The sequence below is a fragment of the Leucobacter exalbidus genome (assembly GCF_017834145.1).
Taxonomy (GTDB): Bacteria; Actinomycetota; Actinomycetes; order Actinomycetales; family Microbacteriaceae; genus Leucobacter; species Leucobacter exalbidus.
Map to the genome: position 1 here is coordinate 1,208,824 of NZ_JAFIDA010000001.1, position 461,373 is coordinate 1,670,196.

The following is a 461,373-nucleotide window of genomic DNA, read 5'->3' on the forward strand; positions in this document are numbered from 1 at the left end:
TAGCCCGGAAGAAACTGCTTTAAGTGTTCGCGAAGACCTTCGTCACAGACATAAACGTATGTACCCCTGATTCCACGAGTTAAAAGCACCGTGTATATGTTGCGCACGTATTGAAGTAGATCTTCGTCGGAATACGAGACACCCCGCTTGGGGTTGTTCTCCATGCCTTTCTTATCGAAGTAATGGCTTCTGTCGAAGTACACTCCTCGCTCCGGGGTGTATCGAAGATCCTTTCCGATGATCACTCCAACATAGTTCAGGTCGTAACCCTGGAGCGTGTGAATTGAGCCCACTTCTTCGGCCGACTGTTTCGAATTAATCCAGTCTTTATCCGTAGAGTTCCACCGAAGTGAAACCCCCTCAATTTCAATATCAAACGCCGATTTAATTTTTCGGCTCTGCCATTCCCACGCATAGCCCGCGGCCAGTCGGCCCAACCCGTGTTCAGAATTTTTATTTGAGATTGCCCGTTGCATTTCGTGAAAACTTAGAAAGTACTTCAGGTCATATCCACCGAACTCTTCTCGATGAAGCGGTGGATTTTCACTCAGCATTCTCCGCACATAACCCACGTAATCCTGGTCCGCACGCACACGCATTTGCGAAAGCAACGGATACAGACGGCCTGCAGCGCTCACTTCTGCGATGAGTTTCTTGGTCACTGAAAGTGGCAAATCAGCGGGCCGAACCGATTGCTCGGTGTCGAGCATCAGAATTTGGTGGGTGCTCTGTCGCCGGATCCAGTCGAGTTGCGTATAGGCGGGATCATCTTGCCCAAACAGAATCTCATTGATCGTTGCAAAGTCTTTGTTCCGCATACCCGATGCCTGATTCGCGCGCTGGTTCAGACGGTGGGCTTCATCAACGATCAGCACATCAAATTTCTCAGCACTCTTACCCACGTCAAAGGGCGTCAGCACCATAGACGTGTCAAGCCCCGGCGTAAGCTTGAATACTTTCTTTAAGGACTCGCGAAGGGATTGCTGCGGAACCACGATCCCAGCACGCAGCCCCTCTAACAACGTCGGGTAGCCTTCAACGAAAAACTCACTGAAAAGCGAGTCGCTATCAAGCGGTTCGCTAGTGTCATGGGTACGAATATCTTGCAAGAGTTTCATGAGGTAAATCCCCACGATCGTTTTACCCGTGCCGGGGTTACCCTGTACCACGACTGTGCTGCTCGTACCGTGCTCAAGATCACTGAACAGGCCTTCGAGCACACCCTCAACAGCGACAGCCTGATCCTGGTTAAGCGCTTTGAACGGTGAAAATTTGAATAGATCACTGTTTACGATCTGCGGGATCGTTCGATTGAACAGCCCTTCGGCGCGTAAGGCCTCAAATATTTCGTCAAATTTCTCTTGATAGTCAGAGCGCCGGTAATAGTCTGCGTCAGTGATTCCCTGATTGAGGTTAAGTACCTTGTACTTCCCATCGCCTGAGAACAGGCGAATGAGCATTGATTCCAGGTCCAAACATGCAGACTTATTAAAGGTCTCGTCCAAAATCACACGAGCTGTCTCTAGCCCCGCTTTGGCGCCTGAATCCAGGTGCTGCCGCATTCGACCGGCTGCGTTCAGTGACTCGCCGACGTAGATCTCTCGAGCGGCGTTGATCGTGTAGACCGCTGGCCAGTTCGAGTGTTTTTTACCAGCCGCACTCCACGCGAGAACGTTCGCCGGATCAAACTTGAACTTTTCAACTTTAAAGCTTGTCATACTTATCGCTCCGCCCGCGCGCCAGGGCCACTGGGTACTTTTCGGCGCTCCGTGCCAGCTTGTCCAAGATGATGTCATCCAGATTCAGGTGTAGCCGCTCGGCTAGGAGTATGCAATAGGTCAAGACGTCAGCCAGTTCGTCTTTGGCTTCCGCCACGTCACCTTCACCCCATTGGAAACATTCCAGGAGTTCTCCTGCTTCAATCGCAACGCTTTTTGCGAGGTTCTCTGGGGTGTGAAACTGCCCCCACTCTCGTTCCTCGCTAAACGCTCGAACTACGTCAATTGTCTGCTCCGAGATCATAGACAACACGCTATCAGCGTGAACATCGACATGCACCACTACGCTCTACTCTTATGCGCGCGCATGTAATTGCGTTAAGCTTATGGGTGACGTCAGTTCGGCGTCCTGACTCTGGGGTCGAACGATAGCCGCCCCTTGGAGTTCCGGTACGCCGCACACACCGTCACGTAGTTCTTCGTTCCACAAGAATTTAGGAGACCCACATGAAGATCCAAGCGGCAGTGGCCACAGCCCCCAAGACCGATCTCGACATTCGTGAGCTCACGCTCGATGCTCCCCGCGCCGACGAAGTGACCGTGCGCATGGTCGCCTCGGGCGTCTGCCACACCGACGCCATCGTGCGCGACCAGTGGTACCCGACCCCGCTCCCCGCGGTGCTTGGCCACGAGGGCTCGGGCGTCGTTGAAGCCATCGGCTCCGACGTCGTTGATTTCAAGGTCGGCGACAAGGTTGTGCTCGCGCCCGCCAGCTGCGGCGTCTGCGAAAACTGCATCAGCGGACACCCCCAGTACTGCGTCGACTTCTACGACCTCAACTTTGGCGGCAGCCGCACCGACGGCAGCAAAATGTTCGACGACAACGGCACCGCCATCTCGTCGAACTTCTTCGGCCAGTCGTCATTCGCGTCGATGACCAACGTCAAGGCACGCAACGCGGTAAAGGTCGCCGATGACGCGCCCCTCGAACTGCTCGGCCCGCTCGGCTGCGGCATCATGACCGGATCCGGCGCCGTCATCAACGTGCTCCAGCCCAGCCCCGGTGAGTCAGTAGCCGTCTTCGGCACCGGAGCAGTCGGCCTCGCCGGCATGCTCGGCGCCGTCGCAAGCGGCGCCACGACCATCATCATGGTCGACATCGTGCCCTCACGACTCGAGTTCGCGAAGGAGCTTGGTGCCACCCATGTTGTCAATTCCAAGGAGGTTGACGCGGTCGAGGCGATCCGCGAGATCACCGGCGGCAAGGGCGTCAACTACGCGCTCGACACCACGGGCGTACCCGCGGTCTTCAGCCAGATGACCAAGGCGCTCGCCACCCTCGGCCACGGTGTGCTCGTGGGAGCTGCGAAGCTCGGCACCGAGGCCGCATTCGACATCGGCACGCTGCTCACCAGCGGCATCCAGATCTCGATGGTCGTCGAGGGTGACGCGGTCCCCCGCGAGTTCATCCCGAAGCTCATCTCGCTGCACGAGAAGGGCCTCTTCCCCTTCGACAAGCTCGTGAAGACCTACGCCTTCACCGACATCAACCAGGCATTCGCCGACAGCGAGTCAGGCGTGACGATCAAGCCGGTCGTGCTGTTCTAGCGACCGCAATGATCTCTATGTAGATCTGTGCAGATCCGGATCGGGCGCCTCGCGAATCATCGCGAGGCGCCCGATCTCGTTATTGTTTTCCACAACAGGTGAAATTAGCGCTTGTTCGCCTCGTGCAGCTCATGCAATTGCGCTTCGGTCATGCCGAGGTGTGCGCCGATCTCGCGAATGAGCGTGTTCCAGACTTCACGTTTCAGCTGCTCCTCGTCGTGGGCATGCGCGAGCATCGACTTACGGTAGAGCACAACATTGTCGGGAATCGCCTCTGCGCCAAAGTTGCCGCGCGAGGTAAGCGGTACACCGCGGTACACAGCAAGCACGTTGAGGTTGCCATCTTCTGGCTCATCTTCAACAGTGATTGCCACATTGTTGAGCACCTCCGCCAAGTCGTCTGGCAGCTCATCCATGAGCGAGGCGACAAGGTTGATGAATTGATCTTCTGTGACTGGCTTCATGGGTACAGTCTGGCATGCGGGGGTAGCACGAAGCTCAACATTCTCGAACGGCTCGACACAAAGCTGTCAGCGCAGTCGCGACCAGTTACAGCCGCCATCACTTTGTGAGACGGTTCTCGGTCATCTTCCGTACAACGTCGAAAAACGTTGGTACATACTGTCCCCACGATTTTTCAATTTTGTCGATGTCGAGCTTGCCCGTATGGACTTGCTCGGACAGCCTCAGCCATCCTTCCCCAGTAGCAGAGGTAAGCGCGAACGCGACGCCTGCACCGATTACGCTTCCTGCACCGGGGATCAATTTGAGGAAGCTGCGCGCGAGGGCCTGTCCCGTGATCTGGACTCCCATCTGCGCGAGGGCACCCGCTGAAAGCATTGTTTTGAGCTCAAGATCATAGATTGCCGAGATACGACCAATCATCGTCAATTGGATCGGCGCCAAAATTGCGGCATCTGCGACGGGAACGGGGATCGCCGCGGCTGCTGCGGCTGCTGATGCGGCAGCCGCAATGACGGGGCGCGCCATCTCCCGTTTCCACGGGAGGTTGAGTCTCTGCGCGATTCGAAAGGCATCCTTCTCGTTTTCCGGGGATAGGGCGAGGGTTTCCGTGACGAGCTCACCGAGACCGTGCCCCTTACCCTTTCCGTGCTTTCCGCTCGTCGACGTCAGAATAACTCGTTGAATAGGAATGTCGATTGATGCCCCGTTCTCATCGACAGGGTCTTCGAGCCAAGCACGAAACTCTTCAACGTCGTCTGGTGCTGACCTTTTACCGGTTACCGGGTTCTTCGACCAGTCCACCTTCGTGAGTACAAGAATTACCGGAAGACCAGCAGCGTCCAGTTCTTTGATCATGTCGATGTCTGGGGGTGTGAGGCGTGGGAGCTGTGACAGTACGCAATACCAAACTACCGAGACCTGTTCGTTGGCGGGCCGTTCAGAGATCGTGTGCAAGTTTCGCCTGAGGATCTCGGCTGGGGTTTCACGTGATCCGATTTCGAATCCCTCGAAATCCCAGATTCCAAGAGAGTTATCTTGAAAATAGTGGACGCCCCTCGTCACGGGGAGGCCCTTGCCAACTTTCGCCAGATCACGACCGAATACCGCGTTGACGAGGGATGACTTGCCCACACCGGTGCCCCCAACTACGGCGAGATTGAACCTTCCATAGTGCGCCTTTGCCTGGGCATTCGCGTCGAGAAAGGATTGGTCAGTAATTTCAGGCTCATCCGTTGACGACCCTCTGGGCTCCGGCGCCATGTGTGGCCTACTTTCTTGTAATTCCGAGAGGGGCTCAGATCATACAGATGCAAGAGGCCCGTTCGATTACCCGTCACCTAGTTCCTGGCGGCTACCGGGTAGAAGTGTGTGCTCTTGTAGGCTACATCGGGCTGAGGACAAGTCGGTAGCGGCTCCCGCCGTCTAGCTGCATCGCAGTTCTCATAGGAGTAGCCTGCACGGCACTTCTGGTCGAATTACTTGGGCAGAAAGTCACTATCTCGGATAACCGGATCACGCCATTTCTTTTGCAGTCACCTCTGACTTCTCGTGGGGAGCCGTTTGAATTAGCGCAACCGAAAAGGTCGGCCCCTCGCGAGGTAATTCGCGAGGGGCCGACCGACTCTCAATCAACTTCTAGCAGTTCGAGTTACAACCCCGACCGCAGCAGCTTGCCGAGCGGTTTGCGGCCAATAAGCAGCAGCAGTCCGAGCACAAAGCCCGTGCTTGAGACGATCATGAAGTACTGCGGCGACTCGATCTTGGTGAACAGCTGACCGAGCTGGCCCGACAGCGACGAACCGAGCGCGAGGGTCAAGAAGTTCAGCCCCACCATCTGTGAGCGGAACGACTTCGGACCGATCTTGGTCGCCACCGACAACCCGATCGGGCCAACGAAGACCTCAGAGGATCCGGCAATCACCATAAACAGCAGAATCAGCGCGAGCGGAATGTATGCGTTGCCCGTGGCCGTCGAGATGATCAGCAGGAACAGGTAGGCGCAGCCGATCTGAATCAGGCCGATACCGAACTTGGTGACGGGAGAGGGCTGCTTGTCCCCCAGCTTGTGCCACAGCTTGGCGATCAGCGGCGTGATGAGTACGGCAGCGAGCGGGCTCGCGGTCGTGATCCAAGCGACGGGGAACGTCCAGTCACCGATCTGCAGATCGATGCGCTCGGTGATGAGAATTGAGATGGCCGTGAACTTCTGAAACAGTAGGCCGAAGTAGATGCCCGAGAACAAGAACAGCGGCAGGTAGCCGTACAGCCGGCGGCGCTCCACGGTGGTGACCTTCTTCGAGGTGCACATCGTGATGAAGTACGCGGCGGCCGCGATCAGTGCGAGCGTCGTGGTCGTCTTCGCCAGGTTGTCTGCGCGCAGCAGCCCGGTGGTCGTCACCACGATGACGAGGGCCACCGCGGCAACGGCCACGAGCGCGACCAGCGGGTAGCGCGACTTCGGCAACGGGTTGTTGATCTCAGAGGCGTGCGCGGGCAGCTTCTTCATCGAGACGAGGTACTGCACCAGTGCGCCGGCCATGCCGATCGCTGCGAGACCAAAGCCCCAGTGGAAGCCGTATTCGTTCTGCATCCAGCCCGTGGTGAGCGGGCCGACCACGGCGCCGATGTTGATCGCCATGTAGAAGTAAGAGAAGCTGACGTCGCGCTGCTGCTGCGAGTGCCCCTCGACGATAAAGCCCACGATCGACGTGATGTTCGTCTTCAGGGCGCCCGTGCCGAGCACGATCAAGATCAGGCCAGCGCCGAGCCCCAAGAAGCCGGGAACGATGGAGAGCACAATGTGCCCGGCCGTGATGATGAAGGCACCGATGAGCACCATCGTCTTGGGCGCGATGAGGCGGTCCCCCAGCCAGGCGCCGAGCACCTGCGCGAGGTAGACAGCCCCGCCGTATGCGCCCACGATGCCGGCGGCAGAGGCCGGCTCGATCGCGAGCCCGCCATCAGCGAGCGAGTAGAGCAGGTAGAACGCCAGAATGCCCTGCAGGCCGTAAAAAGAGTAGCGCTCCCAGAGCTCGGTAAATGCCATGCTCCAGACACCGCGGGGAAGGCCTGAGCGGCCGGGCGGTGAAAGCTTAACCTCGTGCGGTACCTGTAGGGTCTGTGTCATTCGTGGGAACCTGCCATTCGTGTTCAGATTGAAGCGGATAGTGTCTTGCGGTCTTACGGGGTGCCGTGAGTGCGGGCGCGGCAGCGCACCGGTGTTTCGGTGCGCACCCTCGGGTGTGCGCGTTTTCACGCACCGCAAAGCATCGTCGATGTTTCGCGGTTCTCATCGGCGAGAGCCCCCAGGCCTGCTGCCTCGGTCATTGCGGCAGCCCGGTATCTCGCGAAACCTGAGGCGATGCCTGCATGGTTCACGATTCGAACAAGCTCTGAACGCGGCTGTCGCGCGCCACGATATACGTGCCGTGCCAGGCGTGCCAGATCTTGATGTTCGCGCGGGGGCGAAGCTATGATTCTATCTTGAATTTGGGGTGCAAAATGCCACGCTCCATCGCGGCTTTCGAGGCGCCAATGGGGCACCGCTCCCCTACCCCGCGACACGTGCGCCGGGCGGCCCGAATTGGCCGCTGGCGCATCACCGATACGGTGGTGAGAGTGAATATCGCAATACGCCCCTGGGTCGGCATCCTCGCGCTCGTGGGAGCCACCCTCGCGTGGGCGGGCAACTTCCTTCTGGGCGGCGCTGCCGTCGGCGAGATGGGGGTGCTCAGCCTCGCGTGGATGCGCTGGGCGATCGCCGTCGTGCCACTGTTTGTGATTGCGCACTTCGTCGAGAAACCCGACTGGCGACTCATCGCGCGCAATTGGCCGCGCATCGTGCTGCTCGCGATCTGTGGGCTCGCGATCTACAACATCATGCTGTATCTGTCGCTCGGCGCCGATTCCGCCGTGAATGCGTCGCTCATCAATTCGGTGAACCCCGCGCTCATTGCCGTCGCTGCGGCGATCTTTCTGCGCTCCAGGGTGGGCGTGCGGGGTGTCTGTGGCATCGCGCTCGCGTTCTTTGGTGTCGTGTGGATTCTGACATCCGGATCCCCGCAAACCATTCTCGACAACCCGCCGTCGGCGGGCAGCCTATTCATGCTCGTCGCGATCTGCGCGTGGACGGCCTATACGATCCTCGGCCGCACCGGGCCCAAGCTGCCCCCGATTGCGTCGGTGGCAGCGCAGGCCCTCGTCGTGACCGTGGGCTTGGCCCCATTCGCGCTTGGCTCGGGGCTCGACCTTCCGAGCTCCTCATCGGGGTGGGCTGCTCTCGCCTACATCGCTGTGTTCCCGTCGATCGTGTCGTATGTGCTGTGGAACACCGCCCTGCAGGTGATCCCGGCACCTCGGGCCGGCGTCTTCTTGAACCTCATCACCGTGTTCACGGTGCTCGGCGCAGTGCTGCTGGGCACGCCCCTCACGATCGAAGAGCTCATCGGCGGGGTGCTGGTGCTCGCGGGCGTCGCACTCACCACGAATTGGCGACACCGCCCGGCAGTGAACTCCCCCGCCTCGCAGCGTAGCCCCGGGGCCGGCCCAGGGCAGGGCGTTTAGTCGTCTTCGGGGAGCGCTCCGAGTAGACCCATGAGGGCTTTCTCAATGCCTCGAGCCACCGCGCCTTGCAGCTCTGGCATGACGCGCATCCGTTGGTCGGTGCCGCGCTCCAATAGCCCCATGCGCTCGAAGGTGAGGAGGTTGCGGCGGGCTCCCATTTCAGCGACCTGCTCAGCAATTGAACCTGACTGATCTATGTCGAATTTACCGTCATCGTCCATTACCAGTTCGCTCGCGTCGATGCCGTCGCTGAGGCAGGCGAGCAGCTTCTCAAGGGTGCATCTGCTCTGCTCGAGCCAGAGAAAATGTGTGTCGTCTTCTACCCCAGCAGTGGCCAGGTCGCGCACAAACTCCTCGCACACATGAAGCAAGGTAGACTGGCTCACCGAACCGTCGAGGTCCACCTGGGGGCCGAGTTTCACCCGTGTTGAAGTGAGATCGATCACCCCTGCCTGCAACAAGGCCATCCACCAGGCATCAAGCTCCGGCACGTCAAACATTGATCGTGCGTAGATGATGCGCCCCGGGCTCCGGTCGTACCCAGCGTGGTCGGGCTCCTTTGCGACGCCCTCGGCATGGATGCCGATCATCTGCGCCACCCGTGCAATATCGACCCGGCGCACCCCACCTGACCCGGTGATGGGTTGCGGCTTCTCCAACCACGCCAGCAGCTCAGCAGTGCCCTGCGCGAGGAGCGAACTCTCGAGGGCCACCTGCACCTGTTCAGGCGGCATCGCATCCCCGGCAGTGATCGCCCATTTCAGGGATGCATTATTAATCGCGCCCCCGGTTTCGTGTTCCTGTTCGGTCAGTTGCGCGGCCTCCGCCCAGGCGTTGTCGTCAGGCGCATCTTCCGCACGAAAAGACGCGTAGGTTTCGAGCATCCAGCCGCGGTGCTGTCGCAGCCCTTCGCTCTCGAGCTGCGTGTTCAGATTGAAGATCGTGGTGAAGTCTTGAGCGTCGTGAATGTTCAGCCCCCGAGCGATGGCACGGTCTTCGTTCTCGACGAAGTCCTCGAGCATCTCTTGGATTTCATCCTCAGGCGCGTCGCTTTCGCGGTACCACTCAGCAAATGAGGCTTTGAAAACGGCGGCTGCTTCTTGCTCTGCGGCCGAACGCATATCGACCACGCGGTGCACGACGGGGCTCTGCCCTGGCGTCTCGCTGGCCGCTTCAAGCCCCTCGAATGCCCGCGCCACCGAGACGCCATCGCGGCGCCCCACCGCGAGCACCACCGCCACAGCGGCGAGCGCCGCACCATACATCAGTAGTTTGCCGCCGTGCTTCACCGTGAAACTGTGCAGGCTGTCGAACGCGCGGCCCTTGCGAGCGAGCACCAGCAGGTCTTGGGCGACACCTCGCGCCTTGCCCCGCCATTTCGGAACAGCCACCACCGGAAGCGCGGTATCGGCCCCAGGCCCTGAAAGCCAGGTGTCGATGAGCCCCATGCTCGCACCGATCAGGTGCGAGGCGGCGGGCGCATCCTCAGTCTCTTCTGGGGCGACACTGCCGAGGATCTGAAGCGTCAGGTCGAGCTGGCCGAGTTCGATCGCCCGGGCCAGGCTGCTCAGGTAGAACATGGCGTTGACGCGATCCCGGCCCACGGGCGTAAAGAGGGTGAGGTTGCGTTGTTCGCTGGCGCGGGCGAATGCCGCGTTGAGCTCTTCGAGACTCAGATCTGAATCCGGATCATCAAGGTCGATACCCTCGGCCAGTAATAACGGCGCGAGCTCCTCCATAATGCCCGCGGCCATACCTGGCTGGTGAACGACACCGTGCTTCTGCATCGCAGCAAGAAACTCGGGATCCTCGAAAAAGTTGCTCTGTGCGACCATGAATTCAGCGTACTGGAATTACTCTGGCCGCTCAGCTGTTTGGTGCGACCAGTTCAATGAAGCGGTCAAGCACCTGCTCTATACCCAGTGCCACTGCGCCCTGGAAGGCCGGTGCCACCCGTATTTTCTTGTCTTTGCCAAGTTCGAGTACACCCAACCGTTGAAAGGTCACAAGGTTGCGGCGTGCTCCTATTTCGGCCGCCAGTTCAGTGAACGACAGCGTGTGGTCAATCGTAAGATTAGCTTGGGGGTCGACCTGTAGTTCTGCATTGTCGATCCCTTCGTACAAGCACAGGAACAATTTTTTGATCGTTGCGCTGCTCTGCACCGAATAGAGCAGTGGCGCATCGGGGGTCAGGCCGTTGCCCACGAGCTCTGCCACAAACGCCGTGCACACTGCGAGTGCCGTCGCTGCAGAGATTTCCCCGTTGCGATCAACCATCGATCCGAGTTTTGCTCGGGTTGCAGTGAGTGTCATCACCCTGGCCCGCAGTACGGCAATCCACCAATACGCGAGCTCAGGAATAGCGGTCATGGACTGTGCGTAGATAACTTGGCTCGGGTCTGGGTTGCTTCGGGCACCGTCAGGAAGACGTGCCACTCCCTCGGCCGAGATCCCGATCAGTTGAGCACAGAAGGCAATGTCTGTGCGACGAATGCCGCCACGCTTGGTCACCTGTCGAGGTGTGCTCAGCCAACCAATCAGCTCACGCGTACCCTGCATCAGCAGGGAACGGTCGATCGTTTGCTGGAGCAGCTCAGGCGACACCTCCGCGGCAGCCGCCTTCGCCAGCTTCAGCACGTCAAGATTGTGTGCTTGGGCCGTCATCGTGCGCGATTCGAGGAGTCGCACGGCCCGTGGCCACCCGTCTCCAGTGATACGGTCCTGCAAGCGAAAACGCGCGTACCATCCCAGAGTCGCATATGCCCCCTGTTGGAGCGGTTCGTGTTCCATCTTGTCGACCACTGCGAGGAATTCTACGAAGTCACCCAGTACGTGCAGGTCGAGGCGCCTGGCCAACGCGCGCGCCTCGAGTTCATCGAGGCTATCAAGGATGTCGTTGACCTCGTTCTCGGTTGGCCCGTCGTCATCTTCCCATTGGACTTCTTCGTACCAATCCGCAAACTCGCCCTTCAGGTCGAGGGCCAGTTCCTTCGCGTCTTCCGATCTGAAATCGATCGCACGGTGCGCGATGGGTGGTTGCTGCAGCAGCTCTGCGGCAACTTGGAGGCCTTCGAAAGCTTGGATCACAGGAACTTTGTCCCTGCGTGCCACCGCAATTACTACCGACGCGACCGCGAGCACGGCACCGTGCATCACCTGCTCGCCACCGCATTTCAGAACGAAACTCGGGTGGCTGTCAAACGCTCGCCCCTTCCGCCCCAGGGCGAGAACGTCTTGAGCGATGCGCTGCGCTTTTCCCGGCCATGGAAGTACCGAAATTGACGGGAGATCGTGGGCCGCGTCGGAGCCCCTGAGCCAGGTGTCCAGCAACCCCAAGCTCACCCCGATCATGTGTGAGCCGGCCGGCACCCTTTCCGTTGCTTCCGGTTCAATCCTGTCGAGCATTCTGGCTGCAACATTCTGAGTTCTGAGCTGCAATGCCTCGGTGACGATGTGGAGAAACACCAACGCATTTGCGCGGTCTCGCCCCACCGGGGTGAACAGAAACAGATTGCGCTGATCTGTTGCGCGGGCAAGAGCCTGCTTCAATTCGTCAGCGCCCAGATTCGCTTGGGGATCTGTGAAATCAATACCGTCGGCTTTGAGGAGCGGGGCGAGCTCTTCCATGGCCTCCGCCGCCATACCTGGCTGAATTGTCACCCCGAGATTCTGCAGCGCTGCAAGAAACTCAGGGTCTTCGAAGAAGTCGTTCTGGGCGGCCATGCACCCAGCGTAGCCGAGGCGCAAGCCTCGCACTATGGCTGAAAACCGCCAATTTCCAGCGATCACGTCGAGCTCTTGCTAGCGTGCTTCAATGCCAAAACCGTACCATTTTCGGTACGGTATTGACACATACGCGTGCCTGCATGAATCGCAGGAAGTTGCTCCACATCAGCGTGAGCACGGCACCCAGGCAGGCAAAAATCCCGCTGCTCCGGGATACCTTGGAGCAGCGGGACGTTCGCTATAGCGGCTACTTCGCGGGAGCGAGATCCGGATCAAGATCTGCAGCCAGCTCAGCAGCAGGCTGCGGGGCGGCGTGAGCGCCGAGATCCGGAGCAGCGGTCGGTGCTTCGATCGCGTCGATCGTCTCCACGATTTCAGCGGTCTCGATAGCCTCGCCCGCTTCGATCACAGCGGGAGCCGGGGCGTCGGTGGCGACGACCGTGATCGCCGCGGTCTGCGCCTTCACCCACATCGAGTGGCCATTGAAGTCGGGCTCGGTGCGCACGCCCTTCACCGCGTCGATGAGAATCACGATCGCGAGCGAGATTGCGCCCCAGAGGCCCAGCACCTGCATGTGGTGCGCCACGACGTCGCCATCGAAGTACAGAATCGAACGCACCATTTCAACCGCGGCCGGCATAGGCAGCAGCTCGTAGAGCGTGCGGAACCACTCGGGCGCCATGTAGATCGAGAACGCGCCGTTCGAGGCCGGGACGCCGAGGAACATCAGCAGACCAACGACCGGCAGCACCGCGAGCATGCCCATGAGGCGCTCGAAGACCAACGCGAACATGGCGATGCAGAAGATCGCGAAGGCTCCGGCTCCCCAGAGGGCGAAGAAGTGCCCCGAGATCGCCCCCGTGATGGGGCCCGCGATGAGGTAGAGCAGTGCCGACATCATGACCGAATACGCGGCCGTGATGGGGAGCATGCGCTTGAGCGGGCGACTCTTGGGCTGCGCGTTTGCGGCGACGACCACGATCATGAAGCCGGCGAGGATCCAGCCCATGGCGATGTACATCGTTACGACGCCCGCACTGTCGCGATCGGGCAGCGCCTGCAGGTTGTTGATCTCAAGCGGCATCTGCTGGGCCGCTGCGACCGGGGTGAACACCTGCTGCGCCACCATGTACGCGCTGCCGTTACCGGCCTGGTTGCCGATGAGCGTGAACTGCGGTGCCTCTTGCGAGGGCAGCACGAACGCTGCGACGATGTCGCGGTTCTGCACGAGTGATTCGGCGTCATCGGCGTTGTCCATGGCGGTGAACTCGAAGTAGCCATCCATGTTCTCTTCGAGACCATCGATCGTCTGCTGCGCCTGCTCGATCGAGCTGCCCACCACTGCGACGGGCATATCCTTCGGGGCGACGGCGTGCATCGCTCCGAGCATGCAGGTGATCATCATGGTGACCATCAGGAACGGGAACAGGAACAGTGAGAAGTAGCGCCAGAACTTGGTCTTGGGGCGCGGGCCACCGTGCAGCGAGGCCATGTTGATGTCGAGGTCGCGGCCCTGCGGGTGCGTTTTGCGCTCACGGGCGTCGTACGCCTTCGTGGAGAGCAGGCCAACGACCGCGCCGACGGCGAGCACGAGCAGGTGCGGGGTGACGCCCACGCCGTCGAAGTACAGCACCGAGCGCATCGCCTCACCGATGGCGGGCATCGGCAGAATCTCGTGCAAGAACCTGAAGAACGACGGCATCGTGTACATCGACAGCGACATGTTCGATGCGGGCATGCCGAGCACCATCAACAGGAACATGCCGACGATGACGCCCAAGGCGCCAACCACGCGGGTGATGAAGAGCTGCACGCAGCTGATCGCGAAGACACCCAACCAGGCGATACCGATCACCGCCCACGAGTGTTCGAGAGCAACTACGTCGAGCACGGGGCCAGTAATCACCCACACGAGACCGGCGATAAGCGCGGCCCAGCCCGCGAGCAGCGGTACGATCTTGCGGAACTTGAGCAGCTCAGGCGAGTTTGAGCGCAGCGTGCTGAAGGGCAGGTAGCCCGCCATTACGAGGGCGGTGGCGAGGAACATGGCGCCCAGGCCCGACATGTCGTTCTCAGGCATTGGGGCAACGTCTTGGAGGTCGAGGGTGAGCCCCTGCTCGAGCACGATCGGGGTGACCATCGCGGTGACCGTGTTGCCGATGGTGGCTCCGGCGCCGCCTGCGGTGTAAAGGGTGGCTGTGCCGTGATCGATCGCTACGGCCGCCACGGCCTCGCGGTTGAATACCGCGTCGCGGGCTTCGAGGGCGGAGTCGACGGTGGAGACGTCGACGGCGTATTTCTCGTTCTCGACGAGGGCGTCGCTGAAGGTTTCAACCGCTTCGCTTGAGCCGGTGACGAGAATCGGCACGTCTCTGGGCGTGGGCGAGTGCATCGTGCCGAGGTAGCTCGTGATCATCATGCCGACGATGATGATGGGCATGATGAACATGGCCACGTATCGGCCGATGTTCTCGGCCTTAGCCCGTTTGGCAGCCACCTGAGCTGGGGTGAGCTCGGGTTTCTCTTTCTGGGCGCGCAGCTCTTTGCGCGACGGGGGTGCGATGGTCACTTAGGGTCTCCTCGAACTGAATAGTCATTTCGATCGCCCTTGACCGCAGGTTTTTAAGTTTAAGTCACGTGGCGTAAATTTGTAAAGTCGAGTTGCCGTGATTTACCTGGCATGATCGACTTGGTTCACTAAGCCGAGAGGGAAGCCATGGCGCAACACAGCGACCGGGCGCGAGAAGCGCTCATGAATGCCGCAGAAGAACTCTTCGCACAGCACGGCATCGCTGCCGTCTCGAACCGCAAGATCGCCGAACATGCTGGCACGGCGAATCACTCGGCCGTCGCCTACCACTTCGGTACCCGCGACGAACTCTTTCGCGCGCTCGTGCTGCGTCACTTCGAGGTGATGTCGGTGCGGCGTGACCAACTTTTTGCCGAGCTCGGCCCCGAGCCCACCACGCACGACATTGTGCGGTGCCGACTGATGCCCCTGATTGAACAGCTCGATTCACTGCCCAAGCCCAGCTGGCGTGCGCAGTTTCTCATGCAGGCGCACTCAAAACCAGACGCTTCACCCATCATCAAAGAAGCGTTGCTGCGCGACGAAGAGACCCTGCAGACGCTGTCAATGAAGATGCCCGTCAGCAATATCTCCGAGAGCGTGATGCGCGCACGATCGGGCCTTATCGCCAACCTCGTGCTCGGCGTTTGCGCGCAGTACGAGGCCGAGGTGAACACCGGTATCGAACGCGGATCATGGACGAGCGTCGGCTACTTTCTCATCGATGCCGCGGCCGGCATGCTCTCGGCACCCGTTACACACGCGGGTGGGGTGCCGCGGGCTGCGCCGACGTACATCTAGAGCTAAGTGTTCATGCCAAGCCTGAGAGCGACGGACGGAATAACCTAGACTTCAGAACACGTTCTGATGTAACCTGGGCACATGTCACACCCACTTCTTGCTCGTCAGCAGTTTCGGTCGTCTGAACTGAGCCGAAATTCTTCGGAGGTCTTCGCCGCTGCGCAGGAACACCCGATTGTGGTGACTCGACGAGATGCCGAGTCACTCGTGCTCATGTCTGAACGAGAAGCCGACAGCAAACAGCAGTTGTTTGAGTTCGCATCTCAGCTCATTGCAGTGACAACCAGTGACGCTGGCTCTCTGGCAGATCGTATGGCAGACCGATTTCCTTGGATGCTCGCGTTGTCTGCATCTGACCGCGCCCAATGCGCCCAAGATCTCGTCAGCGCAGCGCGCGCTTCTTTCGCGACCGAACAACCCCACCTTGCGATCGCCGAGCTGACCTCCTGGAAAGAATCTGCGACGCTCATCGCGGCGGGTCTGGGCGGCAGCACCGTCGACTGGCTCAACGACCCGGCCTCGGCCGAGCGCCCGTAGGTTACAGCCCGGCCCGATCGAGACCCTGCGCTATTCCTTAACGCGCAGGCGCCACAGCGAGGTGACCTCGCGCGAGCGGGCCTCGTGCAGCACGTCTGTGGTATCGGTGGCGCGGCCGTGGGTCGGGTAAGTGTCGAGGCGGTCATACACTTCGAGGCCAGCCTGATCGATCGCATCGAGCAGCATCTGACGGGTGCGCAGCCCCAAAATCTCGGCGAGATCTGACAGCAGTAGCCAGCCCTCACCAAACTCGGTGAGGTGGTCGGGCAGGCCCGCGAGAAACTGCAGCAGCATCTTGCTGCCAGGGTCGTATACCGCGGCATCGAGCGTGGTCGTCGCGCTGCCGGGCAACCACGGCGGGTTGCACACCACGAGCGGCGCGCGCCCCTCGGGGAACATATCGGTGACCTGCGCCACCGCGTAGTTCTGCATGCCGAGGCGCGCAAAGTTGTCATTCGCGCAGTCCACCGAGCGCTGGTGAATATCGGTGCCGATCACGTCGCGCACGCCGCGGGCTACGAGCAACGCGGCCAGCACGCCGGTGCCAGTGCCGATATCGAAGGCCAGATCGAGGTCGCCCATGGGCGCCTGGTTGACGAGGTCAACATACTCATTACGGGTGGGCATGAACGTGCCGTAGTGCGGGTGGATACGCGCATCGAGCGCCGGAACATCGACCCCGTTGACGTACCACTGGTGCGCGCCCTGCACACCGATGAGCTCTTGCAGGCTCACGATCGCGCGGCCGCCGTCTGACCAGGTCTGTTCTTTGTACCCGAAGTCGATGACCGCACCGATCTTGGGCGCGCGGTGCAGCGGCAGCTTGGCGGTGCCGTCTTCGTCGCGTTCCAACGGCACCAAAATCATCGACATGATGCGTGACCGGCCGGCCCGCGCCTGACGCAGTCGGTAGAACTCTTCGGCCCGCGTTTCAGGTGCCTCGGCGGCCTCGGCGAGGGTGCGTTTACGCTTGCGTGTGCCGCTGCCGCCCTTGGCCACGCGACGATCGATCGCGCCCAGAATCTGCTTGGCGTTGTGAAAATCACCGAGCCACAGCATCGAGATACCCTGCGCGGCGTACTTCACGGCGTCGTCGGCGGTGAGCCGATCGTCGACCGTGACGATCATCTTGGGAGCCGGGCGATCATTGGCCGACCACCATGCGGCAGTGTTCGTCACCCCCGCTTCGTCCCAGGTGACGATTGAGGCTGCAGCTTTCGGATCCTGAGAAATAGGAAATCAACCTCGTTCGGTAGCGGCGCAAGGCCGAGCTCGCGGGTGCGCGTGGGCCGAATGCCACAAGCGCGGGAATGCTCTCATTCTACAAGCCATCTTGATCCGGATCGAGGCCGCGCAGCTACTCGCCCAGCCAGCGGTACTCGCTTTGCGGGCGGCCCGGGGTGCCGTGCCTGGGCGCGCGCTCCACGCTGCCCGATGACACCAGGTGCTCGAGGTAGCGCCTCGCGGCGACCCGCGACATCCCCGCGGCCTCGGCCAGTTCTGCCGCCGAGCTCGCGCCCCTGGCTCGCAGCGTGTCAGTTACGAGCCTCAGTGTCTCCCCCGACAGCCCCTTCGTGAGCTGTTCGCGGTGGCTGGGGCGCAACGCCGCAAACAGCGAGTCGACATCGTGTTGCGTGGTCTGCCCGGTGGCCTGCACCTCGTGCGCGTGCAACCCGCGAAACTGTTCGAGTCGATCGCGCATCGTCGCGAAGGTAAACGGTTTCAACAGGTACTGGAATACGCCGAGCTTCACGGCCTGGCGCACCACCTCGGCGTCGCGCACGCCGCTCACCACGATCGCGTGGGTATTGATGCCGCGCGCCCGAATGTGTTTCAGCACGTCGATGCCGCTGCCCGCAGGCATCGTGACATCGAGCAGCAAGAGATCGACGCACGCCTCCCGATCCAGCAGCACCGCGAGCGCATCGCGCGCAGACACTGCCTCGGCCACGACGGTGAACCCCTCGACGCGTTCAACATACGAACGATGCAGCTCAACGATGAGCGGATCATCGTCCACCATCATCACGCGAATCGGGGGCTGACCCACCGAGGGCGTCTCGTTGCCGGTGCCGGGCTCGTGATGAGTCATCGTGAACCTCCCGGCAGTGTGACGCGCAGCGTCGTAGGGTCTTCGTCGAGTTGAATCGTGCCGCCCGCGTTCTCCACAATGCGGTGAATCAGGGCGAGGCCCATGCCCCGCCCCTCGGTTCCCGCGGGCTTCGTTGAAAAGTCTTGCTCGAACATGCGCTCGCGTGACTCGGCGGTGAACCCCTGCCCGCTGTCGGTGACGTCGATGACGAGCGCCCCCGATGCATCGCCCCGAATATCTACGTGCACCGTGCGCGGGGCGTCGCCGTCGGCTGCCGCGTCAAACGCGTTATCGATGAGGTTGCCCACCACCGACACCGCGTCGATGGGGCGCAGCGGCTGTTTGGGGGCCAGCGGATCAATGGTCGCGAGCAGCTCGATGCCGAGCTCCCTGCCCTGTGCGGTTTTGCCCAGCATGAGCGCGCTCATCGTCGGGTCGCCGGTGGCCTGCACATCAAGCGCGTTCACCAGATCGCGCTCGCGTCGCCCTGTTTCGGCGAGCATGGCGATGGCATCGTCAGTGCGCCCCAGTTCGAGCAGCCCCACCGCCGCGTGCATGCGGTTACCGTGCTCATGGTGCTGGGACCGAATGGCCGCGCCGAGCGTACGAATCGATTCGTACGACGACGTTGCATCTCGCACGGCCGCCGAGGTGAGGCCACCGGTAAGATTGCGGGTGAATCGGCGCCCCACCAGGGCACCTACGAAACCCGCGGCGACGAACGCGAGCGTGATCGCCACCACGATCGGCAGCTCTGCCACGATCGCGACCCCCACCGTGTTCAGCGCAACGCCCACGGCCACCCATCCGATCAGCGTGCCGTCTTCGCCGAGCACCGGGGCGATCGTGCGAATGGACGGGCCCAAGGTGCCCCCAAATACTTCGGTGTGCGCCCGCGGGGTATCGGGGATCGTGCCAATGTACGAGCCGCCAATCTCTACCGCATCACGGTGGGTATAGCGGGTGCCCGTAGGCGTCATGATCGTCACGTATTCCAGGTTGGCTTCTTCGATCACCGAGCGCGCATACACCTGCAGGTGTGCCGACACCGATGGAAAGCGGCTGGGGTCTGCGTGCCCGATGGCGAGCTCTGCGCGCACCTCGGGCGAGATCGAGACCACGGTCGCGATTCCCTGCGTCACGCGCTCAGCAACCTGAGATTCAGCGCGCTGGCGATCCCACGTCAGCAGGCCACCAACGGCCAAGCCCAGAATCACCACCACGGCCAGCAAGACCACGAAGACACTCGAGGAAGCACTACGAGTGCGGCGGCTGACCATGCCTTCATTGTTCCACGTTACGCCCAGGCATCGCAGTCGCCACAGCCCCCGAGACCAATATGACCAAAACTCGACCCAGCTAAAGTCGCGCGTTTACCTTAGAGCGTAGAGGATTAGCGCCACGAATAGCGCTACGCATACGACAAAGATGTTCAGGAGGAACTCGTGGCGTTATCAGGTTTGACCAGCAGTTTTAGGCTTCCCGGCTATAACTGGCGCAAGAACAAGCAGTCTTGGGACAAGCACACATGGCTGTATATGTCAGTCATTTTCGCCGTCGTTGCCGGCGCAGTACTCGGCTTGGTTGTGCCCGAGTTTGCCATGCAGCTCGAGCCGCTCGGCAAGGCATTCGTGTCACTGATCAAGATGATGATCGCACCGATCATCTTCTGCACCATCGTGATTGGCGTGGGCTCGATCGCCAAGGCCGCCACGGTCGGCAAGATCGGCGGCCTCGCGCTGCTCTACTTCATCACGATGTCGACCTTCGCGCTCGCGATCGGCCTCGTCGTGGGCAACCTGATTCACCCGGGTGCTGGCCTCGACATGTCGGCGTCAAGCTACGAAGGCGCCGCCGCCTCGGGCGAAGCCAAGGGCACCACTGACTTCCTCCTCAGCATCATTCCGCTGACCTTCTTCTCGGCGTTCACGGGTGACAGCGTGCTGCAGGTGCTGTTCATTGCGCTGCTCACCGGTTTCGCTTTGCAGGGCCTGGGCGATCGCGGCGCTCCCATCTTGAGCGCGGTCAAGAACCTCCAGACCCTCGTCTTCCGCATTCTCGGCATGATCTTGTGGATCGCTCCGGTGGGCGCATTCGGTGCGATCGCTGCGGTGGTTGGCCGCACTGGCGCGTCTGCGATCTGGAGCCTCGGCATCCTCATGATCGCGTTCTACATCACCTGCTTCCTCTTCATCATTGGTGTGCTCGGCACCCTGCTGTACGCGGTCACCCGCCTCAACATCTTCAAGCTGCTGAAGTACTTGGCGCGCGAGTACCTGTTGATCGTCGGCACCTCGTCATCTGAGTCGGCGCTGCCCCGCCTGATTTCAAAGATGGAACACGTGGGCGTATCGAAGCCCGTCGTGGGCATCACGGTGCCCACGGGCTACTCGTTCAACCTCGACGGCACGGCCATCTACCTCACGATGGCGTCACTGTTCATCGCGACGGGCATGGGCCAGCCCATGACCATCAGCGAGCAGATCGGCCTGCTGCTGTTCATGATGATCGCGTCGAAGGGCGCGGCAGGCGTCACCGGCGCCGGCATTGCCACCCTCGCCGGCGGCCTGCAGGCGTACCGCCCCGACCTCGTCGACGGCGTCGGCGTCATCGTCGGCATCGACCGCTTCATGTCTGAGGGCCGCGCCCTCACCAACTTCACCGGCAACGCGGTGGCCACGCTGCTCATTGGCACGTGGACCCACGAGATCGATCGCGATCGGGCCCGCAATGTGCTCGACGGCAAGATTCCGTTCGACGAGTCGACAATGACGGGCGACGGCCACGACGGCATGTCGACCGAGACCGCCGCGGTGGGCACCGACGGCCTCACCGATGCTGCGGTGGCCGAGACCGCTCGACGAGAGGCAATCGTCGCCGAGCGCGTCTAAGTCGCCTCATGCGCGAGGTGCTCAGGCTCCTCGCGCAGACGCTTTCCTCTCACGCCAGCGCGTGCCTGATGTGGCCCCGGCCGCGCAGACACGCGCTGGCGTTTGTGGTTGCCGAGAGGGCTCACCGACACCACAGCCTCAGCCCAGCGCCGCACCGCCCGTGCGCTGCCGCGAGAGCAACCGCTCGAGATCCCATTCATACCGTTCGAGCCACACGAAGGCATGCACCCACGTTTCCACGAGGTGCACGCTGGGGTGAGCCCGGATCATGCGGGCGATCTCAGTGAAATCAGCCATCGAGCGCGCCGGCACCGTGGCGATCATGCCGTATCTGCCCAGGGTGCGCGCGGCGAAATCGATGACGGGGATGCTCAGCAGCATCGATTCAACCGACCCACGGTCAGCTTCGGCCCCGGTGAGCATGATGCCCACGCCCGAGAGAATCGAGCTCGTGACGCTGCGGCGACTGCGCACAGCACCGATGCGCATCACGCGTGATTTCAGCAGCCGCATCACGCGTGCCCGGCACGCCGACGCCGAGCGCCCCGTGCGCCTGGCGAGTTCACCAAAAGTGAGTCGACCGTCGATCTGCAGCAGCGACATCAGTGCGATATCGAAGTCGTCGAACACGAGATCAGCAGACGCGGGCGGCTCCCCCAGCCGCAACCGATGCAGCACGCGGTCATAGATGGCGAGCTGTGTTTCAAGCACGCCTTCGATCGCTTGGATCGCGCGCACCGACCGCCCCACATCGTCAAGATTCGCGGCCCACACCTCCACGACCGCTTGGGAGAACCCGCTCGTCTCCGACAGAAACACTACGTTGGGCAGCTCGAGCAGCTGTTCGAACACCGGGGTGGTGGGCCCGCTAATGCGCAGCTGCAGGTTGACCTGCACGGGCAGGCCCACGGCCCGCGGGTGCACGGCCGCTCTGATTCTGATCTCCCCCGATTCCAGCAGTGCGCTCACGCGCTGCGCGACAACTGTGCGGTGTAGCCCGAGCTCAGCGGCGAGCGTTGAGAACTGTGCCCGGCCGTCAAGCTGCAGCGCTCGAATCAGGTCTTCGTCAAAATCATCCACGTTTGTATCATGCCAGATGCTTCCCCTCCCGCCTAACAAATCATCTTTGTTGAGCGTGAAATACACACGATAAGCAATGATCTGCCGCCTTCATGCGACAGATCCACCAACATGAACCGATCTGACCGTTTTATGAGCTGCACCCCGAAGAGATCCGGCGTAGCCTCAGTAGCGATTCAAGACAAAGGAGTTCCCCGTGCGTAAGCTCGCGTTTACCCAAGCCCCGACCCCATCGGCGCCCAAGATCGTTACCGCCGCTCGTATTCACACGCTCGGTGATGCAGGTTCAACCGCCGAAGCGTTTCTCGTGCTCGGCGACCGCATCGCAGCGATCGGCACGATCGACGAGTGCCGCGCAGCAGCGGCCGCGGTGAGCGCCCTGACGCCCCAGGTCATTGACTTTGGGGACACCGCCGTGGTGCCCGGGTTCATCGATGCCCATGCGCACCCGCTGATGCTCGGCCAGATGATGAGCTGGGTGGATTGCGGCCCCGAGCAGGCCAGCTCGATCCCCGAGATCGTCGCGCTGCTCAGCAACGCCGCGAAGTCACTGCCCGCCGGTCGCCCCATTCGCGGGTACGGCTACGAACAGCGCAACCTGGCAGAGCAGCGCCACCCCACACGCTTCGAACTTGACGAGGTCGCCACCGACCGCGAGGTGTACCTGATGAACGCGTCAGGTCACGGCGGGGTCGTCAACAGCTACACATTCGACCTGCACGGCGTCACCCGCGACACCCCCAACCCCAAGGGCGGCGAGTTCTTCCGCGACGCCGACGGCGAGCTCACCGGCGAACTTTCTGACGCCGCGTGCAACGTGCTCACTGGCCTCGAGGGTGTGAAGATCGGCCACCACGGCCCCAACTTCCACCTCGCTGACGAGCCCGAAGAGCACAAGCGCCAGCTGCAGGCCGCCCAAGAAAACTTCCTCGCCGGCGGCGTCACCACGATCGGTGATGCGCAGGTGAGCCGTCGCGAGTTCGACATGTATCTGCGGCTCGCAGAGTCGGGCGATCTGAAGGTGCGCGTCAGCATGTACCTGCTGTCGCACCTGCTCGACGAGGCCCTCGAAATGGGTCTCCACGGTCAGTTCGGCAACGAATACTTGAGTTTCGCGGGCATCAAGTTCTACTCTGATGGCACGCTCGGCGGCTGGACCGCTTACTTCCCCGACGGCTACGTCGGCGATCCCTGCCGCACCGGCCAGCTCTACCACGAGCCCAGCGACTACACCGAGCTGATCGCGAAGGCACACCGGGTGGGGCTGCAGACGGCTACCCACTCGCAGTCGCCCACCGCCCTCGAAATGGTGATCTCGGCGATCGAGGCGGCCCTCGCCGAACGCCCTGACGCAGACGCGCGTCACCGCATCGAGCACTGCGGTCTGCCCACCCCCGAGCAGATCACCCGCATGGCGGCCGCCGGCATCATGCCCGTAAACCAGCCCCAGCACCACTACAACTGGGGCGAGGGCGTCGAGCAGGCCGTTGGCACCCCCGGCGAGCGCTTCAACCCGCTGGGCGAGTTCGAGCGGGCCGGCGTGCCCGTCACGATTTCATCTGATGCCCCCGTCGCTGACCCCCGCCCGATGGAGGCCATTCAGGCGGCAGTGTCACGCATCACGCGCCGCGGCACCCAGCTCGGCTCTGACGATCTCGCAGTGTCGGTCGATACGGCTCTGCGCGCCCACACGATCTCGGCGGCCCGCGCCCTCGGCCGTGAAGACGAGCTCGGCAGCCTCGAGGTGGGCAAGCGCGCCGACTTCGCCGTGCTCACCCGCGATCCGTATGACACCCCCACGGCAGAACTCGCTCAGGTCGCGGTCACCGAGACCTGGATCGGCGGCGAGCAGGCATTCGCCCGCTAACCACCGCTGTTGACGCGGCTGGCTCGTTTCCCCACGGGTCAGCCGCACACCCGTTTACACCCCGTAGTCAACTCCCGCATTCACCCCGGCATTCACCCCTTTCCCGCTTCATCCCGTTGGATATCAGCAAAGGAGCTCAGTTGTCATCTTCGACGGCTATCCAGCCCAACACACATAAACGCGCCCTCAAGGGCGGCATGGCCGCCCTCGTGGGCACCTCCATCGAGTGGTACGACTTCTACGTCTACGCCACCGCAGCCGCCATCATTTTTCCCCACATTTTCTTCCCCGAAGATCTTGATCCGGCGCTTGCGACGCTCGCATCGTTTGGCACCTACGCCGTGGCGTTCTTTATGCGCCCCCTCGGTGGCATCATCTTCGGTCACGTCGGCGATAAGCTCGGCCGCAAGCCCGCCCTCACCATCACCCTGATCTTGATGGGCGTCGCCACCACCCTCGTGGGTGTGCTGCCCGGCTACGCCCAGATCGGCATCTGGGGCCCGATTCTGCTCATCCTCTGCCGCATGGTGCAGGGCCTCGCCGTGGGTGGCGAGTGGGGCGGCGCCAGCCTCATGGCCGTCGAGAGCGCACCGCCGAAGTGGAAGACCTTCTACGGTGGCTTCACCCAGGTCGGCAACCCGCTCGGCGCCCTGATGGCGACCGGTGCCTTCTGGGCGCTGTCGCTGCTCGGCCAGGAAGCGCTGCTTGCGTGGGCCTGGCGCATTCCCTTCCTGTTCAGCATCGTGCTGATCGGTGTCGGGTTCTGGGTGCGCTACCGGGTGGAAGAGACCCCCGTGTTCGCCGAAAAGGTTGAGGGTCAAGAGCAGTCGACTCCCCTCTTGTTCGCACTGAAGAACAACTGGAGCCCGATCATGCTCGGCTTCTTGATCATTGCGATGTCGTCGGGCGGCTACGTGATCGCCACCACGTTCGTGCAGAACTACGCCGACACCCCAGAAATTGGGCTCGACCCCACGATTATCTTGGGGGCGCTGACGGTCGCTTCGTTCGTCGAGATGCTCGTCACGCTGCCCATCGCCGCTCTCGGCGACAAGATCGGCGCAAAGATGGTGATGTACATCGGTGTGCTCTCGTCGTTCTTCGTCATCATTCCGCTCGTGCTCTCCATTCAGGCCAAGAACGTAGCGCTGATCTGGGTCTTCGTAATCTTGATTCGCATCACGCTGAGCGGTGCTTGGGCCCCGCTGTCGACACTGATGGCGCAGATGTTCCGCCCGCAGTCGCGTTACACGTCGATGTCGCTGTCGTACGGCCTCGGCGCGGCAGTGTGGGGCGGCCTCTCGCCCGCGATTGCCTCGCTGCTGCTCGTCATCACCGGCGGCAACTTCTGGTCGGTCGTTGGCTTCTTTGGTCTGCTCACCATCGCCGCCTACATCGGCGTCAGGTTCGCACCGCAGCACTCCGATCTCGCCCCCGTCACCGGATCGTTCAACGCCCGCACCGACACCACCGCGGTCAACACCCACGACTAACGTCACCGCTCGCGCTCAGTGAGCCAGCGGCGCAGCGTCCTCGCTGCGCCGCACCCCCTTCGATCCGGCCCTCACCGCTCTATTTGAGGGCCGGATCACCCACACCCCACACCTACGGACTCGAGGAAAACTTGGATACCATCGCTAAGCGCACCACCGGCTGGGCCATCATGGAGACCCTACGCGGGTACGGCATCGACACTGTGTTCGGTATTCCCGGCACCCACAACCTCGAGTTCTACCGGCCGCTCGCCGCCCTCGGCATCAGGCCCGTCACCACCCGGCACGAGCAGGGCGCGGGCTACGGCTCTGACGGCTGGTCGTTGCAGACCGGGCTGCCGGGCGTCGTCATCACCACGAGCGGGCCTGGGCTGCTGAACGCCCTGTCTGCCGCGGGCACCGCGTACTGCGAGTCGCGCCCCATGATTCTGCTTTCCCCCGGCCCCGCCGTGGGTGCCGAGTTCGCCGATATCGGCACGCTGCACGAAACGAAGGATCAGCTCGGCGCCGCCTCGGCGATCGTCGAGTGGGGCCGCCGCGTGCGCACCGCCGAAGAGGCCGTTGCGGCCGTGCACGATGCGTTCGCGCTGTTCGCGACGACCCGCCCCCGCCCCGTCTACATCGAGGTGCCCCTCGACGTGCTCGAGCAGATCACCGAGCTGCCCGCCAGTGACACCGCGCCTCGTACGGCAGCGCCCGTCGCCCCCGCCGATGCCACGGCGATCACCGCGGCGGCGGCGGCCCTCGCGGCAGCCCAGCGGCCCGCCATTTTGGCGGGCGGCGGCTCACGCGGTGCCACGGCCGAGCTGCGCGCCCTCGCAGAGCGGTTGAACGCGCCCGTTGTCACCACCCTCAACGCGAAGGGCGTCCTCGATGAGGCGCACCCCCTCGCGGTCGGTTCGAGCCTGCGCTTGGCCGCTGGTCGCGCCGTCGCACAAGACGCCGATGCGCTACTCGTCGTCGGGTCAAAGCTCGGTGAAGCTGAGCTGTGGGTCGACCGGCTTGAGGCTGCGGGCACGGTGATCAGGGTTGACCTGCTCGCCACCCAGATCGAAAAGAACCACCGCGCAGACATCGGTCTCGTGGGCGACGCCGCGGCCACCCTGGGCGCACTCGATGCGGCGCTCACCCCGCTTATCGATGCACAGTCCATCGCCGCCGGTGCGCAGGCCGCTGCTGAGGCTGTCGCGGGTGTGCGCGCTGCCGTGCGCGCAGAATCGGTTGAGCTGTCGGCGACGAACACCGAGCTCGCCGAGGTTATCGCGGCGGTGCTTCCCGCCGACGCGATTGTTGCCACCGACTCGTCGCAGATCGCGTACTGGGGTCTACTCAACACGTTGCGGGTCGCCACCCCCAATTCCACCCCGTACATGGCCACCTACGCCACGCTCGGCTACGGCCTGCCCGCAGCGCTCGGCGCCAAGATCGCTGCACCCCAGCGCCCCTCATTTGTAGTCACCGGTGACGGCGCCCTAATGTTCTCGATGAACGAATTCATCACCGTGGTCGAGCAGCGCGAAGACGTCACCGTCATCGTCGTCGACAACGGCGGGTACGCCGAAATCAAGCAGAACGAGGTCGACGCGGGCATCGCCCCCGTCGGTGTCGACCTGGTGCAGCCCGACTGGCCCGCCGTCGCTGAGGCGTTCGGGGGCACCGGCCGCCGGGCCGCGAATGCCACCGAGCTCACCGCCGCCGTTGACGCCGCGGTCGCCGCAGGCGGCCTGCAGCTGATTCACATCGATCAGGCCACCTTCAACACCCAGCTGGGAGCGTAACGATGACCGCGCAGACCCGCCCCATCGCCGTCTACACCGACGTCGATGACACCGACCCCACACCCGGCATCAAACTGCTCGAAGCGAACGGCTTCGAGGTGCGCGTGCTGGGCACCCGCGACCCGCAAGAGATCATCGCGGGCGCGCAGGGCGCCCAGGTGTTGCTGCCGGGGTATGCCTCGGTGACGCGCGAGATGATCGAGGCGCTGCCCGAGCTGCGCGTGATTGCGCTGATGTCGATGGGGTTTGACTACGTCGATCTCGACGCCGCCACCGAGCACGGTGTGTGGGTCACGAACGTGCCGGGCGCCGCCACCGAAGAGGTCGCCACGCACGCCCTCGGGCTCGTGCTCGCGAGTGTGCGCCAGCTCAACTTCTACACGTCGTCTGCAACACCTGCGACCTGGAACGATCGGGCGCCCGCCGCCCCGCCCCGTCTCAGTGAGACGACGCTCGGCATCATTGGGCTGGGCAAAATCGGGCGCGAGCTCGCCCGCCTCGCCGGCCCACTCTTTGGCGACATTGTGGGGTACGACCCGATGCTGCCCGACACCCCTGAGGTGCGGGCCGACCTCGCATCTCTCGGGGTGCGCAGGGCCGAACTCGCCGAGGTGCGCGCCGCTGCCAACGTGCTGTCGCTGCACCTGCCGCTGACGCCCGACACCGAGCACATGGTCGATGCCGCGTTCCTCGCGGCGATGCCACGGGGCGCCACGCTCGTGAACGTGTCGCGCGGTGGACTCATCGACCATCAGGCGCTCGCCGCTTCGCTCGACGCCGGTCACCTCGCGGGTGCCGCGCTCGATGTGCTCGAGCACGAGCCGCCGGCCGCCGACCACCCGATGCTGGGTCGCAGCGATGTCGTACTCACCCCACACATCGCCTATTTCTCGGCGCGTACCGAGATCGAGTATGTGCGCATTCAGGCACAGAACGCGGTGTCGTGGTTTGCAACGAGCACACCAGATACGCCCGTTAATCAGCCGCGCATCGCGAGCTGATTCGCGCACTGATTCGCGAGCTGAATCGTGGGGCCGGCCGTGCGCGACCGGCCCCACGTAGACAGGCTTGCACAGCTGTCTGGCCCCTTCGCGGGGGTTGAGCTGAGCGATGGTGGCCGTTCACCCACGCGTCACGGCGCGTTTGCTTTCAGGTGGAACGCTCAGGGCATCTCCCGAATGTCGGGATGCCCCTGAAAGGACACCATCAATGTCAGTTTTCCAGTCGGCTCACTCACCGAAGCGCAACAAGTGCGTGTACACCGGTGCGCTGCTCTCGGCCATGCTCGTGCTCGCCCCGGTGGCCAGCGCATCAGCCGTCGACACGGTGACTCCCCCAGCCCCCGCTGAGACTGCCGAAACGGTGGCCCCGCAGGGCGCCGAAGCCGATGCCGCCGCCTCGTCGTTCACGCTCTCGACCACGAGCGCGCTGCCCGGCACCGAGCTCACCATCGACTACGCCACCGATACGCCGCACGCCGAGAACTGGATCGGTATCTACAACAGCACGGCCACCCCGGGCGGCCCGGCCTCGATCATGTGGCAGTACACCCCCGACGCCCAGGGCTCGCTTGCGTTCAAGCTCGATCTTGCCCCCGGCACCTACCACGTGTGGTTCCTCAGTGAGGGTGGCTACGACGCTCTCGCCGAGATGCAGACCCTCGAGGTGCTGCCCGACCCGGCGAACCCGCAGCTCGTGCCCGGTGATCCCAATGCCCCGGTCGAGATTGATCCGGTCGCAACCGATGCTTCCACCGACGGCGTCATTATGCGTGAGACGTTCGGCGGCGGCGCCCTGCCCGAGGGCTGGAGCGGCGACTTCACCTCAGCGCACGAGGGTGCCGAGGCCTACGCCGGTTGGCAGCCCACCACCCGCGCCGATTGGTCGGCCACGATTGATCAGATGCGCGACCGCTTCGGCCGCACCGAGGCCTCGTTTCTCGTTGCTGACGCCCAGCAGTTTGGCGGCAGCGACTTCGCCGCGACGCTGACGAGCGCGCCCATCGATGTCAACGACCTCGACGCCGTGCGCCTCACGTTCGACAGCCACTACCGCGGGGCCGCGGGCCAGACCGGTGTCGTCACCGCAAGCTTCGACGGGGCCGACCCCGTCGAGGTACTGCGCCTCGATTCGACCACCGTCACCGACGTCTACGACGGCATGCAGATGAACGCCGCCCAAGACCTCACGGTCGACACCCCGGCCCGCGCCAAGCAGGTCGTATTCTCGTGGGAGTTCACCGGCGGCGAGGGCGCCCGCTACTGGGGCATCGATCAGGTCACCGCGCACCAGGTGCTCGCCCCCGCTGCGGGCACACCCACCCAGGCCTGGGTCGTCTCTGACATTCAGGGGCACCCGAACGATCTCGCGCACGGCCTCGAAGACTTCAAGAAGATCTCGCCCGATGCCAACGGCCTGCTGATGGTCGGCGACATCGTGAACTCGGGCTCGGTCGCTGAGTGGCAAGAAATCTACGACGTGATGGACGGCTCGAAGGATATTCGCCCGCCCCAGACCGTCGCGGGCATGGGCAACCACGAGCGCTACGCGGTCGGCGGCTTCGACGCCAACTTCCAGCGCTTCCTCGACTTCGCTGAGCGCGACAAGTCGTGGGGCGAGTACGTGCTCGAGGGCCCCTCGGGTGACCTGCCGGTGATTGTGCTCGGCCAAGAAATGTCGGGCCCCTCTGATGTGCCGATGACCGAGGCACAGGTGAAGTTCCTCGAGGAGCGCCTCGCGTTCTGGACCGAGCAAGACAAGCAGGTCGTGGTGATGTCGCACTTCCCCCTCGGCAACACCGTCTCGGCCTCGTCGATGCCCTGGTACAGCAACCACCACCAGCACAACAACCGCCTCACCAGCATTCTGGGCAACTACCCCAACGCAGTGGTCTTCAGCGGCCACACTCACTACCCGGCTGAGCTTGGGGACTGGGCGATGCAGCGCCGCACGGCCGACGGCCACGCCGATGGTTTCTGGTCGATCAACACCCTCGCGATGCACATCGAGTGGGATCTGCGCGGCGAAGACACCAAGGATGTCACCGAGGTCACCACGCGCGATGTGAACCGGGGCCTCACGCTCGACGCGTACGAAGATCGCATGGTCATCACGGCCCACGACTTTGCGACCGATCAGCAGCTGAGCCAGGTCACGATCACCAACCCGCTCGTGCCGTTCGCAAGCGAGCTCGCTCCCGATAGCGAGCGCGACGCGAACTACGACGCGGTCGATGCCGCGCTGGCCGCGGTGCCCGCTGATCTGACCGGCTTCACGGCCAAATCGGTCAAGGCGCTTCAGACCGCCATCGACGCGGTCGACCGCACGCTCGCGGCCGATGCGCAGGCACAGGTCGACGCGATGGCGCAGGCCATCACCGACGCGATTGCGGCGCTCACCCCCGAGACCCCGGGCCCCGCTGATGCGGGCGCCGAGGGTATCTCGGCCGCAGACACGAATGGCGCGGCTGACGCCACCGCTAACGCAGGCGCAGGCGCAGGCGCAGGCGCCGAGACCGCAGCCGCGAACGGCGCTGCGGCGGCGGGCGCAGATGGATCCGGATCAGGATCAGACGCCGCTCCCGGCGCGAAGCCCGCAAGCACCCAGGGTGCGGGCGCAGGTCTCGCGAACACGGGTGGCGCGGGCACCGGCGGCATCATCGCCGGCGCCCTCGCACTGCTCGCCGCGGGTGGTGCGCTGATCGTCAAGCGCCGCCGCGGTACCGCGCAGCCCGAGTAATCACCGCAGTAAGAAGCGGGGTGCTGGTCGTCAATCTGACGATCAGCACCCCGCTGTTGTGTGCGTGGCGGGCGTTAGGCCAGCTGGTTCGTCACCCATTGAGCGTTGAGATCGGTGAGCGACGGCACGTGCACCGTGGCGCGCTGTGCCCAGTCTTCACGGCCCTCGCGCACCAGCACGCTCGTGCACCCTGCGGCGAGCGCCGCTTCGAGCCCCACCCGTGAGTCTTCGAAGACGATGCAGCGTTCGGGGGCGATGCCGAGCAGCCCTGCGCCCACGAGGTAGGGGGTGGGGTGGGGTTTGGTGTGGGCGACGTCGTCTGCGGTGACGAAGTGGGCGAACATGCTGAAGTCGAGCTGCGCGGTGATCACATCGACCCAGCGCTTCGTGGAGCTGGTGACGAGGGCGAGGGGAATGCCCGCCCGGGCAAAGTCGGTGAGCAGGGCTTCGGCGCCCGGGCGCCACTGGACGCTGTCTGCGAAGGCCCCCAGCGTCATGCTTTCGAAGAGCTCGCCAAGCGCGGCCGGCGAGTGGGTGAGCCCATACGCGTTGATGAGAAGATCGCTCGCCTGTTCGAGGGTGGCGCCTTCGAGGCTGGCGACGGTGTGATCGTCAACGGTGTGGCCGAGCTGGTGCATGCCCCGGCTGATCGCGTCGAGCCAGGCACGTTCGGTATCGACGAGGGTGCCGTCGAGATCGCACAGCACGGCGAGGGGGTGCGGGGACGGCGTAGATGTGTCGTTCATTGAAACATTACCTCGCAGCCGAGTGGCCCGAGAGCCACGTGTGGGTGAACGCCGATTGAACGTTTCGCGCGGGGTTCAATGCTGGCGCGAACGAGTGCGCACGGCGGTCTATGTCGTGTCCTTTCGGCCCATACGCTGGGTGGGTGACCCCAGTGAAATCCCGCCACGTGCACCGTGATGTGCAGCGTGATCTGCTCGCCCGCATTATCGACGGGGAGTTTGCGCCAGGTACTGCGCTGCCCGCTGAGCTGCGGCTGGCCGAGCACTATGGGGTCGCCCGGGGCACGGTACGCAATGCGTTGGCCGGGCTCGAAGATCGGGGGCTTGTGTCGCCGGTGCAGGGGGCGGGGTGGATCGTGCAGTCGACCCGCCACACGCAGTCATTTGCTGAGCTGCGCTCGTTTGCGCAGTGGGCGCGTAGTAAGGGGATGGCTCCGGGAGGGTTGGTGCATGAGTCGATTGCTGGCGAGGCCACCGCGAGTGAGGCACGCAACCTGCGGGTCGCGCCTCGCAGCCCGGTGCTACGGGTGACCCGGCTGCGCACCCTCGATGGTCGCACCGTGATGCTTGAGCGCACCACCTACCCCGAGTGGATTGCCGAGCGCATCGGTCAGCTGCCCGCCGCTGAGTCGTCGGTGGTTGATGCGTTGCGCACCCAGTTTGGGGTGGCCACGGCACACGCCGATCACGCCATTGATGCGGTGCCCGCCTCGAGCGCTGACGGTGCGCTGCTGGGGGTGCGCCGGTCAAGCCCGCTGTTGCGGGTGCGCCGCACGAGCTTCACGGGTAGCGGGCTCCCCGTTGAGTACGGCGAAGACAGGTATCTGCCCGATACGGTCACGTTTCAGGTGCAGGCGTCGGCCGCGAGCAATCCGCTCACGCGCACCGAGTTCTCGTCGCGGTAGCGGCGCTCAAAACCCGCCAGTGTGCTTACGCTCACCCCGTGTTATCTTCGGGGCATGCACTCTGACGCAGACGCACCATCTGATGCCGGTGAGCGCTATGCGTTCGCCACGTTCACGATGCCCACGCCAGATGGTGCGTTCACGGTGATCACCTCGGCGTACGGTGTGCTCGCCTCGGGGTGGACCCCCGACTTTGCAACACTGCTGCCCCTGGTGCATCAGACACTGCGCCCACAGCCGGCAGACGTGTACGCGCTCGCGCCGACCGAGCTCGAATCAAGCACAGTGTGGCCCGTCGCCGTCGAGGCGCAGGCCGCGGTCACCGCCTATTATGCCGGTGACACGTCGGCGCCCGGCCGCGTCCCCACGATTCAGGCCTCGGGCCCGTTTCGTGAGCACGCGTGGGAGGTGCTTCGCGAGGTGCCCCCCGGCTCCACCGTCACCTACACCGAGTACGCGCAGCGCTCGGGCCGCCCGAAGGCCGTGCGCGCGGCGGCGAGCGCGTGCGCGATGAACGCGGCGGCGCTGTTTGTGCCGTGCCACCGGGTGCTGCGCAGCGACGGTTCACTCGGCGGGTTTCGGTACGGCCTCGCGGTCAAGCAGAGCCTGCTCGGCCGCGAGCAAGCGTAATAGGCGCCAGATGCCACCATCCAGCGGCCAGCGCACAACAGCCAGCGCACCGTTCACCGGTCGGGGGCGCCAATATCCGCGACACATGTTCACGCGATCCGGTGCTTTCAGATAGCTTAGGAAGCACCACACCGCCGTTGGAAGGATCCTCATGGATGACGCTCGCATGCAAGGCCTCGCTGATATCTACCAAGATTTGCACGCCCACCCCGAGCTGAGTTTTGCCGAGGTGCGCACCGCCGCCATCGTCGCGGCGCAACTGCGTGAGCTGGGCTATGAGGTCACCGAGCAGGTGGGCGGCACCGGAGTGGTCGGGGTGCTTGAGCGCGGCGAAGGCCCCACCGTGCTGCTGCGTGCTGACATGGACGGCCTGCCCGTGCGTGAGGAGACCGGGCTGCCCTACGCGAGCGAGGTCGTCGGTATCGGCGATAACGACCAAGAGGTGCCGGTGATGCACGCGTGCGGGCACGATATGCACACGACTGCCCTGTTGGGAGCGTGCGCGCAGCTCGCTTCGCAGGATGATTGGCAGGGCCGCATTCTGGCCGTGTTCCAGCCTGCTGAAGAGAAGGGTGCAGGCGCCCGCGCCATGGTCGATGACGGCCTGTTCACTCGCTTCGGCACCCCCGCAGTGGTGCTCGGCCAGCATGTCGCCCCGCTGCCCGCTGGCGCGATCGGGCTGCGCAGTGGGCCGGCGTTTGCCGCCTCCGATAGCTTGCGCATCACCCTCTACGGCAAGGGCGGCCACGGGTCACGCCCCGAAACCACCGTCGACCCCATCGTGCTCGCCGCCGCAGTGGTGCTGCGCCTGCAGACGATCGTGTCTCGTGAGATCGCCGGCACCGAGACCGTCGTGCTCACAATCGGGTCGATTCACGCGGGCCTCGCCAGCAACATCATTCCCGAGAGCGCCGAGCTGCAGCTCAGCATTCGCACGTTCTCGGCCGATGTTCGCACCCAGGTGCTCGCCGCGGTTGAGCGCATCGTGCGCGGCGAGGCCCTCACCGCCGGCGCCGAGCGTGAGCCCCTCATCGAGTCGCTGCACTCGTTCCCCGCGGTCGTCAACGATGCGGCGGCCGTAGGAGTGCTGCGTGAATCGTTCGCCACGCACCTCGAACGGGTGATGGTCGTCGACCCCGGCGTCGTCACCGGCAGCGAAGACGTGGGCATCCTCGCACAAGAGGCGGGCGCCCCCTGTGCCTACTGGATCTTGGGCGGAGCCAACCCGGCCCTGTTCGCTGGGCTCACCTCGATCACCGAGATCGCGGCCCGCGTGGGCGAGCAGCCCTCCAACCATTCCCCGCAGTACGCCCCCGTGATTCGCCCCACGCTCGATATTGGCGTGCGGGCGCTCGAGACGGCGGCGCGCGCCTGGCTCACGAAGTAACCGCGCGCTAGTCCCCCGCCGGGCGCTGCCGCAGCTTCTTCGTGGCCGAGCGCTGCGTCTTGGCGGCGAGGTGCCGCCGCTTCGATCCCCGCGTGGGTTTCGTGGCGCGGCGCTTCGGCCCGTCGGGCGCGAGCGCGTCACCGACGAGAGCCGCGAGTTTTGCGAGCGCGACCTCGCGGTTACGCAGCTGCGACCGCTGCGCCGACGACGTCACCGTGATGGTGCCCGCGACGAGCCGGCGCTCAAGCTTCTCGAGCAGCCGCTCGCGCTGCGCGTCAGTAAGCGCGGCCGACTCGGCAATGTTCCAGCTCAGCTCAACCCGGCTGTCTGAGGTGTTGACGTGCTGCCCGCCGGGCCCCGACGACCGCGAAAATCGCCATCCCAGCTCACCCGCCGAAATGGTCACCACCCCAGGCACCTCAAGATCCATGCTCTAAGGGTGCCACGAATGCTGGCGCGCCACGTACCACGGGCCAAAGCTGCTCCGGATCGCCCCACCCCGCCCCGTGCGCACCCGAGGGCCGGTGTACGTGGAACAGCTACAGCAGCAACCAGCCGAGCAGCCCGGCCGCGATCACCACGGCCCACGCCGGGCATTTCCAGGCGGTAAGTGCCACGAACGCGGCGGCCGCGAGCACGAGCGTGGGGATGCCCGTGATGCCGGTGGTGAAGACGGGCGTGTAGAGCGCAGCCGCCAGAATACCGACGACGCCGGCGTTCACCCCCATCAGTGCACGCTGCGCCAGCGGCAGCGTGCGAATGCGATCCCAAAACGGCAGCACCCCCACCACGAGCAGCCCGGCGGGCAGGAAGATCGCGACGAGCGCGATCGCCGCCCCAAGCACCCCCGTGGGGCCCTCGGTCGCGACCCCGCCGAGGAACGCCGCGAAGGTAAACAGCGGGCCGGGCACGGCTTGGGCGGCACCGTATCCGGCGAGAAACGCTTCGGGGGTGACGAGCCCGGTGCCCACGGTGTCAGCTTCAAGCAGGGGCAGCACGACGTGGCCACCGCCGAACACGAGCGCGCCCGCGCGGGCGAACACGTTGAAGAGGCCCAGCGCGGCGTTACCCGTCGCGTGGGCGGCGAGCGGCAACACCGTGAGCAGCGCGGCAAACGCGGCGAGGCAGCTGATCGCGAGAGCCTTGGGCACCCGCACCGCGAATGGTTGCGGTGCGGGTGACGCAGCGGGCTGCGGCGCCTCGTGTGGGGAGGCAGTTGATGGGGAAGGTGCAGGCGGGAGGCGATCCGGGGCACGCAGCCAGATCAGCCCCGCAATACCGGCCGCAATGATCGCCGCGACCTGCGCGAGCACGCCGGGCACCAGCAGCACGATCGCGAGGCTGACGACCGCGATCGTGGCCCGCTGCGCATCGGGCGTGAGCGACTTCGCCATGCCGAGCACCGCGTGGGCGACGACGGCGACGGCCGCGGCCTGCAACCCAAGGATCCAGCCGGCGTCAGACAGATCTCCGAGCGCGGTGACGCCGTAGGCAAACAGCAGCAGCAGCATCGCCGAGGGCAGCGTGAACGCAACCCAGGCAGCGATCAGGCCGCGCAGCCCCGCGCGCTGCAGCCCGAGCGCCATGCCCACCTGGCTCGATGCCGGGCCAGGCAGAAACTGGCAGAGCGCGACGAGATCAGCGTAGGCACGATCGTCGAGCCATTTGCGGCGCTCAACAAAGGTCTCTCTGAAGTAGCCCAGGTGCGCGACGGGGCCGCCGAACGCGGTCACCCCGAGCTTCAGAAATGCCCAAAAGACCTCGGTAGCGGTGCCGGGATGGGACGAACGAACTTCAGTCATCCTTCCTATGTTCGCGGGTGAACGCGGCCGCGGCAAGCGCGGCGCGGTGAACAGCGAGCGAACGCTGGTCGATTGGGCAACATCAAGCGGTGGCATGGGTTGGGGACCTAGGTCCCCTGTGGTTTTGCCGTGCCCTGCGTACCGTTAAAGGGTTACTAGCAAACCATGGGGGTTTATTTATCGTGCGTCAACCACTTCTCACCGGGCTGGCAGCTGCTGCCGCGCTGACACTCATTGTGGGGGCTCCGGCGCTCGCCGACGATGCCCCGGGCGAGGGCGCCGATGCGGCCGCCGAGCCCACCGTGACCTCGTTCAGCGTGCCCGCTGATCTTGCCATCGATATTCCGTACGACGTACCTGAGTGGGGTGACTCGGGCAGCCTCACCGGCTCGGGCCTCACCTACGAGACGCCAACGTACCCCATCGCACCCGAGTATGACGGCAATGCTGCGCACCAAACGTTTGCGATGACCGCCGTCGCGGCCGAGGGTTGCGTGCGCACCGTTGACAGCTTTAACTTCGCATACACGCTCGCCACCTATAACTACATGGATCTGGGCTTCGACTCGATTCCCATCTCCGGCGGCATCGCGACCGGCACACCATTGACAGCCCCGCTGGCAGATCACTTCGCAGCGCCGTACACCGACGGTCTCACGATGCTTCCGCTCGTCAACGATCAGGTCACCACCACAGGTGACGGCCACGTGCACTTCGAAACCACGAAGGCCCATGTCGAGTTCGAAACGATGCGCCAAGACCCGGCCCCGCAGTCGGGCACCATGTCCATCGACTACCCCACCGCGGTGGATACGGCCGCAGCTCGCGGCTACATCTCGGTGACGTCGCCGCTCTACGCCTCGTGGCTGATCACCGACGCCTCGTTCACGGTGACCGACACGTGCGCCGCGGTCACCCCGCCGGTCGTCGAGCCGCCAGTGGTTGAGCCGCCGGTAGTTGAGCCGCCCGTTGTCGAACCGCCCGTCGTCGAACCGCCAGTCGTTGGACCGCCGGTGGTAGTCGATCCTTCCGCCACGGTTCCGCCCGCGGTGACGACACCGACCGCTCCCCCGGTACAGCCGGTCGTCGCCCCGAAGACGATTCCCATGGCCAAGACGCTGGCCAATACCGGCGCCGCAGATGATGCTGCGGGTGCAGGCGTTGCCGCGCTGCTCCTGCTGGGGGCCGGAGCATCAGCGATCGCTTTTGCCCGTCGCCGGGCACAGCGCACCGCGTAACCGCTGAGAAGCTCAGGCGCTGAAAACCTGAGCAGCTGCGCATCTCAAAATGCCCGCTGAGGCACCCATGGAACGGGTGCCTCAGCGGGCGTTTGGTATCTAGCGGCTAGCGAGCCTACTTACGGCCGGTGAACTTCTCCATCGAGGAATACACGTTGAAGACCTTGTCGGCGACGAGATCCCACACCCTCGTGGGCAGCACACCGCGCAGCGCCATCGCGAGCTTCACCGTCCACGGCTTGGTGACCATGGGGGTACCCGCGATCATGCCTTCCCATGCAGCACGGGCCGCGCGCACCGGCGTCATGATCGGGGTGAGAAGCGGCCCGCGGGCCCCCTCGAACATGCCCGTCGAGATGAAGCTCGGGCAAAACGTGGTGACCATGATGTGCCGGTTGCCCGTCTTCTCTAGCTCGAGGCGCAGCGATTCGCTCCACCCGATCAGCGCCCACTTCGATGACGCATACACGCTCATGTTGGGGTTCGCGAGGGTGCCGGCGGCCGACGCGATGTTGAGAATGCGCTTGGGTCGTGAGCGGTCGGCGATCATGTCGGGCAGCAGCGCTCGGGCGATCCACATCGGAGCGAGCGAGTTGACGCGCATCGTGAGCTCGATGTCGCGTTCGGGGTCATGCTCCCAAAACAATGAACCGCGCACGATGCCCGCGTTGTTCACCAAAATATCGGGGGCGCCCAGCTCATCGCGGGTGCGCGCGGCTTCACGCGCGACCGCCTCTCGGTCGGCGATGTCGACGATGTAGGCGCGCACTCGCGTAGCGGGGTGCTGGGCTTCGAGTTCGGTGGCAAGCGTTTTAGCTCGTGCTGCGTCAACGTCCCACAATGCAATCGCAGCGGCTCCTTCTTTCGCGGCACGGCGGGCGTACAGTTCACCCATGCCGCGGGCGGCTCCCGTGATAAGTACGACGGCCCCCGCGGTGACGTTGCCGGGGGTGCGCTGCGACGGAGCGCTGGGATGAGACTTCGGCGTCTGGGTCATGCCTTCCACTCTAGTGAGGACCGCAAGTGGAACCGGTAAAGCAAGTAGGCCAGCAACGCATCGCTGTTAAGTTTTGTGTATCTTTTGTATTGAAGTCTCGCACAGAAAGTTGGGTGCCGTTACCCATGACCCCGGTACGTTCCCTCGCCCCCGATCTTGCCCGCGGCTTCATGTTGCTGGGCATCGCGATCGCTAATGTGCCTGTGTATTTATGGGGGCGTGAGTTCTTTCTCGGGCAGACGCATCCGGTCGACGGCAGCGGGCTGGATCGGGCACTTTCGGTGTTCGCCATGCTCACAATCGAGCAGCGGGTGTACCCCATGTTTGCGTTCTTATTTGGGTACGGCATCATGCAGTTCGCCAGCGCTCGCGCGGGAGCAGGGGTGCCCGAACAGGTGGCCCGCCGTATGCTCACGCGCCGCCATCTGTGGCTCATCGTGTTCGGAGCGGTGCACGCTGCATTGCTGTTTACCGGCGACATCCTGGGAGCATACGGGCTTGCCGGCCTCATCATCACCGCGCTCTTCTTCACCGCCCGCGACCGCGCCATCAAGATCACGGTGTGGGTATTCATCGGCCTCGCCGCACTCGGAGCGGTAGCGCTCGGGCTCGCGGGCACTCTGCTCTCCGTACTCGATCCGTCGCTGACAGGCGTGGGGGCAGACGCCGCCGATGCCGAGCTTGAGCTGTTCAATGGCGAATCCAATTATTTACTGAGCCTGCTGATGCGCCTGGTGATCTGGCTGTTTGCAACTCCCGCGGCCGTGATGCAATTGCTTATTCCCGCGGCGATGCTGCTCGGTATGCTCGCCGGCCGTCACAGGTGGCTCGACCAAGCCTCGACCCGCCCAAAGCTGGGCCTGGTTGCCGTGATCGGCATCGGCGTCGGCGTCATCGGGGCGCTTCCCACCGCGCTCATCTATCTGGGGTTCATGCCCGGGTTTGAGAATGCGAGCTGGGTTTTTCTCGGGCTCACATCGATCACGGGCTTCGCCGCGGGCATCGGCTACGCGGCGCTGTTCGGCTTCGTGGGGGCGCGAGTCCTTGCGCGGGCGCAGCGCCACTCCCCACCGTTTGGGCCGTTGCGTCTGCCCTCAGTGTGGCGTGCGGTGGCGGCGGTCGGCCAGCGATCGCTCTCGTTCTATCTGCTGCAATCGCTCATATTTGCCCCGGTGCTCTCGGGCTGGGGCTGGGGCCTGGGCGCTACGATCTCGATGACCGGGGCGTACACGCTGGCCGTCAGTGTGTGGCTATTCTCGGTGGCGATCGCTGCGGTGCTCGACCGCCGCGGCATACGCGGGCCCGCAGAAGTGCTGCTGCGGTCGCTCACGTACCGCGCGGCTCTGCCGCCCCGCACGGCCGTCACGGCTGCCCCGGCTGCTGCGGTGAGTGCCCCGGCGAGAGCCGACTGAGCTGCGAATCAAGCGGCGGCTAACGCGTCGGGATCGCCGCGAGGTACTGGATCGTTGCGCGCACCCGTCGGTGATCGTCGGCCTCAACCGGCAGCCCGAGGGCGTCATAGATGCGTGAGGTGTGGTTCACCACCGACTTTTCGGTGAGCACCAGCTCCCGTGCGATCGCCGCATTGCTGCGGCCCTGCGCAATCAATGCGAGCACCTCGCGTTGCCGCGCGGTGAGGCGTTCGATACCGTTCGACGGCTCTGCCGCATCAGCGCGCGCGATTTTGGCCCGCGATGCCGCGAGCGCGCGCTCGCTCGCGTGGAGTTCGGCGGTGAGCCGCTGCCGATCGAGCACGATGGCCGCGAGGCGCGCGGCTTCATGCACCGGATCAGCATTGGCAATGAGACTCGCATCATAAATAATCGCGCCCACTCGGCGCCCCTCAATTTCTACGTCGACGGCCGCACGGCGCTCGCCCGCGACGGGCAACACCGCGGGTGTTCCAGCGGCGTCGATGTAGGTGTCGCGGTCACCCGCCCAATACACGACCGTGAGGGCCGGGTCCCCCACCGTGCGCGCGAGGGCTTCTTCGACCGCCGTGCGCTCCTGCCCGGCCACTCCCACCCAGTGGCTGAGATCGCCGAGCCCTGCCGCACGCGCAAACCCACCGCGCAGCACACCGAGCGTGAAGGCGACGGGCACGCCGCCGAGCACGGCCAGCTGCAGGGCTCCCCGCACCCAGCCGGGTACGCCGAGCAGCCCTTCAAGCACCCCGCTGCTGAACGGAATAAACAGCACCGCGAAGAACCCGTACGCAAACAACGGAGCCAGCACCCGGCGGCTCGGGGCATCAGCCGCGCGTAACCGACGCACGAGCACCACCGCGGTAGCCACGGTCACGAGCACTCCGATAAAGCTTTGGCAGGTGTCGGCAGCCCTAACGAGGCCCGGAAGCTCGACCACAAACAGCGGGTTGCCTTGTCGTTTCATGAACAGGTAGGCCGGGGCTTGCAAAATGATGGAGTTCACGTATGCCACCAGCACGATCACTCGGGAAGGAACATCACGCACCCGGCCTGAAGGGAAGGCGAGCAGCAAGTGAATCATGACCGCAATCACCAGCGTGGCACACACCGAGCCAATCGCGAGCAGCACGGGTTCGTGCGCAGTGCTGAGCCCGGTTCCTAAGATACCGAGGGTGCCCACCATAATGATCGCTCCGGTCAGGTTGCCTGGCCTCCGCCACCACGCAGTGATCGCAGTGCACAGGTAGACCCCGAACACGACCGTATACAGCAGGAGCGTTGCGGGTTCTGCCTCGCCGATCGAGATCGCCAACACGGCAATTCCTAAAAGCCCAACGGCTATGCCAAAGAACAGCAGCACCAGGTGCAGTGATCGGGCAAGCGGTGACAGCCCCACTAGGGGTGCCTCAAAAGCTCGGTCAGCCCGGCCTCGTCACGAAACCTGGGTTCGGTGCGCAGCCGCGGGTTCACCCCGGCTTTATCGGCGTAGAACTCCCGAATGATATCCATATCGGCGACTACATCGCCCGTCAGCTGTAGCGTCGGCCCGAGCCCCGCGGTCATCGTGGTTTTGTCGGGATAGCCGAGGGTCACCGTCAGGCCAGCGGCCATAGCGATGCGGTAAAAGCCGTTGCGCCAACCGTTACCGCTGCGTGTGCCCTCGGGGGTCACCACCAAGATGAACCGGTCATCTTTACGGGCGCGTTGGGTGACCGCGGCCACCGTGCCCGCGGCGTTTGCACGATCGACCGCAATGCCGCCAAGCCCGCGCATAATCGGGCCAGCAATCCCCCGAAACAGCTCCTTCTTGCCCAGCCAGTGAATCTTCATGCGCGCATCCCACGCGATAGCCAGCATCAGCACAAAGTCGAAGTTTGAGGTGTGGGGTGCGCCCAACAGAATGCGCGGCCCAGTTACCGTCGCGACCTCGCGCTGCAGTTTCCAGGGTGAGAGCGCCCAGAAGAGGTTCGCGAGCCCGCGCCGCACCGCTGTCATGATCATGGGCTCAGCTTAGAGCGCCGCTCCGCGCATACCTATATATAAACGTTCAGCGGGAGGGGCAGCCGCACTCAGCTTGTCAAGTCTCGGGATTCGGCATCCATCTGACAGCTCCCCCATACCGACAATCTTCGCCGGCAGCTCACGGTGTTAGCGCGCCGCAGGTTCGATGCTCTCGCGCTGCCGTGATTGACTCCACGTCACCAGCGGGTGCAGCAGCGAAATGAGCTGGCGGCCAGACGTCGTCAGGGTGTAGCTAATGGACACCGGTGTCGTAGGCTGCACCTCACGCGCGATCAGCCCCTCAAACTCGAGTTCCTTCAGCCGTGCCGCGAGCAGTCTGTCGGAGATTCCGTCAACGAGCGTGCGGTACTCCGAGAACCTGCGGGCGCCTCTGGCCCCCGCCATCAAGATCGCGGCGTTCCACTTGCGGCCCGCGAGTTCGGCCGCCGACTGAAATCTGCGGCATTCCTCTTCATCGATGTGACCAAACTCTACGTTACTCATGCCCACCCCTCGCCACTAACCAATAGTTAGTAAATTACCCTATGCTGGAAACCCTGTCCAAGAGCTGCGATCGTTAGCACATCAACGAAAGTGAGACACTCTTGGTCGACACCATCGGCATTCCCGGAGCTGGCCGCGTGGGCTCTGCCATCGTACGCACCACAATAGCTGCGGGCTACACCGTAAATATTGCCGGATCGGGCCCCGCAAGCGATATTGAGCTGCTGGTCGATATCATCGTTCCCTGAGCACGAGCGATGTTAGCGACTGATGCTGCAGCGTCTACCGACCTTGCCATTGTGGCCGTCCCCCTGCATGAGTTTCGGTCGGTTGAGCCGGCATCCCTGAGCGGCAAAATCGTCATTGACACCATGAACTATTGAGAACCGATCGATGGCTACTTCGCCGAGATTGCTGCCTACGCCGGCCTCAGCAGCAGCGAGGTCGTGAAGCACCATTTCGTCGGCGCTCGGCTCGTGAAGACGCTCAATCACATCGGGTTCGATGCGGTGATATCAGGTTCGCTTGACACCGGTGTTGCGTTCGAGTCGGGCGCTCCCATCTTCGGCGGCTGGTTCGCTGCCACCGAACTCCAAGTCGAGCTCAAGGCCGCACTCCAGATCGCACCCGCAGCTGCCGACAGAACCACTTCGGAGCCGATCAGCGCACAAGCCGCCTAACTGCAGTAATCGGTGCTGAGAACCCTCGCCGTTCTGGCGCCTCAGCGCTCCCCGTATTCCTCACCCCACACATATACAGACACATCGGAGAACCCCATGGAAATTGGCGCCTACAGTTTCGGCGATACCCAGCGCAACGCAGACGGCTCCATGCGCTCCACCGCAGAGGCCGTTCGCAACCTGTTTGATGCCATCGTGCACGCAGACCGGGCTGGCCTCGACTACTTCGGTGTGGGCGAGCACCACACCGTCACAATGCCCGCGTCGTCACCCGGGTCAATGATCGCGGCCGCTGCCGGCGCCACCGAGCGCATCATCCTGGGCAGCGCCGCAAGCATCATCAGCACCGATGATCCGGTGCGTGTGTTTCAGCAGTTCGCCACCGCCGATGCAATCTCGGGTGGTGGCCGCATCGAGATTACGGCCGGGCGTGGGTCGTCCACCGAGACCTTCCCACTCTTTGGCTACGACCTCCGCGACTACGACACCCTGTACGCCGAGAAGCTCGAGCTGCTGATGAAGATCAACAACAGCGACTCCGAGTACCTCACGTGGTCGGGCACCGTGCGTTCAGACATCGACGAGTACGCCGTGGTGCCGCGGCCCACGCAGGCGAAACTTCCCATCTGGCTCGCCACGGGCGGCAACGCATCATCGTCTGCCCGCGCAGGCCGACTGGGACTACCAGTCTCGTACGGCATCATCGGCGGGGAGCCGCACCGCTTCGCCCCGCTCGCCGAGCTCTACCGGCGATCGGCCGCGCAAATGGGGCACGGCCCCGAGACCACCAAGGTCTCGGTTGCTACGCTCGGCCTCGTCGCGCCCACCAAGCAGGAGGCGATGGAGCGTTTCTACCAGGGTTGGGAAAACCTCAATCTTGAGATGGGTAAGCTGCGTGGCTGGGGTGCTCCGCAGCGCAGCCACTTCGAAGCCCAAGCCCACGCCCCCGGCGCTTACTACGTGGGTGACCCCGACGAGGTCGCCGCACGCATTGTGCACCTGCACGGCTATATGGGACACATGCGCCACTTCTTCCAGATGGATATTGGTGGCCTGCCCCATGAGCACTTGCTTGAGTCGATCACGCTGCTCGCCGCCGAGGTGAAGCCGCGCGTCGCGCGCCTGCTCGCGGCGAAGTAATCACATGCCCACGGGGCTCGCCGGGCGATGGAGTGGCGGCGAGTCCCGACGGGTTACGGGCTGAGCTTGGCGTCTTGCTTGGGGATCACTACCTGTTTAATGATCAGCAAGATCGATGCGGTCACGGGGATCGCGATGAGTGCTCCCAGCAGACCCAACAGGGTGCCACCGACGAGCGCGCCGATCACCACGAGTGCGCCGGGCACCGCGATCGCCCGGCTCATCACCTTCGGGGTGAGCACGTATGCCTCAATCTGCATGTATACGAGGTAGATCGCTGCGAACAATAGCGCGGGCAACCAACCGGTGAACAGGGCGACGACAATGGCTACACCCCAGTACAGCACCGACCCCACCAGTGGTATGAGCGTCAGCCCGAACGCAACGACCGCCATCAACGCAGGGAACGGCAACCCCAGCGCAAGATGCAGGATAAAGGCGACCACCGAGTTACAGAAGGCCAGCACCACCATGCCCATCAGATAACTGCCCACCGACTCGGTGATTTGGCCGGTCATTGACGCGACCTGGCGACGGGCATAAGCTGGCGAAAGGCGTGTAAAGCCGGCCTGAATGGCGGGCAGCGAAGCCAGAAAGTAAAGGCTCAGCACCAGCACGATAATCACTCCCGAGATCGTCGAGACGATATCGAAGCCCACCTGCAGCACTCCCTTGCCGATCGCGGCAATGTGCGCAGGTTGGGTTAGAAACGTAGTGACGTCGTTCAGCAGCGTGCTTGCCTCGGTGCCCACCGTATTGTGCACCCAGCCGTACATGGCAGATTTCTGAAACTCGGCTCCCATCTGGGGCAGGTCCTTGATCAACTGCGCCACCTGGTTTGCCACGGCCGGAATCACCAGCAACAGCACCCCCGCCACGAACGCCGCAAACCCGGCGTAGACGGCGACAATGCCCCAAGGCCTCTTCAGCTTGCGGCGTTCGAGTGCGCGCACGACCGGGTCGAGCCCGAGCGCCACAAACAAAGCGAACCCCACGTAAATCAGCACCGTCGACGACTTCGTGACGGCGGTGCCCGCAGCGATCGCCACAAGCCCGCCCAGTGTCAACGCGAAGCCCAACGCATACGGTCGATCGAGCGGCCGCCGCTTCTTCTCCGAAGACACGGCGGCGGCGACATCGCTGTCTATCGCGCTAGCCGGCGATGCAAGCTGGTCGTGCCCCGCAATCGTTTGTGTCTGCTCGCGGTCATCGGTCATGAGATTTCTTCCTATCTGGTTCGGCTCCGGCTTGCCAGCCGTGCGCGAGCGACGAGATATCTCGGCTCAGCCCGGCCCCCAATACCATCCCAATCGAGATGGCGATGAGAGACCCGAACGTTTGTAAAATGGTGCCGGTTGCGCCGGCCTTACCCGAGGCTGCTTCGCTCAGCCCCATGAATCCCATCGCGCCGGGCACCAGCAGCCAGTATGCACAGGTCAGCATCACCGCGAGCGATGGCGCAGATCTCAACCGCCCGGCCAACGTGACCACCGGGATCACGACGAGCGCACCGATGAGCCCCGACAGCTCGGCGCCCACCCACAGGTTGCCAAGCAGCTGCGCCGAATACGCAACCACGAGTGCAAACAGCAGCCACGGCAGTGAGCGTTTGGGGGCCGCAGAAAACAGAAAGTACCCGATGCTCACAAGCAGAATGCCGACCCACGGCGCCCAAGCGCCCAGCTGCACCGGGGTATGCGTGGTCGCGGCAGATTCGCCCGCTACCTGCAACCCCGCGTACACGCCAAATGCCAACAGTCCGAGCCGTGCGATGCCAAACACCATGCGGCTTGCGCCCGCCATCACCTGCCCCGAGGTAAGTTCGACCGCGGCCACGGTGAGCGTCATGCCCGGCAAAAATGACACGAGCGACGGTGCCACCAGCCGCAGCACGTCGTCGTGCACGATGGGTTTCACCACCAGCGCGATCACGATGGTGACGGCAAAAGCGGTGAAGACGGGCAAGATGAGGGAGAGCGTTTTGACGTGGCTTCCCACCTGCACAATGATCCCCACTAACAGGCCCAGGGCGACATACACGGGCAGGGCGGTCGCGGTGGGGTTCAGCACGAGGCCAAATCCGATAGTGAGCAGCGTGTACCCGAGCACCGTCAGTACCGGGCCAAACCGCGAGGGTTCAGCGCTGATCTTGGCGATCTGCGCGACCACTTCGTCGGGCGGGGTGCGTTCTTGAAACGCGGTGCGCACGAGCTGTTCGACGGCGCCAGCTTGGTCGAGCCGCAGGTCATCTTTTGTTGCCGGGAGCATTGCGGTCTGCAGCGGTGTTGTGCCCGGGTCTTCGATCAAGACCACGGTGGGAAGCACAAAAATACGCAGCTCAGGCCTGCCGTATGCGTTCGCGAGATCGATCAGCGTTGATTCAACGTCGCTGGTGGCCTGTTCAGACACCAGCAGCGCCGCCCCAATCTCGCCGATCATGTCGGGCACACGCGCCACTGTGTCGCCAGCTTCGGCGGCAGGCACGGGCGTAGACGACTTGCGCAGCGCCCCCACGGCGCCGCGCAAGCGGCCCGTCAGATCAGCCATTTACGCGCACCCGTGCCCGGTCAAACGTCTCGGCCCTGTCACCCCCGTACACGTCATCATCAGCGATGATGCGAAGCTGCGACGCTGTTTTGATCGCCCCCTCGCGGCTTGAACATTCCAGCTTGCGGTAGAGCGCCTTCAACTGTGATTTGATCGTGTTCGGCGACACATGGAAGGCAGCAGCAATTGACGCGGTAGTGGCGTGCAGCGGCAATGCGTTGAGCACCCGAAGTTCGCTCGGAGTAAGCGCTGGTCGCGTCGTCATCTCGACGTGTGGGAGCCCGCAGGTGGCCGCGTCGAACCTGCGCCGTGGCACTGGGCGCGATCCTCTCCCCCACCGATGCCGTGGCCACCTCGATCGTGCGCAAACTCGGGGTGCCCAAGCGCATCGTAACCGTGTTGGAGGGCGAGAGTCTCGTCAACGACGCCACCGCGCTTGTGCTGCTGCGCACCGGCATCGTCGCGGCCGCCGCCGGGTTCTCGTTCATCACCACCCTCGGCACCTTCGCGTGGGCAGTGGTGTGCGCGGTCGTGGTGGGGGCGCTCGCCGGGGCCCTCGCGCTGCGGCTGCGCGCCTGGATCACAAGCCCCACTGCGAACACCGCGCTCGGCCTCACCGTGCCGTTTCTCGCCTTTCTGCCGTCAGAGGCACTGGGCGGCTCTGGCCTGGTCGCCGCCGTCATCGCCGGCGTCGTGTGCGGGCAGGGGTCGCTTCGCTGGCTCACCCCCGAACAACGTATGTCAGACAAACTCAACTGGCGCACCGTCGAGTTCTTGTTTGAGGGGGCCGTATTTCTCATCATGGGGCTCGAGCTCTTTGGCATCGTTGAGAACAACCTCGCCGCCAATGAGGGCATCTTCAAGGGCATGGGCATCGCGGCCCTCGCGTTTGTCATCATCATCGTCGTGCGCGCCCTCTATGTGCTGCCGATGCTCAAGATTCATACCTCACGCGTGAAACGTACGGCGCAGCTCAGATTCGCTGCTCGCGCCGCTGGCCGCGCCGCAGCCCACGACAGCGACGACGCCGCGAAAGCCTCACCGTTGGCCGCGCTTCCCGGGGCTGACCGGGTCACCCAACACCGACATAGCCCCAAGCGTTTGGGGCGGATGCGCGCCGACATCGACTACTTCGATGCGTCGCCGCTCACCTGGCGGCACAACACCGTCATCATCTGGGCGGGCATGCGCGGCGCGGTCACCCTCGCCGCAGCCCAAACGCTGCCCCGCGATACCCCACAGTGGGATCTGCTCGTGTTCATCGCCTTTCTGGTGGCGATCTCGAGCCTGCTTATTCAGGGACTCACGCTTCCATTCTTGGTGCGGGCCCTCGGCCTGCGCAAACCCGGCGGCACCAGCGCCCCGCATGCCGAGATTCGCAAAATCGATCACACCCTGCGCAAAGCCGCCCAGGCAGCGATCGACGGCGGGGCTTTGAAACGCCCCAACCAGCAGGATTTCTCACCCGAAATGTATGCGCAACCCGTTTCGGTGTTGATCGCCCAGTTTGACCCGGCGAAGGGGCAAAAGCCGCGCGAACTCTTCGAGTTCGAGCTCGCTCTCATCAAGGTGATGCGCACCCGGTTACACGAGGTGGGCCGCTCGGGGCGGCACAGCACAAGTGCTTTGAGATATGTACTCGACGAGCTCGACGCCTATGAGATCAGCGTCAAGCTCCACTTAGAAAGCGAGCAGTAATGTCTGAAATGGCATCGGCGCCGGTGCTGGGCATCGGCCTCGCCATCGCATCGGCGACCGCGCTGGCCATCGGCAATATGTTACAAGCCAAGGGCGTACACGAAATCGAAGACGCCGCCTCAAACGGGGCCAACGGCTCAAAATTCGTAAACCTGGTGCGCAACCACATTTGGTTACTGGGCGCGGTCTTGCTGGGCATCTCGATCCTGTTTCAGATGGGCAGCCTCGCGTTTGCACCGTTGATGGTGGTGCAACCGTTGGGCGTGGTCGCCCTCGTCATCACGGTGCTGGCGACCTCGCTGATTTCGAAGCGCACCCCGACGGTGCGGGTGGTACGCTCCATCGTCATCTGCGTCGTAGGAGTGGCCGGGTTTGTGACGGTCGCGGCCATGGTCACCACCCAGCATCCCATCACCAATACACAGCTCGTCGCAGTACTCGCGGTGCTCGGCGGGGTTTTGCTCGCCACCGGCATCATCTTGGCGCTGGGCCGTCACCGGCGTTCGGTACCGCTGCTGTGGGTGCTGCTGGGCGGCGTCTACTCAGCATTCGTGGCGACCCTTGGCAAGACCGTGATTTTGCGCGTGCAGGCGGTACTGAAGTCGCACGAGTTTCATCTGAACACCGCCAACATACTGACGCTCGGCTGCCTCATCGGCATTGCAGTGGCCGGGCTCCTGTCGATCTACTTTGTGCAGCGCGCACACATCGGCAACCGCCCCGAGGTCGTGGTGGCCGGGCTCACCGTGATCGACCCGGCCATTGCCGTGGTGCTCAGCATCACCATTCTCGGCGAGGCCAGCGGCGCACCCGTGTGGGCGGTCATCGTATTTATCGTCGCGGGCGCGACGGCGATCGGTGGTGTGTTCGCGCTGTCGAACGCCGAGGGAGTCACCACTGATCCGGCACAAGATAGGCCATTGACACAAGACCTGAGTTAGATCAGCGAGGCCGATCTCAGTCCACACAATACAGCGGGCCGGGCGCATTCAATGCGCCCGGCCCGCTGTTGTCGTCGCACTACTTGACGAGACGCTCGCGCATCTCGTTCAGGTTGGCGTCGTTGAGCCCGCCAGAGCGCAGGTAGTCGGCGCTCGTGCCGTGGTTTTCGTCGACCCAGCTGAGGGCCTGCTCGATGGCCTCGGGCGGCGTGCCCGTGATGAGGGTGCGCAGCGCCGGGGTGACCGGCAGCCCCATCTTTGTCACTTGGGCGAGCATGCCGTCGGCCCAGGGGCCCGCCAGGTGCTCTTGTGATGAGGCGTAATCGGCGATGATCGCGTCGCGGTCGGCGCCCACGGCGTCGAGCATCAGCGCGGTGGCGACACCGGTGCGGTCTTTACCTGCGGTGCAGTGCACGAGCACCGCGGTGCGGGCTTCGCTGGAAGATACCGCGATGAGCTGCGCGACCTCAGCGAACTGTGCCGCACCGCCCGCCAGCATGCCGGTGTACAGCGCACCCAACGTCGGCATACTGCTGAGCGCCTGCTCGATGTCGGCCTGGGCAGGAGCCGCACCGCTCGAAATAAGCTGCTGCGTCATGTCATTCATGGCGCCCTGCAGCAGGGCGAGCTCTACCGTCTTGAACGGTCGGGCATCGGGCAGGCGATCGGGATCGGCCTGCCGCTCAGCATCGGTGCGAAAGTCGACCACGACCCCGATATCGGTCGCGGCAAGCGCGCCGATTCCGTTCGGGGTCAGCCCACCCAGCGCAGCCGAGCGGTAGAGCACGCCGGCCCGCGTGACTCCGCCACCGGCAATCGGCATCCCCCCGATGTCGCGAAAGTTGTACAGCCCCTCGATGGTCACGGGTTACGCTCCCTGACGCAGTTTCGCGCCAAAGGTGATGGCGCGCACGATGTTCATGATGCCGAGCACTGCGAGCGTGATGCCCAAGAGCCACCACAGCACCACGACGCCCGCCAGCGGGGAGAAGATCAGCCACAGGCCAGCAAAGATGCTGATGAGGGCGAAGATGATCGACCAGATTTTTGATCCGGCATCGGCCAGCGTCGACAGCGCCACGATGCCTTCCATCAGCCACATCACGCCCACGAGCACGCCCACGAAGATGGCGAGCCACGCGGTCGTCTGCGCGAGGTTGGCGAAGGCAACGACGCCAGCGATCACGAAGATGAGGCCCAGCAGAATGTGGCCGACGCGTGACCAGCCGCCGCGCGCCTTGCTGAAGACACCGAGGCAGGCGTACACGATGCCGGCGATGATGGCGTAGAGGCCCACGATCACGGCGACCACCATGGCAGACTTGCCCGGCAGGGCCAGGATCAAAATGCCGACGATCAGGGCGATGACACCGCCGACGGCCAGTGCGGTGCGAATGCCGGTGACGGCTCGAAGCGGAGCAGTTTGAGGAATGGTCATGTCTAGCCCTCTTTGTTTCGGTCAGAAATCAGTACAGTACTCTTAAGCATGCTGACCTGGCCGCTTCGATGTGAGGCAGAGTGAAAAAGGTCACCCAGGCCGTCACCCGCTGCGTCACACGCGTGTGATCGCGAGCGGGCGCGGCAGCTGCGAGAGCGAGCTGTGGCTACGCCCCTATGCGGGCAGCGGTGCAGTGGCTGGGCCGCTGTCGCTGCCACCGTTGCTATCAGTGGTAGCGGTGCCCACGGCGCTCGCCGGCTCCTCACCGTCGCCATCGCGCTCCTCACGATACTGGCGCACGGTCGTCACCGCTTTTTGCAGGGCCGACATCACGGGCGGGCCGAGCACCATGCCCAGTACGCCAGCGACCACGCCGCCGCCGATCGTAGCGACCAGCACCATCACTGGGTGCAGTTTCAGCGATGATCCGAGTGCCCACGACAGCACCACGTTTTGGATCGGGCCGTTCGACACCAGCAGACTCAGGGTGACGATCAGCGCGGCCGATGGGCCACCAAAACCGAACGCGATGAGCACCGCGAACCCGGCGGTGAGCCAGGCCCCCACAAATGGAATGAACGACAATATGAAGTAGAGAATGATCGTGGGGATCACGAGCGGAATCCCCAGCACCAGCAGCGGGATCACGAAGATCGGGCCCGTAATGAGGGCGGTGAGCGCGGTGCCGCTGAAGTAGCCGCGCAGTGACTGGCGCACATTGGCATCGATCTCGGTGACGAGCTGCTCATCGCGGCCGGTGACCCGGGCCAGCCAGGCCGGAAATACGCGGCCGTCGCGCAGCACAAAGAACAAGAAGTAGAGCGCGAAGAACGAGCCAACGGCAAACGACACGGCCCCGTATACGGCGCCCGTCACGAGGCCCATGGCCCCGCTGCCTGCCACCGACAGGTATTCGATGCCGGTTTTGCGCAGCTGTTCGATCCACACCGCATCAATATCAAGCGTGTGCAGCCATTCCAGCACGTACACCCACCCGCGCATCAGCTGCTGCGAGATCTCGGGGATCTGCTGCACGAACCCGCGCACCACAATCGCCACGATCCCCACCGCGAGGGCCGTCGCGACGATGAGCACGACGGCGGCGGCAAGGGGGCGGGGCACCTTGCGGTTCGCGAGCCACGTCACCACCGGTTCAAGCACGGTCCCCAAAATGACCGCGATGATCAACGGCACGAGGATCCCGCTGAGCGCGCTGATACCGCCCGCAATCACGACGGCCAGCACGATCACGCCCACCGCTGACCAGCTCACGATGCCCAGCTTGCGCACCCTGCTGAACTCGGTGCTGCTGTGCTGCGTGCGCGCATTGGCAGCGCGCGTTCCTGACTCGTCAGCCGTTGACATGTCACTCCCGATAATTACGGCCGCGTGGCCTATTGGCGGTGCTGGTCTCACCGCAACCTTTCTGCCCAGCCTAGGGCTTGCTGGGTCGCGAGCGCACGCGGGCGGGCGGGCGGGGTTGTGATCCGGATCAAAGAACGACCCATCCAGCCCACAGCCACAGCATTGCCTCGGCAAAGTTCACCCCCTGGACACCCTCCATTCACCTCCATAGGGTGGACTGGAAGGGCCAGCGAGTTTTTTCGCTGCGCACGAACCGAAAGGATGAACCATATGAAGATCGGACGCGTTCTCGCCGTGACCGCCGTGACCGGGCTCATGCTGACTGCTTTGCCCGTCGCCGCTCACGCAGACGATGTGACTCGCAGCGGTAGTTACACCGTGAGTTCGAGCAAGACCATTGACGGCGACCTCATCGTCAGCGGTGGCTCGGTCACCATCAACGGCACCGTCAAGGGCAACGTTCGCCAAAAGGGCGGCGGCTCAGTCACCGTCGGCAAGAAGGGCACCGTCGAGGGCAACCTCGTCGAGTCGGGCACCGGCAACGTGCTCGTGTACGGCACCGTTGAGGGCAACGTTGAAGAGTACGGTAACGGCAGCGTTACCGTGTACAGCATTGGCCTGGTCGACGGCAACATTTATGAGAAGGGCGCCGGCAATGTGTCCGTGCGCGGCTCAGTCGAAGGCAACGTTGAAGAGTACAGCACGGGTCACGTGCGCCTCTACGGCACTGCGCGGGTCGACGGCAACGTCACCGAGCGCAAGGCCGGCAATCTCTATGTCACCCGCGGCGCACAGGTCGAGGGCGATATTTCTGAAACCGGGTCAGGCAAGCGCGTCAACCGCTAGTTTGCTGCCCAGTCGGCCCGATCCTGCTTACCCGCGGGGTGGGGCCGACTCGCCAATCGGTGGAGCCTGGTCGCCTGCGCGCGGCACCCACCGCAAGAAGCCGAGCGCGCCCAGCAGCCCGATGACGCCCATCGCTCCCGTGGCGACGCTGATCGAGGCGACAAAGGCGATCCCCGAGAACAGCACCGGGGCGAGCGAGCCGCCAGCGTCGGTGAGGGTGCGCCACGACCCGAGAAAGGCCGCGGGGTCATGCTTGGGGGCGCTGTCGGCGCCGAGCGTCATCAGGATGCCACTCGAGAGCCCATTGCCCACGCCGATTACCGCGGCAAACATTGCGAACCACATTGCGGCCTCGGGCAGATCGTGCGTGAACGACAGCGCGATGAATCCCACCCCCATCAGCAGCATCGCGGGCAGCGCCGCCCACAGCCTGCCGAAGCGGTCCATCACCTGGCCGCTCGCGTAGAACAGCGCGAAGTCGATCGCGCCCGCAATACCCACCACCAGCGAGATCGTTTGCGCGTCGAGCATCAGTGAGACGCCCCACAGCGGCAGCACGACCTGGCGGGCTGAGCGCACCGCCGAGAGCGAGGCAGCCGCGACGCCCAGCCGCAGCAGCACGCTGCGGTATTCCACCATGGTGCGGAAGACTCCGGCGCGCTTGGGCCGCGCCCCCGGCAGCACGATGCCCGAGGTGATAGCTTCACCGGTGTCGCTCGTCACCGCGTGGGCAGCGAGGGTGTCGCTGTCTGCGGGGGCAGCATCACGGTGGCGCTGTGCGGCCTGCTGCTCTTCGAGCGCGACCTGTGTCTCGGGGTCGGGGCCCAAGCCGACGAGCAGCACGCACGCCACGAGGCACACCCCAAAGCACCACACCGCCGACAGTTCGCTGCCGGTGAGGCCGAGCAGCAGCGCCCCCAGAAACGGGCCGATGAACATGCCGAGCCTGAAGGAGCCGCCCAGCAGCGCGAGGGCGCGGGCCCGAAAATGCAGCGGCACCTTCGTCGTCATGAACGCGTGCCTCGCCAGCCCGAAGGCCGCCGCGCACATCCCGATCACGAACATCGCCACGGCGAGCATGCCCACCGATGAGGCAAGCAGTAGCGCCGCCACCCCCACCAGGGCGAGGGCGCCAGCGATCACCATCGTGAACCGCTCGCCCACCCTTGCGACCAGGTAGCCGGCCGGAATATTGCCGCACAGCTGCCCGATCACGAGCGCCGAGGCGACAAGCCCCGAGGTAGCCAGGTCGGCCCCCAACTGCGCCGCAATCACCGGCACCAGCGGAATCACCGCGCCCTCGCCCAGCGCAAACAGCACGGTCGGGCCATAGATCATCGGCGCGAAGCGCAGCAGGATGTTGCGGGGTGAGCGTGACATGGGGCCTCCTCCCCCACCCTACTGCGGTGGGGGCATCACCCGCGCGTTATGCCAGCCAGTTGGTGAGCTCAGCGGCCGAGCGCTGTGCGAGCCACATCTGCCACAGCGGCCCAAAGGTCACGCGTCGCACACCCAGCGCGGTGAGCGCCGCGAGGTCGCCCGCGCCGTGCCCATCAACGGGGTGCGCGGTCACGTTCACCGGCACGGTGACGGCGCCCACCAGGCTGCGCACCTCGTCAGCGGTTTTCAACCCCACGGGGTACACCGACCGGGCTCCGGCCTGCTCCATCAGCTTGACGCGCGCAATCGCCTCGCCCAGCGGGTCGCCAAAGACGTCGGTGCCCAGCTTCACGGCGTCGGTGCGGCCATTGATCACGAGGGCCACGCCCGCCTGGTCTGCGGCCTGCCGTGCCGCCGCAATGTAGTCGGCGTGCTCTTGCCGGTCGCGCACGCGCTTCCCCTCAGAGTGAACCACGTCTTCAACGTTGATGCCCACGGCGCCCGCCTCGAGTACCCGGGCGATAAGCTCGGTGGGCTTCAGCCCGTACCCCGACTCAACGTCAACGCTGATGGGCACCTCCACCGAATCAACAATGCGCTTCGTCGCGGCCATGTAGTCGGCGAAGTTCATACGCTCGCCATCGGCGCTGCCCGAGGCATCTGCGACCGGGTGGCTGCCGATCGTGAGCCCGGTAAACCCGGCGTCGACGGCGACCCGCGCGCTCCAGGTGTCCCACACGGTGGGCAGTACCAGTGTGGCCCCCGAAGCGTGCGCATCTGCGAAAATCTGGGCTAGCCGTGTGACATCAGACATCTGAGACTCCTTTGTTCGAGCAAGTACTGCTCAGCGTACCTGGCACGACTGTCACCCTCCACGGTATTTCATCTTTCGTTGTTACGCGCATCTTTGAATCGTTACATTGCCGACACCGGCGGGTCACCTGGGGTAATCGCTGCGAAACAGTGGTGCGCTGAAATAGGGCCATGGACACGCCACTGCGTTGGAAGAAACTCTGTGCGATTTGGGTGGGTATGTACCCCGTCAACATCGCGTCCTCCTGGCTGATCACTATGCTGCCCTGGTGGGGAGACGTGACGATCCCCGTACGGTCGGCCATCGTTGTAACGTTCGTCGCGCCGCTGATGACGTTCATCATGATGCCGGCGCTCACGCGGCTGCTCGCCCCGTGGTTACGCAGGCGGCGCGCGCACGTAAAGAGCGAGCGTTGCCTACTCGCCGCGCTCGACGCGATCGCAGACGCGTCACCGCGCGACTGCGTGCGTGAGTGAGCGGCTGGCTGATTGGGCGCTGCCCGCTGGCCGGCCTCGGCTAACTCACATACAAAGCCCCACAAACTCTCAAGTGTGGCCTGCATGATGGGTGAGATTCGCAGCGACCCCGAGGAGTACCGTGTCTGCACTGCCCCCAGCATCATCATCGACGCACTCGCGCCGCCGGCATCGCGCGGGCTTAGGCGGGGCGCTGCTCCTCGTGGCAGCGCTCGTCTTGACCGGCTGCAGCGCGGCCGCAGACTCTTCGTCATCGCACAACGCGGCCCAGCCGCAAGACTCCACGGAGGATCAAGTGACTACCGATGCACCGGCCACCGATGGCTCCGGATCAACCGATGTAGCTCAGGGCGGCGCAGAAACTCTGCTGGTGGCCGATTTTGGCGCCGATACCGTCACCTTTGTTGACCCGCAGACCGGTCCCACTGATTCGGTGCAGGTGGGCATGGCCCCCTACGGCCTGGTGGTGGGTGCCGACGGTCGCGCCTGGGTGGCCACGGCCGAGGGCGTCGCCGTAGTCGATACCCTCACCCGTGAGCGACTCAGCCTCATCCCGTATGAGGCCGAGGTCGGCGAGATCATGGGCGGCGAGTACCGCGGGGGCGGCATGGGCATTGCGATGTCACCCGACGGCGAACAGGTGTATGTGGGGGTCAATATTCCGAATCGAAATGGAGCCCTCGAGATCATCGATGTCGCGAGCGAACAGGTGACCGACTCGGTTGAGGTGGGGCTGCGCCCGTTTGATGTTGATGTGGCGGCCGACGGCACCCAGGTGTACGTCACGAACCACGACTCATACGATGTCACCGTCATCGACGCGGCCACTCACAATGCCCGTAACTTTGAGGTCGCACCCTATGGCACAGAGGGTGGCCTGGGGTCGTGGCTGAAGCCGCACTACGCTGCCGTGCGCGCCGACGGCATGCTGGCGTTGCCGTTCGAGGGGCAGAAGCTAGCGATGCTTGATCCGAAAACGGGCAGCGTCACGGTCGAGGCGATGACCGCCAGCACCCACCAGCACGGCACCACCTACGCCCCCGATGGCAGCCTGCTCGTCGTCGGTACCGGCCCCATCGGCAACGCGAACGGCGCCGCGTCACTCACGATTCGCAGCCCCGAGGGCGACGAGCGTGTGATTGCGCTCGACGGCCCGCACGAGGATGTGGCAGTGTCAAGCGACAGCCGCACGGCGTATGTATCTGGCGGGTTCACCCGCGATGGCTACTGGGATGGGATCACCGTGGTCGACCTCACAAGCGGCGACACCCGCAAGCTCGAGGCTGGCCAGCGCCCCCTCGGGGTCGCGGTGCTCGAGGCACGCTAGACAAGCTCAGCACGGCGGTGCCAGAAAGAACGCCGCCGTGCCGCTTCGGTTACCGGTTGCCTGCGGCGAGCGCGAGGCCCACCGAGGCGTCGGCGTAGCGTTCGGGCTGCTCGAGTGCTTTCACGAGAAAGTGGGCAACCGAGGCGCGCGGAATGGGGCGGGCCACCGCAGGCATGCCGGTGAGAGTTTCGACGTAGTGCTCGTTGAGAGCGCCGTTGCTCAGGGTGGTGGGCCGGGCGACCGTGAGGGTACGGCCGGCTTCGGTGGTGGCCACGGCACCTTCGTCGGTGACATGTCGTTGGCCCCTATGGTGGAGGCGCTCGTCTTTCGCGGAGTGCTCAACCCCGAAGGGTCACTCGACGCGCTGCGCGAAGTGGTGGAGGTGCGCTTGGCGCTCGATCTTTCCATGGCCGAACGCGTGGTGGCCGCGGCGCATGGCGATGATAACCCAGAGCTCGATGCGCTCGTCAATGCCATGGTCGAAAAGGCGGGGTGCGGTGAGCTGTTTCTCGAAGAGGATCGCCTGTTTCACACGGCGCTCTTCGACGCGACCGGCAACCATCTCGCGGGCCAGCTCGTGGGAGCGTTTTGGGATGTGCACACCGCGGTGCTCCCCCAGCTCAACATTGCCCCGCCGTCAGACATTCAGGTTACCGCGACCGCGCACCGTGACATGCTGTTTTCGGCCCGCGCGGGCGATCTCGAGGCGTATCGCCGGGCCGTGATTGCCCACTACGAACCGCTGCAACGCGCGCTCGCCGGGGCGCGCTGATCCGGAGCGCGCTGATCCGGAGCGCGCTGAGCTCGCACAAATGCGCTGATCTGCAGCGCGGCGGCCCCGGATCAGCGCATTGACCGGGGTTATGCCGAAGCGCGCACCACCAGCTCGGTCGACAGGATCGTCGTGCGCTCGGGTTCTTCACCAGCCAACCGCGCCAACAGCACGGCGGCCATCGTTTCACCCTGCAGGTACATGGGTTGGCGCATGGTGGTCAGCTGTGGATCGGTCGTCAATGCGACCGGAGAATCATCGAACCCGACGATGGCGATGTCTTCGGGCACCCTCAACCCCACCGTGCGCAGCACGGTGAGCGCCCCGCGGGCCATCAGATCGCTCGCGATAAACATGGCGTCGGGCACTCCAAGGGCGAGAATGCGGCGGGCGGCGTGCGCGCCGCTCGCTTCGGTATAGTCGCCCTCTTCTTCAGCGAACGACACCAATCCAGCGTCCCGCAGCGCGGCCCGATACCCGAGCACTCGGTCCACTGAGCCGACCATTGACTGCGGGCCGGTGATCGTGGCGATCCGGCGCTTGCCCAGATCAATCAGCCGCTGGGTCGCCATATGCGCCCCGGCCACGTTATCGATGTCGACGACGTAGTCGCTCTCGTGTGGGTGCGCCGGGCGGCCGCCAAACACCACCGGCACCGCGTCGGCCACGCGGTCGACGAAGGCGTCGCTCTCGTGGTGAGACACAATCAGTGCACCATCGACCCCTCCGTTGCGCACGAAGCTGGCCATCTTGTCGCCGGGGTCTTCGCTCGCGATCAGCAGGTTCAGCAGATAATCAGAGCTTCTAAGCCCCCCGGTGATGCCCGCAATAATCGATGCGAAGTAGGGGTCACCGAAGAACCTCGTGGTGTCTTCGGGAATGATCAATGCGATCGCGTGCGTCTGGTTCGATGCGAGCGACCGGGCTGCGCGATTGGGCACATAATTCAGTGACGCAATCGCCGCCCGCACCGAGGTCAGTGCCTCGGGACTCACCGACGTCGACCCGTTGACCACGCGTGACACCGTGGAACGTGACACACCAGCGAGTGTCGCCACCTCTTCGATGGTCGCGCGTGCAGACACGGCTTTCCCTTTCTGCGCCCGCTCAGAGTGAACGTGCGGCAATGATTCGAGCGTACTCCCGACCGGAGTCTTTGAGGCTGCGTTCTTGCGTCTCGTAGTCGACTCGCACGATACCAAACCGCTTGTCATAACCCCACGCCCATTCAAAATTGTCAAATAGTGACCAGTAGAAGTAGCCGCGCACGTCGATGCCCGCGTCTGCGGCGTCGAGCACGGCGGCCAGGTGCAGCCTCAAATAGTCGGTGCGCTCTGCGTCGTGCACACGCGTTTCACCGTCTTCGACGGTGGCGACGTCGTCGTAGGCCGCACCGTTTTCGGTGACGTACAGGGTGGTGCCCGCGGCCTCGGCATACTCGCTCCACACCCGCTGCAGCACTCGGGTGAGCCCCTCAGGCTGCACCTCCCAGTTCTGTGCGGTGCGGGCGAGGCCACGCTCTACCTCGTAGATCCCCTCGTGTGACGGGTACGGGCTGCGCGTCGTGCGCACCGTGCTGGGAGCTGCCGATGCCGGCGCCTGGGCCGGGGGTTGCCCCGCCAGAAGGTCACCGTGGTAGTAATTCACGCCCTGGGTGTCGATGGGCTGCGAGATGGTTTCGAGATCACCGTCGTGAATCGCTTGTTCGAGCTGCGCGATGGCGCCCGGGTCAACCGCGCGAATATCTTCGATGATGTCGGCCGGGTAGGCACCCCGGTAGATCGGGTCGAGGAACCAGCGGTTGAACTGGCCATCCACGCGCCGCACGGCGTCAAGGTCGGCCTCATTCTGCGGGTCGGCAGGGTCAGCGACGATGTGGTTGAGCGTGAGCCCCAGGTTGAGCGTCTCGTCTCGGCCGCGCAGCAATCGCGTAGTTGCACCGTGCGCGAGCAGCAGGTGGTGTGCGGCACGCAAGCCCTCGGTGTTGCTCGTGTGCCCGGGGGCGTGTTCGCCGCCCGTGTACGACAGAAACGATGAGCACCACGGCTCATTCATCGTGGTCCACACGTTCACCCGGTCGCCGAGCGCGTCATGCATCGTGCTCGCGTACTCGACGAACTTTTCGACGCTGTCGCGGTTCGTCCAGCCGCCCGTTTCTTGCAGCGCCTGCGGCATATCCCAGTGGTAGAGCGTCAGCCACGGCAAAATATCGGCGCCGAGAAGTTCGTCGACGAGCCGGCTGTAGAAATCAACGCCGGCCTGGTTCACTTTGCCGCCGTCGGGCCGCACACGCGACCACGAAGTGGAGAACCGGTAGGTTTCAAGGCCCATGTGCTTCATCAGCGCAACATCCTCGGGGTACCTGCGGTAGTGCTCGCAGGCGATATCGCCGTTGTCGCCGCCGATCACGGCGCCGGGTACCCGCGCAAATGCATCCCAGATTGATGCGGTGCGCCCCTCTTCGAAGGCGGCGCCTTCGATTTGGTAAGCCGCGGTGGCTGCGCCGAAGAGGAAGTTTTCAGGGAACTGCCTGGAGGTCATTGTGGTTATCCTTTCACCGCGCCGGCCATGATGCCGCTTACCAGCTGCTTGCCCGCGACCGCAAAGAGGATCAGCAGGGGCAGGGTTGCCAGCACCGCGCCGGTGAGCACGATCGAGTAGTCAACGTAGTAGCCCGATTGCAGCTGGCTCAGCGCAGTCTGCAGGGTGGGGTTTTGGGGCGAGAGCACGATGAGCGGCCACAGATAGTCGGTCCATGCCGTCATAAACGTGAACAGGCCCAAGATTGCCATCGCCGGTCGTGCCGCGGGGATGCCGACGGTGAGGAACACCCGAAACTGGTTCGCACCGTCGAGCCGCGCGGCTTCCAATAGTTCATCGGGGATCACATCGACGAGGTATTGGCGCATGAAGAATACGCCAAACGCGGTGACGAGGGTCGGCACGATCACGGCCCCGATTGATCCGGTCCATCCCAGTTCACGCATCACCATAAACAGTGGGATGATGCCGAGCTGAGTCGGGATCGCCATCGTGGCGATCACGAAGATCATAAGCCCCTCGCGGCCGCGAAACCGCAGCTTGGCGAACGCGTACCCGGCGAGCGTTGAGAACGTCACCACCGACACCGTAATGATCGATGAGATCACGAGCGAGTTGCCCAGCGCGAGCCAGAATGGGATCGCGTCGAACACCTTCGCCGCGTTGGTGAGAAAGTTGCCGCCGGGGATCAGGGGCAGCGTTTCGCCGCGGGTCGCGTTCGTGCCGCTGGCGACGACCACCGACCACCACAGCGGGTAGACGCTGCCGATGATGAAGGCCGCCAGCAAGCCGTAGGTGAGGAAGCCGGGGCGTGAACCGATGCCCGCGCTGCCGATCCCCACGCTGCCTCCGGCCCGAGGCCAGCGGCGCCGGGCTTTCTCGGGCACGGTGAGAAGCCGTGTTTCGGTCATCGTGACAGCTCCTTTGCGGCACGGCGAGCGCGACGGCGCTCGGCCCTGGATTTGGGGGCATCGCCGGTGGCAATGCGCCGGGAGACCAAGAAGTTGATGAGTCCTATCCCCACAATGAGGATGAACAGCAAGATGGCGACGGCTGAGGCTTCGCCGAGGTTGCGGCGGAAGAAGGCGAGCTCCCACAAGAACAGCACCGTGGTTTGGAACTGCCGGTCGCTGCCGCCGATGCCGCCCGCCGTCGAGACATCGAACAGTCGGGGTTCGGCGAACACCTGCAGGCCGCCGATGGTCGCGGTGATAATCACGAAGATCAGTGTCGGGCGAATCGTGGGGATCGTGATGGAGAAGAAGCGTCGCATCGGGCCTGCGCCGTCGATGGCCGCTGACTCATACAGGTCGCGGGGCACGGCCTGCATAGCCGCCAACAGGATCAGGGCGTTGTAACCCGTCCATCTGAAGTTGACCATTACCGAGATGGCGACGTGGGAGAGGAACGTATTGTGCTTCCACTCTTGGTCGGCGATGCCGATGAGGTTCAGCAGGTTATTCGCGAGGCCGTCTGCCTCGTTAAAAATACTGGAGAAGATAATGGCGACCGCAACCGGGGTGATCACGAACGGGATCAGCACGCTCATGCGCCAGAAGGTGGGGGCGCGTAGCCCGCGATCAAGTAGGTAGGCGACCACGAGGGCCACGGTCAGCTGCGGAATGGCCGACAGCAGAAAGATACTGAGGGTGTTGCCGATGGAGTTCCAGAACATGCCATCGCCCAAGATCTTGACGAAGTTGCCCATTCCAACGAAATCGCCTTCGCCCTTGAGGAGATCCCAATCGTGTACGGCAACGTACACCGTGTAGAAGAGGGGAAACAGGCCGACGACCCCAAACAGCAGGAAGAACGGCGAAATGTAGAAGTAGGGCGATGCGTTCTGGTCGAATCGCGAGAGGCGGTGGCGCCAGGTGGGTTTCGCCGGTGCGGTGAGGCTCATGAGTCTTCCTTGGTCCGTGCGGGTGGGGTGCGGGGCCCGGGGTGCCCAGCTCGAGTGAGCTGAGGCACCCCGGTACGCAACTATCAGCCGACGAGGTCCTCCTGGAGCTTCAGCGCCTGCTCCCAGGCTCCCTTGGTGTCAGTATCGCCACGGTCGAGGCTGCTGAGGGCCGGGCCGAAAACGTTCTCCTGGATGGTGGAGTCATCGGCGCCCTTGAACTGCGCCACCACTCCCTGCGCACGCTCTGCGAGAATCGCGCCGGTCGGTGCATCGTTGAAGAACACGTTGGGCGTTGCCGCCGCCGCGAGCTCTTCCTGCGCCCCGAGCGTCGACGGGAAATTACCCGCGGCGATCGACTGCTCGACCTGCTGCTCGGGCTGAGTCAGCCAATCAGCAAGCTCGGCCGCTGCTTCCTTGTGCTTGGACTGCTCAGACACCGCGAGGAACGCGCCGCCCCAGTTCGTTGCACCCCCGGGGAACACATTGGCGAAGTCCCACCCGGTTTCAGCGTCACCGCCGCCGGCCTCAACCTGTCCCTGTACGACTCCGAGCATCCAGCCGGGGCATACGAAGGTCGCAAACGTACCGTCAACGAATGACTTGCCGCCGTTCCAGTCCCACGCGGTCTGAGCAGCTGACAGGCCGCTCTCGGTAGCCGCCCCAAGCTGTTCGAAACGCTCCTTGAGCTCGGCGTTACCCTCAACGTTGAGCTCACCATCAGCTGTGTAGTAGCCCTCATCGAGCTGGTTCACCATCGAGTTCCACACGAAACCTGAATGATCGTACCAGGCCTTGCCGGTCTTCTCTTTGTACTCGGCACCCACCTTGAAGTAGTTGTCCCAGTCGCCGTCGAGCAGTTCGGCGACGCCTTCACGGTCGCTGGGCAGGCCGGCAGTTTCAAACGCTGCCCCGTTGTAGCAAATACCGCTCGGCCCGATGTCTGTGCCGTAGCCAATCACGCGGCCTTTGGGGTCGGTGCCCTGCGCATACTTCCAGTCGACCCAGTCGGCCTTGCGGTCTTCGATACCGTAGTCGCGCAGGTCAACAAAGGTGTCAGAAACATCCATGATGGCGCCGAGCCAGCCCTCTTCGATGGCGACGATGTCACTGAGGCCTGAGCCCGCGGCGATCTTCGTGAAGGCGTCGGTGCGAGCATTGCCGCCGGTGTCGATGTTGGTGGCTTCAATGTTGATGTTGGGGTGCAGCTCTTCGTACTGCGTGTAGAGGTCTTCGTACCCGAAGGTGCCGAAGGTGGTGATCGTGAGGGTCATGTCTTCGTCGCCTGAAGCGGCGTCGCTGCCACCGGTGTCGGCGGCGCTACACCCGGCGAGCGCGAGAGCTGAGATTGATGCGACGGCTGCTGTGGTCAGCAAGCGTCTGCGGGCACGGTTGTTCATGGTCACTCCTTTGTGATGGACATCGGCTGTTAGTGGGAGCGCTCCCACGAACTGTTGACTTACCCTATGGGAGCGCTCCCGCGAATGTCAAGGGGCTCGGGTCCAAACACCTCCCAAAGTGTACTTTTTAGGTGTGATCCTCTACAAATTTCTCAAACCATTAGTGCGAATCCATGAACAAAAGCACGATGTTTGAGGCCAATCGGGCTGAAACTCATCAGCTTTCCACCGTTTGCGTAGCGGTAAGCTACGGTCGTGCAGTTCACAGCTTTTCACCGGTTCATCAGTATCGTTGGCGACCAGTTTGGGGAGGCACATGACCCTTCACCCGAAGACCAGCGCGGCGAATACGAATCTGGCACCGCGCGTTTGGGCGGGCATCTCTGGCGCGTGCGCACGGCCAGCGTCACCCCCACGAAGCCTGGGGCATTCGTTGCCGCGTGGCGGCGCGATGAGCGCGGTGAGACCCGACCGTTCGGCTCAGATGACGGCACCGAGGGCCTGCTGGTCTTCGTGCACGATGGAGAACGCTTCGGTGTGTTTCGATTCACGGCGTCACACCTGCAGGCACTGGGTGTCACCGCTTCAGCAGCGCACCCGGGCAAGCGCGGGTTTCGGGTGTATCCGAGTTGGTGCGAGGATTTGAATGCGCAGGCAACCCGCACGCAACGAGCACAGGCCCCTGCCTTCTCGTTGCTCGCCTAGAAGCGTCGAGAATCCCCTCCCCCACTAAGCACGAATCCTCGTGTTGCGCGCTCGCGGGGTGCGACGCACGGCCCAGAAACCTTAGTTTCCACCGTTGATGGCACATGTAACGCACACTATTCACAAGAAGTCATACACTACCGTGGAACCACATGATGGCCGCTCTGGTGCGCTCCCCATTAACAACAACGTTGCTGGACGGTGCCGGTGGATTCTGAGCTTCGTTTCACTCGGACTGCTTGCGCTCATCTACATTTGCGCGGTACTCACACCGATTGGCCAAGCGCTTGAAAACGCCGCGCTTCGAGGCGCCGCCGGCGTCATCATCGGGGGCCAAATTATCACCCAGATACTCAAACGTTTTATTCTCCCTCGGCAGCCATTGGTCGAGGTGGTTGGCGATTACTCGGGCAACTCCTTTCCGAGCGGTCACACGACCATCGCCATTACCGTGCTGGTCGCGGTTCTGTTGGTCGTACCGTTCCGTTTTCGCGGTATCGCCATGTTTCTTGTCATTCCCTGGGCCACTGGGATTGGCGCATATACAATCACCGCCAAGTGGCATCGCTTCTCTGACGCCCTTGGTGCAGACATGATTGCGCTGCTACTTGGCTCGCTCGCCGTGCTGGTGCTGCTGAGAATGGGCCGGATCAAACCAGCCAAGACCCGCCCCAAGCTCCGCGTCATCTACGCAGTTGCTGTTTCGATCGCGGGAGTGAGCGCTCTCGTGCTCGGTGCATTCTTGGGAGCATCGGTGGGAACCATGCCGCTTGATACTTCGATAGTCGAGTGGAACGCGTACCTTGCAGCACACTCTCTTGCCTCGGGTTGCTCAATATTAACGGCCATTATCTTCTGGGCTTCATGGCGCCATCTTGAGGCGACCTAAGCCCGGGCGCTAACGCGCCTTAGACACCACCAACCCCGAAACTTCGTTGATTTCCCAACGAAGTTTCGGGGTATTTTGTTGGGTCACGAGATTATGTCCTGCGGCTATTGCCCCTTACCCGCGCTAATCCCAGCCACCAGTTGCGACCACTTATTGATAACAACTATCATTAGCAATTGTTCTCGGTAATGACCATACGTAGCTGCCAGTTCAATGACCTGGCCGTTGGGGGATGTATGAGTTCGCTCATTGCCACCATTCCCAGAATAAATTCGCAAGTAATCACACCTGGATTATTTGGGTAAGCCCTAGATGACTTTCAGTCATTGGCGTTCAACGCAGCACATTTCCTAGTTGTCGATTGAGGAAGAAGCGATTTCTGAGATGGAAGACCCCACTGGCCGCGTCGCCACCCATGCCCCGGTCTCCGGCGCATCCCCGAGAAAGCCCCGCTATCGCGCGCTTCACATCATTCTGGTCGGGATCGTGGCATTGCTCGTACTGGGCACAGCAAGTTTGACTTACACTCTCTGGCCAGACGGCAGCCAAATTGTTGACCAGCCCGATAGCTCCACCGGGGGCGGTGAAATCATTGCCGCCCGGGTGATCGAAGTATCGCATGTCTCCTGCGCACAACCGGGCACCCAATCGCCCAATCAGGTCACCGGTAATGATGCGACGGCTCAGCCCCATTCGGATACCTGCGTGGAGGTGCGTGCAGAGCTCCCCATCGGAGAACCTGTCACCTTTTCTCTCAACAACTTGCGGGCAGAAAACACTACTGTCCGAGAGGGTGACCAGGTGAATCTCATCGCGCACGAGATAGATCTGAATGGCGAAACGGAGACAATATATTCGTTTTATAACTATCCGCGCGGCGGAAAACTACTTACGGTTGCGATCATCTTCGTCGTCATCGTCATCGCAGTGGGCCGCTGGAGGGGCGCGCTAGCACTCATCGGGGTCGGTGCATCGATTGCGCTGCTCACAACGTTCATCCTTCCCGCCATTCTTGCGGGGAAGCCAGCACTCCTTGTCGCGGTGGCTGGGGCTATCGGCATCATGGTCATTGTGCTGTACCTTGCACATGGCTTCTCTCACCGAACGACCGCCGCGTTATTCGGATCAATATTCGGGATCCTGTTCACCGCCGGTGCGGGGTTTGCTGTCACTCGATGGCTGCGTTTCTCGGGTATCGGCTCTACGGAAGACGCCAGCTTATTAATTGCGGTGCCTGGGGTAGACATGAATGATGTTCTCACTGCGACAATCGTGATTGCGGGTTTGGGCATTTTGAACGACATTACTGTGGCGCAGGCTTCAGCCGTATGGGAAATGCGAGCGCTCAACCCGCATCTCTCAAAACAACGGATATACGTCTCCGCGATGCGAGTCGGCAGAGACCACATCGCCTCAAGTATCTACACGCTCGTGTTCGCCTATGCGGGTTCGATGCTCGTGGTGCTCTTACTGCTGTACACCTATCCACGAGACCTCATAGATTTAGTAACGAGCGAGCAAATCGGGCAAGAAATCATCCGCACACTCATCGGAGCGGCAGGGCTCGTGCTTTCGATGCCGATCACAACTGGTCTCGCGGTACTCTTCGCCAGGGAAACTTCGACTCCAAGCCACGCAGTTTCAGTTCTTGATGGCCCCGAAGAACAGCTGTCCTAAGCACGCCAAGCTCTCTCTCCGTGTGGACAGCATGTATGTGGCCGGGATCGAGCTAACCAGACTTAGCGTGCCTGCTCCACGAGTGGATATCTAAAGGTTTCGTGAGGCATCGCACATTTGGAGCAGCTACCTATGGCGTCGCACACGGACACGTGCCGAAGCATTCGGACGGACGCTTCGATCTCCAGCGCTTCACGTTCGAGGACCACGAGGCGGCGCGACAGCAGTGGCGCCCTGAGGTCAACTGGGCCGTGCAGCATCACGGCGATCTCCCCCAAGCTGAGCCCAGCGGCCTTACCGCACTGGATCAGCTCGATCTGGCAGTCGTACTCAGCGAGGTAGCGCCGGTGGCCCGATGACGTGCGCTGCGGCCGCAGCGCACCAACATCTTCCCAGTGCCGCAGCACGTGCTCCGGCACTCGGTGACGCGCGGCCGTCTGGCCGATCGTCGATCCTGCCATAGCTCCAGCCCCTTCGACTTGACTTCAGGTCGACCTGAGGTTCGACCATTGTCAGAGTATCCGACGACGAGAGGACGAACCATGACTGTATCCGTGGCCCACAAAGCATTGGCCGACTTCAACGAGGGCGAGGCCTTTTTCAGGCATCTGTCTGACACGGTGGTACTCGGGTTTCCGTACGGCCCATCGCTCGGGCTACTCGACCGCGTGGTCGGTGTGCAGGCCGTGCGCGATCGACTCGGCACAGCGCAGTCCTCCGGGCTCAGAATTTCAGACGCCACGATCCATGATGCCGGATCGCATCGGTGCTTCGCCGAGTGCATCGGCAGCTATCGCGCGGAGGACGGACGCACGGTGGACGTGCCGCTAGCTGCAGTAATCGAGCACAACAGCGAACGCATCACTTTGATTCGCGAGCATTGGGACACTCTGCGTTTGGCGACAATGAACGAGAGCTGAGCGGCTGACCGCACTCTCGCCTACCCCGACAGCAGCCCCTTTCAAAACCTCAAAGTTCTATTTCACCAACCGGTCATTTAGTGCCACTCGTGGCAGTAAAAAGTGAAGCCTCAATTCATAGCGGCGAGATCGGAGGGGCTGACCGTGTCAGACGCTACCCTCGCCGATGCTGCCTCCTACATCGCCGAAAGCATCGATTCTGATGAACTTGTTGATCGAGTTCGCGCTCGGTATGGACTCAGCTGAGTTCGTAGACCCCTACTTGATTTCGGGGACCACGGTACTCTGAACTGGTCCCGTTTTGGTCCCCTGTTATTACCGATTCCACGCGCTGACCACAACAACCACGACCATCGGCTAACGCCAGGATTCACCCCGCCTGCTGATGCCACAAGGGAGAGCACGTAACCCTGGTCAGGGGACTATCTCATTAACGGTGTTTCTGGCGGTTGTGGTCTAGTAGGTTTTTGCGGCCGGCAGGGATCTGTCTCAATTGATTCATCGCAGCGACCGCGGAGTTCAAATTCGAGCAGTTCGCTACACCGAACGCCTCGCTGCAGCGGAAACCGTTGCCTCGATGGGAACGAGCCGCCCGTTCTACATGTGTTTGAGGACGCCGTCGTCGTCCGCGGCGACGAGCACCATGAAGTCAACGACGAGCTCTGCGACCTCCCCGTTCGCGTCCTCACCCCAGTACACCGGGTAGCTGCCGTCGCCGTACCCGGAGTCAGCAGCGAAGCCCACCCCCGCATCCCCGAGCGAGAACTCGAGCGTCGCGGGGCGTTCGATCGCGGTGAAATTGTCGAACGCCGCGGCCTTATCGCGCCGCGTCATCGACGCGTAGCCGACGTAGTCCGCTATGACGACGCACCCCGCATCGACGCCGACCACGTGGCCACTGCCCGGAATGGACGCCGGATGCCAGGCGACCGGCGTCTGGTCGCTGAAGCGCACCCGCACGGCGGCGTTGCGGCCGAACGCCGTGACCCGGTCGACTGGATAGGAGCCCGGGTTGACCGTGCGGGAGAGCGGGTGGGCATCGTCGTTGTCGTAGCCGAAATCCAGGACCGTCAGCACTCCGGTGCTCGTGACGAGGGTGCCGATCCCAGAGACCTCCACCCGAGAGGTCTCGCCGTCGCGCGCACGGGTGACCTCGCGATCCGTGAAGTTGCGCACCTCGTCCAGCTGCGCCTCCGCCTCCGGCATCTCAGTGAACGGCGCGCCGACAGCGCACTCCTGCACACTCGCGTCGATGCTCACGCGATCAACGAATGGCAAGATCGGGTCGCTGGAGTGATCGGTGATCGCCGAGATCTTCCAGTCCTCGCTCTGCACTCGCACTGTGTACTCATGAATCCTCGCGAGCGGGGAGGTGCTCTGGGTCAGCACGTAGGCGACGTTCTCGTGCCCCTCAGACCGGAGGAACCACTCCGCGTCAGGCCCGTACTGGGCGGGCCTGTCGAAGGACTGCCCGAGGGCTATAGTCGATGAGTCGGTGAAATGGTTCCGCGTCGTCTGTGCCATCAGACCGTGCCAGAGCTTGAACGGGTCCAGCGGGTTGGCGGGATCACGATTTTCGAACGCGGGCGCGGCGGAATGCCACTGCGCGTCGAACTCGGCCATGAATTCCTGCACGCGCTCCTCAGCGGGATGGCGCGACTCGCTGCTGCTCGTCATGAGCGGAATGCTACCAGAACACGTCGGCCTGCGATAGAAACCCAGTGCGCCTGCATGCGGAGGAAGCATTTACGGATGCCCCTGCGGCCATTCGCCGTGTTAGCCAAATGTTAGCCAACCGCTGACCAACCAACTTCCAGATACAACAAAACCCCGAAACTTCGTTGATTTCTCAACGCTGTTCCGGGGTATTTTGTCGGGTTGACAGGATTTGAACCTGCGACCCCTTGACCCCCAGTCAAGTGCGCTACCAAGCTGCGCCACAACCCGTTGTTACTTCTCGAAGCGAACTTCCCGAAGGCAACCCCTTAATATTACCGAGAATGGGCGAAGGCGCGAAATCGAGGCCGCTCGGCGCGTCGCATCGAACCGAAACACCCCCAAATTGGGGCTCAACCTACCTGCCAGAGCACCCTCATCCCTCCTGCAGCACGTCGGCCAGATCTCCTCCCTCAAAGAGAAACCGGCGGCCGCGCACTGAGTCAACGTTGATGCGCACGAATGTGGGTTTCGCGCTCGACACCATCGGCGTCAGCGGCAGCTCGGCCGCCGCCGCGATCTCAGCTTCTCGTTCGAGCACTTCTGCCCGCCCGTGTACGACCACGCTCCAGCCGCGTTCAGAGGTAAACCGATCAACCTCAAGCAGCACTGAGCTGTTGACGGTGAGGCCGGCAAGCTTTGATCCGGCGGCGCTGCGAAACACGATCGATTCGTCATCGACCACGAAGTTGAGCGGCACGATGTCAACGATGTCACCCACGTGCGTGACGAGTCGCCCCACCGTTTCGAGCCGCAGTAATTTCCAGCACTCTTGCGAGTTCAGCACAATGACGGGCACTTCGTTGCGATCCATGTCTTCATTCTCACCCAAATATCGTGCGCCCGCTACGCTGAGTGAATGAGCGACCAGCGAAACTCGGGCGATGCCTGGATCACCGCCGCCGACGGCGCGCGTTATTGGGGGCGCTTTGGCGCGGCGGGCCTCCTCGTGATTGATCGTGCGCGCGACGAGGGCCGCGGTGCAATTTTGCTGCAGCACCGGGTGACCTGGAGCGATCACGGCGATACCTGGGGCATTCCCGGCGGTGCCCGGCACGAGGGCGAGTCGCCCATCGATGCCGCGATCCGGGAGTCACAGGAAGAGGCCGGGGTGCCCGATGACTGCTTGCGACCCCGGTTCACGCACGTGCTTGATCGCGGAGTTTGGGCCTACACCACGCTCATTGCCGAGGTCACGACGCCGTTCGAACCGAGCATCACCGACGCCGAGAGCCACGCGCTCGCCTGGGTGCCGCTCGATCAGGTGACCGAGCTGCCGCTGCACCCCGCGTTCGCGGCGAGCTGGGAGATCTTGAAGCCGCTGCTCGTCGCCCCGCCCGCGGTGATCGTCGATGCCGCGAACGTAATCGGCAGCGTGCCCAATGGCTGGTGGAAGGATCGTCGCGGCGCGGCCGAGCGCCTGCGCGATCGGCTCGATCTGCTGGCCGCCTCGCCCGATGGCCTGCGATCGGGGTTCGTCGGCGTGCCTGAGTCTCGCGTGCCGGGCCTCGACCGGGTCTTTCCTGACTGGATCATGGTGACTGAGGGCGTTGCCCGGGGCATTGCCCCCGGATCCCTGGTGCAGGTCCTCGATGCCGTTGAACTGGGTGATGACGCCATCATCCAAGAGACCGATGCGCGCGCGGCCGAGGGCGCACTCGTGGCCGTGGTCACAAGCGATGCCGAGCTGAAGGTGCGCGTGGGGGCCGCGGGCGCCTCGAGCATTCACGGCACGCAGACCCTGGTGAAGCTGCTCCCCGAGTTGCCCGAGCCGGCCGGGGCAACCGCCAATCTCACCGTGCCCACCGAACTCACGGTGCCCACCGGACCTACCGACGCCGAAACCTCGCGCGAGTAGCGCCCGGTTACCGGCGGCGCAGCGCCGCCACGATGCCATAGCCGAGCAGCCCCTGCCCAAGCGTGTAGGTGAGCATCACGGCCCCGCTCGTCCAATCTGGCATGATCTCGGGCGCAAAGAAGCGCAGCGACAAGATCGCATCAGAGACGAGAAACCAGGCGCCGCCCCACGCCACCACCGCGCCGCAGCGCGAGGCAACCGCCGCCGTGCCCACGAGCAGTGCCCCGTATACGGCGACCGCCGCCGCAAGCGATCCCGTGCGGGGCAGCAGCGTCGCCATCAGCGCCGCATACGCGAGCACATAGCCGAGCGCCCACACCGGAAACCCGCGTTGTGCGATCCCGCGCCCCCGCCACATCAACACCAGATAGGCGACGTGCGCAACCCCAAAGCAGGCGAGCATGGCGGGCAGCTCGTCGGGCAGCATCGGAAAGAAGGTGCCCGCACCGTCGCCCAGCCATGAGCACAGGATTGCGGTGATGAGCAGCGCGATCGCGCCACGTGCCCGCAGCCCGGCGCACGCCCACAGCACCGCTGCGGCGAGCGCCGGCATCAGCAGCAGTTTGGTCGGCCCGTCGATCGGGTGTTCGGCGAATCTTGCGGCCACGTGAATGACCGAGATCACCGCATAGGGCGCGAAGGGTATGAGCCTTGCCCCCAGGGTGGCCTGCGCGCTGTTCCAGCGTGTGCCCAGGGTGGCGTGCGCCTCGCGCACTGCCAAGGTCATGCCCCTGCGTTACCTGCGGGGTCGACGAGCACGCCGTCTTCGTCGCACCACACGTAGGCGCCGGGGGCGAAGGTGATGCCGCCGATGTCGACGGGCACGTCTACTTCGCCCTCCCCGGTTTTGGTGGATTTGGCGGGGTTTGAGCCGAGTGCCTTCACGCCGATGGGCAGGGTGCCGATGGCGATGCGATCGCGCACGGCGCCGTTGACGATCAGCCCGGCCCAGCCGTTGTCGGCCGCAAGGCTGGCGATTTGGTCACCGACCAGCGCGGTTGCGAGCGATCCGGCACCGTCGACGACGAGCACCGCCCCGTTGCCCGGGCTTTCGAGGGCACGGCGCACAAGAGCGTTGTCTTGAAAGCAGCGAATGGTGCGCACGGGGCCCGAGAACCCGGTCATGCCACCAATGTCTTGCAGCTGCAGCGAAAGCGATTGCAGTGCTTTGCCACGCTCGTCATAGAGATCAGCGGTGCTAATTTCGGCCATGACAGATTCTCTCTTCCCCCTGTGGCTACCCTGCCACAAGATACGTCCACGCTACCGGGTTGTACTGACAAACGGGGTGAATCTTACGGATCGCCGACACAATCCCGCAGATGTACAAACGTACATGTACACAAGTACACTAGCGGAATGACCGCTGAACCCCATGCCGCCAGGCGCCGCGACCCCGAGGCCCGCCGCCGCGAGATCCTCGCTGCCGCCACGCAGCTCATTGTCGAAAACGGGGCGGCCAGCCTCACGCACCGGGCGGTCGCCGCACGCGCCAATGTGCCGCTCGGGTCGACCACGCAGCACTTCTCTTCGATCGATGACATTCGTGATGCCGCGCTGCAGGTATTGGCCGATGAAACCGACGTCGCGCTCGCCCGCATGGCGACACTCATCGACGATGTGGTGGCGCACCCCGAGCCCTTCGTCGATGTGCTGATCGAGTTTCTGGCCGATGAGCGCACACTGAAGGCCGACATTGCGCTGATGACCACGGCCACCGTCGATCCGCACCTGCGTGCCCTCGCGCTGCGCTGGAACGACCGGCTCATCGAGATGCTCGCGCGCCAGATTGGCCACGAGCGCGCCACCGCGATCGTCACCTACTACGACGGGGTGACCATCCACGCGGGCCTCAACGAGGCCCCGCTCGATCACGGCACGCTGCTGCGCACGATCAAGGCGCTGATGGCGATGCCTGATCCGGATCCCAGCTCACCCACCCCGCGCACCGCGGCCGCTTAGGCCGCAGCGCGCCAGCACCCCGCGCGCGCAATCACTGCGCGCGCCCCCTGACTTTCCCGCTTTGAAAGGCTTTTCGCACATGTCCTCCCCCACCCTCACCACGCTGTCGCGCGGTCGCCGCTGGGCCGCCGTCGCGGTGCTCACTGCGAGCCTGCTCGTGATCATGATGGACATGACGATTCTGAATATCGCGCTGCCTGAGATGGCCGCCGAGCTGCACCCCGATTCAGACCAGCAGCTGTGGATCATCGACGTCTACTCGCTCGTGCTTGCAGGCCTGCTCGTGCCCTTCGCGGCGATCGCCGACCGCTGGGGTCGCAAGCGCATGCTGCTGCTCGGGTACCTGATCTTTGGGGTGGCCTCGCTGCTCGTGCTCTGGGCACCCACCGCCGACGCCGTGATTGCGGTGCGCGCGCTGTTGGGCGTGGGCGGTGCGATGATCATGCCGACGACACTGTCGCTGATTCGTGTCATGTTCACCGACCCGCGTGAGCGGGCCACCGCACTCAGCATCTGGGCCGCGGTGTCGGGCCTGGGCGCGGCGATCGGGCCGCTGCTGGGCGGGTTCTTGCTCGAGCACTTCTCGTGGCACTCGGCGTTTCTCGTCAACGTGCCGCTGATGCTGATCGCGTTTGCGGCCGGTGTGCTGCTGCTGCCCGAGTCGCGGGTGCCCAACCCCGGCAAGCTCGATTTCTTAGCAGCTGGCCTTGCCCTGGTGGGCATGACGCTCACCATCTGGGCGATCAAAATGTTTGGCAAGACCGCCAGCTTCACCGCGATCGATGCCTGGATCGCGTTGCTCGCGGGCCTCGCCCTGCTGGCCTGGTTTGGCGCCCGGTGCGTGCGCAGCGCACACCCGCTGCTTGATCTCGCCCTGTTTCGCAGCCGCGTATTCTCGGCGGGCATCATTGCGGCCCTCGGGTCGATGTTTGCGATGGCCGCGGCGATGCTGCTGCTCGCGCAGTGGCTGCAGCTCGTCGGCGGGGCCAGCCCCATCGAGGCGGGCATTCAGATGCTCCCCATCGCGATCACGAGCGCCCTCGCCTCGCTCGCCGCTCCCCTCGCGGCCCGCTACATCGGCACCCGTGCCGTGCTCGCCGGCGGGATCGGCTTCGCCGGCATCGGCCTGCTGTTGCTCGGCGTCGCTCCCGGTGGCCTCGACGTCACCGTTATCTTGGGGTCGCTCGCGCTCATCGGCGTGGGCATGGGGTCGCTCGCGATCGGTTCGGCGATGATCATGATGGGGTCGCCCGAGGAGAAAGCCGGCAGCGCAGGCGCCCTCGAAGAGACCTCATACGAGCTCGGGGCCGTGCTCGGCGTCGCCGTGCTCGGCAGCATCTCGGCCCTGCTCTATCGGGCCGAGCTCACCGTCAGCCCCGCGCTCGCGCCGCTGTCAGACGAGCTGTCGTGGCAGGCGCACGAGTCGCTTGGCGCCGCCGTGTCGATCGCCCAGGAGGGGCAGTTCGCAGGTCTCGCCCAGGCGGCCGGCGCCGCATTCACCCACTCGCTGCAAATCACCGGGGTCACCGGGGGCATCTTGATGCTGATCGCGGGCGCAATCGTGTTCGTCGTCACGCCCAAGGGCACCGACATCTCGGGCGCCGAACACTAACGGCCATGGTACCGGGGTATGACGACCCCGGTACCTACGCCCGATGTGGCACCGCGGCCCGCTGCGTAACGTTGAATACACCACCGCAGATTAGGTGGCTTCACCGATGCAGCGGCACAGCCGCGGCGAGAAAGAAGTTCATCATGAGCTCGACCCACGTTTTCCAGCAGACATCCCCCGTCACTGCGCAGGATGCGCACGGGTCACCCACGCCCCTCGCGGCAGTGTCGCCCGCCGACAAGCAGGCCGAGACGGCCCGCGGCCTCGCCATCACCAGCTTTGTGCTGGGCCTCGCCTCAGTGGTGAGCGGCTGGACCTTCGTCGTGCCGGTGCTCGGTCTCGTGCTCGGCTTGGTATCGCTGCGCCGCAAGACGACCGAGCGCACGCTGGCGTTGTGGGGCGTGTGGCTCAACATTGCGATGCTCGCCTTCTCGGTCGGCATCATCATCATCCTCGCGCTGACGCTGTCGGCTGCCGCGGTGGGCATTCAGTTCTTCGGTATGCCCCTCATTCCGTAGCCGGCGACACCGCCTCGGGCGGGGTGGGCCGGTACACCCAGGTGACCATCACCACCGAGATAATCATCAGCAAGAACCACGCGATGAGTTTCTGCGGTGACACGAGCTCCCAGCCCGCCGTCTGGTTCGGGTAGATCCACGCCCCCGCCCACGTGCCGATGTTCTCGGCAAACCAGATGAACAGGGCCACTCCGGCAAAGACGGGCACGAGTGGCACCCGCAGCGTCACCCGCCAAATGCGAAAGTGCATGCCGGTGCGCGCCCACAGTGCCACCACGAGCACGAGCAGTATCCACCTGAAATCCATGATGAAGTGGTGGGTGAAGAAGTTGACGTAGATGGCGGCGGCGAGCACCGTGGTCATCCAGATCGGCGGGTACCTTGTAAACCGCAGCGCGTGCAGCCGGTAGACGCGCACCATGTACGAGCCCACCGCGGCGTACATAAACCCCGTAAACAGGGGCACAGCGCCAATGCGCAGCACGCCCTCGGTTTCGTACGCCCACGACCCCACATCGGTTTTGAAGAGCTCCATACCGGTGCCCACGATGTGGAAGAGCACAATCACCCACAGCTCGCGGCCACTCTCGAGCCGAAACACGAGCATGCCCAGCTGAATCAAGATCGCGGTGATCGTGAGCGCGTCATTGCGGGCCAGCGGGGCATCGTCGGGGTACCACAGCCGCGCGGCGATCATCGCCAGCAGCATCAGCGCCCCAAAGACGCACGCCCACGCCTGTTTCAGTACGAACACGACGCACTCGATGAACACTGCGCGCCGGCCTGAGGCGGGCTTTCGCGCGAGCAGTCGGTGGACGGCGCGATCGATCGCGAGCTCAAGCCGCGTCTTATCGACGCTCATCTCGGCGCTGGTCTCAGCGCTTATCTCAGCGCTTATCTCGGCGCCCGCGTTCGCGCCGGATCGTTCGCTTTTCTTGTCATTACCCACGCAGCCAGGCTAGGCCACACGTTCGCGGCCCCCAAAATGGCAGCAAAAAGGCGCAGTACCAATTCGAGTGAATTGGTACTGCGCCTCAATGTTTGACGATTACGCGCGCGGACGACGCTCGCGAATACGCATGTTCGTCACGATCGGCGTGCCCACGAAACCGTAGTTCTCGCGCAGACGTCGCTGAATGAAGCGACGGTACTGCGGGTCAAGGAACCCGGTCGAGAACAGCACGAACGTCGGCGGGCGGTTCTGCACCTGCGTGCCGAAGAGGATACGCGGCTGCTTGCCACCGCGCAGCGGGTGCGGGTGCTCCTGCACGAGCTCGGCGAGGAAGCCGTTGAACTTGGCGGTGGGGATGCGGGTATCCCAGCCGTCAAGCGCTGCTTCAAGCGCGGGCACGAGCTTCTCGAGGTGGCGGCCGGTGCGCGCTGAGATGTTGACGCGGGGCGCCCACTCAACGTGCGCGAGATCCTTCTCGATCTCGCGGTCAAGCATGCGGCGACGATCCTCGTCAAGCAGATCCCATTTGTTGAACGCGAGCACGAGCGCGCGGCCCGACTCGAGCACGAGGTCGATGATGCGCAGATCTTGGTCGCTGATCTCCTGCGTCACGTCGAGCATGACGACGCCCACCTCGGCCTTTTCAAGCGCGGCCGTGGTGCGCAGCGAAGCGTAGAAGTCGGCGCCCTTGTGCATGTGCACGCGGCGGCGAATACCGGCGGTGTCGACGAAGGTCCACACGCGGCCAGCGATCTCAACCTGCTCGTCTACGGGGTCACGCGTGGTGCCCGCGAGGTCGTTCACGACGACGCGCTCTTCACCAGCGGCCTTGTTCAGCAGGCTCGACTTGCCCACGTTCGGGCGGCCGAGAATCGCCACGCGGCGGGGGCCGACGAGCTTGGGCTGAGCAACAGCCGACTCATCGGGCAGCACCTTGATGACCATGTCGAGCAGGTCGGCAACGCCGCGGCCGTGCAGCGCCGATACGGGGTGGGGCTCGCCCAGGCCGAGTGCCCACAGCTGAGCAGCTTCGGGCTCGAGCACGGCATCGTCAACCTTGTTGGCGATCAAGAAGACGGGCTTGTCGGTGCGGCGCAGCAGCTGCACAACGCGCTCATCGGTGGCGGTCGGGCCAACGCGTGAGTCGACCACGAACAGTACGACGTCGCACAGCTCGATGGCGATCTCTGCCTGCAGGGCTACCGAAGCATCAATGCCGCGTGCGTCGGGCTCCCAGCCACCGGTGTCAACGAGCGAGAACCGCTTGTCGTTCCAGTCGGCCTGGTAGCTGACGCGGTCGCGCGTGACGCCCGGCTTGTCTTCCACAACAGCCTCGCGGCGGCCAAGAATACGGTTGACGAGGGCCGACTTGCCCACGTTCGGGCGGCCGACGATAGCGACGACGGGAAGCAGCTCAGACTGCTGCTCTGAGAAGCCGAGAAACTCGCCGTCTTCGCCGATGATCGCGAGGTCGTCAGCTTCGAGGTCAAACCGGTCAAGGTTTGAGCGCATGGCGCGCAGGCGCTCCTCGTCGGTCACCTCTCCGTCGAATACTTCACCGTCGTATTCGCCGTCGATGACCTCGCCCGCGGGCACGGCCGAGGCGTCGAACACTTCGGTCTCAGGTACGTCGGCGAACTCGCCGTCGTTGTGTTCCGTCGTCATTATTCGCTCTTTCCCGCGGGCAGACGCACCGCTTCTACGATGTCAATCACAGTCTGTACGGACTGTTCAAAGTTCAGGTCACTCGTGTCTACGAGCGTCACCCCAGGGGCGGGGTTGAAAAAGTCGACCACGAGCGCGTCTTTCGCGTCGCGCGCGGCAATATCTGCGAGCACCTGCGCGTGCGACAGGCCCTCTAGTTCTCCAGCTCGGCGCGACGCACGCGCTTCAGCTGACGCGGTCATCAAAATACGTACGGGGGCATCGGGGGCCACCACCGTCGTAATGTCGCGGCCCTCAATCACCACACCGGGAAGGCCAGATGCGGCGACGAGCTCACGAAACATCTCATTGAGGCGCTCGCGAACCACGGGGTGCTTCGACACCCGGCTCACCTGCCCGCTCACTGAGTGCTCACGAATCGCTGCGGTCGCATCGATGGGTTCTGCGCCGGCGAGACCCACGGTGACCCGCTGCTCACCGCGCATCGTGATCGAGAATGCCCACGCATCCATCAGCTGCACAACGGCGGCCTCGGTGTCGAGGTCGACGCCGGCCTGCAACGCAATCCACGCGAGCGCCCGGTAGGCCGCTCCCGTGTCGAGAATGCCGAAGCCTAAGCGATCGGCTGAGGCGCGTGAAACGCTCGACTTACCGCTGCCCGCGGGGCCATCAATGGCCACGAGAATGGGGTCGCCAGGCGCCCCCACGTCGTGCGCAGCATTCGTCGCAGCGTCTGTCACAGCGTCCTCCATCCGCGTTCCACCAGATCTGAGATCGCACGCTCGGCCACTTCGGGCAGCACAGCGATCTCGGCAAAACCTATTTGCGCGCCCGGAGAGTGCTCAAGGCGCAAGTCTTCCATATTAATGCCCAGTTCTCCGAGTTCGGTGAGCAATCGGGCCAACTGGCCCGGCTTGTCATCGATGAGCACCGTAATTGCGGCGAATCGCTCGGCAGATCCGTGTTTACCGGGAATTCGAGACACCCCGGTGTTGCCCGCTGCGAGCAGATCAGCGATGCGACGCTTGGCACCAGGCTGATCCGGATCACGCAACGCGTCTGCGAACTCAGCCAGATCGGCAGAGAACGCTTCGAGCAGCTCAACCACGGGGCCGCGGTTGGCCCCCAAGATCTGCACCCACAGCTCGGGATCGCTCGCCGCGATGCGCGTGGTGTCGCGCAGCCCGCCGCCAGCAAGCCCAATCGCGGGCTCGCTCGCCTGCATCAGTCGCGCCGCCGTGAGGCTCGCGACGACCTGCGGCAGGTGGGACACGAGGCCCACCGAGCGGTCGTGCTCCTCGGGAGTCATCTCGATCAGCACGGCGCCCAGGTCGAGGGCAACTGCCTCGACCAGCGCGAGGGCTGCCGCGGGGGTTTCCCCGTCGCGGCAGACCACCCAGGGGCGGCCGACGAAGAGGTCGGCGCGCGCCATGATCGCGCCGCCGCGCTCGCGCCCAGCCATGGGGTGCGAGCCGACGTAGTTCGTGAGATCGATGCCGCGCCGGGTCAGTTCTTGAAACGGGGCGAGCTTGACGCTCGCAACGTCGGTGACCACGGCATTCGGAAACCGGGCGAGAGCGCCCTCAACCACATCTGCCGTCACATCGGGAGGAGTCGCAATGACGACGAGCGCAGGCTCGGCGTCGGCTGCGGTGCGGGCTCGGCCCGCACCGTAGTCTGCGGCGAGCGCGACCGTAGTCGGCGACGCATCCTCAAGAGTGACGTCAACTCCGCGCTCGCGCAGGCCGAGGCCTACGCTTGCGCCGAGCAAGCCCGCACCAATCACGTGCACGGGGCCCGTGGTGCGGGCTACGAGTGGAGCTTCGGTCACCGCGACCCTCCGCGGTACCCGCGCTCACCCGAGTTGCGGTCGTTTGAGTTGCGGTCGTGAGCAGGCTTGCCGCCACGGCTGTTGCTGGGCTGGTTCGAGTAGCTGTTACGGCTGGCACCGCGGTTGTTGCCGCGATCCTCTGAGTAACCGCCGCGGTCGCTGCTGCGATCGTTGCGGTCGCTGCGAGGTGCACGGTCGTTCGAGTAGCCACCGCGCTCGGGACGGCCAGCACCGCGATCGTTGCGGTCGTTCGAGTAACCGCCGCGTTCGGGACGCGCTGCGCCACGATCGTTACGGTCGTTGCTGTAACCACCACGCTCGGGGCGCGCAGCACCGCGATCGTTGCGGTCGTTACGAGGCGCACGATCGTTCGAGTAACCGCCGCGTTCGGGACGCGCTGCGCCACGATCGTTACGGTCGTTCGAGTAGCCACCACGCTCGGGGCGACCAGCGCCACGATCATTGCGGTCATTACGAGGCGCACGATCATTCGAGTAACCGCCGCGTTCGGGACGGCCAGCACCACGATCGTTACGGTCGTTGCTGAAGCCACCACGCTCGGGACGCGCTGCGCCACGATCGCTCGAGTAACCGCCACGCTCCGGGCGACCAGCACCACGATCGTTGCGGTCGTTCGAGTAGCCGCCGCGTTCGGGACGACCAGCGCCGCGATCGTTGCGGTCGTTGCTGTAGCCACCGCGTTCCGGGCGGCCTGCACCACGGTCATTACGATCATTGCTGTAACCGCCACGCTCGGGACGGGCAGCACCACGATCGTTGTTGTAGCCACCACGCTCGGGGCGCGCTGCGCCACGATCGTTGCGATCGTTCGAGTAACCGCCACGCTCCGGGCGACCGGCACCACGATCATTACGATCGTTGTTGTAGCCACCACGCTCGGGACGACCAGCACCACGATCATTGCGGTCGCTGCTGTAACCGCCACGCTCGGGACGACCAGCACCACGATCATTACGATCATTGCTGTAACCGCCACGCTCGGGGCGCGCTGCGCCACGATCATTACGATCGTTGCTGTAACCGCCACGCTCGGGACGCGCTGCGCCACGCTCGTTACGGTCGCTCGAGTAGCCTGCGCGCTCGGGGCGCTGGCTGTAGCCGTTCTCTGTGCCGCCCTCGCTCGGAGCGGTGCGGCGGCCGTGGGGGTTACCGCGCGCTGCGATGCCACGCATGCCGCGGGCACCCTTGCCGTCGCCGGGGCGACCAGCGGTGATCTCGTCGCGGTCGTAGCTCTTTACGAAGCCACGGCCACCCTTGCCCTTGAAACCCTTCATCGGCTTTCCTCCCTTGCCGCGCGGTGCGCGGTCGTCACGGGGAGCGCGGGGGCGAAACCCGTCTGATCCGGTATCGTCATCGCTCTTGGGACCGCGTTCGGCCGCAGAGAGCAGCGCACCGCGTTCGGCGGCTGCGAGTTCACGCATCTCGCCGAGCTGCAGGGTGCCGAGGTTCAGCGGGCCGAACTGGCGACGTACGAGCTCGATGACGGGGAACCCGACCTCGGCCAGCATGCGGCGCACAATACGGTTACGGCCCGAGTGCAGGGTCAGCTCGACGAGCGAGAACTTTCCGCCGCCACCGTCAGAGAGGATGCGTGCCCGGTCTGCGTGGATCGGGCCGTCCTTCAGCTCGACGCCGTACTTCAGCTGCTGAATGACCGATCCGGTCATGCGGCCGCGCACCTTCGCAACATAGGTCTTGGTGACGCCGAAGCTCGGGTGAGCCAGCTTGTTGGCAAGCTCGCCATCGTTCGTCAGAATGAGCAGACCGCTCGTGTCGGTGTCGAGACGGCCGACGTTGAACAACCGGTCGTCAACCAGCTTGGTGAACTGACGCAGGTCGGGGCGGTCGTGCTCGTCGTTCATCGTGGAGACAACGCCCTCGGGCTTGTTGACCACGAAGTAACGCTTCGAGACGTCGAGCTGCACAACGACGCCGTCAACGCGCACGTCATCGGTGTTGGGGTCGATGCGCGAGCCCAGCTCGTGCTCGACCTGACCGTTGATGGTGACGCGGCCAGTCGTGATGAGCGACTCGCATGCGCGGCGCGAAGCTACGCCTGCGTGTGCAAGCGCCTTCTGCAGCCTGATGCGCCCGTCATCGGGGTCGATCTCGCCCCGGGGGTCGTCGTCGAAATCATCATCATCGTCATCGTCGTCTGTTCCGGATCCCGCGGGGCGGTCCCCAGGCCAGCCGAATTCTGCGAGGTCGACCTCAACGATTTCGCCGTCGACCGAGAGGGTGCCGCCGAGGCCCCCGTTTTCGCTACTCATGTGACTACCTTCCGCCCAAGCGCGGGTATGCGCCTACAGCAATTCATGTTCAAAACCTTCAGCACCGTCATCAAGCAACGGTGAAATATGGGGCAGCTCAGAAATATCGCCTATTCCGAGCCGATCAAGCAACACATCCGTGGTGCCGTACAGCGTGGCGCCAGTCTCCTCGTGGTGACCGGCCTCCTCGATCAGGCTGTGACTCAATAGTGTGCGCACTACTGAGTCAACGTTGACCGCGCGAATCTGGGCGACTTGGCCGCGTGTAACAGGCTGACGATACGCGATCACGGCGAGTGTTTCAAGTGCTGCCTGTGAGAGCTTTGCGCTGCGCTCCTGGCGCACCGCGTCAGCAACGACCAGATCTAGCGATGCGCGAACGTAAAATCTGAAGCCGCCCGACACCTCGCGCAGCTCGAACCCGCGCGGCTCGCGAGCCACCGATCCGGGCTCAGCGCTCGATCCAGATCTGGCGCCTGCGGCACCCGATCCTTCCTGCAATCCTACGCCATCATAGTCGGCGATGAGCGCAGCCAGGGCTGCGCGTACCTCAGCTACCGGGCGATCCACCGCCGCGGCGAGCGCGATGGCGTCTTGCGGCTGCTCGGCCACGATGAGTAACGCTTCAAGCTGCTGGGTGAGCGAGTGGGTCGATCGCACCGTCGCAAGCTCAGCGACTTCGTCGGTCTCGCCGCGCTCAAGCTCACTCATAGTCACTCCCCAGTGTTGCCAGTTCTTCGTCAGACCAGCTGTCGCTGTTCCAGTGCACTATCAATTCTCCCAGGGGTTCGAGCTGTGTGAAAGTCACGGCGTCGCGGCGGTACAGTTCAAGAATTGCGAGGAACCGGGCGACGATCACCCCGCGCTCATGCACGCCTGAGATAAGTTCACGAAATGATTGCGCAGGCCCGCCGCGCAGCGCGGTGACCACGATCGCGGCCTGCTCTCGAATGGATACGAGCGGGGCGTGCAGGTGCTCGAGCCCCACCGTCGGAATCTCACGCGGTGTGAACGCGAGCTGTGCGATGGCGGCGAAGTCGGCCGCGGTCAGGCTGAATTCAAGCTCGGGGTCAGCCGAACGAAATTTGGGTTCAAGCGCAACCTGTCTCGCATGACGCTCGCCTTCAATGACGAGGCGGTCGCGAAACCAGGCACTCGCCAGTTTGAACGCGCGGTACTGCAGCAGCCGGGCGAACAGCAGGTCTCGGGCTTCAAGCAGCGCGATCCCCTCGGCGTCAACGGCCTCGCCCTGGGGCAGCAGGCTCGCAATCTTCAGGTCGAGCAGCGTCGCCGCGACCACCAAGAATTCGCTTGCGTGATTGAGCTGGTCGCTGTCTTCGGCGTCGAGGCCCGCGAGGTAGCCGATGAACTCATCGGTGACGAGGCTGAGCGAGACATCGGTGATGTCGAGCTCGTGTTTGCCGATGAGCGTCAGCAGCAGATCGAATGGCCCGTCAAAGACGTCAAGGCTCACTCGAAACTCGCGAGAACGAGCCTCGACGGGATCGCTCTCGCGGGTCATGGGTGCTCGCTTAGGCGACGATGCCGCGTTCTACGAGCTCGCGGGCGAGCTTGAGGTACGACTCAGACGCCGGGTTCGCCGGCGCGTAATCAATGACCGGCTTCGCGGCGATCTGGGCGTCGGGCAGCTTCACGGTGCGGCCGATGACGGTGTCGAAGACGCTGTCGCCAAAGGTTTCGACCACGCGGTCGAGTACTTCGCGGGCGTGCAGCGTACGCGAGTCGTACATGGTCGCGAGGATGCCGTCGAGGGCAAGGGCCGGGTTCAGGCGATCCTTCACCTTCTCGATCGTTTCCACGAGCAGTGCCACACCGCGCAGTGCGAAGTATTCGCACGCCAGCGGAATCAGCACGCCGTGGCTCGCGGTCAACGCGTTCACGGTCAAGAGGCCAAGCGACGGCTGGCAGTCCACCAAAATCACGTCGTAGTCGTCGACGACCTTGCGCAGCACGCTGCCCAGAATCTGTTCGCGGGCCACCTCGGTGACGAGGTGCACCTCGGCCGCCGACAGGTCGATGTTGGCGGGGATGAGATCGAGGCCGGGGGTGCCGGTGTGCTGAATCGCTTCACGCGGATCCTTCACCTTGCCCAGCATCAGGTCGTAAATCGTGGGGACCTCGTGCGCGGGCACTCCGAGGCCTGCCGAGAGTGCGCCCTGCGGGTCGAAGTCAACCGCGAGCACGCGACGGCCGTAGCGCGCGAGCGCGGCAGCCAGGTTGATGGTGCTCGTCGTCTTACCGACGCCACCCTTCTGGTTGCACATCGCGATGATGCGCGCGGGGCCGTGGCTCTCCAGTTTGCGGGGTGCGGGAATCACCCGATCGACTCGTCCTGTCGGTCCGATCTTCGGCTGAATCTGGGCCTGCACGTTCGCCATCAAGGCCTCCTCCCGCGTCGCTAACGCTCCATCCTATCGCTTTGCCGCCCCCTGCTCCTGACGCGGGTGCGGCGAAGCGCTCACGAACTTTCCTCAGGTGGCACGCGGGTGCGCGGTCAGGTAGTGCTCGCGCAGGGTGTCGGCGGTCACCTGGGTGTAAATCTGTGTGGTCGTCACCGACGAATGTCCGAGCAGCTCTTGCACGGTGCGCACATCGGCGCCGCCCGCGAGCAGGTGGGTGGCGAAGGAATGCCGCAGGGTGTGGGGAGAGACCTCGCGCGTGATGCCGGCGCGCTCTGCTGCGGCCCGGATCACCAGCCATGCGCTCTGCCGCGAGAGTCGTGCACCGCGTGGGCCTACGAAGAGCGCCGGGGTGCCGGCGCCGCGCGCCACCATGCTGGGGCGGGCCCGCACGAGGTATGCGGCGAGCGCACGCCCCGCGTAGCTGCCGTAGGGCACCACGCGCTGTTTAGAGCCCTTGCCCTGCACTCGTAAAAATCCGCCCGCTTCGAGCGCGCGTTCAGAGGCCTCATCGATTCCGGCCTCGCCGCTGGCACCCGTGGCGTCACCCCTGCCGCCTTCCAGCAGCAGGTCGTCGAGGTCGAGGGTGCAGGCCTCGCTGACGCGTGCCCCGCTGCCGTACAGCAGTTCGAGAAGCGCGCGGTCGCGCAGCCCCACGGGGTCGTCACCGCCCGCATGCGCGAGTAACGCTTCGACGTCTTCGAGCGCGAGCGCTTTCGGCAGCCGCTGGGGTTTCTTGGGCGTGCGCAGCCCCCGCCCCGCATACCCTTCGAGGAGTTCTTCTTCGAACAGATACCGGTGCATGCCGCGCACAGTTGATGCGCGGCGGGTGATCGATGAGGGCGCGAGCGCCTCATGTTCGCCCTCGTGGCTGGCGAGGTCAGACACAAACGACGACAGGGTGTCGGGGGCCACCTGGGCGAGATCGTCAATGCCCTGCGCCGCAAGCCAGTTCGCGTATGAGGCAAGGTCGCGCCGGTATGCAGCCAAGCTGTTCTCGGCGAGGCCCCGCTCAATGGCGACGTGTCGTAAGAAGCGGTCGATCCCCGCGTCGACTGAGAGGGTCGTCATCGTGACCGTTCTCCGCGCACGCCCTCCCGAAACTCCCACGGAGTTTTTGGATCGCGCAGCGTCGCCCAACCTGCCTCGCGTGCAGCGTAGGCGGCTAACACTGCGCTCACGGTCACCGAGTTGCCGATCCGGCCGGCAAGAGCGGCCGCTACCGCGTCATCGAGCGGCACCCATTCAGGCTGCAGTTCGGCTTCTTCGCCCTCGCGCACGAAATCGTGGGTGGTGGGGCACAGGTCTCGCGCCAAGAAAATGCGCATGGTTTCGCTTGATCCGCCGGGCGATAAGAACAGGTCGAGCAGCAGGTCCCAGCGGTTCGCTGCGAGGTCGGCCTCTTCGGCGAGTTCGCGCTGTGCGCCCGCGAGCCCAGATTCGCCGGGGGCGTCCATCAGCCCCGCAGGAATTTCGATATCGCGACGCGCGACGGGGTGGCGGTATTGCCGCATCACCAGCACGCGGTCTTGGTCGTCGAGCGCCAGCACGGCGACCGCGCCGGTGTGATCGATGTAGTCGCGCACCAGCTCGGAGTCGCCGAAAGTGAAGCGGTCGCGCCGCACATCCCACACCCGGCCGTGTACGAGCAGCTCGCTGTCGAGCACGTCTACGGCGGCGGGCGTATCACTGAGGTACTCAGCGGGTGAGGTGCTGGGCACCTTCGTGGTCGTCATTGCTCGCGCTCCATCCTGATGCAGGTCAAACTCTGCGGCCGCCCGCTGGGGCTGCGGCTCCCCCGGCACGCCAGCTGCTGCTGGCTGAATAATGGCCGCAGGTACGCCAACGGGCGCGGCGGCCGAAGCCACCGCGCCCGAAATGGGGGTGTTAGTTGTCACCCTCGACCTCGAAGAGGCGTGCGGCCTCTCGGCGGCCGATCGCAGCTTCAACGAGACCAGCGAACAGCGGGTGCGGGGTGCCCGGGCGTGATCGCAGCTCGGGGTGAGCCTGCGTTGCGATGTAGAACGGGTGCACCTCGGTGGGCAGCTCGACGTACTCAACGAGTGAGCCATCGGGGCTCGTGCCCGAGAATGACAGGCCAGCCGCGGCGATTTCGTTGCGGTAGGTGTTGTTCACCTCGTAGCGGTGACGGTGACGCTCGCTGGCGCTCGAAGCACCGTAGAGGCGTGCGGCGAGCGAACCCTCAGCGAACTCAGCTTCGTACAGGCCAAGGCGCATGGTGCCGCCCAGGTCGCCGCCGTCGATGATGTCGATCTGCTCGGCCATCGTGGCGATTACCGGCACGGTGGTCTCGGGGTCGAACTCGGTTGACGAGGCGCCCTCGAGGTCGGCGACGTTGCGCGCGTACTCGATGACCATGCACTGCATGCCGAGGCACAGGCCCAGGGTGGGGATGCCGTTCTCGCGGGCGAAGCGCAGCGCGCCAAGCTTGCCCTCGATGCCGCGAATACCAAAGCCGCCGGGCACGCAAATGCCGTCGACCTCGCTGAGCGCGGCGTGCGCACCCTCGGGGGTCTCGCACGTGTCAGAGGGGATCCACTTCACGTTGACCTTCTGCGCGTGTGCGAAGCCGCCAGCGCGCAGTGCCTCGGTGACCGACAGGTAAGCGTCGGGCAGGTTGATGTACTTACCGACGAGACCGATGGTCACTTCGCCCTTGGGCTCGTGCACGGCGTCGAGTACCGGCTGCCAGCCCGTCCAGTCCACGTCGGTGGATACTTCATCTAGGCCGAGCGTCTCAACAATGACGCTATCGAGACCCTGCGTGTTCAGCAGCGTCGGCAGGTCGTAGATGCTGGGCACGTCGATGGCGTTGATGACCGCGCGCTCTTCGACGTCACACATCAGCGCAATCTTGCGCATGTTGTCGTCGGTGACGGGGCGGTCGCTGCGCAGCACGAGGGCGTCGGGCTGAATACCGATCGAGCGCAGCGCAGCAACGGAGTGCTGGGTCGGCTTGGTCTTCTGTTCGCCTGAGGCGCCCATGAACGGTACGAGGGAAACGTGCACGAAGAACACGTTGCCGCGGCCGAGTTCGTGACGCACCTGGCGTGCCGATTCGAGGAACGGCTGCGATTCGATGTCACCTACGGTGCCACCGACCTCGGTGATGATGACGTCGGGCTGCGGATCCTCAGAGGCCTGCAGACGCATGCGTCGCTTGATCTCGTTCGTGATGTGCGGGATCACCTGCACGGTTGCGCCGAGGTAGTCGCCGCGGCGCTCCTTGGCGATCACGGTCGAGTAGATCTGCCCGGTCGTAACGTTGGCTGCCTGCGACAAGTTGATGCCGAGGAAGCGTTCGTAGTGTCCGATATCGAGATCCGTCTCAGCACCGTCGTCAGTCACGAAGACTTCGCCGTGCTCAAACGGATTCATGGTGCCGGGATCCACATTCAGATATGGATCGAGCTTCTGCATCACGACGTGCAAACCACGTGCAGTGAGCAGATTACCCAGGCTAGCGGCCGTCAGGCCTTTGCCGAGTGACGATATGACGCCCCCGGTCACAAAGATGTGTTTGGTCGTTTTCGGCTGTGCCGCGCTCTGCTTCATTCCCACGGGCTTCGATCCTATCAGTTGATTTCGTCAGAATGACGTGAGTGGACTATCTCAGTTCCTGTCGGGGTACCCAAACTTGCTTAATCACCATGAGTACCGCGGCGGTAACGGGGATAGAAATGAGTGCGCCGAGCAGCCCCAGAAGTGTGCCGCCGGCGAGTGCTCCGATGACCACGAGTGACCCTGGCACCGACACCACACGGTTCATCACCTTGGGCGTCAAAAGGTATGACTCGATCTGCATATAGACCAAATAATAAATGGCGGCGATGATCGCCGTCGTGGGCGAGTTGAACAGCGCGATGACCGCGACGAGCACGGTGGCGAGCACCGAGCCGACGAGCGGAATCAGGGCGAGCAGGAAGACGCCCACGGCCACCAGCCCGGCGAACGGCACCCCGACAATGGTCATCATGATGAATCCGAGCACCGCGTTAATGAACGCGAGCACCACCATGCCACTGACGTAGCCACCCACAGATTTGGTGACCTGCTCGGTAATGTCGATCACCTTCGCGCGCCCCGTCTTGGGCACGACCGAGTAGAACGCCCGCTTGATGCCGCGCAAGGACGCGAGGAAGTAGAGCGACAGGATCAAAATGATCAGCGTCGCGGTGAGGCCGTTCGCGATACCGATGCCGGCGTTCCATACCCCGCCGGCCAGCTGCGCCCAGTTCTCGGGCTTGGTGACGAGATCGCGCCCCATGCCGAGGAGCCCCTCGAAATCGATGAATGATCCGAAGCGCTGCTGCAGGTCAAGAAACCAGGGCTGTGTCTGGATGTCTTTGACCAGGGTGGGTGCGCTTTGCACCAGCAACGAGATCTGATTGGCGATCATCGGAATGATGATCCCGAGCAGCGCGCCGATGACGAGCACAAAGCTGCCGAACACGATGCCGATACCCAGCGGTCGCTTCACCCGGCGACGTTCGAGCCTGCGCACCACGGGGTCAAGGCCCAGGGCCAGAAACAGCGCCGCCGCAACATACATCAGGATCGTGCTGAGCTGATCAACCATCCCGCCAAACAAAATCGCGACGAGCACGCCCAGTGTGACCGTGAAGCCCAGCTGAAACGGGCTGCGCACGATAAACTCGCGGGTTTTTGAGTTCGCTTGTTCGGCCTGCGCATCACGCGCGGCGTCTCGCGCGTCACGGTACAGCGCACGCGTTTCTGCGTCCATTTGTTCGAGGTCGGCGTGCACCACCGCCGGATGCGAGTCGAGGTAAGCGGCTTTCACCTCGGGTGCGCTGGTGAGGTCGGGTTTCTTGCGGCGAAACGCGCCCCGTTCGAACAACTTGGTCATGATTGGGAGCGTAGCACCAAGCCCAGACACCGCGGCAAAATTTATGCCGCGATTACGTGCGCAGGGCGAGCAGCTCGGCCGCGTGCTCGAGCGCGCTGTCAGAATCGACGAGCCCCGACAGCAGTCTCGCCATCTCCCCCAGGCGCGCCTGCCCCTCAAGCCGCACACAGCTGCTCTCGGTGTAGCCGCCGCTTGAATCTTTCTGCACCCGCAGATGGTTGTTGGCGAAGGCCGCAACCTGCGCCAGGTGGGTCACCACGATCACCTGCGAGGTGCGCGCGAGCAGCGCAAGCCTGCGCCCAATCTCGATGGCCGCGGCGCCGCCGACGCCTGCATCAACCTCGTCAAATACGAATGTGGGCACCGGATCAACCCCGGCCACTACCACTTCGAGGGCCAGCATCACGCGTGACAGCTCACCGCCCGACGCCGTTTTGGCCACCGGTCGCGGCGTGGATCCGGGGTGGGGGGCGAGCAAGAACTGAATCTCGTCGCCGCCCGAGACCGTCAGTGCCTCAAGCGGGGCGACGCTCGCCACAAACTCGGCGTCAGGCAGTGCGAGCTGGCGCAGCTCGGCGCTCACCAGCTTCGAGATGCGCCCGGCAGCGGCCTCGCGCAGCTCGGTCAGTTCAGCCGCAAGCACGGCTTCACGGGATTCGGCCTGCGCGAGCTCATCAGAGAGCGCATCGATGCGGTCATCGTCACCGTCGAGTTCAGTGAGGCGGGCCGCCGCGGCCTGCGCGTATGCGATCACCGCTTCTGAGTCGACACCGTAGAGCCGAAACAGTGCAGTGAGCGCGGCCAGCCGGTCGTTAGCGGCGGCCAGCTCCCCCGGGCCCTCTTGATCAAGATCGCCCGAGTAGGCCGAGAGTTCACGTGCGGCATCGGCGAGCTGAAAGCTCACGTTCTGCAGCATCTCGTGAATCGTGGCCAGCCGCGGGTCAAATCCCGCAGCCCGTTCGAGGTCGCGCACTGCATCATCGACCAGGCCGCTGGCGTCGCGCGACATCGGATCATCTGACTCGCTCATGAGCGCCTCATGGGCGGCAGAGGTGGCGGCGCGCAGCTGCTCAATGTTGCTCAGTCGGTCGATGCGCTCGGTGAGTTCGGTCTCTTCACCCGGCTGCGGATCAACCGCTTCAATCTCTTCGAGTTCGGCGCGGGTGCGTGCGGCCTCAGCTGCCCGCTCGTCGAGCGCTGACCGCAGCGTGCCCACTTCTTCAGCGAGCTGACGCCGCAGCGTGTGCACTGATTGGTATTCGGTGCGGGTGGCGGTGATGGCCGTCCCGCCAAATCGGTCGAGGGTGTCGCGCTGCGCGGCAAGCGACTTCAGTCGCAGTTGTTCAGACTGTCCGTGCACCGCAAATAGGCGCTCAGACAGCCGCACCAGGCCGCCCACGGTGGCGCTACTGCCGCCCACGCTAACGCGGCTGCGGCCTTCGGCACTCACGGTGCGGGTGAGCACGAGTTCGTCGTCCTCAACATCGCCGCCGAGCTCGTCAACAATGTCGGTGACGGCGCTGTCTTGGGTGCGCACAATGCCGCTAACGCGTGCCTGCTTGGCACCGTTGCGCACGGCGCCCGCGTCAGAGCGCTCGCCCATGAGCAGCCCCAGGGCGCTGACGACCATCGTTTTACCCGCGCCGGTCTCGCCGGTGATTGCGGTAAACCCGGGGCCGAGCGGCAGGGTGGTATCTGCGATGACCCCCAGGTCCCTGATCCGCAGTTCCTCAATCATTCGGTGACCTCCCGGCGTGCGCCACGCCATCCTGAGACTGGCAGATGGAATTTCTGTACCAGCCGGTTTGAGAACTCGGCCGAGTTCAGTCGGGCAATGCGCACCGACTGGCTCGAGGTGCGCGCGCGCACGATTGATCCCGCGGGCAGCTCGGTGCGGCGGCGACCGTCGCACCACAGCACACCGGGGCCAATGTTCTCGGGCAGAATGCGCACACTGAGCTCGGAGTCGGTGCCGGTGACGAGCGGCCGATCGAACAGGGCGTGCGCCGCGATCGGCACCATCAGCATGGCCTGCACGGTCGGCCAGATGATGGGCCCGCCCGCCGAGAATGCGTAGGCCGTCGATCCGGTGGGGGTGGCGAGCACCATGCCGTCACACGCGAAGCTTGAGACGGGCAGCCCGTCAACGCCAATCTCGACCTCGAGCATGCGGCGGTGCTTTTCAACGCTCGCTTCGTTGAGGGCCCAGGTGTCGGCGATCACTTCACCGTTGAGGGTGGCCACCACGTCGAGGGTGAGGCGCTGCTCGACGGTGTAGTCACGTCGCAGCACCCGATCGATGGTCGTGGCGAGGTCGTAGCTTTCCATTTCGGCGAGGAACCCGACGTGGCCGAGGTTCACGCCTACGATGGGGCATTCAGAGCCGCGCAGCAGTTCGGCGGCGCGCAAAATGGTGCCGTCACCACCCAGCACAATGGTGACTTCGATCTGCTCTATGGGGGCGTCGAGCCCGAGTCCTTCGATTTGTTCGACATCGATGTGCGGGGAGAATTCGTCGCGGTCGTGCGGATCCATCACCGGGGTGACGCCCGCAGCGGTCAACGCTGATACGGCCTGCACGGTGGCGGCGATGGCCTCGTCACGGTGGGTGTGAGACACGATCAGAATGCGTCGGTGCTCCCGAAGATCGGCGAGCGGGTGACCCCCTGCGCTACTGCGTTCCTGGCTCATTCGGTTTCGTTCCTCTCGGCCGTGCGCGGGTCTACAAGAGTTGCAGGATTGGGGTCGGCGCACAATGCTGCGATGCGCGCTTCCCATTCTGTCTGATCGAGCGCGTTGCCGCGATTGTCTCGCGTAAAGTGCGTCAGAAACTCTCGGTTGCCGTGCCCGCCGGTGATCGGAGAGTGTGCCAGCCCGCGCACCGCAAATCCGTTCTCGGCGGCCGCCGTAATCGCGACCCGCAGCGCTTCGCCCCATTGCACGGGGTTCGTTACGATGCCGTCGCGCACTCGGCCGACTTCAAACTGTGGTTTCACGAGCAGCACGAGATCGGCGTCGGCCGCCGCGCACTTCGCGATCGCGGGAAAGATCAGGCGCAGCGAAATGAATGACAGGTCGGCCACCACAAGCGTGGGTGGCTCGGCGATGCCGGTGTCGTGCGCGAGGTTCTCGGCATCGAGCTCGCGGGCGTTGCGGCCCTCGACCAGCCGAATGCGTGGTTCGTCGAGCAGCTCAGGGGCGAGCTGGCCGTGGCCCACGTCGATGGCTTGCACGGCCGTCGCGCCGCGTTCGACGAGTACCTGGCTGAATCCCCCGGTGGAGGCGCCCAGGTCAAGTGCGATGCGACCCGCTGGGTCAATGTCAAACTCGTCGAGCCCGGCCACCAGTTTGTAGGCGGCGCGGCTGACGTACCGTTCGGTCATGGTGACGGCCACGATGTCGTCTGCGACGATGCGCAGGCTCGCTTTGGTCACCGATGCGCCGTTGACGCGCACTTCGTCGCGGTCAATCAGCTCGGCGGCCTGTGTGCGTGAGCGGGCGAGGCCCGCCTCAGCGAGCACACGGTCTAACCTGGTGGGCTCCCCGGCCCAGGTTGACTCACGCATGCGGTCCACCTGATTTCGTGGCGTCTGCGGGCTGCTGGTCGCTTCGTTCAAGCTCGGTCACCAGTTCGTCGTGCAGCTGGAGAAACCCGCTCGCCCGCTGGGCGAGGCTCAGTGCGCCGATGAGCTCGATGCGGTTGGTGAGCTCACTCGGGGTGAGCTCACCAACCTGCGGTGTCGCGTCATCAAGATCTGTCATTCTCTTAGCCTAACGAGCACCACCGTCACGACGCGCGAACGCCGCTCAGCTCCAGTGATCCTTGTACAGAATCTCAGGAACTTTCAGACCGTAAATTGCCAACCCTGAGCACCAAATCGCGGCGCAGCCGGCGCGCAGCAGGTTGATGGCGGAGTCGCCCTCGGCGACCACGTGTGCCACGTGCCCATCCATGCGTACCTTCGCCGTGCCGACCTGCGCGGTGCCGTCTTTCAAAATCACCGTCTGCGGGTACGGCTCGTGCATCTTGTCGAGGGTCTCGACAATGAAGTCGGGCTGCATGTCTTTTGATGCGGCCACGAGCTGCTTGGGTCGGTCGACGCCGGTGAGCACGTGCAGCGAGGCAATGCCCGCGGCGCGCGCGCCCTTGGTGTCGGTGTCGAGCCGATCGCCCAGCATGAGCGCGTTGCGGGTGCCGAAGCGTGCGAAGGCGGCCTCATAAATGGGGGTCTCGGGCTTGCCCGCGAATACGGGAAGCCGCTGCACCGCCGTGTGCACCGCTGAGACGAGGGTGCCATTACCGGGGGCAAGCCCACGGTCGGTCGGAATCGTCCAGTCGGTGTTCGTAGCGATCCAGGGCAGCTGGCTACCGTCCTCACGCTCAGCGAGCGCGTAGGTGGCCTCGGCAAGATCCGTCCACCCAATATCGGGCGAGAATCCCTGCAACACGGCCACGGGCGCGTCGTCAGCGCTGCGGGTCACCTCGTACCCGGCTTTGCCGAGTTCGTCGACGAGACCGTCGCCGCCGATCACGAGCACGCGTGCGCCCGGAGCGACCGTCTCAGCGAGCATCGCGACGGCCGCCTGCGGCGAGGTCACGATATCTGCTGCGGTGACGGGCAACCCGAAGCCCTGCAACTGCACAGCGACCGTCTGGTCGGTGCGCGAAGCATTGTTGGTGAGGTACGCCACCCGTGCCGACGATGCGGCGCGGGTGAGCGACTCCACGGCGCCCGCGATGGGGTTGGGGCCGCGGTACACGACCCCATCGAGATCGCTCAAGATGAGCTCGCGCCCGGCGACGGGTGCGTCGCCGAGCGGAGTGGGCTTGGGCCCGAACAGCCTCACTGTGCTGCTCCTTCGCCTGCTGCTTCCTCAGTTGAATCGTCGATACCGGCGTCTGCGAGAATCTCGGCAACCTCGTCCTCGACGGACACGGCGGCGGGAGCCTCTTCAGCAGCAGCTTCTTCAGCAGGAGCTTCTTCAGCGGCAACTACCGCTGCGGGAGCTTCCTCAACAGGAGCTTCCTCAGCAGCTGCGGCCTCGGGGGCCTCGCTGTCGGCGGCTGCTGCGGGAGCTGAATCCTGATCCGGATCCTGCGTCGCCTCAGCAGCTACAGCCTCATCAGCACCGTCGACATCTTCGAGCTCAATGTCATCGAGCTCAACGCCCTCGGTCAGAACCTCGTTCATGTACTCGTCTTCGCGAACCTCGAATACCTCGAGTTCGTCGAAGCCGCCCTGGGCGGCCTGCAGCGCGCCTTCGGCCTGGTCAGCGCGAGCGAACCAGCGAGCTGCTTCGTCTTCGCGGCCCAGATCCTCGAGCACCGCGGCGTATGCACCGAACAGGCTCGGGCTCCACAAGAAAGCCTTCTTGGGGTTCAACTCAGGGATCTCGAGCTCGAACAGTGCCTGCTGGGTCTGGCCCAGGTCGAGGCGGGCGCCAGAAACTGCGATCGCGAGGAGCACGCGCTCTTCGGTTTCGAGCTTGCTGGTGTCGGCTGCCTGAGCGGTTTCGATCGCCTTTTCGGGGCGGCCGAGGCCACGCTCACAGTCCACCATCAGCGCGAGGTGGCCGTCGAGGCCGCTCAGCCGGCGGTAGGTGCGCAGTTCGCGCAGCGCCAGAGCGAAGTCGCCCGTGCGGTATGCGGTGATCGCGAGTGTTTCACGTGCCACGGGGATGCGGCCGGCGCGACGGCTTGCCGAAAGCGCGTGCTGGTGCGCGAGCTCGGGCTCTTCGTCGATCAGGTACGCCACCATGGCGAGGTGACGCGCAACGCTCTCTTGCGTCTCGGGCTGCAGGGTCTTCAGCTCATTGCGGGCTGAGGGGTGCAGATCCTTCGGCTCGATCTCGTCGGGCAGCACCGGATCCTTGTGCTCGCTGCGCACCGGGCGCAGCTCGTGCTGCAGGCGCTCGGCCTCGGTGAACTCGCGTGCAGCGCCACCACGGTCGCTGCGGCCGCCACCGCGGGTGCCGCCACGGCCGAAGGACTGCTGTCCCCGGTCGTCACGGTCGTCGCGACGGGGCGCGCGATCGCGGTCGCCGAAGTCACGGCGGGGTGCGCGATCGTCGCTGCGCTGGTTGTAGCCACCCTCACGACGGGGGCCACGGTCATCGCTGCGCTGGTTGTAGCCACCTTCGCGACGGGGAGCCGAGTCACCGTCGCGGCGGGGCTTGAAGTCGTTATCGCGGCGCGGGCCACGATCATCGCTGCGCTGGTTAAAGCCACCCTCGCGACGCGGCTTGAAGTCGCCGTCACGGCGGGGGCCGCGGTCGTCACGATCGTCGCGACGGGGCGCACGATCGCGGTCGCCGAAATCACGGCGAGGCGCACGGTCGTCGCTGCGCTGGTTGAAGCCGCCCTCACGACGGGAGCCACGATCGTCACTGCGCTGGTTGAAACCACCCTCACGACGAGGAGCTGAGTCACCGTCGCGGCGGGGCTTGAAGTCGTTATCGCGGCGCGGGCCACGATCATCGCTGCGCTGGTTGTAGCCACCCTCTCGACGAGGCTTGAAGTCGCCGTCACGGCGGGGGCCGCGGTCGTCACGATCGTCGCGACGGGGCGCACGATCGCGGTCGCCGAAATCACGGCGGGGTGCGCGATCGTCGCTGCGCTGGTTGTAGCCGCCTTCGCGACGGGGAGCTGAGTCGCCGTCACGACGAGGCTTGAACTCGCCCTCGCGGCGCGGGCCACGATCATCGCTGCGCTGGTTAAAGCCGCCTTCGCGACGAGGCTTGAAGTCGCCTTCGCGGCGCGGGCCACGATCGTCGCTGCGCTGGTTGAAACCACCTTCGCGACGCGGCTTGAATTCGCCGTCACGACGAGGTGCACGATCGCGCTCGCCGAAGTCACGGCGAGGCGCGCGGTCATCGCTGCGCTGGTTGTAGCCGCCCTCGCGACGGGGAGCTGAGTCGCCGTCACGGCGGGGCTTGAAGTCATTATCGCGGCGGGGCTTGAACTCGCCCTCGCGGCGCGGCTTGAAGTCGTTATCGCGGCGCGGACCACGATCATCGCTACGCTGGTTGTAGCCGCCCTCGCGACGGGGCTTGAACTCACCGTCACGGCGGGGTGCGCGGTCATCGCTGCGCGGGGCACTGCTGCCCTCGCGGCGAGGCCCGCGGTCGTCGCGACGCTGGTCGCCTTCGCCGCGCGGGTTCTGTGATTTCCGGGGGCCGCGATCTGCGTGGTCGCGCCGGTCTGGACGTTCATTCATGGGTGCCTCCCGAAAACACTGTTTAACTTTAAGTCTACAAAATAAAAAAGGAGCCGCAGAGCATCACACGATCATCGTGTAATACCCCACGACCCCTTATTAAAAGGTGTCCGGCGGTGACCTACTCTCCCACACCCTCCCGAGTGCAGTACCATCGGCGCAATCAGTCTTAGCTTCCGGGTTCGGAATGTAACCGGGCGTTTCCCTGATGCTATAACCACCGTAACTCTATCAACATACAAACCACACCCAAACCCTGACACCAAAAAGTGACTTGTTTGGGGGTGTGGCCGTCCGTTGGGAACCACAAAGTAGACGCGAACAATCGTTACACAAAAATTAGGATCTTATGCCCAACACAATGTTGGGAAGAAATCAAACCATCGGCTTATTAGTACCAGTCAGCTCCACCCGTTACCGGGCTTCCACATCTGGCCTATCAACCCAGTAATCTACTGGGAGCCTCACACACCAAATGGTGTACGGAAATCTCATCTCGAGGCCGGCTTCCCGCTTAGATGCTTTCAGCGGTTATCCATCCCAAACGTAGCCAACCAGCCATGCCCTTGGCAGAACAACTGGCACACCAGAGGTCTGTCCAACCCGGTCCTCTCGTACTAGGGTCAGATCCTCTCAAATTTCCAACGCGCGCAGAGGATAGGGACCGAACTGTCTCACGACGTTCTAAACCCAGCTCGCGTACCGCTTTAATGGGCGAACAGCCCAACCCTTGGGACCAACTCCAGCCCCAGGATGCGACGAGCCGACATCGAGGTGCCAAACCATGCCGTCGATATGGACTCTTGGGCAAGATCAGCCTGTTATCCCCGAGGTACCTTTTATCCGTTGAGCGACAGCGCTTCCACAAGCCACTGCCGGATCACTAGTCCCGACTTTCGTCCCTGCTCGACCTGTCAGTCTCACAGTCAAGCTCCCTTGTGCACTTACACTCGCCACCTGATTACCAACCAGGCTGAGGGAACCTTTGGGCGCCTCCGTTACTCTTTAGGAGGCAACCGCCCCAGTTAAACTACCCACCAGGCACTGTCCCAGAACCCGATCAGGGTCCATAGTTAGATATCCAATATGACCAGAGTGGTATTTCAACAACGACTCCACCATAACTAGCGTCACAGCTTCACAGTCTCCCACCTATCCTACACAGGCCACACCGAACACCAATACCAAGCTGTAGTAAAGGTCACGGGGTCTTTCCGTCCTTCTGCGCGTAACGAGCATCTTTACTCGTATTGCAATTTCGCCGAGTTCACGGTGGAGACAGCTGGGGAATCGTTACGCCATTCGTGCAGGTCGGAACTTACCCGACAAGGAATTTCGCTACCTTAGGATGGTTATAGTTACCACCGCCGTTTACTGGGGCTTAAATTCAAAGCTTCGAACCCGAAAGTCCTAACCTCTCCTCTTAACCTTCCAGCACCGGGCAGGCGTCAGTCCGTATACATCCACTTGCGTGTTAGCACGGACCTGTGTTTTTAGTAAACAGTCGTTCCCCACTGGTCTCTGCGGCCACCACACCCTTTCAACGTAAAGTCTAATAAGCGGATGGCCCCCCTTCTCCCGAAGTTACGGGGGCATTTTGCCGAGTTCCTTCACCATGATTATCTCGATCTCCTGAGTATTCTCTACCTGACCACCTGAGTCGGTTTGGGGTACGGGCAACAGCAAACCTCACGTCGATGCTTTTCTAGGCAGCATAGGATCACCTGCTTCCCCCAAAGGGTCCGCATCGTATCTCACCCTTCATGTCCCAAACTATTAATAAGGAACAGGCTACATACTTACACCGGGACAACCATCGCCCGGCACAGGCTACCTTCCTGCGTCACACCTCACGCTCACCACCCGAGCTTTGGGTTCGCAGCCACCACCCACACATCACCCGAAGGATCCATGCAAGCTTAGGTTTGCTTAGCACTACTCGTTAGGCCTTTGACGGTTTACCGCCGGTACGGGAATATCAACCCGTTGTCCATCGACTACGCCTGTCGGCCTCGCCTTAGGTCCCGACTTACCCAGGGAAGATTAGCTTGACCCTGGAACCCTTGGTCTTCCGGAGGACGGGTTTCTCACCCGTCTTTCGCTACTCATGCCTGCATTCTCACTCGTGTAGCCTCCACGGCTGGTTCACACCGCCGCTTCAATGGCCACACGACGCTCTCCTACCCATCCAACGGACTGAACCACAAAAGGCTTGTCTATACGTTAAATGCCACAACTTCGGTGGCGTGCTTGAGCCCCGTTACATTGTCGGCGCGGAATCACTTGACCAGTGAGCTATTACGCACTCTTTCAAGGGTGGCTGCTTCTAAGCCAACCTCCTGGTTGTCACAGCAACTCCACATCCTTTTCCACTTAGCACGCGCTTTGGGACCTTAGATGGTGATCTGGGTTGTTTCCCTCTCGACTATGAAGCTTATCCCCCACAGTCTCACTGCTGCGCTCTCACTTACCGGCATTCGGAGTTTAGCTGACGTCAGTAACCTTTTCGGGCCCATCGGCCATCCAGTAGCTCTACCTCCGGCAAGAAACACGCAACGCTGCACCTAAATGCATTTCGGAGAGAACCAGCTATCACGAAGTTTGATTGGCCTTTCACCCCTATCCACAGCTCATCCCCTCAGTTTTCAACCTAAGTGGGTTCGGTCCTCCACGCGCTCTTACACGCGCTTCAACCTGGCCATGGATAGATCACTTCGCTTCGGGTCTAGGACATGCGACTGAATCGCCCTATTCAGACTCGCTTTCGCTACGGCTACCCCACACGGGTTAACCTCGCCACATATCGCTAACTCGCAGGCTCATTCTTCAAAAGGCACGCCGTCACTAGAACAAGCTAGCTCCGACGGATTGTAAGCAAACGGTTTCAGGTACTATTTCACTCCCCTCCCGGGGTACTTTTCACCTTTCCCTCACGGTACTAGTCCGCTATCGGTCATCTGGAAGTATTTAGGCTTATCAGGTGGTCCTGACAGATTCACACGGGATTTCTCGGGCCCCGTGCTACTTGGGATACTCATCACGCGGTAAAACCATTTCGGATACGGGACTCTCACCCACTCCGGTCGACCATTCCAAGTCGTTCTCCTATAGCTTCACTCTCACGTTGACAGGCCGGCAGACCCATCCAACAAGTCCCACAACCCCGACCATGCAACCCCTGCCGGGTATCACACATGACCGGTTTAGCCTCATCCGGGTTCGCTCGCCACTACTACCGGAATCACTTTTGTTTTCTCTTCCTGGGGGTACTGAGATGTTTCACTTCCCCCCGTTCCCTCTACCCGCCCTATATATTCAGGCGGGAGTCACCAGGTACACAAGTGCCCTGGCGGGGTTTCCCCATTCGGAAATCCTCGAATCACAGCCCGTTTATCGGCTCCCCGAGGCTTATCGCAGATTACTACGTCCTTCTTCGGCTCCAGATGCCAAGGCATCCACCGTTTGCTCTTAAAGATTTGAAATCACATAAGTATCAAAAAAATCACATTATAAATAATGCGACCAATGAAAAAAATTTAGTATCAACAACAACCCGTAGGTTGTTGTTAGATGCTCGCGTCCACTGTGTAGTTCTCAACGTACGGTCGATCCCAACCACGCCACCAACAAGTGCGACGCAGAAGGGCCCGAAGAAACCAAACACCCACCCCCATACAGGAGCAGCTGGCTGGGCCTTCAGGACCCAATAGTATGCACTGTCTTGAAACTAGAACCCACTCACCCACGCTTTCCAACCCTGCCCCGTAAAGGACCTGGCGTACTTGCACAGACGAGCAAATCAAAGTTTACTTTGTCGAATGTTCCACCCATGAGCGTTCAGCATCACACGTACGGTGATGTCCTGAACATTCTGCAACAACAATGTTGTTGAGTGCTCCTTAGAAAGGAGGTGATCCAGCCGCACCTTCCGGTACGGCTACCTTGTTACGACTTAGTCCTAATCACCAGTCCCACCTTCGACAGCTCCCTCCCACAAGGGGTTAGGCCACCGGCTTCGGGTGTTACCGACTTTCATGACTTGACGGGCGGTGTGTACAAGGCCCGGGAACGTATTCACCGCAGCGTTGCTGATCTGCGATTACTAGCGACTCCGACTTCATGGGGTCGAGTTGCAGACCCCAATCCGAACTGAGACCGGCTTTTTGGGATTCGCTCCACCTCGCGGTATCGCAGCCCATTGTACCGGCCATTGTAGCATGCGTGAAGCCCAAGACATAAGGGGCATGATGATTTGACGTCATCCCCACCTTCCTCCGTGTTGACCACGGCAGTATCCCATGAGTTCCCACCATAACGTGCTGGCAACATAGGACGAGGGTTGCGCTCGTTGCCGGACTTAACCGAACATCTCACGACACGAGCTGACGACAACCATGCACCACCTGTATAGAAGTGTCCAAAGAGTTGACGATCTCTCGCCCGTTCTTCTACATGTCAAGCCTTGGTAAGGTTCTTCGCGTTGCATCGAATTAATCCGCATGCTCCGCCGCTTGTGCGGGCCCCCGTCAATTCCTTTGAGTTTTAGCCTTGCGGCCGTACTCCCCAGGCGGGGAACTTAATGCGTTAGCTACGACACAGAACCCGTGGAACAGGCCCTACATCTAGTTCCCAACGTTTACGGCATGGACTACCAGGGTATCTAATCCTGTTCGCTCCCCATGCTTTCGCTCCTCAGCGTCAGTAGCGGCCCAGAGATCTGCCTTCGCCATCGGTGTTCCTCCTGATATCTGCGCATTCCACCGCTACACCAGGAATTCCAATCTCCCCTACCGCACTCTAGCCTGCCCGTACCCACTGCAAGCCCGAGGTTGAGCCTCGGGTTTTCACAGCAGACGCGACAAGCCGCCTACGAGCTCTTTACGCCCAATAATTCCGGACAACGCTTGCACCCTACGTATTACCGCGGCTGCTGGCACGTAGTTAGCCGGTGCTTTTTCTGCAGGTACCGTCACTTTCGCTTCTTCCCTACTAAAAGAGGTTTACAACCCGAAGGCCTTCATCCCTCACGCGGCGTTGCTGCATCAGGCTTGCGCCCATTGTGCAATATTCCCCACTGCTGCCTCCCGTAGGAGTCTGGGCCGTGTCTCAGTCCCAGTGTGGCCGATCACCCTCTCAGGCCGGCTACCCGTCGTCGCCTTGGTGAGCCATTACCTCACCAACAAGCTGATAGGCCGCGAGTCCATCCATCACCGATAAATCTTTCCCACAACTGACCATGCGGCCGCTGTGCATATCCAGTATTAGACACCGTTTCCAGTGCTTATCCCAGAGTGATGGGCAGGTTACTCACGTGTTACTCACCCGTTCGCCACTCATCCACCCCAGCAAGCTAGGGCTTCAGCGTTCGACTTGCATGTGTTAAGCACGCCGCCAGCGTTCGTCCTGAGCCAGGATCAAACTCTCCGTAAAAAATTACATGCCCCACCAGAAAACGGAAAAAGCTTCCCAGCAGAACGAGTTCAACCTGACAAAAACGAACATCATTACTGACGTTCATATAATTTGTCCAAAACAACCCCACCAATCCGAAGATCGGGAAGGGTTTAAATAAATTGGCATTTGACAATTTAAGTGCACACTATTGAGTTCTCAAGGACCAGACACTCCCCGTACCAGCCAAAGGCCTTCCGAAGAGCAACCTGTCTAACTTACCACAACTTCAAGTAAGTATTTGCGCAAGCTAATGAGCCGGACTGTTGTTCCGGCCCGGCAGCGTTGCAGCGACAAGAGATAACAATACGCAGATGCCAAGGTCAGGGCAAGTCCTGCCCCTCCCCATGGCGTGTCGCCGCAGTATCCCCGCAATGTCGGCACGTTGTGATGCGCCGATGTGCGACGGCTTCAACGACCATATTCGTTACAGTCACTCAAGTGCAGTGGCACCTGCCGCCCTCAATCGCTGGCGCACGATCGCAATGGGGATGCCGTGGGCTACCCGCCCTTCGGGCCCATATGCGGTTGATGCACGCAGCACCGAGTTGATGAGTGCTTCCTCTACCGCAAGCATCGTGGCGTGAAACAGCGGGGAGAGGTCTGCGTCTGCCGGGTGTTCGCCAGCCCACCCACGTGCAGCTTCGGTGCCGTTGCCCGCTGTAGAGAACGCGATCGCATAGTCCCCACTTCCGTTCGCGAAGTCTGCCCCCACTCCCCGCATGCCGTAGATCGCTCGCCGCGCGAGACGATTGAGCTGGCGGCCATCAAATGGTGCGTCGATCGCAACGACGATCATGCACGAATTGCCCACGGTTTCGGCGGGTGGGTCGGGCAGCATATGGGCGGCCGGCATAGGTACGCCGGCGATCCGCAGGGTGCCGGTGAAGTTACTCTGCACGAGCACACCGACGGTGACGCTTCGGTCGTTCAGAGTGACGATTCGCGAGGCAGTACCGATGCCCCCTTTGAACCCAAGCGCGGTGGTGCCGGTGCCCGCGCCGACGTTGCCTTCGGCCACTGGACCAGATGCGGCTGCGGCGAGCGCGTGATGCACGTGATCGGCCGTGATTGGCCGTTGCCTGATGTGCGACAGGAAACCGTCATTGGTCTCCCCCACCACCGGGTTCAATGAAGTGGTGTCTGCATGCCAGGGTTGCGCGAGCACTTCGGTGAGGAGCGCGTCAGCCACTCGAAAGGCAGACAGTGTGCTGGTCAGCAGCACCGGGGTTTCGATCTCGCCCAGCTCGGTGATCTGCGTCGCGCCGACGAGTTTGCCGTATCCGTTGCCCACGGCGAGGCCGGCGGGCACTGACCGGCACCCCGCCGACAGCGCATCGGGAACGATCGCGGTCACCCCCGTATTGATTTCGGCGGCGGTGACCGTCGCGTGCCCGACCCGCACGCCGGCCACATCGGTGATCGCGTTGTGTTGCCCGCGCGGGTATGGGCCGGTCCCAATGCCCAGGTCAGCGAGTCTGGGCCGCGAAGTATCGTCCTGCACGTGTTACCGCACCCGGTCGAGGAAGCTGCGGGTGCGCACCGAGTTCGGGTCATCGATGACGGCCTGCGGGGTACCCGATTCAATGACGCGCCCCTGATCGAAGAAGCTGAGGGTATCGGCCACCTCCTTGGCGAAGGCGATCTCGTGTGTCACGACGACCATGGTCATGCCGTCGCGTGCCAGCCCCCGCATCGTCTCGAGTACCTCGTCCACGAGTTCGGGGTCGAGCGCGCTGGTGGGTTCATCGAACAACATCAGCGCCGGATCCATCGCGAGCGCCCGCGCGATCGCGACGCGCTGTTGCTGACCACCCGACAGCTGGTGTGGTTGCTTGTGGGCATGCTCGGCCAGTCCCACCCGGTCAAGTTCTTCGAGGGCGCGGGCGTTGGCTTGGGTGACCGGCATCTTTTTCACGTGCAGCAGCGCTGCGGCCACGTTCTCTTGCGCATTGAGGTGCCCGTAGAGGTTGAAGCGCTGAAACACCATGCCGATGGCCGAGCGAAACTGAGCCATGCGCTGGTCATTCAACTGGTGGTAGCGGCCGTTGCGCAGGGAGTATCCCACCTGTTCACCGCGCACGATGAGGCTGCCAGCATCGATGGATTCAAGCGCGTTGATCGTGCGCAGAAAGGTTGACTTGCCCGAACCCGATGGCCCAATAATGCAGCTCACCTCGCCGCGCTGCACCTCGAAGTCGACGCCCTGCAGCACCTGGTTCGCACCAAAGGCTTTGCACACACCCCGCGCGTCAACAAGTAGCTCGCTCATCGTCGTGCCCCCTTCTTCTGGTCTGCGCCCGGCAGTTTGATGCTCTCGGTGGCCACACGAATCATTTTCTGCGCAAACCCTTCGCCCCGAATCACGCGCACGCGGTCTTGCCCAAACCGCTTCTCGAGCAGCGATTGCAGGTAGGTAGCGATGGCGGTCATCAGCATGTACCAGAGGCTCGCAACGATCAGCAGCTCAATGATGAGGTTGTTCTGCTTGTAGATACGGCTGGCGTTGGTCATCAGGTCGTTACCGGCCACGACCACAATGAGTGACGTGGTTTTCAGCATCGAGATGAATTCGTTGCCGGTGGGCGGAATGATGATGCGCAACGCCTGGGGCAGCACGATCAGCCGCATGGTCTGCGCATTGGTCATGCCGCCGGCGAGGGCGGCTTCTCGTTGCCCCTGGTCGACGGCTTGAATGCCGGCGCGCACCGTTTCTGCAAAATAGGCGGCAAGGTTGAGCCCTAAGCCCAGCAGCGCGGCGATCGATCCGCTGATCAGCACGTTGGTGTCCCACCGCATGCCGATGTTCGTGAACGGGATTTTCAGCGTGATGTAGGGCAGCAAAAATGCCAGGTTAAACCAGAAGATCAGTTGCACAAGCACCGGGGTCCCCCGGAAGAACCAGATGTACCCCTCTGCGATCCACCGCAGCACCGGGTTCTGTGAGATTTTCATCACGGCGAGCAGCACGCCCGTGATGAGTCCCAGCACGGTCGCAGCGAGGCTCACCCAGATAGTGACCCATACCCCCTCGAGAATGGTCGTCGAGAAGAGGTACTCCCACACCCGGTTCCAGCGAATATTGGGGTTGAGGATCAAGATTGACAGCGCCCACAGCACGACTGCGACCGCAATCACTCCCACGACCCACCGTCGCCAGTGGAGCGTGGGCGCGATCGCAATGCGTTCGCCTGCCGGGCCCTCAAACGGGACCGCGCGGGTATGAGTTTTCATGTTGCTACCGTTCTGCGAGGGAGGCTAGGTGAACCTGGTGCGTCGTTAGTCACCGCCGTTGATCGTGACGGTTTCCACCGCCATTCCCTCAACGTTCCAAGCTGCGAGCAGCTCACCGTAAGTGCCGTCGTCAACGAGCTCTTGCAGCGCGGTCTGCACCGCGGTGGCGAGCTCGGTGTCTGCCTTATCGACTCCGATACCCCACAGGCTTTCGCCGCCGTCGATCGCGATCGCTTCCATCTTGTTGGCGGGGTCGGCCTCGCGGGCCTTCGCGACAGGGAAGTCGGTGATGGTCGCGACGGCGCGGCCGCTTTGTACGGCCAGGTTAGCCGGTGCGTCTCCGTCAAAACGCAGCACCTCGTAAGGTTCGCTGCCCGCTTCGGTGCAGATCTCAGAGAATTCGTCAGCCAGGATGGCCGATGATCCCGAGTCAACGACCGCAACGATCTTGCCGCATAAATCAGCCGGCGCCGCAATGTTTTCGGGGTTTCCTGTGGACACGAGGAAGGCGTTACCAGCTGAGACGTAGTCCACAAACGTGGTGGTTTCGCGGCGCTCGGCATTATCGGTCATCGAGCTCATCAGTACGTCATAGCGGTTCGAAATCAAGCCCGGAATCATCGAGTTGAACTCTTGATCCTCGAGCGTCATCGTCACTCCGAGCTTGCGGGCGATGGCGTGTGCGATCGCCGGATCGACCCCGATGATGTCCTTCTTGTTGGTTCCCCACTCTTCCATCGGCGGGTAGCCCACTGAGGTCACGAACTTGATGCCGTCGGTGGCGTAGTTCGCGGGGAGTTCGGCGGCCGCCGTGGCCGAGGGTTCGATGCCCTCAATGATGGCTTTCGCTTTTTCTTCGTCGGGGACCGCCATAAATTCAACCTCGCCGGTTGATTCTGCGGGTTTCTCGGTGTCGGCGAGTGACTCGCCTCCGCAGGCGGTAAGCCCCGCCAGCAGCAGGCCAGCACCCGCGACGCCGGCCAGCGCGCGCACGAGGTTGCCGGGCCGGTTGATGCGTGTCATAACTGAATTCATGGGGTGCTCCTCAGGCTTCGTTGTCTTAGGGGTGTGCATTATGAACGGGTAAACACGATCTCGCCAGCGACCGCGGTCGCTGCGACGGTGATCTGCCAAATCGATGCCGGATCAATCGTGAAGGGGTCTTGGTCGAGTGCAATGAAGTCGGCAAAATAGCCGGGGGCGAGGCGTCCCGCGTGGTCACCCATGCCCGCTGCGACGGCGGGTTCTCTGGTGAATCCGCGGAGGGCTTCAGCCACGGTGACTCGCTGCTCGGGTTCACGCCCGCCCTCGGGGTCGCCGTCTCGTCGGGTGCGGGTGACGGCGGCGTGCACGCCAAAGAGTGGGTCAGCCGGTTCGACCGGAGCATCTGATCCGAACGCGACGGTGACCCCGGCGTCGATGAGCGCGCGCCACGGGTAGTGCCCAATATCGCGCTCCCCCAGCAGCTCGACGCTGAGCGGGTAGTCACTCGTGCAGTGGATCGGTTGCATCGAGGCCACGACCCCGAGCTGCGCGAAGCGGGTGACGTCTTCCCATTGTAGGTGCTGAGAATGCTCGATCCTCAGCTGCAATCCAGCGCGGTGAGCCTGTTCAGCAATCGGGGTATAGGCATTGAGCACGAGGGTGTTGGCCTGGTCGCCGATCGCGTGCGTGGCCACCGCGATACCGGCGTTCACCGCTTTCTCGACCAGCACCGTCAATTCGGCGAACGGGGTCACAGCTATGCCCCGGTTGCCGGGATCGCCGGTGAAATCCTCGTGCAGATGCGCCGTATGCGAGCCCAGTGCACCGTCAGAGTACAGCTTCACGGGGCCCACGGTGAGACGATCGTCGCCGTCGCCGGTGCGCACGCCCTGGGCGATCGCCTCGTCAAGATCAAACACGTCGATGCCGATGTGCGCGCGCAACCGCAGCCGCCCCTCAGCGTGCAGCCGTGCGTAGGCGTCACGCACGTCAGCCCCTTCAAAATTGGTGACCTGGGTGATCCCCATCGCGAGGAGTTCTTCGTGGGCTAGCGCCAACATGTCGTGCAGTCGCGGCACGAGACTCAGTTCAGACGCCACCCGCAACGGCTCTTCGGCAGTTTCGAACACCATGCCCGATGGGATCTGCGTGCCAGCTTCGCGGGTGATACGGCCGCCCACCGGATCGGGAGTGTGCTCGGTGATGCCGGCGGCATTCAGCCCCGCAGTGTTTGCCCACGCCGAATGTCCGTCGATGCTGGGCAGCGAGACCGGCCGGTCGCCGAAGATCGCATCGAGGTGATGCCTGGTCGGCTCGGGCCGCCCTTCTCATGCATTGCGATCCCACCGCCCACCGAGCACCCAATCGGTGCCGGGGTGCGAGGCTTCGTACGCACGCAACCGGTCGAGCGCTTCGTCGAGGGTGGCGCATCCGCGCAGATCTGGCGCATCGATCTCACGCGCCAGGTTGCCAGTGTGGATGTGTGCGTCGTGAAACCCGGGGAGCACGATCTCACCCGGCAGCGTGACCTCAACGGTGCCCGTTGGGCTCTGCCCGCGCAGTTCATCGGGGGTGCCCAGCGCAACGATGATGCCGTCTGCCACCAGCATGGCACCGTGCACCTCACCCGCATCATTCGCGCCGTCGAGGGTACGAATATTGGGGTGAAGGTAGAGCGTGTGGACCATTAGCATTCCTTACTTCGCTGTAAGTATCTCGGTCGTGCCGCCCTGTGAAGTGCGGCACTTGACCTCTAGAGTAGGGCAGTTTGGCCCGTTTGAATGTAAATTTGTTGTAAACGTGTCACCATTGCATTAGCAATGCTGTTGCTTAAAGGTGAGCAGCGGGAAGGAGCGGTTGTGCTGAACCCCTCGCATTTGCGCACGCTTCTCGTCGTACTTGAACAGGGCTCTTTCGCGGCCGCCGCCAATCGGCTCGGGTACACTCCCTCGGCGGTGTCCCAGCAAATTGCGGCGCTCGAACAGAGCGTGGGGGTCACGCTCTTCGATCGCGGTGCACGCAATGCCATCCCCACGCACGCCGCCCGGGTAATGGCGACGCGAGCTCAGTCCGTACTTACCGAGCTCGACGCGATCGAGGAGGCGGTTCGACTGCCCTCAGAACTCGATGCTTCCCGCCTCCCTCCGCTACGAATCAGCGTCTACCCAAGCTTGGTGTCCCCGCTGGCCCCCTACCTCGCAACGCAGGGAAACAGGATGGGCGAGCCCGCACGGGTGAAGCTCAGCGTGCGCGACCCGTCACTCAGTGTGAAGGCGCTGGTCGATGGCGAAGACGTCGACGTCTCGGTCGTGTATCTCGTCGACGGCACTGAGCTGCACTGGCCGGCTGCGCTGCAGAGCGTGGCGATTGGCACCGATCCCTACCTGCTGGTCGTGCCGCGCGCGTGGGAAGTGCATCACCCGCTTCAGGGTGCGGGCGTACATTCGCTTGCCATGGGGCTAGCGTCACTGCAGAACCGCCCCTGGGTGATGCATCACCCAGGCTCGAGCGACAGCGAGGTGATCGAGCGACTGTTCACCGCGCACCGGTTACAGCCACAGGTCGTCGCCCGCGCCGATGACTTCACGGTCTCGCTGCGGCTGGTGTCACTCGGCTTTGCTGGCGCATTTATCCCCCGCGTTGCACTCGGCCCGATTTCCGAGCTCTCCCCCGATGTTGTTGTGATTGACGTCCCCGAGCTGCAGCTATCGCGATCGGTGACGGCGCTCATCTCGCCCCGCGCGCCCGTCGAAGAGGTGGCAGATCTTGTGGCCGCGTTGCAGCAACTCCACAACCACGCGCCCTCGACTTCGATTCCGACCGCCACCCCGACAGGAGCCTAATGAACGTCCCACTCACCACAAACTTGGGTACCCGGTGGTCGGTGCTGGTGACCGACATCGACTCGGGTGAGGTGCTGCTCGCGCATAGCCCCGAGCAGGTGGTCGATACCGCCAGCATGGGCAAGATCTTTCTCCTCCATCGGCTGCTCGCTGAGGCCGACGCTGGTACTCGGTCGCTTGAAGATCGGGTCACGAGGCGACCGGTGGAGCACATGGATGAGTCGGGGATCTGGCACCTCCTCCAGCAGGATTCGCTCACGCTGTACGACGTCGCTGCCCTGATTGGGGCATCCAGCGATAACGCCGCCACCAATACGCTGTGCCGCGTCCTCGGCCTCCCCGCGGTGCAGGCGCATACGCGCGCGCTCGGGTACGAAGCTTCGGGTCTCGACGATGTAGTGCGCTGGCCCATTCCGACCGGGGCATCGCCCACGCTGTCGCATGCGAACGCCGCCGAGCTCGTGCGATTTGTCACCCGCACCGCGCTGGGCACCGATTTATCGCAGGCGTCTGCAGATACGTTGCAGCGCTGGCTCGGAGCCGGCACCGACCTGTCCATGGTGGCGTCGGCGTTCAACCTTGATCCGCTCGCGCATTACCAGTTCGATCGCGACGTTTGGCTCTGGAACAAGACGGGCACGATCTCGAGCGTGCGTGCCGATGCCGGGCTGGTGATGAGCAGCAAGCGCCGGATCGCCTACGCCGTGATCGCGAACTGGCAACCGGGCGAAGACGGCCGCGATGAGGTGCTGAATCAGATGCGCGGCATCGGGTCGTTTATCGCTGAGTACTTATAGCGACAGGTCGCGGTCGCGCTCGTGGAGCGGGTCCGGCTACACCGCACGTTGCACGCACCGTGAACCGAATCACCCACCCCGGGCTCTTGTACCATCTATGGTAGCGATAGGTAAAACAAAGGGGCCGTCAGGACACGCTCACTCAATCGTGAACATCCTAACGACCCCTTCATTGAAAAGGTGTCCGGCGGTGACCTACTCTCCCACACCCTCCCGAGTGCAGTACCATCGGCGCAATCAGTCTTAGCTTCCGGGTTCGGAATGTGACCGGGCGTTTCCCTGATGCTATAACCACCGTAACTCTATCAACACACAAACCACACCCAAACCCGAGAACACCATCGGTGTCCTTGATTTGGGGGTGTGGCCGTCCGTTGGGAACCACAAAGTAGACGCGAACAATCGTTACACAAAAATCAGATCTTATGCCCAACACAAAGTGTTAGGAAGAAATCAAACCATCGGCTTATTAGTACCAGTCAGCTCCACCCGTTACCGGGCTTCCACATCTGGCCTATCAACCCAGTAATCTACTGGGAGCCTCACACACCAAATGGTGTACGGAAATCTCATCTCGAGGCCGGCTTCCCGCTTAGATGCTTTCAGCGGTTATCCATCCCAAACGTAGCCAACCAGCCATGCCCTTGGCAGAACAACTGGCACACCAGAGGTCTGTCCAACCCGGTCCTCTCGTACTAGGGTCAGATCCTCTCAAATTTCCAACGCGCGCAGAGGATAGGGACCGAACTGTCTCACGACGTTCTAAACCCAGCTCGCGTACCGCTTTAATGGGCGAACAGCCCAACCCTTGGGACCAACTCCAGCCCCAGGATGCGACGAGCCGACATCGAGGTGCCAAACCATGCCGTCGATATGGACTCTTGGGCAAGATCAGCCTGTTATCCCCGAGGTACCTTTTATCCGTTGAGCGACAGCGCTTCCACAAGCCACTGCCGGATCACTAGTCCCGACTTTCGTCCCTGCTCGACCTGTCAGTCTCACAGTCAAGCTCCCTTGTGCACTTACACTCGCCACCTGATTACCAACCAGGCTGAGGGAACCTTTGGGCGCCTCCGTTACTCTTTAGGAGGCAACCGCCCCAGTTAAACTACCCACCAGGCACTGTCCCAGAACCCGATCAGGGTCCATAGTTAGATATCCAATATGACCAGAGTGGTATTTCAACAACGACTCCACCATAACTAGCGTCACAGCTTCACAGTCTCCCACCTATCCTACACAGGCCACACCGAACACCAATACCAAGCTGTAGTAAAGGTCACGGGGTCTTTCCGTCCTTCTGCGCGTAACGAGCATCTTTACTCGTATTGCAATTTCGCCGAGTTCACGGTGGAGACAGCTGGGGAATCGTTACGCCATTCGTGCAGGTCGGAACTTACCCGACAAGGAATTTCGCTACCTTAGGATGGTTATAGTTACCACCGCCGTTTACTGGGGCTTAAATTCAAAGCTTCGAACCCAAAGGTCCTAACCTCTCCTCTTAACCTTCCAGCACCGGGCAGGCGTCAGTCCGTATACATCCACTTGCGTGTTAGCACGGACCTGTGTTTTTAGTAAACAGTCGTTCCCCACTGGTCTCTGCGGCCACCACACCCTTTCAACGTAAAGTCTAATAAGCGGATGGCCCCCCTTCTCCCGAAGTTACGGGGGCATTTTGCCGAGTTCCTTCACCATGATTATCTCGATCTCCTGAGTATTCTCTACCTGACCACCTGAGTCGGTTTGGGGTACGGGCAACAGCAAACCTCACGTCGATGCTTTTCTAGGCAGCATAGGATCACCTGCTTCCCCCAAAGGGTCCGCATCGTATCTCACCCTTCATGTCCCAAACTATTAATAAGGAACAGGCTACATACTTACACCGGGACAACCATCGCCCGGCACAGGCTACCTTCCTGCGTCACACCTCACGCTCACCACCCGAGCTTTGGGTTCGCAGCCACCACCCACACATCACCCGAAGGATCCATGCAAGCTTAGGTTTGCTTAGCACTACTCGTTAGGCCTTTGACGGTTTACCGCCGGTACGGGAATATCAACCCGTTGTCCATCGACTACGCCTGTCGGCCTCGCCTTAGGTCCCGACTTACCCAGGGAAGATTAGCTTGACCCTGGAACCCTTGGTCTTCCGGAGGACGGGTTTCTCACCCGTCTTTCGCTACTCATGCCTGCATTCTCACTCGTGTAGCCTCCACGGCTGGTTCACACCGCCGCTTCAATGGCCACACGACGCTCTCCTACCCATCCAACGGACTGAACCACAAAAGGCTTGTCTATACGTTAAATGCCACAACTTCGGTGGCGTGCTTGAGCCCCGTTACATTGTCGGCGCGGAATCACTTGACCAGTGAGCTATTACGCACTCTTTCAAGGGTGGCTGCTTCTAAGCCAACCTCCTGGTTGTCACAGCAACTCCACATCCTTTTCCACTTAGCACGCGCTTTGGGACCTTAGATGGTGATCTGGGTTGTTTCCCTCTCGACTATGAAGCTTATCCCCCACAGTCTCACTGCTGCGCTCTCACTTACCGGCATTCGGAGTTTAGCTGACGTCAGTAACCTTTTCGGGCCCATCGGCCATCCAGTAGCTCTACCTCCGGCAAGAAACACGCAACGCTGCACCTAAATGCATTTCGGAGAGAACCAGCTATCACGAAGTTTGATTGGCCTTTCACCCCTATCCACAGCTCATCCCCTCAGTTTTCAACCTAAGTGGGTTCGGTCCTCCACGCGCTCTTACACGCGCTTCAACCTGGCCATGGATAGATCACTTCGCTTCGGGTCTAGGACATGCGACTGAATCGCCCTATTCAGACTCGCTTTCGCTACGGCTACCCCACACGGGTTAACCTCGCCACATATCGCTAACTCGCAGGCTCATTCTTCAAAAGGCACGCCGTCACTAGAACAAGCTAGCTCCGACGGATTGTAAGCAAACGGTTTCAGGTACTATTTCACTCCCCTCCCGGGGTACTTTTCACCTTTCCCTCACGGTACTAGTCCGCTATCGGTCATCTGGAAGTATTTAGGCTTATCAGGTGGTCCTGACAGATTCACACGGGATTTCTCGGGCCCCGTGCTACTTGGGATACTCATCACGCGGTAAAACCATTTCGGATACGGGACTCTCACCCACTCCGGTCGACCATTCCAAGTCGTTCTCCTATAGCTTCACTCTCACGTTGACAGGCCGGCAGACCCATCCAACAAGTCCCACAACCCCGACCATGCAACCCCTGCCGGGTATCACACATGACCGGTTTAGCCTCATCCGGGTTCGCTCGCCACTACTACCGGAATCACTGTTGTTTTCTCTTCCTGGGGGTACTGAGATGTTTCACTTCCCCCCGTTCCCTCTACCCGCCCTATATATTCAGGCGGGAGTCACCAGGTACACAAGTGCCCTGGCGGGGTTTCCCCATTCGGAAATCCTCGAATCACAGCCCGTTTATCGGCTCCCCGAGGCTTATCGCAGATTACTACGTCCTTCTTCGGCTCCAGATGCCAAGGCATCCACCGTTTGCTCTTAAAGATTTGAAATCACATAAGTATCAGAAAATCACATTATAAATAATGCGACCAATGAAAAAAATTTAGTATCAACAACAACCCGTAGGTTGTTGTTAGATGCTCGCGTCCACTGTGTAGTTCTCAACGTACGGTCGATCCCACCCACGCCACCAACAAGTGCGACAAAGGCGGGCCCGAAGAAACCAAACACCCACACCCGAAAGTGTGGCCGGCTGGGCCTTCAGGACCCAATAGTATGCACCTAGTAACAACCCACCATCACGCCCCACTGTTCCAACCAAACCCGTAAACGGACTCGATGTACTTACTGCGACGATCTAGCAAAACTTGTTTTGTCGAATGTTCCACCCATGAGCGTTCAGCACCACACGTACGGTGATGTTCTGAACATTCTGCAACAACAATGTTGTTGAGTGCTCCTTAGAAAGGAGGTGATCCAGCCGCACCTTCCGGTACGGCTACCTTGTTACGACTTAGTCCTAATCACCAGTCCCACCTTCGACAGCTCCCTCCAACTAAGTTGGTTAGGCCACCGGCTTCGGGTGTTACCGACTTTCATGACTTGACGGGCGGTGTGTACAAGGCCCGGGAACGTATTCACCGCAGCGTTGCTGATCTGCGATTACTAGCGACTCCGACTTCATGGGGTCGAGTTGCAGACCCCAATCCGAACTGAGACCGGCTTTTTGGGATTCGCTCCACCTCGCGGTATCGCAGCCCATTGTACCGGCCATTGTAGCATGCGTGAAGCCCAAGACATAAGGGGCATGATGATTTGACGTCATCCCCACCTTCCTCCGTGTTGACCACGGCAGTATCCCATGAGTTCCCACCATAACGTGCTGGCAACATAGGACGAGGGTTGCGCTCGTTGCCGGACTTAACCGAACATCTCACGACACGAGCTGACGACAACCATGCACCACCTGTATAGAAGTGTCCAAAGAGTTGACGATCTCTCGCCCGTTCTTCTACATGTCAAGCCTTGGTAAGGTTCTTCGCGTTGCATCGAATTAATCCGCATGCTCCGCCGCTTGTGCGGGCCCCCGTCAATTCCTTTGAGTTTTAGCCTTGCGGCCGTACTCCCCAGGCGGGGAACTTAATGCGTTAGCTACGACACAGAACCCGTGGAACAGGCCCTACATCTAGTTCCCAACGTTTACGGCATGGACTACCAGGGTATCTAATCCTGTTCGCTCCCCATGCTTTCGCTCCTCAGCGTCAGTAGCGGCCCAGAGATCTGCCTTCGCCATCGGTGTTCCTCCTGATATCTGCGCATTCCACCGCTACACCAGGAATTCCAATCTCCCCTACCGCACTCTAGCCTGCCCGTACCCACTGCAAGCCCGAGGTTGAGCCTCGGGTTTTCACAGCAGACGCGACAAGCCGCCTACGAGCTCTTTACGCCCAATAATTCCGGACAACGCTTGCACCCTACGTATTACCGCGGCTGCTGGCACGTAGTTAGCCGGTGCTTTTTCTGCAGGTACCGTCACTTTCGCTTCTTCCCTACTAAAAGAGGTTTACAACCCGAAGGCCTTCATCCCTCACGCGGCGTTGCTGCATCAGGCTTGCGCCCATTGTGCAATATTCCCCACTGCTGCCTCCCGTAGGAGTCTGGGCCGTGTCTCAGTCCCAGTGTGGCCGATCACCCTCTCAGGCCGGCTACCCGTCGTCGCCTTGGTGAGCCATTACCTCACCAACAAGCTGATAGGCCGCGAGTCCATCCATCACCGATAAATCTTTCCCACAACTGACCATGCGGCCGCTGTGCATATCCAGTATTAGACACCGTTTCCAGTGCTTATCCCAGAGTGATGGGCAGGTTACTCACGTGTTACTCACCCGTTCGCCACTCATCCACCCCAGCAAGCTGGGGCTTCAGCGTTCGACTTGCATGTGTTAAGCACGCCGCCAGCGTTCGTCCTGAGCCAGGATCAAACTCTCCGTAAAAAATTACATGCCCCACCAGAAAACGGAAAAAGCTTCCCAGCAGAACGAGTTCAACCTGACAAAAACGAACATCATTACTGACGTTCATATAATTTGTCCAAAACAACCCCACCAATCCGAAGATCGGGAAGGGTTTAAATAAATTGGCATTTGACAATTTAAGTGCACACTATTGAGTTCTCAAGGACCAGACACTCCCCGTACCAGCCAAAGGCCTTCCGAAGAGCAACCTGTCTAACTTACCACACTTTCTGGTAAGTATTTGCGCAAGCTAATGAGCCGGACTGTTGTTCCGGCCCGGCAGCGTTGCAGCGACAAGAGATAACAATACGCAGATGCGGGGGTGAGGGCAACTCGCGCCACTATCGCGGGCGTGTCTGCCCGGTAAACCGCGGGTTTACGCCAAATGTCAGCTTTGAGGCCTGCTGCCTAGGCTCTACCGATCTGCCCAGACGCCAAGCCCGTTACCCGCCACATCTCGGAAATGCGCCCGGTGCAGCTGAGCGGTCACGCGGAGCGTGCCTGAGGCCCTATTCCTTTTCGGGCATCGACGGGTGGCGTTCGGCGTACGGCTTGCGCGGAATGAAGGCCGCGAGGCCGAGGGCGATAATCGCGGCAAGAATACCGAGCAAGAACGACAGCTGATACCCACTGCCCGAGGGCATTCCAGAGGAGCTCGACGCGCTCGAAGCCGCAAGTACCGCACCCATGACAGCCGCCGCGGTGCTCGTGCCGAGCGACCGGAAGAGAGCGTTAAGACCGTTCGAAGCGCCGGTCTCGTGCTGCGGCACCGATCGCATGATGAGCATCGGCATCGACGAATAGCCGAAGCCGATACCAACACCGATGAGCAGGTTTGCGATAAGCAGTTGCCAGACTGCACCGTGGAAGAAGATTGAGAAGCCGTAGGCGACGATCAACGCGGTCGCACCCATCATCAATAGGGACTTCGGGCCGATGATGCCAGCAAGGCGTCCCGCGACGGGCGACAGTAGCAGCATGCAGATTCCTGAGGGCATGATGATGAGGCTCGCAATGAAAAGGGAGAGCCCGAATCCGACGCCATCACCGGCAGGCTGCTCGAGCATCTGCGGGTAGACAACGTTTGATGCGAACAACGAGAAGCCGAGAGCGACAGAGGCGAGGTTCGTGAGCAACACCGGCCGGCGAGCGGCTACCCGCAAGTCAAGTAATGGATCCTTCGTGCGCAGCTGGTACCAGCCCCAGAGCACAGCAATGACTAAACCCCCCAGACCGGTGAGAATCGTGGTCGGGCTAAGCCATCCCCACGAGTCGCCGCGAGAGATAGCGAGGAGGAGACACAGGAGTGCGGCAGCCAAGCCGATTGCGCCCAGATAGTCGAACCGACCCGCTGTGCGCAGCACGCTCACTGGCACGATCCACAGCACGAGGCCAAAGGCCATGGCGCACAACACCGTCGTCATCCAAAATAGGGCGTGCCAGTCAGCGTATTCGGTGATCAGCGCGCTCACTGGGAGGCCAATGGCTGAACCAACTCCGAGCGTCGAACTCATCGTTGCTACGGCGGAGTCCACCTTGTTTGCTGGCAAGATGTCGCGCATTACCGAGATCCCGAGAGGAATCACACCCGACATCGCGCCTTGAAGCGCACGGCCCGCAATGACGATGACGACGTCCGAGCTCAATGCGATGATGAGCGAACCAACTAGCGTCACGAGCAATAGCGCAAGAATCACGCGCCGCTTGCCGTACATGTCGCCGAGGCGCCCCGAAATAGGGGTGATGATCGCTGCCGCCAGCAGAGTCGCGGTGAGCACCCAAGCGGTGTCATCGCGGGTCGAGTCCAATAGCTCAGGAAGCCGCGACTGAATAGGCACGACAAGCGTAAAGAGGAACGATGCACACAAACCCATCGTCAACAGCACCACGATGATGGCGCGGTGCGGGGATTCGCGGGCGAGTCGTCGCCTTATCGCATCATCATTTGCCATAGCTGCAACCATAGCCCGGCGCTGTTCTTGAAACCGGGGATCCGGCCACAGATTAGACTCGCAAGCATGAACCCGGGACCGCACGAATGAGCCGCGCGGCCGCGCGGCCTGGGTACCGCAAGCTTCTGATCGCACTGTTCTGCGCCGGGATCGCGACCTTCGCCCAGCTCTACGCCCCGCAAAGCGTGCTGCCCATCATCGCCAGGTCGGCCCAGGTCTCACCAGACACCGCTGCCCTGTGCATTTCGGTGGCTACCGGGGCGCTGGCCCTCGGCGTACTCCCCTGGGCGGTGGTCGCGGCCCGCATCGGGCGGGCCCGCACCATCTCAATTGCGATTGCCGGATCAGCGTTGATCGGTTGCGCGATACCGTTTGCTCCCACGTTTGCGCTTTTCTTGACCGGCCGCGCGATCGAAGGGTTCTTGCTGGCTGCGGTGCCCGCGGTCGCCGTGGCGTACTTGGCTGAGCAGGTCGATGCGGCAGACACGGCCCCTGCCGCTGGTGTCTACGTAGCGGGCACCACGGTGGGTGGGCTGCTCGGCCGAGTGGTGTCGGGCCCCTTGTCTGAACTGTTTGGCTGGCGCACGGCTCTGCTTGTCGTTGCCCTCGGTGGGCTCACCGCGGCCGTCTTGTTCATCACGCTCGCTCCCCGCCGAACGCCTTCGACCAACGAACGGTCAATGCAGGGCTTCCTGTCACGGCTGGCGCGCACCTATCTCAGCGGGCCGTTGCTGCTGATGTACCTGCAGCCGTTCTTGCTCATGGGCGTCTTTGTGGCGCTCTACAACTACCTCGGGTTTCGGCTTGAGGCTGCACCATTTGCATTCTCGGCGACCGCGGTCTCGCTCTTGTACTTCACATACCTTGCGGGCACCTTCGCTGCTGCGCGGGCGGGGTCGCTCGTGCAGCGTTTGGGGTTCAAACGCGCGACGATGCTTTCCCAGGCCGCCATGTTTGTGGGCCTGGCTCTCACGCTGTCCTCGAACGCGTCGGTGATCATCGCAGGCCTGGTGCTGCACACCGCCGGGTTCTTCGCCGCGCATGCGGCGCTCACATCGTGGACTCCGCTGGTGGCGCGCGGCCTCGCCGCCGAGGCATCGGCCGGATACAGCCTGGCGTACTACCTGGGTTCGAGTCTCATCGGCTGGGCTGCCGGGCTGCTCCTGGCACAGCTGGGCTGGCAGCTGACGATCGCGGCACTCATGCTGATCGTGGTGGTCGCCGCGGTGCTCACCTTCAGCTCGCGCGAACCAGCAGCTGGCCCTGGGCGAAACGCATCGGGGCCCCGCAGCTGAGATAGCTGCGGGGCCCCGGGTACTAGTTAGCAAGCCAACACAAGCAGCGTGGCTAGCCGCCCACCCGCAGCGCGGCCGTGCTATCGGCGTCATCGAGCAAATGCCCGGTGGCGTCGGCGTCGCGGGCGTCGCGCAGGCCGAGGCGCTTCACTCCCCCGAGCGCAAACATCAGGCCGAGGTACAGCGCGAAGCTCACGATGAACGCCGGAATGTTTGCGCCGATCGGGCTGGGCACCACGTATGCCCACAGGTACGACAGCGTCGCGCCCACGATCCACACGAAGATGGCGACCCAGTTCACTCCGGCGAGATACCAGTACCGGCTTTCGCGCCGCTCGTGCAGAATCATGCGCGAGTACCCCCTGCGCTTCAGCAGGTAGTAGTCGGCGATCATGATCGCGAACACCGGCACGAAGAACGCGCTGATGATGAACAAGAAGTCGGTGAACTGGTTCAAGAGCCCCAGGAAGGTCGAGCCGATGATCGAAATCACACCGAGCACGAGCGCGGTGGGCAAGAACTTGAGACGCAGCTTTGACTGCGCGTTCACGACCGAGGTGACCATGCCGAACACGACCATGGTGTTGGTGGCCATCACCGAGAGGAAGATCACAATGCCCAGCGGCCACCCAAACTGGCCCACGATCACCGAGGGGTCGAAGGCGATGGCGTCGTTCCCCTCGAGGATCACGGCGCTGAAGGCGACGAGTCCCAGGAACATCGCGATGCAGGTGGAGAGCGTGTAACCGATGCTCGATCCGACGATGCCGGCGGTGCTCGATTTGGCGTGCCGGTTCATGTCGGCCGAGAGCACGGTCCACGAGATTGCGGTGGCGATCACCATGTCGAGGGTAATGAACGCTGAGCCGCCCAGCTCGGGGTCGACGGGCAGATTCGCGAATTCGCTCGGGCTGAATGCCCCAAACGCGGCCGCAAACACGGTGCCCATCACGACCAAAATCAGCAGCGCGAGCCACGGCTCAACGCGCGAGATGCCGGTGTGCCCGAAGATCGCGAGCACGACCACGATGCCCTGGCAGATCGCCGAGAACAGTGCCGGGTTCGAGTACCCGGTGGCGTCGTGCACGAGGAAGTTGACGGTGACGCCGGCGAGCATTGCCTGCACCCAGCTCCACCCCATCAAGATGATGAGGTTGGCGGCCGCGGGCAAGAGGCTGCCGCGAATGCCAAATGATCCGCGGGTGAGGGCCATCGTGGGGAGCCCCGTGCGGGTGCCCATGTTGCCCACGAGCACCAGCACGAGCACCCCGATGAGCGTGCCGGTGACGATCATGGCACTCGCGGTGCCAAACGATACGGCGGGCACAAACAGGGTGCCGGTGAGCAAAGTAGTGACCACGAGGTTGGCGGCGAGCCAGATCATGCCGATCCGGATCACTCCCTGCGAACCGCGTACCGGGCCCGCTGATTCATCGTGGCCGTCGAGGTTGACGGCCATCGTTGCTGGGCTGGTCATGAGCTCACCTCGGGAACGGTGGAGAGGTGCTCGTGGATCGCGATCAGCGCGCCGTCGGCAACTGCGCCGGCCTCGGTGCCCGCTGCCGCGCTCGCGACCGTGCTTGCGACCGCGTTTGCGACCGAGCGGAAGATGATACTTTCGCGCTCAACGTATGATTCGGGGCCGGCCGAGGTATCGACACTGGTGTGCACGGTGTGGCTGAACACCGCGCCCCCGGGGAAGACCTGCACGAGGCGGTCGGTCGAGGTGCACGCGGTGACGCGCCAGCCGTCGGCCAACCAGCTTGCCCACAGCGTCTCGTATTCGGCACGCGAGTTCAGGCGTGCGGTTTCGGGGTGAAACACGAAGCTTGCCTCGGGGGCAAAGCCTGCGAAGTAGGCGTCGGTGTCGGTGCGCGAAAACGCCGCAACGATCGCGTCGGCAGCGGTGAGGACTTGTGCCTCGGTGGGGGTCAACACAGGGGGTGCTCCTTTGGGGCTCGTGGGGCCGAGCCGTAGGTCAATACAACGAAACGGCGGCGGCAACCAAAATTCTGTTGCCGCCGCCGTTGCAGGTGTGGTTAGTCGCGTGCCGACATGGCGCTCACGAGCTCGTACACGACGTGGCTTGCGGCCACGGCCGTGATCTGCGCGTGGTCGTAGGCCGGGGCAACCTCGACGACGTCGGCTCCCACGATGTTGAGATCGGCGAGGCCGCGAATGATGCGCAGCATCTCGCGGCTGGTGAGTCCGCCGGCCTCGGGGGTGCCGGTGCCGGGGGCGTGCGCCGGATCAAGCACATCGATGTCGATGGAAATGTAGAGCGGCTTGTCACCGACGCGGGCGCGAATCTTCTCGAGGGCGGCGGGGACGCCGTTCTCTTCGATGAACTCGGTGGTGACGATTTCGAAGCCGAGGCGTGCGTCGTCTTCGAGGTCTTCCTTGCCGTAGAGGGGGCCGCGGGTGCCGCCGTGCATGCTGGCGGTGAGGTCGATGAGGCCCTCTTCTGAGGCGCGGCGGAACGGGGTGCCGTGCGTCATCGGTGCACCGAAGTAGGTGTCCCAGGTGTCGAGGTGTGCGTCAAAGTGGAGCACGGCGACGGGGCCGTGCTTCTTGTTGATGGCGCGCAGCAGCGGCAGTGCGATCGTGTGGTCGCCGCCGATGGTGACGATCTTGTCGACGGCTTCGCCCAGTTCGGTCGCCGCCGCATCGATCTGGTTGACCGCTTCTTCGAGGTTGAAGGGGTTGGCCACGATGTCGCCGGCGTCAACGACCTGCTTCAGCGCGAACGGCGAAACATCTTGCGCCGGGTTGTACGGGCGCAGCAGGCGTGAGGCCTCGCGCACGTGCGAGGGGCCGAAGCGCGCACCGGGGCGAAAGCTGACGCCCGTGTCGAAGGGAATACCCACGACGGCAATGTCTGCGGCCGGCACGTCTTCGATGCGGGGCAGCTTCGCGAACGTGGCGATACCGGCGTAGCGAGGCGTGAGGCTCGCATCAATGGGGCCCTGAGGAGTGTGATCGGACACGGTTCCCTACTTTCCAAGTTTTCTATTAGTAAACCGACTGGCACTGTCAGTTAACTTTCATCACACTATAGGCTGGTTCTATCGCCGCAGTCAACGCGGCACCACCAATCAGACGCGAGGAATCAGATGCGACCGATACACCCCACCGCGGGCACCGATCCGGTGCGTATCGGAGCAAAGATTCGCGCCTCGCGCCTCGCACAGGGCCTCACCATTGAGCAGCTCGCGCAGGCCGCGGGGCTCACCAAGGGGTTTGTGAGTCGCCTTGAGCGCGACGACACGATGCCGAGCGTGCCCACGTTGGTGCAGCTGTGCCAGTCGTTGTCGCTGCCGATCGGGTCGCTGTTTGAAGAACCCGATGTGCAGCTCATCAAGCTCGAGCATGCTCCGCAGATCAATATGGGTGGCACGGGGGCCGATGAACGCCTCATCACCCCGCGTTCTGAGCAGCGCGTGCAGGTGCTGCGGTCGTCGCTCGCACCGCGGGCGAGCGGCGGCACCAAGCTCTACACCGTGAACTGTGAGGTCGAGAGCATTCACATCATTTCGGGTGAGGTGGATCTGTTGTTCACCGATCGCCGCACCACGCTCACGGTGGGCGATACCCTCACGTTTCCTGGCCGCACCCCGCACACGTGGGAGACGCGTGACCTGGGCGCCGAGGTGATGTGGATCCTCGCGCCCGCCGCCTGGAGCGGGTCAAACTAGCCGCTGGCACAACGCAAAGGGGTGGTGCGCCGCAGCGCACCACCCCTTCACGGTCAAACGAATTACAAGATTAGTCGGCCTTTGCCGTCACGCCCGCGAGCGTCTTCTTGCCGCGGCGCAGCACCGCGTACTTGCCGTGCAGCAGATCGGCCGCGACCAGCTCTTGGTCCTCAGCGGTCACCGCAACGTTGTTGATGTAGACGCCGCCCTGCTTGATCGCGCGGCGAGCTTCACCGAGGCTCGTCACGAGCTCGGCCTCCACCATCAGCTGCGCAATCTGTGCACCGGGGGTGCCCACGGCCTGCGGCAGCTCACTGGTCGCGCCCGCAAGCGTCAACTCGTCGAGCGTCGTCAGATCGCCCCGGCCAAACAGTGCACCCGAGGCGTCAATCGCACCCTGGGTGGCGACCGAACCGTGCACGAGGGTGGTGACCTCGAGCGCGAGGCGCTTCTGGGCTGCGCGCTTGAAGGGCTCGTCGGCAACCTGGGTCTCGTACTCGGCGATCTCGGCGCGCGACATGAAGGTGAACACCTTCAGGCGGTCGATCACGTCGGCGTCGGCCTGGTTGAGCCAGAACTGGTAGAACGCAAACGGCGAGCACATCTCGGGGTCAAGCCAGATGGCGTTGCCCTCGCTCTTGCCAAACTTCGTGCCGTCAGAGTTCGTGATCAGCGGGGTGCCGATCGCGTGCGCCGACTTGCCCTCAACCTTGCGAATGAGGTCGGTGCCGCTGATCAGGTTGCCCCACTGATCGCTGCCGCCCGACTGCAGCACGCAGCCGTACTGGCGGTTGAGCTCGAGGAAGTCGTAGCCCTGCAGAATCTGGTAGCTGAACTCGGTGTAGCTGATGCCGGCTTCTGAGTTCAGGCGCGCGGCGACGGCGTCCTTCTTCAGCATCGTGCCGACGCGGAAGTGCTTGCCAATCTCGCGCAAGAAGTCGATGGCGCTCAGCGGTGCGGTCCAGTCGAGGTTGTTGACGAGGCGCATCGCGTTGTCGCCGTCGGCTGACAGGAAGCGTGACACCTGCGCCTGCAGGCGTGACACCCATTCTTCGACGGTGTCGCGGCTGTTCAGCGTGCGCTCGGCCGTGGGGCGCGGGTCGCCGATGAGACCGGTGGAGCCGCCGACGAGGCCGAGGGGCATGTGGCCCTTCAGCTGCAGGCGACGCAGCAGCAGCAGCTGCACCAGGTTGCCGAGGTGCAGACTGGGCGCGGTCGGATCGAAGCCACAGTAATACGTGAACGGGTCACCCTCGAGCAGCTCACTGAGCGCTCCAGGGTCGGTCGATACGTGTACCAGCCCGCGCCATTCAAGCTCATCCCACAGTGTGGGGAAGCTGTCATCGTTGCGCTGGGCGGTCATGATCTCGTGGCGTTCGTTGGTTGCAGACACGCTTCCCATCGTATCCCGTTGTTTCGTGTTTACTGCGCAATGACGCCGAGCTGTGGGGCGGGTGGCGATCCGGCACGAAATGGAACGGTGCTGGTGAACGGTTCCATGATCCGGATCACAGCCGCGCGAGGCGATCGTCCCCCGATCGCCCCGCGCGCTGCGGCCTATGAGAAGCTGACCGCTCCGCCCGAGATCACGGTGGTCTCGCCGTACACCGCGTCGAAGGCGCCGGTGTCGCTCACCCGAATGGTGAGTTGCTGCCCCGGCACAACCGGGCCGCTGAAGCGCCCCGACAGTGACCGCAGGTCTGCGGGGTGCGCGCCCAGTGCTTGCGCGAGCGGCAGGGTCGCCGCCGCGAGCGTGCACATGCCCTGCAAGATGGGCTTGGGCTGGCCGATTGCCGCTGAGGCCGCCGGATCAATGTGGATGTGGTGGCGGTCACCCGTCAACCGGTAGAGCGCGGCCTGGGTCGCGAAGGTGGGGAATGCCACCTCGGTGATGGTGGGCGTTGCTGCGGCTTTCGCTGCTGCGGCGTCGGGCTGCGCGACGCTCGGGCCACGCTCCCCGCCGAAGCCGCCGTGGCCCGGGCAGAAGATCGACCAGGTTGCGGTGAAGTAGTCGCTGTCGATCACCACCTCGCAAATCGCGGCAGAGCCCTTATCCCAAATATTGCCCACGCGGGCGGTGAGGGTGATTTCACCCGAGCGCGGCAACGACTTATGTACTTCGAGCGTTTGCGAGCCGTGCATCGAGCGGTGATCGAAGACGCCCTCGACCGCGAGGGCGTCGGGGGCCCACTGTGCGAGCGTCAGAGCGAAGGTGGGCAGCACCCGCAGCTGATCCTCGAACACGAGATCCAGCTGTTCTTCGCTTGCGCCGATCGCGAGCGCATACAAAATGGCGTCGCTCTCGTCGTAGCTCACGGTGCGCGTGCCGAGTGAGCGCCCGGCCCATTCGTGCAGGCTCATGCGCCGTACACCGGCTCGGGGGCGACTGACTGCTCAAGCAGCTGGCGAATGTGCGGGCCAGCCTCGGCCGCATCCCAGCGGTGCCCGAGGTCGAGCGACGGGCCGTGGTTCCAGCCCTCTTCGATGCACACGCGGCCGCCCTCAATTTCAAAGACGCGACCGCTCACCGTCGCCTCGGCGCTTGCAAGCCACGCGACGATCGGCGACACATTTCCCGGGTGCATGTGGTCGAAGCCGTCTTCGCGCACGGCCATGGCCTCGGCGAACGGGCCCTCGGTCATGCGCGTGCGCGCCGACGGGGCGATTGCGTTGACGGTGACGCCGTAGCGGCCCAGCTCTTGTGCGGCCACGAGCGTGAGCGATGCGATGCCGCCCTTGGCTGCCGAGTAGGCGGCCTGGCCGACGCTGCCTTGCAGGCCCGCACCCGATGAGGTGTTGATCACGCGGGCGACCGGGGTGCGCCCCTCTTTGGCTTCCTGTCGCCAGTAGGCGGCGGCGTGACGCATGGGCGCGAAGTGCCCGTTGAGGTGCACGCGCAGCACGGCGTTCCACTCGTCTTCTTCGGCGTTGACCAGCATGCGGTCGCGCACGAAACCGGCGTTGTTCACCAAGATGTCGAGGCGGCCGTAGGTGCTGATGGCTTGGTCGACGAGTTCTTTGGCCTGCGCAAAGTCGGCGATGTCGGCGCCGTTGGCGGTCGCGGTGCCCCCGGCGGCGACGATTTCGTTCACTACGTCTTGTGCGGGGCCCTCAGAGAGTCCGTCGCCGTTGAGTGAGGTGCCGAGATCGTTGACGACCACGAACGCACCCTGTCGTGCGAGTTCGAGCGCGTGTTCGCGCCCCAGGCCGCGACCTGCGCCGGTCACGATTGCTACGCGACCTTCGAGAATTCCTGCCACTTCGTCCTCTTCTCTGAGATGAATTCGCTTCAGTGCTTTTCAGACTACCAAGCAACTGCTAGTTTGGCTATCAAGTGATTCATCCGCGGTACATCAAATGGCAGTTCAAGTGAAAGAGGGCAACGTGACGATTCGCAGCGAAATCGTAGAACCGGGCATTCGTACGATCACCATGGCGTACCCGCCGGTGAACGCACTGCCGACGGCCGGCTGGTTCGGGGTCGCAGACGCCATGCGCGAGGCCAGCACCGATCCTGACACCCGCGTCGTGATCTTGCGCGCCGAAGGCCGCGGCTTCAACGCCGGGGTCGATATCAAAGAGATGCAGCGCACCTCGGGGCATGATGCCCTCATCGCTGCCAACCGCGGCTGCTTCGAATCGTTTAAGGCGATCTACGAGTGCGCCGTGCCCGTAATCTCATCGGTGCAGGGTTTCTGCCTCGGCGGCGGCGTCGGTTTCGTCGGCAACAGCGATGTCATTATCGCTTCAGACGACGCCTACTTCGGTCTTCCCGAGGTTGACCGCGGCGCGCTTGGTGCCGCCACCCACCTCGCCAGGCTCGTGCCCACGCACAAGCTGCGCGCCCTGTACTACACAAGCCAGAACATCACGGCCCAAGAGCTGCACTCGTACGGCAGCGTGCATCAGGTGGTGCCGCGCGCAGAACTCGACGAAGCCACGCTCGTCTTCGCGCGCGAGATCGCGGCGAAAGACACCCGTGTCATTCGTGCCGCCAAGGAGGCGCTCAACGGTATTGACCCCGTGGACGTGAACCGCAGCTACCGCTTTGAGCAGGGCTTCACGTTCGAGCTCAACCTCGCCGGCGTTGCCGACGAGCACCGCGACGCGTTCGTCACCACCGGCGAAGTTCTCGAGACCCGATCGGCATGAAACAGCTGACTCTCGATGGCGTCGTCTCACAGTTGAGCGACGGCATGACCATCGGCATCGGCGGCTGGGGCTCGAGGCGTAAGCCGATGGCCCTACTGTCGGCCGTGGTGCGCTCGGGCGTGCGCGACCTCACCGTGGTGAGCTTTGGCGGCCCCGACGTTGGGGTGCTGTGCGCCACTGGCCAGGCCACGAAGGTGGTGCACGCCTTTGTCAGCCTCGACACGATCGCGGTCGACCCCCACTTTGCCGCCGCTCGTGAACAGCAGCGCGTCGACACCGAAGAGCTTGATGAAGCGATGCTCGTCGCGGGGCTGCGCGCCGCCGGCCGCAACCTGCCGTTCGAGGCCACCCGCGCCGGCCTTGATTCTGACGCGGTGACCCGCAACCCGAGGCTGCGCACCATCACCTCGCCGTATGACGACGGTGATGTGCTGCTCGCGATGCCCGCGATTCACCTCGATCTTGCCCTGCTGCATCTGCACCGCGCCGATGCGCGCGGTAACGCGCAGCTGCTGGGGCTCTCCCCCTACTTCGATGACCTGCTCGCGCGCGCAGCGAAGCGCGTCATCGTCAGCGCCGAAGAGATCGTGCCGACGGCCGAGCTCACCCGTGATAAGCCCGTGCAGTCGCTGCTGCTCAACCGCACCGAGGTGACCTACGTCGTCGAGGCACCGGGTGGCGCTGGCTTCACGAGCTGCGAGCCCAGCTACCCCCGCGACGAGGCTCGGCAGCGCGACTACGTCGCCGCGGCAACCTCACCCGAGGCGTTTAACACCTGGCAGCGCACCAACTGGCACGAAGCGGGAGCACGCTCATGACCGATCACGCAAGCAACACGAGCACCGCCGACAACACGAGCACCGCCGACAACACGAGCACCGCACCCGCCACCCGCGCCGAGGTCGCCGCAGCCGCCATCAGTGACCTGTTTCGCGGCAGCGGTGAGATCCTGGCGAGCCCCATCGGGCTGATCCCCTCGCTCGGGGCCCGGCTCGCACGCCTCACCCATACCCCCGAACTGCTGCTCAGCGACGGCGAATCAACGCTGTTCGCCGACACCCCCGCCATCGACGAGCCGTTTACCGAGCCCGAGGGCTACCTGCCCTACCACGCCCTGTTCGAGCTGATGATGGGCGGCAAGCGGCACGTGGTGATGGGGGCGGCCCAGATCGATCGGCTCGGCAACCAGAATCTGTCGGCCATCGGCCCGCGTGACCACCCCGTGAAGCAGCTGCTCGGCGCCCGCGCCGCCGCCACCAACACGGTGACGCACGCCGTCAGCTACTGGGTGCCCCGTCATCTGCGCCGCACCTTCGTGGAGCGGGTCGACATCATCACCGGTGTCGGCCAGCCCCAAACCTCCGGCGGCGAGCGCTTTCACGATCTCAGGCGCATCGTGTCGAATCTGGGGGTGTTCGATTTCTCGGGCCCCGGTGGCACGGTCGCCCTCGTCAGTCTGCACCCGGGGGTCTCCCTCGCAGAGGTGCAGCAGCAGACGTCTTTTGCCCTGCATCTACCCGAGCGCATCGAGACGACGCGCTCACCAGATGCCACTGAACTCACCCTGATTCGGGATCGACTCGACCCGAGAAACCTGCGCGAACGAGAGGTGCCAACACCATGAGCACTCCCCCACTGATTTCTACGGCACTCACCCGGCTGACGGGCGTCGACCACCCCGTTGTGCAGACGGGTATGGGCTGGGTCTCTGGCCCCCGGCTGGTGTCGGCCACCGCCGAGGCTGGCGGGCTCGGGTTCTTGGCGTCGGCGACGATGACCATTCAGGAGCTTGAGCAGGCGATCATTACGGTGAAGTCGCGCACCGATCGCCCCTTCGGCGTGAACATGCGCGCCGATGCTGGCGACGCGAGCGATCGAGTGAAGCTGCTCGTGAAGTACGGGGTGCCGGTGGCGGGTTTCGCGCTCGCCCCCAAGCGCGAGCTCATTGACCAGCTGAAGGAAGCCGGCATTGTGGTGATTCCGTCAATCGGAGCGGTGCGCCACGCCGAGAAACTGCAGGCGTGGGGCGTCGATGCCGTGATCATTCAGGGCGGCGAGGGCGGCGGCCACACGGGCGCTGTTCCCACGAGCCTGCTGATCCCCTCGGTGGTTGCGGCGGTCGATCTGCCGGTGATCGCGGCGGGCGGTTTCTACGATGGTCGCGGGCTCGCGGCGGCGCTCGCGTACGGCGCGGTGGGCATCGGCATGGGCACCCGTTTCTTGCTCACCAGCGACAGCAGCGTGCCCGATGTGATTAAGCAGCGCTACCTTGAGGCGGGGCTTGACGGCACGGTCGTCACCACGAAGGCCGACGGCATGCCGCACCGGCTGCTGCGCACCGAGTACATCGAGGGCCTCGAGAGCACGAGCGCGGTGACGCGGCTCGCGGGGTCGATGCGCCGAGGCCTCGAGTTCAAGCGTATGAGCGGCATGAACTGGGTGCAGTTCGCGAAAGACGCGGTGTCGATGAAGCGGGCCTCGGGCCGGTCGATGTCCCAGATGGTGCAGGCCGGCAATACGCCGATTCTGCTGAAAGCCGGAGTCGTTGACGGCGATCTGAGCGCGGGCATGCTGGCCTCGGGCCAAGTAGCGGGCCTGATCTCTGATCTGCCCAGCTGCGACGAGCTCATCTCGCGCATCGTGCGCGAGGCGGCCGAGCGGCTGCGTGAGGCCGCCGCGACCGTGGTCACTGAGGCTGCGGAACCCAGCAACTAGGTTCCGGATCAAACCAGGTAGGTTCCGGATCAAACCAGATAGGTTCCGGATCAAACCAGATAGGTTCCGGATCAAACCAGATAGGTTCCAGATCAAACCAGATAGGTTCCGGATCAAAGTTGGCCCCGATCAGAGATTCACCGTCGCGCAGACCGAATCGGCGACAAGTCTCTGATCGGGGCCAAATCTCTGATCGGGGCCAAAACCCAGCCCGGGGCCGGATCCCTGTGCGAGACCGAAACCCTGGCCGAGGCCGAAACCCTGGCCGAGGAGTGCAAGAAGGCTGGCCCCCATCGCGTGCGATGCGGGTCAGCCTTCTTGTCTTTTCAGGGTTTGGTCGGTGTCGCTGTGCAGCAGGCCTGGGCCTAATACCGCGGGCCCCGGGCTGAACGCCGCGGGCCCGGGCCAAAAGCCTCGGGCCCGCAACCAGTTAGAGGCGCTCGATGATGGTGACGTTGGCGAGCCCGCCACCCTCACACATCGTCTGCAGGCCGTAGCGGCCGCCGCGACGCTCGAGCTCGTTCAGCAGGGTCGTCATGAGCCGGGTACCGGTGGCCCCGATGGGGTGACCGAGCGCAATACCGCCGCCGTTGACGTTCACCTTGCTGTGATCGGCGCCCGTCTCCTTCATCCAGGCGAGTACGACCGACGCAAATGCCTCGTTCACCTCGAACAGGTCGATGTCGTCGATCGTGAGGCCGGCCTTTTCGAGGGCGTACTTCGTGGCGGGGATCGGGGCGGTGAGCATCCAGGCGGGGTCGGCGCCGCGCACCGAGATGTGGTGAATGCGGGCGCGCGACTTCAAGCCGTACTTCTGCACCGCCGCTTCAGAGGCAACGAGCACGGCGCTCGAGGCGTCTGAGATCTGTGAGGCAACGGCCGCGGTGATGCGGCCACCCGGGTTGAGGGTCTGCAGGTTGGCCATGCGCTCGAGGCTCGTGTCGGGGCGCGGGCCCTCGTCGCGTGCCAGACCGTTGAACGGGGCGATTTCGTTGTCGAAGTAGCCGGCGTCTGCCGCGGCGATGGCGCGGTGGTGGCTTTCGAGGGCGAACGCCTCCATCTCTTCGCGCGTCACATCCCAGTGCTCGGCGATCATTTCTGAGGCGCGAAACTGCGAGATCTCTTGGTCGCCGAAGCGTTCGTTCCACCCGGGTGACTCGGCGAACGGGGTGGTGAACCCAAACTGTTCGCCCACCGCCATCGCCGAGGATATGGGAATCGCCGACATGTTCTGCACGCCGCCCGCGATCACGAGGTCGTTGGTGCCCGACATCACGGCCTGTGCCGCAAAGTGCACCGCCTGCTGGCTCGACCCGCACTGCCGGTCAATGGTGACGCCGGGCACGTGCTCGGGGAACCCGGCCACGAGCAGCGCCGAGCGGGCGATGTTGCCCGCCTGCGATCCGATCGTGTCGGTGCAGCCAAAGATCACGTCGTCAATGTTGGCGGGGTCGACGCCGGTGCGCTCGATCAGGGCGCGCAGCACGTGGGCGCCGAGGTCGGCCGAGTGTACCCCCGAGAGGGATCCGCCGCGTTTGCCCACGGGGCTGCGAACGGCATCAATCAGGTATGCGGTGGTCATGAGACTCCTTCGGTGGCAGTTCGATGGCGGCGTTCAGCGGCAAGGTGAGCGGCGAACGCCCGCGCGGCAGGTGGCGCGCAAGCTGGTGAAAACGGGTGTGGCTGTGAAAACGGGTGCGCACGGCGGCGCAAACGGTGGCGCGAACAGCGGCGCCAACGGGACCGGCAGTGCAAACAGTTAGGCGTGCTGGCTCGACACCGACACGACCTCGCCCGTCATATAGGAGGAGTAGTCGCTCGCGAGAAACACCATCACATTGGCGATCTCCCACGGCTCGGCCCCGCGCCCAAACATTTCGCGCGCCTTCAACTGTTCGAGCAGCTCGGCCGAGGTAACCTTCTCGAGGAACGGGTGCATGGCGAGGCTCGGCGACACCGCGTTCACGCGAATACCGTGCTCGGCGAGATCGGCGGCGGCAGACCTGGTGAGCGCCATCACGCCGGCCTTCGCCGCGGCGTAGTGGGCCTGCCCCTCTTGGGCACGCCACCCAATCACCGAGGCGTTGTTGATGATGGTGCCGGCGGTGCCGCTTGCGCGCATGCGGCGGCCCGCGGCGCGCACGCACCGAAAGGTGCCCGTGAGGGTGACGTCGAGCACGAGCTGCCACTGATCATCGGTCATCTCGAGGATCGGGGCGGTGCCGCCGAGCCCCGCGTTGTTGATCATCAGGTCGATGGGGCCCACGGTTTCGGCGTGCTCCATCAGCGCCTCAACGTCGTCCTCGCGGGTGACGTTGCAGACGGCAGACAAGACGCGATCCGGGCCAAAACGCTCGGCGAGATCGGCGTGCGCCGCAGCCAGCCGGCCCTCGTGGGTGTCGCTGATGACGACCGACGCCGCGCCTTCCTCGAGGCAGCGGGTCGCGGCGGCGAGGCCAATGCCCGCGCCAGCCGAGGCGGTAATCACCGCGCGGCGGCCGGTGAGCAGCTGGTGGCCAGAAACGTACTCGGGGGTGGGGCGGGGAATCATGCGCGTGCCTCTCGGGGAAGTCCGAGCACCCGCTCGGAGATAACGTTCTTTTGAATCTCGTCAGAGCCACCATAGATGGTGTCTGACCGGCTAAATAGGTACAGCGCCTGGCTGTGCGACAGGGCGTAATCGTCGCCGACGTACAGGCCTGCGGGGCCCGCGACCGCCATGGCGAGCTCGCCCAGCGCGCGATGCCACTGACCCCACAGCAGTTTCGTCGTCGACATGTCGAGGCCCTGGGCGCCGCCAAGCGTGCGCAGGGCGTGCAGGCGAATGGTTTCGAGCTCCATCTCGGCACGCACAATGCGATCCCGGATCACCGGATCATGCACGGCGCCCGTGAGCTTGGCTTCCTCGATGACCGCGTCAAGCTCCTTGCGAAACCCGATCTGCTGAGCGAGCGTTGAGACGCCGCGCTCGTAGCCGAGGGTCGCCATCGCGACCTTCCAGCCTTGGCCCACCTCGCCGACCACGAGATCGGCGTCGGTGCGGGCGTTGTCGAAGAACACCTCGTTGAACTCGCTCGTGCCGGTGAGCTGGTTAATGGGGCGCACGTCGACGCCCGGCTGGTGCATCGGCACCAGAAGATAGGAGAGGCCGTCGTGTTTACGCGCCTCGGTGCTCGTGCGGGCGATGACGAAGCACCAGTCGGCCTGCTGCGCGAGCGAGGTCCATACCTTCTGCCCGTTCACGACCCACGCGTCGCCGTCGAGTTCGGCGCGGGTGCTCACGGCCGCGAGGTCTGACCCCGCGCCGGGCTCTGAATAGCCCTGGCACCACAGCTCGGTGGCCGCGACGATGCCGGGCAGAAACCGCGCCTGCTGCTCGGGGGTACCCAGCTCGATCAGGGTCGGGCCGAGCAGCTCTTCACCGAGGTGATTGACGCGGGCCGGGGCGCCCGATCGTGCGTATTCCTCATGAAAGATGACCTGCTGCTCGAGCGACAGCCCGCGCCCGCCAAACTCCTTCGGCCAGGCCACGCAGCTCCAGCCTTCCTTCGCCATGTGCTGGTTCCATTCGAGGCGTTCTTCGAATGCCTCGTGCTCGCGGCCCGAGCCGCCGAGCCCACGCAGGTGCGCAAACTTGCCGGTCAGATTCTGCTCGAGCCAACCGCGGATCTCTGCGCGGAGCTGTTCGTCCGCGACGTCGCTAGTCAAGTCCACGCCATCGTCTCCTTGTTTGTTTACCGGTGGTCTTCAACCGGCTTTTCAGGTTATAGTAGCAACTAAACCAAGCGATTGTTTGGTTTTCTGAGAATCATAGTCCGTTCAGAGAGGAGCGCACCGTGACCAGCACGGCAGAACACCCCGCAGAATCGGTGGTGACCTACGAAACGCGCGACGCCATCGCCTATATACGGTTGAACCGCCCTCGCTACGGCAACGCCCAAAACTCGGCGGTCACGTACGCACTCGACGCCGCATTCACGCAGGCCACCAATGACGACAGCGTGCGCGCCATCGTGCTCGCGGGCAACGGCAAGCACTTCTGCGCGGGCCACGACATTGGCACCCCCGAACGCGACGCCGACCAAAGCTTCGAGCGCAAGGCTGTCATTTGGTGGGATCACGTCGGCGCACAGGGCGTCGACTCGCGTCTCGCCCGCGAATCAGAGGTCTACCTTGGCATGTGCCGCCGCTGGCGCGAGATTCCCAAGCCCATGATCGCCATGGTGCAGGGCGCCTGCATCGCCGGCGGCCTGATGCTCGCCTGGAGCTGCGACTTCATTGTCGCGTCTGACGACGCGTTCTTCCAGGATCCGGTGGTGCAGATGGGCATTCCCGGCGTCGAGTACTTCGCACACCCGTGGGTCACGAACCCGCGCGCCGCGAAAGAGATGCTCTACACGGGCGACCGCATGAGCGCGGCCCGCGCCTACGAACTCGGCATGGTGAACCACGTCGTGCCCCGCGAGGATCTTGAAACCCGCGCCCACGAGATCGCCACCCGCGTGGCCCGCATGCCACGCCTCGGCCTCGCCCTCACGAAGAAGGCCGTCAACCAGGCCGAAGATTTGATGGGCTTGCGCACCGGCATGGATTCGGTGTTTGGCCTGCACCACGCCGCCCACGCCCACAACGCCGAGGTGCAGGGCGACTCACTCGGCGGGGTCGACGCACGCTCCATTCGCGACGACGCCAAGCGCGCCGCCGCAGCACCCACGCACTCCGACGCCGCCAAGGGAGAATGACCATGAAACTGGAATACACCGCCGAGCAGCTGGCGTTTGCCGCCGAGGCGCGCAGCTGGCTCGAGGCCAACGTGCCCAAGGACCGGCTGCCCTCGATGGACACCGAGGCCGGGTTTGCCGCCCACCGCGAGTGGGAGCAGCAGCTCTCAGATGGCCGCTGGTCGGTCGTGTCGTGGCCCGCAGAGTTTGGCGGCCGCGACGTTGGCCTCGTCGAGTGGGTGCTCTTTGAAGAGGAGTACTACCGGGCGGGCGCCCCCACCCGGGTGGCGCAGAACGGCATCTCGCTGCTCGCCCCCATCATCTTCGGTCACGGCACCCCCGAGCAACAGCAGCGCTGGCTGCCCGGCCTCACCGACGGCTCCATTATTTGGGCACAGGCCTGGTCAGAGCCCGGCGCTGGCTCAGACCTCGCGGCCATTCGCAGCACCGCCACCCGCGATGATTCGCGCGGCGGCTGGGTGCTCAACGGCCAAAAGATCTGGAGCTCGCGCGCGGTATGGGCTGATCGCGGCTTTGGGCTCTTCCGCTCAGACCCCGCGGCCCAGCGCCACCACGGCCTCACCTATTACACCTTTCCGCTCGATGCCCCCGGCATCACGGTGCGCGCGATTGAGCAGCTCGACGGCGGCACCGGCTTCGCCGAGATCTTCTTCGACGACGTCTTCGTGCCCGACGCCGATGTGCTCGGCGGCATCGGTGATGGCTGGCGGGTCGCGATGAGCACGGCGGGCAACGAGCGCGGGCTGTCGCTGCGCGCCCCCGGCCGCTTCCTCGCCGCGGCCGATAACCTCGTCGCGCTCGCCAACACGAGCGCCGCAGCTGGGGCCGATATCAGCGCCGCCACCCGTGAGCGCGTCGCCGAGGCCTGGATCGACGCCGAGGCATATCGCCTCTTCACCTGGCACACCGTGAGCCGCGCGCTCGTCGGCGAAGAGGTGGGCAGCGAGGGCAGCATCAACAAGGTGTTCTGGTCTGAGCTTGACCGCGACCTGCACGAAACCGCGCTCGAACTGCGCGGCGCCGAGGCCGAGGTCAAAACGGGCGACCACGGCAGCTGGGTCGACGACTACCTGTTCTCCGTTGCCGGCCCCATCTACGCGGGCACCAACGAAATTCAGCGCAATATCATCGCCGAGCGAATACTCGGCCTACCCCGCGGTGATCGGAGGAAGAACTGATGGAGTTCATGCACAGCGAGGAACAGCTCGCATTCGCAGACGCAATTGATGACATTGTGACCGACCTGGGTGGCACGCAGCTCGCGCGCAGCTGGGCGGCGGGCGATACCGCCCCGGGCCTCGCGCTCTGGGCCCAGTTCGCCGAGCTCGGGCTCACCGGGCTGCGCATCGCCGAGGCCGACGGCGGCATGGGCGGCTCGCTCGCCGATCTCGCCGTCGTGTTTGAGCGCTTCGGCTACCACGCGGTGCCCGGCCCGTACGTCGAGTCACTGGCGCTGCTGCCCCAGCTCGTCAGCGACGCCGACCGCGCGGCCATCGCGGGCGGTGCGGTCGCAACCGCCGCGGTCGCAGGCACGCACCCGCACCTGCTCGACGCTCACGTCGCCGCGCTGCAGTTCAGCGTCACCGCGGGCGCCCTCGCGACCGCGACCGCGGGCGAAGCGCTCGAATCGATCGCGTCATTTCGCAAGCTGTCGCGCGCGACGGCTGGAGCTGATGCGGCCGATGTTGATCCGGATCATGTCAATCGCGCCATCGATGAAGCCACGCTCGCCAATGCGGCCATGCTCATCGGGGCCGGTGAGCGACTGCTGCACGAGGCCGTCGAGTACGCCAAGATGCGTGAGCAGTTTGGCAAGGCGATCGGTGAGTACCAGTCGCTCAAGCACCAGCTCGCCGATGTGCGCATCGCGCTGTCGTTCGCGCGGCCGCTCGTGTGGCAGGCGGCGCTCGCGCTCGAATCAGGCGCAGCGACGGCGGGGCGCGATGTGTCGGCGGCCAAGGTGCGCGCCGCGGCCGCAGCTCAGCTTGCGGCCCGCGTTTCGCTGCAGGTGCACGGCGCGATCGGCTACACCGCCGAGCACGACCTGAGCCTGTGGCTGACATGGGTGCCGGCGCTCGTGGGCGCCTGGGGCACTCCGGCGCAGCACCGCGCGCGCATCGCCGATTCGATCCTCGCGCCCGTGGGCGGTGCCGCATGAAGTTCGATCTGACCGACGAGCAGCAAGAGCTCAGCTCGTTTCTGCGCAATCTGCTCGGGCAGCGCGCCCACAGTGCGCAGGCCCGCGCCACGATCGACAGCGAGGCGTCGTTTGATGTCGAGCTGTGGGGCGTGATGTGCGAGCAGATTGGGGTCGCGTCGCTCGCGATTCCTGAGGAGTATGGCGGGGCCGGGTTTACCACCCGCGAAACGCACCTCGTGCTCGAGGAGCTCGGGCGCACGTTCGCGCCCTCCCCCTTTCTGGGTTCGGTGGCGATCGCGGCGCAGGCCATTATCGAGAGCGGCAACGCCGAGGCTGCTGGCCGGTTGCTGCCCGAGATCGCGGCAGGCGAGGCCATCGCGACGCTCGCGTGGGCGGCGCCCGACGGCCGCTGGGCCCCGGCACGCGTGGGCGTGACGGCTGAGCTTGCTGGGGCTGACGCTGCGGCGAGTGCGGCGAGTGCTGCGAGTGCTGCGGCAGCCTGGCGGCTCTCCGGCCAGGTGCCCTCGGTGCTTGACGGCATCGCCGCGCAGATCGTGCTCGCGATTGCGCAGACCCCCGCGGGGCCCGCACTGTTTGCGGTGGAGGATACGAGCGCCGCAAGCGTCACCCGCGAGCACACCCCCACGCTCGATCAGACGCTCGAACTCGCGACCCTCACGTTCACGGGCGCGACGGCAACGCTGCTGAGCGATGACGCCGAGGTGATCGAGCGGGTGCGATTGCACGCGCTCACCGCGATCACGGCGCTGCAGGTCGGCACTGCTGCCCGCGCGCTCGAAGAAACCGTCGAATACTCCAAGCAGCGCACCCAGTTTGGCCGCCAGATCGGCTCGTTCCAGGCGCTGAAGCACCGCATGGCCGAGCTGCACGTGCTGCTCGAAACCGCGCGCACCACATCTGCTGCGGCCGCGTGGGCCGAGGCCGAGCACGACGCACAGTGGGCACAGCTGGCCCCGCTCGCGAAGGTGACCGCGAGTGACGCGCTGACCCAGATCGCGAGCGAAATGATTCAGCTGCATGGTGGCATTGCGATCACGTGGGAGCACGACGCCCACCTCGTGTTTAAGCGCGCACACGCCACCGCGCAGCTCTTCGGCAGCCCCGCAGAGCTGCGTGCGCTGCGCGCCGTCGAGTTGGGGTTGGCCGTGTAAGCCGCCGCCCGCTTGTAAGCGGCGGGGATCTGCCATCAATGATGGACATCCCCGCCGCCACCTGCCATAGTCGTATTTGTAGCCAATGGCTACGGTACGTCAATGGAGCACGGCGTGACACCCGCCAGCTGATCAACGCAGACCAGCGGTGCGGCGCAGCACCACATTGACAGGCTGCACGCAGCTCCAGTTTGACCCCCACACGCTTTAGAACGTCAGTGACAGAGAGGTCCCCGACATGACCACACAGCTAGCCCCAGCGCCATCCAACGCGTTAGTGCGAAAGGCGTCCATCGCGGGCGGCCTCGGCACCATCGTCGAGTCGTACGACTTTTTCGTGTACACCTACCTCATCGTGTACACCGCTCCCCTCTTCTTCCCCGGCGAAGACCCGTTCGTCGCCATTCTGAGCTCCCTGCTCGTGCTCGGCAGCGGGTTTCTTGCCCGGCCGCTGGGCGGGCTGGTCTTTGGTCGCCTCGGCGACCGCAAGGGCCGCCGCTTCACGCTGATGCTCACCGTCATCAGCATGGGCGTTGTGACCTTCTGCATGGGCCTGTTGCCGACCTACGCCACGATTGGTATCGCGGCCCCGCTTGCGCTCGTGCTGCTGCGCCTCTTCCAGGGCTTCTCTGCGGGCGGTGAGCTCGCCGGATCGACCACCTTCGTGTCTGAGCACGCTGGCAAGGGCAACCACGGCTTCCTCAGTTCGATCACCCCGCTCGGCACCGCATTCGGCGCCGCGCTGGCCCCCGGTGTCGTCGCACTGGTCACCCTGATTCTCTCTGAAGAGGTCATGCGCGAATGGGGTTGGCGCGTGCCGCTGCTGCTCTCGCTGCCACTCACCCTGGTCTGCCTGCTGCTACGCCTCGGGCTCGAAGATTCCCCCGAGTTTAAGCGTCTCGCCGCGGCCAAGACCGTCACCCGCTCCCCCGTGCGCGAGCTGCTCGTCGACTACTGGCGCCCGCTTTTGAAGGTCACCCTGCTGAGCGCAAGCGTGCTCATGATCGGCTACATCATCAACGCGTACGTGCCCCTCTTCTTGCAGCAGCAGGCCGGGTTCGAACCGGGCGCCACCGCCACCATGGCGTCGATCCAGGGTGTCTCGGCGATCGTGTTCACCATTGGCACCGCCCTCGTCATCGATAAGCTCGGCCGCCGCACCACGATGATCACGCTGATGGGCTGCATGGCACTCGCATTCTTGCCCGTGCTCATCATCATGAAGACCACCGATACGAACTTCTGGATCAGCGCGGCAGGCTTTGCACTGCTCGGCGGTCTCGGCGGCGCCATTGCCGCACCGGTGTACGCCTCACTCACCGCAGTGTTCCCTGCCCGGGTGCGTTACACCGGCGCAGCGCTCGGCTTCGGGCTCGGCGCGGCCATCGGTGGCGGCGCAGGCCCCGCTTTGGCAGCGCAGCTCACGCAGAGCTCGGGCAACCCCTACGCTGCGGCATACCTCGCGATCGCGGCCGCGCTGCTCGGCATCGTGTTTATGATCACGATTCCCAGCCGCGGCGTCGCCGATGACGACGGCAAGATGGTCACGGGTGATGAGCCCGCTGCCGCCCAGCCCGCCGCAGATTCTCAGCAGACGCCGGTGCCCGTGGGGTCGCAGGCCCCGTAACGGGCGCCGCTCCCCCGCTGGTCGTTCGCTGTTCGCTCGGAGTTCGCCCGTTGCACTCCACAATGAAAGTTGTATGGTATTGAACATGGTGCCCCCCGAATCTCGACCCGACCAGGCGACGCCCCTCCCGCAGAAAACTGCGGGAGGGGCGTCGTGGTCAACCCCAGAGGTCGTGGAATTTCTCGGTATCAGCCGGCAAGCGATCAACCGGCGACTGCAGAACCGCAAGCTACTGGGGGCCCGCGCGCTCGGGGTCACCATGTTTCCGGTGTGGCAGTTCGATGCCGCGACGCACGAGGTGCGCCCCGAGCTCGCGCTGCTGCTCGCCGAAATCGATGACGGCGTCGATTTGGGCGCGGTGGCCACGTGGTCGACGACGTCAATCACCGGATCAGGCCGCACCCCAGGCGACCTCGTCGTCGACCCCGCGATGCAGTCGATCGCGCTGCAGCTCGCGCGTGACTTTGAACCGACGACCGGTGACGAAGACGCCGCCGACGCCGCACAGCTTGAGGCGCAGGGCGCAGACCAGTTCACTGACCCGGCCGATGCCTCGGGCCCGCAGCGCGCCATCTTGCAGGCCGCCGCCGAGCTGTTTGTGTCGCGGGGACCTGGCAAGGTGACGCTGCGTGAAATCGCGGCCAAGGCCGACGTCACGTACGGCCTCATTCACCGGTTTTACGGCACCAAAGAGAACCTGCTCGTCGCGGTGATGCAGTCGCTCGTGAGCTCGGGTGGCGACCTACTCTCGGGTGAGCACGACATCTATAAGGCGCTCGATAACTCGTTTGGCGCCGACCTCGATGCTGGCCAGTTCGGCCGCATGCTGGGCTGGGCTGTGTTCGAAGATACCCCGCCCGAGCGGCTGCTCGGCGGGGCCCGCTCAAGCGGGTACCGCAGCCAAATTGACGCACTGTGGAATGATCCGGTGCCGCCGGAGGTGCCGGAGCAGTTCAGTTCGAACACCATGGCAGCCCTGATCGCGCTGATCGGTGCGGTGTGGAACATTTACGAGCCGTACCTGAACGAGCTTGCCAAGCGCCCGGGCCACCCTGACCCGGTACCCAATCAGATGCGCCGCGAGGTCACCGACATGCTGAAGGTGCTGATCTACGCCACGCGCCCGAAGGAGTGATCCGGGCGCAGCAACAGCCCCGGGTAACGAAATAATCCCTCGAGAGCGATACTCTCGAGGGATTATTTCGTTCGGGGTTCGTGCGGCCCGCAGGCCCGCGTTATGCGGCCGACATCACCAGCACCCCGCGATCGAGCCGGCCACCGAGGGCGTCGTCGACGAGGGTTTCGTAGTCGTCAAAGTCGTACTCCTTGGTAACGAGCTCATCAAGCAGCAGCTTGCCCGCCTGGTACAACTCGATGTATTTGAGCACGTCGACACCGGGGCGCGATGAGCCGTAGCGGCAGCCCAGCACCGAGCGATCCATGTAGAGCGCGCTCGCGAGCACCGACAGCTTCGTCTCGGGCCCGGCGACGCCCAGCATGATCAGCTGGCCGCCCCACGCCACCATTTCGATGGCCTGCGAGGTGATCGCTTCGCCGCCCACGCAGTCAAACACGTGGTTGGCGCCGTCCCCCGTGAGCTGCAGAATTGTCTCGACGGTGTTGCCCGCGAACGCGTCGACGAAGTGGGTCGCGCCGAACTCGCGCGCCTTCGCCTCTTTGTTCGTGTTCGTGTCGATCACGATGATCTGCACCGCGCCGGCGATGCGGGCGGCCTGAATCACGTTCAGCCCGATCCCGCCAGCACCGATGACCACGACGGTCTCGCCCGCCTGCACCTTTGCGCGGTTAAACACGGCGCCCGCGCCGGTGAGCACCGCGCACCCAATCATGCACGCTGAAGTCAGCGGCACATCCTTGGGAATGGTGATCGCCTGCTGCGCACGCACCACCACCCGCTCGCTGAATGTGCCGAGCGTGGCGAAGTTATGAATCGCGGTGTCTTCGTGCTGAAACGGCGAACCGACCTTGCCGATTGATTCGCGGCACATCGTGGGATGCCCCGAGGCGCAGTGGCGGCAGTGCCCGCAGGTCGCGAGCGTGGCCAGCACGACGTGGTCGCCCACCGCAGGCGCGGTGACGCCCGGGCCGACCGCCTCGACGACGCCCGCGCCCTCGTGGCCGAGCACCACCGGGGTGGGGAACGGGATCTTGCCGTTCACGACGTTTAAATCGCTCTGGCACACTCCGCTCGCGACGATGCGCACCAGCACATCGCCGGCACCGGGCTCACGCACGGTGACCCCGTCGACCAGCTTATTTTCGGCTCCGTCAAAAATGATCGCTTTCAAGGCATTCCCTTTCAGTTGGAACCGACGCCGGCAAATTCAGCGCGTGCGGCCTCAGCCCGCGCGGTGAACTTGAAATCAGACTCTTGCAGTTTCTCGCACAGATCGAAGTATCGCTCGCCGCTCCACGGCGCGCCCATCTGCAATCGTCCAAATTCGTTCACGTAGTAGTTGCGCTTCATCGCTCCCACCTCTGACAGGTAGATCAGCTTCTGAGCTTCTTCGTGCAGCTGATCGTTGTAGAGCGCAAACGCCTGCGGCGTGATCTCCATGGTGGCCTGATCGTTCTCGAGCATCGAGATGATGCCCTCGGCGATGTAGCGGCTCCAAATTTCGAACCACGACGGGAGCCCTGCGCCGCCCGTCACGGGCTGCGAGTTCGGGCCGTAAAGCATGAACATATTGGGGAACCCGGGCACGGTCATGCCCAGGTGCGCCTGCGGCCCCTGCGCGGTCCACGCATCTTCGAGGCTGACCCCGCCTGCGCCGTAGAACTCGGTCGGCCAGACATACTTCTCGGTCTGAAAACCGACGGCCGCGATAATCAGGTCGACCTCACGCTCGGTGCCGTCAACGGTGGTCACGCCGTGCTGCGTGATCTGCCCGATCTGGGTGGAGACGAGTTCAACGTTCTCGCGGGTGAGCGTGCCGTACCAGTTGTTATCAACGACGGGGCGGCGGGTCATCGGCGCGTAGTCGGGTACGAGCTGATCAATGAGATCTTGGCGTCCTCCCACCTGCTGCCCGATGTAGCCCACGAGTGACTTGCGCAGGGCGTCATTGCGTTTGCTGACCTGGCCGCCACCGGCGACCCAGTCTTGGTCGTGGAAAAGCACATTGCGCAGCTCGATCGAACCCATCGCGGCCGTGTACTTGTTCCAGTTCCAGTAGAACGGCATCGTCTCGATGAGCCACTGCAGTTCTTCGGTTATCGGTTCACCGTAGTTCTCCCGCGGTGAGATCCACTGCGGGGTGCGCTGGTAGACCGTCACTGATTCGGCAGCCTCGGCCACCTTCGACAGCATCTGCACGCCCGTCGATCCGTTGCCGATCACGGCCACCTTCTTGCCGGCGAGTTCAACGCCGCCGTGCCACTGCGCGGTGTGCACAATCTCGCCGGTGAAGTTCTCGGCGCCCTCGAAGGGCAGGTCGCGCGGCTGCGCGAAGATGCCACTCGCCGGAACGACAACGTTCGCGTCAACCTCTGACACGGCGCCGCTGGCATCGCGCACCGTCAAATTCCACAACTGCGCCTCGTCGTTAAACCGGGCGACGGAGACGTTGCTGCCGAACTCGATGTGTTCAAAGACGCCGTGCTTGCGCGCGACGTGCTCGACATAAGCGCGCACATCGGCCTGGCGGGCAAAGTATGCGGGCCACGGGTACTTCTTCTCAAAGCCGTACTCGTAGCTCGCGCTGAGCGTATCCACGCCAGCATCGGGGTACGTGTTGATGCTCCACACCCCGCCGACCTCTGCGCGGCGCTCAAAGATGGTGAAGGGAATGCCGAGGCGTGCCAGCTGCACGCCCATCGCGATGCCGCCGATACCGGCGCCAATGATGGCGACGCGGTATCCCTCTGGCACGGCAGACTCCCCCGACCATTCGGCCTGGAAAGGTACGCCCGAGAACGCGGGAATCGTGCGGCGCAGCGTCATCTGGCTGGGCGTAAATTCACGCGCCTCAAGCATGGCGACCAGCTCGTCAATTTCCTCACGGGTGGGCGTTTCAAGTTCTGCCTCGGGCGCGACACCCGCCGCCAAATATTCGACGGCCTTTGCACGAATGAGATCGGCGTCGACCTCTGAGATACTCACGGTGTCGGCGACGGGGCCGAACACGCGCTCGGGCGAAATCGCCCCAATCTCGGGGTCTCGAGTTGCCTGGAACAGCGCCACTCGTAATGCGTTCAGATCGGCGCGCTGCACTGCGCGCTCGATAAAGCTTCGATCAGGCATAGTGAGCTCCAATGCTTAATATGATGACATCTCGTGAACCGAGGTCGCGCTGTCTGCAGCGATCCGGTCGATGATTGATTGGCGCAGATGCTGCTTCCGAATTTTCATCGTCGGCGTCTTGGGCATCTCGGGCACAAACACAATCTCTTGGGGGAACTTCGCCGGTGAAATTCCCGATTCCTTGCAGTAGTCGCGCATGTCTGAGACCTCAATCTCGGCAGCGTTTTCACCGAGCACGACGACGGCGCAAATGCGTTCGCCTGCGCGCTCATCGGGCAGCCCAATCACAGCAACGTCGACGACGTCGGGGTGCGTCGCGATGACCTCTTCGATCTCGGCGGGGCTAATGGATTCGCCCTTTCGAATAATCAAGTCCTTCTCACGCCCCACGAGCACCAGGTACCCGTCGTCGCGCAGCTTGCCCAGGTCTCCCGTGAACATCCATCCGCCCTCGTCGAAGGGGCGCACAATCTCGCCCTCCACCAGGTAGTGCTTGAATCGCATCGGACCGCGCAGCCACACCCGACCGACCTCGCCTGCGGCGAGCACCTCGTCTTCTTCCGAGCGAATCTGCACCTCGGCGCCCAGCACCGGGCCACCCGAGGTCGCGGCGAGCTGTTCGAGCGTGTCGCCCACGCGCGCCGCCGTAATCATCGGGCACTCGGTCATGCCGAACGCGTGCAGCACCGGCACACCAATCTCGGTGAGCACGTCGTTGAACAGCTGCTCAGACATCGGGGCACCGCCGCCGGCCAGCACACGCAGGGTGGGCACGACCGGGGTGTCAGGGTTCTTGCGCTGCATGTCGAGCAGCATCGAGTAGTGCGGGGTGGAGCCACCGGTGATGGTGACGCCGGTGCGATTCATCAGCTCGACCGCCGCATTGGGTTCGTACACCTCGAGGGTGACCAGCGGCATGCCGCTCGCAAATGATGCGATCAACATATCGGGGCCACCGATGTGCGCAAACGGGAACGCAATCGTGCCCACGTCTTTGGCGGTGGCCTCGAGTGACTCGGCGAGGGAAACCCCGCCCGCGATCAGCGTGCCATCGGTGTGGCACACGCCCTTCGGCGCCGAGGTGGTGCCTGAGGTGGTGTAGATCCAGCGCACCGCATCGCGGTCACCGGGCACCACCGGCAGGGTGGCTACGTCGCCCTCGGGCAGGTCGCCCGCCAAGATCAGCAGTTCAAGTTTGTCGCCCAGCGACTCACGAATCTCGCGCGCCATCTCGGCGTGATCGAAGCCACGAAACTCGGGGATCGTGATCAGCCACTGCGAACCGCACTGCTCAACCATTGAGGCCACTTCGCGCTTGCGGTACAGCGGAATGATCGGGTTTTGCACCGCGCCCAGGCGCGCCAGCGCCATGCTCAACACGATGGCGTCGATGCGGGTCGGCAGCTGCCAACTCACCACCGCGCCGGGGGTGATGCCGGCGCCATAGAGGCCAGCGGCAACGCGTTCAGATTTGGCGAGCAGCTCGGCAAAGGTGATGCTGGCGCCGTGTTCGTCGGTCACCGCGGCGGTGTCACCGGTGGCCTGCGCACGCAGCGTGAGCAGATCCCACAGTGACGTGGCGTCGTCGGAGTCGATATCCCAACCCAGTTCTACGGTCTTCACGCTGAATCCTCCGATCTGGGCGTCACGCCGCGTGCCTCGCCAGCCTGCATCGGAGCCGCCCCGGGCACCAGCATCGGGTAGCCGGTGCGCAGCAGCGCATTGTTGTGACCGTGCCAGTGAATATCAAAGGCCGACTGCAGCGCAGCCTGCTGGCCCATGACGTCGAGGGTCTGGTTGACGGCGCGCTTGGCCATGGCGAGGCCCCACGCATCCATCTGCGAGATCTCGTGCGCGAGCTCCATGGTCTTTTCTTCGAGCTCGTCAACCGCCACCACGCGGTTCACCATGCCGGCGTCAAACGCCTCGGCCGCGCTGAATGCGCGCGCCGTGAACAGCATCTCCTTAGCCCGGCGTGCACCAAGCTCCCACGTATGTGCGTGGTATTCGATGCCACCGACGCCGAACTTCACGACCGGATCGCTGAACGAGGCGTTCTCGGCCGCCACAATGAGGTCGCACGGCCAGATCACATTAAGGGCGCCCGCGATGCACGCGCCCTGCACCGATGCGATCGACGGCTTGGGAATGTCACGCCAGCGGCGCGAGTACCCAAAGTAGTGCTCGGTCTCCCAGGCGTACGCGCTCTCGAGCGTGCTCTTGCCCTCTTTCAGGTAGCCCGATGCCGGCGTGTGCAGATCGTGGCCAGCTGAGAAGTGGTTGCCGTTGGCGCGCAGCACGATGACTTTGACGTCATCGTCGATCGCTGCCCGCTGCCACGCGGCGTCGAGATCCTGCAGCATCGACTCGTCTTGAGCGTTGCGCTTCTCTGGCCGGTTCAACGAGATCACGGCGACGGCGCCGTCGACCTGGTAATCGATGTAGCTCATAGTCAAGCCCCCACGTAGATTCGGTCAAGAGCAGACACGATCTCGGCGTCGGTGTGCGCAGCCGATCCGAAGTCAAACTGCCAGCGTTTGGCAGCGTTAGTAAAGAGGTGCACGTTCGACTCGACCATGTACCCGATGCCCGCGTGCACCTCGTGCGCGCAGTGCACCATGTGGGTGGCGGTCTTGATGGCCTGCTTGTGCAGCAGCCCGAGGTGCGGCTGCGCATCGGCGCCCGCGTCGAGGGCCCCGGCCGCCGAGCGCACGTGCGCTGAGGTCAGATGCGCAGCGACGGCGATGTCGGTGCACAGGTACTGCACCGCCTGGAAGCGACCGATCGGGCCACCAAACTGGTGACGCTGCTGCGCGTACAGCACCGTGATGTCGAGCAGTCGCAGCCCGGCACCGTAGACCTGGGCTGCGCGCAGCACCGAGCCGCGCTGCGAGGCCAGCTTGGCCGCGCGATCGGCGTCCGCCCCGCGGGCGAGCACGCTTTCGGCGGGCACGGCAACGTTTGCGAACGACAGCGCGAACACCTCGTGGTCGCCCATGTTCGACATGGGTTCCACGGTGACCGCGGCCCCGGCCTCGACAACCGCCAGCACGTTCTCGGCACCGACCGCGTGCACGAGGAAGGCCTCTGCCTGGTCGGCGTAGCCGATGGCGAAGGCGGTGCCGTTCAGCACCCCGTTCTCGATCGTGAGACCGCCACCCCACTCTGATCCGGCAATCGCCGCATCAGGGAAGACGGGCAGCACGATCGCTTCGCCGTCACCGATGCGCTCGGCCAGTGCCGCCGCATGTTCAGAACCCGCGGCAAGCGCAGCATCGCGCGCCACGATCAGGTCGAGCAGCGGGGTGTCAGCGAGTGCGCGCCCCATCTCCACGAATACCGCAGCGATTGTCGTCAGCGGCACGCCCTCATCGGCGGCCACGTTCGGGTCACTGAGCTGCAGCCAACCCAGCTCAGCGAACTGTGCGATCTGGTCTGCGAACGGAACGCTGTTGGTGCGTTCTTCCAACGGTGAGTAACGCACGAATGCCGACTTGCTGACGTCTACGAGGGCGTCAAAATCTTCACCCCAAGCCAATTCCATCATTATGATTCCTTATCTCGACAGACCGAGGCCTCGCGTAGCGAGCACCATTCGTTTGAGCTGTGACGTGCCGCCAGCGTGGTTGGCAAATGACTGCCGGTACCAGGCCTCGGGCTTGCCGCCCATGGGGGCCAGCTTGGAGTCCGAGCGCAACTGGCTCGTCGGGCCGAGCACGCGATCAAAGATCTGCGCAAACAGCGGCTCGTATTCTTTCGCGGCAATCTGCTGCACGCCGCCGCCCCACGGGGTCTGGCGGCCTGCGGCGTTATCGCCAATGATTTCGTAGGCCATCAGTCGCTGCGACTGCACGATGCCCGCGAGTTCAGCGAGGTCGGCCTGCACGCGCGGATCCTCGAGCTTGCCGGGAATCTGCTTGCAGTATGCGACGAGCTCACGCAGGCGTGACTCTTGCATCGCGTAGATCGGCTCGACCGTTCCCGATGCGTAGAAAGCGCGCATGATGTACTTCCAGCCCATGCCGGCCTCGCCGATCAGCGAGCTGCTGGACACTCTGACGTGGTCAAGGTACGTCGTTGACTGCACACCGCCACCGTAGTTGCGCATGGGGTGCAGCGTGACGCCCTCGCTCTTGAGATCCACGAGGAAGATGCTGATCGCATCGTTGCGGCCGTCTTCGGCGCCGGTGCGGGCGGCGACGTACAGCACATCAGACATCGGGCCCCAGGAGGTGAAGGCCTTCTGGCCGGTGATGATCCAGTCGTCACCGTCTTGCACGGCCTTGGTCTTGAGCGAACCAAGGTCTGATCCGGCTTCGGGTTCAGTGAGGCCCTCGGCCCACAGCGTGTTCATGCTCGCGATCTCGGGCAGCAGGCGCTGCTTCTGCTCTTCAGAGCCACCGACCAAAATCGTGCCGGCCGCGAGGAAGATGCCGACCGAGTTGATGATCGGCGCATCTGCGGCGTACATCTCTTCAAGGAAGATCTGATTCGCAACGGGGGTGAGCCCCTTGCCTCCATATTCCTTGGGCCAGGTCAGGCCGATCCAGCCCTTCGCGGCGACCTTCTTGCTGAATTCAACGGCGATCGCCCACTGCTCGGGGGCGTCATCAAACTCGGGGTTGAATGCGTGGTCTGCGGGCAGCTCGGCGTCAAGAAACGCTCGGATCTCTGCACGCCAGGCTTCGTTTTCTGTTCCCAGATCGGTGCGCATTATGCCCCCTGCTCAAGTAGCTCGTCGGTGCCTGCGGTCTGTTCTGCGGCGCCTGAGCCGTGGTGGCCCTCGGCGTAGAACCTGCGGGCCCACTGACGAATATCGCGGAAGCCTGCGGCCTCGGCGGTCGCGAGCCCGGGAGGCTCCGTGTAGCGCTGGTACTTCCAGATATCGAGGTCAGCGCGCAGCTGACCGATCGCGCTGCGCTGGCGCTTGGCGACGCGCACGTCGTCTTCGCCTTCTTCGATAGAGGCCCACGCGGTGAAGCGCAGAATCGAGTTCTCGTCATCGATGGGAGTGACCGAGGTGATGCTGCAGATGCCGCCGGCACCGTAGGCGTACGAGAAGCCGAGGCCCAGGCCGAGCAGGTAGGCGTTGGTACGGCCGTCGACCGATTCGAGTTCGCCGTCAGCCTTACGTCGCTTGAACTCCAGCGCCAGCTCAGACTGGAACGTGTACTCGCCAAACTCGCGGCTGAGCACAGTCGGAATTTCGTCTGCGCGGTGCACGTACTTGAAGTGGGCGAAGTCGACGCCGTTCTCAGCCGCGTACTGCGGGTGGATCGGCAGGGGCTCGGCTTCGAAGCGGCCGCCCGTGGTCGCGGGGTCGTGGTACTGCTCGGGGCCGCCTGAGTCTTTGAACAGTTCGAAGACGCTGGGCACCTCGTAATGGGGCTTGCCGCCGTCGACGTTGTGCCACAGGTACATCAGGCCGTCGCGCTCGGCGACGTGCCAGGTGCCGATGCGGCGCACGCGGTTCACGGTGGCCTGGTAGGGGATCTCGGTGTTGCGGCCGGCCGCGTTCCACTTCCATGCGTGGAAGGGGCACTGGATGTCTTCGCCGCAGACCTTGCCGCCGTACGCCATGTTGGCGCCGAGGTGTTCGCAGTACGCATTCAAGACGACAAGTTTGCCGCTCTCGGTGCGAAACAGCACGAGATCACGACTGAACACATTAAGCGGCTTCACCGCACCGTTTTCCAGATCGCTTGACCAGCCGATTTGGAACCAGCCTGTCGGTTGCATTGAGAGCGCCATTGATGCCAACTTGATCCTCCTTTAGATCGAGCGGCCGGCGCGCACGCACGGCCGCTGACGGAATACGTGAGCACACCCCCGTTGGTGTACCCGATATACCGTAACTAAGCCCAGTGTAGCCAGCGGCCACATCTGCGTCAACCCCGCAAGGTTGACGCAGAAAAACTTTTCAGATCACACAATTGATCAGGGATTTACCTGATTTCATTTCCCATTGACGCGGGTGTGGCCAGTGACTACACTATGGAACCCATGACCCAAATCAATCCAGACGCGATACCCGCGTACCCCCAGCTGCTCCGCCTCGACGGGCGCAACATTGTGGTGATCGGGGCCGGCCAAGGGATGGGGCGCCAAACCAGCCACGCCCTCGCGCAGTGCGGCGCGACCGTCATCTGCGTCGATATCAACGATGAGCTCGCCCGCACCGTCGCGAACGAGGTGGGCGGCATCGCGTGGGTGGGTGACGTCACCCAGGCCGACGAAGTCGATCGCCTGATCAGCGAAACGGTCGCCCAGATCGGCGGGCCACTGAACGGTCTAGTCGATATTGTCGGCATGGCGGCATGGTCGCCGGCCATCGATCTTGAAGAGCACACCTGGGATGCGCAGTTCGATATCTGCCTGAAGCACGCCTACCTGCTGGGCTCGCGCGTCGGCCGCCACCTCGTCGATGCGGGCGCCGGCGGCAGCATGGTGTTCATCGCCTCGGTGCACGGCCTCACGGCCTCAGTGCGCCACGGTGCGTACGGCGCCGCGAAGGCCGGCCTGATTTCGTGGGTAAAAACCCTCGCCAACGAGCTGGGTGACGACGGCATCAGGGTGAACGCGGTCGCCCCCGGATCAATCCTCACCCCGCGCATTCTCGCCGCGGGCAGCGCCGAAATTCGCGAGCAGGCCGCCAACATCGCGCCGCTGCGCCGCAACGGCCTCCCCCAAGACGTGGCCTCAGCCCTCCTCTTCCTCACCAGCGATCTCTCCGCGTTCATCACCGGCCAAACACTCGCCGTCGATGGCGGCGTCTCGATCGCCGACCCCTTTGAAAGGTTGCTCTTTTGACAAACACTCCCCCCACCACGCCGCAAAGCTCACTGCCCGCGCTGCGCCCAAGCGTGCTCGCGACGTCCCAAACGCTGCTGGATCGGCGGGCCCGGGTCGCGCTTGCCCCGGCTTTGGTTCCGGATCCACGCACGACCGTCGAAGAGCACCGCTTCGGCGGCGTGCGTTGCCTGTCGTTCGCCGCCCCCGAAGCCTCGGGCACCATCATCTATCTGCACGGCGGCGGCTACCGGCTCGGGTCGCCCGAGTTGTTTGCTCCGTTCGCCGAACGGCTGGCGCACGCCACCGGGCAGCGCGTGATCGCCGTTGATTACCGCCTCGCCCCCGAGCATCCGTTCCCGGCCGGGCTGCACGATGCCCTCGACGTCTACCGTGAGATTGCGCAGGCCACCGGCAGCGCGCCCGCGCTCATCGGCGATTCGGCCGGCGGCGGGCTCGCCGCCTCGCTCGCGCTCGCCTGCGCGCAGCAGCAGCTCCCCGCCCCGCGCGCGGTCGTGCTGTTGTCGGGCTGGGTCGATCTGAGCTGCACCGCAGAAAGTTACCAGTCGCGCGCCGACACCGATCAGCTGTTCTCGTACGCCGATGCGAGCGAGGCCGCGGCGCAGTATCTGCAGGGGTGGCCGGCCGCCGACCCGTTCGCGTCGCCCGCGCTGGCCGATCTCACCGAGTTTCCGCCGACGCTGCTGTTTGGCAGCACCGACGAGGCCGTGCTCGACGACACCCTCGCCATGACCCGGGCGCTGGCACGCGCGGGGCGCCCGGTGCAGGCGGAGCTGCGCCCGGGGCTGCCGCACGCCTGGCCCACCACTGATCCGGGCAACGCAGAAACAGCGGCCACCCTGGGCACGATCGCCGCGTTCCTCGCGGCGTAATTCGCGCGGGCTACTCGGCCCCGCCCCACGCCGCCACGAGCTCTGCGGTCGTGGGGGTGGGGCCGAGCGGCCGCAGGGTGTGCTGCAGCACCTGTTCGCCGTACTCGGTGGGCACGCCGATGACGCCGTCGCGCACGACCGCGATCTTGTAGCCCAGGTTGATCGCTTCATTCGCGGTGCCCGGCACCCCGAGGTTCAGTGACACCCCGCCGATCACGACGGTGCGCACGCCGAGCGCACGCAGCGCCGCGTCAAGATCGGTGCCAGTAAACGCCGACATTCCGTGCTGCCGCACCGAGACGATGTCTGCTGGCTGCGGGGTGAGCTGGGCGATCACTTCGGCCCCCGGGGTGCCCTCTACGATGCGGTTGGGATCGATTTTGCGGTGCACCGCGAAGGTCGGGTTATTGATCGGGGTCGTCGCCCAGTCGGCGCGAAAGCGCGCAACGGCGTGCACCACGCGAATCCCCGATCGCCGCGCGGCATCGGCCAGCTCGGCCAAGCGCGATGCGATCTGGTGAGATTCCACCGCGGTCGTCAGCGGTGCGAGCATGGGGCCCGCGCAGTCGCCCACGACGCCGCGCTGCATCTCGATGATCACCACGGCCGTGTGCTCGGGGGCCGCCAGCTCGCCGAGTTCCACGGGTTAACCGAACGAGATTTCGACCTTGGTTGACCGGGGGCGCGACTGGCAGCCGAGCACGTAGCCGTCGTCGATGTCTTCTTGGTCGAGGGCTTCTGAGGGCGCCATGTTCACCTCGCCGCTCACGACGTGGCAGGCGCACGAACCGCACTCACCCGACTTGCACGAGTAGGGCACGTTGATGCCCTTGCTCAACAGCACGTCGACCAGGGTGCGCTCAGCGGGCCATTCGACCTCGTGGGTTTCGCCCTCGAGGTGGATGGTGGCCTGCGTGGCGGGCTGGTCGCTCGCGGCATCGGCATCAACTTCGGGCTCTTCGACAACTTCGAAGGGGTTGCCGGTGAGTGAGCTAAAGACCTCGCGGTGAATCTGCGCCGAGGTAAATCCTGCGGCTTTGAGACCCTCGACCACCGTGTTCATGAAGGGCGGTGGGCCACACAGGTAAGCGTCGGCGCCAGCGTGTGCGCCGGCGACCCCCACAATGCGTTCCACGTCAGCGAAGCCGTGCTCGCTGTCGTACCAGTGTTGCACCTCCACCCGCTCGGGGTGGCGCGCCTGCAGCTCGCTGAGCTCCTGGTCAAAAATCACCGAGGAGGCGTCGCGGTTGGCGTAGTAGAGCACGATCTTGCCGGTGCCCTCTTGCAGCGAAGTCTTCAGAATCGAGATCACCGGGGTGATGCCGCTGCCCGCGGCGAACAGCAGCAGGTCGGCGTTCGGGTTGCGCACCACGAAGGTGCCCGCCGGCGGCAGCACCGTGACGCGGTCGCCCGCGCGAACGTTGTCGCACACCCAGTTCGAGCCGTAGCCCTCGGGAATGCGCTTCACCGTCACCTTGAGGTGGTTATCGATCACGGGAGAGCTTGAGAGCGAGTATGACCGGGCCACCGATCCCGTGAGATCGCTCGGAATGCGCAGCGTCAGAAACTGGCCTGAGCGGTAGCGGCAGCGGTCAGCGAGTTCGGCGGGAATCTCGAATACGATGGAGTGCGCCTCGGTGGTTTCCTCGATGACGTCAATGACGTGCAGCTCGATGGGTCCCACCGCAACCGGCTCGGCGGGTGCCTGTGCATTGAGCTCGACGGATCCCCCGACGATCGGTTCGGACGTTAGCAGCATGGGGGCTCCTCTTCATTGGGGATTGCGTCACCGTAGCTCGGCCAAACACCTCAGTGTGCCCGAAAGCCGTCTGCGGTGGCTTACGAGCACTACTGTAGCCAGTGGCCACTTTTGCGTCAACCCAAGAGTGAAAATCTACGGCGCGCCTCCCCAAAGAGAACTATTGACGCAGACGTAGCCACTGGCTACAGTTGGTGCAGTTCATCAATTTGATGCCCGAGTGCCCGGCAGAGACGCCGCGCACTCACCCGGCTCAAATGATGCGCACAACCGGGCGCACGAGTCGCCTGACTTGGGATCTCAATTCGTTCGAGGTCCCATCTGTCTTCAATGAGGAGGAACGTTTGAGCACGCGCAAATCGAACTGGGGCCGCTGGGGCGAGTCTGATGAACGGGGCGCCCTGAACCACCTGACACCTGAGCGGGTGATCAATGCGCTCAAGATCCCCAAGACGGGCAAGACGTACGGCCTGAGTATTCCGATCCAGCGTTCTGGGGTGCCCAACATGGAGTACCGCGGGGCCCCGCAGCGCCTCACGCTGACCAACCACGAAGACGAAGCAATGGCACGCGCCAACGGCGGCGCCCCCGGCGTCGGCGCGAACGAAGACCAGCTCATCATCCCATCGCACACGTCGACCCACATGGATGCGCTGTGCCACGTCTACTCTGACAACAAGATTTACAACGGCTTCCCCGCCGAAGGCATGACCCCGTACAACGGTGCCGACAAGTGCAGCATCGACAAGGTGGGCGGCATCGCTGGCCGCGGCGTGCTCATCGACGTGGCGGCGGCCAAGGGCGTGGCAATGTTGCCCGCCGGCTATGTCATCACGGCGGCCGATCTGCAGCTCGCCCTCGATGCGCAGGGCACCGTGCTTGAGACCGGCGACCTCGTACTGATTCGCACCGGCTGGCTCGAGGACTTCCTCGATAACCAGAGCGATCTTCTGCCGCAGCCCGGCATTGGTCTCGAAGCCGCCGCGTTCCTCGCAGACAAGGATGTCGCGATTGTCGGTTCCGATAACTCGGCAATCGAACCGATCCCCTTTGACCAGAACATCTACCTGGGTGGCCACATCATCTTGCTCGTCGAGAACGGCATCCACCTGATCGAAAACTTGAACCTGCGCGAACTCGCAGCTGACAAATGCTACGAGTTCTTCCTCTCAATCGGCGCCCTCATGATCACCGGCGCCACCGCAAGCCCGGTAACCCCGGTCGCAATTGGCTAACTCCATGTCTGAACCAACGAAGGATATCAACATGTCAAACACCCAGTTCAACTACCGTTCATCACACGTCGGAATGTGCGTCCGCGACGTTGCGGCCACGCTGCGTTTCTACGTTGATGGCCTCGGCTTCAAGAAGATCACGGAGTACGTGGTCGACGAGCAGATCCCCGAGGTCGATGCTCCTTGCAGCCTCACTGCCACGTTCATCGAGCGCGACGGCATGCGCTTTGAGCTGCTTGATTACCTCAAGCCCGGCGTCATCGGCGCACCCCCCACCCGCCGCAACCAGGTAGGCCTCACCCACATCTCGTTCTTCGCAGACGACATCGATGCGGCCGCACAGGCGCTCACCGAGTTCGGCGGCACCATCATCGAGAACACCCGCGTTGGCGCCGAAGACCCGACCCTCGCGCAGTACATTTTCCTGGCTGACCCCGACGGCAACCGGGTCGAGCTCATGCACATTCCGGCAGGTACCGCCTGGTAATTCGGCTCAGCCGCAAGGCGCCGTTCACGCAACTGACCAACACACTTCACTGAAGGATTGCAATGACTCCTACCGCCACACTAACCACGCGTGACCCACACCTCTGGGTACCGCAGCGCACCGTCGAAGACCTCGAGGTCTTCCGCAAGAAGTACCTAGAGGAGCGCGACAAGCGCCTCCCCAACACCGGCGCCGACACGTACAACCCGATCGATTTCACCGGTGAACTCGCATCGTACGACGCCGACCCGCACGCCGAGGGCCCCCGCACCCTTGCCCCGCAGACCGCCGAACTCGATGTGCTCGTGATCGGTGCGGGCTTCATGGGCCTCACCGCGGGCATCGAACTCAACAAGCTCGGCATCGACAATTACAAGATTCTTGACGTCGCCTCTGACTTCGGTGGCACCTGGTATTGGAACCGCTACCCGGGTGTGCGCTGCGACGTTGAAGCCTACGTCTACCTGCCGTATCTCGAAGAGACCGGCTACATTCCCACTGAGCGTTACGTGCGCGGCAGCGAAATCTTCGCGTACTGCAAGTCGCTCGCCGCACAGAATGACCTCTACGAGCACGCCATCTTCCAGACCCGCGTCACCGGCATGACCTGGGACGAAGAGACCGCGCGCTGGACCGTCACAACCGACGCCGGCGATGAGTTTCGCGCACGCTTTGTCGCGACCCAGAGTGGCTTGTTCACCCGCCCCCACCTCCCCGGCATCCCCGGCATCGAGAAGTTCAAGGGCCACAGCTTCCACACGAGCCGCTGGGATTTCGAGTACACCGGCGGCGACACCACGGGTGGCCTCGAGAACCTGCGCGACAAGCGCGTGGCCATCATTGGCACCGGCGCAACCGGCGTGCAGGCGATTCCGCAGCTCGCGAAGTACGCCGAGTCACTCGTCGTCTTCCAGCGCACCCCCTCGCAGATCGCCCCGCGCGAGAACGCTGAGACCGATGTCGAGTGGTTCAAGTCACTGCCCAAGGGCTGGCACCAAGAGCGTCGCACCTCGTTCGATAAGTGTGCGATGGACCGCGCCACGATCGACTGCGACGTTGATGACGGCTGGGTGAAGTTCGCCAAGTATCAGCTGAACGCCATCTACGAAGCGGGCGGCGAATCGCCCTCGCTCGAGCAGTTCATGGATGCCCTCGAGCGCTCCGACTACTCCTGGAGCGAGATGCTGCGCGACCGCGTAGATTCTGTCGTCGAAGACCCGGCGAAGGCTGAGAAGCTGAAGTCGTACTACCGCACGATGTGCAAGCGCCCCGGCTTCAGCGATGAGTTCTTGCCCGCGTTTAACAATGAGTCGGTTGATATCGTCGACACGGCCGAAACCCCCATCGACCGCATCACTGAGACGGGCGTTGTGGTGGGTGACCATGAGTATGAGGTCGACCTCATCATCTACGCCACCGGTTTCCAGCACGGCCGCACCTGGACCGACAAGGCCGGGTACGACGTCGAGGGCCGCAACGGCATCAAGCTGTCTGAGAAGTTCGCTGAAGGTTTGAGCACCTACCACGGCTTCCTCAGCGTCGACTTCCCCAACCTCTTCTTCTTGGGCTACACCCAGACCGGTCAGGCGTCGAACATCGCACACCTCATCGATCAGCAGGCTAACCACATGGTCTACATCATTGACAAGTGCTTCAAGGATGGCATTCGTGCGATCGAGCCGACGCCCGAGGCAGAGGCGGGCTGGAACCAGACGCTGCTCGAGCAGTCCACGATGCGCAAGGACTGGCTGACCACGTGTACGCCCGGCCACTACAACAACGAGGGGCGCATTCTTGATAAGCGCAACCCGCTCGTGGGTGGCGTTTACGGCCCCGGTTTCGAGTTCTTCGACATGCTCAAGGCTTGGCGTGCATCGGGTCAGCTCGAGGGCCTCTCGCCCACCTACTCGGCTTAAGTTCAAGGAGTTTACGTGTTGCAAGTGATGACAGAAGCCCCCGTCAAGGTCGGGCAGATGCTGTTCACCATGGTGGATCCGCACCGTGGCCACGAGGTGGCGTACAACCGCTGGTACGAGCGCGACCACCGCTACTCGGGCTGCATGGTGGGCCCCGGCTGGTTCGCCGGCCGCCGCTGGGTGGCGACGAAGCGCCTGAAGGATCTGCGCTTCCCCGCCACCGGCCCCGTGGCGACGTCAACCGATGACGGTTCGTACCTCGCCACCTATTGGGTGCACGAGCCCGAGATGGAAGAGGCGCAGGCCTGGGCTGAGACGCAGGTCGGCAAGCTGTACGCCGCCGGCCGCGGCTTCCCCGAGCGCGAGCACGTGCACACGGCCCAGTATCTGCCCGATTCGAGCATCTCGGCGTCAGAGGATGGGGTGCCGCTCACGCTCGCCCTTGACCACAACTACCGTGGCCTCGTCACCGTGATGATCGAACCCGCGGCGGGAGTCACGCGCGAGGACGCGCTCGCGCAGATCGAGCAGGGCCCGGCGCAAGAACTGTTGCAGTCGGGGGTGGCTGATCTGATCAGCTCGTGGCGCATGAAGCCGTGGCCCGCGCACCACAATGTGCCCATGAAGATGGGCAACGATGGCGGCACGATCGAGCGCATCATGCAGCTCTGCTTCCTGCCCGGTGATCCCGAGGCTGGGTGGCAGCAGATTCGCGACTACGCGGCCGCAATCGAGGCCTCAGGCGCAGGAGTGGTGACGTTCGCGTCACCCTTCATCCCCACCGAGGTCGGCACCGACCTTTACACCGATCAGCTCTGGTAACGAGAGGAATAGCCATGCAAGGCGAGAAGATTCTGGTCACCGGTGCGGCCGGTCAGCTCGCGTTCCCCATCGCCTCGTTGCTCGCGAAGAGCAACGAGGTGTGGGGGCTCGCGCGCTTCAGCAAGCCCGGTGATCGACAGCGCATGATCGATGCCGGCATTACGCCAGTGGAGTGCGATCTGGGTTCGGGTGATTTCTCGAACGTGCCCACCGACTTCACGTATGTCGTGCACCTGGCCGCGAATCAGGCGCCCGGCTGGGATTACGATGCGTCTATCAGGGACAATGCCGAGGGCACCGGGCTGCTGCTGCAGCACTGTCGTTCGGCCCGCGGGGCGCTCGTGATGTCGACGCACTCGGTGTATCGCTCGCAAGATGATCCGATGTACGTCTTCACCGAGCAGTCGCCGCTGGGTGAGTGCAATAGCACCCACTCACCGACGTATTCGGTGTCGAAGATCAGCCAGGAGGCGACGGCGCGGTTGGCCGCGCGCGCCTTTGATCTGCCGGTGACGATCGCGCGCATGAATGCGTCGTACGGCCCCAATGGGGGTCTGCCGACGCACCACATCGATGCGATCGCCGCGGGTCAGAAGATCACCACGCGCTGGGATCCGTGCATGTACAGCCCGATCTATGAGACAGATATTGCGGCGCAGGTCAGCTCGCTGCTGCAGGCCGCGACCGTGCCCGCCACGATCGTGAACTTTGGCGGCGATGAGGCTGTGAGCGTGCAGGAGTGGGCGGCGTACGCTGCCGAACTCATGGGCGTGACGGCCGAGGTTGAGGTGTCGCCGATCGAGAACACGCTGCGTGGCTCGGTCGCTGATGTCTCGCGCCGGCTCGCGATCACCGGGCCTTGCGAGGTCGATTGGCGTGAGGGCGTGCGCCGCACGATCGAGGCGCGTCACCCAGATCGTCTGCTCGCCACCGCGGGGCAGGCCAGCTAATGGCGCCTGCTGCTCAGGTGCTCGGGTCGTCAGCCCCCGTGGCGACGTACGACCCGAGCACCCTCGTGGTCTCAGACGTGTTTGAGATCGCGGCGCCCGCGAGCGTGGTGTGGGATGTGCTGATGGATCTTGCGCGCTACGGCGAGTGGAATCCGTTTTGTGTGTGGGCCGAGTCGACCTTCGAGATCGGCGCACCGCTGCACATGCGGCTCGTGAATTACACGAATCCCGGGTCACTGCAGGCCGGCACCGAGTACATTTGCGCCGTCGAGCCGCACCGGCTGCTGTCGTGGGAGCTGCCCTTCCACGAGGCGTGGCCGTACGCGGCGAGGCGCGACCAGATTCTCGAGGAGGTGGGCCCCGAGCTCACCCGGTACCAGTCGACCGATGCCTTCTTGGGCGAGAACGCGATTCATGTGATGCGTTTCTCGGGCGAGTGGGTGACGCGGGCGTTCAACGATACGGGCCGCGCGCTGAAGTTGCGCGCCGAGGCGCTGCATCGGGGCGATATTTCGTAGTTACCGCTCGGTACCTGCGGGGGCACGGGGCTGGCTGATCCGGATCAGCGACCCCGTGCCTTTCCCCTGTACATCGGCCGGCTCAGTTGGGCCGGGCGTGGGTGTGCAGTGGTTGCGACGTGGTCGCGTCTGTCGAGACGCGGCCACGTTCTTTTTCTGCCTCGGGCAGCGGATCGACCTGGCGCAGCGTCGCCCGCGATCTCGCGGTGAGCTCTTGATACACGTGCACCCCCTGTTCCTTCCACGCGAGCGCGGTGTCGTCGAGGACCCGGATCACGCGGGCCGGGCTGCCCAGCGCGAGCACGCGCTCGGGGATCTCGGTGCCCGCGGTGACGAGGGATCCGGCACCCACGAGGGCCCCGGCCCCGATCGTTGCGCCATCGAGCACGATGGCGCCGATGCCCACGAGCGCGTACGAGCCGATGTGGCAGCCGTGCAGCACGGCTGCGTGCCCGATGTGGCTGTTGGGGGCGAGCACGGCATCGGCGCCCGGAAACGCGTGGATCACCACGGCGTCTTGTACGTTGCTGCCCTCGCCCACGATGATGCGGCCGAAGTCGCCGCGCAGGCTCGCGAACGGGCCGATGTAACAGTTGGGGCCGATGATCACGTCGCCGATGAGGCTCGCGCTGTCGTGCACGAATGAGGTGGGGTGAACGACGGGCACGATGCCGTCGATTTCGTAGCAGGGCATGATCGGGTCTCGTTTTCTCGGGATGTAGTTTTGAGGCTCCGCAGGTGGCGCGATCAGCGGTGCACGCGCGCGGTCACCCCCTGAACTCCATCCTCAAACTAGCGGAACTACCAAACAAGCGCTAGGTTTATTATGTGCGATGCACGCACCCGAATTTGCTCGGATATGAGATGGAGCAACGATGCCCGATAAGTCCATGAGCGCGGCGGAGGCCGTCGCCACAATTAAGAGCGGCATGACCGTGGGAATTGGCGGTTGGGGGTCAAGACGCAAGCCGATGGCACTCGTGCGCGAGCTCTTGCGCTCAGATGTCACCGACCTCACCGTGGTCTCATTCGGCGGCCCCGAGGTGGGCCTGCTGGCCCAGGCCGGCAAGATTCGCAAGCTCATCTACGGCTTCGTGAGCCTCGATAGCCTGCCGCTCGACCCGCTGTTCACGCAGGCGCGCGAGCGCGGCGAGATCGAAATCGAAGAGTACGACGAGGGCATGTTTGTGGCGGGGCTGCGCGCCGCGGGCGCACGGCTCGACTTCCTGCCCATTCGCGCAGGCCTCGGCTCTGACGTGTTGCCCGCGAACCCGCAGCTCAAGACGGTGAAGTCGCCTTATTCCGATGAGGAGTACGTCGCGGTGCCCGCGTCGAAGCTCGACGTCGCCCTCGTGCACGTCAACCGCGCCGATGCGCAGGGCAACGCACAGTTCCTCGGCCCCGACCCCTACTTCGATGACCTCTTCGCCATGGCAGCAGACCGCACGATCGTGTCGGCCGAGCGCGTCGTGCCCACCGATGAGCTGCTCACCGAGGGCTCGTTCCACACGCTGCTGTTCAGCCGCATGTTTACCTCGGCCGTTGTCGAGGCGCCCCGCGGCGCACACTTCACCACCTGCGAGCCCGACTACGGCCGCGATGAGGCCTTCCAGAAGCACTACGCCACGGCCGCACGCGATCCCGAGGCGTGGGCCGCATTCGAGAAAACGTTCCTGCAGACCGACGAAGCCGGCTATCACGCGGCCGTCGCCCACTTCCACGAGACCCAGGGGGCATCATGACCACGGCAGTCACCGACACAGCAGCAAGCACCACCGCGCAAGGCACCGCGACGAACGCAGAGGTTTGCATCGCCGCTTGCGCCGACACCTACCTTGAATCGGGCGAGGTTCTCGCGCACGCCGTCGGCCTCATCCCGACGATCGGTGCGCGTCTCGCGAAGCTCACCACGGCGCCCGATCTGGTGCTCACCGACGGTGAAGCATTCTTGATGTCTGAGCCGGGGCCGCTGGGCAAGCCCGCCAGCGCGGGCGGCACCATCGAGGGGTGGACCCCGTTCCGCCGCATCTTTGACATTCTCGCGACGGGCCGCCGCCAGAGCATCATGGGCGCGAGCCAGATCGACGCGTTTGGCAACCAGAACATCTCACTCATCGGTGACTGGAAGAAGCCCAAGCGCCAGCTCATCGGCGTGCGTGGCGCCCCCGGTAACACCGCGAACCACCGCGTGGACTACTGGATCTCACGCCACAGCGCCCGCATCTTTGTCGAGCGCGTCGACATGGTGTCGGGTGTGGGGTACGACCGTGCCGCCGCCGTTGGCGACACGCTGCGCTTCCACCACATCGGTGCCGTGGTCACGAACCTGTGCGTGTTCGACTTCGATGAGACCGGGCGCATTCGCGTGCGGTCGATTCACCCGGGAGTCGATCCGCAGGAGGTCATCGACCAGACCGGCTTCGCGATCGATGTTGCGAACGTGCCCGAGACCCGCACGCCCAGCGCCGAAGAGCTGCAGCTCATTCGCGAGGTCATCGACCCCCGCGGGCTCAGGGCCCGCGAGGTCGCTAACTAGTCGACGAGCACGCCGTGGCGTACGAGATCGAGGAAGGTCGCGGTCAACGACTCCACGGTGTGCTTCCCTCCGGGGCGGTACCAGCGCACGGTCGACCACAGTGCGTCACGAATGAAGCGGTGCAGCGCGGCCGGGTCGAAGGTTTCACGGAACACGCCAGCTTCCTGGCCGCGCTTCAACTGCTCGATCCACATGCCCTCAACGCGCAGCGAGGTCTCGCGCAGAAACTCAAAACCCGACTGAGTCTGCAAGAACAGGGCCTCGTTCTGGTAGAGACCGACGGCGTCTGGCTGATCTGCGATGATCTCAAACGATGCGGTGACCAGGTTCTCGAACGTGGTGCTCGCATCATCTTGAGCTGCGAGGATGGCATCGTACTTGGCGGTCATTCCCGCAAAGAAGTTGCGCAGAATCTCTTGGGCGATCGCTTCTTTCGAGGCGAAGTGGTGGTACAGGCTACCCGACAGGATGCCCGCTTCGTCGGCAATATCTCGCACCGTCGTCGAGGAATATCCTTGAGAGGCAAACAGCTTCGCTGCGATCGCGAGAATCTGCTGGCGTCGGTCCGATCCCGGATCATTGCGATCGTGAGTCTGCTTCTTCGCCAATTGAGTTCCTCCAAACAGTTAACCGATCAAGCGCTTGCTTGATTACTCGGTTTCCTGTTTACAATAACGTAGCCCCCTATGAATTACCACTCAAACCTGCTACTCCCCCTCAGAAAGGACAACGATGTCCGAGCTTGCCACCGCCCAGACCATCCCGGCCCTCCTCGCCGAGCGCTCGACGCTTGGCGACCACCCCGCCGTCATCGACCAGGGTCACACCATCAGCTACCGCGAGCTCTTCGAGCAGGTTGAAGCGGTCGCCAAGTCCTACTGGGCAGGCGGCGTGCGCCGTGGCGACCGGGTCGCGGTGTGGGCCCCCAACCGTACCGAGTGCATCCTCGCCTTTCTGGGCGCGCAGTACCTCGGGGCCGCCGTGGTGCCCCTCAACACCCGATACACCGGGCGCGAGGCGGCCGAGATCTTGGCCCGCTCGGGAGCGAGCGTGCTGGTACTCACCGACGAGTTCTTGGGGCTCGGTCTCTCGCGCAAGCTGCGCGAGGCAACCGAGCAGGCAGATGCCCCCGCGCTGACGGCGCTCACCACCATCGTCACCATGGATGACGTGGCAGCCGAAGGCTGCCGCACCTGGGCCGACTTCCTCGCCGACGGCGCCGATGTGCCCGGCGACGTGCTCGCGGCTGCGGCCGCAGCGGTCTCCCCCGATGACATCGTCGACATTCTGTTCACTTCGGGCACCACCGGTCAACCCAAGGGCGTCATGAGTGCGCAGCGCCAAACGATCGGCGTCGCGCACGCCTGGGCACTGGGCGCAGATCTCGCCGCGACCGACCGCTACTGCATCGTCAACCCCATCTTCCACGGCTTCGGCTACAAGGCGGGCCTCATCGCCTCGCTGATTGCGGGCGCAACGATGTACCCGATCCCGGTCTTCAACACCGATGATGTGCTCACGCTGATCGAGCGCGAACGCATCACGGTGCTGCCGGGCGTTCCCACGATTTTCACGAGCCTCATCGATCACCCCAATCTCGCTGATTTCGATCTCAGCTCGCTGCGGTTCGCCATTGCGGGCGCCACGGCCGCCCCCGATTCGCTCTTCCACGACATGGTCAATATCTTGGGATTCTCGCGGGTCGCCCAGGCGTACGGCCTCACCGAGTGCGTCGTCGCCACGATGTCGCGCCCCGGCGAAGATCTCGCGCATGCCTCGCAGACCACGGGGCCCGCGGTCGCAAATATTGAGATCCGGATCGCAGGAGCCGAGGGTGAGATTCTGCCCGTGGGCGGTGAGGGCGAGATCTTGCTGCGCGGCGACAATGTGATGCTCGGGTATTTCGAGGACCCCGAGGCGACGAGCGCGGCGTTCGACGCCGATGGCTGGTTTCACACGGGCGATGTTGGTTGCCTCGACGAGCACGGCTGTTTGAAGATCACCGACCGCATCAAAGACATGTTCATTGTGGGCGGGTTCAATGTTTACCCGGCCGAGGTCGAGAACACGCTGCGCCGGCACCCCGCCGTCAACGAGTCGGCCGTGATCGGCATTGAGGATGCCCGCATGGGCAGCGTGGGGCGTGCCTATGTGGCACTGTTGCGCGAGGCTGATCCGAAGCCCACGGCCGAAGACATCACGGCGTTCTGCCGCACCCGTCTCGCCGGGTTTAAGGTGCCCAAGGAGATTGTGTTCGTGGACGATTTTCCGCGCAACGCCACCGGCAAGATCTTGAAGTCAGACCTGCGCGCAGCGGTGTAGGCCGCGGGCAATACAAAAGCAGCGGGGCTTTCGCCCCGCTGCTTTTGTGTTCCCCCGTAGTTAGCTGAGGCGTTCGAGCAGCAGGGCCATGCCCTGGCCGCCCGCGACGCACATGGTCTCGATCGCAAACTGCTCGTCGCGCTCCTGCAGTGCGTGAATCGCGGTCGTTGCCATGCGGGCACCCGTCATGCCGAAGGGGTGGCCGAGCGCGATGGCGCCGCCGTTGACGTTGACGCGATCCGGATCGATCCCAATGTCATCAATCGAAGGCAGCACCTGAGCAGCAAACGCCTCGTTGAGCTCCATGATGTCGATGTCGCCGATCGACATGCGTGCGCGGGCGAGGGCCTGCTGCACGGCACCGACCGGGCCGAGGCCCATGATCTCGGGGCTGACGGCCGAGACACCGGTCGACACGATGCGCGCGAGCGGGGTGAGGCCCAGCTCTTTGGCGCGCGTATCACTCATCACGACGAGGGCAGCTGCGCCGTCGTTCAGCGGGCAGCAGTTCGCGGCGGTGACGGTGCCGTGCTCGCGAAACACGGGCTGCATCGTCGCGAGCTTCTCGTACGCGACGCCGGCGCGGGGGCCGTCATCGGTGCTCACCACGGTGCCGTCGGGCAGCACGACGGGGGTGATGTCTTTCGCCCAGAATCCGCGTGCGGCCGCAGCCTCGGCAAGGTTCTGACTGCGCACAGCCCACTCGTCTTGTGAACGACGTGAGACGCCACGAAGCTGCGCGACGTTCTCGGCCGTCTCCCCCATGTTGAGGTAGACATCGGGCACGAGGCCCAGGCTGCGAGGGTCGACCCAGCTGGCCGATGCGTCACCTGCGTGCGCGATTGATCGGGCCATGGCCTCGGCGAAGAACGGGTTCTTCGTATCGGGTGAGCCGTCTGACTTGCCCTGCCCGAAGCGCGATACGGCCTCGACGCCGGCCGAGATAAAGACGTCGCCCTCGCCCGCCTTGATAGCGTGAAAAGCCATGCGCGTGGTCTGCAGTGACGACGAGCAGTAGCGGTGCACGGTGGTGCCGGAAACCGAGTCGAGCCCGAGCCGCACGGCGGTCGTGCGGGCAATGTTGTATCCCTGCTCGCCCGCGGGCTGTGCGCAGCCCATCATCAGGTCTTCGACCTCGCTGGGGTCGAGCCCCGGCACCTGGTCGAGTGCGGCGCGCACCATCTGCGTGGCGAGTTCATCGGCCCGCATATCCTTCAGTGATCCCTTGCCTGCGCGCCCGATCGGTGAGCGTGCGGCAGAAACGATTACGGCTTCAACCACGAAAGTTCTCCTTCAAATTGTGTTGCGTAAGTTAGACGGCAGCGGGGGCGGTGACAAACACGTTGCCGTTGGGGCTTGCCCCGAGAAATGAGGGCCATTCGCCGCCGCCGTCAACGTCGAGCGTTGCGCCGGTAATGTGCCCCGCGAGCGGAGAGGCGAGCAGCAGCACCGCGTTTGCGATTTCTTCGGGCGAAGCGAGCTGGCCGCGCGGAATCGTGGCGGCCACGCGCTGCATCTGCTCTTCGTCACCGTAGTGCGACAGTGCTGAGTCGGTCGCGATGAGGCCGCAGCTGATGGCGTTCACCCGCACATCGGGGGCCCATTCGGCGCCGAGTGAGCCGGTGAGATTCTCGAGCGCTGCCTTGGCGGCGCCGTAGATCGCGGTGCCGGGGCTCGGCCTGCGTGCACTGATCGAGGTGATGTTGATCACCGATCCGCGCGCTTCTTTCAGCGCGGGGTATGCCGCGCGGGCCAGGTAAGTGGCCGAGAGAAAGTTCAGTTCGGTGATGGCCGAGTAGTAGCGGGGTGATCCCTCTTCGAACCTGCCGAACGGTGACCCGCCGGCGTTGTTCACCACGATGTCGATGCGCCCGCGGCGTTCGAGCACCTCGGCCACCCAGGCTTCCACCTGGTCGGCTCGGCGCACGTCGAGAGCGGTGAAGCTCCACGGCACGGCACCGGGTTCGGGGGTGGTGCGGCCACACACTTCAACGTGTGCCCCCGCCTCGGTAAATTTGCGGGCCGTGGCCGCGCCAACACCTTGAGTACCGCCGGTGATCAGCACCACTTGGCCAGTCATATCGATGGTCAGCGTCATTTCGCCCCCTTCTCCTCAGTGATTCGGGTATCCACACCATACCAAACAAACGCTAGGTTTGTTTCAGTTTCTGCGATTGAATTCCTGGCGACCGGCCGCATCGCGAGGTGCGGTCGCGCGCCGCTGCACCCGCAGGTAACCCCTCGAGCACCCAAAAACCAAGCGGTTGCTTGGCATCTGGGGCTTTGGGCTGCTAGCGTGCCCAACATGAGTAATGCCACCCCCTCGAACACAGTGACACCGGCGCCTGTGCCTGAACCCGCGCCTGCGCCCGCATCGCTTCCACTCGCGCCCACCGAGTTCACTGCCCTCGATGGCATCGCGCTCGTCATCGGCGGATCGGGCGGCGTCGGATCAGCCACCGTGCGCCTCCTCGTTTCGGGCGGCGCACGCGTCGCGTTCACCTACCGCACGGCTGCTCCCGCCGAACTACTGGCCGAGCTGGGTGATGCCGTTGAGGCCCACCACCTTGACGTCACCGATGCCGACGCCTGCGCGGCGCTCGTGACCGATCTTGTGGCGCACCACGGCACCATTCACACCGTGGTGCATGCCGCGGGCCCGCACGTTGAGCAGAAATACCTGTCACAGGTCACTCCGGCAGAGTTCGCGCTGCAGGTCAATGCCGAGCTGCTGGGGTTCTTCAACGTATCTTCGGCCGCGCTGCCGGCGCTGCGCACAAGCGCGGGCAGCCTCACCGCGGTCACCTCGGCGGCAACGGTTCGCTATCCCGCCCGCGACGGGTTGTCGTCGGCCCCCAAGGGTGGGGTCGAGGCGCTCGCCCGCGCGCTCGCGCATGAGGAGGGCCGCTACGGGGTGCGCGTGAATTGCGTGGGCCCCGGAATGCTCAGCGATGGCATGGCTGCGCGCCTCATTGATTCGGGGCAGATGAGCGAGCAGGCGCTCGCGGCGGCGATGCGCAATATTCCGCTGCGCAAGTTTGGCACCGGGCACGACATCGCCCAGGCTGTTGCGTTTCTCGCGTCGCCACGGGCCGCCTACATTACGGGCCAGAAGCTCGATGTTGACGGCGGCTATTCGGTGTAACCGGATTGCGCCGCACACCCACTATGCCGCTTGGCGGTTAGCCTGGGATTTTCGGCGTCGCTGGGCGAACCACTCAGGGTGCAGTTCTGCGCTCACCCGCTGAGCGGCCCCCGATACGAGTGACATACACCTGGGGGCAAGGGCCCCCACTCCGCTGATCGCGAGCGCCCCGATGGGGCCGTCGGGGCCGATGATTGCGGCACCCATGGAGCTCACGCCGCGGTGCCCCGCCCCGCCCACGTGAGACGCCAGGCCATAGTTGCGGCGAATAGCGGTGAGCTCGGTTCGCACCCATGCAAGATCAACGTGGCTGTCGCGTTCACGTTTGGCCACCACGTCGCTCGCGGCCCCCGGCCGCATCATCGCCAGGATGGCTTTGCCGGCCGAGGTGTTCTCAACGGGAAACCTGAATCCAATGCTGGGGCGCGCGAGTGCACCCGGCAGCGCGCCCACCCGGTCGAGGTAGTAGGTCATGCCACTGGGTTCGAGCACCGCGAGCTGCACGCACAATCCCGTCGCGTCGCGCAGTTCACGCAGCACCGGTTTCGCGGTTTCACGCAGCTGAGCATTCGTGGTGCCGCGTTCTTCGAGGGCGACGATGCGGCCGCCGAGCCGATACCCCTGCAGGTCTTCGTCGCGGGTGAGCCACCCCACCTCGACGAGCTGGGTGATGAGCCGAAACACCGTGGAGCGCGGCAGCCCCGTGTACTCGGTGAGCTCGTTGAGCAGCCAGCGCGGCTGGCCGGTGGAGAAGGCATCCATGATGACCGCGGTTCTGGCGATCACCGATGACCGTGATTCTTCGGCGGCACTCGCCCGTGCGCGCGCGTTCAGCTGTAGCGTTTCAGACATGCGTCACTCCCCTGTGGCAAACATCGGGTCATAAACCTCGGCAGCATCGCCGATGCTAAACAAACTATCACTTGCTTGGTGAACCGGGTAGTCTTTTCTCACCACCGCGAGTGCCCCGAGCGCTCGCCTGGTGCACCACGATCTCGCGCCCTGAGCAGGCAACGCACCGGCCGCTTGGCCCGATTGGAGACGATGACGTGACACACCCCGCGCCCACACCCCCGGTGCTGCACACCCACCGCGTCAGGCTGGGCTATGCCGACACTGACCCCGCCGGCATTCTCTACTACGCTGCCTGGTTTCCCATGATGGAGCGGCTGCAGTCGGAGTTTCTGTTCACGCAGGGGCTGCGCCAAGACCGCTGGAAGGCCGAATTTGGGTGGTGGACGGTCACGCGCGCAACACAGTGCGAATATCTCGCGGCGGTGGGGCTCTATGATCCGATCCGGATCGAGCTGCGTATGGGCACGATCGGTGTGAGCTCGTTCTCGTTTGAGTATGAAATGTGGCGCGAAACCGATGAGGTGCTGGCGGCGCGCGCATCGATCACGCTCGTGTCGGTGTCGCCCGAGCAGACCACGGTGCGGCTGCCCCAGGCGCTGCGTGCGCACGCCGAAGGCTGGGCCACGGCCGGGGCGTGATGAACTACCCTCGCTCGCAGATCCCGCCGGCCACACACCAGCGGGCCGTAAGCGCGTTCGCCGGTTAGCGCGTCAGCTGCAGCCAGGGCTCAGCCCGGCCGCTGCGCACCGCGTCAAGGTGCAGGCTCGTCTGCGCGAGCGCCGAGAACAGCAAGAATCCCTGCATGCCCTCCCAGCCGCGGCTCCACGGTGACCGCTTGGCGTACTCCCACACGGGGCTGTCGCCGAGCTCGGGGGCCAGGGCCGCCACGGCGCGCGTGCGCCCCAGGTGGTGATCGACGATCTGGTCGCTGCGCACCGCGAGCCCCCTGAACCGGTACTCGTGCCCGGGCAGCACCTCGTGCGCATCGAACGCGTGCATGGCGCGCAGTGAGGTCAGGTAGTCGATGAGCGGGTCTGATCCGGGGAGGCTGCCGAGCCCCAGGCCCGGGTTGATCTGCGGCAGCACGTGATCGCCCGTGAAAATGAGCCCGAGATCTGGGGCCTCGAGGCACAGGTGCCCCGCGGTGTGCCCGGGCGTGATGATCGCGCGCAGGGTGTGACCCGCGAGCTGCAGCGTCTCGCCGTCGGCGAGCAGCGCGTCGGCGGCGACCGCGGGCGACGGGCGATCCAGCAGCACCGGAGCCAGTAGCTCCTCCTGCACCTCATGCGGCACGCCCCACTCCTGCATGCGCTGTCGACGATCGGCGGCCGCCAGCAGCTGCCGCCCCGCCCCGTTCACCACTTGCGATTCAACATCAGACAGAATGAGCCGCGCGCCAGAGGCAGCGCGCAACTGGTCTGCGGCCCCCAGATGATCGGGGTGGCTGTGGGTCACCAGGATCGTGGTGACGTCGCGCAGCGTGCGGCCATGGTCAGCCAAGAAAGCCTCCCACGCCTGCAGCGTGGTTTCGCCGCTCCAGCCCGGATCAATGATGTGCGTGCCATCATCGCCGAAGAACACGTACCCGAGTGAGTAGGGCATGCGTGGGCCCGGCATCGGGATAGCGACGGCCCACAGGCCACTCGCGACCTCTTCTGCGGCGGCGAGCTGCTGCTTGCCCCACGCGCGTCGCTGCGGTGCACTTGTCGCGACGAACGCGTGTTCACGATCCAACATTCCTCCACAGTAGCAAGCGTTTGGTGCCGGGGTGGCACGCCTGGGCAGCAAGAGCCCGAAACGCATCAGCCCCGTCTCTACGAGACGGGGCTGATGGTTAGCGGTTACTCACTTTGCCAAACAGGTTGGCAATCGGGGCGATGATGAGCGGCCGCGCGGCCACCCAACCACCCGCGGTGACCGCGATCGCGAGCACGAAGTACCAGAACCCTGCCCAGTTGACGACGTCGGTGCCGGCGTACATGTGGTTCAGGTTGCGCAGTGCACCGGTCGAGAAGACCAGAATCACGTGCACGACGATGAAGAACACGAAGAACAGCATCGTCGGGAAGTGGATCGCGCGGGCCACGGGCGCCGGGTACAGCTTGTTGAGGCGCTCGGCCTTTTCGGGCCACCACTCGCTCATGCGCAGCCCGGTGATGACCGCGAGCGGAGCCGCAACGAAGACCACCAAGAAGTACATAATCTGCTGCAAACTGTTGTAATTCACCCAGCCGTTCTCAACGGGCCAGTTCAGCGTCGCATACTGCAGCGCGGCCGAGAGCGCATTGGGGAACACCTCCCACGAGGTGGGAACGATGCGCACCCAGTGCCCCGAGGCGAACAGCAGCACCACAAACACGAGACCGTTCAGCATCCACAGCACATCGAGCGAGGTGTGCAGCCACAGGTTGATGCTGATCTTCTTGCCACCCTTTTTGGGGGTCCAGAAGGCCGGCGGTTTCGCCTGGTGCCGCACGAGCAGCCCGCTTCTGATGATCAGCACCATCAAGAAGAAGTTCAAGAAGTGGGTCCAGCGCGCCCACGCCGGAAACCCGGGCTCCGTCGTCTCGGGCAGGTGATACTCACCCGGGTACCGCGTCAGAAACTCGGGCACCCCGGGCAGCGTCGTGACACCGCGGGCCGCGAGCACGAGAATGCCGGCGGCCGCGATCGACCCGATCACGATGAGGGCAACGCGACGAATGATCCGGATCACCGCGGGGTCGACCCTGGGGGCGGCCTTCGCGGCTGGCGACGCGGGCTGGGCCGGGGCCTGCGCGGTTTGGGGCTGCGCAGTTTTGGCCTGAGCTGCTTGGGGCTGCGTGGCCGGAGCGGCCGCGAGTTTCGCCGGGGTCGCGGTGGCAGGCTTGGGCTGAGCCGGCGCTGGAGCCGGTGCTGTCGTAGTTGCAGCTGCAGTTGCAACCGGTGTCTGCGCCGCGGGCTGAGCGGCGGCCACCGGTGCAGCTACAGCCGGTGCGGTTGCAGCCGCGGGCGCTGCTGGTGCCGGCGATACTGCAGCCGACGTCGCAGCAGAAGCAGCGCTTCCCGCCTGTGCGGGGGCACGCCCCGCGGCGGGCCAGGGGTCTCCGCCTGCGACGCGGGGCAATCCCTGTCGCAGGGGCGGCCCGGTGTTGACAATGCTCGCGGCAGCAGCACCAGCAGCGCCCGCGAGGGGTGAAGATTCGGCGCCTGCGCCATCAGTGACGCCAACAGCCTCAGCATCGGCAACGGCACCCGCAGCATTCGGCTGCGCGGCGTCGTTCGAGGTTGGCACATCAGCATGCTTACCGACGGGGCTGGTCGCGGCCGAAGCTCCCGTCGCAGGGGCAGGTTCGCCTGCGGCCGCAACAGCAGCAGCGCCCGTCACAGCAGCTGCACCCTCGGAGACAGCAGCGCCCGCGAGCACCCCGTGGGGTGGCCAGGGCGATCCGCCGGCGGCCCGGGGCAACCCGGCGCGCACGATGGCGGCGGGTGCCGCAGGTTCAGCCGGGCTCTCGCCCGAGGCCGGTGCTGTTGGCTCGGCGGCAGCGGGCACGGCGTGATCCGGAGCAGCTTCGGTCTGCGAAGCATCGCTCGCAGCCGGCGCCGCTTCAGCAGCCAGCACCGCGCCAGCGCCCAGCACCGCATCGGGGCTCAGCACGGCCTCGGCCACGAACTCGGCATCGGGGATCACCCCGGCGCTCTCACCGGGCAGTGACCCGGCGGCGGGCCAGGGCTCCCCCTGTGCCTGCCGTGGCAGCCCGCGTCGCAGTACTCCCTGGTTAGTGGCCACGGTTATCCCTTTCGGGTTTCGAGCGCGCGCAGCAGCTGCGGCACCACCGTGAACACGTCACCGACGATGCCAAAGTCGGCGACCTCAAAGATGGGGGCGTCGCCGTCTTTGTTGATTGCGACGATGGTCTTGGCGGTCTGCATGCCGGCGCGGTGCTGAATGGCACCCGAGATTCCGAGGGCGATGTAGAGCTGCGGTGACACCGAAACACCGGTCTGGCCGACCTGGTGTGACTGCGGAATGTATCCGGCGTCGACGGCGGCGCGTGAGGCACCAATCGCGGCGCCGAGGGCATCTGCGAGCTCTTCGACGAGCACGAACTGCTCCTTCGAGCCGAGGCCACGACCACCCGAGACAACACGCTCAGCACCGCGCAGCTCGGGCCGTGATGACTCGACCACCTCGGCGTCGAACGACACGAGCGTAGCCGCGGGCTGCGCCGAGTCGGTGAACGCGAGCTCTTGCTGCTGCTCAGGCTGCGCTGCGGCGCGGGTATCGATCGAGCCCTGGCGCAGGGTGATCACCGGGGCGCCAAAGGTCGAGGTCGAGGCGGCTGTGTAGGCGCCGCCGTAAATGGAGTGCTGGGCGGTGACGCCGAGGTCATCGCGGGCGATGCCGATCGCGTCGACGGCGACGGCACTCTTGCTGCGCACCGCGAACCGGGCCGCGATGTCGCGGCCATCGGGCGAGTGCGACAGCAGCACCGCGTCGGGGGCGACCTGTGCGGCCGCTGCGGTCAGCGCGTCAACCGCGGTGACCGTGAGACCTGCGCCAACGGTGCTGGCGGCGGTAGCTGCGACGAGCACCTGCGCGGCACCCAGCTCAGCGAGCTTGGGGGCGAGTTCGCCCGGGCCCAGCAGCAGCGCGACGGGGGTGCCCACCAGCGATGCCGCGCCGAGCAGCTCGGCGGCCGAACCTGCGAGGCCACCCGCAGGGGTGGTCTCGACGACAACGAGAATTGAATCTGCAGCGAAGTTAGTCATGATTCGCCTCCTTACACCAGTCGGTTTTCGGCGAGGAAGTCGGCGAGCTTGTCGCCGGCGTCACCCTCATCAGAGATTTTGATGCCTGCCGCGCGCGCCGGCTTTTCGGCGACGGTCAGCATGATGGAGCGTGCCACCGTTGCATCCTCGGCATCTACCGCGAGGTCTGCGAGGGTGAGAGTTTCGAGCGGCTTCTTCTTCGCGGCCATGATGCCCTTGAAGTTGGGGAAGCGGGGGTCGGGCAGTGCCTCGGTGATCGAGACCACCGCGGGCAGTGCGGCGCGCACCTGCTGTACGCCGCCGTCGACCGAGCGTACTCCCGAGACCGCGCCGTCAGCGACCTCGACGGTGCTGACGCGACTGACGAGGGGCACGCTGAGGTGCTCGGCGATCGCGGCGGGCACCATGCCACCCGAGCCGTCGGTCGAGGAGTTGCCCGCGATCACGAGGTCGAAGCCGGCGCGCTTGATAGCGGCGGCGAGAGCCTCGGCCGTGAGCGTCAGATCGGCGCCCTGCAGTGCCTCATCAACGATCTGAATCGCGCCGTGCGCACCCATTGCGAGCGCCTTGCGAATCGTGGTGACCGCGCCCTCGGGGGCCAGCGTGAGCACCGTAATCTCGGTGCCTTCGTGCCCGTCTGCGTAGCTTAGGGCCACCTCGAGCGCGCGCTCTGAAATCTCGTCGAGCACCGACTCACTCGCGCCGCGATCGGCGAGGCCGGTTTCGAGGTTGAGTGTACGATCCCCGTACGTGTCTGGGACTTCTTTGACCAAGACGATCAGCTTCATCGATATCTCCTTCACCGTGTGACCCCAGCCTACAATAAATAACAAGCAAGCGCTTGGTTATTCTTGTTTTGGTGAAAACTTGCCCCGCTGAGCGAGACTTCACGGCGCAAAAGCGGCCCTCGGTGATAGCTTTCTCGCCGTTACCGCGCCGCGAACGCTTGAATGCGCTTTTCTGCTTCGGCCGTCACCGAGGTCGCCCCGATCGTGCGGGCCTCTTCAGCGAGCTGCTCGCGAAAACTGCGCGACGGCTGCGAACGAATCAGGCGCTTCGCCTGACCATATGCGTAGGCGGCGCCATCGACCCAGTGCCGGGCGATCGTTTCGGCCCGCTCAAGTACCGCGTCATCTGCGACGACCTCGGCAACGAGCCCCCACTCCTGCGCCTCTTTCGCAGGCAACAACCGGTCCTGCAGCGTGAGCTGCAGCGCGCGCCGTTCACCCACCGCGCGGGCCAGTAACGCCGTCACCGACAGGTCGGGGGTGAGCCCGACGCCGGCATACAGTGCGCCGACGCGTGAGGACTCCCCCACCACTGCGTAGTCGCTCGCAAGCAGCACGCCGAGCCCGCCGCCAGCGGTGGTGCCGTGGGCAGCCGCGACCACGGGGATCGATGATTCGACGAGCGCCGCGAGGCCCACGTTGATCACCTCGGCCAGCGAGGTGAGCGCGTCTTCGCGGTCAGGCATCTCAGCCATGGCGCGCACGTCGCCGCCGGCACAGAAAGCACGCCCCTCGGCGGCGATGATGATCGCGCGCGTCTCGGGATGCGCCAGAGCATCGGTGACCGCGGCGACCCAGGCGTGGGCCATATCTGCGTCGAACGCATTCAGGCTCGCGGGGCGGTTCAGAGTAATACGGGCAATGCCGGCGTCGATGCCGAGCAATACGGAGGCAGTCATGCCAAGAGCCTAAGGGAAACTGCCACCCGCGCGCACGCGAGTCCGACTGAACGGAACCGCATCTGCGGCGAGAGCGCTCATCACTGGCAACCCAAGCGGCGCGAAGTACAAGCGTGCACCGCACTAACATGGGGAGCTACGTAACTTTGTAGTTAGGATTTCTTATTGTGACCGTTTCACACCGCATGGCAGTTGCAGGCATCATCGCTTGTGCACTTCTGACGGGGTGCGCTCCTCTGAATTCATTTGAGAATGAAGTGCTGCAGAGCGCGAAACGGGGCGAGAGTAACATCAAACTCCCTCAGCACGGGCCGGTAGACGCTTGGTCATCTGTTCTTGTGGTGTGCCCCTATGCAGACCTGTCGAAGATCGATAGCCCCTTTGCCGACGGGCTGCCTCATGCTGGGCCGTCGGAATCAATCCCAGAGTCCTCACAGTCCCTCATTTTCACCAATGGAAGCGAGACCGAGTCGCTCCAGTTGGATCGGGCACAGGTTGATTTCTGCTCACAAGACCTTGCTGAACCCTTCGCTGCAGATCAGTCTTGGGCAGTCTCTCAATCGGGCGAAGATGGCCGATACATGCTCGCCCCGGTTTCCTAGCCCCAGCGCTTTTCATCGCGCGCAATGGACCTGGCACGCACCAACGCGGCGCCCACTCCCCGAGGGGAATGGGCGCCGCGCATAGGCAGAACGGTTAGGCTGCGAACTCGACGATCCGGCGCCGCAGCAGATCGAGCTGCTCAGTGACGCGCACGCGTGCGGTGCCACCGGCGCCCACGCGCGAGTTCACTGAGCCCTCGATGGTGAGCACGTCGCGCACCGCGGGGGTCAGGTGCTCAGAGATCTCAGTGAGCTCGGCGTCGCTCGGCTCGTGTAGTTCGATGCCGCGCTCCTCGCAGTACCGCACCATCTCGCCCGAGATTTCGTGTGCGTCGCGGAAGATGACGCCCTGCTTCACGAGCCACTCGGCGACATCGGTCGCGAGCGAGAAGCCCTTGGGAGCAAGCTCAGCCATACGCTCAGTGTGGAACGTCATGGTCGCGACCATGCCAGTGAACGCTGGCAGCAGCACCTCGAGCTGAGTGATGGAGTCGAAGACGGGCTCTTTGTCCTCCTGCAGATCGCGGTTGTACGCAAGAGGCAAACCCTTGAGCGTCGCGAGCAGGCCGGTCAGGTTGCCAATGAGGCGCCCCGACTTGCCACGCGCGAGCTCAGCGATGTCGGGGTTCTTCTTCTGCGGCATGATCGACGACCCCGTCGAATAGCCGTCGTGCAGCGTCACGAAGCCAAATTCCTTCGTGTTCCAGAGGATGATCTCCTCTGACAGGCGCGACAGATCGATGCCAATCTGTGTGCAGATGTAGGCGAACTCGGCCACGACGTCGCGGGCCGAGGTGCCATCGATGGAGTTCTCGAGCGGATCGCCCAGGCCGAGCTCACTGGCGACGATGCGCGGGTCGAGACCGAGCGAGGATCCGGCAAGCGCGCCGCCGCCGTAGGGCGAAGCACTCGCGCGTACCGACCAGTCACGCAGACGCTCCAGGTCACGCACGATGGGCCACGCGTGCGCGGCCAGCTGGTGCGCGAGCAGCACGGGCTGCGCGCTCTGCAGGTGCGTGCGCCCCGGCAGAATCGCGCCGATGTGCACGCGGGCCTGGGCCTCGAGCGCATCGAGGTAATCGAGCAGCATGCCCCGGATCACGGCCGCGTGGTCGAGCAAGAACATGCGCACCAGCGTGGCGATCTGGTCGTTGCGGCTGCGGCCGGCGCGAAGCTTGCCGCCCAGCTGTACGCCCACAATGTCGATGAGCAGGCGCTCAAGCGCCGAGTGCACGTCTTCGTCGTCTTCGGCGGGGAAGGCGCGGCCGTCAGCCACGCGCGCGGCGAGCTCGTCGAGGCCCGCGTGCATGCCGGTGAGGTCATCAGCCGTGAGATAGCCGGCTGCGGCGAGCGCGGTGGCGTGTGCCTTCGAGCCGCGAATGTCGTAGGGGGCGAGTACCCAGTCGAAGTGGGTGGACTTCGAGATGGCGGCGAGGGCGGGTGAGGGGCCGCTGGCGAAGCGTCCGCCCCAGAGTGCGCCAGCTTCGGCCGCGCGGTTGCCAGCTTCGTTCATGTGACCCTGATCAGTCATGGTGTTGTCCTTCATTCAGTTCAGTCGTGGGCACCGGGTGGCGGTGCGGCGTGCTGTGCGCGGGTGCTGCGGTGCGCGATGTGTTTGTTGCGGTGCGCGGGCGGTTATGCGCGCTCGAGTAGCCAGGCCATGAGGGCCTTCTGCGCGTGCACGCGGTTCTCGGCTTCGTCCCAGACGACGCTCTGTGCACCGTCGATGACCTCGGGGGCCACCTCGTACTCGCGGTATGCGGGCAGGCAGTGCAAGAAGATGGCGTCGTCGTTGGCGTGTGCCATCAGCTCGGGGGTCACCCGGTAGGCGCCGAACGTGGCGATGCGGTCGGCCTTCTCGTCTTCCTGTCCCATCGACACCCAGGTGTCGGTGATGACGGCGTCGGCGCCCGTTACGGCGGCGACGGGGTCGGTGAAGATCTCAACGCTGCCGCCGGTTTCGGCTGCGATGCGCTTGGCGTCTGCGACGATGTCGGCGCGGGGGTGGTAGCCCTCGGGGCCGGCCACGCGAATGTGCATGCCCGCGGTGGCGAAGCCGAGCAGGTAGGAGTGGCCCATGTTGTTGGCGGCGTCACCGACGTAGGTGGCGGTGAGGCCCTTCAGGTCGCCCTTCTGCTCGCGCACCGTCTGCAGATCGGCGAGGATCTGGCAGGGGTGGAAATCGTCAGAGAGTGAGTTGATGACGGGAACGGTGGCGTTCGCGGCCATCTCCTCGAGCCCCGAGTGCGCGAAGGTGCGCCACACGATGAGCGACACCATGCGCGAGAGCACCTTGGCGGTGTCGGCGACGGTCTCTTTCACGCCCAGCTGGGCTTCGCCCGGGTTCACGATGATGGGGTTGCCGCCCAGATCAGAGATGCCGGTGGCAAAGCTGAAGCGGGTGCGCGTGGAGGTTTTGTCGAAGAACACCGCGGCAGACTGCGGCCCCTCGAGCGGTCGTCGCGAGAAGCGGTCTCGCTTGAGTGCAGCGGCAAGCTCGAGCACCTCCAGCTGTTCGGAGGGGCTCAGGTCGTCATCACGGAGAAAGTGCCTAGTCACGTGGCCAGCTTACCGCCCGCGGTTCCTTGGAACACGCGGGCGGTCACACTGTTTTAGTAGGTCGCGGCGTAGGCGGCGTACCGGTCGGCGGGTTCGAGTGCCTCGCAGCGCGAAATTTCTGCGCGTTTGACGGCGAGGAACGTGTCGGCGAGGTCGCGTGCGAACCATTCGGTGGCCACAATTGAGGATTCGAAATGGGCGAGTGCCTCGGTCAGAGTGGCGGGTACGGGCCGGATCCCCAGCTCGTCACGCTCGGTGGGGGTGAGCGCGTCAGAGTCACCGCTCACAATGTTGGGGGTGGGCAGCTGCTGGCGCAGCCCCTCAAGGCCCGCACGAATCAGGCAGCCCAGCACCAGCCACGGGTTGCTGGTCGCATCTGCGGCACGGTACTCAAGGTTGAACTGCTTCTGGTGGTTGGCACCCGGGGTGTTGAACAGCGGGCAGATGCGCAGCATCGCTTCGCGGTTGTTCTCGCCCAAGAAGATGCCGCCCGCGCTCCACCGGTGCGGGGCCAAACGCTCATATGACAACGGCGCCGATGCGGCCACAGCCTGGAATGCCTCGGCATATTTAAGAATGCCTGCGGCGAAGGATCCGGCAACGTCAGAGAGTTTGCTCGGCCGTGACTCGTCATAGGTGACGAATCGGCCTTCTTTGTCGCGCAGGCTGACGTGCACGTGCACGCCGTTGCCGCCGCCGTTTTCCTCGATGATGGGTGAGAAGGTGATGCTCTTGCCCAGGCTGCTGGCCACGTGCCGGGTGATCTCGCGCAGGTAGACGGCGCGGTCAGCTGCCACGAGCGCGCGGGCCGGGCTGAGCGTGATTTCAAACTGGTTGCGGCCAAACTCGGGCAGCCACATTTCGGGTTCGAGGCCGGCATCGTCGAGCGCCGCCATGAGCCGGCCGCCCAGCTCTTCCTCTTCAAGGAAAGCCTCGAGCGAGAACGGGGTGTTGACCGGGCTCCCCGAGTCTTCGAGCAGCATGAATTCGTGTTCGAACGATGCGACGATGCTCAGCCCGGTTTCGGCTTGCAGATCGGCGATGGCCTGCTTCAAGAAGCTGCGGGGATCGCACTCCCACGGCTGGCCATCGGGGGTATGAATGTCGGCGAGCACGAGGGTGGTCTGCTCCCCCGTCTCGTTGAGTGCGACGGTGGCGATGCTGCTGACGTCGGGCATGAGGCGCAGGTCGCCGACCGCGCCAAACGGGTTGGGCGTGACGATCGACCCGAACGCGTCGATCGCGAGGTTTGCGGGCACCCAACCGCAGCCGCTGTTGAGGTACTTCTGAAACTCCTGCTGCCGAAACGCGCGCCCTCGCGCCTTGGCTGCAAGGTCTGACGTCAAGATGATGGCCAGCGGTTCTTTTCGCACGATGAATCTTTCTCTTGGATGAAATCACGACGGGCCTGAAGGGCCGGTCGTGCACGATAATGAAGTGGTTATTCCCAGGCGTCGAACGCTTGGATGCGCCCGACGGGCTCGGCTCCGAGGCGCGCGACAACACCGGCAATGAGTGTTTCGACGAGCGCGAGCGAGGGCACGAGGGAGTCAAACGGGCTCGGTGCTTCGACCGCGCTCGAGATCAGGTAGTCGGCGTGCTTTGCGGCGGGCGACAGCCACGGATCGGTGAGGAGCACCGTCGTCACTCGCTGTTGTTTGGCGCGTTCGACAAATTCGACGGTGGTGTCTTGGTACCGGCGGTAGTCGAACGCGATCAACACGTCGCGGCCGCCCATGTCGAGCAGCGCGAGTGACTTGTCTGATTCGGCCCGCCCCACGAACCGCACATCGGGGCGCAGCAGGCGCAGGTGCAGCGTGAGGTATTCGGCGAGCAGCCCCGAGTACCTCCCGCCGACGGCCCAGATGCGCCGCTTGGGGTCGGCAAGTAGCTCGATGATGTGGTCGAACTCTGACGCGGGCACCGAGGCCGAGCTGCTGTTGAGCCCCCGCACGAACACCTCGTTGGCGGTGGTGATGAGGTGGTGATCGGCCGATCCCCTCGCCCCAGCATGCGACTCATACTGGTCGATGGGCGAGGTGGTGCGCTCTGAGATTTCCTCTCGCAGCAGCTCTTGCATGTGCGGGTACGACTGAATGCCCACGCGGGCCAGCATGCGCAGCACCGTGGGGGCGCTCACATTGGCGCGCTCGGCAAGCTTCGCTACGGGTTCGAGCCCCGCCACGGGATACTCGGCGATCAGGGCCCTAGCTACTTTGCGTTCGGCCGGGCTCATCACGTCAAACGACATGTTGAGGGCCTCGGCGAGCGTACGGTTCTCGGGCCTTAAGGGATCATGCGTCATATAGATGAGTCACCAACCTTGGTAGGGAGCAATATCGGCGGCCGAAACCGCGCCGTGGCGCACGTCAGTGACCGCCGCGTGCAGTGTTTCCACGGCGCGCAGCGCGTCAGCGGCGCTCAGGTTCAGCGGCGGCGTCAGCTCGATCACGTTGCCGCGCACCAGATAGTTCACCACGCCCAGCTGCCACATGCGGTAGATCACCCGGTGCGTGAACACTCCATCGTTGTCATCATGCGCGACGCCTGGCTCGGCATTGAGCTCGATGCCGAGGCTCAGCCCCAAGCCGCGCACCTCACGAATCTCGGGCAGCGCGGCCTCACTGATCAGGTCGCGCAGCTGCGCACCCCGCTCGCGGGCGGCGTGGGCCAGTCGCTCAGACACGACGGTGTCGAGCACCGCGCGCCCAGCGGCTGCGCTCACCGAGTTACCGGCGGTGGTGAGCAGCGAGCTTGCGGGTGCCACATCGAGCACGGCCGCGGGCCCCACGACCGCCGAGAGCGGCAGGCCACCACCGAGGGCCTTCCCAAAGGTCACCAGATCGGGGGTTGCGTCGTCGCGTGTGAAGGCGTGCAGCAGGCCGGTGCGGCCCAGCCCCACCTTCACTTCATCAACGATCAGCAGGGCACCTGCGCGCCGAGTTCGCTCGGCGAGCCCGCGCAGAAAGCCCGCGGGCGGCACAACGATGCCGCCATCAGACTGCATCGGTTCCACGATTACCGCGGCGACGTCACCGCGCTCGAGTTCACGGTCGAGCAGCCGCCACACGTCATCGAGCTCAGCGCCCGCATGTGCGGGGTATGGCAGCAGCGCACTCGCCGGGTCACCGGCCAGCCCGGCCTCCACGAACACCCCGCTCACCAACTGTGCCGGGCCGAACCCGCCATGGTAGCCACCCTGAAATGCGACGACGCGATCTCGCCCGGTCGCTGCCCGGGCCGCCGCGATCGCCGAATTGTTGGCGTCGGTGCCCGAGTGGCCGAGCAACACACGCCGCTCGCCAGCGCCAGCGCTCACACCCGCACCAACGCCGCCGCCCGCACCAGCGCCAGCCCCAGCACCGCCGCCCGCATCACCGAGGTTTCCCGTGGGGGTTACCTCGAGCAGGGTCTCAGCGAGCTGCACCGCATCGGGGTTGGTGGCTGACAGCACGCTTGATCCGGAGCCGCGTGCCGCAGCCTCTCGAATCGCAGCGACCACGTGCGGATGAGCGTGCCCGAGGCTATTCGCACCCCAGGCCGCCGACAGATCGAGCAGCCTGCGCCCCTCGTGATCGATGATCTCGCTGCCCTCGCCCGCCACGATCGCGAGCGGAAAAAACCGCAGCTTCTGGTTCCCCGCGATCACCCGCGCATCGCGCTCGGGCAGCGCACCGAAGTTAGACATGCGCGCCCGCGATCGATGCGCGCTGGTCGAGCTCGTCGCACGCGCCCAGGTACGCGGCGGCGAGCGCGAGAGCCACGCGCCGCACCGCGTCAGCATCGGGCAGAAATTGAGCGTGGTGCAGGCTCGGCTGCAGTGTGGCGCCCTCGGTTTCGACGCCGACGAACGCCATCACCCCGGGGATCTGCTCTGAATAGAACGAGAAATCGTCGGCCCCGCACGAGCGCATGGGCTCGCTCACGATGAACCCTGCGTGCCGCAGCTGGTCATCGACGCGATCAACGAGATCCGGATCATTCTCAAGCACGGGTTCGCCCGTGGTGATGGTCACCTCTGCGGTCACCCCGAATGATGCGGCCTGTGCTTCGACGTAGGTGCGCAGTGCCTCGTGGATCTTGGGCCGGTCACCGCGATCCATCGTGCGCAGGGTGGCGGCGGCGTGCGCTTCGGCCGGGATCACGTTGGCGGCGTCGCCCGCGGTGAAGCGGCCGACGGTCAACACGGCCGGGTGCATCGGGGAAACGGTGCGCGCGACCACGGCGGGGAGCCCGACGACGATCTGCGCGAGCACACCGATGGGGTTTGCGGCCTCGTGCGGGTAGGCGCCGTGCCCGCCGCGACCGTGCACGGTCACGTGCACCTCATCGGCTGCGGCGTTCGTGGGGCCCTTGCCCGTGGCGACCGCGCCGCGGGCAATGCCGGGGTGCACGTGGGCGGCCAGCACCGCGGCGACGCCCTGCTCGGCGAGCACGCCCGCGCCGACGATGTCGAGCGCCCCCGAGGGGTACGCTTCTTCTCTCGGCTGCAGAAACGGCACCAGCGCGTAGGGCAGCTCGCACTCGGCAGCGGCTCGGCTCAGCGCGATGAGCGCGGCCTGGTGCACGTCGTGGCCGCAGGCGTGCATGGCCCCGTTGGTGGAGCCAAACGTCGCGCCCGTGCGCTCGATGATCGGCAGAGCGTCGAGCTCTGAGCGCACTGCGATCGCGGGGCCAGCGTCTGGCCCGATGCGGCCGATGCGCCCCACGTCTGCCACCCGCTGCATTTCGGTGGGCATGCGCTCAGCGATCCAGGCCGCGGTCGGCTCCTCTTCCCCCGAAATATGGGGGTGCTGGTGCAGCTCCTCGCGCAGCAGGCTTGCGGCCACGGCGTGCTCGGTGGTGCGCTTGAGCAGGGTGCGGGCAAGCAGCGCACGGGCTGCTTCGGTGCCATTCACCTCAGCACCGGTCGCTGCGGTGCCGGTCGCTGCGGTGCCGGTCTCTGCGGTGCCGGTCGCTGCGGTGCCGGTCGCTGCAGCGCTGGCCACTTCAGTACCGTTTGATTCAGCATCAGTCGGCGCAGTGGGGATCAGCTCGGTGGGCGTCGCGTCATCGTTCATCATGAGGTCGCTCCCGCCATCACAAATCGGGGCCGTTCGTCGAGCTGGTAGGCACGCACCGCGTTGTCTGCGCAGATCTTGCGAATCAGCGCTTCGCCGGTCGCCGCATCCCACTCGCCTGCACCGATCCACTCGTTGATCACGCGCAGCAGCCCACGCCTGAAGAGGTGTGCCCCGAGCAGGTAGAGCTCAGCGAGCCCAAACGCGTCTGAAGAGAATAGCGCCTTATCGAACGGGGTGAGTTCGAGGGATTCGGCGATGATCTGCGGTGCGCGGGCTCCCACGTAGTTGATGGCCAACCCCACGTCACAGTACACATGCGGAAACGCATGGGCCAGGTACCCCGCGTTGCGGTGGAACGGGTAGCAGTGCAGCAGCAGCACGCGGGCCCCCGACTCACGAGTGAGCCTCAGCCACTCGGTGAGCAGCAGCGGGTCGCACCGGTGCAGGTCGACATCGGGGTCGCCAAACCCGATGTGAAACTGAATCGCCTGCTGCTCGTCGACGGCGCACCAGATACCGAAGCGAATCAGCACCGCGTCGTCGAGGCGCGGTTCGGCCCCGCCTTCGATCTCGCGCAGCCAGCCAGCGGCGGCCGCGGCGACCTCGGCATCGGTGGGACGCACGGGATTAAAGTCGAGCCCGAGCCGGTAAGCAGCAATCGTTTTCACACCCACGGCGGTCGTGAGTTCGGTGCGCAGCTGCGCACGGAAGCTCTCGGCGTAGTCGGTGGCAGACTGCAGCTGCGGGGCCAGCTGCTCGGCCAAGCGCTCCAGCCGCACTACCGCGTCGGCCGTGGCACCGGCGCGATCGGCCATGCCCTGGGGCGACAGGATGTCATCGCCCCGGTATCCGGTCTCGATCAGGTAGCGGTCGATGCCCGCCCCGCGCAGCAACCGCGCGTTCACTTCGCTGGGGGCGAGCTCGGCCCGGCGCTCAAGATACCGTTCGGCGCTCACGTGCGGATCAAGGTCGAGCAGCGGGGCGCACCATCGCCTGATCGCGGTGCCCAGCTGGGAGTCGAACACGGTCGTGCCCGCTGGCGCATCCCAGTTCGATTCCGTCATCATGCTTTCGAATTCGGGCCTGGCGAGCTGATGCTCCACCACGCCGTGGCAGTGATGGTCGATCAGCTGCACCGATTCGAAGGCCGAGGGAGTGAGCAGGGGTGCGTCGGAGTGCACGGTGTTCCTTTCTCAGGATGGGCTAGCGGGGTAAAACGACTTGCGAGGTAAAGCGAGTTGCGGGGTGAAACTAGTTGCGAGGCTAGTCGAGGTCTTCGGTCGTGAGCCTGCTGCCGATGCGCTGGGCCAGCCCCGGTCGGGCCAAGATAATGACGAGCCCCACGAGGCACCAGGCGCCCGCGATCCACGGGAAGTAGGTGTACGGGGCTTCTTGCCCAATCACCTGAATCGCGTAGACAAAGGCCAGGTAGATGAGGCCGAGTATCGGCAAGATGATTTCCCATTTGGGGATCTTGCTGTTGCCACGCAACACGTAGGTGATGGCGCCGACCGAGGTCATGCCGTAGGCCACCACCATGCACAGCGTGGCGATCGTGGCGTACCAGTAGTAGACGTCAAAGGCGGTGCCGCCAAACACGGTCAGGCCTGCGGCGAGCGCGAACGCAATCACCACGGTGGTGATGACGGCGGCGACGGGCACCTTCGTGCGCGGGTTCGCGACGCCGAGGCGCTTGGGGCCGAAGCCGTCGCGGGCGAGCGCGTACACGAGGCGCGCGGCGGCAGCGGTGGAGCTGAGCACCGAGGCGAAGGCCACTACGAATGCGATGAAGGCGATCAGCATCGCGTATTCGCGGCTGATGTACATCGTGCTGAGGCTGGTGAGCGTGGAGTTGGCGCCCGCGAAGTTGGCGATGCCCTCGGGATCGGTGCCGTAGCCAATCGTCTGGGCGAACATCATGATCGCGTAGAGCACACCGGCGACGATGATCGCTCCGAGCAGTGCACGGGGAATGGCGCGCTTGGGGTTCTCGGTTTCTTCGCCGAGTGAGCTGCCCGATTCAAACCCGGCCCACGACAGGAACGCGAACACCGAGGCGGTCAGCACACCCACGCCGGTGGCGTCGCCGGGCAAGAAGGTGCTGAGGTCAATCGTGGCGCCGGGCACGGGGCCGGTGCCCGAGCCCACCTTCACAAAGATCACGACGGCGAGCACCAGCATCGCGGCGATACCGACCGCGCCGATGACGAACAGAATGCGCATCACGATGCGTGATTCACGCACGTTGAGCAAAATGACGAGGGCCGCGACCACGAGGGCGACGAGCAGCCAGGGCACGCTCGTCCAGAACCCACCAAACTCCTCAGCCCACGCGGCGAAGAACACCCCGGTGGCGCCCAGAATGCAGGCGGCGAAGAACAGGTAGGTGCCGAGCAGGGCGAACCCGCCAAAGAATCCGGCGCGCGGCCCGATGGTGGCGCCGGCGAGGGCATACACCGATCCGGCATGGCTGAAGTAGCTCGTCAGCCGAATGAAGCCGTAGCCCACGAACAATGTGCCGATGAAGGCGAGCAGAAAGGTGAAGGGCACCGATTTACCTACGAGCCCCGCGACGCCGATGCCGTTCAGGGCCATGGCCATCACGGGCCCCATGAATCCCACCGACAGTGCGGTGACTTCCCAGACCCGTAGTTTGCGACCGCTGGTGGCCTCGGCCACCCCGTCACCGGTACGAACAGCGCTTTCAGACATCTTCACAGACTCCTTCGTCGTGGGTTCTGGCCGATTTCAGTTCGGAGGCAGAACCTAGCGTGCATCGCCTGACGCCTCGCGTCGGGGTCGCCTCGCGCATGGAGCCGACCTCCAAATCGTAATACACATTACATATTCTGTAAACGAGCGATACTCGTACAATTTAGAACACTCACTGAGTGGCGCCATGCGCACCGCACCCCGCTCCCCCAAATGCGCGCCCCGATAGAGTTGTGCCACGACGAAACGGAGGCAGCGATGCGTGTTGCGGCAGCTTTTCTTGCAGATGCGGCGAATGTTCGAGAGGGCACCTTAAGCGTGCTCTCGGGGTTCATCAACACGATCAACCGAGAGGAGTACCCGGCGCCCCTCGGCGCCACCCTCGTTGTGGTGGTCGAGTACGACGAAAACGAGGCCCGGCGCGGTGAGCAGCAGCGCACCTTCCGTGCCCGCTGCGAACCCTCAATCGGCGGCGCCGAGATCTTCAACATCGAGGGCCAGTTCAGCCTCGAATCGAGCGCTGACGCGTTCGGCTACATTCCGATGGTGTTCGCGCTGCAAGAGGTCGAGATCCCCATGACCGGCAGCTACCGGATCATCTTTGAAGGCGACGGCCTCGAACGCGTCGACGTGCGGTTCTACGCGAACAGCACCACCATGCCCGACCTCGATAACGAACTCGCAAAGGACTAACTTGACCACGATCTCCCAGCCGGCAGCGTCGACCGAGACCGCCGCAGCTTCTGCATCAGTGACCCTCCCCACGCTCGTCGCGTTTGACCTCGACGACACCCTCGCACCCTCAAAGTCGCCCGCCCCCGAGCGCATCCTCGATGCCCTCGCAGGCCTGCTCAAGCGCACCACCGTCGCGGTCATCTCGGGCGGCAACTTCGAGCAGTTCGAGACGCAGCTCGTCTCGCGCCTCGACTCCTACGCCGGTCTCACCGAAGCCGACCTCGAAAACCTGCACCTGCTGCCCACCTGCGGCACCCGGTACGAGCGCCGCGAAGCCGGCCGCTGGGTGACCGTGTACAAGGAAGACCTCACCGCCGAAGAACGCGATAGCGCCCTCGTCGCGCTGCGCGAAGAAGCCGAACGGCTGGAACTGTGGGAGCGCGACACCTGGGGCGATGTGCTCGAGGATCGCGGTTCACAGGTCACCTTCTCGGCGCTCGGCCAGCGCGCCCCCGTCGACGCCAAAATGGCGTGGGATCCCACGGGAGCCAAGAAGAACGCCCTGCGCGCAGCGGTCGCGGCAAAGCTCCCCGAGCTTGAGGTACGCAGCGGCGGATCCACCTCGGTCGACATCACCCGCCGCGGCATCGACAAGGCCTACGGCATGCGCAAGCTCGAAGCACACACCGGCATCTCGCTCGACGACATGCTGTTCATCGGCGACCGGCTCGACCCCGAGGGCAACGATTACCCGGTGAAGGCGCTCGGCGTCACCTGCCACGCGGTCGAAGGCTGGGAAGACACCGCCGCATACCTCGAGCAGTTGCTCGCCGCCTAACCCGATGCGTATCGTCATCGCGCCCGATAAGTTCAAGGGCTCCCTCGACGCCGCCGAGGTGTGCGCGCATCTCGCCGCCGGCATCCGTGCGGTGCTGCCCGCGGCCGAGATCTGCACGGCCCCCATGGCCGACGGCGGCGAGGGCACCGTCGATGCCGCGATCGCCGCCGGTTTCGCCCGCCGCACCCGCCAAGTCACCGGGCCGCTCGGCGCCCCGGTGCACGCAAGCTTCGCGCTGCGCGACGACCAGGCCGTCATCGAGCTCGCGGCGGCCTCGGGGCTGCTGCTGATCGATGAGCCCGATCGCGACGCGCTCGCCGCCGATACCCGCGGCACCGGCGAACTCATCGCGGCCGCCCTCGACGAGGGGGCGCGTCGCATCGTGCTCGCGGTGGGCGGCAGCGCTTCAACCGACGGCGGCACGGGCATACTCAAGGCGCTCGGCGCGAAGTTTCTCGACGCCGCGGGTCGCGTTCTCGCCCCCGGCGGCGGGGCGCTCCACACGCTCGACCGCATCGATCTGGCGGGCTTCGACCCCCGCATCTTCAAGACCGACATCGTGCTCGCGAGCGACGTCGACCACCTCCTCACAGGCGATTTCGGGGCCGCACGCGTGTTCGCCCCGCAAAAGGGCGCCTCTGAATCGCAGGTCGAACTGCTCGAGGCGGGGCTGCAACGCCTCGCTGAGGTGGTGCGGGGGCTGCTGCCTGGGGTTCCGGATCATGCGATCTCCCCCGGCGCCGGGGCAGCCGGCGGCGTGGGATTTGGGGCGCTGGCGATGCTTGGGGCGCGCAGGCGTGCGGGTGCCGAGATCGTCGCCGAAGTGATCGACCTCGCGGGTCTCGTGCAGGGCGCCGCGCACCGCGCCGATCTCGTGATTACCGGCGAGGGCTCGTTCGATGCGCAAAGCCTCGGCGGCAAAACCCCCATGGGGGTGCTGGGCGTCGCGCGCGAGCTCGGAGTGCCCACCGTATTGGTGTGCGGGCGGGCCCTGGGCGGCGCCGAGGTATGGCGCGATGCCGGGTTCAGCGCCTGTCACGCTGTCTCAGAGCTGGCGCCCGACGCGGCCACGAGCATGCGTGACGCTGGGGTCTACCTCGAGCGCATCGGGAGCGAGATTGCGCGCACCCTGGTGTAGTTTCGCCGCGATAACTTCTCGGGCGTAACTTCCCCGCTAAAACCACGAAACGGGCAGCTGCATCAGCAGCTGCCCGTTTCGTGTAATTTGTGACTTACTTAGAGTCGGTGGCCTCGACGGCGGCCGTCTCACCGATCGTCACGGGGAGCAGGCCGAGCACGCCAGCGGTGTGCGTCAGCGACGCCTTCGCCTTCGCCAGGTCGCCATTCAGGCCCTCGCCGAATGCGGGGATCTGGCTCTTGAACGTCTTCTTCCAGTTCTTGCCGAACTGCTCAGGGAAGCACTTCTCGAGCACACCGAGCATGGCGTGCACCGCGGTCGAAGCGCCGGGCGATGCGCCGAGCAGACCCGAGATGGTGCCCTCGCCGCCGACGATGACCTCGGTGCCGAACTGCAGCACGCCACCCTTTTCGGGGTCGTTCTTCATAACCTGCACGCGCTGACCGGCGGTGATCAGCTTCCAGTCACTCGTCTGAGCGGCCGGCAGGTACTGGCGCAGCGTCTCCATCTGCTTCTCGCGGCTCGCCATGAGCTCGCCGAGGAGGTACTTCTCAAGCCCAAACTCGGTCAGGCCCACCTTGATCATGGGGCCCAGGTTGTGGGCGCGGATCGATCCGGGCAGATCCCACCACGAACCGTTCTTCAAGAAGTTGGGGCTGAAGCCGGCGTACGGGCCGAAGAGGATGCTCTTCTTGCCGTCGATGACGCGGGTGTCGAGGTGCGGCACCGACATCGGGGGTGCACCCACCGCGGCCTTGCCGTAGACCTTGGCGTCGTGCAGCGCCACAATCTTGGGGTCGTCGCACATCAAGAACTTGCCACTGATGGGGAACCCCCCGAAGCCCTTGATCTCGGGGATGCCCGAGCTCTGCAGCAGCGAGAGTGCCCCGCCGCCACCGCCCACGAAGACGAACTTCGCGTTGACGACCTCGGTGCCATAACCGGCGAGGTTGCGCGTGAAGACGTCCCAGGTGCCGTCGGCCCGGCGGCGCAGCTTGCGCACCTCGGTGCCGAGGTGCACGTTGGCGCCCTGCTCAGACATGTGGTCGATGAGCTGGTGCGTCAGCGAACCAAAGTCAACGTCGGTGCCGCTCGTTGAACGGGTCGCGGCGAAGACATCGTCTTTCGCGCGGCGATCGATCAGCAGCGGTGCCCACTCGGCGATGACCTCGGGGTCGTCGCTGAACTCCATGTCTGAGAACAGGGGCTCCTGCTTCAGAATCTCGAAGCGGCGGCGCAGGTAATCCACGTTCTCGGCGCCGCGCACAAAGGTCATGTGCGGGGTCGAGTTGATGAATGACGAGGGTTCTGACAGCACACCACGCTCGACGAGGGTGGACCACCACTGACGAGACAGCTGAAACTGCTCGTTAATGTTGATCGCTTTGGACGGCGACATGGTGCCGTCTTTGGCCTCGGGCATGTAGTTCAGCTCGCAGAGGGCCGCGTGGCCGGTGCCCGCGTTGTTCCAGCCGTTCGAGCTCTCGGTCGCGACTTCGCTGCGCGACTCAAAGAGCTCGATCGTCCAGTCAGGCTGCACCTGCTGAATGAGGGTACCGAGGGTGGCGCTCATGATGCCACCGCCAATTAGGACGACATCTACCGTGTTCTTACTCACGATTTTTGAGTCTACTAGCGTTTTGTGTGAGTTTGGACAGCTCTCTTGATATCGAGCGACCTACGCCCGGTGAATGGCCGGTTCATGGCCGTAAAATCACCGCAGAATGTCGGCCGTACGGTGGTTCCACGGTGGCTGCGAGCAAGCCGCGAGTTTGCGTCGGGCTTGCTCTGCACTGTTGACCCAGCTCAGCCCAGTTCTGCCCGGTCCGGCTCCAACTGATCCGACACCACCCAGCTTTACTTGACTCTCCCCGGCCGTTCAGGCCCTCGACTACTCGCGGCCGAGGAAGGAACCGAGGCCCGCTGCCTGGCTTGCCTGCCCCAGGGTTTCGGTGCCCCCGGCAATGACGTGAATGTATCCCAGCCTCGCGGCTTCGCGGTGGCGCTGCTGATCCCCGATCACAGGGCGCACCTCGCCCGCGAGACTGAGCTCGCCAAATGCGGCCACCGTGTGGGGCAGCGCGAGATCTTGAATCGCCGACATGATCGCGAGGGCAATCGGTAGGTCAGCGGCGGGCTCGGTGAGCTTCACCCCGCCCACAGTAGAGACGTACACGTCTTGATCGTGCAGGGTGACGCCGTGGCGCCGCTCGATCACGGCGAGAATCATGGCCACGCGTGACGGGTCGACCCCGTTGGTCACGCGGCGCGGGTTGGGCGTCGCGCTTCTGGCCACCAGCGCCTGCACTTCAACAGGCAGGGCACGTCGCCCCTCAATCATGACGGTGGCACAGGTGCCGCTCACGGGAGCCGCCCCACGACTCAAGAACAGGCCACTCGGATCGGGCACCTCAGAAATGCCGCCGCCCGTCATTTCGAAGCAGCCCACCTCGTCGGTCGGGCCGTATCTGTTCTTCAGGCTGCGCAAAAACCTCAGCGCGGTATTTCGGTCGCCCTCAAAATGACACACCACGTCGACGAGGTGCTCGAGCAGGCGCGGCCCCGCGATCGAGCCGTCCTTCGTCACGTGCCCCACGAGCACCACGGGAATGCCGCGCTCTTTCGCCACACGAATCAGCGCGGCGGCCACCTCGCGCACCTGGGAGGGGCCACCGGCCGAGCCGTCGATCTGGTCGCTCGCGAGGGTCTGCACCGAGTCGACCACAATAAAGTCGGGCTGCACCTGATCGATGTGGCCCAGCACCGTGGCAAGGTCGGTCTCGCTCGCAAGAAAGAGGGAATCGTGCAGGGCTCCGGTGCGCTCCGCCCGCAGCCTGATCTGCCCGGTGGACTCTTCACCGCTCGCGTACAGTACGCGGGCGCCCTGCCCCGCCACGTGGGCGGCAACGCTGAGCAGCAGGGTTGATTTACCCACGCCGGGTTCACCCGACAGCAAAATTGCAGCGCCGGGTACGATCCCGCCGCCGAGCACGCGGTCGAGTTCGAGCACTCCGGTGGAGCGGTGGTGCGCGACGTTGCCCGAGAGTTCGGTGATGGGGCGGGCGCGCTTCTCCTCGCGGGGTGCGGCGCCGGCCACCGTGCGGGCGAGGGTCGCCCCGCGACGGGCACGCTCTTCCACGGTCCCCCACTTTTGGCATTCACCGCAGCGGCCCACCCACTTCGCGGCCTGCCACCCACACTCGGAGCACGCATACGCGTTCGTCGTTTTTGCCATGGGGCGAGCCTATCTTCGGCCACCGACACAACGCTCAACGGTGTGAGGCTCACGAGCCCCCCCCCCGTTACCTTGTTCGTGAGCCCATTCAGTATGAAACTGGAGGGGTGGTGGCCCGTCAGGCCCGGCATGGTTATTGCCCCCAGTCATCCATGATCCGGGGGGTGTTGCCACCGGGCCTGTACGGCATTAAGTGATCGCTAATAGGGGCTCGGTCGGAGGAGTATTTCAGGGCCGTCCGTAACGTGGATGCCGAGACTTGATGCCATGGACACGGCCGCCGTGAATTCAACGGACGGAGCAGTCATGATCGAGAACTACGACAACGTCGACGTGTTCGTCGGCATCGACGTCGGCAAAGGCGAACACCACGCAGTTGCCCTCAACCGGGCAGGCAAGATTCTCTTCGATAAACCCTTGCCCAACGACGAAGCCAAGATGCGGGCTGTGCTCCAGCAGCTCAAGCAACACGGCATCGTGCTCGTCATCGTCGACCAGCCGGCCACGATCGGGGCCCTCCCGATCGCGGTAGCCCAAGCCGAGGGCGTGCTCGTGGGATACCTGCCGGGGCTCGCGATGCGCCGCATCGCTGACCTCCACGCGGGTGAAGCAAAGACCGACGCACGAGACGCCGCGATCATCGCGCAAGCCGCCAGGACTCTGCCCCACGCCCTGCGCTCTATCCAGGTCGCGGACGAGTCCGTGGCAGAGCTCTCGATGTTGTGTGGTTTTGACGATGATGTCCTGGGCCAAATCACGGCCACCAGTAACCGGGTACGCGGGCTCCTCACCCAGATCCACCCTGCCCTGGAGCGGGTGATCGGGCCACACCTGGATCATCCCGCGATGCTTGATTTGCTGCAGCGCTACCCGTCTCCCGCCGCAATGCAGAAAGCCGGCACCAAACGATTAGCCACACGACTCATCAAGCTCGCACCTCGGATGGGACAACGCCTCGCAGCCGAAATCACTGAAGCACTGGACGCCCAGACCGTCGTCGTAGTGGGCACGAACGCGGCAGCCCTCGTGCTGCCACGGCTCGCGGAACAACTCGCCGCGTTGCGGCGGCAACGAGCAGAGATAGCGGTCATGGTCGAGGAACTCGTTGACGCGCACCCTCTTTCAACTGTTCTGATGAGCATGCCCGGAGTCGGCGTCAGAACAGCAGCGAGACTCCTCACCGAAGTCTCGGGCAAGCATTTCGAGACCGCGGGACATCTCGCTTCATATGCGGGGCTTGCACCGGTAACTCGGAGATCTGGCTCATCGATCCGAGGCGAACACTCGTCCAGACGAGGCAACCGAGTCCTGAAACGAGCCCTGTTCCTCTCGGCATTTGCAGCGCTCCGCGACCCCGTCTCTCGCGCCTACTACGACCGGAAAATCGCACAAGGCAAACGACACAACCAAGCCCTCATCGCGCTCGCCCGACGAAGATGTGACGTGCTCTTCGCGATGCTCCGAGACGGGTCCCTCTACCGAGCAGATCATGTGCTTGCGGCTTGACAAAGGTAATAGGGGCACCCCCCCCCCCCCCCCCCCCCCCCCCCACATGGCCCCGCCCGGCCGTTCACCGCACCCACCGCGACACGCCCAGTACCTGGGTAACGCGCGCCTCGATTCGCGCTCGACCCCAGAATCACGTATTCTCTTTCTCGGTGACGTGTCCGAGCGGCCGAAGGTGCAACACTCGAAATGTTGTGTAGTGAAAGCTACCGCGGGTTCAAATCCCGCCGTCACCGCCACTGAAAACCCCCGCAGAATCCAGTCAAGCACTGGAATCGCGGGGGTTTTCTCTTTCTCATGCCTAGTAGCTTGCCCACGTTCCGCGCGGCCCGCCCGAACTTCTGGCACGAAACTTGCCACTGTTCACCGTGATAAAATACTTGACAGCAGGTAAAAGGTGCGGCCATAAAATGCGGCACCCGCCACTCTAGAAAATGACAACCGGGTTTAACGCCCACCGTCTTCTAGGACCTCTGCTTTACCTGGTTACCCGCTGGGATTGCGGGAGTTTTCTTTTTTCCGGCGCATGAAGTTTCCGGTCCAGTTGTTCGCAGCTGCCCTGAACTCTCCGTTTCCGGTTCGCGATGACGCGCATGCGCCTCGTCCGATACCAAGGAGAACACGTGTCTCAAATCACTGAACACGACACCGCTACGAAGAAACGCAGTTTCTTCGGCCACCCCTGGGGTCTTGCCAACCTCGCGGGCGTTGAAATGTGGGAGCGCTTCAGCTTCTACGGCATGCAGGCCCTGCTGGCCTACTACATCTACTACTCGGTCACCGATGGTGGGCTCGGCCTCCCCCAGGCCGTCGCCGGCTCCATCGTGGGCGCCTACGGTGGGCTCGTCTACCTCTCGGCAGTGCTGGGCGGTTGGGTCGCCGACCGCGTGCTGGGTGCCGAACGCACCCTCTTCACCGCGGCCTGCATGATCATGGCCGGCCACCTCGCGCTGGCCTTCGTGCCCGGCGTTGCTGGCCTCGGGATCGGTCTGATCCTGGTCGCTGTTGGCGCCGGATCCCTCAAGACCACCACCTCCACGGTGCTCGGTGATCTCTACACCCGCGAAGATGGCCGCCGCGATGCCGCGTTCTCCATCTACTACATGGGCGTCAACATTGGTGGCCTCATCGGCCCCCTCGCGACCAGCGCCCTGTGGGGTTGGAAGGGCTTCCACTGGGGCTTTGCCCTCGCCGCGATCGGCATGGCCCTCGGACTTGTCCAGTACATGCTGATGCGCCGTCACACCATCTCCGACGCGAGCCGCAAGCCGCAAAACCCGCTCTCTGCACAGCAGAAGCGCGTTTGGCCCATCATCTTCGCCGCTGCTGCCATTATCGTGGTGCTCGCGGTTGTGTTCGGTCTCATCACGGCTCAGAACCTGTCCACTGTCATGGTCGCGCTCGTCATCATCACCGTCATTGTGCTGTTCACAGTGATGCTCCGCAGCAAGCAGGTCACCGCGGTTGAGCGCAAGCGTGTCCTTGGATTCATTCCGCTGTTCATCGCCTCGGCAGTGTTCTGGTCGCTGTTCCAGCAGCAGTTCACGGCGCTCGCGTTCTACGCAGACACCCGCCTCGATCTGAACGTCTTCGGCATCGGCATCCCGCCGAGCATGGTGCAGTCGATCAACCCGATCTTCATCATCATCTTCGCCGGCATCTTTGCCGCGATGTGGACGAAGCTGGGCGACCGCCAACCTTCGGCCCCAGTGAAGTTCGCGCTGGGTACCGGCATCATGGGCGTTGCATTCCTGTGCTTCTTGCCCTTCGCAGGCTGGGCCGACAAGTCGGTGCCGCTGATCGCATTCGCCGGCATCCTGTTCCTGTTCACGATCGCGGAGCTGTTCTTGTCACCTGTGGGCCAGTCGCTCGCGACGAAGCTCGCCCCCACCGCATTCCACTCGCAGATGGTGGCGCTGTTCTTCCTCACTGTGTCGCTGGGTTCGGCAGCCTCGGGCTCGCTCGCTGGCCTCTATTCGGCTGAGTTCGAGGTGACGTACTTCCTCGTGATCGGCCTCGTGTCGATCGTGGTCGCGATCGTACTGTTCCTCGTGCGCAAGCCAATCCTCAAGCTCATGGGCGGCGTGCGCTAGCCACCCTCAACACAGCACCCCCGGTGTTGGTTCGTTACGAACCAGCACCGGGGGTGCTGTGTTTTTAGATCCGGCGCGGGTATCGCCCACAATCAGAGCGTATCCACGTACTCCAAAATCATGGTGGCCACGGGCTCGGGGCTCTTGATAATGGCCTCGTGGCCGCGATCTGGAATCGCGCGCATCGTCGAATCGGGCAGTGCCGCCGCGACCTCGGCCACCCACTCGCGCGGGCAAACCTTATCGGTCTCGCCCCAGAGTACGAGGGTAGGTACCTGAACCCGCTGGCACACCTCCTCGAGGCGGTGCGCAAGCATCACCTTAAGCTTGCTGATGAACCACAGCGAGCTCGTTTTGAAGTACTCGACGACGCCGGTTGCGAGCACCTTCAGCCCCTCACCGCTCATGTCCTGCATCATGCGTTCGGCCTGCTTCACCGCCGAGCGCTCATGACGATTGATCGTGGGTGCGATGAGCACCAGCCCAGATACGAGATCAGGGTCGCTCGCCGCGAGCTGCGCCACGACCTGCGTGCCCATCGAGTGGCCGACCAGGACCGCGGGGCTCAGACCTTTGTCGCGCATGAACCGGGCGACATTCTGTGCCGTCTCTTCAATCGTGGTCTTCGAGCCAGGCTCAGGTGAGTCACCAAACCCAGGTAGATCGAGAGCAACTACCCGGCCATGCTCAGCCAAAATGGGCACAACATCCTGGTAGACGATACGGCCCATGCCGATGCCGTGAACGAGGATGAACACTCGCTCAGTCGCGCTTCTCACTCGGTAAGGCTCCGCATGGGGCTTTGGGCTCGTCTCTGTGTACACAATGGTCACGTCTCCTGAGACGTATCGCTGCTCTGCGCTCTCCATGGATTCAGCCTACCGGCGTGAGAAAGCTCGGGCTGCCTAACTGACTCGCGGCCCGAGCTTTCTGTTCTTTTGAAATATTAGATTTGTTCTGAGTGTCTTAGTCCGTGCGCTTACGGCCAGCAATCAGGCCCCAAATCAGCAGCACAACGATTGAACCACCAATCGCGAGCGCCCAGGTTTGTAGTGAGAAGAACTCTTCGAGGCCAGCCCCAAAGATGAGGCTGCCCAGCCAGCCTCCCAGCATGGCGCCGACGACACCCAAAAGGAGAGTAACAAACCACCCACCGCTCTGTTTACCAGGCAAGATGAGCTTCGCGATGGCGCCTGCGATGAGTCCTAGTAGTAGAAAGCCAAAGAATCCCATGACCATTCTCCATTTCTATATCTGCATCTATCAATTGATTTCGCGGAGGCGTGCAACAGCACCTTCTTATTTGAAGATGTCCTTAACGTTCTCGCCAGCCTTCTTTAGCTTCGCGGTGGCTTGCTCGACCTTGCCTTCGGCTTCCTTGCTGTCATCGCCGGTGAGCTTGCCCTGAGCTTCTTTCGCTTTGCCCAAAAGGTCTTGAGCTTCATGCTTGAACTTGTCGTCAACACTCATGTCAATTGTTCCTTTCGAATAGGTCGCAGTCGCCCGAAGGCGATGCGCTGTCTCCTGTCAGAAGCATTTGCCGTGGGAAGTGAAGGCCACCTCTGACAGAAAATTGTGAAGTTCTTGGACTGCCCAGTGTGCACCTCCACACTCGTTCATGCAAGAGCGTTGCCTGTTTCACACGGTATTTTCGTCCCACTCAAAGTGTGGTCGAGCCAGCTATTTCGTGGGCGGTTCTGACGGATCCGGAATCTCCTCAGGGCGATACTTCGGAAGCCTTGATGCAGGCAACGCCGCGATCGAGCTGATCCCGGCAAGGATCAAGAACCCCAATTTCAGGGTGCGCAAGCGCTGCTCCTCATTCACGACGACCGCCGACTCGACCTGCGCGGGCGTTGCGGTGGTGCCCTCGAGGGCGCTGCGGAGCCCCTCGTTGCTGACAAAGTTCACGCTGTCGAGATCAACCTGGGCCACCAACTCGGCCGGCAGATCGGGGTGCTCGTCGGCGGCCTGCGTGACGCCGAAAGTGAGCATGGTGACGAGCACCGCCCCCATCACCGCGGTGCCCACCGCGGAAGCGAGGTTCTGAGCCGTGCCACGCAGCGAGCCAACATCGCCCGCGAGCTCCTTCGGGGCAGCCGTGACCAGTACGTTGAACACGAGCGTCACGAGGGCGCCCTGCCCAATGCCGAACACCACCAATCCGAGAATGGTCGGCAGCGTCTCCCAGTTGTTCGTGACAACGAACGCGAGCCAGAGCAGCGCGACGGTCGTCAGCACGAAGGCGAAGAGCGCAATGGGGCGCGGAGCAAACCGCTTATAGAAGCGCACAATGACCGTCGCCGTCACAAACACGGTGAGGTTGAACGGCATCATTGCAAGTGAGGTATCAAACGGGGTACGTCCCTGCACCACCTGAATGTAGGTCGGCAGGGTGAAGTTCATCGCGGCTTCCATCGCCACAATAATGAACATCGCGTATATCGCGGCCCGTTCCTCTGGCCGGGTGAGCACACCGAGATCAACAAGCGGCGCTTTGCCCTCCCGCATCCGCTTGCGCGTGCGCATGAAGAAAAGCTGCCCGAAGACGACGCCGAGCACCATCAGCACCGGTGCCGGTGAGAGACCCAGAATGGAGAACGGTGCGGCCTCGCTTGTGTGCAGGACACCCCAGCCGTTGAGATTATTGAACCCAAGGGTGAGCATGACGATGCCCGCACCGATGAGAACCGAGGCAACAATATCGATCTTCACGCTGCGGTCGCCGCGGTCAGAACGCAGCCCGAAGCTCATCACAAACACCACGACGGCGAGCGCGAGCGTAATACCAAACACCGGTCGCCACCCCACCAGCGTGCCGAGCGTACCGCCGATGAGGAGGGCGCTCATGCCCGAGAAGGCGCGGGCGGAGCCAAGGGATCCGACTGCGGTGGCCTGCTGGCCGCCGCGGTAGTTTTCGGCGATCAGCGCCACGAGTGACGGCACGATGATGGCTGCTGCGGCACCCGCGAGAACTTGCCCACCGATCGCCCAGCCGATGCTGGGGGCGAAGATCATGATGGCGGAGGAAGCCGCGAACACGACAATAACGACCCTGAAGATCAGCACCCACCCGACCCGCTGCCCCAGCTTTGCGCCGGTCATCACGAGCGCGGCCACGGCGATACCGTAGACGACGATCGTCGTGCTTGCCGTGGTCGGGGGCACACCAAAGTCTTCCACCATGCCGCCCAGGGAGATGGGCAGCGCGGCGACGTTGAACGACATGAGTACTTGCGCAAGGAAGAGCCCCACCATGGGAGCCCACGAGCGTTTCTCTTCTGCTGCGATGACTCCGGCCTGCGTATGCGATGTACTCATGCGAGGCTCTCCTCTCTAGATACCGACAGGTTCTGCGTGGGAGTCGACGCGAACAGGTTCAGCCCAAGTGCGCGACTCAGGTAGGCGCAGGCTCGCTGGCCGCGTACGCTATTGCCCGCTTCGTCGAGCGGAGGTGAGTAGGTACCGAGGGCACCCTTGCCCGGTGAGATCGCGACGATACCACCCGCTACTCCAGATTTCGCGGGAAGCCCAATCTCAAACAGCCACTCCCCCGACCGTTCATACATGCCACAGGAGGCGAGCACTGCCAAGGTGTCGCGGCTCACCTCCGCGGAGACGACCTGTTCACCAGTGATGGGGTTGACGCCGCCATCGGCGAGCGTCGCACCCATGACTGCAAGGTCCTGCGCTGTCACTGCGAGCGCGCACTGCCGGGTATACACGTCGACGGTGTCCTCAGCGTTGGCGTCGAGACGGTCGTAGCTGTCGAGGAGCTTGGCAATGGCGTGGTTGCGCTGGTTGGTGAGGCTCTCGGAGCGATATACCTCGCCATCGAGCATCAGCTCGCGCCCGGCGAAGCGGGAGAGCCCGTTTCGAATGAGCTGCCAACGCTCTTCACCGGAGGTGGCCGGCATCATCGCGGTCGTGGCGATGGCGCCCGCGTTCACCATCGGGTTCATCGGGCTGCCGTCGTGCAGTTCGAGCGCCATCACCGAGTTAAATGGCAGCCCGGTGTTGTTGACGCCGACGCGATCGTGCACCGCGTTGTGGCCAATCGCCTCGCACACGAGCGCGAACACAAACGCTTTTGAAATCGACTGGATCGAAAAGGCTATCTCGGCGTCACCCACCTGATGGGTGTGTCCGTTGACGCCCACCAGGGACAGCCCAAACATCGACGGGTCGGCTTCGGCGAGAATCGGAATGTAGTCGGCGACCACACCGTCATTGTGTGGGGCGTACCGGGCGTGGGCTTCGGCGAGCACCTCGTTGACCCGTGTTTTTGACGGGAGCCCTCCAGTGAACGCCCGCTGGGCGACATCTTGCACATCAGCTTTGAACACGGGTCTCGCTTCCCAACCATGCACGTGATCGCGCAGGCCATTAGGCCTAGTTTTACCGTGCTTATGGCTGGCATACAAGGGCGGTTGCCACGGGTCGCAGCTCGAAACATGCCTGTACGGATAGGTTCGAACGGGAATGTGCCCACCGCGACTCCGATGTTGATGTCCTCCCGGGAAGACCACTTTGGCGGCCTGTAGCGAGGCTACGGGCCGCCAACGTGCCGATTGGTCGGTGTTTTCGGTAGATCTATAGACTGCTATTGCACGCTAGTGTCCAGGCATAAACGGGCTCACTAGGAGTGCGGAATGAGCTACTTTCCCCGTCGCATCTTCCTTGTTATCTGCCTTCTCGAGAATGGAAATAATGGCTCGGGAGGCGATGAATCGAAGCGGCTCTGGTTCCCAGTTACGCGATTTATGACCGATCCATGGTTGAGATAATCCGGCATCGTCTTTTTCTGTGATCAAGTGAGCCAGCGCTTTGCCTCCAATATTCGCAGCCGCGACTCCGTGCCCTGAATACCCTCCGGAACTGCCAACGCCGGTCGCGGAGTCGTACGTCACGCTCATGGTCCAGTCGCGAGGTACGCCAAGCGAACCGCCCCAATGATGCGTGATTTCTGCGTTACCCACTGCGGGGAAGTGCTTCTTCAGTGCACCGATCAGCCGTGTCTTGACCTGCTCGTTTTCCTCTGACGCCCGAGAAATTGGCGATCCAAAGTCGTACGGGGCGCCACGACCTCCGATGGCGATGCGGCCATCTGCCGTGCGCTGTGCGTAGAAGAACAGGTGACGGGTATCCTGGATCAGGAGACCGTCAGACCATCCGATTTCATCCCAAACCGTCTGGGGAAGCGGTTCGGTAGCGATCATCAATGAATACAGTGGCAAGAATCGACGTGATTCCTTCTTCATCTGCACGGTGTAGGACTCTGTTGCTCGAATCACATGCTTCGCGGTGACCGTTCCCGACGCGCAACGCACCTTCCGTGGACCGTATTCAAGCGCTTCAGTGCCTTCGTAAATAGTGACGCCTCGTCGCTCACAAACATCGGCAAGTCCACGGGTGAGCTTCGCGGGATTCACCCGCGCTGCCGCACGATTCAGCGAGCCTATCCGCATATCTGGAATGCGCGCATATGTTGCGACTTCATCGACACTGAGCTGACGCACATCATCATCACCAAGCCCCAGCTTGCGATCATTTGCAAGGTTTGCTCGCAGTCGTTTTTCTTGCGGGGCTGTATTCGCGATCGCGAGCATGCCTGCTTTGAGATAGTCGCAGTCAATGCCTTCTGCGGCAACGACTCGACCAACCTCGTCGACAGCTTCACGGGTCGCCGCTTCAGCGGCACGGTGTTCAGGTGAGTGCGGGCGAATGCCGAACGCGCCGGGTGTTCCAGCCATACCGCTAGTCAACCAGCCGCCGTTTCGACCTGAAGGCCCGAAGCCTGCAGTCTCACGTTCGATTACGGCAATGTCGAGGCTGGGGTCGAACTCAGACAGATAGTAAGCGGTCCACAGCCCGGTAAGGCCGGCACCGATGATGGCGACATCACAAGTGACGTTGCCGTCTAACGGCGCACGGTAGTCGAGGCTGGGGAGCGTATCAAGCCACAGGCTGGTCGCCTGCCGTGCGTAGGATTTCTTCGTCATCGTATAGTCCCGTTCAAGTTTTCGTTGTTACTGGTAAGTAGCGGCCACGTTATTGGGGCCATGCGTGGCGATGGCAGCTGTGCTCATCGGCCCGAATCTTCGAGCACGATACCGTCTTGAGTAGCCCAGCCAACGGTGACCTTGTCACCGATCCCAGCGGCCACTCGATCGTCCTCCGCAAGTCGCACGACGGCCTCGCCAACCGGCGTGGAAACGTTGTATTTCACGGCCGAGCCGAGATATACCACGTCCTCTACTACACCCGGAATCTGGTTTGCGATCTCAGGCCCGAAACCTACCCCATCGGCATCAGCGACGACCAATTTCTCAGGTCGAACGAGCACACAAACTGGCCCATCTGGTGCGCTCCCCCTGCCTGCAAACGCGAGACCCTGGGCCGTGACAATTCCGCCCGAGTTTCGCCCAGAAAATACGCTCGACTCTCCAATGAATTTACCTACGAATAGGGTCTTCGGCTCACTGTAGAGTTCGTGCGCCGTACCCACCTGTTCGATTCTCCCCTCGTTAAAGACGGCGATGCGGTCTGAGAGCACGAGTGCTTCTTCTTGGTCGTGTGTGACATATACAAAGGTGCTGCCGAGCTCACGGTGGATACGACGAAGTTCGAGCTGCAACCACTCACGAAGTTTTTTATCGAGTGCACCTAGCGGCTCATCCATGAGCAGGATCGGCGGGCGATACACCACCGCTCGCGCGAGAGCGACGCGTTGTTGCTGACCCCCCGAGAGCTGTTTGGGCTGCCGCTCTGCATAATCTGACAGGCGCACCATCTCGAGGGCTTTACTTACCATCTCGTCTCGTTCATCACGAGCAATCTTGCGTTGTTTCAGAGGGTAAGCGATGTTCTCAGCAACCGACATATGCGGGAAAAGGGCATAGTGTTGGAAGACGACCCCCAAGTTTCGCTCGTGGGCCTTCAGCTTGTCAATCGGCTTATCGTTGAGGAGCATACGGCCAGAACTCGGCTCAATAAAGCCTGCGATGAGGTTCAGAGTCGTTGTCTTCCCTGAGCCGGAGGGACCCAGGAACGTAAGAAACTCTCCCCGCTGAATACTGAGGGTCACCTCTTCGAGAGCTACCGCCTCTCCATAGTGCTTCGATAATCCGGTGATCTCGAGAATTGTGTCGTCAGTCATGAATGTCTCCTGTCGTAGTCCGGGAAGTTGGTCTGTTCCATGTGTCATGATCCAGTCCGCTTCTTCGAACGCCGGGCCAGCGGCGCGACAACAAACTGGAAGAAAATAAAGGCGAAGATGATCGCCCCGAGAATGAGTGATGCCGCGGCCGCAATCGTTGGATCGGTGGTCCTCGTGACACTTGAATACATCATCATGGGCAAGGTTTGAAGAGTCGGGCTCACCATGAATTGGGAGACGATAACTTCGTCGAAGCTCGTCACAAACGCAAATACGGCGCCGGCAGCTACTCCGGGAGCAATGAGCGGAACAGTAACCGTGAGAAATACTTTGAGGCGCCCCGCGCCGAGGCTGGCCGCGGCAAGCTCAAGGCTTTGGTCGTAGCCCGACAAACTCGCATTTACCGCGATGACCACGAGCGGAAGAGCTAGCGCAATATGCACCATAACGAAACCAAAGACAGTTCCGACAAGGTTGCTCTTCAAAAAAAACGTGTAGATTCCTGCTCCAGCAATGATGGGCGGGACGATCATCGGAGTGAGGAGAAGCATCTGCGCTGACTGCGCCATACGACTCTTTGAACGGTGCATTGCAATAGCTGCAATCGTGCCAGCAACCGTCGCAATAATTGCGGTGAGTACTCCAATGAGCACTGAATTACCGAGTGCTCCCAACCACTGCGGGCTCGTAAAGAAAGATTCATACCATCTCGCGGACCATTCTCGAGGGGGGAATTGAAAGCTGGCGTCTGCGGTGAACGACATCGGGAACACGATCAGCATCGGGGCAACCAGCCAGATCGCAATCAGTGTGGTGAAAGCACCCAGTAGCACTTTTGTCGTGCGTGAAACTTGATTCATGCTTTACTCCCTCCGACCATGTCGTGAACCGAACCCCCAGTTTTTCGTCCGATTGCCGAGGTGACTCCCAAAATGATGAGGGTGACCACCAGGAGGACCAGCCCGATAGCTGACCCGTATCCCCAATTCGATTGGCCCTGCACCTGACCCTGAATGAGTGTCGAGAGAAATGCCTCTCGTGAGCTACCGAGCATGGCTGGGGTGATGTAGAAACCCAACGCCATCACAAAGCACAGCAGCGTCCCGGAGGCGATACCTGGTAAAGAGAGCGGAAGATACACGGTCACAAATGCTTTTGAAGGGCGTGCGCCCAGACTCCGAGCTGCCGTCAACAGCCGCATATCGATCTTCGACATCGTTGTATAGATCGGAAGTACTACGAACGGCATGAGCACCTGCGCCATGCCGATGAGCACCGCAGTGGGAGTGCGCATGATGCCGAGTTCGTCCACGCCAAACAGCTTCATGAACTGTCCTATTGGCCCAGAGTCTTGCAGCAGAATAACCCACGCGAAGGTGCGCACGACCATGCTTGTCCAGAACGGAATGAGCACCACAAGCATTAGGAGACCGCGTGTACTCGGCTTCACAATAGTGAGGAAGAACGCGAACGGGAAAGCCAAAATGACGCAAATAATGGTGACCCAAAAGCTGATGATCAAAGTGCGCCACAGCACTTGCAAGTTCACCGGCTGCGAGAAGAACCATTCAAAGTTTTGCAGACCAGGTTCGGGGTCCGTGAACGACATCAACAAGACGCTGAACATCGGGTAGAAATAGAAAATCGCGAGCACGACGAATGCCGGAAGCAACGCGAGGAGGAGGCCAGGTCGTTTTCGGCCCGACTCGGATAGTGGTCGGCGCTGCTTCGGCAACGCTGCGGTGCGGATAGCCCGCGTAGACAGTGTAGATATTTCGGACGTGCGTGGCGACTGTGGCATGCGCGTTCCTTTTCTCTCGGTCGGAAGGCGGCAGGGTGCCCACCATTTTCGGAGGGCACCCCTCGGTTAATGCGTTATGCGCCTGCGACGAGCGCTGACCAACGGTCCTGGAGCTGTTCAACCGTTGCGGGATCAGACCAGAAATCGAGATCAACGGTGACGCCTGTAGCTTCACGTTCGGGAGTTGTAAGAATGAAGCTCTGCGTCAATGCGTCAACTTCCGGTGTTGCCTCTGTATTAACCGGCGAGTATCCGCTTTCTTCCATCCATTTCGTTTGCTGCTCAGCGCCCAGCGCGTAGTTCATGGCGTAGTAGGCCTGCTCGGCATTCTTGGTGCCCTTAACAATTGCGAAGTTATCCACGAGAGAGATCCATTGGTCCCACGCCACGTCAACTGAGGCGCCGTTCTGGGCTGCAGTCAGCGCCCGGCCGCTCCACACACCCGCCAATTTTGCTTCACCAGACTCGATCATTTGTTGAGCCTGCGCCCCTGTCGAGTAGAAGACGATGTCTTCCTTGGCTTTGTCGATGACGTCAATGCCCTTTTGTGCCCAGTCCATCGTGAATGCAGTCTTGGGGTCCCACCCGGCGGCTAGCGCACCGGCCTGCACCGTGCCGCTGTCCACTGATCCGTCACCGCTATATAGCGCACGCTGGCCGGGGAACTTGTCCGTGTCAAAGAAGTCTGCCCAGTTAGTAGGGGCAGCATCTACGAAGGTGTCAGTGTTGTAAGCGAGAACAGTTGCATAAACGATCGATGGGATACCGCACTTGGTTCCGCTTTGAAGGCTCTCAGGCATGTGAGAGATATCGAGTTTTGACATGTCGAGCGGTTCAAACAGTGTGCCGCAGTTGAGCGCGACGACGTTGTCCGTTGTTGAGACCATGTCCCACTGAATATTTCCCGACTTCACCTGGGATTCAACCTTCGCGAGGGTTTGCGGGGAGTCTTGGCTGAACGTAACACCTGAGGCCTCCGCAAACGGCGTAAAGAATGCGGCATCCTGTGCTTCCTGGGAGGGACCGCCGTCACCGGCATAAGTCAAGCTGTACCCGTCCAATATCCCGTCGGGAACTTCTCCGGCAACCGGGGCCGTGATTTCCGGGGCAGGTTCGGCCGGACTGCTTCCACCTGAGCAGCCGGTAACGAGTAACGCGCCCACTGCGAGCAGGGCACTGGCGGGGATAATCGTTTTCTTCATGAGGACCTTTCAACGGTGAGCGGTACAACAGAGTTCGGTACGGCTACGCCGTAGCGTCAGCAGACGTACCTAATGAAGGACGGACATCAATTCCAGGGAACACGAGCCGCATTGCGCACGCCATTCGATGGAGTATTCCGAACGTTTTTGGCGTAGCCTTCTGGCTGACTTAGGTCAGTGCGGGGAGGGCTTTATCGAGTTCCCGTGTAAGTGGTGCCAGCGCACGGCCGGCGCGCTCGGCGGCAGAGTAAATCGCCTCAGGATTTAGGGTGTACATCGTTGTACCTTTCGTGAGGGGCATGTGAAACGACAGTTCACTTCTCGTGAGCATTCATGACACTGTCATCCGACGGTTTCTTTCGATACGTCGTCTCAAGCTTGCAGGTTCTAACTACCTCCATTGGCAATTTACGCAGTTCGTTGAGCGATGCTTCACGGCCTTATTGATTCATTCAAGCCCGGTGAGCAGTCACTGAGAAATCAAAAATTGTAACTTCTTAGCTCAAACCCTAATAATTCATAACCAGGAAAGCAATACCAGATATAAACAATGACATCATTGTCACCATTTGCAACTGCATGGACCACAGTAATATCAAAATGAGCCGCTCACCTCGTTGATTATTCCGTCACTTAAGGCGTACCCCACCCGAATCTGTGCGTTTGAATGGAGTAATACGGAAACGTTTCCATTCGCGAGACCCCGGGCACTCGTCGCACCCGCCCATTAATGACTTGGAAAATTGCATCCTGGTCTTTTGCAATCACCTCAACAAGCAAATCAAAGCTACCCGCAGAGATCACCACGTAGACCACATTCTCAATCTCATTCAATTTCCGCGCGATCTCTTCAACGTCACCATCAGCAACGATTCCAACCATCGCCATACTTCGGTAGCCCAAGCGCAAGGGGTCAGTAACACCCACAATCTGCACAATGCCGTGCTCCTCCAGCCGCATTACCCGTTTGCGTGCGCCACCCCCTGTCAGTCCGACCAGATTTCCCAATTCGGCATACCCCAAACGTCCGTCTTGCTGGAGCGCATCCAGCAACGTTCGATCAGTGGCATCTAGGTCTAGTTCGGTGGGCTCAGTTGAAGAATTTTCAACCATGACGTACCTCTTTCCAATGAGAACAAGTGACGAATACGCTCTCAAAATTTGATAACGCGATTGAAGAGACAGCTATAATACGCTTATATAACTCGGCAAGATCGGGTTTGGTGTGGTTTCAATGGCAACCTCCAATGACAACTGTCTGTACACACTGTCATTGCATTTAAAGTCACATTCGCTCCATACGCTAACTCAACAAAGGGCCTACCCGTCATCGCTGGTAGGTGCTTGAATTGTTGCGTTTTTACGTACAGTCAGCGAACACTGCCACACCTCTGTTTCCAGGGCAGAGCAGAGGTCGCTGATGGTGAGCCAGGTGACTCCCCCTGCAATCGCGAGAGCGAACCCATTGCTCTCAGGAATGGTGCCAAAGCCGATCACGCGGAACCTGATTTGCGACGGCGTGCTCGCGTGACTCGGCGTTGTTTCGGGAATAGCTTTGGATTGAACCGGGAGCCTCAGGAGGGGTCCGCGCACCAGCGGTCAGCCACACATATTATCTGGCGTAAAATTGGTTCAATGACCCAAACTTCGTCGGGCCAGGCGCCGGCCACTGAACGCATCGATCCCGCCGAGCTCGAACTCTTCTTGCGCGTACTCGGCAACGTACACAAGCTGCCCGATGACCACCCCGATTTCATCACGGTGCGTCAGGCGACCTCCGCCATGTTCAAGGCGGTGAAGCGCGAGCGCGCCCGCCGCGTACGCGACGCGATTGCCAATGCCGATCGCGCCGTCATCGCTAAGACCGCGACCGGTGCTGCCGACCGCATCGATGATGAAACCCGCGGGGTGGCGCTTTCTTCGAGCAACGAAGCAGTGAATGCTGCTGCGAACGCTGCTGCGATTGGTAATTCGGTGCCGGGTGCTGATTCGGTGGGTGCTGCGGTAGGCCTTGCAGCACCGGGATCCACGGCATCCGATGTTGAAGCCCTGGCCGACGGTCTGGCGCCGAGCGCCGGCGAGCTGATCAAGCCCCGCAATTGCTATATCTGCAAGCAGCCGTACACCCGGGTAGATGCGTTCTACCACCAGCTGTGCCCGACGTGCGCGCGCTTCAGTCACGGCAAGCGCGATGCCCGCACCGATCTCACGGGCAAGCGTGCGCTGCTCACGGGCGGCCGCGCCAAGATCGGCATGCACATTGCGTTGCGGCTACTGCGTGACGGGGCACACCTCACGATCACGACCCGCTTCCCGAAGGATGCCGCGCGCCGGTTCGCATCGCTTCCCGACTCGGCCGATTGGATTGGTCGCCTGCGCATCGTGGGTATCGATCTGCGCGACCCGTCACAGGTAATCGCGCTCGCCGATTCGGTAGCAGCACAGGGACCGCTCGACATTCTCATTAACAATGCGGCGCAGACGGTGCGGCGCTCCCCCGGATCGTACTCGTTCCTCGCCGACGCAGAGAACCAGCCGTTGCCCGATGGCCCCATGCCAGAGATCGCAATGATGGGCCGTTCATCGCAGCTCCACCCGCAGGCATTGCAGGCGTCAGTGGGGTTGGATCCGGCCGCGCTCTCCGCAGCCGGCCAAGAGGCCACCGACCTATCGACGTCGGCACTGTCGACCGCGGGGCTCGCGGGCACGGTGGCGGCGGGGCTGGCGCAGACGCTCACCGCGGGCGATCTGAGCTCGCTCGCGATGGCGCCCGGATCTTCCTCGCTCGAGAAGCACGCCGATGGCAGCGCGATCGACGCGGGCGGGCTGGTACCCGACGTGACTGACGTGAATAGCTGGGTGCAGCACGTGCAAGAGGTGGATCCGCTCGAGATGCTCGAGGTGCAGCTGTGTAACACGACGGCGCCGTTCATTTTGATCAGCCGGTTGCGGGCGTCTATGGTGGCGTCGAAGGCGCGGCGCACCTACATCGTCAATGTGTCGGCCATGGAGGGCCAGTTCGGTCGGCGGTACAAGGGACCGGGGCACCCGCACACGAACATGGCGAAGGCGGCGCTCAACATGTTGACGCGTACCAGCGCGGGTGAGATGTTCACGACCGACAATATTTTGATGACCGCGGTTGATACCGGTTGGATCACCGACGAGCGGCCCCACTTCACGAAGGTGCGACTGGCGCAGGAGGGCTTCCATGCTCCCCTCGACCTGGTCGATGGGGCGGCGCGCGTTTACGATCCGATCGTGCGGGGCGAGGCAGGCGAAGACCTGTTTGCGTGCTTCTTGAAGGACTACGAGAAGAGCCCCTGGTAGGGGAGGTCGAATTCTTGAATTCTTGCGGCGACCGCGGGCAGCAGCCCGCGGTCGCCGCGTTGTTTGTGCACGGGTTCATCGCATTCGGTGTCAGATTCTCCCCGGCCGGCAGCGAAGGCAGATGGGCAGATCCCGCCCGTTGCCCGGCGCGGGCGCGGGCGCGGGCGCGGGCGCGGGCGCGGGCGCGGGCGCGGGCGCGGGCGCGGGCGCGGGCGCGGGCGCGAACATGAGCCGGGATCACGAAAGAACCTACGCAATGCCGAACAAACCCTGGGTCTCTCATCCCGACTGTGTGCATCTCACGCAGCTTGTGAAATAATGAATAAAGAAATGGAGTTATTCAAATGATTACACATGCCGCATTGGGTGCTCGTTTGCGGGAAGTGCGTGAGAGCAAAAACGTTACGCAGGAGGCTGCTAGTGCAGCGATCCGTGTCTCCCAGCCGACTTACTCACGAATCGAGAGCGGTGACCGCCCGCTCAAGGGTGACGAACTGGTTATTCTCGCCGATCACATCGGTGTCCGCGTAGCCTCATTGACGGGTTACGTGGAGGCGGGCGAACACGCCAAGTTCGCTGCACGTACAAATGGATCGGCCGCCACGATGGACGTCCTTAAATCCAAGCTACTGGCGTATTTGGAGCTCGACAGTTACCTTGCGGAGCAAGGGATTCCCGCGAAGTGAGCAACGAATCCGAGGGGCGCGATCTAGCTGCGAGAACCCGCACAAAAGCCGGCATTGGCAGCGCCCCGATTCCAGATGCCTTCGAATTTGCAGCCGCTGTCGCAAACGCTGACGTGCTGAGCGTGAGCGCCCCCGAGAACGAGCACGGGCTATCAACAGTGAATGCCCGCACCGGCAGCTGCATCATCGCTGTAGCCACCACACCGCACCCGATGCGCCAGAGGTCAACGGTCTTGCACGAACTCGGCCATCTGCTGGCGGGCGACCTTGACACTGAGAGTTCTTTCACGCCGGGTGAACGCACCGATAAGGAAATACGCGCAGATGCTTTCGCGCGACATCTTCTTTTGCCGCTAGACGCGGTGAAACGCTTAGGCGATGGGGAGATCAGCGAGGCCCTCGTGTCGAAGCTTGTCCAAGAGTTCGGCGCGTCCCCTCCGATCGTCGCTATCCAGCTTCGAGAAGCGGGCCTCATCGACTCCACTACCTGCGCAACATGGAAGTCGCTATCGACGCCGTCGCTCGCCACGCGTCATGGTTGGCTGAACCAGTACCGCGCACTTTCAGCGTCCTCTCTTCTGCCGCGTGCGCCGCAGCGCTTGATGGAGCGCGCTGCGACCGCTGTTCAGCAAGGGTTGTTAGACGTCGATGAGGCTGCAGATTGGTACGGGCTGGACGCCGCTGAGCTCCGAGTCGGACTAGGAATCGAGCTCTCTGCGCACGAACCAGCTGATCCCGAAGACAATTACGGTGTCGGCGTGTCCCTGTTCGGCGGTGCGACAAATTCGTGAGCATCATCCTTGACGCAGGCCCAGGGCTCACTTTTCTGGCAGCCAAGCAACAGAACGTACTGATTCAGGCGGCGCGATCTCAACTAATCCAGCTGGCAGCGCCTGAACGTGTCGATCGCGAGATTGAGGGGAAATGCCTCGATCCCAAGTTCAGTCGTACGGGGGCCCTCAACCTGTGGCGCCGCTTGAAGGCATCAGAGCACGTGAATATCCTCAACGACGAGTTGCACGGACCCTTCTTTGCACAAGCCATCGCGCGGGTGAGCGGAATGCCTGCGAGAGAGCGCATCGGACGGCGAGAATCCCTGGGCGAAATCCTCGCGATTGCCCACGCATCATCGCTTGCCCAGCAGGGAAGCAACGAATATGTGCTCATTGACGAAGCAGATGGCCGCAAGCGCGCCCTTCGTGAGATTGCGTATCTCGGTGGCGTACCCGCGTCCGGGAGGATATCACTGTGGTCCACGCTGCAGGTCATGCAGCAGGCCGGAGCGGAGGGCTGGGTTGATCATGGATTGTCTTGGCGCGAGGCATACGAATCGATGCGCCAATTTGATGATGCGCTTCGGCCTCTCCCTGCCGGAATATAGCGGCAAGGGCTAATTCGGTACAGGCGACTGCTGTGAGCTGGCATGAATCTTGTCGCTGGGGCGGCAAACGTATTGTCATTCATGCGTCGTGATTCTTGTCATTCAAAGATGTAATTCTTGTCGTTCTCGCGGCGGCCGCGGTTCCTTCATAGGCCGGTAGTTCGCCGGCTGGGCAGAGCTCTCCTTCAGAAGAGAGCAGCCGGTCTATCTGTCGTGCACTCGCTCTTTGTCGCGGTCGTTGTCGCGGCCGAGCCCGTAACCCGCTTCTCATCGCCCCGCTTGGATTGATCCCAGTGAGCGTTTACGCCCGGGGGTTCAGCCGTCAGTGTCGCTGGTCGACGTTGTCGCCTGGTACCCCAAGCTTCTGGAGGAACTTGTTCGGGTGGCCGGCTTCGCCCCGGTCTGAATCTCACCGAAGGTTGCGGTGCCGATTTCCACGCGTAGGCCCTGATCACCCTGATCGGAAGTTCGATCGGCGTCTCTGGGTCGTCACCGGTTCTGGTATCTGCGCCGTTGCCGGCGCCGGTTCCCGGTGGCTCCGTTTCTCGTTTCGCGATCGCGGTGCCCGGCCTGTGGAGGTAGAAGGGTCCGTCTCCGTCGCGGGTGATTCGCCACCCGCTGTTGTGAAGTTCGAGATGGTGGTATCGGCACAGCAGGATGCCGCGCGCCACGTCGGTGTGGCCCTGGTCTGCTTGCCATTCGTCGATGTGGTGTGCCTCGCAGTAGCTGGCCGGTCGGTCGCAGTTCGTCCAGCGGCAGCCGCCGTCTCTCAGTGAGAGTGCGATGCGTTGTTTGCTGGTGAAGAGGCGCTGCTCGCGCCCCACGTTGAGGGGGTTACCCTGCCGGTCGACCGTGACCGGCACTACGCCGGTGTTGCAGATGGTGCGGTCGGCGACGCTCACCGGCACCGGGGTGCCTTCGTGTTCGAGGAATGCGTGGTCTTCACGTGCCCGGGTTTCGTCACCCGAGGGGGTGTCGACCACCCGCACGATTCTGACGCCCGCCTGGCGTACGCCAAACACTTCTTCTGCCAGGGCGAGGGTGCCGCCGCGCATGACGTCAGTGACGAGGTCGTGCATGAGTTGGTCGTTGGTGCGGGGGTCGTCGCGCAGTTTGTCTGCCTCCGCGCGTTCCGCAGGATCTAGGAAGCGTGGCCCGCCCCGTCGTGGCCGCATTGCGCTGTCGATGATGCTTCTGAGCCAGGCAGCCGTTTCGTCGTCGAAGCTAAATGATCCCCGGTGGGTGCCCTTCTCGTCGACCCACATTCGGAAGGATCGTGCCTCGTATCGGTCGAGGTGTCGACGGTCAGAGCCCACCGGGTCAAGTTGGTCACGTACCGCGCGACAGGCCTTGCGTAGTTCGTCGAGGCTTCGCACTTCGGCTTCGGCCAGGAGTTGTTCAGTGGCCTGCGCCCAGGTCTCGTGAATGACCGCGGTCGCGAGCTCAAACACTTCGAGTTCAGAAGCACCTGCCACGTTCACTGCGGCGAGGTCTGCTTCGGTGGGCGTGGGTGGATCGCCCAGCCCCTGTCTGACCGCCGTGTATTGGTCGGGGCTGATGATGCCTGCGTCTGCTGCCCGGTCGAGTGCGGTGTGCCAGGCCGCGATAGGTTCGGGGCCCGTGGCCCCGTCTTCGCTGCCTTCATCGCCGCCGCCCTCACCGCCGTCGAGTCCCCCGCTGCTCGCGCTGCCCAAGAGTGAGAATTCTGCGGCTTCGATGAGGGACTGCCCCACTTTCACGTCGCGGGCTGCTTGTGTGCGACTGACCCCGGTGAGTTGTTGGAGCAGGGAGGCTGCGTCGCGGTGGCCCTGGGATTGCGCGATGCCGGTTTGGCCTCTGGCCCGGGAGGATCGCTGTGCGACCACCCCCGATGCCGGGATCTCGAGTCGTTGGCCGAGCCGCACCAGCGCCGCCCCAATTTCGAGCACCGCGAGCACCCCGTCATCGGGGAGTGTTCGCAAGAAACCGGGGAGTGATTCGCCCTCTGGCACCCCCTCGAGCAAGTCGCGGGCGGCCGCCACTTGCTGCTCGAGTGAGGTGATGATTTCCATACTTCAATGGTCTCACGAAACACAAAAAATGGCTACAAATCAACGTTTTTATTAGAACAAAAATTCGAAGACTTCTTTGGTCTGGACCCTACAAACACAGGGCCACAATCACCAAAACACGCCCCCTAAGTGGCCACCGCGAGCCCGTGCACCGCATCCACGAGCGGAGCCAGCTCGGGTCGCTCCGAGGCGTCCCCGAGCACCCGCTCCAGCGCCTCGTCATGCAGCGGTTTCGCCCGCGCATATAACTCATGCCCCTGCGCGGTGAGCTCGGTGTAAATGCCGCGCCGATCATCGGCACATAGGATCCGGGTCAGCAGGCCGCGGTCCTCCAGCCGATTCACGAGCCTGGTCGTGGCGCTCGAGCTCAAAGCAGCCGCGCCGGCCAGTTGCTGCATACGCATATGCCAGCCATCTTGGCGGTTCAGCGCATCGATCACGGTGTACTCCACGACCGACAGTCCCACCTGAGACCCCAGCACGCGCTCGAGCTCAGCCTCGATAATCCCGTGCAGCGCGGCGAGCGTGCGCCACCCGCGGGCACGAATTTCTACGGCGTCATCTGCGATTCCCATGCTGCTCCAAAAGTAGTTGCTTGCGCCGACTAGTGCGTGTGCAAAGATATTCCACACCGACGCAATAACCAGCGTCTGCAACTAGTTTCCTACTTTACCAGGAGCATCTCAATGCCACTAGGCCTACTCGCCCTCGCCCTTGGCGCCTTCGGAATCGGGCTCACCGAATTCGTCATCATGGGCCTTCTTCCCGACGTCGCAACCGATCTCGGCGTCACCGAGGCCTCAGCCGGCTAGCTGATCTCGGGCTACGCCCTCAGCGTCGTTGTCGGTGCGCTCGGCATCACCGCCGCCACCACCAGGCTCCCCCGCAAGCCGGTGCTCATCGGCCTCATTGTGCTGTTTATCGCGGGCAACCTGATCACCGCGCTTGCCACGGGGTACGACGCCGCCATGGTCGGCCGCATCATCGCGGCCCTGTGCCACGGCGCGTTCTTCGGCATCGGCTCGGTCGTCGCAGCGAACCTCGTCGCCCCCGGCAAGCAGAGCCAGGCGATCGCGATCATGTTCACCGGCCTCACCGCCGCCAACGTCTTCGGCGTGCCATTTGGCACGTTCATCGGCCAGGAATTTGGCTGGCGCTCTACCTTCTGGGTGATCTCGGCAATCGGCGTCGTTTCGTTGATCGGCATCGCGACACTCGTTCCCGCAATGCCCACCGCGAAGGGCGACAACCGGGTCAGCCTGCGCCAAGAACTCAGCGCATTCCGCTCGACCCAGGTGTGGCTATCGCTGTCGGTCACCGTGCTCGCATACGGCGGAATGTTCGGTGCCTTCACCTACATCGCCTACACGCTCACGGGTGTCACCGGCTTCGCCAGCTCGGCGGTGCCGTGGCTGCTGGTGCTCTTTGGCGGGGGCCTCGTGGTGGGTAACTGGGCTGGCGGGCGCTTCGCCGACCGCTCGATCGACCGCACCCTGAACGTGTTTATCGCGGCGCTCGCGGTCGTGCTCGTCGCATTCGCCCTGTTCGCGACCTCGCAACCCGCCACGATGGTGATTCTGTTTCTCATGGGCGGCTTCGGCTTCGGCACGGTGCCCGGCCTGCAGAGCCGCATCATGCAGTACGCGGGTCAGGCCCCCACGCTCGCCTCGGGCGCCAACATCGGCGCGTTTAACCTCGGCAACGCGCTGGGTGCGTGGGCCGGAGGCATCGGCATCGCGGCAGGCCTCGGCTACACCTCTCCCATCTGGATCGGCGCCGCCCTCACCACCGTCGCCCTGGTGGTCATGCTGGCCGCGACCCAGGCTGCACGCCGCGGCAACGCGGCCCGGGCCGCAGTTCCCGCGCCCGCAGCGACGGCTTAGCTCGCAACTGCTCGCGGGTCATTTTGATCCGGATCATGGACCCGCGCAGCCTCAGCCGCGCGGGTCCTTGCGCGCCCGGCGCCAGCACCGGCCCCGGTAGTAACCAGCCAGCTTCGCCGGTTACTCCCGCAGCAGCAACATGCCGGCCTGGCCGCTCCAGAGGCGGTCGCGATCGGGATGATCTTGGCCCGGGTAATAATCGGGAATGCTCAGCGGCATACCTGTCGGGTAATAGTCACCGAAGGGCGCATCGATCATTGAGAACGAGAGCATGCCTCGCTGTTCGTCCCACCCCATCCTCATAAACTCGTAGGTCGAGCCGCTGGGGAACGTGACGTTTGGCACATCGATCGTGTAGCAGCCGGGGTCGAGCTCGCTGTCTGGGGCCGGGCACCACACACCGTTGATGTCTTCGGGCACCGGAGGCCCGGCTTCAGCGGCGGCCTGCGGCGTCTCGTCGCTTTCTTCTGCTGCGGGCGCGGGCGCGGCCTTTGGCTCGGGCTCGGGCTCCGTCTTTGGCTCATCCTGCGGATCCAGCTTTTCGGGGCGTTCAGTGGTTCCCGCGGCAGCGCCTTCCCCTTCAGCAGGGTCGCTCGCGCTGCTGGCCTCGGCTGAGTTACCCGCTGGTGATCCGAGGCTCGCGATCGCGCCCCACGTCACCGCGCCTGCGCCGATGAGGGCGACGGCCACGCAGCCCGCGATGACCTTCGCGGCGGTGGTCGCGAGCAGCCCCTGCTTGACGGTGGCCACTCCGGCAACGCCTAGGTCAGCGGGGGCGCCGGCGAACTGCGGAGCCTGACCTGCCGGTGCCTGACCAGCCTGGGCCTGACCAGCCTGGGCCTGCGCAGTTTGCGGCCCGCCCGATGCGTGGTCAGTGCCGAGCTGCAAGACGCCGATCTGGGCTGCGGCGCCGAGCGTCGCTGCCCCCACGACCTTCGTCTTCTTCGAATCGCCCTCGTCGTGGGTTTCTTCGGCGGCACCGGGCTGAGCGACCGGCGGCCCATACGACGCCGGATCAAACGCTGCGGGCGCCGGCGGCACAGGTGACGCGGATGCCGGATCAACTGCTGGCGGCACAGGAGCAGCGGGCGCAGGAGCCGGCGGCACCGATGCCGCGGGCGGCGGTGGCGGAGGCGTCAGGAACGGCCGGGGTGTGGGAGCTGAGCCCGAGGGCGGGGTCTGGTCGTTCATGCTGTCGTCCATATCTGTTTCCATCATGCCTGATGCGGGGGTGGCGGCGCGCGGTCCGTCTTACTTTTTTGGCAACAATGTGACGACCGCGGCGACGAGCAGGCCGGTCGCCGAGGCTGCGAGCAGCACCGATCCGGCGCCTACCGAGGCGCCGCTCGCGCCGTTGATGTTAGCCATCGTGCCGAAGCCGTCGATCGCCGCAATCAGCCCAAACAAGATGCCGATCACGCCCGCAGTGATGCGCACCCACCTGCGGTGCACGACGAGGGCGGCGCCCGACCCCGCAATCACCACCAACATGCTGATCAGCAGCATGACGCCTTCGCCGCCGGCTTCCTCGGCGAAGAAGTTCACGCTCGCCGAGTAGCCGTACGCCGATATCGATCCGATCGGCAAGAACAGGCTCAAGATCGCGATGAACGCACACGCGGGCACCGCGATCGGTGCCCAGGCGTGCAGGCTCTTCGTCTCAGGCACCGTCACCCCGCGCTCGTGCGCCGCCTGCTGAATCGACGCGCTGGCCCGCTTCGCCGCGGGGGTCACGGTGTGCAGAAAGTAGTCCTTTGCACCCGCCGCGACGAGCTTCGCACCGGCCGCTACCTGTTCTCCGGCCCCGCTCGCGGGCTGGGGCTGAGCTGCCGGATCTGCCGGAGTCGCCGGGGCTGCCAGAGTAGTCGGAGCTGCCTGGGCCACCGGCGCCACCGGCGCCACCGGCGCTACCTGCGCCACCTGTGCAACCCCGAGCGTGGCAAGATGCTGCCCGATGTGTGCGGCGAGCGCCGGGTAGCAGTTGGGGTGCGCCTGCACGATGGCCCACATTTCGGGCTGGGTGTTGACGATCTCGGCAAGGGTGGCGGGCGCGATCTCGGGGTTGGTGAGCTGCTGCGCGGTGAAGGCGGTCATGGGTGGGTGCTCGTTTCTGTATCTGGCGGCCGAGGCGGCGCAATCTGCAATAGGCGGTTCGATGGAACGGTGCTGTGAACGGTTCGTTCGCGGGGATAGTTCAAGCATCGCGGGGTGCGCGCGCCCGCACATCGGCCATCTGGCTGGCATTCGACTCGGGGCCTCGGCCAAATGGCTGAGGCGGGGCGGGCCCCAACGCTTCTAGGATGAAGGGATGGCCGATCGAGCAGCAACAACGCAGCCCCACCAGGGTGGGCGCGGATTTTGGCGTGCCCGGCCCACATTGCGTGCGCTGCTCGTCGCGACCGCGTGCCTCGCGGGCGGGTTCGTGATGCTGGGCATCACGCTGTTTCCGCTCGCCCGCGTGCAAGACGACATCTTTGCCGGGGCGGGCAGCACCCTGAGTACGCTGATGATCTTTCTCGCGGTGCTGCCCTGCAATCTGGTGGCCTGGGTGACGCATTCGCGGCGCATCGATGCGGTGACGATTGTGCTGGGCGCTCTCACCCTCGTGGGGCTGCCCGCCACCGCGATCGCCCTCGTCAGGGTCGGCGAGGCCCGGTCGCTGCGCGCGAACATCGCGGCAGCGCTCGCCACCGTGGCCGGGGTCACATCGGTCACCGCGCTCGTGTGCGCCGTGGTGGGGCTGCCGGGCAACGTGCTCGCCATCGGCTGGGCGGCCGTGGTTGCTGCGCTGCTCAGCGTCTGCTGCATCCTGTGGGGGCAGGTGCGGGGCACGCGCTGGGCCCTGCTCGCGTCGATGCGCGAACAGACCCGCGCCGCCGAGCGGGCCGCCGCCGCCGAACGCCTCGGCCGCGACGCCGATGTCGCCCGGGCCCTCGCCGAGGAGCGCAGCCAGTTCGCCGAAGAGCGCAGCGCCCTCGCCCGCGACATGCACGACGGCATCTCGCACCGCCTCTCGATCGTCGCACTGCACGCGGGCGCGATGTCGTCGCGCGACGATCTCTCTCCCGAGCAGCTGCGGGCGGCAGCGCTCACGGTGCGCGACGCCGCCGAGGGCACGGGCGTGATGCTGCGCGAGGCGCTCACCGCGCTGCGTGGCATCGCCGAGGTTCCCGGATCAGGTCACCCCACCCCCTCAGCGTCGTCGCTCGCCGCACGCGTCGCCACGGCCCAGGCCCGCGGCCTCACGGTCACGCTGCGCTGGTGGGGCCTGAATCAGCAAGACCTCGACCGCGATCATGAGCGCGCCGGGGTACTGGCGAGCATCGTCGACGAGATCCTCATCAACGCCATCAAGTACGCCCCCGATGAGCCGCTCGCAATCGATGTCTCGGTGCAGCAGGCACAGCAAACCCCGGCCGCGACCCACCAGCTCAGGCTGCTCGCCAGCAACCCGCTCCCCCAGCACACACCACCCTCAGCGATCGGCACAGGGTTCGGGCTCATCGGCCTCACCGAACGCGCCGCCCTCATCGGCGGCGGAGCCCACTACGGCACCACCACCGACGCCCACTTTCAAGTCGATGTCTGGATCCCCTGGGCGTAAAGGAACACACCATGCACACCACCCCAAACCCCCACACCCCGGCCGACGCCACAAGCGCCGACCCCAGCACAATCACAGACCCGACCACCAGCTCAGCCCCCGCCCACGAACCCGACCCCATTCGGGTACTCATCGTCGACGACGAAGCCCTCATGCGCGCGGGCCTCAAACTCATGATCGACGGCGCGACGGGCCCAGGCGACACCCGCCGCATCTCGGTCGTGGGCGAGGCCGCAGACGGGGCAGAGGCGCTCGCCGCAGCGCACACGCTAGACCCCGATGTGATCGTGATGGATATTCGCATGCCCGGCATGAACGGCATCGACGCCACCCGCGCCCTGCAGGCCGCAGATTCGCGCGCCCGCATCATCATGCTTACCGCGTTCGACACCGACGAGTTCATTCTCGATTCGCTGCGCGGCGGAGCGGTGTCATTCCTCTTGAAGGATTCGGCGCCCGCCCTCGTGCTCTCGGCGGTGCGCGACGCAGCTGCTGGCGATTCGCGGCTCTCGCCCGCGGTGATGGCGCGGCTCGTGGAGCTCGCGAGCGTGCGCCCCGATCCTGCGCAGGCACAGCCGCAATCTCCCGCGCAGGCGACGATGCAGGCGACGATGCAGGCGACGATGCCAGGAGAGGTGCCACGCGCGCCGCTGCCGCCTGTGGGATCCGGATCATTCCCCGCCACCGCCGCGCTCGCCCCCGCACCGATTCCCGACGGCATCACGCCCAGGGAGTGGGAGGTGGCGCTGTTCATCGCCCAGGGCGTCTCGAACAAAGACATCGCGGCGGCGCTCTACATCTCGGTGTCGACGGTGAAGACGCACCTCGCGAGCCTGTCGTCGAAGCTGCAGGTGATCAACCGCACGCAGATCGCGATGCGCGTGGGCGCGCACCAGGCGCAGCACGGCTAATGCGTGCGCGCTACTGCTGCCCGGCGCGAATCGCGCGCAGGTGCTGCGGCCCCGGATCAACGGCATGCGACGCATACTCGGGGTGCTTGGTGAGCCATTTGGCGACGTAGGGGCAGACGGGCACGATGGCGAATCCGCGCGCGATGACGTCATCGATGACGGCCTGCACGAGCACCGAGGCGAGGCCCTGGCCGGCGTAGGCGTCGTCGACTCCGGTGTGAAACAGCACTCGCTGGGTCGCGTTATCTGCGACCACGTCGACGTAGGACTCTTCGCCAGCGACGATCGCGGCGGGGGCGGTTGTCTCGCCAGGCTCTTCGCCGTTGTCGAGCAGCACGTAGCGTGACTCGGCGGGGCGGTCAGCCACTGTAAAGCGTTCGTGGGTCATGGGGTTTCTCCGTTCAACCGGTGGGGGTGCTTGCGGTGGGGGTACTTGCGGTGAGTGAGCAGCTGGGTTAACTCAGAATTCTTGTAGTTCTTGTAGTTCCTGTAGTTCAGCCGACTACGCGCGCGGCTGCAATCGCGCGATTGGCAGTGGCGGTGCCGGCAGTGGCGGGAGTTGCCCCGCCGGAAACTCGCCGAACAGGGGGCGCTTGCCGGCGTCACGCTGATCCGGAGCATCCAGCCCCATCTCAGCCTGGTAGCGCCTGCGATACTCAGCGATTTCATCGTGGTCGCGGCCGATAAAATTCCACCACATCACGATCTCTTCGCCCAGCGGCACCCCGCCGAGCAAGATCACCCGGGCGCCCTCGGGGCCGGCCGTGATCGTGAGCGTGTCAGCGCCCGCGGGCACGTAGGCGAGCTCGCGATGCGCGGCCCGCACGCCGTTGACCTCGATGCTGGCGTTCTCGGCGAGCGCGGCGTATTCGAAGTCGCGGCGCGTGGTGAGCGAGATCGTGGCGCCCGGATCGAGCAGCAGCTCGGCGCCCAGCAGCTCGGGGGTGCGGGTGTCGACGGGCGAGACCGCCTCGGCGAGCTCGCCGATGAAGACGCGGGCGGTGGCTCCGGGCCCGGCAACCCCCTCGATCGTGACCGGATCAGGCGCGTAGTGCTCGAAGTGGTTTTCGCTGTGCCGCGTCGCTTCGGGCAGCGCGTACCAGAGCTGCACGCCGTGCAGCGTGCGCACCTCGGGGCCGCTGATCTCTTGGTGCGTGATGCCGCGGCCCGCGATCATCAGGTTCAGTTCGCCGGGCAGCACCCCGGCCGCGGTGCCACCCGAGTCAAGGTGCTCGATGCGGCCGGTGAACAGCCACGAGACGGTGGCGAGCCCGGTGTGCGGATGCCTGGGCACCTCCATTCCGCCGCTCTCGGCGACCTCATCGGGGCCGTAATGGTCAAGAAAACACCAGGCGCCCACGAGCGACCGCTGGCGCTGCGGCAGCGTGCGGTACACGGTCATCGCGCGAATACCGCCGAGCGGCACAAGCCTGGGGTCAAGCACCTCAACCCCCGAGCACGGCTCCCCCGCGCCCAGCTGTGTGAAGCCGGGCAGCGCGTCAGGATTACTCATCGCGGGCCCCGGTTATCGCAGCAGTTTGCCATCGTCTGAGCGCGGCCGCACCGGGTGCTCGCTCAGAATCGAGATGCGGTTAAACGTGTTGATCGCGACGCTCACCCATTCGGCGGCGGCGAAGGCGTCTTCACCGAGCACGAGCTGGGCGCCCGCAAGATCGGCCTTGGCGTCTTCGCTCAGCGGCAGCTGGGTGGCGGCCTCGGCGACGGCGAGCACGGCCTTCTCGCGTTCGGAGAAGATATCGGTTTCGCGCCAGGCCGGCAGCAGGTCGAGCTTTTGCTGGGCGAGGCCCGCCTGCCTGGCCTGGCGGCCGTGCAGATCGAGACAGAACGCGCACCCGTTCAGCTGCGAGGCACGCAGCTTGATGAGCTCGGCTTCTTCAACGCTGAGCCCCTTCGCGAGGGCGGCCTCGCGCACCGCATTCGAAAAGGCTTGGGCGGCGCCCCACGCATCGGGCATCACCTTGTCAATATACGGGCGCATGTTTCTCCTCGCTGCACGCGGGCGGTGAAATGCCGCCTCTTCGCTCTCAGCCCTATCTTGGCAGCTGGGATGGTTGGGGAACAGTCTTTCCGCTGTGAGGTGACCGTCGCAAGCTAGCGCTGAATAATATGCACTTTTACGTTTTCTCGATTAGCCTGGCCATATGTCCGAGCAAAGCTCACTCAAGATCCCTACAACGGTCATTGCCCGAAAAGGAATCGCTTACCTCACGTCTCAGGCGCAAAAGCGACCAGTCACGCTGACGAACCACGGTCTACCTGTCGCGGTCGTAATGTCCCATGCCGAGCACGATGAGCAGCGGCGCACGCTCAAAAATGCTGAGCTGCGCATCCTCGAGATTGCAGCTTCCTTGGCCACAGGCCTCTCCCCCATAGCGACTTCGGCAGAAACCCGGTAGCGGCCGGCCCGCCCTCGAGACTCGGTAGGTTGCTCGTAGCGCGGGCGCCCGCAAGGGCATCCCGAATCGCCCCCTGATATGATGAATTCATCAAGTCAGAAAGTGGCAGGTATCGGTCATGAAGCAAGAGCAGCGCCCGCTCTACGAAATCAAGGCGAACCTGTTTAAAGGTCTCGCGCACCCCTATCGCATTCGCATTCTTGAAATTCTTGCGAGCGCGCCCGAGGCCTCGGTGTCAGAAATGATCGCCGAAACCGGGCTCGAGGCTTCCCACCTCTCGCAGCACCTCGCCGTGCTGCGCCGTTACGGGCTCGTCACCTCTGACCGCCGCGCGAGCGTCGTTTATTACCGGCTCGCGTTCGCGCAGGTCGCCGATCTCTTGCACGTGGCCCGTCAGCTGCTAGGCGAAGTGCTCAACAGCTCCAACCAACAGCTCACGAGCCTCGACGAACTTCCCCTCATCGCGCAGGCAACAACTCACGGGAACGCCTCACCGGCCCACCCTGATCAGCTCGCCAACGTAACTGGTGGTGCACGATGATGCGCGTCAAACGCAATATCTTGTCGCTGCTGCCCAACCGATCCGACTACTCGGGGCTGAAGAAAACCTGGCGCGCCGACCTCGTGGCCGGCATCACCGTCGGCATCGTCGCGCTCCCCCTCGCGCTCGCTTTCGGCGTCAGTTCGGGTGCTGGGGCCGAGGCCGGCCTCATCACGGCGATCGTGGCGGGCCTCGTCGCCGCCGTGTTCGGCGGCTCGAACGTGCAGGTCTCTGGCCCCACCGGAGCTATGGTTGTGGTGCTCGCCCCCATCGTCGCCAGCCACGGCATCGCCGCGGTCGCCACCGTGAGCGTGATGGCCGGCATCATCGTGGTGATCGCGGGTGCGCTGCGCCTGGGCCGCACGGTCAGTTATATTCCGTGGCCCGTCATTGAGGGCTTCACCGTGGGCATCGGCGTGATTATCTTCATGCAGCAGGTGCCCTCGGCCGTCGGCTTCAACGCCGAAACCTCGGGAGCCACCACGCTGAGCTCGAACGCCATCGTCGCGGCCTGGCAATCGGCCGCAGCGGTCGCATGGCCAGCAGCGCTTTTGCCACTTGCCGCCGTCTTGGTTGTCGCCATCATCATGATTGCGCTGAGTCGCATCAGCGGCAAGCTGCCCGCCTCGTTCATCGCGATCGTGGTCGTGACGCTCGCCGTCATCGCGCTGCGGCTGCCCCTCGACGCCATCGGCGAGCTGCCCACCTCGCTGCCGGCGCCCAGCATGCCGCCCATGGATCTTGCCGTGATCACGAGCCTCATGGGCCCGGCGCTCGCGGTGGCAGCTCTCGCGGCCATCGAGTCGCTGCTGTCCGCCCGAGTCGCAGCTTCCATGGCCGATACCGGCCCCGTGAACTCCGATCGTGAGCTCGTGGGGCAGGGCCTCGCCTCACTCGCCTCGGGATTTTTCGGTGGCATGCCCGCCACGGGAGCCATCGCGCGCACCGCGGTGAACGTAAGATCCGGGGCAAAGACACGCGCCTCAGCGATCGTGCACGCGCTCGCCCTCTTGATCGTGGTCTACGCGGCCGCAGGCGTCGTCGCGCTGATTCCGCTCGCGGCCCTCGCGGGCGTGCTGATGGTGACCGCGACGCGCATGATCTCGCTCAGCGTGGTGCGCCGGGTGCTGCGCTCGACCCGCGCTGACGCGATCGTGTTCATCGTCACCGCGGTCATCACCGTCAGCTTCGACCTCATCGTGGCGGTGGGCATCGGCATCGCGGCCGCCGCATTCTTCACGCTGCGGCGCATGAGCCTCGACGCCGGAGTGCAGCGCGAACCCCTGCCCGGCACCCCCGCCCCGGGCGACGACCGCATCGCCCTGTTTCGCATCGACGGATCACTGTTCTTCGCGGCCGCCGAGCGCATCTTGGATGAGATCAACGACCAGCGCGGCGTCGAGGTCGTGGTGCTGCGGCTGTCGCAGGTGCGGCAGCTTGATGCGACCGGGGCCCACACGCTCGCCGAGCTCGTCACCGCGCTCGAGCGGCGCGGTGTGACCGTGCTCATCAAGGGGGTGCGCGAGCCACACCTGCGCCTGCTCGAAGCCATCGGCGCGATCGGGTCACTCAGGCACCCCAACCACCTCTTCGGCGAGCTCGACGACGCGATCGCGCACGCGCGCAGCCACGTCACGCGTTCCGACGAGCGGGGCGCGACACCGGGCGCGCAAGCGGGCGCATAGCCCGGGCCTCTATATACAGGGATCCGGAGCGAAGCACCTCTGCCCCAATGGGGCAGTGCCCCGATGAGGGCAGTGCCCAATCAGGGCAGTGCCCAATCAGGGCAGTGCCCCGATTGAGGCGGTGTCTCGCTCCGGATCGGCGCGTGAAGCCCGCTCGTTCGCGGGTTCGCGAGTTAGCGCAGGTTCGCCTCGTAAAACGCGCGCAGCTGCTCGCTCTTGCGGAACACGATCTGATCCCACTCTTCATCGGTGGTCGAGCTGTCAGCGAAGTCTGACGGAATCTTGAACAGCTGCAGCGGCACCTCGAAGCGGGCGCACACCTCGGCGTAGGCGTACGCCTCCATGTCGCAGAGGTTCGCGCCGAGGCTCGAAATGTGGGTGCGCTGCGCGTCATCCTTCACGAACACGTCGCCGGTCGCGATCGTGGCCTGGCGCTCGGGCAGCAGCACCTCGCCCGCGGGGGTGAGCTGGGGCGAGGGCAGCGAGAAGTCGTGCTGCACCACTCCGGTCACCTGGAAGACGTCTTCGAGGCTCAGGCGATCTTCACCGTCACCCACGACGCCCGCGGTGCCCAGCACAATGACGCGCTCAACCGGGCCCTCGGCGCGCGCAGCCGTGATGGCGTGCGCGAGCGATACCGCGGCGTTGATCTTGCCCACGCCCGTCACCAGGTGGGGGACGTCGGCGAAGGCCGAAGCCTCGTCGCGGTGGGCAAAGACGAGCAGCGTCTGAGTCATGGGGCTCCTTGGGGCAGTAACAATAAAGCAGTAAGTATGTGCGGTGACGCAGCCCGCAAGCCGATGCGACCTGCGGCGAGCGCGGTCGGCAGTGTGGCCTGCGCGTGCGGCGCGACCTGGTTAAGCGTAATACAGTCTGGTGTGCCGGTTCGCTGGGGTGCCCGTTAGCTGGTGTGCCTGTTAGCTGCTGTGCCCGCTAGTCGCGGCTCATTTGGCGCAGCAGGATGGTGAGTTCGGCGACGGCGGCCTCGGCGCCGGCTGTTTGGCGCTCGATCGTGGTGGTGAGCAGGTTACCGTCGAGCACCGCGGTGACCAGGCTGACGGCGACGTGGGAGTATCCGGTGCGGGTGAGCAGGTGCGCCAGCTGTTGTTGGGCTGCGTGTCGATGCGTTCTCGTGAGGGTGGCGAGCGTGGGGCTTTCGCGGGCGCAGTCCATGATGCCCCACAGGGTGCCGGTGACCGCTGCGTCGTCGAGGTCGGCGCCGTAGTAGATCTTGAGGGCGGCGCGGGCGGCGGGCTCAGGAGCTAGGGGCGCTGGGGTGGTGGGCTTGGGGGCTGTTGGTTCTGGGCCGGTGAGTTTTGGGGCGGCGCCGGCGAGGTGGTCGAGTACCTGCGCGGCTTCGATGTCGCGGGCGCGCTCGATCTCTTCGATGCAGGCGATTAAGAGGTCTTCGCGTGAGCGAAAGTAGTACCGCACGGCCCCCGGTGAAGAGTCGCTTTCTTCGGCGACCCCGCGGTGGGTGACCCCGGCGCTGCCGCTGGCCAGCAGCAACCTGAGAGCGGCGGCGAGCAGTTGCGCCCGGCGCTCGATCGAGCGCGCCTGTTCGGGCGGGTGGGGGGTGCCCGTTTCGCCCGTTTTCACCGCAGCTCGGTCACTTCCAATGTTCATACTTCAAATTCTGCCACAAATAATACAGTTGCATCATTTTGTTGTATGCTTTTCTGGTTGGCGCCATGCGTGCCTTCCGCTCTCCCCAGCTTTGGGGTCGCTTCAACGCAAAGGCTCACCGCGCGCATGTCCATGCACTCAGCTGACAGCAACACCAACACCAACACCGTCGAGATCGGCCAGGGCCGAATTCCCCGATCGGTGAAAATGATTCTGGCGGTGCTCGTCATCACTGCCTTTGTGATGATGCTCAACGAGACAACGGTCGCCGTGGCGATGCCCGCAATCATGGCTGACTATGCGATCACCGCCACCACTGCGCAGTGGCTGCTCACCGGCTTCTTGCTGACCATGGCCGTCGTGCTGCCCACCACGGGCTGGATGCTTGAGCGTTTCACGACCCGCTCGGTGTTTTTGTTTGCCACCGTCACCTTCCTCTTGGGCACGGTCGCCGCGGCGGTTGCCCCCATGTTTGCGGTGATCCTGGCGGCCCGCGTACTGCAGGCCATCGGCACCGCGATGATCATGCCCCTCTTAATGACAGTGAGCATGACCCTCGTACCGGCGCAGCGACGCGGCGCCGTGATGGGCTTGATCGCTGTGGTAATGGCGGCGGGCCCTGCCCTCGGCCCCACGGTGGCGGGCGCGGTACTCAGCTTCACCAGCTGGCACGGCATCTTCTGGGTGATGGTACCCCTGGTGGCCGCCGCCACCCTGATCGGTGCATTTAAGCTCACCAATGTCGGTGAGCGTCGCGCCTCCCCCTTCGATCTACTCTCGGTGATCCTGTCGGTGTTTGCGTTTGGTGGCCTGGTGTACGGGCTCAGCTCGTTCAGCGTCATCATCGGCGGCGGGCAGGCCGCCACCATTGTCATCGCGGTCTTGATCGTCGGCGTGGTGGGGCTCGGGCTCTTCGTCTGGCGTCAGCTCGCCCGCGGCAAGCGGCACCAGGCGCTGCTCGATTTGCGCCCACTCGCGGCCCGCAACTTTACGCTGTCGCTGATCGTACTGATGGGGCTCATGGCGGCACTGCTGGGTGTTGTCAGTACCCTGCCGCTGTACCTGCAGGGTTCACTGCTCGTCACCGCGCTGGTGAGTGGCTTGGTGTTGCTGCCCGGCGGCGCGCTCGAGGCTGTACTGGCACCCATCGCTGGTCGGCTCTTTGACCGTGTGGGCCCGCGCCCCCTCATTATTCCCGGCATGGCCATCGTTGCGGCCACCCTGTTTGCGCTGGCATTCGTTGACGAGCACACCAGCGTCGGCCTGATCATCGCCTTCTACGCGGTGTTCTGCATCGGCCTGGCTCTGCTCTTCACCCCGATCATGACAACTGCCCTGGGCTCGCTCCCCGCGCACCAGTACGGGCACGGATCGGCCATTCTCAATACCCTGCAGCAGCTGGCCGGCGCCGCAGGTACGGCGCTCTTGATCACGATCTACAGTGGCACCAGCGGCCGCGCCATGGCGCAGCGCGTCGCCGAACCCACCGCGTTGGCCGACGGCGCAAGCACCGCGTTTATGGCCGCCGCGATTGTCGCTGCGGCAACGTTCGTGGTGTCGCTGTTCATCACGCGCGCACCCCGCCAGCCCGGCGAACAGCCCACCGTCGAGACCGCCAAATAGTTACCCCGTTCGGGGCCAATTTGTGTAATTCAAAATAAAACTGGCGTTTCTCGAAAACTTGTTCTATACTTTGGAGTTGAGCGCGTGAGCACCCGCGCGATTCGCCCACGGGGCGGTCGCCACAACTCCCGGACTAGTTCGCCGCAAGCGCTCCACTCGTAAGATCGCGAAACCGCTGTCTTACACGATTCATCGCTCAAGGCGTCGCACGTTATTTTGTCGCACGGTAACCCGTCGCACCTTCGACAATACGCGCACACGCCGGGCATACATTCGGCTCCAGTACGAGCCCGCGAGCGTCGCTCGCACACCCGCACACCATGACGGTGCGCACGAAAGGACCATCATGACCAACATCATTAACTTCAAGAACTTCACCCGCACCGCGCGCACCGCACAGGCCGCGCCCCTGCGCACCCCGTACCACTCGCTCGGCGCTGACCAGGCGATGCGCGTTCCCGCTTGGGCCGAGCAGCGCTCGGTGTACCGCAGCTCGGGCCGCACTCTCTACGTCGTCGACACTGAGCACCTGGCCGACGCACGCGCCGACCTGAAGCTGCTCGACCGCGCTGGCTGGGATGTACAGGTCGACAAGGCCCCCACCGGAACGGGCGCCCGCATCGCGTTCACTCGCCGCGACCTCGTACGCGCTGCGTAACCACTCGCACGCCGTACCTGGCCGCAGGCGCAGCTGACCGCTGCGCGCTGGCCACCCGCTTCACGCTGCCTGACGCCTCACCCCACGATTTGTCGTGGTGTGGGGCGTTTGTCGTATTTGGTAATGCTCGCTCGCGCACCCGTCACTCGCGCATACACTGGCGCCATGAGTGATGTTGAAATTGCCGAGGTAGAGAGCTTCTCGCTGGACCACACCAAGGTGTTGGCCCCGTATGTGCGCCGCATTGGGGTGGAGCACGGCCCCAAGGGCGACGCGATCTCGAACTACGATATTCGTTTGGTGCAGCCCAACGAAGAAGAGATTCCGACCGGCGGCCTGCACACCATTGAGCACACCATCGCGGGGCTGCTGCGCACCCGCATCGATGGACTCATCGACATCTCGCCGTTTGGCTGCCGCACCGGCTTCCACATGATTTTGTGGGGTGAACCGCAGCCCGCAGAGGTCGCTGCCGCGATCAAGAGCTCCCTCGAGGACATCGCCGAGCGCGTGACGTGGGACGATGTGCCCGGCACCGCAGAAATCAGCTGCGGCAACTACCGCGACCACAGCCTGCACTCGGCCAAGGAATGGTCGAAGCGCATCCTCGCGCGCGGCATCAGCCTCGACGCGTTCGACCGCACGAACATCGCCTAACGCGCGGCGTTCGCAAAGTTCGCCCGTACAAACGCTGCGCGCACGACTCCGTGCTCACGACTCCGCGCGCACAAACACTGCTCCCACAACTTTGTGCTCACCACGCGTCGGGTTGTGCATGTCTGGGCATAACGCGGCGGGCATCTCGAACCGGCCGCGGGCCGGCGCGTGGTGCCGCGGCGTTGAGCCCTAATCAGAGATTCGCCGTCGCGCAGATCAAATCGGCGACAGATCTCTGGTCGAGGCCGAATCTCTGATCGGGGAGCAAATGGGCACGGGCGCCCCCGAAAAACCGCGAGGGGAGATGGCTGGTATCTGATTTGATACCTGCCATCTCCCCTATTTGCGTGCATCACTCGGGTTCAGGTGCCGAACACCAGACACCGAGCGCCTGACACAAGGACCAGGCACAAAGCAGCAGACTCAGACCTTATGCGTCCTGCTCAGAGCACACGAGCGTAGCCAGCTCGGCCATGTTCGAGAACACGCTTGCCGCACCAGCCTTGCGCAGCGCCTGCGGCGCCGTGCTCGCGTGCGATCCGTTCGAGTACCCGAGCACGGTGGCGCCGGCGGCGACACCCGCGATGACCCCTGCGACGGTGTCTTCAACGACCACCGCACGCTCGGGGGCCACCCCGAGGGCACGCGCCGCAGCGAGGTAGACGTCGGGCGCGGGCTTCGACTTCGGCACCTCCATGCCGCTGAACAGGCGGCCGTCGAAGAATCGGTCGAGGCCGGTGCGGGCCAGCTGCAGCTCGATCTTCTTGCGATCGGCGCCGCTCGCCACGGCAATCTTCTTGCCGTACACGTCACTGATGATGCCAAGTGCGGCCTCGATGCCGGGGATCGCCTCGACCTGCGCGCTGAGGGCGACATCGCGGCGCTCGCGGAACTGCGCGATCCACGCCTCGTCGGTGTGCACCCCGGTGTGGTCAAAGATCAACGGGCCCTGATCCTTCAGCGCGCGGCCCACGAACAGCGACACACATTCGGTTTCAGAGATCGGCCAACCCAGCTCGTGCAGCATCTCACGCAGCACACCCATGGTGATGATCTCTGAGTCAACGAGCACGCCGTCACAGTCAAACAGCACCGCGGCGAATGCGGGCCGCACTATGAAACCAGCACGTCGAGGGCGGCGGTGAGCGCCCCGTCGACGGCCTGGGTGACGATGTCGCGGTAGGGGTCGTAGCCGTCCATGGCTTCATCGGCATCGGCGAGCGGGTTACCGTCGATGGCGAAGACGCCGCCAGCCTCAATGCCGTGCAGTGAAGCGATCACGAACAGGGCCGCGGCCTCCATCTCAACGGCGACGATGCCCGCGCGCTGCCACATGCGGTGGTCGACGCCCACGATGACATCGCTCGGGTAGAACATGTCACCCGTGAGCACGATGCCCGTGTGCACGTTGAGCCCGGTGGCTTCGGCGGCCACGCGCAACGCGATCGTCAGCTCGGGGGTCGCGATGGCAGGGAACTCGGTGGGCACGAGCTGGTGGCTCACACCGTCGGCGCGCACGGCACCGGTCGCGACGACGATCGCACCGTCGACGACCTCGGGCTGGATGCCGCCCGCGGTGCCCGAGCGAATGATGCGGGTGACCCCGCCGCGTGCGAGCTCCTCAAAGCAGACCGCGGCACCGGCCGCGCCCACGCCGTGCGAGGCAACGGTGACGGGCACGCCCTTGTAGCTGCCCGAGTAGACGTGGTATTCACGGTTGGCGGTGAGCTGCACCGGGTTGTCGAGCAGCTCGGCCACGCGGGCCGCACGGCCCGGATCCCCCACCACGAGTGCGCGATCGGCAAGGTCAGAAACGCGAGCGCGCAGCAGCGGCAGTTCGGCGTCAGCGGGAAGTCGTACGGGTGCCATGATGTGGGCCTTTCGTTCTAAAGAGAGGAGTGAAGAAGATTATTCGGCGGCCGGATCGGCAGCGGCGGGATCAGCCGCAGCAGCCGCTTCGCGCAGCCGAGCCCTGGCCGCGCGGGCACGCACCCGAATGGCGAGCGCGTCAAGCGTGAGGTGCTCACCGTTCGCATAGAGGTGACGGCCGCCCACAAATACGTGGCGCACATCGTGCCCCGTCGCGGCGAACCCCAGGTGCGAGGTGAGCGCTGCGGCATCGGCGCCCGCAAGATCAAGCGGGGTAGCCGCCGAGCCCGACACGTCGAGGGCGATAACATCGGCGAGGGCACCGACGGCGAGGGATCCGGAGCCTGCGAAGCCCAGCGCCTCGGCCCCGCCGCTCGTTGCGATCCCGAGCACATCGGCGGCGCGCACGATGGCGGCGTCGCCGCGCACTCCGCGGTGCAGGGTGGCGGCAAGCTTGATCTCTTCGAACAGATCGAGCGAGTTATTCGAGGCGACCGAGTCAGTGCCGAGACTGATGCGCAGGCCGGCCTGTTGCCACTCGGGCAGGCGGGCGACGCCGCAGCCCAGTTTGAGGTTGGAGACCGGGTTGTGGCTCACGGCGACACCGTGGCTCGCGAACTCGGCGATCTCGTCGTCGGTGATGTGCACGCAGTGCGCGGCAAGCACCTCGGCGTCAAAGAGTCCCAGCGACGCGAGGTGCGCGGCGGGCGTGGCCCCGTACTGCTCGGTGATCTGGGCGACCTCGGCCGCCGATTCAGAGATGTGGGTGTGCACCGGAATACCCAGGCGCTTGGCCCGCTCACCGATGTCGCGCAGAAACTCGGGCGGGCAGGTGTAGGGCGCGTGCGGGCCGTACGCGACCCGAATCTGCGGGTCGCCGGCGTAACGCTCGGCGAGCTGCTCGGTCTGGGTGACGGTGTCGGCACCGTTCCAGGGTGAGACGCCAGGGAAGCCCACGGCCTCGGGCGTGAACGACGCGAGCGCGACCATCGCGCGCATGCCGGCGCCGCGCACGAGCTCGATCAGCCGTTCATCCCAGTGGTACATATCGGCGAACGCGACTGTGCCGGTCTCGATCATCTCGATCATCGCGAGCTGCAGCCCGACCGCCACATCGTCGTGGGTGAGGTGCTGCTCGAGCCCCTGCACCGCCGCCAGCCACGGCATGAATCCCTCGTCGTCAGACACCCCGCGCAGCAGCGTCATCGCCGAGTGCGTGTGCCCGTTCACGAGCCCCGGCATGAGCACGTGCCCGGCGAGCTGGTGCACGACCGGGGTGGCTGCGGTTGCCTGGGCTTCGGCGTCTGCCTGGGTCTCGGGTGATGCGGGCGCTTCGGGTGCTGTTGCTTCGGCGGGTGCTGATCCGGATCCTGCCGCCGCCAGCGAGGTGGCGCGCGGGGCGCCAGCGTAGGTGATGCGGCCCGCGGCGTCGAAGGCCAGCTCGGCCGGGGCGACCGGGCCTGCGGGGGTGAGCATCGCGTCGGCGAGCAGAATGGTCTCGGGGTGGCTCATCGGGGTTCCCTATCGGTCGAGCGGTGCGGGGCGGGCTGGGGTGGGCGGCGGTGCGGCGTCGTTACCATCCGGGGGTGGCGAGCATGCCGCCGTCGACGGCGAGGTCTTGCCCGGTGATGAAGCTGGCCGCTGGTGATGCGAGCAGCACGCAGGCGTTGCCGATGTCGCGGGCGGTCGCGAGGCGGCCGAGCGGTGCGTGGCTCGTCCAGCTCGCGACGCCCTCAGGCCAGCCCTCGGCCAGCCCCGGCCGGTCGACGAGGCCGGGAGAGACGGTGTTCACGCGAATGCCGTCGGGGCCCAGCTCGAGCGCGGCCGCGCGGGCGTGCATGATCAGTCCGGCCTTCGCCGCGGCGTAGTGCGCGTGCGCGGGCGAGGGGCGATGCGCCTCAACCGAAGCGATGTGCGTGATCCAGCGCGCGCCCGAGGCCGCCGGGTCTTCGTTCATTGCGGCGGCCGCGGCGCGCGACAGTTCGAACACGGCGCCCAGGTTGGTCGCGTGCACGGTGTCCCAGTCGCTGCGCGACGTGTCGGTGAGGGTCTGCACCGGCTGCACTCCGGCGTTGTTGACGAGCCCGTCGATGCCGCCAAGCGCACGCACCGTGTCGGCGATGAGGGCTTCGGCGGCGCCTGGCTGCCCGAGGTCGGCGCGCACCGCCACCGCTTCGCAGCCGCGCTCGCGCAGCCGCTCGACTAGCTCGAAGGCGGTCTCGGCCGAGCCGCGGTAGTGCACGGCTACGTGGGCGCCGGCATCAGCGAACGCTTCGGCGATGCCGCCGCCCACGCCGCCCGAGGCGCCCGTGATGAGTACGCGCTGGCCGTGAAGCGATGGCAGAGTGGGGTCGCGGTGGGTGGGCACGTTAGCCTCCGAGTCGTCGGTGTCGGGTCGAATAGTCACGCAAGGCGCGCAAGAAGTCGACCTCGCGCAGGTCGGGGTAGAGCGCCTCAACGAAGTAGAACTCGGCGTGCGCTGACTGCCAGATCATGAAGTCAGACAGGCGCTGCTCGCCTGAGGTGCGAATGATGAGATCGGGGTCGGCCTGGCCGCGGGTCCACAAATGTGCACCGATCGAATCGGGGGTGAGGTGCTCGGGCAGCGTCTCGATGGTGCCGCCCTCGGCCTGGTGCTCAGCGATGATGTCGCGCACCGCGGCCGTAATCTCGCTGCGGCCGCCGTACCCCACCGCAAGGTTGATGTGCAGCTTAGTGACGGGGGCACCCGCGGCACCGCGCTGCCCACTCTCGCCTACCTCTGAGCAGCCTGCCTCGGCGGCGGCGAGGGCGGCCGTGAGCTCGGGTGAGAGGCCGTCGCATGAGCCGACGTGTTTCACGCACCAGCCGTCGTGGGCGGCGAGCTCGGTGGCGAGGTCGCCGATGATGCCGAAGAGGTCTTCAAGCTCTTGGCTGTCGCGGGCGCCGAGGTTGTCGGCCGAAAGCAGGTAGAGGGTGACGGTGTTGACGCCGGCTTCTTCGCACCACGACAGAAACTCGGGCACCTTCTTGGCGCCGGCGCGGTGCCCGAAGGCGGCGCGCTCTTGCAGGCGGAGCTTGGCCCAGCGCCGGTTGCCGTCAACGATGACGGCGATGTGGCCAGGCACGAGCGACTTGTCAATCTCGTGTCGCAGGCGTCGCTGGTAAAGCCGGTAGAGCAGACCGGCTCGTGGTGTCGACTGCTGCGCATTCACATCTCTGATTCTATCGGCCGGGCGGTGACCCCGGCTGGGCGTGCGGTGCGGTGCGTCGCGGAACGCTGCGGTGTGGGGGCGCGTGGCTGCGGCTGCGCGCTGTGGATCCCCACACATATGCCCGCCTCAAACTGTGCGGAACATACACTCAAGGCATGACCTCCCCCGGTGTTCCTGCCCCCGACCGCCCACTCGAGGATGGGCGCACCGCCGCCCCGGCGACCGGTGCTGCTGCGCAGGCGGCCGAGGTGAAGCCGCTGTGGCGCGGGTGGATTCACGCCGCCACGTTTCCGGTGGCGACCGCGGCGGGGATCGTGCTGGTGGTACTCGCGCACGGCCCGATCGCGAAGTGGGCTGCGTTCGTGTACATGCTCTCGAGCATGCTGCTGTTTGGTATCTCTGCGCTGTACCACCGGGGCAACTGGACGCCGGCGACCCGGCAGGTGTACCGCCGCCTTGATCACTCCAATATTTTCTTACTGATCGCGGGCACCTACACCCCGATCGCATTGCTCGCGCTCCCCCTCAAGCAGGGCGTGGTGCTGCTGTGCGCGGTGTGGGCGGGCGCCCTCGTGGGTATCGCGGTGCGCATGTTCTGGTTGGCGGCGCCCCGGTGGCTCTATGTGCTGCTGTATGTGTTGCTGGGTTGGGCGGCCGTAATGTTCTTGGGCGACATTGCGCGCGCGAACCTCGCGGCGATGGTGCTCGTGGCCGTGGGCGGGCTGCTCTACACGCTCGGCGCGGTGGCCTACGCCTTGAAGCGCCCGAACCCGGTGCCCGGCGTCTTTGGGTTTCACGAGATCTTTCACACGCTCACAGTGCTCGCGTTCGCGTGCCACTGGAGTGCGGCGCTGCTGCTCGTGCTCGATCCGTTCTATCTGCGGTAGGTCGCGGCCTGCCTGAGGTGACCCGAGTGCTCCATCAAACTGATTCTTGTAGTTTGGTCAGCACGGATTCTCCAGCAGTCCGTTCCCGCGTTGACCCATAAATAGCCAGCACGGCAGCTTCAATAGCTTGAGCATGCTCTCGCTCGCTTGTCACGGCAATTACGTTGCCCTCGATATCGATGGGTAGGCGCCGCTTGAGCGCAGCCTTGCGGGCGTCATGCTCGGCAATCACGCGAATCCCTCCCCCGCCCAACCCGGCCTCAGACTCAACTGCCGACGGGATCTCAGAAGCTTGAGCAGGGTTCGCGCGATGAATCGATACCTCTTTACGCTGCAGCAGAATCCCCGCGAGATCTCCCACTTCAAGTGACCGAATCTTGGTTTTCAACCTACTGCGAGAAGATCCGGTGGTGACCGTTTCCTTGCCCGTTAGTAAATTGAGCGCGTCTGCAATGGATTGCTTCGACCACCTGCGTCCTCTCCTCACCGTGTGCTGGAATACGTGCAGTGTTCGCTCGTGAAGGATGAACCTCTTGCCGACGCGCTGCGCTTCCAGCCGCCCCGATGCCGCAGCACGCTGTACTTGCCGCTCGGTCACCCCGAGCCGCTGAGCAGCCTCTGAACATGAAAAGTACATACACGTATAGTCGCCTATGCGACTATATATGACAACAAAAAGTACTCCTGGGGGAATTTCTTCGCCCATATCCGAGCTAAACCCCCTGATGAGAGCACGCCATTATCAAAACAGGCGAGTTTTGATAATAGAAGGCTTCTCGATTATCAAAACTCGTGAACGCGGGTCAGGTGTTGTCGCTTCGCGGCCATAGATCAGTTCGCGGCGCGGGCTGGCCGTCGCGGCTTCTGGGCACGATGAAACATCGGTGCACCGAATACCAGACGGTAACCGATCAGAGCAGCGATAGCCTCTATAAGCTCTTAGGCTGCGAGCACTTCGAGCACGGCTGCTCCGTAGCGTTCGAGTTTCACCTGGCCGATGCCCGACACTGCGAGCAGCTGTTCGTCGTTCGTCGGGGTGTGCACCGCGAGCGCTGCGAGCGTCGCGTCACCAAACACCACATACCCGGGAACCCCCTGGCGACGCGCTTCCTCAGCACGCCAAGCCCGCAGCCGTTCAAAGATCTCGGCTTGCTCGGGCGAGAGGTCGGCCGCGGCGGCAGAGCGCTTTGACGAGGAGCCTGCCCCAGCAGCCCCACGCACCCGGCGCCCGGCACCGCCCGTGGCAGCGCGCGCGAGTACCTCCTCGCGCATGCGCACCGGCATCTCACCGCTCAGCACAGGCTTCGCGTCTTGGGTGGGCTCGAGCACACCCCACTCACCGCGCGCCTCGATCAGCCCGACGGCGAGCATGTGCCGCACGACTCCGCGCCACTGCGCCACCGACCATTCCTTGCCGATGCCCCAGGTGGTCAGCTCGTCGAGCTTCATTTGGGTCGCGCGCTCAGAGGCGACGCCGCACAGCACATCGATGTGCTGGCCCGCCGCGTAGGTGCGGCCGCGCTCGCGATGCGTGCGCAGGATGGTCGACAACAGCATCTGCGCGGGCACCGTTGCGTCCCACAGTTTGGGTGGGTTGAGGCAGACATCGCAGTTGCCGCACGCGGTGGGCGCGGCCCCGGTACCCGGCTCAGTCTCTTGCCCGAAGTAACGCAGCAAGAATGCACGCCGGCACTCGACCGTTTCGCACAGCGCAAGCATCTGGTTGAGGTGCCTGGTCTGGTTCGTGCGGGTGACCTGATCGCCGTCGCCTGATTCGATCATCTGCCGCTGCTGCACCACGTCTTGCAGGCCGTACGCCAGCCAGGCTTCTGAGGGGGCTCCGTCGCGGCCCGCGCGGCCCGTCTCTTGGTAGTAGCCCTCGATCGATTTGGGCAGGTCGATGTGGGCGACGAAGCGCACATCGGGCTTATCGATGCCCATTCCGAACGCGATCGTGGCGACCACGACCACGCCGTCTTCGCGCAAAAACCTGGTCTGCGCGTCGAGCCGCACGTGAGACGGAAGACCCGCGTGGTAGGCGACAGCGTCGACTCCGGCGTCGCGCAGGGCCTTTGCCGTCTGCTCAACCCGTTTGCGGCTCAGCGCGTACACAATGCCGGCCTCGCCGGCGTGCTCACCGCGCACAAACTGGGTCAGCTGAGCGCGGGCGTTCTGCTTTGATTCGATGCGGTACCGAATGTTGGGCCGGTCGAAGTTCGACACAAAGTGTTTGGCTTCGCCCAGGTGCAACCGCTCGGTGATTTCACGGTGCGTCTCGGGCGTCGCAGTCGCGGTAAGTGCGATGCGGGGCACGTCGGGCCAGCGCTCGGCAAGCGCGCCCAGCCGCAGGTAGTCGGGCCGAAAGTCGTGGCCCCACTGCGACACACAGTGCGCCTCATCGATCGCGAACAGGGCGATGTGCCCGCGTGCGAGCAGGTCGATGGTGCCGGGCGACGACAATCGCTCGGGCGCGAGGTAGAGCAGATCGAGTTCGCCCTGCACGTAGGCACGCTCAACCTCGCGGCGTTCATCCATGCTCATGGACGAGTTCAGCGAGGCAGCACGCACCCCGGCCAATCGCAGCGCCGCTACCTGGTCATGCATGAGCGCGACGAGGGGTGAGAGCACCACTCCGGTGCCCTCGCGCACGAGCGACGGCACCTGATAACACATCGATTTGCCGCCGCCGGTAGGCATCAGCACAACGGCGTCGCCGCCCGCGGCAACGTGGCGCACGATCGCATCTTGGTCACCGCGAAACGCGTCGTAGCCAAAGACCTCGGCCAGCACCTCGCGGGGGTCGCGCCCCACGTGCTTGGCACCGGCGTTGAGGCCGGCGGGGGCGGGCTGCACGATCGGGTGGGCGGGTGGCTGCGCCACTACGGGCCTGCGTACGGGCTGCGCGGGTGCGGCCTGTGCGGGCGTTGGTGCGTGGGCGGGCGCAGGTGCTGCCGCCCCGGTACCGCTGCTGCCGCCGAGGCTGCCGGGTGCGGGCATCCCCCACGCTTCCCCTGGCCACCGCTCGGCGTCGCCGAACTCATCGCCGCCGTATGCCCCTCCCCCGAAATCTGGGTCACCAAAAGACGAGTCGTCGCCTTGGGGGTCAGGCCCTGGGTTCACTCGGCCAGCGCCTCCATACGTCGCGTCCACGAACGGATCATTCCCGTGCGCACCGCGGGAGGAGCCAGCCACTGCGTTACTTCTGAGTTGACGCGGCGTCGGCTGAGCCGTCAGTTGACAGCTCGGCGTTCTCGGCGAGCCCAGCGTTCTCGGCGAGCTCAGCGTTCTCAGCGTTCTCAGCGAGCTCAGCTTCGATCTCTTCGCGCACCTCGTGGCGGTACGCGCTGGCGCGCATGCGACGCACAAGCACGAAGCCGAGCGCAATCACTGCGACTGCGAGCAGGCCGGTAAAGATGAATCCTTCAAACCCAGGCGTGACCTTGTTGGGGTCAAACGCGGTGTCGGTTGCGACTTCGTCTGCCAGCTGCAGCATGGTTCCTACGGTGTTACTCCACACGTTCACGCGCGGGCCTCCTCAATGCCTTGAAACAAATCTGCTTCGAACTCGCTCGTCGCAACCCGCGACGCAGCAAGCCGATAATCCTCGAATGGCCACGCTTCACGTTGCAGCTCAAGCGGCCAGAAGAAGAAGGTGCTGTCGGGCGGCACCTGGCTCTCGTGGGCGCGCAAAGCCTCGTCGCGCTGTTCGAAGAATCGACCAACGTTGACCTGAGCGGTGCCGCGGTAGGGGCGCTTGCCCATCCACTCGCGCAGCTGCTCGAACTGCTCAACGAGCGGCGAGGCCGCATCGTTGTCGAGCAGCCACTGGTACACCGTGTTGACGCGCTTCGCGTTAAAAATCTCTTCGTAGTACAGCTTGTCAATGCTCCACGGCTCGCCCGCTTCGGGGTATGCCGAGGCGTCACCCGCGGTGTCCCACGCGATCTTGCTGATCTCGTGGCACCGAATGTGATCGGGGTGGGGGTAGCCGCCCTGCTCGTTGTACGTGATCATCACGTGGGGTTTGAAATCTCGCACGATGCGCACCAGTGCCTCGGCAGAGACCTCGGCTGGAATGTCAGCGAATGATCCGGCAGGCACAGGGTCACCCTCGGGCGGAAGGCCCGAGTCTTCGTACCCCAGCCACTGGTGTTCGAACCCGATGATGTCGCGGGCACGTGCCATCTCGTCGCGGCGAAGACCTGCGAGGTCACGTCGACTCTTCGGGTTGCGTGCAACGAGCTCGTTGAGCACGTCGCCGCGCTCGCCCCCTGTGCAGCTCACGATGAGTACTTCGACGCCCTCGTCGAGATAGTGAGCGTACGTCGCCGCACCCTTACTTGATTCGTCGTCGGGGTGTGCGTGTACCGCGATTAACCTCAGCGCCATGCGGGTCCTCTCACATTTGCTTCCCGGTGGATCCAGATACTCTGGACGAAGCCCTTAGTTTACCCAGGACAGATCGGAGCCGCCCGTGTCACCGGTGGATCCCACACACGCAGGCTCGGCACACGCCGACCAGGCGCTCACTTCAACAGACGTTGAAGCTCCCGCTTTAGCCGCGTCAACGGCGTCGCAAGCACTCGAGAATCGTTATGGTTCGGCGCGCAGGCGCCGTTTCGATCGCCGATTCGCGCTGTGGACCGCGGGCGCGTTGGTGCTCGCATGCATCGGTTTCTTTTTCTTTAGCGGTTGGCAAACCACCAGCCAGATCGACTGGCAAGACATCGGGTACACCAAGAAGTCTGAGCTGGTGCTCGAGGCCAGGTTCGAAGTGACCGGCCCGGCCAACACGGCGGTCGCCTGTGCGGTTGAAGCACTCAACACGTCAAAAGCCACCGTCGGGTGGAAGATCATTGAGATCCCCCCGAGTGACAAGTTCACCCACACCATCAGCACCAAGCTGGTGACGACTACCCCCGCCACCGCGGTCACCACGCGCGAATGCTGGGTGGTAGTTTAAGTCTCCCTGCTAAACTTTTGGGAGCGCCCCGGCACCGTCGGGGCTTCGTTTTTACCCACCGCGCGGTATGCGCGCTCAGCGTCGCGCCGCGTGCGCACTAATGAATTGAGGATCGACCATGGCCGAGCTCACCCAGACCTGGCTCACTCAGGATGCCTACGACCGGCTTCAGGGAGAGCTTGACCAGCTCGCAGGCGCCGGCCGCAAAGAGATCACGGCCCGCATCGAAGCGGCACGTGAAGAGGGCGACCTCAAGGAGAACGGCGGCTACCACGCTGCGAAAGATGAGCAGGGCAAGATGGAAGCCCGCATTCGCGACATTGAGGCCCTACTGAAGCGCGCTGTCGTGGGCGAAGCTCCCCAGGCCTCGGGCGTGGTTGAGATCGGCACGGTCATCACCGCCACGATCTTCGGCAGCGAAGAGCGGTTCTTGCTCGGCAGCCGTGAGCTCGCCGACGGCTCTGACCTCAACGTGTACAGCGGCGAGAGCCCCCTGGGCAAGGCCATTCTCGGCCACAAGATTGGCGATGAGCTCAGCTACCAGGCTCCCAACGGCAAGGAGATCGCGGTCAAGATTCTCGCGGTCGAGACCTACGTCGGCTAATTATTTACATGGGACGTAAGCCCCATGCTTCAGGGCTCGGGTGTTGCATTGTGCAGCGCCCGGGCCCTTGTGCTTTGCGGGGACAGACTTGGTTGTTTCTGCCGGGGCGATAGCAGGCCAGCTCGTTTACGCGCGCTCGGCCCAGATGTCGAAGCCGAGTTTGCAGATCAGTACCGCGACCACGACCAAGAACAGCACCCGCACGAACTTCGCGCCCTTGGCGATCGCCATCTTTGAGCCGAAAAAACTGCCTGCAATATTTGCGAGGCCCATGACGAGCCCGAGCGGCCACAGCACCGCCCCCAGCGGAATGAAGAAGATGAGTGCGCCAAGATTCGTGGCGAAATTCACCATCTTGGCGCGTGCACTTGCCTGCAAGAAGTCATAGCCGAGTGCCCCCACCAGGGTAATGACCAGAAAAACACCGGTGCCCGGCCCCAGCACACCATCATAAAAACCGATCATGGCGCCCGAGGTCATCGCGATAACCGTGCTCTTTGATGCTCGATGTTTAAGCTTTGTGACCGCGCCGAGCGCAGGTTTAAACAGTGTAATGAGCGCCACCACTGCCAGGGCCACAACGATAATGGGCTTGAACACCGAGGCCGGTAGCGACGAAGCTACCGAGGCGCCAGCAAATGCGCCCCCGAGCGCAATCGCTGCCATCGGCAAGGTAGTGCGAAGATCTGGTCTCACTGCCCGATAGTAGGTTGCACTACTTGTCGCAGTGCCGAACACCGACGCAAGCTTGTTGGTGGCGAGCGCTTGAACCGGCGTGACCCCCGGCGCGAGCAACAGCGCCGGCAACTGCAACAGCCCTCCCCCGCCCACGACTGCATCGATCCACCCGGCCGCAAAGCCCGCGGCGATCAACGCGACGATCGTAATCCAGTCGGTTTCTTCTGGCAGGAACTGCAGGGCCGCGAGAGTCAGGTGCATTCAGTCGAACCTTTCAAAAGGGGCATCCCCATATAACCACCGCTGGGGCCTGCGGGCCGCATCTTGCGACTCACAGACCCCAGCGGTCACACAACTATTATTCGTTCTGCACTGCGATCACTTCGGTCACGGTGCCCTCCTGCAGCCGGGGGTCGCCCGGTTGCACGGGGATAGTGGTGGTGTGCGTGCCACCGTTCTCCTTGGGCTTTTTGTTCATGCGGCTTTCTAGCCACTTCGCAATGCCCGAAAGGATCAGACACATCACGATGTAAATGCCGCCGATCACAAAGGCGGACTGCAATAGCGGGCGGCCGAACTGCACGTTGCTGCTGAGCTGCTTTGCCAAGTACAACAGCTCGGGGTAGGTGATGATGAACCCGAGCGCAGTGTCCTTCATGGTCACTACGAGCTGAGACACGATGACGGGCAACATCGCCCGTACGGCCTGCGGCAGCAGGATGAACATCATCACGCCGGTCTTGCGCAGCCCGATCGCGTACCCGGCTTCGCGCTGGCCTCGCGGTAGCGATTCAATGCCGGCACGCAACGCTTCGGCGAGCACCGATCCGTTATAAGCGACCAATGCGATCACGACAGCCCAGTAGGGCTCCATGCGCACACCGATCGACGGCAGACCGTAGTACAGCAGCATCATCATGACGAGTACGGGCACCGCGCGGAACAGCTCGCTGATCGTGGTCACGGGGATGCGTACCCAGCGGTGGTCCGAGAGTCGGCCAATGGCGAGCACAAACCCGAGCACGACACTCATCACTGCGGCGAGCCCGAACGCGGCGAGGGTTTTACCCAGTGCCGCGAAGATCTGCTGCCAGATCGTGGAGTAGGTGAAAATGCCCCACTTCTGGGCGGAGAACTGCCCAGAGAGCGCGAAGCGATACAGAATGAAGGCAACCACAGCGGCCACCACTACCACCGTCACCACCGCGAGAATGCGGTTGCGCGCAATGGCCTTAGGGCCGGGAACGTCGTACAGTACCGAAGTCATCGCACGATCCTCCACTTCTTCTCAATGCGGTTCTGCAGCAAACTCAGCAGCAGAACCAACACGACGAACACCGCGGCAACCCACAGCAGCACTTCCATCGGGCTACCAGGGCGGCCTGCCGCATCGTTGACCGTGGCACGCAGTGCACCGAGCTCAGCGACCGAGAACCCGGCCGCGACCGTAGTGTTTTTCAGGAGCGCAATAAACACGCTCATCATGGGCGGCACCACCGACCGAAACGCCTGCGGCAACACCACCAGTCCCATGACCTGACCGAACGGGAGGCCGAGCGCGCGAGCAGCCTCAGCCTGCCCCACCGGCACCGTATTGATACCGGCACGCAGCACCTCAGCCACGTAGGTGGCCGTGTAAATACCGATCGCCAGCACACCCAGTACCAGCGGGCTCATCTTCGGCATCCCGAGTGCGGGGTATCCCAACACGAAGAAGAAGAAGACCAGCGTCAACGGGGTGTTACGAATGATGTTGACATACAGTGTGCCGACGCCCCGGGCGATGGGAACCGGTGAGACGCGCATCGCGCCTACGATGATTCCCAGCACCAGCGCGATGAGTCCGCCGAAGAGGAACACCAGCAAGGTGTTCTTGATCGCGCTGCCCCAGAGATCGAGGTTTCCGAAGATGACGTCCATCCGTCTTCCTCCCCTTTAAGTATGGAGTGCGGGGCGGCCAGTTCAGCCGCCCCGCGTCTCAGCGCTGTTAGTAGGCGTCAACCTGAGGCTGAGTGACCTTGATGCCTGAATCGCCCAGGTTCTTGTCGAAGATGGCCTGCCAGGTGTCGCCACCCTCGGTGAAGGTGTCATTGATGAAGGCGCGAAGCACATCATCACCCTTCGGAAGTCCCACACCGTAGAGCTCCTCGGTGAGCAGCGGACCGCTCGTGACCATGAGGTTCTCGGGATCTTGCGCCGCGTAACCGATTAGGATGGCTTGGTCAGTTGTCACTGCATCAACCTGCCCATTGACGAGGTTCTCCACGCAGGCTGAGTACAGGTCGAACTCCTGCGTCTTGATGTTCTTGAAGTTCTCCTTGATGTTCTGGATAGGAGTGGAGCCCGTTGCCGAGCACACCGTCTTGCCATCGAGCTCTTCGAGCGCCTGGTAATCGGTGGCGCCCTTTTTCACGAGCAGTCCCTGGCCGGTGATGAAGTACGGGCCAGCGAAGTCGATGTCTTCCTTGCGCTTGTCGTTGATCGAGTACGTGCCGACGTAGTAGTCGATGTCGCCGTTGACGATGGCCTGCTCGCGGTTGGCTGACGCAATCGCCTTAAACTCAATCTGGTCCTCGCTGAACCCGAGTGAGGCGGCAATCCAGCGAGAGATATCTACGTCAAACCCGCTGCGTTCACCGGTGACGTTGTCGAGATAGCCAAGGTTGGGCTGATCTTCCTTCACACCGATGACGACCTTGTCATCCTTGACCATCTTGTCGAACGTCGGGCTGCCTTCGAGGCTGACGCCTTCAGCGACCTCGATGATCTCGGTCGAGCCGCCAGCGGCTTCATCGCCGGGGGCTGCGGGGGTGCCGCTGTTGCAGCCGGTGAGGGTGAGTGCGGCTGCGGCGAGGAATCCTGCTGCGGCCAGTGTTTTCTTGAATCGCATGGTTGCTATTCCTTTCACGGGGAGGGTCTAGATGGTAGTCAGACGCCTGAAATTAGTTCTTGATGAGCTTGGAGAGAAAATCTTTCGCGCGGGTTGATTGGGGGTTGGTGAAGAACTCTTCAGGAGTGTTCTGCTCCACGATCTGCCCGTCGGCCATAAACACGACGCGGTCGGCAGCCTTGCGTGCGAACCCCATCTCGTGGGTCACCACGATCATCGTCATGCCCTCTTTCGCGAGGCCAATCATGACGTCGAGTACCTCGTTGATCATCTCGGGGTCTAGCGCACTCGTCGGCTCGTCAAACAGCATCACCTTGGGGTGCATGGCGAGCGATCGGGCGATCGCTACGCGTTGCTGTTGGCCGCCTGAGAGCTGAGCTGGCAGCTTTGAAGCCTGCTTCTCAACCCCCACGCGTGTGAGCAGCGCCATGGCCTCACGATCGGCCTCTGCTTTGCTGAGCCCACGCACCTTAATGGGACCGAGTGTCACATTCTCAAGAATGGTGAGGTGGGCAAAAAGGTTGAATGATTGAAACACCATGCCGACCTCGGCGCGCAGATTGGCCAGAGCTTTCCCCTCAGCGGGAAGCTCTCGGCCATCGACTCGAATCGAGCCGCTGGTAATGGTCTCAAGCCGGTTAATCGAACGGCACAGTGTCGACTTACCTGATCCTGATGGGCCGATAATCACTACGGCCTCGCCCTTAGCGATGGTGAGGTTGATGTCAGTCAATGCCTGAAACTCGCCGTAGTGCTTCTGCACGTTTTCCACGACGACAAGCGGTTCGCTCGCACTCATCTGATCTCCACCTTAAGAATCAAGATCTGTCACGTTATGTGTCAGATGCACCTTCTGTCTACAGTGATTCAAGGTGAACGTGTGTACATGCGGCCCTTCGTTGGGCATCGCAAGGTACACGTTCGAGCTGTTCACCTTTGAACCGGTTGGACTCACCGTATTCAGTTCGTGCAGCTCATGTCACGCGCCTTGAGCGTTCCTTGAGGATTGCCTTGAGGTTGAGGATGAGCGCGTCTCAGATGTGGCAGCGGTAGCGCGGCGGAGTTAGCGGCGCTCGTCGATATAGTACTTGGCAGCCCCGGGATGCAGCGGCATAGGTTCAGTAAATATTGCTTGTCGCCGGTCGAGGAACGCGGCAGCGCGCACCTTGTCCGAGATCGTCGCTTGCGATTCAAAGAGCACCCCGAGTACTTCTCGAATTAACTGTGGTGGTGCGTCTGCCGAGGCGATGAGGTAATTGGGCACCGTCATCGTAGGGGTCTCTATGTCTACCCCGTAGGCGCCGGCCGGGAAATCAGCGGTGCGGTACACGCCGGCATGCGAGGCGTTGACCTGTTCGACGGTGTCTGGCTTGAGTGGCAGCAACCTAATGGGCATCTCTTCTGCGAGCCGTTCGATGCCCGGCGTCGGTAGCCCGCCCACCCAGAAGAACGCTTCGATCTGCCCGGTGCGCAACCTCACGAGTGATGCATCGAGGCCCAGCGCAGGCCCGGGTACTTCACTGGGTTCCACTCCGGCCGCGGCGAGCACCCGATTCGCGATGACTTGCACCCCTGAGTTCGCGGCGCCCAACGATACTGTGTGCCCCGCAAGGTCAGAGATCTGGTGGATCTGCGAGTCAGCGGGCACCACCACGTGCACATACTCGTCGTACACGCGAGCCACCGCCGCGATAGGTTGCGGGGCAGAGAACGCACCGGTGCCTGCAATCGCGTCGGCCGCGGTATCGCCCTGGGAGAACCCAACTAGGGCTTCCCCTGAGCTGACCCGCAAAATGTTGTCCACTGATCCTTCGGTCTGAGTCACCTCAATATCGAGGCCGAGTGCACGTTGTGCTTGAATCGCAAGTTGGTCTCCGTAGTTGTAGTACACCCCCGATTTGCCGCCGCCAGCGATCGTGTACGAGTCGTTCGTGCTTCCACCGGTTGGCGTGCAACCCACCAGCCCTGCCGCGCACAGCACCGTGGCGAGCAGCGCACCCACTCGCCGACGCAGCCGTTCTCCCCGCATCACGCTCCCTCCTCAGGTAGCAACAGTGAAACCTGCAGCCCACCGCCGACCGGAGACGTCACCTGCACGCTACCGCAGACCGTGTGCAGCAGATCGTTGGCGATGGCGAGGCCCAGGCCTGAACCGGCAATGTTCTGGTCGCGGGCGCTGCGCCAGAAGCGTTCAGTGACGTGCTCAATCTCATCGTCAGCAAGCCCCGGGCCCCGGTCGCGTACCGTCAACACAAACCCATCGGCCTTACGACTACTCGATACGTCAATAGTCGACCCGGGCGGTGCGAATTTGAGTGCGTTATCGATCACGGCGTCGAGCGCGCTCTCGACGGCTGTGCGGTCGGTGACTGTGTGGCAGCCGCCCGTCGAATGCACCGAGAACGTCACACGTCGGTCGTCGGCAACCTGCTGCCAGGCGTCAACGCGATCGCGGCCCACCTCCCCCAGATCGACAACCGCGAACGGTGAATCACGTCGTTGTGAACGGGCCATGGTGAGGAGCGTTTCGAGGATACGGGCCATGCGCTGCCCCTCTTCACGGGCCTTCTCAACGTCATCATCCCAGCTCTCGTCAAGGCCGGTCGCCAAGTACTCCATGCGCAGCAACAAAGCGCCCAGTGGGTTACGGAGCTCATGTGAGGCGTTCATCGCGAACTCCTGTTGGCGCACGATCACGCGCTCAATTTCCTCAGCCATGCTGTTGAAAATACGAATCATGCGCTGCATTTCGGGCGGGCCGGTATCGTCAGCAATACGCGATCCCATCTCGCCATGTTCAATCGCGACCATTGCCTGGTCGACACGAAGCATGGGGCGCAGCACCCAACGCACCAGTCGAAGAATCACAAACACCAACGCCGCAATAATCACGATGAATACGGCGAGAAGCTGCAGCCACTGCGCGGTCATCTGAGCACGCGGAATTTCGAGACTCGATGAGATCAGTACTGCTCCCAGCACCTTGCCGTCTGCGATTACCGGTTCGACGACGGTGGCGGGGCCCGTGGCCCAGGGCAAACCCGGCCGAGTCAGCCCGGCACGCCGACCTGACAACGCCAAATCCACCTGGTCTGCAACGCTTGTGTTGGCCGCGCCAGTGTTGCTCTCATCATGCCCGTGGGCCCAGGTTTCTGGGTCTGCGGCGATTAATGCGCCCGAGTGGTCGACCACCGAAATACGGCCACCGTAAAGCTCGCTATAGCGCGTCATCTCGCCCTCGAGAATCATCGTATTACCGGTGACCAACCCCTGCCGGGCGCTCACCAGAAAATAGCTGAGGTCATCAAGCTGCTGGTTCATGAACTCTTGCTCGATACTGCGCGCAGAGGTCCAGGCATAAGCCCCACCCAACACCACCAAAATGGCAATCAGCGGCGCCAAGAATATGGTCAGCAGGCGTGCACGCATGTCACACCCCGGTCAGACGGTAGCCCACTCCGCGCACGGTAACGATCAGCCATTCGCGTTCAATCTTGCGCCTGATAGAGGCCACGTGCACTTCAATCGACCGGTTGAAGCCGCTCCAGTCGGTGCCCCACACTTCACGGATGATGCGATCACGTGGTACCACTACTCCCGGGTAGCGTGCGAGTACCGCCAGCACGTCGAACTCTTTTGGGGTGAGATCGACGGGAACGCCGTCTGCGAGCAACACCCGATTCACAAAGTCAAAGTGCACACCATCGATAGTCAAGCTGATGTCGCCGTCTCCCGGTTCAGCCGCCGCCCGTGACCGTCGCGTCACCGCTTCGATGCGGGCCAGTAGCTCGCGCACGTCATACGGTTTCACGACGAAGTCATCGGCACCTGCTTGCAGCCCCTTGATGCGTTCTTCGACTTGGCTGCGCGCCGTCGCAATGATGATGGGAACCCCTGAGAACCCCCGGATGCGCCGACACACGTCGATGCCGTCCATATCGGGGAGACCTAAATCGAGCAGCACCGCTTCGGTATCGGGGCCCAGTGCTTCAATCGCCGCCATTCCGCTGCCCACCCGCTCAGTCGCGTATCCTGATCGGCCAAGAAACGCTACGAGCGCATCGGCCACTCGGTCGTCGTCTTCGACCACCAAAATCTTCACGCGAGGTTCTCCTTTGAATATGCACGTCGCAGATCCACAGACTATCCCGCTCCACAACGAATATGCGGAATCTCGTGGCTTCGCGGCGGGTTCCAAAAGCGCCGCAGACGCACGAGAGCGCCGCCCGCATTGCTGCGAAACGGCGCCCTCGGCATCACCCTAGGTAGTTAGCCGATAGCCCAGAAGAGGGCCCCGGCGTTGGAATCGAGCGGGTCATGCGACTGCCAGTGCCACAGTGTAGTAACCGACCAGGTCTGGTTAGGAATTCCGCCCCAGGGGTTGAGTAGGGTCGTGTTTCCACCGCTATAACCGGTGAGCACGATGGCGTGCGTTGATCCGGGGCGTGTGATTTGCCCAGGCCCGCGCACCAGCCCAATCACCGGTTGGTTGTTTCTCAGCGCTTTTGAGATCGCATTAGGCGAATGCAGCGGGGTTACCATCAGACTGTTCTGCTTCGCAGCAGACACAATCGATTTGCTCCCTGCGCCATCGTGGCCTCGGTTGAAATCTGAATGCTGGTGCATTTGTACGCCAACGGTGGGCGGATCAACCCATACCCCGTAGCTTTGAGCGGCCATCGCGAATGCGGTTGGCACGCATCCCACGGGCCCGAATGGGCGGCCACCGATCCACTGGTGTGCCCAGCGTGGATCGGTCTGCGTGAGCAGCCCCACACCGTGATTATTGTGCCGGTGAGCCGATGCTGTCGAGAGCGACCACACCTTGTTGCCGTTCGCGGTGTGGAGCGAGAAGTCACCGTTATTGTGCATCTTGCCGTAGGTAACGCCCTTACCCGAGGTGCGGCTGCTCCACTGGGTCTTGCCGTTCTGCTTCAGCACCAGGTTGCCATCGCGGTAGAGAACCAGCTGACTTGAAGCTGCCCCCGTCACGCTGAACCTGGTACGGCCGTGGTTACCCACGAGCAAAACGCCAGACCTCTCGACGCGAATTCTGTGTTTCTGGTTGGCCGAACGAATCTGCTTGCCCGACCCGATTTTTTGACCGGCACGAATCTTGGGGCCTGTGGCGTTCACGCACGCAACGTAATCTCGCTTACTCGATACACGCGACTTCGTGAGGTATCCCGACTTTCTACCGGTGACCTTGACCGATACTGCTCGGCATTGATCAGCCATTTTGAGCTTATACTTCGAGCTCGTTGCGCCAGAGATCTTTTTGCCGTCGCGGTACCACTGGTAGGTGAGCTTCGTACCCGTTGTCCAGGTGCCGGTGTCAACCGCCACTCGGTTATGCAACTTGCTCGAGGATCCCGTAATTTTGGGGCCTGCTGATTTCAGTACTCTCGGTACTGCTCGTTCGGCAGAAGTGGCGTAGGAATTTGCGTAGCCCGTCAACGTCGCGGTTGATCGAACGGTGATCTTTTTGCCACGATCGGCGGCCACGAGTGTGTACGTTGTCTTTGTCGCTGCAGGAATATCGACTCCGTTGCGCTGCCAACGGACGCTCACTTTCACGCCTTTGTTTGACCAGGTGCCGGTGGTAGTCGTGAGTTTCTTGCCGGCTTCGAGCACACCGGTAATTTTGGGACGAGCAGTTTTCGTGAGCTTGCCGAGGACTGTCTTCGTGCGCGGCGATGTGCGCGTCACCGATGCATAGCCGGCGCTAGCTCCGGTCACCTCGACGAAGAGTCGAGCCCCACGGTCAGCGGCCACGGGCACATACGAGCTCTCTGTTGCGCCTGCAATTGTGGTGCGCTTAGACCCCACCTCTCGCCCCCACTGATAAGTGAACGTTGGCGCCGGCACCCATGAATTAGTCACCGCGGTCAGCTTCGAACCGACCACCGCGCTCCCCGAGATCGTGACCGCTTGTGTCTGAAGCTCGGGAGTACTCGGTTCTGATCTCGGCCGGGGAGCTGCCGCCGGAGGCGAAATTGCGGGTGTGGAAGGTTTCTGTTCAGGAAGGACGTTCCCTGACGTCGGCTCTTCTGGCTGGATTGTGCCGGGGTCTTGAGTCTCGGGAGGAGGAGCAGGGTCGTCTTCGGAACCAGGCAACTCTGGTTCAAGGGGAAGATCTGTATCTGTCGGCTGGTTGAGTTCGTTACCAGTATCGTCGTTGGGCTGAATGGGATCAGCTACATCGTTGGTCTCATCGGACGATCCTTGTGCACCGCCGTCAGCATTCGATTCAACTTCTACAGAGCTGGGGGACGATTGCAGCGTCTCGGGTTCAAAGGCTCCGATCAAGCTCCCCAACAAGAGCGCAGAAACCGATACAAGACTGAGTAGTTTGTTCACGTATTCCATCCGATATGCAACGATGTATGCGGATTGAACTTACGCCCAACCCATGTCCCCCTTGTGAAAATCTATAGAAGATCTTCCACCTCACACTGTAGGGCAACCTCACAAATTTGCCACAAATGTAGCGCGCATCTCAGGCGTTGGATACCCGTGCTCCATCGCGCTCAGACATCTTGAGATCAGGTGAATAGTTCTTCGATAACGGCCACAACGATGCCTGGGGCAGAGCGGTCTCGGCTTCGCGGGACGCAGTGATGAGTTCCACGCAGACAGGAATGAGCTAAGGCCACTTGTTCACTGAAAACATGTGGTAACTAAATAGCTCAACCACAAGCGTGCTTCAGTCAGTAGACTCCGTAACGATGTCTACGCCAGCCTTGCTTCAATCTCAGCCAGCTCCCCGAGACTGGGCGCGCCGAGTGCTGCGTGCCGGCGTGATTCTTGTGAGCGCCGTCGCCATCGCACTGAGCGGAGTAGCGCTTGCCCCGGCCACCGCCGCAGAGGCCGCGCCCGTGAAGGGTTTTGAGCCGGGCAACATCATTGCTGATGCCGTCTTCTATAACGGCACCGATCTGGGCGCCTCGCAGGTGCAGACGTTCCTCAACAATCGTGTTGCGCGATGCACCATTGGCGATCCGGGCAAGCCCTCTGGCGGCACTTACACGTTTCCAAGCGGTACGAAGGTAAAGCTCGGCAAGAACTGCCTCAAAGACTCCAAGTTCAGCACCAAAACTTACGCGGCTGATTCTTACTGCAAGAAGTACACCGGCAAATCGAACGAGTCTGCGGCAGCAATCATCGCGAAGGTAGGTGCCGCCTGCGGCATCAACCCGAAGGTACTCCTCGTCATGCTCGAAAAAGAGCAGAGTCTTATTACAGACACCTTTCCGGCTCAGCATCAATTCGATCGCGCCATGGGTTACGCCTGCCCCGACAGCGGCCCTAACAACTCAGCCAACTGCAACACCGCCTACTACGGGTTTCAGCAGCAGGTGTACTACGGCGCTCGCCAGTACAAGGTGTATCTCGCGAACCCCTGGATGTACCGTTACCGGGCACAAGCCACCAACACGATCCAGTGGCACCCGAACCCCGCGTGCGGCACTTCTCGCGTTTTTATTCAGAACAACGCCACCGCGGCGCTGTACATCTACACTCCCTATCGCCCGAACGATGCTGCACTCAAAGCAGGCTGGGGCACCGGGGACTCTTGTTCCACGTACGGAAACCGTAATTTCTACCAGTTCTTCACGACCTGGTTTGGTTCACCCCACAAAGTGCCCGCTCCCACACCTTCACACGCGTATCCCGTGCGGGGTGTGATCGAAGCGTTCTACACGAGTTCGGGCGGCAGCCAGGCTTTTGGTGTCTCCACGACGAAGAAGGCCAGCCACACCCGCAACGGTGGCGGTGTCTCGCAGATGTTCACCAAGGGAATGATCGCGTACTCCAAGAAGTACCAGCAGGCCGTCTTCGTCCCCAAGGGCTCAACGCTGACCCGCTATCTCAAGCTCAACGGACCCGCCGGAGAGTGGGGTTGGCCACAAAGCACCTCGGCAAAGGCTGATGCAGCTGGTGTTGTCACGACGTTGTTCCAGCGAGGCCTTGCGAACGCACACCCGACGTTGGGTGTGAAGTTCATGCCCAACAAGATCCTTCGCATTTGGGAGAAGCAAGGCGGATCTCGGGGTTCACTCGGGTACCCGTCTGGGAACGGCGTAACCATAGCGAGCGACACGCTCTACCAGCGCTTCGAGAATGGCGGCATCATGTATTCGCCTGAAGCGAAGATCTCGGTGTCAAGGCCGGAAGAGCTCCGTTGGCGCCGGGCTGGCGGCCCTTCACTCGGCCTACTCGTCGACAGACAAAGCGTGGTTCGTGGCGTCGGTACCTATCAGCAGACCCAAAAGGGCACTCTCTACACGTTGACCGGGCAGCCCAGCGTCTTCCTCCGTAAGGGCCAAGCGCTCTCTGCGTACGTGGCAGCTGGCGGCCCGGAAAGCCAGGGCTGGCCCCGTTCACCTCTGAGCTGTGGCCTGTCTGGCGGCGGCTGCAAGCTGTCCCTGCAACGCAACACTATGATCCACAGCCCACAAACCGGTGCATCGTTCTTGACCCCCGGCCACCACTCTGCCTGGAACGCGCTCGGTAGCGCTCGCTACACGACGCTCGGCTACCCAATGCAGAGCACAAAACGGCTCTCAGCGGGCACCCTTCAGCGGTACCAGTACGGCTTCACTTCCTTCCCGACGAATGCGAAGAAGGCTGCACTGGTCACAGAGAAGCTTATTGTGGACGCTTACATCGCGAGCGGCTGGCACAAGAGCACTTGGGGCCTGCCCCTCAAGGTCTCCACCAGCGGCCGCACTGTCACCTTCGAGCACGGCACCGCTCGTGTTTCCGGCGGCAAGTTTACGTTCACACCCGCAGGCAAGCTCCCGGCAGCGTCTACACGTGAGGCTGCAGAACCAATCCCGGAGCAGGTAGAAGAAGAAGCTCCCCCTGCGGATCAGGCCCCCGAACCTGCCCCGGAGCCAGAGGTCACTCCTGAACCGGTGCCAGAGCCCGAACTGCCAACCGAGCCAGAACCGGGCCTGCCGCCACAGCCCGAGACCGAAGATCCGGAGGAGCCCGGCGCTGATCCGGAAGAAACTCCCCCTCCCGCCGATGGCGGTGCGCCTTCGGTCGAGCCTGTAGACCCCGCTCCTTCGGATGAACCCGAGCAGCCGCCCGCTAGCCCCACAGAGCTGGAGGGCTAAGGGGCTAGCGGCGGTTGCCGGTCAGCCGGTCGAGCGCGCCAGGAGCTTCTCGATCGCTTCAATGACAGTGTCAGAAGCCGATCGAGTGCGCGCAAAATACCCGGCTGGTGTGGCGCGCGATTCCACGGCCAAAGCAGATTCGATCGCGTTGAAAAGCTCATCGAGCGTTTCGGCCTGAGGGCCACACTCTGCAGTAACAAGGTCGAGTCCTTGCGCTGCCGTACTGCCGCTGGCCCCCAGCACAGCCTCTCGGTCTGGCTGATACATCACGGCCTGCACGGAGCACACGGTCGCGTCGTTCACACGCGCCGAATAGTCGGTGAGCACCAGGCGCGCGCTCGCGATCGATCGGTCAGTTGCTTCGCCGGGGGCCAACACAGTTACCCAGGAGGGCACTTCCGCGGTCGCGCCACCTTGTAGCGCCTCGGGCGCCCAGAACACACTGATGCCCTGAGCCTCCACGAGTTCACGGAACCGTGAGGAAGCAAGCACCTCAGCCCAGCGGCGCGCCGACGCACCTGTGTGTGTTTCGCCGGCGACCAACATCGGCAAGATAATCAGGCTCTGCGCCTGGACGGTAGTATCTGCGCACTGAATCATCGCGTCATGACGCGGCATTCCTGACCTGACTACGGCTGATTCAAGGCAGGAGTAGTCTCCCCCGGGTTGCGTGAGCAAGTCGGCCTCTGTCTCATGGGATGTCGTGACGAGATCGAGGTCTACCGCGTTTACCCGTCTGTATGCCGAGCCGTGAAACACTTCAGGGTTCATGAAAACCCGACGCCAGCTGCGAGCCTTTGCGGCCCACACCGACTCCTCTGCGAGCTCGGCCAGGTCAGCGCTCACAAACACTTGTGCATGACGCATCAGGTGCCGGTGCTGCCACGAACCGCTGAAGACCGTGTTCTGAGAGACTTCAGCGCTGCGGTCGTGCACGACCTCCCAGGCGTTAACCTCGGGCTTCGAAAGATTCAGGCGGTTAACCAGCGCCTGAATGTTCGTGTCACCAGCTGCTGGACTCGAGAAGACCCATGCCCCCGCTGACTTCTTTTGGAAGCCGGTCACAGCGGCCAACCCGTTTACGACGCCCCTGCGTACCCGCGCGACAGCGGGCGACTGTAGCTTCTGTCGGCCTGCCCCCACGATCTGGGCCGGCGACATCCTCAAGACCCTACGAATACGCTCCGGGCGAGACAACGGGGGTTTCGCCGACGAGAAATCGACAATCTGGTTCAGCGCGATTCTCGCGTCATGCTCGGTGTGAGGCTCGCCCTCCAGCAGCAGCTGGAACCCCGGATCGCATTGAAAGCTGATGTTCTCGCCCACGACAACAAAAATGTGCTCATAGGCCCAGGTCTGCCCCAGGAACTCGACACGGCGAACCTTGCTGCCGACCTCACGAGCTGCAGCGCTCATGAGCTGGAGCCCGGCTGGTTGAGCGAGCGACGATGTATATAGCGAGACCCGCTGCTGCCCGGTAACTGGGTCGCTCGATCGCAAGAGCACGGGCGATGCCTGGATCTCGCCAACCGCAGCGAGCCAAGCCATGCGTACCTCGACCGGAAGCGGGAAGCCAGCTTGGAACGAAGCAATACGCTCGGCACCCAGCCGGCGCAAGTTTTCGGTGAGCGCGTCAGTTACTCGCTGGAGTTCGCTCGCGCTCATGCGATACGTGGGAGAGTCTGCCGAGACGTTGCGCTGGAACACGATGTAGCTCAGGTGCAACAGCACGTTCGCCAACCACTGCGGAATCTGGTCGCACAGGCTCTGAGCTTCCTCAATAAGTTCTCGATGCGGCCCGGCAAAAACCGCGTCAAAACCTGTGATGTGCCGCTGTTGCTGCGACACAATCGACGAGCCATCAGCCCTGCGGCGATACTCGTATTCAGCTTCGGGTACAACGACATGACGACCACCTACGGCCAGCAGAAAGCGGGCCAAAAACACTGAGTCTGACGCCTGGCGAAGCCTCTCGTCGTAACGCATTTGAGCATTACGAATCACATGCGTGTCAAGGAACACGTTGCCGCCGGGAGTCTGAATGGCGTGCGGCTCGACCTCGAGGTCGATGACGCGGTTACGGCCACCAGGAAACTTGAAATCCAGCGCGTGCGGCTGGTCAGACCCATCGGGCCCCTTCACCTGAATCTTCGCCACGAACATCTGTTCAGCGGGGAACTCGGCACGGGCGGCCGCCACCAACGCCAGATAGTCAGGGGCCAAGAAGTCATCCGGATCCGGGGCAGAAATCCATCGCCCCCGGGCATAATCGAGAGCGACGTTGCGCGCAGATGCGACTCCCCCGTTCGTCTTCACAACGAGACGGATCGGATAATCGCTGCGCGCCATCCAGTAACGAACGATCTCTTCGGACCGATCGGTCGAACCGTCAATCACGAAGATCAATTCGATACCGAGGTGGTCGACGGTCTGGGCCTCAAGCGAGGCGATGAACTCTGGCAGGTAATCAGCTACGCCGTAGCACGCGATGAGTAAAGAGGTATTCGGGGAGAGTGCCGCCCAAGTACTATCGTCTTTATTCACATGCGTAGAAATAATTGCCATGGTCCGCTCTCGGTAGGTCTTAGGACTTGAGAACCATTCTTCCAGTTCTCTGAATCATTGCTTGGCGGAGCCGCTCTAAGTAAGTTACATCACGGTTAGACTCGCTCCCTGGTGCTTTCTTGCGCGCTCCCATACGATCTCATCAAGCTGCCGTACATACATAGACAGATAGAATCTATTCGTGACTCAACACCCTGCACTCAGCGACCCTGAGTATTCGACCCCCGGCACTAGCCGCGGTCTCATCAGCGGATTTCAGCACAGGTATCTCCTCTCGCTCCTCCTCAAGAAGGGCGTGATCACTCGATACTACGGTTCTGCTTTGGGTTGGGCCTGGTCTTACATTCGACCGCTGGCCCAGTTCTTCATGTACTACGTGGTTATCGGTATTCTGCTGGGCGTCAGCCGCGGCGTTGAATATTTTCCGGTTTACCTGTTCTCGGGCATCATCATGGTCAACCTGTTTAGCGAGACCTTCAGGTCAGCGACAGACTCGATCGTGGGCAACCGTGCACTCATTCAGAAGGTGTATCTGCCGAGAGAGCTGTTTCCGCTGGCTAACGTCGGTGGGGCGATCATTCATTTCGCACCCCAGGCAGTAGTGCTCTTCTTGATCTCCGTTCTGAATGGCTGGCATTTCGAGTGGATACAGCCTGTCGCGTTCATTTGCGCAGTGCTCATCGTCGTTCTCTTCGGGCTTGGGCTCGGCCTCTTCTTCGGGGCACTCAACGTTCTATACCGCGACTCAAAGAACTTTGTAGACCTGATTCTGATGTTCGCCACGTGGACGTCACCCGTGCTCTACCCCTTCATTAAGGTAAAGGATCGCGCACCTGAATGGATCTACAACATATACATGTCCAACCCTCTGACGGCGGCCGTCGAGCTATCGCACGGAGTGTTCTGGGCGCCCATCGCTAGCGGGGCAGAACGCCCCGAGGGCATATTCATCTACGCCGCAATTGCGTTTGGCATTGCGATATTCGCGTTGATCATCGGACAACTCGTCTTCAGAAAGTTGGAGGGTAAGTTTGCCCAGAATCTCTAACCCTCATGATTCTACGTATGCGGCTAAGCCGACGATCGTTCTGCAGGACGTCGTTAAGTCGTTCTCGCTGAATCACACGCACTCGTTCAAAGAGTCGTTTGTTTCGTTGTTTTCGCGCCAAGAGCGCGCGACTGAGTTTCGTGCCCTCAACGGTATTAGCTTTGAGGTCGGCGAAGCAGAATCGGTAGCGGTGATGGGCCGAAACGGCTCAGGTAAGTCGACCGCGCTGAAGATTATCTCTGGTGTGCAGAAGCCCGATGAAGGTTGGGTACGCACCCGAGGTCGAGTCGGTGGCCTCCTTGAAGTGGGCGCGGGCTTTCACCCTGACCTCACCGGTAATGACAATATCTACCTCAACGCCGCGATCCTCGGAATGTCTAAAGAGGAGACCGATGAGCGCTACGAAGATATCGTCAATTTCTCTGGCATCAGCAAGGACTTTCTCGAGTCCGAGGTGAAGCGCTATAGCTCAGGCATGAAGTCCCGCCTCGGGTTCTCCGTTGCGGTGCACACCGAGGTCGATGTACTGCTCGTCGACGAGGTGCTTTCGGTCGGCGACGCCATGTTTAAAGCCAAGTGCAACGAGAAGATTCTCGAGATGCGCGAGCAGGGCAAGACGATGTTCGTCGTGAGCCACAGCACGGGAACCGTCAGGAAGCTCTGTCAGCGCGGAATCGTGCTCCACCAGGGTGAAATGATCTTTGACGGCCCGATCGACGACGCTATCGAATATGTTCGGCCGCCCAAGCCCAACACAAAGAAGCACAAGGCCGCCATCACTAACACGACGAGCTTCATTGTGGCGCCCAAGCTGTATGCCACGTTTGAGGATCCGCGCCGCAACCTCGGACAGCCGACGGAGCACCCCGAGCCCATCCAGGAAAATGGTGGCGGGGTCATTCAGCGGTTCGAGTACGGTGTCATCGTGCATTCCACGCTCACTGACCAGGCCTTTGAGATTCGTGACGGTGCACTGCTGCGCGATTACATTGAAAATGGCGGCCCTGCAGGGAGCTGGGGCTTCCCCGAGGGCCGGGCCCGTGGCTCATACGAACGCGACGGTTTCCGTTCAATCCAGATGCAGCACGGCACTGCATCTTGGCGCCGCGACAGCATCATCTCGTTCACACCGACTGACAACGCCCACGCTTAAGCCTCAAAACAGGATCATTCGATATGTCACTCTCGCTTCAGGCGCGTCCCGCATCATTCGTTTCGACAGTGCCCCGTAAGATCTCAAACCGCGTGTACCGGATTCTTCACGGGCATCGCTTCGCGCCCGAACTCCCGGCCAAATCTGGGGAGGCCCCGACGCGTCGCAACGATCAGGGACAGCCCGAGGTTGGCAGCAGGCAGTATCGTCAGCTTCACGGCAGGTCACATCGAGCGATTTACCGGCTCGGCGCAGGACTGCTGTCGACCGATGCCGTTGAAATGCTGGCTCGCCAGGGCACCAAGGGTCGGTACGACTGGGCGGGCCTCAAAGAGATCATCCAGCAAGATCGGCGGCGACTTCTGCCTGCCGATTGGTTCCTACAGCCGACGCTTTTTGCGGTCTTCTTGAACCATCTGATTGAATTCACCCCAGAGTCACTCAAGCTCACAGTCGCTGCGCTGCATCAGAGCGCACGGCACCAGCAAATCGGCAAGGTGTCTGCTAACCCGACGCTGTGGCGCATGTCGTTACAGGCTGCTGCTATTGCGAAAGATGCCCCACTCTATCGAGCTCTCGTTCGAGTACGCCCGCCCGAGGGCACAGACGTGGGTTGGGCAGCTGGGCTGGATCTAGCCCGGCCCACATCTTGGAAGTCTTCAGGCGAATCAGCCAGCGTGAAAAACTGGTGGGCGGGCATTAATACGCCATATGTGGACTCGAACGTCGAGCCTTGGGAGCTGGAGTTTCCCGACGCAGAACCATACGGTCGCTTGTTTGAGCTCATTCGTACTCCCAAAGTTCTGCCCCTAGACCTGCCAGCTGATGCGCCAATGGTCACCATCGTTGTTCCTTGCTATAACCCGGCACCATCGCTGATCGAAACGATCCGCTCGGCTTGTCTCCAGACATGGAGCAATCTCGAGGTCATCATCGTTGACGATGCATCGACTTCAGGGCTCGAGTTCATCACGCAAGCGGCTGAGCAGGATGACCGAGTGCGTATCATCCGCCAACCCAAAAATGGCGGGGCTTACCTGGCACGTAACGCTGGAATGCGCGCGGCTAAGGGCGACTTTGTGACAGTACTCGATGCAGATGATCTCAACCATCCTCGCCGACTAGAAGTACAGCTCAAGCCTCTCTTAGAGAATGAGCAGCTTATTGGCACGGTCTCCCGTTCGCTGTGCATTTCGCCTGCGGGCTACGTCACAGATTTCGGCTCCTCGGCCATCGTTCCTAACCTTTCGACGATGCTCATCAGAAGAGAAGCTGTGCTCACTCAGGTGGGATTTTATGACCGCGTGCGCAAAGCTGGCGATCGTGAGTTCGTAGAACGCATTCGCACGGTCTTTGGCGAAGATGCTGTACTTACAATGCGCGAGTCTCTCGCAATGATTCAGCTGACCACAGGTTCGCTGTCTCGTGCTGAACTGCGCGGAGGCGCGGACTGGATTAGCGGCCCTCGCTTGGCCTACCGAGCTCAGCTGCGCGGCTGGCACGCCTCACTTGCAGAAACGGCCGCGGATCTGCTGCCGATCTCAGATGAGCCGTCAGAGCGCCCGTTCGTCGCTCCTGCGAAGCTGCTGGGCTTAACTCCCAGCGAAACGCTCTCTCACGTATTCTTGGGCGATTGGAGCCCCCGCAGCGAGAGCATGGACGCTCAATTAGAGTGCGTTCGCGGTATTCAGCCTCAGAGTACTGATCGCATGGGCATCTTGCGCGCCGTAAACCCCCGCTTTACGCGTTCAGCCGCTGGCAAAACCTCAGCTGCAACCCGGGTATGGGACCTGGTTGAAAACCAGCAGCTCGAATGGGTCGCATGGGAGCAAGAAGCGACCGTCGAGCACTTAGTAGTCACAGATCCCGAGTGCCTAATATTTCTGCCGAACCCTCAGGCAATCAAACTCAGCATTCAGAAGATCACGATTCACGTTCCATCTACGAACGCTGCAAACTCTGATTCAGGTGAACCTCTCGCCTTCGATCAGACTTGGCTGAGCGCTCAGTGCCAGCGGTCCTTTGGGGTCACCCCTGAGTGGGGCACCGCTTAGATCAGAAGCGGCTATCTCTTCAAGGGCTAGCTGGTAGAAATACCCGCTAGCCCTTAACCGTTCCAGGAACGTCTGCGACGTTGGAGATCAGTTTCACTTCAACTTCGGTGAACGAGTACTCGCTGCGCGGCCCGGTAAACAGTGCGCGCTCTTCTTGTGATTCTGTAATCACCAAATCAACGCTCGGAAGTACGGCGCGGTCGATTTTCGCCCCTGCATCGAAGTAAACGATTGATCCTGATTTCGGCAGAGGTTCTGACCCGAAGGGCAGTATCGTCTGAGCGTTCACCGAGACAACTACGTTGAATCGGGCGTGTTCCAGGCTAAAGCGGTGCTCAGCTGAGTCTCTCGGCACTACTCGAATGCCCTCGAAGATCGTCTTAGCCTTGTCGAGCTGTTTCGCTGAAGCGATTACGTGCACACTACGCTTTCCTGATGCAGTAGCGAGGCTTTGCACCAGAGCCACCAACTTCTTTTGATGGTCTGCGTTGTAATTCACGACCCAGTAGGCCTTGCGCCCGGAAAGCTGCCAGTACAGCCGTCGTCCGGCCCGGTACAGGGCCCGTAGGCCGCTGACCTTCTGCGCGACGGCCTGCTCTGTGGCATACGATTTGTCAGCCTCTTCGTGGGCCATGACAAACGCGTCCTCGGGCCGTTGCGAAGCTTGTACGGTTGACTGGCCAACAATGAGGCTCGGTAGCTCCTGTGTCGTCCCTGGCATGAGCAGGACAAGTTCGTAGCACCAGAGTTCACCTAGAATGCGAATCTCACGGAAACTCTGGGAAATGGGTGCAGCAGCACTTATCGGGGCGACCGACACTTGTGTAGCACCAGAGCTAGTAATGATGCCGAGCCGCACACGGTTTGCGCCGTGGTCTTTGTTCAACACATATGGGCGGGAGGCGTCTAGCGCGTCGCATGCAGCCAGCCAGGCTCCCCTAATCGCAGGCGCGAGATCAATGACATTGAACCCGGCAATGTTGGAAGGGCCGATTGTTTTGAGATTACTTCTGATGTGTTCGCGGACCTGTTTCAGGTCTTCGGGGTCATAAGACCTTGTGATCGTATCGCCACGCAGATCTCGCCTAAAGAGCATGAAGGTGAAGTAGAGCATGACATTTGCCAGCCACTGTGGAATCTCGTCACCATTGACCTTTGCCGCCGAGATCAGGTCGGAGTGGGTGTACCCGAACGTGTTGAGGTGGCGAGATATTTGCTTGATTTGGCTTGCAACAAGACCTGAACTATCTGCCCGCTGCCTGTACTCGTACACCGCGCCGGGCACTAGTACGTATTTTGCTCCATTCAGCAGAAGGAAGCGTGCCACAAAATGCGTGTCTGAAGCTTGCGCAATATTTTCATCAAACCGTAGGCCAGCTTTGACGAGGAGAGCGCGGTTAACGAAGACAACACCGCCCAAGGTGTGGATATCTCGCGGGGTCAGCTGCAGATCAACCAGCCGCGGGGTTGTCGAGATATTACGGTAGTCCAGCGGGTGCTCGAGGTTGCGCCCGCCCGCAGACTTCATTTGGATTCGCGCGACAAACATAGTCTCGTCAGCGAATTCTTGCGCTGCCACGAGCATCTGCTCAAAATAGTCAGGCGCCAACCAGTCGTCAGGGTCGGGCGTCGTAATCCATTCTCCGCGCGCGTAAGATACTCCAGCATTTCGCGCCGATGCGACGCCACCGTTCTCTTTCGAGATCACTCGCACGGGAAAACGGGTACCGTCCATCCACTGCCTGACCACTCCTTCAGAGTCTTCAGGACAGCCGTCAATAACAAAGATCAACTCGCATAGATCCGGGTCGATGGTTTGCGCGTCGAGCGAAGCAAGCATCTCAGGTAGGTATGCGGCAACTTTGTAGCAGGCGAAGACCGCACTGAATACTGGTTGCAGTGCGTCCCAATCATCGACAGTTCGGTTGATCGATGTAGTCAGAACCTTAGACATCTTCGGTTCCTTCGCTGTTGGCTCGCGGCCCGGCCGACATCAGTTCCTTGCCCACCGCGTAGATCCGGTGCGAATTCTCTTGGTCGATGTGCGTGAAGAAGTTATGAGCCTTCGCTTCGTATTCCTGCTCCATGGCGATTCCGCGCTCGAGTTGCACGAGGACCTCGTCGACGAGCGCCTCCTCATCGGTAGCGATAGGACCGAACCCATGCACACTGTAGTCAAACGAACTCTGCTCATAATGCGGCGGGATGCTTGAGTGGTGATAGTAGATCACGGGCTTAAGCATCTGCGCAAAATCGAACTGCACGCCGGAATAGTCCGTAATCATCAGATCAGCGGCATTCATTTCGTCTTCATACCCTGCTTCTTCGCCAGACTGCAGCACGCTGACCCGGTCGCTACGAACTTCGAAGTCTTTTTTCTGAGAGTTAGTAGCAGGGTGCAGCAGGTATACGAGTTCAAAATCGTACTTTTCAAGGGCGTTGATAAGCCGCGGGTTGTTAATTACCCCGTTGTACACGCGATAGTAATTGGACTCCAGGAAGTCTTTGTTCCGCTTACTGCCGTTATCCGCGTGCTGAGAGACGCTGAGATACGTGCGCCATGTCGGGGCCAGTAAGAGTCGGCGACGTGGTGCACTTTTCAGTCCGTCATAACGAGCGAAGCCTGTCTCGACGACTTGCGCTGGCCCATAACCGTACTCAGGAGCCAGCAGATTCTGTCGTTCCATAGATGACACGACACACATGCGATCTGCATTAACCACGTTTCGGTTCAAGACATAATCGAGTCGGTCGACAACCAGGCCGTGATTGATGTACACCAATTTGAAGTTAAAGAGATCCCGGAAGTACTGCTCGTTCCAAGAAAATGCATTGCGAATTGGCGGGTTTAGGTGCGTCGCAAAAACCAATTCTGTGTTCAAAAAAATGAGTCGGTGCTTCAACGATTTGTGTGAAAGATAGTCGACTCCTTCACGCGCAAAACGTGCTGCGTCGGCAGTTCCGTCCTTTAAGACGTAGTGCTTCTTAACGCCGTCATGCTGTTCTTTGGCGAAGCGGTAAGCATATTCTCCGTTGTCGCCGGCAACTATGACACGGTCATAGTAAACCCAGTGACGCTGGCGCTTCGTTACAGGTCGGCTGATGAAATAAAGTACCCGTAAAACAGCTGCCGCTCGCTTCACACGGTCTTTCGAGAACGTTAGTGAACGCAGGAGACCAAGTTCGGCGCGCAGAAGATTCATCTTGGACGCGGGCTTGACCTCAATGTGATCGCCGCGATTCTTCAAAATCGCTGGCCCAATTTTCCAGTAGGAACTAGGGGCAGCAGTCAGCTTTGAAGTAGTTCGCTCAAAATCAAGCTCTAGTGCTTGCCTGACGTCACCGCGGGAAACCGCGAAGAACTGAATCTTGTCAGTCTCAGTGAGCAGCTCGTGTGGGATCTCAACGCGAAACGTCCTCGAACGGTGGGATACCGCTCCAAACACCGAGAAGTCAGAAGAGATGTCGGTATCTTCAAGTTCCCATGACTTATTACCTGCCTGGGCTGTAAGAAAAAATTCGTCCTTGAGATAGATGGAGGAGACCCACCCGGCGATAACCAGGCAGCCGTCTTCATCTTTCAGAACATCTAACTTCAGCCTGACATCTGAGAGCCGTTCAACTACTGAAGTGCCAATCCGTGCTTGCAGTTCACCTGCTGTCGAGGTGACTTCAGCGCCAGACTCGCTGCCTGGTTTCATACCGAGGAGGTACCGCACCATGCTCTTGGTAGCTCGAATCGGGCGCTGCCTCGCGGCGAGAATGAGATCCAGGTCAATGAATTCGAGCGTCTCAGACACGATCCGCTGAAACCGAAGTAGGTTATCGCCAGACAACACGAATTTGTTCATTCGCTTGGTGTTACGAGACAGACGAACGTTCAGTTGATAGAGATACATCTGCTGGAGCACAGGAGGCAGTGCGCCGGTACCGTTCAGCCGAATGTTATTAAAAGCATCCTGCCAGTACTGCACAAATTCGAGGTACCAGTCCACAGAAAAGAGAACGCTCTCACCGTATAGACGGTCTTCATGTGTACGCGTACTACACACACGACCACTCAAAATCTCGTAAGACCCGCAGCGCATAAATGCTTCGGCAAAGAGCTGTTGAGGTGAAACGTGTAAGCCGAACTGCGCAGTGATCTCCTTGAATACTGGAAACGAAAGCAGGGTCGGAGTCGAACCAATCCAAAGACTGTCGGTCAGATCTTGCGAAATCTCACGCACTTCACCTGCACGCATGCGCCGGTTAAGACGGTAGCTATAGCTACTTTCTAAGTGCACAAAAACTTCGCGCTGCGTATTCTTTTGCTCGGCCGTCTCAAAAAAGCTGTCAAACGCGCTCGGCGAGAAAGTGGTCCCGCAGTCAACAAACTCGATGAAGTCTGTTTCCCGCATTTTTGCGTCAAGCGTTGCGCGTAGGTCAGGCTCAGCCACCGATTCGTATCGAATGTCTGTGTCACGGAGCTTAGGCTCGGGCGCACCATCGACGCCCATAAAAGAAAACCTGTCCGCGGAGTAGACGTTTAGTTTGGTGAAGGAGTTCAAGGTACGGAAAAGTTCCTTGGGATCGTTAGCGCCGCGCACTACAACCAGGATCATCTTGAAAAACCACCATTCACGAACAGACAAACAACATGCACTCTACCTGCTGCCGCACACATGAAACTATTTAGCCCAGATCCAAGGAACGATGGGGCGCCACTCATCCGCGTATCCTCAGCAGACCCGACCTCCTGAACCTCTAAACTGCAATCATGCTTTCCCTTTGGAACCGTTCCCGCGCTGAGGACCGCTCTGGCCCCATCAGCCAGCAACTCGAGCAGCCACTTTCTCCCGCACCTAAAAAGACTGCAGACGGACAATTTCCTTCGGTCAAGAGTGAGACTGGGCTCACCCTTTTCGGTGAGCGTAATTATCGGCTCTCGTTCCAACGAGGCTCAAAGGCAATCCGCACACTTTCGGAACGGTTTCATTCGCCTTACGGCCTCGAATTCTTAGCTCGCCAAGCGACTAGATCTAAATACGGTTGGGTAGAGCTCTCAGCACTGCTGCGTTCTGACAGCTTTATAGAGGTGCCTTCTGCTTGGAAGACACAGGATCTACTCGCGGCCTGTTACCTCAACTGCAGTATTACTCCCGTGCAAGAGGCCTTTGATATTGCAATCAAGGTAATCAAAGTCGTTCTTGCGCAGGATCAGATAGAGGACGTAACGACACCGTGGAGCTCGTTCCAGGCTGCGCTTCATATTTCGGTACTCGGTGGGGATCAAAGTCTCCGCCAACGACTTAGCACCCTCGTTGACGAAGAGCCAGACCAGTACTCGCTCCTAGACGGCGAACGCCCCAGCGACTGGGCAACTGCATCCCCAGAAGAAATCGCTCTCTGGTGGCAGAAATTCAACGAGACTCTTACTCCGTATGACCTCGAGCCTTGGGATCTTCAAATCCCGGTGGACCTTGATCAAGATTTCTTTACATGGGTACATGCGCCGATAGTCTCCAAGTGCACCCGTCCGGTTACTGAGCAGCCATTAGTCACCGTTATTGTCCCGACTTATAACCCTGGACCAACGTTCCTCCAGTCGGTTGAGTCGCTCGTGCGACAGTCATGGCAGCGACTAGAGATCCTGATTATGGACGATTGTTCGTCATCGGGCCAGGGCTTTATTGAGCAGGCTGCCGCAACCGATTCACGCATTCAGGTCATCCGCATGCAGACGAACGGCGGCGCATACCTTGCGAGGAATGCCGGTATTCGCGCTGCCACCGGTGAATTCTTTACGGTGTTGGACGCAGATGACCTCTCGCACCCCCGACGTATTGAGCGTCAGGTAGAGCCCCTCATCAACGATGAAACCCTCGTTGCCACGTGGACTCGTGCACTGCGACTAGGGGTAGATGGGCATCTCACGACTCTCGGGTCGCATACCGAACGCTACAACGCCTCGTCGCTTTTGTACCGTCGTACCAAGGTCACTGAAGCTGTCGGATACTACGATGAAGTCAGAAAAGCCGCAGATTCCGAGTACCAAGAAAGAGTCATCGCCCAATTCGGCAAGGGCTCGATTCTCACGATCATGGATCCGCTCGGACTCATCCAGATGACCGTAGGCTCGCTCTCTCGAAATGACTTCCGTGGGCAGTGGCGACATGCTTTCAGGTTGGCCTACCGAAACCAGTATCTCGGCTGGCATGAGTATGTCCTTTCACAGCCTGATGCTTCATGGTCCCCAACGGCTCCGGGTGGCCGCTCGTTCATCGCACCTCAGGCATTTCTTGGGCAGAAGTCGGCCTCACATGTAGACGTGGCCTATCTTTCAGACTGGAGCGCACGTTATGAGGCACGCGAGCTGTTAGCTCCCACAGTCGAACAACTTTCGAACTTTACCGATGGCAAAATCGGGTTGCTCAACGGATTCAACCTGCGCCTGTCAAGCCCTCAACGTCACAACTCCTCGTCTAGCGTCTGGCGTCTTGTTGAGGAGGAACGGGCCACTTGGCTGAGCTGGGGACAGAACCTCAAGATCGACACACTTGTGGTTCCTAACCCGTCGTTTCTGTTGTTCCTGCCTATCGACACTGATGTCTCACTTCAAGTCGACCGTGTTGTCATCGCTGTTGATCGGCTGACTTCCCGCAGGACACACGGAGGATCCATGAATAATGGAATCCTCAATCCCGCATGGATCGAAGAACACTGCCTCCGCACTTTTGGCAAGCTTCCACATTGGTTGCCCGCCACGAAGTATTTGAGCACTGTGATCGGCGATGTACGCGGAACCGTTCTAGAACCAGGAATCCTTAGGGCATCAACCTTCACTCCTATGTCAGCAGAAAGTCTCGACCTGACCCGCCCCGAAAGTGTTGAAGTACTGCGTGCCGGCCGCGACCTTCGCGATCTGGCTCCAACCCAGGTCTGGGAAATGCTCGCTCAACGGCGCCTCGTAGTTACGCCGCGTTCGCATCGAGGCACCTACGGAAAATCCGTCACCACTTTTCCACGTGCAACGTTCGAAAACGATGTCGCCGAACTGCTCGAAGACTCAGAAGCTCAAGCTGCGCTCTACGAGGCGGCTGTCCAGCACACTGCAGAAATCACGTCACCTGAAAACCTTCACAAGGTGCTTCAAAACGCGCTCGGTGGGAAATCATTTGACGATGTAACAACCGAGCCACGGACGAAGCGGTTTTCATTTCGCAGGCACTCAGGATTTTAATTTGACTTCCTCGTTATACTAAACGGGTGAATGACAACACGAAGGTCTTGAAACTTGCTGTAATCGGGCAGGGCTACGTTGGCCTACCCCTCGCAATGCGAGCGGTCGACGCTGGCTATAACGTTGTCGGAATTGACTTCGACGCTCACCGAATTGGGATGCTCGCTTCGGGCGAATCCTACGTCGATGACATCTCGAACGAAATGCTCCAGGCAGCGATCGACTCGGGTCGGTACAGCGCCGTCACCGAGTACGCTCCGGCCGCCGACTTCGACTTTGCTGTAATCACGGTCCCCACTCCCCTGCGGAACGCGACCCCTGATCTCAGCTACATTGAAAGTGCCAGCCGGTCACTCGGTCCGCTCGTCACCCAGGGCGCGACTGTTGTCCTCGAGTCGACCACTTACCCGGGCACCACGCAAGAGCTCATGGTTCCCATCCTGGAAGAACTCAGCGGCCTCAAAGCCGGCGAAGACTTCTTCGCTGGTTACAGCCCTGAGCGCATCGACCCCGGTAACAAGAAGTTCTCGTTTAAGACGACGCCAAAGATTATCTCGGGCATTAACGAAGCCTCACTTGAGCGCGTCAACAAGCTGTTCTCAGATCTCGTAGACACCCCTGTTCCGGTCAGCAGCCCTCGCGAAGCAGAGATGGCAAAACTTCTCGAGAACACTTTCCGCCACGTCAATGTTGCGCTCGTCAACGAGCTTGCAATGTACGCGAACGATCTCGGCGTAAATGTTTGGGAGACCATCAACGCTGCGGCAACCAAGCCGTTCGGCTTCATGAAGTTCACCCCCGGCCCCGGCGTTGGTGGGCACTGCCTTCCGATCGACCCGAGCTACCTGTCGTGGAAGGTCAAGACCGAGCTCGGCAAGAACTTCCGTTTTGTTGATCTTGCAAATGATGTCAACGAACACATGCCTGACTACGTCGTTCAGCGTGCGATGCGCGTATTGAACGAAAGCAGCAAGTCACTCCGCGGCTCTAAGGTGCTCGTAGTTGGCGTTGCTTACAAGAACGACTCAAGCGACGCACGCGAATCACCCGCGGTGGGCATCATTAAGCTGCTCAACGAGTTCGGCGCCGAGGTAGTAGGTGTCGACAGCCATGTTGAGGAACGCCACTGGCCCGCCGGCGCAACCCGCGAGACGCTCAGCGCCGAGCTGGTAGCCGACTCTGACCTCGCAATTCTCGTGACTGATCACTCAGACATTGATGTGAGCCTCCTGCAGAACGTTGACACACCTGTGTTTGACACCCGCAACAAGCTGGTTGGCGACAACGTCACCACCCTGTAAATCGCCCTCCGGGTCGAATCCTAAGTAACTGCTCCCCCGAAAGCTGGCCTGAGAAATCAGGTTCAGTCTTCGGGGGAGCAGTTGCATTTGGCGCGTTGAGAGCGTTGTTTGAGAGCTGGTTCAGCATTCTCACTCGCTGGAGTCTAAGCTTGGTACCCGTGGTAACTTCTCTCTCTGCTCCAGCGACCCGTGTCGCGTCTTATCCTTTTACGGGTTTCCGACCGGACATCCAAGGAATGCGTGCAATCGCAGTAGGCGTGGTGCTTCTGTACCACGCAAACGCACCGTTCTTGCCGGGCGGTTTCGTCGGAGTCGACATCTTCTTTGTCATCTCGGGTTACCTCATCACCGGCCTTTTGCTGCGCGAAGCTCTCACCACTGGGCGCATCAATCTCGCTGAGTTCTATGGGAAGCGCGCACGGCGGATCCTGCCAGCAGCAACGATCGTGTTGCTGGTTACTCTCGCTTTGACGGTACTTTTCCTACCGCAGCTCCGCTGGCAGCAAATTGGCACTGAGGCCGTAGGCGCAGTGTTCTATGTTGCGAACTGGATATTTGCGGCGGGAACCGACTATCTCAACGCGGAAGTAGCGGCCAGCCCTCTCCAGCATTTCTGGACGCTGTCAGTTGAGGAACAGTTTTATATCGTCTGGCCCCTTATTCTGGTCGCGCTGCTCTTCGCAATTCGCGGCAAGGCTGTTCGAGCTGAGGCCCGTGGAACAGTGGCCCCGGATCAAGCCCGCATTATGCGATATGCGAGCTATGGCGTACTTCTGCTTCTCATTCCCTCGCTCGCGTGGTCAATATATTTGACGGCGACGAATCCAGCCCCTGCCTACTTCGTAACCACGACGCGTCTGTGGGAAATGGCGGTCGGTGCAGCGCTGGCAGTATTTGCTCGTTACACCGTGCGCATCCCCGATGCGATCGCGCTCACTTTGGGCTGGCTCGGGCTTGCAGGTATTTTGTTCGCTTCGCTGTTCTATACGTCGGCTGTACCCGCTTTCCCGGGCTCCGCAGCGTTGCTACCCACCCTCTCTGCAGCTGCGATCATTATCAGCGGCATGAACGGCCGCGCCGAGCGCGGAGTCGGCGTCCTACTCAAATTGCGGCCGATGCGTTGGGTGGGCGATATTTCATACTCGCTGTACCTTTGGCATTGGCCTCTCATCGCAGTCGGGACCTACCTGTTGGGGGACGATCTAAGATTCCGTTGGGGGCTGTTGATCGTAGCCCTGGCGTTCATCCCCTCCTGGCTTAGCTACCGCTTTATCGAAGGTCCGTTCCGCGACTGGCCCCGATTGAAGAAGTCTGCCAGCGCTTCACTGAAAGCGGGCGCGGTCCTCATGCTTGTGACCGTCATCGCTGCTGCCACCGTGATCGTTGCCCCACGGGTACTCGCACCGCAAGCAGAAACCATTGACGGACAGAGCATCGGTGCCGAAGCCCTAACAACTGACTTTTCTAACGACGATATCGCCAGTTTCACAGACGCAGGCAAGCCGGTAGACGTCATTGAAGGCGGGTTCACTCCCGCTGCTATCGATGCGCGCGAGGATAACCCTGTTGTCTATGACTTGGGCTGCCATCTCGGCCTAGAAGACTCGGAAATCCTTGTAGACGAGTGCATTTTTGGCGATCCCGAAAGCGATACTTCGATCGTTTTGGTGGGCGACTCTCACGCTGCCAACTGGTTCGTGCCGCTTGCTGCTCTTGCTGAGAAAAATGGCTGGAAACTACGGAGTGCAACCAAGGCTGCATGCGGATTTTCTGCGGCTACCCAGTTCACGGAAAAGGGTGACTACACCCTATGCTCAGACTGGAATAAGCAAATGGTTGAGGATCTCCGCGCTGAAAAGCCCGACCTCGTCATCATGGCAAATTCCAACGCCCGCAGCCGGATCCGGGACGATAACGGCGAGGTCTTGAAAGATGATGTTGCCGTTGCCGCATTCGCGCAAGGTATCGTGGACAACGTCACCCGTCTGGAAGAAGCGGGGGTTCCCACATTGTTGTTCGAGGACACCCCTAAGATGAATCAAGACATCCCTGACTGTGTTTCAGCCAACCCCGATGAGCTCACTAAGTGCGCAACTTCGCGAGTTGAAGCTATAGATGAACGCAGCAATCCCGAGCAAATTGTGGTCGACACTCTCAAGAACGTTGATCTGATCGACATGAACAACTGGACTTGCCCCGACACCGAGCTATGCCCGGCGGTAGTTGGAAACGTCCTGATGTGGCGCGATCGGCACCACTTCACTGAAACGTTTGCAAAGACGTTAGTTCAGCCATTGGAGGCAGCTTTGCAAGCTAGCCCGACAGCTCAGCGCATACTGTACTAATCACCCCGCAACGCTTTCCAAGTGCCGAGGTAAAGAGTTACGAACGCTTCTCCCGCTTCAATGCGGGAGAAGCGTTTCCTATTTCAGTCGCCAGTTCTTTGCTACGGCCAACCGATGGATCTCCGCCAAACAAGGAATCCATAAGACCCTCAGCGTGCACTCAACTTTAGTTAGGCGTTAAAACAGCTAACTCAATGAAAACTCACGACTTGGTGCCACTTCATTGAATAATTGGCCGATATGCGTCCCTGACGCCTCAAAGTCTGAAATTCTCAGCTAAACTTCCTGCGGGGACGCTGAGCGTTGACGGTGAATATCGCACAACGCGAAACACAGGACTTAAGCAACAGTATGGGAATCAAAATGAAGAAGATTAAGAAATTCGGCATTGGCGCAGTCGCGCTTTTGGCTGTAGTGGGCTTGGGCCTTGGCCCAGTATCACCGGCCCAGGCTGCGCCGTTCAGTAATCCAAAGATTGATAGTTTTCCGTCGACGTCAAAGCAGCCCACCAGCGGTACGCGCACCGTCGCAGGCAAGGTCTACGTTTACGGTTCGAACAAGACCAACTACTACTACACGAACTACAACTACGTGAAGATGGCGAACCTCAAGCGAAACCCGGGCGTTAAGTCCGCAAACGTTATCCGGCCTCGTGTTGACTCCAAGAAGGTCTACGCGAACCAGTGGAACAAGGCCAGCCTTTCGGTTGGACGCTACACCACCCCCGGCCGCTACTCACTCAAGGTGCCCGTAACTGAGCGCAAGTACAGCTCTGCCGGCTACTACCAGGGCGAAACAACTCGCAGCAGCGTATCGCAGAACTTCTCGGTGTACGCTCACACAGCGAACTCACGCAATGACTCGTGGATCAGCGGCTACAGCAACCGTAACGGCAGCTTCAACGTCAACGTTTACGCCCCCGATTACCAGTCAGGCGCTCGTGTCTCAGTCTGGTACAAGGCTAAGGGCAAGACGACGTACAAGAAGGTTGCCAACGGCACGCTCGAAGCAACTAGCTACGCCTCAAAGGCAGCCATCCGAGTCAAGTCGATGCATAAGCTTCGTGCTGGCGGATACGTCTACGTCAAGGTTGAGGGCGTGTCTTACGCTCCGGCTTACAAGACTGCGTCTGGCAAGATTAGCTAGTCTCTACGTTGACAGTGCGCCCCCTCGTCGCCCGAGGGGGCGCACTGTTGTGTCAGCCGACCTGCACTAGGATCGCACTTACAGTTCGTTAATTCGCCCTCCGAGACATTGGCACAAGTATGGCTAACCCAATCCGATTCATCTCCACGGGGGCCGCTGCCGCGGCTCTGGTACTTCTGGCAGGTTGTGCCTCTACCGATACAGCGTCGACGCCTAAAGTTCCAACCAGTCCCCTCGAAGAGTATTTTCAGCAAATTGATGAACTAACCTCACAGGAAGACACAGACACCGCGACACAGTTTGAAGCTATCGAGCTCGCGGTCGCAGAATGCATGATCTCCGAAGGTTTTGAGTACGAGCCAGAGAAATGGGTCGATATTGAGTCCGACGATGAAGTGGACGAAGGCCCTGAATGGGGCTCTATAGATTTTGCCAAGACCTACGGTTTCGGGATTGCAGCATGGCCTGGCAGCGAGGCTTCTGATGAGGACACGACAGCAGAGGTTGAGTCCGAAGAGGTAGTGTCCGCTAATCAGACGTACTACGATTCCCTCTCCAGCTCAGAGCAAGATGCCTATCTGGAGGCGCTCTACGGTGTAGATGGCGCCGTAGCCCAAGACCCGGGCGATCTTACGTTCGAGTCAGACGAACTCTCAGATGAGGGATTTGTCGAAGAGAACACGAACGCTGTACCTGGTTGCTATCAAAAGGGCGCTGAAGAGGTCACCGGCACAGGCGACACCGCCGCGGCAATCTATGATGATCCGGCTTATCAAGACCTCTGGGACTCCCTAGATGATTTCTACGCAGATCTTGAGACTCCTAAAGCTGTAGAGACCATCGACGCCGAATGGCAGAAGTGCATGGATTCGAAGGGGCTCGCTCAGGTCGCTACAGACGGTCGCGAGAACGTTGCAGCGCAGCTCTACGAGGAATACGACAACCTCACCGTAAGCCCTGACGGGGTCGAGATTATTGATCTCGACGAGGAGGCCATCGCTGAATTCACTAAGCGCGAGATCGAAGTTGCAGTCCCTGACGCGGAGTGCGCAGTCAAGGTCAATTACGACGTGCGACTGCAAGAGGCTTACAACGAGCTGGAACAAGAGTTTGTTTCGCAGCACAAGGCACAGCTTGATGCGCTTCTAGCTGGCGCAAACAAGCAGACGAAATAGAGCATATGGATAGCCAGTCGCCCGACGAATTGAACAAGCTGCTTCTCGAAGAGGACAGCGCGGCAGATGACGCTGCCGTAAATGCTCCAGCGGCCAAAAAAGCAAAGAAGCCGTGGCAAGGCAAGCGCCTTGTGGTCCTTGTCGCAGGCGTCGCCGTAGTGTCTCTCTTGGCCGGCGTTGGCCTCATGCAGTTCATTGTGTCGCCCGCAGAGCTCGCCGCGCGTACTGAGCCGCCGGAGGCCGGAGTTGTTACGGCGCCGCTCGAAGTTCGCGTCATCAAGAACACGGTAGTCACACGAGCCGATGTTGGCTATGCGGGGGCCGTGGACGTGACAATTGACTCCGCTGGCGAAACTTCTATTGTTACGGGCCGGGTTCCAAAAGTCGGGTCTGTGCTCAATGCTAAAGATATTGCACTTGAAGTCGTAGGCCGCCCTGTCATTGTATTGCCTGGCGCGCTTCCCGCATATCGAGATTTGTCTATTGGTTCTAGCGGCCCTGACGTAACTCAGCTCCATACTGCGCTCACCAGCTTGGGCTACGCTGCCGGAGACTCCGACACGTTCACGTCCGCAACTTCAGCAGCGATCCAAGCGCTTTACAACGATATTGGGTATCTTCCGCCGAGTTCTTCCAACTCGGGCGAGGAAGGAGGAACCGGCAGCGGCAATGGGATTCGTGATGCTGAGCGGGCAGTACAGGAAGCAAACGCTTCTCTTGCTGCGGCTAACTCAGCGTATGCTGCCGCTGCGTCTCCTCAGTCCGGCGCCGCTGTCGTAGAGGCCCAGAATGCCGTAGCCGCTGCACAGCGTGCCCTCGATGCAGCAAGAAACGCCAAGGAATCCCCAGATACCATTTTCACGCTAGAGGGAGACCTCTCACTGGCGCAAGCTCAGCTTGCTGAAGCTCAGGCGCCTCAAGATTTGGACTCTTTTCAGTTAGAGGTAAACGCTGCACAGTCAGCCCTGGAACTAGCCCAGGAAGACCTCGCGACTGCTCAAGAAAATGCGATGCCTGGTCTCCCATCGAGTGAGGTCTTGTTTCTATCTGACCTGCCCCGCCGTGTTGACCAGGTCAATGTTCAGCGAGGCAAGCCTCTTGATAGCACCGCGCTTGTCGTTTCTGGAAACACTTTGACGTTGACTGGCTCACTCACAAAGCAGGATGCTCCTCTCATCAAAGAAGGCATGGAAGCCGTGTTCTCTGTGCCGGGCGGAGATGATTTCACCGCAACCGTCACCAAAGTCGAAAAGGCCACGTCGCGCCAGAGTTCTGACGAAGGTGGCGATGAGGGCGGAGACGAAGAACGCTCTTCCAACGGCCCCAGCGGCCCTTATGTAGTAACGCTGGAGCCGAACAAGCTCAACAAAAAGCAGACCTCTGAGCTGCGCGACGCAAACGTCCGGATTAGTTTCGAGATCGAATCGACCGGAGGTGAAGTTCTCGCTGTTCCGATCGCCGCGCTCACTGCGGGGCCGGACGGTTCCAGCCGGATCGAGATTGCGCAGTCACAAAACGCTAATCCTGATGACACTGAAATCATCGACGTCGAGACTGGGCTTTCTGCGCAGGGTTTCGTGGAGGTGATCTCAGACGATCCTCGGGTCGCTGAAGGCGCCAAAGTCGTGGTCGGCCGATGACATTGATGATCAGCCCGGATTCTCCGGTCATTAATGCTGTCGATTTAACGAAGATTTTTCCCGGTCCTCCGGCCGTTAATGCACTTCGTGGTGTTGATCTACGTGTGGACCAGGGCGATTATGTCGCAATCGTAGGCCCCTCAGGTTCGGGAAAATCGACAATTCTCAACATGTTCGGTTTGTTAGACCGCCCCTCCAGCGGAAAACTGACGTTCCGTGGTCTGCCCACCGAGAATCTAAGCGAAGACGATCGAGCAGCACTCCGAGGCGAACACATCGGGTTCGTATTTCAAGCATTTCACTTACTCCCTCAGCGCACAGTTCTTGAGAATGTGATGCTTGCCACGACATATGCCCCTATCCCCAAGGACGAGCGAGAGGGCCGCGCTCGCGAAGCCCTCGAGCGTGTAGGTCTCGGGCATCGCATAAATTTCACGCCCACCACGCTCTCTGGCGGCGAACGTCAACGAGTCGCTGTCGCACGCTCAGTGTGCACTTCGCCGAGCTTGCTACTGGCGGATGAGCCCACGGGCAACCTTGACCGCCAGAGTTCCAATGGCGTCATGGAGCTGTTCGAAGAACTACACAACGACGGTCTCACCATCATGATCATCACGCACGATGACGCTGTTGCTCGGCGTGCGCAACGTCGCATTCGTATTCACGACGGCAGTCTCGAGGAACTCACGTGAGTAACGATTCTCTGGAGCCACCTGCCACGGCTCGCCCGTCTCTGTTAGCCAAGCTTCGGGCCATACCGACTCGACTTTTCTCACGTCGTTCCCGCAATTCCAATCGGCACGCACGAGGAGTTGGATTCTCCAAGAGCGACTTGGTCAATGAAGCTTTGACCAGTGTCGGTGCTCGTCCTTCAAGGCTATTGATTACGCTCACTGGCACGGTGCTCGGTGTGGCATCCCTTGTGGCCACGATCGGTATGGCGCAAACAACAGCCGGGCAGATTTCAAAGCAGTTTGATCAGGTAGCTGCAACCAGGGTTACTGTGGAGCCCAAGACTTCGGGCACTCAAGACAAGAAGAGAGTCCAGATTTCACTCCCCTGGGACTCAGTCGATCGGGTTACCGGGCTGGCTGGTATTGAGAATGCGTCTCTTTTTGCACCCGTTGAGACTCAAGCTGAGATCTCTACAATCGAGATACATGACCCTACGGCGGTAAAACTCGTATCTCCCAATATCATCGCTGCGTCCGCAGACCTTCTCGACACCGTCGAGGGCAAGATCCAAACTGGTAGGTTCTTTGACGTAGGACATGACCAGCGGCGAGACCATGTGGTCGTGCTTGGCGTGGACGCTGCTGAAAAACTCGGGATCAACCGAGTCAACGGTCAACCATCAATTTTTATCGATGGCAAGCCTTACACCGTAATAGGAATCGTTGATGAGGTGGGCGCGCGTACTAGCCTGTTGAACTCCGTCATCATTCCGATCGGTACAGCACGGAGCGAGCTCGGACTCGCTCAGGCCCAAACGCTTGATATTCGCATCCAGGTTGGTGCGGGGTCAGTCGTTAAGGACCAGGCACGGCTCGCCCTCGCACCGAACACCCCCGACTCGTTCGAAGTCAAGGCACCGGGTGGTCGAGGAGACTTACAGACCGACATTCAGTCAGATATCAATGTAGTATTCCTTGCGCTCGGGCTCATTGCTTTACTCGCTGGCGGCATCAGTATTGCAAGCGTTACGCTCATGTCGGTGATGGAACGTGTCGGAGAAATTGGGCTCCGACGCGCCCTAGGCGCGCGCACCCGCGATATCGCAGCTCAGTTCATGCTCGAGTCCGCAACTACGGGTGTTATCGGAGGGCTCATCGGTGCGGCAGCCGGTGTTTTCGTACTTGCCGGTGTTTCTCTCACTCAGGGGTGGACGCCAGTAATTGCACTGTGGGTACCCGCGCTCGGAGTCGCGACCGGAGCTCTCGTGGGATTCGCAGCTGGGACATACCCCGCACTTAAGGCTTCCAAGATCGAACCTGTCACGGCACTTCGAGACGGGGCCTGACTCCGCTTAGACGCCGCTCTTGCGCTCCCCTGGCAGCCCTTTACCAACGACTTCACGGAAGACGATCTTCTTCGCCCACGCAGGCATCAGTCTATAGGCGCCTTTGAGTACTACATTGCGCAGGTATTGGGCTCGCGTGATGAAGCCAAGTTTGAGCATTGCCCCTTGCAATTTCCATTCTGTGCGGGCTTCGGTCCAGCCACCCCTGCGGGCGAAAGCTCCAGATCCGACACGATACTTCACGAGCGGCTCAGAGATATTCTCGACCCTGGCCCCAGAAGAAATCATCCGGATACCAAGCCAGTAGTCTTCCATTTTGCCAAAGGGTTCGTAGCGGCCGACTCGATCGAGCGCTTCAACTCGATACATTATCGTCGGGTGATTGAACGGGTTATGACTACGCGCATGGTTGCGAATCCGCTCAGATCCGACAGGCGGCACTCGAACCGCTCCCAGCTGCGCAGGGTCATTATCAAACTCAACCATGCCTGTCCCGACGAGATCAAATCCCTCTTCGATCAGCGCCCACTGCCGGGCAAAACGCTGCGGCACAGACACATCATCGGCGTCCATTCTCGCGACTACAGGGTAATCACATTCCGCTAACCCTGCGTTGAGCGCTCGTGTGAGGCCTCCGTTTTCAGTAAGCCTCACCACGCGCACCGGAACCAAGCTCTCCGACTCGATACGAGCGAGCTCAGCAACGAGTGCGTCGTTGACGGGACCGTCCTGCACAATCACGACCTCGGCTGGACGCAAAGTTTGTGCGGTCACAGAGCTTTCAAAAGCTAGTCGCAAGTAGCTTGCGTCGTCGCCTGCGTACACCGGAAGCAGCAAGGAGAAATCACCGACGTGGGCTGATTCGTTCATACGATCCAGCCTAGCGGCCTGCCCTTACAAGGCTGGCCGATCGCTATTTTTGCGATGAACTACGCGCAGCCGAATCGCGCTGTTTTGCCTCGCGTCGATCAAGCTTCGAAAGCTTTTCTACAGAAACCATAATGTCTACCGGAACACCCGCATCTCGCAGCACTCGGTGAGTGGCCTTCGGGTTTTTCGTCCAACCTTCTCGCCAGCCTCGACGCAGGCAGTCACGCAGCTGTGCACGGTCATCAGACGCTTTAAACGTTCGTACCCATCGGCGCACACTCGCACCTGAGTACAGCACCTTTTCCCACCAGTACAGCGCGTTCGAGCGACGGAATACCCACAGCTTGTTGCGCACTTCAAAGAAGAACCGCGGGCCGGGGTCAGCGTCGCTTGAACCGCGTTTAGCGGTCTTGTGCATCACTACCGAGCCCGGCACATAAAGTCCTCGTGCACCGCGCAGCAAGCGCGCCGAGTACTCAAAATCATCGTTCCACAGGAAGTATGCTGCGAGGGGCAGCCCCAGCTCACGCACTCGAGCCGCCCTCAAGAACGCCGAGACGAAGGAAATCGATCGGATCTCCAGTCCCCCAACTGCTGCTGCACGTTCACGTTCAGCATCTGAGGCACGGATCTTGGGCTTGGGCGTGTTCATGGGATGGTCTTCACCATCGGTCCAGACCACACGCGATCCCATCACAGCAAGGTCGTCAGGGCCTAGCTCGACGTAACGTTCGTGCGCGGCGAGCGCACCCTCAAGCGCTTCGGGTCCAGGCACGGTGTCATCGTCCATGACCCACACCCAGTCGGTGTCGTCTTCGGCGACCGCAGCAGCAATACCAACCGCAAACCCGCCGGCGCCGCCGGTGTTGTCAGTGAGCTGAATGACGCGAGCGCGCTCACCCCACGACTCTGTCGCTTCGAGCGCCGCTTCGGCAGAGCCGTCGTCTGACGCATTGTCCACTACGACAAGTCGATCGACGGGCCTCGTCTGTGCGGCGAGGGCGGCGAGCGATTCGAGTAGTAGCTCCCGCCGGTTATAGGCAACCAGTACGGCGGTTACGCGCATGCGAACACACTCCTTCTTAAAACCTCGACAAGTGTACCGGGTGCAAGCTGCCCCTTGCCGAGAATTCCATCCTCACGTATTGAATCGGTGTCAGTCTTCGTCAGAATCCTGATCAAAAATGTCAGTGATGGCTTCTTCTACAATGTCTCCATAGCGAAGAGTCCAGGTGCGAGTGAAATGATGTCCATCCCGATACATCAGCACGTTGCCTTGCACCACGCGGCAGGTACCATCTGGGCAAATCACCGGGACAATATCTACGAACGTGAAAAGCTTCAGCATAGAGAAATCAAACTGCTGATCAGTGTCATAAAACACTTCGATCGGTTGTTCACATGCTTCGGCACCCTTCAATTCAACACACTCCGCGACGTCGTAAGTAAATCGCGGGTTGTCTCTGATCCCCAGAACCGGAATGCCTGCAGCATCGAGTGCCTGGAAGTATTCCCAGTAGCCTTCGAATGTTTCATCATGAGCTTCAAGCTGTCGAGTCGCCATCGTGACTACGAGGTCAGGTTTATTCTCAAGCAAGTACCCCAACGCCTCGATGTTCCAGTCTTTACAAGTGGCATTTGCATCGACGGGTGTTTTATCAAGGTTGCCAAACACACACGCGCTCTTGGTAAGAGTCTCCACTTTCGCATCAACTTCGTCTGCGGCAGCACGCACGGTGTCAATCCACTGCGCTGAATGCGATCCGCCCACAACTGCGATGGTCAGAGACCCATCTGGGTCACCACTCTCGCAAACGATTACTTCAGCTGACTTCTGATTCTGATGGCAGCCATTGGGGTATACGTCGACGATGTCGTCTCGCGCGACCGACGGGTCGGGCACCAGCGCGTCATTGTCGTTGAGTTCTTCATTCGCGATGGCGTGTTCGAGTGCTTCCTGGGCAGCATGCTGGTTACTCGTAAGTTTCCCCTGCCATGTCCCTAAAGCAGCATAGGCGGGCACGATGATCAAGACAATTGCAACGAGCGTCGCAATTACCGTGCTCTGAATACGTTTCCAATTCCGCAAAGGTGCTTCAATGAATCGAGTAGTCACATACGCCAAGGCTGCAGAGAGCAAGAGAACGCCCAGGCCCCCTAGGACACCGACTTGTTCAGGTTTAAAGACCATCTTGAAAATTACAAGAATTGGCCAATGCCACAGGTAAAACGCGAAGGATGCATCACCGAACCAGGGCAACGGCCCCTTACGCAAGATCACAGGAGACGCATCGCTAGCAGCACTGATCATGATGAGTACAGCCGCGCTGATAGGGATCAGGGCTACCCAACCAGGGAACTGCATTGAGACGTCAACTGTTGCCCCCAAGCCGATCAGCATGGCAAGTCCGAGCCAACCAAGTGTCTGCGCAACAACTCTGTTCTTAAGCCCTCGAGTCATGACAAAGAACAGCACCGAGCCGCCCACGAACTCCCAATAACGGGCGAAAGTATTGAAATATGCGGCTGGCTGGTCAATTACCGTGTACCAGACCGAAAAGGCAAACGATGCGAAAAGGACGATAAGAATTACCGTCATCGTGGTCTGCTTCATCCCCAACCGGAATCTCGACGCGATTGTGGCTGCGGCCAGCATAATGAGCGGCAACGTCAGGTAGATCTGAGCCTGCAAGGACAACGCCCAGAACTGTTGGAACGGAGACGGGTTCATCTCTTGTTGCAGGTAATCGGCGCCCGTTGCAATGAGCTGCCAGTTCTCAAATTGGAATAGCGCCGCAAAACCATGCGGGATCGCGAACTGCCAGAGGCTTTGTGGCATAAAAAGAATCGAAGCGATGACCGTGCCGATGATAACCACAACCGCAGAGGGCATAATCCGACGCAGCGTGCGCATCCAATAGCCAGCCACAAATTTAAATCGAGCACCGAAAGTATCAACCAACTGCATTTTAATGAGTGACTTTGTTGCGAAATAGCCCGCAACCACGAAAAATACGTCAACGCCACCCGATACCCGGTTAAACCAGATGTGATAAACCGCCACGAGGAGCGCTGCAGCTGTGCGCAAACCCTGCACGCCGCTCAAATAAGCCGGAATACCCGTTGAACTCGCTGTTTTCCTTGAGGCTTTGTATGACACTTCAGTCATTCCTGGATTCCCTCGCCATTCATTTGCCTCGGGCCGTTACCCCTACAGCGATCCCCGCCCATATAAACGGAGATTACATCCACACAACAAGTGTACTTGAAAGCCCTTGCTGCGAGAACTTAATGGGAAAATGCATGGCATGCAATGCATAACCAGGGAACTTCATGGCACCCACCAAACAAGCATTGCCCGCGGTCAGTAAGAGTACCTGAGAGCGGGCAATGCGTGAGTTACTAGGGGTTCGACTCAGAGGTTTACTCCACGGATTCGGGATCGGAGGGTGAAGCCGCAGCTACCCCATCGGCTACCAGCTGGTGCGCGCGTGCGTAATCGGGTAGTTCAGGGTCAATTGCGGGCGGCACCAATTCGACGTTTACAGGCGAGTGTTCACGTGCTTTCGCCGCGAGGTCAAGGAACCTGCCGAGCATGGACTCGGGGATGTCGGTTTCGACCAGCTCGGTGCCCGCCGCTGCAATGTCTTGGAACCGGGTCAGCACGTTCTTCGGGTTCATCTGCGCGAGGATGGCACCTTGTAGCTCGCGTTGTCGTTCCATGCGCGCATAGTCGCCGTTCTCAGATCCGTAACGAGAGCGGGCATACCACTGGGCGGTAAACCCATCCATGTGTTGCTGGCCTATTTCGATGTAACCTTCGACGCCGTTTCCAAACTGATCGCCGCCAATCGGCAGACGTTCTTGGACGTTGATATCCACGCCACCCAATGCGTTGATGAGGTTCTCGAATGCATCCATGTTGACAAGCACGAAGAACTGCACGTCAAGTCCGGTAGCACCCGATACAGCATCCTTCGTGGCTTCCAGCCCCGGTGACGATCCTCGAGAGGCAGCATCAGCGTAGAAGCCTTCATAGAGGCTCGCGTACGCAGGATCTAAGCCCTCGGATTCCACAATGACGTCAGCCTGTTCAAGTTCCGCGTACACGCCGTTGAGGTAGCCGGTGAGGCATCCCCCGCCGTCACCGAACGAGTTGGGGCCGATACAAAAACCATTGGGATGCACGTTATACATCGGTGACTCTTCAGGAAACGGCATCTCGGTGAGTTCTCGCGGCAGGCCGATAATGACTGACTGACCCGTCTTCGCGTCGACGCTCACGAGCGAAATGCTATCTGGGCGCATACCGTCTCGGTCGGCGCCAGCATCAGTGCCCAACAACAAAATGTTGTAACGCCCGTCCACCGGGTCTACCGCTGGTGATCCTTGGAACAGTCCACTTAGCAAAGACCGAGTCGATCCGATCGTGCTGCTGGCCCACCCCACTCCGAGTGACGGAAGCACCGTCAATACCACGGCGATCACAGCCACCGGTATGCGCCAGTTTGGGGTGATCCGCACGAGCTGAGTGAGGCGTAATGTGTCGAATCCCAGCACGAGCCAGAGAATTGCGTATGCCACGAGTAGCCATTGCAGCACAAATAGTGCAGCACTGTTCGTGAACAGGTTGAGGGTCGCACTGCGCGCAGCAGCGAACCCCAGCGCCGTCAATAGTGCTCCAACGATCAGCACGATGGTGGCGATCAGGCCAATACGGCCGAGCTTACGATTGCCCGTGAGGATCTGCGCACTACCTGGTAGCAAAAATCCGATGACGACCAGCCACAAAGACCGCTTCGTCATGAGCGAAGCAGAGTCCGTGTCGGGATACCGCAGCGGCTGCTCGAGGTTCAGGGTCATTCGTCGTACCCGTTAGGGTTCGCCGACTGCCAGGTCCAAGAGTCGCGGCAGGCCTCGGCGAGGCTGCGCGTCGTCGACCATTCAAGTTCGCGGTTCGCGAGATTCGGGTCTGCCACGAGTGCAGCGACATCGCCCGTACGCGCTGGCACCACTTCGTAAGGGACAGGGCGACCAGCTGCTGCTTCGAAAGCACGTATGACATCCATCACGCTCGACCCCACACCAGAGCCCAAGTTGTACGTCTTTACACCAGCGTCTATTCGTTCCAGAGCGGCAACGTGCCCTTCAGCCAAGTCCATCACGTGAATGTAGTCTCGTACCCCCGTGCCATCTGGTGTTGGGTAGTCGTCGCCGAATACACTCAGCTTTTCACGTTTGCCCACTGCAACCTGAGCAACGAACGGCATCAGGTTATTGGGAATACCCGAGGGGTCTTCACCAATCCGACCCGACTGGTGTGCACCGACCGGGTTAAAGTACCGCAGCAGCACTGCACCTAAGTCAGGCCATGCCGATTGGGTATCTCGAATGATCTGCTCATTCATGAACTTCGTCCAGCCGTAAGGGTTAGTAATTCCCACGCCAGCCGGCTGAGCTTCGTCAACGGGCACCGTTGCTGGGTCTCCGTACACCGTCGCTGATGAGCTGAACACAAGCTTATCGACGCCGCGTTCTTGCATCAGGTCGAGCAACACCACTGTCGAATCGAGGTTGACTCGGTAATAACGTGTCGGCTGAGCTACAGATTCACCCACGGCTTTCAACCCTGCGAAGTGAACGACCGAGTCAAACTCGACATCTGCAAGTGCGGCCCGGGTAGCTGCTCGGTCGGATAGATCAGCTGTGTACACCGGAATCGTCTTACCGGTGAGAGCCTCTACGCGAGAAACCGCTTCGACGTTACTGTTCGAGAAGTCGTCGAGCACCAGTACCTCGTGGCCACGTTCCAAAAGCACAAGGGCCGTGTGGGTACCGATATAACCGGCACCGCCGGTGAGCAAAACACGCATGCCTCTAGGGTACTGGGCGTTTTAGGTGTGGGACACTCAGTAATGCGTAGAATTCCCAGCGAGATTCTGCGTGAGAATGCCTGTGAATGTATCGGTTACGTCTCACTCGGTCATACGACACGGCGATGTATGCGGTTCGCAGCACAGACTTCCCTACACTGTTCATAGACGCGCAATAACACGGGTGCGCTGGTTTTGAGTTTGAGGAGACGAGATGGCATCACTCACGCTCATCGCCGAACCCTTTCCTGATTGGGAAGCCCAGGTTCAACAGGCTGCCGCACGCGACCTTGTGGTTGCTCTCGGAGCGATGGCTCCGCGCAGCTGCAGCGCCCGATTTTTGATCGCTAAGGGATCCCCCGAAATCCCCTTTGCCTCTGCAAAAATTCAGACAGAGCAGCTGCCGCTGCGCGCCAGTCTGCTGCCGTTGCTCTGGCAGAGCGGTACAACTTCCCGCCCACTCGACGGCGAGTTTGTGCATTCGCTTACGCCGATGCTGCCGATTCGTGCCCGTGATGAAGACGACGGCTCTCAAACTTCGGTCACCATCCCGCATTCAATTGCGTGGGAAGCACCAGAACTCATGGGTGCATCGCAAGCACGTCTCTACCGCGGCTACGTGCGGCGCGCGATCAAGCACGCTGATGTCTTGATCACGACCACCCACGCCACGGCTCGTGCTGTACATAGTAAGTACGGCGATCACATCCCTGTGCAGGTCATGCAGCTCGCACCGCCGACTGATTTCTTGCCCGGCGATGACGCCGCAGCACGACGTGCCGAGCTGTCGCTGCCTGAGCTGTATTCGGTTACCACGGCAATGCCTGGCGAGCTCGGGCGACTCGAGTGGTTGTTCGATGCGCTGCGCCTCAACCCGACTTTGCCCCCGTTGGTAGTTGTAGCCGGGCTCGATCCACTCCCCGGCGTGCGCGATGCCAACATCCCCACGGTGCGCGTCCCTGATGATTTGCAGCATCGTGTCACCGTTGTACGAGCTCGCGAGCTAGCCGACGTAGGTGCGATTCTCGACGGAGCCGCGCTTCTGCTGCAGCCGCAGGCTTACACGGGCACCGGTTATACGCTGCTCGCGGCTCTCGCCACGGGAGTACCCGTGCTGCACTCGGGTCACGACGTCGCCGCAGAGATCGTGCTTGATGCCGGTGTCGAAGCGACAGACGCGGGCACCTTCAGTGCCGAGTTCGGTCGACTCTTTCGCGACCTCGAAGAGCTCCACCGACTCTCGGTATATGCGCTTGACCACAGCCGTGGTTTCACCTGGGCGTCAACGGCTTGGCAGCTGTGGGAAGCACACGCCAACCTCTAACGAGGCTCGCGCAAGCTTCCATTGCTCACGAAGCAGGCGCTAAAAACCCGCTGATCTGAATCGCAATTGCGACGCAGATCAGCGGGTTTCTCGTATTACTGCGGGCAGGCAGTTACTGCGCTGCGACCCGAGCTTTCAGCGCGTCATTCTTCTCAGCGACCATGTCGGTCAGGCCTTGCGCGTACACGGCAAGTTTCTGAGCGGTTGCAGCATCGCTCGCACCAAGAATACGAGTCGCGAGAATGCCAGCGTTCTTCGCGCCACCGATCGATACCGTGGCGACCGGAATACCCCCGGGCATCTGCACGATCGAGAGCAATGAGTCCATGCCATCAAGCAGGGCAAGCGGCACGGGTACGCCAATGACCGGCAGCGTGGTCATTGAGGCCACCATGCCGGGCAGGTGTGCAGCCCCACCTGCGCCCGCGATGATGACTTTGATTCCGCGAGCTGCAGCGCCGCGAGCGTAGTCCACCATCTTGTCGGGAGTGCGGTGTGCACTCACCACCTCAACCTCGTGCGGCACACCAAATTCGCGCAGCATCAGTACAGCAGCTTCCATGACGGAGTAGTCAGAATCAGATCCCATAATGACGCCAACAAGGGGCGCAGCTGTCTCGCTCATATAAGTATCGTAGCGCCGTGCGCAGCAACAATTTCCGCTGAGCTAATCCCCCGCCTATGCTCAATGTTAAGAAAGCCGTAGCGCATCCCAGGTGCACGGCATCAAGCAGCAAATGAAGCGGAGCAGAACATGGCGAATCTCCCTCCCCGGCACCCCGCACCGTGGGATCTTCCGGCACAGTCGCAGCCCTCTCCCGAGCTCCCTGGAGCCCCCGGATCACTCCCTCCCATGCCACCAGCTGATGGCCCTGCCGGGTACCCACCGGCTCCACCCGCGCCGCCTGTTTCTGCGGAACGCGCCAACTCCGTACCCGCGCCCCCGTCGACGCCGCCCGCACCACCAGCGCCCCAAGCGATGCGTTCGGGGTATCTGCCGCCAGTGCCCGCACCGGCACCGTCTGCACCGCCCCTGACGCAAGCATTCCCGCCGCCTTCCAGCGCACCTGCACCTGCACCTGCACCTGCACCTGCACCTGCACCTGCCTATGATTATCCAGCGCCCACGGTCGCACCGGCGCTCAATTTTCCGGCACCTCAGGGGTACGCACCGGCAGCGCCCACGGCCACGCCCGTTCCGATGCCACCGCCCGCAGCTGCTCCCCCGGCAGCTCCGGCCGTACCGGCAGCACCACAGGCTCCTTACATGGCACCGGCACCCCAGGTGACGCCGACATCGGCGCCCGCACCTCATCCCGGCAACTACACGGCCACGCCAGCACCTTCGCAGGCCTTCGAAGAGCTTCAGCCGCTGTATCTGCCTGAGGTTCCCGCGGCACCCTTCGCTGAGGCTCCCGCAGCAGCCGAAGCACCTGTTGCCGAAGCGCCAGTTGTCGAGGCACCTGCGACACCGCTTTACGAGGCTCCCTCACCGCAGCCGGTCTATGCGCCGCCCGCAGCCGAGCCAGCAACCCACGCTGTCGAGCCTGGCCCGGCGCTGGTCGAGAACACTGTCGCAGAAGTTGTGGCCCCGGTCGCTGTCGAGGACGTGTACGACGCCAACGCCTTCGAGGTCGACGAAGAGTTTGAAGCCACCGTCGTGCTGACCCGTGGCCGGTCGACCACCCGGTGGAACCTGGTTGATATCGATGGCACACGGTTTCCCCTGGCACCGTCGAACGTGCTCGGCCGTAAACCAGCTTCGGGGCCCGAGGGCGCACAGTACATTGCGTTGTCTGACCCCGAGCGTGTACTTTCCCGCACCCACTTGCTGCTCGAGGTAGAGAACGACGAACTGTGGATCACTGATCTCAATTCAACGAACGGCACCGAGATTTTTGAGGACGAAAACGATATGCGTCCGTGTGAAGCGCTGAGCCGTTATGCGGTGACCGTTGATCAGAGCCTCAGCTTGGGCGGTCGCTCCATCACGTTTGACGGCCCAGGATCGCTCTAATCTTCATCGCACACGCAACCCCTGTTTCTACGGAGTGACCATGTTTGACCCGCGCCCTGAAATTGCCAACCCGGCGACCTCGCCCGAACGGCTGGCTCAGCTCGCGGGGCAACACCCTGAGTGGGGTGCAGCGATTGCCGCGCACCCAAATGCATACCCGGCTCTCCAAGAGTGGATCGCCCAGTATGCGGCTGCCGCCACCGCGCAGCAGGCTCAGCAGGCGCAGCAGGCGCAGCAGGCGCAGCAGGCGCAAGCGGTGACGCAGCCGTATCCACAGCAACACAACCCATACCCGCAGAGCCAATACGGCGCCCCGCAGCATGAGGCGCCCCAGCCCCAGGTATTTCAGGCCCCCGCCGGTGGCTACCCGGGCGCCTACGCTGACCCGACGCAATTTGCGGCACCGGGCCAGGTTCCCGGTGCCGCCCCGGGCACGAAGCGCAAGAAGACCCTCTTCATCGTGCTCGCTGCCGTGCTCGTGTTCCTGCTGCTTTTGGGCGGCGGTGTCTGGTTGTTCGTTGCCAATAAAATTGGTGGCTCCAAAACGGCAGAGGCGGCAGCTACGAAACTCGTCACCGGTCTCGTGCATCAAGATCTGTTGGCACTGTACGGCTCGCTCGCCCCGAGTGAGTTTCAGCCGTTTGAAGAACCGTTGAAGCAGCTCGGCGCGGCCAGCACCAAGAACTCAGACCAGAGCCTCGATCAGCTACTCGCTGAACTGCGCGGTGCGGTGAGCGTGCAGACCAAGGGGCTCGAGACCGTCACCGACGAGATCGCCGAAGACGTGCAGCGCGTCACGTTTACCGACGGCACCATCACGTTCGACGGTGACAGCCGCGAGATCGCACGCGTTCTTGCGGGCTTCAGCACGCTGGTCGGCCCCGAGTTCTCGGCGGCCGACAAGCGCGATATCGAAGATGACATCGCTGATTCGCTTGAGCTGCCGTTCACCATCGACTTCGCGCAGCTGCGCCGTGACGCACGTGAGGGCGGCGGCTTCTTCAACGGAGCCAGCTACAGCGAAGCTGGCTACAACGATGCGTCTGTATCCCCGGCCATGTTCCCAGGGCTCGCGCTGCCCTCTGAGCCCGTCTTCATTTCGGTGCGAGAGGCGGGCGGCTGGTATGTCAGCCCACTCATGACCATCGCCGATCAGGCGTATCGGTCAGCCGCGCAGTACGGCGACTATCGCCTCGGTGACGAGGTCGTTGAGCCCACCCCTGCGCCGAGCCCTGAAGCTGCGGCCGAGGCGCTCGTGGACGCGGTGTTCGAGCCCTCACGCGATCCGCTGAACGATATTGCGGCGCTGCTGCCGCTGCCCGAGCGCCGGCTCGTCTCGATTTATGGGCAGGGCGTGTCTGCAGATCTTGCCGAGAACATGCCGTCGCACCTGACGGTGTCTGAGCAGCGGTACAGCGCAGAGAAGAGTGGCGGCCGTGCCCGGCTCACGATCGATGAATTGACGATCGGTGCCGAAACGTCAGAGTACGGGTACAGCCTCTTTAACGGCGTCACGGTGTCTGGGCAGTGCGTCGAGTATTCGTCGCAGTGGCTGCGCGACGTATCAGACAACTACTTCTACGAAGAGTGGGAGGTCGCCGAAGATTCGGGGCGTGAATGCCTCAGCGATATTCCGCTCGCTGCAGAGTTCGGTTTCGACCAGCTCGCGGTGATCGCGGTGCAAGAAAACGGCGGCTGGTTTGTGAGCCCGCTAGCCACCGCTGCCGAAAGCGTCGCGATCGTGTCTGAGCACGCCATTGAGCTCTACGAGCGTGGCGAGCTCGACGACACGTTCGACGAGCAGTACCGCTAGCGGTGTGTGCGGGGCTGACCATTCAGCCCGGCACACACGGTGGGCTTACGCGAACGCGGCGGCGGTGGCGCGAGCCTCGGCCAGCACCTCTGCGAGGCTGTCGCCCGTGACGGTGACGTGGCCGACCTTGCGGCCGGGGCGGGGCATCTTGTCGTAGCTGTGGATCTTGGCGCGCGGGTGCGCCGCGAGCACCTCTGCGTACCGCACCGGCATCGGTCCCTCAGCCGGGCCGCCCAAGACGTTGACCATCACCACGGCGGGGGCCGTCAGCGCGGTCTCGCCCAGGGGCAGGTCGGTGACCGCGCGCAGGTGCTGTTCGAACTGGCTCGTGACCGAGCCCTCGATCGAGAAGTGGCCCGAGTTGTGCGGGCGCATCGCGAGCTCGTTGACGAGCACGCGGCCGTCGCGGGTTTCAAACATTTCGACGGCGAGCACACCGGTCACTTCAACGCCCGCGGCGACGATTGCGCCGATGCGCGCGGCCTCTTCGAGCGTTGCCGCGTTCTGCACGGGCGCCGGGGCGAGTACCTCAGCGCACACCCCGTCGATCTGGATCGTCTCGACGACGGGCCAGGTGCGGGTTTCGCCGCTCGGGCGACGGGCGACGAGCTGTGATAGTTCGCGGGTGAAGTCGACGAGCTCTTCGACGAGCAGGCTGCCGCCGTGTGCGTCTTCGCCAAGCGCGGTGAACCAGTCGGCGACTTCGCCGGCAGCAGAGACGACGCGCACGCCCTTCCCGTCGTACCCACCGCGAGCGGTTTTCACGACGGCGCGGCCGCCGTGTGCATCGATAAATTCTTGCAGTGCGGCCTCGTCTGCCACGGCCGCCCAAGCGGGAATCGGCACGCCCAGCTCGGCAAGCTTCTTGCGCATCACGATCTTGTCTTGCGCGTACTGTAGCGAGTCGGGGCGCGGGTGCACCTGCACGCCGCGGGCCTCGAGTCCGTACAGAATCTCCTGCGGCACGTGCTCGTGGTCGAAGGTGATGACGTCGACTGTTTCGGCGAACGCGTAGACCGTCTCGGGGTCGCGGTAGTCACCGACCATGTCAGCGGCGCGCTCGGCGCTCGACCCTTCGGTTTCGGCGAGCACGCTAATGCGCAGCCCCAGGTGAATCGCCGGCGGAACCATCATGCGTGCGAGCTGCCCGCCGCCGATCACGCCGACACGAATGCTGCCACTGTTCAGACTCATGTTCTCTATTCTGCCGTACCCGCCGCCTTCTCAGGTGCACCCGCGAGGCGCTTTACTTTTCGCGCGACATTCACAGCCGCCGCATCCCCCACCGAGTTTGTTGACATTCATCAACCATCGACTTAAAGTTGATAATTGTCAACGACTTACGCTCGTGAGATTTGCCCCGCCCCAAGCCAAGGATCCCCACCCGCATGCCACAGCACACCCCGCAGGCGACTCCCGCGCCCCGCACCTCCAAGCGGGCACGCGCCGCGATCCCCGATGTGCTGACGGGGCGCGGCAAAACCCTCGCGCTCACGGGCATCTTCCTCGCGTCGGCGGTGTCGATGCTGTCGATGACGGTGGTGGGCACCTCGATGCCGGTGATCCTCGCCGATCTGGGCGGCGACCAGGCCGCCTTCACCTGGGTGGTCACCGCCACGATGCTGTCAGCCGCGGTATCGACCCCCATCTGGGGCAAACTCGCCGATCTCACGAGCAAGAAGGTGCTGCTGCAGGCCTCGCTCGTGCTCTTCACGCTCGGCTCGGTGCTCGCGGGCACCGCGGGCGACCCCGGCTGGCTGATCGCGTTTCGGGTGATTCAGGGCCTGGGCGCTGGCGGTCTCGGCGCGCTTGGCCAGATCGTGCTGGCCGAGATCATCAGCCCGCGCGAGCGCGGCAAGTACATGGGCATCATGGGCGCGATTATGGCGGTGTCGACGGTTGGCGGCCCGCTGCTGGGCGGATGGATCACCGACTCCATCGGGTGGCGCTGGAACTTCTACGTCTCGGTGCCGATCGCCGTCACCGCAATCATCGTGCTGCAAAAAACGCTGCACCTGCGCACGATTCAGCGCAAGATCACGATCGATTACTGGGGTGCGGTGCTGATCACTGCGGGGTTCTCGAGCCTGCTGATCTGGGTGACGCTCGGCGGCACGAACTTTGCCTGGTGGTCGTGGCAGACCGCCGCGATGGTCGGCGGTGGCCTCGCGTTCCTGATCGCCGCGGTGCTTGTCGAACTCAAGGTGGACGAGCCGCTCATCCCCCTCACCCTGTTCAAAAACCGCACGTTCACGCTCTCGGTGATCGCCTCGCTCGCGGTCGGCCTCGCCATGTTTGGCACCTCGGTGTTCTTGGGCCAGTACATGCAGCTCGCGCGCGGCGAAACACCCACGATGTCGGGGCTGCTCACGATCCCGATGATGGCGGGCGTGCTGATTTCCTCGACGATCGCCGGCCAGCTGATCACCCGCACCGGCAAGTGGAAGCGCTACATGGTGACCGGCTCGGTGCTGCTGCTCGCGGGCATGCTGATGATGGGTCAGCTGCGCTACGACACCGCCTTTTGGTACGTCGGCGTCTCCATGTTTGTGCTGGGCGTGGGCGTCGGCCTGTGCATGCAGAACCTCGTGCTGGTGGTGCAGAACACGGTCGACCCGGCCGAGCTGGGCGCATCGACCTCGGCGGTCACGTTCTTTCGCACGATCGGCGGCACCGCCGGAATGTCTGCCATGGGCGCCATGCTCGCCACCTCGGTGGTCGCCTACATCAAGGAGGGCATGCAAGATCTCACGCCCGAGCAACTCGCGGGCGCGGGCGACCTCGCCACGAGCGCGATTCCTAAGCTGAGCGAGCTTACCGAGCCCATTCGTACCGTGGTCGAGAGCGCATATGGCCACGGCATTGGTAACGTGTTCTTAGCGGCCTCACCCGTCGCGATCCTGGCGATCTGCGCGATCGCCTTCCTGCCGAACATTCCGCTGAGCACCAAGAGCAACGCGCAAAAACTTGCTGAGCAGCGCGCGAGCGATGCGCCAGCACCCCACGCACCCGATACCGCAGTGGCATACGCTGCTGGGACGACCACGGAGACGGCTGATTTTGATCCGGATCCCACCCCGAAAGCCCCTCATGCCTGAGCCCACAGATTTCACCGCAGCCCGCACCGAGCAAGTCCTCGAGATTATCTCGGAGTTTTCTGACGCGTTCGCCCTCGCCCGCACCCGCTGGGCGCGCCTGGCAGAGGAGACCCACCCCGATCTGCGCGGCGCCGGCATCATGGTGCTGCAGGTGGTGGTGCGCAAGGGCCCCGTCACCGTCACCGGGCTCAGCCAGCTGCTCGACATGGATAAGGCGATGGTCAGCCGCCAGGTATCAAAGCTGCGCACGCTGGGGTTCATCAACACCGAATCGGCGCCCGAAGACGGCCGCGTCACCCTGCTCACCGCCACCGAGCAGGCCCTCACCACGATAGAGGGGCTGCGCGCCCGCGCCGCCGAAGACTACCACCGGCGCTTCGCTGAGTGGGACGACGAAGCGCTCGAGCAGCTGCGCGCGGGGCTACACCGCTACAACGCGTTCACTCCCGAGCGCACCTCGGGGCCGGCGGTGCGCTGCGCGAAGGAACACGGCGGCGGCGCGACGACGTAGGCATTCCTATGCTTTGCTCGTGGGCATCCGGGTGCTTCCTCGCAACTATCCGTGGCGCGACGACGTAGGTATTCCGTGCGCGAGCACGTAGGGTGGCTCCCATGAGTGCGAGTACCGAGGTACGCGAGTTCGTGTCGCGCGTGACGCCGGCGAAAAGGCAACGCGACGCCGAGACACTGCTCGACCTATATGCGCGGGTGACCGGGCTCAGCCCGCACCTGTGGGCCACCATCATCGGGTACGGCAGCTACCACTACCGGTATGACAGCGGGCGCGAGGGCGATGCTCCGGCGGCGGGCTTCTCGCCCCGCAAGGCCGCCACCAGCATCTACCTCGCCGACGGAGTGGGCGCGCACGCCGAGCTGCTGGCACGCCTCGGCCCGCACACCCACGGCGTCGGCTGCCTGTATCTAAAAGACCTCGCGGTCGTTGATCTCACGGTGCTCGAAGAGATCGTGCGGGCCAGCTACTTCGCGGTCACTGCCGGCACCTACACGCAGCGGGCGCGAGACGGCGCCGGGAGTTAGTTAGCAGTGAGTTAGCTAGTCGGGAGTTAGTTAGCCGGAAGTTAGTTAGACGCTGGTTGGGCTCCCGTAATTGATCGTTCACCGAACGGCCACCTGCGGGCCCCCAAAACATATCAATAGGCCTTGTAACCTGGCCTTATGACCATGACAATGGCCGCCCCGCTGCATAGCCAGCTGTATGAAGAGATGCTTTTGCGTATTCGAACCGGCGCTTGGCCAGCCGGTGAAAAAGTACCCAGCGAGAGGTCGCTCATTGCCGAGTTCGGCACCTCTCGCGGCCCCGTGCGCCAGGCGCTCGCAACGTTGCGAGCCGAGGGTATGATCGTGGGCGGCCGCGGTGCCCCGCCCCGCGTGCACCGCTCCGCTCCCCACCAGTCGTTCGACACTTTTATGTCATTCACGGAGTGGGCGCGGGGGCTCGGGCTGGTGCCCGGGCAACGCGTCATCGAGCGAGTGCGCAGGCCCGCCACCGAAGAGATGGCGCGTGAGCTGCAGATTGCCCCCGATGCTCCCGTCGTCGAGATCATTCGGTTGCGGTTGCTGGGCGACAAGCCGGCCATGCTCGAGCGGTCACTGTTTCCGTTTGAGGTGGGCAAGCACCTGCTGCAGAGCCCCCTCGAGTGCGGCAGCATTTACCAGACGCTGGCGCGGGTGGGCGTGGTTCCGGTGCGAGCGAAGCACGTGATCGACGCGATTCCAGCGCACCCGCTCGAGGCCGAGCAGCTACACATCAACCAGGGCACACCGCTGCTGCGGGTGCGCCGGCTCACGTATGGGGCGTCGCAGTCGATCATCGAAACAACCGATGACCGCTACCTGCCCGAGATGACCAGCTTCGTGGTCGAGAACAACACTGACCAGCGCATGCCGCTGGCCCGGCACGCGGTGGGCGTGTAGCTGTTCTTGTAGTTCTTGGGGTTGCCGCCGACTTCCCTCCACAAAGATGCTTCACTGGGGCGTCATTTCACGAGTGTCCCCTAAATTCCTCGCAAAATTACGGGACACTCGTCAAACTACGCCTCCTTCATGACACGCAAACTGCTGAATCGGTAAAGCAGCGGTGCTTCAGCCTAATGTGGCTAGCGAAGCGTCCGTTCGGCAAGGCGCTTCAGGGTAGGAATCGCGTCAGGGTACTGCTTCGCTCGATCCGTATCTCCGTAGGCGTCATCTATATTCGCGAGGATGCCTTCAGACACTTCTCGGGCAATCATGACGACACGATCTGGGTCTAAATCTGCTTGCTTGCTGAGATATACCCAGTCGTCAACGGAGACGTTCTTTGCGTGTCGCTGGTTTCCAATTTTCATGCCGAGCCTCTGCTCATATTCTGGAAACATCAGCATGGGGATGGTGTCATACATGGGCGTCATCTTGACCCGTCCATCACCGGTGTGCAGTAGGGAGTAGTTTTTTGCGTGGGCATCGGCATTACTGATTCCCACGTTGAAGGCGAGCTGACGAACAAATTCGTACTGCACATCATCGTCAATTCCGAACGTTCGTAGTAACCGTATGGTTTGCGGTGCCGATACTGAGTACTTGAATGCCGGCTCCCTCCCCAAGGCTTGCGTCAGGTCCTCCATGTGCAGGCGGCGAACATTTCCGGCCTCATCCCGTTCACGGTCAAAGCGTTCAACAGTGAAGGCCGTCACTCCCCCGAACTCGCGTAGCTCTGCATGCGCCGCCTTCACACCTCGAATTTGACTGGCCAGATGCAACGAGGCTGCCTCCAGCTCTTCAAGCCCGAGAAGTTCTTTCCGCGCTGGTTTCACGATATGAGTCGATGGGGTGCCCTTGTCGGGCCAGTACACACCTTCCTCTTCTATGACCAGCGCAAATTTACCTTGCGCCCCTGCCAACGAAAAACGAGGAGGAGCGTTATAGTCACCGAACCCGCTTCCCCCTGCGGTGATGTTCGCAATACGTGCAGAGATGTCTGTCTGAGAAGCGTTTAATGTATACGAAACGCCTTCATCAAAGCCGTTCTCGCTCGGGTGCAGTAGGACGCCACCGGGGAGGTCGCCCTCCACGGCATAGAGCAGATCCCATGCCCCGGTGCTGCGCGCACCTGTGATGCTGCGCATGTTCTCCCTGGTTCCTGGATCCTCAGGGATGAGGCCGTTCAAGAAGTTCTGTGGCGCAGCAATATACCGAGGCTCACCGTCCCGTCGAACTGACAGTGACAAGTCGTGCCGCGCCCCAGAGTCGTAGACGAACCTGGCCCTGTGGAGAGGGCTATCCTTCTCGAACCGACCGATGTATTCTCGCTCAATCCAGGTGTGCAGAACTTCAGTCATTGCTCGCCCTTTCTGCCACAATTTTCATGAACTTGATGTCCAGTGCCCTGATCACTCGGGCGGCATCCCTGTTTGTCGTAGGGGTGACACCTTGACGTTCCAGCATGCTGACCACTTGAGGGTCTACATGCGCGGCGTCTGCCACTTCATCGATGGTCAACCCGCGGATGGCGCGGTAGTCCCCCACTCTGCGCTTAATCAAGTCAGGTGAATCCAGAATCCAGGTGTTACGTGAGCGGTGAACATCTCGTACCTGCCAGTCATAACCCTTCTGAGCAGCACGCACCAGGGCAGCGCCCCCTCTCCCCTCAGATGGCGTGCCGCCCCACCAGTCACGCAGCAGCTTCGCTGGGTCATCTGACGCCCAGAACTGTCGTATGCGTTCACCCGCCCGCTTCTTGCGGGTGCCGGTGACGTGATCCAGGGTGCCGGTGTGCAAGAATCCGAGGAAGTCTGCCCGAGACTGGGGTGAGATGGGTCGCCCGTCACGGCGTTCAACCGCTGCCCCGGCGGGGAGTTCCCACTGGTTTCCCACCTTTACAGCGTTGGGAATTCGGTGTTCGCGCGCCAAGCGCGCAGCTCGCTGAACGCTGATTCCTTCGCGGGAAGCAAACTCTTCGAGTTTCATGTCACAAGTGTTTCACGCGATCCCATTAAACACAAGTGTTATCGGGTTCACTAAACTCGAGTCTGCCTAGAGTCGCTTCTTTTGGAGTCCCGCCTCAGACCACGCCCAGCGCTCAGACCAGGCCGCTTCCTCGCGGCACTTGGTTTTTCGCTCGCCAGATCACGCCCCAGGTTTGGGGCGGGGTTCCCGGGGGATCCGGGGTCGAATTACCAGTTGCCGGTTAGGCCGCGGCCTGCAGGTACTCGGCGTGCTGCCGCAGCTCTGCCTCGACCAAGATCGGCAGGTGGTCAGAGAGCCCGCGATCGAGGGTGCGCACGCTGCCGACGTCGATCCCCATCGAGGTCGCAAAGTCGAAGTGCCCGCGGAACATGCGGTACCGCGTGTAGGTGCGCTTGTCGCTGAGGTTCAGCTCGTAGCCGTTGTCGCGCATCTCGGTATCGAGGCGGCCTTTGAACACGGGGTAGTTGTAATCCCCCACCATCAGCGCGGGCAGGCCTGGGCCGAGCGCCTTCAAGCCGTCGAGCGCCGCGTGAATCTGGTGGCGCCGCAGTGAGTTCAGCGCCGTCAGCGGTGCCGCGTGGAACGATGCGACCACGAAGTCACGCTCCGTCTCGCGATCAAGCAGGCGCACCCCCAGCAGCCGCTCGTGCGCGGGCGACAGGATGCGATCGTGCAGCGACTTCTTCAGCTCAAACGTGCGGGCAGCCCGCGCGTGGTAGCGATCTGACTTCACATACACCGCGAGCCCCAAGCGGTTGCGCTCGGTGGCGTGCACGAGTGACATGCGCCCCAGATGACTCGGAAGGGTGATCGCCTCAGCTTCCTGCAAGCACAACACGTCGGTTTCGTGATCGTCGACCAGTGCCTCGAGCTCGGTCGCGGCACGGTTCTTGCGCAGGTTGTAGCTGATGACCTTCATAGGTTGCCCCTTCCAGCGGGCTCAGAGGTGGGCCCTGTCAACGGATTTCACCGCTGCAGAGCCCACTCTATGCTCAGACGCTATGGGCTTGCCCAGAATCTTCGATTAAAGATTAAAGACGTACGAGTCGTACTTCGAGGGTTCCGATGAGCATGCGCTCGGTGGTGGCCCGCTCGTGACCGGCTTCGAGCGCAATGGTGGCTCCGGTCTCATCGATCAGTGCGACACCGTTCGTTGAGAAGAGATCCTCGATCGTCCAGATCTCGCCCGTGCGTCGCATGCGCACGTGTGATTTCGACAGCGTGCGCGTCGGGTCGCTGATCTTCACCGGCGTCGCCGTGCTCGTCTCATCGGGCCTGCGGCCCACGATCACGTCGTACCCCGGGAGCTCAATCAGTTCACCGTCGGGCAGTTCGAGTGCCCACCGGCTGGCCCGGTGCACCACGATCGTGCTGTCTTCGTCGGAGTCATACTCGCCGAAGTCGTCGTCGCTCGTGCCGGCCGGGGCCACGGGGGCGACCGGAGCGATCGGAGCCACGGGGGCGATCACGGGCAGGACCGCCGGGGCAGCCACGGGCTGCGGTGCTTCGAGGCTGGGTGACTCAGCGCGTGCCGGGCTGCCGAGCAGCTGCTCAGCGAGACCCTGCGGGGCTGCGGCGGGAGCGGGCACCGCAGCGGGAGCTGCGACGACTGACTCAGCGGCCGGAGCCGGGAAGTCAGTGGACAGCAGATCAGGAGCCGCGGTATCTGCCGATGCATCTGCGTTCAGCACGTCGGCGGTAACAGGTGCTGCCACGAGGGCCTCATCGATGGTGGCCTCATTGCTGGGTGTTTCAATGGCCGGCGTCTCGGCCGCGAACTCTTCAGCTGCCGGGGACTCAGCTGCGGGCTGCTGCGGGCTGCTCGCCTCAGCGGTCGGCGTTGCAGCGAGGTCAGCTGCGGGGGTCGCGGCCGCTACGGTCGTTGCAGGGGCTACGGGCGCTGCCTGTGCCGGGATCTCGACGATGGGCTGGCCAAAGATCGATGACTCGGGGGCCGGCTGCGCCTGAGCAGGCTGCTGCGCGGGCTCGGCCTGATCCTGGTAAGCGGGCGCGGCCTGAGCCGGTGCGGGCTGCTGCGCCTGCGGTGCGAACGGCGCCTGCGTTGCGGGCACCTGCTGCATCGGCTGAGCCGGATCCTGCTGGCCAGGCGCATCAAAGATGCTGGGTGATTCTGCGACGTCGGTCTGCGGTGCGGGCCACGAGAACGGCTGCTGCGGCACCTGCGCGCCCAGCGGGGCTGCGCCGTGCGCGCCACGTTCTTCAGACGCGAGACGCTCGTAAGCACCCTCGGTCGTGTTGCTGAAACCCCAGCCGCTGCGGGTTGTCCCGGGAGGTGCGGGTACTGCGGGTACCGCGGCACCGGGCGCACTCGCAGCCTGGTTGATCGCCGCGCCACGAGTGGCGTCGGCCGCAGAAACAGGAGCCGCGATTGGCGCGGCCGCCGGTGCCGCACCCTGCGGAGCGCCCTGCGACGGCGGTGCGAACACCGAACGCTGGGGCTGAGGCTGCACCTGCTGCGCATGAGCCGGCTGGCCCAGACTCTGAGCCGACAGGCCCTGACCCTGAGCCTGCTGCATCGGCTGCACATTTGCGCGCGGCAGACCGCGCAGCACGCCAGCACCGTTCGCCGATGATCCGGATTGATCATTCACCGGAGCCCAGCCCGCGGCCGCACCGTAGCGACCGTCAGAGATGTGGTTGGTCAGCAGCATCGCCCACAGCGGCGGAATGAACGCGCCGAGCACGGTGAACCCGCCGCCCTTGCCAAACTCAGTGTTCAGGCGGTGGATCGCAATGATCGTGACGACCAGCACCGCAAACGAGCCCAGGCCGGGCACGAGCACGAGCAGCACCAGCCAACCGGGCAGACCACCGCGCTGCAGCAGCTGCCACTGGTTCCATACGGGAATCCAGCCCCAGGCACCCTTGACGCCCAGCAGCGGAAACAGCTTCGACAGCGACCACAGGTACCAGACGTACAAGGCAATGCCGACGAATCCCCAGATCCCAGCGATCACAAAGACCGGTGTCATATCTGGCGTCAACGGGTTAACAACCTCGAGTAGGTGCATGTGTCCATCCTTGTCCCCGGCACGTTACGTGCCTCCCCGTAAACTTTGCCATGAATACGCGGCCAGCGCAGCTTCTGATCATACGGGCATGTTCACGCCGCAAATGCGAGCGTGGCAATGACCCATAATCCTGCGACCGACACGCACACCGCGGCGGCGTATCCCGCGAGCGTGATGACCCGCGCACGCTGGCTTCTGCGCGCGATTGAGGGCAGTTGCGCCCGCGGATGCGCCGCGGCCACGCCCCCGCTCGGGTTGTCCACCAGCTCGGGCTGCTGCTCGACCGCGATCGGGCGCGGGCCATACACGCGCGGCAAATCGCTCACGGGCCGCGTCGGCAGCCCGGGTGCCCCGGTTGCCACGCTGGCTGCGCTGGCTCCGGGTGCCCCGCTGGCTCCGATGCTCGGCGCTTCAAGCACGGGCTCTGGCACCGGATCGCCCCGATGATCAACGGCCCGCGGCTCATTCAGCGCCTGAAGCAGGGTCTCGGGCGCCGGCGTCGGCAGAGGTGCCTGCGCAGATGTCGGTACGGGTGCCACCTCAGGTGCCGGTGCTGACGCAGGCTCCGGATCCTGTGGCTGCGCGGGTGGCGGCGGAGGCGGGAGCCGCGTCGCAGGCCCGGTCAGCGGCGCTGCCGAAGCACGCACCACCGTCGCATCCTCATCAATGGACCGCTGCGGGCGCACCACCGTTGCATCCTCGTCGATGACCCGCTGCGGGCGCACCACCGTCGCTTCGGGGTCAACGGCAGATTCCGGATCAACCTCAGCACTCACTTCATCAGCAGCCGCATCACTGCGCGAGGCACGCGTCGTCAGTACGACCGTGGCGTCGGGATCAACAGCCGCGCGTTGGGGGCGCACCACCGTTGCGTCATCGTCGTGCTCGTTCGCGGTCATCGTCGCACCGGCCGCGTGATCTCGATGGTCGCGTCCATCGTTGACCCAAAGTCTTCGTGGTCGTCGTCGTGTTCTGCCGCCCCGGCGACCGTATCGACGATGACGACGGTGACGTTGTCACGCCCGCCCGCCTCGCATGCCCGCCGCACCAGTTCATCGGCGACGGCGTCTGGCCGCCCGCCCACCGTCAGCACGGCCCGAATCTCTTCGTCACTCACCTCGGTGGTGAGGCCGTCAGAGCACAGCAGCAGCCGCGACCCGGTGGTCACCGGAATCAGCCAGGCATCGTGCCGCGAGTCTTCTGAACCGAGCGCCCGCGTAATCACGTTGCGCGGTGCCTTCGCGGCATTCGCGCTGCCCGCCGCCTGCAGTTCTGCCCGCAGCGAGTGGTCGTTGGTGAGCTGCATCAGCGAGGCACCCGTGTGCTCGTAAACCCGCGAATCACCGATATTCACGACATACCAGCACGGCTCGTTGAGGTGTTCGACGAGCACCACTCCGGTGAGGGTGCACCCCGCCCCGCGCTCGGTGTGGCCCGCAATCTCGAGCACCGCCGCCCGCGCCACCTCAATGGCCGCGTCAACATCTGCCGGGCGCAGCTGCAGGGTCGTGCCCACGAGCGCCCGAAACGCGTCGATGGCCGCGGCGCTCGCCAGGTCGCCCGCCTCGTGCCCGCCCATGCCGTCAGCGACCAAGAAGATCGGCCGCTCGGCGATCATGCTGTCTTCGTTCGCCTTGCGCACCACCCCAACGTGGGTGCGCGCAGCCGCCTCGAGCACCACCGACTGGGTGGAAGAGGTTTCGTAGTGGGCGTGCAGCCCGCCTATCGTGTTCATGCACCCTCGCCTTCCGGGGCCGGCGTTTGCGGCCGCCCCAACACAATTCCATATGAGCGCAGCGAGTACAGCGCACGCAGGCGCTGCCACGGCGTCATGCCCTGGCGACGTTCATCGCCGTCGGCCTGCACCGCTTCCCACAGCGTCGCCACCTGCTCGGGTGTCACGGTCTCGCGCGCGAACACGGCCCGATCGACCTCGGCGGCGGCCCAGATTGCTGGCCTGGTCGCGAGCACGGCTGCGACCTCGCGGCGGGTGCCGCGATCCGGAACATTCACGCCAGCATCGCGCGCACGATCGACCATTTCTGCCCACGCGCCCACGGCCCGCAACTCGGGCTGCACGTCGCGCTTGCGCGACCTCGCCCGCAGCCGCTTCGCGACCGGCAAGAACAGTAGTGGCAGCGCGAGCAGCAGCGCTGCGCCCAGCGACAGCCCCACCACGCGCAGCAGCGGCCCCAACCAGGGCGCCTGCTCGGGCGGGGTATCGCTTGCCGAGCTTTCGCCTTGCTCGCCCAGGCCGATCGGCGGATCAACCTCTTGTGCGTCACGCTCCTCGGGGGTCGTGGGATGCTCGGGCAACTGCTCGCCCTCTTCGATGCGCTGCGGCCGCTGCTCGGCCTGCGGCGTGACATCGAACGCAACCCAATCGCCGCGGTCGCCCCGCACCTCAACCCAGGCCGCGAGCATCTCGCCCGTGCAATCCTGTTCGCACACGGCAACGCCGGGCACCTCGTCGCCGCCCGTGCGCACGCCCACGACGACGCGTGAGTCGTAGCCGAGAGCGCGCGCGGCAAGTGCGGCCGCGGTGGCGAACTGTTCATCGTCACCGATACCGGCCACGAGCATGCCGGCGCGGGGCTTTTCGCCCGCCGCGCTCTGCTGCTCGTTGAGCTGCGTGAACAGGGTCTCGATGCGGGCGAGCGAGTGGCCGCCCGCGCTCGATTCAAACTTGGTGCCGTACGCCTTGGCGAGCCGGTCAAGCCAGGCCTGTTCGCCCTCGCTATTGGTCAGCGAGTGGCTCAGGTAGCCGCGCTCGCGCAGCAGCTTCACCAGGGTGGCGACGCCCTCTTCGGTCGCCGAAATTCCCTGGGCCTGCACCCACCGGTCAAGCTCGGGCACCGTCTCAAGGTCGATGAGCGGGGCGTCTGAGACGGGGTCGCCGAGCGTGGTGCCCTGCGGTGCGATCTCCATCTGGGCACGGTAGCTATCGCCCTCGGTGAGGCCCTGCACGCTCGATTTCGAGCCAGAGAACGCAATCGCTCCCCCGGTTTCACGGTTGACGTAGAAGCCGTCGGCGAGCTCTTCGGCCCGCGGGCCGCCAAACGCCGGGGGCGAGCCGAGGGTCGCGGTGGGCGCCCACACATCGGCGTAGCCCTCACCGATCTGCACGGTGACCTCGCTCGCGCTGTTCAGCGCGGCGCCGCTCGGGAACCTGGTGAACAGGCCGGCGGTGCCGTCACTGACGTGAAAATCGACCCCGTCGTAGGCATCGAGCACCGCGAGCCGCAGCCGTTCAGGCAGCCCGTTGTTACCCGAGAGAGTAAAGAGCACGCGGTCGATATCGGCGTCGCGTTTCGCGTTGCGGTATGACGCGAGTGGGCTAGGCCGGTCGCGCACGACGAGCTCGGGGTCCACCGTGTCGCGCGGCACCGCCCGTGCACCCGTGTCGAGCACGGGGGCGAGCAGCGCGCCGCCCGCGAGGCAGACGACCACGATCAGGGCGCCCACGCCGCCGCGCGCCAGGCTGCCCCGGCGCACCGGGTACTCGCCCTCGGCGCGGCCCAGTTTGAGGGCGGCCCGGCGTTCGCTGCCCGAGGTCCAGGCGATCCAGATCGCCGCGGCGAGCGTGATGCCCAGCCACAGCAGTGATTCGATCGGGGCGACGATGGTCAGCGGGCCAGCCTTCAGCGGCGCGCTCACCTCTGACGCCCCAAACACGGTGCCAAAGATCACCGGTGCGACCATCGGCACCGCCGCAAATACGGCGACGCGGCGTGACCGGCCCGCCAGCAGCATGATCACAAACGCGCTCGCGAGCGCCACCAGATAGAACGGTACGAGCGCCGTGCGGTAGGTGCCCACGGGCAGGGTGAGGGTGAGCAGTTGCTTCCAGCCGAGGGCGGTGGCGGCGAGGCCGTCGCCGAGTCCCGTGATGATGCCCGACAGCGACCCGGTGTTGAGTGACTGCGGCACCGCCACCGGCACCACCGTCACAATGAATGCGGCCAGCAGCGCGGCGATCACCACTGGCGGGCTCAGCCGCCACCGGTCTCGCGCCCACGCAATGCCGCAGCCGAGCACGAGCGCGACGAGCGCCACAAGCCACAGCCACGGGGTGCGGTAGATCGGTTGCGCGGCGAGCACGCCGAGGCTCAGGGCGACCGCGGCCGCGCTCAGACCCGCAAGGCGGTGCTGCGCGGCCTGAGACAGGCCGGCTGGTGATTTCAGCGCGCGGGCCTTCGGTGCGCGGGGCTTCGGCGCGCTCGCCTGGGGCTTCACAGTCCGCTCCGAATCATCAACTGCGGCAGGTCGCCCAGGGCGCCCGCCGTAAACATGGTGAGCGGGTCGATGCGCTGCGCACGCGGTTCTGCGTGCAGCTCACACCGCACCGCCAAAATCTGCACGCCGGGCCCAAACGAAATTGAGGCGCGACGCAGGCGCTGCTGATCGGGCAGTGATCCGGTCACGATTGCCACGATCGACAGCGGGCGCGATGAGTGCGCCAGCCCGTAGGCGAGCGCCTCGAACGGCAGCCCCTCGGGCGCCGGTCCGAGCTCTGACCAGGCGTTCAGTAGCTGCTGCGGGTCGCGCGATGGCAGCTCTTCGAGGCCGTCGATGCTGGGGCGCAATCGCCCCGGAGCCCACGCCGAAGCCACGTAGCGTTCGCGCCCCTCGCGCACCGCCTGCAGCGACAGCGATGCCGCGATGCTCACACCCAGCTCAAACTCTTCGTCATTTTGGTATTCCTCGCGGCGCGCATCAAACAATACGGCGACGCGAGCGCTCTGCGACTCCTCATACTGGCGCACCATCAACGTGCCCGTTTTGGCCGTCGATTTCCAGTGCACGTGCCGCATCGCGTCGCCGTGCGCGTACTCGCGCACCGCATAGAACGACAGGTCTGAGTCGGTGAGACGGCGGCTCGACGCACCCTCGAGGTCGCGCACCAGCCCGGCCGAGTGCGGCGGCAGCTGCGTCGTGGCGGGGTGCACGTACACCTGATGCTTCTCGGGCCAGGTCACCTCTCGGCGCACCAGCCCAATGGGATCCTGCCGCGCGATCGTCAGCGGGCCCACCCGAATCACGCCGCGCACGGGCGTGGGAATCGTGATCGGCAGCTCGAGCGCGACGCCCGGCCCCACAAACGGGATCGTGATTTCGCGCAGCGCCGGGCCGACCGGCAGCTCGGCAACGGCCGGCATTACCGGGCGGGCGCCCGCGTTGCTGATGAGCAGCCGCACGTTGACCTCGCCGCCGGCGACCACCTGCTGGCGATCGATCTCGATGCCCACCTGGTAGGCACGGTTTCCCAGCAAAAACGGCAGCGCAATCAGCAGCGCCAGCCAGCCAGCGATCGCCACGAACCAGGCTTCCACCCAGGCCGACGTCGCCCCCAAAATAGTGCACACCACCGTCACCGCGAGCACAAACCAACCGAGCGTCGTCACCGACTGCGTGGTCGCGCGCGCGGCTCGCCGCAGCTGCAGGCGCGTGCGGCGCCACCAACGGTACGCAGACACACGCCTGCGCTGGGTCTGACCCATGTGGCGCGTGGTGCCGCGGGTCTCTCCCAGGCGCGTCGTCGTGCCGCGGGTACCCCGGGTGCCGTGGGTGCCTCGCGTGCCCCGGCTCCCTCTGGTGCCGTCGCCGCCTCGTGTGCCGCCCGCCCTTGATTTAAACAGGCTGCTGCGGGTGTGCTCTTCGCTCACGCGGTGCCGTTCTCCTGCGGAACGGGGGTGTCGAGCAGAATCTGACCGATCACGGCCTCGGCCGTCACCCCGTCGAACTCTGCTTCAGCTTCAAGAATGATGCGGTGCGCAAGCACACCCGTCGCCAGTTCGCGCACGTCGTCAGGGGTGACGTAGGTGCGGCCCGCGACGAGCGCCCAAGCGGCGGCCATGCGCGCGAGGCTGAGCGCGCCACGCACGCTCGCGCCAAGGCGCACCTCTGAAGCGCGACGGCTGGCCTCGACGAGCCGCGAAATGTATTCGGCGATCAGCGGGCTGATGTACACGACGCGCGAGAACTGCTGCAGCTGCGTGAGCGTGCCAATGTTCATCACGGTCGGCACCTCGGGGGTGCGCGTCACCTGCTGCAGAATGCGCATCATCGCCGCGTCATCGGGGTAGCCGATCGACGTTTTGATCATGAACCGGTCAAGCTGTGCCTCGGGCAGGCGGTAGGTGCCGGCCTGCTCGACGGGGTTCTGCGTCGCGATCACCAAGAACGGATTGCCGACGGGGTGGGTGCGCCCGTCAACGGTGACCTGCTGCTCCTCCATCACCTCGAGCAGCGCCGACTGCGTCTTGGGGCTCGCGCGGTTAATCTCATCGGCGAGCACCACGTTCGCAAAAATGGGGCCGGCGTGAAACTCAAACACGCCCTGCTTCTGGTCGTACACGGTGATGCCCGTGACATCGCCCGGCAGCAGATCGGGAGTGAACTGAATGCGCGACGACGTGCCGTGCATCGACTTCGCGAGCGCACGCGCAAGCGCCGTCTTCCCCGTACCCGGAACATCCTCAAGCAGCACATGCCCGCCCGCAATCGCGGTCGCAAGCACGAGCTCGATCACGCGTCGTTTCCCCTGAATGGCGTGCTCGATGGCATCGGCGGCGGTGCGCACCGCGTCGGCTGCCCACCGTGCGCGATCCTCGGTGAGGGGGCCCTCGGCATCAACCGTGAAGTTCGGCTCTGTTGTCATTCGGGTTCCTAACTGGTGATGAATGGTGCGTACTGCTGCAAATTTGTGCGCGGTGCTGATTCTTAAGCTGCACCGGATCCGGCATCGGCATCTGTGCCATCCGCGGCGGTGGTAGCTGTACCGTCCGCAGCGTCAGTGCCGGTGCCATCCGCGGCATCGGTACCGGTACCCGTGGAATCAGATGTGCCTGAGGATCCCGTAGTGCCGGAGGAATCCGAGGTGCCCTCCGGATCAGTAGTGGGCTCTGGCTTGTCTGGGCGGTCGTTGACCACGTTTCTAAATTCAACGCTTTGACGTTCACCGTTCTGCCAGCTCACGATAACGCTATTTGAGGTGTCAGACACTCGCGTGAATTCTAGGGTCCCGCCTGGTTCACCAACCCACGAGAAGGCAGCGCGAATCTCTTGGCCTGTTGGCGGAGTGTCATAGTTTGCCCACTCCAAAGGCACAGATGCCGTGAAACTCAGTTCGAAGGGTGCCAAGCTTGCCGGCGATAGCGTTCCCGGGTTTGAACAGTTCGGGCTGCCCGGCTTACCGGCCGGGCACTGCACAACGTCGCCAACGGTCGGAGAGCCAGCTGTCGGCTGCGAGTAAGTTACATCGCCGTCAGCGTTCGGGCTCCACTTCGGGTCGCCCTTCATCGCCCACGCATACGAGGTCGCGCTTATCTGCGAGCCTTTCGCGCTGACCTGGTACGTGCCATTGAGCTGGTCCAGTTTCACGCCGGTGAAGATCTCACCAGCCGACACGACCCCGGTGCGACCGTACTCGGTGCTGGCACAGACAAAGCCTGCGTAGGTTTCGTTCGCTTTCAGCCCGTGGCCCGATTCCTTACTGCCGGTGCACTCCTGGCTGGCGCCCGCGAGATCCATGCCATAGGTCATCTTCAGCTCGCCGCCGCCATTCGCCTTCCAACCGGGGGTCGCAAACTCCCACTCGGTCAGCCGGTCGCCCTTCGCCGTGATCGTCGCGCTACCCGCTTCGGGCGCCCCGATGGGGGTCACCGATGCCGTGCTCGTGCTATCGCGCTTCGACCCGCTGTAGTTATCGGGGATCAGCGCATCAGCCACGATCACCCTAAAGCTGTGCGAGGTGCCCGCCGAGAGCACATACTCGCCATTGCCGGCCACCGGGGTCTCGTTATCGTCAAAAAACAGCCTGATCGATACGCCCGGTGCGTCACCGATGTTCAGCTTCACCTTGCCCCGTGTGGAGTCGGTGTTGTCGGCCCACGTCATCGTCGATGCCGTCAGCTTCGGGGCCGCGGGTGGCACATACGCCCACGCCTCGGCGCCGCTCGCCGATACTTCAGACACTCCCACATCGTTCGTGGCGCGTGCCTGATAGGTGCGCTTCTCGCCGGGGGTGAGGTTCGAGACGGTGCAGGTCGCCACCGTGCTGCCGAGTGAACAGCTGCCCACGGGGGTGCCGCCGCCCGTCACCAATTCCACGCCCGTCACTGCCGGGTAAGACTGGCCGCTGCCCAGCGTGACCGAGAACTTCACGCTGCTCTCGTCTGAGTCCACCCACGAAATGTTCGACGGAGCCGCGGGGATGCCGCGCACGTCGAGTTCGATTGATCCGGATCCAATGCGGTTTTGCGCGTCTCGCACCGTGAACGTCGCCGTGCACGTGCCGCCCGGCACCTTGTCGTTTGCCCAGGCCAGGCTCGCGCCGTCGCCCGCCACCTGCAGGGTGCCAAACGCCGCGCACGCCGCGCCATCGAGGGCATCGAGCTTCAGCCCGCCGCCGCTCTTGCCCGCGAACGGATCGTACTCGCCGGGGGCCCCGATGAGTTGCGTCTGGCAGCTGCTGCCGACGGTGCAGCTGAGTTGCACGGTCGCGCCGCGCGGCGTATCTTTCGCCGCCTCGCCCACGCGCAGCACGAGCGGGGCCTGGCTGTCGCCCGCGCCCGTCACCGTGACCGTCGTGGCGTCTTCGGCACCGGGCACCGCGTCTGCACGCGCCTGCACCGACACCTGCTGGCCCGAGGTTACGATCTCAAAGCTGTGGCCGCCGCCAGAAACCGCGAACTGCAGGTTTGCCGGGGTGCCCTCGCGCTCGCCGTGCCACTTCACCATGTCCATCAGGTTCACGGTTTCGGTGGCTCCGGGGGCGACGGTGCGGGTGAGCGCTTCGAGCTCAGCGATCGGCTCCTTCGGCGCGATCTGCACGGGCACCGACAACTGGGTCCACGTGTTTTGGTCGGCGAGCTTCACCGAGATGAGGCAGCTGTCGATCCACGGTTCGCCCTTGCCCGCGGTGTAGCGCAGGGTCGTTGAGGTGGTCGCTTCGCAGGCCGCCTGCCCGCGCTGGGTGGCGAAGCGGCCAACGTTGAACTCGGCGGTATCGCCGACGCCCAGGTCTACGAGCTCGGCGAGCCCCACCTCACGCGTATTATCTTCGTCGACCTTGATCGGGGCGAGGCCCGGCACCAGCGTCAACCGCAGTTCATCGAGCGGGGGGATCACCAAGAACCCAAAGGTTTCGACCTTTGTGCCAGTCACATCGGTGCCCGTCAGCTTGAACGGCACGAGGTCGCCCTTGGCGCTGTAGGCACCCGAGATGTGGTTGCCGTTCGCCGTGAACTTCTTCGCGGCGCTGCCCCACACCGAAAGCTTCAGCGTCGAGGTGTCACCGGTCGCCCAAATCACGCGATCGGTGACCACGTCAACGCCGCCGCCCTCGAGCTCGGCGCGGTCGCGCGCCGACAGCACGGTGTCGCGCACCGTGGGTGCTTGCTGCCCCACGCGCGCCGACACCTGCACGACGATGAGCCCGTCGGCGGTGCTCAACGATTCTGATGAACGTACTTTGTAGCGGAAGGACACGGTGCCCGGCTCGGCGCTGCCCGTCACCTTGATGCGCCCCTTTTTCAGCTCTGAGGTATCGAGTCGCGCCGCAAGCTTGCGGTATTCGGGGCTGTTCTCGCCGCCGGCCACATTGGGCACGACGTCGACGAGGCTGAGTTTGCCGCCAGCTGGGTCGATATCGTTCTCGAGCGGCTGCACCACGGCCGGTTCGCCAGCCCCGCTGACGAGGCGCACGTAGTCGCTGTAGGCGATGGGAGCGCCTGCTCCCGAATCGTCATCAGTCACGATGATGCGCAGCGTGCCCGTGGCCGCGCCACCAAATTCATCGCGCACTTCATAGTTGACGGCCTGCGTGCCGGCCTCGGCCTTCACCGATGCTTCCACGCGAACCGACGAGCTGCGCGCCGAAATCGTTGCGGTGAGCTGCGCATCCTTGGGCGCGTCAACGCCGACGAGGCGTACCCGGTCACCATCGGGGTCGACGCCCGACAGCGGCACCTGCACCACGCCGCTGTCACCGGGCGCGAGGCGCACCGTGAGGGCGGGAGGAGTGGGCTCGCGGTTGGCATCGCGCGCCACCACGGTGATCTGCACCTGCCCCACGTCGCTCGCCTGGGGCGAGCTTGCCCCATAGGTCGTGTAGCTGAGCGTGTAGGTGCCAGGCTCCTTGGGAGCCAGGTATCGCAGGGTGTTGCCCGACGCGAAGGCCAGCTCGCCCTTCGCACCCGACCCGGTGATCTCGGGGTGCAGCACGAGCCGCTCGCCCGGGGCCGAGACATCGTTGTCGAGCACGGCGATGTCGGCGACGGCCCCCGCGCGCACGGTGGCGTTGTCAGCGACCGCGATCGCTCCGGTGTCGTTTTGTTCGGCTACCTGAAAAACAGTGAGCCGGCCCACGGCTGTATCGGCGCCCTCGGCGACCGTAATATCGGCCGAGCCGATGCGCCCCGGCGCACCGTCGGCGGTGCTGCCTGAAACACGCACGTTGGCGTACTCAATAACGTCGGCGCGCATTTCACCGTCGGTGACCTGTGCGCTTTGCACCACGAGCGCGCGGCTGTTGCCGCCCGGTACGACGGTGAGCACATCGACCGTGGTGTCGGCGAGCGGGCGCACGAATGCGCGCAGCGGCGGCAACCCCAGTTTGGCGTGGGTGGGCACCGAGGTGATGCGCAGCAGCCCGGTGGCTTCTTGTTTGGTGCCGAGGTCGCGCACGGTGAGCGCGACCAGAGTTTGGCCGGCCTGGTCAGCGTTCACGCGGATTCCGCCGCTGGCGCCGATCGTCACCTTCGCTGCGCCGCTTTGCACGTTCGCGTCGACGAGCGTGTATGAGCCTGACCCGCCGGTGACCCTTGTCAACGGCTGCACCGTGACCGGTTGATCAATTTCAACGGTGGTGGCGATGGGGTTCAGCTCTACCTTGGCGTTCGAGCGCACCTGCACGACGAGATCGCGTTTGGTGACCTTGCCGTGGGCATCTGCCACCCGCAGTCGCACCGCTACTTCGCCGCCGTCTGCGTTGGCGTCGAGGTGGCGTACTGCCAGTCGGCCATCGGCCGTGACCAGCGCGCGTACCGGATCTTCGTCATTCACGGGCGTCGCCGACTCGAGCATGATGGGGTCGCCCTCGGGGTCGACCCAGCTCTCGAGAATCGGCAGCACGAGGGTGCCGCCCGGGGCGAGCTCGGGGCTCGGCCATTCACGCTGGCAGCCGTCGACGGGGCACCACTCGGGTGCCGTGTTCACACTGTCGGCGACGACCTGCAGTGTCACCGTTGCCGGTTCTGAGGTGTTGACGCCGTCAGTGATGCGGTAGCTAAAACTTGCGCTGCCCTGCGCGGCCGCACCCGGCGTAAACACCAGGTTCTGCTCATCGGGGGTCAGCGAGATCTCGCCAAACTTTTTGTCGAGCCCCTTCGCGAGCCCCTCGGGCACGATCGTGAGCACGTCTTTGCGGTTCGGATCGTAATCGTTGAGCAGCACGGGCAGGGCCGCGGTCTCGGTAGCGCGCACTCCAAACGCATCGTCAACGGCAACCGGGGGTTCTTGCTCGGTGACATCGGCGACCACGATCGTGCCGTCGCGCTCCTTGGGCGGGTCAGCCAGCGTCCACTGCTCGACGGGAATCAGGCGCCCCTCGGGCACCGTCCACAGCATGCCGGTCTTCACCTCAGACAACAGGGTCGCCGAGCCATTGGTGCGAAACACCGGATCAGGGTCACCCGGCATCTTCACGCTGTCGTCAACCGCAAGCTCGGTGACCTTGCCGGTCCCCTCGCCGTCGCTGTTGCCGTCGCCCTGCCACAGGCTCGCGCCGCCCTGTCCGATCCAGGCGGCGTACTGTTTGCCCGCGACGGTGACCGGTTGCGCGGGCAGACCCTGCGCTTTGGCGAGGTTCGTGGCTTCGTCATCGGTGACGCGCCACAGCCCTTCGCCGTCGGCGACGAGCACGCCGGTGCCGTCACCCTTCAGGCTTGAGGCCTGCAGCTTGGGGGTCGCGTCGAGGGCCAGCGTGACAGGCTCTTTCGCGCCCGCCCGCCACAGGTTCTGGCCGTTCAGAGCCACCCACGAACCATCAACGATGGCGAGCTGCAGATCCTCTGCCGTAATGTCTTCAGAAATGCGCTCGGTGTCGGTGAACTCGCCCCGCGCTACCGAATACCAGCGCACCTCGTGCTCGGTGGCCGACAGCAGTGCGACACGGCCATCGGCATCGATCGCGGCGGCATCGGCGGTGAACTTCAGCGGCTCAGCGTCTGCGCCCTCTGCACCGCTTTCGTCTGCTGCTGCCCGCTCGCCCGCGAACGGGTCGATGAGGCTGAAATCTACGGCTTCGTCTGTGGCGCCAGCGGTGAGCGTGCCCACATACGCTTCGCCTGATTCGGTGCGCACCAGCAGCTGGTCGGCCGCCGCAATCACATCACGGGTGCCATCGGGCATGCGCGCCGCTTGGCTCGACGCGTCTTCGCTCGCCGTTGCAGCCTCAGCATCGTCGGCCTGCGCCTGAATATTGGCGGCCTGCTGCGCGTCTTTCTTGTTGTTCTTCGACTTCTTCTGGGTGTCTGCTTCAGCGTCTTTGCCGTTCGCAGCGTTCTCCACAAAATCTTGGGGCAGCATCGGATCGATGGCCCACGCGCGGCCGTTGCCGTGTGTGAGCACCACGCCCGCGGCACCGGCCTGCACGACCCCGCTGGGGTCATCAACCGTGCGCACCGTGTCGATCTCGGCGGTGAGCGTATTCACGCGCGCGTACTGGCCCGAGCTGCGCATCGCCCACACCGAGGGCTCCTCGCGCGGAGTTTCGCGGGCGTCATAGCCCGCAGCAACCACTGCGATCGTGCCGATCATCGCGAGAGCTGCGATCCCCGATACCCAGGTGACAATGCGCGACCGCTTCGATTGCTGCGCCATCTACAGGGCTCCCATCATGGCCATAATGCCTGCGCCTGCGGCAAGCACGACGGCGGCTGCACCCGCACCGATCAACGCTGGTTTCAGCGCGCTGTTGCCTGATGATGTAGTTCCAACGCGCGTGCGGGTACGCCGCGAAGCATCATTTGCGAGGGCTGCGCGCTTCGCCGCACGCCCGCCCTGCTGGACCGTTGAAACTTGTGGCCCACGCACTCCCTGCATTGTCACCGCGGGGGTCACCCACGTCGACTTCACGACGTCGAGGGGCGTGACGTCGAGGCCGTAGTGGCGTTGCAGCTGCTGCATTGTGATGCCGAGCTCGTGCATCGAGGTGAATCGCTGTGCCGGATCTTTCGCCAGCGCCCGCGCCATCACGCTATCGAACGCCTCATAGCCCTGTGCACCGGGCACGGGCACATACTTGGCGCGTTCGATTCGCCCGATCAGTTCACGATCGGTGCCCTTTTTGGTGGCCCGACCGAATGGGGGCTGGCCTGCGGCAAAAGTGTAGAGCGTGGCGCCCAGCGCCCACACCTCGCTTGCGACGGTGCCGCTCGTTGATCCGGTCACGACCTCGGGAGCCGCCCAGGGCAGCGACATCGCGCGGTCGGTGTATTCGCCCCGCATCTGGCCGCGCAGTGACACAATGCCAAAATCGGCGAGCAGCGGTCGGTCGGTCGTTGCCCGCAGCACGTTCGAGGGCTTGATATCGCGGTGCAGCACGCCCGATTGGTGGGCGGTCTCGAGGGCGCCCGCGAGCCTCACACCGGCGTCGAGCACGTCAGCGAGCGGCACCACGGCCCCCTTGCTGCCCGTGCGAAAGGATTCGGGGCAGTACTCCATGGCGATGAACGGGTGCCCGTCACTCGACACACTCGCGGTGTAAATCGAGACGATCGAGGGGTGGCTCGACAGCCTGGCCATAGCATCGGCCTCGGCCTCAAACGCGGCGCGGCCGTTCTCGTCTGCGACGTCGTCTTTCAAGACCTTTACGGCGACCACTCGCCGGGGCATATCTTGTTCGTACTGGTACACGCGGGCGAACCCGCCCGAACCCAGTGGGCGAACATAGTTGAACCCAGAAATATGGGGCGGGGTCTGTGCTTTGGAGCTATGCACCACACTGCCCCTTTCCTGCACCTGGATATGCCAACATACTCTCCATGCTAGACGACAAATGGCCCTCCCCCGAACCGGGGAAGAGCCATTTGTGGGAGTTCGTGTTGCCGGTGAGGGCTACACGATCAGGCTATTTAGAGGCCTGAAACGTCGAGCTGGATGCTGGGACCGAAAGTGGTCGAAACAGCGCCCTTCAGAACGTACTTGCCCTTCGAAGACGAGGGCTTCAGACGTGAGATCTCGTCGAGAACCGACGAGATGTTCTCGTCAAGCTGCTCGGCCGAGAACGATGCCTTGCCAACAATGAAGTGCACGTTAGCGTGCTTGTCGACGCGGAACTCGATCTTGCCGCCCTTGATGTCCTTGACAGCCTTAGCGGTGTCAGGGGTAACGGTGCCGGTCTTCGGGTTCGGCATGAGACCACGGGGGCCCAGTACCTTACCGAGACGGCCAACCTTGCCCATGAGCTCGGGGGTCGATACAGCTGAATCGAAGTTCGTGTAGCCAGCAGCTACCTTCTCGATCAGCTCGTCGCCACCAACCTCGTCAGCGCCAGCAGCGATTGCAGCTTCAGCTGCAGCGCCAACCGCGAACACGATAACGCGTGCGGTCTTGCCGGTGCCGTGGGGCAGGTTGACGGTGCCGCGCACCATCTGGTCTGCCTTGCGGGGATCCACACCAAGCTTGACTGCAACCTCAACGGTCGAGTCAGTCTTAGCTGAACCGGTCTCCTTCGCCAGGGCTACTGCCTCAGCGGGAGTGTAAAACTTGTCTGCCTGAATCTTCTCAGCAGCGGCGCGGTACGCCTTCGACTTCTGTGCCATGTTCGTACCCTTACTCGACCGTGATGCCCATGGAACGGGCGGTGCCCGCGATGATCTTCGACGCTGCGTCGAGATCGTTTGCGTTCAGATCAGCCTTCTTCTGCTCGGCGATCTGACGCACCTGCTCAGCGGTAACCGATGCAACCTTAACGGTGTGCGGGGTACCCGAACCCTTCTGAACGCCAGCGGCCTTCTTCAGGAGCTCTGCTGCCGGAGGAGTCTTGAGCACGAACGTGAACGAGCGATCCTCGTACACCGTGATCTCAACAGGCACGACGTTGCCGCGCTGTGATTCTGTTGCAGCGTTGTACGCCTTGCAGAATTCCATGATGTTGACGCCGTGCTGACCCAGTGCGGGGCCAACGGGGGGCGCCGGGTTGGCTGCGCCGGCTGAGATCTGAAGCTTAATCAGACCTGTAACCTTCTTTGCCTTTGCCATTTTCTTTCCTTTCGTCGAGCACACGCGTTCGCGTACGCTCTCCCGCTAACCCGGCCGATCCGGGTGGCGGTGTTGCTGCGGTACACCGGGGCATACGCGCAAACTCAATAAGCATACCCGATCATGCGGATTCCCGCACCTCTTTATCTTGTGGGCGCCTTGAGATCTCCTGCCTGTGCCGGATTCCTCCTTTGGATTCAGCTGGGGCCAGAGATTTCACCCCGAGCAGAGCCTTTCTGCCTTTTCGCTCTGTTCCTGCCGAAATCTCTGAGCCAAGCAGAAATGACAGGCCCTCTGCCAACACTTCCCCGGGCACACCCCGCACGCACGTACACACCGATGCGCTCCCCGAAGTCCCATGCAAGGAAATACAGCAAGTTATCCACACTTTGCTCGGCACTCCCCCATGCCACCAAAGCCCGAGACACCATGGGAACATGTCTCTTCTGTCCGATATGAGTGTGTTCGGCGGCATCGTTCGCTCCGAAAGACTTTTGCGCCGAGGACATTCGCACTATCGAATGAAACAAGCCATCGAGCAGGGCTCACTCATACGACCGATTCGGGGATGGGTTGCACTGCCGAATGCGAACCCCGAACTGTTATTCGCAGTGCGACATCGAGTAATTCTCACGTGCGCAACCCAGGCAGCGCGGCTAAAACTCTGGACACTCAAAACAGATGCCCTCCATGTCACGCCACGCACTCTGGGCACACACGTTGACCACTCAATTGGGGTTATACATTGGCGTAAACCCATCGTGCCCCGCCCGCCCGATCTGCTCGCCGACCATTTGGAGAACACACTCGATTGCGTTGCGGGCTGCCTACCCCATGAAGAAGCCCTAGCGATCTGGGATTCAGCACTGCAATCTGGTCTGATCGATTACTCTTCTCTGACTTCGCTACCGTTCTCTGGTCGCGCTCGCAGTGTGCTCGCGGAATGCACGCCTTTAGCTGACTCCGGCCTCGAATCATTATTTCGAACCCGGTTGCGTTGGCTTAGAGTTCCCATCCGGCCACAATCTTGGGTTCACGGCCACCGCGTCGATTTCCTCATCGGCGATCGCCTCGTCATACAAATCGACGGGCGACAACATGAGGGAGTACAGCGCACGTCAGATCGGATACACGACGCGGAGCTTCTGAAGCGCGGTTACTACGTCATTCGCCTCGGATACGCCCAGGTGGTTCACGATTGGAATAGCGCCGAAAGCCTCATCCTCGCAGTCGTGTCACGAGGCCTTCACTTGGCGCCTAAAACGCACTATAACCGGGCCCCAGAAACGACAAATGCCCCACTCCGTAGAGTGAGGCATTCGTCAGCAGTCGAAGACTTAGACCATCTTGGTGACCTGGTCGAAACCAAGCTCGACCGGGGTCTCGCGCTCGAACAGCGACACCAGCACGGTGAGCTTGCCCGCAGCAGCGTTGATCTCGCTGATCGTGCCGGGGAGACCCTCGAAGGAGCCCGACTTGATCGTGATCGTCTCGCCGACCTCGAAGTCGATCTCGATGTTGCCCTGAGCGGCAGCATTGGCAGCTGCCATGCTCTTGCCGGTGCCGGGAACAACCTCAAGTTCAACGGTGCTCTTCAGCATCTCGAAGGCCTCGTTGATGCGCAGCGGTACCGGGTTGTGAGCGTTGCCCACGAAGCCGGTCACACCGGGAGTGTGGCGAACGACAGACCAAGTGGTCTCGTTGAGGTTCATACGAACGAGTACGTAACCGGGGATGCGCACGCGGGTGACCATCTTGCGCTGGCCGTTCTTGACCTCCATGACATCTTCCATGGGGACCTGGATCTCGTAGATGTCATCTACAGCGCCCATGACCTCGCGGCGGTTCCAGAGGTTCGACTTCACCTTGCGCTCGTAACCGGCGTAGGTGTGAATCACGAACCACTTACCGGGGCGACGACGCAGATCCTTCTTGAAAGCCTTGTAGGGGTCGATCTCAGATTCGGCTTCTTCTTCCGACTCTTCATCAACGATTGCGTTGGCCGCGGCCACCGCTTCTTCCTCGGTGTCAATCACGAGGGCGTCTTCGACCGCTGCATCTGCGATGGGATCAGGAGACTGAACCAGCGCGTCGAGAGCCGCGTCGAGGTTCGCCTCAGGGTTGTTGCTGTTCTCGCTGGTCATCTGTAGTGCTTTCCTTAGCTCGAATGAAACGGACGCGCTGAACTAGCTAAGAGGCGTTCCGAAGATAAATAGCGTGACAAACCCGAAGACCTGATCAAGGGCCCACACGAGAGCCATCATAATAACCACAAATGCGATCACCACGAGCGTGTAATTGATGAGCTCTTTGCGGGTCGGAGTTACGACCTTCTTGAGCTCGGCAATGATCTGCTGAATGAACAACGCGATGCGGCTAAACAGATTGCGCTTTGCAGCACGATCGGACTTGGCGCGCTCGACGGGGCCATTGCCTTCCTCGATTTCAGTGCTGCTCACTCGGGTGTCCTTTCATCTGCCCCACCGGGCACGTCGGACGCCCGGCGGGATCTGCAGGGCGGACAGGACTCGAACCTGCAACCTGCGGTTTTGGAGACCGCTGCTCTACCAATTGAGCCACCACCCTCTGGAGACTGACGTCCTGTCACACTCTATTGCACCCTTGGGCGCAAAAAAGTTTGGTAGACGTCAACTACCTCGAATCACTTTACGCGATACGGCCCTCGATGTCGAACTGACCGACTTGCCACGCCCACTTCCGCGCGTGTCGCAGCCCTCAGCTGCAGCGCGCCCAGCGTGCTCAAGTAGGATCGTGGCGTGACCCAAAACACTCGTCTCTCAAAGAAGATTGCAGCCATCGCCGAGTCCGCCACCCTCAAGGTTGACGGCAAGGCAAAGGCGCTCCAGGCCGAAGGCCGCCCGGTGATTAGCTACGCTGCCGGCGAGCCCGATTTCCCCACGCCTCCCCACGTTGTGGACGCGGCTCGTGAGGCCCTCAACAACCCGAAGAACTTCCGCTATACCCCCGCCGTTGGCTTGCCTGTGCTGCGCGAAGCGATCGTGCGCAAGACGAAGCGCGACTCGGGTCTCGACATCTTGCCCAGCCAGGTCATCGTCACGAACGGCGGCAAGCACGCCGTCTACGCGGCTTTTCAGACGATCCTGAACCCTGGCGACGAGGTCATCCTGCCCGCGCCGTACTGGACGAGCTACCCCGAAGAGATTCAGCTCGCCGACGGCGTGCCCGTCGAGGTATTCGCTGGCTCAGATCAGGGCTACAAGGTCACCGTCGCACAGCTTGAGGCCGCGCGCACCAACAAGACCAAGGCACTGCTCTTCTGCTCGCCCTCGAACCCCACCGGCGCGGTCTACACGCCCGAGGAGACGAAGGCGATCGGCGAGTGGGCACTCGAGCACGACCTGTTCGTCATCAGCGATGAGATCTACCAGAACCTCACCTATGACGGAGTGCGCGCCGTTTCCATCGTCGAGGCCGTGCCCGAGCTGGCGAAGAACACGCTGCTCGTCAACGGTGTCGCGAAGACCTTTGCCATGACCGGCTGGCGTATCGGCTGGATCGCCGGCCCCGCAGACCTCATCAAGGGTGCTGCGAACCTGCAGTCACACATGACGTCGAACATCAACAATGTTGCACAGATTGCTGCTGCCGCTGCGCTAGATGGCCCGCAGGAGCCCATCGAAGAGATGCGCCTCGCATTTGACCGCCGCCGCAAGCTCATCGTTACCGAGCTCAACAAGGTGCCAGGCTTCCACTGCCCCACGCCCGAGGGCGCGTTCTACGCGTACGTCGACGTGACTGGCGCGCTGGGCACCGAGATCGCGGGAGTAACGCCCACGACCTCGCTCGAACTCGCTGACCTGATCCTCGAAAAGGCAGAGGTTGCCGCGGTTCCTGGTGAGGCGTTCGGCCCCTCGGGCTACCTGCGCTTCAGCTACGCCCTCGGCGACGAGGCTCTCGTAGAGGGCATCCAGCGCATTCAGAAGCTGCTCGGCGCGTAGTTCTGGCGTCTCGACGCCGACACAAAATGCTCCCTAGGCGGTTGGGCTGAAATCTTCAGCACCAATCACCTAGGGAGCATTTTTATGAGTTCATGCCCGCCGCGGGTCACCCGAGCAGCATGAGCTTTGCTGCAGGCCTAGTAGTAGGACTTCGAGGAAGACTTCGAGGACTTGTACGTGCTCGATGCCTTCACAACAAAGCGGTAGCTTCCGCTCTTCGTGGGCGCGTACTTCACGTTGCCCGCAGAGTTCGTCTTCACCGTCTTGAAGGTGCTCCAGGCCCCATTCGTCTTCTTCTGCACGCGCACCTTCACGCCAGCGGGAGCCTTGTAGTAACCGCCACCCGCGTTAATCTTCACGGTGCCCTGGTAGTAGCTTGGGCCGCTCCAGTTATAGACGTACTCGTTAGAAACCTTGGTCTTCGCCTTACCCGATGACTTCTTGACCACAGACTTTGCCGCTGACGTGGCGCCAAATGCCGAGGAGTTCGCCGGCAAGACAGCCCGCCAGGTGCCCTTCTTAGAATCCTTAATCAGCGTGCTGTATTTGCCCTTCCAGTTCATGGTGACCGTCTTCTTGGTTACCCAATTGCCCGCAGAGTTCTTCTTCTGCAGCGAAACCTGGCGGTTGGGGAGGGCAATCATCTTATTGTTGCTCGCGTCAAAGCGGGTCACGGTGCTCGTGAGACGAACTCCGCTGATTTCACGCTGCAGCTTGAGCGGCGCGGAAGCAGCCGCGCGCACGTCGACGGTCTTGTTCACGATGTTAATCGTGGGGTAGTCACTCCACGCGCTGAGGTTGTTGCTGTTCGCCCACGAGTAGTTGAGTGATCGCGACGATACTTCTGCAACATATTTGCCGGCAATATTGCCATTGATCCAGTACGAGCTGGGGAGCTCTTTAGTCACGCGGCCGGTCTGGTACTGGCTATCCGATCCATAGATATTCCAGCTATCGAGTTCCAGATTATCGCTGGCGCGACGCAGTGTAATCTCTACACGGTCCAGGCAGCTCGTGCCCTTGGTACCGATGTGGAATGCCTGATTTTCGCGGCTGACCTTGATAGTCTTCGGCATCGTCAGCGTCACTGTGCACTTCTTCGTAATCGCATCAGCAACAGGGCCCGGAGCCTCGACCTTCACGCTGGGCGCAGCGCTCTTCTGCTGAGCCGACTTTGGCGCCACAGGCAACTCGGGAGCAACAGGTTCTTCTTCAGCAGGAACGACCGGTGCGGCCGTCGACCCTTCTGCTTCTGGCGCCGGATCATTCGAATCCACGTCAACGGGAAGCTCCGTCGCATCGTCTTCAGTCACAACGACTTCAGGCGAATCGATTTCTTCCGAAGCTTCAGCCTCTTCAGCTTCGACCGCCACCTCGGGCGAGATCACTTCATCAACGGAAACAACTTCTGTCTGCTCGATCGCCGAAGTGCCGTTGACATCTTCGTCTGCCATCGCGGGTGTCACACTGCCGAGCATCAACCCCGCGATCATCAATCCAGCGAGTCCACCCGAAAGCGCCTTTGCTCGCGATTTGGATATGCGTTGTTGCTCCATAAATTTCCCCCAATGATTCCGACCGGCCCACCCATTGGGCCAGTGCGGCTATCACCCAGATTATTAAAAGCCACGCATGTCGCGCATCGGCCAAACGGACGAGATCTTCGTCGTAATTGGGGAGAAAATCTCCAAGCAATGCGCCACAAATTCCGCTACACCGCTCAGCTAGAGCCTGATGCTCACGCCAAAGAGCAAAGCCCCAAGCGTGAACTTGGGGCTTTACTGGGGGATCCCCAAGGCCATCAGCAGGGGGACCGCTGAGACTTCGGGAAGCTGTAGATCGGTTGAGGTTTCAGTCGCCTGTCGCCTCACCGATTTCAACGAATGCGCGCCGTTGCGCTTTCGCCGAGTAACAGCTTCAGGATGCCACTGCTGCGCGTGGTGCCGGGCCTATTTGCGGAGACTGAACGCCCCGATGCGGGAAGTGCTACCGCTACGCCAGGGCTGGCTCACGCTGCTGTCGCCACAACGTCGAGCATTTCCCAAGAGGGAACACCATGACCATTCAAGAAAATGGCATTTCGCCATACCAGCTAGAAAAGCGTAGAGCCCCAGGCCAAGGCTTGGGGCTCTACTGGGGAATTCCCGATTCTAGTAGGGGGAACTACTGAGCATCGGGAAGTCTTGGATCTGCCGGAATCGCAGCTGCCTGCGTTCCATCTCGATTTCAGCGAGAATGCTTTGCGCTTTTATCGCGCGAACCATTCAGACCCTATGCATAAAGTATGTCACTGCATTTGCCCGGTGTGACGCCAATTGCGGGAACCGATTCACATACTGCAGGCCGCGACCCGTTTGGGGTCCCGAGGTCACACTTCTGAAGCCGAAGGTTCCTTCATCGCCCGCACCATCGACGAAATAGAGCCGAATCCTGCCGCTTTCGCGAGGTCATTTCGCGTTATGCCGGGGTTACGTTTTCTAATCTCTTCAGCCGCTCGGGCTCGCATGACTCGCAGCTCAGTCATCACGGTAGTGTCTCGCTCAGCAAAGGCCGAGTGCAGGGTGCGCTCAGACACATTGACCGCCCCCGCAATGTCAGTGACCACCAAATGCGGCTTGGAATACTCACGCTTAATCACCTGCATCGCAAAATCAAAGGTGGTCATTGAGCTTGCTGCTTCTTTGGTCACTAACTGCACAAGTGCCCGAAACACTTCGCCGGCCACGAGCTGCAGTGGCACCACCTGCGCCATGTCTTCGAGCGTGGTCTCGCAGAGCGAGTTCACAAACGCGAGCAGCGGGGCCAGGGCCTCTCCGCTGACATCGCCGGGGTGTTGCTCGCCACGCCACTTAGGGAGCACAAGGCCCCGAATCACCGAGGTGCTCGCGTTGATATAGACGAGATCTTCGATCGGCTCCGTGGCCCGAAACGTGATGAAGCTATCCCCCGGAGGCACAAAGAACAGCCCGGGGGCGGCCCGCCAGATTGGACCCTCGCCCTCGATCGAAAACTTGTTGTGGGGCGCGATGAGGATGAGGCCCCTATCGAGAGACATCGCATCTCGCGGCCACTCGATCGTAGATTTCGGCAAGCGCGCCCGCGCAACAGTCAGCTGTGGAAACTGGACGATGCGTGCGGCGAGCCCGGTAGAGGCATCAATCTCACGAAAACTAATATTGGCTGCGGCAAGGTACGACTGAAAGACGACGTTCTGTCTCACGTCACTCTCGCCGCGAAACCTGAACGCCATACGTTGAAATGGCACGAGCTCGCGTCGTCTCGAACGACGCACAGATCTCGCGTGTTCCCGACCTTGCATCCCCGAGCCCCTTTGCTTATTTCTTGTAAGTTTTTCCCAATACTTCAACCCACAAGCCCCACAGCACATAGACCATGGTTTAGCTGTACCTAGTCTTTCAGCTTTCTAGGCAACGCATGGCGCACTTGCGCAATATGACACAAGAACTGCATCCATTGGCCGGATTGTCCCGCAAAAGCGATATTTCCCCGCCGTACCGCGCATTGAGCGGTACGGCAGGGAAACCCTGGCAGCCACAAAAAGGCTTAGTAGAACTTCTTCGCCGAGGACGTCGATGACTTATAGGTACTCGATGCTTTCACCACGAAGCGGTAGCTACCGCTCTTGCTCGCCGTGTATTTCACCTTGCCCGCAGAGTTCGTCTTAACGGTCTTGAACGTGCTCCACTTACCACCCTTATTCTTTTGAACGCGCACCTTCACGCCCGCCGGGGCCTTGTAGTAGCCGCCGCCAGCATTGATCTTCACCGCGCCCGTGAGTGTCATGTAATCGTAAGACCGCGAGATCTTGGTCTTTGCCTTACCTGAGCTCTTCTTCGCCACGCTCTTCGCGCCCGAGGTAACGGCAAACGCCGACAAATTTGCCGAGACTACCGCGCGCCAGGTTCCCTTCTTCGAGTCCTTAATCAGCGTGCTGTACTTGCCCTTGGAGTTCGTGGTCACCGTCTTCTTGGTAACCCATTTACCCACCGAGTTCTTCTTCTGCAGCGCAACCCGAGTATTCGGCATCCCGACCTTGACGTCGCTACCCGCGTCATAGCGCTGCACCGTGCTCGTTATGCGAACGCCGCCCACCTCGCGCTGGAGCTTGATTGGCGCGGAGGCAGCGGCCCGCACATCGACCACACCATTCACGACCTTGACCGTGGGAAAGTCGGTTTGCCAGTCGAGATTATTGGCATCGGCCCAATTACCGTCGAGGTGTCGATCTGAAATCTCAACGGCGTATTTTCCGGCAATGTTGCCCTTTATAACACCCTCAAGGTGGTAGGGCATGGGCAGTGTCAACGGGATTCGACCGCTTTGATATTCACTATCTTCGCCATAAATACTCCAGGTATTGAGAACTACGTTGTCACTCGTGCGACGCAGCGCAATCTTCAACCGGTCCAAGCACTGTATTCCGTTGGTATTCACGTGGAACGACTGAAAACTCTGCCCCACTTTAATAGTCTTGGGCATCGTCAACGTCACCGTGCACTTTGACGTAATAGCGTCGGTCACCGCCCCCGGCAGCCCGGCTTTCGGGACCACCTTTTCCGCTCGCGGTGCCGCGGGGCTGGGGGCCGGCGCAGCAGGAGCAGCGGGCACCGCTGCTGCCTCAGCACCTGACGCGTCATCGACCTCGGTGGCAGCCACTCCATCTTCGCCAACGGCGGCATCTTCCCCGGGGTCCCCGGGCACTACGGGCGCCCCGAGCGCCTCGGGCACCTCAGCACCAATCGAAACCTCGGGCGAGATGACGCCTTCGTCCCCGCCGAGCACCTCCGTGAATTCTGTATCAGTAGGTGCGTACTCGACCGCTTCGACCGTGGTCACCGCAGCGAGATCATCATTGGCCAGCGCGGGCGTCATTCCACCCAGCACCAACCCCGCAACGAGCATGCCGGCCAGGCCGCCCGATACCTTCCGTGCCCAACCGGGCCCTACGATGTGCTTCTCCACGACTCCCCCTTCAAGGCGACTGAACATTTGCCTCGAAAGACTACCCACGGCGGCGAGACGTTTCGCGGCAAATGTTGCCCAACTCGAGGCCTCCAGCTGTTCAGCCCACCAACTTCCGCTGAATCATTGGCCTCCCAAGGTCATCCATCCCCCAACCCTGCACAACCCTGAACACCCACCCACGCCGATACGCACCCGATGCGCACCCAAAACTCCTCCCACATTCAGGGAATACCCCAGGCACTTCTGTGTTATATTTACATGCAAGCGCATATAACTGCAGGCGCGGAACTCGCACCACCGCAGCCCATCACCACGCAGGCGCACACGAAGCCCTCGGAATATACGGAGTACACATCATGGAATTTGGAATCTTCTCGGTCTCAGACGTCACCCGCGACCCCGTATCGGGCTACACGCCCAGCGAGGCCGAGCGCATCACCGGCCTGAGCCGCATCGCGGTGCACGCCGAAGAGGTGGGCCTCGATGTGTTCGCCGTCGGTGAGCACCACAACCCGCCCTTCTTCTCCTCGAGCCCCACCACGTTCCTCGCATACGTGGCAGCCCTCACCAAGAAGATCAAGCTCTCCACGAGCACCACGCTGATCACCACCAACGATCCCGTGCGCATCGCCGAAGAGTACGCCATGCTGCAGCACCTCGCGAAGGGCCGCATGGACCTGATGCTCGGCCGCGGCAACACCGCCCCCGTGTACCCCTGGTTCGGCAAGGACATTCGCAGCTCGCTGCCCCTCGCCCTCGATAACTACAACCTGCTGCACCGCCTCTGGAACGAAGACGTCGTCGACTACGACGGCAACTTCCGCACCCCGCTGCAGGGCTTCACCTCGACGCCCCGCCCCCTCGACGATGTCGCCCCCTTCGTGTGGCACGGCTCGATCCGCACCCCCGAAATCGCCGAGCAGGCTGCGTACTACGGTGACGGATTCTTCTCGAACCACATCTTCGCCCCGAGCGAGCACTCGCTGCGCCTCATCAACTTCTACCGCGAGCGCTTCGAGCACTACGGCCACGGCACCAAGAGCCAGGCCATCGTGGGGCTGGGCGGCCAGACCTTCATTGCGAAGAAGTCGCAAGATGCCCTCGACCAGTTCCGCCCTTACTTCAACGAGGCCCCCGTCTACGGTCACGGCCCCCGCATGGAAGATTTCATGCGCCAGACCCCGCTGTCGGTGGGCAGCCCGCAAGAAATCATCGACAAGACGCTCTCGTTCCGTGAGATCTTCGGTGACTACCAGCGCCAGATGTTCTTGATCGATCACGCGGGCCTGCCCGAGAAGATGGTGCTTGAGCAGCTCGACCTGCTCGGCAGCGAGGTCATTCCGGTGCTGCGCCGCGAGCTCGCCGCTCTGCGCGGGCCCGAGGTGCCCTCGACGCCAACTCATGAGAACCTAGTACGTGCAAAGTACGGCGACGCCGAACCTCGCCAGCCCCGCCCCAACGCGAACCGTGGCGACAACGTCACCGGAGGATCCCCCTACCAGGATTCCCCCGCGCTGCGCGGAGCCGCCTTCGGGCTGAAGTAGCCCCGCGGCCCGGCAGGCACGCCGCCCACCCCAACCCGAAAGAGCCACCAATGAGCACCCCCTCTCGCGCAGATGTGCGCCGCGCCAACCAGTCATGGGAAGCCCTCATGACCACCCACGCCACGATGACGCAGCGCTTCGCCGGCGAGGGCATGTGGAGCGAGGTCAGCATGCGCGAGTACGACGTGCTCTACACGCTCGCGAAGGCCGATGAGCCGCTGCGCCTCAGCGAACTGCAGTCGGGGGTGCTGCTCAGCCAGCCCGCCCTGTCACGCATGGTCGACCGATTGGTCACCCGCGGCCTCATCTCACGCGCCGAAGATCCCACCGATGGCCGTGCCGTGCGCATCTCGCTCACCGAGGCCGGCACGACCATCCAGCGCGAGGTGGGCCGCGCCCACGCCAAGAGCGTCACCCGCGAGGTCGGCGGCTCACTGACCGATGACGAGCTGCTCGAGCTCGAGCGACTCTGCCGCAAAATGATTGCTTAATTTGATCCGGATCCGGCCTTGCGGGGTCCCAGCCGGCCGCGCCTATCGCCCCGCCGCGCACAGACTTTGAAGGAGACCAGCATGAACGCACCACTCGACGGACACCTGCCCGCCGCAAACTCTGAGCCCGCTCAGACGCCCGCTGCCTCGCAGCAGCCCCTCACCCTCGCTGTGGTGACCGCGGGCACGAGCGACCCTTCGACCTCGACCATGCTTGCGCAGCGCGTCGCCGACAAGTTCGCGACCCTCGCCGCGGGCCAGGGGCGCGCAGCCCAGATTCGCGTCATCAACCTGCGGCTGCTCGCCGCCGATATCACGACCGCGCTCGTGTCGCAGCACGTCTCTGAAGAGTTGCAGGCGGCCAGCGATATTCTGCGCGACGCCGACGCCATCGTCGCCGCTACCCCGGTGTACAAGGCGGGCGCGAGCGGGCTGTTCACCTCGTTCTTCCAGGTGCTCGACAACGATCTGCTCATCGGCACCCCGGTGGCGCTCGCGGCGACCGCGGGCAGCCCCCGCCACGCACTCGTGGTTGATGACCAGCTGCGCGGCGTCTTCGCCTACCTGCGCACCATCACGACGCCCACGTCGATCTTCGCGGCCCCCGATGACTGGACCAGCTCAGAGCTGGGCGGCCGCATCACCCGCCAGGCAACCGAGCTCTTCGCGCTTGCGCAGGCAGGGTTCCGCGAGACGGTGCGCGGCAACGCATGGAACAGCTACCAGCACACCTACGGCAGCGCGGGCGGCACCGAGCTCGGCATCGAGTTCGATACCGACCTGATGCGCCTGGCCACGGGCGGCAAATAACTCGGAATAGGGGTGGTCTTATTCCGAGTTATCCCGCTAAGTCGGAATAACGAACCTCTTATTCCGACTTATCCGGCTAAGTCGGAATAACGAGCCCCTTATTCCGAGTTAGGTCTCGCATGAGCTCGCGGTTTCGTTCGCGGTTTAGGCGGTCGCGGGGTCAGCCTGATCGGCGGGTTCAGCCGGGTCCGTGTGCTCCGCGTCCCAGCGGGCCGCGCGCTCGTTGAGTAGCGCGGCGAGCCGTTCGAGCTCACCCGGTTCGGCTGTTGTTTGCCCGGCCGAGGCCCGACCCAGCGCGAGCCCCATCAGAAATGTGCTGAGCGGGGCCGCCGGCCGGGCCACCCCGCGCGCCACGTGTTTGGCCACGTTCAGCACCGTCGCGATCGAGACCTCTTCGGGTTCAAGACCCAGCTCTTCAGCGGCCGCAACCAGCCATTCGTCGAGTGCCTCTGGGGGCAGGTGAACGGCCATGGTGATTCCCTTCGGTTGAGCGGCAAAACGGTCGAGCAGCAGCGCGGCTGCTAGCCCGGCTGATCTGCCCGCCGCCTGGCCTCGGCCAGTGACTCGGGCGTATCGATATCGGCTGCCAGCGCCGCCGGAACATGCAGCTCGCGCAGCTTCAGCCCCGCGAGCGCCCGCTTCACCGGAGCGTTCAAGACCCCATCGCCGAGCCCCGCGCAGGCTTCGGCCACGGCGGCCGACCGGTAGCTGGCGGCCAGCCACTGGGCACGGCCTGCGCTGTCGACGAGCAGGGTACCGTCGGCTTCGGCCGCGCTGCGCCCCTCGGCCTGCGCCCGGGCGTGATCCTTGCCGAGCACGGTGCACACGCGCTCGGGGTACTCAAGATCGCACGCGAGCACCCACACCTGTGCGGCGGTGACTTCCACGATGCCGGCCGCGATACCGGCGAGCGGCCCCGCAAACTCGGGGTCTTCGCGCAACACCACATCGGCGCCCGTGCCCGCAGATTCTGGGCCCACCACGATGATGCGGCTGGCGCCCGCAATACGACTGGCGCGCACAACACGGTCGACGAGCCGTTCACCCGCGAGCTTCAGCGCGGCCTTATCGACGCCGCCGAGCCGTGATGCGCGGCCCCCGGCGAGCACGATGACATCGAAGGGTGCGTCGCCACGTGAACCGTGAGCGCGTACCGGGCCTGCTGCATGCATCGATGTCTCCAGTCACTGTCAATGAGCATCGCTAGCTCAACTATGCCCGATATTCGCCCGCAATACCCGCATTGACGCCACAGATGATGCCCGCGTCACGCAACGACCCTGATCACGGTGACCTGATCACCCTCGTGCACGTCGCCCGTTTCTGGGCCGACGAGCGCATAACCCTCGGCCGCTCCGTGCCCACCGACCGAATGGGAGACGCGCCCCGCGTGCACCGCGGGCAGGCAGCGCAGCTCGCTCGCTGCGGGGGCGATCGAAGGCTCCGGATCCTGCGTAAAGATCACCGGCAACACCTGCAGCCGCCCGGTCGCGCCGCGCCAGCTTGCCGCCGCGGTCGCGCGCAGGCGGGGCCGCGAGGTGTCAGCGCAGCCCTGCATGGTGCGCAGCGCGGGCCGCACGAACAGTTCGAAACTCACCGCCGCGCTCACCGGGTTGCCGGGCAGCGCGAAGATCCAGGCGCCCGCCGTCAGCCGCCCCGTGCACTGGGGTTGCCCCGGTCGAACCGCCACCCGCACAGCCCGCACCTCGGGCTCGTCGGCGAGCACGATGCGCATGACATCGCGGGTTCCGGGCCCCACCCCGCCCGTGGTGACGACGAGGTCGTGGGTGGCACCGAGCTTTGCGAGCTGCGCGCGCACCGTGGCCTCGTCATCGGGGCAGCGGGCCACGTGCACCCGGGTGATGCCACACTCGGCGAGCAGCCCGCGCATCAGCAGCGAGTTAGATTCGGGAATCTGGCCGCGCGACAGCTGCGCCCCCAAGGGCTGCAGTTCGGCGCCCGTCACCAGCACCGCAACGCTCGGGGCCTCGCGCACGAGCACCTCGGCGATGCCCGCTGCGGCGAGCGCTGAGGCCCGTGCCGCGGTGAGGGAGTCGCCGGATCGGGCGACGAGATCGCCGGCGTCGCGGTCTTCGCCGCGGGCGCGCACATCGGTGCCCGGGGTGACCGCTTCGGTGATTTGCACGGTGTGGTCGGCCCAGGCGAGCTCGGAGCGTGCGTGTGCGGGGGCCAACGCCGAATGCGTGGACGAGGCCGCGCGCTCGCGGTCCCCGCGGGTGCGTTCGACCCGCACCACGGCGTCGGCTGAGGTGGGCAGCGGCGCACCCGTCATGACGCGCACGCACTCCCCCGGGTTGAGGTGCGGATCCCAGTCAGACCCGGCCGCGACCTCGCCCAGCACGGTGAGGGCGACCGGCTGCTCGGGCGTCGCCCCGCTCGTGTCGCCCGAGCGCACCGCATAGCCGTCCATCGCAGAGTTGGCCCACAGCGGCAGCGGGTGCGCGGCCCGCACGTCTTCGGCGAGCACCGTGCCGAGCGCGTCTTCGAGGGGCAGCAGCCGCGGAGCGATCTGGGTCATGCGCGCAAGCACCCAGGCGAGGTGCGCTTCGGGTGTCACCGCGACGGCCTGCGCGGGGTCTGGCGCTGCGGGTGCTGCGGGCGTTGGGGCCACCTGTTCTTCCACACTTGAAAGTATGCCCGGTTCACGTGCCACGGCCTAGCGCTCAGAGATGACCACTTCGGGGATCTCGGGGATCTCGATCTGCGGAATCTCAATGGGGGTGTTCGCGCGTTCTCGCATGCGGTCGAGCTGGCAGCTCACCCGAGAGGCGGTGCGGCCCGAGCACGCCTTCTCGGCGGGCTCTTCTTCTGTGCCGTCGCTGCCATCGTCGCCCACGGGCGGCTCCGGATCGGCGTACCGCCCCACACTGTCATGCATATTGGGCAGCACCGGGATAGATGCCGCTGCCCCCACGAACCCCAGCACCGCCACCACGGCGACGAGGGCGGCGAGCACCGGCGACCACTTGGCTGGTGGCTTGGCTTCGGCCCCCACTTCAATGGCCGCGTCGAGGCTGCGGCGTGCGCGGCGCTCGGTGGCCCACGTCAGCGCCCACCCGATGAGCGGCGAGAGCACCATGCCCGAGGCGGCCAAACCGACCACCGCGCCCACGTCGCTGCGGCTGTGGTCGAGCCCCGAGGCGGCGCGCACCACCCCAAACAGCGCCCACAGGGCGAACACGCTCAGGCACCGCAGCACCACCACGGCGACCAGCTCGCGGCGGTGCCGGCTCAGCCGCACCACCGCGGCACGGTCTGTCGACGCCCCTTCAAACTGGCGGGCACGCGCGTGATAGCCGAGCTGCCACAGCAGTGAGCAGGCGAATGCGAGCAGCACCAGCGCACACATTGCGACAATCACCCAGCGCACCGCGACCGCGTCGCGCACCACAAACGCGACCACTCCGCACAGCAACAGCCCGACCCACGTTGCTCGTTCGCCCCACACGCGGGCGCGGTCGACGGGGCGGGATCCGGCGATGCTGCGCAGAAAACCGCGGGCCACGTGCTGCCCCGCCGCCCGGTATCGCAACCATTGCACGCCGCCGAATACGCCAGCGACCGCCCACCACAGCGCGACGCCGCTGGGGGCGGCGGCGGTGCCCGGGAATCCAAACATGATGCCCATCGCGGCCACCGCGATGAGGTAGACGGGGGCGTCGATGCGGGTCATCGATCGGTGCCAGAGCTGCGCGAACAGTGCGGTGCGGGCGTCGCGGTGTTGGGGGTCGGTGGCGAGCAGCTTGCCCATTTCGGTCGCGTGCACCGCTTCTTGGTGCGCGTTGACGGTGCCGGGGCGGGCCGCGTTCGCGGTGACCAGCCCGGCGTGCAGGGTGAGCAGCCCCGCGTGCTCGGGGGCCTCGGCCAGTGCGCGCGCCGCGATGTCTTGTGCCTCGCGCGGCTTGCCCAGGCTCCACAGCACATGCGCGGCTTCTTCGTATGCCGCCGCGTCGCCCGCGGCGAGCGCGAGGGCCTGATCGACCTGCTGCCGGGCGGTGTTGCGCAGCGTGCGCGTGCTGCGGTTGCCCCGGTTGACGTGGTTTCCGCGGCTGTCGCGCGGCTCGGCCGAGATGGCGAGCAACACCCGGGCGTATTGCAGCCGGTGCAGCGGCTCGTGGGGGGCCGCGGCCAAACACCCCAGGATGGTGCGTTCGGCGGCGCCCAGATCACCCTGCCGCTGCAGCGTGATCGAGAGCATACGCCGGGCGTCGTGCAGTTCGGGGTGTGCCCCCAGTAACTGTTCGAAGGTCTGCTGTGCCTCATCCAGGCGCCACAGCGTGAGCAGTAGCCAGGCGCGGGTGCCGCCCAGCTCGGCGCTCCAGGGGTTCACCGCGAGGCCCGGGTTCAGTGCCTCGAGCGCTTCGTCATGCCGCCCCTGCGCCGCCAGCATTTGGGCGTGCTTCAGGCTGACGCCGACAATCTGCTCGTTGGATGCTTCGCTGGCGGGCCGCGGCTGCTCACTCACTGCTGCCCGCTCACCGAATGAACTTCTCCCGAGTCAGGTAGGTCTCGAGCTCGTCGTACCTGCCGTCGGCGTTACTGAAGGTGACCACGTTGACCGCGCTCTGCATCCACCCGCCCGTGCTCGGCTGCACCTCGCGCAGCGCGGCATCAAAGTCGGCCATCGTGACGGGGCGCACCTGCCCCGACGCGATCGAATCGGCCATCGCCCGTTCGGCCGCGGTCGTCGCAAGGTGGTCAAGATCGGCGCCCGAGAACCCGTGGGTGCGGGCCGCCAACTGGGCCAGATCGATGCCCGCGACCGGGCGCCCGGTGAGGGCCCCGCGCAGAATCTCGACGCGCGCCGGTTCGTCGGGCGGGGTGATGAGCACCACGCGGTCGAGGCGGCCCGGGCGCATCAGCGCATCATCGACATCCCACGGATGGTTGGTCGCGGCGAGCACGAATACCCCGTCGTTCTTGCTACCCACGCCGTCCATCTCGGTGAGCAGCTGGTTGACGACGCCGAGCATCCAGGTCGCATTCGATCCATACATCGACCGTTTGCCGCCGATCGAATCGAGCTCATCAATAAACAAGACGCACGGGGCATGCTTGCGAGCACGCGCAAACAGCCGCTGCACATTCTTCTCGCTCTCGCCGATAAACGAGTTCAGCACATCGGCAACCGTCACCGTCAAAAACTTGGCGCCAAGCTCGCCCGCGATCGCCTTCGCAATAAAGGTCTTGCCCGTTCCCGGAGGCCCGTACAGCAGCAACCCACCGCGCAGATTCTTCTGAAACGCCTTCGCGATCTCGGGGTTGCGCATCGGGTCAAGAAACGCGACCCGCAACCGATCCTTCACGTGCTGCAGCCCGCCCACATCGGCGAGCGTCACATCGGGAGCCTCGGGCGCCTCGTCGGTGCCATCGTCGGTGCCGTCACCCGCGACCTCGATGCGCTGCGCATCACCGGGCTCACTGCCCACAAACGGCGGCTCGATCACACTGTCGAGCTCGCTCTCGAGCCGCGCCCAATCGATGCCAGCTGCCGGAGCAGGCGTCTCGGGCGTAGCGGGTGACTCCGGATCAACGGGCGCTTCGGGCTGAGCGGCGGCGGGATCTATCGCGGGCTCCCCCGCCGATGGCGCTGGCGGGGCGACGGGCGCGGCGGGGACGGCGGGGACGGCGGGGACGGCGGGGACGGCGGCTGCTGATCCGGATCCTGCCTCGCCCGCCGTCGGCATCGCCAGTGCCTGGCGCATCAGTTCTTGCGCCCGCGCGTTCGCGCCGTCACGCATCAGCACCTGTGACAGCTCGGCCACGGCGCGCGCCTGGTCGCCGTGCGCAAGCAGCAGCTCGGCGAGGTGGAGGCGCAGCGGCAGCGACTCGGGGTCGGCGGTGACCGCAGCAGAGAGCGCGGTGATGAGGTCAGACATGGGACTCCTCGGCGGTGCTGCGGGGCTTTGGTGGGTGATGCGTGGTGCAGGGCGCCCGAGATTTAGTGTCTCACGCGGGCAGCGTGGTCGCGACCGCCGCGACAAACCTCGTGGCCGGGGCCGCGAGCACCTCGCGCACCGCGCCCTGCTGCACAATGCGGCCCTGCTCGATGACGATGAGGCGGTGCGCGAGGGCGACCGCGTCAACCGCCGAGTGCGAGACCACAATCGCCGTGGTGCGGGTGCGGGCGAGCTCCTCGCGCACCAGCTCGCGCACGTCTGCCGCGGCCTCGACGTCGAGCGAGGCGAAGGGCTCATCGATGAGCAGCAGGCGGGGGCTTGCGGCGAGCGCGCGGGCCAGGGCGATGCGCTGGCGTTGCCCGCCCGAGAGCTCGGTCGGTCGTTGCCCGCTCACCTCGGTGAGTTTGAGCCGTTCAAGCCACTCGGTTGCGGTGTCGGCGGCGGCGCGTTTGGAGAGGCCTCCAGCGCGGGCCCCAAAGGCGATGTTGCCGTGCGCGGTGAGGTGGGGAAACAGGCGGGGGTCTTGCCCGAGCATACCGATCGCGCGGCGGTGCGGGGGCAGGTGGATGCCGGCAGCGGCGTCGGCGAGCACGGATGTTGAAGCGGCAGAGGTCGCGGTCGGCGACGCAGAAGAGAACACCGTTGGGGTCGCGGCGGCTGCCCCGCTTGGTGCCGGCGTCGCACGATCGCCGAGCACGATGCGCCCCTCAGTGAGGCGTTCGATGCCGGCAATGGCGTGCAGCACGCTCGATTTGCCCGCCCCGCTCGGCCCCATCACCGCGAGAGTTTCGCCCGCCTCTACCCGCAGGTCGACCACGACATCAAACTCGGGCCGGGGCACACACAGCTGCGCGGTCAACGCAAAGCCAGCGCTGTTGCCGGCGGTATCGCCAGCCGTGTTGCCGCTCATTTCAGGGCTCCCGGTCGCCAGGCCCGCACGCTCACGAGCACGAGCACGGCGGTGACGAGCAGCAGCAGGGAGAGGGCGACGGCGGGTTCGCGGCCTGATCCGGCGCCGTTGAACGCCGTATAGATCGCGAGCGGCATGGTCTGGGTGACGCCCGGAGCGTTGCCCGCGAACAGCGCGGTCGCCCCGAATTCGCCGATTGCGCGCGCGAAGCACAAGATGACGCCCGCGATCAGGCCCGGGGCGGCGAGCGGCAGGGTGATGCGGGTGAGCACCATCCAGCGGCCCGCGCCGAGGGTGGCGGCGGTGCGCTCGTAGGCGGCCCCCGTGGTGCGCAGCGACCCTTCGACCGAGAGCACCAAGAATGGCAGCGCGACAAACGCCTGCGCGATCACCACGGCGGCCGTGGAGAACGGCAGAGTGACGCCCCACAATTGATCGATGATCTGCCCGATGGGGCTCGTGCGCCCAAACAGAAACAGCAGGGCCACGCCGCCCACCATGGGCGGCAGCACGAGTGGCACCGCGACGAGCGCCCGCAGCAGCTGTGAGGTGCGAGGGCCCGAGCGGGCGATGACGAGGGCGAGGGGCACCCCGAGCAGCACGCACAGTGCGGTCGCGGTGAGGCCCGTGCCGAGTGAGAGGGCCAGCGCTTGCCGGGCGGTTTCGCTCGTAATGTCTTGCCACAGCGTGCTCCACGAGGCGCGGCTGATGAGTGCGATGAGGGGCAGAATCAGCAGGGCGATGCCGAGCACCGCGGGGGCGAGCGCGAGGGCCGGGGCGTTGGCGCCGGTGTCGGCGGGGCGATGCGACGTGCGCGATGCGCGCGAGCGGGCACCGTTCGACCCGGGCTTGTGCGCGGCGCGCACGGTGCCGCGGTTGGTCTCACTCATCACGCTTCACAACATATCTGACATCGGCGCACATGATGCGTTTCGTTGGCTCCCTGCGTCGCCCTCGCAGGTGAGCGGTCGCCAGCTCAGGCGCCCGGCCCGAAGCCGTGATCTACAAGCAGGCGCTGCCCGTCTTCGCCGCGCACGAAGTCGACAAACGCCTGCGCCGCGTCTGCGTGATCGGACCTGGCGAGCGCCGCGATCGGGTAATTGTTCACCACGTTCTCGGCGCCAGTGGTGGTGATACCTGTGACCGCGTCGTCGCGCAGCACGTCGGTGCGGTAGACGAGCCCGGCGTCGGCCTCGCCCGCTGCGACCTTCTGCAGCACGCTCGTGACGTTTTGTTCGAGACTCGCGGCCCTCACCTCAACGCCCGCCAGCTTGAGCAGCTGCTCAGAAGCGGCTCCGCATGGCACCTCTGGCGCACACAGCACCGTCAAAACCTCGTCACGCGCAAGGTCTTGCAGCCCTGTGATCGAGGCCGGGTTGCCCGCGGGCACCGCGATCTCGAGGGTGTTCGTCGCGAAGACGTCGGCCTCTTGTACCATCCCCGCGTCGATCACCGTTTGCATGTTGCGGTCGTCGGCCGAGGCAAACACGTCAAAGGGTGCCCCCTCAAGGATTTGGGTGGCGAGCGTCGATGAGCCGTCGTAGCTCGTCGACGAGATCGTGATGCCCGGGTGCGTGCGTTCAAACTGCGCCACGATCTCGGTAAAGGGGCTCTCCAGCGACGCCGCTGCCGCCACCGTGATCGTGACGGGCGCGCCCGCACCAGACTGCGCCGAGCAGCCCCCCAGCCCCACGGCGGCGAGCGCCACGATCGCCAGCAGCGCCTTCGATGCGCGTGCACCCATGTTGTGTTCTCCTTCGCCGCCCCGGTGTGCCGCAGCCGGGCAGTCACCCAGTCGACGTGAGTAACGCTACCGAATCCCCCACGCACCGCGCACGAACTCGCAGCTCACACCCCGGCGGCATAGGCTGGGGAGCACACGCTCGCAGCTGCACGCACACCGTGAGCACCCGCTCACGCGCAAGCACCGCACACGCGAGCGTCGTTAAGTACCGTAAGCGCCCGCGCACATCACCACGGAGGTGACCTTGAGTCAAGCACTGCCCCCTATTCGGGTGCTGCCCCCGACCGGTCGCGTGCCGGGGTCATCGGCCGCCGCCGCATCGCCCGGGGTCAACCTTGTTGATGCCCGCGATCGCCCTCTGCGCGATTTGCGCATCTCGGTCACCGACCGCTGCAACTTTCGCTGCGTGTACTGCATGCCGAAGGAAATCTTCGGCCGCGATTTTCAGTTTCGTGAGCGCGACGAGCTGCTCACCTTCGAAGAGATCGAGCGGCTCGCCCGCGCCTCGGTGCAGTTGGGGGTGCGCAAGCTGCGCATCACCGGCGGTGAGCCTTTGCTGCGCCGCGGCATCGAGGAGCTCATCGAGAAGCTGGCCCAGATTCGTACGCCCGAGGGTGAGCCCGTCGATCTCGCGCTCACCACGAACGGCTCGGCACTGCCCGTGAAGGCGGCGGCGCTGAAGGCCGCGGGCCTCAAGCGCGTCACGATCTCGCTCGACTCGCTCATCGAGGAGCGCTTTCAGGCCATCAACGACGTCAAGTTTCCTGTTTCTCGCGTGCTCGCCGCAATCGATGCTGCCTCAGAGGCCGGCCTCGGCCCCGTCAAAATCAATACGGTGCTCAAGCGCGGCGTCAACGATGACGAGATTCTCTCGCTCGCCGAGAAGTTTCGTGGCACCGGCCACGTGCTGCGCTTCATCGAGTACATGGATGTGGGCGCGACGAACGGTTGGCGTCTCGATGATGTGGTGCCCTCGGCTGAGGTCGTGCGCCGCATCAGCGAGCGCTATCCCCTCGAGCCCGCGGCCCCCACGCACCCGGGCGAGACCGCGAAGCGGTGGCAGTACGCTGACGGCGCCGGTGAGATCGGGGTCATTTCGAGCGTCACCGGAGCCTTCTGCGGGGACTGCTCGCGCGCCCGCATCTCGGCAGAGGGGCAGCTCTACACCTGCCTGTTCGCGTCATCGGGGTACGATCTGCGCGCGGTGCTGCGCGACGGCGCGAGCGACGCCGAACTCGTCGAGGTGCTCTCGGGCCGCTGGCGCACACGCGACGACAACTACTCTGAGCAGCGCGCGGCCCTCACCCCGGGGTCACGCAAGCGCATCGAAATGTCATACATCGGCGGCTGATGTTGCGCACACTGCGCTCACGCCCCACCACCAGTTTGAGGAAAATCACCAGTGCAGAGCCAGACCCACGCCCCCAAAATCGATACCCCGCGCTTGGCGCACCTCGAGCCGGGCGACTTTGACGCGGTTGAGGCCCACGAGTACTACGAGGGGCAACGCTACGAGGCGGCCAATGCCGAGGGCCGCGACCTGCAGGGCGTCACCTTCACCGAGTGCGAGTTCCTCTCGCTCACCTCGGGCGACAAGCTCGATCTGCGCGCCGCGGGCATCATCGAGAGCCGCTTCGAACGCCTCAACGCCCCCACGTTTCAGGCGCTGCGGTCGCGGTGGCGCGACGTCACCATCGAGTCCTCGCGCCTAGGATTCGCCGACTTCGCCGAATCCAGCCTCCACTCAATGCACTTCATCAACTGCAAGCTGGGGTTCGTGAACCTGCGCGCTTCTTCCGTGCAAGACGTGCTCTTCACGAACTGCACGATCGACGAAATCGATCTGGGCGGCGCCAAAACCAATCGGGTGTCGTTCGTCGACACCGAGGTGGGCACCCTCGATGTCACGCGGGCCACTCTCAAGCACACTGATCTGCGCGGCCTGCTGATGCGCAAAATCGTGGGCCTCGAGGGGCTACGCGGAGCCACCATGAGCGACTACCAAATCACGCAGCTCGCGCCGCTGTTTGCGGCGCAGATCGGCATTCAGGTCGCGGGCTGAGAGCTGCCCGCTGATCCGGATCGCCCCAGATTCACGGCCCCTGCTCAGTCAGCGGGCCAAGATTACAGCCCGACCCACTCAGATGAGCGGTCGGTGTAGTGCTGACGCTTCCAAATCGGCACCTCGTGTTTGATGCGCTCCACGAGGCGTTCGATCGCGTCGAATGCCTCGCGCCGGTGCGCCGAAGCGGCCGCGGCGACGAGGGCCGCATCACCGATGCCGAGCGCGCCCACCCGGTGCACCGCGGCGAGCCTGATGCCCGTGCGCTCGCGCTCTTCATTGACCACGCGGGCGAGAAACGTCTCGGCGTCGGGGTGGCTTGAGTAGTCGAGGGCGGTCACCGATTCGCCGCCGTCGTGGTTGCGAATGATGCCGTGAAACATCACGACCGCGCCCGCGTCGGGGCCGTCGACCGCGGCGCGCACGGCGGCCTCGTCGATGACCTCGGTAGAGACAAGGGCCAGCGTCTCGCTCATGCGTTCCTCTCAATCAGTTCGGGTGCCACCTCGGCAACCTCAAAAATACCGCCCGTCACCACGCGCGTGCGCACCCCGCCGCGGGCCAGCAGCTGGGCCGCCCGCACCGAGCGCGGGTCGCGGGCGCAGTGCACGATGAGCGGGGCGTCGCCGTGCTGCGCGGCCTGAGCGACCAAGGCCGCAAGGCTCGCGGGCAGCGGGGATCCGGCGGCCACGGCGTCTTCAATGTCAGCGAGTGGCACCCCGATCGCGCCCGTGATGCGTGATGCGGCCCGCTCTTCGGCGGTGCGCACATCGAGCAGCGCGGGGGCCTCGCCCGCCCGCAAGAGGTCGGCGAGTTCTGTGGCGGTGATGCGCTCGGGCTCGACGTCTTGCGCAGCGTTAGGCCCCGCGCAGAAGAGTTCGTAGTCGATGAGCTGCGTCACGGGGGCCGCCTGCGGGTCGCGGGCGTACCCAATTTCGCGGGTGCGGGCGGCGAGCGCGTCGTAGACCAGCACCCGCCCGATGAGCGGAGCACCGATGCCGGTGATCACCTTGAGCGCCTCGGTCGCGAGCAGCGAGCCGACCGTGCCGCAGAGCCCGGGCAGCACGCCGCCGACCGCGCAGCTGGGCACCGTGCCCGGCTCGGGCGGGGTGGGAAAGAGGTCGCGGTAGCCGGGGCCGTGCGCGTGCCAGGCGACGCCCACCTGGCCGTGATGCTGCAAGAGCGCGCCCCACACGAGCGGAATGCCCGCGAGCTGGGCCGCATCGTTGGCGAGGTAGCGCGTCGGAAAGTTGTCGCTGCCGTCGATGACAAGGTCGTAGCCCGCGAAGATCTCACGCGCGTTGTCTGCGGTGAGGCGTAGCGTGTGGGTGACGACGTTGACAGCGGGGTCGAGATTCTTTGCTGCCTCGGCGAGGGAATCGGTTTTGCTCTTGCCAAGGTTCGCGGTGGGGTGCGTGACCTGGCGGTGCAGGTTCGAGAGCTCGACCACATCGTCGTCGAGGATACCGATGCAGCCCGCGCCCGAGCCCACCCCAGATCCCACGAGGTAGGGCACGCTCGCGCTGCCCAGCCCGCCCGCGCCGATGATCAGCACGCGTGCATTGGCGAGCCGGCGCTGGGCGTCGTCGCTGAAGCCGGGCAGACTGAGCTGCCGTTCGGCGCGGGCCCGCTGTTCGGCCGTCAACGGTGGCCCCGGCTGCACCGCCGGGCCGGGCGCTGCGTGTTGGCGTTCGGTCATACTGGGATCCTACGCGGGTTCGCGGGGCAGGTTGTGTTGTGAGTGGCGGGCGGCGAACGCTGCAGGTGGCAGCCTCGCACCCAATTACCGTGCGGGGCGTCTGCGGCACCAGATAGCATGGCAGCATGTCGCAGATCACCATTCGCTATTTTGCGGCCGCGGCCGAGGCTGCCGGGCTCGAAGAAGAGTTGTGGGAGGCCGAAACCCTGGCGCAGCTGCGCGGTGAGCTCACCGAGAAGTACGGCGCCGCCATGTCGCAGGTGCTGCGGGCCGGCAGTTTTTTGGTCGACGGCGTCGTGCGCAAGGATGACGGGCCCATCGGCCGCTCGGGTCTCACCGTTGATGTGCTCCCCCCTTTCGCTGGAGGATAACCACTATGACCTGCACCTACGACTCCCATCGCGCTGAGGTTGCCGCCAGGCTCGCTCCGCTGCTCGCTCACGTGCGCGCGAATGCCGCCGAAAGTCTGCACATCGCAGACCCCGAGCTCGCCACCCGGGTGACCGCCCGCGAGATCACGGCGCACCTGCCTATCCCAGCGTTCACAAACTCGCAGATGGATGGTTATGCGGTGCGCGCGGTTGATCTCGCGCACGCGTCAGCCGACCACCCGGTCACGCTGCCGCTCGGCTACGCCGCCGCCGCGGGTGACCCGCAGCTGTGGCACGCCCCCGGGTCAGCCACCCCCGTCATGACGGGCGCCCCCATTCCACGTGGTGCCGACACCGTGGTGCCGGTCGAGCTGACGGTCGGCGGCCAGTTTCCGAAGCTGATGCGGGCGCCCCGCGAGAACGCATCAATCGAATCGTTTGTTGAGGCGGCGACCGGGCCGATCTCGATGGTTGCGCTGCAGGCCGCGATCGACGCGCCCGCAGAGCTCACTCAGTCGACGTCGCAGCCCGTCGACACGGCCACGTACCAGGCGCTGCCCTCGGGCTCTGCGACCTTCCACGCGCCGAGCCCCGAGGGCCGCTTCGTGCGCAAGGCCGGTGAAGACCTCGCTGCCGGGGCCGTCGTCGCGGCGGCTGGGGCCGCGCTCACCCCCACCATGATCGGGGCGCTGGCGGCCAGCGGTATCACGCAGGTGCCCGTACGGCGCCGGCTGCGCGTGCTCGTGTGTTCAACGGGTGACGAGCTCGCGCACCCGGGCGAGAGCCACAACGCCGCCCATATTCCTGACGCGAACGGTCCCATGCTCGCGGCGCTGCTGCGCCGCTACGGCGCCGAGGTCGACCTCACGATTGTGCCCGATAGCCCCCGGCAGCTCGCCGACCGGCTGCGCGTGCACGCCGGGCTCGCCGATCTCATCGTCACGATGGGTGGCATCAGCGCGGGCGCGTTCGAGGTGGTGCGCGATGCGCTCGAGCCACTCGGCGGCGAGTTTCACCCCGTGGCGATGCAGCCGGGCGGCCCGCAGGGCTTCGCGAGCATCACCATCGAGGGCGTGCCCGATACCCCGGTGCTGTGCTTCCCCGGCAACCCGGTGAGCTCTTTTCTGTCGGCCGAACTGTTTCTCGCGCCCGTGCTGCGTGAGTTTGCGGGGCTGCGCCCGCCCGCACCGCGCACCCGCACGCTGGCCCACGACGTCGAGTCGCCCGCCACGAAGCACCAGGTGCGTCGCGGCCTCATCACGCCCGAGGGCACCGTGCGCATTCTTCCCCCGGGATCACACTTTGTGCACGACCTCGCCAGCGCCGATGTGCTCGTACACATTCCCGTAGGCGTCAGCGAGATCGCGGCCGGCACCCCCGTAGAGACCTGGAGTTTTGATGTCTGATCACGCGACTCACTCGACCGCGGTGCCCGAGCAGCGCCTCACCCACCTGCGCCAGGACGGCAGCGCACACATGGTCGACGTCAGCGATAAGGCCGTCACCAAGCGCACCGCCACCGCCGAGGCCTTCTTCGTGACCCGCGCCGATGTCATCGCGCAGATCATGAGCGGTGACCTGCCCAAGGGTGAGGCCCTCGGCACCGCCCGCGTGGCCGGCATCATGGCGGCCAAGCGCACCTGGGAGCTCGTGCCCCTGTGCCACCCGCTGCCCATCTCAAAGGTGTCGGTCGACTTTGCGGCCGAGGGTGATCGGGTGCGCGTCACCGCTTCGGTCACCACGAAGGGGGTCACCGGTGTTGAGATGGAGGCGCTCACGGCGGCCAGTGTCGCAGCGCTCACCCTCTACGACATGACGAAGGCCGTCGATAAGCACGCCTCGATCACCGGCCTGCGCGTGCTCGCGAAGTCGGGCGGCAAGAGCGGCGACTGGGTCATCGACGATGCCAACTGATTCAGGCCGCGCGGCCGTGATCGTCGCGTCGACGAGCGCGGCCGCCGGCACGAACCCCGATCTCACGGGGCCAGAAATCGCGGTCTGGCTGCGTGATCGCGGCTACGACGTCTCGGGCCCGATTGTGGTGGCCGACGGGGATCCGGTGGGCCATGCCCTGCGTACCGAGCTCGCGGCTGGCGCCCGCGTGATCATCACGACCGGCGGCACCGGAGTCTCGCCCAGCGACCTCACCCCCGAGCAGACGGCCCCGCTCATCGAGGCCAAGTTGCCCGGCATCATCGAGGCAATCAGGCGCCGCGGCGAAGCACACACCCCGTTCGCGATCCTCACGCGCGGGGTCGCTGGCTTCGCGGGCCACTGCTTCATCGTGAATCTGCCCGGATCACGCGGCGGAGTGCGCGATGGGTTGTCGGTGCTCGACCCGGTGCTGGCACACCTGCTCTCGCAGCGTTCAGGGGCACATGCTACAAACGCCCACGGGCCGCGCGCGTAACTCGCTGAGTCCAGTCGCTCGGCTACGCAAGCACGCTCAGCCATGTGGGCGCAGAAACACGAATCTCCCTCCCGCAAGGTTTGCGAGAGGGAGAAACTTGTTATTCGTTGGTTAGGCGGTGACGTACGAGTCGGCGATGTTGAGCGCCTCGTCGATGATGTCGAGGCCCTTCACCAGGTCCTCTTCCGAGATGATCAGCGGGGGTGCGACCTGCAGGCGGTTGCCCGCAGCGAACGGCCACAGACCGGCCTGCTTGCAGGCTGCCACGACCGCGTTGAATGGTGCGGCGGCCTCGCCCGCGGCGTTGAACGGTACGAGCGGCTCGCGGGTTTCGCGGTCGAGCACGAGCTCGATGGCCCAGAACAGGCCCTTGCCGCGCACTTCGCCCACCGAGGGGTGCTTCTCGAGCATGGCTTCGAGGCGGGGGCGTACGACGCGCTCGCCCAGGTCGCGCACGCGCTCCAGGATCTGCTCTTCTTCGAAGATGTCGAACGTGGCCACGCCTGCCGCGCAACCGAGGGGGTGACCCGAGTAGGTCAGGCCGCCGGGGAACGAGCGCTGGTCGAACGTGTTGTGGATCGCCTCAGAGATGATGACGCCGCCCAGGGGCACGTAGCCCGAGTTGACGCCCTTCGCGAAGGTCACCAGGTCGGGGTTGACGCCGAAGCCCTGGAACGCGAACCACTCGCCGGTGCGACCGAACCCGGCCATCACCTCGTCGCAGATCATGAGAATGCCGAACTCGTCGCACAGTGCGCGCACACCCTCGAGGTAACCGGGGGTGGGGATCAGAATGCCGTTGGTGCCGGTGACCGACTCGAGGATGATCGCGGCGATCGTGTTCGCGCCCTCAAGCTCGATCGTGGAGCGCAGGTGCGCCAGCGCCCGCTCGGTCTCTTGCTCGGGCGTCTCAGCGTAGAACGCCGAACGGTACGGGTAGGGGCCCGTGAAGTGCACGACGCCGGCGTCGAGCGTGCCGTTGGCCCAGCGACGCGGCTCACCCGTGAGGGTGATCGCGGTGCTCGTCGAGCCGTGGTACGAACGGTAGCGTGCGAGCACCTTCTGGCGGCCGGTGTGGTGGCGCGCCATGCGCACGGCATACTCGACGGCGTCGGCGCCACCGTTGGTGAAGAACACCGAGCGTGCACCCTCGAAGGAGTGCTCAACGATGCGCTTGGCGAGCTCGCCGCGCACGTCATTAGCCAGCGCGGGCTGGATAGTCGCGAGGCGGCCGGCCTGCTCTTGAATGGCCTTCACAAGGCCGGGGTGCTGGTGGCCCAGGTTGAGGTTGACGAGCTGCGACGAGAAGTCGAGGTACTCGGTGCCGTCGTAGTCCCAGAAGCGTACGCCCTCGCCCTTGGCGATGGGCAGCGGGTTGATCGCGCCCTGCGCCGACCACGAGTGGAAGACGTACTGGCGGTCGTTTTCGCGCACCTGGCGCTGCGCCTCGGTGTCGCCAAAGCTCTGCTCGGCGCCAAACAGGTCAACATAGTCAGACATGTAATTCCTTCTTCAGTGAAAGTTACGAGAGATGGGTACGGGCCTGCCGCCCACTCAGTATGAGTGGACGGCAGGCCCAAAGCAATTAGCTGTTGCTGGGGAAGCCGAGGTCGACCTTCGACTGATCGGGGTTGGGCCAGCGAGTGGTGACCACCTTCGAGCGGGTGTAGAAGTTGACCGACTCTGGGCCGTAAATGTGGGTGTCGCCGAACAGCGAATCCTTCCAGCCACCGAACGAGAACGAACCAACGGGCACGGGGATCGGCACGTTGATGCCGACCATACCGGCTTCAACGTCGAACTCGAACTGGCGAGCCACGCCACCGTCGCGGGTGAAGATCGCGGTGCCGTTGCCGAACTGGTGCGAGTTGATGAGCTCGAGGCCCTCTTCGTAGGTGTCGACGCGCACCACAGCGAGCACCGGGCCGAAGATCTCTTCGCGGTACACCTTGCTGTCGGTCTTGACGTGGTCGAGCAGCGTGGGGCCGGTGAAGAAGCCGTTGCCCTCGAACTTGAAGTCGCGGCCGTCAACCACCACGGTGGCGCCCTCGGCTGCAGCGCCTGCAACGTAGCCCTCAACGCGAGCTTTCGCCTCGGGGGTGATCAGCGGGCCCATGTCGGTGCCAGCAACTGCGCCGTCACCGATCTTGAGGTCGGCAATGCGGCTGACGATCTCGGGGATGACGCGGTCGGCCATCTCATCGCCCACGGCGACGAGCACCGAAACGGCCATGCAACGCTCGCCGGCTGCGCCGTACGCTGCCGAGATCGCGGCGTCTGCAGTGACCTTGAGGTCGGCGTCGGGCATCACGAGCATGTGGTTCTTTGCGCCGCCGAGTGCCTGCACGCGCTTGCCGTTGGCTGCCGCACGCTCGTAGATGTACTTCGCGATGGGGGTCGAGCCGACGAACGAGATCGCCTTCACATCGGGGGCGTCGAGCAGCGTGTCAACGGCAACCTTGTCGCCGTGCACGACGTTCAGCACGCCGTCGGGCAGGCCAGCCTCGCGGAACAGGTCGGCGATGAACACCGATGCTGAGGGGTCGCGCTCTGAGGGCTTGAGCACCACGGTGTTGCCGCAGGCGATCGCGCTGGCGATCATCCACAGGGGCACCATGATGGGGAAGTTGAAGGGGGTGATCGCTGCGACCACACCGACGGGCTGCTTCACCGAGTGCACGTCAACGCCGGTCGATACCTGCTCGTCGCGCTCGCCCTTCAGCAGGTTGAGCAGGCCCGATGCGAACTCGACGTTCTCGAGCCCACGTGCCACCTCACCGGCGGCGTCCTCAAGTACCTTGCCGTGCTCGGCGGTCACAATCGCCGAGAGCTCGGGGGTGCGCTGCTTGAGCAGCTGGCGCAGGTTGAAGAACACGTTGGCACGCTTCGTGAGACTGGTGCGGCGCCACATGGGCAGCGCGGCCTGAGCTGCCGCGATGGCCTGCTCAACGGTTTCGACCGATGCGATGGGCACCTCGTGGTGCTTCTCGCCCGTGGCCGGGTTGAAGACCGTCTGCAGACGCTCAGCTGCGTCGACCTTTTCGCCGCCGATAACGTGGGGAATGAGTGCCATTCGTTCGCGCTTCCTTGCTGTGTAGAGAGGCAATACCTAAGTTTCGGGCATTGTGTGTGAGCCTTCATTGCTCGCTTGATCTCAGTGTGCCAGGGGCCTTCAGATAGATCGAGCGACAGACCATCGCAACATCAGCCGGTTTCCATACAATGTGTATGTGAGTGAATTTAGCGCGACGACCGCGCAGGCCCTGTCGATCGCTGACGTGCTCGAATTTGCCGAGGTGCGGGCGGGCAAACCCGAGATTGCGACGGGCCGCGGGGCGCTCGGGCGCACCCTGCGCTGGGCGCACGTGGTCGCCGGCCGCGGGGCGATCGCGCTGCTCGACGGCGGCGAACTCGTGCTCACCACCGGAGCCGGGTGGCCCGACGACGGTGACGGGCTGGTCGAAGTCGCGGCAGAGTTGACGGCCGCTGATCCGGCGGGCGTGATCTTGGAGCTGGGCGGCAATTATGCTGCTGCTCCCGCCGCGCTGATTGCGGCGTGCGCGCGGGCCGAGATTCCGCTCATCGTGCTGCACGGCGAGGTGCGCTTCATGCAGATCACGCAGCGGGTGCACCAGCGCGTGCTCGCCGCGCAGACCGAGGCGCTCGAGGCGCGGGCCGAGGTGCACGCGATGCTCACCGAGCTCGGGCTCAACCGCAGCCCCATCGATTACGTCGTTGAGCGGTTGGCCGAGACGATTCTGGCGCCGGTGGTGCTCGAGGATTCTGCGGGGCGCGTGGTCGCGTGGGATGGCCAGGGGCAGGCCCCCGAGACGGTGCTGCGCGACTGGGGAACGGAGCCCGCAGCGGGCGGAGCCGGTGCCCCGGCCACTGCGGCCCCGCAGCCCGGCACCCCGCACGCCCCCGCGTGGGAGCCCGCCGATCACGTGACCGTCGAGGCGCAGGGCAAACGATTTGGCCGACTCACCGCGCTGCCCGGGCCGCCCCACCCCGCGGGCCGGCAGACCGTGCTCGAGCTGGGGGCGTTCGCACTCGCGCTCGCCCGCCTCGCCGACCCCGAGGGCGACGAGTGGCTGCAGCTCAGCTCAAAACAGCTGTTTGACACGCTGCTCGGCGGCAGGTTTCGCCGCGATGCCGAGGTGGCGGCGCAGCTCACCGCGGCGGGGCTGCCCATCGACGGCCGCACCCTGCTGGGGGCGACGCTGCGCGGCACCGGAGATTTTGGCGCCCACGCCTCGCTCGAGCGCGCGGTGCTCGAGACGGCGCTGCGCCGCGCGGTAGCCCCCGAGGGGCGGGTGATTGTGGTGGCCGACCCCGAGGACCCCTCGCCCAACCCCGCGCTGCTCGCGCTGCTGTCGTTCGCCCCCGATGATGCGCGCGTGGCGGTGGCGGCCACTCCCCCGCTCGCGACCAGGCTCGCGCACGAACTCGGCATGCTGCTGCCCGCGACAACGCCCGCGCCGTGGCGGGCGCACCTGGGACTGGGGGCGCCCGGGCACGGGCTGCGCTCGCTCATCACCTCACTCGAGCGGGTGCGCGCCTCGGGCCACCTCGCGCCCACCGCGCAGGCGGGGCGGGTGACGGTGCAGCAGGCCGAGCGGCAGGCCCTCGCCTACCTGATGCGCGGCCTCGCGGCGCTGCCCGAGGTGCAGGAGTTCGCCGCAGATGCCTTAGGCCCACTGCTCGAACACGATGCGGCGGCGGGCCCGGGCCACTCGGGCGACCTCGTGTTCGTACTCGAGGCGTACCTCGCCCACCCCACGAACCGCTCGCTCGCGGCGCAGCGGGCCAGGCTCTCGCGCTCGGTGTTCTACCAGCGGCTCGCGCTGATCGAGGATCTGCTCGCGGTCGATCTCGCAGACGGCGGCACGATCGCCACGCTCGCGGTCGCGCTGCACGCGCGGCGGTGATGTGGGCGGATCCGGATCAAAATCGCGCCGATTAGGCCAGCGCAGTGCCCAGGTTCCAGAGCGCGGGGTAGTCGTGGCCGAGGCCGGTGACGAGGCGGCGCAGCGCCGGCAGCGAGAGGCCCATCACGCAGCTGGGGGCACCCTCGATGCTTTCGATGAAGGCGCCGGCGAGGCCGTCGATCGCGAAGCCGCCCGCGAGCTCGAGCGGTTCGCCCGTGGCCACGTAGGCGGCCAGTTCGGCGTCGGTGACGTCGGCGGCGAGCGACACGAGCGCCGTATCCACCTCGCCGGCTGCGGCACGATGTTCGCCGCCCGAATGGTCAATCACCCAGTGCCCCGAGTGCAGCACGCCGGTGCGGCCGCGGTGCTGGCGTGAGCGCTCGAGTGCGACCTCGGGCAGGTGCGGCTTGCCGAGAATCTCGCCGTCGAGCAGAAACATCGAGTCGCCGCCGAGCACGAGGCCGTCGATCTCGTGGCCGTGCCTGCGCACCACGTCTTCGGCCTTCAGTCGGCCCAGGTACTCAGTGAGTTCGGGGGCGGTGAGGGCCCGGCCGAGCTCGGCCTCGCGGGCCGCAACCTCGGCGTCTTCATCGACCTCGGGTGAGAAACAGATCGGGTCGATTCCGGCAGCGCGCAGCACTGAGAGGCGGGCGGGGGACGTCGAGGCGAGGTACAAGCGCATAGGCCCGATTCTATGCCGTGGCCGCGATTTGCGCGGCGGCACTATCTATTGCGCGGCCCCCGTGTAAGGATCGTGGGCATGGGGCACCTGATCTATGCGGCGACCACGGAATATCCGATCGAGGACCGTGCGCTCGCTCACCTCAAGGCGGCGGTGGGCATGAAGCTGCGCCTGCAAGAAAGCTTCTTCATCAACTGGTCGCTCACGCATGAAGAGGGCAGCGGGCGCATCTCGCTGTGGTGTGCGCCGTCGATTCCGCTGATCTTCAAGTTCTCGGGCAGCCGGCCCATCGAGCTGAACCAGGTGTGGGTGGAGGTGCTCACTGACCTCGCAAATACTCCGCGCGGGCTGCAGATCATCACCGAGAAAGACGCTGAGCGATACCACAGCACGCACCGCGCCTAGTGGCTGGGCTTCGTGAGCGAGGAGCATGACGCATGAGTGGTGAGCAGTATTTCTGGCGGTCGGGGGCGGGGGCGACGCCGGTACAGCTGCCGCGTAACTGGGCAGTGGAGACGCACCGGATCAAGCGCCATCGGCCGCTGTGGTCAAAGATCGCGCGCGCATTTCACGCGCGGGTCATGAAGAACGATGCGGCGCGAGCCTACTTCGCCGCCGAACAGCAATCCAAAATTGCGCTGCGCGGGCACCAACAGGTCGCAACTCTTCTCGCAGCAGGGGTGCCGGTTCAGATTGCCACCTTGCGCGGCATCCAAGATACGCAGCAGACCATCAACGAGAACCCCATCCTGCTGCTCGAGGTCGAGGTGACGGGTGACCACGCTGAGATCGTGGCCCTTGTGCCGCGCATCGCCGTGCCCCGCCCGGGGAACGCATCGCGGTCATGGAACACCCCGAGAGCCTCACACTGCTGTATGCGGGATTAGAGGCTTAGTTCGAGGCGATGTAGCTTCGCAGCACTTTTGCCAAGGGCGGCAGGTGGGTAACTACGACTTCGCGGACGACGTTGACATCGACCCCGAAATACTGGTGGACGAGAATATTTCGGAATCCTCGAATTTGGGGCCAGGCGATCTCTGGGTACGCAGTAGTAATTTCCGCGGGAAGATGTTTCACAGTTTCTCCGATTATCTGGAGATTTCGCTCGATCGCGTCCTCTGCCATTTCGGCGTCAACACTGTCAAGAGTGACGACATAACGCTGACAACGTTCGATTGCTTCAAGAACATCGGCGATGCGCTGTGAGGCTTCACGACTCATAGAGCTACCGCGTCGTCGAATGCAGATTTCGAGATAGGCCGTTTAAGCAGCTGAGCAGGAAACACGTCGATGTCTTCGCGCCCGAACAGCGCTCGCGATTCTTCCATCAGCCCTGAGGCGCGCATCAACAAATTACCGTCAGCGGGATCCATTTCAACGAGGATGTCGATGTCTGAGCCAGCGTGAGCGGTGCCACGAGCGACCGAGCCGAACAGTTTCGGGCTGGTTGCTCCATACCGTTCAAGGAGCACCTGGAACTCTTCGCGACGCGCCTCAATCAGCTTGCGAAGGGCAAGCGTCTCGGGCGTCATAGCGGTCTTGAACATACCTCCAGGATACCGGCCGTGACACACATTCGATATAGGAGATTCAGCACAGCCGAGCACTGTTATAGCCTCGCCTCGTTGACGTCATCAGTTCCCCGCAGTGAGCCTGGGCGTGGAAGCACTCGAGTAAGAATTCAGCGAAGTTGTCCGCCTCGTTCGAGGTCCATAGCCCGCCCGTAGAGGTCGCTCAATTCGTGTTCGATCTTTATGATGAGCTCTCGGGCACGGTCGTCTTCGGCGATGCGCAAGTACCGTTCTTCGTGAATGATCGCCACCAAAGTGTGTTCAATGGTCCGATAGCCAGCTGGTCCTGACCGCATCGCACGCAGCTGGTCGAGGTAGTCGTTCAACACAAGCAGATAGGCGCCTCCAGCGAGACGCTGCTGGGCTTTGCCGCGCGCGCGACGAAAGAACCTCTGCATTTCGCTGGCAAGCCTGGCCGAGAATGATTCCAATCGGCGCACATCTGCGGGGACCTCGCTGCCGAACATTTCGCGAAAGAGCTCGTCATCCTGACTCGTGTTACCCAACGCCGATCGATCACGCCGCAGCGCACCCACGAAACTCAGCGCGAGGCCTTGCGAATATTCGTGTCGCAGCGCCGCAAACTCGTCTCTTGGAGCACCCGTGTCACGAATCTCTTGCGCTCGCTCATCGAGCCCCTGCCCAAGCGCCCACGATCTCAGGATTATGGCTGTGCGCTCTGCGTCGTCAACATGGCTCTCTGCTGCCCCAATCACGGTGTACCGGTCTGCGAGCAGCTCAAGCAGCAGCGCCCCGTCGTGCCGAAAGGTCACCCAGAGGCTGCCCGCTGCGGGGCGCCCCTCAGCCGAAATGTCGTTCATGAAACCAGTTTCGCAGGTCGAGGTGCACGGCCGGAACCCACACTTCCCTAGCGCCGATGGTGAGTCACCCGCTTTGCCTGTTCCAGCGCTGGGGACAACGCGATACCGTGGGGGCATGGCTGAAATTCATGGACTTGACGCCCTGCTCGCGGCGCTAAATGCCGGCGAGACCATCCCCGGGGGTTCGCCGCACCACGCGGCGATGCATGCCGCGAGCCAGGAGTCCCTGCGCATCACTACAGAGCTCAATGGGCGCTACCACTCCCCCGACGAAGTACGGGCGCTCATGAGCGAGCTGATCGGAGGCGAGGTCCCTGACTCGTTTCAGATTTTTCCACCGTTCAGTGCCGACTTTGGTAAGAACATTCGTTTCGGTGAGAACGTGTTCGTCAACAGCGGGTGCCGCTTTCAAGACCAGGGTGGAATCGAAATCGGTGATGGCTCGCTCATCGGCCACAATGCCGTAATCACGACGTTGAACCATGACATGGCCCCGAGCCGGCGCGCAGACATGCACCCGGCGCGCGTTGTCATTGGCCGGGGCGTCTGGTTCGGCGCGAACGTCACCGTACTCCCGGGCATCACGATCGGTGATGGAGCCGTCGTGGGTGCTGGCGCGGTAGTTACCAAAGACGTGCCCGCGAGGACCGTGGTCGTTGGCGTTCCAGCGAAACAGGTGGGCACCGTACCCGAGGGTTGAGCGCCCTGGATTAGTGCCCCATGAGGCCTTGAATGTCGGTCACGACCTGAATCGACGTGATCGTCTCACGCTTCTTCAGATTCTCGACCTTTTCCTTGCCGCCCAGTGAAAGCAGGGGCACATACACGAAGGACTCGTCGTAGGGCAGTTCGCCGTGCTTCTTGACGGCCTTCGGAAAGATGTCCCATTTCAGTTCGCGAGACAGGTGACGTGCTCCACCTCTGCGCACCAGGCTGAGGAACACATCCATGTCGCCGAGGCCACGAATCTTATTCTCGCGGTAGATAATCGCCACCACGCCAAGGCTGGGTTCCCAAGTAATGAGATCACCCAGCCCGGTCACCATGATCGGGATCGCGATCCCATCACCCTGCGTCTTACCGATGCAATCGCCGACCTCGCCGAGTTCGGCTTCGGATCGATGACCCGCAGGAAGCCCCTGCCAAACGTGCCGTAGCCGTACTGTTCCCAGACCTCGACGAGTTCGGCCGGCACCTGGTCACGGTATTCCGCGATGATCTCTGCCGGAACCGGCGCATGCGACACAAAATCTTTGATCTCAACCATGAAACATAATTTACTTCGCCAACACATCCCGTGGGCTTTCGGTGTCACGGAATAATCAAATTTTCAGCCGGCTTTCACCGTTCCCTGCGGCGAATCAGCGAAGCTCTCCGGCAAGGGAGAGCCTCGCTGTGTTCGTAACATGTTTAGACGCTGCACCTAAGCGCCGCTGACATGACGGCCGACATACTCGCCGCGAGCACCGAGCGCCCCTGCCCAGCAACCCAGAAGATACCTTCTTCGGTTCGAACCTCAAGCAGTGTCAATGCCTCGCTATCGCTGCCCACACCCACGCTGGTCTGGTGTAAAGCGACGATATCGACAGGGATGCCGTGAACTGCGAGCACTGAAGCCAAAGCCTCAACCGGCCCGACACCATCATGGCTGCTGGTGTGTTGCTGCCCAGCAACATCGAGAACGAGCTCCACGCGGGCCTCTCCCTCCAGATCTGAGATCTGATAGCTCGTCAAAGCAATGCGTGATTCCTGTGTGTCTCGCTGCAAATACACCTGCTGGAAGACGCTCCACAACCCTGTCGCGGTGACCTCACTGCCGGTAGCATCTGTGTGCCGCTGCACGTGACGAGCGAAGTCAATCTGCAGGCGCCTGGGCAACTCAATCCCATACTCAGACTCGAGAAGATACGCGATGCCGCCCTTCCCTGACTGCGAATTCACGCGGATCACTGCATCGTAGCTTCGCCCAATATCGGCCGGATCAATGGGCAAGTAGGGCACTTTCCATTCGACTTCGCGCTCGGGCCGCCCCTCAGCTTGCGCGCGTGCCCGATGCTCGATGAACCCCTTCTTAATAGCGTCTTGATGGGTGCCACTGAACGCGGTGTGTACGAGGTCGCCGACGTAGGGGTGGCGCGGATGCACTTCGAGTCGGTTGCAGTATTCAACGGTGCGACGAATCTCATCAATGTCAGAGAAGTCGATCATCGGGTCAACGCCCTGCGCGTGGAGGTTCAGGGCGAGGGTCGCGATGTCGACGTTTCCGGTGCGCTCACCGTTGCCGAAGATGCACCCCTCGACTCGCTGAGCTCCCGCGAGGATCGCGAGCTCTGCGCAGGCAATGCCGGTGCCGCGGTCGTTATGCGGGTGCACCGACAGGATGACCGAATCACGGCGTGCAAGGTTCTTGTGCATGTACTCGATCTGATCGGCATACACATTCGGCGTCGCGATTTCGACGGTCGCGGGCAGGTTGAGAATCACCGGCCGCTCGGGCCTCGCGTCCCACAGCTCGGTCATGCTGTTGCACACATCGAGCACGTAATCGGGCTCAGTGAGGTTGAAGACTTCTGGCGAGAATTCGAAGCGCACATTTTTCATGTCCCCGGCGAATTCGAGCACGTCTCGTCCACCCGACAAGATGAGCTGCTTCAGATCTTCTTGCCCGTAGCCGAGCACCATACTGCGCCAGGTGGGGGCCGTCGCCGTGTACAGGTGAATGACCACAGGGTTGGAGATCCCCTGGATAGCGGCGACGGTGCGCTCGATAAGCTCCCGACGAGCTGGCGTAAACACGACAATCGTCACATCGTTCGGAGCGATGTTCGTGTCAGCGATGAGCCGCACGAAGTCGTAGTCAGTTTGAGATGCTGACGGGTAGCCCACCTCAATCTCTTTGTACCCCATCGCGACCATGAGCTCGAAGAAACGCTGCTTGCGCGCCGGATCCATCGGCTCTGCCAGGGCTTGATTACCGTCGCGCAGGTCAACGGGCACCCACAGCGGGGCCGCAGTGAGACGCTTCGTCGGCCAATCGCGTTCGATCGTCGGCACTTCCACGCGAGAGTACACGTCGGCGTAGCGATGCGATGGCATTTGCGAATGACGCTGCTGGTTCCAAGCTGGTGCGCCAGCGGGAACGGCACCCGTCGGTGTCGAAATATGGGGAAACGATGGCTGAATCATGTTGCGGTTCCTTCGGTCTAGAAGTTGCGACCGGCACGCCGCTCATCTCCACGACGGGGAGCCGGTCTGGCTAAGCCCCGCCGTGGCAACGAAGAAGAAGGAATCCAGCTGAGATCATGGATAGAATGTATCACAACTCCTCAGACAAGTAGACAGGTAATGTCATGGCGCAGGTATCACGAAAGCCACTAGCCGACCAGGCGGCCGATCTCCTACTCACCCGCATTCGATCAGGCGAGTGGACCCTCGGCGAGAAACTGCCGGGAGAAACCACGCTCGCACCTCAACTCGGTGTCGGGCGGTCCACGGTGCGCGAAGCGATTCGCCAGCTAGCCGGTCGTGGGGTGTTGGCATCACGGCAGGGCGCGGGAGTCTTCGTAACCGCGCTCGACGTCCCCGAGGATTGGGATGCTGTGTTGCGCAGAACGAACATCCTCTCGGTGATCGAGGCGCGCATCGCCATTGAGGCAGAAGCGGCCTCACTCGCGGCAGCGCGACGGACTCCGGCAGATCTACGCGCGATCCGCCGCGCCCTCACTGATCGGTCCGAAAACCGCGTCGAAATCGAGCGCCTCGTCGATTCCGATACGGCATTCCACCGCGCAATCATTATTGCCGCGCACAATCCAATTTTGCTTGAGTTGTTCGACAGCTTCACCCCGCGCCTGCGCGAGGCGATGATCGAGATGCTCCGAATCCGCAAGGATTTCGGGGATGACGCCGACCACGATGTTCACGGCGAGATTGCTGATGCGATCGCTAATCGCGACGAAGCAGCTGCGGCTCTTTGCAGCCGCACGCATCTCCTCTCGCTGCGAGACAACCTCGCGTGAGCGCCGGATCGATGCGCTACTCACCAAATTAGCACGGTGTGCTATTTTGGTGGGCATGGGTTACGCAAAGCATGACGAACGCCGCGAGCAAATTCTGTCGGCGGCGGCTGGGCTGCTCGCAGAGGCCGGGATGGAACAGCTCTCGGTGCGCGCCGTGGCACAGGCCGCGGGGATCGGCATGGGCACGCTCCGGCACTATTTCTCCAATCAGAAGTTGCTGCATGAAGCATTGATCCTCAAGCTCGTCGATGAGGAAACCCAAGATTTCGAGATTCACGACCAGACGCTGCCCGCACCAGATCGCCTCGAGCGGTGCCTGTTGCAATTCGTGCCGACGCTCGACGAAGCAACACACTTGCTCGACGTGTGGTTTGGCATGTATCGGGTGGGCCTAGACCCGTCTGGTTCGCCCTTCGCGCGCGAGTTCTTGGAGCTCTCGACCACCCGATCTCGCGAACGCATCAGGGAGTGGCTGTCGATCGTGTCAACCGAAGGGCACCTCGAGTCCTCCGCTGTGCGCACGCACGCGCTCGAGTTGAGTGCCCTGATCTCAGGGGTGTGCCTCGAGCTCGTCACCCCCGGCGCTGAGATGACCGTTGACGACGCGCGCAGCATCGTGAGCCGCGCCGCGCGAGCGATACCGAAAGCAGTACGCGCATGAGCGGCGACGAACAGACCACAAGCGAGCGCGGCAGGGTGCGCCCGAATCGTAGGGAACGACAGCGAGCCAGCCTCATGAAGAGCGCCGGAGCGCTCACGCTGCCCCGCGATCTCTCGGGCGGCCGGTCGCTGCCACTTGCGTACGTGCGCAGCGGGCCACGATCAGGGCCTCCCGTGCTGGTGATTCCCGGCGGGCCAGGTCTTGGGTCAGTGATGCCCTATCAGCGATTCCGCGCAGTTGCGGCGAAGCAAGGGATCGACGTGCTCATGGTTGAGCACCGCGGTGTCGGCCTGTCGCGCAAGGCAAGCGACGGTCACGATCTGCGCCCCACAGACATCACTGTCGAAGAGGTGCTGGCCGATCTCGTTGCGGTGCTCGATGCCGAGAACATCGAGCAGATCTTGGTGTATGGGGCGTCGTACGGCAGCTATCTGGCGGCGGCGTTTGGGGCTCGTTACCCAGATCGGGTGAGCGGGATGATTCTGGATTCACCGATGCTCGACGCGCAGGGCAGACACGACACCGCGCGATCACTCAACGACTTGTATTGGCATGGCACCGCGGAGACTTCGGAGCACGCTTCTCGACTTCGTGCCCTGATTCAACGCGGAACGGTCTCCGTTGAAGATACCGGATTCCCCGTGCAACTTTTGCATGAGGCTGGCGGCCCTCATCTGGTGATGTCGATGCTCAACCTGTTGGAACGCGGCAAGGGCGCCCGCGTCTGGTCGTGGTTGAACCGCCTCGGCACCTCCGACGTCATGAAGCCCCGGCCTTTCCTGATGGAATTCGATCTCGTCGCCCATTGCGCATTCACCGAACTCGGCTTCGGCCTCCCCCACGATGCTGAGCTTGGCCCACTGCGTAGCGATGCTTCCTTCGCCGCACTCTCCGAAGAGTGGCCGCCCTTTGAGCGCGAGCCTGTCGATGTGCGCGGGGCGCTTCCGCACTTCAATTGGCCCATGCTCGTACTCTCGGGAGACCGCGATCTGCGTACGCCGCGATCGGTTGCAGAACAGGTGGTCCAGGCTGCGCCGCACGCAACCCTCGTTCCAATCAAAGACCACGGGCATAGCGCCCTCGACACCGCGCAGCTTCTTGCCCTCCAAGCAATCAGTCATCTCTCCATGGATCCAACCGCATCGCCATCTATCTTGAGCACGCTCAGCGGATCACGGCCGATGATGGCCCGGCTCATCTCGATCCGGATCATGATCGCCAAGATGCTCCCGCAGCGACGAAGCTGAGCCACCCCTTCTGGCCCGTTGCTCGGTCGTGCCGCGCTCAGGCCGGCAGCGACCCGAACTGGATGAGGTGTTCGAGATCGCGGGCGAATCGCTCGGCATCGGCGTTGTTCTGCGGCATCATTCTGAACGCTCGCCTTGAGGCGGTGTCGACCTTCATCATCGCAAATAACCACGGACGATACCGCACCCCTACGACCTCAGCCAGGGGCACCTGGCGGCTGATTTTTGACCCCTTAAAGATGCCAGCCACTCGCGCCAGGATAAATCGAGAGTCGGTGACGATCATGACGAAGGGGAAGTCGCCGGCGACACCTGGTAGCGCCAGCAGCACCTCTTCCTCAGGATGAAGCACCTTAGGGATATCGCGTCGCAACCCAGGGCTCTCATAGAGCTCATTGCGATTGAGGGCCGTCGCATAGGTCATGGCGGCGCGAGTTGTGGTCATGCTTAAAATTCTAGGAGCACTAGTCTGAACATGAAATTCACCGCGGGATCTGGCTAACAGAAATGCTCCTATTCGACCGCAGATCAATGTAGTTTAGAAAGCATTTCAGCCCCCTAACCACGACCATTGGAGACTCCAATGCCTCTTCGCTCAGTTTTTACCGAGGCACAGAAGTTCGCCAAGTACCTGGTGTCTGCGCCGGAGGTCGTTGATCACGAGCTGGCAGAGGAAAAGTATCGAGCCAATGGCCTACGCAAAGACAAGGTCCTCGTAGCTGACCTCATCACGCAGCTCCCCGAGCTGACTATGCCGTTAGGCCAGCCAGACTCGAATGTCGCCTCGGCCGTGATCACCGACGCACTGCGCTGGTGGGTAGAGGTAGAGGACGGCACGAAAATTCCGATCGCCGCGGTGAATATCGAGAACATCGGCTGGCGAGGTCTCGCCTATTCCAGCGACCCCCACTCGCCAGCGATGTCAGTTCACGATCTCGTGTTCGGCGGCGACCGGGTCAACGGTCAATTTACGGCCGCTAGCGGTTTACCCGTCAACATCGAAATCGTGTACTTCGATGACCGCGAGAAGGATGTTAATGCCAAGGTGACTATCCAACCGGCGCCTGACAAGGCGGTTATGCGCCCGGGCGGGCGAGACATCAGGAAGACGATTGCCGATCTCCGCAATGAAGTCGAGGTCATGGAGAAGCACCCCATAGCCAAAGACATTTTCGAGTCGTCCGTCGAGCTCGCTGCAGAGAAGGCACTGGGGCGCTTCTTCAACCTGTTTTGAACCACGCGTTCGAACCCGATGGGTAGACGCTAGACAGTAAGCATTTGAGGTTCTCTTCAACCACGATGCGCTTACCGTTGAGAAAAAGGGGCATCAGCCATGGCACGCAAGAAGACTGCCGAAGAGAAGGCAGATGAGCAGCGACGGTACGCTCTTGCTCGAGCAGCAAAGGAAGAAGCGGATTTCGAGCCGTTTTTCTCCGACCCCAATCAAGCTATCCGTGCGGTGGCCGCGGGGAATCCGGAGGCAACGGCCGACGTGCTCGACCGGTTTGCCTCCGACCGATTCTGGGGCGTCGGGGCCGAGGTTGCGCTGCACAAGAATGTATCCCGCGAGACGCTCCTTCGTCTGGTCGAGGATCCCCGTTCTGGCGTCGTCTATCGGGAGGCAAGGAAGAGGCTCGAGGCAGAGGGCATACTCTTTGGCAACGATGGCTTCGCCATCTACTTCTGACCAGTATCGCCGCGGGGCTAGGGCGACCGGGGCCAGTCAGAGACGTCGCCGCGGTTGGCAGCCTCTCACGTCAGGCCACCTGGACGCGCTGATCACCCATCACATACTCGATCGCCAGCCCGCCGCCGACTGCTTCAAGGTAGCTACGGATCGTGCCAACCTTCGCACTGTCGAGGTCGCCGCGCTCAATCTTGGAGACCTGTCGCTGGCCGACACCAATGCGCTCGGCCAGTTGCGCTTGCGTCAGCCCGGCCTGCTCACGCAGTTCACGTAGCCGGTAGGCGCGCACCTCCGCGAGCATCCTTGCCTTGTGTGCTTCAATACGCGCCCGCGCAGCGTCGTCAACAGGGCGTGTAACGACATAGTCCTCATAGCTCAGAGCCAATTCGATCACTCCCCTCTCAGTCGGTCCAGATGTTCGCCGAACAGGTCGTCGGCCCTGGGAATGTTTTTCTTGTACCAGCGAACCCAGTTACCCGTTTTGTCTCCGGCAACCAGCATGATTGCTCTGCGCTCGGGATCGAACGCGAAGAGAACCCGCAGTTCGCTCTTCCCCGACGAGCCTGGGCGAAGCTCCTTCATGTTCTTGTGCCGGGAGCCACCAATAGTATCCACGAGCGGGCGTCCGAGCTGCGGCCCGATTTCCCTCAAGACTTCGATAGCGGCCATCACCTGCTCCCAAGAGTTTGAATCTAGGGCATCGAGCCAGTCTTCGACGAGCCCGACATCAACGTTCCACACAACACCATAATAGACCCTGCAGGGTCTATTGGCAATGCACTTCTCTCGAAGAACTTAGACACGAATTCGAAACTCCACCGCGACAGCATCGCCGTTCCATTCGGAGTCCTCGATCACATGCGCGTCTCTCGCGAGCGTGACGTCACGCCTCTTCCAACGAGGACCGCTCGTCATCACGCAACCTCCAGCGGCGTGATCGCCGTAATCTGCTCGGCGATACGATCCTCAGCAAGATCCAACTCGTAATACGCCTGCAGGTTCATCCAGAACTGCACGGACGTGCCGAAATACTTCGCCAACCGCAACGCGGTGTCAGCTGAGACTCCGCGCTTGCCATGCACGATCTCGTTGATGCGGCGAGGTGGGTCCCCAATAGCAACCGCAAGCTTGTTCTGCGTGATGCCAAAACAACTGATGAAGTCCTCCATGAGAACCTCGCCCGGGTGGATTGGTGGATAACGCTTCTCGGGCATCCTCTCTCCCTCAGTGATAAATCTCTCGGCGGTGACCGACTCACAAAACGAGGATCATCAGCCCATCGTCACGAACGTCGTAGATGATCCGGCAGTCGCCAACGCGAATACGGAGCTCGCCGTTACCACCGCCCATCTGCAGGCTTCCTGGCGGTCGTGAATCTTCAGCGAGCACATGGATCGCAGCCTTCAACCGAACAGCGACCTGCGGATGAAGCCCACGAAAAGTCTTCGCGGCTCCCCGCGCGATGCTGATCTTATACGTCACGTCAACCCAGGATCAAGGCCCCGGCGTACCTTACGTATATTGATCGCGTAGCCCAAGTCGTGCCTCACATACTTTGATCGCATACTTCTACGCTGAACGAGTATGAACAAGGGCGTGGTGTCAGTGGCGACACGTATCGAAGTCACCAAACAATTGAAGCAGGCCTACAAGACTGCTTCTCGCGCTGAGAAGTCCAAAATTCTGGACCAGTTCTGCGCGACTACCGGGATGTCACGCGTGACAGGCAGGCGCTACCTGACCAGCCCACACCTCGGTACCAAGAACGTCACCCAGATCGACCATCGACGGCATCGACCGACCAAATACTCGGCCGCTTCCCAACGCGTGCTGGTGTGGCTGTGGCGAGTCATGATGTACCCCTGCGGGAAATACATGCAGCAGATGCTCCCCGAATGGATTCCCCGACTTGAAGCGCATCATGAACTCGTTTACGGGCGTCACGACTACAGCCCCGAGGTGCGAGCCGAACTGTTGCAGATGTCTGCCGCCACAATCGACCGATACTTACGCGAACACCGTCGGGCGTTGGAACTGAAGGGCATCTCAGCCACCCGGTCGGGCGCGCTGCTGCGCACCTCGATCACGATCCGGAAAGCCGGGGATGAAGCCGAACACGAGCCCGGGTTTATGGAGTGTGACACCGTCGCGCATTGCGGCCCAACACTCAAGGGCGAGTTCGCGAGAACCCTCACCGCGACCTGCGTATACACGGGGTGGACACACTTGGAAGTCCTCCGCAATAACGCGCGTGTACACATGATCGCCGCGCTCGATCGTCTCGAGAAAGCGTTGCCGTTTGATGTTGCCGGGCTCGACTGCGATAACGGCTCCGAGTTCATCAACGACCAAGTCGTGGCGTGGGCGGGTGAACGGAAGGTGTTCTTCACGAGGTCCCGGCCCTACAAGAAAAATGATCAAGCGGTCGTCGAGTCCAAGAACAATCACATCGGGCGCAAGTATGGCTTCTACTACCGCTACGACACCGCCGACGAACGAGACGTCCTCACGAAACTCTGGCAGGTGGTGATGTGGAAGATGAACTTCTTCACCCCCACGAGAAAGCCAGTCGGGTGGAGCGTGGATGGGCAGGGGCGCAGGCGGCGCGTGTATGACGCTCCGAGGACTCCGTATCAGCGGCTGCTCGATGCCGGGGTACTCTCCCACGCTCAAGAACGTGCACTGCGGGCACAGTATGCGAAACTCAACCCGGTCGAGCTGACCCGTGACATTGTCCGGTATCAGGGCATGCTCATCACCAAAGCACGATGGAAGACCGAGGTCCTCACGGCCGAGGTTGCAGACGCGAAGAAGAACCGGCGGAAACGACAGACCGGCGGCGTGAAGATTCGCTCCGCCTGAGCCGAGGCTACGCGATCAAAGCACGTGAGGCACAAGTAGAGTTACGCGATCATCTTGACATGAGGCACTACGACACTGCTCGGTCGCTCAGCGTCGGCAGCTCCGGGCACTGCTTGCCCCGGCCACGACCTCGGTGCGGGAACCAACGCGCTGGTGAAGCGCCCTGGGTTCCGTTAGGGAGGCAGTCGACCCCTGCGGAGGCTCCGCAGGGGTCGGTTAAAAGCGAAGGTCAGCGCCATTAACGCTCAGCAACTGATAGTAGATCGGAACTCACCCCTCGGACCCAAACGGGGACCGAGAAGATAAAATTCCTGGTCAGAGGCGACCCTTAGACGTTGAACCTAAATTCAACCGAGTTCCGGTTCAACCTATCGCCCTAACACTCGGCGCACTCAAGAAGACCAGTCCCAGACGCAGCTGTCCAGCACTGAACAATTCACTCGCGCCAACGTCCGCAATGATTCTCCTTTTCCCGGGCTCCATGTGTTTTGATCGCGTGAAATCATTCCTTCGAGGACCGGGCGCAGATGAGCCGCTCACACCCGCAGCAAGATCTTGCCTGGAGTGTGCGCACCCATGCTGTGTTCAAAAGCGGTGGCCGCCTTCGCGAGCGGCAGAATCTCTGCGATGCGCACAACCAGCTTTCCGATTGCCGCCAGCTCGACCGTGCGCTCGAGCTCATCAATCGGATGCTCCACCCACGGAATACCCGCCGACACCGAGTGCTCTTCACCCCACACAGTGACCGCGCGCGCCATGTTCGACAGCAGTTGCGTCGTCGCGTGTACCGAGTTTCGCCCGCCCACCGCATCTGCGCTCGCGGTGACCGTTCCGATCGAGCGCACTGCCGAAATCAGGTCACCGGCATAGTCCACGGGGATTGCACCGATCGAGCGTAAGTAGTCCTGGTTGGCGACCGATGCCGTGCCGATCACGCGGGCGCCTCGCGCTACGGCAATCTGCACGGCTGCCGCTCCGACGCTTCCCGCCGCCCCGTGTACCAGTAGGGTGTCGGCTGCGGTAATACCCAGGTGGTGAACGAGCGAGTACCCCGCGACCGCTGATGAAGGCAAACTCGCCGCTTGTTCGGGGCTCACGCCCCGCGGTCGCCGCACGACCAGATCAGCATCGACGACGAGCTGTTCGCGGTAGGAGCCGCCCCGAGCACCAACGATCACGGCATCGCCCACCGCCACGGTCACCACACCCGCGCCAACCGCATCAACGATGCCCGTGGATGCTCATCCCGGGGTGGCCGGGAGCGCGAGCGAAGCCCCAAAATGCCCCGCCGTCATCTTCCAATCGATGGGGTTCACCCCGATGAGCTCATTGCGCACACGCACCTGCCCAGGCCCCGCGTCACCTCTGGCCTCATCAACCAACCTCAATACGTCGGGCCCGCCGTACTCCACAAACTCAATTTTCTTGCTCATAGAACACGACGGTAAGGCCTGACGTTAGCGTGAGGGTCAAGCGGCGGTTCTTGTTCAACCCGGCCTACTTACGACCGAGGGCTTGCTGCAATCACGGTGTCGAGGGCTGCGACCGAGGCACGCAAGGCATCAATACGGCCGAGCATGTCGTCGCGTTCAGCAACGAGCACACCAAAGAGATCAGCACAGGTCAGCGCGACGCCGCCGTCGTGCTGACTCAGGCATGGCAAGATGCGTTCAATCTTGTGAGAACTCAGCCCCGCCGCCAACAGCGTCTGGATCCGTTGAACAGCCACCACGTCACCCTCGGCATAGCGCCGATAGCCGTTGGCGAGGCGGTCAGGTTTCAGCAGCGCCTGTTCTTCGTAGTAACGCAGCGAACGCACACTCACCCCGGTGCGCCGCGCAAGCTCGCCAATTTGCATCGTTGCTCCCCCATCTCTGCCGACCCTCACATCAGCGTCAGCAGGCAAGGCGTTATTCCTGGTCCGCTCAATAACACTCACGCCAATGCTCAATCACGGCCCCGAATCAACGACCACACCAGATCTCACGTTGTTCTGCGAATTCTTCAGGGGCTACATTAGTGACGTCTGGATCGTGGATCGCGCCGCATCAAGATCGCGTGCCCGGCGGGCTCAGACACAACGCTCAAGACCGCCCCATCGGAAGGTGCCCCTGGCTTATGGCTCGAAAGCGCAAAACACTTCCCAAAGAGTTCGGCGAGATGCTCACCTCGGCACCGCTCGACGAACTCATCGCGGTGTTCGACCAGTGCGAGATCAACGCCCGCGGCACGTACCCCAAGTCCACGGCCCTCGGCTTTCGAAACTGCCCCGATGCCCTGATCGTGTGGTTGGTCGAGCACGGCATCGATCTCGAGGCTCGCGATGTGCGTGGCTGCACCGCGCTGGCTGATCGCGCGCAAAGCTCCTCCCAAAAGCACGCCGACCAGATCGCACTGCTGATCTCACTCGGGGCCGATATTGAGGCCCCCGATTCTTCAGGGCGCACGCCCTTCTGGAACGCCACCACCGATCTTCGGCCCGCGGCCGCACGCGTGCTCGCTCAGCACGGAGCCCAGGTCACGGGCGACACCTGGGACCCAGAGCAGCTGCTCACCATCGCCCTCAGCCGGGTCGACAACATCAGCATCGAAGCCGCCGTCGAGATTTCTCGCCTGCTCATTGAGCTGGGGGCGCCGGTCACCGAGCAGATGCGCGCCAGCGTCGCGCAGATCGGCCAGGTCTTTGAGCGGTATCGCTCGGTCTTTGCTCCGGATCAGCTCGACGCCACCCAGGCCGCCCTCGATGAGCTGTACTCGATCTTCGACGTCGCACCCGCCAGCACCCGCGTGATGCATGACGGTTCATCGCCCATTGTTATTGCAGACGGCACCTGGCAGCACCAGCACGAAGCCCTGTGGGAGCTGCTGGTGCCGGGGGCAGGCCCCGCGGCCACCGAGCAGGGCGAGGTGATTCGGCTCACCGGCAAGGTGGCCGATGAGATGTTCCGCAACGGTGGCGGAAACTGGAACGCCAGCTTCCGCGGCATGGTCGACAGCTTTGTGGCACTGGTGGGTACCCGGGCCGAACTTTCGCCCGCGCACCTTGCCGACGCCCGCGCCGCAGCTCAGCGCGTGCGCACCGGTCGAGGTGAACAGCCCGACCTGTATCGCTTGTCTGAGCTTGCCGTCGAGTGGGTCTCGCAGAACCCGCAACCTCACCCGCTGAGCACGGAGTCTTAGGCATGGGAGTGGTGAGGCCGCGGTGACCGTCGAGTGGTTTGGTGAGCCGGGTGGCGAGCCAGTCGAGCTCAGCGCCGCCGATGCGGCCTGGGCGGTAACGGCCGCTGAGTGGGCGGCGCGTATGCACGATGCGCTGGCCCCCACGCAGGTCACGGTCGAGCACGTGGGTTCCACCTCGGTGGCCGGCATGCCGGCCAAACCGGTGCTTGACCTAGTGGTGGGGGTGCCCGATATCGCTGACGAGGCGGCGTATCGACCGTGCCTCGAATCGCTCGGTTTAATGCTGCGGCAGCGCGAACCCGACCACCGGTTCTTTCGCCCGCCCGCGGGCGCCCCGCGATCGGTGCACGTGCATGTGTGCCAGCACGGGTCCAATCGCGAGCGCGACTATCTGCGCTTTCGGGATCGCCTGCGCGCAGACCCTGCACTGGCCGCACAGTACGCCGCGCTCAAGCTCGCGCTCTCACAACAGGTGGGTGAAGACCGTGCTGCCTATAACGCAGGCAAAACGAGTTTCATCGCGTCGGTCATCGCCGACTGAGCGAGCCCGGCGGGGTGCAGCACCCTACCGGCACCCTGCGCGTGAAGCGGCGTGCGGGCACAACCTCCCTATTTTACGCGCGTCAGCGCGCAAAAGCGATGCCCTGGGTACCCGCCTCGGCGGCTTCTACCCTGGTGATATCTCATGGAGGTTCATCATGTTTAAGTTGCACACCCGACAGCTTCACCGCCCGGTCAGCCCCTACGCCCCGTTCCACGAGCCCCCGCACGCGGCCTCCCGCTTCGACGCCGGCACCGGCCAGGGCACCATCCTCAAAATGCCCACCGGCACCAAACTCGAGCACCCCGTGCTCGACGGCTCCACCGAGGGCCGAGTCGCCCAGAGCGCTACGATCAATCCGTTTCGCGGGCTGCCCGATCCGGCGCTGGGTGAGTGGCGATACGGTCACGAGCACATTCACACACATGGCCACGCCCATTTCCATTGGCATGCATAGGGCGCGCTGATCCGGGAAAAAATTCGCGTGCACGCGCCCCCGCGTGCACGCAGCAACGAACGCACTTCATAAACAGTTGCAAACTGGGGCGCATACGCAGGCCGTGTCTGGGAGAATAGTGGACATGGCAACTTCCCCGCAGAACACTGCACTCACCATCGGCGACGTCGTCGAGCTTCAGATCACTGGCATCGCTCACGGCGGCGTCAGCGTGGCACGACACGAAGGCCGCGTTGTTTTCGTCGCTGACGCGATTCCCGGCGAGACCGTACGCGCGCTCGTCACCGACGCAAAAAAGAAGTCGTTTGCACGCGCAACGACCATCGAAGTACTCGAAGCTTCAGAGCACCGCCGCGACCACATCTGGGCTGAGGCCTCGATCGAGCGCGCCCCCGAAGACCGCGTTGGCGGCGCCGAGTTCGGTCACATCGCGCTCGCGCACCAGCGTTCACTCAAGGGCGACGTACTCGTCGACGCGATGCAGCGCTTCGGCGGCATCGAGGCAGACGCTCTCGCCACCAAGTTCTCGGGCGTCGAAGCGGCCCCCGGTGACGACGAGCTCAACGGTCTCGGCTACCGCAGCCGCGTGCGCCTGCACGTTGATGAGACCACCGGCCAGGTCGGCCCCTACGCCGTGCGCAGCCGCCGCGTCGTAGACGTCGAGAACCTGCCCCTCGCCAACACCCAGGTCGGCCAGGTTGCCCCGCTGGGCGAAATCATGAACGGCGTCGACACGGTTGACGTGGTCGCGCCCTCGGCCGATGATCCCCGCATGCTGCTGCGCATGGAGGGCGAAAAGACCCGCGCTGGCGAGAAGGACATCGTGCGCGAGCTCGTGGGCGACCGCGAGTTCATCGTGCGCGCCGGCGGTTTCTGGCAGGTACACCGCGAGGCCCCCGAAATGCTGTTCAACGCAGTGCGCGACGCCATCAGCACGCTGATCGTTGACGGCTCGTTCACGAGCGGCGCCGCCAACCTCGACCTCTACGGTGGCTCGGGTCTGCTCGCAGCCGCCATGGGCGAGGCCGCTGGCCGCACCCTCAAGGTCACCACGGTTGAGTTCGATGAGGGCGCAACCGATGATGCCGCCGAGAACCTCGCCGAGTACGTTGGTGCTCTCGCCGTCACCGCTCGCGTTGACCGTTACCTGAGCGAGCTGCTCGCAGCAGCGCCCTCGGTGCGCGAGCGCCTCAAGCGCGGCACGATTGTGCTCGACCCGCCCCGCTCGGGTGCGGGCGGGGGCGTCATTGCTCAGCTCGTGAAGCTCGCCCCGGCGAACCTCGTGTACGTGGCCTGTGACCCCGTTGCCCTGGCACGCGATACGAAGTCGCTGATCGAAGCCGGTTACGAACTGACCAGCCTGCGTGCGTTCGACATCTTCCCGCACACGCACCACTTCGAGTCAATCGCGGTGTTTCAGCGAGCATAAGCCCGCCGCATGACAAAGGAGCCTCACGCACACGTGCGTGAGGCTCCTTTGTTGTTTCAGGAAGAAACTTAGGCGGCCTGCAGCGCCGCGATGATCTCGCGCGCAATCTCTGCCGAGGTGACCTCGAACCCGCCCACACCGTCGGCGTCGCTCGAGCCCATGCTGACGATGGGGCGCTCAACCACATCGCGTTTGGCCGAGAAATGTACGGCGTCAACGCCGGTCGCCCACAGCTGCGCGACGCTCGCCGCGTTCACCCCGCTGCCGGCCATCACTTCGATGCGCCCCGCGGCCACCCGCACCATCTCGCGCAGCGTGGCAGCACCATCGATGGCCTTGGCCGCGCCGCCCGAGGTGAGCACGCGCGCGATGCCCAACGGAATGAGCTGCTCGAGCGATTCGACCGGATCGGGGGTGACGTCAATGACCCGGTGCAGCGAGACTTGACGCCCCTCGGCCGCATCGCGCAACCGTGCCACCGCGTCGAGGTCGAGTTCGCCCGAGGCGAGCTGGCTTCCCACCACAACCCCGTGGGAGCCCGCGCGCACGGCGGCACGCACGTCACGCTCCATGGCGAGCTGCTCATCAGCGCTGTACACAAAGCCACCCGATCGCGGCCGCACCAGCACATGCACTTCGGTCGTGGTGTCGGTGGCTGCCGCGGCTTCAACGGCCGCCTCGATGAGCCCGAGGCTGGGCGTCAGCCCGCCGAGCGCGAGCGCCTGGCACAGCTCTACGCGCGCGGCACCGAGCTGGGCGGCCAACCGCACCGCCCCCGCGTCTTGCGCAACGATCTCAAAAGTTTTGACTCGCGTCACGCCAGACTCCTTTGTTCACCAACGTATTCACAAACACGCGCACCAAAGCGCTCACTAACGCTCACCAGTGTGTTCACCGGCACGCCCACCAGCGCTCGCACCAACGCATTCGTGGTGCGCACGCAGCGGCGGTTACGGTGCGACGACCTTGACCATGCCCGTCATCTCGGGGTGGATCGAGCAATCGTACGGGAACTCGCCAGCCTCAGTGAACAGGTGCGTATAGCTGCCCCCGGTCACGAGTTCTGACACAAAGCTGCCGTCTTCTGCCACCACGTCGTGCTCCATGGTGCCGTCGAAGACCCAGCGCACCGCGGTGCCCGCGGCAACCTCGACCGTGGCCGGCTCGTACGCGTTATCGACGACCCACACCGTGACCGCGGCCTTCACCTCATCGTCTGAGGGCACCAGCTCGGGCTTGCTCGGGCGAGCGCAGCCCGTGAGCAGCGCCACCGCGCCCACTCCGAGTACGCCCGCCGCACCGCGCAGCATGCGCCGACGAGAAATGGGCACAGCCCCAAGTGACCAGGCCTGCTGCTTCATGAACGTGTATCCCCTTACGAATTGCGTGGTGGCGGTTACGCCTTGTGGAGTGCGCGTGCCGCGTCGGTGATCGCGCCCGTCATCGACGGGTACACAGTGAACGCCGAGGCCACCTGATCAACGGTGAGGCGGTGCTCAACCGCGAGGGCGAGCGGGAAGATCAGCTCGCTGGCGCGGTGCGCGACGATGACGCCGCCGATGACGGTGCCCGAGGCCTCCCACGCGAACAGCTTCACGAAGCCGTCGGTGAATCCGATCATCTTGGCGCGCGGGTTCACGCTGAGGGGCACGGTGTGCGTAACGGCCTTCGCCATCGCGCTCGCATCGGCGAGGGTGTGCTCGTTCCAGCCGACCGTGGCGATCTCGGGGTACGTGAACACGTTCGCCGCGACGTTGCGCAGATCGATCGGGCGCACGAAGTCACCGAGGGCGTGCATGATCGCGGTGCGACCCTGCATCGAGGCGACCGAGGCGAGCGGGAAGAAGTTGGTGCAGTCGCCGGCGGCGTACACCGACGGAACGGCGGTGCGTGCGACCTTGTTGACCTCAATGTGGCCGCTGTCGGTGAGCGTGACGCCGGCCTCTTCGAGGCCGAGGCCCTGCGTGTTGGGAATGGAGCCCACAGCCATGAGGCAGTGCGTGCCCTCAACGGTGCGGCCGTCTTCCAGCTCAACAACGATGCCGTCCTTGGTGCGGGTGACGGTCTGTGCGCGCGCCTTCGACATCACGTTCATGCCGAGGCGCGTGAACTCGCGCTCGATCACGAGTGCGGCGTCAGAGTCCTCGCCGGGCAGCACCTGTTCGCGGCTCGACACGAGGGTGACCTCTGAGCCGAGGGTGCGGTACGCGTTGGCGAACTCTGCGCCGGTCACACCCGAGCCCACGACCACGAGGTGCTCGGGGATGGCCTTCAGGTTGTAGAGCTGCTTCCAGGTGAGGATGCGCTCGCCATCGGGCTTCGCGGTGTCGAGCTCGCGCGGGCGCGAGCCCACGGCCACCACGATGGTGTCGGCTTCGACGCGATCAAAGTCGGTGCCACCGGCGTTCGTTGACACGAGCACGGCGCCGGGGCCGTCAAGGCGCCCCTCGCCCTGCACGACGCGCACGCCTGCGGCTTCGAGTGACTGCAGCATGTCGTGCGACTGCGCGCCCGCCATCGCGATCAGACGCTTGTTGACCGCGGCCAGGTTGACCGCAATCTCGGGGCGCACGGGCTTGCCGTCGCCGCCGGGCACGAAGGCCTGCACGCCGAGGCGGCCGGCATCGCGCACGGCCTGCACGGCGCCCGCGGTCGCAATCAGACTCTTCGAGGGCACCACGTCGGTGAGCACTGCGGCACCGCCCACGCCAGCGCGTTCGATCAGGGTAACTTCTGCACCCTGTTGTGTGCCCGCGAGGGCTGCTTCGTAACCGCCGGGACCGCCGCCAAGCACAACGATGCGGTGCTTGCGTTCAAAGGATTTCGCCATGCCGCCAGTCTACCGGCGTGGGTCGCGCGAGGTTACTGCGCCGAGCGCAGTTTGGGGCAGTTTTCGCTGCTGCACCCGGGCCACCGCTTCTCAAGCCGGCAGTCAAAGCGGTTCAGATAGGACTCAAGCGTTGCTGCGGCGTGCTGCGCCGTAAACATTTGCAGGCTGCGGGCCTCGGCCGCATCCACCCACAACCACTCGGCGAGCCACGCGTCAACGGCCGTGGAGAGGGCGACGCCGGGCTCGCCATTGGGGCGCAGCCAGGTGACGCCCACGCGATCCGGAACATGCAGCGCCGCAGCAGCCTCAGCCACCGAGGCGCCCGCTATCGCGAGATCGCCCTCAATAAACACGCGCCCGTAGGCGGCCCCGTCGAGGTCGTGCAGCCAGGCATCGAGTTCGGCCAGGTCGTGCGCGTTCGCCAACGCAACGACCGGCGTGATCCCCTCGGGGTCGAGAACCGGCGCCCCCTGTGGGGAATCTGCGGGCTCAAACATCATCACCCCCTCATCTTAGGTCATCCTTACCTACATCGGAGGAATTCACGGGAAGTCGCCAGATTGCAGTTCGTGCCCGCCCGGGTATCTGCTTGCGCATATGATCGAATGCACGGGCGATGCCGCTTTCGACTGCCGCCTGAGCGCATTCCGCGCGACAATGACGTTGGAAGGACTGCTGCACAGATGACGAGGATCAACGCCTCCCACGCTCCGCTCCCCACCGCAAACATTTTTGGGGGGCCAGACGCGCTCGGCGGAAACAGCCTCATTCACGCCGATGTGAATAGCGCAGCGCTGATTACCCACCCCGCTTCGGGCAGCGGGCACCAGGTGCCCGAGGCCACCCTCGAGCGCGACCCGGGCATGCCCGCCAGCACCTGGCGGCTGCGCAGTGACGCCTGGGAGTACCTGCGTTTCGCGGTGAAGCGGCTCGCGCTCGCTGGCGAAGGCGAAGATGCGCTCGCACAAGACGGCGAGGTGCCGCGGTCACTGCGCGCCCTCGAAACCATCGAGATGTATTGGGCGGGCTTTGGCCAGCGCTACGTTGCCGCGATCGGCGAGCTGCTCGAGGCCGGCGATTACAAAACCGCGCTCGACCGCATCGGTCGCGTCGTCAACCGGCTGCGCGCCGACATTAGCGACGAGCCGCGCGAAGAATTCATGGACGCCGAAGAGCGCGCCGAGCGCGTGGGCGACGCCGACCCGCGCCCCCGCTTCGAGGTGCTCGTGGTCGACGAGACCACCGAGGCCGAGCGCGACGCGACCCGCGCCGAGGGCCTGCGCCTGCGCTCAGCCGCCGACACCTTCATCTACGAGTTCGTGATCGTGCCGTCAGCCGATGACGCCGTCGCCGCCATTCTCACCAACCCCAACATTTTGGCGTGTGTGGTGCGCCCCGGGTTCACCGAGCACACCCGCCAGCGCCTCAGCCGCGATCTCGCCGAGTCGGTGCAGATCGCCCGCTCAGAGGTCGCCCCCGGCTCTGCCCCCGAGCGTACTTCGCTCGCGAGCGTGCAGCGCGTACTCGGCCTCGCCGACACCCTCATCGCGCTGCGCCCCGAGCTCGACCTGTACCTGATGGCTGGCGCGCACATCGAAGAGCTCGCGGGGGCCACCACCCGGCGCTTCCGCCGCATCTTCCGCCGCGAAGATCAGCTCGAGTTGCACCTCACGCTGCTGCGCCGCGTCTCGCACTTGTTCGACACTCCCTTCTTCACCGCGATTCAAGATCACGCACGCCGCCCCGTGGGTGTCTTCCACGCGCTGCCCATCGCGCGCGGTGGCTCGGTGGTATCGTCGCGCTGGATTCGTGACCTCGCCGATTTCTACGGTCTGAACCTGCTGCTTGCTGAGACAAGCGCCACCTCGGGCGGCCTCGACTCACTGCTCGCCCCGGTGCGCACCCTGAAGAAGGCGCAAGAGCTCGCGGCCCGTGCATACGGCGCCAAGCACACGTTCTTCGTCACCAACGGCACGTCGACCGCCAACAAGATCGTGCACCAGGCCCTCGTCTCACCCAACGAGGTGGTGATGGTTGACCGCAACTGCCACAAGTCACACCATCACGCCGTGATGCTCACGGGCGCACGCCCCGCCTACCTCGAGGCGTACCCGCTCAACGAGTTCGCCTTCTACGGCGCAGTGCCCATCTCACGCATCAAGCAGATGCTGCTCGATTACCGTGCCGCCGGCCGCCTCGATGAGGTACGCATGCTGACGCTCACCAACTCGACGTTTGACGGCATCGTCTACGACCCCGAGCGCGTGATGGCCGAGTGCCTCGCGATCAAGCCCGACCTCGTGTTCTTGTGGGATGAGGCGTGGTTTGCGTTTGGCGCGTTCCACCCCGTCACCCGCCGCCGCACCGCGATGGCTTCGGCGCAGCGGCTCGAGCAGCGGCTCACCACCGACGCCCACGCGATCGCATACCGCGAGCAGCAGGCCCGCCTGTTTGATGCAGAGGGCAACCCAGCTTCTGACGCCGTGTGGCTGCACGAGCGCCTCATCCCCGCGCCCACGTCACGGGTGCGCGTCTACGCCACCCAGTCGACACACAAGACACTCACCGCGCTGCGTCAGGGCTCGATGATTCACGTCTACGACCAAGACTGGGGCCGCGAGGCCGAAGAGCCGTTCCACGAGGCGTACATGACGCACACCTCCACCTCGCCGAACTACCAGATTCTCGCGTCCCTCGACATTGGCCGCCGCCAGGTCGAGCTCGAGGGCTTCGATCTGGTGCAGCGTCAGCTCGACCTCGCGACGAGCCTCGCGCAGGCGATCAGCCGCCACCCGCTGCTGCGCCGCACCTTCAGGGTGCTCACCGCGCACGACCTGATTCCCGAGGAGAACCGCGAGGTGGGCCGCCCGATGCCCCTGCGCGACGGACTCTCCACGATGTGGGAGGCCTGGCGCACCGACGAATTCGTGATCGATCCGAGTCGCATCACCATCGAGATCAGCCGCACGGGCGTCGACGGCGACACGTTCAAGCATGAGCACCTGATGGATCGCTACGGCATTCAGGTGAACAAGACGAGCCGCAACACGGCCCTGTTCATGACGAACATCGGCACCTCGCGCAGCGCCATCGCGTACCTCATCGAGGTGCTCGTGAAGCTCGCCGAGAAATTTGAGGACACGCACACGCAGCGCGACCCCGATCACACCCGCGCGATCACCGAGGCGATCGATCTGCCGATGCCCCCGCTGCCCGACTTCAGCTCGTTCTCTGACGGGTACGCGACCGATGGGGTGCTGCCCGATGGCGATATGCGCGCCGCGTTCTTCCGCGGCCAGCGCCGCAAGTACGTCGAGCATGTGCTGCCCGATGTGCTGTGGGCGCGGGTCGCCGCGGGCGCAAAGCCGGTCTCGGCCGGCTTCGTCACCCCCTATCCCCCCGGATTCCCCGTGCTCGTGCCCGGCCAGGTCATCACCCCCGAGATTCTCGCGTTCATGCGGGTGCTCGATACCCGCGAGATTCACGGCTACGACCCCGTGCGCGGCTACAGGGTGCTGCTCGAGGAGACCCCGGCGGTCGAGAGCTAGGGCGTTTCGCGCCCGGGTGCTGCGGGGTCGTATTGAGCGATCGTGCGGCGAGCCCGGGTGTTACGAAGCTTGGGTGCTGCGGGGCTTGGTCTGGTTTGATCCGGATCAGGCCCCGCCGCCGTCTGCCCCACCCTTGCCCGTACCTTCGTACAATCGCGGGGCGGCAACACCGTGAAATTGTCTGCAGCGCGAACTGCTGCCGCGCCGATAGGCTGACTCGCAGATGACGCGCGCAGCATCGCACGCAGTCTTACCCCACCCCAGCACCGTCGCTTGAGGAGTCAGTATGGAGTCAGTTGACGTCGTCGTTATCGGCGCAGGTTTTGCCGGGCTCACCGCGGCCCGCGAGCTCGGGCAGGCCGGGCTCACCGTGCTCACCCTCGAGGCGCGCGACCGCATCGGCGGCCGCACCTGGACCGACCATCGCCTCGGGCATGATCTTGAGATGGGCGCCAACTGGATCCACTGGGTGCAGCCGCATGTGTGGGCCGAGGCCACCCGCTACGGCCGCGAGATCACCCGCAGCCCCAGCGCCGATGAGGCGTACTGGCGGGGCTCCGACGGCACCCCGCGCAAGGGTACGCTTGCCGAGTTCATGGAGCTCATTGGCGACGGCCAGCAGCGCATCATCGACGATGTGCGCTCAGCTATTCCGCGCGGCGTCGAGCCCACCGTCGGTGAGATTCAAGACCTCGACCGGCTCAGCATTCAAGACCGCATCGACGAGCTCGAGCTCGCCCCCGAAGCTCAGGCCGCCAACGAGTCGGTGTGGGTGGGGCACGTCAACGCGCCCCTCGCGCAGACCGGGCTGTCGAGCGCGCTACGTTGGGTTGCGGCGACCGGCGGCCACTGGCAGCTGATGCATGAGGCGTCGGCCACCTATCGAGTGGTCGATGGGATGCGCGGTTTCACCGATGCGATCGCCCGAGACGTGCGCGGCGAGATTCGGCTCAACACCGTTGTTTCGGCGGTCACGCAGCACGGTTCGAGTGCGATCATCGAGACCGTCGCTGGCGATCTCGTGCGCGCCCGACGCGTGGTGTCGACGCTGCCCGCCAACGCAATCGCGGGGATTACGTTTGAGCCCGAGCTGCCCGCAGTGTGGCGCCACCTCAATGCCGAAACGGTGGCGTCGCAGGGCACCAAGGTGTGGCTGCGCGCGGCGGGCCACCTACCCAGGTTCTTCGCGTACGCCAGCCAGAGTGACCCGATCTCGGTGCTCAAGGCCGAGTTCTACTGCTCTGACGAGGCGGGCGATTACACGATTTTGGTGGGCTTTGGCCCCGATCACACGCTCCTCGATCTCGATGATCTCGCCGCGGTGCAGGCCGCCGTTGATGCGTGCCGCCCCGGCATCACCATCACCGAGGTCACCGCGCACGACTGGATGACCGACCCGCTGTCGCTCAACACCTGGATGACGCACCGGCCCGGCCAGCTCACCCGCGACCTCGCCAAGCTGCGCGAGCCCGCGGGCAACGTGCACTTTGCCACCACCGATAACGCCAACCTGTGGGGCGGGTTCATTGACGGCGCGATCGAGAGTGGTCTGCGCGAGGCGCGCCGCATCATCGACGCGCTGCGCTAGCGGGAGCGCTGGGCTTAGCGACCTACGGGTCATTAGGTGGCCTCGTGTCGGGGTACCGAGACCCTTAGTACCCCGACACGAGGCCACCTAACACGTTCGCGCGCGAGTGAGGGCGGCCCAAGCACGAGCGCGCACGGCCCGAGCGCGCCCGGCCACCCCGCACTTTACGCCTCGTGCACCACGCGCCCGTCGACCACCGTCAGCACGATCGGCACCTCGGGCAGCTCGTCGGCGGTGGCTTCGACCGGGTCTGAGCCCCACACGGTGAGGTCGGCGACCGCGCCGACCTCGAGCACGCCACGGTCGGCATGGCCGCGTGCGAGCGCCGGCCAGAGCGTGTACGCGAACAGCGCCTCCTCGCCGGTGAGCTGCTGGTCGGGTTCGAACACGTGGGCCGAAGCGTCACCCGGAGTGTGGCGGCCGCGCGCCCACGCCATGCCGAGGCGGGGGTCGTACTGGGCCACTGGCCAGTCTGAGCCGAGGGTGACGGTGATGCCCGCATCGATCACGTCGCGCACCCGGTACCCCGTGGCCGCCCGCTCCCCCAACCGCTGCGCCCAGTTATCGCTGCAGTCGGCCTCGCGCCACTGCATATGCAGGGGCTGCATGGACGCGGTCACCCGGCTCGAAGAGGGCCCGCCGAAGGCACGCAGCCGGTCGACATCGACGTCGGCGAGCACCTCGAGGTGTTCGATAGAGTGGGCGGGGAGCCCCGGGCGGCACGGCAGTTCGGCGTACACGTCGAGCACCTGGCTGACCGCGTAGTCGCCCACCGCGTGCGTCGCGATCAGCAGGCCGGCATCGTGGTAGGCCCGCACGACCTCGGCGAAGCGCTCCCACGACGGCCAAAACGCAGCCCGGCCATCGCCGTGGGCGTCGCGTTCGTGCAGCCAGGCCGTGCCCGTGTCGATCACGCCGTCGCTAAACAGTTTGATGGCGCCGCCCTGCCACAGTCTGCCGCCCGCGTCTTTCGCTGCGATCACCCGCGCTACGTCGTCGTCGGCGTCGCCCACGGCGTGCCAGTGGTGCACGGTGAGCCGCTGGTCGAGTTCGCCGCGCTCTTCAAGCTCAGCGAGCAGCTCGGAGGTGGCCGGTTTGCCGTCCATGATGGCGCCGCCCGTGAGCCCGGTCGCCGCGAGCGCACGCAGCATATCGCGCAGGGCGTCGCGTTCGGCGTCGTGCGATTTCGCCGGGGCCGCGTCGAACAAGAGGTTGTAGGCGGTGGGTTCGCGCAGTTCACCCGTGGGGATCCCCGCGTCATCGACGACAATCTCGCTCGCATCTGCGAACTCACGCGCGCCCGTGATGCCCGCGGCGGCGAGCGCCGCCGCGCTGCCGAGGGCGGTGTGCAGGTCGTAACAGATGAGGGCGATGGGGCGGCCGGGGGCGGCGTCTTCGATGAGGGAGTAGTGCAGGCCGGTGCCGGAGCCTGTGCCGGTGAAGGCCTCGTAGTCGAGGTTCCAGCCGCGCAGCCAGGCCCCCTCGGGCAGGCGTGCGTGTTCGGCGGCGAGCGCTTCGGTGAGGTCGGCGATGGTGGCGAGGCCCCCAAGGTCGATGCCGGTGGTGAGGTCGGCGGCCCAGTGGGGGTGGGTGTGTGAGTCGAACAGGCCCGGAGTGATGGTGGCCGAGGCGACGTCGCGCACGGCGATCCCCAGCGCGACGGCCCGTGCGGTGATGTCGGCGTCTGACCCGATGTGGGCGATGCGGCCGTCGATGACGAGCAGCGCGGTGGCGTCGCATGCGCGGCCCAGGTGGGCGTTGCTGCGCAGGTGGGCCCCGGTGAGGGCGAGTGATCCGCCCGTGCGCGGGGTGAGGGGTGTGCCCGTGCTGGGCGAGTCGGGGCTGTGCATCATCGTTGATTCCTCAGGCTTCCTCGGGTGTACCTTCCACGATACCGATGTCGCCCTCTTTTGCGCCGGATCCGGGCCCAATGGCGCGCTCGCGCCGCGCCAGGCTTCGCGTTCGCGGGCGGCTGTATTGTTCTGGCGGCATTGCCCGCGCGTACACTTGACCAGTCGGCTCCCACAAACGAGCCCCAATGTTTCACGTAGCCCACCCACCGCTACCACGAGGATGCCGGGTGTGCACGCCGAAATCAATCGAAGGTCTGCAGTTGTCTTCCTCTGTTAATACATCGCCCACTCCCGCAGCAAACGCGCCCCGCAATAAGCCCTCGCGCGTTGTGCTTGCGAGCCTCATTGGCACGACCATTGAGTTCTACGACTTCTACGTCTACGCAACTGCGGCCGTACTTGTCTTCCCCCACCTCTTCTTCCCCACCGGCAACGAGACCACGGCGCTGCTTGCCTCGTTCGCAACGTTTGGCGCGGCAATGCTGGCCCGCCCGGTGGGTGCCATCTTCTTTGGCCACCTGGGTGACCGTGTCGGGCGCAAGACCACGCTCGTTGCTTCGCTGCTCACCATGGGTATCGCGACCTTCTTGATTGGCTTGCTGCCCACGCACGCGCAGATCGGCCCCTGGGCCGCGGTACTCCTGCTGCTGATGCGCCTCGTGCAGGGCTTTGCCATCGGCGGCGAGTGGTCGGGTGCGGCCCTCGTGGCCACCGAGAACGCCCCCAAGGGCAAGCGTGCCTGGTATGGCACCTTCCCGCAGCTCGGCGCCCCCATCGGATTCATCATCGCGAACATGCTGTTCTACGTGATCAACCTCAGCCTCGCGCACCCCGACGAGCCCGGTGTCGCGTCTGACGCGTTCCTGTCGTGGGGCTGGCGCATCCCGTTCTTGTTCTCTGCCGTGATGGTCATCGTTGGCCTGTGGGTACGCCTCAAGCTCGTCGAGTCGAGCGCGTTTGAGAACACAAAGGAGGCCGGCAAGGTCTCGAAGATGCCCATCGCTGTGGCGTTCAAGCTGCACTGGCCCGCCCTGATTCGTGGCACCTTCGCAATGCTCGCCACCTACGTGCTGTTCTACCTGATGACGTCGTTCACGCTGACCTTCGGTACGCGCCCCGGCCTCGAGGCCGCTGAGACGCTCGCGAAGGCCACCGGCGGATCATTCGATGCCGCAGCCTACGTTCCTGGCCTCGGCTACTCGTACAACGACTTCATTTTGATGCTCGTGTTCGGTGTCGTGTTCTTCGGTATCTTCACGCTCGTCTCGGGCCCGCTGGCTGACCGCTTTGGCCGCCGCAAGACGCTCATCTGGGTGACGATCGCGATCGCCCTGTTTGGCTTCTTGTTTGCCCCGATGCTGCTGAGCGGTCACGCACTCGTGCTGTTCTTCCTCGCGCTCGGCTTCACGCTGATGGGTCTCACGTTTGGCCCGATGGGCGCGTTCTTGCCCGAGATGTTCCCCACGAACGTGCGGTACACGGGTTCTGCTGTGGCCTACAACGTGTCGTCGATTCTGGGTGCCGCGCTCGCCCCGATCATCGCGGTGTGGCTGTGGGCCATGGCCGATGGCAGCCCCGCCTACGTCGGCTACTACCTCACGGGTGCCGCGGTACTCACGCTGATCTCGCTGATCTTGACGCCCGAAACGAAGGACGTCGATATGGAGGCGTAAGCGCCCCATACACGCTGAAGCCGCCCCGGTCGCAAGTTTTCTTGCGACCGGGGCGGCTTCGTTTTGTGGGTTTCGTGGGTTACGTTGCCGATTCGCCGGCTTCCCCGGTGTCGACGAGCAAGACGCCCGAGGGCACTTCCCACACCATCACAACATTGTCGCCGCGGTTGTGAATGCGCGCGTCTTGGCCAAGCCGCACCGCGCCCTCAGATCCATCGGGCAGCCGCACCGTGTACCGCCGCGACGCCCCCAGGTAGGTGACGTCGAGAATGGTGACGGGCACCGCGTTCTGTTCGGCGGTGGCCTCGGTGCCTGCCAGCTCGAGGCGCAGATTCTCGGGCCGGATCAAAATCGCGAGATCCTCATGCGCGCTCTGGCCGTCGGCGAGCACCCGGTGACCGGCCACATCGATCGCGGTGTGGCGTTCACCAACCGCGGTGCCCTTGCCCAGCAGCACCGTTGATTCGCCGAGGAACCGACCCACGAATAGGGTCTGCGGGGCCTCGTAGAGATCTTCAGAGGTGCCCACCTGTTCGATCTTGCCGTTGTTAAACACCGCGATGCGATCAGACATCGACAGCGCTTCTTCTTGGTCGTGGGTGACGTAGACGAACGTCGACCCGACCTCGCGGTGAATGCGCTTGATCTCGTTCTGCAACCAGTCGCGCAGTTTCTTATCGAGCGCGCCCAGCGGCTCATCCATCAGCAGCACGCGCGGCTCATAGACGAGCGCGCGGGCAAGCGCGACGCGCTGCTGCTGGCCGCCCGACAGCTCTGATGGGAACCGATCACCGAACTCGCCCATGCGCACCATGTCGAGCGCCTTGGCCACCTTCTCGGCCTGCACCTGCTTGCTCAGCTTGCGCCGCTGCAGCGGGTAGGCGATGTTTTCGGCCACCGTCTTGTGGGGAAACAGGGCATAGTTCTGAAACACCATGCCGATGTCGCGCTTGTGCGGGGGCAGCTTCGCGACGGGCTTGCCGTAGATGTGCAGCATGCCTTCGGTGACCTGGGTGAACCCGGCGATCATGTTGAGGGTGGTGGTCTTGCCCGATCCGGATGGACCCAGGAAGGTCATAAATTCACCCGGTTCGATCGTCAGATCGATCTGGTCGACCACGGCCTTATCGCCGTAGCGCTTCGTGACCTGATTGAGGCTGATTCCGGCCTCGCCGATCGCGTGGATGGCCGTGGTGTTCAGGCCCTCCGCGCGCAGCTCTTGCTCGTGCCCCTCGGGCACCGGAATCTCGTTGTGAGTCATTGCGTTCACGCTGCTACCGGTCGCTTTCTCTTGCGTGTGGCGAACTGGGCGACGAGCATCACGATCACCGAGGTGAGCATCGTGATGACTGCCACGGCCGCCACCGTCGGGTCATTGGTTTGGGTGACGCTGTTGAAGATCTTCACGGGCAGCGTCTGCAGGGTGGGGCTCTGAATGAACAGCGACAAGATGACCTCATCGAACGAGGTCACGAACGCGAACAGGGCGCCCGCCATCACGCCCGGCGCGATGAGCGGCAGCGTGATGCTGAAGAACGTACGTACCTTACCCGCCCCGAGGCTCGATGAGGCCTGTTCGAGACGCGGATCAAGCCCCTGCAGCGAGGCCATCACGTTGGTGATCACCAGCGGCATCGACACGATCGTGTGCGCGAGCACGAAACCGGGCAGGGTGCCCAGCAGGTCCATGCGCAAAAAGAGCGAGTAGAGGCCGACGGCGAGCACAATGCCCGGCACGATCAGCGGCAGCAGGAAGTAGCCCTCGAGCAGCCCCTTGCCGCGAAACTTCACCTTTGACAGGCCGAGCGAGGCGAGCACGCCCACGGCGGTTGCCACAAACATGGTGAGCACCGCGACCTGCAGTGACGAGAACAGCGCCTTCAGCCAGTTCGGGTCGGTAAAGAAGTTCTCGTACCAGCGCAGCGAGAAGCCCTTGGGGGGAAAGTTGAACGAGGGGGCCTCGTTGAACGACATCGGCACGATCACCAGGGTCGGCACGATCAGCCACATGATGATGAGCACCGCGAAGGCGGTGAGTAGACGCTTGGTGGTCACTTGTCCACCCCCGGAAATAGGCTGCCGTTCTTATTGAACCGCGACACGATCACCAGAATCAGAATCGTGCACACGAGCAGGAAGATCCCCAGGGCGGTGCCCTGGCCCCACATCAAGAACACGCTGATCTGCTGCTGAATGAGCGCCGAGATCATGCTCTCCTTCGACGAGCCAAGCAGCGCGGGAATGATGTAGAAACCGAGACCGAGAATGAACACGGTCACGCCGCCCGAGAAGATTCCGGGGCGCGACAGCGGCAGGTACACCGTGAAGAAGCGGGTGATGGGGCCGGCGCCGAGGTTTGCGGCGGCCGGCAGCAGCCGCTTATCGATCTTCGACATCGATGAGTAGAGCGGCAACACCATAAACGGCAGCAGCACCTGGCTCATGCCCAGCGCCACACCGAAGGTGGTGCGAATCAGCGGGATGGGGCCGATCCCAAACCATGCGGCGAGCAGCCCGTTGATGGGGCCGGTGTCTTGCAGCAGCACCATCCAGGCGAGGGTGCGCACCAGAATCGAGGTCCACAGCGGCATCATGATGAACAGCTGCAGGGCGTTGCGGGCGCGGTCGCCGACGATGGTCATCAGGTACGCGTAGGGGTAGGCTAGCAGCAGGCACACGAAGGTGACGATGAACGCGGTGCCAAAGGTGCGCACGATCACGGCGATGTTTGCGTCGGTGGTGAACAGCCACTCGTAGTTTTGTAGGCCGAGCTTGGGGTCAGTGATCGACCTGATGAACACGTCGATCAGCGGGGCGAGGAAGAACAGCGTAACAATGACGAACGCCGGCACGAAGAGCAGAAGCGTGCGCCAATTGCTTGGGATGCGCCTGCGTGGTGTGCCGCCGCCCGCACCGGGGGCACTGCCTGCGGCAATGCCCCCGGTGACGGTCTGGTCAGTCATGGGTTAGCTGCCCGTCGCCCAACCGGCCCATGCCGCCGAGAGTGCGTCGTAGTTTTCGACCCAGAAGTCGACGTTGGGCGCGATGCCCGTGTCGAGGTGCTCGGTGGTCATCCACGTCGAGAGTGTCTCATCGAGCTTGGGCTTCGAGTCGACGTTTACCCCACCGTATGAGGTGAGCTCGGTCATCTTGGCCTGCTGCTCGGCACCGATGGAGTAGTTCACCGCGGCGAACGCGGCCTGCTTGTCTTTGACACCCTTGGGGATGCCGTTCGAGTCGACCATGATCATCCACTCGTCCCACATGGGGGCGACGGGGGCACCAGCGGCGGCGGCGCCGTAGCCACGGCCCGACCACACGAGGCCCATCACGGCTTCGCCCGATTCGAGCTGCTGCTGTGCCTGTGCACCGGTGGTCCAACCGATCACGTCATCGCCGAGCCCCTTGTAGAGGTCGAAGGCACCCTCAATGTCGTCGGGGCTGAGGTTTGCAACATCCTTGCCCTGTGCGGCGAGCGCGAACTCGACGGTCTGCGGGTCGACGTAGGTCGACTGGCTGACCGTGCGCTTGCCGGGGAACTTCTTCGTGTCGAAGAAGTCGGCGGCGCTCGTGGGTGGGTTGTCGCCAAATTCGTCGGTGTTGTAGGCCACGACGAGGCCGTACATGATCTGGGGCACCATGCACTTATCGGTGATCGTGCCCTCGGGAATCTTCGAGACATCGATCTGCGAGTAGTCGTACTCTTCGAAGAGGGTGCCGCAGCCGCGCGCCGTGTCGAACTGGGTCGTGTTCACGATGTCCCAGCTCACGTTACCGGCGTCGACCATGGCCTTGAGCTTGCCCGCGTCAAACGCGTCTTGGTTGAAGGTGGCGCCCGAGGCCTCGGCGAAGGGGTTCCACAGCGCCTCGGTCTGGCCGTCCTGGAAAATGCCGCCTGAGCCGGCGAAGGTGAGCGTGGTGCCGTCGAATGCGCCGGCCTTCACTTCACCGGCGACCGGGGTGCCCAGGTCGCGCTCGGGAATGGGTTCGGTGGATCCGCCGCCGCTGCAGCCGATCAGCGTCAGCGCGAGAGCTGCCGCGCCGGCGACGATTGCGGTGCCGCGCCTGGCACTGCGTGGTTTCAGTTTGAACATCTGTTGCCTCACTTCATCGTGATCGAGATCCCCACCCTGCGGCATTCATCTTCGCTTCGTGGTTGCGGCGAGAGATTGAATCCTGCGGGCCATGCCGGGGTAACCGGTGGCGTGACCGCCTCTTGAAGAACGCGGTGGGTGGTCTTGAAGCTACCAGCGCGCAGGGGGTGCGCACCCCTCGTCGTGACTGCTTTGTTACCGAATTGGGCGACTTTCATAGCATCGTACGTTCACGCCCTGGCCCATAGTACAAACATAAGGTTTCGGTGCACGAACGTACGGTACTCCCGTGTTCTCGCCGTTCTGCTCCTACGATAGGACTAACCGCTGGCGACTGCGCACACCGGTCGCCTGGGGCGCCCGCGGTCTTGCACGGGGCGCACCGCTTGTTCAAGGAGGAACACATGAGGGTAATTGTTGTTGGCGCGGGCCTGGCCGGGCTCACCGCGGCATGGCAGCTCAGCAAGGCCGGGCACGACTGCACCGTGCTCGAGGCGCGTGACCGCGTGGGCGGCCGCACCTGGTCGACACAGCTGCCCGGCGGGGAGTGGACCGAACGCGGCGGCGAGTATGTGTTTCCCACCGAGTTTGCGATTCGGCAGCTCGCGGCCGAGGTCGGGGTGCCCATCCTCACGCACGGTGTGCGGTACGGTCGGCGCACCGTCAACGGCCGCATCATCTCGTTTGACGAGCTGGGCGAAACGAGCGCGCACGTCGAACGCACGCTCGCGACGATGCTGCAAGACGGCGAACAGCAGGTATCGCTCGAGCGCGCCTTCGCCGAGGCGCTCGGTGAGGGGTACCGGCTCGATCCCGTATATCGCCGCACCACCACGTCGGCCGCGGCCGACCCCACGCTGATCAGCGCCGAGGCCGTGCTGCTGCATGAGTCGGCCACCGCGGGCGGCTACGTCGAAGACGGCGGCCGGTTTGTAGGCGGCAACCAGTCATTGTCGATCGAGCTGGCGCGCAGGCTCGGCGACCGGGTACGCCTCGAGCACCCGATCTCGGGCGTTGACCAGTCGGCGGTGGGCGTGCAGGTGCGTCTCACCGACGGCTCGACCCTCGAAGCCGACGCCGCGGTGATCGCGGTGCCACTGCCGCTGCTGCGCCGCCTCGAGCTCGGATTCTCACTCACCCCCGCACAGCAGCTCGCCCTCGACCACCGGTTCATGGGCGTCGCCGCGAAGCTCGGGGTGCCGCTCGCGAAGGTTGACGGCGATATCGCGCTACAAAACCCCGATCACACGTGGTGGTCGTGGCGCTCCATGTCGATCGACGGCGAGCACCGCATCAACGCCCTATCGTGCTTCGCGGGCGGCCCCTTCGCCCTCGATGCCCTCGATGTCACGCAGGGCTCGGCCACCTGGGTCGAAGCGCTGCGCACGATGCGCCCCGAGCTTGAAATCGCTGGCGAACCGCTGCTCACCACCTGGGCCGATGACCCGTGGGCGCGCGGCTCATACTCGGCGCCCGGCCTCGACTGGGCGGCCGCCGACGCCACCGCGTTCACGGTGCCCGCGGGCCGCGTCGCCATCGCGGGCGAACACACGGGGCTCGAGCAGTCACTCTCGGGTGCCGTCGCCTCGGGCTACCGCGCGGCTACCGCACTCGCGCCGCTGCTGGCATCATGACCTTCACCGTGCGGTCGCTGCTCGATCTGGCTGCGGTGCGCACGATCTCACTCACGCCCGCGGCTGGCGAAGCGCGCGAAATCACCTGGACCCACGTGTGCGAGCTGGCCGAGCCATGGAAGTGGCTGGGGCCCGGAGCCCTCGTGCTCACCACCGGCGGCGGCGTGCCCACGACCACCGATGCGCAGTGCGAATACATTGCTGGGCTGCACGATGCGGGCATCGCGGCGCTCGTGGTGCACGCGGGCCAGCTGCAGGCGCCCCTCACCCGCCCCACTCTCGCGTTCGCCGCGCAGCTCGGCTTTGCCGTGCTCGAAACGGCGAGCGATGTGCCGTTCATCGCGGTCGAAACGGCGGTCGCGAACGGCGTCAAACAGCAGGCTGAGCTGCGGGCGCACGCCACCGAACGGCTCTACGCGGCGCTCGATCAGCACCCGGTCAACGCCCCCATCGACGCCCTGCTGCTCGAACTCGCGCAGGTGCTCGGCGGCTCACTGCAGCTGGAGCGTGCGCAGGCAGTGAGCGATTTTGATCCGGATCCCGCCGCGCCGCCCGCCCCCGGCCGCCTCGCGCTGCCGCTCGCCGGGGCCGTGCACGCCGGGGCGGCGGGGCGGCACTCCCCCAGCCTGGTGTGGACGGGCCCGGGCGTCGCCCCGCGCGAGCTGCTGCAGCACGCCGCGGGCATCGTCGGCAGCGCCCTCGCAGTGAAGCTCGCCTCGCACCGCGCCGAGTGGATGCACGGGTCGCTGCTGCTCGCAGATCTTTGCGATGCGACCGTGCCGTCGGCGCCCGCCGCGCACCTCGTGGCCGCGTATGGCATCGAGCCGCCATATGTGTTGGCGGTGGCGCCCGGCGATGACCCCCGCAGCCTGCTCGACGAGGTGCACGCCGGGTTCGCTGAGCTCAGCGTGCCGGTGCTCGCCACCGTGAAAGACGGGCAGGTGCTGCTGCTCGCGCGCGAGGGCAGCGAGTGCGATCGCGCGTTCGACGCGCTCGCGGGCGAGACCACCCGCATCGGCGTCAGCGCCACCTTCAGCGACTTCGACGGGGTATCGGCCGCGCTGGGGCAGGCCTGCAGCGCCGTGATTCGCAACCACCAGTCGGGGTATGTGCTCAGGTTCGAAGAGCACGCGACCACGTCACTGTTCTTGCCGCAGGGCACCGACCAGCTGCGCAACATTGCGCGGCAGGTGCTCGGCCCGCTCACCACCTACGATCAACAGCGGGGCACCTCACTCACCCACACGCTGCAGGTGTTTTTGGAGGAAAACCGCAGCTGGGTGCGCGCGTCAGAGCGGCTCTACGTGCACCGACAGACGCTGATCGCGCGGGTGTCACGCATTGAAAAAATTATCGACCGCGATCTCTCTTCGATGGAGGATGCGGCCGAGTGCTGGCTGGCCGTTCAGGCCGCCATTGGGTGCGGCGACCTCACCCCCAGCTCGGCTCAGGGTGAGGCCGTCGACGATACTGCTGGGTTAGTCGCGGGGGCAGACACAGCGATCTGAGGCTTGAACGCCCTCGAGGGCTTCCTCAATGTGCAGGCCGCAGCCTGCCCAGGTCACTTTGTTGCACACATCGCAGCGCACGGGAGAGCACATGTTCGTTCCTTTCTCACAAAACATCTCAAGACTAACCGGCTTGCGCAGTTTCAGCCTGGATACGGCTGGTACCGTGAAAGAATCCCGCGGGGCGCGGGCAGAGATGAGGGATCGATGACTTCTGCAGAACTGGACCAGCGCATAGCTGCAGCTGAGGCGTGGGCTGTGGCCGACATCGACCCCGCGTCTCGCCACGCCACCCGTTCACTCATCGCGCGCGCCCGCGAGGGCCAGCACAGCGCCATCACCGAAATCATCGACGCGTTCTCGGGGCGCCTCACGTTTGGCACCGCCGGGCTGCGCGGCAAGGTGGGCCCCGGCCCCCGCCGCATGAACCGCGTCGTGATCTCGCAAACGAGCGCTGGCTTCGCCCAGTTTCTGATCGAGCGCGAACAGCGATCGGGCTCGCTGCAGCTCGATCCGCCCTCGGTGGTCATTGGGTACGATGGCCGCACCGGATCAGCGGTCTTCGCCCGCGACGCCGCCGAGGTCATGGCCGGCGCCGGGGTGCGCGTCTTCCTGCTGCCCGAGGCAGGCCCCACCCCGTTGACCGCGTTTGCGGTGCGGCACCTGCAGGTGTCGGCGGGCGTGATGATCACGGCCAGCCACAATCCCCCGGCAGATAACGGGTACAAGGTGTTTTTGGGTGGCCCCGATGAGGGCGCCCAGATCATCCCGCCCACCGATGATGCGATCGCCCAGCACATCGACCGCGCCTCGCAGGTCGCCCCCACCACCATTGCGCGCGCCCACGACTACGTCACCCTCGGCGAGGGCGTCGCCAACGCCTACGTGGCCGAAACCGCGTCTGCGGTGCTGCGCGGGCTGCCGGCTGACCCCAAGCGCCCGGGCCGGGCACTCGGCGATGAGACCGACCTGAAGGTCGTCTACACCGCCATGCACGGCGTCGGTTCTGAGATTGCCAGGCGCGTGTTTCGCTCGGCGGCTCTGCCCAGCGTCATCGTCGTCGCCGAACAAGACCGGCCCGACCCCAAGTTTCCGTCGCTCGAGTTTCCCAACCCCGAAGAGCCCGGCTCGCTCGATCTCGCGTTTCGTATCGCGGGCGACCTTGATGCCGATCTTGTCGTCGCCAACGACCCCGATGCCGACCGCGTCGCGATCGCGGTGAAGGCGCCGGCCAGGCAACCCGCACGGGCCCCGCGCGGGTATCGGCAGCGCCCCCGCGTCGCGTCGCAGCAGTTTCGTCGGCTCACCGGCAACGAGCTCGGGCTGCTGTTGGGGTGGCGTGCGGCCGAGCGCGAGCATGCCCGCGCCAAGATCGCCGGCACCGAGCCGCGCGGCACGCTCGCCTCGACCAATGTGTCGTCGCCCGCGCTGCGCGCGGTCGCCGAGGCGTACAACCTTGACTACACCGAAACGCTTTCGGGCTTCAAGTGGGTGTCGCGGGTGCCACGCCTGATCTTCGGTTTCGAAGAGGCGATCGGGTATCTCACGCACCCCGGCCACGTTCGCGACAAAGATGGTATCTCGGCCGCGGCCGACGCCATCGCCATGGTGCGCGAGCTCAAGGCCGAGGGTCGCACCGTATGGGATCTGCTCGATGATGCGAGCGAACTGTTTGGTCACTTCGCGAGCAGCCAGGTCACCCTGCGACTGCCCTCCATGGATGTGGCGACCGAGCTGTCGGCGCGCGTGCGCACGACGCCGCCCACCCAGTTTGGTGACACCCGCATCACGCGGGCCCGCGACCTGATGAACCCGGGTGAGGCTACCGTGCCGGCGAATGTGCTGCGTTACGACCTCGCCGACGGCAGCCGCGTGATGGTGCGCCCCAGCGGCACCGAGCCCAAGCTCAAGGTGTACCTCGATACCTTCGCCGGCGACGGCACCGCCGCCGAGCGGCGCGGCCAGGCAGAGGCCACGCTCGCCCAGCTCGAGGCCGCCGTGCGCGGCTACTTCGACGGGCTTCAGCTCTCGGCGTGAGCCGGCTTCTCGGTGCCGGCTGACTGCTTAGCGTCAGCTGGCTTCTCGGCGTCTGTCGTCGCGGCGTGAGCGGGCTTCTCGGCGCGCGCCTCTTTCGCGGCCTGCGTCGTCAGTGCGACCTCGTCGATCTCAGACGCTGAGGCGTGACGCGGCAGTACCAGCCCGGGCGCCACGGGCAGCCCCAGCTTGGGGTCTTCGCCCACGGCGATCCACGCTGACGTGAGCATCAGTGCTCGGCAAATAAAGTTGAACCACAGCAGCAAACCCACGAGCACCGCGAACGACGCGAGCAGCGGGTTGTTCGATGCTCCGCCCAGCAGCGCGCCGCCCAGAATCTTCAGCACGAGCAGGGCCACGGCCCCCAGCGCACACCCGCGCAGCAGGCGCCACTTGGGCACATCAACCTCGGCGAGGTACCGGTGCATGGCGATCAGCAGCAGCACATCAAACAGGTACACGGCACTGAATCGGGCGATCGTGCCAAACGTGCCCAGCAGCCACGAATCGGTGCTCATGCCGAGCCACTCGAGCACCAAGTTGGCGAGGGTCGAGCTGAACACGGTGAGCACGGCCGAGATAATGATCGCCGCAAAGAACGCGCACGCCAGCGCAAAATCGCGCAGTTTCAGCAAGATGGCGTTGCGGTACTGCTTCACTTCAAGGCTGAAGATGATGCGAATCGAACGTCGCGTGCCAGTGAACCAGTTCAGTGCGACCCACAGCAGTGAGACGCCTGCAACCAGGCTCGTCCAGTCGATCGCGCGGGCCTCGAGCAGCGTGTGCACCTGCACCACCCCGTTGGTGCCGAGCAGCCCGGGCACGAACAGGTTGATCTGGTCGACGAGGGTGCTCAGCAGTTCGGGGCGTTTGCGCAGCGAAATACCGAAGACGCTGAAGCCAACGTAGAGGCCGGCGAACACCGCGAACAGGGCCTGGTAGCTCATGCCGCCCGACAGCACGCTGCCGCCGGCATCAGTGAAGTGCGAGAAGGCGCGCACCGGGCGCTGCCGCATCACCCAGTTCTTGATCGCGATGCCGCGGTCGATGAGTGTTTTGCTGCGGCGTTCGACGTTCTCGGCTTCGCTTGCCAGTCGGCTCAGTTCTGGCGTCTTCGTCATGCCCCCATCCTATGGGCGCAGCGGCAGGTTCAGCTCACTCGTGAAAGATCGTTCCACACCTGAAACCGGGTCAGTGAACGCGATCTCACTGGCGAGCAGCTGCAGCGGGGTCGAGAAGTCATCGACCTCGATGCCCAAATCGGTGGGGTACAGCGGGTCGCCCGTGATCGGAATACCCGCGCCCCACATGTGCATGCGCAGCTGGTGCGTGCGGCCCGTGTGCGGGGTGAGGCGGTAGCGACCCAGCACGGGCGGCTGCGCTGCGAGTTCGCCCGGTAGACCCTGCGCTTCGTAGCCGATGCCCGCGCTCTCTGCCGCGGTGAGCGCGCGCTCAAACTCGATCGTTGAGCGCGCATTGATCTGCGCCCCGGGCACCACCTCAGCCTGGTGGGTGCCGCGCTGCTTCGCCAGGTGGTTCTCGACCGTCAGCGGAAACGTGAGCGCGGGGTTCAGCTGCGCGACCGCGTGATAGGTCTTGCGCACCTCACCGCGGCGCTGAAACATCGACTGATAGGCGCCGCGCCAGCGCCGCTCGGTGGTGAGCACCAACAGCCCCGAGGTCACCCGGTCGAGCCTGTGCATGGGCGTCAGCTCGGGCAGCCCGAGCTCGTGACGCAGCCGCACCACCACGCTCTGCAGCACGTGTTTACCGCGCGGAATCGTCGATAAAAACGCCGGCTTATCGATCACGATCAGCCGGTCATCGCGGTGCACAATGCTGAGCTCGCCCGGCACCTCGGCCTCGGCGGCGAGGTCGCGGTGAAACCACACGAAGGTGTTGGGGGTGTAGCGGTCCCCCGCCCGCACCGGCGCTCCCGTTTCGTACACGAACCGGCCGTCGGCGATAAACGCATCGACGTCGAGGTGCATCCCCACCCGCGCTACGAGCCACTCGCGCATGGTCTCCCAGGCCGGCTTGGTCGCGGCGGCTGGGTTGGCTGGGGCGGCTTGATCCGGATCCGGGGCAGCATGCGCCGCTGGAAGCTGGGCCGCGGGGACCGGGGCGCGCGAGGCGCCGTCTGCCGTGCGCAGCCAGGCGGCATCGAGGCCGAAACGAGAGGGAAGCGGGGAACGCGGGGGCACAGGCCGAGTCTAACGGCCGCGCCTGCCCGGGTGCGGCCGGGGACACAGCAAACGCCCCGCACCGGCTCTAGAGAGCTGATGCGGGGCGTGCGCTAGGCCAGCTGCTGCTGACGGGGAGACGAGCTGTTAGCTGATCTTGCCCGAACGAACTGCGGCCTTGACCTCGGCGATTGCCTTGGTGACCTGGATGCCACGGGGGCATGCGTCTGAACAGTTGAAGGTGGTGCGGCAACGCCACACGCCCTCTTTGTCGTTCAGGATGTCGAGGCGCACCTGTGCGTTATCGTCGCGCGAGTCGAAGATAAAGCGGTGAGCGTTGACGATCGCGGCGGGGCCGAAGTACTGACCATCGGTCCAGAACACGGGGCATGACGTGGTGCACGCAGCGCACAGAATGCACTTGGTGGTGTCGTCAAAGCGCTCGCGATCGGCGACCGACTGGATGCGCTCCTTGCCGTTCTCGGGCGCTGAGCCCGCAACGAGGAAGGGCTGTACTTCGCGGAATGACGCGAAGAACGGCTCCATGTCGACGATGAGATCCTTCTCGAGGGGCAGGCCCTTGATGGCTTCAACGTAGATCGGCTTCGAGATGTCAAGATCCTTGATCAGGGTCTTGCAGGCGAGGCGGTTCTTGCCGTTGATGCGCATGGCGTCTGAACCACAGATGCCGTGTGCGCAGGAGCGGCGGAACGACAGCGTGCCATCCTGATCCCACTTGATCTGGTGCAGTGCATCAAGCACGCGATCGGTGGGGTACATCTGAACGTCGAAGTCTTCCCAGTACGCCTCGCGGCCCGACTCGGGCAGGTAACGGCGCACGAGAATCGTGACGGTGCGGGCCTGGATGCCCGACTCTTCCGAGGGGTTTCCCGGTGCGTGTGACTCGCTCATGACCTAGTACTTCCTCTCCATGGGCTGGTAGTTCGTAACAACAACGGGCTTCCAATCCAGGCGGATGTGGTCCTCGGGGTCGGCCGAGTGCGGGTCGCCCGTGAGGTAAGCCATCGTGTGCTTCATGTAGTTCTCGTCGTCGCGCTTGGGGTAGTCGTCGCGCATGTGGCCGCCACGGCTTTCCTTGCGGTTACGAGCGGTGTACGCGAGCACCTCAGCGAGGTCGAGCAGGAAGCCCAGCTCGATCGCCTCAAGCAGGTCGGTGTTGTAGCGCATGCCACGATCCTGCACACCAACGTTGTTGTAGCGCAGACGCAGATCGTGGATAACGCCGAGCACGTCGGTGAGGGTCTGCTCGGTGCGGAACACCTGAGCGCCACGGTCCATGTGCTCCTGCAGCTCGCGACGCAGGTCAGAGACACGCTCGGTGCCGGTTCCCTCGCGGAAGCGGGCCACCAGTTCGATGACCTCCTTCGCAGCGTCGTCGGGCAGCGGCACGAACTCAGCGGTTTTCGCGTAGTCTGCTGCCGCGTTACCGGCGCGCTTGCCGAACACGTTGATGTCGAGCAGCGAGTTGGTGCCCAGACGGTTCGAGCCGTGCACCGAAACACAGGCGCACTCGCCAGCGGCGTAGAGGCCAGGCACGACGGTGTCGTTGTCCATGAGCACCTCGGCCTGCACGTTGGTGGGAATGCCACCCATCGCGTAGTGAGCCGTGGGGAACACGGGTACCGGATCGGTCACGGGATCAACACCGAGGTAGGTGCGTGCGAACTCGGTGATGTCGGGAAGCTTGGTCTCGAGTACCTCGGCGCCCAGGTGGGTGCAGTCAAGGTAAACGTAGTCCTTGTTGGGACCAGCGCCACGGCCGTCGAGCACTTCCTGCACCATCGAGCGTGCCACGATATCGCGGGGCGCGAGGTCCTTAATGGTCGGAGCGTAGCGCTCCATGAAGCGTTCACCGCTGGCGTTGCGCAAGATTGCGCCCTCGCCTCGGGCGCCCTCGGTGAGGAGGATGCCCAGGCCGGCCAGGCCGGTCGGGTGGAACTGGTAGAACTCCATGTCCTCGAGGGGCAGGCCCTTGCGCCACACGATGCCAACGCCGTCACCGGTGAGGGTGTGTGCGTTAGAGGTGGTCTTGAAGATCTTGCCGAAACCGCCGGTCGCGAAGATGACCGACTTGCCCTGGAAGACGTGAATGCCGCCGGTGGCGAGCTCGTAAGCTACGACGCCAGCAACCTTGCGGTCCTTGCCCTCGCCCGACATGACGAGGTCGAGTACGTAGTACTCGTTGAAGAAGTTCACACCGAGCTTGACGCAGTTCTGGAACAGCGTCTGCAGGATCATGTGGCCCGTGCGGTCGGCCGCGTAGCAAGCACGGCGAACCGCTGCCTTGCCGTGATCGCGGGTGTGACCGCCGAAGCGACGCTGATCGATCTTGCCCTCGGGCGTGCGGTTGAAGGGCAGGCCCATGTTCTCGAGGTCGATGACCGCGTCGATGGCTTCCTTCGCGAGGATCTCTGCCGCGTCTTGGTCAACGAGGTAGTCGCCGCCCTTGACCGTGTCAAAGGTGTGCCACTCCCAGTTGTCATCCTCAACGTTGGCGAGCGCTGCGGCCATGCCGCCCTGCGCCGCACCGGTGTGCGAACGAGTGGGGTACAGCTTCGTGATGACCGCGGTGTTGGCCTTGGGGCCAGCCTCGATCGCCGCGCGCATGCCAGCGCCGCCGGCGCCAACGATTACAACGTCGAACTGGTGATAGGTAACGCCGTCTTTAACGGTGACCTCTTCGCCCTCATGGGTATTGGTAGCCACGTGAGTCCTATTCTTCGATTCTCAAAAACCTGTGTGGAGCGTTATTACGCGTTGCAGAACGACGCTACGAGCGACGGGTCTGCGCCAGCGGGGCAGGGATCGAGCGTGTAAATCACGATCGTGCCGAGCAGAATAAGCAGTGCTGCCGAAAGGAACAGTGCAACGCGGAAGGCCTTGGCCAGGCCGGGGCGAGTCACGTAGTCGTTCACGATGGTGCGCATGCCGTTGGCGCCGTGGATGAGGGCGAGCCACAGCAGCAGCGTGTCCCATACCATCCAGAACGGCTGAGACAGCTTGCCGCCAACGAAGCCGAAGTCGATGGCGTGTACGCCGTCACCGATCATCAAGTTAGAGAACAGGTGCCCGAAAACGAGCACGAGCAACAGCACGCCTGAGACGCGCATGTAGATCCAGCCCCACTTTTCCCAGTTGGTGCGTTTTGCTGCTGGGGTTTTCGCGCGAGGCGATTCAATCGTCATAGCCATGGTGCTTCTCCCTCGCCCTAGTGACCGAATACGTTCATCAGGTGGCGCGGCAGGAAGCCGGCCATCGTTACTGCCCACAGGGCGATAACGATCCAGAACATGGCGCGGTGGTAACGAGCGCCCTTGCTCCAGTAATCGACCAGAATAATGCGGATGCCGTTGTACGCGTGGAACACGATCGCTGCAACGAGAGCCGCTTCGCCCAGACCCATGACCGGAGTCTTGTAGGTGGACATGACAGCGTTGTACGCCTCGGGGCTGACCCGCACCAGTGCGGTATCAAGCACGTGCACGAGGAGGAAGAAGAAGATGGCAACGCCGGTGATGCGATGCAACACCCACGACCACATTCCTTCGTTTCCACGATAGAGCGTGCCGCCCGGGCGACTCTTCTTCTTTGCCGCTGGTGCGGCTTCTGCCGTTTGGGCTGACACGAGCTTCCTCCTAGATTCTGCTTTATCGAGCCATACTCGACAGCTCACAGGGCAGTACTCAGGCAGTCGTGGGGGCTTCCCAAACACAACGAACCCTGAGAATCCACTGCGACCCCATTATGGCACCATTCCGGCCACACCTCGCACACTTCGCGCCACGCGTCGCAAACTGCCTCAGTACGAGCTTGTTTTGTACCGCGTCCAGCCACACAGACTACGCTGGAGAACATGACCGAGGCCGCGAAATCCACAGCCCCACTCGACCGCTTAACCTGCGTGATTCCCGCAGGAGGTGTCGGGTCGCGTTTGTGGCCGCTTTCGCGCGCAAACGCCCCGAAGTTCCTCTTGGATCTCACCGGATCAGGCGATTCTTTGCTGCGCGCCACCTGGGCCCGGCTCGCTCCGATCACGCCGCCCGAGCGCGTGATCGTGGTGACCGGGGTCTCGCACCGCGATTCCGTTATCAAACAGTTGCCTGAGCTGCTGACCGAAAACCTCGTGACCGAGAGCGAGCCGAAGGATTCGTCTGCGGCTATTGGTCTCGCCGCCGCAATCCTTGAGCTTCGCGATCCCGACGCCATCATCGGCTCGTTCGCGGCCGATCACGTCATTCGCAACGAGGTATTGTTTCAGCGCGCGGTAGAAACCGCCGTGCGTGCCGCCGATCAGGGGTACATCGCCACCATCGGCATTCGCCCCTCTCACGCTGCCACCGGCTTTGGCTATATTGCCGCGGGCCAGGCACGCGGCGACCTCGCCCCGTTCGACGTGTACGACGTCACCCAGTTCGTCGAGAAGCCTGACGAAGCAATTGCCCGCGAGTACCTTGAGCACGGCGGCTACCTGTGGAACGCCGGCATGTTCATCGCCCGCGCCACGGTGCTGCTCGATCAGATGGCCGAGAAGGAACCTGAAATGGTGGTCGCGCTGCGCGAGATGGCCGCCGCTTGGGGCACCGAGCGCGGCGCTTCGGTGCGCGAGCGCCTCTGGCCGACGCTGCCCAAGATCGCGATCGACTACACGGTCGCCGAGCCGGCCGCAGACGCCGGCAAGATGGTCTGCGTGGCCGCCCACTTTGATTGGGATGACGTCGGAGACTTCGCGTCGGTCGCCAACCTGCTCACCCGCGGCCGCGGTTCAGATCTCGCGGTGCTCGGTGACGGCGCCCAGGTACTCTCTGACGGCTCAAGCGGCATCGTCGTCTCAGAGAGTGACCGCCTCGTCGCTCTCGTGGGCGTCGAAGACATCGTGGTGGTGGATACGGCTGACGTGCTGCTCGTCACCACTAAGTCGCGCGCACAAGACGTGAAGAACCTGGTGGGCCGCATGAAGGTCACCGGCGGCGGCCACCTGCTCTAAGCAGCCGCTGTCACCACGGTGATCGTGCAAGCTGCGTTGAGCAGCTCGCACGATCACTTTGCGTTTAGGCCGGTACGACGAGCGCGAACGGGTACCGCTTCGAGCTCACCATGCGCACGTCTTCGCCGAGCGAGGCGACCCCGCCCTCAGCGCGGGCGCCCGCGTAGCGGTCACCCGTTTCATAGTCGGGATCAGTGGAAATCACGACCCGGCCGCTGGCGTTCACCAGTGTGACGTTCTCGGCACTGGCCAGATCGGCGCTCATCTCGCTCTCGAGCGAGTGCACGAGCACGTCGGCGCACACGACGCCCCAAAACGTGCCGTCCACGATCAGCGGCAGCGCCGACGTGATCGTGATTTCGTTTGAGCACAGGTAGTCGACGAAGGGGCCGGCCACGTGCCGTTCGCCGGTGCGCTCTGGCACTCGATACCACTCGAGGCGGCCGAGGTCGATCGATGCTTGGCCCGGGCCGAAGGTCGATGAGGCGAGCAAGCTACGCTCAGATCCCTGCCACCAAGCAAGCGGGTTGCCGGTGGTCACCACGGCCTCGCTGGCGCAAAAGCCTGCGCCGTACAGTGGCCGCTCGGTGCCGTCGAGAATGGCATGCGCCCCGGGTTCGATCAGCGCCACCAGCTGTGATCCGGTGATCGGCCCCTCGTGCAGGTGCGCGCGAAGCTGCTGCTCAAGCTCGGGTAGCCAGCGCGCTAGCGGCGCAAACAGCCCGTCAAAAAACGTGTCAACCCGCGCCAAAATGTCGTGGAGCACATCGTCGTTGTGCACTCGCGTTTCTTGCACGGTCCCCTCCCCTATGAGGTTGATGCCAGTCAGATCGTCTGGCGGCGTGTTTCCAGTGTTGCATGAAGTGACGCGTCTTGCGGCACCGCGAGGAGCTCAGTGCGAAATGTCACGAGCCAGCGCATCGACCCGCGCACGCTGTCGCGCACCGCGGCCCGGGCCGCCGCGACATCGCTGTCGCGCGTGGCCAGGATCTGCGCGGTGAGGGCGTCGTGCGTGGCGAGACGGGCTCGCTCATCGAGGTCTTGCAGCGCTAGGAGCGGAGTGAATTCGGTCTGCACCCGCACGTGCTCGTTAGTGAGGCGCACCGACTGGCTGAGGGCGGCGAGCTCGAGCTGCACCTCGGTCACCCGTCGGCGCCACTGGGCGGCGTCGAGGTCGCGGGCCGAAGCCAACACCTCGGCCGCCACATCGAGTTCTTCTTCGGTGGCGCGCTGGCAGGCGTACTCGGCGCACGCGGCCGACACCACTTCGTAGTGCACGCCCAGGTCGGCGAGGGCCACACGCGGCATTGCCATCAACGCGCGAGCGTTCACTTCTTCGACCGCGCCGCGGCTGGGGCGCACAAAGCTGCCCCCGTTACGGCCACGCTTCGTCTCGATCAGGCCGCGGTGCCGCAGGCCGCTGAGCGCTTCACGCACGGTGACCACGGCGACCCCCATGAGCGCCGAGAGCTCGGTTTCGCTTGGCAGCCGCTCCCCCTCGGTGAACGCGCCGACCGAGATCGCCTGCACGAGCCTGGATTCAACGAGTTCGGTGCGGCCCTCGTCACCGATGGGTGCAAACGCAGCGGTGCGCAGCCGACTGGTGCTGTGCGACGGGGACTGCGCAAAGGGTGTACTCACTGCGCGTTCTCCTCATCTGACGTACGGGGTTCGCGTCGAGTCTGACAGCTGTCGGTTGAAGATTTACTGTACCCGCTGTGATCTAAACGTAATGAGAAAATCATCACCGTGAAACTAAACCTATTAAAACGTATGTTATTGTTTCAACATTAGTTCGACAATGATGTTGAGGAGCGAGAACATGTCTCACACTTCTTCCCCAGGCTCTGCGGCCGGGTTTGGCAGCAGCCAGGCTCGCCCCCGCAAGAACGAGGAACACACCCACCTGCTCGCCACCGCTGGCTCTGCAGTCTCGGTGAAGCAGGTCACGAAGCAGTTCGGTGATTTCACCGCGGTGAAAGATCTCGACATTGAGATTCGAGACGGCGAGTTCTTCTCGATGCTGGGCCCCTCGGGGTCGGGCAAGACCACGGTGCTGCGCATGATCGCGGGCTTTGAAGCGGTCACCTCGGGCACCATTGAGCTGCACGGCACCGACGTCACCAATGATGCCCCGTTCGACCGCGAGGTGAACACGGTGTTTCAGGACTACGCCCTGTTTCCTCACCTCACCATTGCCGAAAACGTTGCCTACGGCCTCAAGGTACGCAAGGTTGCTAAGACCGAACGTGACCGGCTGGTGCGCGAGGCCCTCGAGCAGGTGCAACTGACGCAGGTCGCCGATCGCCGCCCCTCGCAGCTCTCGGGCGGTCAGCGGCAGCGCATCGCGCTCGCCCGCGCACTGATTTTGCGGCCCCGCGTGCTGCTGCTCGATGAGCCACTGGGTGCGCTTGATAAGCAGCTGCGCGAACAGATGCAGGTCGAGCTGAAGCAGATTCAGCGCGAGGTGGGCATCACCTTCATCTTTGTCACCCACGATCAAGAAGAAGCCCTCACGCTGTCTGACCGCGTGGCCGTGTTCAACAACGGCAAGATCGAACAGGTGGGCACTCCCCGCGAGGTCTACGAATTCCCTCAGACCGAATTTGTGGCCCAGTTCTTGGGCACCACCAACTTGCTGCCCGTAGATCTCTCGAATGATCTGTTCGGCGATGCGCGCGTGCACAGTGTGCGCCCCGAGCGCGTACACCTCACCGATCCCACCGCCCCCATTGAGATCGGCACGATCTCCATCGCCGGCACCATTGCCGAGGCTGTTTACGCAGGCCCGACCACGAAGTACCTCATTGACACCGATCGCGGTGTGCGCATTATCGCTGAGAAGCACAACTCGCACACCCCTTCCACTGAGGCGCTCGTGCAGCGCGGCGACCGCGTCAGCGTGAGCTTTCGCGCCGAACACGCCACCCCCATCCCCGAGCCCAGTACGGCATCGTCGGCGCGCACCGCCGCCTAACCACACGGCCGCCCGCGCACTAACGCACTGACGCGACACCGCACACGTTGTAACCACCGCACCACCGCACGATTCAACACCGCACTACCCCTCCCCATTCACGGGGCATCACACAAAGGAGTCATGATGAACAAGAAGATGCTGGCCGTTCCGCTGGCCATGGCGGCGGCCTTGGGCCTCGCGCTCGTCGGCTGTTCTAGCAGCACCGGCGGCGACGCCGGCGGCAGTGGCGAACTCAAGATCGACGTCCCCGATATCGCAGCAGTGAGCGAGATCGGCGACTTCGAGAAGGAGCTCAACATTGTCTCGTGGTCGGGCTTCGTTGAGCCCGAGTGGGTGAAGCCGTTCGAAGAGGAGACCGGCTGCAAGGTGAACCGCAAGATTGCGGGCACCTCAGACGAAATGGTGCAGCTCATGCGCACCGGTAACTACGACCTCGTCTCAGCTTCGGGCGACGCCAGCCTGCGCCTCATCGTGGGCGGCGATGTGCAGCCCCTCAACCTCGACCTCATCCCCAACTTCGGCGACGACATCGTTGAGGGCATGCAGGGCCAGGTCTATGACACGCTCAACGGCAAGTCATACGGTGTGCCCATCGGCCGCGGCGCCAACATTCTGCAGTACAACACCGATGTGGTGAAGGAAGCCCCCACCAGCTGGGATGTGGCGTGGGAGTCAGACAGCCCGTACGCCGGCAAGATCATTGGCTACGATGCCCCGATCTACATCGCTGACGCTGCCGTCTACCTGATGGCGCACAACCCCGACCTGGGCATCACGAACCCCTACGCGCTCGACGAGACGCAGCTCGCTGCCGCCGTCGACCTGCTGAAGCAGCAGAACGAAGTCATCGGCGAATACTGGTCTGACCCCACCGCCCAGATCACCTCGTTCAACGGCGGCGACGTGGTCGTCGGCACCTCGTGGGAGGTACTGAAGCGCCTGTCAGAGAACCCGAAGCTCGAGGGCGTGCTGCCCGAAGAGGGTTCGACCGGCTGGTCTGATGCGTGGATGCTTGCCGCAGAGTCTGAGCACCCCAACTGCGCATACGAGTGGATGAACGTCACCTCAGCGCCCGAGGTGAACGGCCAGATCGCCATGAACTTCGGCATGGCTCCCGCCAACGCCGCGTTCTGTGAGCTCAACGATGAGGCCCGCAAGCACTGCGAGGACTTCAACGCCACAGACGAGGAGTACTTCTCGAACGTGTGGTTCTGGACCACCCCCATCGAGCAGTGCATCGACGGTCGCACCGACGTCACCTGCACGAACTTCCAGCAGTGGACCGACGCCTGGATGACGGTCAAGGGCTAACCCCGCAGACCTCGCTAGCCCGGTGGCGGGTCTCCCCCGCCACCGGGCTGTACGGCCCGGGCTGGCTCAAGCGCTTTGATCCGGATCAAAACCCACCCGCTCACACCCCACGCAATCCCCTCACGTAAGGAATCGTCGTGTCGACCCCATCTTTTCGCGAGACCCGGCCCAAGCCGATCTCCTCAGCCCTGCACCGGCACCCCAAGGGCCGCCTCGCCGCGCTGCTGACGCTTCCCATGGTGTGGCTCGTGGGCGTCTACATTCTCGCCATCATTTTGATGCTGATCACCGCGTTTTGGGAGACAGATCCCTTCACTTCAAAGGTGAAGCCGGGGTTCACCCTCAAGCATTTCACGAGCATCGTGACGGTGCCCGCCTACCTGTCTGCCGCGTTACGCACGCTCGGCATCGCGCTCGCCGTAACCGCGATCTGCGCCGTGCTCGCCGTGCCGCTCGCCATTTACATGGCCAAGATCGCCCGCCCCTGGCAGCGTGCGGCCCTCGCCGTGATGATCACCCTGCCGCTGTGGGCCGGGTACCTCGTCAAGATTCTGTCGGTGCGCATCGTCTTCTCTGACGGCGGCTTCATCAACTCAGTCTTTGGGCCGCTGGGCATCCACAGCCCGGGCTATGGTGTCTTCGTCACCATCATCGCGCTCGTCTACCTCTGGTTCCCGTACATGGCGATTCCGGTATATACCGCGGTCAGTCAGGTCTCGAACAACCTGTTCGATGCCTCGGCAGACCTGGGCGCTCGCGGCATGCGCACGATCTTCACGGTCGTGATTCCGCTACTCAAACCCGCCCTCATCGCCGGATCAATCTTCACGTTCTCCCTGAGCCTCGGTGACTACCTCGCCGCGAAGTTTGTGGGCGGGTCGACCCAGATGATCGGCACGATCATCGCCTCAAACATTAACCTCAACCCGCCCGTGGCCGCCGCGTTCTCTGTGGTGCCCATCGTGATTGTGGTTGTTTACCTGCTGGTCGTTCGCAAAAGCGGCGCCATCGAGAACATCTAGGAGGCCGCGATGTTGCGCCTAGGCCGCGGAACCAAGATCACCCTCGCAGTGATCACCGCCCTCATTCTGATCTGCACCTATATTCCGTTGTTCGTGATCGTGATGAACTCATTCAACGCGAACAAGGTCGCTGGCTGGCCCATCGCCAACTTCTCACTCATCTGGTGGGAGAAGGCACTCACGAACCCGGCCATGCACGCCGCCCTATTGAACTCCATCGTGGTGGCCTCGTGCGCCACCGCGATCGCGCTGTTGCTCGGCACTTTGTCGGCGTTCGCCCTGCAGCGGTTCAAGTTCTACGGCCGCGAAACCGTCAACCTGATCATCATCTTGCCCATCACGCTGCCCGGCGTCGTCACCGGTGTCGCGCTGTCGAACACGTTTTACCAGGTGCTCGACCCCATCGGCATCAAGGTCGGGTATATGGGCATGATCATCGCGCACGCCACGTTCTGTGTGGTGATGGTGTTCAACAACGTAATCGCACGCCTGCGCCGTATGAACCCCAACCTCGAAGAAGCCTCGATGGATCTGGGCGCCGGCATGATGCAGACGTTCCGCTCGGTCACCTTTCCCCAGTTTCGCAGCGCGTTCATCGCGGGCGGTCTGCTCGCCTTCGCGCTCTCGTTCGACGAGGTATACGTCACGATCTTCACGGCACCCCCGGGAGTCGAGACCTTGCCCCTGTGGTTCATGAACCAGATGGGCCGCCCCAATGAGGCGAACCAGGTGAACGTGGTCGCGACCGTGATCATTCTGCTGTCGCTGATTCCGGTTTACTTCTCGCAGCGCGTCTCGGCGCAGGCGGCGAACGATCTGAAGTAGGCACCGGGCTGCGGCTGCAGAGAACGCTGCTCCGGATCAACACCCGCCCAGCAAAACGAAACCCGGTAGTGAGGAATTTCTTCCTTACCACCGGGTTTTGTGTTGGCCGGTGTAGCCCGGGCCCACCTACTCAAGCGCTTTACTCGGAAATCTGATCCCAGCCACCCGGAATATCTTCGATGATTGTCCAATCTGGATGGTAGGCCATGCCTTTACCGCCGTTTAGCCCACGAGCGAATAGCCATGGCGCGTAGACTTTTCGCCCCGGGTGGACGACATCTCCGATGTATCCACCCCACATCGAGAAGGTCGAGTTAGGGACAATCAGTCGCTTCGCATGCACGAGCGCAGCCAGGTCGCCTGCAGGGTCTCCCTGCGGGCGATAGCTGGTCGGCGCGACCGCTCCCAACATGCCATCGAGATGTTCGCGGCACCACTTAATGTCATCTGACACGACAAGGATCGTAAGCGGACGGCCATCATCCTGTACTGCTTGGTCGAGTGCTGTCTGTACGTATTCCTCGATGTTTATGCCGAAGGTGGCCCGGTGTTCGGGCACCGAGTAGTAGTCCCCACGTCGCACGTTCACGACGAGTGCATCGTCAGGCACGACGTGCATGTGCGTAAGCGGCGACTGCGGCAGCAGCACACTTTGCACAAATTTGTGCACCTGTTCCCAGTCGAGACGGTCATCAGCCTGCCCAGACCAGGGCTTGAGCCGTTGATCTGTGAAGCGGACCTCACCCGGGTCCAGCATGAATTCTTTGGTGAAGTTTGGGAACAGATCGATCAGCTGAGACCCTGGGTGCCTCAAAATTTTGCGGCCGACCCCATCGTTCGCCCAAAGCCCAAGCATCAGATAGTTGCCGAGCCGCATCCAGGGGGCGGTCCAAGCAACCTCACGCCCATGGCGACGCACCGTTTCCAACATACCCGTCTTCATGCGCTGCAGGAGATTGCTCATGCGGCCGAGCCTATCGTCTCCGGTGCGTGTCTTTGGGTCACCAGTCGAGCACGTCCCTCTGCCGCGAACTGGATAGTAATTCCGGCTTGGTCGTAAAAGCAAAAGCTTGGTAGCGCGCGGAGCAGATGCCCTTAACGAGCGAAGGCATGAGCCGGATGAATTATCCGCACTCATGCCCTCGCAGCGTGCTGCTTCAATCAGTTGGCTAACCTCCGCGGAGCAATTCAGCTCTGCGCCGCTGGAGTATTGCTGTGTGCGGTTACAGCCGTTCGCCGTGGCTGTCGCGCAGTTCTTCAACCGCGCGCTCGAGCACCGGATCATCGCCGCGTGCGAGCGCCGCGTACTGCAGCACCACGCCGTCTTCGGTCTGCAGCGCTTTCACCCACATGCGTCGGCGAGCCACGAACAGCGACCAGATCAGGCCGCCGAGCGAGAGCAGTGCGAACACCAAGATGCCCACCTGCGCGGGGTTGCGCATGACGTCGAACGAGGCGTATCGGGGAGCGGCCTCGAAGGTGAGGGTGCCCATGCCGTCGGGCAGGTCAACCACGTCACCGATCTTCAGTTCGAGCGACTTCTTGTCGATCGCGCGGCCCGTGAGCTGCTCCATGCCGTCGGTGTTGAGCGCGTATACCGACTGCGGCATGCCGTTGTCGATGCCCAAGTCACCCTCGAACACGTCGAGCGTGAGCACCGGGTTCTCTAGGTCGGGGAAGCTCGAGGTGAACGCACCGCTGTCGAGGTCAGACTTTGTCGGGTAGAAGAATCCACGCAGCCCGAGCTGGGTCGGTTCGCCCTTCGCGTTCGTAATTCCGTAGGGCACCTTCACGACACCGAGCGATGTCAGGTTCGTGTCCTGCGGAATAAACGGCATTGATTCGCTATACACGATCTTGCCCTTGTCATCACGAATCGTGAGAGTGGGAGCGTAGCCGTTGGCGATCAGGTAGATCGGTGAGCCGTACACGCGCAGCGGGTGGTTCACACGAATGATCTCTTCGCTTGAGGTGCCGTCGAGATCAGTGAGCGTCATGCTCGCAACGTAGTCCTTCACTTGACCGATGGCCGAGACATTGCCGTCGTCGACGGTCATGTAACTAACATCGAGCGACTCGAGCTTCAACCGAAACGGGTCAAGGCTTGAGCGGTCAAATGAGGGGCCAGCGTTCACCGTGTCGTAGTCGATCAGCTGGTTCACCATCGTTTCGCCTTCAACGAGTACCTTCTGGCCGCTGAAGGTGAAGACGGTGCCGACGCCAACGCACACGAGCACCCCGAGGAGTGCCACGTGAAACAATAGGTTGCCCGTTTCACGCAAGTACCCGCGCTCGGCTGATACTGAAATCTCGGTGACCCCGCGACGGGTGACCCGCTGCACCTCGGTGCGGTAGCGGCCCTTCGCCAGCAGCGCCCGGGCTTCGTCGATGGCACGGGTCGCAAACTCTTCGCGCTCTTCGGCGGTCGCGTTGGGGTTTGAGACACGCACCTCTGAGAACCCGGCCATGCGGTTGAGGCGTGCGGGCGTCTTCGGTGGGGTGCCACGCAACGCCTTCCAGTGGTGCGCGATGCGGGGCAGCACGCAGCCAATGAGCGACACGAACAGCATCAGGTAGATCGCCGAGAACCACGCCGAGCTGTAGACGTCAAACGCTTGAATAGGGAAGGCGTCGAGAATAGGGAACAGCTTGGGGTGATCGTTCTCGTACTGGATCACGCCGTTAGGGTCAGCGCTGCGCTGCGGCACCAACGACCCAGGGATCGCGGCGACTGCGAGCAGCAGCAGCAAGATGAGGGCGACCCTCATGCTCGTCAGCTGACGCCAGAACCACCGAGCCCAGCCCTTCAGGCCAAGCTCAGGGGATTCCACGCGAACGGGGGCACCGCTGCCGTCTTCAAAATCAGAGGGGCGTGACATAGCCACCAATCACCGCCTGCAGTGCGAACATGATGTTGCTCCAAATGCCGGTCACCATCAAGAGACCGATGAGGATCAGCAGCGCGCCGCCGATCAGATTCACGGCACGAATATGCCGTTTAAAGAATGTCATGGTTTGGGTCATCCAACCGAACCCAAACGCGGCAAGCACGAACGGCAGGCCGAGGCCCAGGCAGTACGCGAGGGCTAATACCACTGAGCGGGTCACCGAGCCCTGTTGCAGGCTCAGCCCCATGATCACCGTGAGAGTGGGGCCCATACAGGGAGTCCATCCGATGGCGAACACCATGCCGAGCAGGGGCGCACCCACCAACCCAAACTTGGGTTTCAGTTTCAGCTTCTTCGTGGTCTGCATTTTGCTGAATGCCCCGATGAAGACGAGCCCCATCACGACCACGAACACCCCCATGATGCGGGTGACGGTCGATTCCCATTTCAGGAGCCACACGCCCACCGTGCCCGCCGCCGCGAGGAAGGTGACGAGTACGACGGTGAACCCCAAGATAAAGAGGCACGCACCCAACACGAGGCGCCCGCGCGCGGGCTTGCCACCGATTTCGGTGCCAGCACTTGCACCGACGTACGCAAGGTAGCCGGGCACAAGGGGCAGCACGCACGGCGACAGGAACGACAACAGCCCCGCCGCGATCGCGATGAGCGACGCAACGAGCAGCTGCCCGTCAGCGACGAGATCTTGAACACCCACCGCGGTTAGCTCTGCTCAGAGGCGTTCGATGCGGCGGTGCCCTGCTCTTCAAGCGTTTCGTTGATCAGCGTGCGCAGCTGTGATTCGCCCGCAAGCAGGCCGAGCACGCGGTGCGCGACGCGACCCTCGGTGTCGAGCACGAGAGTCGTGGGCACGGCGTTCAACGGCACCTGGCCGGCGAACGCCTGCTGCACGGCACGGCCACCTGGGTTATCCATAATCGAGGGGTACTCGACGCCAAATTCCTCAGAGAACTGCTGGGCCTGAGCAACCTGGTCGCGGGTGTTGACGCCCAAGAACTTGACGCCCTCGGGTGAGAAGTTCTCATAGGCCTCAACGAGATCGGGTGCCTCAGCGCGGCACGGGGCGCAGCCCGCGTACCAAAAGTTCACCACGGTGACAGACCCGAGGGTGTCGGCCGAACCGTACTGCTCGCCCGATTCGGTTTCGCCAGAGAACTCCACCGGCGCGGTGCGCTCCGACGGCAAGATACTCACTGACGAACCATCGCCAGAGATATAGCCCTTATCACTCGACTCAGCCCACTGCTTCGAGAGGTCACTGCCCCCTGAGCTGCAACCCACGAGGCCAATGGCGCCCACAAGTGACAGCGCGAGCGCGGCACCGAATCGGCGCGAACGCTTGGTCTTCAACATCGTTACACCGCTCCCACATCTACCGCATCGCCGAGCAGTCCCTCGGCTGGCGTGCGGTAATCGACCTCGAACCAGCGCTCACCGCGCTTTTCAAAACTCGTGATACTCGACAGCTCGCAGCGGCGCGAGGTCGGGCTGTGGAACAGGGCTTTGCCTGCAACGTCGAGGTGGGCCATCCAAATCGGTGACTGGTGCGACACCATCACAATGTCACCGCCACGGGTCGACTCCCACGCCGCATCCATCGCCTCGCGCACGCGCGCGGCAATGTGGCGGTAGGGCTCGCCCCAGCTGGGACGAATCGGATTCCACAGTTTGTACCAGTGCTTGGGGTTTTTGAACGCCGACTCTTCGCCCGAGTTCACCATGCCCTCGAAATAGTTCGTGGGTTCAATGATGCGCTCATCGGTGTGGATCTCGAGGCTCAGCGCACTCGCGATGGGGCGCGCAGATTCTTGCGCGCGCTGCAGCGGTGACGCAATCAGTTTCACCACCGCGCGGTCGCTCGCCGCAATCTCGAGGGCAGCGGCTTCAGCCATGCTGTGCCCTCGTTCGGACAGGCCGAACCCAGGAATGCGTCCATACAGGACGCGGTCTGGATTGTGCACCTCGCCGTGGCGCACCAGATGCAAGAGTTTGTCGCTCACACCCTCATTCTACGTTCGCGCCCGGCCTAGACTCTGGGAACTCGTCGCCGGTGCGCAGAATGCGGCCCCCTAACACCGCTGACGCGGTTATGCGGCGGGTGTCCACCCTAGTTTCGGGCCGATCTTGGTCGCCAACTGAAACAGCATCTGCTTCCAGTCGGCCAGTTCGAATTCGAAGGGCAGTTCGAACAGGTAGTCATCGGCGGCCTGAAACGCCAGGTCGGTGCGAATGAACTCGACTATTTCGTCGGCCGATCCCAGCACATCGAGCGCGATGATCGTGTTCTTGCCGTGCACTTTCTCGGTGCGCGGGGTGCGCGCCTCGGCGTACGCCCGATACTTCGCGGCTTGTTCGGGCGTCGCGCCATCGGTCGGCACAATCACCCGGGCGACACTCGCGCGGGCGGCATCGCCACGCGGGCTTGCCGCACGAAACGCATCGATCTGGGCGCGCTGGGCCTCAGCAAAATCTCTGATGCCGTTTTCGGTCGAGCTGATGTTGCTCACGAGCCAGTTGAGGTCGGCTGATCCGGCCCATTCGGCAGAGCGCAGCGAGCCGCCGCCGTACCAGAGCCGCTCGACAAGACCCGCGCTGTGGGGTTCAACCCGGGCCGAGTCGAAGTCACCGCCAATGCCCTTATACTCGGGGATCTCGCGCAGCGGGTCGCCCGCGAGGTACTCACGCAGGCGCTCGATGCGGCCGTAGGTGTAGTCCTCTTCGCGCCAACCGGCGTCATGCACACGGTCGTTGACACCGTCATCGCCGTAGCCGGGGCCGTGCACGCTCAAGCCCGGCAACACGCGGCCGCCCGAGAGTACGTCAGCCGTCGCTAGATCTTCAGCCAACCGAAATGGGTTCTCAAATCCCACCGGAATCACCGCGGTGCCCAACCCGATGCGCGACGTTGCCTGTGACAGCGCGCCGAACAGCACCGCGGGCGAGGGCAGGCCGTGCTGCATGTGGCGCGTGCGCACCCAGCCACTGTCGAGCCCGAGCTCTTCGGCGTACCGAAACAGCTCGATGGCGTCGGCAAACCCCTGCGCGGGAGCATCCTTGTGGAAGGGGACGAGGTGAATGAAACCGAGGCTGCGCAGCGGGCGCGGCCCGGGCACGGAGTTGGTGCTGGTCATGGGCTGCTCCAATGGGTGCTCAGAAAAGGACCGGGTCGATCTCACTCTAGGAGCGCCACGCCTCGCGCGCGATCTTTCCTACTCTGTATGTCTTTCTCAGCTGCGTGCAACAATGCGGGCCCGCACGCGGCTAGACTGTCTGGGTGACTGAGCGTGTATTAATAAAGGACCTGGCCGCCCACGAAGACGGCATCGTACGTGTATCTGGTTGGGTCGAGAAAGTGCGCGACCAGCGGTACGTGCAGTTTGTTGTGCTGCGTGACGAGTCTGGCGCTGTCCAGCTCGTGAACGGCGGCGTGCTGCGAGAGGCAGACCCCGAGAACCCGCGGTCTGACATTCTCGTGCCCCGCACGACCACGATTACCGAACTGACGCAGGGCACCTTCATCACCGTTGAGGGCGAACTGCAGCACAACGAGCGCGTCAAGCTCGGCGGTGTTGAGATTCAGATCGAGACTATCGACGTAGTGACCCGCTCGCTGCCCGACAACCCCGTGGCCGGCGACTCGAACATCGATGTGCGCCTCGACTGGCGCTTCCTCGATCTGCGTCGCCCCGAGCAGAACCTCGTGTTCCGCATCCAGACGACCTTCCTCCACGCACTGCGTACCCTCTGGGTCGAGCGTGGCTTCATCGAGATCCAGACCCCCAAGCTCATGGCTTCGGCGTCGGAGTCTCGTGCAGAGCTCTTCGAGGTCGAGTACTTCGAAGGCAAGGCGTTCCTCGCGCAGAGCCCCCAGTTCTTCAAGCAGATGGCTCAGGCTGCTGGCTTCGGCGGCATCTTCGAGGTCGGCCCCGCCTTCCGCGCCGATCACTCGTTCACCTCGCGCCACGCGACCGAGTTCACCTCGATCGATACCGAGCTGAGCTGGATCGACTCGCACGAAGACGTTATGGAGCTGCACGAAGAGCTCATCGTTGCAGGCTTGTCGGCCGTCAAGGAAAAGCACGGCGAAGAGATCGAGAAGCTCTTCGGCATCAACCTCACGGTTCCCTCACGCCCCTTCCCCCGCATCCCCCTCGCCGAGGCGAAGGAGATCGTCAAGGAGCGCGGCTACGAGGTGCCTCGCGCCGACGCCGACATGGATCCCGAGGGCGAGCGCCAGATCTTCGCGTACGTCAAGGAAAAGTACGATCACGATTTCGTATTCCTCACCGACTACGCCACGTCGATTCGCCCGTTCTACCACATGCGTCACGCTGATGACCCGTCGCTGACCAACAGCTACGACCTGATCTACCGCGGCACCGAAATCTCGACGGGTGCTCAGCGCGAGCACCGCATCGAGGTGCTTGAGGAGCAGATCAAGGACAAGGGCATGGACCCGGCTGAGCTCGGCTTCTACCTCGACTTCTTCCGTTACGGCGTACCCTCACACGGTGGTTTCGGCATGGGCCTCAACCGCGTGCTGATGCTGATGCTCGAGCAGTCGTCGATCCGCGAGGTGACCTACCTGTTCCGCGGCCCCACGCGTCTGATGCCGTAATTTGCACGGATTCTGACCAGGATCAAGGTGCTTCCCGCTCACGCGGGAAGCACCTTTTTTCGTTCTCGGGCGGCGTTTAGCCACGGCTTCGCGCTCATCGCAGCCTCATCGGACCGTCACTGCAGCGCGACCATCACGTGAGGCATAAAAAATATGCAATACTGATTGCAGGGGAAAATTTAGACGGGGTGTATTTCTAACCGGGCACTCAGCCCGGGGATAGAATATGCAAATTTCTTCTGCGCTGCCATCGGGCGCACGTCTTCACCGCAACGGGGGTTCGTGGGGTTGTCTCGCCAGCACCGGTGCACTTCTTGAACACCTGGGAGTAGTCGATGGGCAAACCTGCAGCGGTCTGGGAACAGCGGTACGCGCGTCGCCTATTCATGTCTGACACCGCAATCGTCATTGTCTCGGTGGTCGCCGCGCAGCTGCTGCGTTATGGCGTGAACCCGGCCGAGCTTGAGCTACTTCCGACCGACCGTTCTCAGCTGCAGGTGAGCTATACACTCATCACGGTCGCCCTGATCATCTGCTGGCTATTAGGCCTCACGATGTCGGGGTCGCGCTCTAAAAAGATCACGGGCATCGGTTCAATCGAGTACAAAACTGTCATCACTGCCACCCTCGCGGTTTTTGGTGTCCTCGCGATTGTCGCCTTCGCGCTTCGCTCGCAAATCGGTCGCGGTTACGTGCTCATCGCGCTGCCCGTCGGGCTGGCCCTGCTGCTGCTGTCGCGGTGGTTATGGCGCAAACAGCTGCACCACGGCCGCGATCATCACAGACATATCTATCGCACCCTGATCATCGGTGACCGCGCCAAAAGTGCGCTGGTGGCGAGTGAGATTTCACGCACCCGCTACGCCGGGTTTGGCATGGTGGGAGCGATCACCGAGGAAGGCTCGCAGACCGAACTGCTCCCGGGGCTACCCGTGGTGGGCGATTACACCCAATTGGTCGAGGCTGTTGACCGATATCGCGCCGACGTCATCATTTTGACGAGCGCCGATGCGCTCACCCCGCAGCGACTGCGCGAGGTGAGTTGGCAGCTTGAACACCGTGACGTCGCGCTCATCGTCTCGGTTGCGCTCACCGGCATCGCCGGCCCCCGCATTCACACGCGCCCCGTCTCGGGTCTACCGCTCGTACACGTCGAGTTTCCTGAATTCACCGGGCGGAAATACTTCACGAAGCGTCTCTTCGACCTCGTCTGCTCACTCATTTTGCTCGTGGCGACGAGCCCCATCATGCTGGTTACCGCCCTCATGATTCGCCTCGACAGCCCCGGCCCCGTGATCTTTAAACAAGAGCGCGTAGGCATCGGCGGGGTGCCATTCACGATGTTTAAGTTTCGGTCAATGTATGTCGATGCTGAGGCTCGCCGTGCCGAGGTGATGCGAGACGCAGAGCACACCGATGGCCTCTTCAAAATGAAGAACGACCCCCGGGTCACCCGGGTGGGCGCGGTGCTGCGCAAGTACAGCATTGATGAGCTGCCCCAGTTCGTGAACGTGCTGCTGGGCAAAATGTCACTGGTGGGCCCTCGCCCGCCGCTGCCTTCTGAGGTGCAGCAGTATGACGCTTGGGTGCACCGCCGGCTGCTCGTGAAGCCGGGCATCACCGGCCCGTGGCAGGTGAGCGGTCGCAGCGACCTGTCGTGGGATGAGAGCATCAGGCTTGACATGTATTACGTCGAGAACTGGTCACTCGTTGATGACTTCTTGATTCTGATGCGTACCGTGCGCACCGTGGTTGCCCCGCAGGGCGCATACTAAAAGAGCTGTTTCACACACCGGGGGATGGTTATGGCTGGGCTGATTGCGCAGGACTGGGTCGAACCGTACGGGGGCGCCGAAAAGGTGCTCGCGGCGCTGATCGAGGTGCTGCCCGAAGCTGATCTCGCCTGCCTCTGGAACGATGACCCCCGATGGGATGCGCAGCTGCGGGTGCGCGAATCATGGTTGGCGCGCAGCCCGATGCGCGGCCGCAAAGCGTTTTCACTGCCGCTCATGAGTGCCACCTGGCGCGGGCAATGGCGTTCTGTGCAGCCCGACTGGGTGGTCACGAGTTCGTACGTCTTTGCCCACCACTTAAGCACCGTGTTTCCAGATGTGCCCCGTTTCAACTATGTGCACTCCCCCGCCCGCTACCTGTGGGCCGCCGAACACGACCGACGCGGCAGCAACCCGCTGCTCGGCCCAGCTTCGGCCGTGCTGCGCGGCATCGATCAACGTGCCGCCTCGCACAATGGCGAGATTGCCGCGAACAGCGCATTCATTCGCGAGCGAATCCAGCGCGCTTGGGGGCGCGATGCCACCGTCATCTACCCGCCCGTCGACGTCTCCACCATCGCCAGCGAGGCCCACTGGGCCGATCGCCTCACCGCCGCTGAAGCCGACCTGTTGGAGTCGCTCCCCGAGAACGAGTTTCTACTCGCGGGCTCACGCATGGTGCCCTATAAGGGGCACGCGCAGGTGGTCGCCATGGGCGAAGCCCTTGGTGTTCCCGTCGTACTCACCGGCAGCGGCCCAGAAGAGGAGCGGCTGCGCGAACAGGCCCGTGGTTCCAGCACTCCCGTCTTTTTCTTAGGCAAGGTCTCTGATGAGCTCTTGCGTGCCCTCTATCAGCGCGCCCTCGCGTTCGTGTTCCCCCCGGTAGAAGACTTCGGAATTATGCCGGTGGAAGCGATGGCCGCGGGCTGCCCAGTGATCGCAAACCGGTTGGGCGGAGCCGCTGAATCGGTCGTCGACGGGGTGACCGGCGCGCTGATTGATACGGCAGACCCTAAGTCATGGGCCGCGGCGGTTGACCGCGCGACCAGTACCGACCGCTCAGCTGTACGGGCTCGTGCACTCGAGTCGACATCGCCCGGTTCAACGAACGGGTGCGGGCATGGGTCTCGCCCGGTATCGACTGTGCCGAACCCCACGACGGCAATGTGGCGACGGGAAGCGTACTGCCATGAACGCCGAATTACGCCCGACCGTGAGCGTCGTCATCCCTTGTTATAACGCCGCCGCGACCCTCGGCTTGCAGCTCGAGGCGCTCGCGGCTCAAATCAATCCCCCAGAGTTTGAGATCATCGTGGTTGATAATCGTTCCACCGATGACACCGCCCTCGTGGCTCGCCGCTGGGTAGAGGCCCTCCCCGTGTTACGGGTCGTGAACGCGTCTGAATTGGCGGGTGCTTCCTACGCCCGTAATGTGGGGGCAGCCGCCAGCAACGGGCAGTTCCTCATGTTCTGCGACGCCGACGATGTCGTCGGTCGGCATTGGGTGCAGCACGGCCACCGTGATTTCTCGACAGCTGACTGCTGGACCGGTTCAGCAGTTCCCATCAGTACTTCCGAGTTTGTGTGTGGTCTACCCACTCTTTGGGAGCGTATTGGCGATGTGGAGGAACCCGAAAACTTCGACTTCGAAGGCAACGATCACGATCTGCCCATCTTGTGCGGCGGCTGTTTTGGCATCACGCGCGAACTGTACCTTGAAATCGGCGGCTTCGATCAGTCGTTTGGATCGGCAGGGGAAGACAACGAGCTGGCTTGGCGGCTGCGCCGGGCAGGCTACCCCCTGCCCATCTCGAGAAGCACCAAGATCGCTTACCGCATCGACGACCGTCTCCCCGTTTTGCTCAGCAAAACTCGCGCCGCTGCAATCGGCATGGTGCGACTTTCGCGCCGCTACGACGCCAAGACGCAGTACACCCGGCTACCGTGGATCGTGCGCAACGCTGTTGGCGCCACAGTAGCATTTGCGCGGGGCTCTCTTCGAGGTGCGGCGGGGGCCGCTCTGCGTGCAGCGGCCAGGCAGCGGTGGGCTGCTTCCGCGGGCGCGGCAAGCGGCCTGTGGCAGTTTCGCCGGTCTACGCCCGCACCGCAGCTCGGTCTTGGTTTCGCCGAGGGCCGCGAGCAGCAGAAAGCTGCGACGTAAGCCCGTGATGCAGTCATCGGAGCCCGCCCGTCGGCCCGTGGTGGCTGCCTTATTCGCACTATGCGCGATGGGAGCGCTCGGCACTGTGCTGTTACCCATTGGGTGGCAGATCAACCGTTTTGTCGTGTGGCTGTACTATCTGGGACGCAGCCTGGGCATTCCAGACTTCGTTACGATTCCGATGTATGAGTTTGGGTTGAATGTGCTGCTCTTTGCGGCACCCGCCGCGCTCGCTTCCTTGCTATGGTCCCGCATCAAATGGTGGGGCTGGCCGCTCTTGGCACTGGGAGCGTCCTTGGCCGTCGAGATCGTGCAGCTCGTCGCGCTTCCCCGCGAGTTCTCATTCCTAGATATTGTGGCAAACACACTAGGTGCGCTCATTGGTGCCGTGGCGCTTATCCGTCCCAGCCGCCGGGAATCTGCTCGATGACGTTCCATCGATCAGAGAGCTGATTAGCCAGGTTCCCTGGGAAGGCCCGGCTGTGAAATGCTGGTGCCCAAGTGCCTTGAGCTTTATGCTGTGCTGAGGCGCGCAGTACGTCAGCGATGTAGCCGCCCCAGTACCCGAAAGTTGAGTTGGTCAAGATGAGTCTTGGCGATGCAGCCAGTAATGCCAGCTGGTGCAGCACGGTAGCTCCCGCGGGTGGTTCACTCACGGGCGCGATGTCAGTGAGCCACCCGAGTTTCGTGTGGCACCATTCGAGGTCATCACTCACCAGCAATATGGAAGTGATCTCGCCGGTTGCCTGCGCAGCGGCAACCGCCACACGCACGTACTCAACGACGTCGAACGAATAGTCACCGCGCCAGCGCGGCACACTGTAGTAGTCGCCGCGGCGAATATTGATTGTCAGGTCTGCGGGCGGATTGATTCGGGCGAGTTCACTAGCAAACTGCGTAGGTGTGCCAAGCAGCATCTCCGCGATAAATGCGTCGAGCTCTGCACCGGTGTAATTCAGTCCAAAGTGTTGCAGGGGGTGCTGTTCGATGCGTCGATCAGTCAGTCTCAGCTCGCTGCGAGAGATCACCAACTCTTCAAAGAGCTTGGGGAAGGCTTCCTGCCAGAGCTTTGATTTTTCAGTCTCGAGTGCGAATCGGGGCTCCCCTTTCGCCTGATGCAGGTGCGCATTCAGCCAGTAGTAGAGGAGATTACCGAGGTTTACATTTGCCGGTGTCCACAGCACTTCCCGAGGGCCCCGGCGCACAACGCTGAGCAGTGAGGCCTTGGCCTGGGAAAGCGACAGGTTGGGCATCATGAGAGCTTTCCAAGTTCCACCAGTCGCGCAAACTGCTCGTTCCGTTCGCTCACCTGCGCGAAGGTTCCCTCCGTCTGTACCTGTCCATCGCTCAAGAAGACGATCTTGTCGGCGTCGCGCACCGTTGAAAGTCGATGCGCGACGATCACGACGGTCATGCTGCCTTTGAGACTTTTGAGCAGCTGCGAGATGGCATGCTCTGTAAGGTTATCAAGTGAGGAGGTCGCTTCGTCCAAGACTAAGAACCTTGGTTCCTTATATAGGGCTCTGGCGATGCCAAGCCGTTGCCGCTGTCCTCCGGAGAGCCGCATACCCCGCTCACCAATGACTGTTTCGGTGCCTTCTGGCAGGTCGGCGACAACGTCTTCGAGCTGGGCGAGCTTGAGTGCCCGGTCAAGCCTCGTCTGGTTCGCGACCGTGCCGGGTGGGCCGAACGCCACGTTTCTGGCGAGCGTATCGTTCAGCAGATAGACGTCTTGCGCCACCACCCCAAGCTCGCGATACCAGGCCGCAATGTCTGCGGAGATCGAACGCCCACCGCAGGTAATGTCACCGCTTGTGGGGCGCAGCATTCCCAGGATGAGATCGACGAGGGTGCTCTTGCCCGCACCGCTCGAACCTGTGATCGCTACGGTCGAGTTTTCTGGAATCACCAGTGAAATACCGTCAAGCACGGGGCGCTCGGCATCCTCGTATTGCAGAGTCACGTTATCAACGACAATGTCACCGGAATAGTTTTGATCCCCCAAGGGAATCTCGTTGTGTCGCGGCCCGCGTTCCAGTTCCTCCGCTTCGGTCAGCACGATCGTTAGCCCCGCACGGCTGCTACGCACCGTCGCAAGGCTTGCGCCCACCCTGTTGAGCGTAGGAAGCGCTCGCAGGGCCGCTGCACCGAACACCGCGAGCACGCTCATCGCGTGGTCTGGGGTCCCCGTCGCGAACAAAATCAACGCGATGCCGCCAATGGCGAGCAACAACACTATCTCCATCAGATACCTAGGCAGTTCTGAAGTGATCGAGAGCATACGCGTCGCGTGTGCAAGCTTCATACGCGCTTTCCAGTAGCCGTCGGCGAAAGCGCCAGCGCTACCTGAGAGTCGTACATCTTTGAAACCGTGCAAAGCAGGAATTAGATACTGAAGACTGTTCAGCTCGGCCTCAGCGTTCTCGATGCCGATGCGTGTCTGGCGGGCGCGCAGCAATCGCTGCGTGCCCATCAGCACGACCCCAAAAAGGAACGCTGCGAACAATGCAACAAACGGTGAGATCACAAACAGCACGACGCTTAGTAGCACCAGTACCAGCAGGTCAGCGAGCATACCCACGACACCCAGTAATACGTTGGCGGCATGATCGTTCGCGCTACCAACGTCACGCTGAATGCGCACGGCCTCGCGGGCGCGGTGCCGTGCGAAGGGTTCAAGGCTGAACATGCGCATCAGCTCGGTCGAGGCATCGGCCGCGATGCGGGTCGTGCGTCCGAGTAACCACCAACGAAAGAAGACTGTGCCCACGCTCTTAGTAACGAAGAACCCAGCGATCGCTATCGCAATGATCATGATCAAGGTCGATGTACTTGGTCCGCCAAAGAGCTGCGAGATGAAGTTCGCGACACCACCCTGTGATGCGGGGTCGGTAAACACTTGCATGAGCAACGCCATCGCGGCGACACCCAGGGTGTCGAGGGCAGCCAGCCCCACTGATCCGAGCACCGCGAATACGAGCCATGCTCGTGAGGTCATACGGGCGAGCGCAAGATATTCCTTAAGGTCGGCGATCAGGGAACGCTTCGCTGGGGTGCTCGTCATGCGTTATACCTTTCTGAGACCCCGTATGTGGCTGCGATACGCACGCACATTTCTGGGGTCGAATACAGCTGCACTCCGGGACCAGCCTGGGCCGCGAGTTGCGCCTGTTGAGCTGTCTGATCTGAAAATTCCGCTCTGGCAAGCATCGCGCGAGCCACGGTGGCCGGATCCACCTCACTCACTAACGATCCTGCCGCAACGATCTCGGGGTTGCCACCCACGTTCGACGCGACCACGCGCATACCCCGCGACACAGCATCGAGTAACGTGTACGAGTGGTTTTCCCACACCGAGAGCTGCACGATCACGTCGGCATTGGCCATCGCTGCCTCCGCGTCAACGTACCCCGCAAACGTGATCCGCGAGGCAGCTCCGAGCTTATTTGCGCGGGCCTCGAGCTCGCTGAGCAGCGGACCCTCCCCCGCGATTACTAGCGTCGCCTCAGGAAGTTTTTTGTGCACCGCAACGAACGCTTCGAGTAGCACATCAATTCGTTTCTCTGCGCTCAACCGTGATAGCGATAAGTACCTGGGTGCCACGAGGTCAGGCTGCGCCGGCACAGCACCTGGGCCTTCGGAAGCAGCCCCTGCCGGTAGGTCAACGCCGTTGTGAATGACCGTGATGGGCTGTGCCACCCGCCACTTTCTGACCATAGTGTCACGCGTGGCATGTGCTACCGCGATCACGCCATCGAAGCGTGAAAAACGAAGCCGGTGTACAGATGCCATCACGCGGGCTTGCAGATTCGAGCGGTGGTAGACGCTGTCTTCGCCCGCGATACCGTGCTCGGTGGTAAATCGACGAGTGCCGCGGGGCAGCTTGGTCCACGCCGTCACGATGTCAGCGTAGGCGAGATGCGAGTGCACGATCGCCGGTCTCAGCTGCCGCGCCGCTCGAGCAAGCGTGCGCATGGATGTGATGGTGCCGGCGGCTGGCCCAAACGGTCCGGTGAGTACCGCCGAGCCCTGTGCGCGCAGCCGTTCGGCGAGCGCCCCCTCGGGGCACAGCACTGTGACGTGCCAGCCGGGAATTCCCACCCGTGTGGCGTCGAGCACGTGGCGAGCGACGCCGCCGAGCTCGCCGACGGGCACCACCCAGAGCGCCCGCTGTTCGCGAATCTGGGTCTGCTCAGACATCGTTGGCCACCTGTTCGGGGTGCAACAGTCCTGACACGGCCGCCGCCTCCACGAGCAGCGAAACACGCTTTTCAGCCAGCCATCTCGGCATCCGGTCAAGCGCGGTATCGAGTTTGGCTGCCGACCGTGAGAGATCGGCGAGGCTGCGCTGCGCTTGGTGCGTCACGAGACGATCCCACAGCCCGGTACCTCGCGCGGTTGAACCCGAGACACCAGCCCCGTGCTTCGCGTCGAAGGTGAGCCGTGCAGCACCTGAGTAGAAAGCACGACGCACACGCGACTCGGTGGTGGTGGCCGCGATCCAGTGATCAGTTTCGGCATCGAAAGCAAAGTCGACGGGGGTGCCGCTCGCATAAAGCCGGTAGCCCCAGTCCACGTCTTCCCAACCGTACGCACGAAAGTTCGTGTCGTACGGGCCCACCCTGTCATAGGTTTCGCGGGTCACTGAGACGTTACCGCCCCAGTAACGCCAACGTCGCTCGGGAGTCGCGTGATACGCCTCCTCACGAAACCGGGTGTCACGCTCAAGCCCGTAGGCCCGCGCGTACGCCGTCTCAGGGTAGATGTTGCGCACCAGTCCGATCGCCCCGCGGGGCTCACCCGTGTGCTGTGCGAGGTGCGCAGCAACGTACCCGGGGTCTGGCCGCAGGTCGTCGTCGCACCTCACGAGCACTTCGCCACGTGCGGCCGCGAAGCCTGCGTTGAGGGCCGCCGAGCGGCCCCTGTTTTCAGGAAACACGATGGGCGTAACCGGTAACTCATGGCGAACTCTCTCGAGCAGGTCAGCGGTGTCATCGATGTCGCCATCGACCACCACCACGACCTCCCACGAGGGCTCGGTCTGCGCCCGCAGGCATTCGAAGAGCTTGGGGAGTCGCTCGACCCCGCCCCGACTGGGCACCACAATGCTCACCCGTGGCGCGGGGCGCGGCTCCTCATGCGTGTTCATGGTTAGAGCCACTTCTCGAGACGCTCGAGCGCGGTCCAAAAACCCTCACCATGGTTGATGTGGCCCTGCCAGATCTCGGGAATGAACGGGGTGCCGGGTGACAGCCGTTCCATCGCCGTCGCGAACTCAGGCCAGTCGATATCCCCTTCGCCCACCTGCACGCCTTCGCCATCAACACCGGTCGCGTCGACCAGGTGCCAGTGAATGGTGTGGGGGGCGAGCAACTCGACAGCTTCAGAGAAGGGCACCCCGAGGAACGTCGCCGCAAGCTTGGTGTGTGAGGCGTCAAAGCAGAGTGCAGTGCCCGTGCGCTCGGCAAACTCTGCGGTGTCGCGCGGGTCGAGGAACAGGTTGTGAAACTGCTGCCCGCCCATCAGCCACGGGAACGGGGGCAGGGTCTGTGCGGCGATACGCACGCGGCCGGTATCGAGGCGGGCCAGAGCTGCCGCGATGCGATCGTACTTGCGCAGACGCTCAGAGGCCGGAATGTGCCGGTCCTTGGTGAACCCGCCCATCGTCACCACCATGATCGGGTCTGTTTCGTTGGCGAACCAGCGAGTCAGGCTGCTCGTGACCTCGATGGTGCGCTGTACCTCGCGAATCGATCGCTCCCAGATCTCATCATCCTCAGATGCAAGATCCACCAAGAAGTCGCCCGCGAACAGGTCGGGCAGGTGCGTGGTGAAGCCAATATCTAACGGCTCGGTGAAGTAATCTTCGAGGTTTACCTCGAGATCCTTGTACGAGAAGTGAAACTCGAGGAAGTCGGGGTTTGACTGGGCCAATAGCTCGGCGTGGTCGTGATAGCGCACCGGCAGACCCCACGGCCGGTTGAAGTCGAAGTCACGGCCCGTGGGGGTGTGATCGCGCAGGTCACCGGCGAAGAAGAAATCGCCCTCTGCCATGTCGCGCCTAATCGTGCGACCGAGCAACGCAGGAAGCGTGTTGGGCTGCAGACCACGGCCGGGGCTGCGCACCTGCACGTCTTCGGCAACCAGCGTGCTGCCTTCGAGAATCGGGCGAGCGGCCACCAGCGACTTCGCGAGGTTGATGCGGTTCATCGCCTCGCCTGTCGAGACCACGCGTTCTTGGTTCGTACCGATCGCGGTTTCGATGTCTCTGATCTCGCGCACCATGCGTGCGAACTCGTCGGGAAGCAGCGATACGGTGTGGTCGTTGCCCTCCATCGTCTGGTCGACGGTGAAGTGCTTCTCGATGATGTGGGCGCCGCGGGCGACCGCTGCAACCGGCACGTGCCAGCCGCGCTCGTGCCCCGAGTAGCCGACGAGGCATTCGCCCAGTTCAGCAAGACGATCCATGTAGGCAAGGTTCAGATCCTTGTATGGCGCGGGGTAGGTCGACTGGCAGTGCAGCAGTGCGTACGACGCTCCGCGCCGGCGCAGCAGCCCGATGGTCTCAATGATCTCTTCTTCGCGAGACATGCCGGTGCTCAGCAGCATCGGCAGCCCACGCGAGGCGGCGTCTTCGAGCAGCTCGTGATTCGTGAGGTCAGCCGAGGCAATTTTGAGGCCTGGAATCCCGTAGTCAACGAGTGCCTGCACGCTAGGGCCATCCCACGGGGTACACATGACGTCGATTCCCACATCGCGAGCGTGGTCGAAGACGTTAAATAGCGACTCAGCAGGCATTGAGAAGCGCCGCAGCAGGTCGAGGGTGTACTGCACGCCCATGTCTTCGCCCGCGGTCTGGCCGCCGCTTTGACGGTACAGCGCATCCATGTCGCGCAGCTGAAATTTCACGGCGTCGGCCCCGGCCTCGGCCGCGAGGTCAACAAGTTTCTTGGCGAGATCGATCGAACCGTTGTGGTTGTTGCCGACCTCCGCGATCAGGAAGGCCGGGTGGCCGTCACCAATTTCGTGGGCGCCGATACGCATCGTGTCGCTGCGGTCGACGGCCACGGCGACCAGGTGCCCGCGGTCATCGACGAGCGGAATGTGACTGATGCCCTCGCGAAAATGGGGCAGAATATCGGCGGGCAACGCCGTGCTCGACACCGTCTGCACCTGAGTGTTGCAGGCATCGCCGACGGAAGTGTCGAGCGAGGCCGTGGGGTTCGTTACGATCCAGCGGCGAAAGTCGCCGTCTGAGAATGAGCCTCGCAGCACGCCGTGCGTATCGACACAGAAGACGATGCGCTGTCGGTTCGCGTTGATCTTGCCCAGTGCGGCGAGAATCGGATCCTCGGCAAAGACGATGTACGGCGTCAGTTGACGGTCGATAATCATACAAATTCTCCATTCGCTATGCCGTGCAGGTCACCCAGAACCTGCTCGGCGATCCTGAGATCTACCAACGTGTCAATATCAATTCCCTCGGCCTCATCCATAACGAAGAGACCGACCTTGCCACCGATGCGGTTGTGTTCACGCTCGTATATTTCGGTGCGTGTGAGGTACAGCGAGCCGGTTTCACGGTAAAAATAGTCCGTTGCGCGCAGGTCTTGGCGCAGCGGTCGGTGCGCCGGATCATACTCGGCCGTAGCCGAGGTCTCCCCCGGTGCTGCCGGGTGCCAAAAAAACGGCGTCTGCGGGACCACGCCTACGAGGCTGTCGACCCCGGTCTCGAGGAACTGCTGCACCGCACGATCGAGGGTGTCGGGCAGGCGCACCGGCGAGGTCGCTTGCAGCAGCATCACGGCGTCAGGCCGGCGGCCCTCAGCCGTGCAGTGCGCGATCGCGTGTTCGATCACGGGCTCTGTTTGTGTGGCATCCTGTGCAAGCTCGGCCGGGCGCATAAACGGTACGCTCGCGCCGGCTTGACGCGCAATCTCAGCGAGTGCTTCGTCATCGGTTGAGACGATTACTTCGAGGTTCGCGGTGGCCGCGAGGGCCTGCTCGATGCTCCAGGTGAGCAGGGGTTTACCTGCCAATGGACGAGCGTTTTTACCTGGCACGCCCTTGGATCCGCCGCGCACGGGGATCACGCAAAGTATCTTCTGTGTCATCGTTTCACCAGCTTCTCGATCTGTCGTGCAATGTGTTCGCCCGGTTCAATGGCGGGTTGAATGGGAGGGGGCGTGGGGGCGCCGCCCCACGGTGCGAGCCCGTAGCGATGCCAGAACTCGTGCACCCACTCGGGAGGATTTATGCCAGTGACCCAGGCGGGAACACCCGCTGCTGCAGCTTCGAGTATCCCGGTGGAGAAGATCGCAACGACGGGTGGCCCCTCGCTGAGCGGAGCTCCCACCCGGTCGAGCTCGATGCCCTGCCGCTCCCATTTGCGGTGTTGCCACCGCGACAGACGGTCGGTTTCTGCGGGGTGTGGCCGATATGTCGCCCCCGTTTGTGCGCAGAACGCGGTCGCGGTGCGGGCCGAGAGGGATCTGGGGAGCTCGGCGCCGTGGAGCTGGCCTAAGAACACTGGGCGTTCATGCGGATCAGAAGTCTGTGCGGGGGCAGAGTCAGCGGCGTTCCACAACAGCTGGCTACCGACAGCTTTGACCGTTACGTCGCTGCGCCCTGAGCGCCAGAATTCGCCGTCGGCCTCGCTGAATGCAAACAGGGTGGCCCCTGCGGGTAGGGGCGGCGCAAAGGGCGTGAGTAACCCGTGCTGCACTACGCAGTACGTCGCCCCTAGTTCAATCGCCCATCGGTGCGCGGTGGCGCCAGCGATCAAGAAGTACCCGGCAGACACCACCGCGCGTACCTCGGAGAGCGTCTCAGGGCAGGGAGCAGATCCATCGATCGAGCGTAGCTCGGGCGCGACAAACAGCTGCTCCCGCAGCAGGTGCTCAGCTACCGCGCGAGGGGCCAACACTGCGACTTGGTCGGCGGGCAGCGAGGCTGCCGGGCGCAGAATCGCAGCGAGCGCCGTGGGAGTCGTGGCGTCGAGCGCGATGAGCACTCGTGGCGCAGGGCCCGTGTGCAGCAGCACGAGATCAACCGGGGCCGGGGTGCGCAGGGCCGCCTTGATGGTACGCAGGCGGTTGCGGCTTCGCTGCCAGCGACCCCAGCCGTCGAGGTCTTCAGGAAAGTTCAGTCCCATTTTCGTGTCACCTCCCGCATCCGATGAATGAGTGTGTGCTCAGCGAGCGTGCGTGCCTTACCTGCCGCACGAATGCGGTTACTCCAGGCGGTGTCGCGGGCCGCACGTTGAATGAGGTCAACGAGTTCGGCGTCGGTGTCATACAACAACGTTTCCACGCCGGGTTCATAAAAGTCTGCAACTGAGGGGCGATCGATGAGCTGTAATCCGCCCACGCCCGGTGCTTCGAAGGTGCGCATCGAGAGCCCGTCGTGACCGTCGCCGTGAATGTTGAGGGTCGCGAGGGACCCGGCCATCACCCCGTAGTAGTCGGTGCGTGACACCTCTCGCAGGCCGACCGATGCGGGGTCACGTTTGCGGCCGGTGCGCAGCAAATCCCAGGGGTGATTCGACCATTCGCGCCCGTAAGCTTCGAGCTCGATACCGTGGCTGACCAGCATGCGCACGATGCGTTCGCGCTCGCGGTAGCGCGCACCCACGAGGTTGACGGCGGGGCTTTGGCGCGGGGTGAACGCGGTGAGCGAGTCAAAGCCGTCGGGCAACAGGCTTGCGTCGATGCCTGCGTCGCGCAGCCTCGCGACGTCGTTGGGGCTGTAACTCAGCACCGGGCCGATCGTTTTCAGCTGGTCGAGGGTGTACGACAGCCGTTCGAGTTCGTCGTAGAGCCATAGCACGGTGGGTACGTCCTGTGAGGCGAGGGCTTCCCACCAGCCGTCATTGAGGGCGTCGCCTTTGACGACGAGCACTACGTCGGGGCGCGTCTCTCGCAACACCGTGATTGCACGCTGGGTGACTTCTGCACGGTTGCGTTCGCGCTGCGATGCTCCAATGCTGCGGTGCGCCAGGGCGTTACGCCAGCGGTCTCGGTGGGTGTCTCCGCGGTCGTAACAGTGGGCGGTGACCTCGTGACCATCGTGTTCGAGCGCGGCGGCGAGCGCTGCCCAGTAACCGTGGAAGGCGGGGCTGACAAGCAGTATGCGCCGCGGGGTCATGGCTGTACCTGCTTCGTCACGTTTGTGCGCGGGCGGGCTGATCGGCGTTTGGCCTCGCGTGCTGAGTCGTGCACGGTGGAGAGTTCACGGCGCAGGGTGGTCATGGGTTGCTCGGGTTTGCCGAGTAGTCGGCGCAGGCCACCAAATGCGAAGTTGACCAATGAGGCAGCGACGAGTGCTACACGCATGCTGCCTGCGCCGGTGCCCCAGGTGCGTGCGTACAGAAATCGTGAGGTGAGCAGCCAGCTCAAGCGTCGGCCGGAGTCTGATGAGGCCCCGCCCTCGTGGGCCACGGTGACGTCACCTAGATACACGGAGGGGATGCCGTGGTCACGTAGTTTGCGCTGCAGATCAGTTTCTTCGCAGTACATGAAGAAGCGCTCGTCGAGACCGCCCACCTCACGGTAGAGCTCAGTGGGTACGAGCAGCGCGGCTCCCACCAGCCAGTCGGTGACGGCCGTAGTTCCAGGTACGCAGCGGGTATCGTGACCGACTGCCTCATGTAGGGCAGAGCGGTTGCGCCACCTGGCAAGCGGCCTGAGCCATTCAACTGCATAGTGGCTGGTACGGGGAAAGTGTCGGCCCGACATTTGGGCCGTCCCGTGTAGGTCAACAAGGGCGGGGCCCGCAACGGCGGGCTGCCAGGGAGCGGCCGCTCGCAGCAGGTTCTCCACGAATGATGGCGGCAGCACGAGGTCGCTGTTGAGAATGAGCAAGAGCCGTTTGGTTGCTAGTGCTACGCCGCTGTTCACTGCGCTGCCAAAACCGCCGTTGCGTGCACGTCGGAACACCCGCGCCGCTGTTGAAGGCGGAAAGGGTTCGGGCGAGCAGTCGTCAACCACGATGATTTCGAGGTCTGCACCGCCCGGCTGCCCGCGCAACTCGTCCACGAGTACTTCGGCAAGCGCGGGGTCACCGTAGTGCGGCACGATGACCGATACGTCGCCGGGTGCCAACTCAGCCCAGGCAGTCATCGAATCGCTCCGATTCCCCGCAGCGTGACCGCGAGCAGCTGGTGGATTTCGGCGGCCGCGGCTACGGCAGCCGCAGGGCCCAGCCCCACGGGGTCAGCGAAGTCATCGGCTTCTGTGTATGCCCGGTCGTCGTTGACGCACAGGCTCACGCCTTCGGCACGCCTGGGTGGGTTCTCGAGCAGCTGGGCCGCACGGCGCAGTGTCAGGGTGCGCCTGGCGGCGACCGGAAAATTGCGCACAACGAAGTCACGGTGCGCACGCTCGAACGTAAGGATCAGGTCTGCGGCGTCAATGTGGTCACCGTCGATCTGACGAGCGCCCCGGCTTCCCGCTGTATCGATACCGTAGGCGGCGAGCGCCTGCCCCATGTCAGTGTCAACCGGGTGCCCGGTGAGCGCGTGTACCCCGGCACTGTCGAACTCCCAGTCTCCGTTCACCCCGTCGTAGTCACGCGCGAGCAGTTCTGCTGCGCGTGACCGCACGATGTTGGCGTGACAGACAAATAGGAGGTGACGTGTCACTCGGTGCTCCGTCGGCCCCGGCGGCCCGACTGAGCTTCAGCGGCCGCAGCGTCGTCTGCAGGTGTAGGGCCAGCCTGGGGTGCGCCCTGCTGGGGGGCGTCTTCGAATACCAGTGGGGTCTCAGGCGCCGCGTTGGCGGCTTCTGACTCCTGCAGGTAGTACCCGCGGTTCTTTTTGCTGTAGTAGTAATACCCGTCGCCGCCATCGTTCTTGGTGACGCCGTTCAGCACCACGCCAAGCATGCGGGCGCGAGCACCCTCGAGCAGCTTGTGCGCGCTGCGCACCTCTGGCTTGGTGGTTTTGCCCGAGCGCGCGACAAAGATCACTCCGTCGACGATGGTGCTCGCGAGTGCCGCGTCAGTCACAGGTAGTACCGGCGGGGCATCGATGATGACGAACAGCTCTTTACTGAGCCGTTCGACCGTGCTCTTCATGTGCGCCGAGCCCACGAGTTCGGAAGGGTTTGGCGGGGTGACGCCCGAGGGCAGCACAAACAGGTTCTTCTGGTTCGTGGCGCGTAGCGCATCGTTGAGCGTGATCTGCCCGCTCAGCAGGCTACTGAGACCGACCGAGCCGTCAATGTTGAGGGCGTTCGCCACGGCAGGGCGGCGCAGATCGGCATCGATGATGAGGGTGCGTACCCCCGACTCTGCGAGCATACGTGCGAGCGCTACCACCACAGTGGTCTTGCCTTCGCCCTGGTTGGCGCTGGTGACAACGATGCTGCGTACCTCTGAGTCCACGCTCGAGAAACGTAGGTTGGTGCGCAAGTGGCGAAAGGCTTCGGCTCCCAGCCGGTCGAGCTCGGGCAACCCTTGCTCGTTTTTCTTAGGCTTCCCCATTCTGGGGATGAGTGCGAGGAGGCCTAGTCCACCCGCAGATTCGGTGAGGTCATCGGCGCTGCGCACCTTGATGTCGAGGATGCGACGCAGCAGCTGATAGGCGAGGCCGAGCGCGAAGCCGGCTGCCGCGCCCATGAGCATGTTGCGCATCCAGTTGGGAGAAGATGGCGACGCGGGTGCTACGGCGTTCTCGAACGGAGTGACCGTTACGAGAGCCACTTCATTGCCCGAGGCCTCCTGCTCGATCTCGCGAATCACGTCAGCGAGCGCTTCGAGGGCACCGTTCGCGAGTGCGGCTGCGCCTTCAGATGACTCTGCTCGAGCGGTAACCGTGATCATGGCGCTCTGGGCAACGAGATCAGCACTCAGGCTACCGCGCACCTTCTCCGGGGCTACTTCAAGGTCGGGGTTTTCTGCAATGCGCTCAACCACGGCGTTACTCGTAATGAGTGCGAGGTAGGCCTGAATGCGGTCTGTTTTCTCTTGTGCAACGACGCCGCTCTCTGCGGATCCCTGCATAAAGCCCGACGAGCTCGCGGTATACACCGGAGTCTGAGTTGCAGAGTAGGCAGCCCCCGAGGCGAGCCCAATGAGCACCGCGAAGAAGAAGAAAATCCAACTTCTTCTCAACATCAGAATAAAGTCCGCAACAGTCAACTTCGCTCCCCTCAGCTCGGTTGTTCATTTTTCAGATTTCAGTGCACCAAAACACATAATCTGTCATATGCACTTCAAATATGAATCATATCCGGTTTAAAACTCAGTGTGGTTCTCTGCATTGAATCTGAGACAATGGAATCGTGACTCACCAGGCAACGCCCGCATATCAGGTGCGCACGTCTTTCATCGGCGATCAGCTGTTCCCAGCTAAGCATTCCGCGCGCATTATTGACGCGGTGCTCATGGGATTCATCATCATGCGCATCGATGCCCCATTCTTGCCGGTCAGTGTGCCGCTTGCACAGGTGGCCATGATCGTGTTGCTCTTCACTGCATCATTTCGGCGACCCACACGCTCACTCGAGCGGGTCAGATGGTTTCCCATTGTAGCGCTCCTACTGCTGGCGTATTTGATGACCGTTTCACTCGTACAAGACGTCGACTTCGTAAGGCGGCTGGGTAACATCGCGCTGCTGCTCACTGTGAGCGGCTTTCTGGCGAGCGGCCGCATCGATGTGGTGTCGGCGCTCAAGGGATTGGGTGGGGCTCTCGTCATCAACGCTGCCCTGTTTTACGCGGGCATCGCTCCCAACACGTACGGCGGGGTGCTTACTGGCTACCTCGCCGATAAGAATGCGGCCGGCCTCGTCTACGGCATCAGTGCCCTGTTGTGTTCCCTCACCACGCGCAGAGCTTGGCTGAGACTCATCATCCTCGCGGCGGGGGCCGGAGCCCTTGTGCTCACCGATTCGCGCACCTCGATGGCTGCCTACGGTCTGGCCGCAATTTGGCTGTTCCTCGCTCCACGCCTGGGCCTCGCATTTCAAGCGCTGCTGGGCGCGGCTCTGGCGGCTTCATTTGCCTGGCTCGATCAAAACCTCGCTGAGAGCGGCAGCTATGCCGTAACTCGCGCAGGGTCAGATGCATTGCGAGATCGCATCGACGCCGCCACCGACATTAAAGTAGCCGAAACCCCCTGGTACGGTGGTGGCCTCGGTGAAGCTAACACCGAAGTCGAGGGCCTGTTTTGGTTCTTCCATAATTCGTACGACGCGCTGATCGCCGAGGGCGGCTACCCCGCGCTCATCGGAGTCGTCGCGCTCTACGTTCTCGTGGGGTTCGGGCTACTCAACCAGCGACGCCGGTCGTACGCGAGCGCCGTGACCGGTGCCGCGACCCTCTTTGCGCTGCTCGCGGCCACCCGTTTGGGGGAGGTATTCTTCGCCCCGATCGGGTTTGTGTTGCTCGGGGTGGGGCTCGCGCTCATCGTGGAACACGATCCGTTCAAGCACGACCGCCGCATCCACGGTGATTTCGAGCTCGCCCGACAGCGAGGATCAGCACCCCAAGTCAGCCAGTAGCGCGGCCACACGAGCGCGGCCCGCTGTCGGCGAATACTCGGCTGCCCACCGGTCGCGTAACTCATGCGTGCGCACCACGGTGTCGACCCAGTGCTCCGCGGCATGCTCGATCGCCGTTGCGAGCGCGGCCGGGTCGCTCGCAGGCACAACCTTACCGCGAGGACCCACGACCTCGGGCAGTGCCCCGGCATCGCTCACGATGACGGGCACACGCGCGACCATAGCCTCGGCGGCGACGAGTCCAAATGATTCGGGGGCCCGCGAAGGCACCGCAAGTAAGTCGATGCCTGCGAGAAGCTCGTCGCGGCTCACCCAGCCGAGCCGATCCACAAGGTGCTCCACTTCGCGCAGCGCATGTTCGGCGGCATCCGTCGACTCGGCATCCACAAATTTGGAGCTGCCCGCGAGCGCCAGTCTGTAGCCACCGGGGGAGCGCTCGTCAAGGAGGCTCAATGCTTCTGTGAGTGTGCCGATGCCTTTGTCCATCGAGAGGCGCCCAAGAAAACCAAGTTTCACCGGCGTGCTTGGTGATGGTCGTTGGATCTGCCCGAGCGGGCTCGCCTCACACCAGTTTCCGAGCGCGAAGGTACCCGGCATGATGGCACGCATATCCGCGGAGGGCACCAGTACACGTAATGCGCGTATTTTGGCTGCCCAGTATAGAAGCTGCTGCGCCCGGCTTTGAGGCCGCTGATGCAGGTGCACGATTCGGTCGCGGTGGCCGGCCGTTGCGGCAGCAGCCACGAGCCCGTTACACCACAGCACACCCCTACGCTCGCGCCGATCCCACGCACGCAATTTCCGCATCCACTCAGAGCGAGAGCTGGCTGGTAGCCCGGTGACGGCGAAGCCGCGACGGCGAGCTTCGTCAGCGAGTTCAGACATGCCACCACTTCCGGTGGGGGCGACGACCGTTACGGGGCGGTCAAGTTCTCGCAGCGCCTCGGCGATGTTGAGCAGCATGACTTCGCCCCCGCCAATGCTGCCGTTATTCGCGGCGATCGACAGGGGCTGAGCGGTCAAGAAGTCACCCTCGTGCGTTGCATAAGGTTGAGGCTATCGCTGAGTGTGATGCCCTGCGTACCCTGTGCCCAGCTTCAGATCGAGCACGTTGAGCACACCGAGGGCACGCACATTCAGGGCGGCCTCGTGGTATCGCGGGGTCTGAACCTTAGGGTTGTTGGCATCGTAGGCCGCGGACTGCGGGGTCTCCCACTGCTCGTTGAGAATAATCGCAACGACGTTGGTCAGCACCTGGAACACATTGCCGAGCAGCGCATTCAAGACATCAAACACGGCATTGAGCGCGCCCGCAGGGGCCAGCAGGTTTGTGATCGCGTCAAGTACAAACTGGCCCACGCCACCGAGCAAACCATTAATGAGCGCGTCGAACCCTAGAATTGGTGCCCCGAGAACCCTTAAAGTCGCAGTAGCCGTGCCTTCAAGGAACTGCCGAAGGGTTCCCTCGAGCAGCAATCCGGTTGCCAGGAGCCCGCTCACTGAACCCAGCGTGACCTTGAGGTATACCGCGTCGAGCAGCCGCGGGATCAGGGAGTCAATTACCCAGCCGCGCACGATGTCAGTGACGCCAGAACCGGGGATCGGAATGTCGACGAACAGCTGGCTATTGGGCGGCTGGTTGTTGAGCAGCGTCGAGAGCTGGCCGTCGTAGGCACCGCCCAAAAGTGTTTCGAGGTCGAGGGTCAACTCGCCCGTGTTGAAGTCGATCTGCAGCCCGGCCGGCTGTGTTGCGGGAATCGGCTCCGCGGTGAGCGAGGCTGCATCGACGGTGAGCTTCACGGTCAGCGTCTGGTTCAGCAGCGTCCCCAGCAAGTGACCAATAGGGCCGAGGAGCTGGCCAATGAGCGCAGTGAGCGCCTGGGTGTCGATCGTGATGGTCTGAATCGCCTGAATTACGCCTTGCAGCAGGCCAGCGACGATGAGCTCGGCCTTCACCACCAGCTTCAGGTACGCGATCACATAGTCGCGCTCGACCTCGGTCATGAGGTCGGGGGTCTGGCAGAGCGAATCGAGGCGAGCGTAACCGCCCACTGCACCGATAATCAGGTCGAGGTCGGCGATCTGCGCGAGCAGCTCGGCGACGCCCGGGCCCGTGAGGTTCTCAAGGATCGCCTTCAGGCTGAGGGTTGCCAGCTGCGGGGCTTCGGCCTTGAGGCTTTCGAAGTTGATCGCACCGCTTGAGTCGCTCACTGCACCAGATGCACCGTGGGTGTAACCCACGAGAGCTGCGGCTTCTACGAGGCCCGGCTCTTCGTGTGCATAGGCATACTGTGCGAGGGCGCCGGTGTCTGCAGGGGCTGCAAACGCGAGCACGTCTGACAGCACGTTGCCGAGCCCATTGAGGTTCAGCAGAACACTGCTGAGCAGCTGAACCGAGAGCGGGCTGACGTTCGTCTGAGACGACTCGGGCGAAGATGCAAGCTCGATAGCGTTAGCGGGAACGACCTGAGCGATGGCATCGAGATCAATACCGAGCAGGTTACCGCCAAGCAGTCGTCCCTGTGCTTCGGTGTCGAAGAGGGTGCCCGCCGGCGCACAGGCGTCAAAGCTCGCCGCGAACGCGGGGACTGCCTGGCTCATCATGATGGCGGGCGCGGCCCAGCCAGCTCCAATGAGCACGTTACGTCGATTTACCTCAGGTAGTCGAAACGCGCTGCCCGCAGAGGGTTTTGGCGCGCCTAATTCATTTTTCGATTCCACAACGGTCCCCCCGTAGCCCCTAATAACCAGAGCGATAGCTCGGGCATATAAACACCACGCTAGCCGATAGACTCAATATGATCAATGTGGGTTATATGAATTACCCTCGCGAACTCCATGAATAGTTTGTTATCGGGGTTTCGTGAACTCGTCAGAGGGGAGAAGCTGATGGCCTACGACGATCCACGCGCCCTTGGCACCAGCCTCTCACTCGAAGAAGCCGTTCCTCTTGTCACCGCGTTCGCCGGCCAGCTGGCGGCCCGACACGGGGTGCGCATGCTGGTATTGAAAGGCCCGCAGGCCGCAGCAGATGGGCTCAGGGGCCCGCGCTCCTCCTACGATGCCGACCTGCTCGTTGATCCATCCCAGCTCGACCTATTTGTTGAGGCGCTGGGCCGCGCTGGCTGGACCACACGCCCCGCCCCGGGCTTCCCCATGCTGTTGCCACCGCACTCGGTCAGCCTGTCTCACCCAGGCTGGTCGGTCGACATCGACCTGCACTGGAACTGGCCCGGGTTTCTGATGCTCGAGGCCGATGCCTTCGAAATACTCTGGAACAGGCGACGCCGGGTGCAACTCGCGGGAGCACCGATCGATGTGCCGAGCCGGGCCGATGCAGCACTCATTCTCGCGCTGCACGTACTGCGGGAGTCACGCAATCTCACACAGGTGCGGCGCCGTGCCGCCGAATACCAGTTTCTGGTCGAAGCAGTGAACGCCGATCCAAGCACCCGCGCCCTGGTGCGCGACTACGCCCGCGAGCTCAATGCCGAGCAGACGGCGAACCCGTTTTTGCGCGCACTGGGTTTCACCGACTTTGAACAGCCGTCCGCTGACGCCGAATACGACCAGCATCTGCAGGCGTGGCTGCTGCATCAGGCGTCAGATCACGCCGTGGCCGGATGGGTGCACGAGCTGTCACGGGCGCCGCTGTGGCGCAAACCCCTCGTCGCTGTTCACGCCGTATTCCCCTCACCCCAGGCACTGCGCGCCGCCGACCCGTTTATCGGGGCCGGCCCCTGGCAGCTCGCGCGTGGCTGGTGGCGACGCACCCGCCGCGGCCTGCGTACTGCGGCGAGCGCGCGTAAAGCCCTGCAACGCACGACAGAATTGCACGCGTCGTGATGTGGCGCAGGGCCGAGGTTGCCTCGGTGGAGTCATTGGAGCGGGCGGCCGTTATGCCGCTAAGCGGAGACCTGTCGCACCCACCCCTGGTTCTTGAGCGTCAGGCGGCAGCGGTGTGGCATGTGCTCCGCACAGAACCCCGCGCCGAGGCCGACATTGTCGCCGATGTCGCGCAGCTGTATGGGGTGGATTCCGCACTCATCGCCGAAGACGTGCGGGCGTTCTTGGCAGAGCTGGCGCAGCAGGGGCTCGCGCTAGTCGAGTGATGCGGCGTAGTCGTGCACTGTGCCGTCGCGAAACGCTGCGCGCACGCCCTCGAGTTCTTTCCAGTCGGGCTGCACGATGGACTGGCCATCTGCCGAGGTGGCGGTGCCGAGCGTGGGGCTCGTGAACATCTTGATGCCGCCCTGGCGCAGCCCGCGGCTGTCGAAGCCCAGCGACACCGCGCTTTGTAGGTTGAGGCTGTCGCTGAGCGTGAGGTAGGGCCTGATCGCCTGGAACGTGCCGGTGATCTTGCCCGCGTTACCGAGGGTTTCCCCGCTCATGAGTTCACCCATCAGGGCTTTCAGGTACTTCTGCTGGTTGCGCACGCGCTGGTAATCGCCGTCGCTGAATGCGTACCGCTCGCGCACAAACGACAGCGCCTGTTCGCCGTTCAGCGTGATCTCGCCCTCCTTGAAGGTGAAGTCACCGCCACCGTTTTGGGCCGTGTACGCAATGTCGTTGTGCACGGTCACCCCGCCCACCGCGTTGGTGAGCCCTTCGAAGGCGTCGAACCCAATCAGGGCGACGTGGTCGATGCGCGCATCGATGAAGTTTTCGACAGTGTTGACGGTGAGGGCGAGCCCTCCGTGCGCGGCCGCGGCGTTGATCTTGGCTTCGCCCACGCCCTGCACCTCGACCCAGTTGTCGCGCATGATCGACATGATGGTGAGGTGTTCGCGGTCGGGCGAGAGCTGCGCGACCAAGATGGCGTCGGTGCGGAAGCCGCGCTGTTGCTCGCCCGCATCATCGGTGTCGGCGGGTTCGCGGGAGTCTGAACCGAGCAACAGAATGTTGATCGGCTCGCGCTCGCCCGCGGCGACCTTCACGACGGCGGGGCGTTTGAGCGTGGGATCTTGCTCGATGCTGATGCGGTCGATACCGTTGAACGCCACCATGAGCAGGGCGTACGCGGTGCCGAGCATCAACACGAGCACACCCAGCACGATGAGCCAGTTGCGCAGCAGTCTCTGGCGGCTGCTGCGTTTTGACCGGCGCCTGCGGCGACCGTGACCGGTTTTTGAGGAGCTTGAAGACCGCCGGGTGCGCGGTTGCGCATCGCCCTCAGCGTCGCTTGCGCCCACTGGCGTCCCGTCCTCTGCCGAGCCTTCAAGCTCAGTAAGGATGTCAGAAATAGAGGCCTCGTCCATCGCCGTCCCCTCTTCTGCCGAATGACCGAGAGCCTACACCGTCATGCGGGCGAGGTGGGCAGCACACCGGCCTCGCGCAGTTCAGCGATAGTGGTGGCAACGTAGTGCGCCGGATCAATGCCCGTCTCGGCCGGAGGTGTTCCGAAGCGAGCTACTACCCGCGCGGCGAGCTGCTCAGCCGCGTCACCAGCGAGTGCGCCCTGCCACACCTCGGCGGCCACATCGCTCAGGGCGTGCAGGTGCTGGGCGGCAAACACCAGCGCCTCCCCAGATGCGAGCACGATCGCGTCGCCCGCGCCCGAGCGTTCCACGAGGTGATCGGGTACCGGGTGCCACGCTTCGGCGGTGCCGGGCGCCAAGAGTTCGGCTGCCAGACGCGGGAAGGCTTCGCGCACATCGGCGGCCTCGCGGTAACTCAGCGACCACACTCCGCCCACCTCGCTGATGGCCTGGGCGAAGCGCTGGAGCGGCCCGGGCAGTTGCGCCGAGTAACTGCTTTGGGCGAGTAGTTCTCCGAGCGCCTCACGCAGGGACACCGGCCGCAGCGTGGGGGCTGATGGACCCGCCGCTGCCTCGGCTCGTGGCGCGGCCGCAGCGCCTTGCCGGTCCAGCAGCACGAGGGCTGCGAGCCGCAGCGGAGCTTGCGGAAGCTCGCGCAGCCCGAGGCCGCTGGGGGCGAGCTGCTGTTTGCTGCGCCCAGGGGTCACGACCGAGAGGGGTTTGCGGTACGGGTACACGCGCAGCTGTTCGTCGAACGCGATGGTCTCGTCTGACACGTACCCGTGCAGCTCGCTGAGCATGCGCGTCAACGTCGTTTTGCCGTGGCCCGAGGCGGCCACGAAGCAGATCACGCGGCCGTCTGCGAGCGCGATCCCGCCGGCGTGCAGCATCGCGAGTTGCCCGGCGCGCAGCAGCAGGGCGGCCTGGGTGATCTCACTCGACAGCGACTCCATAAAGCGGTCGGCATGGGCTGTGGCGGGAAATACGATGCCTGCGGGAGCACCCGCGTCACGGTCTGCCTCGCTGCCGGCGGGTGCGGCGGCATCGTGCCAGGCCGTGCGCACCCGCTCAGCGAGATCTGGTGCGGCAGGTGGTTCGGCCGCCGTCACCAGCTCGCTCAGCGGCAGCCGCAGTACGGCGCCGAGGGCACTGATGTCGAGATACCCGCTCATGCCGCCCACACTACCGGTTGCGGCGCACCACCACGACGGTGTCATCGAGGCGATGCTGATGGCCGTCGGGGCCGGTCGCCTGGCGCTCACGCACCTCGGCAATCTCAATGGTCCAGTCACCGGTCGGGCCGCTGCCCGCGTCGTCGATCCCCAAGAGGGCGAGCTCACCCACGGGCGAGAGGAACTCCCCCGGGTGGTTTTTCGCCCACGGCGGCGCGGCCGCGTGTGACAGGATCATGAGCCGGCCGCCCTGGGTGAGCCGCGCGGTTGCGGCCTGCAGAATGCGCTCGCGCGGCAGCTCGACGGGTGACTGCATGAAGCTCGCGGTGATGAGGTCGAAGCCGTCGGGGGTTGCGTCGATCCGGGGGCCGAAATCGACCCAGTCCTGCAGGTCTGCCGCCACGAAACGTGCGTTCTCGAGGCCCCGGGCCGCAGCCTCGGCGTGCGCGCGGGCCACCGCGGTGGGCGACAGATCAATGCCGGTGGCCGCCCAGCCCTGCTCGGCCAGCCACAGGGCGTCGCCGCCCTCGCCGCAGCCGAGGTCGAGCGAGCGGCCCGGCTGCCAGGCAGAGGCGACCTGGGCGAGCGTGTGATTGACGCGCCCTGACCAGATTTGCCCTGATTCTGCGTACCGCTGTTCCCAGAACTCGGCTGGGGTGGCAGTCGTTTCTGTGGCGGCGTGCTCGCCGTGGTTATGCGCCTGCATGCTGCACCGCCTGCTCGTAGTCTTCGTTGATCAGCACCATATTTGCGATGGCGCCGGTCATGGCTCCGCTGCCCATCACGACAGGCACGGTGGCCACCGGATCCACGACATTTCCGACCGCCCAGATGCGCGGGTGGCTCGTTTGGCCCATGGCATCGGTGGCGATGAAGCTGCCCCACATGCCCGCTTCGCGGGTGAGCTGCAACTCGCTGAGGAACTCGTCGATCGGGTGCATCGCCCCCATCGCGAAGACCGCGTCGATCGGGTAGCTCTGACCGTCTGCGGTCACGATCGCGGTCATCTGGGTGCCGTCACCCTGCACCTCGGCGACCGGTGAGGGCACGAGCCGCACGTTGCGGGCGGCGAACCCGCGTGCGGTAGCTTCGTCGATGTCACCCATGCCCGCGCTAAAGATCGTGAGATCGTCGCTCCACTGGCGCAGCATCTTGGCCTTGCCCAGCGAGGCGGGTGAATCGGCGATCACACCGAGGCGGCGGCCGCGCACCTCCCAGCCGTGGCAGTAGGGGCAGTGCAGCACGCAGCGGCCCCAGTAGTCGGCAAGGCCGGCGATGTCGGGGAGGATGTCTCGCACGCCTGTGGCGACGATGAGTGCTCGCGTTTCGAAGGTTTCGACGGCGTTGTTGGCGCTGGCCTCGTCACAGTCAGCGCCGCCTGTGCTCGGTGCAAATGTGACGCGCAAGCCGCCTTCGATGTCGGTCACCGTCTGCACAGTTCCCGTACGAAACTCGACGCCGTACTGTTCGGCCTCTGCCCGGCCCACTGCGACAAGCTCGGCCGGAGTCTTGCCGTCGTGCCCGAGGGTGTTGTGCACGTTCGCGGCAAATCGGTTGCGGGGGCTGCCCGCATCGAGCACGAGCGTGCGCCTGAGCGAGCGGCCGAGTGCCTGTGCTGCGCTGAGGCCTGCGGCACCGCCGCCGATGATAATAGCATCCCACTGTTTTTTCTGAGTCATGGCTCAATCTTGCGCCCGGCATGCGATACTTGCAATCTAGTTTGCGAAACCAGCAAGGAGGTTCGTTATGGACGAACTCGCACACCTCGGGGCCCGGCTGCGGGCCGCACGCCAAGAGCGAGGCTGGACACTCGACGAGCTCGCCGGGCGCGCGAGTCTCTCGCCGAGCACCCTGTCGCGGCTCGAATCAGGCAAGCGCCAGGCCAGCCTCGAGCTGCTGCTGCCGCTCACCAGGCAGCTGGGCATCCGCATCGACGATCTACTCGATCCGCCCGACCGCGACCCGCGCGTGCACCGCCAGGCGGTCAAGCGTGATGGGCTCACAATCGCGCCCCTCACCCGCGAAGAATCCGATGTGCGGGCGTACAAGATTATCTATCCACCGGTGGTGCCGGATCGCCCATTGCAAACCCACGAAGGCCACGAATGGCTCTACGTACTCTCGGGCCAGCTGCGGCTCGTGCTGGGCGATCGCGAGCACGTGCTCGAGCGCGGCGAGGCCGCCGAGTTCGACACTACGATCCCCCACCTCATGTACGCCGAGGGCAGCGCGCCAGCCGAGATCATCAGCCTGTTTAACACCGTCGGCGAACGGCTGCATATGCACGGCGGGGAGCGCACGCTGGAATAGCGTGCGCTCCCCGCCGTGTGATGGCTTCTGAGCTAGAGCGATGGGCGCCGAGCTAGACCGTCGGCTCTCCCAGCGACAGCATCAGCCGGTTGGCCCAGTTGAAGAAGGAGCCGGCCTGCACGACGTCGAGCAGCTCAAGCTCCTCGAGCCCTGCGGCCCGCAGCTGCGCGACCTCGGCCTCGCCCAGGCGGGGCGGGGTCGCGGTGAGGGCAACGGTGGCGCCAATGATGGCGTCCCATCGCGGGCCAAAGCTCGGCTGCTCGGCAGTGTTTTCCGCGGTGAACCGGGTGACGCCCTCGTCGAGCAGTCGCTGCACGATGCCCGCGTCGGCGCCCTGTTCAATGCCGAAGCGTGCGTGCACCGATGCGCAGAACACGCAGCCGGTAAAGCGTGAAGAAGCGGCGGCCGCGACCTCGCGCTCAGCGCGCGGCAGTCCTGCGTCGGTGTTGAAGAAGATATCGATGTCGGTGAGGGTGCGCTCGCGCAGGGCATCGGGGTCACGGGCGAGCAGTCTGAAGTACGGCATGTGAATGCGCTCGGGTTCAACCAGCGCCTCGTGGTGCTGGGGCGTGAACTCAGCGGCGGGCAGCGGCTCAAGCCACGGCTTCCAGCCCAGCGCATCGCTCGTAAAACGGGGCGGCTCGACCACCTTGGGAGCCTGCGGCAACGTCTCAAACACGGTCACCTCACCGGTGGCCTCACCTGCTACGGCCGCGCTGGCGGCCACAGCTACCTCGCCCGCCAGCGCCGAAAGACGCTGCGACAGCTCGGGGCTGGCCGCCGCGGGGCCCGACGCCTGGTGCTGCCCCGCGATGACTCGCAGGCCCTCAACCACCCGAAATTGAAACGTCAGAAACGCGATCAGCTGCGACAGGGTCACGATGCCGGTCGTGCTCCAGCCCGCTTCAAGCAGCTGCTTCAGGTGCTCGCGCCCGGCATCGCGCGGGTGCAACACGAGCATGTGCGCGTACTCGAGGGCGGCCGAGAGATGGTCACCCAGCGCATACGCCGCCTCAACTGACTCCACCGTGTAAACGGGGCCGGCAACGCTCTCGCCAGCATTCTCGGCATGGAAGTTGCCGTACGGGCCCTGCCCCGCAGCGGCTTCGGCCTCAGCCACGATCAGCGGTTCGACGCCCGGGCCGCCGCCAGTCTCGCGCAGCAGCGCACCGTAGAACTCGACCGCAACGGGCTGCTCGTGCAGTCGGGCTACGAACAGGGCCACGGCGGCACGCTCCACGAGCGACACCTGCGAGGCGTCGCTCGGCACGAACAGTGCCTCGAAGCTGCCCTGCGCGTGCGCGCTCGCTTCGGGCCTGCGGGCCCGGGCGAGATCGCGGGCGTCACCCGGGGTGATCTCAGCGAGCGCGGCAATCACGTCGGCGGTGCGGGGCACGAAGCTCGAGGCTGCGCGCTCAGAAACTGACAGCTCGGCTGCAACGGTGGGGGTCATAGGGCGTCCTCTGGGATGACTGAAAGGGAAATGTGCGGGATCTGGGTGAACCGCGTGCGGGTTACCAGTGGCGCGTGGGCACCACACCGGCCTGGCCGGGGATCGCGTCAAGCAGCTGACGCGTGTAGGGATCTTGCGGGTTCGAGAACACCTGTTCGGCGTCGCCGTATTCCACTTGGCGGCCGCGCTGCAGCACCGAAACCGTGTCAGAAATCTGGCGCACCACCGCGAGGTCGTGCGAGATGAAGACGTAGGTGAGCCCGAGCTCACGCTGCAGATCGGCCAGCAGTCTGAGGATCTGCGCCTGCACCGTCACGTCGAGCGCCGACACCGCCTCGTCGAGCACCACGAGATCGGGTTCGACGATGAGAGCGCGGGCAATGGCCACGCGCTGACGCTGCCCGCCCGAGAGCTCGCGCGGGCGCCGCTTCGCAAACTCTGCCGGCAGCGCGACAAGCTCGAGCGCCTGGGCGACCCGGTCGCCGGTCTCGCGACGCTCACCGATGCCAAAGTTGCGCAGCGGCTCGGCAAGCGTCTGGCCAATGCTGCGCCGCGGATCGAGCGAACCATACGGGTTTTGGTACACCATCTGGGTGGTGCGGCGAAACTCGCGCAGTGCCTGCTTCGAGAGGCCAACGACCTCTTCGCCGGCGACCGAGACGCTGCCCGAGGTGGGGCGCGCGAAGCCCGCGATGGCGCGGCCCGTGGTGGTTTTACCCGACCCCGACTCCCCCACAATGGCGTGGGTGGTGCCGCGGGGCACCGCGAAGCTGACGTCGTTGACGGCCACAAACGGGGCCGTGCCGCGGGCGCCCGCAAACTCCTGCCGCAGGTTCGACACCGTGAGCAGGTTCGTGGCCCCCGGCTGGTCGGCGCGCTCAGTCACCTGAATGTGTTCGCGTTCGACGACCCGGCCAAACGAGGGCGCATCGGCGATGAGCTGCTGCGTGTATGCCGACTCGGGGTGCGCGAGCACCTGCGCGGCGGGGCCTGCTTCTTGGACAGCGCCGGATCGCATCACAACGACCGAGTCAGCGCGATCAGCGGCGACGGCGAGGTCGTGGGTGATGAACAAGACGCCGGTGCCCTGCTCGCGGCGCAGGTCATCGAGCAGGTCGAGCACGGTGCGCTGCACCGTGACATCGAGGGCACTCGTGGGTTCGTCGGCGATGATCAGCTCGGGCTTCGACGCGATCGCCGCGGCGATCAGCACGCGCTGGCGCATGCCGCCCGACAGCTCGTGCGGGTACTGCTTCGCACGGCGCGGGGCATCGTCGATGCCCACCTGTTCGAGCAGTTCGATGACGCGGTTGCGCACCTTGGTGCGATCGCGCAGGCCGTGAATGCGCAGCGACTCGGCGACGCTCGTGCCGATCGTGGCGATCGGGTTGAGTGAGTTACCCGGATCCTGCGGGATCAGCGCGATGCAGCGCCCCCGCAGCCCGTGCCAGCTGCGCTCGCTCAGCCTGGTGAGTTCGGTGGCGCCCTCGCGGCGTTCGTTGAACACGATGCTGCCGCGGGCCACTCGGCCGTTGCTGGGCAGCAGACCGATGACCGACTGCGCGACGCTCGTTTTGCCCGAGCCCGATTCGCCCACAATGGCGGTGACCTGGCCCGCGGCCACGTCAAAGCTGACGCCGTGCACGGCATCGACGTCGCCGCCGCTGGTGCGGTACTGCACGGCGAGGTCGCGAATGCTCAGCAGGGGCACCGTCGACGCAGAGGTGGTCTGGGCTGTGGTTGTTTGGGTCACGGTGGCCGGGGCGCCCGCCGCGTTGGTTTCAGGGCTGACGGTCAAGCTCATGAGTGCTCTCCTCGTTCGATGGCGCGGCTGAGCCGGTTACTGGCGACGACCACGAGCACGACCACGAGGCCGGGCAGCACGGTGAGCCACCAGGCGGTGGCGACGTAGTTGCGGCCCTCTGCGATCAGCAGGCCCCACTCGGGTGTGGGGGGCGGCGCCCCGTAGCCGAGGAAGCCAAGGGTCGAGATCTGCAGGATGGCCGAGCCCAGCTGCAGGGCGGCGAGCGCGATAACCGCGGTCATTGAGTTCGGCAGCACGTGGCGCCACAGCACTCCAAAGAAGGTGCCGCCCGAACCGTAGGCGGCCTCGACGAACTCGCTGGCGCGCACGCTCACGACCTGGGCGCGGGCGAGCCGGGCAAACACGGCGACCGAGGTGACGCCCACGGCGATGGCCGCGTTGGTGGTGCCGAAGCCGAGCAGAATCACGACGCTGAGCGACAGCAGCAGGGTGGGGATGGCGAGCAGCACGTCGACGACGCGCATCAGCGCTTCCTCAACGAACCCGCCGGTGGCGCCCGCGGTGACGCCGATGAGTGACCCGAAGATCAGGCCGACGAGCACGGCGATGAGGGCCGCTGAGATTGACTGTGATGCGCCGTAGACGACGCGGGCGTACACGTCGCGGCCGGTCGCGTCGGTGCCGAACCAGTGGCCGGGGCCCGGCCCCTGCAGTGCGGCGCCCACCTGTTCGGTGGGGCTCACTGAGGTGAATAGCCCGGGCGCGATCGCCCAGGCGAGGGCGATCAGCAAGATAGCGGCGGGGATCACGAGCCCCGCGCGCACCCGCACGCGGCGGGTGTTGCGCGGTTTCGTGGGGGTGGCCTGCGCTGCGGTGGTGGTCATGCCGCGACTCCGATCGAGTGTTTCTGCCGCAGCCGCGCATCAAGCACGGGGTAGAGCAGGTCAACGATGAGGTTGATGGTGACGAACACGGCCGCGGCGATAACCACGACGGCGAGCAGCACGGGGGTGTCACGCTGGGCGACGGCCTGGGCGGTGAGCGCCCCGATGCCGACCCGGCCAAACACGGCCTCGGTGACAATGGCGCCGCCAACGAGTTCGCCAAACAGCAGCCCGGCCATGGTGAGCGCGGGCAGCAGGGCGTTGGGGGCGACGTTGCGCCACAGCAGCCACGAGGTACTCGCGCCGCGGGCCCGCACCACGTTCACGAAGGGCTGCTCGCGCACCTCATCGATGCTGCGCAGAAACACCTGCGCGAGCGGGGCGGCGATCGGAATCATCAGGGTGATCGAAGGCAGAATGAGCGCCTGCGCCGGGCTCGCCCCGATGACGGGAATGAGGCCCAGCTTGAACGAAAACACCTGAATCAGCACGATGCCGATCCAAAACACGGGCAGTGACACGAACAGGGGCGGCAGGTTGCGCACGGCCCGGCGCAGCCAGGCACCACGGCCGAAGCTCGCGGTGAAGGCGATCGTCACGGCCAAAAATACCGCGCCGACCAGGGCGATGCTGGCGAGCGTGAGTGTGGAGGGCAGCGCCTCGGCCAGCAGCGCTGACACCGAGGCACCGCTGTGCACCGAGTACCCGAAGTCACCGTGCAAGAACGCCCAGATCGAGTCGAGGTACCGCAAGAACACCGGCTGATCTGCGCCGTACGAGACGCGAATCTCGTCAAGCTGCTGCGGAGTCAGGCCGAGGTCGGGGCTGCCGTAGCGGGCCATGATGGCGTCGCCCGGCAGGGCAGACAGCAGCACGAACGCCGCCGTGTATGCGAGGGCGAGCACGAGCACCGCCTGCCCGAGACGCCGGGCGAATGCGCCGAGGGTCATTCTGCGATGGTCACATCGTAGAACGAGGGCCGACCGATCGACTCGGTCTCAAAGCCCTGCACCTTGTCGCTGAGGCCGTACACCTGCGACTCTTCGAAGAAGGGCAGCACGTACGCTTCTTCGGCGAGGTACTGCTGAGCTGCGGCAGAAGCCGCCTGGCGCTCGTCAGCGGTGGGCACCGAGGCGATCTCGGCGAGCAGGTCGTCAAGCTTCTGGTCGAAGACCTTACCCGTGGCGGTGTCGAGGTTGCGCAGGGTGTTGCGGTTCGCCGAGAACAGCTGTGACTTCAGCACGTCGTAGTCGGCGCGGCCCACCATCGAGTGGTAGACCTGAATCGTGTTCGCGTCTTGCACGGCCTGATCCTGCGCGGCCTGGTCGCCCGAGAACAGTGAGACCTCGATGCCGAGCGGTGCGAGCTGCTCCTGCACCAGCGTCACCACGTCGCGTGAGCGCGGCTGCGGCAGCGCCTCGTTGAAGGTGAGGCTGAGACGCTGGCCATCCTTCTCGCGCACCCCGTCTGATCCGGGCTTCCAGCCCGCCTCATCAAGCAGCTTCTCGGCGAGCTTCGGGTCGTGCACGTAGAACTCAGAGGTGTCGGTGTAGCCGAGCGCGCCCTTGGCGAGCACGCCGGTCGCGAGCGGGTAGCTGTCGCTGAACAGGGTCTCGACGATGGCCTCACGGTCGATGCCGGCGATGATGGCGCGGCGCACATCGATGTCGCTCAGTAGTTCGTGGCCGGCACGGAAGTTGAGGCCGTTGTTGACGCCGTTGGTGGGGGCGGCCACGAGGCTCAAGCCGGGTGCCGCGAACTGTGCTTCGTCGGGGGCCGGAATGGTGCGGGCGATGTCTGCCTGCCCCGAGGTGACGGTGCCCACGCGCACGCTGGCCTCAGATGCGACGATGAGGTCGATGCCGGCGATCTGCGCGGCGCCCTGGTGTTCGTTTGACGGCGGGGCCCAGTTGTAATCTTCACGCGTTTCGAAGGTGAGCTCGCTGCCGAGCTTCTCATCGGTGATGACGAACGGGCCGCTGCCGATGATCTCGGCGGCGTTGCCCGGGCCGAACTGCTCGTTGGTGCGGTCGAGGGTGTCATTCGAGATCAGGCCCGAGTTGATGGTCGAGACGGCCTGACCAAACCCGGGTGAGGGAGCGGTGAAGAAGAACTTCGCCGTGTACTCGTCGACGGCCTCGCCGTGGTCGTAGTTGTTGATCGCTTCAGACACGGGCAGCGCCGCATCCTTATCGCCCAGGCCGAACAGGTCGAGGTTCTTGACCACATTCTCGGCGTTCAGCGGGGTGCCGTCTGAGTAGGTGACGCCCTCGCGAATCTTGAAGGTGTACTCGGTGGCGTCGTCGTTCACCTCGGGCAGCTCTGCGGCGATCCACGGCTCGAGCTCTTTGGTCTCGGGGTTCTGGTAGAGCAGGCGATCGGTGATCTGGTTCAGCACGCCGCCGTTGGGGTAGAAGCCACCGGCCGGCGGGTACAGCGTGTTCCAGGTCTGCGGCTCGAGGTAGGTGAGGGTCGCGCCCTCGGCTGCCGAACCCGAAGCATCCCCGCCCGCAGTGCTGGCCGAGCAGCCGGTCAGCGCAATGGCGCAAGCCGCGGCTGCCGCGATCCACGAGAGGTGACGCTTCTTCATGTGTGTTCCGTTTCTCTGACCGTGCCGCTCGATACGCCGCACGCAATAAAGCTATTGTTATACGAGACATAACATTTAGAGAAATTGCGGTGTAACAGTTCCACATGTTTGAGACACCAAACGGCGTGCCCCGTCACATTCAGTCATCGGCTTCGCACTTGGCCCAGCCAAGCGCGTATAACGGTGACATGCACAGCTCACCCCGCCCGTCACTCGCGATCATTGGCGCAGGCCCCCGCGGCACCTCGTTGCTCGAGCGCATCGGTGCCAACTATGCCCAGCTCGCGGCGCAGGCCGCGGGCGGTGCACGCGGCCTCGACGTGCACGTCATCGACGACACCCAAACCGGCGCGGGCCGTATCTGGCGCACCGACCAACCCCGCGATCTGTGCATGAACACGCTCGCCGACGCGGTCACCCTGTTCACCGAACCCGGCAGCACGGTCGCGGGCCCCATCGTCGAGGGCCCCACGCTGTACGAGTGGTGCGTGCTGGCGTTCGCGGGATCCGGATCAGCTTCAGCAGGCATCCCCGCAGCCGCAGCCTTCGTTCCCGCCGCGCGCGCTCGTACGTTCGCGGCGCACCCCGTGCGCGCGGGCCTCGCCGCCGAGTATCGCTCGGAGCTCGCGGCGATGCGCCCCGAATCGCACCCGAGCCGCGCCCTGTACGGCGAGTACCTGATCTGGTGTTTTGAGCGCGCACTCGCACTGTTACCCGAGGGCGTGCGCGTGATCAGGCACGTCGCGCGCGCCGAGGGCCTCACCCGCACAGGGGACGGCGAACGCATCGCCCTCAGCGATGGCACGACCGTCACCGCGGGCTCTGTGGTGCTGGCGACCGGATGGATGCCCACTGCGGCGACCGCGGCCGAGCAGCAGCTCGCCGCCCGCCCCCAGACGGCCTCGGTGTGGGTGCCACCCGAGAGCCCCATCGAGCAAGACCTCAGCCAGATCGCGGCCGGGTCGGCCGTCATCATGCGGGGCCTCGGCATGAGTTTCTTCGACACACTGTCGCTGCTCACCCTGGGCCGCGGCGGCGAGTTTGTGACCGATGCGGCTGCCCCCGGAGGCCTGCGGTATCTGCCGAGCGGCGAGGAACCCGTCGTCTTCGCAACCTCGCGCCGCGGGGTGCCGTTTCGTTCGAAGTCACTGTACGGCGGGCTACCGCCCCGGGCCGAGCTGCGGTTCTTGCGCGCCGTGGATTGGGCTACAGAACCCCGCCCCATCAACTTTGATCGCAGGCTGTGGCCGCGCATCGTTGGCGACGCGTTCCTCGACCACGCCCGCACGCTGGGGCGGCTGCACCCCGACGCACTCACGCTCGACGTGGCTTCGGTCGACGCGGCTTCGCTCGACGAGGCATCGCTCGACGAGGCATCGCTCAGCGGCGGCCCCGTAGCCAGCGGTACTTCGGCGAGCGCTCCAGCAGCAATCTTCGACGCCATCACGCGCAGCATTGAGCGTGCTATTGCTGAGATTGATCAGCCCGCGAGCGCAGGCTCCCCCGTTGGCTCGGACTCCCTCGCGCACGCTGCCGCCCCTGATCTGCACGACACCGTGGCCCGTATCGCGGGCGCGGTGGCCCCGTTCATCGTCGACCCGGCAGATCGCTTCGATCTGTCGGGCGAAATTGAGCTGGCTTCGGGGGTATTCGCGTCACCCGAGGAATTTGATGCGTGGGTGCGTCAACGCGTCGCGGCCGATCTGCGCGAGGCCGAACTCGGCGTCGATAGTCCGCTAAAGGCTGGCCTGTGGTCACTCAGCGCGGCCCGTGCGGCGTCGAGCCGCATCGGCACAGTGGGCGGCTTCGATGCCGAGTCGCGGGCCTCGGGTTTTCGGATGCTGTTCACCGTGGGCGGGATGGTGGGCTCGGGCCCGCCCGCTTTTCGCAACCGGCAGCTGCTCGCGCTGTGCGAGGCGGGGCTCGTGCGCTTCATCGGCCCGAATGCATCACTCGACATCACCCCCGACGGGTTCGCCAGTGAGTCACCGAGCGTCGCCGGTTCACGGGTTGAGGCCCCCGCACTCGTCGATGCCTGGATGCATTTCCACTCGCTCGATGCCACCGCGTCGCCTCTCGCGCGCACGCTGCTCGACAGTGGCCGGGCCCGTTCGTTCAGGGTGGCCCGCAGGCAATCCCCGGGAAAAGCCGCTGGCGATTCAGGCGCCGAGGCCTTCGCGATCGAGAGCTCTGCGGCTGGGGTCTCGACCGGTGGTTTCGATGTCGACCCTGCTTCGGGGCGTCTCATGCAGGCTGATGGCACGCTCGATCCGGCGGTGCACGTTGCCGGCATCCCCGCAGATCAGACCCTGCATGACACCGTGATCAGCCCAATGCCGGGCACCGATCCGCCGATGTTGCGCGAAACTGATCGGGTAGCGCGCAGCGCGATCAGCATCGCACTCGCCCAGCACCCTAGCCTCGAGCTTTTCCACACCACCCCCGTTGAAGGAGCACTTCGTGTCTGAAGTTTCTGCCCTGCCCGTCGCCCTCGTCACCGGAGCTTCGGGAGGAATGGGCCGCGAGATCGCCCGCGATCTGGCCCGCACACACCGCGTCATCTTGGTGGGGCGCGACGCCGCACGCCTCGAAGCCGCCGTCGCAGCGTCAGGCGCAAATGCCACAGGGGTGCAGCTCGACCTCACCGACTCGGCAGCGGTCGCGGCGCACATTGGTACGCTCGACCGGCTCGATGTGCTCGTGCACGCCGCCGCCATCGGCGAGGTGTATGCGGTGCACGAGGCTGAGGCCGAAGACTGGACGCGCACCCTGGCGATCAATGTCACCGCGCCTGCCGTGCTTACCAAGCACGCACTGTCGCTGATTCGTGCGGCCCGGGGCACCGTCGTGTTTCTTGGGTCGGGCGCCAGCACCCGCCCCGTGCCGGGCAGCGCTCCGTACTGCGCGAGCAAGCACGCACTGCGCGCGGTTGCCGATGTGCTGCGCATCGATGAAGAGCCGAACTTCGTGCGCGTGGTGACGGTCGCCCCCGGCCAGACCGACACCGCCATGCTGCGCGACATGATCGACGAAGCCGCATACCGCGCCGACCTATACATCCAGCCAACCTCGGTCGCGCAGGCTGTGCGCTACGTCGTTGACGCACCGGCCGACGTGCAGATCACCGATGTGGCGGTGCGCCCGCGCCGCGAGATCGCGCGGTTATAGTCAACGAGGACTTACGGCTAGAGCAAGAATCTCAACTACCGCTGCCGCAACTGCCAGTAGCCACCGGTCGTCATTCCGCTGACCTTCCAATGACAGGCCAACGTGTTTCGGCGAGACAGGGTTCGCGATAGGAACAGTGACCACGGGCTGCCCTGCAACAGATCCAGGATTTAAATTGCTCGTGCCCACTTCAAATACCGCTTCGCGAGCCCCGCGCTCGTATGTAAACGTTTCTTGCGCAAGTGCGGGGGCCGTAATCGGTGTCGTTGGATATAACATCGAGCAAATATTGTGCTCACGAAACAAAGCCTCATACCTGCCTTGCAGCTGCTCCCGAATCCTCCTCGCACGCCGATATTCGTCATGTCGATTCCGAAACTGAAAAGCCTCCGCCAGGAGTGTTTTGACGTCTTCCCGCGCTGCTTCGTCGCATAGCCGCGCATACGTTACCGAGGTAGGCGCATTTTCGAGGTATCTCGTTAGCGCATGAGAGATTTCATAGAGTTCAATCTCTTGTCCGCACTGCCCTTCGATCTCATGAAACTCATGTGTGTCAACGGGGATCAGTTCCACTCGGGCTGAACTCGACAACGCTTCAACCGCCATTGCCCATGCACCAGCCACGTTTTCAGAGAGATCCGACACATATGGCGACGTGCTCTTTGGGACACCGATCCGCAGGGGCGACATAGGCACGTTCGCCGCCGAACTATGACCATGCTCTTGAGTCACTACCGCGTCAACTGCTGCCAAGGTATGCAAGCTTGCGGCAATGACGCCAACGGTGTCTCGCGTGGGCGAGAGCGGAATTAAACCACCGCCTGGCCAACGCCCTGTCGTTGGCCGCAAACCATAGACTCCACACCATGCTGCGGGAATCGAGATCGAGCCACCGGTGTCAGTGCCGAGCGCAAACGGAACAATTCCTGAAGCAACAGCCGCGGCTGAGCCGCCCGATGAACCACCCGCTACCAACGAGGGGTCACTCGGGTTAGTCGTTGCAGGAAATGCAGCAGCCCCCGAAGTGATTCCCAGAGCTAACTCATGCATATTCGTTTTCGCGATGAGCACTGCACCGGCTTCGCTTACCCTTTGAATTACAGGATTATCTGCATTGCTGTAGTGCCCCAACAGCGAGGGGGTGTTTGCAGTTGTGGGCAAGCGGGCCGTATTTAGATTGTCCTTCGCAGCGAAAGGCAGCCCTTCCAACAGCCCCCTGCTGGCTTTATTTAACGGACGGTGCAACTCATCAACGACTGCCACAAAACTACCGAACCGGTCTCGCTTGGCCTGGCTGAGGGCGTCACTAGCGTTCCAACTCGCCAGCCGCAGTTCTGCCTCATGTAGCGTTCTATGTGAATTTTCACCCAAGGCCATTCCCCTTGCGCCTATAGCAATGGGGTGCGCATCGATGATGCGCACCCCATTGCAGCTTGACCAAACAGTTAAACCGTTGAAAGCACGAGCGGCTTCGCACGCCGCTCTGACGCCCGCTCCCAGAAGAAGTACACCGGGCAAATCACTACAAGTCCCACGATCCAGGAGATATCAACGCCTCCAAGGGCTGCGCCGATGGGACCGGTGTAGAGGGCAGTCACCATGAAGGGGATCTGCACGATCGCGCCTAGTACGTAACAGGCGATGGCGACCCAGTTGAATCGACCGTAGATGCCACCGTCTTGACGGAAGAAGTCGTCCACCTGGTATTTACCGTGCTTCAGCAGGTAGTAATCCACCAGGTTGATTGCAGTCCAGGGAACCAAGACATACAACAGCAGCGCAAGGAAGTTGGAGTAGTACACCAAGAAATCGTCGGCGCCCACGAGCGCCAAGCTCAGCGCGAGCAGGAAGATCACTACTGCGGTCGTAGCACGGGTCTTCGCACGCGGCACCCAATTCGGTTTGAACGTTTGCACCACGGTGAGCGTCGACAGCACACCGCAGTACAGGTTCATCGAGTTGGTCGCAGCAACACCCAGCGAGAATACGCCCACAATGAGCACGGTCAGCGGCTGGAGCAGCTCACCCATCCCGCCTACGACGTTGTCTGCGTCCATGCCGCTTGCGAGCAGCTTGGCGCCGACCAGCGCGCCGAGAATCATGGGGAAGGTTGCACCAAGTACCGAGCCCCAGTATGAGGCCCAGAACGCAGTTTTCGGGCCAGTATCCTTCGGCATGTAACGAGAGTAATCGGACACATACGGCGCATACGCGATCTGCCACAGGGCTGCAACTGAAACGGTGCCCATGAAGCCACCCCAGTTGAATGCGCCTGTCGCTACCGCGCTGGCATCGCCCGTCGTCGCCCCAAGCCAAATAAATGCTACAACCAGGCCGAGGCCCGAAACCACGCTCAAGATCTTTGTGTAGGCGTGAATCAATCGGTAGCCATAAATTGTGGCCACAACGCTGACGATACCGATGATGAGAATGCCCGCGTTCACCGGAAGACCGGGGATAATCGTGGACAGCGCCTGGCCGCCTAGTACGAGGTTCGCAGCGAAGAAGCCGACGTACATCAATACGGTGACAACCACTACGAGGAGTGATCCGTAGGACCCGAACTGCCCACGGGTCTGCACCATCTGGGGGACCCCGAGCTGGGGGCCCTGGGCGGAGTGCAACGCCATGAATATTGCGCCCACGACGTTACCGATCGCGACCGCTGCTACGGCGGTCCAAAAATCGAGGCCAAAGACCGTCGTCGCGAGCGCACCCGTGACGATGGTGAGCACCATAATGTTCGACCCGAACCAGATCGTGAAGAGATCACGGGCCTTTCCGTGCCGTTCATCCTCGGGGATAGGCTGAATCGTTTTATCTTCAATGGTGGGAACTTGAGATTGCTTCGTTGCAGTCATGTTGAGATACCTTCGCGGAGTAAGGAAGATTCCTGACCTACTTGGTCAGGAACCCTCCGTCGATGGGCAACGAAACACCCGTAATAAAGCCCGCATCATCGGAGAGCAGGAACGCGATACCCGCTGCAATTTCCTCGGGCTGCGCCAAACGACCCATAGGAATCGGTGCAGCCAGCTCGGCCTTGGCAGCAGTCAGCTCATCGCCTTCCACTCCCAGCAGGCCCGCAATCAAGGGAGTGTCGCAGTCTGAGGGCAACACCGCGTTGACGCGCACGCCATCTCGCGCGTGCTGCACGGCCATCTGACGCGTGAGGTTGATGACGGCCCCCTTGGAAGCGGCGTACCCGCACTCATCGGGATTCGCGACCAGACCAAACACCGATGCGATGTTCACAATTGAACCGCCGCCGGCTTCAATGATCTTGGGGATTGCGAACTTTCCCGTGAGGAAGATGCTCTTCACGTTGATCGCCATGGTCTTGTCCCATGCCGCTTCGCTGCACTCGACTACGCCGCCTTCGCCGAATGCGACGCCAGCGCAGTTCACAACGTAATGCAGGGAACCATAACTCTCCACGAGCTTCGCCACCCCTTGCTCAACCTGAGCGCTTGAGGTTACGTCAGCCACGATCACCATCGCTTCACCGCCGGCGGCAACGATCTCGTCGACCACGGTTTGCGCCGCGTCCTCGCGCAGATCTACTACGCCTACTTTTGATCCTTCGCTAGCGAGTCGGTGCGATACCTGGCGTCCAATGCCAGAGCCGCCGCCAGTTACAAATGCCACTTTCTGGGCGAGACCGTTCATTTTCGGTGCCTTTCTGCTTCGTTGCATGCCACGAGACTTAACCCCCGGTTAGGACCTAGTTTCGTGTCAAAGTCTTAATAACGGAAATATGTAATTTATGTCATTGCCATCTGCTAATCAGATGCAACTAGTACTTCGGAAGTTTGCTTGGCGACCCTCTGTAGACAGAAACGATCGCCGAAATGAATTGATGAAGCTCAACCCAGCAGGTTAGCTGGGATGCACGCCGCATTTACCCCCACTGCATCCAGGTGGTCTTGTAATCCGTGTAGTTCTCGAGGGCGTACACCGAGAGGTCGCGGCCGAAGCCCGACTGCTTGAAGCCGCCAAACGGGGTGGTGAACCCGAGCGCATCAACGGTGTTCACCGACACCGTGCCCGCTACGAGGCGCTGCGATACCCGGTGGGCGCGCGCGAAGCTGCCTGTCCAGAGCGATGCCGCCAACCCAAAGGGCGTGCCGTTCGCGAGCGTGATGGCCTCGTCCTCACTGTCGAACGGGGTGACGACCGCCACTGGCCCGAAAATCTCTCGCGTGTGCACTTCGTGGTCGGCGGGAACATTCGTGACGATGGTCGGTTCAATGAAGGCGCGTGAGCCATTGATTTCAGGCCGCGTGCCTCCGGCCACGATGGTGCCATCGCGGCGCGCGTTCTCGACCGTGGCCCACACCGTATCTGCGTGGGCTTCAGACACGAGCGAACCGATACCCGATGCCGGATCAAGCGGATCCCCCGGCGCATATGACTTCGCTGCTTCTGCGTAATAGCCGAGGAACTCTTCGTACACCGCGCGCTCCACGAAGATGCGGGAGTTTGCCGAGCACACCTCACCCTGGTTGTAGAAGCTGCCGAACGCCGCCTTCTCTGCCGCAAGTTTGAGGTCGTCGCAGTCGGCGAAAATCAGGTTCGAGCTCTTACCGCCTGCTTCAAGCGCAAGCCGCTTCATGTTCGACTGGCCGGCGTACTGCTGCAGTTGCTTGGCCACCTCGGTTGAGCCCGTGAACGCCAGCATGTCAACGTCTTCGTGCAGTGCGAGCGCCTTGCCCACCGACGAACCCCGACCGGTAACGACGTTCAAGATGCCAGCCGGAATACCCGCCTGCACCGCGAGCTCGGCCAGCAACAGCGTCGAGTGCGAGGCTTCCACCGGCGGCTTCACCACAACGGCATTGCCCGCCGCGATCGCCGGCGCGATCTTCCAGGTGGCAATTTCAAGGGGGTAATTCCAGGCCACGATCACACCGATGACACCGAGAGCTTCCCGCGTGACAAGCGCAGTTGACCCGGGAGCTGTGACCGGAATCAGGTCTTCCTGCTTCTCAATCGCCTCACCGTAGAACCGGTACAGCGCAGCAGAACCGGGTGCGTCGATGGCGGCCGACTCACGCACCGGCTTGCCCATGTCAATGGAGTCGTAGAGCGCGAACTCATCTGCGCGCTCCTCGATGAGCCGTGCGAGCTCGAGCAGCCGCTCTCGACGAAACCCAACGCCCGCGCGAGACCACTCGCCCGAAGCGTACGCTGCGCTCGCGGCCGCGACAGCAAGATCGACATCTTCTTGGCCGCACGCATGGATCTGCGAGATCACTTTTCCAGTGGCAGGGTTGGTCTTTTCGATCGTTTCACCCGAACGGGCGTCGACCCGAACACCCCCGATTACCGGGCGACCGTCAAACTTCAGCGCTGCTGCTGCAGCCTGCCAGTCGTTCAAACTGCGAGACATGATTCCTCTTTCACGAAACTCGATTTCTGTGCATCACCGCACCGAAACGTTGTGTCTACTACGAAGGTACTGACGTTGTATTTCCAAAGCGTTGCGAGTCAGTTTCGACCCGCGGAGCACTATTTAAACGGCTCGTTCAAGCGCGACATCGAGCGCGGTCCACGCGAGAGCGGTGGCTCCGTCGCGCAGTGTTTGTTCGGCCGCGGGCCCCACACACGCGGCCGCGAACTCCAGTTGATGGTTGCTCGCGTCACCGCCGACACCGATGTAGGGGTGGATCGCGTTGATGAGCTGCGAGACGTTGCCCATGTCGGTCGAGGCGCGGTTCATCGTGGCGGCCACCGGGTCGACGTCGAAGTTGCGGCCCAGCGCCATCGCGTTCGCGCGGTAGTGGTCGAGCGCGGCCTCGTCGGTGCGCATCTCGGCGTAGCGCGCGCTTTCGGGGGTGACCGTGAGCTTCGCGCCGGTCGCGAGTGCCCCCGCTTCGAAGCAGTTGAGCACGCGCGTTTCAAGATCGAGCAGCTGCTCCATGGTTTCTGCGCGCACATACCAGCGCCCCTCGGTGCGCTCGGGGATCGCGTTGGGAGCCTCCCCGCCACGCGTTTGCACCCCGTGCACCCGCACACTGCCAGGCAGCTGCTGCCGCAGCAGCGAGATGCCCAGCTGCGCGATCAAGAACGCATCGTTCGCGTTCACCCCGCGCTCGGGGTAGGCCGCCGCGTGCGCCGCTTTGCCGTCGTACTGCACGTGCCAGTGGGTGACGGCGAATGGCCTGGCCTCTGCCACGTCGACGGGGGCGGGGTGCGCCATGAGTGCGAAGTCGAGCTCGCGAAATGCACCGCGCTCGAGCAGTTCGATCTTGCCGCCGCCGCCCTCCTCTGCGGGGGTGCCGATGACCTCGACAGTGAGCCCCGCGGCATCGGCCACTTCAGACAGCGCAATCGCACCGCCCACGGCCATTGCCGAAATCAGGTTGTGCCCGCACGCGTGCCCGAGCCCAGGCAGGGCATCGTACTCGGCGAGAAACCCCACGGTGAAGGCGCCCGATCCGTAGCTGGCACGAAACGCGGTGTCGAGCCCCAGGTAGGGCTGCTCCACCGCGAACCCGTGTGCGGCGAGCACCTCGGCCACGGCCGCAGATGACCGGTGTTCTTGCCACCCCACCTCGGGGTCTGCGTGCAGCTGGTTCGAGAGCGCAATCAGCTCTGTGTCGATCGCGGCACGTCGTGCCTGCACGCGCTCCTTCAGCTCGCTACTCATCGCCGGGCACCCCATATGAGGGGGCGGCCACCGGGTTGATGCCGCGGTTGGTGTAGTCATCGCGCTGCGGCAGCCACTCTGCAAGCACCCGGCCCAGCTCGTCGATGGGCTGTTCGGCCCAATCCACGCGCAGATCGGTGACGCGCCAGCCCGCATTGCTCACGACCGAAATACCGGCCGAGTGCACGGGGCCCTCTTCGCCGCCGGCCGCAATAGCGGCCTGCAAAGCGGCGTACAGTCGCTCTTCGATGCGCCCGGGCGCAGACAGCGCGGTGTCGACGAGCGCGTCGAGCACGTCGAGACTCGCGAGCATGTTGCCCGCGGCCACGGCGTTCTCGCGCACCGCAGACCCAAAGATCCCCAGCGCCTTCCCACCCGAGTGCACGGCGGCTCGCCCCTCGTTGTCGAGCACCAACAGCTGGCGATAATCGATGGTCTCGGGGTCAGCGGCACTAACCACGGCGGCGAGCGCGTCTGCGGAATTTGATCCGGATCGAAGCTGCTCGATGAGCGCCGGACCCAGCCTGGGGTCAGTCACGTTTTGTGAGTTCGCTCCCCCGATGCCGTCTGCGAGGTTGAGGCAGCGGGCCGCCACCGCGGGCGAGGAGGATGAGATGGCCGAGCCGAATTCGCCGGTGACCGGATCGCGCAGGATCAGTGAGAACGTCATGCTGCGGCCTGATCGCTGATCACGGCGGTGGCGTCGATCTCGACGAGCCATTCGGGGCGGGCGAGCGCCTGCACCACAATGCCCGTTGAGACGGGGTAGACGCCCTTAAGCCATTTGCCGACGACGCGGTAGACGTCTTCGCGGTAGCGCGGATCGATGATGTAGATGGTGACCTTGACGATGTCGGCGAGCTGACTGCCGGCCTCGTCGAGCAGCATCTTGATGTTGCTCATGGCCTGTTCGGTCTGCGCGGCCACGTCACCGATGCCGACGGATTCGCGGGTTTCGAGATCTTGCCCGATCTGGCCGCGCAGGTACACCACCCCGTTGGCGACAACGGCCTGGCACAGGTCGTTGTCGAGGTTCTGCTCGGGGTAGGTCTCTTTGGTGTTGAACATCCTCAACCGCTGGTGCGTGGGCTCGGTCACTGGGGCTCCTCATTGAGTGGTGGATGCAAAAATTACGCTTCAGCACTATTGTTCGGGGTATCGATATATCTGTAAAATAGTCAAAACATAAACAGGCCATCGCTTTATTAGATCGACCGATTGCCGTCGACCACACGGTGCCCGCCTCAGCCCGCGGCCCCGCCGCTCGCTCTCTTCAACCCCGCAAGGATGCACGCAATGGCGCAACGCTTCTCCATCACGCTCACACAACTCAGCTATTTCACTGAGTGCGCGAAGACACTCAATATGACCGCGGCCAGCGCCGAGCTGCGCGTCGCCCAGTCAGCCGTATCGACCGCGATCTCCCACCTCGAGCGGGCGCTGGGCACCGCCCTGTTTATTCGCCAGCACTCCAAGGGGCTCATTCTGACGCAGGCCGGCGAGAGCCTGCTGCGCGATACCGGGCGCATCTTTGGCATGCTCACCGATGCGATCGAAGACATTCGCGCCGACCACGACCAGGTGCGCGGCGTGATCACGATCGCGTGCTTCAACACACTGGCGCCGTTTATGCAGCCGCAGCTACTTGCGCTGATGCAGCAGCGTCACCCCGAGCTCACGGTCAACATCATCGAGGGCGATTACGAGGAGTGCCTCGCGGCGCTGCGCGGGGGCCGCGCCGAAGTGGCCGTGATGTACAACCTCACCAGCGCCGAGGGCATCTCTCACCAGGTGCTCGGCAAGGTGCGCCCCCACGTGATTCTTCACGCCGAGCACCCGCTCGCGCAGCGCACCGAGATCTCGCTCACCGAGTTGGCCGATGACCCCTTCGTGTTGCTCGATCTGCCCGACAGCAACGACTACTTTCTGGGCATGCTGCGCCAGCAGGGTCTCACCCCCAACATCAAGTACCGCACCTCCAGCTACGAAACCGTGCGCTCACTCGTGGCAACCGGGCTGGGGTTCTCCATTCTGAATCAGCGGCCCCAGATCGCCGAGACCTACTCAGGCAATCGCACCGTGATCGTCGAGATCAGCGACCCCGTGCCGAGCTTGGGCGTCACCGCGTCAACACTCACCCAGGTCGACCGTTCGGCACGCACCCACGCGGTGGCCGAGGCGGTGCGCGAGATCATTGCCCCTCAGGAGCTCGCCGAGCCACCCGTCATGTGATTTTACGATTCGCTTCACATCAATCATCATGTAATCCGATGCAGTGCACCGCGAACATGTATTGGCCAACCCGGCATTCCCTCCTGTTTGCTAGTGAACACCCGGGGTGACCGCACGAGGCTCACCCGCCACGGGGTCGGCACTGTTCGAACAGCGATGTTCTCGCCGCCCCACACATCGGGCTGAACGAGCTATGTCGAGCGGAGTAAGCAGTATGTCGAGCCAAGAAGTTGAGGTCACCGAGGTCCTCGTCGTCGGCGCTGGCCAAGCCGGAGTCGCCATGAGCGAGCACTTAACTGCTCGCGGAGTTTCACACATTGTGATCGAGCGCGACCGCATCGCCGAGCGCTGGCGCTCTGAGCGCTGGGATTCGCTCGTGGCCAACGGGCCAGCCTGGCACGACCGATTCCCTGGGATGGAATTCGCCGACGTCGACCCCGACGCGTTTGCCACCAAAGAGCAGGTCGCGGCCTATTTTGAGGAGTACGCGACCAAATTCAACGCCCCCATTCGCTGCGGGGTCGAGGTCACCGAGGTGCGTAAAAACGAGGGCGGATCTGGTTTCATCGCCCACACCTCGACCGGCACCATCCAGGCCCGCTACGTCGTCGCCGCCACCGGCGCCTTCCAGCACCCGGCGATCCCGCCGATTGTGCCCGCAGACGAGAAGCTGCATCAGATTCACTCGAGCGCCTACCGCAATCCGGCCCAGCTGCCTGCGGGCGGCGTGCTGGTGGTGGGCGCCGGATCCTCTGGGGTACAGATTGCCAACGAGCTGCGCGCTGCGGGCCGGCAGGTCTATCTTGCGGTGGGCCCGCACGACCGCCCGCCGCAGCGGTACCGCGGCCGCGGGTTCGTTTGGTGGCTCGGGGTGCTCGGCAAGTGGGAGGCCAGCGCTCCCCCGCAGGGCGCCGAGCACGTCACGATTGCCGTGAGCGGCGCTGATGGCGGCCGCACCATCGACTTTCGCAACCTCGCCGCCAACGGCATCACCCTGGTGGGTCGCGCCAACGCGTATGCGAACGGCACGATGCAGTTTGGCACCGACCTCGCCGCCAACATTCATCGCGGCGACGAGAATTACCTCTCGATCTTGCGCGAGGCCGACGAGTTCGTGGCCTGCAACGGCCTCGACCTCCCCGAAGAGCCCGAGGCGTATCTGCTCGGCCCCGACCCCGATTGCGTCACCAACCCGGTGCTGAGCCTCGACCTGGCAGAGGCCGGGGTGACCTCGATCGTGTGGGCGACCGGCTTCCACGTTGATTACAGCTGGCTGCAGGTCGACGCATTCGATGAGCGCGGCCGGCCGCGTCAGCAGCGCGGCGTCTCCACCGAGCCCGGCATCTACTTCCTCGGGCTGCCGTGGCAGTCTCGCCGCGGCTCCAGCTTCATCTGGGGTGTCTGGCACGACGCAAAATACCTGGCCGACCAGATCGACATTCAGCTCGGTTATCTCGCCTACGAGGGCGATGGTTTCCCCGCGGGCGAGGGCCCGCAAGGAGCCCCGCTTCCCAGCTCGGTAGACCGCGCAAAGGTTCTCGCACAGGCCTGATTCTGCCCTTCACGCTCCAACCACAAACGCCGGCCTCCGCATGGAGGCCGGCGTTTGTGATCCGGAGCTTGCTCGTTCTCAGAGCGTGAAGTCAGTGGCGACGCGACCCACCGCGTAGCCCTTGATGACGCTGCCAGCGGCGACGTGATCGGGGTGCACCACGTAGGCTGCGAGGCCCGCTTCGTCATCGAAGTCAGCGATGAGCGTGACATCCCAGTTGTCGCCGTCAAACAGTTCATTGCGGTGCACAGAGATCGCATTCAGCGTGGGAACGGTCGCAGCGAGCGGCGACAGCGCCGCAATCGCCTCGGCCGCCTGGGCGTCGCGCTCCTCGCGGGTTTCGCCGCTCAGCTTCCAGCTCACAACATGGCGCAGGGTCATAGTGTTCCTCTCAAGGGTGGTGCAGGTTAGCCGCGGCGCAGCCTGGCCAGGGGGCCAAGCGCCTGCCGCTCGATCGCGCGGGAGAGCTTCGCAGCGTCCACCCGCCACATAGCGTGACGTTTCGTGCCCACCAGCACCACCGGGATCTCTTCGGAGTGCTTGCGCGCGAGCGCCTCGTCCTCGAGAATGTTGCGCTCGACGAGCGTGGTTTCTTGCCCGCCAGCCGCGAGCTCCTCGCGCACCTGTTCAATCACGGCGCGAGCATCGTCGCAGAGGTGGCAACCGGGCTTGCCGATGAGGGTAATGGGTACGACGTTCACGCCCCAATTCTAGGCCCCTGGGAAAGCAAAAGGCGCCGGATCCGAAGACCCGACGCCTACACATCGATCGCGCCTAGGCGCCTCGACTACTTCTTATTGCGACGCTGGTGACGCGTCTTACGAAGCAGTTTGCGGTGCTTCTTCTTGGACATGCGCTTACGGCGCTTCTTAATTACTGAACCCACGGTCACCTCACAACGTCTCTCGGGCCGTCGGATTCGGGGCCCACAAAACACTTATCGTACTAGTTGCGTAGCCCCAACGCGAATCGAGGGGCCAACACGCCGCAAATTACTTCAAAAATTGAGCGAAAACGCGGCTTTTGGCGCTACCCGCGCAGCTTGAAGCGCGCGACGAGCTCTTTCACACGACTTTCGGCGCGTGCGGCGGCCCGGCCAATGCGCTCGGCTGCGGCCGCCGCCTCTTCGGGCAGCACCTCGCCGTCTTCACCGAGCTCACCGAATGAGTCGCTGGTCTCTGGGCCGTCCATGCGTTCGCCCGACTCAGAGAGGTACTCGACGGTGACTTCGGTATCGAAGCCGGCCGTTAAAAAGGGGATCACAAAGTCCTCGATCATCTCGAGTGGCTCGGCGTTCAGCGTGTAGAGACGATGTTGCCCGTCTTCGCGCACAGTGACCAGCTCTGCCTCACGCAGCACCTTCAGGTGCTTCGATACAGTAGGTTGGCTGATCTCAAGTTGCGCAACGATTTCGGACACGCTCATCTCGGCGTCCGTGCGGTGACGCTCAAGCAGCGCCTGCAGGATGTCGCGCCGCGTTTGATCGGCGATGACTCCGAAAATGTCTGGCATACCCTTAGCGTAGTCGAACCACCCTGGCTTCCCAGCTGACCGCGCCATGTGTAGCATGAAACATCGGGCTGAAGCAGGCCTTCACCCCACCAATACCACGCAAGAAATCACAGAAAGTAGTCGTAGTGAGGGCACTCAGAATGAGCCGTCGCGGTACTGCCTCACTCACGCCCAAATCGTGGATCAATGTGATGATCGAATCGTCACCCGCGCGCTTCGCACTGACGGTGTTCACCGCGCTGATTCTGGTGTGGACGGCGCTCTTGTCGCTGCCGTTTGCGTCTAGTACTGGTGAGATCACGCCGCTGGCCGATGCCCTGTTCACCGCGGTGTCGGCGATTTGTGTCACCGGGTTGTCGACGATCGACATGGCCACGCACTGGTCGCTCTTTGGCGAACTGGTGATTCTGGCTGGCCTGCAGATCGGCGGCATTGGTGTGCTCACGCTCGCCAGCATTTTGGGTCTCACAGTCACCCACCGGCTCGGGCTCAGGCAGCGACTGCTTGCCGCGGGGGACTCAAACCCGATGCGCATGGGGCGCGGCGTTTCTGAAAGCCAGGCCGTGGGCCTGGGCGAGATCGGCGGGCTGCTCGCCGCCGTCGCGACGAGCCTCATAGTGATTGAGGCGGCGCTCACGCTGCTCATCACCCCCCGGCTGATGGCTGCCGGGTATGACTTCTGGAGTGCGCTGTGGAACGGGTTCTACCTCGCAGCCTCGGCCTTCACGAACACCGGTTTTGTGCCGCTGCAGGGCGGGCTTGATCCCTTCGCGACCGACATCTACCTGCTCTCAGTGTTGGGCATTGGCGTGTTTTTGGGGGCGATCGGGTTTCCCGTCATCTTCGCCCTCTACCGTTACGTCACGGGTGGCGGCTGGCGCGCGCACAAGCGCCTCGGCCTGCACGCCAAGCTCACCCTCACCACCACCCTCATCTTTGTAATCTTCGGCTGGCTGCTGATCGCCGGCCTCGAATGGAATAACCCCGCCACCTTTGGCAGCGAGAGCGCCGGCCAAACCGCGTTTAGTTCGCTGTACATGTCGGTGATGACCAGGTCGGGCGGGCTCGGCATCATTGATCCGCTCGAGATGAACGGCTCGACGATGCTCGTCATGGACATGCTGATGTTCGTGGGCGGCGGCTCGGCATCGACGGCTGGCGGCATCAAGGTCACCACCATCGCGGTGCTGTTTCTCGCGGCCTATGCCGAGGCGCGCGGCTACACCGACATGCAGGCGTTTGATCGCCGCATTCCTAACGAAGTGCTGCGCGTCTCAGTCTCCATTTTGATTTGGGGCGCCACCATCGTGTTGCTGTCGACGGTGGTGCTGCTGCACATGACCGGCAAGCCCCTAGACATTGTGCTCTTTGAGGTGATCTCGGCGTTTGGCACCTGTGGGTTGTCGACCGGATTGCCCGCCGAGCTGCCCGACGCCGGTAAGTATGTGCTCGCCGCCACGATGTGGGCTGGCCGTGTCGGCACCGTCACCCTGGCTTCTGCCGTAGCCGCTTCGAGTCGCTCGCGACTCTTCAGACTCCCCGAGGAAAGGCCGATCGTTGGTTGATATTCGCAGTGATGCACCGGTAATTGTGATCGGCCTGGGGCGCTTTGGCGCCGCAACGGCTGGCCAGCTCGACCGCCAAGACCGCGAGGTACTCGTGGTCGACACCGACCCCGCCCTCGTGCAGAAGTGGGCCGACCGCGTGACCCACGCGGTGCAGGCCGACGCCCGCTCGATGGAGGCGCTAAAGCAGATCGGCGCCGATAATTTTCAGATCGCCGTCGTCGCCACCGGCGCCTCGATTGAGGCCAGCGTGCTGATCGCCGCCAACCTCGTTGACCTGGGCGTGCCCCAGATCTGGGCGAAGGCGATCTCAATGTCGCACGGCAAGATTCTCGAGCGCATCGGCGTGAACCACGTCATCTACCCCGAGCGCGAGGCCGGCGAGCGCGTCGCCCACCTGCTCAGCGGCAGCATGCTCGACTTCATTCAGTTCGACGATAACTACGTCATCGCGAAGATGTACCCGCCGCGCTCCATTCGCGGCCGCTCGCTCGCTGACAGCGGGGTGCGCACCCGGTACCGCGTCACCGTGGTGGGGGTGAAGACGCCCGGCGAGCCCTTCACGCACGCCACCCAAGACACCGTGGTGTCGCGGCACGACCTGATTATTGTGAGCGGCACAGCCTCAGATGTGGAGCGTTTCGCGGCAATTGGCTAGCGGCGCTACGCTCGAGGCATGAACGATGCAGCGGGCCGCACCGCCCTTCTTCGCGCCACCATCGTGGTGGTGGCCGCGGGCGGCCTGCGGGCCCTCACGTACCGGGCCGTCGCCGCTGAGGCTGGGGTGTCGCACGGTCTCGTGCGGCACCACTTCGGGTCGCGCGATCAGCTGATCGCCGACGCGATGGAGTTTGCGATCGGCGAGAGCCTGGCGGGCTCGAACATGGTGCTCGCGATCGACAGCGTCGCCGATTTTGCCGCCGGCATCGAGTCGCTTGCGGCGCGCGAAAGCGAGATCCAGTCGTTTCAGTACGAGCTGCTGCTCGAGTCACGTCGCCGCCCCGAGCTGCACCATCTCGCCGATCAGCACTACCGTGCTTACCGCGCCGCGATCATCTCTCAGCTGGGCAACCTCGGCGTCGTCGACGAAGAACTCGTTGATCTGGTGTGGTTTACCCTCGACGGCATTGTGTTCAAGCAGCTCGTCTCCCCGGGCGAAGCTGCCCCGGCCCTGCGCCTCGTGCGCTCGCTCATCGAGCGGGCTGCGGGCGCTCGCGACTGATCCGGAGCTGCGGCACCCCACCCCGCCTGCGCCGCAATCGGAGCCCCGGTCGCCGAAATAAGTTTCGCGATCCAGCTTGACTATCCATTTGGATAGTTTTAGGCTGGCGCTACTTCGAGGCACTGATGCCCCGACACCCAGCGGCGTCGCCGGGTGACCTGCCGAAGGGACACGCAGCCGTGCCAAACACCCAGATCGATTTTCTCTACCTCAGCGAACCCGACATGATTCGGGCCGGGGTCACCGATATGCCCGCCTGCGTCGACGAGATGACCAGCATGCTCGAGCTCTTCGCGCGCGGCGACTACCGCATGGCTGGCGCCGACAACAACTCCCACGGCGCCCAGCTCTCATTCCCCGATACCGCGACGTTCCCCGGCATGCCCATCGCGGGCCCGGATCGCCGCTTCATGGCAATGCCCGCCTACCTCGGCGGTGACTACCAAATGACCGGCTGCAAATGGTACGGCTCAAACGCGGCCAACAAACAGCGCGGCCTGCCCCGCTCGATTCTGATGTTCACGCTCAACGACACCGACACCGGGGCGCCGCTCGCCCTGATGTCAGCGAACCTGCTCAGCGCGTACCGCACGGGCGCGATCCCCGGGGTGGGCGCACGGTTCTTGGCGCGCGAAGACGCGCAGGTCGTGGGCATCGTGGGCCCCGGGCCCATGAACCGCACCTCGCTCGAGGCATTCATGGCTGTGCGGCCCGGCATCACCCACGTCAAGGTGGCGGGGCGCAGCCAGACCGGCATCGACACCTTCATCACGTGGGCACGTGACGCCTTTCCCCAGATCGTTACCATCGAGCAGGTCGCCGATATGGAGGCCGCGGTGCGCGATTCAGACATCGTGAGCATCGCGGTGCCGAGCGATGTTGGCTCGCAGAACTACCCTCACGTCGAAAACGAGTGGGTGAAACCGGGCGCGTTCATCTGCTGCTCTGCGCACCTCTCGATCGGCGAATCACTCGTGCAGCGCGCACGCCACGTCGCCGACGCCCGCAAGATCTACCAGGCCTGGGCCGAAGAGCTCCCGTCGCCCGTGCACGAGCTCGTGGGTCTGTGGGGCATGGCCATCGTCGACCGCATCGCTGACGGCCGCATGGCCCCCGAGCAGCTTGAAGACCTCGGTGAGATCATCGGCGGGAAAGCCCCGGGGCGCACCCACGACGACGAGGTGTTCATCTACTCGGTGGGCGGCATGCCCGTCGAAGACGTTGCCTGGGCCACCCACGTCTACCGCAACGCGGTCGAACGCGGCATCGGCACCTCGCTCAACCTATGGGAGACGCCAGCGCTCGCCTAGCGTGCGCGCCTGATCCCCCATTTTTGACCACCGCACCACCCAGCCAGAGAGAACCCCATGAATATTCAGAACACTGATGTGCTCGTTATCGGCGCCGGCAGCGTCGGCTCGATGGCCCTGTGGCAGCTGAGCAAGCGCGAGGGCCTCGACGTTGTCGGTATTGAGCAGTACGGCCGCGTGCACACGCACGGCTCGTACGTGGGTGAGTCACGCGTGTTTCGCACCGCCGTGCACGAGGGCGGCACCTATGTGCCCATGATTCAGCGCGCCCGCACGCTCTGGCGTGAGCTCGAAGCCGAGTCGGGCCGCAATATCTACGCCGAGGTGGGCTGCCTGTCGATCGCCCCAGAGGGGTTCGCTGATTTCACGACCGCGCTCGGCACCGTGCGCGACTTCGATCTCAAGCACCGCACGCTCGACACCGAAGAGCTGCGCCGCGAATACCCCCAGCACCGCATCCAAGACGGTGACGTGGGCCTGCTCGATGCGCACGGCGGTGGGCTGCGCCCCGAGGTCGCCGTGATGAGCGCGCTGAAGATCGCCGAGGCGAACGGCGCCCGGCTGTTCTTCAATACCTCGGTGATCGATGTCGAAGAACGCCCCAACGGCGTCATGGTGCGCACCACCCAGGGTGCGTGGCTCGCGCAGCGCGTCGTCGTCGCATCGGGATCATGGTCTTCGAGGCTGTCACCCGAGCTCGACGACCTGCTGCGGCTGCAAGTGCTCGGGCTGACCTGGTTCATGCCCGAACGCCCCGAACTCTTCGTGCCCGAGCGTTTCCCCGCGTTCTTGCGCGATGTGGGATCGGTGCACTTCTTCGGCGCCCCCAGCTTCGATGGGTACGCGTTCAAGGCGTGCACGAACCCCGAGTGGCCCGTCTATCGTGACGTCGCCGATGTGCCCAAGCATCACACGCGTGAGGAGCTCATCAAGATCGGGCAGCGCGCCGCTGAGCTCTTCGACGGCATCAATCCCGAGCCGGTGCGCGAGAGCGTGCACCACTGTGCGTACACCCCCGACCGCCTGCCGGTCGTGGATCGCAACGATTCTGGCCGCGTCATCACCATCGCCGGGTTGTCTGGCCACGGCTTCAAGTTCGTGCCGCAGCTGGGCGAGTGGGCCGCGCAGCTCGTCGCAGGCGAAGACACCACCATTGACCCGCGCTTCGCGCTGGCGGCGCACATGGAGCGCCTGGCCGTCACCGGCCCCTACACCGGAGGCGGGCACTAGCTATCTGGGGGCGGCTACTTCGTGACGCCGCCGAGGCCGATGTGCCACACGGCACCGCGCGGCGCATCCACCACTTCGATGGTGATCACCGGGCCGACCGGAATCTGGCGCTCAAACAGCTGCTGCGCGACGAAGTCTTCGCCCTCGGCTGCGCACTCGAGCGCCGCTTTCGCGCCCCCGATTACCCGCACGATCGCAAACCCGTCGGCGCCAGAGCACGCCCCCACGATCGTCAGCGGTCTATCGCGCGACGTCAGCCCAAACTCACTACGAGCGGGAGCACCTCCGGCGTCTTCGTCGGGGCCACCCGAAAAGCTGCCCTGCGGCTCAGTCTGGCTTGCGGCGAGCTCGGCGTCGACGACGGCCGTGAGCGCTTCCTCTCGCTCGGCAGCCGTCGCTTGATCCATCACCTCGACGGGGGCGGGTTCGGCTGCGGCGCATCCGGTCAGGGCAACGAGCCCCGCGGTCGCCGCGATCAGTGCAGCGGGAATTAAGGAGCGCGCGGTCGCAAACATAGCTGCAGTCTAACGATGGCGTGCGTGGCTCGCAGGGCGCGACCGCCGGTTTGTTATGGTCCTAACTACAGCCCAATAGTTATCAGAGAGGGAGGCACCGTGTCACACGCTATCGAGGTCTCACACCTCAGCAAATCGTTTGGGGAGGTGCACGCCGTACGCGACCTCAACTTCACCGCGCAGCCAGGGAGGGTCACCGGGTTTCTCGGCCCCAACGGCTCGGGTAAAACCACCACGCTGAGTATGCTGCTCGGCCTCGCCCACCCCGATGCGGGCACCGCCACCATCGGCGGCATGCCGTATGCACAGCTCGACCGCCCGGCCCTCACCGTGGGCGCCGCGCTCTCGGCCAACTTTCACGCCGCGCACACCGGCCGTGCGCACCTCGACATTGCGCGCCGGGCCATCGGCGCCCCCGAGACCCGCGTCGCCGAGGTACTCGGGCTCGTCGGTCTCAGCGATTCGGCAAATCGCAAGGCGGGCGGCTACTCGCTCGGCATGCGCCAGCGCCTCGCCCTCGCTACGGCCCTGCTCGGCGACCCCGATGTGCTCGTGCTCGATGAACCGGTCAACGGGCTCGACCCCGAGGGCATCCGTTGGATTCGACTGTTTCTGCGCCACCTCGCCAGCGAGGGCAAAACTGTGTTGTTGTCATCGCATCTACTCAGCGAGGCTCAGCACACCGTCGACGACCTCGTCGTGATTCGCCGCGGCGAACTGATGTTCGCAGGGCCCTTAAATGACCTGCAGAGCGGCGCCCGCACGGTGTTTGTGAACACCGCAGCCGAGCATCGCGCGGCGCTGGTGGCCGCGCTCACCGCAGCCGGCGGCACCGTCGGCACCGAGTGGGGCAAACGCCGTCACGCAGCGGAGCCCGTCATTTCGACGGCCCCGATCGGGGTCACCGGCCTCGACGCCGACCAGGTGGGGCTGATCGCGT

403 protein-coding genes, 3 tRNA genes, 6 rRNA genes and 4 pseudogenes (2 of these 416 cut by a window edge) are annotated in these 461,373 nt (G+C 63.5%); 158 read left to right on the top strand and 258 right to left on the bottom strand.

Annotated elements, in window-relative coordinates; all coding sequences use genetic code 11:
• Both JOF28_RS05475 and JOF28_RS05480 read right to left on the bottom strand, forming a co-directional pair.
• A protein-coding gene (locus JOF28_RS05475) for a DUF2075 domain-containing protein (protein ID WP_209704854.1) crosses the window boundary here: on the bottom strand, positions 1-1,718 show its 5' portion. 1 nt of this gene lie to the left of the window's left edge; 1,718 of the gene's 1,719 nt are visible here — the first part of the coding sequence; its start codon is at positions 1,716-1,718; the stop codon is cut by the window's left edge — 2 of its three bases fall inside, at positions 1-2.
• Positions 1,705-2,022 (bottom strand): nucleotide pyrophosphohydrolase, encoded by a 318-nt coding sequence (locus JOF28_RS05480; protein WP_209704855.1) that lies wholly within the window; start codon positions 2,020-2,022, stop codon positions 1,705-1,707. Before JOF28_RS05480 ends, JOF28_RS05475 begins: the two co-directional genes overlap by 14 nt.
• A 203-nt stretch (positions 2,023-2,225) precedes the next feature.
• Between JOF28_RS05480 and JOF28_RS05485 the strand changes: the two genes are divergently transcribed.
• A complete protein-coding gene (locus JOF28_RS05485) occupies positions 2,226-3,326 on the top strand; it encodes an NAD(P)-dependent alcohol dehydrogenase (protein ID WP_209704856.1) in 1,101 nt (366 codons plus the stop codon).
• A gap of 104 nt (positions 3,327-3,430) precedes the next feature.
• Here the strand turns inward: JOF28_RS05485 and JOF28_RS05490 are convergent, their stop codons facing one another.
• From JOF28_RS05490 to JOF28_RS05500, 3 genes are all read right to left on the bottom strand, one after another.
• Positions 3,431-3,790 carry a metallopeptidase family protein gene (locus JOF28_RS05490; RefSeq protein WP_209704857.1) on the bottom strand — a complete coding sequence of 120 codons (360 nt, stop codon included), beginning with the start codon at positions 3,788-3,790 and terminating at the stop codon, positions 3,431-3,433.
• A 97-nt stretch (positions 3,791-3,887) separates the two neighbouring features.
• Positions 3,888-5,051 carry a GTPase gene (locus JOF28_RS05495; RefSeq protein ID WP_209704858.1) on the bottom strand — a complete coding sequence of 388 codons (1,164 nt, stop codon included), beginning with the start codon at positions 5,049-5,051 and terminating at the stop codon, positions 3,888-3,890.
• Positions 5,052-5,439: 388 nt separating this feature from the next.
• Positions 5,440-6,918 (bottom strand): peptide MFS transporter, encoded by a 1,479-nt coding sequence (locus tag JOF28_RS05500; RefSeq protein WP_209704859.1) that lies wholly within the window; start codon positions 6,916-6,918, stop codon positions 5,440-5,442.
• Between the two features lie 491 nt (positions 6,919-7,409).
• Between JOF28_RS05500 and JOF28_RS05505 the strand changes: the two genes are divergently transcribed.
• Complete coding sequence (locus JOF28_RS05505) at positions 7,410-8,354, top strand: DMT family transporter (RefSeq protein WP_209704860.1); 945 nt, start codon at positions 7,410-7,412, stop codon at positions 8,352-8,354.
• On the opposite strand, the gene JOF28_RS05510 is transcribed toward JOF28_RS05505, so the two are convergent.
• The 3 genes from JOF28_RS05510 to JOF28_RS05520 form a co-directional block, all read right to left on the bottom strand.
• Complete coding sequence (locus tag JOF28_RS05510; protein WP_209704861.1) at positions 8,351-10,189, bottom strand: hypothetical protein; 1,839 nt, start codon at positions 10,187-10,189, stop codon at positions 8,351-8,353. The two genes, JOF28_RS05505 and JOF28_RS05510, sit on opposite strands and share 4 nt — an antisense overlap.
• A gap of 31 nt (positions 10,190-10,220) precedes the next feature.
• Positions 10,221-12,077 (bottom strand): hypothetical protein, encoded by a 1,857-nt coding sequence (locus tag JOF28_RS05515; protein ID WP_209704862.1) that lies wholly within the window; start codon positions 12,075-12,077, stop codon positions 10,221-10,223.
• Positions 12,078-12,327: 250 nt separating this feature from the next.
• Positions 12,328-14,649 (bottom strand): ABC transporter permease, encoded by a 2,322-nt coding sequence (locus JOF28_RS05520; RefSeq protein ID WP_342452092.1) that lies wholly within the window; start codon positions 14,647-14,649, stop codon positions 12,328-12,330.
• Positions 14,650-14,796: 147 nt separating this feature from the next.
• Between JOF28_RS05520 and JOF28_RS05525 the strand changes: the two genes are divergently transcribed.
• Together JOF28_RS05525 and JOF28_RS05530 are read left to right on the top strand one after the other, a co-directional pair.
• Positions 14,797-15,450, top strand: a complete 654-nt coding sequence (locus JOF28_RS05525) for a TetR/AcrR family transcriptional regulator (RefSeq protein ID WP_209704863.1) — start codon at positions 14,797-14,799, stop codon at positions 15,448-15,450.
• Between the two features lie 81 nt (positions 15,451-15,531).
• On the top strand, positions 15,532-15,987 hold the full coding sequence (locus JOF28_RS05530) for a type II toxin-antitoxin system Phd/YefM family antitoxin (RefSeq protein ID WP_209704864.1): 456 nt from the start codon (positions 15,532-15,534) through the stop codon (positions 15,985-15,987).
• Positions 15,988-16,017: 30 nt separating this feature from the next.
• Here the strand turns inward: JOF28_RS05530 and JOF28_RS05535 are convergent, their stop codons facing one another.
• From JOF28_RS05535 to JOF28_RS05545, 3 genes are all read right to left on the bottom strand, one after another.
• On the bottom strand, positions 16,018-17,166 hold the full coding sequence (locus JOF28_RS05535) for a methyltransferase (protein ID WP_342452093.1): 1,149 nt from the start codon (positions 17,164-17,166) through the stop codon (positions 16,018-16,020).
• Positions 17,167-17,344: 178 nt separating this feature from the next.
• Positions 17,345-18,079, bottom strand: a complete 735-nt coding sequence (locus JOF28_RS05540) for a response regulator (protein WP_209704865.1) — start codon at positions 18,077-18,079, stop codon at positions 17,345-17,347.
• Positions 18,076-19,359, bottom strand: coding sequence for a sensor histidine kinase (locus JOF28_RS05545; RefSeq protein WP_209704866.1), 1,284 nt, complete (start codon positions 19,357-19,359; stop codon positions 18,076-18,078). Before JOF28_RS05545 ends, JOF28_RS05540 begins: the two co-directional genes overlap by 4 nt.
• Positions 19,360-19,617: 258 nt before the next feature.
• Between JOF28_RS05545 and JOF28_RS05550 the strand changes: the two genes are divergently transcribed.
• Positions 19,618-20,970 carry a cation:dicarboxylate symporter family transporter gene (locus JOF28_RS05550; protein WP_209704867.1) on the top strand — a complete coding sequence of 451 codons (1,353 nt, stop codon included), beginning with the start codon at positions 19,618-19,620 and terminating at the stop codon, positions 20,968-20,970.
• Between the two features lie 138 nt (positions 20,971-21,108).
• Here the strand turns inward: JOF28_RS05550 and JOF28_RS05555 are convergent, their stop codons facing one another.
• On the bottom strand, positions 21,109-22,050 hold the full coding sequence (locus JOF28_RS05555; protein ID WP_209704868.1) for an Lrp/AsnC family transcriptional regulator: 942 nt from the start codon (positions 22,048-22,050) through the stop codon (positions 21,109-21,111).
• A gap of 196 nt (positions 22,051-22,246) precedes the next feature.
• On the opposite strand from JOF28_RS05555, the gene JOF28_RS05560 reads away from it, so the two are divergent.
• The 5 genes from JOF28_RS05560 (at position 22,247) to JOF28_RS05580 (ending at position 30,926) form a co-directional block, all read left to right on the top strand.
• Entirely contained in the window at positions 22,247-23,917 is a 1,671-nt protein-coding gene (locus tag JOF28_RS05560) for an amidohydrolase (RefSeq protein WP_209704869.1), read from the top strand.
• 197 nt (positions 23,918-24,114) lie between these two features.
• Positions 24,115-25,410: an MFS transporter gene (locus tag JOF28_RS05565; protein ID WP_209706819.1), complete on the top strand. Its 1,296-nt coding sequence runs from the start codon at positions 24,115-24,117 to the stop codon at positions 25,408-25,410.
• Positions 25,411-25,580: 170 nt separating this feature from the next.
• Positions 25,581-27,188 (top strand): thiamine pyrophosphate-binding protein, encoded by a 1,608-nt coding sequence (locus JOF28_RS05570; RefSeq protein ID WP_245190149.1) that lies wholly within the window; start codon positions 25,581-25,583, stop codon positions 27,186-27,188.
• A gap of 2 nt (positions 27,189-27,190) precedes the next feature.
• Positions 27,191-28,189: a C-terminal binding protein gene (locus JOF28_RS05575; protein WP_209704870.1), complete on the top strand. Its 999-nt coding sequence runs from the start codon at positions 27,191-27,193 to the stop codon at positions 28,187-28,189.
• 208 nt (positions 28,190-28,397) lie between these two features.
• A complete protein-coding gene (locus JOF28_RS05580; RefSeq protein ID WP_209704871.1) occupies positions 28,398-30,926 on the top strand; it encodes a DUF4073 domain-containing protein in 2,529 nt (842 codons plus the stop codon).
• Between the two features lie 74 nt (positions 30,927-31,000).
• Here JOF28_RS05580 and JOF28_RS05585 read toward each other — a convergent pair whose 3' ends face one another.
• Positions 31,001-31,672, bottom strand: a complete 672-nt coding sequence (locus JOF28_RS05585) for an HAD family hydrolase (protein WP_209704872.1) — start codon at positions 31,670-31,672, stop codon at positions 31,001-31,003.
• A gap of 143 nt (positions 31,673-31,815) precedes the next feature.
• Here JOF28_RS05585 and JOF28_RS05590 point away from each other — a divergent pair, with 143 nt between their 5' ends.
• The 3 genes from JOF28_RS05590 (at position 31,816) to JOF28_RS05600 (ending at position 34,594) form a co-directional block, all read left to right on the top strand.
• The gene (locus tag JOF28_RS05590) at positions 31,816-32,577 is read left to right on the top strand and encodes a GntR family transcriptional regulator (protein WP_342452094.1); all 762 of its coding nucleotides are present in this window, start codon (positions 31,816-31,818) and stop codon (positions 32,575-32,577) included.
• A gap of 54 nt (positions 32,578-32,631) precedes the next feature.
• Positions 32,632-33,207: a methylated-DNA--[protein]-cysteine S-methyltransferase gene (locus JOF28_RS05595; protein ID WP_209704874.1), complete on the top strand. Its 576-nt coding sequence runs from the start codon at positions 32,632-32,634 to the stop codon at positions 33,205-33,207.
• A gap of 151 nt (positions 33,208-33,358) precedes the next feature.
• The gene (locus tag JOF28_RS05600; protein ID WP_245189879.1) at positions 33,359-34,594 is read left to right on the top strand and encodes an amidohydrolase; all 1,236 of its coding nucleotides are present in this window, start codon (positions 33,359-33,361) and stop codon (positions 34,592-34,594) included.
• Positions 34,595-34,601: 7 nt separating this feature from the next.
• Here the strand turns inward: JOF28_RS05600 and arfB are convergent, their stop codons facing one another.
• The gene (arfB, locus tag JOF28_RS05605; protein WP_209704875.1) at positions 34,602-35,024 is read right to left on the bottom strand and encodes an alternative ribosome rescue aminoacyl-tRNA hydrolase ArfB; all 423 of its coding nucleotides are present in this window, start codon (positions 35,022-35,024) and stop codon (positions 34,602-34,604) included.
• Between the two features lie 109 nt (positions 35,025-35,133).
• On the bottom strand, positions 35,134-36,396 hold the full coding sequence (chrA, locus tag JOF28_RS05610; protein ID WP_209704876.1) for a chromate efflux transporter: 1,263 nt from the start codon (positions 36,394-36,396) through the stop codon (positions 35,134-35,136).
• Positions 36,397-36,578: 182 nt separating this feature from the next.
• Here chrA and JOF28_RS05615 point away from each other — a divergent pair, with 182 nt between their 5' ends.
• Positions 36,579-37,634, top strand: coding sequence for a hypothetical protein (locus tag JOF28_RS05615; RefSeq protein WP_209704877.1), 1,056 nt, complete (start codon positions 36,579-36,581; stop codon positions 37,632-37,634).
• A 115-nt stretch (positions 37,635-37,749) separates the two neighbouring features.
• Here JOF28_RS05615 and JOF28_RS05620 read toward each other — a convergent pair whose 3' ends face one another.
• On the bottom strand, positions 37,750-38,631 hold the full coding sequence (locus JOF28_RS05620) for an SDR family NAD(P)-dependent oxidoreductase (protein WP_209704878.1): 882 nt from the start codon (positions 38,629-38,631) through the stop codon (positions 37,750-37,752).
• 125 nt (positions 38,632-38,756) lie between these two features.
• Here JOF28_RS05620 and JOF28_RS05625 point away from each other — a divergent pair, with 125 nt between their 5' ends.
• Complete coding sequence (locus JOF28_RS05625; protein ID WP_245189880.1) at positions 38,757-40,043, top strand: DUF418 domain-containing protein; 1,287 nt, start codon at positions 38,757-38,759, stop codon at positions 40,041-40,043.
• Between the two features lie 19 nt (positions 40,044-40,062).
• Here JOF28_RS05625 and JOF28_RS05630 read toward each other — a convergent pair whose 3' ends face one another.
• The 3 genes from JOF28_RS05630 to JOF28_RS05640 all read right to left on the bottom strand — a co-directional run bounded on the left by JOF28_RS05630 (position 40,063) and on the right by JOF28_RS05640 (position 42,563).
• Positions 40,063-41,454 carry a helix-turn-helix transcriptional regulator gene (locus tag JOF28_RS05630; RefSeq protein WP_342452095.1) on the bottom strand — a complete coding sequence of 464 codons (1,392 nt, stop codon included), beginning with the start codon at positions 41,452-41,454 and terminating at the stop codon, positions 40,063-40,065.
• The gene (locus JOF28_RS05635; protein ID WP_209704879.1) at positions 41,454-42,059 is read right to left on the bottom strand and encodes a 1-acyl-sn-glycerol-3-phosphate acyltransferase; all 606 of its coding nucleotides are present in this window, start codon (positions 42,057-42,059) and stop codon (positions 41,454-41,456) included. Before JOF28_RS05635 ends, JOF28_RS05630 begins: the two co-directional genes overlap by 1 nt.
• A 147-nt stretch (positions 42,060-42,206) precedes the next feature.
• Positions 42,207-42,563 carry a winged helix-turn-helix transcriptional regulator gene (locus tag JOF28_RS05640; protein ID WP_209704880.1) on the bottom strand — a complete coding sequence of 119 codons (357 nt, stop codon included), beginning with the start codon at positions 42,561-42,563 and terminating at the stop codon, positions 42,207-42,209.
• Between the two features lie 101 nt (positions 42,564-42,664).
• On the opposite strand from JOF28_RS05640, the gene JOF28_RS05645 reads away from it, so the two are divergent.
• From JOF28_RS05645 to JOF28_RS05660, 4 genes are all read left to right on the top strand, one after another.
• Positions 42,665-42,811, top strand: a complete 147-nt coding sequence (locus tag JOF28_RS05645) for a hypothetical protein (protein ID WP_209704881.1) — start codon at positions 42,665-42,667, stop codon at positions 42,809-42,811.
• A 9-nt stretch (positions 42,812-42,820) separates the two neighbouring features.
• Positions 42,821-42,946 carry an NAD(P)-binding domain-containing protein gene (locus JOF28_RS14915; protein ID WP_209704882.1) on the top strand — a complete coding sequence of 42 codons (126 nt, stop codon included), beginning with the start codon at positions 42,821-42,823 and terminating at the stop codon, positions 42,944-42,946.
• 63 nt (positions 42,947-43,009) lie between these two features.
• Positions 43,010-43,243, top strand: coding sequence for a hypothetical protein (locus tag JOF28_RS05655; protein WP_209704883.1), 234 nt, complete (start codon positions 43,010-43,012; stop codon positions 43,241-43,243).
• Between the two features lie 96 nt (positions 43,244-43,339).
• The gene (locus JOF28_RS05660; RefSeq protein WP_209704884.1) at positions 43,340-44,383 is read left to right on the top strand and encodes an LLM class flavin-dependent oxidoreductase; all 1,044 of its coding nucleotides are present in this window, start codon (positions 43,340-43,342) and stop codon (positions 44,381-44,383) included.
• Between the two features lie 53 nt (positions 44,384-44,436).
• Here the strand turns inward: JOF28_RS05660 and JOF28_RS05665 are convergent, their stop codons facing one another.
• From JOF28_RS05665 to JOF28_RS05675, 3 genes are read right to left on the bottom strand one after another with little or no spacing between them, the layout of a single operon-like run.
• Positions 44,437-45,600: an AI-2E family transporter gene (locus JOF28_RS05665; protein WP_209704885.1), complete on the bottom strand. Its 1,164-nt coding sequence runs from the start codon at positions 45,598-45,600 to the stop codon at positions 44,437-44,439.
• Complete coding sequence (locus tag JOF28_RS05670; RefSeq protein WP_209704886.1) at positions 45,590-46,930, bottom strand: threonine/serine exporter family protein; 1,341 nt, start codon at positions 46,928-46,930, stop codon at positions 45,590-45,592. Before JOF28_RS05670 ends, JOF28_RS05665 begins: the two co-directional genes overlap by 11 nt.
• Complete coding sequence (locus JOF28_RS05675; protein WP_209704887.1) at positions 46,923-47,195, bottom strand: response regulator transcription factor; 273 nt, start codon at positions 47,193-47,195, stop codon at positions 46,923-46,925. Before JOF28_RS05675 ends, JOF28_RS05670 begins: the two co-directional genes overlap by 8 nt.
• Positions 47,196-47,239: 44 nt before the next feature.
• Between JOF28_RS05675 and JOF28_RS05680 the strand changes: the two genes are divergently transcribed.
• Together JOF28_RS05680 and JOF28_RS05685 are read left to right on the top strand one after the other, a co-directional pair.
• The gene (locus JOF28_RS05680; protein ID WP_209704888.1) at positions 47,240-48,628 is read left to right on the top strand and encodes a cation:proton antiporter; all 1,389 of its coding nucleotides are present in this window, start codon (positions 47,240-47,242) and stop codon (positions 48,626-48,628) included.
• On the top strand, positions 48,628-49,569 hold the full coding sequence (locus tag JOF28_RS05685) for a DMT family protein (RefSeq protein ID WP_209704889.1): 942 nt from the start codon (positions 48,628-48,630) through the stop codon (positions 49,567-49,569). The genes JOF28_RS05680 and JOF28_RS05685 overlap by 1 nt, the downstream gene beginning before the upstream one ends.
• Before the next feature lie 79 nt (positions 49,570-49,648).
• Here the strand turns inward: JOF28_RS05685 and JOF28_RS05690 are convergent, their stop codons facing one another.
• The 3 genes from JOF28_RS05690 to JOF28_RS05700 form a co-directional block, all read right to left on the bottom strand.
• A complete protein-coding gene (locus JOF28_RS05690; protein WP_209704890.1) occupies positions 49,649-50,434 on the bottom strand; it encodes a tyrosine-protein phosphatase in 786 nt (261 codons plus the stop codon).
• Between the two features lie 3 nt (positions 50,435-50,437).
• Entirely contained in the window at positions 50,438-51,007 is a 570-nt protein-coding gene (locus JOF28_RS05695) for an HdeD family acid-resistance protein (RefSeq protein ID WP_209704891.1), read from the bottom strand.
• Between the two features lie 174 nt (positions 51,008-51,181).
• A complete protein-coding gene (locus JOF28_RS05700; RefSeq protein WP_209704892.1) occupies positions 51,182-52,372 on the bottom strand; it encodes an AI-2E family transporter in 1,191 nt (396 codons plus the stop codon).
• 270 nt (positions 52,373-52,642) lie between these two features.
• On the opposite strand from JOF28_RS05700, the gene JOF28_RS05705 reads away from it, so the two are divergent.
• Positions 52,643-53,218 (top strand): bactofilin family protein, encoded by a 576-nt coding sequence (locus JOF28_RS05705; protein WP_209704893.1) that lies wholly within the window; start codon positions 52,643-52,645, stop codon positions 53,216-53,218.
• Positions 53,219-53,245: 27 nt separating this feature from the next.
• Here JOF28_RS05705 and JOF28_RS05710 read toward each other — a convergent pair whose 3' ends face one another.
• On the bottom strand, positions 53,246-54,598 hold the full coding sequence (locus tag JOF28_RS05710) for an MFS transporter (protein WP_245189881.1): 1,353 nt from the start codon (positions 54,596-54,598) through the stop codon (positions 53,246-53,248).
• 46 nt (positions 54,599-54,644) lie between these two features.
• A complete protein-coding gene (locus tag JOF28_RS05715) occupies positions 54,645-55,412 on the bottom strand; it encodes an isocitrate lyase/PEP mutase family protein (RefSeq protein WP_209704894.1) in 768 nt (255 codons plus the stop codon).
• Between the two features lie 170 nt (positions 55,413-55,582).
• Between JOF28_RS05715 and JOF28_RS05720 the strand changes: the two genes are divergently transcribed.
• Together JOF28_RS05720 and JOF28_RS05725 are read left to right on the top strand one after the other, a co-directional pair.
• On the top strand, positions 55,583-55,888 hold the full coding sequence (locus JOF28_RS05720; protein WP_209704895.1) for a putative antibiotic biosynthesis monooxygenase: 306 nt from the start codon (positions 55,583-55,585) through the stop codon (positions 55,886-55,888).
• Positions 55,889-56,009: 121 nt separating this feature from the next.
• On the top strand, positions 56,010-57,215 hold the full coding sequence (locus JOF28_RS05725; protein WP_209704896.1) for a YncE family protein: 1,206 nt from the start codon (positions 56,010-56,012) through the stop codon (positions 57,213-57,215).
• A gap of 49 nt (positions 57,216-57,264) precedes the next feature.
• Here JOF28_RS05725 and JOF28_RS05730 read toward each other — a convergent pair whose 3' ends face one another.
• A complete protein-coding gene (locus JOF28_RS05730; RefSeq protein ID WP_209704897.1) occupies positions 57,265-57,489 on the bottom strand; it encodes an NAD(P)-dependent oxidoreductase in 225 nt (74 codons plus the stop codon).
• A gap of 18 nt (positions 57,490-57,507) precedes the next feature.
• Here JOF28_RS05730 and JOF28_RS05735 point away from each other — a divergent pair, with 18 nt between their 5' ends.
• Positions 57,508-57,987 (top strand): FadR/GntR family transcriptional regulator, encoded by a 480-nt coding sequence (locus JOF28_RS05735; protein WP_209704898.1) that lies wholly within the window; start codon positions 57,508-57,510, stop codon positions 57,985-57,987.
• 89 nt (positions 57,988-58,076) lie between these two features.
• Here JOF28_RS05735 and JOF28_RS05740 read toward each other — a convergent pair whose 3' ends face one another.
• The 5 genes from JOF28_RS05740 to JOF28_RS05760 form a co-directional block, all read right to left on the bottom strand.
• Entirely contained in the window at positions 58,077-59,072 is a 996-nt protein-coding gene (locus JOF28_RS05740) for a LacI family DNA-binding transcriptional regulator (RefSeq protein ID WP_342452096.1), read from the bottom strand.
• A 22-nt stretch (positions 59,073-59,094) separates the two neighbouring features.
• Positions 59,095-60,528: a GH1 family beta-glucosidase gene (locus tag JOF28_RS05745; RefSeq protein WP_209704900.1), complete on the bottom strand. Its 1,434-nt coding sequence runs from the start codon at positions 60,526-60,528 to the stop codon at positions 59,095-59,097.
• A 5-nt stretch (positions 60,529-60,533) separates the two neighbouring features.
• The gene (locus JOF28_RS05750; protein WP_209704901.1) at positions 60,534-61,439 is read right to left on the bottom strand and encodes a carbohydrate ABC transporter permease; all 906 of its coding nucleotides are present in this window, start codon (positions 61,437-61,439) and stop codon (positions 60,534-60,536) included.
• Complete coding sequence (locus JOF28_RS05755; protein ID WP_209704902.1) at positions 61,436-62,431, bottom strand: carbohydrate ABC transporter permease; 996 nt, start codon at positions 62,429-62,431, stop codon at positions 61,436-61,438. The genes JOF28_RS05750 and JOF28_RS05755 overlap by 4 nt, the downstream gene beginning before the upstream one ends.
• A gap of 83 nt (positions 62,432-62,514) precedes the next feature.
• Positions 62,515-63,828 (bottom strand): ABC transporter substrate-binding protein, encoded by a 1,314-nt coding sequence (locus JOF28_RS05760; protein WP_209704903.1) that lies wholly within the window; start codon positions 63,826-63,828, stop codon positions 62,515-62,517.
• Between the two features lie 255 nt (positions 63,829-64,083).
• On the opposite strand from JOF28_RS05760, the gene JOF28_RS05765 reads away from it, so the two are divergent.
• The 3 genes from JOF28_RS05765 (at position 64,084) to JOF28_RS05775 (ending at position 67,099) form a co-directional block, all read left to right on the top strand.
• Positions 64,084-64,533 (top strand): MepB family protein, encoded by a 450-nt coding sequence (locus JOF28_RS05765; RefSeq protein WP_209704904.1) that lies wholly within the window; start codon positions 64,084-64,086, stop codon positions 64,531-64,533.
• 97 nt (positions 64,534-64,630) lie between these two features.
• A complete protein-coding gene (locus JOF28_RS05770) occupies positions 64,631-65,422 on the top strand; it encodes a phosphatase PAP2 family protein (RefSeq protein ID WP_209704905.1) in 792 nt (263 codons plus the stop codon).
• A 354-nt stretch (positions 65,423-65,776) separates the two neighbouring features.
• Entirely contained in the window at positions 65,777-67,099 is a 1,323-nt protein-coding gene (locus tag JOF28_RS05775) for a YibE/F family protein (RefSeq protein WP_209704906.1), read from the top strand.
• Positions 67,100-67,161: 62 nt separating this feature from the next.
• Here the strand turns inward: JOF28_RS05775 and JOF28_RS05780 are convergent, their stop codons facing one another.
• Positions 67,162-67,560: a MerR family transcriptional regulator gene (locus JOF28_RS05780; protein ID WP_209704907.1), complete on the bottom strand. Its 399-nt coding sequence runs from the start codon at positions 67,558-67,560 to the stop codon at positions 67,162-67,164.
• Between the two features lie 81 nt (positions 67,561-67,641).
• Between JOF28_RS05780 and JOF28_RS05785 the strand changes: the two genes are divergently transcribed.
• Both JOF28_RS05785 and JOF28_RS14920 read left to right on the top strand, forming a co-directional pair.
• Positions 67,642-68,019: a nuclear transport factor 2 family protein gene (locus JOF28_RS05785; RefSeq protein ID WP_209704908.1), complete on the top strand. Its 378-nt coding sequence runs from the start codon at positions 67,642-67,644 to the stop codon at positions 68,017-68,019.
• Positions 68,020-68,121: 102 nt separating this feature from the next.
• The gene (locus tag JOF28_RS14920; RefSeq protein WP_425342476.1) at positions 68,122-68,265 is read left to right on the top strand and encodes an antitoxin VbhA family protein; all 144 of its coding nucleotides are present in this window, start codon (positions 68,122-68,124) and stop codon (positions 68,263-68,265) included.
• Positions 68,266-68,616: 351 nt separating this feature from the next.
• Here the strand turns inward: JOF28_RS14920 and JOF28_RS05795 are convergent, their stop codons facing one another.
• The 3 genes from JOF28_RS05795 to JOF28_RS05805 form a co-directional block, all read right to left on the bottom strand.
• Positions 68,617-69,696 (bottom strand): DUF4241 domain-containing protein, encoded by a 1,080-nt coding sequence (locus JOF28_RS05795; protein ID WP_209704910.1) that lies wholly within the window; start codon positions 69,694-69,696, stop codon positions 68,617-68,619.
• Positions 69,697-69,892: 196 nt separating this feature from the next.
• Positions 69,893-69,966: transfer RNA gene (locus JOF28_RS05800), tRNA-Pro, on the bottom strand.
• A 145-nt stretch (positions 69,967-70,111) separates the two neighbouring features.
• Positions 70,112-70,549 carry a pyridoxamine 5'-phosphate oxidase family protein gene (locus tag JOF28_RS05805; RefSeq protein ID WP_209704911.1) on the bottom strand — a complete coding sequence of 146 codons (438 nt, stop codon included), beginning with the start codon at positions 70,547-70,549 and terminating at the stop codon, positions 70,112-70,114.
• Positions 70,550-70,594: 45 nt separating this feature from the next.
• Here JOF28_RS05805 and JOF28_RS05810 point away from each other — a divergent pair, with 45 nt between their 5' ends.
• Complete coding sequence (locus JOF28_RS05810) at positions 70,595-71,593, top strand: NUDIX domain-containing protein (RefSeq protein ID WP_209704912.1); 999 nt, start codon at positions 70,595-70,597, stop codon at positions 71,591-71,593.
• Between the two features lie 7 nt (positions 71,594-71,600).
• On the opposite strand, the gene JOF28_RS05815 is transcribed toward JOF28_RS05810, so the two are convergent.
• Together JOF28_RS05815 and rraA are read right to left on the bottom strand one after the other, a co-directional pair.
• Entirely contained in the window at positions 71,601-72,320 is a 720-nt protein-coding gene (locus JOF28_RS05815) for a lysoplasmalogenase family protein (RefSeq protein ID WP_209704913.1), read from the bottom strand.
• Entirely contained in the window at positions 72,317-72,805 is a 489-nt protein-coding gene (rraA, locus tag JOF28_RS05820; RefSeq protein WP_209704914.1) for a ribonuclease E activity regulator RraA, read from the bottom strand. Before rraA ends, JOF28_RS05815 begins: the two co-directional genes overlap by 4 nt.
• A gap of 147 nt (positions 72,806-72,952) precedes the next feature.
• Between rraA and JOF28_RS05825 the strand changes: the two genes are divergently transcribed.
• From JOF28_RS05825 to JOF28_RS05835, 3 genes are all read left to right on the top strand, one after another.
• Positions 72,953-73,555 carry a TetR/AcrR family transcriptional regulator gene (locus tag JOF28_RS05825; RefSeq protein ID WP_209704915.1) on the top strand — a complete coding sequence of 201 codons (603 nt, stop codon included), beginning with the start codon at positions 72,953-72,955 and terminating at the stop codon, positions 73,553-73,555.
• A 79-nt stretch (positions 73,556-73,634) separates the two neighbouring features.
• Positions 73,635-75,167 carry an MFS transporter gene (locus JOF28_RS05830; protein WP_209704916.1) on the top strand — a complete coding sequence of 511 codons (1,533 nt, stop codon included), beginning with the start codon at positions 73,635-73,637 and terminating at the stop codon, positions 75,165-75,167.
• Between the two features lie 143 nt (positions 75,168-75,310).
• Positions 75,311-75,685 (top strand): DUF4190 domain-containing protein, encoded by a 375-nt coding sequence (locus JOF28_RS05835; RefSeq protein WP_245189883.1) that lies wholly within the window; start codon positions 75,311-75,313, stop codon positions 75,683-75,685.
• Here the strand turns inward: JOF28_RS05835 and JOF28_RS05840 are convergent.
• From JOF28_RS05840 to JOF28_RS05965, 26 genes and pseudogenes are all read right to left on the bottom strand, one after another.
• The gene (locus JOF28_RS05840; RefSeq protein ID WP_209706832.1) at positions 75,675-76,547 is read right to left on the bottom strand and encodes a DUF817 domain-containing protein; all 873 of its coding nucleotides are present in this window, start codon (positions 76,545-76,547) and stop codon (positions 75,675-75,677) included. The genes JOF28_RS05835 and JOF28_RS05840 overlap by 11 nt on opposite strands.
• Before the next feature lie 186 nt (positions 76,548-76,733).
• Entirely contained in the window at positions 76,734-78,302 is a 1,569-nt protein-coding gene (gene der, locus JOF28_RS05845) for a ribosome biogenesis GTPase Der (protein WP_209704917.1), read from the bottom strand.
• Positions 78,302-79,054, bottom strand: coding sequence for a (d)CMP kinase (cmk, locus tag JOF28_RS05850; protein WP_209704918.1), 753 nt, complete (start codon positions 79,052-79,054; stop codon positions 78,302-78,304). Before cmk ends, der begins: the two co-directional genes overlap by 1 nt.
• Complete coding sequence (locus JOF28_RS05855; protein ID WP_209704919.1) at positions 79,039-80,133, bottom strand: prephenate dehydrogenase; 1,095 nt, start codon at positions 80,131-80,133, stop codon at positions 79,039-79,041. Before JOF28_RS05855 ends, cmk begins: the two co-directional genes overlap by 16 nt.
• A gap of 1,388 nt (positions 80,134-81,521) precedes the next feature.
• Positions 81,522-82,241: pseudogene (locus JOF28_RS14480) on the bottom strand (pseudouridine synthase); the annotation flags it as partial.
• Between the two features lie 216 nt (positions 82,242-82,457).
• Positions 82,458-83,135, bottom strand: coding sequence for an SMC-Scp complex subunit ScpB (scpB, locus tag JOF28_RS05865; protein ID WP_209704921.1), 678 nt, complete (start codon positions 83,133-83,135; stop codon positions 82,458-82,460).
• Positions 83,128-83,946, bottom strand: coding sequence for a segregation and condensation protein A (locus JOF28_RS05870; protein ID WP_209704922.1), 819 nt, complete (start codon positions 83,944-83,946; stop codon positions 83,128-83,130). The genes scpB and JOF28_RS05870 overlap by 8 nt, the downstream gene beginning before the upstream one ends.
• Before the next feature lie 10 nt (positions 83,947-83,956).
• Positions 83,957-84,823 carry a ParA family protein gene (locus JOF28_RS05875; protein WP_209704923.1) on the bottom strand — a complete coding sequence of 289 codons (867 nt, stop codon included), beginning with the start codon at positions 84,821-84,823 and terminating at the stop codon, positions 83,957-83,959.
• A 93-nt stretch (positions 84,824-84,916) separates the two neighbouring features.
• Entirely contained in the window at positions 84,917-85,915 is a 999-nt protein-coding gene (locus JOF28_RS05880) for a site-specific tyrosine recombinase XerD (protein ID WP_209704924.1), read from the bottom strand.
• Complete coding sequence (locus JOF28_RS05885) at positions 85,912-86,742, bottom strand: NUDIX domain-containing protein (protein WP_342452097.1); 831 nt, start codon at positions 86,740-86,742, stop codon at positions 85,912-85,914. The genes JOF28_RS05880 and JOF28_RS05885 overlap by 4 nt, the downstream gene beginning before the upstream one ends.
• The gene (locus JOF28_RS05890) at positions 86,732-88,420 is read right to left on the bottom strand and encodes a CTP synthase (RefSeq protein ID WP_209706836.1); all 1,689 of its coding nucleotides are present in this window, start codon (positions 88,418-88,420) and stop codon (positions 86,732-86,734) included. Before JOF28_RS05890 ends, JOF28_RS05885 begins: the two co-directional genes overlap by 11 nt.
• Before the next feature lie 52 nt (positions 88,421-88,472).
• The gene (locus JOF28_RS05895; RefSeq protein ID WP_209704925.1) at positions 88,473-89,732 is read right to left on the bottom strand and encodes an AI-2E family transporter; all 1,260 of its coding nucleotides are present in this window, start codon (positions 89,730-89,732) and stop codon (positions 88,473-88,475) included.
• Positions 89,733-89,784: 52 nt separating this feature from the next.
• Positions 89,785-91,470 (bottom strand): DNA repair protein RecN, encoded by a 1,686-nt coding sequence (gene recN, locus JOF28_RS05900; protein ID WP_209704926.1) that lies wholly within the window; start codon positions 91,468-91,470, stop codon positions 89,785-89,787.
• Positions 91,467-92,423 carry an NAD kinase gene (locus JOF28_RS05905; RefSeq protein WP_209704927.1) on the bottom strand — a complete coding sequence of 319 codons (957 nt, stop codon included), beginning with the start codon at positions 92,421-92,423 and terminating at the stop codon, positions 91,467-91,469. Before JOF28_RS05905 ends, recN begins: the two co-directional genes overlap by 4 nt.
• Positions 92,420-93,298 (bottom strand): TlyA family RNA methyltransferase, encoded by an 879-nt coding sequence (locus JOF28_RS05910; protein ID WP_209704928.1) that lies wholly within the window; start codon positions 93,296-93,298, stop codon positions 92,420-92,422. The genes JOF28_RS05905 and JOF28_RS05910 overlap by 4 nt, the downstream gene beginning before the upstream one ends.
• Positions 93,291-93,494 carry a hypothetical protein gene (locus tag JOF28_RS05915; protein ID WP_209707158.1) on the bottom strand — a complete coding sequence of 68 codons (204 nt, stop codon included), beginning with the start codon at positions 93,492-93,494 and terminating at the stop codon, positions 93,291-93,293. The genes JOF28_RS05910 and JOF28_RS05915 overlap by 8 nt, the downstream gene beginning before the upstream one ends.
• Positions 93,495-93,539: 45 nt before the next feature.
• A complete protein-coding gene (locus JOF28_RS05920) occupies positions 93,540-94,580 on the bottom strand; it encodes an HAD-IIA family hydrolase (RefSeq protein WP_209704929.1) in 1,041 nt (346 codons plus the stop codon).
• On the bottom strand, positions 94,577-96,949 hold the full coding sequence (locus tag JOF28_RS14485; RefSeq protein ID WP_245189884.1) for a primosomal protein: 2,373 nt from the start codon (positions 96,947-96,949) through the stop codon (positions 94,577-94,579). Before JOF28_RS14485 ends, JOF28_RS05920 begins: the two co-directional genes overlap by 4 nt.
• A gap of 108 nt (positions 96,950-97,057) precedes the next feature.
• Positions 97,058-97,174: ribosomal RNA gene (rrf, locus tag JOF28_RS05930) — 5S ribosomal RNA — on the bottom strand.
• 146 nt (positions 97,175-97,320) lie between these two features.
• Positions 97,321-100,431, bottom strand: a 23S ribosomal RNA gene (locus tag JOF28_RS05935).
• Between the two features lie 421 nt (positions 100,432-100,852).
• Positions 100,853-102,379: ribosomal RNA gene (locus JOF28_RS05940) — 16S ribosomal RNA — on the bottom strand.
• Together the 16S, 23S and 5S rRNA genes form the textbook arrangement of a ribosomal RNA operon.
• A 454-nt stretch (positions 102,380-102,833) precedes the next feature.
• A complete protein-coding gene (locus JOF28_RS05945; protein WP_209704930.1) occupies positions 102,834-103,904 on the bottom strand; it encodes a P1 family peptidase in 1,071 nt (356 codons plus the stop codon).
• A gap of 3 nt (positions 103,905-103,907) precedes the next feature.
• Positions 103,908-104,672, bottom strand: a complete 765-nt coding sequence (locus JOF28_RS05950) for an amino acid ABC transporter ATP-binding protein (protein ID WP_209704931.1) — start codon at positions 104,670-104,672, stop codon at positions 103,908-103,910.
• The gene (locus JOF28_RS05955; protein ID WP_209704932.1) at positions 104,669-105,634 is read right to left on the bottom strand and encodes an amino acid ABC transporter permease; all 966 of its coding nucleotides are present in this window, start codon (positions 105,632-105,634) and stop codon (positions 104,669-104,671) included. The genes JOF28_RS05950 and JOF28_RS05955 overlap by 4 nt, the downstream gene beginning before the upstream one ends.
• Before the next feature lie 45 nt (positions 105,635-105,679).
• Positions 105,680-106,669, bottom strand: coding sequence for an ABC transporter substrate-binding protein (locus JOF28_RS05960; protein ID WP_245189885.1), 990 nt, complete (start codon positions 106,667-106,669; stop codon positions 105,680-105,682).
• Between the two features lie 38 nt (positions 106,670-106,707).
• Positions 106,708-108,312 (bottom strand): annotated as a pseudogene (locus tag JOF28_RS05965) (amidohydrolase).
• A 165-nt stretch (positions 108,313-108,477) separates the two neighbouring features.
• Between JOF28_RS05965 and JOF28_RS05970 the strand changes: the two are divergent.
• Positions 108,478-109,461 (top strand): LysR family transcriptional regulator, encoded by a 984-nt coding sequence (locus JOF28_RS05970; protein ID WP_209704933.1) that lies wholly within the window; start codon positions 108,478-108,480, stop codon positions 109,459-109,461.
• A complete protein-coding gene (locus JOF28_RS05975; protein ID WP_209704934.1) occupies positions 109,461-110,258 on the top strand; it encodes a serine hydrolase in 798 nt (265 codons plus the stop codon). Before JOF28_RS05970 ends, JOF28_RS05975 begins: the two co-directional genes overlap by 1 nt.
• A gap of 182 nt (positions 110,259-110,440) precedes the next feature.
• Here the strand turns inward: JOF28_RS05975 and rrf (JOF28_RS05980) are convergent.
• From rrf (JOF28_RS05980) to JOF28_RS05995, 4 genes are all read right to left on the bottom strand, one after another.
• Positions 110,441-110,557 (bottom strand): 5S ribosomal RNA (rrf, locus tag JOF28_RS05980).
• 150 nt (positions 110,558-110,707) lie between these two features.
• Positions 110,708-113,818 (bottom strand): 23S ribosomal RNA (locus JOF28_RS05985).
• A gap of 415 nt (positions 113,819-114,233) precedes the next feature.
• Positions 114,234-115,762: ribosomal RNA gene (locus JOF28_RS05990) — 16S ribosomal RNA — on the bottom strand.
• 530 nt (positions 115,763-116,292) lie between these two features.
• A complete protein-coding gene (locus tag JOF28_RS05995) occupies positions 116,293-117,735 on the bottom strand; it encodes an MFS transporter (RefSeq protein ID WP_209704935.1) in 1,443 nt (480 codons plus the stop codon).
• A gap of 86 nt (positions 117,736-117,821) precedes the next feature.
• Here JOF28_RS05995 and JOF28_RS06000 point away from each other — a divergent pair, with 86 nt between their 5' ends.
• Complete coding sequence (locus tag JOF28_RS06000) at positions 117,822-119,030, top strand: MFS transporter (protein WP_209704936.1); 1,209 nt, start codon at positions 117,822-117,824, stop codon at positions 119,028-119,030.
• Between the two features lie 52 nt (positions 119,031-119,082).
• Here the strand turns inward: JOF28_RS06000 and JOF28_RS06005 are convergent, their stop codons facing one another.
• The 3 genes from JOF28_RS06005 to speB form a co-directional block, all read right to left on the bottom strand.
• Positions 119,083-120,507, bottom strand: coding sequence for a purine-cytosine permease family protein (locus JOF28_RS06005; RefSeq protein WP_209704937.1), 1,425 nt, complete (start codon positions 120,505-120,507; stop codon positions 119,083-119,085).
• Positions 120,504-120,968, bottom strand: a complete 465-nt coding sequence (locus JOF28_RS06010; RefSeq protein WP_209704938.1) for a YybH family protein — start codon at positions 120,966-120,968, stop codon at positions 120,504-120,506. Before JOF28_RS06010 ends, JOF28_RS06005 begins: the two co-directional genes overlap by 4 nt.
• 101 nt (positions 120,969-121,069) lie before the next feature.
• Positions 121,070-122,017 (bottom strand): agmatinase, encoded by a 948-nt coding sequence (gene speB, locus JOF28_RS06015; protein ID WP_209704939.1) that lies wholly within the window; start codon positions 122,015-122,017, stop codon positions 121,070-121,072.
• A 126-nt stretch (positions 122,018-122,143) separates the two neighbouring features.
• On the opposite strand from speB, the gene JOF28_RS06020 reads away from it, so the two are divergent.
• Positions 122,144-122,725 (top strand): helix-turn-helix domain-containing protein, encoded by a 582-nt coding sequence (locus JOF28_RS06020; RefSeq protein WP_209704940.1) that lies wholly within the window; start codon positions 122,144-122,146, stop codon positions 122,723-122,725.
• A gap of 70 nt (positions 122,726-122,795) precedes the next feature.
• On the opposite strand, the gene tyrS is transcribed toward JOF28_RS06020, so the two are convergent.
• The 3 genes from tyrS to JOF28_RS06035 form a co-directional block, all read right to left on the bottom strand.
• Positions 122,796-124,127 (bottom strand): tyrosine--tRNA ligase, encoded by a 1,332-nt coding sequence (gene tyrS, locus JOF28_RS06025; RefSeq protein WP_245189886.1) that lies wholly within the window; start codon positions 124,125-124,127, stop codon positions 122,796-122,798.
• A 155-nt stretch (positions 124,128-124,282) separates the two neighbouring features.
• Entirely contained in the window at positions 124,283-125,086 is an 804-nt protein-coding gene (locus JOF28_RS06030) for a MaoC/PaaZ C-terminal domain-containing protein (protein WP_209704941.1), read from the bottom strand.
• Positions 125,083-125,985: an SDR family oxidoreductase gene (locus JOF28_RS06035; RefSeq protein ID WP_209704942.1), complete on the bottom strand. Its 903-nt coding sequence runs from the start codon at positions 125,983-125,985 to the stop codon at positions 125,083-125,085. The genes JOF28_RS06030 and JOF28_RS06035 overlap by 4 nt, the downstream gene beginning before the upstream one ends.
• A gap of 124 nt (positions 125,986-126,109) precedes the next feature.
• Here JOF28_RS06035 and JOF28_RS06040 point away from each other — a divergent pair, with 124 nt between their 5' ends.
• Genes JOF28_RS06040 through JOF28_RS06055 form a run of 4 tightly spaced genes read left to right on the top strand, consistent with a single transcriptional unit; the run spans position 126,110 to position 129,592 of the window.
• Positions 126,110-126,877, top strand: a complete 768-nt coding sequence (locus tag JOF28_RS06040; protein ID WP_209704943.1) for an enoyl-CoA hydratase family protein — start codon at positions 126,110-126,112, stop codon at positions 126,875-126,877.
• Positions 126,874-127,695 carry a CoA transferase subunit A gene (locus JOF28_RS06045; protein WP_209704944.1) on the top strand — a complete coding sequence of 274 codons (822 nt, stop codon included), beginning with the start codon at positions 126,874-126,876 and terminating at the stop codon, positions 127,693-127,695. Before JOF28_RS06040 ends, JOF28_RS06045 begins: the two co-directional genes overlap by 4 nt.
• Positions 127,692-128,501, top strand: a complete 810-nt coding sequence (locus tag JOF28_RS06050; RefSeq protein WP_245189887.1) for a CoA-transferase subunit beta — start codon at positions 127,692-127,694, stop codon at positions 128,499-128,501. Before JOF28_RS06045 ends, JOF28_RS06050 begins: the two co-directional genes overlap by 4 nt.
• Positions 128,498-129,592, top strand: coding sequence for an NAD(P)H-dependent flavin oxidoreductase (locus tag JOF28_RS06055; protein ID WP_209704945.1), 1,095 nt, complete (start codon positions 128,498-128,500; stop codon positions 129,590-129,592). Before JOF28_RS06050 ends, JOF28_RS06055 begins: the two co-directional genes overlap by 4 nt.
• 430 nt (positions 129,593-130,022) lie before the next feature.
• On the opposite strand, the gene JOF28_RS06060 is transcribed toward JOF28_RS06055, so the two are convergent.
• The 3 genes from JOF28_RS06060 to JOF28_RS06070 form a co-directional block, all read right to left on the bottom strand.
• Positions 130,023-131,174: an acetyl-CoA C-acetyltransferase gene (locus JOF28_RS06060; RefSeq protein ID WP_209704946.1), complete on the bottom strand. Its 1,152-nt coding sequence runs from the start codon at positions 131,172-131,174 to the stop codon at positions 130,023-130,025.
• Between the two features lie 177 nt (positions 131,175-131,351).
• Positions 131,352-132,143 carry an SDR family oxidoreductase gene (locus tag JOF28_RS06065; protein WP_209704947.1) on the bottom strand — a complete coding sequence of 264 codons (792 nt, stop codon included), beginning with the start codon at positions 132,141-132,143 and terminating at the stop codon, positions 131,352-131,354.
• Positions 132,140-133,306: an acyl-CoA dehydrogenase family protein gene (locus tag JOF28_RS06070; RefSeq protein WP_209704948.1), complete on the bottom strand. Its 1,167-nt coding sequence runs from the start codon at positions 133,304-133,306 to the stop codon at positions 132,140-132,142. The genes JOF28_RS06065 and JOF28_RS06070 overlap by 4 nt, the downstream gene beginning before the upstream one ends.
• A 122-nt stretch (positions 133,307-133,428) precedes the next feature.
• Here JOF28_RS06070 and JOF28_RS06075 point away from each other — a divergent pair, with 122 nt between their 5' ends.
• From JOF28_RS06075 to JOF28_RS06100, 6 genes are all read left to right on the top strand, one after another.
• Positions 133,429-134,334, top strand: a complete 906-nt coding sequence (locus tag JOF28_RS06075; protein ID WP_209704949.1) for an enoyl-CoA hydratase — start codon at positions 133,429-133,431, stop codon at positions 134,332-134,334.
• Positions 134,331-135,512 carry an acyl-CoA dehydrogenase family protein gene (locus JOF28_RS06080; protein ID WP_245189888.1) on the top strand — a complete coding sequence of 394 codons (1,182 nt, stop codon included), beginning with the start codon at positions 134,331-134,333 and terminating at the stop codon, positions 135,510-135,512. The genes JOF28_RS06075 and JOF28_RS06080 overlap by 4 nt, the downstream gene beginning before the upstream one ends.
• Entirely contained in the window at positions 135,512-136,492 is a 981-nt protein-coding gene (locus JOF28_RS06085) for an acyl-CoA dehydrogenase family protein (protein ID WP_209704950.1), read from the top strand. The genes JOF28_RS06080 and JOF28_RS06085 overlap by 1 nt, the downstream gene beginning before the upstream one ends.
• A complete protein-coding gene (locus JOF28_RS06090; RefSeq protein ID WP_209704951.1) occupies positions 136,489-137,646 on the top strand; it encodes an acyl-CoA dehydrogenase family protein in 1,158 nt (385 codons plus the stop codon). The genes JOF28_RS06085 and JOF28_RS06090 overlap by 4 nt, the downstream gene beginning before the upstream one ends.
• Positions 137,647-137,884: 238 nt before the next feature.
• The gene (locus tag JOF28_RS06095; RefSeq protein WP_209704952.1) at positions 137,885-139,273 is read left to right on the top strand and encodes an MFS transporter; all 1,389 of its coding nucleotides are present in this window, start codon (positions 137,885-137,887) and stop codon (positions 139,271-139,273) included.
• 85 nt (positions 139,274-139,358) lie between these two features.
• The gene (locus tag JOF28_RS06100; protein ID WP_209704953.1) at positions 139,359-140,408 is read left to right on the top strand and encodes a TetR/AcrR family transcriptional regulator; all 1,050 of its coding nucleotides are present in this window, start codon (positions 139,359-139,361) and stop codon (positions 140,406-140,408) included.
• Positions 140,409-140,508: 100 nt separating this feature from the next.
• Here JOF28_RS06100 and JOF28_RS06105 read toward each other — a convergent pair whose 3' ends face one another.
• Genes JOF28_RS06105 through JOF28_RS06135 form a run of 7 tightly spaced genes read right to left on the bottom strand, consistent with a single transcriptional unit; the run spans position 140,509 to position 149,276 of the window.
• The gene (locus tag JOF28_RS06105) at positions 140,509-141,582 is read right to left on the bottom strand and encodes a Zn-dependent alcohol dehydrogenase (protein WP_209704954.1); all 1,074 of its coding nucleotides are present in this window, start codon (positions 141,580-141,582) and stop codon (positions 140,509-140,511) included.
• Between the two features lie 11 nt (positions 141,583-141,593).
• Complete coding sequence (locus tag JOF28_RS06110; RefSeq protein ID WP_209704955.1) at positions 141,594-143,537, bottom strand: flavin-containing monooxygenase; 1,944 nt, start codon at positions 143,535-143,537, stop codon at positions 141,594-141,596.
• 15 nt (positions 143,538-143,552) lie between these two features.
• The gene (locus JOF28_RS06115; protein ID WP_209704956.1) at positions 143,553-145,160 is read right to left on the bottom strand and encodes a class I adenylate-forming enzyme family protein; all 1,608 of its coding nucleotides are present in this window, start codon (positions 145,158-145,160) and stop codon (positions 143,553-143,555) included.
• Positions 145,157-145,987 carry an enoyl-CoA hydratase gene (locus JOF28_RS06120; RefSeq protein ID WP_209704957.1) on the bottom strand — a complete coding sequence of 277 codons (831 nt, stop codon included), beginning with the start codon at positions 145,985-145,987 and terminating at the stop codon, positions 145,157-145,159. Before JOF28_RS06120 ends, JOF28_RS06115 begins: the two co-directional genes overlap by 4 nt.
• Before the next feature lie 2 nt (positions 145,988-145,989).
• Positions 145,990-147,084, bottom strand: a complete 1,095-nt coding sequence (locus JOF28_RS06125; RefSeq protein ID WP_209704958.1) for an acyl-CoA dehydrogenase family protein — start codon at positions 147,082-147,084, stop codon at positions 145,990-145,992.
• A gap of 9 nt (positions 147,085-147,093) precedes the next feature.
• The gene (locus tag JOF28_RS06130; RefSeq protein WP_209704959.1) at positions 147,094-148,251 is read right to left on the bottom strand and encodes an acyl-CoA dehydrogenase family protein; all 1,158 of its coding nucleotides are present in this window, start codon (positions 148,249-148,251) and stop codon (positions 147,094-147,096) included.
• Positions 148,251-149,276, bottom strand: a complete 1,026-nt coding sequence (locus tag JOF28_RS06135) for a Rieske 2Fe-2S domain-containing protein (protein ID WP_209704960.1) — start codon at positions 149,274-149,276, stop codon at positions 148,251-148,253. Before JOF28_RS06135 ends, JOF28_RS06130 begins: the two co-directional genes overlap by 1 nt.
• Positions 149,277-149,540: 264 nt before the next feature.
• Between JOF28_RS06135 and JOF28_RS06140 the strand changes: the two genes are divergently transcribed.
• Positions 149,541-150,347 (top strand): SDR family NAD(P)-dependent oxidoreductase, encoded by an 807-nt coding sequence (locus tag JOF28_RS06140; protein WP_209704961.1) that lies wholly within the window; start codon positions 149,541-149,543, stop codon positions 150,345-150,347.
• Positions 150,344-151,219, top strand: coding sequence for an alpha/beta hydrolase fold domain-containing protein (locus JOF28_RS06145; protein ID WP_209704962.1), 876 nt, complete (start codon positions 150,344-150,346; stop codon positions 151,217-151,219). The genes JOF28_RS06140 and JOF28_RS06145 overlap by 4 nt, the downstream gene beginning before the upstream one ends.
• 10 nt (positions 151,220-151,229) lie before the next feature.
• Here the strand turns inward: JOF28_RS06145 and JOF28_RS06150 are convergent, their stop codons facing one another.
• Positions 151,230-151,862, bottom strand: a complete 633-nt coding sequence (locus JOF28_RS06150) for a cysteine hydrolase family protein (protein ID WP_209704963.1) — start codon at positions 151,860-151,862, stop codon at positions 151,230-151,232.
• A gap of 3 nt (positions 151,863-151,865) precedes the next feature.
• Positions 151,866-152,978, bottom strand: a complete 1,113-nt coding sequence (locus tag JOF28_RS06155; protein ID WP_209704964.1) for a ferredoxin--NADP reductase — start codon at positions 152,976-152,978, stop codon at positions 151,866-151,868.
• A gap of 344 nt (positions 152,979-153,322) precedes the next feature.
• On the opposite strand from JOF28_RS06155, the gene JOF28_RS06160 reads away from it, so the two are divergent.
• From JOF28_RS06160 to JOF28_RS06185, 6 genes are all read left to right on the top strand, one after another.
• Positions 153,323-154,213, top strand: coding sequence for a cyclase family protein (locus JOF28_RS06160; RefSeq protein WP_209704965.1), 891 nt, complete (start codon positions 153,323-153,325; stop codon positions 154,211-154,213).
• A 31-nt stretch (positions 154,214-154,244) separates the two neighbouring features.
• A complete protein-coding gene (locus tag JOF28_RS06165; RefSeq protein WP_209704966.1) occupies positions 154,245-154,700 on the top strand; it encodes a VOC family protein in 456 nt (151 codons plus the stop codon).
• Between the two features lie 62 nt (positions 154,701-154,762).
• Entirely contained in the window at positions 154,763-156,616 is a 1,854-nt protein-coding gene (locus JOF28_RS06170) for a flavin-containing monooxygenase (RefSeq protein ID WP_209704967.1), read from the top strand.
• 15 nt (positions 156,617-156,631) lie between these two features.
• Positions 156,632-157,438 (top strand): hypothetical protein, encoded by an 807-nt coding sequence (locus tag JOF28_RS06175; RefSeq protein WP_209704968.1) that lies wholly within the window; start codon positions 156,632-156,634, stop codon positions 157,436-157,438.
• 14 nt (positions 157,439-157,452) lie between these two features.
• Complete coding sequence (locus JOF28_RS06180; RefSeq protein WP_209704969.1) at positions 157,453-158,388, top strand: NAD-dependent epimerase/dehydratase family protein; 936 nt, start codon at positions 157,453-157,455, stop codon at positions 158,386-158,388.
• Positions 158,388-158,906 (top strand): SRPBCC domain-containing protein, encoded by a 519-nt coding sequence (locus JOF28_RS06185; RefSeq protein WP_209704970.1) that lies wholly within the window; start codon positions 158,388-158,390, stop codon positions 158,904-158,906. The genes JOF28_RS06180 and JOF28_RS06185 overlap by 1 nt, the downstream gene beginning before the upstream one ends.
• An 82-nt stretch (positions 158,907-158,988) precedes the next feature.
• Here the strand turns inward: JOF28_RS06185 and JOF28_RS06190 are convergent, their stop codons facing one another.
• The gene (locus JOF28_RS06190; RefSeq protein ID WP_209704971.1) at positions 158,989-159,600 is read right to left on the bottom strand and encodes a gamma carbonic anhydrase family protein; all 612 of its coding nucleotides are present in this window, start codon (positions 159,598-159,600) and stop codon (positions 158,989-158,991) included.
• Positions 159,601-159,781: 181 nt separating this feature from the next.
• Between JOF28_RS06190 and JOF28_RS06195 the strand changes: the two genes are divergently transcribed.
• Complete coding sequence (locus tag JOF28_RS06195; protein ID WP_209704972.1) at positions 159,782-160,648, top strand: CoA transferase subunit A; 867 nt, start codon at positions 159,782-159,784, stop codon at positions 160,646-160,648.
• Entirely contained in the window at positions 160,645-161,442 is a 798-nt protein-coding gene (locus JOF28_RS06200; protein ID WP_209704973.1) for a CoA-transferase subunit beta, read from the top strand. The genes JOF28_RS06195 and JOF28_RS06200 overlap by 4 nt, the downstream gene beginning before the upstream one ends.
• Here JOF28_RS06200 and JOF28_RS06205 read toward each other — a convergent pair.
• Positions 161,439-162,050 (bottom strand): TetR/AcrR family transcriptional regulator, encoded by a 612-nt coding sequence (locus JOF28_RS06205; RefSeq protein WP_209704974.1) that lies wholly within the window; start codon positions 162,048-162,050, stop codon positions 161,439-161,441. The genes JOF28_RS06200 and JOF28_RS06205 overlap by 4 nt on opposite strands.
• Before the next feature lie 124 nt (positions 162,051-162,174).
• On the opposite strand from JOF28_RS06205, the gene JOF28_RS06210 reads away from it, so the two are divergent.
• Positions 162,175-163,764 carry an AMP-binding protein gene (locus JOF28_RS06210; RefSeq protein ID WP_209704975.1) on the top strand — a complete coding sequence of 530 codons (1,590 nt, stop codon included), beginning with the start codon at positions 162,175-162,177 and terminating at the stop codon, positions 163,762-163,764.
• Positions 163,765-163,824: 60 nt separating this feature from the next.
• Here the strand turns inward: JOF28_RS06210 and JOF28_RS06215 are convergent, their stop codons facing one another.
• Together JOF28_RS06215 and JOF28_RS06220 are read right to left on the bottom strand one after the other, a co-directional pair.
• Positions 163,825-165,045: an acetyl-CoA C-acetyltransferase gene (locus JOF28_RS06215; protein WP_209704976.1), complete on the bottom strand. Its 1,221-nt coding sequence runs from the start codon at positions 165,043-165,045 to the stop codon at positions 163,825-163,827.
• A gap of 31 nt (positions 165,046-165,076) precedes the next feature.
• Complete coding sequence (locus JOF28_RS06220; protein ID WP_209704977.1) at positions 165,077-165,862, bottom strand: SDR family oxidoreductase; 786 nt, start codon at positions 165,860-165,862, stop codon at positions 165,077-165,079.
• A 207-nt stretch (positions 165,863-166,069) separates the two neighbouring features.
• On the opposite strand from JOF28_RS06220, the gene JOF28_RS06225 reads away from it, so the two are divergent.
• Positions 166,070-166,909: an SDR family NAD(P)-dependent oxidoreductase gene (locus JOF28_RS06225; RefSeq protein WP_209704978.1), complete on the top strand. Its 840-nt coding sequence runs from the start codon at positions 166,070-166,072 to the stop codon at positions 166,907-166,909.
• Between the two features lie 21 nt (positions 166,910-166,930).
• Here the strand turns inward: JOF28_RS06225 and JOF28_RS06230 are convergent, their stop codons facing one another.
• Complete coding sequence (locus JOF28_RS06230; protein ID WP_209704979.1) at positions 166,931-167,761, bottom strand: IclR family transcriptional regulator; 831 nt, start codon at positions 167,759-167,761, stop codon at positions 166,931-166,933.
• Positions 167,762-167,958: 197 nt separating this feature from the next.
• Between JOF28_RS06230 and JOF28_RS14665 the strand changes: the two genes are divergently transcribed.
• Positions 167,959-168,402 (top strand): acyl-CoA thioesterase, encoded by a 444-nt coding sequence (locus JOF28_RS14665; RefSeq protein ID WP_209704980.1) that lies wholly within the window; start codon positions 167,959-167,961, stop codon positions 168,400-168,402.
• Positions 168,403-168,466: 64 nt separating this feature from the next.
• Here JOF28_RS14665 and JOF28_RS06240 read toward each other — a convergent pair whose 3' ends face one another.
• The 5 genes from JOF28_RS06240 to JOF28_RS06260 form a co-directional block, all read right to left on the bottom strand.
• Entirely contained in the window at positions 168,467-169,501 is a 1,035-nt protein-coding gene (locus tag JOF28_RS06240) for an MBL fold metallo-hydrolase (RefSeq protein ID WP_209704981.1), read from the bottom strand.
• A 97-nt stretch (positions 169,502-169,598) separates the two neighbouring features.
• Positions 169,599-171,536, bottom strand: coding sequence for a cytochrome b/b6 domain-containing protein (locus JOF28_RS06245; protein ID WP_209704982.1), 1,938 nt, complete (start codon positions 171,534-171,536; stop codon positions 169,599-169,601).
• Positions 171,537-171,538: 2 nt separating this feature from the next.
• A complete protein-coding gene (locus JOF28_RS06250; RefSeq protein ID WP_209704983.1) occupies positions 171,539-172,519 on the bottom strand; it encodes an electron transfer flavoprotein subunit alpha/FixB family protein in 981 nt (326 codons plus the stop codon).
• Between the two features lie 11 nt (positions 172,520-172,530).
• Positions 172,531-173,307: an electron transfer flavoprotein subunit beta/FixA family protein gene (locus tag JOF28_RS06255; protein WP_209704984.1), complete on the bottom strand. Its 777-nt coding sequence runs from the start codon at positions 173,305-173,307 to the stop codon at positions 172,531-172,533.
• 140 nt (positions 173,308-173,447) lie between these two features.
• Positions 173,448-174,206, bottom strand: a complete 759-nt coding sequence (locus JOF28_RS06260; RefSeq protein ID WP_209704985.1) for an enoyl-CoA hydratase/isomerase family protein — start codon at positions 174,204-174,206, stop codon at positions 173,448-173,450.
• A 167-nt stretch (positions 174,207-174,373) separates the two neighbouring features.
• Between JOF28_RS06260 and JOF28_RS06265 the strand changes: the two genes are divergently transcribed.
• Positions 174,374-174,808 (top strand): hypothetical protein, encoded by a 435-nt coding sequence (locus JOF28_RS06265; RefSeq protein WP_209704986.1) that lies wholly within the window; start codon positions 174,374-174,376, stop codon positions 174,806-174,808.
• A 94-nt stretch (positions 174,809-174,902) separates the two neighbouring features.
• Here the strand turns inward: JOF28_RS06265 and argH are convergent, their stop codons facing one another.
• The 8 genes from argH to JOF28_RS06305 form a co-directional block, all read right to left on the bottom strand.
• Positions 174,903-176,339 (bottom strand): argininosuccinate lyase, encoded by a 1,437-nt coding sequence (gene argH / locus JOF28_RS06270; protein WP_209704987.1) that lies wholly within the window; start codon positions 176,337-176,339, stop codon positions 174,903-174,905.
• A 104-nt stretch (positions 176,340-176,443) separates the two neighbouring features.
• On the bottom strand, positions 176,444-177,367 hold the full coding sequence (gene argF, locus JOF28_RS06275) for an ornithine carbamoyltransferase (protein WP_209704988.1): 924 nt from the start codon (positions 177,365-177,367) through the stop codon (positions 176,444-176,446).
• A 53-nt stretch (positions 177,368-177,420) separates the two neighbouring features.
• Complete coding sequence (locus tag JOF28_RS06280; RefSeq protein ID WP_209704989.1) at positions 177,421-178,740, bottom strand: type I glutamate--ammonia ligase; 1,320 nt, start codon at positions 178,738-178,740, stop codon at positions 177,421-177,423.
• A 68-nt stretch (positions 178,741-178,808) separates the two neighbouring features.
• Positions 178,809-179,672, bottom strand: coding sequence for a MurR/RpiR family transcriptional regulator (locus JOF28_RS06285; protein WP_209704990.1), 864 nt, complete (start codon positions 179,670-179,672; stop codon positions 178,809-178,811).
• Positions 179,673-179,681: 9 nt separating this feature from the next.
• A complete protein-coding gene (locus tag JOF28_RS06290) occupies positions 179,682-181,055 on the bottom strand; it encodes an aspartate aminotransferase family protein (RefSeq protein WP_209704991.1) in 1,374 nt (457 codons plus the stop codon).
• Positions 181,048-182,430, bottom strand: a complete 1,383-nt coding sequence (locus tag JOF28_RS06295; protein ID WP_245189889.1) for a M20 metallopeptidase family protein — start codon at positions 182,428-182,430, stop codon at positions 181,048-181,050. The genes JOF28_RS06290 and JOF28_RS06295 overlap by 8 nt, the downstream gene beginning before the upstream one ends.
• A complete protein-coding gene (locus tag JOF28_RS06300; RefSeq protein ID WP_209704992.1) occupies positions 182,427-183,611 on the bottom strand; it encodes an amidohydrolase family protein in 1,185 nt (394 codons plus the stop codon). The genes JOF28_RS06295 and JOF28_RS06300 overlap by 4 nt, the downstream gene beginning before the upstream one ends.
• A gap of 82 nt (positions 183,612-183,693) precedes the next feature.
• Positions 183,694-185,142, bottom strand: coding sequence for an APC family permease (locus JOF28_RS06305; RefSeq protein WP_209704993.1), 1,449 nt, complete (start codon positions 185,140-185,142; stop codon positions 183,694-183,696).
• A gap of 258 nt (positions 185,143-185,400) precedes the next feature.
• Between JOF28_RS06305 and JOF28_RS06310 the strand changes: the two genes are divergently transcribed.
• The 3 genes from JOF28_RS06310 to JOF28_RS06320 are packed head-to-tail and all read left to right on the top strand — an operon-like array spanning position 185,401 to position 187,793.
• A complete protein-coding gene (locus tag JOF28_RS06310) occupies positions 185,401-185,835 on the top strand; it encodes a DUF6941 family protein (protein ID WP_209704994.1) in 435 nt (144 codons plus the stop codon).
• Between the two features lie 58 nt (positions 185,836-185,893).
• Positions 185,894-186,655 (top strand): HAD-IIB family hydrolase, encoded by a 762-nt coding sequence (locus JOF28_RS06315; RefSeq protein WP_209706851.1) that lies wholly within the window; start codon positions 185,894-185,896, stop codon positions 186,653-186,655.
• Positions 186,656-186,659: 4 nt separating this feature from the next.
• The gene (locus JOF28_RS06320; RefSeq protein WP_209704995.1) at positions 186,660-187,793 is read left to right on the top strand and encodes a glycerate kinase; all 1,134 of its coding nucleotides are present in this window, start codon (positions 186,660-186,662) and stop codon (positions 187,791-187,793) included.
• A gap of 94 nt (positions 187,794-187,887) precedes the next feature.
• On the opposite strand, the gene mqo is transcribed toward JOF28_RS06320, so the two are convergent.
• Both mqo and radA read right to left on the bottom strand, forming a co-directional pair.
• Positions 187,888-189,411 carry a malate dehydrogenase (quinone) gene (gene mqo / locus JOF28_RS06325; protein ID WP_209704996.1) on the bottom strand — a complete coding sequence of 508 codons (1,524 nt, stop codon included), beginning with the start codon at positions 189,409-189,411 and terminating at the stop codon, positions 187,888-187,890.
• 273 nt (positions 189,412-189,684) lie between these two features.
• Positions 189,685-191,028: a DNA repair protein RadA gene (gene radA / locus JOF28_RS06330; protein ID WP_209704997.1), complete on the bottom strand. Its 1,344-nt coding sequence runs from the start codon at positions 191,026-191,028 to the stop codon at positions 189,685-189,687.
• A gap of 306 nt (positions 191,029-191,334) precedes the next feature.
• Between radA and JOF28_RS06335 the strand changes: the two genes are divergently transcribed.
• The 3 genes from JOF28_RS06335 (at position 191,335) to JOF28_RS06345 (ending at position 194,627) form a co-directional block, all read left to right on the top strand.
• Entirely contained in the window at positions 191,335-192,534 is a 1,200-nt protein-coding gene (locus JOF28_RS06335) for an IS110 family RNA-guided transposase (protein ID WP_209704998.1), read from the top strand.
• Between the two features lie 151 nt (positions 192,535-192,685).
• Positions 192,686-192,773: transfer RNA gene (locus JOF28_RS06340), tRNA-Ser, on the top strand.
• 384 nt (positions 192,774-193,157) lie between these two features.
• Positions 193,158-194,627: a peptide MFS transporter gene (locus tag JOF28_RS06345; RefSeq protein ID WP_342452098.1), complete on the top strand. Its 1,470-nt coding sequence runs from the start codon at positions 193,158-193,160 to the stop codon at positions 194,625-194,627.
• 92 nt (positions 194,628-194,719) lie between these two features.
• On the opposite strand, the gene JOF28_RS06350 is transcribed toward JOF28_RS06345, so the two are convergent.
• The 11 genes from JOF28_RS06350 to JOF28_RS06400 form a co-directional block, all read right to left on the bottom strand.
• Complete coding sequence (locus tag JOF28_RS06350) at positions 194,720-195,496, bottom strand: alpha/beta fold hydrolase (protein ID WP_209705000.1); 777 nt, start codon at positions 195,494-195,496, stop codon at positions 194,720-194,722.
• 97 nt (positions 195,497-195,593) lie between these two features.
• Positions 195,594-195,860, bottom strand: a complete 267-nt coding sequence (locus JOF28_RS06355; RefSeq protein WP_209705001.1) for a GlsB/YeaQ/YmgE family stress response membrane protein — start codon at positions 195,858-195,860, stop codon at positions 195,594-195,596.
• A gap of 66 nt (positions 195,861-195,926) precedes the next feature.
• Positions 195,927-196,097 carry a CsbD family protein gene (locus JOF28_RS06360; RefSeq protein ID WP_209705002.1) on the bottom strand — a complete coding sequence of 57 codons (171 nt, stop codon included), beginning with the start codon at positions 196,095-196,097 and terminating at the stop codon, positions 195,927-195,929.
• 210 nt (positions 196,098-196,307) lie between these two features.
• Positions 196,308-197,948: an MFS transporter gene (locus tag JOF28_RS06365; RefSeq protein WP_245189891.1), complete on the bottom strand. Its 1,641-nt coding sequence runs from the start codon at positions 197,946-197,948 to the stop codon at positions 196,308-196,310.
• Positions 197,945-198,973 (bottom strand): glutaminase A, encoded by a 1,029-nt coding sequence (gene glsA, locus JOF28_RS06370; RefSeq protein WP_209705003.1) that lies wholly within the window; start codon positions 198,971-198,973, stop codon positions 197,945-197,947. Before glsA ends, JOF28_RS06365 begins: the two co-directional genes overlap by 4 nt.
• A 267-nt stretch (positions 198,974-199,240) precedes the next feature.
• A complete protein-coding gene (locus tag JOF28_RS06375) occupies positions 199,241-200,629 on the bottom strand; it encodes an NAD(P)/FAD-dependent oxidoreductase (RefSeq protein ID WP_209705004.1) in 1,389 nt (462 codons plus the stop codon).
• A gap of 83 nt (positions 200,630-200,712) precedes the next feature.
• Complete coding sequence (locus tag JOF28_RS06380) at positions 200,713-201,786, bottom strand: ABC transporter ATP-binding protein (protein ID WP_209705005.1); 1,074 nt, start codon at positions 201,784-201,786, stop codon at positions 200,713-200,715.
• Positions 201,787-201,830: 44 nt separating this feature from the next.
• Positions 201,831-202,646: an ABC transporter permease gene (locus JOF28_RS06385; protein ID WP_209705006.1), complete on the bottom strand. Its 816-nt coding sequence runs from the start codon at positions 202,644-202,646 to the stop codon at positions 201,831-201,833.
• On the bottom strand, positions 202,643-203,587 hold the full coding sequence (locus JOF28_RS06390; RefSeq protein WP_245189892.1) for an ABC transporter permease: 945 nt from the start codon (positions 203,585-203,587) through the stop codon (positions 202,643-202,645). Before JOF28_RS06390 ends, JOF28_RS06385 begins: the two co-directional genes overlap by 4 nt.
• 74 nt (positions 203,588-203,661) lie before the next feature.
• A complete protein-coding gene (locus tag JOF28_RS06395; RefSeq protein ID WP_209705007.1) occupies positions 203,662-204,789 on the bottom strand; it encodes an extracellular solute-binding protein in 1,128 nt (375 codons plus the stop codon).
• A gap of 633 nt (positions 204,790-205,422) precedes the next feature.
• Positions 205,423-205,902, bottom strand: a complete 480-nt coding sequence (locus JOF28_RS06400) for an Lrp/AsnC family transcriptional regulator (protein ID WP_209705008.1) — start codon at positions 205,900-205,902, stop codon at positions 205,423-205,425.
• Positions 205,903-206,424: 522 nt separating this feature from the next.
• Between JOF28_RS06400 and JOF28_RS06405 the strand changes: the two genes are divergently transcribed.
• The 4 genes from JOF28_RS06405 to JOF28_RS06420 all read left to right on the top strand — a co-directional run bounded on the left by JOF28_RS06405 (position 206,425) and on the right by JOF28_RS06420 (position 210,186).
• The gene (locus JOF28_RS06405) at positions 206,425-208,119 is read left to right on the top strand and encodes an SDR family NAD(P)-dependent oxidoreductase (RefSeq protein ID WP_209705009.1); all 1,695 of its coding nucleotides are present in this window, start codon (positions 206,425-206,427) and stop codon (positions 208,117-208,119) included.
• A gap of 344 nt (positions 208,120-208,463) precedes the next feature.
• A complete protein-coding gene (locus JOF28_RS06410; protein WP_209705010.1) occupies positions 208,464-208,805 on the top strand; it encodes a helix-turn-helix domain-containing protein in 342 nt (113 codons plus the stop codon).
• Positions 208,802-209,596, top strand: a complete 795-nt coding sequence (locus JOF28_RS06415; RefSeq protein ID WP_209705011.1) for an ImmA/IrrE family metallo-endopeptidase — start codon at positions 208,802-208,804, stop codon at positions 209,594-209,596. Before JOF28_RS06410 ends, JOF28_RS06415 begins: the two co-directional genes overlap by 4 nt.
• On the top strand, positions 209,593-210,186 hold the full coding sequence (locus tag JOF28_RS06420; RefSeq protein WP_209705012.1) for a PIN domain-containing protein: 594 nt from the start codon (positions 209,593-209,595) through the stop codon (positions 210,184-210,186). The genes JOF28_RS06415 and JOF28_RS06420 overlap by 4 nt, the downstream gene beginning before the upstream one ends.
• A 185-nt stretch (positions 210,187-210,371) precedes the next feature.
• On the opposite strand, the gene JOF28_RS06425 is transcribed toward JOF28_RS06420, so the two are convergent.
• Together JOF28_RS06425 and JOF28_RS06430 are read right to left on the bottom strand one after the other, a co-directional pair.
• Entirely contained in the window at positions 210,372-212,237 is a 1,866-nt protein-coding gene (locus tag JOF28_RS06425) for an HNH endonuclease signature motif containing protein (RefSeq protein ID WP_209705013.1), read from the bottom strand.
• Between the two features lie 125 nt (positions 212,238-212,362).
• Positions 212,363-212,812 carry a MarR family winged helix-turn-helix transcriptional regulator gene (locus tag JOF28_RS06430; RefSeq protein ID WP_209705014.1) on the bottom strand — a complete coding sequence of 150 codons (450 nt, stop codon included), beginning with the start codon at positions 212,810-212,812 and terminating at the stop codon, positions 212,363-212,365.
• A gap of 111 nt (positions 212,813-212,923) precedes the next feature.
• On the opposite strand from JOF28_RS06430, the pseudogene JOF28_RS06435 reads away from it, so the two are divergent.
• A pseudogene (locus JOF28_RS06435) lies at positions 212,924-214,120 on the top strand (MFS transporter).
• Between the two features lie 120 nt (positions 214,121-214,240).
• Here JOF28_RS06435 and JOF28_RS06440 read toward each other — a convergent pair.
• Positions 214,241-215,323, bottom strand: a complete 1,083-nt coding sequence (locus JOF28_RS06440; protein WP_209705015.1) for a hypothetical protein — start codon at positions 215,321-215,323, stop codon at positions 214,241-214,243.
• Between the two features lie 48 nt (positions 215,324-215,371).
• On the bottom strand, positions 215,372-216,214 hold the full coding sequence (locus JOF28_RS14670) for a variant leucine-rich repeat-containing protein (RefSeq protein ID WP_209705016.1): 843 nt from the start codon (positions 216,212-216,214) through the stop codon (positions 215,372-215,374).
• Between the two features lie 214 nt (positions 216,215-216,428).
• Between JOF28_RS14670 and JOF28_RS06450 the strand changes: the two genes are divergently transcribed.
• Both JOF28_RS06450 and JOF28_RS06455 read left to right on the top strand, forming a co-directional pair.
• Complete coding sequence (locus tag JOF28_RS06450) at positions 216,429-217,724, top strand: histidine kinase (RefSeq protein WP_209705017.1); 1,296 nt, start codon at positions 216,429-216,431, stop codon at positions 217,722-217,724.
• Positions 217,725-217,735: 11 nt separating this feature from the next.
• Positions 217,736-218,635 (top strand): response regulator, encoded by a 900-nt coding sequence (locus JOF28_RS06455; RefSeq protein ID WP_209705018.1) that lies wholly within the window; start codon positions 217,736-217,738, stop codon positions 218,633-218,635.
• Between the two features lie 10 nt (positions 218,636-218,645).
• Here JOF28_RS06455 and JOF28_RS06460 read toward each other — a convergent pair whose 3' ends face one another.
• From JOF28_RS06460 to JOF28_RS06470, 3 genes are all read right to left on the bottom strand, one after another.
• Complete coding sequence (locus JOF28_RS06460) at positions 218,646-219,023, bottom strand: GNAT family N-acetyltransferase (protein ID WP_209705019.1); 378 nt, start codon at positions 219,021-219,023, stop codon at positions 218,646-218,648.
• Positions 219,024-219,137: 114 nt separating this feature from the next.
• Positions 219,138-220,148, bottom strand: coding sequence for a pirin family protein (locus JOF28_RS06465; protein WP_209705020.1), 1,011 nt, complete (start codon positions 220,146-220,148; stop codon positions 219,138-219,140).
• Between the two features lie 12 nt (positions 220,149-220,160).
• Positions 220,161-220,634, bottom strand: coding sequence for a carboxymuconolactone decarboxylase family protein (locus JOF28_RS06470; protein ID WP_209705021.1), 474 nt, complete (start codon positions 220,632-220,634; stop codon positions 220,161-220,163).
• A 163-nt stretch (positions 220,635-220,797) separates the two neighbouring features.
• Here JOF28_RS06470 and JOF28_RS06475 point away from each other — a divergent pair, with 163 nt between their 5' ends.
• The 3 genes from JOF28_RS06475 to JOF28_RS06485 all read left to right on the top strand — a co-directional run bounded on the left by JOF28_RS06475 (position 220,798) and on the right by JOF28_RS06485 (position 223,278).
• The gene (locus tag JOF28_RS06475) at positions 220,798-221,052 is read left to right on the top strand and encodes a type II toxin-antitoxin system prevent-host-death family antitoxin (protein WP_209705022.1); all 255 of its coding nucleotides are present in this window, start codon (positions 220,798-220,800) and stop codon (positions 221,050-221,052) included.
• Between the two features lie 118 nt (positions 221,053-221,170).
• Positions 221,171-221,593, top strand: coding sequence for an ArsR/SmtB family transcription factor (locus JOF28_RS06480; RefSeq protein WP_209705023.1), 423 nt, complete (start codon positions 221,171-221,173; stop codon positions 221,591-221,593).
• Positions 221,593-223,278: a SulP family inorganic anion transporter gene (locus JOF28_RS06485; protein ID WP_209706857.1), complete on the top strand. Its 1,686-nt coding sequence runs from the start codon at positions 221,593-221,595 to the stop codon at positions 223,276-223,278. The genes JOF28_RS06480 and JOF28_RS06485 overlap by 1 nt, the downstream gene beginning before the upstream one ends.
• A 173-nt stretch (positions 223,279-223,451) precedes the next feature.
• Here JOF28_RS06485 and JOF28_RS06490 read toward each other — a convergent pair whose 3' ends face one another.
• The gene (locus tag JOF28_RS06490) at positions 223,452-224,015 is read right to left on the bottom strand and encodes a phosphorylase family protein (protein ID WP_209705024.1); all 564 of its coding nucleotides are present in this window, start codon (positions 224,013-224,015) and stop codon (positions 223,452-223,454) included.
• Between the two features lie 196 nt (positions 224,016-224,211).
• Complete coding sequence (locus JOF28_RS06495) at positions 224,212-224,904, bottom strand: TetR family transcriptional regulator (protein WP_209705025.1); 693 nt, start codon at positions 224,902-224,904, stop codon at positions 224,212-224,214.
• 126 nt (positions 224,905-225,030) lie between these two features.
• Between JOF28_RS06495 and JOF28_RS06500 the strand changes: the two genes are divergently transcribed.
• From JOF28_RS06500 to JOF28_RS06510, 3 genes are all read left to right on the top strand, one after another.
• Positions 225,031-226,527, top strand: a complete 1,497-nt coding sequence (locus JOF28_RS06500) for an MDR family MFS transporter (RefSeq protein ID WP_245189894.1) — start codon at positions 225,031-225,033, stop codon at positions 226,525-226,527.
• A 346-nt stretch (positions 226,528-226,873) separates the two neighbouring features.
• Entirely contained in the window at positions 226,874-227,185 is a 312-nt protein-coding gene (locus JOF28_RS06505; RefSeq protein ID WP_209705026.1) for a hypothetical protein, read from the top strand.
• Positions 227,186-227,350: 165 nt separating this feature from the next.
• Positions 227,351-227,842 (top strand): S-ribosylhomocysteine lyase, encoded by a 492-nt coding sequence (locus JOF28_RS06510; protein ID WP_209705027.1) that lies wholly within the window; start codon positions 227,351-227,353, stop codon positions 227,840-227,842.
• Positions 227,843-228,272: 430 nt separating this feature from the next.
• Here JOF28_RS06510 and JOF28_RS06515 read toward each other — a convergent pair whose 3' ends face one another.
• The 5 genes from JOF28_RS06515 to uppS form a co-directional block, all read right to left on the bottom strand.
• The gene (locus tag JOF28_RS06515; protein ID WP_342452099.1) at positions 228,273-228,956 is read right to left on the bottom strand and encodes an HAD family hydrolase; all 684 of its coding nucleotides are present in this window, start codon (positions 228,954-228,956) and stop codon (positions 228,273-228,275) included.
• Entirely contained in the window at positions 228,956-229,711 is a 756-nt protein-coding gene (locus JOF28_RS06520; RefSeq protein WP_209705028.1) for a nucleoside phosphorylase, read from the bottom strand. Before JOF28_RS06520 ends, JOF28_RS06515 begins: the two co-directional genes overlap by 1 nt.
• A 39-nt stretch (positions 229,712-229,750) precedes the next feature.
• A complete protein-coding gene (locus JOF28_RS06525) occupies positions 229,751-231,223 on the bottom strand; it encodes an amidohydrolase (RefSeq protein ID WP_209705029.1) in 1,473 nt (490 codons plus the stop codon).
• Positions 231,224-231,284: 61 nt separating this feature from the next.
• The gene (locus tag JOF28_RS06530) at positions 231,285-232,118 is read right to left on the bottom strand and encodes an SDR family NAD(P)-dependent oxidoreductase (protein WP_342452100.1); all 834 of its coding nucleotides are present in this window, start codon (positions 232,116-232,118) and stop codon (positions 231,285-231,287) included.
• The gene (gene uppS, locus JOF28_RS06535; protein WP_342452101.1) at positions 232,081-232,905 is read right to left on the bottom strand and encodes a polyprenyl diphosphate synthase; all 825 of its coding nucleotides are present in this window, start codon (positions 232,903-232,905) and stop codon (positions 232,081-232,083) included. The genes JOF28_RS06530 and uppS overlap by 38 nt, the downstream gene beginning before the upstream one ends.
• Before the next feature lie 155 nt (positions 232,906-233,060).
• Between uppS and trhA the strand changes: the two genes are divergently transcribed.
• Positions 233,061-233,792, top strand: a complete 732-nt coding sequence (trhA, locus tag JOF28_RS06540; RefSeq protein WP_209705031.1) for a PAQR family membrane homeostasis protein TrhA — start codon at positions 233,061-233,063, stop codon at positions 233,790-233,792.
• A 34-nt stretch (positions 233,793-233,826) separates the two neighbouring features.
• Here trhA and JOF28_RS06545 read toward each other — a convergent pair whose 3' ends face one another.
• The 4 genes from JOF28_RS06545 to mca all read right to left on the bottom strand — a co-directional run bounded on the left by JOF28_RS06545 (position 233,827) and on the right by mca (position 238,181).
• Positions 233,827-234,498: an excisionase family DNA-binding protein gene (locus JOF28_RS06545; protein ID WP_342452102.1), complete on the bottom strand. Its 672-nt coding sequence runs from the start codon at positions 234,496-234,498 to the stop codon at positions 233,827-233,829.
• A 233-nt stretch (positions 234,499-234,731) separates the two neighbouring features.
• The gene (gene recQ / locus JOF28_RS06550; protein WP_245190179.1) at positions 234,732-236,789 is read right to left on the bottom strand and encodes a DNA helicase RecQ; all 2,058 of its coding nucleotides are present in this window, start codon (positions 236,787-236,789) and stop codon (positions 234,732-234,734) included.
• Positions 236,790-236,988: 199 nt separating this feature from the next.
• Positions 236,989-237,315, bottom strand: a complete 327-nt coding sequence (locus tag JOF28_RS06555; protein WP_209705034.1) for a hypothetical protein — start codon at positions 237,313-237,315, stop codon at positions 236,989-236,991.
• Positions 237,312-238,181: a mycothiol conjugate amidase Mca gene (gene mca / locus JOF28_RS06560; RefSeq protein ID WP_209705035.1), complete on the bottom strand. Its 870-nt coding sequence runs from the start codon at positions 238,179-238,181 to the stop codon at positions 237,312-237,314. The genes JOF28_RS06555 and mca overlap by 4 nt, the downstream gene beginning before the upstream one ends.
• An 85-nt stretch (positions 238,182-238,266) precedes the next feature.
• Between mca and JOF28_RS14500 the strand changes: the two genes are divergently transcribed.
• Entirely contained in the window at positions 238,267-238,755 is a 489-nt protein-coding gene (locus JOF28_RS14500) for a DUF4307 domain-containing protein (protein WP_342452103.1), read from the top strand.
• A gap of 118 nt (positions 238,756-238,873) precedes the next feature.
• Positions 238,874-239,359, top strand: coding sequence for a transcription elongation factor GreA (gene greA, locus JOF28_RS06570; protein ID WP_209705036.1), 486 nt, complete (start codon positions 238,874-238,876; stop codon positions 239,357-239,359).
• 126 nt (positions 239,360-239,485) lie between these two features.
• Here the strand turns inward: greA and JOF28_RS06575 are convergent, their stop codons facing one another.
• The 9 genes from JOF28_RS06575 to JOF28_RS14805 all read right to left on the bottom strand — a co-directional run bounded on the left by JOF28_RS06575 (position 239,486) and on the right by JOF28_RS14805 (position 248,810).
• The gene (locus tag JOF28_RS06575) at positions 239,486-240,298 is read right to left on the bottom strand and encodes a sulfite exporter TauE/SafE family protein (RefSeq protein ID WP_209705037.1); all 813 of its coding nucleotides are present in this window, start codon (positions 240,296-240,298) and stop codon (positions 239,486-239,488) included.
• Between the two features lie 97 nt (positions 240,299-240,395).
• A complete protein-coding gene (locus JOF28_RS06580; protein ID WP_209705038.1) occupies positions 240,396-241,304 on the bottom strand; it encodes an amino acid ABC transporter permease in 909 nt (302 codons plus the stop codon).
• Positions 241,301-241,957 carry an amino acid ABC transporter permease gene (locus tag JOF28_RS06585; RefSeq protein WP_209705039.1) on the bottom strand — a complete coding sequence of 219 codons (657 nt, stop codon included), beginning with the start codon at positions 241,955-241,957 and terminating at the stop codon, positions 241,301-241,303. Before JOF28_RS06585 ends, JOF28_RS06580 begins: the two co-directional genes overlap by 4 nt.
• Positions 241,958-242,024: 67 nt before the next feature.
• The gene (locus tag JOF28_RS06590; RefSeq protein ID WP_209705040.1) at positions 242,025-242,927 is read right to left on the bottom strand and encodes a glutamate ABC transporter substrate-binding protein; all 903 of its coding nucleotides are present in this window, start codon (positions 242,925-242,927) and stop codon (positions 242,025-242,027) included.
• A 52-nt stretch (positions 242,928-242,979) separates the two neighbouring features.
• Complete coding sequence (locus JOF28_RS06595) at positions 242,980-243,726, bottom strand: amino acid ABC transporter ATP-binding protein (RefSeq protein WP_209705041.1); 747 nt, start codon at positions 243,724-243,726, stop codon at positions 242,980-242,982.
• A 264-nt stretch (positions 243,727-243,990) separates the two neighbouring features.
• A complete protein-coding gene (locus tag JOF28_RS06600) occupies positions 243,991-244,956 on the bottom strand; it encodes a TAXI family TRAP transporter solute-binding subunit (protein ID WP_209706867.1) in 966 nt (321 codons plus the stop codon).
• Positions 244,956-246,356, bottom strand: a complete 1,401-nt coding sequence (locus JOF28_RS06605) for a sensor histidine kinase (protein ID WP_209705042.1) — start codon at positions 246,354-246,356, stop codon at positions 244,956-244,958. Before JOF28_RS06605 ends, JOF28_RS06600 begins: the two co-directional genes overlap by 1 nt.
• A gap of 1 nt (position 246,357) precedes the next feature.
• Positions 246,358-247,029 carry a response regulator transcription factor gene (locus JOF28_RS06610; RefSeq protein WP_209705043.1) on the bottom strand — a complete coding sequence of 224 codons (672 nt, stop codon included), beginning with the start codon at positions 247,027-247,029 and terminating at the stop codon, positions 246,358-246,360.
• A 167-nt stretch (positions 247,030-247,196) separates the two neighbouring features.
• Positions 247,197-248,810, bottom strand: a complete 1,614-nt coding sequence (locus JOF28_RS14805; RefSeq protein ID WP_209705044.1) for a C39 family peptidase — start codon at positions 248,808-248,810, stop codon at positions 247,197-247,199.
• A gap of 845 nt (positions 248,811-249,655) precedes the next feature.
• On the opposite strand from JOF28_RS14805, the gene JOF28_RS06620 reads away from it, so the two are divergent.
• Positions 249,656-252,052, top strand: coding sequence for a hypothetical protein (locus tag JOF28_RS06620; protein WP_209705045.1), 2,397 nt, complete (start codon positions 249,656-249,658; stop codon positions 252,050-252,052).
• Between the two features lie 21 nt (positions 252,053-252,073).
• On the opposite strand, the gene JOF28_RS06625 is transcribed toward JOF28_RS06620, so the two are convergent.
• Positions 252,074-254,617 (bottom strand): bifunctional glycosyltransferase/CDP-glycerol:glycerophosphate glycerophosphotransferase, encoded by a 2,544-nt coding sequence (locus JOF28_RS06625; protein ID WP_209705046.1) that lies wholly within the window; start codon positions 254,615-254,617, stop codon positions 252,074-252,076.
• Between the two features lie 181 nt (positions 254,618-254,798).
• On the opposite strand from JOF28_RS06625, the gene JOF28_RS06630 reads away from it, so the two are divergent.
• From JOF28_RS06630 to JOF28_RS06640, 3 genes are read left to right on the top strand one after another with little or no spacing between them, the layout of a single operon-like run.
• Entirely contained in the window at positions 254,799-255,665 is an 867-nt protein-coding gene (locus tag JOF28_RS06630; RefSeq protein ID WP_209705047.1) for an ABC transporter permease, read from the top strand.
• Complete coding sequence (locus tag JOF28_RS14810) at positions 255,649-256,818, top strand: ATP-binding cassette domain-containing protein (RefSeq protein WP_342452104.1); 1,170 nt, start codon at positions 255,649-255,651, stop codon at positions 256,816-256,818. The genes JOF28_RS06630 and JOF28_RS14810 overlap by 17 nt, the downstream gene beginning before the upstream one ends.
• Before the next feature lie 23 nt (positions 256,819-256,841).
• A complete protein-coding gene (locus JOF28_RS06640; RefSeq protein ID WP_209705048.1) occupies positions 256,842-258,872 on the top strand; it encodes a glycosyltransferase family 2 protein in 2,031 nt (676 codons plus the stop codon).
• A 46-nt stretch (positions 258,873-258,918) separates the two neighbouring features.
• On the opposite strand, the gene JOF28_RS06645 is transcribed toward JOF28_RS06640, so the two are convergent.
• Together JOF28_RS06645 and JOF28_RS06650 are read right to left on the bottom strand one after the other, a co-directional pair.
• Positions 258,919-260,826, bottom strand: coding sequence for a glycosyltransferase family 2 protein (locus JOF28_RS06645; RefSeq protein ID WP_209705049.1), 1,908 nt, complete (start codon positions 260,824-260,826; stop codon positions 258,919-258,921).
• Entirely contained in the window at positions 260,819-263,506 is a 2,688-nt protein-coding gene (locus JOF28_RS06650) for a CDP-glycerol glycerophosphotransferase family protein (RefSeq protein ID WP_209705050.1), read from the bottom strand. The genes JOF28_RS06645 and JOF28_RS06650 overlap by 8 nt, the downstream gene beginning before the upstream one ends.
• A 125-nt stretch (positions 263,507-263,631) precedes the next feature.
• Here JOF28_RS06650 and JOF28_RS06655 point away from each other — a divergent pair, with 125 nt between their 5' ends.
• The 8 genes from JOF28_RS06655 (at position 263,632) to JOF28_RS06690 (ending at position 275,721) form a co-directional block, all read left to right on the top strand.
• Positions 263,632-266,094: a glycosyltransferase family 2 protein gene (locus tag JOF28_RS06655; protein ID WP_209705051.1), complete on the top strand. Its 2,463-nt coding sequence runs from the start codon at positions 263,632-263,634 to the stop codon at positions 266,092-266,094.
• A gap of 26 nt (positions 266,095-266,120) precedes the next feature.
• Positions 266,121-267,395, top strand: coding sequence for a nucleotide sugar dehydrogenase (locus JOF28_RS06660; RefSeq protein ID WP_342452105.1), 1,275 nt, complete (start codon positions 266,121-266,123; stop codon positions 267,393-267,395).
• A gap of 236 nt (positions 267,396-267,631) precedes the next feature.
• Positions 267,632-269,740, top strand: a complete 2,109-nt coding sequence (locus tag JOF28_RS06665) for an acyltransferase family protein (RefSeq protein WP_209705052.1) — start codon at positions 267,632-267,634, stop codon at positions 269,738-269,740.
• A gap of 363 nt (positions 269,741-270,103) precedes the next feature.
• Positions 270,104-270,886, top strand: a complete 783-nt coding sequence (locus JOF28_RS06670) for a hypothetical protein (RefSeq protein WP_209705053.1) — start codon at positions 270,104-270,106, stop codon at positions 270,884-270,886.
• Between the two features lie 119 nt (positions 270,887-271,005).
• Positions 271,006-272,061: a hypothetical protein gene (locus JOF28_RS06675; protein WP_209705054.1), complete on the top strand. Its 1,056-nt coding sequence runs from the start codon at positions 271,006-271,008 to the stop codon at positions 272,059-272,061.
• Between the two features lie 5 nt (positions 272,062-272,066).
• The gene (locus tag JOF28_RS06680; RefSeq protein WP_209705055.1) at positions 272,067-273,701 is read left to right on the top strand and encodes a hypothetical protein; all 1,635 of its coding nucleotides are present in this window, start codon (positions 272,067-272,069) and stop codon (positions 273,699-273,701) included.
• 5 nt (positions 273,702-273,706) lie between these two features.
• Positions 273,707-274,393 (top strand): ABC transporter ATP-binding protein, encoded by a 687-nt coding sequence (locus JOF28_RS06685; RefSeq protein ID WP_425342487.1) that lies wholly within the window; start codon positions 273,707-273,709, stop codon positions 274,391-274,393.
• 155 nt (positions 274,394-274,548) lie between these two features.
• On the top strand, positions 274,549-275,721 hold the full coding sequence (locus tag JOF28_RS06690) for an ABC transporter permease (protein WP_342452189.1): 1,173 nt from the start codon (positions 274,549-274,551) through the stop codon (positions 275,719-275,721).
• 6 nt (positions 275,722-275,727) lie between these two features.
• Here the strand turns inward: JOF28_RS06690 and JOF28_RS06695 are convergent, their stop codons facing one another.
• The 5 genes from JOF28_RS06695 to galE all read right to left on the bottom strand — a co-directional run bounded on the left by JOF28_RS06695 (position 275,728) and on the right by galE (position 282,464).
• Positions 275,728-276,591: a glycosyltransferase gene (locus tag JOF28_RS06695; RefSeq protein WP_209705057.1), complete on the bottom strand. Its 864-nt coding sequence runs from the start codon at positions 276,589-276,591 to the stop codon at positions 275,728-275,730.
• Positions 276,592-276,634: 43 nt separating this feature from the next.
• Positions 276,635-277,657 (bottom strand): glycosyltransferase, encoded by a 1,023-nt coding sequence (locus JOF28_RS06700; protein WP_209705058.1) that lies wholly within the window; start codon positions 277,655-277,657, stop codon positions 276,635-276,637.
• Between the two features lie 90 nt (positions 277,658-277,747).
• Positions 277,748-279,760: an acyltransferase family protein gene (locus JOF28_RS06705; RefSeq protein ID WP_209705059.1), complete on the bottom strand. Its 2,013-nt coding sequence runs from the start codon at positions 279,758-279,760 to the stop codon at positions 277,748-277,750.
• 254 nt (positions 279,761-280,014) lie between these two features.
• Complete coding sequence (locus JOF28_RS06710) at positions 280,015-281,397, bottom strand: LCP family glycopolymer transferase (protein ID WP_245189895.1); 1,383 nt, start codon at positions 281,395-281,397, stop codon at positions 280,015-280,017.
• A 53-nt stretch (positions 281,398-281,450) separates the two neighbouring features.
• Positions 281,451-282,464: a UDP-glucose 4-epimerase GalE gene (gene galE / locus JOF28_RS06715; RefSeq protein ID WP_209705061.1), complete on the bottom strand. Its 1,014-nt coding sequence runs from the start codon at positions 282,462-282,464 to the stop codon at positions 281,451-281,453.
• A gap of 214 nt (positions 282,465-282,678) precedes the next feature.
• Here galE and JOF28_RS06720 point away from each other — a divergent pair, with 214 nt between their 5' ends.
• Positions 282,679-283,788, top strand: coding sequence for a glycosyltransferase family protein (locus tag JOF28_RS06720; protein ID WP_209705062.1), 1,110 nt, complete (start codon positions 282,679-282,681; stop codon positions 283,786-283,788).
• 112 nt (positions 283,789-283,900) lie between these two features.
• Here the strand turns inward: JOF28_RS06720 and purE are convergent, their stop codons facing one another.
• Positions 283,901-284,413 (bottom strand): 5-(carboxyamino)imidazole ribonucleotide mutase, encoded by a 513-nt coding sequence (purE, locus tag JOF28_RS06725; RefSeq protein ID WP_209705063.1) that lies wholly within the window; start codon positions 284,411-284,413, stop codon positions 283,901-283,903.
• A 642-nt stretch (positions 284,414-285,055) separates the two neighbouring features.
• On the opposite strand from purE, the gene JOF28_RS06730 reads away from it, so the two are divergent.
• Both JOF28_RS06730 and JOF28_RS06735 read left to right on the top strand, forming a co-directional pair.
• Entirely contained in the window at positions 285,056-285,805 is a 750-nt protein-coding gene (locus JOF28_RS06730; protein WP_209705064.1) for an FHA domain-containing protein, read from the top strand.
• A 40-nt stretch (positions 285,806-285,845) separates the two neighbouring features.
• Entirely contained in the window at positions 285,846-287,618 is a 1,773-nt protein-coding gene (locus JOF28_RS06735) for a variant leucine-rich repeat-containing protein (protein ID WP_209705065.1), read from the top strand.
• Positions 287,619-287,663: 45 nt separating this feature from the next.
• Here the strand turns inward: JOF28_RS06735 and JOF28_RS06740 are convergent, their stop codons facing one another.
• Complete coding sequence (locus tag JOF28_RS06740) at positions 287,664-288,812, bottom strand: 5-(carboxyamino)imidazole ribonucleotide synthase (protein WP_209705066.1); 1,149 nt, start codon at positions 288,810-288,812, stop codon at positions 287,664-287,666.
• Positions 288,813-289,006: 194 nt separating this feature from the next.
• Between JOF28_RS06740 and JOF28_RS06745 the strand changes: the two genes are divergently transcribed.
• The 4 genes from JOF28_RS06745 (at position 289,007) to JOF28_RS06760 (ending at position 292,651) form a co-directional block, all read left to right on the top strand.
• Entirely contained in the window at positions 289,007-290,716 is a 1,710-nt protein-coding gene (locus JOF28_RS06745; RefSeq protein ID WP_209705067.1) for an MDR family MFS transporter, read from the top strand.
• A complete protein-coding gene (locus tag JOF28_RS06750; RefSeq protein ID WP_209705068.1) occupies positions 290,709-291,227 on the top strand; it encodes a MarR family winged helix-turn-helix transcriptional regulator in 519 nt (172 codons plus the stop codon). The genes JOF28_RS06745 and JOF28_RS06750 overlap by 8 nt, the downstream gene beginning before the upstream one ends.
• Positions 291,228-291,328: 101 nt before the next feature.
• Entirely contained in the window at positions 291,329-291,754 is a 426-nt protein-coding gene (locus JOF28_RS06755) for a DUF1801 domain-containing protein (protein WP_209705069.1), read from the top strand.
• A 138-nt stretch (positions 291,755-291,892) separates the two neighbouring features.
• The gene (locus JOF28_RS06760) at positions 291,893-292,651 is read left to right on the top strand and encodes a GntR family transcriptional regulator (RefSeq protein WP_245189896.1); all 759 of its coding nucleotides are present in this window, start codon (positions 291,893-291,895) and stop codon (positions 292,649-292,651) included.
• Positions 292,652-292,833: 182 nt separating this feature from the next.
• Here JOF28_RS06760 and JOF28_RS06765 read toward each other — a convergent pair whose 3' ends face one another.
• From JOF28_RS06765 to rplK, 13 genes are all read right to left on the bottom strand, one after another.
• On the bottom strand, positions 292,834-294,051 hold the full coding sequence (locus tag JOF28_RS06765) for a HipA domain-containing protein (RefSeq protein WP_209705070.1): 1,218 nt from the start codon (positions 294,049-294,051) through the stop codon (positions 292,834-292,836).
• Positions 294,044-294,490 (bottom strand): helix-turn-helix transcriptional regulator, encoded by a 447-nt coding sequence (locus JOF28_RS06770; protein WP_209705071.1) that lies wholly within the window; start codon positions 294,488-294,490, stop codon positions 294,044-294,046. The genes JOF28_RS06765 and JOF28_RS06770 overlap by 8 nt, the downstream gene beginning before the upstream one ends.
• A gap of 409 nt (positions 294,491-294,899) precedes the next feature.
• Entirely contained in the window at positions 294,900-295,598 is a 699-nt protein-coding gene (locus tag JOF28_RS06775) for an endonuclease/exonuclease/phosphatase family protein (RefSeq protein WP_209705072.1), read from the bottom strand.
• A gap of 112 nt (positions 295,599-295,710) precedes the next feature.
• A complete protein-coding gene (locus tag JOF28_RS06780) occupies positions 295,711-297,711 on the bottom strand; it encodes a DUF5684 domain-containing protein (RefSeq protein ID WP_209705073.1) in 2,001 nt (666 codons plus the stop codon).
• A gap of 92 nt (positions 297,712-297,803) precedes the next feature.
• A complete protein-coding gene (locus tag JOF28_RS06785) occupies positions 297,804-298,610 on the bottom strand; it encodes a hypothetical protein (RefSeq protein WP_209705074.1) in 807 nt (268 codons plus the stop codon).
• On the bottom strand, positions 298,607-299,446 hold the full coding sequence (locus tag JOF28_RS06790; RefSeq protein ID WP_209705075.1) for a PP2C family protein-serine/threonine phosphatase: 840 nt from the start codon (positions 299,444-299,446) through the stop codon (positions 298,607-298,609). The genes JOF28_RS06785 and JOF28_RS06790 overlap by 4 nt, the downstream gene beginning before the upstream one ends.
• Positions 299,443-301,947 carry a TgpA N-terminal domain-containing protein gene (locus JOF28_RS06795; protein ID WP_342452106.1) on the bottom strand — a complete coding sequence of 835 codons (2,505 nt, stop codon included), beginning with the start codon at positions 301,945-301,947 and terminating at the stop codon, positions 299,443-299,445. The genes JOF28_RS06790 and JOF28_RS06795 overlap by 4 nt, the downstream gene beginning before the upstream one ends.
• Complete coding sequence (locus tag JOF28_RS06800; protein WP_209705076.1) at positions 301,944-303,377, bottom strand: DUF58 domain-containing protein; 1,434 nt, start codon at positions 303,375-303,377, stop codon at positions 301,944-301,946. The genes JOF28_RS06795 and JOF28_RS06800 overlap by 4 nt, the downstream gene beginning before the upstream one ends.
• Entirely contained in the window at positions 303,374-304,372 is a 999-nt protein-coding gene (locus JOF28_RS06805; RefSeq protein WP_209705077.1) for an AAA family ATPase, read from the bottom strand. The genes JOF28_RS06800 and JOF28_RS06805 overlap by 4 nt, the downstream gene beginning before the upstream one ends.
• 62 nt (positions 304,373-304,434) lie before the next feature.
• On the bottom strand, positions 304,435-310,596 hold the full coding sequence (locus tag JOF28_RS06810; protein WP_209705078.1) for an Ig-like domain-containing protein: 6,162 nt from the start codon (positions 310,594-310,596) through the stop codon (positions 304,435-304,437).
• Entirely contained in the window at positions 310,597-311,715 is a 1,119-nt protein-coding gene (locus JOF28_RS06815) for a serine/threonine-protein kinase (RefSeq protein WP_209705079.1), read from the bottom strand.
• Between the two features lie 134 nt (positions 311,716-311,849).
• The gene (gene rplA / locus JOF28_RS06820) at positions 311,850-312,539 is read right to left on the bottom strand and encodes a 50S ribosomal protein L1 (protein ID WP_209705080.1); all 690 of its coding nucleotides are present in this window, start codon (positions 312,537-312,539) and stop codon (positions 311,850-311,852) included.
• Between the two features lie 10 nt (positions 312,540-312,549).
• Positions 312,550-312,978 (bottom strand): 50S ribosomal protein L11, encoded by a 429-nt coding sequence (gene rplK, locus JOF28_RS06825; RefSeq protein ID WP_209705081.1) that lies wholly within the window; start codon positions 312,976-312,978, stop codon positions 312,550-312,552.
• Positions 312,979-313,499: 521 nt separating this feature from the next.
• Between rplK and JOF28_RS06830 the strand changes: the two are divergent.
• Positions 313,500-314,198 (top strand): annotated as a pseudogene (locus JOF28_RS06830) (endonuclease domain-containing protein); the annotation flags it as partial.
• A gap of 117 nt (positions 314,199-314,315) precedes the next feature.
• Here the strand turns inward: JOF28_RS06830 and nusG are convergent.
• The 3 genes from nusG to JOF28_RS06845 all read right to left on the bottom strand — a co-directional run bounded on the left by nusG (position 314,316) and on the right by JOF28_RS06845 (position 315,564).
• The gene (nusG, locus tag JOF28_RS06835) at positions 314,316-315,122 is read right to left on the bottom strand and encodes a transcription termination/antitermination protein NusG (protein WP_209705082.1); all 807 of its coding nucleotides are present in this window, start codon (positions 315,120-315,122) and stop codon (positions 314,316-314,318) included.
• A 42-nt stretch (positions 315,123-315,164) separates the two neighbouring features.
• Positions 315,165-315,437 carry a preprotein translocase subunit SecE gene (secE, locus tag JOF28_RS06840; RefSeq protein WP_209705083.1) on the bottom strand — a complete coding sequence of 91 codons (273 nt, stop codon included), beginning with the start codon at positions 315,435-315,437 and terminating at the stop codon, positions 315,165-315,167.
• A gap of 54 nt (positions 315,438-315,491) precedes the next feature.
• Positions 315,492-315,564: transfer RNA gene (locus JOF28_RS06845), tRNA-Trp, on the bottom strand.
• Between the two features lie 191 nt (positions 315,565-315,755).
• Between JOF28_RS06845 and JOF28_RS06850 the strand changes: the two genes are divergently transcribed.
• Positions 315,756-316,958, top strand: a complete 1,203-nt coding sequence (locus tag JOF28_RS06850) for a pyridoxal phosphate-dependent aminotransferase (protein ID WP_209705084.1) — start codon at positions 315,756-315,758, stop codon at positions 316,956-316,958.
• Positions 316,959-317,095: 137 nt separating this feature from the next.
• On the opposite strand, the gene JOF28_RS06855 is transcribed toward JOF28_RS06850, so the two are convergent.
• The 3 genes from JOF28_RS06855 to JOF28_RS06865 form a co-directional block, all read right to left on the bottom strand.
• Positions 317,096-318,412 (bottom strand): hypothetical protein, encoded by a 1,317-nt coding sequence (locus tag JOF28_RS06855; RefSeq protein ID WP_209705085.1) that lies wholly within the window; start codon positions 318,410-318,412, stop codon positions 317,096-317,098.
• A 914-nt stretch (positions 318,413-319,326) separates the two neighbouring features.
• Positions 319,327-320,178 (bottom strand): helix-turn-helix transcriptional regulator, encoded by an 852-nt coding sequence (locus JOF28_RS06860; protein ID WP_209705086.1) that lies wholly within the window; start codon positions 320,176-320,178, stop codon positions 319,327-319,329.
• A gap of 344 nt (positions 320,179-320,522) precedes the next feature.
• A complete protein-coding gene (locus JOF28_RS06865; RefSeq protein ID WP_209705087.1) occupies positions 320,523-321,941 on the bottom strand; it encodes a hypothetical protein in 1,419 nt (472 codons plus the stop codon).
• A gap of 359 nt (positions 321,942-322,300) precedes the next feature.
• On the opposite strand from JOF28_RS06865, the gene JOF28_RS06870 reads away from it, so the two are divergent.
• From JOF28_RS06870 to JOF28_RS06880, 3 genes are all read left to right on the top strand, one after another.
• Positions 322,301-323,488: a CE1758 family FMN-dependent luciferase-like monooxygenase gene (locus tag JOF28_RS06870; RefSeq protein WP_209705088.1), complete on the top strand. Its 1,188-nt coding sequence runs from the start codon at positions 322,301-322,303 to the stop codon at positions 323,486-323,488.
• A gap of 50 nt (positions 323,489-323,538) precedes the next feature.
• A complete protein-coding gene (locus tag JOF28_RS06875) occupies positions 323,539-323,979 on the top strand; it encodes a MarR family winged helix-turn-helix transcriptional regulator (RefSeq protein WP_209705089.1) in 441 nt (146 codons plus the stop codon).
• Positions 323,980-324,060: 81 nt separating this feature from the next.
• Complete coding sequence (locus JOF28_RS06880) at positions 324,061-324,789, top strand: CE1759 family FMN reductase (RefSeq protein ID WP_209705090.1); 729 nt, start codon at positions 324,061-324,063, stop codon at positions 324,787-324,789.
• A 144-nt stretch (positions 324,790-324,933) separates the two neighbouring features.
• Here JOF28_RS06880 and JOF28_RS06885 read toward each other — a convergent pair whose 3' ends face one another.
• From JOF28_RS06885 to modA, 8 genes are all read right to left on the bottom strand, one after another.
• The gene (locus JOF28_RS06885) at positions 324,934-325,260 is read right to left on the bottom strand and encodes a DUF6457 domain-containing protein (RefSeq protein WP_209705091.1); all 327 of its coding nucleotides are present in this window, start codon (positions 325,258-325,260) and stop codon (positions 324,934-324,936) included.
• 50 nt (positions 325,261-325,310) lie between these two features.
• Complete coding sequence (gene mobA / locus JOF28_RS06890) at positions 325,311-325,961, bottom strand: molybdenum cofactor guanylyltransferase (protein ID WP_209705092.1); 651 nt, start codon at positions 325,959-325,961, stop codon at positions 325,311-325,313.
• A 95-nt stretch (positions 325,962-326,056) separates the two neighbouring features.
• Positions 326,057-327,433 (bottom strand): molybdopterin molybdotransferase MoeA, encoded by a 1,377-nt coding sequence (locus JOF28_RS14815; protein WP_342452107.1) that lies wholly within the window; start codon positions 327,431-327,433, stop codon positions 326,057-326,059.
• Positions 327,434-327,466: 33 nt separating this feature from the next.
• Complete coding sequence (locus tag JOF28_RS06900) at positions 327,467-329,275, bottom strand: tetratricopeptide repeat protein (RefSeq protein WP_209705093.1); 1,809 nt, start codon at positions 329,273-329,275, stop codon at positions 327,467-327,469.
• A 10-nt stretch (positions 329,276-329,285) separates the two neighbouring features.
• Positions 329,286-330,689 carry an ATP-binding protein gene (locus tag JOF28_RS06905; RefSeq protein WP_209705094.1) on the bottom strand — a complete coding sequence of 468 codons (1,404 nt, stop codon included), beginning with the start codon at positions 330,687-330,689 and terminating at the stop codon, positions 329,286-329,288.
• A gap of 70 nt (positions 330,690-330,759) precedes the next feature.
• On the bottom strand, positions 330,760-331,620 hold the full coding sequence (locus tag JOF28_RS06910; RefSeq protein ID WP_209705095.1) for a sulfate/molybdate ABC transporter ATP-binding protein: 861 nt from the start codon (positions 331,618-331,620) through the stop codon (positions 330,760-330,762).
• Positions 331,617-332,510: an ABC transporter permease gene (locus JOF28_RS06915; RefSeq protein WP_245189897.1), complete on the bottom strand. Its 894-nt coding sequence runs from the start codon at positions 332,508-332,510 to the stop codon at positions 331,617-331,619. Before JOF28_RS06915 ends, JOF28_RS06910 begins: the two co-directional genes overlap by 4 nt.
• Positions 332,511-332,596: 86 nt before the next feature.
• Positions 332,597-333,364, bottom strand: coding sequence for a molybdate ABC transporter substrate-binding protein (gene modA / locus JOF28_RS06920; RefSeq protein ID WP_209705096.1), 768 nt, complete (start codon positions 333,362-333,364; stop codon positions 332,597-332,599).
• A 238-nt stretch (positions 333,365-333,602) separates the two neighbouring features.
• On the opposite strand from modA, the gene moaA reads away from it, so the two are divergent.
• The gene (gene moaA / locus JOF28_RS06925) at positions 333,603-334,715 is read left to right on the top strand and encodes a GTP 3',8-cyclase MoaA (protein WP_342452108.1); all 1,113 of its coding nucleotides are present in this window, start codon (positions 333,603-333,605) and stop codon (positions 334,713-334,715) included.
• A gap of 51 nt (positions 334,716-334,766) precedes the next feature.
• Complete coding sequence (locus JOF28_RS06930; RefSeq protein WP_209705098.1) at positions 334,767-335,426, top strand: pentapeptide repeat-containing protein; 660 nt, start codon at positions 334,767-334,769, stop codon at positions 335,424-335,426.
• 62 nt (positions 335,427-335,488) lie between these two features.
• Here the strand turns inward: JOF28_RS06930 and JOF28_RS06935 are convergent, their stop codons facing one another.
• Positions 335,489-335,902: a molybdenum cofactor biosynthesis protein MoaE gene (locus JOF28_RS06935; RefSeq protein ID WP_209705099.1), complete on the bottom strand. Its 414-nt coding sequence runs from the start codon at positions 335,900-335,902 to the stop codon at positions 335,489-335,491.
• On the bottom strand, positions 335,899-337,125 hold the full coding sequence (locus JOF28_RS06940) for a ThiF family adenylyltransferase (RefSeq protein WP_209705100.1): 1,227 nt from the start codon (positions 337,123-337,125) through the stop codon (positions 335,899-335,901). Before JOF28_RS06940 ends, JOF28_RS06935 begins: the two co-directional genes overlap by 4 nt.
• Before the next feature lie 125 nt (positions 337,126-337,250).
• Between JOF28_RS06940 and JOF28_RS06945 the strand changes: the two genes are divergently transcribed.
• From JOF28_RS06945 to JOF28_RS06960, 4 genes are read left to right on the top strand one after another with little or no spacing between them, the layout of a single operon-like run.
• Positions 337,251-337,496 (top strand): MoaD/ThiS family protein, encoded by a 246-nt coding sequence (locus tag JOF28_RS06945; RefSeq protein WP_209705101.1) that lies wholly within the window; start codon positions 337,251-337,253, stop codon positions 337,494-337,496.
• Between the two features lie 5 nt (positions 337,497-337,501).
• Positions 337,502-338,902: a molybdopterin molybdotransferase MoeA gene (locus JOF28_RS06950; protein ID WP_209705102.1), complete on the top strand. Its 1,401-nt coding sequence runs from the start codon at positions 337,502-337,504 to the stop codon at positions 338,900-338,902.
• Positions 338,895-339,410 (top strand): cyclic pyranopterin monophosphate synthase MoaC, encoded by a 516-nt coding sequence (moaC, locus tag JOF28_RS06955; RefSeq protein WP_209705103.1) that lies wholly within the window; start codon positions 338,895-338,897, stop codon positions 339,408-339,410. The genes JOF28_RS06950 and moaC overlap by 8 nt, the downstream gene beginning before the upstream one ends.
• Positions 339,400-339,906: a MogA/MoaB family molybdenum cofactor biosynthesis protein gene (locus JOF28_RS06960; protein ID WP_209705104.1), complete on the top strand. Its 507-nt coding sequence runs from the start codon at positions 339,400-339,402 to the stop codon at positions 339,904-339,906. Before moaC ends, JOF28_RS06960 begins: the two co-directional genes overlap by 11 nt.
• 111 nt (positions 339,907-340,017) lie before the next feature.
• Here the strand turns inward: JOF28_RS06960 and JOF28_RS06965 are convergent, their stop codons facing one another.
• Both JOF28_RS06965 and JOF28_RS06970 read right to left on the bottom strand, forming a co-directional pair.
• Positions 340,018-341,406 carry an aspartate aminotransferase family protein gene (locus JOF28_RS06965; RefSeq protein WP_209705105.1) on the bottom strand — a complete coding sequence of 463 codons (1,389 nt, stop codon included), beginning with the start codon at positions 341,404-341,406 and terminating at the stop codon, positions 340,018-340,020.
• A gap of 85 nt (positions 341,407-341,491) precedes the next feature.
• Positions 341,492-342,979: a CoA-acylating methylmalonate-semialdehyde dehydrogenase gene (locus JOF28_RS06970; protein WP_209705106.1), complete on the bottom strand. Its 1,488-nt coding sequence runs from the start codon at positions 342,977-342,979 to the stop codon at positions 341,492-341,494.
• Positions 342,980-343,136: 157 nt separating this feature from the next.
• On the opposite strand from JOF28_RS06970, the gene JOF28_RS06975 reads away from it, so the two are divergent.
• Positions 343,137-344,834, top strand: a complete 1,698-nt coding sequence (locus JOF28_RS06975; RefSeq protein ID WP_342452109.1) for a PucR family transcriptional regulator — start codon at positions 343,137-343,139, stop codon at positions 344,832-344,834.
• Between the two features lie 31 nt (positions 344,835-344,865).
• Here JOF28_RS06975 and JOF28_RS06980 read toward each other — a convergent pair whose 3' ends face one another.
• Complete coding sequence (locus JOF28_RS06980) at positions 344,866-345,516, bottom strand: Maf family protein (protein ID WP_209705108.1); 651 nt, start codon at positions 345,514-345,516, stop codon at positions 344,866-344,868.
• 78 nt (positions 345,517-345,594) lie between these two features.
• Between JOF28_RS06980 and JOF28_RS06985 the strand changes: the two genes are divergently transcribed.
• Both JOF28_RS06985 and JOF28_RS06990 read left to right on the top strand, forming a co-directional pair.
• The gene (locus JOF28_RS06985) at positions 345,595-345,921 is read left to right on the top strand and encodes a DUF7882 family protein (protein WP_209705109.1); all 327 of its coding nucleotides are present in this window, start codon (positions 345,595-345,597) and stop codon (positions 345,919-345,921) included.
• 32 nt (positions 345,922-345,953) lie between these two features.
• Positions 345,954-346,403, top strand: a complete 450-nt coding sequence (locus JOF28_RS06990) for a hypothetical protein (RefSeq protein ID WP_209705110.1) — start codon at positions 345,954-345,956, stop codon at positions 346,401-346,403.
• Positions 346,404-346,407: 4 nt separating this feature from the next.
• Here the strand turns inward: JOF28_RS06990 and JOF28_RS06995 are convergent, their stop codons facing one another.
• From JOF28_RS06995 to JOF28_RS07005, 3 genes are all read right to left on the bottom strand, one after another.
• Positions 346,408-346,737, bottom strand: coding sequence for a HepT-like ribonuclease domain-containing protein (locus tag JOF28_RS06995; protein ID WP_209705111.1), 330 nt, complete (start codon positions 346,735-346,737; stop codon positions 346,408-346,410).
• Positions 346,734-347,063, bottom strand: coding sequence for a nucleotidyltransferase family protein (locus JOF28_RS07000; RefSeq protein ID WP_209705112.1), 330 nt, complete (start codon positions 347,061-347,063; stop codon positions 346,734-346,736). Before JOF28_RS07000 ends, JOF28_RS06995 begins: the two co-directional genes overlap by 4 nt.
• A gap of 134 nt (positions 347,064-347,197) precedes the next feature.
• Entirely contained in the window at positions 347,198-347,908 is a 711-nt protein-coding gene (locus tag JOF28_RS07005; protein ID WP_209705113.1) for a hypothetical protein, read from the bottom strand.
• A gap of 115 nt (positions 347,909-348,023) precedes the next feature.
• Here JOF28_RS07005 and JOF28_RS07010 point away from each other — a divergent pair, with 115 nt between their 5' ends.
• A complete protein-coding gene (locus tag JOF28_RS07010) occupies positions 348,024-348,608 on the top strand; it encodes a DapH/DapD/GlmU-related protein (protein WP_209705114.1) in 585 nt (194 codons plus the stop codon).
• A 10-nt stretch (positions 348,609-348,618) separates the two neighbouring features.
• On the opposite strand, the gene JOF28_RS14515 is transcribed toward JOF28_RS07010, so the two are convergent.
• The 3 genes from JOF28_RS14515 to JOF28_RS07020 all read right to left on the bottom strand — a co-directional run bounded on the left by JOF28_RS14515 (position 348,619) and on the right by JOF28_RS07020 (position 351,094).
• Entirely contained in the window at positions 348,619-348,903 is a 285-nt protein-coding gene (locus JOF28_RS14515; RefSeq protein WP_342452110.1) for a T6SS immunity protein Tdi1 domain-containing protein, read from the bottom strand.
• 44 nt (positions 348,904-348,947) lie between these two features.
• Entirely contained in the window at positions 348,948-349,175 is a 228-nt protein-coding gene (locus JOF28_RS14520; RefSeq protein ID WP_245189898.1) for a GAD-like domain-containing protein, read from the bottom strand.
• Between the two features lie 143 nt (positions 349,176-349,318).
• The gene (locus JOF28_RS07020) at positions 349,319-351,094 is read right to left on the bottom strand and encodes a 2-isopropylmalate synthase (RefSeq protein WP_209705115.1); all 1,776 of its coding nucleotides are present in this window, start codon (positions 351,092-351,094) and stop codon (positions 349,319-349,321) included.
• 164 nt (positions 351,095-351,258) lie between these two features.
• On the opposite strand from JOF28_RS07020, the gene JOF28_RS07025 reads away from it, so the two are divergent.
• The 3 genes from JOF28_RS07025 to JOF28_RS07035 all read left to right on the top strand — a co-directional run bounded on the left by JOF28_RS07025 (position 351,259) and on the right by JOF28_RS07035 (position 353,835).
• Positions 351,259-351,927 carry a FadR/GntR family transcriptional regulator gene (locus JOF28_RS07025; protein ID WP_209705116.1) on the top strand — a complete coding sequence of 223 codons (669 nt, stop codon included), beginning with the start codon at positions 351,259-351,261 and terminating at the stop codon, positions 351,925-351,927.
• Positions 351,928-351,982: 55 nt separating this feature from the next.
• Positions 351,983-352,588 carry a TetR/AcrR family transcriptional regulator gene (locus tag JOF28_RS07030; RefSeq protein WP_209705117.1) on the top strand — a complete coding sequence of 202 codons (606 nt, stop codon included), beginning with the start codon at positions 351,983-351,985 and terminating at the stop codon, positions 352,586-352,588.
• Positions 352,589-352,662: 74 nt separating this feature from the next.
• On the top strand, positions 352,663-353,835 hold the full coding sequence (locus JOF28_RS07035) for an alpha/beta fold hydrolase (RefSeq protein WP_209705118.1): 1,173 nt from the start codon (positions 352,663-352,665) through the stop codon (positions 353,833-353,835).
• A 37-nt stretch (positions 353,836-353,872) separates the two neighbouring features.
• Here JOF28_RS07035 and JOF28_RS07040 read toward each other — a convergent pair whose 3' ends face one another.
• On the bottom strand, positions 353,873-354,280 hold the full coding sequence (locus JOF28_RS07040) for a PH domain-containing protein (protein WP_209705119.1): 408 nt from the start codon (positions 354,278-354,280) through the stop codon (positions 353,873-353,875).
• A gap of 138 nt (positions 354,281-354,418) precedes the next feature.
• On the opposite strand from JOF28_RS07040, the gene JOF28_RS07045 reads away from it, so the two are divergent.
• Together JOF28_RS07045 and JOF28_RS07050 are read left to right on the top strand one after the other, a co-directional pair.
• Positions 354,419-355,069 carry a hypothetical protein gene (locus JOF28_RS07045; protein ID WP_209705120.1) on the top strand — a complete coding sequence of 217 codons (651 nt, stop codon included), beginning with the start codon at positions 354,419-354,421 and terminating at the stop codon, positions 355,067-355,069.
• Between the two features lie 99 nt (positions 355,070-355,168).
• A complete protein-coding gene (locus JOF28_RS07050) occupies positions 355,169-355,522 on the top strand; it encodes a hypothetical protein (protein ID WP_209705121.1) in 354 nt (117 codons plus the stop codon).
• Between the two features lie 70 nt (positions 355,523-355,592).
• Here the strand turns inward: JOF28_RS07050 and JOF28_RS07055 are convergent, their stop codons facing one another.
• The 4 genes from JOF28_RS07055 to JOF28_RS07070 form a co-directional block, all read right to left on the bottom strand.
• The gene (locus tag JOF28_RS07055; protein ID WP_342452111.1) at positions 355,593-355,916 is read right to left on the bottom strand and encodes a helix-turn-helix transcriptional regulator; all 324 of its coding nucleotides are present in this window, start codon (positions 355,914-355,916) and stop codon (positions 355,593-355,595) included.
• Positions 355,913-356,263 carry a type II toxin-antitoxin system RelE/ParE family toxin gene (locus JOF28_RS07060; protein ID WP_209705122.1) on the bottom strand — a complete coding sequence of 117 codons (351 nt, stop codon included), beginning with the start codon at positions 356,261-356,263 and terminating at the stop codon, positions 355,913-355,915. The genes JOF28_RS07055 and JOF28_RS07060 overlap by 4 nt, the downstream gene beginning before the upstream one ends.
• Positions 356,264-356,436: 173 nt before the next feature.
• Positions 356,437-356,736 (bottom strand): HigA family addiction module antitoxin, encoded by a 300-nt coding sequence (locus tag JOF28_RS07065; protein WP_209705123.1) that lies wholly within the window; start codon positions 356,734-356,736, stop codon positions 356,437-356,439.
• 40 nt (positions 356,737-356,776) lie between these two features.
• The gene (locus JOF28_RS07070) at positions 356,777-357,004 is read right to left on the bottom strand and encodes a type II toxin-antitoxin system RelE family toxin (protein ID WP_209705124.1); all 228 of its coding nucleotides are present in this window, start codon (positions 357,002-357,004) and stop codon (positions 356,777-356,779) included.
• 102 nt (positions 357,005-357,106) lie between these two features.
• Here JOF28_RS07070 and JOF28_RS07075 point away from each other — a divergent pair, with 102 nt between their 5' ends.
• Positions 357,107-358,384 carry an integrase catalytic domain-containing protein gene (locus JOF28_RS07075; RefSeq protein ID WP_209704348.1) on the top strand — a complete coding sequence of 426 codons (1,278 nt, stop codon included), beginning with the start codon at positions 357,107-357,109 and terminating at the stop codon, positions 358,382-358,384.
• 536 nt (positions 358,385-358,920) lie between these two features.
• On the opposite strand, the gene JOF28_RS07080 is transcribed toward JOF28_RS07075, so the two are convergent.
• From JOF28_RS07080 to JOF28_RS07090, 3 genes are all read right to left on the bottom strand, one after another.
• Positions 358,921-359,589, bottom strand: coding sequence for a zinc-binding dehydrogenase (locus JOF28_RS07080; RefSeq protein ID WP_209705125.1), 669 nt, complete (start codon positions 359,587-359,589; stop codon positions 358,921-358,923).
• 36 nt (positions 359,590-359,625) lie between these two features.
• Positions 359,626-359,817, bottom strand: coding sequence for a hypothetical protein (locus JOF28_RS07085; protein ID WP_209705126.1), 192 nt, complete (start codon positions 359,815-359,817; stop codon positions 359,626-359,628).
• 68 nt (positions 359,818-359,885) lie between these two features.
• The gene (locus JOF28_RS07090; protein ID WP_209705127.1) at positions 359,886-360,242 is read right to left on the bottom strand and encodes a MerR family transcriptional regulator; all 357 of its coding nucleotides are present in this window, start codon (positions 360,240-360,242) and stop codon (positions 359,886-359,888) included.
• A 260-nt stretch (positions 360,243-360,502) separates the two neighbouring features.
• On the opposite strand from JOF28_RS07090, the gene JOF28_RS07095 reads away from it, so the two are divergent.
• From JOF28_RS07095 to JOF28_RS07110, 4 genes are all read left to right on the top strand, one after another.
• The gene (locus JOF28_RS07095; RefSeq protein WP_209705128.1) at positions 360,503-361,564 is read left to right on the top strand and encodes an ankyrin repeat domain-containing protein; all 1,062 of its coding nucleotides are present in this window, start codon (positions 360,503-360,505) and stop codon (positions 361,562-361,564) included.
• A 22-nt stretch (positions 361,565-361,586) separates the two neighbouring features.
• Positions 361,587-362,105: a GrpB family protein gene (locus JOF28_RS07100; protein ID WP_209705129.1), complete on the top strand. Its 519-nt coding sequence runs from the start codon at positions 361,587-361,589 to the stop codon at positions 362,103-362,105.
• Positions 362,106-362,262: 157 nt separating this feature from the next.
• Complete coding sequence (locus JOF28_RS07105) at positions 362,263-362,562, top strand: hypothetical protein (protein ID WP_209705130.1); 300 nt, start codon at positions 362,263-362,265, stop codon at positions 362,560-362,562.
• Between the two features lie 124 nt (positions 362,563-362,686).
• On the top strand, positions 362,687-363,991 hold the full coding sequence (locus JOF28_RS07110; protein ID WP_209705131.1) for a class I SAM-dependent RNA methyltransferase: 1,305 nt from the start codon (positions 362,687-362,689) through the stop codon (positions 363,989-363,991).
• A gap of 68 nt (positions 363,992-364,059) precedes the next feature.
• Here JOF28_RS07110 and JOF28_RS07115 read toward each other — a convergent pair whose 3' ends face one another.
• The 4 genes from JOF28_RS07115 to JOF28_RS07130 all read right to left on the bottom strand — a co-directional run bounded on the left by JOF28_RS07115 (position 364,060) and on the right by JOF28_RS07130 (position 367,324).
• Positions 364,060-364,809 carry a copper homeostasis protein CutC gene (locus tag JOF28_RS07115; protein ID WP_209705132.1) on the bottom strand — a complete coding sequence of 250 codons (750 nt, stop codon included), beginning with the start codon at positions 364,807-364,809 and terminating at the stop codon, positions 364,060-364,062.
• A gap of 132 nt (positions 364,810-364,941) precedes the next feature.
• Positions 364,942-365,352: a cupredoxin domain-containing protein gene (locus JOF28_RS07120; protein ID WP_209705133.1), complete on the bottom strand. Its 411-nt coding sequence runs from the start codon at positions 365,350-365,352 to the stop codon at positions 364,942-364,944.
• Between the two features lie 35 nt (positions 365,353-365,387).
• A complete protein-coding gene (locus tag JOF28_RS07125) occupies positions 365,388-366,821 on the bottom strand; it encodes an NAD(P)H-quinone dehydrogenase (protein ID WP_209705134.1) in 1,434 nt (477 codons plus the stop codon).
• Positions 366,822-366,853: 32 nt separating this feature from the next.
• A complete protein-coding gene (locus JOF28_RS07130; RefSeq protein ID WP_209705135.1) occupies positions 366,854-367,324 on the bottom strand; it encodes a hypothetical protein in 471 nt (156 codons plus the stop codon).
• A 360-nt stretch (positions 367,325-367,684) separates the two neighbouring features.
• Between JOF28_RS07130 and JOF28_RS07135 the strand changes: the two genes are divergently transcribed.
• Both JOF28_RS07135 and JOF28_RS07140 read left to right on the top strand, forming a co-directional pair.
• On the top strand, positions 367,685-370,369 hold the full coding sequence (locus tag JOF28_RS07135) for an aminotransferase class I/II-fold pyridoxal phosphate-dependent enzyme (RefSeq protein WP_245190199.1): 2,685 nt from the start codon (positions 367,685-367,687) through the stop codon (positions 370,367-370,369).
• Positions 370,370-370,655: 286 nt separating this feature from the next.
• Positions 370,656-371,957, top strand: a complete 1,302-nt coding sequence (locus JOF28_RS07140) for a flavin monoamine oxidase family protein (protein ID WP_209705136.1) — start codon at positions 370,656-370,658, stop codon at positions 371,955-371,957.
• A 164-nt stretch (positions 371,958-372,121) separates the two neighbouring features.
• Here the strand turns inward: JOF28_RS07140 and JOF28_RS07145 are convergent, their stop codons facing one another.
• A complete protein-coding gene (locus JOF28_RS07145; protein ID WP_245189899.1) occupies positions 372,122-373,810 on the bottom strand; it encodes an amidohydrolase in 1,689 nt (562 codons plus the stop codon).
• Between the two features lie 260 nt (positions 373,811-374,070).
• Here JOF28_RS07145 and JOF28_RS07150 point away from each other — a divergent pair, with 260 nt between their 5' ends.
• Positions 374,071-375,483 (top strand): MFS transporter, encoded by a 1,413-nt coding sequence (locus JOF28_RS07150; RefSeq protein ID WP_245189900.1) that lies wholly within the window; start codon positions 374,071-374,073, stop codon positions 375,481-375,483.
• Between the two features lie 79 nt (positions 375,484-375,562).
• Here JOF28_RS07150 and JOF28_RS07155 read toward each other — a convergent pair whose 3' ends face one another.
• From JOF28_RS07155 to JOF28_RS07170, 4 genes are read right to left on the bottom strand one after another with little or no spacing between them, the layout of a single operon-like run.
• A complete protein-coding gene (locus JOF28_RS07155) occupies positions 375,563-376,744 on the bottom strand; it encodes an ABC transporter ATP-binding protein (RefSeq protein ID WP_209705138.1) in 1,182 nt (393 codons plus the stop codon).
• 5 nt (positions 376,745-376,749) lie between these two features.
• On the bottom strand, positions 376,750-377,538 hold the full coding sequence (locus JOF28_RS07160) for an ABC transporter permease (protein ID WP_209705139.1): 789 nt from the start codon (positions 377,536-377,538) through the stop codon (positions 376,750-376,752).
• A complete protein-coding gene (locus tag JOF28_RS07165; RefSeq protein ID WP_209705140.1) occupies positions 377,535-378,446 on the bottom strand; it encodes an ABC transporter permease in 912 nt (303 codons plus the stop codon). Before JOF28_RS07165 ends, JOF28_RS07160 begins: the two co-directional genes overlap by 4 nt.
• Positions 378,447-378,449: 3 nt before the next feature.
• Positions 378,450-379,577: an extracellular solute-binding protein gene (locus JOF28_RS07170; RefSeq protein ID WP_209705141.1), complete on the bottom strand. Its 1,128-nt coding sequence runs from the start codon at positions 379,575-379,577 to the stop codon at positions 378,450-378,452.
• 266 nt (positions 379,578-379,843) lie between these two features.
• Here JOF28_RS07170 and JOF28_RS07175 point away from each other — a divergent pair, with 266 nt between their 5' ends.
• The 3 genes from JOF28_RS07175 to JOF28_RS07185 all read left to right on the top strand — a co-directional run bounded on the left by JOF28_RS07175 (position 379,844) and on the right by JOF28_RS07185 (position 384,756).
• Positions 379,844-381,211: a flavin monoamine oxidase family protein gene (locus tag JOF28_RS07175; RefSeq protein WP_342452112.1), complete on the top strand. Its 1,368-nt coding sequence runs from the start codon at positions 379,844-379,846 to the stop codon at positions 381,209-381,211.
• A complete protein-coding gene (locus JOF28_RS07180; RefSeq protein WP_209705143.1) occupies positions 381,208-382,719 on the top strand; it encodes a helix-turn-helix domain-containing protein in 1,512 nt (503 codons plus the stop codon). Before JOF28_RS07175 ends, JOF28_RS07180 begins: the two co-directional genes overlap by 4 nt.
• A gap of 207 nt (positions 382,720-382,926) precedes the next feature.
• Positions 382,927-384,756, top strand: a complete 1,830-nt coding sequence (locus JOF28_RS07185; RefSeq protein WP_209705144.1) for a phospho-sugar mutase — start codon at positions 382,927-382,929, stop codon at positions 384,754-384,756.
• Here JOF28_RS07185 and JOF28_RS07190 read toward each other — a convergent pair.
• The 6 genes from JOF28_RS07190 to sdhC all read right to left on the bottom strand — a co-directional run bounded on the left by JOF28_RS07190 (position 384,741) and on the right by sdhC (position 390,582).
• The gene (locus tag JOF28_RS07190; RefSeq protein WP_209705145.1) at positions 384,741-385,874 is read right to left on the bottom strand and encodes a YihY/virulence factor BrkB family protein; all 1,134 of its coding nucleotides are present in this window, start codon (positions 385,872-385,874) and stop codon (positions 384,741-384,743) included. The genes JOF28_RS07185 and JOF28_RS07190 overlap by 16 nt on opposite strands.
• A gap of 9 nt (positions 385,875-385,883) precedes the next feature.
• Positions 385,884-386,957, bottom strand: a complete 1,074-nt coding sequence (locus JOF28_RS07195; RefSeq protein ID WP_209705146.1) for a pseudouridine synthase — start codon at positions 386,955-386,957, stop codon at positions 385,884-385,886.
• 126 nt (positions 386,958-387,083) lie between these two features.
• Positions 387,084-387,848, bottom strand: a complete 765-nt coding sequence (locus JOF28_RS07200; RefSeq protein WP_209705147.1) for a succinate dehydrogenase iron-sulfur subunit — start codon at positions 387,846-387,848, stop codon at positions 387,084-387,086.
• A 3-nt stretch (positions 387,849-387,851) separates the two neighbouring features.
• The gene (sdhA, locus tag JOF28_RS07205; protein ID WP_209705148.1) at positions 387,852-389,663 is read right to left on the bottom strand and encodes a succinate dehydrogenase flavoprotein subunit; all 1,812 of its coding nucleotides are present in this window, start codon (positions 389,661-389,663) and stop codon (positions 387,852-387,854) included.
• 44 nt (positions 389,664-389,707) lie between these two features.
• A complete protein-coding gene (locus JOF28_RS07210) occupies positions 389,708-390,148 on the bottom strand; it encodes a succinate dehydrogenase hydrophobic membrane anchor subunit (RefSeq protein ID WP_209705149.1) in 441 nt (146 codons plus the stop codon).
• A gap of 17 nt (positions 390,149-390,165) precedes the next feature.
• Entirely contained in the window at positions 390,166-390,582 is a 417-nt protein-coding gene (gene sdhC / locus JOF28_RS07215) for a succinate dehydrogenase, cytochrome b556 subunit (RefSeq protein WP_209705150.1), read from the bottom strand.
• Between the two features lie 228 nt (positions 390,583-390,810).
• Between sdhC and JOF28_RS07220 the strand changes: the two genes are divergently transcribed.
• A complete protein-coding gene (locus JOF28_RS07220; protein ID WP_209705151.1) occupies positions 390,811-391,941 on the top strand; it encodes a mannose-1-phosphate guanylyltransferase in 1,131 nt (376 codons plus the stop codon).
• 64 nt (positions 391,942-392,005) lie between these two features.
• Here the strand turns inward: JOF28_RS07220 and JOF28_RS07225 are convergent, their stop codons facing one another.
• Both JOF28_RS07225 and JOF28_RS07230 read right to left on the bottom strand, forming a co-directional pair.
• Entirely contained in the window at positions 392,006-392,737 is a 732-nt protein-coding gene (locus tag JOF28_RS07225) for a hypothetical protein (RefSeq protein WP_342452113.1), read from the bottom strand.
• Between the two features lie 29 nt (positions 392,738-392,766).
• Positions 392,767-393,582 carry a FadR/GntR family transcriptional regulator gene (locus JOF28_RS07230; protein WP_209705152.1) on the bottom strand — a complete coding sequence of 272 codons (816 nt, stop codon included), beginning with the start codon at positions 393,580-393,582 and terminating at the stop codon, positions 392,767-392,769.
• 181 nt (positions 393,583-393,763) lie between these two features.
• On the opposite strand from JOF28_RS07230, the gene JOF28_RS07235 reads away from it, so the two are divergent.
• From JOF28_RS07235 to JOF28_RS07250, 4 genes are all read left to right on the top strand, one after another.
• A complete protein-coding gene (locus JOF28_RS07235; RefSeq protein WP_209705153.1) occupies positions 393,764-394,918 on the top strand; it encodes an ABC transporter ATP-binding protein in 1,155 nt (384 codons plus the stop codon).
• A gap of 126 nt (positions 394,919-395,044) precedes the next feature.
• The gene (locus JOF28_RS07240) at positions 395,045-396,232 is read left to right on the top strand and encodes an extracellular solute-binding protein (protein WP_209706891.1); all 1,188 of its coding nucleotides are present in this window, start codon (positions 395,045-395,047) and stop codon (positions 396,230-396,232) included.
• Positions 396,233-396,369: 137 nt separating this feature from the next.
• Positions 396,370-397,254 carry an ABC transporter permease gene (locus JOF28_RS07245; RefSeq protein WP_209705154.1) on the top strand — a complete coding sequence of 295 codons (885 nt, stop codon included), beginning with the start codon at positions 396,370-396,372 and terminating at the stop codon, positions 397,252-397,254.
• Positions 397,255-397,263: 9 nt separating this feature from the next.
• Entirely contained in the window at positions 397,264-398,079 is an 816-nt protein-coding gene (locus JOF28_RS07250) for an ABC transporter permease (RefSeq protein ID WP_209705155.1), read from the top strand.
• A gap of 139 nt (positions 398,080-398,218) precedes the next feature.
• Here JOF28_RS07250 and JOF28_RS07255 read toward each other — a convergent pair whose 3' ends face one another.
• The 6 genes from JOF28_RS07255 to JOF28_RS07280 all read right to left on the bottom strand — a co-directional run bounded on the left by JOF28_RS07255 (position 398,219) and on the right by JOF28_RS07280 (position 404,119).
• Complete coding sequence (locus tag JOF28_RS07255; protein WP_209705156.1) at positions 398,219-399,043, bottom strand: alpha-1,2-fucosyltransferase; 825 nt, start codon at positions 399,041-399,043, stop codon at positions 398,219-398,221.
• Positions 399,044-399,302: 259 nt separating this feature from the next.
• On the bottom strand, positions 399,303-400,958 hold the full coding sequence (gene resB, locus JOF28_RS07260) for a cytochrome c biogenesis protein ResB (protein WP_209705157.1): 1,656 nt from the start codon (positions 400,956-400,958) through the stop codon (positions 399,303-399,305).
• Positions 400,942-401,685 (bottom strand): cytochrome c biogenesis CcdA family protein, encoded by a 744-nt coding sequence (locus tag JOF28_RS07265; RefSeq protein ID WP_209705158.1) that lies wholly within the window; start codon positions 401,683-401,685, stop codon positions 400,942-400,944. The genes resB and JOF28_RS07265 overlap by 17 nt, the downstream gene beginning before the upstream one ends.
• Positions 401,686-401,690: 5 nt before the next feature.
• Positions 401,691-402,341, bottom strand: a complete 651-nt coding sequence (locus JOF28_RS07270) for a TlpA disulfide reductase family protein (RefSeq protein WP_209705159.1) — start codon at positions 402,339-402,341, stop codon at positions 401,691-401,693.
• Between the two features lie 2 nt (positions 402,342-402,343).
• Positions 402,344-402,988: a histidine phosphatase family protein gene (locus JOF28_RS07275; RefSeq protein ID WP_209705160.1), complete on the bottom strand. Its 645-nt coding sequence runs from the start codon at positions 402,986-402,988 to the stop codon at positions 402,344-402,346.
• Positions 402,989-403,075: 87 nt separating this feature from the next.
• Positions 403,076-404,119: an LLM class flavin-dependent oxidoreductase gene (locus JOF28_RS07280; RefSeq protein ID WP_209705161.1), complete on the bottom strand. Its 1,044-nt coding sequence runs from the start codon at positions 404,117-404,119 to the stop codon at positions 403,076-403,078.
• Positions 404,120-404,262: 143 nt separating this feature from the next.
• Here JOF28_RS07280 and aspS point away from each other — a divergent pair, with 143 nt between their 5' ends.
• The 5 genes from aspS to JOF28_RS07305 all read left to right on the top strand — a co-directional run bounded on the left by aspS (position 404,263) and on the right by JOF28_RS07305 (position 409,969).
• On the top strand, positions 404,263-405,606 hold the full coding sequence (gene aspS, locus JOF28_RS07285) for an aspartate--tRNA(Asn) ligase (protein ID WP_209705162.1): 1,344 nt from the start codon (positions 404,263-404,265) through the stop codon (positions 405,604-405,606).
• 335 nt (positions 405,607-405,941) lie between these two features.
• Positions 405,942-407,381, top strand: a complete 1,440-nt coding sequence (locus JOF28_RS07290; RefSeq protein ID WP_209705163.1) for a sugar transferase — start codon at positions 405,942-405,944, stop codon at positions 407,379-407,381.
• Positions 407,382-407,411: 30 nt separating this feature from the next.
• The gene (locus JOF28_RS07295; protein ID WP_209705164.1) at positions 407,412-408,617 is read left to right on the top strand and encodes a glycosyltransferase; all 1,206 of its coding nucleotides are present in this window, start codon (positions 407,412-407,414) and stop codon (positions 408,615-408,617) included.
• Positions 408,568-409,539, top strand: coding sequence for a glycosyltransferase family 2 protein (locus JOF28_RS07300; protein ID WP_209705165.1), 972 nt, complete (start codon positions 408,568-408,570; stop codon positions 409,537-409,539). Before JOF28_RS07295 ends, JOF28_RS07300 begins: the two co-directional genes overlap by 50 nt.
• A gap of 67 nt (positions 409,540-409,606) precedes the next feature.
• Positions 409,607-409,969, top strand: a complete 363-nt coding sequence (locus JOF28_RS07305; protein WP_209705166.1) for a VanZ family protein — start codon at positions 409,607-409,609, stop codon at positions 409,967-409,969.
• Here JOF28_RS07305 and JOF28_RS07310 read toward each other — a convergent pair.
• The 11 genes from JOF28_RS07310 to JOF28_RS07360 are packed head-to-tail and all read right to left on the bottom strand — an operon-like array spanning position 409,935 to position 422,679.
• Positions 409,935-410,795, bottom strand: coding sequence for an alpha-1,2-fucosyltransferase (locus JOF28_RS07310; protein ID WP_209705167.1), 861 nt, complete (start codon positions 410,793-410,795; stop codon positions 409,935-409,937). The two genes, JOF28_RS07305 and JOF28_RS07310, sit on opposite strands and share 35 nt — an antisense overlap.
• Entirely contained in the window at positions 410,792-412,603 is a 1,812-nt protein-coding gene (locus JOF28_RS07315; protein ID WP_209705168.1) for an ABC transporter ATP-binding protein, read from the bottom strand. The genes JOF28_RS07310 and JOF28_RS07315 overlap by 4 nt, the downstream gene beginning before the upstream one ends.
• Positions 412,600-413,739, bottom strand: coding sequence for a glycosyltransferase family 4 protein (locus tag JOF28_RS07320; protein WP_209705169.1), 1,140 nt, complete (start codon positions 413,737-413,739; stop codon positions 412,600-412,602). The genes JOF28_RS07315 and JOF28_RS07320 overlap by 4 nt, the downstream gene beginning before the upstream one ends.
• Entirely contained in the window at positions 413,732-414,688 is a 957-nt protein-coding gene (locus JOF28_RS07325) for a glycosyltransferase family 2 protein (RefSeq protein WP_209705170.1), read from the bottom strand. Before JOF28_RS07325 ends, JOF28_RS07320 begins: the two co-directional genes overlap by 8 nt.
• Before the next feature lie 2 nt (positions 414,689-414,690).
• A complete protein-coding gene (locus tag JOF28_RS07330; protein ID WP_209705171.1) occupies positions 414,691-416,934 on the bottom strand; it encodes an N-acetylneuraminate synthase family protein in 2,244 nt (747 codons plus the stop codon).
• A complete protein-coding gene (locus JOF28_RS07335; RefSeq protein WP_209705172.1) occupies positions 416,931-417,653 on the bottom strand; it encodes an acylneuraminate cytidylyltransferase family protein in 723 nt (240 codons plus the stop codon). Before JOF28_RS07335 ends, JOF28_RS07330 begins: the two co-directional genes overlap by 4 nt.
• Entirely contained in the window at positions 417,650-418,693 is a 1,044-nt protein-coding gene (locus tag JOF28_RS07340; RefSeq protein ID WP_209705173.1) for an RNA-binding protein, read from the bottom strand. Before JOF28_RS07340 ends, JOF28_RS07335 begins: the two co-directional genes overlap by 4 nt.
• On the bottom strand, positions 418,684-419,685 hold the full coding sequence (locus JOF28_RS07345; protein WP_209705174.1) for a CgeB family protein: 1,002 nt from the start codon (positions 419,683-419,685) through the stop codon (positions 418,684-418,686). Before JOF28_RS07345 ends, JOF28_RS07340 begins: the two co-directional genes overlap by 10 nt.
• Positions 419,682-420,659, bottom strand: a complete 978-nt coding sequence (locus JOF28_RS07350; RefSeq protein ID WP_209705175.1) for a glycosyltransferase family 2 protein — start codon at positions 420,657-420,659, stop codon at positions 419,682-419,684. Before JOF28_RS07350 ends, JOF28_RS07345 begins: the two co-directional genes overlap by 4 nt.
• Positions 420,656-421,180, bottom strand: a complete 525-nt coding sequence (locus JOF28_RS07355; protein WP_209705176.1) for an arsenate-mycothiol transferase ArsC — start codon at positions 421,178-421,180, stop codon at positions 420,656-420,658. Before JOF28_RS07355 ends, JOF28_RS07350 begins: the two co-directional genes overlap by 4 nt.
• Entirely contained in the window at positions 421,177-422,679 is a 1,503-nt protein-coding gene (locus tag JOF28_RS07360; protein WP_209705177.1) for a tyrosine-protein kinase domain-containing protein, read from the bottom strand. The genes JOF28_RS07355 and JOF28_RS07360 overlap by 4 nt, the downstream gene beginning before the upstream one ends.
• A gap of 143 nt (positions 422,680-422,822) precedes the next feature.
• Here JOF28_RS07360 and JOF28_RS07365 point away from each other — a divergent pair, with 143 nt between their 5' ends.
• A complete protein-coding gene (locus JOF28_RS07365) occupies positions 422,823-424,043 on the top strand; it encodes a hypothetical protein (RefSeq protein ID WP_209705178.1) in 1,221 nt (406 codons plus the stop codon).
• Here JOF28_RS07365 and JOF28_RS07370 read toward each other — a convergent pair.
• Both JOF28_RS07370 and JOF28_RS07375 read right to left on the bottom strand, forming a co-directional pair.
• Positions 424,020-425,066, bottom strand: coding sequence for a glycosyltransferase family 4 protein (locus JOF28_RS07370; RefSeq protein ID WP_209705179.1), 1,047 nt, complete (start codon positions 425,064-425,066; stop codon positions 424,020-424,022). The genes JOF28_RS07365 and JOF28_RS07370 overlap by 24 nt on opposite strands.
• Positions 425,067-425,099: 33 nt before the next feature.
• Positions 425,100-426,683 carry a choice-of-anchor G family protein gene (locus JOF28_RS07375; protein WP_209705180.1) on the bottom strand — a complete coding sequence of 528 codons (1,584 nt, stop codon included), beginning with the start codon at positions 426,681-426,683 and terminating at the stop codon, positions 425,100-425,102.
• A gap of 198 nt (positions 426,684-426,881) precedes the next feature.
• On the opposite strand from JOF28_RS07375, the gene JOF28_RS07380 reads away from it, so the two are divergent.
• Positions 426,882-427,889 carry a nucleotidyltransferase family protein gene (locus tag JOF28_RS07380; RefSeq protein ID WP_209705181.1) on the top strand — a complete coding sequence of 336 codons (1,008 nt, stop codon included), beginning with the start codon at positions 426,882-426,884 and terminating at the stop codon, positions 427,887-427,889.
• Positions 427,889-428,155: a PqqD family protein gene (locus tag JOF28_RS07385; RefSeq protein ID WP_245190211.1), complete on the top strand. Its 267-nt coding sequence runs from the start codon at positions 427,889-427,891 to the stop codon at positions 428,153-428,155. Before JOF28_RS07380 ends, JOF28_RS07385 begins: the two co-directional genes overlap by 1 nt.
• Here the strand turns inward: JOF28_RS07385 and JOF28_RS07390 are convergent.
• Genes JOF28_RS07390 through JOF28_RS07405 form a run of 4 tightly spaced genes read right to left on the bottom strand, consistent with a single transcriptional unit; the run spans position 428,144 to position 432,152 of the window.
• Positions 428,144-429,301 (bottom strand): LCP family protein, encoded by a 1,158-nt coding sequence (locus JOF28_RS07390; protein ID WP_245189901.1) that lies wholly within the window; start codon positions 429,299-429,301, stop codon positions 428,144-428,146. The two genes, JOF28_RS07385 and JOF28_RS07390, sit on opposite strands and share 12 nt — an antisense overlap.
• 41 nt (positions 429,302-429,342) lie before the next feature.
• Positions 429,343-430,518: a PqqD family protein gene (locus JOF28_RS07395; RefSeq protein WP_209705183.1), complete on the bottom strand. Its 1,176-nt coding sequence runs from the start codon at positions 430,516-430,518 to the stop codon at positions 429,343-429,345.
• Positions 430,484-431,179, bottom strand: coding sequence for a class I SAM-dependent methyltransferase (locus JOF28_RS07400; RefSeq protein WP_209705184.1), 696 nt, complete (start codon positions 431,177-431,179; stop codon positions 430,484-430,486). Before JOF28_RS07400 ends, JOF28_RS07395 begins: the two co-directional genes overlap by 35 nt.
• Positions 431,166-432,152: an NAD(P)/FAD-dependent oxidoreductase gene (locus JOF28_RS07405; protein WP_209705185.1), complete on the bottom strand. Its 987-nt coding sequence runs from the start codon at positions 432,150-432,152 to the stop codon at positions 431,166-431,168. The genes JOF28_RS07400 and JOF28_RS07405 overlap by 14 nt, the downstream gene beginning before the upstream one ends.
• 67 nt (positions 432,153-432,219) lie before the next feature.
• Here JOF28_RS07405 and JOF28_RS07410 point away from each other — a divergent pair, with 67 nt between their 5' ends.
• A complete protein-coding gene (locus JOF28_RS07410; RefSeq protein ID WP_209705186.1) occupies positions 432,220-432,783 on the top strand; it encodes a helix-turn-helix domain-containing protein in 564 nt (187 codons plus the stop codon).
• 52 nt (positions 432,784-432,835) lie between these two features.
• Here the strand turns inward: JOF28_RS07410 and JOF28_RS07415 are convergent, their stop codons facing one another.
• The 5 genes from JOF28_RS07415 to JOF28_RS07435 all read right to left on the bottom strand — a co-directional run bounded on the left by JOF28_RS07415 (position 432,836) and on the right by JOF28_RS07435 (position 439,475).
• Complete coding sequence (locus JOF28_RS07415) at positions 432,836-434,236, bottom strand: alkylhydroperoxidase domain protein (RefSeq protein WP_209705187.1); 1,401 nt, start codon at positions 434,234-434,236, stop codon at positions 432,836-432,838.
• A 61-nt stretch (positions 434,237-434,297) separates the two neighbouring features.
• Positions 434,298-436,040: a dipeptide ABC transporter ATP-binding protein gene (locus JOF28_RS07420; protein ID WP_209705188.1), complete on the bottom strand. Its 1,743-nt coding sequence runs from the start codon at positions 436,038-436,040 to the stop codon at positions 434,298-434,300.
• Positions 436,037-436,885 carry an ABC transporter permease gene (locus JOF28_RS07425; RefSeq protein ID WP_209705189.1) on the bottom strand — a complete coding sequence of 283 codons (849 nt, stop codon included), beginning with the start codon at positions 436,883-436,885 and terminating at the stop codon, positions 436,037-436,039. The genes JOF28_RS07420 and JOF28_RS07425 overlap by 4 nt, the downstream gene beginning before the upstream one ends.
• A complete protein-coding gene (locus tag JOF28_RS07430) occupies positions 436,882-437,835 on the bottom strand; it encodes an ABC transporter permease (protein WP_209705190.1) in 954 nt (317 codons plus the stop codon). Before JOF28_RS07430 ends, JOF28_RS07425 begins: the two co-directional genes overlap by 4 nt.
• Positions 437,832-439,475, bottom strand: coding sequence for a TIGR04028 family ABC transporter substrate-binding protein (locus tag JOF28_RS07435; RefSeq protein WP_209705191.1), 1,644 nt, complete (start codon positions 439,473-439,475; stop codon positions 437,832-437,834). The genes JOF28_RS07430 and JOF28_RS07435 overlap by 4 nt, the downstream gene beginning before the upstream one ends.
• Before the next feature lie 104 nt (positions 439,476-439,579).
• Between JOF28_RS07435 and JOF28_RS07440 the strand changes: the two genes are divergently transcribed.
• Both JOF28_RS07440 and JOF28_RS07445 read left to right on the top strand, forming a co-directional pair.
• Positions 439,580-441,943, top strand: a complete 2,364-nt coding sequence (locus tag JOF28_RS07440; RefSeq protein WP_245189902.1) for an FAD/NAD(P)-binding protein — start codon at positions 439,580-439,582, stop codon at positions 441,941-441,943.
• Complete coding sequence (locus JOF28_RS07445; protein ID WP_342452115.1) at positions 441,936-442,643, top strand: SDR family oxidoreductase; 708 nt, start codon at positions 441,936-441,938, stop codon at positions 442,641-442,643. Before JOF28_RS07440 ends, JOF28_RS07445 begins: the two co-directional genes overlap by 8 nt.
• On the opposite strand, the gene JOF28_RS07450 is transcribed toward JOF28_RS07445, so the two are convergent.
• From JOF28_RS07450 to JOF28_RS07480, 7 genes are all read right to left on the bottom strand, one after another.
• Positions 442,644-444,065, bottom strand: coding sequence for an amidase family protein (locus JOF28_RS07450; protein WP_209705192.1), 1,422 nt, complete (start codon positions 444,063-444,065; stop codon positions 442,644-442,646).
• Between the two features lie 23 nt (positions 444,066-444,088).
• Positions 444,089-445,504 (bottom strand): purine-cytosine permease family protein, encoded by a 1,416-nt coding sequence (locus JOF28_RS07455; protein WP_209705193.1) that lies wholly within the window; start codon positions 445,502-445,504, stop codon positions 444,089-444,091.
• Positions 445,505-445,541: 37 nt separating this feature from the next.
• Positions 445,542-446,312, bottom strand: coding sequence for an SDR family NAD(P)-dependent oxidoreductase (locus JOF28_RS07460; RefSeq protein ID WP_209705194.1), 771 nt, complete (start codon positions 446,310-446,312; stop codon positions 445,542-445,544).
• A gap of 232 nt (positions 446,313-446,544) precedes the next feature.
• Positions 446,545-448,035 carry an aldehyde dehydrogenase family protein gene (locus JOF28_RS07465; protein WP_209705195.1) on the bottom strand — a complete coding sequence of 497 codons (1,491 nt, stop codon included), beginning with the start codon at positions 448,033-448,035 and terminating at the stop codon, positions 446,545-446,547.
• 123 nt (positions 448,036-448,158) lie between these two features.
• On the bottom strand, positions 448,159-449,295 hold the full coding sequence (locus JOF28_RS07470; RefSeq protein ID WP_209705196.1) for a M20 family metallopeptidase: 1,137 nt from the start codon (positions 449,293-449,295) through the stop codon (positions 448,159-448,161).
• Positions 449,288-449,965, bottom strand: coding sequence for a DUF1028 domain-containing protein (locus tag JOF28_RS07475; protein WP_209705197.1), 678 nt, complete (start codon positions 449,963-449,965; stop codon positions 449,288-449,290). The genes JOF28_RS07470 and JOF28_RS07475 overlap by 8 nt, the downstream gene beginning before the upstream one ends.
• Positions 449,962-450,393, bottom strand: a complete 432-nt coding sequence (locus JOF28_RS07480; RefSeq protein WP_342452116.1) for a RidA family protein — start codon at positions 450,391-450,393, stop codon at positions 449,962-449,964. The genes JOF28_RS07475 and JOF28_RS07480 overlap by 4 nt, the downstream gene beginning before the upstream one ends.
• Positions 450,394-450,591: 198 nt before the next feature.
• On the opposite strand from JOF28_RS07480, the gene JOF28_RS07485 reads away from it, so the two are divergent.
• Positions 450,592-451,527, top strand: a complete 936-nt coding sequence (locus tag JOF28_RS07485) for a LysR family transcriptional regulator (RefSeq protein WP_209705198.1) — start codon at positions 450,592-450,594, stop codon at positions 451,525-451,527.
• 214 nt (positions 451,528-451,741) lie between these two features.
• Positions 451,742-453,079, top strand: coding sequence for a flavin-containing monooxygenase (locus tag JOF28_RS07490; protein ID WP_209705199.1), 1,338 nt, complete (start codon positions 451,742-451,744; stop codon positions 453,077-453,079).
• Positions 453,080-453,157: 78 nt separating this feature from the next.
• Here JOF28_RS07490 and JOF28_RS07495 read toward each other — a convergent pair whose 3' ends face one another.
• From JOF28_RS07495 to JOF28_RS07510, 4 genes are all read right to left on the bottom strand, one after another.
• The gene (locus tag JOF28_RS07495) at positions 453,158-453,460 is read right to left on the bottom strand and encodes a Dabb family protein (protein ID WP_209705200.1); all 303 of its coding nucleotides are present in this window, start codon (positions 453,458-453,460) and stop codon (positions 453,158-453,160) included.
• A gap of 26 nt (positions 453,461-453,486) precedes the next feature.
• Positions 453,487-453,780 carry a glutaredoxin family protein gene (locus tag JOF28_RS07500; RefSeq protein WP_209705201.1) on the bottom strand — a complete coding sequence of 98 codons (294 nt, stop codon included), beginning with the start codon at positions 453,778-453,780 and terminating at the stop codon, positions 453,487-453,489.
• A gap of 86 nt (positions 453,781-453,866) precedes the next feature.
• Entirely contained in the window at positions 453,867-453,965 is a 99-nt protein-coding gene (locus JOF28_RS07505; RefSeq protein ID WP_005504750.1) for a 30S ribosomal protein bS22, read from the bottom strand.
• A 143-nt stretch (positions 453,966-454,108) separates the two neighbouring features.
• Positions 454,109-454,591, bottom strand: a complete 483-nt coding sequence (locus tag JOF28_RS07510) for an ArsR/SmtB family transcription factor (protein ID WP_209705202.1) — start codon at positions 454,589-454,591, stop codon at positions 454,109-454,111.
• 140 nt (positions 454,592-454,731) lie between these two features.
• Between JOF28_RS07510 and JOF28_RS07515 the strand changes: the two genes are divergently transcribed.
• The 5 genes from JOF28_RS07515 to solA all read left to right on the top strand — a co-directional run bounded on the left by JOF28_RS07515 (position 454,732) and on the right by solA (position 459,918).
• Complete coding sequence (locus tag JOF28_RS07515; protein ID WP_425342477.1) at positions 454,732-456,156, top strand: TrkH family potassium uptake protein; 1,425 nt, start codon at positions 454,732-454,734, stop codon at positions 456,154-456,156.
• Positions 456,149-456,814, top strand: coding sequence for a potassium channel family protein (locus JOF28_RS07520; protein WP_209705203.1), 666 nt, complete (start codon positions 456,149-456,151; stop codon positions 456,812-456,814). The genes JOF28_RS07515 and JOF28_RS07520 overlap by 8 nt, the downstream gene beginning before the upstream one ends.
• Positions 456,815-456,832: 18 nt before the next feature.
• Positions 456,833-457,378, top strand: coding sequence for a TetR/AcrR family transcriptional regulator (locus JOF28_RS07525; protein ID WP_209705204.1), 546 nt, complete (start codon positions 456,833-456,835; stop codon positions 457,376-457,378).
• A gap of 179 nt (positions 457,379-457,557) precedes the next feature.
• Positions 457,558-458,688 carry a tyramine oxidase subunit B gene (locus JOF28_RS07530; protein ID WP_342452117.1) on the top strand — a complete coding sequence of 377 codons (1,131 nt, stop codon included), beginning with the start codon at positions 457,558-457,560 and terminating at the stop codon, positions 458,686-458,688.
• A 57-nt stretch (positions 458,689-458,745) separates the two neighbouring features.
• Positions 458,746-459,918 carry an N-methyl-L-tryptophan oxidase gene (gene solA / locus JOF28_RS07535; protein ID WP_209705206.1) on the top strand — a complete coding sequence of 391 codons (1,173 nt, stop codon included), beginning with the start codon at positions 458,746-458,748 and terminating at the stop codon, positions 459,916-459,918.
• A 14-nt stretch (positions 459,919-459,932) separates the two neighbouring features.
• Here the strand turns inward: solA and JOF28_RS07540 are convergent, their stop codons facing one another.
• Positions 459,933-460,433, bottom strand: a complete 501-nt coding sequence (locus JOF28_RS07540) for a hypothetical protein (RefSeq protein WP_209705207.1) — start codon at positions 460,431-460,433, stop codon at positions 459,933-459,935.
• A gap of 99 nt (positions 460,434-460,532) precedes the next feature.
• Here JOF28_RS07540 and JOF28_RS07545 point away from each other — a divergent pair, with 99 nt between their 5' ends.
• Positions 460,533-461,373, top strand: the 5' portion of a protein-coding gene (locus JOF28_RS07545; RefSeq protein WP_342452118.1) for an ABC transporter ATP-binding protein. The gene runs 116 nt beyond the window's last position; only the first 841 of its 957 coding nucleotides appear in the window; the start codon lies at positions 460,533-460,535; its stop codon lies beyond the right edge, outside the window.

Coding starts and splice junctions, on each gene's coding strand:
- JOF28_RS05480 (WP_209704855.1), bottom strand. CDS start 2,022: ATGATCTCGGAGCAGACAATTGACGTAGTTCGAGCGTTTAGCGAGGAA.
- JOF28_RS05485 (WP_209704856.1), top strand. CDS start 2,226: ATGAAGATCCAAGCGGCAGTGGCCACAGCCCCCAAGACCGATCTCGAC.
- JOF28_RS05490 (WP_209704857.1), bottom strand. CDS start 3,790: ATGAAGCCAGTCACAGAAGATCAATTCATCAACCTTGTCGCCTCGCTC.
- JOF28_RS05495 (WP_209704858.1), bottom strand. CDS start 5,051: ATGGCGCCGGAGCCCAGAGGGTCGTCAACGGATGAGCCTGAAATTACT.
- JOF28_RS05500 (WP_209704859.1), bottom strand. CDS start 6,918: ATGACACAGACCCTACAGGTACCGCACGAGGTTAAGCTTTCACCGCCC.
- JOF28_RS05510 (WP_209704861.1), bottom strand. CDS start 10,189: ATGGTCGCACAGAGCAACTTTTTCGAGGATCCCGAGTTTCTTGCTGCG.
- JOF28_RS05515 (WP_209704862.1), bottom strand. CDS start 12,077: ATGGCCGCCCAGAACGACTTCTTCGAAGACCCTGAGTTTCTTGCAGCG.
- JOF28_RS05525 (WP_209704863.1), top strand. CDS start 14,797: ATGGCGCAACACAGCGACCGGGCGCGAGAAGCGCTCATGAATGCCGCA.
- JOF28_RS05530 (WP_209704864.1), top strand. CDS start 15,532: ATGTCACACCCACTTCTTGCTCGTCAGCAGTTTCGGTCGTCTGAACTG.
- JOF28_RS05540 (WP_209704865.1), bottom strand. CDS start 18,079: ATGACTCATCACGAGCCCGGCACCGGCAACGAGACGCCCTCGGTGGGT.
- JOF28_RS05545 (WP_209704866.1), bottom strand. CDS start 19,359: ATGGTCAGCCGCCGCACTCGTAGTGCTTCCTCGAGTGTCTTCGTGGTC.
- JOF28_RS05550 (WP_209704867.1), top strand. CDS start 19,618: ATGTCAGTCATTTTCGCCGTCGTTGCCGGCGCAGTACTCGGCTTGGTT.
- JOF28_RS05565 (WP_209706819.1), top strand. CDS start 24,115: ATGGCCGCCCTCGTGGGCACCTCCATCGAGTGGTACGACTTCTACGTC.
- JOF28_RS05570 (WP_245190149.1), top strand. CDS start 25,581: ATGGAGACCCTACGCGGGTACGGCATCGACACTGTGTTCGGTATTCCC.
- JOF28_RS05575 (WP_209704870.1), top strand. CDS start 27,191: ATGACCGCGCAGACCCGCCCCATCGCCGTCTACACCGACGTCGATGAC.
- JOF28_RS05580 (WP_209704871.1), top strand. CDS start 28,398: ATGTCAGTTTTCCAGTCGGCTCACTCACCGAAGCGCAACAAGTGCGTG.
- JOF28_RS05585 (WP_209704872.1), bottom strand. CDS start 31,672: ATGAACGACACATCTACGCCGTCCCCGCACCCCCTCGCCGTGCTGTGC.
- JOF28_RS05595 (WP_209704874.1), top strand. CDS start 32,632: ATGCACTCTGACGCAGACGCACCATCTGATGCCGGTGAGCGCTATGCG.
- JOF28_RS05600 (WP_245189879.1), top strand. CDS start 33,359: ATGGATGACGCTCGCATGCAAGGCCTCGCTGATATCTACCAAGATTTG.
- arfB (WP_209704875.1), bottom strand. CDS start 35,024: ATGGATCTTGAGGTGCCTGGGGTGGTGACCATTTCGGCGGGTGAGCTG.
- chrA (WP_209704876.1), bottom strand. CDS start 36,396: ATGACTGAAGTTCGTTCGTCCCATCCCGGCACCGCTACCGAGGTCTTT.
- JOF28_RS05620 (WP_209704878.1), bottom strand. CDS start 38,631: ATGACCCAGACGCCGAAGTCTCATCCCAGCGCTCCGTCGCAGCGCACC.
- JOF28_RS05625 (WP_245189880.1), top strand. CDS start 38,757: ATGACCCCGGTACGTTCCCTCGCCCCCGATCTTGCCCGCGGCTTCATG.
- JOF28_RS05635 (WP_209704879.1), bottom strand. CDS start 42,059: ATGATCATGACAGCGGTGCGGCGCGGGCTCGCGAACCTCTTCTGGGCG.
- JOF28_RS05640 (WP_209704880.1), bottom strand. CDS start 42,563: ATGAGTAACGTAGAGTTTGGTCACATCGATGAAGAGGAATGCCGCAGA.
- JOF28_RS14915 (WP_209704882.1), top strand. CDS start 42,821: ATGTTAGCGACTGATGCTGCAGCGTCTACCGACCTTGCCATTGTGGCC.
- JOF28_RS05660 (WP_209704884.1), top strand. CDS start 43,340: ATGGAAATTGGCGCCTACAGTTTCGGCGATACCCAGCGCAACGCAGAC.
- JOF28_RS05665 (WP_209704885.1), bottom strand. CDS start 45,600: ATGACCGATGACCGCGAGCAGACACAAACGATTGCGGGGCACGACCAG.
- JOF28_RS05670 (WP_209704886.1), bottom strand. CDS start 46,930: ATGGCTGATCTGACGGGCCGCTTGCGCGGCGCCGTGGGGGCGCTGCGC.
- JOF28_RS05675 (WP_209704887.1), bottom strand. CDS start 47,195: ATGACGACGCGACCAGCGCTTACTCCGAGCGAACTTCGGGTGCTCAAC.
- JOF28_RS05685 (WP_209704889.1), top strand. CDS start 48,628: ATGTCTGAAATGGCATCGGCGCCGGTGCTGGGCATCGGCCTCGCCATC.
- JOF28_RS05695 (WP_209704891.1), bottom strand. CDS start 51,007: ATGACCATTCCTCAAACTGCTCCGCTTCGAGCCGTCACCGGCATTCGC.
- JOF28_RS05700 (WP_209704892.1), bottom strand. CDS start 52,372: ATGTCAACGGCTGACGAGTCAGGAACGCGCGCTGCCAATGCGCGCACG.
- JOF28_RS05705 (WP_209704893.1), top strand. CDS start 52,643: ATGAAGATCGGACGCGTTCTCGCCGTGACCGCCGTGACCGGGCTCATG.
- JOF28_RS05710 (WP_245189881.1), bottom strand. CDS start 54,598: ATGTCACGCTCACCCCGCAACATCCTGCTGCGCTTCGCGCCGATGATC.
- JOF28_RS05715 (WP_209704894.1), bottom strand. CDS start 55,412: ATGTCTGATGTCACACGGCTAGCCCAGATTTTCGCAGATGCGCACGCT.
- JOF28_RS05720 (WP_209704895.1), top strand. CDS start 55,583: ATGGACACGCCACTGCGTTGGAAGAAACTCTGTGCGATTTGGGTGGGT.
- JOF28_RS05735 (WP_209704898.1), top strand. CDS start 57,508: ATGTCGTTGGCCCCTATGGTGGAGGCGCTCGTCTTTCGCGGAGTGCTC.
- JOF28_RS05745 (WP_209704900.1), bottom strand. CDS start 60,528: ATGACCTCCAGGCAGTTCCCTGAAAACTTCCTCTTCGGCGCAGCCACC.
- JOF28_RS05750 (WP_209704901.1), bottom strand. CDS start 61,439: ATGACCGAAACACGGCTTCTCACCGTGCCCGAGAAAGCCCGGCGCCGC.
- JOF28_RS05755 (WP_209704902.1), bottom strand. CDS start 62,431: ATGAGCCTCACCGCACCGGCGAAACCCACCTGGCGCCACCGCCTCTCG.
- JOF28_RS05760 (WP_209704903.1), bottom strand. CDS start 63,828: ATGAACAACCGTGCCCGCAGACGCTTGCTGACCACAGCAGCCGTCGCA.
- JOF28_RS05770 (WP_209704905.1), top strand. CDS start 64,631: ATGGCACATGTAACGCACACTATTCACAAGAAGTCATACACTACCGTG.
- JOF28_RS05780 (WP_209704907.1), bottom strand. CDS start 67,560: ATGGCAGGATCGACGATCGGCCAGACGGCCGCGCGTCACCGAGTGCCG.
- JOF28_RS05785 (WP_209704908.1), top strand. CDS start 67,642: ATGACTGTATCCGTGGCCCACAAAGCATTGGCCGACTTCAACGAGGGC.
- JOF28_RS05795 (WP_209704910.1), bottom strand. CDS start 69,696: ATGACGAGCAGCAGCGAGTCGCGCCATCCCGCTGAGGAGCGCGTGCAG.
- JOF28_RS05805 (WP_209704911.1), bottom strand. CDS start 70,549: ATGGATCGCAACGAAGTGCCCGTCATTGTGCTGAACTCGCAAGAGTGC.
- JOF28_RS05810 (WP_209704912.1), top strand. CDS start 70,595: ATGAGCGACCAGCGAAACTCGGGCGATGCCTGGATCACCGCCGCCGAC.
- JOF28_RS05815 (WP_209704913.1), bottom strand. CDS start 72,320: ATGACCTTGGCAGTGCGCGAGGCGCACGCCACCCTGGGCACACGCTGG.
- rraA (WP_209704914.1), bottom strand. CDS start 72,805: ATGGCCGAAATTAGCACCGCTGATCTCTATGACGAGCGTGGCAAAGCA.
- JOF28_RS05825 (WP_209704915.1), top strand. CDS start 72,953: ATGACCGCTGAACCCCATGCCGCCAGGCGCCGCGACCCCGAGGCCCGC.
- JOF28_RS05830 (WP_209704916.1), top strand. CDS start 73,635: ATGTCCTCCCCCACCCTCACCACGCTGTCGCGCGGTCGCCGCTGGGCC.
- JOF28_RS05835 (WP_245189883.1), top strand. CDS start 75,311: ATGAGCTCGACCCACGTTTTCCAGCAGACATCCCCCGTCACTGCGCAG.
- JOF28_RS05840 (WP_209706832.1), bottom strand. CDS start 76,547: ATGAGCGTCGATAAGACGCGGCTTGAGCTCGCGATCGATCGCGCCGTC.
- der (WP_209704917.1), bottom strand. CDS start 78,302: ATGACGACGGAACACAACGACGGCGAGTTCGCCGACGTACCTGAGACC.
- cmk (WP_209704918.1), bottom strand. CDS start 79,054: ATGGAGGACGCTGTGACAGACGCTGCGACGAATGCTGCGCACGACGTG.
- scpB (WP_209704921.1), bottom strand. CDS start 83,135: ATGAGTGAGCTTGAGCGCGGCGAGACCGACGAAGTCGCTGAGCTTGCG.
- JOF28_RS05870 (WP_209704922.1), bottom strand. CDS start 83,946: ATGACCCGCGAGAGCGATCCCGTCGAGGCTCGTTCTCGCGAGTTTCGA.
- JOF28_RS05875 (WP_209704923.1), bottom strand. CDS start 84,823: ATGGCGAACGTGCAGGCCCAGATTCAGCCGAAGATCGGACCGACAGGA.
- JOF28_RS05880 (WP_209704924.1), bottom strand. CDS start 85,915: ATGACGACCCTCTCAGTCGACGCGGGGATCGACCGCTTCTTACGACAC.
- JOF28_RS05890 (WP_209706836.1), bottom strand. CDS start 88,420: ATGAAGCAGAGCGCGGCACAGCCGAAAACGACCAAACACATCTTTGTG.
- JOF28_RS05895 (WP_209704925.1), bottom strand. CDS start 89,732: ATGACCAAGTTGTTCGAACGGGGCGCGTTTCGCCGCAAGAAACCCGAC.
- recN (WP_209704926.1), bottom strand. CDS start 91,470: ATGATTGAGGAACTGCGGATCAGGGACCTGGGGGTCATCGCAGATACC.
- JOF28_RS05905 (WP_209704927.1), bottom strand. CDS start 92,423: ATGAGCCAGGAACGCAGTAGCGCAGGGGGTCACCCGCTCGCCGATCTT.
- JOF28_RS05910 (WP_209704928.1), bottom strand. CDS start 93,298: ATGCGTGAGTCAACCTGGGCCGGGGAGCCCACCAGGTTAGACCGTGTG.
- JOF28_RS05915 (WP_209707158.1), bottom strand. CDS start 93,494: ATGACAGATCTTGATGACGCGACACCGCAGGTTGGTGAGCTCACCCCG.
- JOF28_RS14485 (WP_245189884.1), bottom strand. CDS start 96,949: ATGAATGAACGTCCAGACCGGCGCGACCACGCAGATCGCGGCCCCCGG.
- JOF28_RS05950 (WP_209704931.1), bottom strand. CDS start 104,672: ATGAGCGAGCTACTTGTTGACGCGCGGGGTGTGTGCAAAGCCTTTGGT.
- JOF28_RS05955 (WP_209704932.1), bottom strand. CDS start 105,634: ATGAAAACTCATACCCGCGCGGTCCCGTTTGAGGGCCCGGCAGGCGAA.
- JOF28_RS05960 (WP_245189885.1), bottom strand. CDS start 106,669: ATGAATTCAGTTATGACACGCATCAACCGGCCCGGCAACCTCGTGCGC.
- JOF28_RS05975 (WP_209704934.1), top strand. CDS start 109,461: ATGAACGTCCCACTCACCACAAACTTGGGTACCCGGTGGTCGGTGCTG.
- JOF28_RS05995 (WP_209704935.1), bottom strand. CDS start 117,735: ATGGCAAATGATGATGCGATAAGGCGACGACTCGCCCGCGAATCCCCG.
- JOF28_RS06000 (WP_209704936.1), top strand. CDS start 117,822: ATGAGCCGCGCGGCCGCGCGGCCTGGGTACCGCAAGCTTCTGATCGCA.
- JOF28_RS06005 (WP_209704937.1), bottom strand. CDS start 120,507: ATGACCAGCCCAGCAACGATGGCCGTCAACCTCGACGGCCACGATGAA.
- JOF28_RS06020 (WP_209704940.1), top strand. CDS start 122,144: ATGCGACCGATACACCCCACCGCGGGCACCGATCCGGTGCGTATCGGA.
- tyrS (WP_245189886.1), bottom strand. CDS start 124,127: ATGGGAAGCGTGTCTGCAACCAACGAACGCCACGAGATCATGACCGCC.
- JOF28_RS06030 (WP_209704941.1), bottom strand. CDS start 125,086: ATGAGCCTGCACGAATGGGCCGGGCGCTCACTCGGCACGCGCACCGTG.
- JOF28_RS06045 (WP_209704944.1), top strand. CDS start 126,874: ATGAAACAGCTGACTCTCGATGGCGTCGTCTCACAGTTGAGCGACGGC.
- JOF28_RS06050 (WP_245189887.1), top strand. CDS start 127,692: ATGACCGATCACGCAAGCAACACGAGCACCGCCGACAACACGAGCACC.
- JOF28_RS06055 (WP_209704945.1), top strand. CDS start 128,498: ATGAGCACTCCCCCACTGATTTCTACGGCACTCACCCGGCTGACGGGC.
- JOF28_RS06060 (WP_209704946.1), bottom strand. CDS start 131,174: ATGACCACCGCATACCTGATTGATGCCGTTCGCAGCCCCGTGGGCAAA.
- JOF28_RS06065 (WP_209704947.1), bottom strand. CDS start 132,143: ATGATTCCCCGCCCCACCCCCGAGTACGTTTCTGGCCACCAGCTGCTC.
- JOF28_RS06080 (WP_245189888.1), top strand. CDS start 134,331: ATGACCATGAAACTGGAATACACCGCCGAGCAGCTGGCGTTTGCCGCC.
- JOF28_RS06085 (WP_209704950.1), top strand. CDS start 135,512: ATGGAGTTCATGCACAGCGAGGAACAGCTCGCATTCGCAGACGCAATT.
- JOF28_RS06090 (WP_209704951.1), top strand. CDS start 136,489: ATGAAGTTCGATCTGACCGACGAGCAGCAAGAGCTCAGCTCGTTTCTG.
- JOF28_RS06095 (WP_209704952.1), top strand. CDS start 137,885: ATGACCACACAGCTAGCCCCAGCGCCATCCAACGCGTTAGTGCGAAAG.
- JOF28_RS06100 (WP_209704953.1), top strand. CDS start 139,359: ATGGTGCCCCCCGAATCTCGACCCGACCAGGCGACGCCCCTCCCGCAG.
- JOF28_RS06110 (WP_209704955.1), bottom strand. CDS start 143,537: ATGCCTGATCGAAGCTTTATCGAGCGCGCAGTGCAGCGCGCCGATCTG.
- JOF28_RS06120 (WP_209704957.1), bottom strand. CDS start 145,987: ATGAGCTACATCGATTACCAGGTCGACGGCGCCGTCGCCGTGATCTCG.
- JOF28_RS06125 (WP_209704958.1), bottom strand. CDS start 147,084: ATGATGGAATTGGCTTGGGGTGAAGATTTTGACGCCCTCGTAGACGTC.
- JOF28_RS06130 (WP_209704959.1), bottom strand. CDS start 148,251: ATGCGCACCGATCTGGGAACAGAAAACGAAGCCTGGCGTGCAGAGATC.
- JOF28_RS06135 (WP_209704960.1), bottom strand. CDS start 149,276: ATGCAACCGACAGGCTGGTTCCAAATCGGCTGGTCAAGCGATCTGGAA.
- JOF28_RS06140 (WP_209704961.1), top strand. CDS start 149,541: ATGACCCAAATCAATCCAGACGCGATACCCGCGTACCCCCAGCTGCTC.
- JOF28_RS06155 (WP_209704964.1), bottom strand. CDS start 152,978: ATGCTGCTAACGTCCGAACCGATCGTCGGGGGATCCGTCGAGCTCAAT.
- JOF28_RS06165 (WP_209704966.1), top strand. CDS start 154,245: ATGTCAAACACCCAGTTCAACTACCGTTCATCACACGTCGGAATGTGC.
- JOF28_RS06170 (WP_209704967.1), top strand. CDS start 154,763: ATGACTCCTACCGCCACACTAACCACGCGTGACCCACACCTCTGGGTA.
- JOF28_RS06180 (WP_209704969.1), top strand. CDS start 157,453: ATGCAAGGCGAGAAGATTCTGGTCACCGGTGCGGCCGGTCAGCTCGCG.
- JOF28_RS06185 (WP_209704970.1), top strand. CDS start 158,388: ATGGCGCCTGCTGCTCAGGTGCTCGGGTCGTCAGCCCCCGTGGCGACG.
- JOF28_RS06190 (WP_209704971.1), bottom strand. CDS start 159,600: ATGCCCTGCTACGAAATCGACGGCATCGTGCCCGTCGTTCACCCCACC.
- JOF28_RS06195 (WP_209704972.1), top strand. CDS start 159,782: ATGCCCGATAAGTCCATGAGCGCGGCGGAGGCCGTCGCCACAATTAAG.
- JOF28_RS06200 (WP_209704973.1), top strand. CDS start 160,645: ATGACCACGGCAGTCACCGACACAGCAGCAAGCACCACCGCGCAAGGC.
- JOF28_RS06210 (WP_209704975.1), top strand. CDS start 162,175: ATGTCCGAGCTTGCCACCGCCCAGACCATCCCGGCCCTCCTCGCCGAG.
- JOF28_RS06220 (WP_209704977.1), bottom strand. CDS start 165,862: ATGACGCTGACCATCGATATGACTGGCCAAGTGGTGCTGATCACCGGC.
- JOF28_RS06225 (WP_209704978.1), top strand. CDS start 166,070: ATGAGTAATGCCACCCCCTCGAACACAGTGACACCGGCGCCTGTGCCT.
- JOF28_RS06230 (WP_209704979.1), bottom strand. CDS start 167,761: ATGTCTGAAACGCTACAGCTGAACGCGCGCGCACGGGCGAGTGCCGCC.
- JOF28_RS06240 (WP_209704981.1), bottom strand. CDS start 169,501: ATGTTGGATCGTGAACACGCGTTCGTCGCGACAAGTGCACCGCAGCGA.
- JOF28_RS06250 (WP_209704983.1), bottom strand. CDS start 172,519: ATGACTAACTTCGCTGCAGATTCAATTCTCGTTGTCGTCGAGACCACC.
- JOF28_RS06255 (WP_209704984.1), bottom strand. CDS start 173,307: ATGAAGCTGATCGTCTTGGTCAAAGAAGTCCCAGACACGTACGGGGAT.
- JOF28_RS06260 (WP_209704985.1), bottom strand. CDS start 174,206: ATGACTGCCTCCGTATTGCTCGGCATCGACGCCGGCATTGCCCGTATT.
- argH (WP_209704987.1), bottom strand. CDS start 176,339: ATGACTGATCAGGGTCACATGAACGAAGCTGGCAACCGCGCGGCCGAA.
- JOF28_RS06285 (WP_209704990.1), bottom strand. CDS start 179,672: ATGACGCATGATCCCTTAAGGCCCGAGAACCGTACGCTCGCCGAGGCC.
- JOF28_RS06290 (WP_209704991.1), bottom strand. CDS start 181,055: ATGTCTAACTTCGGTGCGCTGCCCGAGCGCGATGCGCGGGTGATCGCG.
- JOF28_RS06295 (WP_245189889.1), bottom strand. CDS start 182,430: ATGATGAACGATGACGCGACGCCCACCGAGCTGATCCCCACTGCGCCG.
- JOF28_RS06305 (WP_209704993.1), bottom strand. CDS start 185,142: ATGTCTGAAAGCGCTGTTCGTACCGGTGACGGGGTGGCCGAGGCCACC.
- JOF28_RS06310 (WP_209704994.1), top strand. CDS start 185,401: ATGCGTGTTGCGGCAGCTTTTCTTGCAGATGCGGCGAATGTTCGAGAG.
- JOF28_RS06320 (WP_209704995.1), top strand. CDS start 186,660: ATGCGTATCGTCATCGCGCCCGATAAGTTCAAGGGCTCCCTCGACGCC.
- radA (WP_209704997.1), bottom strand. CDS start 191,028: ATGGCAAAAACGACGAACGCGTATGCGTGCTCCGAGTGTGGGTGGCAG.
- JOF28_RS06335 (WP_209704998.1), top strand. CDS start 191,335: ATGATCGAGAACTACGACAACGTCGACGTGTTCGTCGGCATCGACGTC.
- JOF28_RS06350 (WP_209705000.1), bottom strand. CDS start 195,496: ATGGAGAGCGCAGAGCAGCGATACGTCTCAGGAGACGTGACCATTGTG.
- JOF28_RS06355 (WP_209705001.1), bottom strand. CDS start 195,860: ATGGGATTCTTTGGCTTTCTACTACTAGGACTCATCGCAGGCGCCATC.
- JOF28_RS06360 (WP_209705002.1), bottom strand. CDS start 196,097: ATGAGTGTTGACGACAAGTTCAAGCATGAAGCTCAAGACCTTTTGGGC.
- JOF28_RS06365 (WP_245189891.1), bottom strand. CDS start 197,948: ATGAGTACATCGCATACGCAGGCCGGAGTCATCGCAGCAGAAGAGAAA.
- JOF28_RS06375 (WP_209705004.1), bottom strand. CDS start 200,629: ATGACGAAGAAATCCTACGCACGGCAGGCGACCAGCCTGTGGCTTGAT.
- JOF28_RS06380 (WP_209705005.1), bottom strand. CDS start 201,786: ATGACTGACGACACAATTCTCGAGATCACCGGATTATCGAAGCACTAT.
- JOF28_RS06385 (WP_209705006.1), bottom strand. CDS start 202,646: ATGAATCAAGTTTCACGCACGACAAAAGTGCTACTGGGTGCTTTCACC.
- JOF28_RS06390 (WP_245189892.1), bottom strand. CDS start 203,587: ATGCCACAGTCGCCACGCACGTCCGAAATATCTACACTGTCTACGCGG.
- JOF28_RS06395 (WP_209705007.1), bottom strand. CDS start 204,789: ATGAAGAAAACGATTATCCCCGCCAGTGCCCTGCTCGCAGTGGGCGCG.
- JOF28_RS06400 (WP_209705008.1), bottom strand. CDS start 205,902: ATGGTTGAAAATTCTTCAACTGAGCCCACCGAACTAGACCTAGATGCC.
- JOF28_RS06405 (WP_209705009.1), top strand. CDS start 206,425: ATGACCCAAACTTCGTCGGGCCAGGCGCCGGCCACTGAACGCATCGAT.
- JOF28_RS06410 (WP_209705010.1), top strand. CDS start 208,464: ATGATTACACATGCCGCATTGGGTGCTCGTTTGCGGGAAGTGCGTGAG.
- JOF28_RS06425 (WP_209705013.1), bottom strand. CDS start 212,237: ATGGAAATCATCACCTCACTCGAGCAGCAAGTGGCGGCCGCCCGCGAC.
- JOF28_RS06430 (WP_209705014.1), bottom strand. CDS start 212,812: ATGGGAATCGCAGATGACGCCGTAGAAATTCGTGCCCGCGGGTGGCGC.
- JOF28_RS06440 (WP_209705015.1), bottom strand. CDS start 215,323: ATGGACGACAGCATGAACGACCAGACCCCGCCCTCGGGCTCAGCTCCC.
- JOF28_RS14670 (WP_209705016.1), bottom strand. CDS start 216,214: ATGACCGCCTTCACCGCGCAGCAGCTCACCAACCCCGAGATCGCGCCC.
- JOF28_RS06450 (WP_209705017.1), top strand. CDS start 216,429: ATGGCCGATCGAGCAGCAACAACGCAGCCCCACCAGGGTGGGCGCGGA.
- JOF28_RS06455 (WP_209705018.1), top strand. CDS start 217,736: ATGCACACCACCCCAAACCCCCACACCCCGGCCGACGCCACAAGCGCC.
- JOF28_RS06460 (WP_209705019.1), bottom strand. CDS start 219,023: ATGACCCACGAACGCTTTACAGTGGCTGACCGCCCCGCCGAGTCACGC.
- JOF28_RS06465 (WP_209705020.1), bottom strand. CDS start 220,148: ATGAGTAATCCTGACGCGCTGCCCGGCTTCACACAGCTGGGCGCGGGG.
- JOF28_RS06470 (WP_209705021.1), bottom strand. CDS start 220,634: ATGCGCCCGTATATTGACAAGGTGATGCCCGATGCGTGGGGCGCCGCC.
- JOF28_RS06475 (WP_209705022.1), top strand. CDS start 220,798: ATGTCCGAGCAAAGCTCACTCAAGATCCCTACAACGGTCATTGCCCGA.
- JOF28_RS06480 (WP_209705023.1), top strand. CDS start 221,171: ATGAAGCAAGAGCAGCGCCCGCTCTACGAAATCAAGGCGAACCTGTTT.
- JOF28_RS06485 (WP_209706857.1), top strand. CDS start 221,593: ATGCGCGTCAAACGCAATATCTTGTCGCTGCTGCCCAACCGATCCGAC.
- JOF28_RS06490 (WP_209705024.1), bottom strand. CDS start 224,015: ATGACTCAGACGCTGCTCGTCTTTGCCCACCGCGACGAGGCTTCGGCC.
- JOF28_RS06495 (WP_209705025.1), bottom strand. CDS start 224,904: ATGAACATTGGAAGTGACCGAGCTGCGGTGAAAACGGGCGAAACGGGC.
- JOF28_RS06500 (WP_245189894.1), top strand. CDS start 225,031: ATGTCCATGCACTCAGCTGACAGCAACACCAACACCAACACCGTCGAG.
- JOF28_RS06505 (WP_209705026.1), top strand. CDS start 226,874: ATGACCAACATCATTAACTTCAAGAACTTCACCCGCACCGCGCGCACC.
- JOF28_RS06510 (WP_209705027.1), top strand. CDS start 227,351: ATGAGTGATGTTGAAATTGCCGAGGTAGAGAGCTTCTCGCTGGACCAC.
- JOF28_RS06520 (WP_209705028.1), bottom strand. CDS start 229,711: ATGGCACCCGTACGACTTCCCGCTGACGCCGAACTGCCGCTGCTGCGC.
- JOF28_RS06525 (WP_209705029.1), bottom strand. CDS start 231,223: ATGAGCCACCCCGAGACCATTCTGCTCGCCGACGCGATGCTCACCCCC.
- trhA (WP_209705031.1), top strand. CDS start 233,061: ATGACCTCCCCCGGTGTTCCTGCCCCCGACCGCCCACTCGAGGATGGG.
- JOF28_RS06545 (WP_342452102.1), bottom strand. CDS start 234,498: ATGGGCGAAGAAATTCCCCCAGGAGTACTTTTTGTTGTCATATATAGT.
- recQ (WP_245190179.1), bottom strand. CDS start 236,789: ATGCCCGCACCCGGCAGCCTCGGCGGCAGCAGCGGTACCGGGGCGGCA.
- mca (WP_209705035.1), bottom strand. CDS start 238,181: ATGGCGCTGAGGTTAATCGCGGTACACGCACACCCCGACGACGAATCA.
- greA (WP_209705036.1), top strand. CDS start 238,874: ATGGCCGAGCTCACCCAGACCTGGCTCACTCAGGATGCCTACGACCGG.
- JOF28_RS06575 (WP_209705037.1), bottom strand. CDS start 240,298: ATGCACCTGACTCTCGCGGCCCTGCAGTTCCTGCCAGAAGAAACCGAC.
- JOF28_RS06580 (WP_209705038.1), bottom strand. CDS start 241,304: ATGACTTCGGTACTGTACGACGTTCCCGGCCCTAAGGCCATTGCGCGC.
- JOF28_RS06585 (WP_209705039.1), bottom strand. CDS start 241,957: ATGGACGTCATCTTCGGAAACCTCGATCTCTGGGGCAGCGCGATCAAG.
- JOF28_RS06590 (WP_209705040.1), bottom strand. CDS start 242,927: ATGCGATTCAAGAAAACACTGGCCGCAGCAGGATTCCTCGCCGCAGCC.
- JOF28_RS06595 (WP_209705041.1), bottom strand. CDS start 243,726: ATGAGTGCGAGCGAACCGCTTGTCGTCGTGGAAAACGTGCAGAAGCAC.
- JOF28_RS06600 (WP_209706867.1), bottom strand. CDS start 244,956: ATGCGGGGAGAACGGCTGCGTCGGCGAGTGGGTGCGCTGCTCGCCACG.
- JOF28_RS06605 (WP_209705042.1), bottom strand. CDS start 246,356: ATGCGTGCACGCCTGCTGACCATATTCTTGGCGCCGCTGATTGCCATT.
- JOF28_RS06620 (WP_209705045.1), top strand. CDS start 249,656: ATGTCTACGCCAGCCTTGCTTCAATCTCAGCCAGCTCCCCGAGACTGG.
- JOF28_RS06625 (WP_209705046.1), bottom strand. CDS start 254,617: ATGGCAATTATTTCTACGCATGTGAATAAAGACGATAGTACTTGGGCG.
- JOF28_RS06640 (WP_209705048.1), top strand. CDS start 256,842: ATGTCACTCTCGCTTCAGGCGCGTCCCGCATCATTCGTTTCGACAGTG.
- JOF28_RS06645 (WP_209705049.1), bottom strand. CDS start 260,826: ATGTCTAAGGTTCTGACTACATCGATCAACCGAACTGTCGATGATTGG.
- JOF28_RS06655 (WP_209705051.1), top strand. CDS start 263,632: ATGCTTTCCCTTTGGAACCGTTCCCGCGCTGAGGACCGCTCTGGCCCC.
- JOF28_RS06665 (WP_209705052.1), top strand. CDS start 267,632: ATGCGTGCAATCGCAGTAGGCGTGGTGCTTCTGTACCACGCAAACGCA.
- JOF28_RS06670 (WP_209705053.1), top strand. CDS start 270,104: ATGAAGAAGATTAAGAAATTCGGCATTGGCGCAGTCGCGCTTTTGGCT.
- JOF28_RS06675 (WP_209705054.1), top strand. CDS start 271,006: ATGGCTAACCCAATCCGATTCATCTCCACGGGGGCCGCTGCCGCGGCT.
- JOF28_RS06680 (WP_209705055.1), top strand. CDS start 272,067: ATGGATAGCCAGTCGCCCGACGAATTGAACAAGCTGCTTCTCGAAGAG.
- JOF28_RS06685 (WP_425342487.1), top strand. CDS start 273,707: ATGATCAGCCCGGATTCTCCGGTCATTAATGCTGTCGATTTAACGAAG.
- JOF28_RS06695 (WP_209705057.1), bottom strand. CDS start 276,591: ATGAACGAATCAGCCCACGTCGGTGATTTCTCCTTGCTGCTTCCGGTG.
- JOF28_RS06700 (WP_209705058.1), bottom strand. CDS start 277,657: ATGCGCGTAACCGCCGTACTGGTTGCCTATAACCGGCGGGAGCTACTA.
- JOF28_RS06705 (WP_209705059.1), bottom strand. CDS start 279,760: ATGACTGAAGTGTCATACAAAGCCTCAAGGAAAACAGCGAGTTCAACG.
- JOF28_RS06710 (WP_245189895.1), bottom strand. CDS start 281,397: ATGACGAAGCGGTCTTTGTGGCTGGTCGTCATCGGATTTTTGCTACCA.
- galE (WP_209705061.1), bottom strand. CDS start 282,464: ATGCGTGTTTTGCTCACCGGCGGTGCCGGTTATATCGGTACCCACACG.
- JOF28_RS06720 (WP_209705062.1), top strand. CDS start 282,679: ATGGCATCACTCACGCTCATCGCCGAACCCTTTCCTGATTGGGAAGCC.
- purE (WP_209705063.1), bottom strand. CDS start 284,413: ATGAGCGAGACAGCTGCGCCCCTTGTTGGCGTCATTATGGGATCTGAT.
- JOF28_RS06730 (WP_209705064.1), top strand. CDS start 285,056: ATGGCACCGGCACCCCAGGTGACGCCGACATCGGCGCCCGCACCTCAT.
- JOF28_RS06735 (WP_209705065.1), top strand. CDS start 285,846: ATGTTTGACCCGCGCCCTGAAATTGCCAACCCGGCGACCTCGCCCGAA.
- JOF28_RS06740 (WP_209705066.1), bottom strand. CDS start 288,812: ATGAGTCTGAACAGTGGCAGCATTCGTGTCGGCGTGATCGGCGGCGGG.
- JOF28_RS06745 (WP_209705067.1), top strand. CDS start 289,007: ATGCCACAGCACACCCCGCAGGCGACTCCCGCGCCCCGCACCTCCAAG.
- JOF28_RS06750 (WP_209705068.1), top strand. CDS start 290,709: ATGCCTGAGCCCACAGATTTCACCGCAGCCCGCACCGAGCAAGTCCTC.
- JOF28_RS06755 (WP_209705069.1), top strand. CDS start 291,329: ATGAGTGCGAGTACCGAGGTACGCGAGTTCGTGTCGCGCGTGACGCCG.
- JOF28_RS06760 (WP_245189896.1), top strand. CDS start 291,893: ATGACCATGACAATGGCCGCCCCGCTGCATAGCCAGCTGTATGAAGAG.
- JOF28_RS06765 (WP_209705070.1), bottom strand. CDS start 294,051: ATGACTGAAGTTCTGCACACCTGGATTGAGCGAGAATACATCGGTCGG.
- JOF28_RS06775 (WP_209705072.1), bottom strand. CDS start 295,598: ATGAAGGTCATCAGCTACAACCTGCGCAAGAACCGTGCCGCGACCGAG.
- JOF28_RS06780 (WP_209705073.1), bottom strand. CDS start 297,711: ATGCACCTACTCGAGGTTGTTAACCCGTTGACGCCAGATATGACACCG.
- JOF28_RS06785 (WP_209705074.1), bottom strand. CDS start 298,610: ATGACCGCGAACGAGCACGACGATGACGCAACGGTGGTGCGCCCCCAA.
- JOF28_RS06790 (WP_209705075.1), bottom strand. CDS start 299,446: ATGAACACGATAGGCGGGCTGCACGCCCACTACGAAACCTCTTCCACC.
- JOF28_RS06805 (WP_209705077.1), bottom strand. CDS start 304,372: ATGACAACAGAGCCGAACTTCACGGTTGATGCCGAGGGCCCCCTCACC.
- JOF28_RS06810 (WP_209705078.1), bottom strand. CDS start 310,596: ATGGCGCAGCAATCGAAGCGGTCGCGCATTGTCACCTGGGTATCGGGG.
- rplA (WP_209705080.1), bottom strand. CDS start 312,539: ATGGCACAGAAGTCGAAGGCGTACCGCGCCGCTGCTGAGAAGATTCAG.
- rplK (WP_209705081.1), bottom strand. CDS start 312,978: ATGGCAAAGGCAAAGAAGGTTACAGGTCTGATTAAGCTTCAGATCTCA.
- nusG (WP_209705082.1), bottom strand. CDS start 315,122: ATGACCAGCGAGAACAGCAACAACCCTGAGGCGAACCTCGACGCGGCT.
- JOF28_RS06855 (WP_209705085.1), bottom strand. CDS start 318,412: ATGGCAGACGAAGATGTCAACGGCACTTCGGCGATCGAGCAGACAGAA.
- JOF28_RS06870 (WP_209705088.1), top strand. CDS start 322,301: ATGGAATTTGGAATCTTCTCGGTCTCAGACGTCACCCGCGACCCCGTA.
- JOF28_RS06875 (WP_209705089.1), top strand. CDS start 323,539: ATGAGCACCCCCTCTCGCGCAGATGTGCGCCGCGCCAACCAGTCATGG.
- JOF28_RS06880 (WP_209705090.1), top strand. CDS start 324,061: ATGAACGCACCACTCGACGGACACCTGCCCGCCGCAAACTCTGAGCCC.
- JOF28_RS06885 (WP_209705091.1), bottom strand. CDS start 325,260: ATGGCCGTTCACCTGCCCCCAGAGGCACTCGACGAATGGCTGGTTGCG.
- mobA (WP_209705092.1), bottom strand. CDS start 325,961: ATGCATGCAGCAGGCCCGGTACGCGCTCACGGTTCACGTGGCGACGCA.
- JOF28_RS06905 (WP_209705094.1), bottom strand. CDS start 330,689: ATGTCTGACCTCATCACCGCGCTCTCTGCTGCGGTCACCGCCGACCCC.
- JOF28_RS06910 (WP_209705095.1), bottom strand. CDS start 331,620: ATGAGCGGCAACACGGCTGGCGATACCGCCGGCAACAGCGCTGGCTTT.
- JOF28_RS06915 (WP_245189897.1), bottom strand. CDS start 332,510: ATGAGTGAGACCAACCGCGGCACCGTGCGCGCCGCGCACAAGCCCGGG.
- modA (WP_209705096.1), bottom strand. CDS start 333,364: ATGGGTGCACGCGCATCGAAGGCGCTGCTGGCGATCGTGGCGCTCGCC.
- JOF28_RS06935 (WP_209705099.1), bottom strand. CDS start 335,902: ATGAGCGAGACGCTGGCCCTTGTCTCTACCGAGGTCATCGACGAGGCC.
- JOF28_RS06940 (WP_209705100.1), bottom strand. CDS start 337,125: ATGACCGAACGCCAACACGCAGCGCCCGGCCCGGCGGTGCAGCCGGGG.
- JOF28_RS06945 (WP_209705101.1), top strand. CDS start 337,251: ATGTCGCAGATCACCATTCGCTATTTTGCGGCCGCGGCCGAGGCTGCC.
- JOF28_RS06950 (WP_209705102.1), top strand. CDS start 337,502: ATGACCTGCACCTACGACTCCCATCGCGCTGAGGTTGCCGCCAGGCTC.
- moaC (WP_209705103.1), top strand. CDS start 338,895: ATGTCTGATCACGCGACTCACTCGACCGCGGTGCCCGAGCAGCGCCTC.
- JOF28_RS06960 (WP_209705104.1), top strand. CDS start 339,400: ATGCCAACTGATTCAGGCCGCGCGGCCGTGATCGTCGCGTCGACGAGC.
- JOF28_RS06965 (WP_209705105.1), bottom strand. CDS start 341,406: ATGTCTGACTATGTTGACCTGTTTGGCGCCGAGCAGAGCTTTGGCGAC.
- JOF28_RS06970 (WP_209705106.1), bottom strand. CDS start 342,979: ATGGCACTCATTCCCCACGTTATCGGCGGCGAAAAGGTCGACGCAGCT.
- JOF28_RS06980 (WP_209705108.1), bottom strand. CDS start 345,516: ATGCGCTTGTACCTCGCCTCGACGTCCCCCGCCCGCCTCTCAGTGCTG.
- JOF28_RS06985 (WP_209705109.1), top strand. CDS start 345,595: ATGGGGCACCTGATCTATGCGGCGACCACGGAATATCCGATCGAGGAC.
- JOF28_RS06990 (WP_209705110.1), top strand. CDS start 345,954: ATGAGTGGTGAGCAGTATTTCTGGCGGTCGGGGGCGGGGGCGACGCCG.
- JOF28_RS06995 (WP_209705111.1), bottom strand. CDS start 346,737: ATGAGTCGTGAAGCCTCACAGCGCATCGCCGATGTTCTTGAAGCAATC.
- JOF28_RS07000 (WP_209705112.1), bottom strand. CDS start 347,063: ATGTTCAAGACCGCTATGACGCCCGAGACGCTTGCCCTTCGCAAGCTG.
- JOF28_RS07005 (WP_209705113.1), bottom strand. CDS start 347,908: ATGAACGACATTTCGGCTGAGGGGCGCCCCGCAGCGGGCAGCCTCTGG.
- JOF28_RS07010 (WP_209705114.1), top strand. CDS start 348,024: ATGGCTGAAATTCATGGACTTGACGCCCTGCTCGCGGCGCTAAATGCC.
- JOF28_RS14520 (WP_245189898.1), bottom strand. CDS start 349,175: ATGGTTGAGATCAAAGATTTTGTGTCGCATGCGCCGGTTCCGGCAGAG.
- JOF28_RS07020 (WP_209705115.1), bottom strand. CDS start 351,094: ATGATTCAGCCATCGTTTCCCCATATTTCGACACCGACGGGTGCCGTT.
- JOF28_RS07025 (WP_209705116.1), top strand. CDS start 351,259: ATGGCGCAGGTATCACGAAAGCCACTAGCCGACCAGGCGGCCGATCTC.
- JOF28_RS07030 (WP_209705117.1), top strand. CDS start 351,983: ATGGGTTACGCAAAGCATGACGAACGCCGCGAGCAAATTCTGTCGGCG.
- JOF28_RS07035 (WP_209705118.1), top strand. CDS start 352,663: ATGAAGAGCGCCGGAGCGCTCACGCTGCCCCGCGATCTCTCGGGCGGC.
- JOF28_RS07040 (WP_209705119.1), bottom strand. CDS start 354,280: ATGACCACAACTCGCGCCGCCATGACCTATGCGACGGCCCTCAATCGC.
- JOF28_RS07045 (WP_209705120.1), top strand. CDS start 354,419: ATGCCTCTTCGCTCAGTTTTTACCGAGGCACAGAAGTTCGCCAAGTAC.
- JOF28_RS07050 (WP_209705121.1), top strand. CDS start 355,169: ATGGCACGCAAGAAGACTGCCGAAGAGAAGGCAGATGAGCAGCGACGG.
- JOF28_RS07065 (WP_209705123.1), bottom strand. CDS start 356,736: ATGCCCGAGAAGCGTTATCCACCAATCCACCCGGGCGAGGTTCTCATG.
- JOF28_RS07075 (WP_209704348.1), top strand. CDS start 357,107: ATGAACAAGGGCGTGGTGTCAGTGGCGACACGTATCGAAGTCACCAAA.
- JOF28_RS07085 (WP_209705126.1), bottom strand. CDS start 359,817: ATGAGCAAGAAAATTGAGTTTGTGGAGTACGGCGGGCCCGACGTATTG.
- JOF28_RS07090 (WP_209705127.1), bottom strand. CDS start 360,242: ATGCAAATTGGCGAGCTTGCGCGGCGCACCGGGGTGAGTGTGCGTTCG.
- JOF28_RS07095 (WP_209705128.1), top strand. CDS start 360,503: ATGGCTCGAAAGCGCAAAACACTTCCCAAAGAGTTCGGCGAGATGCTC.
- JOF28_RS07105 (WP_209705130.1), top strand. CDS start 362,263: ATGTTTAAGTTGCACACCCGACAGCTTCACCGCCCGGTCAGCCCCTAC.
- JOF28_RS07110 (WP_209705131.1), top strand. CDS start 362,687: ATGGCAACTTCCCCGCAGAACACTGCACTCACCATCGGCGACGTCGTC.
- JOF28_RS07120 (WP_209705133.1), bottom strand. CDS start 365,352: ATGAAGCAGCAGGCCTGGTCACTTGGGGCTGTGCCCATTTCTCGTCGG.
- JOF28_RS07125 (WP_209705134.1), bottom strand. CDS start 366,821: ATGGCGAAATCCTTTGAACGCAAGCACCGCATCGTTGTGCTTGGCGGC.
- JOF28_RS07135 (WP_245190199.1), top strand. CDS start 367,685: ATGCCCGCCAGCACCTGGCGGCTGCGCAGTGACGCCTGGGAGTACCTG.
- JOF28_RS07140 (WP_209705136.1), top strand. CDS start 370,656: ATGGAGTCAGTTGACGTCGTCGTTATCGGCGCAGGTTTTGCCGGGCTC.
- JOF28_RS07145 (WP_245189899.1), bottom strand. CDS start 373,810: ATGATGCACAGCCCCGACTCGCCCAGCACGGGCACACCCCTCACCCCG.
- JOF28_RS07155 (WP_209705138.1), bottom strand. CDS start 376,744: ATGACTCACAACGAGATTCCGGTGCCCGAGGGGCACGAGCAAGAGCTG.
- JOF28_RS07165 (WP_209705140.1), bottom strand. CDS start 378,446: ATGACTGACCAGACCGTCACCGGGGGCATTGCCGCAGGCAGTGCCCCC.
- JOF28_RS07170 (WP_209705141.1), bottom strand. CDS start 379,577: ATGTTCAAACTGAAACCACGCAGTGCCAGGCGCGGCACCGCAATCGTC.
- JOF28_RS07180 (WP_209705143.1), top strand. CDS start 381,208: ATGACCTTCACCGTGCGGTCGCTGCTCGATCTGGCTGCGGTGCGCACG.
- JOF28_RS07185 (WP_209705144.1), top strand. CDS start 382,927: ATGACTTCTGCAGAACTGGACCAGCGCATAGCTGCAGCTGAGGCGTGG.
- JOF28_RS07190 (WP_209705145.1), bottom strand. CDS start 385,874: ATGACGAAGACGCCAGAACTGAGCCGACTGGCAAGCGAAGCCGAGAAC.
- JOF28_RS07200 (WP_209705147.1), bottom strand. CDS start 387,848: ATGAGCGAGTCACACGCACCGGGAAACCCCTCGGAAGAGTCGGGCATC.
- JOF28_RS07210 (WP_209705149.1), bottom strand. CDS start 390,148: ATGGCTATGACGATTGAATCGCCTCGCGCGAAAACCCCAGCAGCAAAA.
- JOF28_RS07220 (WP_209705151.1), top strand. CDS start 390,811: ATGACCGAGGCCGCGAAATCCACAGCCCCACTCGACCGCTTAACCTGC.
- JOF28_RS07235 (WP_209705153.1), top strand. CDS start 393,764: ATGTCTCACACTTCTTCCCCAGGCTCTGCGGCCGGGTTTGGCAGCAGC.
- JOF28_RS07240 (WP_209706891.1), top strand. CDS start 395,045: ATGAACAAGAAGATGCTGGCCGTTCCGCTGGCCATGGCGGCGGCCTTG.
- JOF28_RS07250 (WP_209705155.1), top strand. CDS start 397,264: ATGTTGCGCCTAGGCCGCGGAACCAAGATCACCCTCGCAGTGATCACC.
- JOF28_RS07255 (WP_209705156.1), bottom strand. CDS start 399,043: ATGAGCAATCTCCTGCAGCGCATGAAGACGGGTATGTTGGAAACGGTG.
- resB (WP_209705157.1), bottom strand. CDS start 400,958: ATGTCACGCCCCTCTGATTTTGAAGACGGCAGCGGTGCCCCCGTTCGC.
- JOF28_RS07270 (WP_209705159.1), bottom strand. CDS start 402,341: ATGTTGAAGACCAAGCGTTCGCGCCGATTCGGTGCCGCGCTCGCGCTG.
- JOF28_RS07280 (WP_209705161.1), bottom strand. CDS start 404,119: ATGACCAGCACCAACTCCGTGCCCGGGCCGCGCCCGCTGCGCAGCCTC.
- JOF28_RS07290 (WP_209705163.1), top strand. CDS start 405,942: ATGGGCAAACCTGCAGCGGTCTGGGAACAGCGGTACGCGCGTCGCCTA.
- JOF28_RS07295 (WP_209705164.1), top strand. CDS start 407,412: ATGGCTGGGCTGATTGCGCAGGACTGGGTCGAACCGTACGGGGGCGCC.
- JOF28_RS07300 (WP_209705165.1), top strand. CDS start 408,568: ATGAACGCCGAATTACGCCCGACCGTGAGCGTCGTCATCCCTTGTTAT.
- JOF28_RS07305 (WP_209705166.1), top strand. CDS start 409,607: ATGGGAGCGCTCGGCACTGTGCTGTTACCCATTGGGTGGCAGATCAAC.
- JOF28_RS07310 (WP_209705167.1), bottom strand. CDS start 410,795: ATGATGCCCAACCTGTCGCTTTCCCAGGCCAAGGCCTCACTGCTCAGC.
- JOF28_RS07315 (WP_209705168.1), bottom strand. CDS start 412,603: ATGACGAGCACCCCAGCGAAGCGTTCCCTGATCGCCGACCTTAAGGAA.
- JOF28_RS07320 (WP_209705169.1), bottom strand. CDS start 413,739: ATGTCTGAGCAGACCCAGATTCGCGAACAGCGGGCGCTCTGGGTGGTG.
- JOF28_RS07325 (WP_209705170.1), bottom strand. CDS start 414,688: ATGAACACGCATGAGGAGCCGCGCCCCGCGCCACGGGTGAGCATTGTG.
- JOF28_RS07330 (WP_209705171.1), bottom strand. CDS start 416,934: ATGATTATCGACCGTCAACTGACGCCGTACATCGTCTTTGCCGAGGAT.
- JOF28_RS07335 (WP_209705172.1), bottom strand. CDS start 417,653: ATGACACAGAAGATACTTTGCGTGATCCCCGTGCGCGGCGGATCCAAG.
- JOF28_RS07340 (WP_209705173.1), bottom strand. CDS start 418,693: ATGGGACTGAACTTTCCTGAAGACCTCGACGGCTGGGGTCGCTGGCAG.
- JOF28_RS07345 (WP_209705174.1), bottom strand. CDS start 419,685: ATGACCCCGCGGCGCATACTGCTTGTCAGCCCCGCCTTCCACGGTTAC.
- JOF28_RS07350 (WP_209705175.1), bottom strand. CDS start 420,659: ATGACTGCCTGGGCTGAGTTGGCACCCGGCGACGTATCGGTCATCGTG.
- JOF28_RS07380 (WP_209705181.1), top strand. CDS start 426,882: ATGAATAGTTTGTTATCGGGGTTTCGTGAACTCGTCAGAGGGGAGAAG.
- JOF28_RS07385 (WP_245190211.1), top strand. CDS start 427,889: ATGTGGCGCAGGGCCGAGGTTGCCTCGGTGGAGTCATTGGAGCGGGCG.
- JOF28_RS07390 (WP_245189901.1), bottom strand. CDS start 429,301: ATGGACGAGGCCTCTATTTCTGACATCCTTACTGAGCTTGAAGGCTCG.
- JOF28_RS07395 (WP_209705183.1), bottom strand. CDS start 430,518: ATGACACCGTCGTGGTGGTGCGCCGCAACCGGTAGTGTGGGCGGCATG.
- JOF28_RS07400 (WP_209705184.1), bottom strand. CDS start 431,179: ATGCAGGCGCATAACCACGGCGAGCACGCCGCCACAGAAACGACTGCC.
- JOF28_RS07405 (WP_209705185.1), bottom strand. CDS start 432,152: ATGACTCAGAAAAAACAGTGGGATGCTATTATCATCGGCGGCGGTGCC.
- JOF28_RS07410 (WP_209705186.1), top strand. CDS start 432,220: ATGGACGAACTCGCACACCTCGGGGCCCGGCTGCGGGCCGCACGCCAA.
- JOF28_RS07415 (WP_209705187.1), bottom strand. CDS start 434,236: ATGACCCCCACCGTTGCAGCCGAGCTGTCAGTTTCTGAGCGCGCAGCC.
- JOF28_RS07420 (WP_209705188.1), bottom strand. CDS start 436,040: ATGAGCTTGACCGTCAGCCCTGAAACCAACGCGGCGGGCGCCCCGGCC.
- JOF28_RS07425 (WP_209705189.1), bottom strand. CDS start 436,885: ATGACCACCACCGCAGCGCAGGCCACCCCCACGAAACCGCGCAACACC.
- JOF28_RS07430 (WP_209705190.1), bottom strand. CDS start 437,835: ATGACCCTCGGCGCATTCGCCCGGCGTCTCGGGCAGGCGGTGCTCGTG.
- JOF28_RS07435 (WP_209705191.1), bottom strand. CDS start 439,475: ATGAAGAAGCGTCACCTCTCGTGGATCGCGGCAGCCGCGGCTTGCGCC.
- JOF28_RS07440 (WP_245189902.1), top strand. CDS start 439,580: ATGTTTGAGACACCAAACGGCGTGCCCCGTCACATTCAGTCATCGGCT.
- JOF28_RS07455 (WP_209705193.1), bottom strand. CDS start 445,504: ATGACTGCAACGAAGCAATCTCAAGTTCCCACCATTGAAGATAAAACG.
- JOF28_RS07460 (WP_209705194.1), bottom strand. CDS start 446,312: ATGAACGGTCTCGCCCAGAAAGTGGCATTTGTAACTGGCGGCGGCTCT.
- JOF28_RS07465 (WP_209705195.1), bottom strand. CDS start 448,035: ATGTCTCGCAGTTTGAACGACTGGCAGGCTGCAGCAGCAGCGCTGAAG.
- JOF28_RS07470 (WP_209705196.1), bottom strand. CDS start 449,295: ATGAGTAGCGAGCTGAAGGAGCGCGTGCAGGCACGACGTGCCGCGATC.
- JOF28_RS07475 (WP_209705197.1), bottom strand. CDS start 449,965: ATGACGTTCTCACTGATCCTGCGCGATCCGGTCACCGGCGAATTCGGC.
- JOF28_RS07485 (WP_209705198.1), top strand. CDS start 450,592: ATGGCGCAACGCTTCTCCATCACGCTCACACAACTCAGCTATTTCACT.
- JOF28_RS07490 (WP_209705199.1), top strand. CDS start 451,742: ATGTCGAGCCAAGAAGTTGAGGTCACCGAGGTCCTCGTCGTCGGCGCT.
- JOF28_RS07495 (WP_209705200.1), bottom strand. CDS start 453,460: ATGACCCTGCGCCATGTTGTGAGCTGGAAGCTGAGCGGCGAAACCCGC.
- JOF28_RS07510 (WP_209705202.1), bottom strand. CDS start 454,591: ATGCCAGACATTTTCGGAGTCATCGCCGATCAAACGCGGCGCGACATC.
- JOF28_RS07515 (WP_425342477.1), top strand. CDS start 454,732: ATGAGCCGTCGCGGTACTGCCTCACTCACGCCCAAATCGTGGATCAAT.
- JOF28_RS07525 (WP_209705204.1), top strand. CDS start 456,833: ATGAACGATGCAGCGGGCCGCACCGCCCTTCTTCGCGCCACCATCGTG.
- solA (WP_209705206.1), top strand. CDS start 458,746: ATGAATATTCAGAACACTGATGTGCTCGTTATCGGCGCCGGCAGCGTC.
- JOF28_RS07540 (WP_209705207.1), bottom strand. CDS start 460,433: ATGTTTGCGACCGCGCGCTCCTTAATTCCCGCTGCACTGATCGCGGCG.